Consider the following 461,373-nt stretch of genomic DNA (forward strand, 5'->3'; position numbering starts at 1 on the left):
AAAAGGGGCAAACGATTCGTCCTTGGTTACATGTACTTGCACCGACTGAACGAAAAGAAGAAGAGAACGATCGATCTATCATATTACTTGCACAGATCGCCAAACAACGTGTTTTACTGACGGGTGACGCTGGACTAGCAATCGAGGACGAGTTAACGATTGGTCCGATCGATATTCTAAAAGCAGGACATCATGGTTCGAACACGTCGACCGGTGAAGAACTCTTGCAGAAGACGAATCCGAAGATTGTCATCTTGTCAGTCGGGCGAAAAAATCGATACGGGCATCCGCATCCGGACGTGCTTGAGCGAATCGGAACAAATCGGATCGTCTTTCGAACGGATGAGGACGGGAGTGTAACTTGTTCTTCAGCGGGCTGTGAACCTATGATAAAATAAAAAAACAGCAACCCCCCAAGGTTGCTGTTTTACTGATTATAGACTTAAGAACTTAATTGCGACACCGATGATGAACAAGACTGCGAAGAAGCCGAATGATGCACCAAAACCAACGGCAGAGTCGAGCGCATCGTTGCGTTTTGATTGAATATCGTTCTCGAACGCGTTTTCACTTGGTGGGCGTACTGAATGTGCCATGCTGCATTCCCCCTTAATAGATTCCGCTTCTAGTATAGCGGAATAAAAGAGGATTATCTATGATGAAGTTAAGAACAAACTGTGAAATGTGGTGGGAATGATGAAAACTCCTTGGCTCGTCAACGGAAAATTAGCGAATTTATACTTATTATATGGAACAGAACGACACTTGTTAGAAGAATGGGAACGTGAAATCGTAAAAGCGGCTCTTCCAGACGGAGAACGTTTTGATTATATGAAAATCGATTTGAACGACCAACCGCTTGATGCGGTACTCGATGAAGCGGAGATAGTACCCTTTTTAAGCGACTACCGCGTCGTCGTTGCAAAACCTGCAACGTTTCTGACAGGAGCGAAAGATAAAAAACAACATAACCTCGAACGATTAGCAGATTATATCCTACAACCGGCAGACTACGCGGTCGTCGTCTTGATCGTCGAAGCAGAAAAGCTCGATGAACGAAAAACCGTCGTCAAACGATTGAAGGAGCGCGCGACGGTACTAGAGGCAAAAAAACCGACGACCGAAGAGTTGTTCCGCTTCGTTCTGGATGCTGTCAACGACAAAGGATACCGGATGGAACGTCCGGCAATCGAGCGACTCATTTTTTTGACTGCTGAGATGTGGGGGACATTAGCCCATGAACTTGAAAAGTTGATGTTGTTTGCAGGAGATCGACCGACGATTGAAATCGAGGATGTCGATTTGCTTGTTCCGCGGACACTAGAGGACAACGTCTTTCAATTAACGGACTACTTGATGAAGCGTCAACTCGAACCAGCGATCCGCTTGATTCGCGACCTTGAAAAACAAGGACAGGAAGTGTTGGCTCTCCTTGGGCTGATGGCACGCCAATACCGGATGATGCTGCTGTCGAAACGATTAGCAGAACAAGGATACGGAGAACGACAAATCGCATCAAAAGTCGGAGCTCATCCGTATGCGATTAAATTGGCACTCCAGTCTGCCAAACGGTTTACGTTTGCGCAGCTCGAGCAAGCACTCATCGCCATCACGACGACAGATGAAGGTATGAAGACAGGACGCGGTGATAAGAAGATTCTATTCGATGCATTGATTGTTCGCTTAGCGACGCTATAAGAGGAGGTAAACGATGATGGAAGTCCAGATCATTACAGCAGAAGAGGTCATCCCATTACGGCATGATGTGTTACGTCCGCATCAACCACGTGAAGCATGTGTTTATCCAGACGATGCCTTGCCATCGACGTTTCATCTCGGCGGTATAAAAGCACAGCAAATCGTCGCAATTGGTAGTTTCTCGGAACAATCGCATGTACAAGCGCCAGGAGCGACGTATCAGCTTCGTGGTATGGCGTCGAGTGAAGATGTGCGTGGTGAAGGGTATGGTCGGGCACTGATCGAAGAAGCCCGTCGCCTATTGAAAGAACGACAAGTGACAGCATGGTGGTGTAACGCCCGCGTCACGGCACTTCCTTTTTATGAGCGCCTCGGACTGGAACGTGTTGGAGAACCCTTCCTCATTGAAGGGATCGGTCTTCACTATGTCATGATCGATCGTCTAGACGACAAGTAAGACAAGAAATGGCGGACGAAGGAATCGTTTTACACGAGTCCTTCGTCCGCCATTTTAGATCATATAAAAAATCGCCACTGGAGAACCCTCCTAGTGGCGACCCATCACCGTATTCTTCGGAAAGAATTAAAGTGCGTTTACGAGTTTAGCGAGACGTGATTTGTCACGACCAGCTTTGTTGCTGTGGATGAGACCTTTAGCAGCAGCTTTGTCGATTTTTTTAGAAGCTGTAGCGAAAGCAAGGACCGCTTGGTCTTTGTTACCTTCAGCTGCGAAAGTTTCGACTGCTTTAATCGCTGAACGCATTGCCGATTTACGTTGTACGTTAGCGACGCGGCGTTTTTCAGCTGTTTTAACGCGTTTGATTGCTGATTTAATGTTAGCCATGGATGATTCACCTCCAATAAAACTCATTCGAGATTTATATTCGCATATCTGCAGTTATCGTTCAACAGAACAAACACAATTGTAGCAAACGTTTTTCTTAAAAGCAATACGACGTCTAGGGAATCTTCACATTTTGTTTTTCGGGTAAAACAAAACGAGATAGTACAGTGAAGCGCTTTTTGGTATAATGAACCGTATGTACGTTTGAAAATAAGGTAAGGTGACTCTAAACATGACGAATGAAGACCGTTTAAAGCGGCAGAAGAGTATTCGTAACTTCTCGATCATTGCCCATATCGATCACGGGAAGTCGACACTCGCTGACCGAATTTTAGAAAAAACTGGCGCGTTGACATCGCGCGAAATGAAAGATCAGACACTTGATGCCATGGAGCTCGAACGTGAGCGTGGCATCACGATTAAACTCAACGCTGTTCAATTGAAGTATACAGCAAAAGATGGGGAAGACTACATTCTTCACCTCATTGATACACCTGGACACGTCGACTTCACATATGAAGTCTCGCGTTCACTTGCAGCTTGTGAAGGGGCTGTCCTCGTCGTCGATGCGGCGCAAGGAATCGAAGCGCAGACGCTTGCGAACGTTTACTTAGCACTCGACAACGATCTCGAAATCCTTCCGATCATCAACAAAATCGATTTGCCGTCAGCGGATGTTGAACGCGTCCGTCAAGAAATCGAAGATGTCATCGGACTCGATGCGTCTGAAGCTGTTCCGACTTCTGCGAAGGCAGGAATCGGCATTGAAGAAATTCTCGAACAAATCGTCGAGAAAGTACCAGCGCCGACGGGTGATCCGTCTGCACCACTCGAAGCATTGATCTTTGACTCCTATTATGATGCTTACCGTGGTGTCGTAGCATCGATTCGAATCGTCAACGGAACAGTTAAAGTCGGCGACAAGATTCGGATGATGTCGACAGGTAAGGACTTTGAGGTTCTGGAACTTGCCGTTGCGACACCAAAACCATTACGTCAGCAAGAACTGACGGTCGGTGATGTTGGGACGTTGTCTGCTTCGATCAAAACGGTCGGCGACGTACGTGTCGGGGATACGATTACGCTTGCGAAACAGCCAGCTACTGAAGCACTGCCAGGATACCGTAAGATGAATCCGATGGTATACTGTGGACTCTATCCAATCGATGCTGCGAAATACAACGATTTACGAGAAGCGCTTGAAAAACTACAACTCAGTGACGCGGCGCTTGAGTTCGAACCAGAGACATCACAAGCACTCGGATTCGGATTCCGTTGTGGATTCCTCGGGATGCTCCACATGGAAATCATCCAGGAACGCATCGAACGTGAATTCAACATCGATATGATTACGACGGCACCATCGGTTATCTATCACGTGACGACGACAGCGGGTGAAGTCTTGCACGTCGATAACCCATCGAAGATGCCGGATCAGCAAAAAGTCGAATTCATCGAAGAGCCGTTCGTTAAGGCTGCTGTCATGACACCAAATGACTACGTCGGTGCGATCATGGAGTTGTGCCAGAAGAAGCGTGGGACATTCGTTGACATGCAATATATCGATACGACACGTGTCAAAATCACGTATGAGTTACCGTTATCTGAGATCGTCTACGACTTCTTCGATCAGTTGAAATCGAGTACGAAAGGGTATGCGTCACTTGATTATGAATTGATCGGCTACCAACAGTCGCGTCTCGTCAAGATGGACATCCTGCTCAACAACGAGAACGTCGATGCGCTCAGCTTCATCGTTCACCGTGACTTTGCGTACGAACGCGGGAAAGTCATCGTTGATAAGTTGAAAGAATTGATTCCGCGGATGCAGTTCGAAGTGCCGATCCAGGCCGCTGTCGGAACGAAGATCGTTGCTCGTTCGACGATTAAGGCATTACGGAAGAACGTTCTCGCGAAATGTTACGGGGGAGATATCTCTCGGAAACGGAAGTTGCTCGAGAAGCAAAAAGAAGGTAAGAAACGCATGAAGATGGTAGGCTCAGTAGAGGTACCGCAAGAAGCCTTCATGTCCGTTCTATCCATGGACGAAGATTAAACAGGTGGGGGGCGCTTGCGTCCCCTTTTTGGTTTTTATAGAGAAAGGATGAGGCGAAATGGGAATACGCGCCGCATATGTCCACATCCCTTTTTGTGAACATATTTGTTATTACTGTGATTTCAATAAAGTCTTTTTAAAGAATCAGCCCGTCGATGAATACCTCGATGCGCTCGAACGCGAAATCGAACTGACGTTGAAACAATACCCGACGAATCATCTCGAGACGATCTTCATCGGTGGCGGCACACCGACCGCTTTAAATGAACCACAGATGCAACGGTTGATGGAAATCATCCAGAAACACTTGTTGCCCCTGACAGGCGATGATTTAGAGTATACGGTCGAGTCGAATCCGGACGGTGTATCAGAAGAGAAGCTCGATATCATGAAGGCGGGCGGTGTCAATCGCGTCAGTTTTGGTGTCCAATCGTTTGATGACGGTTTGCTCGAACGCATCGGTCGGACGCACCGGGAAGCGAAAGTCGCGCAGACGCTCGACGCAGCAGCGAAGCGGTTCGATAACATCTCCGTCGACTTGATGTTCGGCTTACCGAATCAGACGCTCGATCAGGTCCGCTACGACGTCACGCGGGCACTTCAATTACCGATCACGCATATCTCCTCTTATTCGTTGATTTTAGAACCGCACACGGTCTTTGCGATTCAAGAGCGAAAAGGAAAGTTACCGCTACCGACGCAAGATCTCGAGGCAGAGATGTATCAAGTGATGATCGATACGATCGAAGCAGGTGGATATGCGCAGTATGAGATCTCGAACTTCGCGCAAACAGGAAAAGAGAGTCGTCATAATCGCGTCTACTGGGAAAACGATGAGTACTACGGATTCGGTGCAGGATCACACAGCTATATCAATCAGACGCGTCGTGCGAACATCGCACCAATTCCGCACTATATCAAGGCGGAAGGGTTACCGGTTCGAAAAGAGACGCCGTTGACGAACGTAGAGCGGATGGAAGAAGAGATGTTTCTCGGACTTCGAATGAAGGATGGCGTATCACTCGAACGTTTTAGGACGAAATATGGAGTAGCATTTGAAGATGTGTTTGGTGATGTCATGAAACGTTTATTGCCAAACGGTCTCGTCGAACAGACGGAGACACATATCCGTTTAACGCCTGCTGGGATTCCGTTAGCGAACGAAGTCTTTGCAGAGTTCATCGGTGAAGCGCAGGTTCAATGAGTCTTGAATAAATGAAAGGAAGCGGTGTTCCCTTAAAAAAAGAGGAATACCGCTTCTTTTTATTTTTTGGATTTCCTTAAAAAATAGGCAGTCGTTCCGATGACCGCGATGAACAGCCAGACAAAGACTCCTGCCATTGCCAATAATTCAATCATCCGATTCATCCTTTCCATTCTTTGTTTCACTGTATCGCAGAATGGGAAACTGTTCAAAGGGTCACGCAATTCGGTTGACATCGGACGGACAATTCCTTATAGTAAAAGATGTAATTAGCACTCGTTAAAAGTGAGTGCTAACAAAATAAGGTGGTGAAGAAGGTGCTGACGGATCGTCAATTGTTGATTTTACGTGCAATCGTCGATGATTACATCAAGACTGCTCAACCCGTCGGCTCACGGACGCTCTCCAAGCGAGACGACGTGACGTTCAGTTCCGCGACCATTCGTAACGAGATGGCGGACCTCGAAGAGATGGGTCTGATTGAAAAGCCACACACTTCCGCAGGACGGATTCCTTCCGAACTCGGATATCGTTTTTATGTCGACCATCTGATTCGTCCGGAAAGCATCACACCAAAAGAAGCGCAGGCATTGAAATCACTCTTTGCCCATTCCGTGAATGAGAATGATCGGTTGATTCGGCACACAGCAGACCTGTTGAGCGATTTAACCCATTACACGACGCTTGTACTTGGACCAAAAGAAGAAGGACAACGCTTGCATCATCTGGAATTGATTCCTCTTGCCGAAGGTCGTGTCGTCATCGTTCTCGTCACCGAGACGGGACATGTCGAACACAAGACCCTGCAATTGAATCAAGCGTTGTCCCAAGAAGCAGCGAGCCGGCTGATGGAACGTCTGAATCAGACGTTACGCGGTACGCCGCTCTCAGCCTTGCGCAGTCGTCTGCTCGAGGAAATCCGTCGCTTCCGTTCAGAGCATTCTGAACAGACGGTGTTGCTTTCGAAGGCACTTGATCTCGTCTTGACGGATCAAGAGGAGCGACCGTTCATCTATCTGGGCGGGAAAGCCAACATGTTCGATCAGCCTGAATTTCAGGACGTCGCAAAACTACGACCTGTTCTCGAGTTGATCGAACAGCAAGAAGCCGTTCTCGACTTCCTACGACCGAATCTCGATAATCAAATCCTGATCACGATCGGGAGTGAGAACAATGTGGATGCATTAAAAGATTGTAGCGTCATCCGGGCCCATTATTCGGTCGACGGTGTCTCGATCGGGACACTCGCCTTGATCGGACCGAAACGGATGGATTACAACCGGGGAATCAACTCGATCATCCATCTACTTCAAGCATTCCAAACCGAATTGCATAAGAACAATTTGGATTGAATATAGAAAGGGGCTCGATTCAGAGTGGAAGAAAAAGAACAGAATCAAAACCTCCAACAAGAAGAAAACGTGACAGAGCCGACTGAAACCGTCGAAGTCACAGAAGAAGAAGTCATTCAAGCGGATCTCGTCGAAGACGAGAAACCAGACTTCGAAGCACAACTCGCAGAAGCAAAAGCTTCAGAATTACGCCTCCGTGCGGATTTTGAGAACTTCAAACGCCGCAACCGTGTCGAAGCAGAGAATCGCGCGAAGTATTCTTCACAAGCGATCGTCGAAAAGCTATTGCCACTCGTCGATAACTTGGATCGTGCGCTCCAAATCGAGACGGAAAACGAAGAAACGAAATCCGTCTTGACGGGTGTTGAGATGGTGAAACGTCAACTCGTCGAAACGCTTCAAAATGAAGGCGTCGTCGAGATTCCAGCTGTCGGTGAAGCATTCGATCCGAACTTACACCAAGCAGTCGTTCAAGAAGCGAGCGAAGAACACGAATCAGGTGTCGTCATCGCTGAATTCCAAAAAGGGTACAAATTGCACGATCGTGTGATTCGTCCGAGTATGGTTAAAGTAGCTGAGTAATCAGCTTGCACTTTATTATTCCAATCATTGAAAGCGAGGAAATAGATCATGGCAAAAATCATCGGTATTGACTTAGGTACAACGAACTCATGTGTTGCAGTAATGGAAGGTGGCGAACCAGTCGTCATCGCTAACGCAGAAGGAAACCGTACGACACCATCTGTCGTCGCATTCAAAAACGGCGAGCGTCAAGTAGGGGAAGTCGCAAAACGTCAAGCGATCACGAACCCGAACACGATCATGTCAATCAAGCGTCATATGGGTACGGACTATAAAGTAGAAGTTGAAGGCAAAGACTACACACCACAAGAAGTCTCTGCGATCATCCTTCAAAAACTAAAAGCGCAAGCAGAAGACTACCTCGGTGAAAAAGTCACAGAAGCTGTCATCACAGTACCTGCTTACTTCAACGATGCAGAACGCCAAGCGACAAAAGACGCTGGTACGATTGCTGGTCTTGATGTAAAACGGATCATCAACGAGCCTACAGCGGCAGCACTCGCATACGGTCTCGAAAAAGGCGAAGATCACACGATCCTCATCTATGACCTTGGTGGCGGTACGTTCGACGTGTCGATCCTTGAACTCGGTGATGGCGTCTTTGAAGTTGTTTCAACTGCTGGTGACAGCCGTCTTGGTGGAGATGATTTCGACCAAAAAATCATCGACCATCTCGTAGCAGAATTCAAAAAAGAAAACGGCATCGATCTTGCTCAAGATAAGATGGCGCTTCAACGTTTGAAAGATGCAGCTGAAAAAGCGAAAAAAGACCTTTCAGGTGTTTCTTCAACACAAATCAGTCTTCCGTTCATCACAGCTGGCGCATCAGGTCCACTTCACTTGGAAATGACACTTTCACGCGCGAAATTCGACGATCTTACAGCAGATCTCGTTGAACGTACGATGGAACCAACACGCCGTGCTATGAACGATGCAGGTCTGACACCAGACAAAATCGACAAAATCATCCTCGTTGGTGGTTCGACTCGTATTCCTGCAGTTCAAAAAGCAATCCAAGACTTCACTGGTAAAGAATCGTTCAAAGGGGTTAACCCGGATGAAGTCGTTGCCCTCGGTGCAGCGGTTCAAGGTGGCGTGTTGACAGGAGACGTTAAAGACGTCGTTCTTCTCGACGTAACTCCACTCTCACTCGGTATCGAGACAATGGGTGGCGTGATGACGAAATTGATCGATCGTAACACAACGATCCCAACTTCGAAATCACAAGTCTTCTCGACTGCAGCAGACAGCCAACCAGCTGTTGACATCCACGTCCTCCAAGGGGAACGTCCAATGGCAGCAGATAACAAAACACTTGGTCGCTTCCAATTGACGGACATTCCACCAGCACCACGTGGTGTGCCACAAATCGAAGTTAAATTCGACATCGACGCGAACGGTATCGTTAACGTTTCTGCGAAAGATCTCGGAACGAACAAAGAACAGTCGATCACGATCCAATCATCAAGCGGTTTGACTGAAGCGGATATCGAGCAAATGGTCAAAGATGCAGAAGCAAACGCGGACGCAGACAACAAGCGTAAAGAAGAAGTCGAATTACGCAACGAAGCAGACCAACTCGTCTTCGCAACAGATAAAGCAATTAAAGACCTCGGTGAGCAAGTCGCTGAAGCTGATAAAGAAAAAGCAGAAGCTGCAAAAGAAAAAGTAACAAAAGCTCTCGAAGGAACAGACATCGAAGCAATCCGTTCTGCAAAAGACGAATTGTCGACAGTCGTCCAAGAGTTGACACAAAAAGTCTACGAGAACATGGCACAGCAACAAGCTGGCGCTGAAGGCGCACAAGCTGGTAGCCAAGACGACAACGTCATGGACGCTGAGTTCGAAGAAGTCGACGAGAAAGATAACAAGTAATTCATCCGACCGATTTTTCGGGCGCTAGAGAGAGCCAAAGCGTATCCCCGCTTTGGCTCTTTCCATGTCGCACGAAGTTCGGTAAAATCAAACAGTATGAAATGAATCGGAATAGAGAGAGGAAGACTGCACGTGGAAAAACGCGATTATTATGAAGTACTAGGCGTCGCGCGCGATGCCTCATCAGCGGAAATCAAACGCGCGTACCGTAAGCTTGCCCGGACGTACCACCCGGACGTCAACAAGGAAGCAGATGCGGATGCGAAATTCAAGGAATTATCGGAAGCGTATGAAGTGTTATCCGATGACAATAAACGAGCACGTTACGACCAATTCGGTCACCAAGATCCATCACAAGGTGGCGGTGGATTCAGTGGAGCTGAAGGATTTGGCGACATCTTCGACATGTTCTTCGGTGGCGGACGTCGTCAAGATCCAAACGCACCACGTAAAGGACAGGATTTACAATACGTCGAGGAAATCGACTTCATGGAATCGGTCACAGGCGTCGAGAAGACGATCACGATCCCAGTCGAAGAAGATTGCGGTACATGTCATGGTTCGGGTGCCAAACCAGGAACACATCCAGAAACATGTAAACGATGCGGTGGTTCGGGTCACATCAACGTCGAACAAAACACGATGTTCGGTCGTGTCGTCAACCAAACGACATGTTCGACATGTCATGGCCGTGGACAAATCGTCAAGGAGCCATGTGAAACATGTCGTGGAGCCGGTCGCGTTCGTAAAAACAAAGATGTCCGTGTCAAAATTCCAGCAGGGATCGACAATGGGCAACAAATCCGCTTAGCAGGCAAAGGGGAAGCCGGTGTCAACGGTGGACCAGCAGGTGACTTGTATGTCGTCGTTCGTGTCGCAGCACACGAACTGTTCGAACGTGTCGACGATCATATCGTCATGGATATGCCACTTACATTCGCGCAAGCAACACTTGGCGATGAGATCGAAGTGCCGACTGTTCACGGTAAGGTCAGTCTGAAGATTCCAGCTGGAACACAGACAGGATCACGATTCCGTCTCCGCGGAAAAGGGATGCCGAATGTTCGGTCCGGTCACCATGGCGACCAGTACGTCAATGTCGTCGTCATTACACCGAAGAATCTGACGGAACGTCAAAAAGAACTCTTACGGGAATTCAATGAAATCAGCGATGAAAAAGGTGTCGAAGAGCAACACGAAGGTGTCTTCAGCCGGATTAAGACATTCTTTACAGGGTGATCACTACAGAGGAGCGTGACAAGAAATGAAATGGTCAGAGATCTGTGTCCATACGACACAAGAAGCCATCGAAGCAGTTTCAAACATCTTACATGAAGCGGGAGCAAGCGGAGTCGTCATCGAGGACGTCGAAGATTTCGAGATGATGTCCCACCGCGAAGATAACTTCGGTGAAATTTGGGATGAGACGAAACGGGACGAGTACCCGACTCAAGGTGTACTCGTGAAGGCGTATCTTGCAGAAAGCAGCGATTTGACGGACACGATCAAAGGCATCGAACATGACATCCAACAATTGACGAACTTCGGTCTGTCGATTGGCACGGGTGCTGTCACGCTGACTCAAGTAGATGAAGAAGATTGGGCTCATTCATGGAAGCAATTCTATAAGCCAGTCAAGATCAGTCGCCATCTGACAGTCGTCCCGATGTGGGAAGACTATACACCACAACCGGATGAAAAAATCATCGAGCTCGATCCAGGTATGGCATTCGGAACGGGAACACACCCGACGACGGTCCTCTGTATTCAAGCGATTGAGAACTACTTGCAAGAGCAAGACCGTGTCGTCGATGTCGGAACGGGATCCGGTGTCTTAGCGATCGCAGCAGCGAAGCTTGGGGCAAAAGATGTTTTTGCACTCGATTTAGACGAAGTCGCTGTCAAATCGGCGACGGAAAACGTCGCTTTGAACGAAGTCAGTGAGCAGATCACGGTCCGTCAAGGCGACTTGATGAAGGAATTGAGTGAGCCGGTCGAGTTGATCGTCGCAAACATCTTAGCGGAAGTCATCCTCCTCTTCGTCAAGGATGCTTATACATTGACGTTACCAGGCGGTCATTTCATCGCTTCCGGTATCATCAGTCAGAAGAAGGATATGGTCGTCCAAGCGATGCAAGAAGCAGGTTTTACGATCGTCGAGACGACGAAGCTTGAGGACTGGGTCGCGATCATCGCGAAACGGGAGGAGTAAACGCATGCAACGGTATTTCGTCGAGCCCTCGATGCGTCAGGGAGATGTCTTTCATCTCCCGAAAGACGACGCACACCATATGAAAAACGTCATGCGGATGGAAGTCGGCGGAGAGATTCTCGTACTCGACGGGACAGGTCTTTACCGGTGCCGTCTGGAAGCACTCGATAAACAAGCGGCTTCTGCCCGGATCGAAGAGACTCTACCGATCGAGACGGAATTACCGATTCGTGTGACGATCGCCCATGGATTGCCAAAAGGCGATAAGATCGAACTCGTTGCCCAAAAAGCAACGGAACTCGGGATCCATCATCTACGAATTTTCGAAGCCGACCGTTCCGTCTCGAAATGGGATCAGAAGAAGGTTCCGAAAAAGATTGAACGCCTCGAAAAAATCGTCAAGGAAGCAGCGGAACAATCGTACCGTGCTCACTTGCCGACAGTCGACTTCGTGGCGTATGATGAAGTCTTACAGGATGCATCGAACTACACGGCTTGTCTGGTTGCCTATGAAGAATCAGCAAAACAAGGGGAGGCCTCCGTCCTCGCTACGACGCTTGCTGGATTGCAAGAGGGTGATTCCCTTCTTGTCGTCATCGGACCTGAAGGTGGGTTCGCTGAAGCAGAAATCGCACGTTTGACGGATGCCGGTTTTAAAAAAGCCGCTCTAGGGCGTCGCATCTTACGGACGGAAACGGCACCATTTTATGTCCTTTCCGCCGTCTCGTATCATTTTGAATTGAAAGGGTGAACGAAATGGCAACTGTTGCCTTTCAAACGCTTGGCTGTAAAGTCAACCATTACGAAACAGAAGCTGTCTGGCAACTGTTCAAGGACGCTGGTTACGCACGCGTTGATTTTGCTGATCATGCGGACGTGTATGTCGTCAATACATGTACGGTCACGAATACCGGAGATAAGAAAAGTCGCCAAGTCATCCGACGGGCGATTCGCCAAAATCCGGATAGTGTCATCTGCGTAACGGGCTGTTATGCCCAAACGTCTCCTGCTGAGATCATGGCGATTCCTGGCGTCGATGTCGTCGTCGGAACGCAAGATCGGCATAAAATGATTGGATACATTGAACAATTCCGTGAAGAACGCATGCCAATCAATGCGGTCGGAAACATCATGAAAGCAAAAGTCTATGAAGAACTAGATGTACCGGCCTTTACGGACCGGACGCGGGCTTCGCTGAAAATTCAGGAAGGCTGTAACAACTTCTGTACGTTCTGTATCATCCCATGGGCACGTGGTCTCATGCGGTCTCGTCAACCAGAAGATGTCTTGAAGCAAGCACAGCAGCTCGTTGATGCGGGTTACAAAGAAATCGTCTTGACGGGAATCCATACAGGTGGATACGGAGAAGACTTAAAAGACTACAACTTAGCAAAATTACTTAAAGCACTCGAATCCGTCAATGGACTTGAACGCTTACGGATTTCGTCGATCGAAGCGAGTCAAATCACGGACGAGGTACTTGATGTCCTGAAGGATTCGCCGATCGTCGTTCGTCACTTGCACGTTCCGATCCAGTCGGCATCGGATACGGTCCTTCGCCGGATGCGCCGCAAGTATACGATGGCGGAATTCGGAGAACGAATCACACGTCTGAAGGAAGTCCTGCCTGACTGTGCGATCACGTCAGATGTCATCGTCGGCTTCCCAGGTGAGACGGAAGAAGAGTTTATGGAAACGTTCAACTTCATCAATGATCATAAGTTCAGTGAGTTGCATGTTTTCCCGTACTCGAAACGGACGGGAACACCAGCTGCGATGATGGACGATCAAGTCGAGGAATCGATCAAAGAAGAACGCGTCGCGCGTTTGATTGCTTTATCGGATCAACTCGCGAAGGAATATGCTTCGAAATACGAGGGAGAACTGCTTGAAATCATTCCGGAAGAATTCTCGGAAGAAGCAGGTGGTCGTCTCGTCGGTTACACGGATAACTATCTGCGTGTCGCAATCGAAGGTGATGAGTCGATGATCGGACAACTCGTTCGTGTCAAAATCACGAAAGCGGGTTATCCGTTGAATGATGGTCAATTCGTCCGCATCATGCAGACATTAAAAGACGCTGCGGTCTAATGATTCGTAAAAGCGATCTCGATATATGCATATAAGAAAACAGCCTCGAAATAGGGGCTGTTTTCTTACGTTACTATGTAGGGTGCTTTAGATTTTTAAAATAACTTTTAATCGATTCATTTTAGAAAATGATTTTATGTTATGGTTTTCATAAGTAGATTATTACCAGAAACAAGACCTCATGATAGGAGCATATCACTTCACATAAAAAGGAATTTTTCAAAATGAAAACAAACGGATTATCAGTTCTATCAGTCACCTTAACAGTATTGATGTTCATCGTTTTATTTAATCAAGAGGCATTTGCGTATAGTTCAATTATTTTAATCGTTCTAATAATAAGTATTACTTGTTTGACGTTTTTGAACATAGGTAAGGAAAAACAATGAATCGATCATTGAATTAAAGACTAAAGACGACATGCATTGCTTTTCTTACATAGAGGAGCATCGCATGTTATTTTGTTTTCATTTCAGGAATGCGCTACACTGAATACAGTTCAATTAAGGAAAGAGGATATCATTCATGCGAATCAACAAATTCATTAGCGAAACGGGCTTTTGCTCAAGACGTGCTGCCGATAAACTGATCGATGCAGGTCGTGTAACGATCAACGGTCTGACAGCAGAACTCGGCTCGCAAGCTGAAGAGACGGACGTCGTCGAAATCGACGGTCAGCCGCTCCAGACAAAACCAAAACCTGTCTACATCGTCTTAAATAAACCAGTCGGCATCACGTGTACGACGGAGCTTGACATCGAAGGAAACATCATCGATTTCGTCAACCATCCGAAGCGGATTTTCCCGATCGGTCGTCTCGATAAAGATTCAGACGGCTTGATTCTTTTGACGAATGACGGTGATGTCGTCAACCGGATCCTTCGAGCAGAAAACAATCACGATAAAGAATATATCGTAACCGTTGATGCACCAATCACGGATACGTTCATTCAAGGGATGGCAAGTGGTGTCGACATTCTCGGTACGACGACGAAGGAATGTATCGTTGAGCCGCTCGAGACACGGACGTTCCGGATCATTTTGACGCAAGGATTAAATCGTCAGATTCGCCGTATGTGTAAAGAGTTCGGCTATCGGGTCAAACGTCTGCAACGCGTTCGGATCATGAACATCGAGCTCGGCGATTTACCAATCGGTTCTTGGCGTGATGTGACAGAAGAGGAATTACGCGAATTGTTTACAACGCTTGACGGGCAATAAGGTTCAAAGAAAGTCGCCACTGGCGGCTTTCTTCATACATAAGGGGGATGACCGTGGATAAACGGGGTATGAGTGCGACATTCGTCGCCTACGTGATTGGTGGACTGTTGCCGATCTACAAAGTATTTGCTGCTGGTATTCCAGCATGGACGGTCGTTTCGATTCGGATTTTGAGTGCGTTCATTTTCGTGACACTGTTGTTACGCCTGACGAAGAAATTCCAATTCGTTCGTCAATTATGGCAAAACAAACGTCAGCGCTATACCGTGCTTGCGGCAGGACTCGTATTAGGCGGGAACTGGTCGCTCTATCTGTACGCCATCGGGGAAGGGTATATCGTTGAGTCGTCACTCGGGTATTACATCAATCCGCTCGTCAGCGTCTTGTTTGGTTTGATCTTTTTTAAGGAACGATTGACGCGTCCGCAAGCGATTGCGATTTTATCAGCAATCATCGGTGTGATGATTTTAACGCTCGGTTATGGTCAATTTCCGATCATCGCCTTTTCACTTGCCGTTTCGTTCGCATTTTACGGTGTGCTGAAGAAAAAGGCAGCAGCCGAACCATTATCCGGATTATTTTTAGAGACACTGGTCACGCTCCCGTTCGCTCTCTTGACATTAGGCGTAACGGATAGTCAACCGCTTGCGATGCCGACGAGTGCGCTGATTGCGATCATCATGCTCGGGATCGCAACAGCAGTCCAATTGATGTTATTCGGATACGGAATGCCGAAAATCCCGTTTGTCTACGTCGGGATTCTCCAATACATTGCCCCGACGCTGACGCTGCTCCTTGGAATTTATCTATTTAATGACGTCTTTACGACGATTCACTTCATCGCTTTCCTGTTCATTTGGATTGCTGTTGCTCTCTTTACGATCAGCGGTTTATCGGCAGGGAAAATGCGAATGAAGAAGGTATCATAATGAAAGAAGGGATTACGTGAATCTACCTGGATTCTTCGCGACACTTGTCGCGTATGTCATTTGGGGACTCTTACCGCTCTACTGGAAGATGCTCGCCAATGTACCGAGTGAAGAGATACTGGCACACCGCATCATCTGGTCATTCTTATTTCTGCTCATCTTATTATCATTTCAAAAAGCACTTGGGAAGTGGAAGACGGCGCTGCGTGATCCGTTCACGCGCCGACTCTTTTTCTTAAACGGACTGATCATCAGTCTGAACTGGTTCATCTATATCTGGGCCGTCAATCATCAATTCATTGTTGAAGCGTCGCTTGGTTATTACATCAATCCGCTTGTCAGCATCGTCTTTGGTGTCTTCTTCTTTCGCGAAAAGCTTTCACGGATCGAATGGATCTCGATTGTTCTTGCAACGATCGGTGTCTTGATTTTGACGATTGGCTACGGCGAGTTTCCGTGGATTTCGATCGCACTTGCCTTAAGCTTCGGCTTTTATGGCGTCGTCAAAAAGCGACGACCGCTCGAATCAACGGTCAGTTTGACGCTCGAGACGATGGCGCCGCTTCCGCTGGCTTTGATTTTCCTCGGCTATTGGCAAGTACAAGGGACGTCTTCGATGACCGAATCTGTCGGTACGACGACCGGACTCATCTTGACCGGGATCGTCACCGCTGTTCCACTTTTGTTATTCGGATTCGGGGCACAACGGATTCCATTCACGTGGGTCGGATTCCTCCAATTCGTCGCACCGACCTTGTCGCTCGGACTCGGTGTATTGCTTTATCACGAACCATTTACTAAAACACACATGGTGGCGTTTACATGTATTTGGACAGCAGCAATCGTCTTTACGCTCAATGGTGTCTGGATTCGGAAAAAACAGCTCCGAAAAGTCGCGTAAAAAGATAGAAGTCTGACCTCTTGCGTGATAGAATAAAAACAGAGTCTAAGGGATACCCTTAAGGAGGACAACAAACATGAATTTAGCAGGAATGATCGACCATACGGCACTGAAGCCAGAAACATCACGTGCTCAGATCGAAACACTCTGTAAAGAAGCATTAGAATACAAATTCGCAAGCGTCTGTGTTAACCCAACATACGTCGCGTTAGCAGCAGAACTCTTAAAATCAGATGACGACGTCAAAGTATGTACAGTCATCGGCTTCCCACTTGGAGCAAACACACCAGAAGTGAAAGCATTTGAAACAAAAGATGCGATCCAAAACGGTGCAACAGAAATCGATATGGTTCTCAACATCGGCGCATTAAAAGATGGCGATCTTGAGTTAGTTGAACGTGACATTCGTGCGGTTGTCGAAGCGGCAAACGGTACACTCGTTAAAGTCATTTTCGAAAACTGCCTTCTTACAAAAGAAGAAATCAAAACAGCTGCTGAACTTTCAGTTAAAGCAGGTGCTAACTTCGTGAAGACATCGACTGGTTTCTCAACTGGTGGTGCTACAGTTGAAGACATCCGTCTCATGCGTGAGACAGTTGGTCCTGACATCGGTGTTAAAGCATCTGGTGGTGTTCGCGACTTCGAAGGTGCAAAAGCAATGATCGATGCAGGTGCATCGCGTATTGGTGCATCAGCAGGAATTGCAATCGTTACAGGCGGTACGTCTGATAGCGACTACTAAGAATATCTGACATGTCCCTCTTTTTAAGAGGGGCATGTTTTTTTGTTATGAAAGTATTCTGATTTTAAATTTTGTATTAAGAAGTCAGACATCGCTTCCGATAATCAGATGTAGAATGTTGGAAGGGTGTGGAATAGATGAAACGATGGAGTGGAATCATCCTGGCATCGACACTTAGCCTCGCAGGGTGCGGCAGTGTCATCGATGATCCAGAACGGGCAGTCAAGGAGCGAAAAGAAATGGCAGTCGTCTTGTCTGATGTGGGTCTTGGCGATCAATCATTCAGCGATGCGGCGATGAGCGGTATGGCGTTGTTACGGGAGAAGGAAGGTTGGTCAATCGATTACCGAGAGTTGAACGAAACGAAGACCTATAAAGCAGCATTCGAAGCGTTGGCGAAAAAGAAACCGACCGTCATCGTCGGACTCGGATTCATGGGGCAGACGGATCTTGAAACGGTTGCAAAAAAATATCCGAAACAACAATTCGCCTTGATTGATGCTGTTTCGACGTTACCGAACGTGCTCTCGGTTACATTCAAGGAAGATGAGGGTAGTTACTTAGCCGGTGCTGCGGCAGGGATCCAAACGAAGACGAATACGATTGGTTTCGTCGGTGGGATGAAGTCACCTCTGATCGAAAAATTCGAAAAAGGATACATAGCTGGCGCAAAAGCCGTCAATCCAAAAACAAAAGTACTCGTCGAATATGCTGAAGACTTTGCAGCGCCAGAAAAGGGACGGTCGCTCGCAAACGAAATGATGCAGAAAAAGGCAGACGTATTATACGCAGCTGCTGGATTGACGGGAAGCGGTGTCCTGGAGGCAGCGCAAACGAAAGGGAAAAAAGCGATTGGTGTCGATAGCGATCAAACCCCGATTGCACCTGACGCTGTCATGACGTCAATGCTAAAACAAGTTGATCTTGCGATTACGAAAATCGGACAAGATGTGGCTGCGAAGGGTCTACAGTCCGGACAAGTCGTCCTGGGTGTCAAAGAAGGAGCAATCCAGTTGGCTCCAATTCGAAACACGAACTTTACGGACGGAGAACGAAAAAAATTAGAGCATCTGCAGCAAGATGTGCTCGAAGGTAAGGTGACGATCCAATGACGTTACGGAAACGATTTTTACTCTCAACGTTAGTGACGATTTTGAGTGTCGTCATCTTGATGGGATGGACTTTGTTCCAGCTCCGTCAAATTCAGTCCTACAACGAAGATTATGGGAAACAGCTCGTTGAGATCTCAGAACTTGAAACGAAGCTCTTATACGAACAAGCAGCCTGGAACCGACTGGCAAGCCAACCGTCTGAGAGTCAGGCGGAGCAAGTACAAGCACTTAGTAAAAAGAACGAACAAGCATTAAACGAATTACAGAAGACGTATTTGATTCCTGCATTTCAAGAAGAGTTGAACCGGGCGGATATGAAGTATAAGACGCTTGCAACGAAGCGGACAGAACTGACGGACGCGATGAATCCGATTGAGATTCGCTCGCACGCTGCACAGATTGAGGGTGTCCTCAGTGATCTCTACACGTTACATACGAAAAACGGAGAATTTTATGATGTCTTACAACGTGAAGCAAAAGACGAGACATTAAATCTGACACGGACTGTCTTGATCGCGACATTCATTCTCCTGATTGGTCTTGCGTTATACAACTGGTACTTCGCACGTAGCATCACGCGACCGATCAGCCGTGTCGTCCGGACGGCAGAACAGATTTCGGACGGAGACTTATCGCAGGAATTAGTCGTATCCGGTCGAAAAGATGAGATTGGTCGACTCGAGACAGCGGTTGCGCAGATGCAAGGAACATTGCATGAGGTCATCGGAACGATTAGTCGTTCGTCGAACACGATTCGTCAGATGAGTACGGAAGCGACGACAGAGAACGCGAACATCGTTGAAGTATCGGGAAACATGACCCATGCGATCAATGAGATGGCAAGTGGGACACAAACAGTGTCGGACGATATCCAGACGACAGTCAGTACGATGTCCGATATGCAACAGCTCTTTGAAGAGAGTGAACAACGTGCACAAACGGCTTATGCAGAAGGACAGGCGGCCGATCACGTGATGGTTCAAAGTAGTTCCGTCATGGAACAGCAAGCACGGTCACTTCGCGCGTCAACAGAACAAAATCGCGAACTCGGTCAGAAACTGGAAGGTTTCTTAGAACAGACGCAACAAATTGAACAGATGGCACAACTCGTCGCGGGAGTCTCCGCGCAGACGAACTTATTGTCACTCAATGCGGCAATCGAGGCGGCACGGGCAGGGGAAGCCGGTCGTGGATTTGCCGTCGTGGCAAGTGAAGTCAAAAAGTTAGCGGACGAGACAAATGAGGCGACGCGCTCGATCTTCTCACTCGTCCGTTCGATTCGTCAGGACGGTGCTGTCTTACAAGAAGCACTCGTGCAAGCGGAGCGGGAGCAGACGAATCAGGTCGAGAACTTTACGCACGTCCAGCAAGCTTTCGGTGAAACACGTCAAAAAGTAGCAAACGTGACGGAAACACTCGATTACGTGACGAAACAACTCGTACATTCGAAACAGCAAGCCCGCCATGTCGTTGGTCAAGTCAGTACAGTCAGTGGCGTCATGGAAGAACTTGCAGCCGGAAATGAAGAAATTGCTGCTTCGATGCGTGATCAACAGGCCTCGTTCGAACAGATTCATCAATTGATGCAAGAACTCGAGTCGACGACGACGTCGCTTGACAGTCAGACACATCAATTCAAAATTTAATGAACACAGCAAAAAGTGCACTCCTTCTCGGGAAGAGAAGAAGTGCACTTTTTCTTGAATCGACTTAGAAGAAGCTTTCTGGGTCGAGCTCATTCGTCCGTCCATTCGCATCATACTGATACCCACCATCGTGGATTTCAAAATGCAAGTGTGGACCAGTTGAGTTACCGGTGCTTCCGAGAACACCGATTTGCTGTCCTTGTTTGACTTGTTGTCCCTGTTTAACGTTCAAGGCATTCATATGGGCATAAACGGTCGTATACGTTTTCCCGTCGATATTATGAGAGATATAGACGTGGTTGCCGTAAGGACCACCTGAACTTGCTAAGATGACTGTCCCGCTTGCAGATGCAACGATTGGCGAGTTGAGTGGACCAGCGAAGTCGGTTCCATTGTGGTACGCATAACCATTGCTTCCGCTTGCTGCACCCATTCCTTGCGAAACAGAGCCTTGAGCAGGTTTGATGAATTTACCTTTTGCTTTTGAGATGACTTTCGTGCTAGCCTTGCTAACAGATGCTGGTGCTGCCGATTGTTTCGCAGCTTTTTCGGCAGCTGCCTTTGCTGCTCGTGCTGCTGCTTTTTCAGCTGCTTCCTGTGCCTTCAGTTGGGCCGATGCCTCTTTCAGGCTTAGGATATTGGATTCAATTTTTTTCTTTTGCGACGTCAGACGCTTCAAAAGTTCTGTGCGCTTTTGTTTTTCTTGTTTCAGTTCACGTTGTTTCTTTTTTAAAACATTACGATCTTCAATCAAGTCTTGGCGTGTCTGCTTTAGTTCTTCTTTCGCAGCTGCCAGTTCTTTTTTGTTTGATTCGTAATCTTTTAACAAAGAAGCATCGCTTTCCGCGATTGTATTGAAGGCATTGAAGCGGCTAATCATATCACCGACATCTTTTGCGCCGAATACGGCCTCAAGCAGCGGAGCGTTATCGGCTTTCGACTGACGGACCGCCAGACGATCACCGAGCATTTTTTCTTGTTTCTTGATTTTCTTTTGTAGCTTCTCGATTTTATCTTCTAATCGAGCAATCTGTTTCGTGTTCTCGTCGATTTTCTTTTGATTCTCGACGACTTGTAATGTCAGCCCATTAATCTGTTGATCCAGTGCGTAGACTTGTTGTTGTGCTTTAGATAACTGGTTATTCTTTTGAGACAACGCCTCACGTTGCTTCGATTGTTGTTGCTGGTTTTGTTGTTGCTTTTCTTTATATGAACTTGCCGCGTCGACGGGAGTTGTCGTCATGAGCGGACTTGCGAGTAAAGTGAGTGTCATGAGCGATAGCCCAATTGACTTTCCGAAAGGTCGTTTCATAAACTAAGCGTCATTCCTTTCCCTTGTATGAAGTGTTACCTTTCCCACTCTAACAAGAAAATCGGAAAATCAACTTTACAATTCTTTTAAAAAAATGCAAGAGAAGCTAGCGAAAAGTATGAAGAATTTATGAAAATAATAATGCATGAATAGAAGGATAAATAGAAAATGTTGATATGAAAGGAAAAATCATTGTGCAATTGATTGATTTCCGAATGATGTCAGAAGATATATTTTTGTAACATCGTATAAATAGAAGGTTTATTAATGTTTGAAAAAGGTATAAATATAGTTTTTGTAAAATGAAAAAGTGCCCCGAAAGGCACCCTATACGCATCATTCCTCATAAATCATCTTTCGTGTCATCCCACCGTCTAGGACCAATGTTTCGCCCGTCAAGAAATCGTTATCTGGGTGTGTCAGATAGAGAGCCGCACGTGCGACATCACTTGGTTTTCCGACGCGACCGGCTGGATGCTGACTGTGGTCTTCGGGTGATAATTCTTGGTAGTCACCGGTTTCGATCCAACCCGGAGCAATCGCGTTGACGAGAATTCCGTCTTCTCCGAGTGAGACAGCAAGTGCATGGGTCAGGGCAAAAATGCCACCTTTCGTCGACGCATAAGATTCTGTATGCGGTTCCGACATGAAGGCGCGGGTCGAAGCGAGGTTGACGATCCGACCACCACTTTTACTTTGTTTCAAATAGGGGGTAGCGGCCTTAGTCGTTAGAAAGATGCTACGCAGGTTCGTATGATGAACCCGATCCCATTCCTCAAGCGACAATTCGAGTAAGGGTTTTCGGATCATGATACCGGCGTTGTTGATGACGATGTCGATGCGACCCGTATGTTCAATCGCTTTTTCGATCAACAGTTGAACGTCTTTTTCATGTTGGATATCGAGGTGATAGAAGTAAGCCGTCCCACCATCTTCTTCAATTTGTTGAACTAGTTCGTCTCCTGTCATTTGATCGATGTCAGCAAGAACGACATTTGCGCCATGCGTAGCGTAGGTGCGGGCGAGTTCTGCACCAATTCCATTCGCCGCTCCCGTAATGATGACGGTTTGATTAACATGATTCATAAAAATCATCCTTTCTGTAACGCTTCTCTCCCTTTTTTACCGTTACATCATATCCTGAAACCTGACAGGATTATCATACGTAGGAACAGGGAAATAGAAAAGCGTTGAAGTTACTTTAGAATGGGGGAAAACAGGAATGAAATTCTCAAATCAACAATTAGAAAAACAACAAAATCAATATGCCGAAGATGCAAAAGATTATATCGATCGTCCGAAAAAGACGAACTCGCTGTTACAACGAGCAACTGCTAAAGTGAACGGGAACTCTCGTTTGTCCGTCGTCTTCTCGCCGTTGACGTTGTTCGTCGATATGATTCGCGCGTACCAGTCAGGTGAATATCGCAACATTCGTCGTACGACGATTTTAAAAGTAATCGGAGCGTTGATTTACCTCGTGTCACCGATTGATCTCGTACCTGATTTCGTACTCGGATTTGGTTTCGCAGATGATATCGCCGTCATCCTTTTCGTCACGAAAACAGTCTTTGAAGAGTTGACACGTTTCAGTGACTGGCAAGATGAACAACAAAAGCGTCGTACGCAACCAGTACAAAGTGAGGATGCGTATTAATCAAATAGATAATGATCCGAGCGACTTCACTATGAGAAGTCGCTCTTTCTGATGTAAAAAGAGCCGTTTCCTGTACGCCCTCTTGAAAGTTCGATACACTAGAAATAGTTGGTAAAGAGAGGGGGAGGGCGAAGATGGGACACCACTGGATGGAATCATACGGTTATATCGGGATCATGATGACGCTCATGTTTCCATTCATACCGAGCGAAGTACCGCTCGCGTATGCCGGATATCTCGTGCATACCGCACAGGCGAATCTTTTATTCATGTTGTTCCTCGCTGTAGTGAGCTTCGTCATTAGTCAGAACCTCTTCTTTACGATTGGTCAGTTCGGGAGTGAACGGTTATTGAATCGTTTGTTCAAATGGTTTCGGATTTCGGAAACAAAAATGCTTCAGTTTCAGACACAAATGGAGACGAAGGGACGCTATATCCTTCTTCTGTCTCCAATGTGGCGCATCGGATTTGCAATTGGTGCTGGTCTGACTGGTGTTTCACGCTGGACGTTTACCGTCGTGACGACGATTTCCTTTTTCCTTTGGTCAGCGATCTTCATTTGGGGCGGGAAAGCCGTCGGGCATGAATGGCGAAAATTGCACCATCTCAATCATCCAATAGTTTGGATTGGTTTAGGTGTGTTGATTACGGTTGGCTACTTGATTCAAAAAAAGAGAAAAGCAAAAAAAGAGATTTAAAAGGAGTGGGAACATGGCAATTATCTTATTCGATATTGACGGTACATTGATCGATTCCACGGAACAGATGACAGAAGCAATCCATCGAGCGATGGAGGACATGCCGCATCTTCCAAAACCTTCTCAAGCAAGTGTACAAGCAAGTTATGGTTTAGCAGGAAGTGCCTTTTGGCGTAATGCGATTCCGGAAGCCTCAGAAGAGGATATTCGGTTGATTCGTAAAAAAAGACATGGTCATCTAGAAGCGACGATGGCAGAACAGAACGTCTTGTTCGACGGAATTCGATCTTTATTAGAAGCGCTAGTGTCTGCGGGACATACCATTTCAACTGCGAGTAATTGTGGCAACCACTATCTAAACCTTGTGCTGGATAGCCAAGACATTCGTTCGTTCTTCACGAGTCCGAAATGCTTAGAATCCGTCAACGGGAAAGAAAAGGCGGATATCTTGCGAGCGCACCGTGAGGAGTTTGGGGAAGAGTCCTACTGGATGATCGGGGATCGGTCTTCCGATGTTGAAGCGGCCCGTAAGGAAAAGATGCCGGTCGTCTTATGCCAGTACGGTTTTGGGACACAATCCGAGTGGGATTCGGCGGACCATGTCATCGAGACACCGCTTGACTTACTGACAGTGATCAAATAAATGCACAAAAAAGCCAAGCTCGATCCGTCGATTTTTTAGACGGTCGGCTTGGCTTTTTTTGTGATGAAAGAACGCTAACGATGAACTTACTCGAAATCCAGTCGGTATGGCTCTGCACTCATCCATGGACGGAATCTTCGGAAGAGCAGATGGAACAACAGACAAAGGATGACCGGCAAGACGATGAATAATCCCAGAACGAATGTCATGTTGAACAATGTCCAGCCTCCTGACATCAGATGTAACGCATTGATCGGACCGATTAATCCAGACATCCCGAAGCCGGCACTGAACGGTGTACCTTGGACGCCGAGCATTCCTGCTAGTGCGCCAAGGATAGCAGCACTACACATGACAGGAAGAATCATCAAGGGATTACGAATGAAGTTCGCCATCTGGATTTTAGGAGAACCAAGAAAATGAGCAATCGACGTTCCGCGTGAATTGGCTTGCCATCCGGCAATTGCAAGACCGAATCCAGCGGCACAGACGCCTAGATTTGCAGCTCCGGCGGCAACACCCGATAGACTGATGGCGGTCGCAATACCGACCGTTGAAAGCGGAGAGACGATCAGTACGGAAAAAGTAATCGCAATCAGAATACCCATTAAGACGGGTTGAAGTGCCGTAAAGTCTGAGATGACATGTCCGATCGCTGTCGTGATCCGTGTCACGAACGGATACGTCAATACACCAATCCCACCGGCACCGACAATCAAAATCGTTGGCATGACAAGTACCGTATACGTCTTGAAACGCTCACCGATCAATAAGACGATTGCTGTCGCAACAGCTGCCGTCAGACCAGCATTGATGACGTCGCCCGTACCGACGAAGACGAAGGTCGCATCTGCACGGGTCGCAACACCTGAGCCAACGACCGTCGCGAGTCCAATCGACGTGGTCGCAATCGGTGTCACTTTAAATTGCATGGCTACGGCAACACCAATCACCATCGGCAAAAGGCGCATCGCGAGTGTGGTGGCATCTAAAACATGTTGGGCTCCGGATACGTATGGCAACAATGCCTTAGCGAGTTCACCGAGTAGTGCTCCTGGGATAAGGGCAACGAGAATTCCGATACTGAGTCCGTTTAAAACATGAACGGCAAATTGACGCGGCTGGCGCAAAATAGATGAATCCATACAAGTCCTCTCCTTATGTAACGCTTTTGTGCATAACAGTATAAAAGTTATGAATTGTTTTTTATCTTACGGCAAGAACAGAAGGACGTCAAGAAAAAGTTAGAAAATTCCAAACGAGCAAAGGATTCGTCTTCCAGAAACGGAATTGTTACAGTGAAGAAGTACATTGAATGAGGAGGTCATGAATCATGTCAGAACAACGTATCGTATTAGCAGCACGACCAAACGGAAAGCCAACAGGGGAAACATTCCGCTATGAATCATTTGAGTTAGCAGAGCTGAAGGAAGGACAAGTCGCACTGGAGTCACTCTATATCTCGGTCGATCCATATATGCGGGGTCGTATGAACGATGCGCGTTCTTATTCGCAACCATTTGAGATTGATGAACCGATTCACGGAGGTGTCGTAGCGCGTGTCATCGAGTCTAAAAGTGAAGGGCTCAAGTCTGGTGATGTCGTCGTCGGGATGCTCGATTGGGCAACAAAAGCAGTCGTCGATGCGAAAACCGTTCGTAAAATCGATGAGCAGATCGCACCGATTTCAACAGCACTCGGTGTTCTCGGAATGACAGGGATGACAGCGTATTTCGGATTGCTTGATATCGGGAATCCACAACCAGGGGAAACGGTCGTCGTATCGGCAGCAGCAGGGGCTGTTGGATCAATCGTTGGTCAAATCGCTAAAATCAAAGAAGCACGTGTCGTCGGAATCGCAGGAAGTGACGAAAAGCTACAACACTTAAAAGCAGATCTTGGTTTTGACGAAGTCATCAACTATAAAACGGAAGACATCCGAGAGGCATTGGACCGGACATGTCCAGACGGGATCGATGTCTATTTTGAAAACGTCGGCGGAGAGATTGGTGATGCAGTCCTTGATCGACTCAATCCATTCGCGCGGGTACCAGTCTGCGGTGCCATTTCTGGATATAACGCACAACAGGACATTGGTCCACGTGTTCAATCGAAATTAATCATCGCGCGCGCGCGTATGCAAGGTTTCTTAGTGGGCGACTATGGAAAACGTTTTAAAGAGGCAGCTGAGCAACTTGGTCAATGGGTTAGTGAAGGGAAGTTGCAATACGAAGAGACGATCTTTGAAGGATTCGATCGTGTACCAGATGCGTTCCTTGGCTTGTTCGATGGTTCGAACACGGGGAAACTATTAGTAAAAGTGAAGTAAACATGCCAAAAGAGGTTGCGGAATCATTTCCGCAACCTCTTTTTCTATGGCGTGAGATTCATGAATCTTTTCGATCGCGCTCGAGCTCTTCAGGATCAGGATCCGGATGCTGTGTTTCCGCAGGCTTGATGCCGGGATCTGATGTCTCAGCTGGATCAGGATCCGGGTGAAGACCAACGTCTGCCTTTTCATCTGGTAAATCATGATTTTTTTCGTTTAACATGTCCAGTCATCTCCTTTTATCAGTACGTAGTAATGTTTCCCCGTTTTTTAAATCCAAAACAATGAGGGTGCATAGGATTCGTTTTTGAAAACATGTGAATGACTTCCACGGACAAGAAAGTGAAAGTGGTCGATTTCCTAGGAAATACAGGTTGACTGAACTGGAATGTAAGGAAAATCCAAAAAAGCTTCATGAAGTCTTTACAAAAACCTTGCAAGTCCTTCAAGTAGCCTTTGAACTGCTTCCGTAGACTAAGAAAGAGTTGAAAAGAGGAAGGGTGTTTACGTGTGAGTGATCAAAAATGGAAACGACAAATCATGCAACAACTGAACTGGGTCCGCGAAGAGAAAAAACGGCTGACGAGCGCAACGACAGCAAGTAAAGATGCACTCGAAAAACTCCGTCAGCTAGACGTCTTGCGACTGCCGACGGTTCGAACTTCTAATAACACGACGACACGTTACCGACAAAATAGCCAAGCTTCACTACTAGATCAATTGGATATCTCGGAGATTCCGGTCCGGACGACGACGCGTTACTATGAAAAGCGACCAATCGAGATGGCGATCGTCTGCTCGGAATTCATGTACGCCTATTATGAAGATGCCGTTCATCTCCACTATGTCAATGCGCATACATTCGAAGAAGTTTTCGAGCGCGAGATTGATCTCTTTTTAGTCGTCTCTTCATGGAAGGGGTTACGAGGAGACGATTGGAAAGGTGTCGCCACACCGAATTCAAAGAAACGCCAACGACTGCTTTCGATGATGCAGGAAGTCAAAGCCAAAGGAATTCCAGTCGTCTTTCAATCAACGGAAGATCCGAGCAATCATGAACGGTTTCAAGACGTGGCGCAAGCTGCCGATTATGTCCTGACTTCAGATGAGGCGATGATTCCTGAATACCGCGTCTTATGTGGTCATGATCGGATCATGGCGATGCCGTTTGGTGTCAATCCATTGATTCACAATCCGATCGGAGCGACACGTAGCCGTAAAAAAGGCGTTTTATTTGCCGGTAGCTGGATGGCGAAATATCCGGAGCGTGTGAAAGATACGGAGATGTTGTTTGATGGGGTGATGCAATCCTCGCACGAACTCGATATCGTGGACCGGAATTATCATCTCGACTTACCAGCCTATCAGTTTCCGGAGCGCTATCAATCACGGGTCGCACCAGCGATTCCTTATGATGCTTTACAACAAGTTAGTAAATGTTACGACTGGGTCTTGAACCTGAATAGCATCAAGTACAGTAAAACGATGTGTGCTCGTCGCGTCTATGAGTCGCAAGCACTCGGGAATTTAATCCTGTCGAATTACAGTATCGCCGTCAACAACGAGTTTCCGAACATCTTCACCGTGCATGACGCACAGGAGGCGACGGCGATCGTAGAACGTACGTCGCAAGAAGAAATCGAACGATTGCGAGCAGAAGGACTTCGTGCCGTCATGACGGAACATACAGTCTTCGAACGGATGGATCAGATCCTAGCGTTCATTGGACGAGTACCTGAGACACGGGAACATCGCTTATTAGTCGTTGTCGCTCAAAACGGGGAAGCCATCCGTGACGCAATCGATCGCCAAAGTCTCACACCAGATGAAATCGTCTCAGCGGATACGTTGACGGAGCAAACCTATAATCAAGCCGATCTCGTTGCTTGGATGGATGGAGAGGAATCTTACGGCGAATATTATTTAGAGGACCTTGTGAATGGCTTTAAATATAGCGATGCCAGCATCGTCCGAAAGGGAAGCGAGCATCCGTATCATGTACAAGAGATGAGCGGTAGTCGAAACGGTGCGATTGTTTGGCGATCAGCTATCGGATATGACATGTTCCAAGCAGGTGAACTGAACGGAAAAACACTATTGCTCGATCAATTGGAGTGGAACGAGCAGGCGGTAGTTCCGACGAATCGGATTCCGCAACTGTCGGTCGTCGTTCCGATCTATAACAATGGAAAACACCTCACGTATAAATGTTTCTCCAGTCTAACGCGGATGGATCGATTCATGGAGTCAGAGATTTTACTCGTAGATGATGGATCAACGGACATAGCGACACGTCAAGCCGTAGAGCGTCTCGCGCGACGCTATGGAAATGTCAGAACTTATTTCTTCGAGACAGGCGGAAGCGGTAGTGCTTCACGTCCGCGTAACAAAGGAGTCGAGATGGCACGAGCTGACTATGTGACGTTCCTTGATCCGGATAACGAGGTACTCAGTGATCGATATGCCTTTTTGCTTCAAGAACTAGAAAAAGATCCATCACTTGATTTTGTGGCGGGGCATATGAAAAAGCTTGCCGAGAAGACGAGTATCATTGCCTTACCGACGATTCGTAAACAAGGACGAACGGTTTGCGAGGATCCGAAAGCTTTTCTATTGAAACATCGGTTTGCGGTACAAAGCATTCAAGCACTCGTCGTCCGTCGTACCTTCTTGCTTGAACATCAATTGGAACAGGTCGTCGGTGCGGTCGGTCAGGACTCCTTGTTCTTCCAAGAATTGATGCTTCGCGCGAACCGTGTCTTACTCGTCAATCGAGTTATCCACTATTACTATGCAGCCGTTGCAGGATCAACCGTGAATGCATTGACGGTGAAGTTCTTCGAACGAAGTGTCGTCCGAGAGCGGGCACGCGCTGAGAAATTCGCTCGTTATGGAGTGCTAGAGGAATACAAGGAAACTCGATTCGAGCATTTCTTTGAGCATTGGTATCTTGTCAAGTTACGCTACTGCAGTGATAAGGATTTCGCACCGAGTGTCGCATTGTTGCGCACGATCATCAGTTTCTATGAACCGATCACGTTGACGAACCCGTTGATTCGTCGATTCATGGAGCTTGCAGATCGCCAGGAGACGGATCGACTTCAACACTTATTACTCGAGGAGGTGCAGAAATGACGGCATCGATGAAAACAGCACGACCAAAAGATCAAATCCGAGCTGCTTACTACGATCAGTTAGGCGGTGGATTCGGTAAAAAAGTCCGCGCACGAGTGCACTGGATCGTTCGACAAGCAAAAGGGGAGCACATTTTAGATATCGGTTGTTCGGGTGGAGTCGTTCCGATTTTACTTGGACGGGAAGGGAAACACGTCGTTGGAATCGATGTATTACCAGAAGCAATCATCGAGGCCAAACAAGCGTTACTGGAGGAACCAACATCCGTTAAAGAAAAGGTGGAATTACATGAAGCAAATGTCATGACGTACACACCTGACATTCAATTCGATACAGTCTTGATGACGGAAGTACTGGAGCATATCGGGGAGCCGGAACGTTTCATCGCCCGTGCCGTCTCCTTCATCGCACCAGAAGGACGACTTGTCATCACAGTTCCATTTGGAGTGAACGATTATGCGGATCACAAACGGACGTATTATTTAAACCGACTGCTTGAACAGTTGACACCATTCGGTAAAATCGAGACGGTCGAGCGGATTGATAAGTGGCTAGGGATCACGATTCAAGTCTATCCGGAACCTCGAGAGGGTCGAGCCATTTTACCAGCGGAAGTCGAATGGCTCGAAGACGCCTTTGAAGAGGTGGAACGATTGCATCTCGCGACGATCATCGACTTAAAACGCAAGCAACAGAATCTAGAACGAAAAGTACAGCGGTTAGGAGAACAAACGGACCAATTGGAACACGCTCAAGTCGAAGTGCTACGTCATGAACAGCAACTACAGGAACAGCGTGAACAATACAAGATGCTCGAAGAACAATATGCCGCACTGCTTGATCGGTTCGAAGGATCATTGGTGACAAATCTGGAATTGTTGGAGGCGAATGCATCATGGAAATCAAAATACCGCTCACTCGCGCAATCAAAGCTCGGAAAAATCGTCGTCCGCTACTGGAAGTTCCGACGTCAACTCAAGCAGCGCCGGAGTCGTCGATGAACGTCTTGATGATTTGTCAAAATTTTTATCCGGAAATCGGGAGTGCGGCAAACCGAATGAAGAATATTTTCAAGCGGATGGAACAAGCCGGAAGTGACGTCCATGTGTTGACGTCAGAACCGCTCTATCCGACGGCAGAACTCTATACGGACTCGATGTTCTGGGATGAACCGAGTCTCGATACGGCACATGTAACCCGTATCCAACCGCGTGACATCCGGGCGACGAATAATTTATGGCGGCGTCTTCGTTTATTCGTCGAACAATTCGTGCTCGCGGTAAAAGAGGTGCGACATGACCCGAAATCCTATGCCTACATCTATGCGACGACGCCATCCATCTTCATGGGACTCGTCGGGGTCGTCGCGAAACACGTCAAAAAGGCGCCTTTGATTCTCGATGTACGTGATTTATGGCCGGAATCATTGATTGGCGTCGGCATCACAAAATCGCGTCTTTTATTGACGCCGCTCTACTGGCTTGAAAAGTGGATGTATCGTCAGGCAGATCAATTGGTCATCAACAGTGAGGGGTTTCGATCATATATTGAAGGGCGGGGCATTGCACCGGAAAAAATTCATTATATCCCGAACTCGATCGAGGAAAATGAGTGGTTGATCAAACGCCGAAAAGTATCGGAACAAGTCCGCGTCGTGTATACAGGAAATATCGGTCTCGCACAAGATGTGTTCTTGTTGCTTGACGTCGCACAGGAACTTCAACAAGAGGAAGATATCTGTTTTCAAGTCGTCGGTTACGGCTATCACAAGCAAACGTTCGAACGACTCGTCAAGGAACGTGGGTTGACCAACATCGAATTTCTTGACGCGATGCCACGCTGGGATGCGTTGAAACAACTTGCGAAGAGTGACATTGCCTTTGCAACACTCGTCGAAAGTACAGCGTTCGATACGGTGACACCTGGAAAAATCATCGACTACATGGCGATGGGGTGTGCCATCGTCGGTGCGGTATCCGGACACGCGGCGCATGTCATCGAAGAGGCAGGAGCGGGTTACGTGTCTGTCCAGCGAAAAAAAGAGGAGATCGTCGATCATATTCTCGAGTTATCAAGAAATCCAGAGAAACGTGCAGCGATGGGGCGTGCAGGTGTGGCATACGTCCAACATCATTTTGATTGGGAACAAAATCAACAGCGCTTGTTTGAAGCCATCGAACAAACGCAGTCACGAAAGGCGGTCGCAGAATGAAGCGAATTGGAATGTTTGTTTGGAATCCGTTTACGAATGACGCTCGTGTCTTGCGTGAATGTACAGCACTCGTCGAAGCAGGACACCGCGTGGACCTATACTGTCTAAATGACGGCACACTTCCAGAAGTCGAATACCCGATGTCAGGGTTTCGCGTCATTCGAATCGACCGGACGCCACCTTTTGCGAGGTGGCTCCCGTTCTTTCGTAAACGGAAAAAACGGACACTTGTCATCGGCGTGATGGGTGCGCTTCTTGCGCCATGGCTTATTCCCGTGATGCTCGTGCTCTTTTTACTGATGCGAAGTCGATTCATCCGTTACGCCCTCTATAACAGTTTCGGCATTCTTCGTATGACACGTGCTGCCCGGAAGCATGATTATGACGTCATGCATGCGAACGATGTCAATACGTTACCACAAGCGATTGGGGCAGCACGTGGTGCACAAATCGTCTATGACTCGCATGAAGTCCAGACCGATCGGACAGGATACGGGAGCATGCAGGGGAAATTAGAGCGCTGGTTGCTTCACTTCGTCGATCAGACGATCGTTGAAAATGACACGCGTGCAGATTACCATCAGAAGTTATATGGAACGCGACCATCCGTCCTGCACAATTATCCGTTTTACGAACCGATTATTCCGCAACCGCGGCCGTTACGCGAAGAGTTAGCACTCGCACCAGATGAACCGATTTTGTTGTATCAGGGTGGAATTCAAGAAGGACGTGGACTGGAGCGACTCATTGAAGCGATGCCGTTCATCGATCGAGGAACACTGATTTTCGTTGGAGATGGAAAGTTAAAAGGGAAACTGATGCAACTGGCTGCACAATCATCGGAAAAGTCTCGTATCCGCTTCATTGAGAAGGTTCCGCTTGCTGAACTACCCAGTTACACGGCAGCGGCAACGGTCGGCTTTCAGGTACTCCAGAACGTTTGCTTCAATCATTATTCCGCTTCTTCAAATAAACTATTCGAATACATGGCAGCGTTGATTCCTGTCATCGCGGCCGACTTACCAGAAATCCGTCGTGTCGTCGAGACAGAAGGAGTTGGATTAATCGTCGATGTCGAATCCCCGCAGAGTATTGCTGCAGCGGTCAATCGTCTAGTGAAGGATGAGAGCTTGCGACGGGCGATGCAGGAGCGGGCAAGCGTAGCAAGGAGACAATACAACTGGGAGCAAGAAAAAGGTCGACTTCTTGCTGTCTATGACTCGATTTTCATGGAATCGGGCGCAAAATAAGAAAAATAGTCAACGACTCGAAGGGAAATCCACGTGCAATGAAGGCGGATTCCTGACGAGTCGTTTTGTTTCATTCGAATAGACACGAAGGATTCGCGAAAGCTTCATAAGATTTACAAAAACGATAGAAAACACTGGAAATGTAAGGTCTGTGAAGAATGGTTTAAGAGATGGTTAGAAGCATTGGAAAGCAAAGGAAATGTCGTTATGGTCTAGTTACAGCCAAGCCACAGACCGTTTGTTGGCTAGTATGACTAACTCGATGGAGGAATGACAAAATGAAACTTTGCACAATCGGACTAGGATATATTGGATTACCTTCTTCTGCGATGTTCGCGGATCATGGCACGGAAGTCGTAGGTGTCGACATCGATCCACAAATCGTCAATCTTCTGAACACGGGAACGATTCATATTGAGGAACCAGGACTCGAGGATGTCATCAAACGGGTCGTCGCGAACGGAAAATTCCGAGCGACACTTACGCCAGAACGAGCCGATGTCTTTTTAATCGCTGTCCCGACGCCGAACTTAAACGATACGTATAAATCATGTGATTTGAAATATGTCATTTCAGCGGTCAACAACATGCTGCCATTCCTGGAAAAAGGAAATGTCGTCATCGTCGAATCGACGATCGCGCCACGTACGATGGATGATCATGTCCGTCCCTTAATCGAAGCAGCTGGATTTACGATTGGAGAGGACATTTATGTCGTCCATTGCCCCGAGCGTGTCTTGCCAGGACAAATATTGCATGAACTTATCCATAATAACCGCATCGTCGGCGGCTTGACGCCAGCGTGTGCGGAGGCAGGAGCTGCCGTCTACGAAACATTCGTTCAAGGTGAGATTGTCCGGACCGATGCCAAAACAGCCGAAATGTCGAAGTTGATGGAGAATACGTTCCGCGATGTCAACATTGCTCTTGCAAATGAATTAACGCAAGTATGTCATCAGCTAGAGATCAACGTCTTAGATGTAATCGAGATGGCGAACATGCATCCACGTGTGAACTTGCATCATCCGGGACCGGGAGTCGGTGGTCACTGTCTCGCAGTCGATCCGTACTTCATCGTCGCAAAAGCCCCATCGCTTGCTCGCATCATTCATACGGCACGACAAACGAACGTTCAGATGCCACAATTCGTTGCTGAACAAGCAGCTCGTCTCGTCGGTTCGCGTGTCCGTCCAAAAATCGCTGTCTTTGGTGTCACGTATAAAGGAAACGTCGATGATATGCGCGAGAGTCCAGCTGTCGAAGTCATTGAACAATTACTCGACCGTGGACTTGACGTCGCTGTCTGTGATCCGCACGTCGAACGTTCGATCTCGACACGATTCGAACTCGTCGATGAGCTGGAAGCGATTCAAGGCGCTGATCTAGCACTCGTCTTAGTCGATCATGATGAATTCAAACAATTCGATTCACGTCGTCTCGCAAATTACATGCGGACACCGTTACTCTTTGATACGAAAGGGGTCGTCAAAGCGCTCGACGCTGTCAAAGTCCTGAACTTCGGTAATTTGCATACGCACCGCGTGACGGAAGTGGATGCGAAAGCGATATGAACGCGTTACGAACGATTGGGGGAGAGTTGAAGGATCATCTATATCTGATCTTTCGACTCTCGCTTTATGAAACAAAGAGTCAATATAGCATGCAATACCTGGGTTGGTTTTGGGAGATCATGACACCACTTCTCCAAATCGGTGTCTACTGGGTCGTATTCGGCTTCGGGATTCGTGGTGGGCATCCAGTCGATGGAATTCCATTCGTCTTTTGGCTCGTCAGCGGATTGATTGCTTGGTTCTTCATCGGCAGTACGATTCCAAATGGTTCCCGGTCGATTTATGGTCGGGTCGCCCTCGTCTCGAAGATGCACTTTCCATTGAGTACGATTCCAGCGTATGTCATTTTGGCACAATTCTACCGTCATCTCGCGATGATTGCTTTGACAATCATTTTAGGGTGTGCCTTCGGTTACTTCCCGGGATGGCATACGTTTGAACTTCTATATATCGTACCGGCGGGCGTCGTGTTCCTCTATGCGGTTTCCTTATTGTTATCCGCACTTGCGACGATGATTCGAGATGTACAAAACATGGTGACATCTGCGATCCGCATGCTGATGTATTTAACGCCAATCATGTGGATTCCGCCAGATCACTCGTTATTTAAGATGTTGTTGATGCTAAACCCGCTCGTTTATTTGATTGAGGGATATCGGTCCGCACTCATCGGAACGGGTTATCTGCTCGATCATATGTGGTACGGCGTGTATTTCTGGTGTATGACGCTCGCAATCTTACTTGTTGGAGCATCGATTCACATTCGATTCCGACGCTATTTCATCGATTACGTATAGGAGGGAGAACGATGGGTCATGTCGTGTTTGAGAATGTATCGAAACGGTACATGCTCTATGCCCGACCGATCGACAAGCTAAAAGAAGTGTTGTTCGGTAAGGTGAATGGAAAATCGTTCTATGCTCTGAAGAACGTCTCCTTTTCTGTGGAAGAGGGAGAAATCGTCGGTGTCGTTGGCATCAACGGAAGTGGGAAATCGACACTATCGCATCTGCTTGCTAACGTGACACCACCGACGTACGGTCGGGTCACATTGGGTGGAAAGTCAGCATTGATTGCCATCTCTAGTGGATTGAATAGTCAACTGACGGGGCGAGATAACATTGAATTAAAAGGGCTGATGATGGGCTTGACGAAACGACAAATTGAGACGATTACTCCAGAAATTTTAGAGTTCGCTGATATCGGGGAGTTCATCGATCAGCCAGTCAAGACTTACTCGAGCGGCATGCGCGCTCGGATTGGTTTTGCGATCTCGATTCATATTAATCCAGATATCTTGATCATCGACGAAGCACTCTCAGTCGGAGACCAAACGTTTACTGAAAAGTGCCTCGATAAGATGCGTGAATTCCGCGATCAAGGGAAAACGATTTTTTTCGTCAGTCATTCGCTCAGCCAGGTAAAGAGTTTCTGTACAAAAATCCTTTGGTTGGAATACGGGGAAGTACGTCTATTTGGTCCGACGAATGAAACGTTGGCTGAATACAATAAATATCTATATTGGTACAAACAGTTATCAAAAAAGCAAGCCTCCCATTACGTAGCTAAGAAACGAACGGAACGGATTGGTTCCGTGAATCAGCAGATGATGGGCGAGACGATTGAACAATCGTCATGAAATGAGATAGGGGATGAAGTAAATGAAACGTGTCATGCTTGTATTCGGAACACGACCAGAGGCGATCAAAATGGCGCCGGTCGTCAAAGCGCTTGAAAATCGTCAGGACGTCGAACCAATCGTCGTCGTTACAGCACAACACCGAGAGATGCTCGATCAGGTCCTTGAACTGTTCGAAATCACTCCAGACCATGACTTGGATTTGATGCGTCCGCGTCAGACGTTAGAGGAAATGACGGCGCGTATTTTAAACGCGATGCGTCGCGTCCTCGAAAAGGAACAGCCGGATCTCGTCCTTGTCCATGGGGATACGACGACGACGTTCGCTGCTTCTTTAGCGGCGTTCTATCAACAGATCCCAGTCGGTCATGTGGAAGCAGGACTACGGACATATGAAAAGTATGCGCCGTTCCCAGAAGAGATGAATCGCCAATTGACAGGTGTGTTGGCGGATTATCATTTTGCACCGACCGAACAGGCTGCAATGAACTTACGTGCTGAGAACAAGCAGACACCGATCATCGTAACCGGTAATACGGTCATCGATGCGTTGAAGACGACTGTATCACCGACATATACGCATCCTGTCCTATCACGTCTCGAAAAGTCGGGACGAAAACTTGTCTTACTGACCGTCCATCGCCGTGAGAATCATTTACAACTAGAAACGATTTTTGATGCGATCGAACGGTTAGCGAATGATCATCCAGAAATTGAAATCGTCTATCCGGTTCATCCGAATCCGGTCGTACTAGAAGCGGCAGCTCGCTTGGAACATCATCCGCGGATTCAATTGATCGAACCGCTTGATGTCTTTGACTTCCATAATCTTGCGGCTCGGGCATCCTTCATTCTGACCGACTCAGGTGGAATTCAAGAGGAAGCACCTTCGCTCGGCGTGCCTGTCCTTGTCTTACGGGAAACGACAGAGCGTCCAGAGGGAGTCGAAGCCGGAACGTTGAAGCTCGTCGGGACGAATCCAGAGATGATTTATACTATGAGTCATCAATTGTTGACGGATCAGGTGTTCTACCAATCGATGGCACAAGCGGCGAATCCTTATGGCGATGGACAAGCGGCGGAGCGAATCGTCGATGCCATCATGAGTGAGGTACCTGTATGAGTCAACGTATTCCTCCAGCGATTTATCAATTCTTTCCATTCGGAACGCAGGAAAAAATCTTGCTTGAGGATGCTACAGATGGTGTCTATTTTGATTTTCAAGAAGCAACGGCAGACGACAAATTGTACATTCAGTTGTTTGATCAAGGATTTCAACATCCGCCTTCAAAGTTATACCGGTCAGACGCCACGATTACAGGAGACATCATCGAGGTGACCTGTCATTTCGAAGTCGATGCACCATGTGTCGTTCAGTTATTCAAGATGCAATATGGACAGAAAAAACGGATGGGATCGGAAACGGAAACCGTCACATTGACGAATGAGACAGTCGTTCATGTACAGATGAAACGAGTACCAGGAGCGAAGTATTTCAAGGTGGCATGGAAGTTCTTGCAAGAGGGGAGCTTCCGGGTCCATCTCCGGGACATTCAGATTGTGCAACATGTCACGGCAGGGGAGGAAGCGACGTATGCTATTTAGTTCGACGATATTCTTATTTTTGTTCTTACCGACTGTGTTGATCGTCTATTACCTACTCCCACGCAGCTTCCGAAATGGTTGGTTATTAGTGACGAGTCTATTCTTTTATGCATTCGGAGAACCACGTTTTGCATTGCTAATGCTACTGAGCGTCATGATCAACTACTTCTTCGCCTTGTTCGTCGATCTGTATCGACACCGAATTGGCGTCAAATGGATCATGTTCAGTATGATCGCAGTCAATCTGGGGTTACTCGGCTGGTTCAAGTACAGCGGATTTTTTGTTCGTTCAGTCAACGAGACATTCGGATTAGGATGGTTCGTCCCAGAAGTCGTCTTGCCACTCGGGATCTCGTTCTATACGTTCCATGCGATGAGTTATGTCATCGACATCTACAAAGGGAAGGAAGCGGTGCAAAAGAATCCGCTTGACCTCGCCCTTTATATCGCGTTCTTTCCCCAACTCGTCGCGGGTCCGATCGTTCGCTATAACACGATTGCGAGCCAAATCGAGTCACGAGAAGAGACAGTTTCCGATTTTGCCCGAGGGGTTCGTCGGTTTACGATCGGCTTAGCTAAAAAACTGATTCTTGCCAATGGATGTGGTCAGGTCGCGGATGCCATCTTCAACATGAAAGATCTCTCGATGGGGCTTGCTTGGATCGGGATCATCGCCTACGCCTTACAAATCTATTTCGATTTTTCAGGATACAGTGATATGGCGATTGGACTAGCTTTGATGTTCGGATTTCATTTTCTTGAGAATTTTAACTATCCCTACATTTCAAAGTCTGTTTCTGAATTTTGGCGTCGGTGGCATATTTCGCTTGGATCGTGGTTCCGGGATTATGTCTACATCCCGCTTGGTGGAAATCGTGTCTCACCGTGGTTACAGTATCGCAACTTAGCAATTGTCTGGATGCTGACAGGTCTTTGGCATGGTGCAAGTTGGACGTTTGTCGCGTGGGGAGCGTATTACGGAATCTGGATTATGCTCGAGAAAGCATTTCTCGGGAAATGGTTGGAGAAAATGCCAGTCTTCTCGACCATTTGGACGCTCGTACTCGTGTTGGTCGGTTGGGTATTCTTCCGTTCCGAGACGTTCCCAGAAGCCGTTACGTACATTCAGGCGATGTTCGTACCAGATGTAATTTGGGATGAACGCGCGAGCTACCAGCTTGTCCAAAATGGTGTTCTATTGCTTGTCGCGTGTATCGCAGCGACACCGATTCCGAAAATCATCGGAGAGCGATTAGTCGTGTCACTCGGAAAAATTGGTACGACGATGCAGTATGGGTATGCGATGTTGCTACTATTTTTGGCGACATCAGCACTTGTTGCAAGTACGTTTAACCCATTCATCTATTTCCGCTTCTAAAAAGGAGGTCTACTGATGGCACAGCCACTTGAAACAGAAAATAAGCAGGGACAAAAACGGACGACTTCTTTTGAACGGATCATGATGTGGGTGACGACGATTAGTTTTTTACTCATCTTGTTAACGATTGGTATCGGAACGATCGTCCGAGAGGATCGTGTACGTTCCCAGCTCGAAAACCGTACACTCGCACAATCGGTCGATCCGACGATCGAAGGAATCGCGACTGGAAAAGACATGCTGAAGATGGAGACGTATTTCACGGATCAACTGCTGTTGCGGGGGACGTTCGTTGAGATGCAGGCACTACTATCGAAGGATGTCTTTAGGCAGCCTTTTCGTAATGGGATCTATACAGCTAAAAATGGCTATATGATCGAACCGAGTGCCTCGACTCAAGTTCAGATTCCGAACGCGTTTCAAAAATTCGTTCAAGAAGTCGACCGTCCGGTTTATATGGCACTAGCTCCATCGAAGACGGTCATTGCTGAACGCGATCAGTTGATTCCATCGTATGTTGCTTCGAACGCACGGACACGGTACGCAGGAATGATTCGTGACTTCAAGGCTGCCGGGATGACGAATTTGTCACTTGATCAATTAAAGTTAACGGATTACTTCAAGACAGACCATCACTGGAATATTGACGGGGCAGCGTCGGCGTATCAGACGATTACGAAAGGGATGGACTTACGACCAGTCACACCATCAAAAGCTAATCGTAAAGAGGATGAACATGCCTACTATGGTTCATTGGCACGAAAGACGACACTTGCGTACGCGACGTCTGGTGATCAACTAGCGTATTATGGACCAGCATTCTTTAAAGGGATCGATGTCTGTTACGACGGGGCATGCGACCGCCCAGTCATCGATGAATCCTTCGTTCAGCAGGAGGGAGATTACGTCGATCGGTATGAAGTATTCTTGCGCGGCAATCACGGCATCATGTCGATGAAGGAGAAGGCGAAGAATGATCGACCAACGATTCTCGTCTTAAAGGATTCATTCGCGAATCCCGTCTTACCGTTCCTTGCTAAAAATGCCAATCTGGAAGTCGTCGACGTTCGTTATGTGCCAAAATCATTCGACGTCTCGCGGTTCGCTAAACAAAAACAAGTCGACTCCGTGTTGTTCCTGCATAACTCGAATATTGCTGGATTGATGAAGACGTATGAAAACACACTATGAAGGAGTTCATGATATGAGATCCCGAATGGCGAAAAGAAAACCGCGTCTTGTTTGGCGCGTATTGAGTGCGCTCCTACTAGGGTTCGTTCTGATTGCTAGTACATCAGCTGGTTTAGCTTTTTTAAAAGTGAAACAAACGGCAGATGCGTTCTTGACACCGTTAGATGGAGAGCAGCCGAAGCCACTCGAATCGATGAAGCCGGTCAATGTCTTGTTACTTGGCGTGGATGAACGAAAAAATGATAAGGGACGTGCCGATGCCATCATGCTTCTTTCATTCAATCCAAAAACAAGACAAGCGACTTCCCTGTCTATTCCAAGAGATATGCAGGTAACCGTGCCGTCTGGCGAAAAGACTAAGATCAATCATACCTATGCCTATGGGGGTGTGAAAGAGACAGTCGAAACGGTGGAGCAGACGTTTGAAACTGATATTCCTTATTATGCGAAGATCAACATGGATGGATTGATTGAGTTGGTCGATGCTGTTGGGGGTGTCACGGTCGACAATCCATCTGCCTTCAGTTGGAACGACCGTCGTCTTCAAAAGGAGTATGAGAAAGGGAAAATTCATCTGACGGGTCTTGAAGCGAGTGGTTACGCTCGGATGCGAAAGCAAGATCCACTCGGCGATATGGGACGACAAATTCGTCAGCGTCAAGTGCTAGAAGCCGTCGGAATGAAGCTTGCTGGACCACAGTTGTTGACGCAACTCGAAAAAATCACGGATGTCATGAAAAACAACTTTACGACGAATATCGGACTTGATGTCGCAGCGCAGCTAGCGCAAGAGAATCAGCGTGGATTCGAACAATTGAAGCCGCTGAAAATCGACGGAGAAGGATATATCGCAAGTGACGGTGTTTGGTATTTCTTTGCATCGGACGAATCAATGGAACAAACGAAGCAAACGATCGCTACACTTCTCGCACGATCGTAAGCCATAACTAGTATTACCATCAAACAAACCAGGATGAGCGTCTCTAGCACATGATTGTGGAGACGCTTTTTCCTGTTTTTCTCTAAAGTAACATCGTTCTTTTTGAAAAAAAGTGCTTGGTTCAAAAGTCTTATTTTCGATCAAACCGATGAAATAGGCTTTGACAGGACTTGTAAACGGATGCAAAATGAAAACGATTACATACCAAAAGGAGATGGCTACCGTATGAAACGCATGAGATTCGTTTGTATCGTTGCGCTAACGTTTGCACTGATATTTAGTGGACTCTCTTTATCCGGTCAAGCACTGGAAAAAGGAAAGTCGACATTGGTCATCATTCACTACAAGGCAGACCCGAATGCCACAAAGGATTGGAATCTGTGGTTATGGGCAAATGGACCGGATTATTTTCCGAATAAAGCTCACGCTTTTAACGGCGAGGATGCTTACGGAAAAATCGCAGCTTATGAATTCCCAGTTGATCAGCCGGAAAAAATCGGCTTCATCGTTCGAGATGATAACTGGAACAAGGATGGGGGATCTGAGAATGATCGCTTCATTACGAAAGACATGATTAAAAATGGTGTTGCTGAAATCTGGATCGAGTCGGGAAGTAAGAACATCTCGACAGTCAATCCAAGCAATGGAGCAGATGTCGAAAAAATTGATACGAACATCCATTATTACCGGTATGACAATGATTATGACAAGTATGGTGTCTGGTCTTGGCCGGAAGAGCAAGATGGAAAGCGATTCGAGTTCGACAAGCAAGATGAGTTTGGTGCCGTTGCCAAGGTAACACTCGATAATCCGACGAAAGCACGTCTTGCAGGCGTCATTCCTCATCTTGAAGGATGGTCGGAAAAAGACGGAGCTGATCGTTTCTTTTATGCAGGGGCGAAAGACATCTGGTTGATTGAAGGGGATCAGACGATATACTACAGCAAACCGGAAATCGATCGCACACCGAAAATCACAAGCTTTTTAGCAGATGACTTCCGAACGATGACATTAAAAACGAATGCACCATTGACGGAAGAAGACTTGAAGGCATTTACGTTTGAAGGCTTGACGAATCCAGTCGTGTCAGCAATCGATGCCAAAACGGTAAAAGTCGAAGTCACTTCAGATATCGATTTAGCAAAAGTCGTCCGAGCATCTCATCCTGTTTTTGGAGAAGCAGTCCTCGAAGCAGGTAAAGTGCTCCGTTCGAAAGCATTCGACCAAAAGTATGCCTACGATGGAAAACTCGGTGTCGACTATCAAAAATCAAAGACGACGTTTAAAGTTTGGGCACCGACAGCACAAGCTGTCGAGCTCGAATTGTATCGCCTACCAAAACAAGAAGCTGCTACGACAAAAGATATCACGCGCGAAATCAAGATGGAACGAACGGATCGTGGTGTGTATCAAGTGACGGTCAAGGGCGACCTTGACGGTGTCGGATACACATACGAAGTCAAACATGCCAAAGAATCGACGCGTGCGGTTGATCCGTATGCGACAGCAGTCGCGGTCAATGGCGACCAAGGTGTCGTTGTCGACTTACGCGAGACGGATCCAAAACGCTGGACGAATGGAAAAATGCCACTTCGCCATGCGACGGACGCGATCATCTATGAATCACACGTCCGTGATTTATCGATGTTTGATGTGACGAACTCAGGTTACGATTCAGGCATCAAACAAAAAGGGAAGTATCTCGGCGTCATCGAGCCAGGTACACGTTTGACGAAGGATGGTAAAAAAACGAAGACGAAGACGGGACTTGATCATCTGAAGGAACTTGGCATCACGCACGTTCAGTTCATTCCAGTCTATGATTTCAACACAGCATCCGTCGATGAGACGAACCCGCTTAAATCGTACAACTGGGGTTATGATCCGAAGAACTATAACGCACCAGAAGGATCGTATGCGACAAATCCATATGATCCAAAAGTCCGAATCACAGAAATGAAACAGATGATTCAAGGGCTACATGACAATGGACTTCGTGCTGTCATGGATGTCGTTTACAACCACATGTTTGACGCAAAAGCATCAAACCTTGATAAAATCGTTCCTGGTTATTACTACCGTTATACAGAAGGCGGCGATTTAGCAAACGGAACGGGTGTCGGAAACGACACAGCGTCTGAGCGTCAAATGATGCACAAATTGATCGTTGACTCTGTCTCTTACTGGGCGAAAGAATACCACTGGGACGGATTCCGCTTTGACTTAATGGGCATTCACGACGTCAAGACGATGAATGCTGTCAAACAGGCGACAAAACGAATTGATCCGTCGATTCTCGTATTTGGAGAAGGGTGGAGCCTTGGAACACCGCTTCCAGATTCAGAGAAGGCCAACCAAACGAATACAAAACAAATGCCTGGAATCGGACATTTCAATGACAATCTACGCGATGCGCTCAAAGGTAGCGTCTTCATCGATTCAGATGCTGGTTTCATTAACAGAGCAACGGGTCTTGAAACGCGCATCAAACGCGGAATTGTCGGAGAGATTGCTTATGACAAAGAGATTCAAGGATTTACGCAAGAACCAGATCAAGCGATCACTTACGTTGAAGCACATGATAATCATACGCTTTGGGATAAGTTGAACCTGACGAATCCACAAGACAATGACGCAACGAAGACGAAGATGCATCGTTTGGCTTCAAGTATCTTGTTGACGTCACAAGGAACAACGTTCATCCATGCAGGACAGGACTTCATGCGGACGAAGGGCGGAGACCATAACTCGTATAAATCACCGGATTCTGTCAATCAGCTCGATTGGAAACGGAAGATGGACCGTCAACAAGACGTTGATTATATGACAGGATTGATCGAGTTACGCAAAAAGAATCCAGTACTTCATTTAGCAACAGCAAAAGACATTCGTCGTTACCTGACGTTTGAAACAGCACCGGCACAAGTCATCGCCTATCGATTAGACGATGCTGCGCCACAACAAAAGGATGATCTCTACGTCATTCATAATGCGAATCGAACAGCAGTCAATATGAAGCTACCGACAGGAAAATGGAAGTTGCTTGTAGATGGTAAACAAGCAGGAACCAAAGCAATCCGTAAAGTATCAGGTACGGTTCGTGTCGAAGGACTTAGCTCATTCGTCTTATCGAAATAAGTGAACAGATAAAAAAGGACGTTCCGCAGTTGGCGGAACGTCCTTTTCGTCAGTCGAGAAACGTGCAATCAAGCGTAACGCTCATCCGTTTCTTCGTTCTCTTCTTCTTTCAGATTACCTTCTTCCGATTTCGAGACGATGACGGCACATGCTGCGTCACCAGTGATGTTGACGGCTGTCCGCATCATATCAAGAAGACGATCGACACCGATGATCAATGCAATCCCTTCGACCGGTAGATTGACCGACTGGAGAACCATCGTCAGCATGACGAGACCGACACCCGGTACACCGGCTGTTCCAACAGATGCAAGAACAGCTGTCAGGACGACAGTCGCAAGTTGACCTGGCGTCAAATCTACAGCGTAGACTTGCGCGATGAAGACAGTCGCGACACCTTGCATGATTGCTGTTCCATCCATATTGATCGTCGCACCAAGAGGTTGGACGAAACTTGAGACGGAACGCGGAACCTTCAACTCTTTTTGAGCCGTTTGCATCGCAACAGGAAGTGTTGCGTTCGACGAAGACGTTGAGAAAGCAAACAGCATGACAGGTGCGAACTTCTTAAAGAAGAAGAATGGGTTCATCTTCCCAAGAAGTGAAACGGTCGAACCATACGTCAATACGGAATGGACGAATAGTGACAAGATGACGACACCCATATAAAGTCCCATCGCCTTTAGGGAGTTAAGTCCTTGTGAACCGACGGCTGATGCGATCAGGGCGAATGCTCCAAGCGGAGCCATCTTCATGACAAGTGTGATCAAGTACGTCATTAAATCATTACCCTGTTCGATGAATGTCCGTAACGTCGATACTTTTTGACCGAGGAACGTGATCCCAAAACCGATAAAGACACTGAAGACGATGATTTGCAACATGTTTCCTTCTGCCATCGACGTGATCGGATTCGTCGGGAACATACCGACGATTGTGTTGATTATGCTCGTATCTGGTAGATTTCCGTTATCATATTCAAGACCTTGCGTCTCGAAGTTACCGAACGTACCCGGCTTGATCAGTAATGACAAACCGAGAGCGATGACAATCGCGACAGCCGTCGTCGTCATGAAGTAGCCGATTGCCTTTCCGCCGACACGACCAAGCTCTTTTGGATTACCAAGACCCATGACGCCGAGAGCGATCGAGAAGAAGACGATCGGTACGACGAGCATCTTAATCAGGTTCAGGAAGATCGTTCCGATGGGCTGTAAAGCATATTTATTCAATCCCTCATAAATTGACTTATCCGGTAAGCTAGCAAGAATGATTCCGAGGATCACCCCGAGAATCAATCCCCAGATGATGCGCTTTGCTTCTTTCATAAGTGATGTCACACTCCTTTATTTGATAATTGTCTATATTTTGACACATCATCACCCATTTTGACAAAACATTTTAAAAAATACATGATAACGCTTACAAAAAAGTTTCTGGATTTTGATGCAGGAATGACTAGATTTTGTTGTCAAACGGATGCAACCATGAGAGGATAGAAAAGAACAAAAAGGAACAGCGTAGGGTATAGAAAAGTCGCTAGAATCAACTGTTGACCAAATTGTATATTCCTACTATAATGTTGTATGACGTGTCTGACACGTTTCCTTTAGTCGGTAATATCGGAGGGAGGGAAAACTAGTGGAAACTCGTGTACGTAAAAATGAATCACTTGAAGACGCACTTCGTCGCTTCAAACGTGGTGTTTCAAAAGATGGTACGCTTGCAGAAGTTCGTAAACGTAAACACTACGAAAAGCCAAGTGTAAAACGTAAGCTTAAATCGGAGGCTGCGCGTAAGCGTAAGAAGTTCTAACGTTAGAGAGGGTGTATCCTCATGAGTCTTCAGGAGCGTTTGACAGCGGATATGAAAGAAGCCATGCGTCTACGTGAAAAAGATCGTCTTACGACGATTCGGATGGTGAAATCATCGCTGCAAAATGAAACGATCAAACTCGGTAAGCAAGAATTGACGGACGAGGAAGAATTAACGATTCTTTCACGTGAAATGAAGCAGCGCAACGACTCCCTCCGAGAATTCGAAAGCGCTGGTCGTCACGATCTCGTCGAGAAAATTCAAGCAGAGATTGTCGTGCTCGAAGCTTATATGCCAAAACAGCTTTCCGAGGAAGAAGTACAGGAAATCGTCGACGCAGCTATTGCGCAGACGGGTGCCTCTGCTCCTTCAGATATGGGGAAAGTAATGGGTATCGTCATGCCACAGCTTAAAGGCAAGGCAGACGGTGCGTTAATTAATCGACTCGTCAAACAACGGCTCGCTTAATACATGGAAAAGGTGTCCTTCGGGGCACCTTTTTTGTCGTTCCTGTCACAATTAAAAGTTTATTGATGAATTCAGAATAGTCATGAAACCTTTTTGTTTTGAAAGCGTATATAATTATAGTAACGAATCAAAGTGCAAAAGAAGCAGCTTCTGACACGAATGAAAAGGGGTGAACGTACGCATGACGTTTAGCTTAGGGATGATTTTGGCGGTCTTCATGATCGGGGTCCTCATGTTACTGGTCGAAATATTCGTCACAGGGTTCGGAATTTTTGGAGTCCTCGGAATCGGCGCTGTCCTTGCTAGTCTGATCATGGCAGGTGCTACAGTTGGTCAAGTAGGCATAGCGGTTGGACTTGCTGTATTTCTATCACTTGCGGCCGGATACTGGGCATATCGCAGAATTAAATCGAATCAATCCTTATTATGGAGAGGTTTGATTTTGACAGATTCCACATCGTCTGAAAAAGGCTATCTTTCTCATCAAGACAAAGTGCAACTGTTAGGACAAGAAGGAGTCAGTCTGACACCTCTCCGTCCGTCAGGAACAATTGAAATCGACGGAAATCGAATCGATGCGGTTACGGAAGGGACCTTCATTCAAGCGGGGGAAACGATCGTCGTAAAAGAAGTGACGCATGGACGCGTCATTGTTAGAGTCCAACATACGAAGGAGGAGTCCCACACATGACACCTGAATTATTGACTGTATTACTCATATCCGGAGGAATTTTAATTTTCCTCGCCATCTTCTTCACGCTCGTTCCGATTCCACTTTGGATCAGCTCGCTCGCAGCGGGAGTGCGCGTATCGATCTTTACATTAGTCGGGATGCGTCTTCGTCGAGTCACACCGTCTAAGATCGTCAATCCGTTGATCAAGGCGGTAAAAGCAGGATTGAATTTGAATACGAATCAACTGGAAAGTCACTTCCTTGCCGGTGGTAACGTTGACCGCGTCGTCAATGCCTTGATTGCAGCACACCGTGCGAATATCGAGTTGAGCTTCGAACGCGCAGCGGCAATTGATCTTGCTGGTCGTAACGTTCTGGAAGCTGTTCAAATGTCGGTTAACCCGAAAGTCATCGAAACGCCATTCATCGCCGGTGTGGCAATGAACGGGATTGAAGTGAAAGCGAAAGCCCGGATCACGGTACGTGCGAACATCGATCGTCTCGTCGGTGGTGCTGGGGAAGAAACGGTCATCGCACGTGTTGGTGAGGGTGTCATCTCAACCATTGGTTCGTGTAATGACCAAAAAGAAGTACTTGAGAATCCAGAGATGATCTCACGGACGGTTCTTGCAAAAGGACTCGATTCGGGTACGGCGTTCGAGATTCTCTCGATTGATATTGCAGACATTGATATCGGTAAGAATATCGGTGCGGTTCTGCAGACGGATCAAGCAGAAGCAGATAAGAACATTGCGCAAGCAAAAGCGGAAGAACGTCGCGCAATGGCGATCGCAAGTGAACAAGAGATGAAATCACGTGTTGAAGAGATGCGTGCGAAGGTTGTCGCTGCTGAAGCGGAAGTGCCGCTTGCTATCGCTGAAGCGATGCGTGACGGTAACTTTGGCGTCATGGATTATGCGAACTACTTGAACGTGACAGCTGATACGAAAATGCGCCAAGCAATCGGTGGGCAATCATCACCAAATGACTCACAATAAAGGGTGAGACGGTATGGATATCATATGGGTCGGGTTGATGATCGCATTCGGTGTCATCTCCGTCATCTCAAAAGCAGCAGATAAAAAACCGAAGCAGACGAACCGAACTCCTTCAAAGGAGTTCGGTGAATATGTGAAGCAAATGACCGAACAGGTCGATACGATGCGACAAGAGACGGTACCTCCACCTGTCGTTCGTAAAAAAGCACCCGCGAAGAAACAACCAGGGGTAACCCAAACGAAAGCGCGACCCGTTCATGAACGAACGGAATTGCAACAACGTTTGGACCAACGTCAAAAGCAACATTCGAAAAAAGGGATGTCCTCATCGACGATTGGCGAAATTAAAGATAGCGTAGCAGATGGTGCCATTGGATCGTCTAGTCGTTCAGCATCAGCGACGAGACTCTCACAGGATGAAATGCGTCGTGCCATCGTCTGGAGTGAGGTTCTGGGTGCACCCGTTTCAAAACGAAAACGATGATGATTAGACAGTGAGTCGATCCTACGAAACGCATAGGATCGACTCTTTTTATTTCCTAAAAGGTGGGAACGGGTTTTTCTTTCCATCTTTTCGGCGGAAGTGCTAAAGTGAAAGAGATTAGATATGAAGCGATGACAACTTGTTATCCATGACTAGGAGGCCATTCACAACGTGATATTCAACGAAAGAATCCCATTTGCATTTTCGAATTCAGAACAGATTCAAGCATTCGTCGGTCCGAATGATGCAGTCTTACGTACGATGGAAGCAGAACTTGACGTTCAGCTGACGCATCGAGGAGATGAACTGTTGGCACAATCCGAACAGGAGCAGTCTGTGATCTTAGCAGGACAGGTCGTAGGCGTCTTGAAACAACTTGTGAATCGTGGTGCTGTTTTAACAGAGCGTGACGCGACGAGCGCCATTCAACTCGCACGTCAAGATCGTGTGGATGAACTGCTAGAACTTTACGATACGGTCATTCATACGAATCATAAAGGAAAACCACTTCGTGCAAAGACACTCGGTCAAGCACGTTACGTTCGGGGAATCGACCGCTGTGATTTGACATTTGGTATTGGGCCAGCGGGAACCGGAAAAACGTATCTTGCTGTCGTGATGGCGGCAAAAGCGTTAAAAGAAGGTCACGTCAAACGACTCGTCCTGACGCGGCCGGCAGTAGAAGCAGGAGAAAATCTAGGATTTCTTCCAGGGGATCTTAAAGAAAAAGTCGATCCCTATCTACGTCCTCTATACGATGCGCTACATGACGTGCTTGGTGTCGAGCATACGGCTCGTCTGCTTGAACGTGGTGTCATCGAAATCGCACCGCTTGCCTACATGCGCGGACGGACGCTTGAACATGCTTTTGTCATTCTCGATGAAGCGCAAAATACGACACGGGAACAAATGAAGATGTTCCTAACGCGTCTCGGATTCCATTCGAAGATGATTGTTACGGGCGATTTAACACAAGTCGATCTTCCGCGTGGAAAAACGTCTGGTCTACAAGAAGCGTTACATTTGCTCGGTAATGTCAAAGGGATTCATTTTGAGCACTTTGGCTCAGCTGATGTCGTACGTCACCCACTTGTCCGAAAAATCGTTGATGCTTATAGTCAGGATTTGACCTAAGCCGTTACGGAAATAGAGGGAAAAGGGGGAGATGATATGCGCAAGGTTGGGGTCTGGGTCGGTCTTTTGACAGTAGTATTCTATCTCATCGTATCGACGATGATGTATGTCAGCGTTCGACCAGAAGCCTTGTCCGCAGAACCATTCTCAATTGCAGAAGAAGATATCCGGTCACCCTTGACGATGGAGGACCGGGTCGCAACAAATCAAATCAAGGAAAATTCGGTTGCTGCAATCGAGAGTCAGTATACGATCAAACAAGAGTATGCAGCACAGCAAATTGATAAAGTCGAACAACTTTTTGCTAGTTTGTCCGGTATTAAAAAAGCAAATGAGATCGGTAAAATCAAGCAGCGTCTGCGTGGAACGGAGGCGGCGACACTGCTGAAGGATGATGAGTTACGCTTGCTTGTGACGTCGACGACAGCACTGCGGAATACGACACGTGACGTCGTCATTACGGCGATTGAAGAAGCGATGCGTCAACGCATCTCGTCCGATGGTGGTGAAGTGGCGGAAGCACGTGAGAATGCGCGGACTGATATCGAACGTTCGCCGCTCTCCTTCTCATTAAAAGCAGTCGCTAAAGCGCTGACCGATCAACTGATCGTGACGAACTACGTCTATGATCCGGAAAAGACGGAACAGCTTCGTAAGCAGACGAGTGATAAAGTCGAACCGGTTATCATTTCGGAAGGTGAAGTGATCGTCAAACGAGGCGAAGTGATTTCACAAGATGCTTATCGTCAGTTACAACTCGTCGGCTTGATTTCTGATCGACAGTCGTTGAAACCGTTACTCGGTGCGATGCTTGTCAGTGCGTTGATGACTGCCTTTTTGTTTGGATTCATTCATCGTTCGAAACTGCGATACGCTCAAATGGGGCGGATTCGTTTATTCGGGCTTGTCTATCTCGTCGTCAGTCTACAATTACTCGTCATGTATGGTATGGCGTTCTTAGCAGACGACATCAACCCTGCACTTTACTTACTCACACCGACAGCTTTTGCTGCGCTCGTTCTACGAAATTTATTGAATGAACGGATTGCGTTATCGAGTTCGCTCTTCACGGCACTTGCCGGAACGTTCTTCTATAGTACGAATCAAAACTTCAGCTTTAATGTTGCAATCTATTTATTAGTCGGTGGTTTAGTTGCGACGTTTTTCCTACGGTCTAGTTTGTCACGGCGACGTATTTTCATGAGCAGCATCTCGATTGCCGGAGCAAACATCGCGATTTTCTTAGCATTCGTTCTACTGCGAAGCGGTACGTTCGAACCGCGAGAAACATTGATTTTAATCGGCTTTGCGATTGCGAGTGGTATATTGAGTGCCGTTCTTGCGATTGGGTTATTACCGTTTCTTGAAATGACATTCGGTATTTTAGCACCGACCCGTCTACTCGAACTGTTGAACCCAACGCATCCGTTACTCAAAAAACTATTAGTTGAAGCACCGGGAACGTACCATCATAGTATGATGGTCGCGAACTTAGCAGAAACAGCTTGTGAAGCAATCGGAGCAGATGGATTGCTTGCACGAGTCGGAGCCTACTATCATGATTTAGGGAAAACGCGACGACCACTTTATTTCATTGAAAACCAGCATGGACGCAATCCCCATGATCGATTGACACCGGAAGAGTCGGCACGTGTCATCTTGGCACATACTGAGGATGGTGTTGAATTACTCGAAGACGCAAAACTGCCTGCAGCGATCATCGATATTTGCCGCCAGCATCATGGAACTTCTCTGCTACGATACTTTTATGTCAAGGCAGCAGAACAAGGTGAGGTCGACGAGGAGACGTTCCGTTACACGGGTCCGAAACCACAAACCCGTGAAGCGGCGGTCATCATGATCGTTGACTCGATTGAAGCGGCAGTTCGTTCGATGAAAGCTCCTTCAGAAGAAGGAATTCGGGACTTGGTCTCGAAAATCATTCGTGAAAAGATGATGGATGACCAATTCGCGGAATGTGACATTACGACACGTGAGATTTATCGCGTCGGTGAAAGTGCGTGTCATACCTTATCCGGTTTGTTCCATGAACGAATCGAGTATCCAGAATTAAAGAAAGAGGCAACGACATGAATATTTATATGACAGACGAAAATAATCGTCTAACGGAAGAACAACGACAGCTTGTCGAATCGATTTTGATTTACACGGCGGAACAAGAAGAAGTCGATTCAAATAGTGAGTTGTCCGTGACTTTCGTCTCAAACGATGAGATTCAAGAAATCAATCGTGAATGGCGTGGAAAGGATCAGGCGACAGACGTCATTTCCTTTGCGATGGAAGAACTCGGAGAAGATGAAATCGATTTTGGATTGCTGGAAGATGAACCAATCGTCCTCGGCGATTTGATTATTTCGGTGGAACGGTGTCGTGAACAAGCGGCAGAGTATGGCAATCATTTTGAGCGAGAGCTCGGTTTCCTCGCTGTCCATGGTTTTCTCCATTTACTCGGATACGATCACATTGAAAAAGCAGATGAGGAAGTCATGACGAAGCGACAGGAGGAAATCCTGCATCACTTCGAGTTATATCGGGGCACATTGTGAAAAGCTGGTGGCAACCCTTTCGACATGCCATGAACGGATTGCGCCAATCGATTCGAGAAGAACGGCATATGAAAGTTCACGTGACAGTTGGTGCCATCGTGTTGCTTGTCGCCTTTCTATTACCCTTGACGTCTGTCGAGCGAGCAATCCTCTTCTTGACGGTCGGGATCGTCATCAGTGCCGAGATGTTCAATACAGCGTTTGAGCGCGTCGTTGATCTCGTGACGCAGGAATGGCATCCACTGGCAAAAGCAGTCAAGGATATTGCAAGTGGAGCTGTTCTTGTGTTGGCGCTTACATCTATTGCAATTGCACTATGCATTTTCATCCCATATTTGGTACAATAAGAATCCGGCCTTTTTGGCCAATACCGTTCCTAAGAAGGGGATACTCACATGAAAACAGAACAATTACTCGAACAAGCTAAACGTGCACGCGAAAAAGCGTATGTTCCATATTCGAAATTCCAAGTCGGTGCTGCTCTACTAACAAAAGACGGACAAGTCTTCCATGGTTGCAATATTGAAAACGCTGCATATGGTCTTTGTAACTGTGCAGAACGGACGGCAATCTTCTCTGCGTGGGCACAGGATGCGCGCGAGTATGCAGCGATGGCTGTCGTTGCGGACACGGAAGGACCGGTCGCACCATGCGGACAATGCCGCCAAGTGTTATCAGAGATGTGTGACGCGGATATGCCAATCTATTTGACGAACCTTAAAGGGGATGTCACAGAAACAACAGTGGGTGCCCTCTTACCAGGAGCATTCACGAAAGGGGATTTACATGTTTAAAGAAGGATTCAAATCGGGCTTTGTCTCGATCATCGGACGCCCGAACGTCGGAAAATCGACATTCCTCAACCGTGTCATCGGACAAAAGATTGCCATCATGTCTGATAAGCCACAAACGACGCGAAACAAGATCCAAGGTGTCTATACGACAGAAGACGTTCAGACGATCTTCATCGATACACCAGGGATTCACAAACCAAAACATAAACTCGGCGACTTCATGATGAAGGTCGCGACGAACGCATTGCGTGAAGTTGATGCGATTTTGTTCATGGTAAACGTGACGGAACCAAAAGGAAAAGGTGACGATTTCATCATTGAAAAATTGAAGGAACTCGATACACCCATCATTCTCGTCATGAATAAGGTCGACTTGATTCATCCGAATGATATTCCGCCCATCATCGAGTCATATAAAAATGAGCTCGAATTTGCGGCAGTCGTTCCGATCTCTGCGTTACAAGGGAACAACGTCGGACCGTTACTTGAAGAAATCGCGAAGATCTTACCGGAAGGACCAATGTATTACCCGGCGGATCAAGTCACTGATCACCCGGAGCGTTTCATCATCTCAGAGATGATCCGTGAGAAAGTTTTGCAAAAGACACGCGATGAAGTACCACACTCGATTGCAGTCGCGATTGATCAAATCAAGACGCGTGAGAATGGCAACATGGTCGATGTCCATGCGACAATCTTGATCGAGCGCGATTCCCAAAAAGGAATCATCATCGGTAAACGCGGAGCACTTCTAAAAGAAATCGGCTCTGAAGCACGAACGGACATCGAAATGTTACTCGGAACGAAAGTTTACCTGAACTTGTGGGTCAAAGTCCAAAAGGATTGGCGTAACAAGGCCGTTCAATTGCGTGAACTTGGCTTCCGCGATGACGAGTATTAAGCGATGATCGATAAGGCGGAAGGGCTTGTACTACGAACGGTCGTATACGGTGAATCGAATAAGATCGTCACGCTACTGACACGTGAATACGGCAAGCTCGCCGTCATGGCGCGAGGAGCGAAGAAGCCGGGTAGTCGTTTCAATGCGGCAAGCCAGCCTTTCGTTCGAGCCGTCTATATCTATCCACGGTCACGTGGTCTCGGTCAGTTGAAATCGGCAGACGTCATCACGAGTCATGCGCATATCCGGCAAGATGTCGTCTTGATGGCGTATGCGATGTATTTACTGGAGCTTGCAGATAAAGCGCTTGATGAACGAGTGCCGCAACCGGCACTGTACGATTTATTCGTCGAAGGACTGGAGGCGATGGATGAAGGACTCGATCCCGACGTCGTCTCTTTCATCATCGAGTTGCGCCTGTTGCGTCATCTAGGGATTGCGCCACACTTGAACGGCTGTACGATTTGCGGGAGTGCTGAAGCACCGTTTGCTTTTTCGTTACACCACGGCGGTCTACTCTGTCGCCGGCACCGTCATGAGGATGAACATGCCGTCTTCATGTCAGAAGCAGTCGCGAAGATGCTCTACGTGTTTTCTGTCTACGATTTTTCGCGGATCGGTACCGTGACGGTGAAGCCGGAAACGAAGCGACTATTACGTCAAATCATGGATGCTTATATGGAACGCTACAGCGGGTTACGTCTGCGTTCAAAACGTGTTCTCGACCAGTTGATTGATTTCGGCAACGATTGACAGCAACAAGCGGGTTCGGTAGAATAAATGCGGTAGAAGTAACTAAATGAACACGATGACGAAAAGGAGTACCGTCTTTTTCTCAATCAAGCGATTCCAGGGTGGTGTGAGCTGGGAATGAGAGGGGCGCGAACGGCGTTTCGGAGTGTTCTTTGTCAAAAAGAGTGGCATGCGATGCATGCAAGTAGGGTGGAACCGCGGGCTCGTCTCGTCCCTATGTGCAACGATTGTTGTACATAGGGGCGTTTTTTGCGTTCCTTAATCATTTCGGAGGTGAAAGTCGTGAAGATGACAGTACAAGACATGATCTTGACATTACAAAAATTTTGGGCAGAACAAGGCTGCTTGACGATGCAAGCATACGACGTAGAAAAAGGAGCCGGTACGATGAATCCGATGACATTCTTACGGAGTCTCGGACCAGAACCATGGAACGTTTGTTATACAGAACCATCACGCCGTCCAGCTGACGGTCGTTACGGGGAAAACCCGAACCGTCTGTATCAACACCATCAATTCCAAGTCATCATGAAACCATCACCTGACAACATTCAGGAATTGTACTTACAAAGTCTCGAATTGCTCGGTATCAACCCACTCGAACATGATATCCGTTTCGTAGAGGATAACTGGGAGAACCCGACATTCGGTGCTGCAGGTCTCGGCTGGGAAGTATGGCTGAACGGAATGGAAATCACGCAATTCACGTATTTCCAACAAGTCGGTGGAATCGAGTGTAATCCGATCGCAGTAGAGATCACTTATGGAATCGAGCGTCTTGCGTCGTACATTCAAGACGTTGAGAGTGTCTTTGATCTCGTTTGGACGGATGGCTTCAAATACGGTGATATCTTCTATCAACCGGAGTTCGAACATTCGAAGTATACGTTTGAAACGTCAGATGTCGCCTTACTTTTCACGTTGTTCGATCAATATGAAAAAGAAGCGAATCGTGCCTTGGACGAGAGCCTCGTCTTCCCAGCGTATGATTACATCTTGAAATGTTCACATACCTTTAACCTACTCGACGCGAAAGGGGCGATTTCCGTCACGGAACGCACAGGATTTATCCATCGTGTCCGGAACATGTCGCGTCGTTGTGCGCAAAGTTTCATCGAAGAACGGGAACGTCTTGGCTTCCCATTGATCAAGTCGAAAGCAGGTGAGTCACATGCATGAATTATTACTTGAAATCGGTTTAGAAGAGATGCCGGCTCGATTCGTTCTTCAATCCGAAACACAACTCAAGGAGCGCGTGACGCGTTTTCTTGAAGAAGCACGGATTGAGTTCGCGAGCGTCGAATCCTTCTCGACACCACGCCGTCTAGCAGTGTATGTCAAAGGTCTCGCAGCACGTCAAAGCGACCTCGAAGAGACATTAAAAGGACCAGCAAAACGAATCGCGATGGATGAAGCAGGTAACTGGACGAAAGCAGCCGAAGGATTCGCGCGTGGTAAAGGGTTAACGACGGACGATCTCTTCCTTGGAGAAGAAAAAGGAGTCGAATACCTTTATGCGACACGTAAGGAAGTCGGACAAGCGACAGCTGATCTACTTCCTGGACTAAAACAAGTCGTCGAAGCGATGACATTCCCGAAAAACATGCGTTGGAGCACACAATCGTTACGTTATATGCGTCCAATTCGTTGGTTGATTGCCCTGCTTGACGATCAAGTCATCCCGTTTGAAGTCGCATCCGTCGAAACAGGTCGGACATCGCGTGGACATCGTTTCCTCGGGCAGGACATCACGATCCTACGTCCGAACGCTTATGTTGAAGCACTCGCAGGAGAAAATGTCATCGTCAGTTACGAAGCACGTCGTCAATTGATCGAAGAACAAATTGCAGCGCTTGCGGCACGCGAACAATTCGAAGTGCCGATCGATGCGTCTTTACTTGAAGAAGTCACGAACCTCGTCGAGTATCCGACAGCCTTGTTCGGTGCATTTGATGAAGCGTATCTTGAGTTACCAGAAGAAGTCTTGATCACGACGATGAAGGAACACCAACGTTACTTCCCGGTCAAACGTGACGGGGCGTTGCTCCATTATTTCGTGACGGTACGAAACGGAAACGCAACACATCTTGAAAACGTCGCACGCGGAAACGAAAAAGTCATCCGTGCCCGTTTAGCAGATGCGCAGTTCTTCTATGAAGAAGATAAAAAAGCAGATATCGATGAACAGGCGAAACGTCTTGATAAAATCGTCTTCCATGAAAAATTAGGAACGACAGGCGAAAAAGTCCGTCGCGTCCGTCAGATGGCACTCGCACTTGCAGATCGTGTCGGTGCAGACAAAACACGTGTCGAACGTGCAGGACAGATCTATAAATTCGACCTCGTCAGTCAAATGGTCTATGAATTCACAGAATTACAAGGTCTGATGGGTGAGCGTTATGCGAACATGAAGAATGAGGATCCGGAAGTCGCGGCTGCGATTCGTGAACATTACATGCCACGCTTCGCGGGTGATGCAAGTCCGGAGACACCGACAGGAACACTCTATGCGATTCTCGATAAGATGGATAGCGTCGCTGGATTCTTTGGTGTCGGTATGATTCCGAGTGGATCAGCGGATCCGTATGCATTGCGTCGTCAAGCACAAGGGATTGTTCAGATTTTATCAGATCGCAAGTTGAATCTGACATTGACTGAATTGATTGCCTTCGTCGTTTCAGAACAGGTGGCAGCAGGTCTTTATGCGACGGATGCCGAAGAAGTTCAAGCTGCATTACAAGACTTCTTTGCACAACGCTTGAAATACCGTCTATCGGAAATGAACTTCCGTCATGATGTCGTCGAAGCCGCTCTTGATCATACGTTGACAGTCGAAGCGAATGAGCAGCGTGCTGCGATGCTTGAAAGTGCGACGAAAAAAGAATCGTTCAAGAAAACAGTCGAACAACTCAGTCGTGTCTTAAACATCTCGAAAAAAGCAGAAGACGTCACAACTGTTAATCCAGCGCTCTTTGAAAATGATGCGGAACGCGCGTTACATGAGGCGATTGAGAAGACCTTACCAGAGGTCGATCAAGCGATCGCGTCACTTGATTATGAACGAGCGCTTGAGGCACTTGAGGCAACCGTTCCGTCGATCACAGCCTACTTCGACGGTACGATGATCATGACGGACGACGAAACAGTCCGCACGAACCGTCTTAGCGAAATGAAACGATTTGCACAAGCCATCGAATCAGTCGCCCGGTTCAATGCACTTACTTTAGCGTAAAGAAAAAGGACGGATGAGCCGATGAAGTTAAATGAACGGCAAAAAAAGATACTCCAAATCGTCAAAGAGAACGGTCCGATCACGGGAGAGCAGATTGCTTCTGCACTCTCCTTGACACGGGCGACGTTACGGCCCGATTTGTCGATTTTAACGATGACCGGCATGCTAGAAGCGCGTCCACGTGTCGGCTATATGTACGTTGGAAAGAAAAATGCATCCATGCTTCATGAGAAACTCGACACCTTGACCGTCGGCGAATTCATGTCGTCGGCAAAGGTCATTCATGAAGGGATGACCGTATACGATGCGATCGTTCACTTATTCCTTGAAGATGTAGGTTCGCTGTTCGTCGTCAGTAAGGACCATGCGTTAGTCGGTGTGTTGTCACGTAAGGATTTTCTACGTGCGGCAATCGGTAATCAAGAATTAGACTCGTTACCGGTCAACATCATCATGACACGGATGCCGAATTTGACGGTCTGTGAAAAATCGGAGACGTTGATTGGTGCCGGCATGAAACTGATCGAAAAGCAGATTGATTCAATGCCAGTCGTCGAAGAAGAGAACGGCGTCTTGAAAGTCGTGGGTCGAATGACGAAGACGAACATGACGAAAGTGTTGGTCGCTTTAGCACGTGATGAAGAAATTTAAGGAGGGTTCCTGATGCGTCAACGGATTTATGTCGTGAGTGACTCTGTCGGAGAGACGTGTGAACTCGTCGTCCGCGCAGCTGCAATCCAATTCCCGGAACAAGCCATCGAAACGGTCCGCATTCCGTTCGTCGATGATGATCAAGTCATTTATGACTTGGTTCTTCATGCGAAAGAAGAACAAGCGACGATTGCTTTTACGATCGTTCATGCGACCCATCGTCGTTTGCTTGCAGACACAGCTCGCGCCCACGGTGTAAAAGCGATTGATCTACTTGGTCCATTGCTTGACACGATGGAAGATCGCTTGCAGATGCAACCGAAGGAAGAGCCAGGATTAATCTATCGCTTAGATGAGGAGTATTTCCGAAAAATCGAAGCGGTTGAATTTGCTGTCAAGTACGACGATGGACGTGATCCAAAAGGAATTAAACGTGCGGATATCGTCTTGATCGGGGTGTCGCGTACATCAAAGACACCACTTTCGCAGTATCTGGCTTTGAAGCGATATAAAGTAGCGAACGTACCACTCGTACCTGAATCGATCCCGCCAGCGGAGCTATTCGATATTCCAAAAGAAAAATGTTTTGGACTACTCATCTCACCGGAAAAGTTGATCGACATCCGAATGGAACGCCTGCGTTCATTAGGACTCAAACCAGAAGCAGCCTATGCGCAGATGGACCGAATCAACCGGGAACTCGAATACGCACGGAATTTATACGAACGAATCGGTTGCCAAGTCATCGACGTGACGAATAAAGCAGTCGAGGAAACAGCGAATCTGATTTTGACTGGAATTTCCGGGAAAGCGCATGACTAGTCAAGCAGTCAGGAACATAGTATACTTGTTTAGCTGATAAATGAGATAATGCCCTTTTTCTAATGAAACGGAACGAGTCATCGTTCCGTTTCATTGCGGGTATGGTCATGTAAGGATAAGTTCTCAAGGAAAGGGGAGAGGACGGAATGAAGCGAATTCCTGATGAAATCGTCGATCAGGTCCGCCAAGCAACGGACATCGTCGAATTGATTTCAGAACGTGTAGAATTAAAAAAACAAGGGAATCGATATTCAGGGCTTTGCCCGTTTCATTCTGAGAAATCACCTTCCTTTTCTGTTTCGCCTGATAAAGGGATGTACTACTGTTTTGGATGTGGTGCAGGTGGAAACGCAATCACGTTTGTCATGGAAACAGAAGGAATGAGTTTCAAGGAAGCCGTCTCTAAATTAGCTGATCGAAGCGATGTCACACTTCCGGAACTGGAGCCGGATCGATTCGAACAATCGGAATCGACACCCGAACAGGAAAAGAAGTTCCGGATGCGCGAGGCACATCGGATCGTCACCGAGTTGTATCATGAGGTGTTGATTCAAACGGAAGCAGGCGACGCGGGACGAATCTATTTAGAGAATCGTGGTATCCGTGAAGGTGCGATGCGTGAGTTCCGACTCGGGTATGCACCGGATCAAGATCGTTTTACAGTGGATTCCTTGGCACGACGTGGGTTTGATTTAGATGAGATGGTCGAAGCGGGATTGATTTCAATCGGACGCGATGGCGATTATCGAGATCGATTCAACGGTCGAGTCGTATTTCCTATCTCCGATCGTGATGGCACGATCGTCGGATTTAGTGGACGTTCGATTGATGGTCGTGATCCGAAGTATGTCAATACAGCGGAAACACCTTTGTTCAATAAAAGTGAACTGTTATTCGGATTCGCTCAAGCACGAGGGGCGATGCGCAAAATCAAACAAGTCGTCCTCGTTGAAGGGAATCTTGATGTTGTGCGTGTCGCTCAAGCGGGTATACCTTATACGGTAGCCTCTTTAGGAACAGCCTTAACACCGGTTCATGCCCAAAACCTAGCACGTATCGTCGATGAAGTCATTATTTGTTATGACGGAGACAAGGCAGGACGCGCTGCGACGTTAAAAGCCCTACAGTTGCTTGAAGCCGTTGCCGTCGACTGTTCCGTCATCCGTTTACCGGATGGCGAAGACCCGGATTCCTTCATTGGGAATCAGGGCGAAGAGACGTTTTTGCACTGGATCGAACAAGAACGGGTTTCAAGTCTTGAATTCAAATCTTTTTATTTTCGACAAGGAAAAAACTTGCGATTAGAAGGAGAACGCGTTCGATATATTGAAACTATGCTTGAAGAGATTGGTCGAACATCCAATCCGTTGTTAAGGGACATTTATTTAGGAAAACTTTCTGAGGAATTTAAACTCTCGAAAGACTCCTTGATCGCACAAGTGCGTCCAACCGTCCAACAACCGAAGAGAGAACAAATCGTTTCCGATCGCCCAGCTGCTCTACCGACAGCACCTCCTGACCGAACGTTCGCGAACTGGAAGAAGGCAGAACGCTTCTTGCTTGCCTACATGATCCGTTCAGAAGAAGTATGTCTTGAAGTGCGAGAGCAACTAGGTGTCCAATTCAATGATCCGGCACACCAATTGATTGCCGGCAAGCTATATGAATTTTACGGAGCAGGTACGCAAGGAAGTCCTGATCGTTTTTTGACGATGTTGCACGACGCTTCTTTGCAACGAATCGTAGCGGATTTAGAGTTCATGCTGATGCCTGAGTATGATCCTGATTTACTCAGTCACTACATTCGTGCCGTCCAAAATGAACAGCAACGTCGGTTGTTAGAAGAAGAAAAGTCACGATTGAATCAACAAACAGATATCCGTGCTCAAGCGGAGCTGATGCAGGCGATCATAGAACGGAAGCGTCGTTTAAAAGATCGATGACCTGCTGCATGATGTGGAAGGAGTGTATGGTTCGATGGCAGAAAAAGCAAGATCAGAAGCTGAATTACTCCGTCTCGCGAAAGAGGAACTCATCGCGCTCGGACATAAAAATGGTGAATTGTCACACCAAAAGATCGAAGACAAACTAAGTTCGTTCGAATCAATGGATGCTCAGCAATTCGAGGAATTCCTTCAATTGCTTGAAACAGAAGGTATCAAGGTCAACAATGACGGCACAGGGGACGAAAAAGAAGAGGCGGATCTAAACGATTTGTCTGTTCCTCCTGGTGTCAAGATCAATGACCCTGTCCGGATGTATCTAAAAGAAATCGGCCGCGTTGATCTGTTGAATGCAGAAGACGAAGTCGAACTCGCTAAACGAATCGAGCAAAACGATGAAGAAGCAAAAAAACGATTGGCGGAAGCAAACTTACGTCTCGTCGTTTCGATTGCGAAGCGTTATGTCGGACGCGGTATGTTGTTCCTTGATTTGATTCAAGAAGGCAACATGGGTCTGATCAAAGCGGTCGAAAAATTCGACTATACGAAGGGATATAAATTCTCGACGTATGCAACATGGTGGATTCGTCAGGCAATCACACGTGCGATTGCTGACCAAGCGCGGACAATCCGAATTCCGGTTCACATGGTTGAGACGATCAATAAATTGATTCGTGTCCAGCGTCAACTCTTGCAAGATCTCGGACGTGAACCATCACCGGAAGAAATTTCGAAAGAGATGGAAATCACGCCGGAAAAAGTCCGTGAAATCCTGAAAATTGCGCAAGAGCCGGTTTCTCTTGAAACTCCAATCGGGGAAGAGGACGATTCACATCTCGGAGATTTCATCGAGGACCAAGATGCGACAGCACCACAAGATGCTGCGGCATACGAACTCTTGAAAGAACAACTCGAAGATGTGTTAGATACACTGACGGATCGTGAAGAAAACGTCCTCCGTCTTCGTTTTGGTCTTGACGATGGTCGGACACGGACACTTGAAGAAGTCGGAAAAGTATTTGGCGTTACACGTGAGCGGATTCGTCAAATCGAAGCAAAAGCACTTCGGAAGTTACGTCATCCGAGTCGTTCAAAACGCTTGAAAGATTTCCTCGATTAATTCAAAGTGTGAAGAATATATGAAATTTTAGTGGGAAGGAAGAAAAAAGTTTCGTTTTTTTCTTCCTTCCCTGTTTTTTTTACAGTAGAATAGTAACGGGGAATACCATTCAGTCACCAACTTGGTTGGGTATAGAATATGGGGGGAATCCAAATGCGTAATCCATTAGTACCGTTCGCGGCGATCGCAGTCATCGCCATCATCGCTATGATTTCATTGTCTTACTTTGGGGTCGATCAGGTGAAGGAAGCTCGTAAAGGGCCGTCAACTGCAGAAATGAAGCCGGAAGACTTGTTTGCATCTAAAGGATGTACAGGATGTCACGGTGGAAACTTAGAAGGCGGAGCAGGTCCGAACTTAACAAAGATCGGCGCGAAGCTGAAAGAAGACGAAATTAAGAACATCGCAATGAACGGTAAAGGGCAAATGCCTGGCGGTCTTGCGAATGACGAAGAAGCAGCTGTTCTAGCCAAATGGTTAGCTGCTAAGAAATAAGAACAAGGGCATCTATCTCGTTACGAGATGGATGTTTTTTTGTGGTGTATGGTATCTTTTTTAGCGTAAATCCGCTATTTTTAAAAGAGAGTTTTTCGGAAAATAGGAAGGATGAAGATGATGCAAATGAACGTCGTATTGGATCAACGACTCCAAAAAGTCGTGTCGTATATTCCACAAGGAGCGATCCTCGCAGATATTGGATCAGATCATGCATTCGTACCTTGTTTTTGTGTACAACAAAAGAAAATCGAGCGTGCGATTGCAGGAGAGGTGAATGAAGGACCGATGGAAGCGGCAAAAGGACAAGTGGCGCTTGTCGGTCTTGAATCACAGATTGATGTCCGTTTAGGAAGTGGCTTATCGGTTTTGAAGCCGGGCGAAGCAACGGCGATCACGATTGCGGGAATGGGCGGAACACTGATTGCCTCTATCCTTGAAGAAGGAAAAGATCGGTTGTCAGGTGAGGAACGCTTGATTCTTCAACCGAATGTCGATGCAGTCGATGTTCGGAAGTGGTTGCTGACGAATTCTTATGCGTTATTGTCTGAAGCGATCGTCGAGGAGAACGGGAAGATCTATGAAATTCTCGTTGCAGAACGTGGAGATGAAACACTTTACTCAGAGGACGAAACAACACGTCAGTGGGAATTGTTCTTTGGACCACAGTTAATGCGGGAACGTGCACCAGAATTCATCGAAAAATGGCAGATCGAAAAACAAAAGCGAGAGTATATCCTAGCTCAGATGAAACAAGGACAAGCAACGGAGGTTTTATCTGAAAAAATCGAAGCCATCGAACAATTGATTCAAAAGATGGAAGAGGTGACGAACTAATGGCGAATGGGAACCATGTCATTGAGCAGTTTGAAGCATTTGCTCCGAAAAAATTCGCACTCGAAGGTGATCCGATTGGTCTACAAATCGGAACATTGAACAAGGACGTCAAACGTGTGCTCGTGACACTTGATGTCTTGGAGTCTGTCGTCGATGAAGCGATTGAAAAGAAGGTCGATCTCATCATTGCGCATCATCCACCGATTTTTAGTAAGTTAGCAAATGTGACGGATCGTTCTGCAACAGGACGGATCGTCACAAAATGTATCAAACACGATATTGCGGTGTATGCTGCGCATACGAACCTTGACGTGACACCAGGCGGGGTCAATGACTGGATGGCAGATGCGCTTGGTCTTGAGTCTTGTGAAGTACTAGCACCGACGTTTGAAAACACACAATATAAACTAAGTGTCTTCGTACCGAACGAGGCTGTAGAGCGCGTTTCAACAGCCCTTGCACAAGCGGGAGCAGGAAAAGAAGGGGACTACAGTGATTGTCAATTCCACGTCAATGGAACGGGTCAATTCCGACCGTTGACGGAAGCTACCCCGTATATCGGTGAAGCAGGGCGACTCGAACGCGTTTCAGAAGTCCGAATCGAGACGATCGTCACGGAACTGAATCAGAAACAAGTCATTCGAGCGATGAAACAGGCTCATCCATATGAGGAAGTCGCCTATGATCTCATTCGTCAAGAACGCCCGGCAACATCACTTGGTCTTGGACGGATTGGTCGGTTACCGGAAGCAATGACGTTGCGGGAATTTGCAGAGCATGTTCGCGATGCGTTTGGTGTACAAAACTTACGCTTCGTCGGAGACGAATCACGCCACATCCAAAAAGTAGCAGTACTTGGTGGTGACGGCAATAAGTACGTCTCGACTGCAGCATTTGCGGGAGCAGATGTCCTTGTGACAGGGGATCTCTATTTCCATGTGGCGCATGATGCGATGGCACTTGGACTAGCAGTCGTCGATCCGGGACATCATGTGGAGTCGGTTATGAAGGAAGGCGTCGTAAACGAGTTGAAGCGTCGATTCGAACAGAAAAAAATCGACGTCGAACTGCTGATTTCAACAGCGAATACGAATCCGTTTCAGTTTTTATGATGAATCGAATGGAATACGTCGATGCTACCGTCGTATTTAGTAATAAAAAAAACCGAGTCGCGAATGACGATCGCGACTCGGTTTTGCTGTATCGATTGTAATGATTAAAGTACTTTGACTTTAGGCAAGATGCGTCGTAATTCAAGGAACGGTGTCTTGTCATGCGTACTGATATCAGCAGGATCATATTGTTGTAGGAAATCGATGACCTTTTTCGTGATCGGTGTTGGCGTTGATGCACCTGATGTGACACCAACTTGCGTGACACCTTCGAGCCAAGTCAAATCAAGTTCTGTCAGATCACCAATCCGATGCGCTGGAGTGCCAGCGATATCGAAGGATACTTGTGCCAAACGGTTCGAGTTGTTCGAACGCGGGTCCCCGACGACGATGACGAGATCGCAGTCTCCTGCTTGATCAGCCACCGCTTCTTGCCGGACTTGTGTTGCGTTACAGATTTCATTGTGTACTTCTACATGCGGATACTTTTTACGAACGTGTTCCATCAAAGCTTGGACATCCCATTGGCTCATCGTCGTCTGATTCGTGACGATGATTTTTTTGTGGGCAAGCTGAGGCGGAAGTTCATCAATATCTTCGACTTTTTCGATGAGGTGCACATGCTCTGGTGCTACACCGACTGCACCTTCAGGTTCCGGATGTCCGTGTTTGCCGACGTAGATGACTTCATAATCATCCGCGACGACTTGTCGAATCAAATCGTGCGTACGCGTCACGTCAGGACATGTTGCATCGACGACGTGTAAGTTCTTCTCGGCAGCACGCGCATAAACTGCAGGTGAAATGCCGTGTGCAGTAAAGATGACAGTGCCCTCTTGAATCGTCTCTAACGCTTCAAGGCGATCGGGACCATCGACAGTGATGACCCCCATATTTTCGAACTCACGTGTCACGTGAGCATTGTGGACGATCATTCCTAAAATATGGATCGGACGTGGCAAGTCTTTATTCAATGCCGCTTGTTGTGCAAGTTTCATTGCATCGACGACACCGTAACAATAGCCGCGGGGGCTGATTTTTTTTACTAGCATAGTTATGGATTCTCCCTTTGTGAAAAAGAATGATTAGTTAGAGTGTACCATTGATTGAAGCTGAATGAAAATAGAGGAGTCTGTTTCATCTATAGAACATGCTATACTAATGAAGTTGTCAATTATTCAAAAGGGAGGCGAAGGGATGGAGTCTAAGAAAATGATGCGGTCGTATTTTTTTCAAATCACCGCTGTCTTATTCATCCTGATTTGTCTTGTCATTTCAGCGCTTGCCTTCACTGCGGATCGGGTCACGATTTCCCGGGTCGAGCAACAAACAGAGAAACAAAGCGAGAAGAGTGTCGAGGTCTCAGGAAATGCGATTCGCGACAATATTGGGAATCTGCATGAAGAGATCATGAGCTTGCAGTTGAATGTCAAAAACCCCGACAAGCTGAAACAAAAAATTGAAGAATCGAATCTATTAGACATCGATACAGGATTTAAGAGTTTCTTCTACTTTGATCGACAGACGAAGCAAGTCACTTGGTTCTCAAGTGAGGATCGACGTATAGAAAACAGTACGATCCTAAAAGACGATGAATTCTTGCAAACGTTGACGAGTACGGACTTTCATATGAGTAAGCTGTATACGATGGAATCAGATGCTGTCACCTATATGTTCGTTCCGGTTCGAGACGGCAATGAACGCGTCGGTGTCTTTGGTGGTGGGTTAAGTGTCATGAACTCGATCGTTTTTCGGAATTCGCTTGAATCATTTGACGATCAGACGATCGCCTACCTGTTCAATAGCAAAAAAGAATTATTAGCCACATCCAGTAATCTGGTACCGGATGAAGAGCGCTTATTATCAAAAAGTGTCATTGATCGCGCTTTTCAGTCGGTAGAACCTTCTGAGATTTTTAGTACGAACCAAGACATGTATTACTTCGCGAAAGATTTGAAGGTGACGGATTGGAAGATTCTCGTTCGAACGCCACGAAGCGTCTTTTATGAACCAGTTTACACGACACGGCAACAGTATTTGATCATCGCTGCCTTGACGCTCGTCCTCAGTCTGATCGTCGGCTATTTGATGTCAAAACAATTGACAGCACCGATGCTTGAACTTGTGAAGAAGATCGAGAAAAGCAGCTCACCCAAACCGATTGTTCTCGAGCGTGCCGGATCAAACGAAGTCAAGACACTCGTTGCTGCCTATAACGAGTACGCTCAACGGATGGAAAATGCGCGCCTTGAGCAGTTGAGTCAACAACAAACGATGTTACATCAAGAAAAATTAGCATCACTCGGTCAACTAGCAGCAGGAATTGCCCACGAAATCCGCAATCCACTAACACCAGTCAAGATGACGTTACAGTTGTTAGCAGCAGAAAAGGATCGTGATCCAGAAATGTTGATTCTCGCCTTATCGGAACTGGATCGAGCAAATGGCATGATTCAAACGATGCTTGATTTATCGAAAGGCGAAAACAACGCACTTCAAAAAACGACGATTGATATGAATGATTTAATGAAGAAGCTGACATATATCTTAGAAGCGGAAGCTCATCATTACGAAGCGGACTGCAAGATTTATACACCTTCCTTCATGCCAAATATTTATGCATCAGAAGAGGGGATTTTGCAGATTTTAGCAAACTGTGTTCGAAATGCCCTTCAAGCTGTCGCGTTTAAAGGACCGGATGGAATCTGTCATCTGCATGTCCACGTTTATCCAGAAGAAGTCGTCTTCATTGTTCAGGATAATGGGGTAGGGATGGATGGAAATCAGATTGATCATGTCGGTCAAGCGTTCAAGACATCAAAAGTCGATGGCAATGGACTTGGACTCTTCATGTCGAAGCAAATCGTTCGTGATCATAAAGGCAAGATGATCTTTGATAGTAAGCCGGGTGTCGGTACGACGATTCAAGTCCACTTACCTCGAAAGGAGCAAACGGAATGAAATTCAATAAGGCCTGGTTATTCGTCCTGATTGTTTGGATTTCATCCGTGTTGTTCATTTCCAATTTATTCGTCAATCCGGATCCGAGTCCACGCCGTCATCTCGTCGGCTTCACGATCGTCAATGATAAACATGAATTTGCGCAACGGCTCGTCGATGCGTTTAAGACACAAGCCAAACTGAATAAATACGAAGCAGTCGTCGCGACGTCTCATAATTCACGCATCAATGAACGCGAGCAAATTCAAGAGTTCATTCGAATGAAGGTAGATGCAATCTTCGTGACGACGCTTGATGATGTCTATATTGCTAGTACGTTAGAAGAGGCAGCTCGTGCTGGGATTCCGGTCTTCGCGATCGATCGATTGATTCGCTCCGATGCAGTTGTCAGTTCGATTACCTCGAATAACCAATTGATCGGGGAACAGCTTGCCTCATTCATCAAACACGAACGCATCAAGCAGACGGGACGAGCTACGGCCGACATCATTGAAGTCGCAGGTACGGCAAACGTCAATACGACGAATGAACGACACCGGGGATTTTTGACTGGTCTTGAGCGTGAGCCGGAACTTGAAATCGTCGAATCCGTGAATGGGGATTACGACCCAGTCACTTCAGAAAAGGTCATGACACAGGTCATTGAGTCAGGAATTCCGTTTGATGCCGTCTATTGTCACAATGACGATATTGCGCTAGGTGTCCTCGAAGCATTGAAAAAAGCAGGGATCAAAGGAAAAATAATTGTCGGCATAGACGGGAATCGTGCTATATTAGAAGCTGTTGACATGAAATCGATGGATGCGACGGTCGTCCAGAGTGCTGATGAGATGATGAAAGTCGCCTTCAGTGCATTGAAGCTTCATACGAAAAACAAAAAGATTCCAACTCGTTTTTATACGTACTCCTATCTGTATGACGGTAGTAGACCCATAACCATGTTGAACTAATCGAGAGGCAGAAGCCTCAGCAAATAAGGAAAGGACGGTGTCAATTCATGAATGGATTCAGCCATTATCAATTACACCCGTTCGTCATCGAAGCACTCGATGACGCCCGCATCACAAAACCGACCGACATTCAGTCGCGGATCATCCCAGCTGCAGTAAAGGGACGCGATATCATCGGTCAATCACAAACAGGAACAGGAAAAACGTTATCGTTCCTTCTTCCAATCGTTCAAAACGTCGATCCAAAGCTTCAAGAATTACAAGCAATCATCGTTGCTCCAACGCGCGAACTTGCTTGGCAAATTCATGAAGAACTGAAATCGTTACTCGTGAAGGAACCAGACTTCATCAAGACGAGTCTTATTACAGGTGGAATGGATCGCGAACGTCAAATCGGTCGTGTGAAAGTCTCACCTCAAATCGTTATCGGAACACCGGGACGTATTTTAGACCTATTCAAAGAACAGGCTTTAAAACCGCATTTCGTGAAGCACTACGTTATCGATGAAGCGGATCAAATGCTCGACATGGGCTTCTTGCCAGAAGTTGACCGGATTGCGCAAGCTCTTCCAGAACAGCTTCAGATGATGGTCTTCTCAGCAACGATTCCTGAGAAATTGCAACCGTTCTTGAAAAAATACATGAACAACCCGCGTTATGCGCATGTGGATCCAAAACAACAGACAGCGAAGAAAATCGTTCACCATACGATTCCGGTCAAGCATCGTGAGCGCTCACAATTGACGTTGAAAGTCGCGAAAGCGCTGAATCCGTATATTTGTCTAATCTTTACGAATACAAAAGCAGAAGCAATCGAAGTCGAAGCTTTGTTCCTAGAAGCAGGACTGAACGTTGGTTCCCTTCACGGAGATCTTCCGGCACGTCGTCGTAAACAAGCCATCAAAGAAATCAACGATGCGAAGTATCAATACGTCATCGTGACGGATCTTGCAGCACGCGGAATTGATATTTCAGGTGTCTCGCACGTCATCAACCACGGTATTCCAAAAGATTTAGACTTCTACGTCCACCGTGTCGGTCGGACAGGTCGCGTCGATCAAGATGGATTGGCATATACACTGTTTGAAGATCACGAGAACGGTATGATCAATCGCTTAGAGGATCGTGGCATTCAATTCACGAACGTTGATGTCAAAGGCAGTCAAATCGTCGAGGTTAAAGAACGTCGTCGTGCGAAGCCGCATATGAAAACTGCTGTCTCGAAGACAGCGCATAGCCGTCTGTCAGGTGAAGCAGCAAAAGCGAAAAAACGCGTTAAACCAGGTTATAAGAAGAAGCATCAATATAAGCTGAAAGAAACAGCAAAACGTGAACGCATCAAAGAACAACGTGGTGTCGGTCGCGCGCAACGTAAAGAAAACGCACGCAAATCAAAATAATTCCATTGATGACACCCGTGAAATGAAAAAACATTTTTCGGGTGTCTTGTTGTTTTTAAGATTTGGTACACTGTAAAAAGAGAAAGGTGGAAAAGAACATGAAAATAGGTTCACACGTCTCCGTTTCGGGGAAAAAAATGCTGTTAGGTGCAAGTGAGGAAGCGGCATCTTACGGTGCAACGACGATGATGGTCTATACAGGAGCACCTCAAAATACACGCCGTAAGCCGATGGAAGAGTTACGGATTCAAGAAGCATTGCAACATATGAGTGCTAATGGAATAGAGGAAATCGTCGTGCATGCGCCGTATATCATTAACTTAGGGAATACGACGAAACCCGAGACATTCGAACTCGCCGTTTCGTTTTTAGCAGCAGAAATTAAACGAGCAGAAGCGCTTGAAAAGGCGCAACACATCGTATTACATCCTGGTGCGCATGTCGGTGCTGGGGAAGAAATCGGAATCAAACGGATTGTCGAAGGACTCAATGAAGTACTGACAGGTGACGAACAGGTCAAGATCGCGCTTGAGACGATGGCTGGAAAAGGATCGGAAATCGGAAAAACCTTCGAGGAACTTGCTCAAATCATCGAAGGCGTCACACATCATGATCGTCTGTCCGTCTGTCTCGATACATGTCACGTGCATGATGCAGGATACGATATCGTGCACGACTTAGATGGTGTTCTTGAGCAATTCGACCGGATCGTTGGACTGGATCGTCTTGGTGTCATCCATGTGAATGACTCAAAGAATATCCGTGGTGCGCGAAAGGACCGTCATGAAAATATTGGTTTTGGTGAGATTGGATTTGATGCCTTACATCGCGTCGTGCATCATCCTGCTCTGGCACATTTACCGAAAATCTTAGAGACGCCATACATCGGTCTCGATCCAAAGAAAAAAGTGGCACCGTATAAACAAGAAATCGATATGTTACGTTCGGGTGCGTTTGATGCAGACTGGCGTCTACCGATTCTAGGAGCACCGGTCGAATAACTCATAAAGGGGTGTCTGTGATGTGTCATATACTCGTCGTTGATGAGACTAGTTTTGCGATACGAAAAGCTGTTGTCCACTACTATGAAACAAAGGAACCGTTTTATTTGCCGGCAGAACTGGTAGAGGGAGAAGAGGTGTTTCTTGCGACGACTGACGGTATCATGGCGTATGCTGAAGCCTTGTTCACCGAGTATACGACACGTCCAGAAGATCCATTTTGGTTGACGAATGCTGACGACTCGGAAGGGTCATATGTGTGCCTTGATCTCATCAGTGTGGATTTACGTCATCCCTTACTTGGACGACCACTCGATCAACTTGGTCTTAAAACTGGACCGGTCGAAGGCGTGTTTCGCACGCGTCTGCTTGATTCATGGCAGTATGGGTATTTCGAAACGGATGTACTGACACTCGAACAATCTAAACAACGTCGAATCGAGCGCTTCAAGGAGCGAAATCATCTGGAACAAGTCGCGCGTCAATGTATGCATTGTGAGGAGTCTAGGCAGTCGTTACTGGAATGGCATTTGACACCAGAAGGATATCAGACAGTTTGCCCGACCTGTCACCGGTGGTTACATCAACAGATGCTTCATGCGGTGGATACGGCAGCGGCAACGGAAGAGAGTGAGTAAAATCTTTTCCTATTCAAGCAAAGCTCCCGCGACTGACATTTAATCATTAAAACCTTAAAAAGAATCAAAAACAGTTCTCTTTTCTGCGCTGGCAACAAAGAGAACTGTTTTTGTTTGGATTAGAAAAAGCGTTCTACTAAAAATAGATAGATTTTCATCCCAAGGAAGACACCGAAGATTCCGACGACGGCTGGAAAAACGGGTGGGGCAGGAATCGGCAGTTTCAGTGCGGTAAACACGACGCCGCAGATGACGCCGGCGAGAAGGGATAATAAGATTTGCTGAAGCATACATTTCGTCCTTTCTGCTGTAAATCAGCATGTGTAGTAGAGTACGTGGTAAAACATTACCAGAATCATGTAGCATTTTGATCAAGAATGACTTTGTCCTCCTTCTTTTCAATCGTGATCCACTTTTGTGTCAATGGAGCTGTAAAACTAGGTTTTTGTTTTAGTTTGCCGCTCGTATAGTCTTGAATCAGTAGCTGGGATTCACAGCTCTGTTTTCCATCCTTCACGTAATGATAGGATCCATCGGCTGCCTGCTCACGCGACTTTACATTATCAGCCAGGGCGAGGGCGAGGCAATCCTTTAAATACTCCTTATGTTCTTCGTCCATGATCGGGAACAAGATTTCAATTCGTTTTCGCATGTTGCGTGTCATCCAGTCTGCGCTTGATCCATACATCAAATCCTGACCGTTGTGATGGAAGTAGAAGATGCGTGAATGCTCCAAGTAACGATCGACGATCGAGATGACGCGAATGTTCTCCGAAACATCTGGAATACCAGGACGCAGACAACAGACGCCCCGAACGATTAGTTCGACTTGGACACCAGCGCGCGATGCCTTGTAAAGCCGTAAAATGATGTCTTTTTCCGTTAGACTATTCATCTTGGCGACGATTCGACCGTTTCCGTGTTTTTTATGATGATGAATCTCTTCATCAATCAAGGACAGGAACTTCTCAAGCATCGCGTTCGGTGAAGTTTGGATGACGTTCCATTCCGGCTGTTCCCCGTATCCGGATAACCAATTGAAGAAGTTCGTCGCATCTTCGGCGATCTCTTCCCGAGCGGTTAATAATCCGACGTCCGTGTATAGTTTCGCCGTCGAATCATTATAGTTGCCGGTACCAAGATGGACGAAACGCTGAATCTTGCCTTCGTGGAGTCGAACGACGAGCGTGATCTTTGAGTGGGTCTTTAAATCACTATATCCGTAAATGACATGAGCGCCGGCCTTCTCCAGTTGCTTCGCCCACTCGATGTTCTTTGCCTCGTCGAATCGAGCCTTCAGTTCAACGAGAACGGTGACCTGTTTCCCGTTCTCCGCTGCCGTTTTTAAGGCCTTGATGATTGGAGAATCACCAGATACACGATAAAGTGTTTGTTTGATGGCAAGGACGTTCGGATCATTCGCCGCTTGGACGATGAACCGGACGATCGGATCAAACGTATGATACGGATGATGCAAGAGATAATCGCGTTCCAGTAATTGATTGAACAGATTTTTTGAACTATCGAGTGCTGGTGGGTCGACTGGCATGATTGTCTGATAGATCAAATGATCATATTCAATACCGATTTGACTGTAGAAGGCAAAGGAGAACGTCAAATCAATCGGACCATCGACGGCAAAGATGTCGCGTTCCTGTAAATCGAGTACATCGCGCAACATGTTGAGCAGTTCGGTATTGATGGCAGCTTTTTGAACTTCGAGTCGAATCGCGACTCCCCAACGCCGTTTTTTTAATTCTTTCTCAATCAGCTTTAATAAGTCATGCGTACCTTCCTCATGAAACGGAAGGTCGGCATTCCGCGTAATCCGAAACGGCATGGCAGACAACACACGATAGCCTTTGAATAGACTATCGATGAAGGCGATGATGACGTCTTCGAGTAAGATGACAGCCGTCGTCTCATCATCTTCTACCGGTAAATCGACGAATCTCGGTAAGACAGCAGGTACTTGTACGAGCGCTAAATTCCGTTTCGTCCCGTCTTCTGCCTCGAGTACCGTTGCGATGTTAAGTGATTTTGACGAGAGCATCGGGAACGGACGATAGGCATCGACGGCAACGGGGGTGAGTACCGGAAAGACTTGTTCACGGAAAAAGGTTTTTACATAGGTCGTCTGTTCTGAAGTCAGAGCGTCGTATTTCAAGAATGTAATGCCTTCATCGGATAACGTCTGATTAATTGCTTGAAATGCTTCGTATTGCCGATCGACTAACTCTTTTGTTTTCGCTGCGATTGCACGTAACTGTTGTTTGGGTGTCATCTGTTGTTTATTTTCTGGTTTATTGAATCCGGCGAGTACTTCATCCTTTAAACCACCGACCCGTACCATATAGAATTCGTCTAGATTGGAACTAAAGATACCGAGAAACTTAAAACGTTCCATTAACGGATTGCGTGTGTCAAACGCTTCATCCAGTACACGTTTATTGAACTGGAGCCAGCTGAGTTCACGATTATTGAAATGTTCCGGTATGTCGAGCTTCATGAAGGAAGATCTCCTTTCGTTTCGAAGGTAATCGTACAATCAATGATTCGTTCCAGGTGTTTCTTTTGTTTTTCCGCCTTTTCGACTTCGAATCCATAATCATGATCGCCTGTATCGAGGACAAACTGGAGTTGATCCTTTTGAAGGAATAGCTCCAAGTGATCGACGGCTTTTCGCTCCGTCACGTCGAGCGCATGACTTAATTTGAGGAGAGATCCAAGTAGGTCGAAGCGATCCAGCGATTTTTCCGTAAACCAGTCCTTAAAAGGTTTTGCAAGCTGGTTCATCCGCTTGGCAGAAGAATAGGAACTGACGAGCGAGAGAGCAACGCGATCCTTGTGCGTCATGCCATTCAGTTCGGTATTCGTCAACAGGTAGAACGTCTGGTCCGATCGTGTATCTGGATTAATGTATTGTCCACAATAAAATAAGCGGCTTGCTGAATCGAGCAGTCGTAGATCAGACGCGCGTTCTGAAATCAAGTCGAGCGCGACGAGCTGCCGGTACATCGATTTGGCGAGTGTTCCAATATATGACGCACGATCTCGATTGACCTTATAGTCGCTTTCGAGCTGATAAAGACTTTGCTCACGTACGTTTTCAATCCGACGGTATGCTTCGTCCTGCACATCGAACTCGTAAACAAGACCTTCACGAAGACCGAGATTACTCATGACGAATTCTTCCGCTTCGATGTGATGGGCTAACTCTTGAATCGCAATCAATGCCGGCAGAAAGATATCAATTCGATCTTTTGATAGTCCTTCGATTTTCGATAGTTGTTTCGCCGACTTTCCTTCGAGATCGTCGACCATCTTCGCAAGTTCTTTCGCTTTGATTTGATATTGGTGAACACTTCGTAAGGGATAGTCCTGATTCGACTGATGGATCCGAACGAAATTTCGGGCAGAACCACCGACACCAATTAAAGGAAGCTTTTTGTCACTCAGCCATGGAATCGATTCGAATTGTTCCCGTAGGAATTTCACCAATTTCTTCTTATCACTGGCACTTAGTGTCTCATCGGAAACGAATTGCCGTGTCAAGGTGACGGCACCAAATGGAAAGCTGTGATACGCGACCATTTCACGATTCTCAATCAAGGTGACCTCCATGGAACCACCACCGATATCAACGGAAAATCCATCTTCAAGGAAGGTCGAATTGATGATGGCAAAATAGCCATAGTATGCTTCTTGTTCATCTGTCAGAACCTGAATGGAAAAAGGCGTGTTTTCTGTAACGGATTCAACGATGGCATCTCGGTTCGTTGCATTACGGATCGCTGCTGTCGCGACACAGATCGTTTCTTCGACCTCATGGGTGACGCCAACTTCATAAAAACGATGTAATGTTTCTTCGAGTAAGGCAATGCCTTCACCATCGAGTGCTCCATCCTCATTGATGTGAGCAGATAACCGGGCGACGACTTTAATATTAATCTTCTCGATATAGCGACCAGAAGCGATCGGATGGAAGATGACATAACGAATCGAGTTGGAACCGATATCGATGACTGCAAGTTCTTGTTTCAAATGACTCCGACTCCTCTCTGCGATGCGTGCACTAAAAGAATTCCCTCTCTGAACAAGCCGGAAACAGCTAGCTTCTGTCTTTATTGTACCTTGAATGTTTTCCAAGGAGGATAGGAAGTTGCTAGAGTTGCACCAATAATTGGCGGGCGCTATAATAAGACAGTTGATTAAGGCGTAATTATTCCGTTTTACGAAAACGGAAGGAGTGAAAATAAATGGAAACACCAATCATCGAGATTGATCAAGTCAGCTATGATTACCCGGATCGTCGGGTATTGAATCAAGTCTCGTTTCAGGTCGAGCAAGGACAATTTTTAGCCATCGTCGGAGAAAATGGATCCGGAAAATCGACACTGATCAAATGTATATTAGGGTTATTGCAACCGAAAGGAACGATTCGTTTATTTGGACAATCCCAATCACAATTCAATGAATGGTGGCGAATCAGCTATGTTTCGCAAAAAGCGGCAGCGTTCAACTCCGGTTTTCCGGTAACTGTTGCAGAAGTCGTTGAGATGGGACTGTACGCCAAAAAAGGACTCTTTCGTCGCTTGTCTCGAGACGATCGAGACAAAGTACGAACGGCCCTCGAAACGGTCGGCATGTGGGAGCGACGCGATTCAAAAGTCGGCGACCTATCCGGTGGTCAACAACAACGTGTCTTCATCGCACGTGCGCTCGTCAATGATCCGGATTTAATGATCTTAGATGAACCAACTGTCGGTGTCGATCAGCGATACGTCAAAGAATTTTATGAAATATTAGAAGAACTTCGTCGAGATAAGCGCCGGACATTCGTTCTTGTCACGCATGATATCCACTTCGTCAGTAAACTTGTCACGGATGTGATCCATCTGGTCGATGGACGTTTAGGGTGTAACTGTGGCATCAAAGAATACTGGGAACTAGATGAACAAACGATTCGCTCCCTCTATCCGGTTCCGGGACGTGTCCTCGTTCATGAAGGGAAGAGTGTCCAATGATTGAAGCGTTCATGACGTTAAAGTTTTTACAGTACGCTTTGGTGGCTGCCATTCTGATCGGATTCACGGCACCATTGATTGGTTCGTTCGTTGTTGTCCGGCGGATGAGTCTGATCGCAGATGCACTATCACACGTCACGCTGGCCGGAATTGCGCTCAGTCTATTGATTTCTGGAATGGTCGCACAATTAGCGGACTTAAATCCACTGTATTTAGGAATCGTGACATCGGTCATCGCGGCACTGACGATTGATTGGTTGCGTGCAAAGTACAAGCACTTCCAAGAACTCGCAATCCCGATCATCATGGCGACGGGAATGGGGCTTGGGGCAACATTCATCAGTCTCGCGAACGGCTTTTCAATGGATCTCGTCTCTTTCTTGTTTGGAACGGTCTCGGCTGTCGCCTTGACGGATGTATATACGATTCTTATCGTGACGGTCGTTGTCGTCATCTTCGTCTTTGCTTTTTATAAGGAATTGTTGTTCCTCTCCTTTGACGAGGAGCAGGCGCGCGTTTCCGGGATTCGCCTTCGCTTAGTGCATATTCTCTTTATGATCGTCGTTGCGCTTGTCATTGCGATCAGTATGCGAATCGTTGGGATTTTGCTCGTCTCAAGCTTAATCACGTTACCGGTTGCGGCAGCACTTCGAATTGCGAAGAGTTTTAAGGCGACGATCTTTTTAGCTATCATATTTGGTGAGGTTGCGACAGTACTCGGACTCATCCTGGCCTATCAGTTCGATTTGGCACCAGGTGGAATGATCGTCTTGCTTGCGGTACTTGAGCTGATCATCGTGATGCTGTTGGAACGTTTTTGGATAGGAGGGAAAACACATGAAGACGAACATCGAACAAGCGCGTGAACGCATGAAGGCTTCCGGATTTAAAATGACACCGAAGCGTCTCGATTTGCTATCGTATCTGTTTGAAGTGAATCGTTATGTCAGTGCGCGGGAAGTAGCAGAAGCTCTTCGAACGTCTCATCCTTCGTTAAGTTATGATACAATCTATCGAAACTTAAATGACTTTTCGGAAATCGACTTATTAGAAGTGACGGAATTAGATGGTGAGATGAAATACCGAGCAGCTTGTGCTTCAGGACACCATCATCATCATTTGATATGCCGAATCTGCGGCAAGACGGAAACATTAAATGTCTGTCCGATGGAATGGGTTTCTCCAGTCCAAGAGACTGGTTTTGAAGTCGAGGATCATAAGTTCGAAATTTATGGACGCTGTGCGAATTGTCAACGCATGACATCTTAAATAAAAGAGGATGCCCAGTCGGGCGTCCTTTTTTTGTTTTAGAAGACTAGTCCTGTTCAAAACGGGAATAGTCGAACAGAGGTGATGAGAAGATGATTTATGATACACAAGAAGCGCGACAAATCGATGAATGGGCACGGACGTCCGGACTGCCACTTGAAGTGCTGATGGAACGAGCCGGAAGTCACATCGCAACACGGATCAAGGAGCGTCATAGGAAGACGGAGCGAATCTTGATTTTATGTGGGACAGGCAATAACGGTGGGGATGGGTATGTCATTGGACGCGAATTGATACGCGACGGATTTGATGTCACACTGCATGCACCATTTGGGGAGAATCGTTCGGATACATCCATTGTCCATGTTCATTATGCAGAGGCGTTTGGACTCGTGACTGAACAACCGTGTGGTCAATATGATGTCATTCTAGATGCCTTATATGGAACGGGATTTGATCCAAAGCGGATGAATCAGGTGTTCGAAGCGCAATGTGAATTCGTATCGGAACAAAAGCAACAAGGGGCACGTATCTATGCAGTAGATGTTCCAAGCGGTGTACCGACGGATCACGCAACGGAATTTAAGGAGACAGCGATTCGAGCAGACGTGACCTTCCAATTGCATGCAATGAAACGATCTGCCTTTTTAATACGAACAGCACCGTTTTATGGCGAATCAGAAACGGTTGATATCGGATTGCCGACATTTGGTGAATGGCGCGTATCACCTAAGGGTGTGACCACCTTGTTCAAGCGGGAGCCATACGGGCATAAAGGGACGTACGGGACAGCGCTTTTGATTGGTGGAAGTGAGACGATGCCGGGTTCCATCCAACTCGCGACACGGGCAGCCTTACGAACAGGAGTTGGTAAACTACAAGTGGCAACGACGGCACTTGCGAAACATGGAATCATCGTCCAAGCGCCGGAAGCGATGGTCATTGATCAGACGTTACCAGCAATTCAGGAGATGCTCCCCTCCATCTCAGCAGTTGGAATCGGTCCCGGATTATCGCAAGAGGCAGTCGAAACATGGGTAGACTATCTGCTTGAGAGTGATTTGCCGGTTGTATTAGATGCTGCAGCTCTAGTAAAAGAAAGTTATCCTGAACGAACCGCGCCAATCATCGTCACACCGCATATCGGTGAATTCGCCCGGATGACGAACCAGAGTGTCGCAAGTATTCAAGATGATCTTTTTGGTCAGGCAACCGACTATGCCATCTTGCATCAAGTAACTGTCGTCTTGAAGTCCCATGTCATCTTAATCGCGAAACCGGATGGAGGCGGATTCGTCGTCTCTGATGCATCAAGTGGTCTCGCCAAAGGAGGAAGTGGGGATACGCTGTTTGGTATATTAACCAGCCTTCTTGCACAACATCCAACAGGAGATATCGAAAGAACACTGGCGTTAGGAGCGGAGTGGTATGCACGTGCTTCTCGACAAGTCGAACGACACATGCATCCGAGCAGCTTGCTAGCAACGGATGTCATCGAGGAGTTAGGAAGAGTCAAGCTATAAAAACATCAATTTGAAAGAAAAGTCTTCCACGATACGTATGAGGGAAGACTTTTCTTTTTAGGAAAGAATTGACACATTCCATTTGACAGGAGTATCATCAAGCGATGTCGAAACCTTTATACGGAAAATCAGACGGAAAGGAGGGGGAAAGCATGGAGGATATCGTTCGGAAACAACAATGGTGGATTGGGAATTTTGCCTTATTCATGATGTTCGTTGGCGCTTTGATCATTTATACGACGACAGAAGAGACAATTAAGAATGCGTATTTGAGTCGTTCTGTCATCATTTCATTTTTAATCGTCATGGGTCTATTTATTTTTTATATGAGTCGACGCAAAATGGAAACCGTTTTGCAAACGCACTTATTGTCTTTGATGTTGCTCGTCGTTCCGATTACATCGATTAGCTTTTTACCTTATGCAGCTGTTACCGTTTGGGCAAGTAGCTTTTTGTTTTTGATGATCGCTTTAATCTCGTATCAACGAATCATGATGTGGTACGCCATCGCGATTACCATTGCAACTAGTTTGTATGTCATGTGGAATGCCGATACCGTGACGGTAGAAATTGATCCGACGGACCATTACGGACGGATTGGCATGATTGTGATTGGCGTATCGATTGCGCTTGTCATCAATCACTTGCATATTCGCAATTTAAATCGGTTAAATGACCTTGCGATACAATTACACGATACGGCGCGACGTGATGAAGAAACAGGTGTCTTGAATCGCCAAGGATTAAACGAAATTGATTTTCCAAGACCTGAACAACAGCTCATTTTTGTCGGGATTCATTTAGAAAACTACTATGAGCTGGCACGTTATTTTGGAGAAGATATTCAGTTACAAGTACTACGCGCCTGTATCGAGCGACTCAAGAGACAACTACCTCCTTATCAAGCTTTTGCTCGGATTGAAGCAGGGACGTTATTGATCGTCATGGAAAAGCCGGACGAGGTGGCATGTAAGGAAGCGATGGAAGAATTGAGCCAAGAAATCTCTGTACCATACGAAATCGAGGGGCATCATGTCTATGTCAACATATCCATCGTCATTGATAATGGCGAAGGGGCGACCAATAATCGAAAGCGTCGGGTGCAGCAATTATTGACTGCCTTACAAGAAGCAGCGCAACAAAACGAACGTGTGATGTGTATTGACAAAGAATGGCGTAAGGATCAAGAATTACGAGTCAAAGCAGCACAATCCCTAGCCCAAGCGAATATCGAAACGGATTTTCATCTAGTTTATCAATTACAATACGATGTTCAATCAGAGCAATTCATTGGTCTTGAGGCCTTAGTTCGCTGGAAGACCCCGTTACAAGGAGCTGATCGACCATCCGTATTCATTCCGATTGCTGAAAAAAGTGATTTAATCATTCGTCTAGGAGAATGGATTTTTGAGGAAAGCTGTAAGACGCGCAAAGCATTGGTCGATCTGGTTCCAGACGAGTTTACGTTATCTGTCAACGTATCACCACGCCAGTTGACGAGTGATTCGTTCATGCCGTTCATCGAACGAACGCTACTGAAGTATGCCTTAAAACCGCAACAGATAAAAATTGAAATCACAGAGAGTCAGTCACTTGATTTCGAGAGCCAATCGATTCATCGAGCACTCAAACGAATCAAAACGCTCGATTTCCCGTTGTCACTCGATGATTTCGGAACCGGTCATGCGTCCTATCATGTTCTCGAGCGTTTGTTACCGTTACGTCAATTAAAGATTCCAAAGCAATTCATCGAACAAATCGGTGAATCGGAGAAACGACAATCCATCCTCGAGTCGATTTTTCAACTGAGCCAGTCGATGCATGTCGAATGTATCGTCGAAGGAGTTGAGACAGGAGAAGAAGTACGCATTGCCAAGGAAATCGGCATTCATCTATTCCAAGGTTATTTCTTTGCTAAGCCGGTATCACTTGAAGAAATCATCTGTCTACTGCAAAAAACGAATGAAGGAACGGTCCGTTGACCAACAAAAGCCACTTCAGTCCGAATCGCTCGGAGGAAAAGTGGCTTTTTAGTATTCATTCTGATCGATACAGGCGATACTGATTTCGTCCTTGTACTTTTGCTTCGTACAAAGCGCTATCCGCTTGCTTAAATACTGTTTCAGCTGGTTGTTGATGAGCATAAGCAATTCCTGCGGATACCGTAATGGATACGGCATGATCTTGCATGACGAACGGTGTTTGCTGAACGGCTGTTACGATTGTTTCAGCTAGGACGACAGGAGGATGCCGTTCAATGTCTGGAACGATGACGATGAATTCTTCACCACCATATCGACCGACCGTAACGGGTGCCGGACAATACTCGTTCAATAAGATTGAAAAGTGGCGCAAGACAGCGTCTCCGATCGCGTGACCATGTGTATCATTTACATTCTTAAAGTGATCCAAATCAAACAAGATGACTCCCCAAGAATCTGTACTCTTTTCGAGCGTCGTGACTTTTTCTAAAATGACATGGCGATTCGCGAGCCGCGTCAATTGATCGGTCGAAGCAAGGTAGGATTGATAAGAATAAAGAACAAAATGTTGCTGAAGGAGTGAAGACAAACGATAAAACAAAAGAGCTCCACCAATCGTTAAAATGAAATATGGAATATAAATCGTTCCCCAGGCATCCGCTGGGGAGTTACTCATAATCAATCGCGAGAGTACGAGTAGGGAACCGACTGTGACGATGGCAGAAAAGAAGTACCCTTGCCGTTTGATGAATCGACGACAAATAAAAGAAAGTACTAGAAATCCAAGTAGTGTGATGACGGAACTAAACAGAGCGTCTAGTGAATCTCCGCTATCAATCACGAATCGGTAGATCAAGAGCATCAATCCTGTCACGGCAATACTGATATTACCACCGAACAAAGCGGACAAAGCGAGAGGTAATAACCGTAAATCAATCAATGCTCCATCTAAGTCGATTGCATTATGCATAAGTAGAATGCCAGTCAGACCATTGGAAAGTCCGAAATAGAGACGAGTAGATATTTTTGAGTCAGGTTGAATTGGCAAACGATCACGAAGTAGGTAAAAGGTGAACGTAGAAACGAGAAAAATAATACAGATATTAATAAAAAAGATATTCACTGTCGCAAGCATCATGAAGCCCTTTCTATATCAAAGTTTCAATCTATCGTCATTGTAGGACATCAAGTCGTGCAATGACATAAAAATGGAAAAAACAGCCTAATCGGCTGTTTTAACGAATCGGTGCAAATTTTTGAATCTCTTGAACGGCCTCATTCCATGAAGCGACACGAATGACATTATTCGGTACGGCTTTACGGTTATAAGGTGCGTCGAACAAGATTACAGGAATCGATGTGTCTTCTGCGATCTGCACAGCATTCTCTAATCGATCTTCCATGAATAAATCGAGTGATAAATCACGAACGACTTGTACTTTGTCGTGTGATCCCGTCATGATCAAGGAATCAAGAGGAAGTTCGTGTTGTTTGATCCACTCTTCTGTTACAGGACGAACGAGCTCCGATCGTGCTGTTACGTAATGGAGGTCATATTGCTTCCGCAAATTCCATAAGTGGTGGCGAACATGTTCTTGAGGGATGGATTCACGATAAATGCCGGTCTCGTGACCGGAGTTCACCATGTAGTCCCAAAATTCGATTTGATTCATATCGGTGTACGTATGCAATTCATACTCGGACGCCTGATTGAAGTCAATCGACGTTCCGAGATATTTATTCATGTAAGTGAAGCAAGAGGATGGATGTGTGATCGTTCCATCAATGTCAATTCCAATTTTCATTTACAGTCACCCACGTTCTAAAAATTTTTCTTCACTTAGTATAACATAGTCGAAATCGAGATACGAAAAAAGACTCCTCGCGAGGGAGGAGTCTTCAACTTATGCATGGTTCGCTTTTTCGGCTTCTTTTTCAGCCTGTTTTTCGAGAACGATCGCATCGATCTCTTTCTTCAATTCTTCGACCATCGTTGCTTCCGGTACTTTACGGATGATTTCTCCGTGACGGAATAACAATCCTTCGTTTCGTGCACCAGCGATACCGATATCAGCTTCACGTGCTTCACCAGGACCGTTGACCGCACATCCGAGAACCGCAACTTTGATGTTCGCTTGGATGTTTTCGATATAGTCTTCGATTTCTGCAGCGATTGACATTAAATCGATTTCGATCCGACCACATGTTGGACATGAGATCAATGTCGCTGCGTTCGCTGCGAGACCAAATGATTTCAAGACTTCTTTTGCGACTTTTACTTCTTCGACAGGGTCCGCTGAAAGAGATACACGAACTGTATTTCCGATTCCGCGTGACAAGATCGCGCCAAGTCCCGCTGCTGATTTTAATGAACCAGAGCGAAGTGGGCCAGATTCCGTAATCCCGACGTGAAGTGGATAGTCGAATGATTCAGAAGCGAGCTGATACGCTTCAAGCGCCAACTGTACGTCTGATGCCTTAAGCGAGACGATGATATCATGGAAGTCGAGATCTTCGAGAATCTTAATGTGGTGCAAAGCACTCTCGACCATACCACGAGCAGTTGGGTAGCCATATTTTTCAAGAATATGCTTTTCAAGTGAACCGGCGTTTACCCCGATCCGGATTGGGATGTTTTTCGCTTTTGCTGCTGTAACGACGGCTTCGACCTTTTCGCGGCGACCGATGTTACCCGGGTTGATCCGGATTTTATCGACGCCAGCTTCGATTGCCATAAGCGCAAGTTTATAGTTGAAGTGGATGTCTACGACAAGCGGAATGTTAATTCGGCTTTTGATTTCTGCAAGTGCGAGCGCATCACGTTCTTCTGGACAAGCGACGCGGACGATTTGGCAACCAGCTTCTTCAAGGCGTAGGATTTCAGCGACTGTCGCTTCGACGTCGTGTGTTTTAGTTGTCGTCATACTTTGGATGATGACTTCATTATTTCCACCAATGACAAGGTCCCCTACACGAACGGGACGAGTCTTAGAGCGATGGACCATTTTCGGCATATCGAAAATCTCCTTTTGTGGCATACCGCCATATTGTTTATGTTTACCTTTTCTATCATATCGAACTATTCCCTAAAAATCGAGAAACAAGAACGAAAATTGAACATTTACAATTGTTTAATGAAAGAAGGGCGTCCGTCAATCCGTCGGACGCCTGATTTTTATACTCATTGAGGTTTACGTGAAGAACGCGGCTTCGAGGAACGGGCAATCCATAATGGCACTAATGTGTAGACGAAGTGTCCGATTACGAGTATCCCGATTCCGAAGCGAGGATAATCAAGTTGGTATAGAAGCATACCGATTGGGAAAGACCAGAGGTTCGTTGCGACTGTATAAGGAAACGTTTGGCGATATGCCCACGGACGGGGAAGTAACAATCGGACAAACCCTTTTGTTAGATACGCCATAAACAATACGTAAAGTAATACAGCGATTGCGATAAAGATGAAATGAAGGATGAACCAGACGACGATCGGAATGTTTTTTTGTAAAAAGAAGGAATCAATGACCGTCGTCCAAAATGAAATCCAAGCTAATCCACAAAAATAAAGGGAAACATCTGCCAAACGAAGACGCAAAAACGGACGATTTGGAATTAAGGAAGTTTGTAAGTAATTAATCAGTTGACGTAAAAATGACAAGTAAATCACTCTTTCTAATGTTTTATAACAGATTTAAATTATTTGATTTGTGTTGGTAATAAAGGCTTTTTGTGTAATGATACAGATTAATAAAAGCTTAACAAACGGATATCGAAAAAACTATTTACAAGTTCACTAGACCTTTACATAATGGGGGAGTTGAGAAAATAAACTTTACAAACACATCAATCCACATGAAATAAAGGAGCTGGCAAGATGAACTATGATTTGCAGGAAATGATTTTCACCTTCATCGGTGGACTCGGGATTTTCCTATTCGGTATTAAGTATATGGGAGATGGGCTCCAAAAAACAGCCGGAGACCGATTACGTTACATCCTCGATAAATATACGACGAATCCACTATTAGGTATTTTAGCAGGTATCGTCGTCACGATTTTAATTCAGTCGTCGTCAGGGACGACCGTCATCGTCGTCGGTCTCGTTAGTGCGGGTCTGATGAATTTAAGACAGGCAATCGGAGTCGTCATGGGGGCAAATATCGGAACAACGATTACCGCCTTCATCATCGGCTTTAACGTCAAGGAAGCTGCGCTTCCAGCGATCGCAATTGGTGCTTTCTTAATCTTCTTCTTCAATAAAGAACGGGTTCAATACATTGGACAGATTTTCTTTGGCTTCGGTGCATTGTTCTATGGTCTCACATTGATGGGCGACGGAATGGCTCCACTCGAGTCAAGTGTCTGGTTCCGTGAGTTGACTGTATCGATGTCGGATAACCCATTGCTTGGTGTATTCGTCGGAACGATCTTTACTGTTCTCGTCCAATCGTCTTCTGCGACGATCGGTATCTTACAAGAGTTGTATGCTGGTGGCATGATCGATATCAAAGCAGCACTTCCGGTCTTGTTCGGTGATAACATCGGAACGACGATCACAGCAGTACTTGCAGCACTTGGTGCGTCGATTGCAGCTAAACGGACAGCGGCAGCACACGTCATCTTCAATATTATCGGAACGATTTTATTCTTGATTGCTTTACCGATCTTCTCAAGCTTCATTACGTGGATCACGGGTACGCTTGATTTAGGTCCAAAGATGCAAATCGCCTTTGCACACGGAACATTCAACGTCGTCAATACGTTGATTCAATGTTGGTTCATTGCACAAATCGCATGGTTGGTACAAAAAATCGTACCGGGAACGGATACGACGATTGATTCAAAACCGCGTCATCTGGATCAAAATATCTTGAACCAATCTTCGGCACTTGCATTAAATCATGCAAAACTCGAAGTATTGCGAATGGGAGAATTCTCGAAAGACGCCCTTGCAAAAGCGCACCGTTACACGCAATCGCATGATAAGAAAGATGTATCGGAATCACAACAGATTGAATATGCAATCAACCACTTGAACACAGAAGTCACGAATTACCTTGTCAAAGTAGCGGCACATGATTTATCAGAACGAGAATCAAATGATCATTCGTTATTGATGCATGCCGTCAATGATTTTGAACGAATCGGTGACCACGTCGAAAACATCGTTGAATTGGTCGATTTCCAAATCGTCAACCGAATTCAGTTCACATCAGCTGCGAAGCAAGAGCTTGATGACATGTACGCCTTAACGCAAGAAATCGTCGATTGTGCTGTTCGCGCTGTCGAAGAGGATGATGTCACACGAGCTCGTAAGGTTCTGGAACTCGAAGGCAAACTTGATGCACTCGAACGTTCATTCCGGAAGCATCATGTCCTTCGTGTTAACGCTGGCGAATGTACGGGACAAGCAGGAATGATTTTCGTCGATCTCTTGTCGAACCTCGAACGAATTGGCGATCACGCTGTCAACATCACGGATCTCGTCCTTGAACAGCGGACGGCTTTAACGAACTAAGTGAAATACGATTTTCTTATAACAGCTGATTTCAAAAATATGAAATCAGCTGTTTATTTTTTTGAAATAGCATATTGACAAGTTTCGCCACATCTCGTAATCTAGTAAGAGTAAGAAACATACATCATGGCGGTGTAGCTCAGCTGGCTAGAGCGTACGGTTCATACCCGTGAGGTCGTGGGTTCGACTCCCTCCGCCGCTACTATTACTTAAGGACCCTTAGCTCAGCTGGTTAGAGCTGACGGCTCATAACCGTCCGGTCGCAGGTTCGAGCCCTGCAGGGTCCATTCAGTAGAACGCTTCTCGTTGAAAAACGGGAAGCGTTTATTTTTGTTCCCCGGGGAATAGTAAAGATATTGTAATAATATTCATACTATAGTAACTAAGGGAGAGCGAAGAGAGATGGAACGTAACCATACGATGATGCAGTTTTTTGAGTGGCATGTAGAGAATGATGGGAAGCACTGGCAACGCTTGAAAGAGCGGGCGCCTGAATTACGTGCTGCCGGCATCACGTCCGTGTGGATTCCACCGGCGTCAAAAGGTCAATCAGATGAGGATACAGGATATGGCATCTATGACGTCTATGATTTAGGCGAATTTGATCAAAAAGGAACGGTCCGTACGAAATACGGTACGAAAGATGAACTCGTCGAAGCGATCCAGGTTGCTCGTGAGAACGATATCGCTGTTTACGCTGATGTCGTCATGAACCATAAAGCAGCAGCCGATGAACTCGAGACGATCAATGTCGTCGAGGTCCATCCAGAAGATCGTTCGAAAGAAATTTCAGAAGAGTTTGAAATCGAAGCTTGGACGAAGTTTACGTTCCCAGGACGTAACGGAAAATATTCAGATTTCATCTGGACACATGAATTTTTCAATGGAACGGATTTTGATGCCCGTGAAGAAAAGACGGGTGTCTTTAAAATTTCCGGTAAAAATAAAGATTGGAATGATCAAGTAGATGATGAATTCGGAAACTATGACTATTTGATGTTCGCGAACATCGATTATAATCACCCGGAAGTCCGAGAAGAAATGATCCGCTGGGGACATTGGTTCCAAGAAACAATTGATTGCCAAGGTTTCCGACTTGATGCCATCAAACATATCAACTATGAATTCGTTCATGAATTCGCAAAATCAATGATTGAAAAAAGTGAAGGTGATTTCTATATGGTCGGCGAGTTCTGGAAATCAGATCTCGATGATTGTCGTCATTTCCTCGATAGCGTCGACTATACGATCGATTTGTTCGATGTTCCGCTTCATTACAAGTTCCATGAAGCTTCGAAGCAGGGACAAGACTTTGATATGACGACGTTGTTTGCGGACACCCTTGTCGAATCACACCCGACGAATGCCGTCACGTTCGTCGACAATCACGATTCTCAACCGGGGGAATCACTTGAGTCGTGGGTGGATGACTGGTTCAAACAACACGCTTACGCGGCGATTTTACTTCGTAAAGACGGTTACCCATGTGTCTTCTACGGTGACTATTATGGAGTGCAAGGACCACATCCGGTAGAAGGAAAAAAAGAAATGATCGATGCTTTACTCTATGCACGGTATCACAAAGCATATGGTGAGCAAGAAGATTATCTCGATGATCCTCATTGTGTCGGTTGGGTTCGCCGTGGAGTTGAGGAAATCGAGAACTCTGGCTGCGCGGTCTTATTGTCGAATGCCGATATGTGTGAAAAACGGATGTTCGTCGGTGAAGAACGTGCAGGTCAAGAATGGTTCGACTATACGAACCATCAAGATCACCCTGTCGTGATCGACGATGAAGGATTTGGTGTCTTCCCGGTTCCAGGTGGTGGTGTCTCAGTTTTTGCTCCGCGAGAAGTCGAGTAAATCCGAGGGTCTTGACTTGCGTCAACACAGGTTCTTTTGCTAGTCTTAAAGGGTATTGAAGTTTTCGAAAATAGCACAAAGGGGGACATGAACATGTCAAAATTTGAATTACCAGAACTCGGCTACGCTTATGATGCGCTTGAGCCACATATCGATGCTCGTACGATGGAGATTCACCACACGAAACACCACAACACGTATGTCACGAACGTGAATGCGGCGCTTGAGGGTACAGAACATGAAGGAAAGTCACTTGAAGAACTTCTTCAAAACTTGGATGCTCTCCCAGCAAACATTCAAACTGCAGTCCGTAACAACGGTGGCGGTCACTGGAACCACTCATTCTTCTGGAAACTGTTGAAGAAGAACGACGGTGCTGCTCCAACAGGCGAACTCGCGACAGCAATCGACGAAGCATTCGGATCATTCGATGCATTCAAAGATGCATTCGCGAAAGCAGCAACAACTCGTTTTGGTTCAGGTTGGGCTTGGTTAATCGTTGACGGTGGAAAATTGGCGGTCGTTTCGACACCAAACCAAGATACACCAGTCATGGAAGGCAAAACACCAATCCTCGGTCTTGATGTTTGGGAACATGCATACTATCTCAACTATCAAAACCGTCGTCCTGATTACATCAATGCGTTCTTCAACGTCGTTGATTGGGATCACGTAGCGAAGCTTTACGCTGACGCGAAGTAATGTGAAAACGAGCGTATCGTTCAATTGTGAACGATACGCTTTTTTTAATGCGGAAAATGATGGGATAGGTTGTTATGGAAAGTTTCCTTCTATATAATGAAACAAGATGACTTTTGAACGATAGGGGAGTACGCCATGGCTAAACGAATCACCGTACGAGGAAGACGGCGTAATCATCTGCCGCTTCGTCTGAATTTAATGTTCTTCGTCGTTTTTTTATTGTTTGCGATTTTGATTTTCCGTTTAGGAGTCGTGCAAATCGTCAATGGTGAGAAAATTTCGCGGGAAGTTCAAAAAACAGAAATGATCGCATCAAAATATGAAGTGCCACGCGGAAAGATTTATGACCGGGATGGTCGTCTTTTGGTTGATACGATTTCTAAATACTCCATCGTCTACCGTCGAGCACAAACGACGAAAGTCGATGAACGCATTGAGATTGCACAACGTCTTGCGGCAATCATTGATTTGCCTAAAAAAGATTGGAAAGTCACAGAACGTGATATTAAGGACTTCTGGATCGCGACAAACACGAAAGAGTCTGATCGTCGTTATCAAGAAGCCGTCAAACAGAAATATCCTTCAGCAGAAGCACAAAGTAAACTATCAATCGCAGAACAGGATCAAATCCGATTAGATGCGATTACGAAAGACGATATCGATTATGACGATCAAACGATGGAAGTCATTGCGATCAAACACAACATGGAAGTCGGATATGCGCTTGATCCACAACTCGTCAAACTCGGTGCTTCCGCAAAAGAGATGGCGATCATCGATGAAAATCTAGAAGATTTAAAAGGTGTGTCGGTGGAACCGTTCTATGAGCGTTCTTATCCATATGAAGGAACACTTCGAAACATCTTCGGGAAGTATTCGAAGATTCCAGCAGAACAACAAGCGGAGTTCAAAGCAAAAGGTTACAGCTTGAATGACCGTGTCGGAACATCATTCCTTGAACAACAGTATGAAGATCTTCTGCGCGGGAAACCCGCGTACGATGTGTATGAGACGTTCAATGGAGAGCCGGTCGGTGATCCAAAACGCGAAGAAGGCGAGTCCGGTAAAGATCTCGTTCTGACCGTGGATGCAGAGTACAACAAACAAGTCGACCAAATCATGCAACAAGCGATTAAAATGGGGCGTGGCATGGGTAGTCGTTATCTAAAAGAAGGTTACGCCGTCGTCATGAACCCACAGACTGGTGAGATTCTTGCGATGTCTGGTCAAAAGCTGGATCCAGCAACCGGTAAGTTTTCGGATGTCGCAATCAATAACGTGTTGACGTCCCTTCAGATCGGTTCGACGATCAAAGGTGCAACGGTTGCGATGGGACTTGAGGAGGGCGTCATCCGTCAAAACGAAGTCATCAATGATGCGCCGATCACAATCGGGGGTACGAAAAAAGCATCGTACGTCAATATGGGAGCAATCACGGACTTGACGGCACTTGAGCGTTCATCAAACGTTTATATGTTCAACATTGCGATGCGGATGGCGAAGTACCCAAGTAACGGTATTGCCGGAGCGAGTGTAGACGGAGCAGCTGCCATCATGCAGAATTACTATAGCCAATTCGGTCTTGGGGTGACGACAGGTGTTGATTTGCCATACGAAGCAAAAGGTGTTCAAGGGACACCTGACCGTGTCACGCTACTCATGGACCGAGTCATCGGACAGTATGATGCTTTTACACCGCTACAAGTCGCACAGTATATTTCAACACTTGCCAACGGTGGCTATCGTGTTCAGCCGCACTTCTTAAAAGAAGTTCTCGCGTCGAATTCGATTGAAAAAGGAACGAAACAAGTTGATTATAGCTTTAAGACGAATTATCTGAATCGGATTGAAGTCAGTCAAGATAACATTGATCATGTCCGAGAAGGATTGCATCGTGTCGTCAAGGGAGAACGTGGTACAGCAAAAATCATCGCACAAACCGGTATTGATGCAGCTGCGAAAACAGGTACAGCGCAGGTCAGTGTCTATGGTGATGATGGGATCGCCTTACGTGACGGAAGTGGTCAACCGGTTCGTTCATTGAACTCGAACCTTGTTGGCTGGGCGCCGTACGATAATCCAGAGATGGCATGGGCCGTGTTCCTTCCTTATATGGAACAAGAAACCGTCAACTCGAAAATCGGTCACGATCTTGTCAAAGCGTACTTTAATGTCAAAGATATCCCGTGGCAAACTAAGCCAAATTAACTAGATGAAAAACGAGAGTGAGCAATCACTCTCGTTTTTTTGTTTGCATTGACCTTTTTTTCTAATGGATTTCGAATTGTAAACACTAAAAAACACGCCTTTACAATTCTTTTACGTTGGATTCATTTCGTTTTAATAGTTCATCCGTAGTATAAGTCTTGTAAGGAAAACGGATAAAAAGTCGTAGCATCGTCAGCGACATACTTTCGAGGAGGAAAATTAATCATGTCTTGGATGAAAAAAACAGCACTCATCACAACGGTAGCATCAATCGCAGTAGTGGGGGCAGCATGTGGTAACGATAAAGGCGGTTCTGCTAGTTCATCTGATTTAAAAGGAAAAATCGCAATCGACGGTTCTTCTACTGTCTTCCCGATCATGGAAGCTGTCGGTGAAGAATATTCGATGGAACAACCTGACGTAGATGTCACAGTCGGTGTCTCTGGTACAGGTGGCGGATTCAAACGCTTCGTCGTTGGTGAAACAGATCTTTCGAACGCGTCGCGTGAAATTAAAGAAGAAGAAGCAGCTGAAGCGAAAAAGAACAACATTGAATTCACAAAAATGGCACTCGCATATGACGGTTTGACTGTCGCAGTCAGCAAAGAAAATACATGGGTAAAAGAACTCTCAATGGAGCAACTCGAGAAAATCTGGCTCGATCCGAACATCAAGACTTGGAAAGATGTCGATTCTTCTTATCCGGCTGAACCATTGAAATTCTTCAGCCCAGGTAAAGACTCAGGAACATTCGACTTCTTCTCTGAGGAAGTACTTGAGAAAAAAGATATGCGTAAAGATGTTCAATTATCAGAAGACGATAACGTTCTCGTCAAAGGTGTTGAAGGAACGAAAGGCGCAATCGGATACTTCGGATATGCGTACTACGCAGAGAACAAAGATAAGTTGAAGGAAGTACCACTTGCTGCGGAAGGAAAAGATGCAGTCGATCCAACACCAGAAACGATCAAAGATCTTTCTTATCCACTGTCACGTGAAATCTACACGTACATCAATAACAAATCAATGAAAGACAAAAAACAAGTCGCTGATTTCGTTCAGTTCACGAACGAAAACGCTGGTGATCTTGCTGAAGAAGTCGGATACATCAAAATGCCGCAAGATCGTTACGATGAAAACGCAAAAGCAATTGAAGACGCAATGAAATAAATCATCGAGTCATGAGGATGGCCCAACCGGGGAAGTCTGTACCGGTTGGGTCCCGTTCTCATGTCAAGAAGGAGTAGGGAGTGAAGAAGGATGAGTTCAACACAAAATAAATCGGTTCGCGAGCTGATTCAACAGAACCGACAGCAAAAATATAGTATGAAAAACGTCATGGAACGCGTCATGCCGATCGTTTTATTCCTTTGTGCGTTCGTCTCGGTCGTTACGACCATCGGCATCATTCTCACGTTAGTCATTGAAACAGAACACTTCTTCGAAGTCGTTCCGTTCAAGGAATTCTTCGGCAGTACGAGCTGGTATCCACTCAACTCACAACCAGAGTATGGAATTTGGCCACTTGTCGTCGGTACGCTTGAGATTACCGTGATTGCGATGCTAGTTGCCGTGCCGATCGGTCTCACATCAGCGATTTATTTAAGTGAGTACGCGTCAGACCGCGCACGCCGTATCTTAAAACCAATTCTTGAAGTGTTAGCAGGTGTTCCAACAATCGTCTTCGGATTCTTCGCGTTGACGTTCGTTACACCATTACTCGTAAAATTGATTCCAGGTATTCAAATTTACAATGCGCTCAGTCCGGGGATCGTCGTCGGGATCATGATCATTCCGATGATCGCTTCGATTTCTGAGGATGCGATGAGCTCCGTTCCGAAAAAAATTCGCGATGGTGCGCTTGCACTCGGTTCGACACGTCTTGAAGTTGCATTGAAAGTCGTCGTTCCAGCTGCCTTATCAGGGATCATTGCATCGATCGTACTCGGTATGTCACGGGCAATCGGTGAGACGATGATCGTAACGATCGCTGGTGGTTCGAATCCGACAGCTGCGATCGATCCACTCGAGCCAGTCCAAACGATGACAGCGTATATCGTTCAGGTCGCCTTAGGTGATGCTGGATTTGGAACTGTCGAATATTACAGTATCTATGCGGTTGGTACACTCTTGTTCGTCTTCACATTAGTGATGAACTTACTTGCGAACTGGATCACACGCCGCTTCAGAGAGGAGTACTAAGATGGCCTTACCAGAAAAGCAACCTGTCTCAAAGAAATTCATTGATCCGGTCGCGGTGAAGAAATCCATTAGCCAGCGACTCGTCGTCAACAACGTCACAAAAGTCATTTTCCTTGCTGGACTGTTCTTCGGTCTCGTCGTCTTAGGTATTCTCTTGTTCGGCGTCATCCGTGACGGTGCATCATGGTTATCACTTGAGTTTCTACAAAATGCACCATCACGCCGTTCGGAACGTGCCGGGATTTATCCGGCGTTAATGGGCTCCATCTTCTTGATGCTCCTCATCATCCCGATGATTTTCATCATTGGTGTCGGGGCAGCGATTTATCTAGAAGAGTACGCGAAGAAGAGTCGGATGACTTCATTCATCGAAGTCAACATCTCAAACCTTGCTGGTGTTCCGTCAATCGTCTTCGGTTTACTTGGTTTGACGTTCTTCGTACGTAACATGGGCTTCGGTTCAACATTGATTGCAGGAGCATTGACACTCGCGTTGATGAGTCTTCCGGTCGTCATCGTCTCGTCTCAAGAGGCAATCCGTGCCGTTCCACAAGCGATGCGTCATGCATCACTTGCACTCGGTGCTTCGAAATGGCAAACGACTTTCAAAGTCGTTCTTCCGGCGTCACTACCGGGTGTCATCACTGGGATCATCTTGGCTGTATCTCGAGCGATTGGTGAGACAGCACCACTCATCATGGTCGGAGCTGCGATTTTCATTGCTCGTGCGCCAGAAAGTATTTTCTCAGAGTTCACAGCATTACCGATTCAAATCTACAACTGGACAAGTCGTCCACAAGCGGACTTCCAAGGACTTGCAGCGGCAGGAATCATCGTCTTAATGGTCATCCTCTTGACGATGAACTCACTTGCAATCTGGATCCGGAACCGATTCTCAAAACGCTATTAATCGAACGAGATAGATAGAAGGGATTTCTTTTAAGGAGGAAGACAGATGATGGATACGAAGCTGAATACGAAATCAGTCGTTACAGAAGGGACAGAGCGTATGAATCAACCAGTAGCAGCACGTGAGAGCGTCTATAACGTCAAAGACTTAAACTTATGGTACGGTGACGATCATGCGCTGAAAGATGTTAATCTCGACATTAAGAAAAATGAAGTCACGGCAATCATTGGACCGTCTGGATGCGGGAAATCGACATTCATCAAAACATTGAATCGAATGGTCGAACTCGTTCCGATCGTACGGACGAATGGTGCAATCGAGTATCACGGACGCAATATCTTTGATAAAGAATACGGTGTCGAAGAATTACGGACATCGGTCGGAATGGTCTTCCAACAACCGAATCCATTCCCAAAATCAATTTATGACAACATCGCTTATGGTCCCCGTGTCCACGGTGTCAAAAACAAAAAAATCCTCGACGAGATCGTCGAACGCAGTTTACGCCGTGCGGCGATCTGGGATGAAGTCAAAGATCGTTTGAACGAAAATGCTTATGGTCTTTCTGGTGGTCAGCAACAACGTCTTTGTATCGCGCGTTGCCTTGCAATCGAGCCAGATGTCATCTTGATGGATGAGCCGACATCGGCACTTGACCCGATTTCTACATTAAAAGTAGAAGAACTCGTCCAAGAGTTGAAATCAGACTACTCGATCATCATCGTGACACACAACATGCAACAGGCTGCACGTGTTTCAGACAAAACAGCGTTCTTCTTGAATGGTGAAGTCGTCGAGTTCGATCAAACAGACCGGATCTTTGGTAATCCGAGTGACAAACGAACGGAAGATTACATTTCAGGACGATTCGGATAAGAAGGGGGAGACGAAACGAATGGCAGCGAACCGTACGATTTTTGGAGAAAATCTTGCAATACTCGATCAAAAGGTCTTTTTACTGGCTCGTAAGACGATGCAACAGATCGCAACAACGGCAGAAGCACTCGAAAAATATGATCAAGACATCGCGCGTAGTGTCATCGAAAACGATAATGAACTCGATGACCTTGAACTTGAAATCAACGATGATGCGATTCTCTTAATCGCGAAGCAACAACCCGTTGCGACGGATTTACGACGAATCATCACCGCGATGAAAATTTCGTCTGATCTCGAACGGATTGCAGATTATGCGGGGAATATCTCAAAAGCGGTTCTACGTGTTGAAACATTCCCGTATGTCATCGATATTTCGTTGTTGAAGGAAGCATTCGAGACATTACTGGATATGACGGAAACTGCAATCGTTGCCTATCGTGACGGAGATGTCGAGAAAGCAAAAGCCTTGTCTGATCTCGATAACATCATTGATGAGACGACATATAAGGCACTTCGCCAATACATGCGTCATATGTCACTTCAGCCGATTGTCGTCGATGAAGTCATGCAATTCACGAACATTTGCCGCTACATCGAGCGGATGGGTGATCACTTGACGAATGTCGGGGAGCATCTGATCTATCTCGAAAAAGGAAAACATTATGATTTAAACGGATGAATCAAGTAGGCAGGAGGAATTTCCTCTGCCTACTTTTTTTGTAAAGGGATTCGAAACACGTTTGTAGAATAGGAAAGAAGTGAATAATGACAGAGAGGTGATTGGGAATGCTTGAGCAAATCATTAAAATGAAGGAACAAGGGCTGACAACAAAACAAATCGCAGCTCAATTGGATACGACTGAAGGAAAAATCAAATATGCTTGGACTAAATATCGTAAATCGTTAACAGAACAACCTTCTGTAGCAGCGCCGAAAGTAAAATCAAAAACGGTCAAGCAGACGAAAAAGTCGACTGCACCGGTTTTAGACGTCGTACCGTCTGTGCAAGTGGTACCTTCGCTAGAACGCGACGCGTTTGGAATGGCGACACATTACGAGGATGACATCCTCCACGCCATCGTTCAGTCACCAACAGCATTATACGTCTACTGGGAATTATCTGAACTGTCGAAACAGTTGCTAGAGACGCACTATCACACGACGTTTGATTCGTTCCGTAAAGAATTACGCATCATTGATGTCACGCTTGTTGAATACGAACAAGGACAGGCAAATCGAACGTATCAATTCGAGCTACCAGAAATGACGAATGCTTGGTTCGTTCGACCAGTCGCCCCGAATACTACATACATCATTGAATGGGGCATTCAAACGATTGACGGGGACTTTTTACCAGTACTGCGTTCAAAACCAGTCGAAACGCCACGTGACGAGCCAGTCACGGACGGACGGTTCGCGGAAGTCGTGCATCATTGGCAATACGGAGAGGTCGAACAACCGGAATGGGTCGAAGTATTACGTCCTTATTCCTATTTCGATCGCGTCCGGTAATGGAATTAGAGAGAGGGAAAGGAAGAGAAGCTATGCGAAAAGGATATTTTTCACTCGTCTTACATGCACATTTACCATATATCCGTCATGAAGAGGCGCATCGTCTAGAAGAGCGGTGGATGTATGAAGCGATTTCAGAAACCTACATCCCATTATTGTGGGAGGTCGACCGCTTATCACGTCCGCTCGGCTGGACGGTCAGCATTTCACCACCCGTCATCGAGATGCTTGCCGATCCATTGATTCAAGAGCGGTATATCGAGCATATCGAGGATACGTTACGTTTGATTCGCCAAGAACTAGAGCGAGAGCTTGCTCAAAAGGAACGAGATGCGCTTCTATTCTATCAAGACCGCTATCAAGATTTATTGAATACGTTCCTTCACTGGGAAAAAGATTTGAACCGCGCATTCCGTCATTACAAGGAGCAAGGTTATCTTGATTTGATTACGTGTACGGCGACGCACGGATTCAGTCCGCATATGTTGTCCGAACAAGCGGCACGTTCTGAAATTCAGACGGGATTGAACTGTTTTGAACGTCATTATGGATTCCGTCCATCTGGTCTTTGGATGCCGGAGTGTGCGTATACGCCAGGACTTGACCGTATTTTGTACGAAGAGGGCATTCGTTATACATTCGTTGACGAACATTCCATCTTAAACGCGGATCCGTCACCGAAACACGGAATCGGAGCACCTGTCTATTCGCCGCACGGTGTGGCACTCTTCCCCCGTGATCAAATCATTTCCGGGAAGATTTGGAGCTCTGTCATCGGATACCCGGGTCATCCGGATTACCGTGAGTTTTATCGTGACCTTGCGTACGATCGAGAGTGGGATCAAATCGCTGAGTTCATGCACCCAGAAGGACTACGTTATGATACAGGATTGAAATTGCATCGCGTAACAGGAGAAACGGATCAAAAAGACTATTATGTCCGTGATTGGGCATGGCAACGGACAAGTGAGCACGCAGCAGACTTCGCACAAGCACTCGGTGAACATTTAGATGCGCATCAAGGACAAGACTTCCCACCATTCCTTGTCACAGCACCATTTGATGCCGAATTGTTCGGTCACTGGTGGTTTGAAGGTCCCGACTTCCTCGGTAAAGCGATGGAACGTTTAGAAGATCAAGGAATTGAGTCGATTTCACCGGCAATCTTCCTCGAACGTCACTTCCAAGACATCGACACGGCACACGTCGCGATGGGAACGTGGGGACGAAAAGGCTACGCGGAAGTCTGGATCAATGAACGGAATGACTGGATGATTCGTCATCTCCATCAACTTGAGAAGAGACTAGCAGGTATCGTAGCCCGAAATCGTCATCAAGATGCATTGACTGTCAAAGCGAAGCGTCAACTCATTCGAGAATACCTCCTCGCTGTCTCGAGCGACTGGCCGTTCATCCTCGATGGACAGACGACAGCGCAATATGCTGCGAATCGTTTCCGTGAGCACATCCTACGTTTTGAAGAAACTGAGCGTCGCCTGGATGCTGAGGAGCTGACGGTGGAATGGTTAGATGATCGATATCGCGAATATCCTTTCCTTCAAGATTCAGATATTGAACCGGATGTCTTCTTGACGGCACATGATTACTACGTGGCAGTGAAGCGTGAGAAATCTTGGAATACGGATGCCATCTTGTTGTTCGTCCGACAATATGATGCGTCAGACCGGCCAGCTTCGGAGCTCGCTCGACGACTTGCTGCTGCTGGTGAGAACGTCTATGTCGTCACGGAACATCCGGAAGCGTATCGATTTGAAGAAGGTGTTCACGTTTACGGAGTGCAAGTGACGGGTCTACCGCTCGTTCAGACCTATAACCAACTGGCGGCACTAAATTTAGCCTTCTTACGCCAAGCGCAAGCCTTGAGTAAGATCGTTGATTTCGCAGTCATCCACAACTTCAACATGGAGACCGCATCAGCTGCCCAAGCTATCGCGAAGATCAAAGAGTTGCCACTCGTCAGTAACGTCTACGATGTCGAAAGTGAGCGTTCTCCTGATCGTTCAGGTGGTCTGGTCGTTGCCTTAAAACGACTTGAAGGAGATGCGTTGCGCCAATCAGCGGTCGTTTATCTAGAACGAGAAGAGTCACGTCACGGGGTGGAACAAGAGTATCACGTCGAAAAGAAGCCACTGCGTTTTGAAGAGAACCTTGAAAAACCATATCAACACGTGACGAATCCGAAAAAGAACGGATGAACAGTTGCAATTCCTTTCCTTTCTTGGTACGATACTTGAGTATGCTTAACCTTATGTAAAGCAAAATCACTTGATACATCGAGAGCTAGATAGGAGGGAATCCCATGCGCGTTAAAATCACATTAGCTTGCACTGAAACTGGTGACCGTACTTATATCACTAAAAAGAACAAGCGTAACAACCCAGAGCGTCTTGAGTTGAAGAAATACAACCCACGTCTCCGTAAGCACACACTTCACCGTGAAGTGAAATAATTGAGATGGAAGCCGTCACTTCGTGTGATGGCTTTTTTTGTGGAAAGGAAGACAGTCATGAATAAACAAGAAGTACGCCGTCTGATCAAAGAACGACTCGATGTAATGGAGAACCGTGCGGAGAAGGAACGATTGATTCACGAACATGTTTTGTTGTTACCTGAGTGGCAACAAGCGACCTGTGTCGCGATCACATTAGCTTTTCGAAATGAATGTGATACAAGAATGCTGATTGAACAGGCGTGGCAAGAGGGCAAGACGGTCTTGATACCAAAAGTAGTGGGAGACGAGATGGTCTTTTATGAACATGGACCAGAAGATCAACTGCAAGCAAATCAGATGGGGATTGCTGAACCAACCGCTTCAGCACGTCGGGCTTCACTTGCTCAAGCAGAGCTTTGTCTCGTTCCGGGTCGCGCCTATCGACGGGACGGATATCGTTTAGGGTGGGGAGGAGGCTATTACGATCGTGCACTCGTGACCTATGCAGGACGTAAAGTATCGATTGCCTTTTCTGAACAACTTCTTTCCGATTTTGAAGTCGAAGCCTTTGATATCCCAGTTGACTTGATCGTCACTGACTTAGAGGTCATCCGATGCTAAGCGCGACCATTTTGTTTTGTCTATTGCTTGCTTGGACCGGACGATCTTTTCGTTTATTGACGACAAGTGGTGCGATCATGACCCTGCTCGTCGGTAGTGGTGTTTCATTCGGATTTGGTTGGCAAGGATTAGTAGTACTTTTGCTCTTCTTTGGTAGCTCGAGCTTGTTATCGAAGGTCGGACGGTCCAGAAAACAATCGGTCGATTCCATCGTTGAGAAAGACGGCGCGCGTGACGGATGGCAGGTCCTTGCGAATGGAGGGGTAGCGTTCGTTGCTGCTTTAGCGTATGCCATGACGATGGATTTTGCGTATCTCTTGTTATTTCTATTCGTCATCGCAGCATCGAATGCTGATACGTGGGCATCCGAAATCGGACCGCTCTCAAAACGTGATCCATGGTCTCTCAAAACGTTACGACGGGTACCAGCAGGAACGAGTGGAGCGATGTCGCTGATTGGGACGGTCGGTACGATCGCAGGAGCTGCGTTCATCGCGATAGCAGCGCATTGGATATTTTCTCTTTCTTTAAGAGACGTCTTACTCGTAACAAGCATCGGTGTACTCGGGAGTCTGCTGGATACACTATTTGGAGCAGTAGGGCAACGCGTTTACCGATGTAAGGTTTGTGGAGAATACACGGAAAAGCGAGAGCATCATGGTCAACCGACAGCTTACGTTTCAGGCATTCGATTTTTAGGGAATGATGCTGTCAATGTCTTAACGAGCGGTTTGGCAAGTGGAATCGGGTTTATCATCGTTCGATTCTGGTAACTGGAAAGTATATGAGTATGTAATTCCTTATGTTAGGATATCAATGACACAAAATGGACAAATGTGATTAATTTCACATGATACAAAGAATGTGAAAGATGTTACAATTTACTTGTGAGATAGTTAACAAACTCTTATGACGAATGAAAGGGTGGACATAACGATATGGAATTACATGCGAAAGTGACACGGGTAGCCCTCATTGGAGCTGGTGCAGTCGGTTCAAGCTTTGCCTATCAGATGTCAACAGCTGGACTTTGTGAAGAACTTGTCATCATTGATGTCAACAAAGCCAAAGCAGAGGGCGAGGCAATGGACTTAAACCACGGAACACCATTTAGCTCTTCACCGATGCGAATATGGGCTGGTGACTACGCGGACTGCCGCGAAGCGGAAGTCGTCGTCATCACGGCAGGCGCTCCACAAAAACCAGGTGAGACAAGACTCGATCTCGTTGCAAAGAATGCCTTGATCATGAAAGAAATGATTCGTCAAATCATGGATTCTGGTTTTGATGGGATCATCGTCGTGGCTTCCAATCCGGTTGATATCATGGCGCATCTTGCCTGGAAATATTCTGGTCTTCCGAAAGCACGCGTATTTGGATCAGGAACGGTGCTGGATACAGCACGTCTGCGTCAAATGCTTGGAGAATACTTTCACATTGATTCCCGAAATGCCCATGCCTATATTCTTGGCGAACATGGTGACACGGAATTCGCAGCCTGGAGTAACAGTCGCATTTATGGAAAAACGATTGATGAACTACTTGCTGAAGACGATCGTTATTCTCAAGCAGATCTTGATCAAATCTACATCAACGTCCGAGATGCTGCTTATCATATCATCGAGCGCAAAGGGGCAACCTACTATGCGATTGGGCTTGGACTCGTCCGAATCGTTCGTGCCATCCTCGGAAATGAGAACTGTCTATTGACGGTCGGTGCGCATGTCGATGGGCAGTACGGAATTTCCGGTATCCATATTGGAGTTCCCGCCATCATCAATCGTCAAGGTGTGCGTGAAATCATTGAAGTCTCATTGACGGAAGAAGAGTTGAAGAAATTCCATCATTCTGCTGATGTATTACGTCAGACGCTTGAACCCGTCTTGCAAGGATAAGCGTACGCATCATGATGAAGGCATTACGAAATAAAGTAGCAAAAAACTCAAGTGTCGGACTTGCTTCATATTGTCCACACTTGAGTTTTTTTGATGTAGAGAACGAATACATAAAAAATCACATCTATTCGTCCAGTAGTAAAAAGAAAAAAATCTAGGTTTTATTTTACTAGAAAAGGGTTAAGTAAGAGATAGAAGCATTTTTACGTCATTTTTTTTGTACGTCATGATACCCAAAAAGGAGAGAACCGACAGTCATGTATACTTTTCGAAAACTAACTAAAGAGGATGCAGAACAATACTGGAATCTACGCCTTGAGGGATTAAAAAATCATCCAGATGCATTCGGTCATTCGTTTGATGATGAACAGCAAACCCCGCTCCGCGAAGTACAAGAAGGACTTGAGGGAGAACCCGACTCCGATGAGGTTTGGCTTGGTATGTTCGACGGTGATACATTGTTTGGGTTTGGTCAGGTCAAACCATATGAATTGTCACGTGAATCGCATAAAGCGATGATTTCTGGAGTATACGTATCACCTGAATATCGCGGTGGTACTGGTCGCGCTTTAATGGAAGCCTTAATCGAGGAAGCGAAGAAGTTACCGGACGTCGAGCAAGTCATTCTTGCCGTTTTATCAGGGAACGAGGCCGCGCAAAATCTTTATGAGTCGCTCGGTTTTGAAGTATATGCCGAAGATCCAGATTCCGTAAAATTAGAAGACGGCACATATCGTGATGATATTTGGATGAAGAAGTACGTCTAATTTCTTCAGATGATGTGGAAAGAAGCTGTAGCAAAAAAAGTGCTACAGCTTTTTCGCATGGTATCCGTAAGATATCAGTATCGGCAAAGAATGAATATTTGTTATCATGAGAACAAAGCGGATGTCACGTCGTAGTCCGATTGAAAGGGAGCGAATGAACATGAAAGAAGTCATACGTACGATTGAAGAGCTTGTCTCGATTCCGAGTCCAACAGGTTCGACAAAAGAAGCGATTACATATGTAGAAAAGCGATTGACCGCAGAAGGGGTTACGTATCGAAAACTTGAAAAAGGAGCGATTTTAGCGACACTACCTGGTGCTTCAACGCGTACGCGGTTACTGACGGCACACGTCGACACACTAGGAGCGATGGTGAAAGAGATTCTACCAACAGGACGACTTCGTTTATCACAACTAGGGGGATATGCTTGGACAGCGATCGAAGGTGAGAACTGTCTCATTCACAAGATGGACGGTCAAACGGTTTCAGGTACGATCGTGTTCCATCATTCGAGTGTTCATACGTCGCGCGAGACGAACAAAACGGAACGATCTGCTGATAATATCGAAGTACGGCTCGATATCCGTTCAACGACAGCAGAAGAGACGCGCGTTGCGGGGATTGAAGTAGGAGACATCGTAACGTTTGATCCGCGATTCCTCTATACGGAAACGGGATTCGTGAAGTCGCGCCATCTCGATGATAAAGCATCCGTTGCTTTGTTACTTGAATTGATCAAGGAATGGAAAACAATCGAGCTGCCACACACGATCCAGATTCTGATTTCAAATTACGAAGAAGTTGGATTCGGTGGGAATGCTGGATTCACGGACGAGGTCGCAGAATACATCGCGGTCGACATGGGGGCACTAGGAGACGGTCAGCATTCGGATGAATTCACGGTCTCGATCTGTGCGAAAGATGGTTCAGGTCCATATGACTTAGCTTTACGCCACCAGTTAACGCGTTTAGCACAACGTAACAGTATTCCATATAAGGTTGATATCTATCCGTTCTATAGCTCGGATGCCTCAGCGGCAGTAAGTGCGGGACACGACGTCCGGCACGGATTGTTCGGTCCGGGAATCGAATCGAGTCATTCGTACGAACGTACACATGAGACGTCGTTACAAGCGACATATGATTTGCTACATGCCTATGTAAAGGAGCCGATGGTCGATGAAGACACTGTATGACGTACAGCAATTACTCAAGACATACGGGACTTTCATCTATCTTGGGGACCGGGCGTCCGATATCGCGATGATGATGCTTGAACTCGATGAATTACAAGAAGCAGGCGTTTTGGAACAGCGACAGTACGATTCAGCAAAACTAATCTTGCGACATGAATTAAAGCGTTCACAATCCGATAACATTTAAGGTTGTGCAACCCTTTGCGCAAACGGGTTATGTCCGGTAAAATGAGGAAGCAGACATTATATGAGTATAGGGGAGACGAAGCAATGAAATGGTTACTCGGCATTGATATCGGCGGAACGACAGTCAAGATGGCAATTTTGGATTTGCAAGGGATCATCGTAGAGAAATGGGAAATCGAGACGGTCGTTTTGAATGATGGCGTACAAATTCCTGGAGATATCGCAAAATCCTTCTTTGAGAAGTGTCAAGAGAGCAACAAACGCCCAGAAGATTTCGTCGGAGCGGGCATCGGTGCGCCGGGATTCATTGATTTCAATACAGGTGTCGTCGAGAAAGCGGTCAATATCGGTTGGAATAACTTTGAACTCATCGGTGAATTCGAACGTTTGACGGGTTTACCGGCTGTTCTTGAAAATGATGCGAACGCAGCGGCAATCGGTGAGATGTGGAAAGGTGCCGGTAGTGGAGCAACCGAACTCCTTGCGGTCACACTCGGTACGGGCGTCGGTGGTGGTCTGATCACGAACGGACAAATCGTGCATGGTACAGTCGGAATGGCTGGAGAAATCGGTCATATCACGATGTTGCCTGAAGGTGGCGTCCTATGTGGATGTGGTCGCAAAGGATGTCTTGAGACGATCGCGTCAGCAACAGGGATTGCCCGTCTTGGTCTTGAGAAGCGTAAAGGGAAGGAAACGTTACTTAACGACATCAAGGCAGTGACGGCGAAAGACGTATTCGAAGCGTATGAGAAAGGGGACCGGGTCGCAACGGAAGTCGTAGAAGAAGTGACGTTCCACCTCGGTCTTGCCATCTCCAACTTAGCGAACAGCATCAATCCGGAAATCATCGTCATCGGCGGTGGTGTCTCAAAAGCGGGCGAGACATTGCTTGCACCACTGCGTCAACAGTTCGAACGCTTTGCTTTACCACGGGTTTTCGGATCGACGACGTTCAAGATTGCCGAGCTTGGAAACGATGCCGGAGTCATTGGCTGTGCATGGCTTGCGAAGCAGATGTTTCTCAAAAAATGATAATATTCAATTTCAGTAAAAGGTTCGCTTCGGCGAATCTTTTTTTTGTTTACAAACGTACAGTAATTATGTGATTGTTAAGTATCTTCCGGATTCCAGTTGCATTTTTGTAAAACTAAGCGTAAAATTTTCACGTGATATGGGTATATGTAAATTATGATGTAGGTTGTGTGAACTGAAAGCAGAAAGCACATGTAAATTAGGAGGCAGGTTTTTATGCAGCAAGACGCAAACATCTGGTCGCGAATGCGCCTAAAGATGGGTCAAGGCGTTCGCAGCACCTATAAAGAGCATAAGCTCTTTTGGATTGCGACCATATTGATTTGGTTAAAAACGTATTTAGCGTATACACTTTTCTTTAACGTTCCCGTAACAAACTCTGCGCAAGCATTCATTCTACTAATTAACCCAATTAGTTCAGCGCTCTTCATGTTTGGGTTCAGCTTCTTCTTCCGGGGAAATGTTCAAAAATGGTTCATCTACGGCACATTGTTCGTCGCGACACTCATTTTATATGCGGACATCATTTTCTTCCGCTTCTTTAATGACTATCTGACGTTGCCGGTATTGTTCCAAACATCGAATGCAGAGACCGTTTCTGCGTCGCTCGGGTCACTCTTGAACTGGTCCGATTTATTGATCGTCGGAGACTTGATCATCTTACCGTTCTTCCTACGGAAAATGGACATGTCAAAAAATGTTGCGTCACGTGGACGCGCGATTCTCGCATTCGTTGCAGCAGTTGTCGTTTTCCTTGGAAACTTGACGCTCGCTGAGACAGAACGTCCAGAATTGCTCACACGTGCCTTCGACCGAGAATTGCTCGTTAAAAACATCGGAACATTTAACTTCCATATGTATGATGCACTCATTCAGTCGAAGACATCTGCGCAAAAAGCACTCGCAGACAGTTCTGAACTGTCGGAAGTTCAAAGCTTCATTGATTCAAAACATGCCGAACCGAACCCAGCTATGTTCGGAAAGTACAAAGGAAAGAACGTCATCGTCGTTTCCTTTGAGTCGGCACAATCCTTTGCAGTTGGATTAAAAGCACCAAACGGACAAGAGATTACACCGAACCTGAATAAGTTGATCAAGGAATCGCATTCATGGGATAACTTCTATCACAACACAGGACAAGGGAAAACGGCAGATGCTGAGTTCATTCTCGAAAACTCGATCTATCCACTTGGACGCGGTGCAGCATTCTTTACGAACGGAGAAAACGAATTCCGGGCAACTCCTGAAATGTTGAAAGAAGACGGCTATTATTCAGCTGTTTTCCATGCAAACAACAAATCGTTCTGGAACCGAGACATCGTCTACAATAGCTTTGGCGTCGATCGTTTCTTCTCAGAGACTGATTATGACCTAGGTGATCCAGCAGATTTGACGGAGTGGGGCTTGCTCGATGATAAATTCTTTGAACAGTCATTGCCGATGTTGAAAGATTTACCACGTCCGTTCTATTCGAAGTTCATCACATTGACGAACCACTATCCATTTGAGATGCCAAAACCAGAAGATGAACTCGTACCACCGCTTGAGACAAGTTCTACTACGCTCAACCATTACGTCCAGGCACTAGCGTATCAAGATATGGCACTCGGTAAATTCATCGAGGGTCTGAAAAAAGATGGTACGTGGGATGACACGATCTTCATGGTCTATGGCGACCACTATGGTATCTCGACGAACCACAATGCTGCGATGGCAGAACTCATGAACAAAGATGAGTTGACACCGTATGATGTCGCGCAATTGCAACGTGTACCATTCGTGATCCATTTACCGGGTCAAACGAAAGGTGTGAAACATGAAGACGTCGCGAGCCAAATCGACATTAAACCAACATTGCTACATCTGTTAGGACAAGACTTCAAGAATGAAGTATTGTTCGGTACCGATCTCTTCTCGAAGCAGCACAAGGATTATGCGCTGTTCCGCGATGGTTCCGTCATAACAGACAAAACGGTTTATACGCAGGAAACATGTTATGATCGTCAGACAGGTGAAGAAGTAAAAGATGGAGAGTTAGCGGAGATGTGTAAACAATCTACGAAACAATCCGAGAAGGAGTTAGGACTTTCGGATAAAGTCATCTACGGTGACTTGCTCCGTTTCCTTCAAACTTCAAAATAAGATGAGGAAAACGAATCTACTTTCGAGTGGATTCGTTTTTTTGTAGAAAGGCAAATAAAAAGAGAGATGCGCGAGGCATCTCTCTTCAGATTTTAGACAAAAGGGCTGACACTAAAAAATGACGCATCTTTTCACGCCCTTTCCTCAGGCGAGACACAAGCCAGTTTTCCGCTCCATTCGAGCAGAAAAACGGGTCTCGTTTGTCTCTTACAGCGCAAAATTGCGCTTTTTCCTGTAGGAGTGGCGTGTGACGCGTCATTCTTTTTATTACGAGGTAAGGGAGGCAGATCATCAATCTGCCTCCCTTATCTTTGTAGATACTGACTTTTGAGTCAGCCTCTTTTTAGCGTATCTTGATTACGATGGAATACCGCCGTAAATCAATGTCGCAATCCCGAACCAGCCGAATAAGACGACAGTCAGACCTGCGAATACGAGTGGAAACATTTGGCGTTTCTTAAGTGAACGAACGACGGCCCAAACGCCGACGAGTGCGACGAAGAAGAAAAGCCAACCGATTGGTTGATCCAAATGCATGACGTACTCCCCCTTAAACAATCACGTTATGAATTTCACGAAGATTTCACTTAAATCTCACTTTTTAGTTTATCCGACTCGCGGGATAAAGTCGAGAGGGCGTTGCAGGAACTTTCGACAATTTCGTGTATAGTAGGAGAAGAGTCTATTGTAAAGGGGTTTTATAGAATGGAAATCGTAATGATCACTTCCGGTATGGCATCTGAGAATGGTTATTTGTTATTTAAAGACAAGGAATGTCTCGTCATTGATCCAGGTACAGAAGATATGCGGTTTTTCGATGAGATTGAAAGTCGGGGAGCAACATTAAAAGCGATTTTATTAACGCATGCGCATTTTGACCACATTGGTGGTGTGGATATGTTACGACGCTTCACGGAAGCTCCTGTCTACGTGCATCCGGAAGAAGCAGGATGGCTCGGTAATCCAGAATGGAATGGTTCAGCAAAATTTGGAATGCCACCGATGCGGATGAAACCAGCGGATCATTTGTTGCAACCAGGACGATTGACGATCGGTAGCTTTTCGATGCATGTACTTGAGACGCCAGGACACTCACCAGGAAGTGTGACGTTCTACTTTAAAGGAGAACGGATCGCGTTCGGTGGAGATCTCCTGTTCCGGCAAGGCGTCGGACGAACGGATCTACATGGTGGGGATCAAGACGTATTGATGCGTTCACTGGATCGACTCATCGCGGAACTACCGGCAGATACGACGGTTTATCCAGGGCATGGTCCGAGTACGACGATTCGTCAAGAAATGAAATCGAATCCATTCCTCTGACTAAAAAAACTCGCCATCCAAAAGGATGACGAGTTTTTTTCATTACATCTGGAAGTTCGACCAGTACGTAAAGACGATGAAAAATACAGTTAAGTAAGCTCCAAAGATATAGACATACGTTTTTTCAGTTAAGCGCAAGTAACCGAGCGCTGCAAAAAAGACAGTTTGTGCTAAGAAGACGAAGCCCATGACTAAAAATGAATCCGTATGCTCACTTGAGCTTGCATCGCCACCCAATGCGCCGATAAATGCCATGACTGCGATGATACCAGTCCAGAAACCGAGTACGCGGTACATTCTCCCCATTCCTATAACCCCCTAAATCCGACAGATAGTCAATATACGTACTTATTTTACCAAGCAAACAATCATCCGTCCATCCTGTTCTAGTGATTGTTAAGGAATAACTGTGAACAAAAGATGAAGTTTCAAAAAAAGTTGTACAATAGTTGTACAAAAGGTGTACAAAGTCAAATTGACGTGCTATAGTAACTGTAATGAAACCCCACACTTTGAGAGGAGGAGCAAAAATGACGAATGAGTTAGTCTTTTTCACATACCCAAGCTGTACATCATGTCGTAAAACGAAATCATGGTTAAAAGAGGAACATGTTGATGTAGAGGAACGTCATCTGTTCAGAAATGCTCCAACAGTTGATGAACTCATGGAACTGTTGAAATTATCGACGGATGGGATTGAAAGTTTGCTCGCAACACGCAGTCAAGCCTTCAAGGATCTCGGCATTGATATTGAAGACATGAAACTCAGTGAGTTATTACGCCTCATGAGTGACAATCCGAAATTATTACGCCGCCCAATCATCACTGATGGAAAACAACTTGTTATCGGATACGATAAACCAGGTCTTGAGACATTGGCGAAGCGTAAACATCGGACAATCGCACACGTATCGTAAAGAAGCCGGTTTGGTCGGCTTCTTTTTTTTGTGTATTGTTTGCAGTAGGGAGGTGAAGAAAAATGAAGGAATGGACGACACAACTCATGGAACGATTCGAATCACTTGGTGCAACAGATGTTCATTTCGTACCGAATGAAGCTTGCGTCCGAATCGTTTGTCGAACGGGTGATGGTTTGTGTGAACAAGAAGAGGTGGAACTGACGCGTTACCGGACACTTGTCAGTCATGTCCGCTATGAGGCGAACTTAAAGGAACAGAATGAGCGGATTCCGCAAAGTGGTTTGTATCCGCACGGGAAAAAGGGCATGCGTGTCTCGTTGTTGCCGAGTCGACAAGGGGATGCGATGTCGTGGCGATTTTATCGATCAACGGTCTCTCAAGAAACAGCTTTACGAACGTTACACAATCAATTGGACTTCGCTTGGTTAGCTGAACAACGACACGGGTGTATCGTCATTTCTGGATCGACAGGTGCAGGAAAGACGACGATGTTATATTCCTTGATGAGTGCGATGGAAGAAAAGCGAATCATCTCGATTGAAGATCCGGTGGAATGTACGGTACCAAACGTCTTGCAACTGGAACTAAATGAAAAGGCAGGCTTCACTGCTACGCGATGTTTTGAGGAAATATTGCGAGCGGATCCGGATTGGATTGCTTTTGGTGAGGTGCGGACGAGAGAGGCAGCACGTTTGACGATGAATGCCGCACTTAGTGGTCACGTCGTGTTATTTACGTTACACGCTGGAAGTATAGATGAGGCGCGATTGCGATTGCGCAGTTTAGGGATCGAAGAGTCAGAACTAGCTGTCTGTCAACGCATCATTCATCTCGAGCGAAAAGGAGAGGATGTCCGCTGTACCGTCAGAAACTTACAAGCCGCGATCAAAGTCGGTTCTTAAAACGATATCACCGTTTGTTATCAAAAGGCATTTCCGCGAAAGAGACGTTACTCATTTTAAAACGATTCGAGCGTCAGCCGTTCGCGGAAGTAGTCGGAGAAATGGAACAACGTCTTGAAAAAGGAGACTCCTTTGCAGCATCCCTTGAACCGCTTGCGTTAACGAATACCTTAAAACGACTTCTTTTTGTTGGAGAAAGGACAGAGCGACCGTTGCTCGTTCTTCGCCAAATCGTGAAACTGCTCGACCTCGAAACAGAAATGCGATCGAAGTTTTGGAAGATGATTCGGTATCCGCTTGTTCTAGCGACCAGTCTATTCCTTCTGTTCTTCTTTTATGCCCTCTACGTATTTCCGTCTCTCCTCGAGATGTCGGACCCGAAGACTCTCCCCTCATTTCTTCATCTCCTTCTTCACCCCTCTGCGAAGTATCTACTCGCAAGTATTCCCCTTATTTTGTTGACCTCCGGTTACCTCTTTTTTCGCTTCTTTCCGTTAAACCGTATTTTACGACTGAAACCGCTACAGCGATTGATTCGTCTCTACTACAGCTATTTATTCACGATCGAAGTAGGATCGTTCATCGATGCTGGCTTCTCGCTCGAAGAGACCTTTCGTCATCTGGAGCAAGGACAAGCGAATAAAAAAGGACATCTCTATGCTCGTCTACATGCTAAACAACAGGCAGGGGAACCACTTGCAGAAGCGCTTGGCGAAGATGAGATCATCGAAGCCGAGACGATTGGAATCGTCCATTTGGCGCGGGAAAGTGGCGATCTTGGGCCGTTGTTGCTTGAACAAGCGACACTCTTACATGAGTCGATGGAAGAGGAACTAGAGAAAAAGTTGTTATGGATCGAGCCGATTTTGTACGGCGGATTGACGATCATGACTGGAACGTTATTTCTCATCTTGTATTATCCAATTCAGCTAGCGATACAGCAGCTTCCATTCTAAACAGAGGAGACGATACGATGAAACAATTCTTAAAGCGACAGGATGGATTCACCTTACTTGAAATGGCAGCCGTCTTATTGATCATTTCGTTATTACTGCTCGTTTTGATTCCAACGATGACAAGTGGAAAGGACCAGGCGAAAGGTGTGAGTTGTGAGGCGAACATTCGAGTCATTCGGTCAGAGGTTAATTTGTATTACGCGAAAGAGAAAAAGTACCCAGAATCACTTCAGACGATCAATCGCGGAACAGCTGATAAACCGAATGCTCTCGTCTGTGATCAGGAGACGTATACGTATGATCCGAAGACTGGCGAACTTACGAAGTGAACAAGGATTTACATTATTTGAGATGACGGCGGTGCTGACAATCATTGCTTGTTTACTTGTTTTTTTGTTGCCGGCACTGTTTGAAAAACGACCGGACTGGATTCCGCTTGAACAAGAGGTTCGTCTGATGGAACAAGATATTCAGACACTTCGACTGATGCAGTACTCAAAGCAAGATCAATCATTGATGCAGTTTCGATTTCGAGGAGACGGTACAGGATACCTTGTCCTTGCGGATGACCGGTTGTTATGGCAACGGACATTCCAAAATGGTCATACGTGTACCGTTCCACCCTCGAATCGCATCATCTATTTTAAAAGCTATCACTCGATCTATGCAGCGACTTGGTCTTGCCGTTCGGCAACAGCCGAATATGAAATCAAATTCTTACTTGGGAACTATCAAATGGCAATCCGTAAAGTGAGGTGAGAAGTATGCAGAACGAACGCCAAGCGGGCTTCTCTTTGCTTGAAGTGATGCTCTCTATCGTTGCGATCGGTATCTTCATGACGTTAGCGATCGATCCTTATCTCGAGTTACGGACGAAACAAATGAAATGGGAACAAGAGACGGAACAGCTTGAGCAGATGGCGACGGATCAAGTTGAAAACCGAACAGCGTCCTATGTCCTGAAACAAGGAGCGTGGTGCAATGAAACGATGTGTCTTGCGAGCGGAATCCGGAATGACCCTTCTCGAACTGTCATTCGTCCTATGGCTGAGCCCACTTCTTCTGCTGGCAATCTTGACATTGACCCCACTCGTTCGTCCGCCGGAAGTCAACCGAATGAATGAAGAATTGTTCTTTCATACCGTGGAACGACTGATGTGGCGCAGTACGATGTGTGAGCGCGTCGGAGACGAGATTCGTGGAATGGACGTCAATCCGGGAGAGACGGCTGAAAAGTGGCGTCTCGTCCGTGTGCAAGATCAACTACGTCTCAAGAAAGAACAGGGAGGTGAACTGACATACGCCCGCGACGTCAAACACTATACCGTGACAGGGGATGCCGAGATTCTCTCGATTCAGTTGAACGACAGCAGACGTTCCTTCCGATGCGTCAGGAAGGATTCATCTTGATTCAAACGTTACTGTTACTTCTAGGAATGGGAGTCGTGCTCTTGATTTCTTGTCAGCAAATTGACGAAGAGATGCGGCATCATCAGTTAGAGCAAGAAGCACTCCAACTCGAGTCTCTCATCCGAGCAGCGAAAGCAGATTGTACGAAGGACGAGACGCTCCACTACCCAATCGGACAAGTCAGCTGTACAGCGACCGATAAAGGCTTTAAAATGGAATCGAGATTAGAGAATGGTCAAAGAATTGAGGCGGTCGTCACACATGAGTAAGGTTTATTTGATTGGGTTTATGGGAACTGGTAAAACAGCCGTCGGACATCGATTGGGTACCCAATACGAGGTCGACGAACTGGATGAACGGTTCGAACAGGAACATGGACAAACGATTACTGCTTTTTTCGCTGAGCATGGCGAAGCAGGGTTTCGTACACATGAAAGCGAATTGTTGAAGAGTAGCAATGCGGAAGTAATCGTCACGGGTGGCGGTATCGTCGAACGAGAAGAGAACCGACTGTACATGCAGGAGTCCGGAACAGTCGTCTGGATCGATACACCCTTTGATTTGATTTGGGAACGGATCGCCTCTGATCCGAATCGTCCACTCGTGACAGAACGGGAACAGGTGAGACGATTGTTTGAACGTCGCTATTCCTTATATGCTGGAGTAGCTACTGTCCGACTCGAAGGAACGGCATCAATCGAAGAATTAACGCGTGCGATTGAAACTGTATTGGAGGAGAAGTCATGATTTGGATTACGTTAGGTATTATTTTACTGGCTATCATAGGACTCGTGTTGTTCGGATTCAGTCTTTACAAAAAGAAGCTGTCTCAGGATATTCGGCAGTTAAAACAACTGATGGAGCGCTTTACGATTCGTCAGCAAACCTTGCAGACGAACATTGATCATACGACGCAGCGAATCGATCAAATCAAAGGGAATATCAATCGAATCACTGAAGAAGGAAATCGTGTGAAGCAAGGAGCGAGCCAATTGGTGACGGAAGGTCGTCGACTCCAGGAGGAAATCAAACGAACTGCCGGAATCAAACAATTTTGAAATGGCTTTCATGGGAAGAATATGAAACAATAGGAGAGAAGGGACAGGGTCCTTTCTCTCTTTTTCGTATGTTCCTTTTTCCGAATAATACTAGATAATTATGATTTTAATTGGTAAGATGGATTTGAAAATGGAACATTAAAGAGAAGAGAGAGCAAAAACGTTCGTAAATAGGGGGATTTGTATGAGTCAAACGACATTGAAAAGAACACCGTTATTCGAGACGGTTTCGCAAACCGGTAAGATGGTGGATTTTGCGGGATTTGAAATGCCAGTTTTGTTTTCCTCGATTAAAGAAGAACACGTTGCAGTAAGGGAGAACGTCGGCATGTTCGATGTCTCGCACATGGGAGAACTGTTCGTCAGCGGACCGGATGCTCTGACGTTTTTACAAGCTACATTATCGAACGATATTTCGAAGATTGCGGTGGGGCAAGCGCAATATAACGTCTTATGCCAAGAAGACGGTGGGACAGTGGATGATTTACTCGTCTATCGTTTGGCAGAAACGGACTATCTTCTCGTCGTCAATGCTTCGAACATTGAAAAAGACGAACAACATTTACGTCACTATCTAACAGGGGACGTCACGCTTGAGAATCAATCGGAACAATATGGTCAAATTGCGGTCCAAGGACCACGTGCGGAAGCCATCCTTTCCGGCATGACATCACTTGTCTTATCAGAGATCGGATTTTTCAAGTTCCAACGGGGGACGGTTGCAGGAGTGGAAATGATCGTCTCACGCAGTGGGTACACAGGGGAAGATGGATTCGAACTCTACATGGCAGCTGGTGACGCACCTGCTGTCTGGCAAGCACTGCTTGAGCAAGGTGTCGTACCATGCGGGCTCGGGGCACGTGACACATTACGTTTTGAGGCATGTCTGCCACTTTACGGACATGAATTATCAGCAACGATTTCACCCATCGAAGCGGGAATGGGCTTTGCGGTCAAACCACAAGTCAAACCGTTCGTCGGTTCAGAGGTCTTGTTGCAACAGAAAGAACAAGGAGCACCGCGACGCTTGATCGGTCTTGAATTACTCGATAAAGGGATTGCGCGTCAAGATGCACCGGTTTGGCATGACGGGGAAGTCGTTGGTGTGGTGACGACAGGTACGTTGCCGCCGACAGTAGGAAAAGCGATTGCTTGGGCACTCGTTCCTGCAGAAGTAGCGGAACAAGAGCAATTTGAAGTGGAAGTACGCGGAAAACGTTTAGCAGCGAAACGAACAGCGACACCGTTTTATCGTCGCACGAAATAAGGGGGATATTTCTATGGATTTTCGTTATTTACCAATGACAGCAGAAGATGAGCAGGCGATGTTACAGACGATCGGTGCAGCATCGATCGAAGATTTACTCGCTGATATCCCGGCATCCGTCCGTGATAACGGTACATTGGAAGAAGTCGGTGTGCCACTTCCGGAAACGGACTTGATTCGGACGCTATCGAAGCTTGCCGACCAAAACATGAATACGAAACAATATCCATCGTTCCTTGGCGCAGGCATCTATGATCACTATGCACCTGCTGTCGTCAATCATATGTTACTGCGCTCAGAGTTTTACACTGCCTATACACCATATCAGCCAGAGATTTCGCAAGGTGAGCTACAAGCGATTTTTGAATTCCAATCGATGATTTGTGAATTGACAGGGATGGATGTCGCGAACTCGTCGATGTATGACGGGATCACGGCGTTAGCGGAAGCGGCCATGCTTGCTTGTGCCCATACGAAGAAAAAGACAATCGTTCTTTCAGACGGCGTTCACCCGGAAGCGCACGATGTCGTTCGGACGTATGCGAACGGTCCAGGACTAAACGTCGAGACGTTGGCGCTTGAGCAAGGTGTCACACGGATCGATCAACTCGATGCCATCGAAGACGTCGCCTGTGTCATCGTGCAGTATCCGAACTTCTACGGTCGTGTCGAAGAACTACAAGCATTGGCCGATGCGACTCATGCTCGTGGTGCGCTGTTCATCGTCTCTGCGAATCCACTGGCACTCGGTATCTTAGAAGCGCCAGGTAAACTTGGCGCTGACATTACGATCGGAGATTGCCAACCGTTCGGAATTCCACAAAGCTTTGGTGGACCGACATGTGGTTATTTCACGACGACAAAAGCGTTGATGCGTAAGATTCCGGGACGTCTCGTTGGACAGACCGTCGATGAGAATGGGAAACGCGGTTTCGTTCTGACGTTACAAGCACGTGAACAACACATTCGCCGTGACAAGGCGACATCTAACATCTGTTCGAACCAAGCGTTGAATGCACTCGCTGCTTCGATCGCGATGAGTGCACTCGGAAAACGGGGTATCCGGGAACTCGCGACACGTAACTTGCAAACGGCACATGCATTAAAACAAAAGCTGAAACAGGCTGGCTTTACGATCGTTGACGATGGACCGAGCTTCAATGAATTCGTCGTTACGCTACCAATCGACGCGACACGTGCGAGTCAACAATTGCTCGATCACGGAATCATCGGCGGTTTACCGTTAGGATCGTATGACGCAGCGCGTCAAAATGAAATGCTTGTTTGTGCAACGGAATTACGGACGAATGAAGAGTTGGATCAATTCGTGACAGCGTTAGGGGGACTCACACATGAATGAGCAAACATTGATCTTTGAAATTTCTAAACCGGGTCGTATCGCCTATAGCTTACCGTTACCGACTGTCGATGAGGTGGCAGTAGAAGAATTGTTACCGACCTCGATGTTACGGAAGGAAGACGTGGCGCTACCGGAAGTATCTGAACTGGATCTCGTCCGTCACTACACGGCACTCTCGAATCGTAACCATGGTGTGGATTCTGGATTCTATCCACTCGGGTCATGTACGATGAAATACAACCCGAAAATCAATGAAGATATGGCACGCCTCCCTGGGTTTGCACACATTCACCCGCTTCAACCAGTCGAAAGTGTCCAAGGGGCACTCGGTTTAATGTATGATCTGCAAGAAAAACTCGCAGTCATCACTGGAATGGATGAAGTGACGCTCCAGCCGGCGGCGGGAGCACACGGTGAATGGACAGGCTTGATGCTGATTAAGGCCTACCATCATGCACGCGGTGACTTTAAACGGACGAAAGTCCTCGTACCGGACTCGGCACACGGAACGAACCCCGCATCGGCATCAGTCGCTGGATTTGATACCGTGACGGTCTTATCGGATGAACGTGGTCTCGTTGATTTAGCGGACTTAAAGAAAAAAGTCGGTGACGATACAGCGGCACTCATGTTGACGAATCCAAACACGCTCGGTTTATTTGAGTCGGATATCGTCGAAATCGCCAAAGCGGTTCATGAGGCAGGCGGAAAACTGTACTACGATGGTGCGAACTCGAATGCGATCATGGGCATCGCTCGACCAGGGGACATGGGCTTTGATGTCGTTCACTTGAACTTGCATAAGACGTTCACAGGACCGCACGGTGGCGGCGGACCAGGATCGGGTCCAGTAGGGGTCAAACAAGATTTGATTCCGTATTTACCGAAACCAATCGTCCGCAAAGAGGAAGAGCGTTATGTCCTCGACTACGATCGTCCGGAAGCAATCGGTCGTGTCAAACCATTCTACGGTAACTTCGGCATCAACGTGCGTGCCTATAGCTATATTCGGACGATGGGTGGAGCGGGTCTTGCTCGCGTCTCGAAAGAAGCGGTCTTGAATGCGAACTATATGTTGGCTCGTCTCAAAGGTGCATATGACGCGCCATACGACGTCTATTGCAAGCACGAATTCGTCTTGTCGGGTAAACGTCAAAAAGCACTAGGTGTCCGGACGCTTGACATCGCTAAACGTCTGCTTGACTTTGGATACCATCCACCAACGATCTACTTCCCGTTGAACGTCGAGGAGTGTATCATGATCGAACCGACGGAAACAGAGTCGAAAGAAACACTCGATGCCTTCTGTGATGCGATGCTCCAGATTGCAAAAGAGGTCGAAGAGACACCGGATGTCGTCTTGAACGCACCACACACGACGGTCGTCAAACGGATGGACGAGACACTTGCTGCTCGAAAACCAGTCTTACGCTACGAACCAAAACAAGAAGTACACGCATAAGCTGTTTCATAAAAAAGAGGACCTCTCCGACGAAGGAGAGATCCTCTTTTTGCGATAAACGAAGCATTAGCTCCGTTTGATTTTTCCTGACCACTGCTTGAATCCGCCTTTTAACTGATACAGATTCGTATAGCCTGCTTTTTTCAAGACTTTTGCAGCCTGTGAAGAACGCATGCTCCCTTGACAATACAAGTAAATCGGCATGTCTTTTCGTAATTCCTTCGAGCGCATCTTCATTTGGCTGACCGGGATGTTACGGGCACCAACGATGTGTCCGCCTTTGAATTCCTGTGTTTCGCGAACATCGACGATTTGTGCTTTACGGTAGTTCGCACGGAATTCTTCTTGCGACAATTTCGTGATGCCTTTGACCGGCATGAAACGCCAAGCGATGTAGGCGATCAGCGCGACCCATAATACGATCGTAATGATAGTTCCAGTTTCCATATTCGACTTCCAACCCCTTCGTTCGTTTAACCTCTGTTTCATTATAGTCAACGAAATCGATTTCGGCAATCGACTCGTGATTGCGCGACCGAGAATGGGTTTGATACACTAAGACGGAAACGTTTTGGGGGTGCTCAAGTGAACAGAGAGTGGCAAGTGTTGACGACGCCGGCGATGGAGCCGGCAATGAACATGGCAATCGATGAAGCATTGATTCAATTCGTCGGGCGGGGGGAGATCGCACCGACGCTTCGTTTTTACTCATGGGAACCACGTGGATTAAGTGTTGGTCATTTTCAACGGGCAACCCGTGATATCGATCGAGAGCGGATTGCAGAGCTCGGGATTCCGATCGTGCGTCGGATGACAGGAGGGCGCGCTGTCTTGCATGCAGACGAGTTGACATACAGTGTCGTCATCCCGGAAGATACAGAAGGTTTACCACGCACGGTCATCGAAAGTTATCGGATGTTGACGGAAGGGATTCGCAAAGGATACCATCACCTCGGCATTCCGGTCGAATTTTCCGTTCCGTTGACGGAAGAGGAAAAAGAAGAATTACGGAAGCCGAAATCAGCCGTCTGTTTTGATGCAGCATCGTATTATGAACTCGCTGTAGGAAAACGGAAAGTCGCAGGAAGTGCACAAGTCCGCCATCAAGGCGTTGTCTTACAGCACGGTTCGGTCCCACTCTCTGTCGATGAAGGTGAATTGTTTGATTGTTTCTTGTATGATGATGAGTCGACGCGCGAGCGGATGAAAGCGCGTTTTTCAGGAAAAGCTGTCGCTTTGAATGAGCTAGCAGGTCGCGCTGTCGCATTTGACGAGGTACGAGAAGCGTTCACGAAAGGCTTCGAAGAGGCGCTTGATTTGTCGTTCGTTCCGTTGACGTTCACGAGTGAGCAGTGGCAGGAGATTGAGCGTCTTGCCGAGAAATACCGTAGTGATGAGTGGAACTGGAAACGCTAATGAATGAAATGGGAAGGTGATGTCGTGCCAACTCCGAGTATGGAAGATTATTTGGAACAAATTTATAAACTGATTGAAGATAAGGGATATGCCCGCGTATCGGATATAGCGGAGTCGTTAGGAGTTCACCCGTCCTCGGTAACGAAGATGGTTCAAAAACTCGACCGGGAGACGTACCTTATTTACGAAAAGTATCGGGGTCTCATGCTGACACCTAAAGGACGCAAAATCGGAAAGCGTCTCGTGGAACGACACGCCTTACTTGAAGATTTTCTTCGTCTCGTTGGTGTAGATGAAGAACTGATTTATAAGGATGTCGAAGGAATCGAGCATCATATTAGTATCGAAGCGTTGGATAAGATTAACGGAATGATTCAGTTCTTTGCGGAACGTCCTGGTTTGAAAGAGGAACTGCATCGCTATCAACAAGCCCATCCAGAGGATTGAGGCTTGTTTTTTATAGTTCCTTGCTAAAAAAAGTTCTCAAACACGAACGATCCATTACATTTTTATGATAAAGTGCGCATTTTAAGTTAGATATGCTATACTGAGCCTGAAAATGGACGAAGGGGGTGGCGGGTGTTCGCACCTTGTCATGGAAATCACGATTAAAGAAAAATTAGTGTCGGAGTCACAACTGAAAGAAAAGGTTCGTGAATTAGCACAACAGATCGAAGTGGATGCGGCTGGGCGTCAAATCGTTCTCGTCGTCGTGTTAAAAGGGTCGATGGTCTTTGCTGCGGATTTGATGCGCGAAATCAAAGGAAGCGTTCAAATTGATACAGTCGCGTGCTCTTCTTACGGAACAAAGACCGTCTCTTCCGGGCGTGTTCAGTTGAAGAAAGATCTCGATCTCGATGTGCAAGGGAAATATGTCGTCGTCATCGAAGATATCATCGACACAGGGCGGACGCTCCATTTCTTATGTGATCACATGAAATTGCATCAACCCGGAGTTCTCAAAGTATGTACATTGCTTGATAAACCGGCACGTCGTGAAGTAAAACTCGACGCAGACTATGTCGGTTTCGAGATTCCGGATTACTTCGTTGTTGGGTACGGAATCGATTGTGCGGAGGAATATCGCAATCTACCGTATATCGGTTGGGTCGAAACGGATTGAACACGAAAAAAGGAGGTTCGTCGCATGACGAATCTCCTTTTTAATGTACTTCTGAAATTAGAAAGCACGTTTTTTCTTTTTGCCTTTTTTTCCTTCGATCACTGTCAGATGAGGCGCTTTTGAACGATCGCGCAACGGTCTGACTTTATTCGATGCCGGCGCTTTTGAGGACTTGACCGGTTTTTTCTTAAAGTCTGTCCGGCGAACAGAATTCGAAGAGCCATGCATTTTTTTTGATTGAGCGACGGATTTTCGGTACTGAGCATTTGCGCCCGTTCCGACGCTTCGATTACGAGTCAGGAACTTAAAGAGCAAGAAGATGATCCCGGCGGTAATCCCGAAGAACAGCAATTGTGAAAACAGACTACTTGGATTATTGACGAGTTTATATCCGAAGCCGACAAAAGCGAACAGTAACACGACGAGTGCAAATGTAGAACCAATGCGTTGTCTGATCATAATATCACCCCTGTTATCGATTAACCCAGTGCATTCTCATGTAGGTTATGTTCCTGTTTTTCCAATGCTTCAAACGCATAAATCGCAACCTCGATCTGTGCATCGTCCGGTTCTTTCGTCGTCAAGTATTGTAACCATAGGCCAGGCAAGGCGATGACGCGAAGTCCTTTGATGTGCTGCGCTTTATTCGTCAGCTGTAACACTTCAAATGAAAGACCGATGACGACCGGTAATAAGGCGATCCGGCAGACGAGACGCAACCAAAGCGGATCCGTTGGCACGATCAGATAGACGAAAAATCCGACGATGACGGTGAAGATCAAGAAACTCGAGCCGCAACGGTAATGAAGACGACTGCTGACGCGAACGTTTTCGACCGTGAGTGGGCGTCCTGATTCGACGCAGTTGATGACCTTATGCTCTGCACCGTGATATTGAAAGAGTCGTTTGACGAGCGGAGTCAATGAAATCACGTAGAGGTAACTGAACAAAAGCGTTAATTTGATTGTTGCTTCGATGACATTTTGAATGACATGTCCCGATAAAGCAGGGAACACATCGAATAGTGACGCAAGGAAAGCAGGTAGTAACGTAAAGAGTAATTTACCGAAGAAGAATGATAGGATCCCGACGACAGCTACGCCGAGCCATTTCGTCAAAGGGCTGGCAGTCGTTTCTTCCGGCTCTTCTTCACCAGGTTTGACACCGTATCGGTCACTTGCGAAGTTCATATGACTGGCGCCATTCGCTGAGGACTCCATTAAAGCAAACAAGCCACGCAGAAGTGGGATTTTTTTACCTTTAGCGATTCGTGGTCGAACCGGCTTTTGTTGGGCGAACGTCTCGATCGACTCATCATTTCGACGAATCGCAGAGACCGCGTGGGTCGCATTTTGGAACATGACGCCTTCGACGATGGCTTGACCACCGACCGGCGGATTAGTCGTTTTCATAATAGAACGCATCCCGTCTTCATTAAAATTAGGTGTATCGTCAGTGTACTTGATTTACGACAAAAAAACTATGTTCGACTCGTCAAAACGAGGTAATCTTTAGGAGTCGGAAATCGGGTTATGATACAATGAAAAGGAATTCGAGGAGGTGTTTTTTTGCGTGTCTTGATATTAAACGGACCAAACTTGAATTTACTCGGAACACGCGAACCGGATACATATGGAACGGCGACATTAGCCGACTTAGAACACGACCTTCGCACTTATTTTCCGAACATTCAGTTTCGGTTTGAACAATCGAACCATGAAGGACGACTGATTGATGTTCTTCACGAGGAACGGGGGGCGGACGGTATCGTCTTCAATGCGGCTGCCTACACGCATACGAGTATCGCGTTACGTGACGCGATTGCCGCGATCGAAGCACCCGTCATCGAGGTCCATCTATCGAATGTCCATGCACGTGAATCCTTCCGTCATCATTCGATGATTGCACCTGTCTGTCAAGGAGTCATTGCTGGACTTGGCATGACGGGATATCGTCTGGCAACAGAAGCACTCCAAGCTTTACAACAATCGGAACAAGGGGGAAATCAATCATGAAACAACGGATCGAGGCGTTACAAGCAGCTTTAAAGGAACGGGACCTTCCAGGATTACTCGTCACGAAAGCAGAGAATATTCGATACATTTCCGGCTTCACGGGCTCAAGCGGTGCATGTCTCGTAACAGAAGAGCAAGCGTACTTCGTGACGGATTTCCGTTACACGGAGCAAGCGGCAGACCAAGTCAAAGGAATGGAGATCGTCCAAATTGAACGGTCGATTCCAGAGACGATGGGCGAATTGATGGCAGGAGCACGTGTTCGCGCGGTTGGTGTCGAAAAGGATGCGATGACACTCGGTGCTTTTGAAGCATACGATCAAGCTTCGGCAATCGAGCTTGTTCCGACGATAGGAATCATTGAAAACCTACGCTTGATTAAGGATTCGTCAGAGATTAAGATGATTAAGGAAGCGGTGGAGCTCGCAGACGCGACCTTCCAACACATCTTGACGTACATTCAACCAGGACGAACGGAACTTGAAGTATCAAATGAACTAGAATTCTTCATGCGTAAGCATGGAGCGACGTCTTCTTCTTTCGATACGATCGTGGCATCGGGCTATCGTTCTGCTTTGCCGCACGGTGTTGCCAGCTCGAAGGTCATTGCGACGGGTGAACTCGTCACGCTTGATTTCGGAGCGCTCTTGAACGGTTATGTTTCAGATATCACACGGACTGTCGCAGTCGGTCCGATCAATGCCGAGTTGCAGAAGATCTACGATACAGTCTTGCAAGCGCAACTAGCGGGTGTCGACGGCTTAAAACCAGGCATCACTGGGATCGAAGCGGACGCATTGACGCGTGATATCATCAAAGAAGCAGGTTACGGTGAGTACTTCGGTCACTCGACGGGACACGGTATTGGTCTAGAAGTACATGAAGGACCTGGCTTGTCGTTCCGCTCTGAGACAAAACTTGAACCGGGCATGATCGTTACGGTCGAACCAGGTATCTACGTGCCGCAAGTTGGCGGATGCCGGATTGAAGATGACGTCTTGATCACGGAAACAGGTCGAGAAATTCTTTCGTCTTCACCAAAAGAACTGATCACTCTCTAATTCAGAGTGACGGGACATTTTAGGAGGAACCATTCATGGTATCAGTAAACGATTTAAAAACAGGATTAACGATTAAGACTTCAGACGGTATGATTTGGCAAGTACTTGAATTCCAACATGTTAAACCAGGTAAAGGGGCAGCGTTCGTTCGGACGAAAATGCGTAACATCCGTAACGGAAACATCCAAGAGATGACATTCCGTGGTGGTGAGCGTGTCGAACGTGCACACATCGAGCGTAACAAGATGCAATACCTTTACCCAATGGGTGAGACTTACGTCTTCATGGACACAGAATCGTATGAGCAATTGGAATTGACGACAGCACAAGTCGAAGCAGCTCTTCCATACTTGCTTGAAAACATGGAAGTTCAAATCGCGGTTTACAACGGCGAAATCCTCGGTCTTGAATTACCGAACACAGTCGTCATGACGATCGTTGAAGCAGAGCCTGGCGTTAAGGGTGATACAGCTTCGAACGTCAAGAAAAATGCAACAGTGGAGACAGGTCATATCATTCAAGTCCCACTCTTCATCGAAGCAGGCGAAAAAGTAACGGTTGATACACGTACAGGTGATTTCACAGGTCGTTACAACGGATAATATTGAAACGACAAGACGTCTCTCACCTTTTATCAGGTCGAGAGACGTCTTTTTTCATCCAGCTTGACTTGCATCCAATGGTATGACCAGTTAATATAAGTATTTGAGTAGGCATTAGCACCTGGTATAATAATTGTGAATACAGCATAGATGGGGGAAGAATGACAGATGAAAATCGATCAGTTGAAACAAGTACTCGAAATGCTCGATCAGTCGAGTGTAAATGAACTCTCACTCGAGACGGATACGTATAAATTGAAGTTGAAGAAACAAGGAGAAACAGTGACGGTATCGCATCAAGCACCTGCTGCGCCGGTAGCAGCGCCAGCTCCTGTGAAGCAAGCGGCAGCACCAGTCGAGGAAGAGACGACTGCGGATGATACGGTCACGATCAATGCCTTGATGGTTGGAACGTTCTATTCGCGTCCGAATCCGGATAAACCGGCATACGTCAAGGTCGGTGATCAGATTGAAGTTGGTCAGATCGTTTGTGTCCTTGAAGCAATGAAACTCTTCAATAACTTAAACTCGGAAGTATCTGGAACAGTCGTCGAGATTCTTGTCGCCGATGGAGATCTCGTTGAATTCGGTCAACCACTCTTCCGGATCCGTCCGTAAACGGGGGTGAACAGCATGGAAAAATTATTGATTGCCAACCGTGGAGAAATCGCCGTCCGGATCATTCGAGCGGCAAAGGAACTTGGAATACAAACCGTTGCTGTCTACTCGACGGCGGATAAGGAAGCCTTGCACGTTCGTTTAGCCGATGAGGCGTACTGCATCGGTGAGGCGAGTTCTGCTTCATCCTACTTAAACGTTACGAATATCCTCGCGATCGCAACGAACCGTCAAGTGACGATGATCCATCCAGGGTACGGTTTCTTAGCCGAGAACGTTGATTTTGCTGAGATGTGTGAAGCGTGCGGGATCAAGTTCGTTGGTCCGACGTCGGATGCGATTCGTCAGATGGGGATCAAGGACGTTGCGAAGAAGACGATGATCGAGTGTGGCGTGCCCGTCGTACCTGGTTCGGATGGAACGGTCACGGACGAAGAAGCGGTCGCACTGGCGCAAGAAATTGGTTATCCGGTCATCATCAAAGCAACAGCAGGTGGTGGAGGTAAAGGGATTCGGGTCGCTCGTTCGGAAGAAGAGCTGATCAACGGGCTAAGTGAGACACGCCGTGAAGCAAAACAAGCTTTCGGAAACGGGGATGTCTATTTAGAGCGCTTTATCGAAGAATTCCGCCATGTCGAGGTACAGGTCCTCGCTGACCGTCACGGCAATGTCATTCACCTTGGTGAACGGGATTGTACCGTCCAGCGCCGGATGCAGAAACTGATCGAGGAAGCGCCATCACCTGCGGTCAGTGAAGCGACACGATTGAAGATGGGCGAGGCTGCCGTAAAAGCCGCAAAAGCGATTCAGTACACGGGAGCTGGAACGATTGAATTCATCTTCGTCGAAGAGACGGAAGAATTCTTCTTCATGGAGATGAACACGCGCATTCAAGTCGAACACCCGGTAACGGAGATGATCACTGGATTCGACCTCGTGCAAGCGCAATTGCAAGTGGCGCTCGATCATCCGCTTGCCGTTAAACAAAAGGATATCAAGTTCCACGGTCATTCGATCGAGTGCCGGATCAATGCCGAGGATCCAGATCATGATTTCCGTCCGTCTGCTGGACGCGTCACACAATACGTGACACCAGGCGGAATGGGTGTGCGCATCGATAGCGCGGTCTATCCAGGGTACATGATTCCACCATACTATGACTCGATGGTTGCGAAATTGATCGTCCATGCGGAAACACGGGAAGAAGCATGTGCGAAGATGGAACGTGCACTAGCTGAATTTTGGATCGAAGGTGTCAAGACGACGATCCCGTTCCACGAACGTGTTCTCAGTCACCCGGTATTCCGGCGTGGCACGTTCACGACGAAATTCGCAGAGCGTGAGCTAAAAGGTACGATCGTTAACTGAATCAGGACGGGGAGTTTGTGCGACGAACTCCCGTCTTTTTTTGGCGTTCTCTATGTTTTTTAAAAGAGGAATGTGCTAAACTAACTGATTGAGAACGACAAAAAAAGGAGCACGCAAAATCATGATGAAACGACACATGGCACGCGAACTCGCAGTCCAATCTTTGTTCCAAATGGAGCTTTCGGATCTGACTGCACAAGAGGCCATTGAATTCGCGGTAGAAGGTAAGGAATATGACACATTCGTCGAGCAATTGGTGAACGGTGTCGAAACGAACAAAGCAACGATTGACCAACATATCCGAGAAGCGCTGGTCAACTGGTCATTCGAACGACTCGGAAACATCGAGCGGACGATTCTTCGCTTAGCCGTCTACGAATTATTATTCGAAACGAACATTCCAGTTCGAGTGACGATCAACGAAGCGATTGAATTGACGAAGGCGTTTGCTGACGAAGAAGCGACAAAAATCGTGAACGGTGTTCTCGGTAAGGTCGCACAAGGCGTCGTCAAAGAAAATTCATAAACTTGTAAAACCGAATAGAGACAAACAGACAGAAGAGTGAATCGAACTTTTTGGGGGAGTGGACAAATCATGGCAGTAGTAATCGATGGAAAACAGGTAGCCCATTCATATCGTATGAAGCTGAAAGAAGAAGTCGCACGTCTGAAAGAACAGCGGATTCAACCGCAATTGACTGTCATCCTGATTGGCGAAGATCCTGCTAGTCAGTCCTATGTACGTGGTAAAGAAAAGGCGGCGAAGGAAATCGGCATGGATTCGGAGTTGATCCGACTTCCGGCAGAAACAACGGAATCAGAGCTTCTTCACTTGATCGACCGTCTGAACGTTGATGCGAGTGTCCATGGGATTCTCGTCCAATTGCCGTTGCCTGACCACATTGATGAAAGTAAGGTCATTTTTGCGATTTCTCCTGAAAAGGACGTCGATGGTTTTCATCCTGTCTCTGTCGGGAAAATGATGATTGGTGAACCGACATTTTTACCGTGTACACCAAACGGCATTCTTCATCTCGTCAAAGAGATGAACGTACCGATTGCTGGTCAACACGTCGTTGTCGTCGGTCGTAGCCAAATCGTCGGTAAACCCGTCGGTATGTTGTTCTTGAATGAATCGGCTACCGTTTCCTATTGTCATTCCAAGACAAAAGATCTCGGTGCGATGACGCGTCAAGCGGATATTTTGATTGTCGCAGTCGGCGTACCGAAGCTGATTACGGCGGATATGGTGAAACCGGATGCTGTCGTCATTGACGTTGGTGTCAACCGTGTCGATGGCAAACTCGTCGGTGATGTCGAGTTTGATACGGTACAAGACATTGCATCGATGATTACACCTGTTCCGGGTGGCGTTGGTCCGATGACGATCACGATGCTACTGCATAACACGATCGAGGCTGCGCGATGAGCGAACCTCTTCACGTTTCCGATTTAGTCCACTATGTCAAACGTGAACTAGAAGGCGACGCCCTTCTGCAACAAGTCCAGGTGGTGGGAGAAGTGTCGAACTTTAAACGACACTCTTCCGGTCACCTTTATTTTACGTTGAAGGACGAGCAGTCACGGATGAAAGCTGTCATGTTTGCCCGGGATGCGAGTCGAGTCAAAGCAGACGTTCGCGATGGGATGCGAGTCGTCGTCACCGCGCGCTTATCCGTTTACGTCTCTTCTGGGGAGATGCAACTCTATGTCGAACGGATGACGGAAGACGGTGTAGGAGCGTTATATGAGGCGTTCTCACGCTTGAAGGTGGATCTTGAAGAGCGTGGTTGGTTTGATCCAGCAATCAAACAATCGTTGCCAGCTTTTCCAGAGCGCATCGGAATCATCACGTCGCCAAAAGGAGCAGCGCTTCATGATATCGCAACGACACTCCGGCGCCGTTATCCGCAAGCGGCCATCGTCTTCGCTCCGGTCCTTGTACAGGGAGCGGACGCGGCACCACAAATCAGTCGTGCCATTCAGCTGATGAATGAGCATGATGCCTGTGATGTGTTGATCATTGGTCGTGGTGGTGGTTCGATTGAGGAGCTGTGGGCATTCAATGAGATGTCTGTCGTGACAGCCGTGTTTGAATCACGCATTCCGATCGTCTCTGCCGTCGGGCACGAAACGGATTTTACGATCAGTGATTTCGTCGCCGACGTTCGTGCGGCTACACCAACGGCAGCGGCAGAACTCGTCACTCCGGAAGCAGAGGCACTATCTCGACGGGTGCAGGATGTGAAGCGTCGTTTAGAACGAACGTATGCACAACTCCTCAAAAGTAAACAAGAGCAAGTGACACGGCTTGCCGCGAGCTACGGTCTGAAATCACCACGCGTCCTACTCGGACTGAAGCAGGAACAATTGGACCGAGCAGAGATGGCACTCCAAAAGGAGATCAAGCAAGTAGTAGCGCAACACCAGCAACAGGTGGAGCGTCTTGACACACGCTTACTGCGTGTGCCGATGCGGGACCGCTTCGTGCAACAACGGGCGACGATTGAACAATCACGACGTCGACTCGAAATCGTTCGTCGACTTTTACAATCGAAGCAACAACAGGTGCGTCATGTGCTCGCGCGACTCGACTCCGTCAGTCCGACGCATGTTCTGATGCGCGGCTATACGTATGTCGAACAGGATGGACAAATCGTCCGTTCCGCGAAGGCATTGACAGCGTCTTCGTTCGATATCCGATTCCATGATGGAACGATTCGTGCTAAACGAGAGGATGGGGAGTAAGAATGGAGACGGAACAATCTTTTGAAGAAGCACTGGAACGATTAGAAGAAATCGTCACGTTACTCGAAGAGGGCGAAGCTCCTCTTGAACAAGCGATGGCTCTATATGAAGAAGGCGTCAAACTGACGGCTCTTTGCCAAGGAAAGTTATCCGTTGCTGAGAAAAAACTCGATCAAATCCTGGAGCAAGATGGTACGCTTCGGGAAAAAGGAGGAGCGCAATGATTGCTTTGAATGAGTGGAAGACACAAGTCGAAAACAAAATGGAAGAGTTCATGGAGCGACTCGACGCACCGGATCGTTTACGCGATTCGATGCGGTATTCACTCGATGCGGGTGGGAAACGAATTCGCCCAGCCTTGATTTATGCGGTACTCGATGCTTTTTCCATCGATCGTTCAAAAGGTGACGCGACTGCTGCGGCACTTGAGATGATTCATACATACTCACTGATTCACGATGATCTTCCCGCAATGGACGATGATGATTTGCGTCGAGGGCGTCCGACGAATCATATCGCTTTTGATGAAGCGACAGCGATTTTAGCAGGAGATGCCTTGCTCACGAACGCCTTCAGCTGTCTTCTTGAGACACCAGCTTCGTCAGAAGTGAAGCTTGCACTTGTCGAACGGTTAGCAGCAGCGGCTGGTGCTACGGGTATGGTCGGTGGTCAGCTCGACGATATGCTCGGTGAGCGTGGCGGCATCAATGACGTAGCGGAGCTTGAGTCGATTCACCGTCGGAAAACAGGAGCACTCCTCGTCTTTGCAGTCGAAGCGGGTGGTTTGCTTGCCTCGGTCAGCTCGACGGATCTTGAGCACTTGAAGCAATACGGTCGCCATCTCGGAATCGCATTCCAAATCCAAGATGACATCTTGGACGTGACGGGAGATGCTGAAAAAATCGGCAAACCGGTTGGTAGCGACGAAGGGAACGAAAAAGCAACGTATCCAAAATTACTGGGTCTTGAAGGAGCGAAACGCGCACTGACAGCTCAGGTGGAAGCAGCGGAACAAGCGATTGATGCATTATCAGTCGAAGCGACGACACTTAAGGAACTGCTCGACTTCGTGGTCAAGCGCGACCATTAAGCAGGACGACGCATCTGCGTCGTCTTTTTCTATGCTGACAATGGCGCTCGATAGATTGTTCTAGTACAATGTAGGGTACAAACCCTATAAGATTGTAAGGAAAAGAGGCGGTAAGGTATGAAATTGACAGAAATACAGGATCCGTCATTTTTAAAGCGTATGTCGGTCTCCGAACTCGAAGTACTCGCAGGCGATATTCGACGCTTTTTGATTGAAGAATTAGCGACGACAGGTGGACACTTGGCACCGAACCTCGGTGTCGTCGAGTTGACGCTTGCGTTGCATCGTGAATTCGACAGTCCGAATGACAAGTTCGTCTGGGATGTCGGGCACCAAGCATACGTGCATAAGATTTTGACAGGACGAGCGAGCCAGTTTGATACGCTCCGTCAGCACAAAGGACTCTGTGGGTTCCCGAAACGCAATGAGAGTGTGCATGACGTCTGGGAGACAGGACACAGCTCGACGTCCTTGTCAGCAGCAATGGGGATTGCTGTTTCGAACGAACTGAGCGGTAAGAGTGATCGTGCAGTCGCGATCATTGGTGACGGTGCTTTGACAGGTGGTATGGCACTCGAAGCATTGAATCATATTGGAGCAGAACAACAAAACGTCATCGTCATCTTAAACGATAACGAGATGTCGATTGCACCAAACGTTGGGGCGATGCATCAAATGCTTGGACGAATTCGTTCATCACGTAAAGTGCGTTTTGCCCAAGACGAGCTTGAAACGTTGATCAAAAAGATTCCGGTCATTGGCGGACGCCTTGAAAAAGGAAGCGAGAAGTTGAAGGAAGCCGTTAAAGGCGCACTTGTTCCTGGCATGTTCTTTGAAGAGCTCGGCTTCAACTATTATGGTCCAGTCGATGGGCACGATCTTGATGATTTAATCGAACAGCTCAATTACGTGAAAAAAGAAGAAGGTCCTGTCCTGCTTCATGTTATCACGAAAAAAGGGAAAGGCTATCGTCCGGCAGAGTTCGATGGCGTTGGCACATGGCATGGTCTTGGACCGTACAAGATGGAGTCTGGCGAAGTCATCAAAGGGAAATCAAAAGCACCTAGTTACTCCTTTACGGTAGCGGATACTTTAACAAAGATGGCACGCGATGATGAAAAGCTGACGTTGATCACGCCAGCGATGAGCGTCGGTTCAAAACTCGATTGTTTTGAAAAAGAATTCCCAGAGCGGATGTTTGACGTCGGGATTGCAGAACAACATGCTGTGACATTTGCAGCTGGTCAGGCGACGCAAGGCATGAAACCTGTCGTATCGATCTACTCGACCTTCTTCCAACGTGCATACGATCAGCTTGTTCACGACGTGGCGCGTCAAAATCTAGATGTGACGTTTACGATTGACCGATCAGGTCTCGTTGGCGCAGATGGTGAAACACACCAAGGCGTCTTCGATATTGCCTTCATGCGTCACGTACCGAACATCCGGATCGTCATGGCGAAGGATGAGAACGAACTGCAACACTTGCTCTATTCGGCCGTCAAATATGAAGGGCCAATCGCCGTTCGTTTCCCACGTGGAGAAGGTATCGGTGTACCAATGGACGAGACACTGCATGAAATTTCGCTTGATACATGGGAAGTCGAACGTGAAGGAACGGACGTCGCGATCCTTGCGTTTGGACCACAAGTACAAGATGCGCTCAAAATCGCGGATCTCCTAGCAGACGAACTGTCGGTTCGTGTCATCAATGCTCGGACGATCAAACCGCTTGATGAGAAGATGCTGAATGCCCTTTACGCAGAAGGCATTCCACTCGTGACGCTCGAAGAAGCCGTCTTAAAAGGTGGATTCGGATCAGCTGTCCTTGAGCATGCGAACGAGCAGGAAGTATTCCCGCGCGTCAAACGCTTTGGTATTCCGGATTGGTATATCGAGCATGGCGGTGTGAACGAATTACTGGAAGAAATCGGATTATTACCTGGACAAATCGCAGAAGAAGTACGCGCTTTCGTCAATCAAGGAAAGAAACAGAGTGTGTGACGATTCATGGAAAATGTAAAAAAAATCCGCCTCGACGTTCTTCTCGTCGAGCGCGGTTTGTTTGAAACGCGTGAAAAAGCAAAGCGATCGATCATGGCTGGACTGGTCTTTAGTGGTACGGAACGATTAGAGAAGGCCGGTGAGAAGGTCAAGTCGGACATCGATCTGCACGTCAAAGGTCAGTTGATGCCTTATGTCGGTCGTGGAGGCTTCAAGATGGAAAAGGCACTTCAAGTATTCGATTTCGATGTCACGGGTAAAACAGGTCTCGATATTGGATCGTCAACGGGTGGCTTTACCGACTGCTCCTTACAAAATGGAGCAGCACATATGTATGCGCTGGATGTCGGTTCCAATCAGCTGGACTGGAAGCTTCGCTCGGATGACCGTGTGACGGTGATGGAGAAAACGAACTTCCGGCATGCGACACCAGACATGTTCCCTGTTGCGCCGCAGTTTGCGACGATCGATGTGTCATTTATCTCGTTACGGTTGATGCTTCCACCGCTGAAGACGATCCTCGTCGAAGGAGGAGATGTCATGGCGCTCGTCAAGCCGCAATTCGAAGCGGGGCGTGATGACATTGGTAAAAAAGGCATCGTGCGTGATGAACGGATTCATGTCCGTGTCCTCGATGAGATGGTCGAATTCTTCATTCAACAAGGATTCTATGTGAAACAGCTCGACTATTCGCCGATTACTGGTGGAGAGGGGAACATCGAGTTCTTATTGCATGCGCGCCTTGGTCAACCAGGACTTGATGCATCCGTCCATGCGACGGAGACAGTCAAGCAAGCACATGCTAGTCTTTAAACGAACAGATGAAAACGAGGGCGGATCCGGTTCATGGGTCCGTCCTCATTGTTGTTCGGAGCGACGAAAACCGTATAATAAAATGGCAAACGTGGACTTTTAATGATTTATTGGATTACAATAGTAACATCGAAGAATACTGTGAGGTGCAGGAATGACAAAGGGGCAACGGTTGATTAAGATTCGGGAGATCATCACCCAGTCGGAAGTAGAAACCCAAGATGAATTGGTAGAGGAATTACGGAATGCAGGATATAAGGTGACACAGGCAACGGTATCACGAGATATCAAGGAACTTCATCTCGTTAAGGTTCCGTTGAATGATGGACGTTATAAATACAGCTTACCCGCCGACCAACGCTTCAACCCACTCGGGAAATTGCGGCGTCTGCTCGGGGACAGCTTCATCTCGATTGATTCTGCTCAAAATCTGATTGTCATGCATGTCCTGCCGGGAAATGCGAACGCAGTCGCCGTCTTACTGGACCATTTGAGCTGGAACGAACTGCTTGGCACGGTGTGTGGGGACGATACGATCCTATTGATCGCACGAAGTGAGGAACAAGCGAAAGAAGTGACCGAACGAATTTTAGAAATGCTGTAAGGAGTTGACAGGATGCTAGCTGAATTATCGATCAAACAATTTGCGATCATTGACGAGCTACAGATCGACTTTAAAAAAGGAATGACCGTCTTGACTGGGGAAACAGGTGCCGGTAAATCGATCGTTCTCGACGCGATCGGTTTATTGATTGGTGGACGTGGATCCGCGGAATTCGTTCGATACGGGGAAGATCGGGCGGAACTAGAAGGATTGTTTCTGATTGAAGACGACCATCTCGTCTATGATCTCGCAGAAGAGTATGGTATCGATATCGAAGATGGATTGATCATCTTACGACGTGATCTGTTCGCGACCGGGAAAAGTGTCTGTCGCGTCAACAATAAGCTGGTCACACTGACGATCTTACGGGAGTTCGGGCGTGTCCTCGTCGACATGCACGGGCAACATGAACATCAGCATTTAATGGACAGTACGTATCATCAAGCGATTCTCGATGACTTCGCGCAAGAGACGATTGCACCGCTCCTTCAAGCCTATCAATCCGGTTATCAAGCGTATGAAGAAAAACGGATGGCGCTGCAATCGCTCGCGCAAAGTGAGCAAGAACTCGCTCAACGGATTGATCTACTATCGTTTCAGACGGAAGAGATTGAAGGCGCAAAACTTCGAGCACATGAGGAAGACGAGTTGCTCGTCGAACGAAATCGTCTCGCGAATTTCGAGAAGCTATATGCGTCGTTAAAGACAGCGTACGATGCTTTGCATGATGAGATGCGAGGCATCGACTCTGTCGGAGACGCGATGCGTGAATTACAACAAGCATCAAGCATCGACGAACAGTTTTCGCAACAGAGTGACGCGATCGCAAGCGCTTTTTATGGACTCGAAGAAGTCGGGTATGCGATTCGAGATCAACTCGAAACACTTGAGTTTGATTCCAATCGACTCGATGAGATTGAACAACGTTTATCCGTCTTTCAACAACTGAAACGAAAATACGGGGCGACGATCGAGGAAGTCATCGCGTATGGGGAGAAGATTCGAGTTGAACTCGATACGATGACGAATCGAGATGAACGGATTGAACGCTTAAAAGCCGAAGTCGAACAGCTCGAAGGCGAATTGTTTGAGATAGGTGGGCGTCTCTCGCAACAGCGTCGAAAAGCGGCCGTTCAATTAAGCGAAGCGATTCATCTGGAGTTGCGTGAGCTCTACATGGAAAAAGCACGGTTTGAAATTCGTTTTCTTCAAGACGGGAAGACACCGATGCTACGCAAGAACGGAATCGACCAAGTGGAGTTCTTCATCATGACGAATGCGGGAGAGCCATTCAAGTCGCTCGGAAAAGTTGCATCGGGCGGGGAGTTATCTCGTATCATGCTCGGATTGAAGTCAATCTTCTCGCGCTCGGTCGGAGTTGCTTCAATCATTTTCGATGAAGTCGATACAGGAGTATCGGGTCGTGTCGCACAAGCGATGGCTGAAAAAATCTATCGTTTATCGGTAGACGGACAAGTGCTTTGTATTACGCACTTACCGCAAGTCGCTTCGATGGCCGATCAACATCTCTATATTCGGAAAATCGAGGAGACGGATCGTACGACGACACAGGTCAACGTCTTGTCTCAGTCAGATCGAGGAAACGAACTAGGACGGATGATTTCCGGTGCACATATGACGGATTTGACGTTACGCCATGCCGAGGAATTGATGGATCAGGCGAAGACGATGAAAGAATCGCTTAAAAATGGGGTGTAAGGATTGATTAAAGTCGGGATAGCAGATGATAATCGCGAAATGGTCGAACTGATTCGCCAGCATATCTCTGCGCAAGAAGACATGGAAGTCGTTTGCGTCGCCTACAATGGCGAGAGTTGTCTCGAACGTATGAAAGAACACGAAGTGGATGTATTGCTCCTCGACATCATCATGCCTCATTTAGATGGGCTTGGTGTTCTCGAAGAATTGATGAAGAAAAAGAAGAACCCTGCTGTCATCATGTTGAGTGCCTTCGGTAAAGACGAGGTCTCGCAACAGGCGGTCACCCTCGGAGCATCGTACTTCTTACTTAAACCGTTCAGCATGGATCAGCTCGTTCAAAAAATTCGTCTCGTGACGAATCAAGGACAAGCACCGATCGTCGAAACGATTGATTTAAAAGTCGGTACGACACTTCGAGAAGTGGGGATTGCTCCGCATATTAAAGGCTTCACGTATTTGAAGGACGCTGTCTTAATGGTGCTTGAACGGGAAGATTTACTCGGATTGATCACAAAGGAACTCTATCCGACGATTGCGAAGAAACACCAAACGACGGCTTCTCGTGTCGAACGAGCGATGCGTCACGCCATCAAGTCCGCCTGGAACGAAGGGATGCAACAGCACGAGCTCTTCAATGGCCGAATCGAACAAGAGAAAAGTCCGAAGAACTCGGAATTCATCTCGTATGTTTCGAGTCATATGAATCAAGAACAATCTGGTTAAAGGAAACACACCGTCTGAATGATAGACGGTGTGTTTTTAGTTCCTATCCCGTTCATAGCAAGCGATCAATACGCCGTTATCAAACGTGTGTCGTTTCGTGACATTCCAAGTGATGGGCGTCATTCCGTTGTCGGGAAATAGACGTTTACCAGAACCGATGATGACGGGATAGAGGATCAATCGAAGTTCATCGATCAGATCAGCTTCATAAAGCGTATGAACGAGTTGACTACTCCCCCAGACGTGAAGTGGTGGTCCGTCCTGTTGTTTCAAGCGTGTTAGTTCAGAAGTTGGTTGATTCAAATATGTCGTCGGCTGCCAAAGAATAGGTGGTGTATGACGCGTAGCAACATACTTCATGGCATGATCAGCAACTGGCCAGATATCTGGGTGGAGTGGCCAGTAACTCGACCATTGCTCGTATGTTTTGCGACCGAGTAACAGGGAGCAATCCTCTTGCATCCATTCACGGATGACCTGACCAATCTCAGGATGTTGAAATGGAGCAGTCCATCCCCCTTGTTCGAAGTCGTTGCTCACATCCTCATTCTTTCCGCTCGGTGCTTGAATGACACCGTCTAACGATAGATGTTCGAATACGATGATTTTTCGCATGAAAGGTCTCCTTTCGATTACGATCTGCTTATAGCATACCGTAAAGCTAAAAATATATAAAAGCGCTTGCAAATAAATATTGCATAAACTGAAATGTTTGTTATAATAAAGGTACCAAATGATTTGGCAAGACGTCAGATGAACGTCGAGTCGACAAGGACTCCGGAAATCCTGTTGACGAACATCATCTCAGAACGCCAACTGTAAATGGCTCAAGAATGCCGGACGACATTCTCTTGGTAGAAGTCGTACCAAGGTATCTTGTTCATTCTAGATGAGAAATCTCGAATGAATGGGAGCTTCCATGATTTCGAAGCTAGGGAAAAGTGGAAGGTAACGGATCGTCTAAAATGAAAAGTACAGTTCGTGAAAAGGAGTGTTGTCTAGCAGTGATTGTTAGCAACCGAATGTTTGACTGCTTCAAGCGGATGACATTACGCTCCACCTAGGTCCCGAGTACAGTCAGATGATGGAACTGAAACACCATTCTATCGTTAGCCCGATAGCCAGATCTGATTTCTTTCTACCTCTTCATTAAGAGGAACACCTAAGGTTTTGGAGTACACGAATAGTTCTAACTATGAGAGGAGTTCATCCGTAAGTGAAACCAATTTTATACGAGTAAAAGGTCCCGCGCTTGAAATGAGTTCAAGAGATGGGGACCTTTTTCTGTGTTCATTTTTTTTGATAGCGGTCGGAGACTTTTCCACGTTTTCGATCGCGATAAAAGACATATCCTGCGACAAATCCAATGCCACCCATCGCAAGAACCAAACCAACGAGACCTTGCAGTACATATACGTAAGCCGCATCGCCTAAGTATTTAAACGGCACTTGCGCAATTAGAAAAACACTATCACGCATGAGCTTAATACCAATCGCGCCGATGACGCCGGGGATTAATAATGAGAGCAAACCAATGATACGCATAGGACGCCACTCCTTTCCAAGCGTATTGTATCAAAAAATCGATCGTTCTGCGAATCGGGTTTGCTTCCCTATTTTATTCCGAGTACGATAGAAATGTAAGCAGTTTCAAAGGGGGAATTCATATGCATCATCTACTCGTCGTCGGGGCTGGTCAAGGGGGAACAGAAGTCCTGCATGCGTTTCAACGTTCACCATTATTAACGGTCATCGGTCTCGTCGATCCAAACATGGAGGCGCCTGGGGTGGCGCTTGCACGGCGTGCGGACATTCGGATCGAAACGAATTGGTCAGCTTTTGAAGGAGCTGATGTCGATTTCATCATTGACGCTACAGGAGAAACTGGCGTACTTGAGCAATTGATTCATGATTTTCCGGGAGCAGCGGTCTTACCGGGTGAATTCGTCAGAGTGTTGCTTGAGCGATTGACTGAAAAAGAGAAAATGCTCGAAGCAATCATTCATTGTACGAGCGAGGCGATTTCCGTCGCCGATCAAGACGGACAGACGATGCTGATCAATCCAGCATATACGCGTATGACTGGTTTCACGGAGCGAGACGTTGTCGGAAAACCGGCAAGTGCCGATATCGGAATGCAGGAATCCGTTCATTTGAAAGTCTTGAATACGGGCGAGAACGTGCGGGATGTTCGCATGAAGATCGGGCAAGATCAACGTGATATCATCGTCAATGCGGCACCCGTCATCGTCGATGGACAAGTCCGCGGTTCCGTTGGGGTCATTCGGGATATTTCAGAAATGAAGGCACTCGCCAAAGAATTGAAGGCAGCGCGACAAAAAATCCGGACGCTCGAAGCCAAATATACTTTTGACGATATCATCGCTGAGAGTGAAGCGATGCGCTTCGTCGTCGATCAAGCAAAGCTTGCGGCAACGATGCCCGTCAACGTCTTGATTCGCGGTGAATCCGGAACCGGCAAGGAACTGTTTGCACATGCGATCCATGCAGCGAGCGAACGTAAATATGAACAATTTGTCCGCGTCAACTGTGCGGCAATCGCACCGACGTTACTCGAAAGTGAACTATTCGGCTACGAGGAAGGCGCGTTCTCAGGAGCGCGACGTGGTGGGAAGCGGGGATATTTCGAAGAAGCACATGGAGGTTCGCTATTCTTAGATGAGATTGGCGAACTACCACTCGACGTCCAGGCCAAACTATTACGGGTGTTACAGGAAAATGAAGTCGTTCGCGTCGGTGGGACGAAGGCGATTCCAGTCGATGTCCGGATTATCGCGGCGACGAATGCGAATCTAGAGCAAAAGATCATCATGAATGAGTTCCGAGAAGATCTCTACTACCGGATCAATCGTTTACCGATTCACATACCGGCACTACGTGAGCGACCGGATGATATCGCACCATTGACCTTGCACTTACTCCGTAAATTGAATCAAAGTTATGGACGATCGGTCGGACGGATCTCAGATGATGTACTCGAAGCAATGAAGAAGCAACCGTGGAAAGGAAATGTCCGCGAGCTTGAAAATGTCATCGGTCGCGCGTTGATTTTTACGGATAAAACAGAAACCGTCTTGCGAAAAGGTCATCTTCAGCTTGTCGTGCCACAAACAACGAAAGTCACGACGAGACAGAAAAAGGAAATCAAGCATCTATCGGACGAGATGTCACACGTCGAAGAACGGTTGATTCGGGAAGCGCTTACTGCCTTTAATGGCAACAAAACAGAAGCGGCGAAACAACTCGGAATTTCTCTTCGGGCACTTTATTACAAAGTGGAACGATTTAACATCTATTCGTGAAGCGCAAATTTTTGCGTGCAATATATTGCAAAAAATGCAAAAGCGTGCAAAATTAAAGACGTTCTTGCTTAACCTACCGTCTCTTTTGAATTGGCACGAAAATTGCTATTACTATTTATGTATGACAGGTGAGGGGGGAATACGGTGAGATTCAGTGAAATGGTCGAGCAGGCAGCTCGACTCGAAGATTCCGTCGTTGCGATTGCAGCTGCGGATGACGAAGAAGTGATGGATGCTGTCGCATTAGCAATTGAGAACGATTTAGCGCGTTTTCATTTGTTCGGGGATGCGACACGGATTCAGCAGATGATTCAAAAGCGAGCATTACGAGAGTCACAGTTCGTGATCACTCATACTTCTACATCGCAAGAAGCGGCAGAACGTGCCGCTCATGCCGTTCGCAAAGGGGATGCGAGCGTCTTGATGAAAGGTCTTGTTCCGACAGCAACGTTCATGAAAGCTGTCTTGAACAAAGAAACGGGTCTGCGTTCAGGGAATGTCTTGTCGCATGTCGCGTTGTTTGAAGTACCGGGGCGTGAATCAGCAATCGGATTAACCGATGCAGCGATTCATATCCAACCGACACTCGAAGACAAAGTGAAGATCATCGAAAACGGTGTCTCCGCCTTACGAGCGCTTGGATACGGCTTACCAAAAGTCGCAGTCTTAGCAGCTGTCGAAGTCGTCAATCCAACGATGCAGGCGACGATTGATGCCGCTCTGCTAACACAAATGAACCGACGTGGTCAAATCAAGGATTGCCTTGTAGACGGACCACTCGCACTCGACAATGCCGTAAATCTCGTCGCTGCCCAGCAAAAAGGGCTAACGGGAGACGTAGCAGGTCAGGCGGATTTACTCGTCGTTCCGCAAATTGAAGTCGGAAACGTCATCTACAAATCACTCATGTATTTCGCACATGCCTCGGTTGCGGCGATTCTCGTCGGAGCGCGGGCGCCAGTCGTTTTGACTAGCCGTGCCGATACAGCAGAAGCAAAAATGTACTCACTAGCCTTTGCGCTATTAAATGCCCAACAGACGAAAAAAGTAAAACAAACAATCTGAGGAGGAACTTAAAATGGTCGAAACAAACGTAGAATCACGCTTCAGCATCTTTGAAACAATGGAGATGGAAGATTACGAACAAGTCGTTTTTTGCCACGATAAAGTATCAGGACTAAAAGCAATCATTGCGATTCATGACACGACACTCGGACCGGCACTCGGTGGACTTCGCATGTGGAACTATGCATCAGACGAAGAGGCATTGATTGATGCGCTCCGTTTATCAAAAGGAATGACGTATAAGAACGCAGCCGCTGGGTTGAACCTTGGTGGTGGTAAAGCTGTCATCATCGGCGATGCGAAGACACAAAAGTCAGAAGCACTCTTCCGGGCATTCGGACGTTACGTCCAGTCACTGAACGGTCGTTACATCACAGCAGAAGATGTCAATACGACGGTTGCAGACATGGATTACATCCACATGGAGACAGATTTCGTTACTGGTGTCAGCCCAGCATTCGGATCAAGCGGTAACCCATCACCGGTTACGGCATACGGTGTCTACCGTGGAATGAAAGCAGCAGCAAAAGAAGTGTACGGAACAGATTCACTTGGTGGAAAAACGATTGCGATCCAAGGTGTCGGTAACGTTGCCTTCAATCTATGCCGTCATTTACATGAAGAAGGGGCGAAACTGATCGTCACGGACATCAACCAAGAAGCACTTCAACGTGCAGAAGAAGCATTCGGTGCCTTGATCGTCGCACCAGAAGACATCTACAGTGTCGAAGCGGATATCTTTGCACCATGTGCCCTCGGTGCGACATTGAACGACGAGACGATTCCACAATTGAAAGTCAAGATTATCGCTGGTGCAGCAAATAACCAACTCAAAGAAGACCGTCACGGTGACATGCTTGAAGAACGCGATATCTTATACGTACCAGACTTCGTCATCAATGCCGGTGGTGTCATCAACGTTGCCGATGAACTCGACGGATACAACCGTGATCGTGCCATGAAAAAAGTTGAACTCGTCTACGATGCAGTCACGAAAGTGTTCGAAATCGCAAAACGCGATCATTTACCGACATACCGGGCGGCTGAGAAAATGGCAGAAGAGCGCATTGCGACGATGCGTAGTGCCCGCAGCCAGTTCCTGCGTCGTGATAAAAACATTCTAGGATCACGCGGCTGATCAGAGGAGGATATCCATGAGCGAACGTATTTTAACGATCAATCCCGGTTCGACGTCGACGAAGATTGGTATCTTCGAAGGGGCGAATCAGGTGTTCACGAAGACGTTACGCCATCCAGCGGAGGCGGTCGGAGGACCGCTTCCAGCGCAGCTGGAGATGCGTCGTCATGTGTTACTCGAAGTGTTAGCTGAAGAACAGATTGATTTGAAAGCGCTTACCGCAGTCGTGGGACGCGGAGGACTACTCCGACCACTCGTTAGCGGTACGTACGCCGTTAACCGGGAAATGCGAGAAGACTTACTCAGCGGTATTTTTGGCGTCCATGCCTCGAACCTCGGTGGACTCCTCGCGGATGAGATTGCTCGGACACTCGATATCCCATCGTTCATCGTTGATCCAGTCGTCGTTGACGAACTTGAGCCGATTGCGCGAATTACAGGCTTACCTGAACTTGAACGAAAGAGTATTTTCCATGCCTTGAATCAAAAAGCTGTCGCGAAGCGGTACGCGAAGGAAATCGGACGTCCCTATGAGGAACTACGTCTGATCATCGCACACATGGGCGGCGGCATTACGGTCGGTGCGCACCAAGAGGGGCGTGTCATCGATGTCAACAACGGACTCGATGGAGAAGGACCGTTTTCGCCGGAACGAAGCGGATCGCTACCTGTTGGTCAACTAGTAGAACTATGTTATAGTACCAAGTATAAACTTGAAGAGATGAAGCGTCTGGTCGTTGGGTCAGGCGGACTTGTCGCGCACTTGGGAACGTTTGACGCGATCGAGATCGAGCACCGGATTGAGGAAGGCGACGAAAAAGCGGCGTTGTTATATGACGCGATGGCGTACCGGATCGCAAAAGAGATCGCTGGTCAAAGTGCCGTCTTGTTCGGTCAGATCGACGCGATCATCCTAACAGGCGGACTTGCCTATAGTGATCGATTGACGCGTGCGATCGAAGAACGCATCGCCCACCTCGGTCAAGTCGTACGTAGTCCTGGTGAAGATGAGTTGCAGGCGCTCGCAGAAGGAGTGTTGCGTGTCTTACGTGGGGAAGAAGAAGTTAAGGAATATGGAGGCGAACCAACATGGCTAGAGAATTCGACGTCGTTGTCCTAGGTGGTGGACCCGGTGGATATGTCGCCGCGATTCGTGCGGCACAAGCCGGGAAGTCGGTAGCAATCGTGGAACAAGGAAAATTAGGCGGGACATGCTTACATCGTGGCTGTATCCCATCTAAAGCCTTTTTGAAATCAGCAGCAGTCTATCAGACGGTCAAACACGCTGCTACATATGGCGTGGACGTACCGGAATCGTTTTTACGATTCGAACAGGTCAAACAACGTAAACAAGAGATCGTAGATGGATTAGAGGCAGGCATTCAGCATCTGATGAAAAAAGGAAAGATTGAAGTCTTTCATGGTCGGGGTTCGATTCTTGGACCAAGTATCTTTTCACCGATGCCGGGAACGATCAGCGTTGAGCCGGAAGAAGGCGAAGGCGAGTTGATCCTTCCGCGTCAATTGATCGTCGCGACAGGGTCGCGTCCACGTCCATTAAACGGTCTTGCTTTTGATTCAGAGTATGTCCTCAGTTCGGATGATGCACTCGATATGGCAGAGTTGCCAAAATCAATCGTCATCATCGGTGGCGGCGTCATCGGTGTCGAATGGGCATCGATGTTGACAGATTTTGACGTCGCAGTAACGGTCGTCGAATTTAGCGACCGGATTTTACCGACGGAAGATGCGGCAGTCAGTCGTGAAGTCGCCCGTCAATTGAAAAAGCGGGGCGTCAAGATTCATACCGGCGCAGCTGCACAAAGTGACACGTTCCGAATGTCAGAAGACGGTGTCTCGATCGCGATGACCGTAACGGAGAACAAACGACGCTTGAAGCGGATAAATTGCTTGTCGCCATCGGTCGAATGGCGAACGTCGAAGGCATCGGAATTGAAAACACGAATATCGTCGTCGAAAATGGCTTCATCCAAGTCGATGACCATTTCCGGACGAAGGATCAACATATCTATGCGATCGGGGATGTCATCGGTCGCTTACAACTGGCGCACGTTGCGTCAGCAGAAGGTGTCAAAGCGGTCGAGGCGATCGTAAACGGAACGACGACACCACTTGAATATGCGTTCGTACCACGTTGTATCTACAGCGTACCGGAAGCGGCATCGGTCGGTTTAACGGAAGACGAAGCAAAACGTGCCGGAATGGACGTCAAGGTAGGGAGCTTCTCGTTCAATGGATTAGGGAAAGCGCGGATCGAAGGAGAGGCGGCAGGCTTCATCAAGCTCGTCTCGGATGCGAAGACAGATGATCTCGTCGGCGTTCACATCGTCGGACCAAAAGCAACGGAACTGATCAGTGAAGGTGGATTAGCGCTCGTACTCAATGCAACGGCATGGGAAGTCGGACAGCTCGTGCATCCGCACCCGGCCTTGTCAGAAGCATTCGGAGAAGCAGCACTTGCCGTCGACGGACTTGCGGTTCACGCCTAAGGAGGAATTACGGATGGAAAAAATAGAATTCAAAGAATTAGTAGAACTCGGATTAACGGAACAGGACGCGATTCAGATGTTCGAAACGATGGTCCGTGCGCGGAAGATCGACGAACGGATGTGGAAGTTGAACCGAGCGGGTAAAATTCCCTTCCTCGTCTCATGTCAAGGACAAGAAGCGGCTCAAGTTGGTGCAGCGTTCGCCCTTGAAAAAGGAACGGACTACATTTTGCCGTATTACCGTGATTTAGGCGTCGTCTTGCACTTCGGTCAAACGTCACGCGATATTATGCTGTCGGCATTCGCAAAGGCAGAAGATCCGAACTCAGGTGGTCGTCAAATGCCAGGACACTACGGTTCACGTGCTTTGAACATCGTCACGGGTTCAAGTCCGGTTACGACACAAGTCCCACATGCAGTCGGGATCGCACTTGCTGCGAAGATGCGTAAGGAACCACTCGTTGCTTACGTCTCGTTCGGAGAGGGCTCTTCAAACCAAGGAGACTTCCATGAAGGGGCGAACTTCGCCGGAATTCATAAGCTCCCGGTCATCTTGTTCTGTGAAAACAATAAATACGCGATCTCGACACCTCTCTCGAAACAGTTGTCGGCGAAACACGTCGCTGATCGTGCGATCGGCTACGGAATGCCTGGTTATACGGTGGACGGCATCGATCCACTCGCTGTCTATAAGGTCGTCAAGGAAGCACGCGAGCGCGGATTACGGGGAGAAGGTCCGACCTTGATTGAAGTTGAAGTCGAACGTCTCGTGCCACACTCATCGGATGATGACGATAAATCATACCGTTCTGCTGAAGAACTCGATGCCTTAAAAGCACGTGACGGTATCAAACTCTTCCGGGCGCGTCTGATCGAAATGGGCGTCCTGACGGAAGAGTCAGCGACTGAAATCGAACAAGCGATGGAAAAAGAAGTCGATGAAGCAACAGCTTATGCGGAAGCAGCAGCTTACGATGCGCCAGAAAATGCATTACGTTACGTGTACGACGAGGAGGAAACGAAATGACGACGTTAAGTTTAATCGAAGCAATCAATAGTGCAATCAAAGAAGAGATGGAACGCGACGAGTCCGTCTTCATCCTCGGCGAAGACGTCGGTGTCCGTGGTGGTGTTTTCCGGGCGACACAAGGATTGCTCGAACAATTCGGAGAAGAACGTGTCATCGATGCACCACTCGCTGAGAGTGCGATTGCCGGTGTCGGAATTGGAGCTGCGATGTACGGCATGCGTCCGATTGCTGAAATGCAATTCGCTGACTTCATCATGCCAGCGGTCAACCAAATCGTCAGTGAAGCAGCGAAGATTCGGTATCGTTCGAACAATGACTGGACGTGTCCGATCGTCATCCGCGCACCGTTCGGCGGCGGTATTCACGGGGCACTTTATCATTCTCAGTCGGTCGAAGCGATGTTCAACTCGACGCCTGGTCTGAAAATTGTCATCCCATCGAATCCATATGACGCAAAAGGATTGCTAAAGGCAGCGATTCGTTCGAATGATCCGGTCTTGTTCTTTGAGCACAAACGAGGCTATCGTCTGTTAAAAGGGGATGTTCCTGAAGGCGACTATACGGTCGAAATCGGTAAAGCAGACGTCAAGCGTGAGGGCGAAGACGTGACGATCATCACTTATGGGCTATGTGTTCATATGGCACTTGAGGCAGCAACACGCCTTGAAAAAGACGGAATCGATGTCCACATCCTTGACTTGCGGACGGTGTATCCAATCGACCGCGAAGCAGTCGTCGAAGCAGCGAAAAAGACGGGGAAAGTCTTGCTCGTCACAGAAGACAATAAAGAAGGTAGCGTCATGAGTGAAGTGTCGGCGATCATTGCAGAAGAAGCATTGTTCGATCTCGATGCACCAATCGAACGACTCTGTGGTCCAGACGTCCCAGCGATGCCATACGCTCCGACGATGGAGAAGTTCTTCAACATCTCAAGCGAGAAAATTGAAGATAAAATCCGGACGTTACACGCATACTAAGGGGGAACTGACCGATGAAGACTGAAACACTTACGATGCCACAACTCGGGGAAAGTGTTACTGAAGGAACGATTTCGATGTGGCTTGTCAAACCGGGCGATACTGTCAAAAAATATGATCCGATTGCAGAAGTCATTACCGATAAGGTAACGGCAGAAGTCCCATCTTCATTTGATGGTGTGATTGAAAAACTGCTTGCAGAAGAAGGGGATACGTTGCAAGTCGGTGACGCGATTGTCACGATGCAAGTCAGTGGTGGGTCAACGGAAGTCGCTGCGACCGAACAAGAAGTACCGGCTGTCGAAGAAACGACGTCGTCTGATACATCGATGAAAAAACGCTATTCACCAGCTGTCTTGAAACTATCGGGAGAACACGGCATTGATCTCGAACAAGTGACGGGTACTGGAGCTGGCGGACGGATTACACGGAAAGACCTCTTGAAACTGATCGAGTCTGGATCGATCCCGACACCACAAGCAACTGAACCAAAACCGGAAGCGCAAGCGGCTCCGCTAGCGCCTCCGGCAGAAGCACCACCTGCACCAAAACGTCCGGTCAGTGCACCACAACCGACGGAAACGGGCGACATCGAGATTCCGACTGCCGGTGTGCGTCAAGCGATCGCTTCGAACATGGTACGTGCGAAACACGAAGCGCCACATGCCTGGTTGATGATCGAAGTCGATGTCACGAACTTGGTCGAAGCACGTAATCGTCATAAAGATGCGTTCTTCAAACAAGAAGGGGTCAAATTGACGTTCTTGCCGTTCTTCATGAAGGCGACGGTCGAAGGATTGAAGAAACATCCGATCATGAACTCGACATGGGCGGGAGATAAGATCATTCAAAAGAAAGCGATCAACCTATCACTTGCTGTCGCGACGCAGGACGCTCTGTTCGTACCGGTCGTCAAGAATGCGGATGAACTAAGCATCAAAGGTATCGCACGCGCGATCGATGACTTCGGGAAACGCGCACAAGCAGGTACGTTGTCGTCTGCTGAGATGCAGGGCGGTACGTTTACTGTCAACAACACAGGATCGTTCGGTTCGATTCAATCGGCACCGATCCTCAACTTCCCGCAAGCGGCAATTCTATCCGTTGAATCGATCGTCAAACGTCCGGTTTGGGTGAACGGTATGTTCGCAGCACGCGACATGGTCAACCTCTGTATGTCGATCGACCACCGGGTACTCGATGGACTCGTTGCCGGACAGTTCCTGCAAACCGTCAAACAAGCGCTCGAATCGATTGACCCGAACCAACTTTCCCTATATTGAGTTTTTCCAGTTGACAGGGAAGAAGAAGCATCGTAATATAAGAATCAATTCAACACACGATAGCAAAGACGAAGAGAAGTAACTTGTGAAACGATTCAAGAGAGCTGATGGGTGGTGCGAATCAGTATCGGGCAACAAGCGAATGGCCTTCTGAGCTTCAGACCAAATCCCTTCAATGGGTAGTAGGCTCTGACGGGTTCCTCCCGTTATCGGGGTCGACGAATCAGGACAACGGTCCGGTTCGTTTCAAAGGGGACGGTGTCAGCATCGTCAACGAAGGTGGTACCGCGGGTCTTCCCGTCCTTCATGTTCTACATGAATGGGCGAGAAGACCCTTTTCGTATACAATCGAATCGAACAAATCGTAGAGTGAGTTAAGTAGCGAGACAACATCGGCGTTTCAGAGAGCGGGAGAATGGTGTGACTTCCGTACGGCGAGGTTTCGTGAATGGTCTCATGAGAGCGTGGCTGAACGAAGAAGTAGGTCGCGACGGATGCCCCCGTTATCGTAGGCTATGATGTCTCTTATTAAGACGCATCAGACAAAGTGGGAACGGTCAAACCGTTCCAATCGAGAGGTGGCACCGCGAGATAATCGTCCTCCATGCAGCATACGCTGTATGGGGGACTTTTTTTATATTCCAGGAGGCGAACAGGGATGGTTCAGACAGACACACTTATCATCGAACAACTTGAACTAAACGGCGACGAGATGACGCCGATCATGATTTTCCAACAACTGAGCGGAACACAGAAATGTTTACTTGAAAGTTCTGCGCATACGGATCAAGGACGGTATTCGATCATCGGTGTCGATCCGGTGGAGATGATTCGGGCAGAGGGACGGACCGTGACACGGGAACAGTTGACGACAGGTCAATTGACGCAGGAAACGGGTGATCCAGTACGACTGATGCAACAGATGATCCTTCGGGGTGGCGTCGAAGAAGAACTTCCGTTTTTAGCGGGTGGGATCGGATATGTCGGTTACGACATGATGCGCGCCTATGAGACGCTCGGAGCGGTTCCTGAGCGAACGCGACAATTACCAGACGCGTTACTCGCCGTATACGACCAAATCATCCTGTTCGATCATCTCGAACATCGCGTTCATTTAATTCAGACGTCGCTCGGTGGCATCACCGATCGTGATGAATTACGTCAACGTCTAGCAGAACGGAAAGCGCAACTTGAGCAACCACGGGAGCGAACGGACATCGAGCGTCCACTCCGGGATGTCGTCTATGAACCGTTAATGGATCAAGAGACGTTTGAAGGACTCGTTGAACAAGCAAAGAGACATATCCGTCAAGGCGACGTCTTCCAACTGGTTCTCTCGCAACGACTTGATGCGACGTTCTCAGGTGACCCGTTCCAGTTTTACCGGAAGCTTCGTAAGGACAATCCAAGCCCTTATCTCTTCTATATCGACTTAGGCGAAGCGATCGTACTCGGGGCCTCCCCGGAAAGTTTGGTCCAAGTCAAAGGGAATCGAGTGACGACGAATCCGATTGCCGGTACACGCCGTCGGGGGAAGACGAAAGAGGAGGACGAACGACTGGCAGAGGAGTTACTTCACGATGAGAAAGAACGGGCCGAGCACCGGATGCTCGTCGATCTTGGACGCAACGACCTCGGTCGGATTTGTCAGATTGGTACCGTCGAGGTGACGCGATTCATGCAAATCGAACGATTCAAGAACGTTATGCATCTCGTCTCGGTCGTTGAAGGTACGCTAGCAGACGGAAAGACCGGCGCAGACGCACTCGTCTCTTGTCTACCGGCTGGGACGGTCACGGGAGCTCCGAAAATCCGAGCGATGCAGTTGATCGACCAGTACGAACAGGTGAAACGAGAAGTATATGCCGGGGCGGTCGGCTATTTCGATGTTCGAGGGAATATGGATTTTGCCCTCGCTATCCGGACGATGGTGATCAAAGATGGTGTCGCTTCTGTTCAAGCAGGTGCTGGCATCGTCTACGACTCGATTCCACGCCTCGAGTACCAGGAGACGTTACACAAAGCGAAATCACTACTGGAGGTTTGGAAATGATCGTCCTAATTGATAATTATGATTCCTTTACCTATAACCTATACCAATACGCATCCGTTTATACGGACGTTCACGTCATTCGAAACGATGCGGTCAGCATCGAAGAACTACGCGAGATGAAACCAGACGGCATCATCCTCTCACCCGGTCCCGGTCGCCCGGCTGACGCTGGCATCTGCATCGATCTCATTCGTCAATTATCGGGTCGAGTACCGATTCTCGGTGTCTGTCTCGGACATCAGGCAATCGGCGAAGCATTCGGAGGACGCGTCGTCGAAGCACCAGTCATCATGCACGGGAAGACATCGATGATTCGACAATCGGGACAACTCTTCGACGAAATGACGGAAACGTTAGAGGTCATGCGCTATCATTCGCTGATCGTCGCGCGAAACGATTTACCAACGGAACTCGTCATCACGGCAGAAACTGAGGACCGGACGATCATGGCACTCGAGCACAAGACAGATCCGACGTTCGGAATCCAGTTCCATCCTGAATCCGTCGGAACACCACAAGGACAGCAGATGATTAAACGATTCATTGAATTGACAAAGGAGTGACGAACGATGAAAGAGACGTTATTGAAACTAGCAGAAGCGAAACATTTACGATACGAAGAGATGCAACAGGCAGCACGCGAACTGTTTGCGGAAGACGTGACCGATAGCGAAATTGCCGCTTTTCTCGTCGCATTGAAAGCAAAAGGGGAGACTGCAGAAGAATTAGCCGGTCTCGCTTCGATCATGCGCGAGGTCGCCCTCGATATTCCGGTCACCGGCGATTTCATGGATAACTGCGGCACGGGAGGCGACGGCTCACAATCGTTCAACATCAGTACGACAGCCGCCTTCGTTCTGGCAGGTGCCGGCATGAAAGTCGCGAAGCACGGGAATCGGAGTGTCTCGAGTAAAACGGGCAGCGCTGATGTGCTCGAAGCACTCGGGGTTTCGCTCGATGCGACACCGGAACGTTTAGCAGAACAGCTCGAGTCGAACGGAATCGCCTTCTTGTTTGCGCAACGGATGCACCCACGCGTCAAGCAAATCATGAAGGTCCGACGCGATCTGCGGATTCCAACGATCTTTAACTTGATCGGGCCGTTGACGAATCCGGTCCCGCTCAAGACACAACTATTAGGAATTTACCGGGAGGATATGCTCGAGACGATGGCGTTGACATTGCACCGACTCGGGCGGAAGCGAGCAATCGTCTTACATGGTGCGAATGGAATGGATGAAGCATCCCTTGCCGGAACGAACCAACTCGTCTTACTCGACGAAGGTGAGCTGATCCGCTTCAGTCTTCACCCGGAGGAAGTCGGACTGAAGACCGCACCGCTTGAAGCAATTCGCGGAGGTAGTGCACAAGAGAATGCGGCGATTTTACTCCGTGTTCTTGGTGGAGAGCATGGTGCTTATCGCGACACGGTTCTACTCAATGCCGGAATTGCTCTCTTTGCAGCAAATCGGGCGAAGACGATCGAAGAAGGAATCGCCTTAGCAGCAGATAGCATCGACTCAGGACGGGCGATGGAACGATTGAACCAATTACGACAAATGACACGGGAGGAAGCAATCGGATGAATATCTTAGATCGCATCATCGAAACGAAACGAGCAGAAGTCCTGCAATTAAAATTAAACGGGGTCGAACGGATCAGTCGGGAAGCATTGAAGCCGTCGATTAAGCAACGACTAGCGGGAGCGGATTTATCCGTCATCGCGGAAATCAAACGAGCGTCGCCATCAAAAGGGGCAATCGCACTCGACGTCGATGTCGTCGCTCAGGCAAAACAATATGAAGCGAGTGGGGCGACCGTCATCTCCGTCTTGACGGACGAGACGTACTTCAAAGGGTCGATGGACGATTTAGCGGCAGTCGCTGCAGCAGTCGATATCCCGGTGCTTTGTAAGGATTTCATGATTGATCGGATTCAAATCGACCGGGCAAAAGCACATGGGGCACGGTTGATTCTCTTAATCGTCGCCGCTCTCGAGCAGGAGACGCTTGCTGACTTGTATGCGTATGCTTACGCAGAAGGACTTGAGGTCTTGGTCGAAGTCCATGACGAAGAGGAGTTACGCCGAGCAGAGGCGATTGGTGCTCAAATCATTGGCATCAACAACCGGAACTTGAAAAAGTTCGAAGTTGATTTACAGACATCGGTCGGATTACTCGAACAAAAACAATCGGACGTCCGGTATATCAGTGAGAGTGGCATCAAGACGGTCGAGGAAGCACAGCGATTACACGCTGCCGGTGCAGACGGGATCCTCGTCGGCGAGACGTTGATGCGGGCAGACGATCCGCAAGTCTTCATCCGAGAAGTGAGTGGCGTTCGCGTATGACACGGATTAAGTTCTGTGGTCTCCGGGAAAGAGAACATGTCGAAGCGGCAGTTCGCTTAGCGGACTACATCGGCTTTATCTTTGCTAAAAGTAAACGACAGGTCACGCTGGAAGAGGCGGCTCGTCTCAGACGCGACATTCCAAAAACGGTCCAAGTCGTCGGTGTCTTCGTCTCCCCGACTTACCAGCAGGTGACCGACGCGGTTGAACAAGTCGCGCTAGATCTCGTCCAAATTCATGGTGTCATTCCGGACGGAGAGATACCAGTTCCCGTCATTCAAGCGATTCCGGTGACGGACATCGGACAAGTAGAGCAACAGACGGATTATTTGCTCGTTGACGCACCGGTTGCTGGAAGTGGCGAGACATTCGACTGGTCACGAGACATTCAAGCCGATCGACCACTGTTCATTGCCGGTGGCTTGACAGCAGGAAACGTCGGAGAAGCAATAAAACGATATCACCCGTTCGCCGTCGATGTCTCAAGTGGCATCGAGACGGATGGACGGAAAGATCCCATCAAAATGCAGGCATTCGCAGATGCCGTAAAGGAGAGAGAAGTATGAGCTACGCACAACCAGATACACTCGGACAATACGGTAAATACGGAGGACGCTACATCCCGGAAACATTGATGCACGCGGTGATCGAACTCGAAGAAGCTTACGCAACGGTAATAGAAGATCCAGCGTTTCAAGCGCGGATGGACGAATTATTGAAAGAATACGTCGGACGTGAAACACCACTTTATTTTGCCGAACATTTGACGCAAACGATCGGTGGCGCAAAGATCTATTTGAAACGAGAAGACTTGAACCATACCGGTGCCCATAAAATCAACAATACGATCGGTCAAGCGTTACTGGCTGAACGGATGGGGAAACGAAAAATCGTTGCTGAGACAGGGGCAGGACAACACGGTGTCGCGACAGCGACGGTCTGTGCCTTACTCGATCTCGAATGTGTCATCTTCATGGGAGAAGAGGACGTCCGTCGTCAAGAATTGAACGTCTTCCGGATGGAGTTACTTGGAGCAACCGTCATCCCAGTCACACAAGGCAGTCGGACACTCAAAGATGCCGTCAATGAAGCACTCCGCTACTGGGTCAAACATGTCGAAGACACGCATTACTTGATGGGTTCTGTTCTCGGACCACACCCATTCCCGCAACTCGTCCGTGATTTCCAAGCAGTCATCGGAAAAGAGACACGACGCCAAATCATCGAAAAAGAGGGGCGTCTACCAGAGGCGATCGTCGCTTGTGTCGGCGGCGGTAGTAATGCGATCGGGATGTTCCACCCGTTCATCGATGATACAGATGTAAAATTGTATGGCATTGAAGCGGCGGGCAGCGGAATCGACACAGAGAAACACGCAGCGACGATGACAAAAGGAGAGGTCGGTGTCTTGCACGGCTCGATGATGTATCTCTTACAGGATGCACACGGTCAAGTACAAGAAGCGCATTCGATCTCAGCTGGACTCGATTACCCGGGTGTCGGACCGGAGCATAGCTTGCTAAAAGATATCGGTCGTGTCCAATATGAAGCGGTGACCGATGAACAAGCACTGGAAGCACTCCAGTTGTTGAGCCGCAAGGAGGGAATCATCCCGGCACTTGAGTCGGCACACGCGATTGCCTACGCGACTCAACTCGCGGCAGAGATGGACAAGGAAGAGATTCTCGTCATCTGCTTATCAGGACGGGGCGATAAAGACGTCGTCACTGTCAGAAACGCACTAAAGGGGGAAGCGTGATGCGATTAGAAATAGCCATTCGTACCGTTACGAGCAAAGGGGAGAAAGCCTTCATTCCGTACGTCATGGGGGGAGACGGAGGGATTGATCAACTCCCGGAAATCCTGTCGTTTCTCGCTGAATCCGGAGCGACAGCGATTGAAGTCGGTGTTCCGTTTTCGGATCCTGTCGCTGACGGTCCAGTCATTCAAGAAGCGGGACTTCGCGCACTAGAAGCGAACGTTGGACTGAAGGATGTCCTCGAGGCAGTTCGCGTTGCTCGTCAGACCGTCGATGTTCCTGTCGTCTTGATGACGTACTTAAATCCGATTTTCCGCTACGGATTAACGGCGTTTCTAGCGACATGTCGCGAAGTCGGGGTCGACGGACTGATTATTCCTGATTTGCCGCTTGAGCAGAGCGAACAGTTCTTCGAGCAAGAGGACAAATCGGACATCGCGCTCGTCCAGCTCGTCTCCTTGACGAGTCCGATGGAGCGGATTCAAAAGATTGCCGATAAAAGTGAAGGATTCCTCTATGCGGTCACAGTCAACGGAACGACAGGTGGACAGACGACGTTTGATACGGCGCTTGAAGACCACTTAGCGAACGTCGCAGCAAACAGTCCAGTACCTGTACTTGCCGGGTTCGGGATCAGTACACCGGAACACGTCAAACAATTGAGCCGCCCAGTCTCGGGGGTCATCGTCGGCAGTAAAATCGTCGATTTACTGCACCAGAACGATCGAGAAACAATTCAACAGTTGATGGCAGCACGTCTTGCGGCGACGCCGTCGCATTAATAAAAAGGACCTGACTCAAAGGACAGTCTCTACAAAGATAAGGGTGGCAGAATGATGATCTGCCACCCTTATCTCGTAACAAAAAGAATGACGCGTCACACACCACTCTTACAGGATCAGGCGCATTTATGCGCTGTTAGAGACGAACAAGACCCGCTTTCCTGCTTAAATGAAGCAGGGAAGCGGGCTTGTGTCTCGCCTGAGGAAAGGGCGTGAAAAGACGCGTCATTCTTTTTTTGAGTCAGCCCCTTTTTCGTATAGATGTCACTGTTGAACGAGCGACTTCTGCAAGTTGGTATACAGCGGTTCGAATCCAAGTTCCTCATAAAACGTGGCGGCACGGTCGTTGACCGCCCAAACGTTTAAGCGAACAGCATCGACCTTTCGCTCGAGTGCGAGTTCTTCTGCAGCCTGCATTAACTGGCGACCAATTCCGAATGAACGATGGGATGAGGTGACACCGACGTCGGTGATGTTCAAGATCCGGACTGGTGTAAATCGATCGGATGCTGGCGCTGTCCACTTGCCGAACAAGTAACCAACGAGTGTTTCTCCGTCAAGCGCTGTCAGACAGAGTTGTTGTTCTGCTTCCACCATCTGACTTAAAGACTCCAGCGTGTACGGTGTCGTTACATCTGGATGAAAGTGAGGCGATAATCGTTGATGGTGCAAGAAGGTCTCTGCCGTCAGTGCAAGCAGGGCAGGGAGGTCTGAAGTACGGCTCGTGCGGATCATCAAGCAATCACTCCAATCATCGATTTTGTTTGAGTACTTCGGCAACAAGACCCGATACATACGGACTGCCACGATCTTCTTTTTCGACCGATTCGATCATGATGGCAACGAGAAGATCTTTTTTGTCGTTATCGTAACCGACGAAGAAGCCATTCTCTTTTCCATCGGTTTCGCCTGCCTTTTTCAATTCTGCCGTACCGGTCTTACCGGCAACATCGACTTCCTTGATATCGGCCGGGAGCGTGTAGCCGTTATGGACAACGTCATAGAGATCATCACGAATCATCTTCGCGTCTTTCGCATCCAGCAGATCTTTTTTGAAGACTTGCTTCGTTTTTTCCTCTTGTAAAAGAGTCGGACGATAGATTGTTCCATCGGTCAAGAAAATTTCATACATCGACGTTAGATGGAGAATGTTCGTCAGCATCTGTCCTTGTCCGTAGGACGTATCCATCAGCTGTCCATCTGAAGCGATCGTCCCGTCGTTTGAAATCTGAGAAGCGCGTAACGGATACGTAAACGGTAGCTTCTCTCCGTATCCGAGTGCTTCAAGTCCAGACGTGAACGCCTTCGTTCCGACCTGTTCGAGTGTTGAGCGGGCGAAATAGATGTTATCTGAATAAACGAGCGCATTGTGCAGATTAACGGGTGCTGGCGTCTCGTGAATCCGCGTGACGTTAAAACCATCGATCTTATTTTTCAGTCCATTGATCGTATAGGCTTTTTCCGGGTCAAGTGTTCCACTCTTTAAGCCAACGGCGGCCGTCAGGGGTTTTTGGGTCGAACCGGGTGCAAAGGCACTCGTGAATCGGTTCAACAATGGTTGATCCGGATCCTGCGTCAGTTCATCGAGTCGCGCTTGCGAGATCCCTGACATGAATTCAGAAGGATCAAAGCCCGGGGAGCTAAGTAAGACACGCGTCTCACCAGTCCGCGGATCGATTGCCGATGCCGTTCCCGGATCCTCTTGCATCGTGTCGTACGTCTTTTTCTGGAGCGTAGCATCAATCGTCAACGGGATATCCTCACCATCCGTCGGCTTCGTTTCAGCGACGGTAACGCTTGATCCGTCTTTCTTTTGTAGAATGATCGAAGCACCGGCTTTACCGCGTAACCGATCATCAAGGACTTGTTCAAGACCTCGTTTCCCGACTTGTTCACCAGCTTGGATTTTATTTTTCGATTCTTTAATTTCGTCTGCTGTTGCCGAACCGATATATCCAATTAAATGAGAGGCTGCTTTACCAAGTGGATACGTTCGGACTTCTGTCTCTTTGACGCTGATTCCAGGAATGTCACGCAATTTTTCAACCGTTGCTTCGTCGGTCAGTGTTTTGAGCGGAACGAATTGTCCATCCTTGACCCAACTTGCTTTTAAGGAATCTTCGACCGATGAGGTCGGGCGGTCGAGCAACTCGGCAACTTGGTCGACATCTTTAAGTTGTCCTGCAGTTGCTCCGACAGCATACCCTTTACCGGAGGTCGCGAGCGGTTTATCGTTCGCGTCGAGTAAATCACCACGTTTACCTTCTACGGTTTCTAACTGAACCTTGTCTTCTTTCTTAAAGTCTTTTAGAACAAACGAAGAGTCCCAGTCAATGAACCAGTTTTCTGTTTCTCCTTGTTTCTCGAATGTTAACGGGACTTGTTTATCATAAGCAACGGCTCCTGCAACCGTATCAAAGGAGATTCGTACGGGAAGGGACGCTTTTTCGTCATCCGTTGCTTCCTTCGCTTTCTTCCGTTCGACGGATAACTTTTTGATATCAAGCGATTTCGACAACTGTTTTGTCCGGTCGATGAATTCTTTTTTTCCGTATTCCTTTTTAGTAGCCGTACTCGCGTACGTATACATCTTATCGTAATCTTGTTTTTCCCAAAGTTTGATGTAGGCATCAAGACGTTCTTCAGGTGTCGGCTGATCTTGACATCCGGCAAGTAACGTCACACCAAACGTCGCTGATAAAAGAAAGGGGATCGTTCGTTTCATGTGTTTCGCCTCCGTTGTGGATTAGACTCATAACCATACCGTACCATTCCTGTCAGGAGATTTCATCTGAAACACAAAACCGGACTTCTCATGGGGAGAAGTCCGGTGAATCAAGCTTAGTTGAAGTAATTGAGTGGATTGACACTGTTTGCAGCAGACGTTCCGCTGTAGACGTAAGGACCACGATGCATTTCAAAATGGAGATGCGCACCAAACGCGTTACCTGTTGCACCAATCGTACCGATTTTCGATCCTTTTGCAATCGTCTGTCCGACTGAGACGGAGCGACTATTCAAGTGTGCATACACCGTCGTATATTGGATGCCGTTGACGGTATGCGTCATCATGACGTGATTTCCGTATGCGCCGTAATAACGGGATGTGATGACTTTACCAGCGGCTGATGCATAGACAGGTGTACCTGTTGGAGCGCCGATATCGATGCCGTTATGGAACGTATAACCGTAAACTCCACTTGCAGCACCATATCCTTGCGTGATTGGACCGCTTGCTGGACGCGAGAAGCCAGTCGTTGCTTTTGTTGAAGTCGTTGTGCTGTATTTTTTTACGTATGTAGAAGAAACGTAGCGTGATGCGCCACCGTATGAAATTTTTGTCCATGAACCGGAAACACCAAGATAATTGAATGTCTGTCCTGTATTGACGCTACCGACGATTTTATAAGCTGTTGATGGACCTGTACGAACACGAAGTCCGTCTGCCATGACCTTTACTTTATATGTCGTTGCAGCTTCAACTTTCGAAGCACTCGTTGTTGCAAAACCTGAAACTACCAAAGCTGTCATTGTCATTGTTGTAAGTAAACGTTTCATTGAGTGTATTTCCTCCTTAAAAATCTGAAGCGCCAGAACTGATCATTACAAAATTGTAAGATTTTATGTATAATTATTTATTTTAAAGAATGATTTTTCGCCTGAGATGATTATAGCATCGTCAATAACACGAAAATATTTCAAATATGTTTCAAAATTACGCTTTGTTAACATATATTGTAATGGATTAATAAGTAAAAAAAGAACTGACGAAGAGTCAGTTCTTTTTTCTATGAACATATACTGTTATTCATTAGAAGATGGTGAAAACACAGTTAAATGTTGCGGGAGTACCTCGACAGTCACGGGAACATGACCTGCTGTATCCCCATCGGCATTAATCGGCAATTCTTCTTTCGAGCGAATTTCGACACGGGTCGTCGTGAAGTGTTCGATTTGATCGGCTTTTGATAATCCACCCGTGATGAGTTTGGGTAATGCTTGGAGCGCATCAAAGAATCCAAGCTTCGTAATGATAAAGCCATGCAACAGTCCATCATCGACTTTTGCGTCTTCTGCAAAGGATTCGAACCCGCCAACGGAATTCGTTAAGGCGATGATCAACAAGTGCGCTTCTCCATCGAATTGTTTCTCAGCAGAATCAATTTCAATCGGATAGGGGCTATGATCCTTGAAGGCTTTTAGACCTTCAATGAAATAAGCGACCGATCCGAGTGACGTCTTTTGTTCGACACTGACCTCCTCGACGGCTTCCGCAATCAGACCAACAGCGATGACGTTCATGAAGTAATGGTCATCATATTTACCGATATCGAGCGGTCGGGCAGGGGCGTCAGCTAGAATCTGGATCGCCTCTTCCGGATCCGTCGGAATGTGTAATGCGCGCGATAAGTCATTTACCGTTCCGAGTGGGACGATTCCGAGCGTTGGGCGATGCGGTTGTTCGGCAATCCCAGTGATGACTTCATTGACCGTTCCGTCACCTCCCATGGCGATGACAGCGTCGTAATTAGACTGGGCGGCATGACGCGCAAATTCCGTCGCATCGTGTTCTTTTTCCGTGAACCGAACGTCGACGGTTTCAAAGCGAGTAGCAAGCGTTTCCTCAGCAAGCGTTGCGTGTTTTTTTCCGAGTTCTTTTCCAGAAGACGGGTTGATGATCAACATGGCTTGAGACAAGATGAATTCCTCCTTCGGGGCAATCTGTTGACTTTTTCCCTGTACGATGAAAACATAATCCAAATTCTTTTTTACAAATAAAAACACCGAGTAGGCGCATGGCTTCCTCGGTGTTGAAGTTTGAACTCAGAGTTAAATTATTGTGATGGCGGCACTTCACCAGCAGCAGGACGAGCTTCTTCTTCAACGTCCCAACACTCCGTATTTTCGATCCCGAGTGCTTTTGCTGAGAAGACAGGATCGAGTCCCTGTTTCCGTTGTTCCTGATAATCTTTGATGACTTTGAGAGCGATGCCGCTCAAGAGGAGGATCGCTGTCATATTGATTAATGTCATGCCTGCCATGAAGAGATCGGCAAAACTCCATACCATACCGAGGCTGAGAACAGATCCGATGAAGACGAAGCCCATTGTCGCAATCCGGAAACCGAAGACGGCTGCTGGACTTTGTTTGATGAACTCGATGTTCGTCTCACCGTAGTAGTAACTACCAACGATCGAACTAAAAGCAAACAAGAAGACGCTGAGTGCGATGAATGGTGGGGCAATTGCACCAAATTCTTCGGAGAGCGCGTTTTGCAACATGCCGATTCCTTCGCCATTTCCAGCAGCATAACTATCACTGAGGAGAATAATCGTTGCTGTCGCTGTACAGACGATCAACGTATCAAGGAATACACCAAGTGTTTGTAAAAAACCTTGTTTTGCTGGGTGAGAGACTTCAGCCGCTGCCGCAGCGTTCGGAGCAGACCCCATTCCCGCTTCGTTTGAGAACAATCCGCGTTTGACACCGAGTGAGATTGCAGCACCGACCGAGCCACCGAATGCTTGCTCGATTCCGAAGGCACTTTTGAAAATCATTGCGAACACACCAGGAAGTTCCGTCAGGTTCGTAACGACGACATAAAGAGCAGCAATCAAGTAGAGACCTGCCATGATAGGAACGATGATTGCAGAGAACTTCGCGACACGGTGGACACCACCAAAGATGACGAGTCCCGTCAAGACGACGAGTGCTGCGCCGACGACAGCTGTGTTGATACCGAACGCATTGTCAAAGGCAGCGGCAATCGTGTTTGATTGAACGGAGTTGAAGATAAGGCCGAACGTCACAGCAATCAAGATTGCAAAGACGATTCCGAGAGCTCGGTTCTTTAAGCCTTTTTCGATGTAGTAGGCAGGACCACCACGGTATGCGTTCGATTTCGTATCGCGTACTTTATAGACTTGAGCCAGTGTACTTTCGATGAGAGCCGTCGCGCCCCCTAAGAGAGCGACCATCCACATCCAGAAGACGGCACCTGGTCCGCCGAGTGTGACGGCAATCGTGACACCGGCAAGGTTACCCGTACCGATCCGTGTCGCCGCACCGATGAAGAATGACTGGAGAGAAGTGATGCTTTCTCCTTTATCGTCTGTTGTTTGTTCACTTTTATCGAGCGTGACGCGGAACATCTCTTTTAAGTAAGTGAATTGGATGAAGCCAGTTCGGATCGTGAAGTAGATCCCGCCGCCGATCAATACAGCGATTAATACATACGACCATAAAATGTTGTTGGCGTAATCGACACTTCCTTGAATGACTTGCTGAATGGCGTTCATGATGGTGTATTCCTCCCAAAGAATAATAAAAGCTATACGCTAAATTATACGAATTTTCAGACAATAAGCAACAACAAAATAAAATAAAATTTTAAAACTTAATAAAGTTAGCTAAATGTTAGGAGTTAAAAACATTGTAGGTGAACGAAAAAACTGCCACTCTCGGTATCGAGAGTGACAGGCAAGTAAAGCTAAATCATCCATACTGTAGCAATTGTTCGTATAGGTCATCGAGTTGCTGTTGGATGCTTTTAGAAACGGTATCGGTCGGTTTTTCACGTTTTGCTAATTTCTGTTCAAGCCGCTCGATCTGCACTTCTAACTCATGTTGTGACAAGCGTTTTGGTTTTTGAGGGGTTACGTGGAGTGAGGAAGACGTAGCGAACTCAGCACGCTTCTGTTGAGCATACGTATACGTACCATGATAACGCGTCAGACCATTTTCGAGCCACAGGATCTGCGGAAAAAGACGATTCAAGAAATAGCGGTCGTGTGAGACGGCAATCAATGTTCCAGAAAAATTCTCGAGTGCTTCTTCGAGTGTCTCTCTTGATTCAATATCGAGATGATTCGTCGGCTCGTCGAGAATTAATACATTGACCGACGAATGAACGAGGACGGCGAGTTGCAATCGCACACGTTCGCCTCCGCTCAGTGACAAAATGGACCGAAAGACAGTTGGTCCAAAGAACAGGAACCGGGCTAGGATATGGCGGGCTTCCGCTTCTGGAACGGCAATCCGGTCTCTAAACCAGTCGATTAACCGCGCGTCCTCCTCGAAATGGGCATGCTGGGACAGGTAACCGATCCGATTCGATGGTCCACGCGTGAGTGTGCCTGCCTCTGGTGATAATTCGTCAAGCAGCAGTGAGAGCAACGTCGATTTCCCGCTCCCATTCGTTCCGACGATCGCGATCCGATCCTGTGCCATGATCTCGAACGAGACGTCATCAAAAATGTGACGGGTTCCATAAGCAAACGAGAGTTCTTCAGCGCGAAAGACGACTTGGCTCGAGTGATCAGTGGAAGAGAAGGAGACATCAGCGGTTTTGGCTTCGAGTTGTGGTCGTTTAATCCGTTCGATCCGCTCGAGTGCCCGTTCCATCGATTTTGCTTTACGGAATAATTTCTCACTCGGTGGAGACGCTTCGTTTGCCCATTGCCGGAGTCGACGAATCGCTTCCTTCATTTTCTTTATTTTTTTCTGTTGCTCTTGGTAGGCGTGGAACTGTTCCATCAAGCGACGTTCTCGTTCGACGACGAACGCGCTGTAATTCCCTATATAGGTTGTCAGTTCACCGTCCTCGAGTTCAACGATCGAGGTGACGACGGCGTCTAAGAAGACCCGGTCGTGAGAGACGAGCAGGATGGTTCCTGTGTAGTCCCGTAAGAACTGCTCCAGCCATTCCACGGCAGCTAAATCAAGATGGTTCGTCGGTTCGTCAAGAATGAGCAGATTTGGCTCCATGAGTAACATGCGACCGAGACAAATCTTCGTCTGTTCACCACCGCTCAACTGGTGGAAAGGACGAGTGAGTAACGGACGAAGGTGTAACCCGTTCACCATGCGTTCGATTTTCGAGTCGAGTAGATAGCCATCCTTTTGTTCGAACGCATTCGTCGCTTCCGCATATCGTGCAAGTAACGCATCAAGATTCTCTGGTGCTGTCGCCATCATTTGCTCCAACTGCTGCATCCGAGAACGGATCGCGAGGATGTCTTCAAACGCTGTCCAAAGGACGTCGAGTCCGGTCATCGTCTCACTATATACAGGAAGTTGTTCCAAATAGCCGATCGTCAAACCGCTCTTTTGATAGATGACACCACCGTCCGGTTGCTCAAGGCGAGCAAGCAAGCGGAGTAATGTCGTCTTACCACTCCCGTTTCGTCCAATCAGACCGACACGGTCGTGTTCGTTTAAGAAGAGGGAAACATCCGCTAAGATCGTCTCGCCTCCGAATTGTTTTGTCAGGTGTTGAATGTCGCAAATCATCATATTCAATTGATCCTTTCGCGCGCATCAAAAAAGGAGAGCGCAAATAGCACTCTCCATCACGTGTGAAAGATGCGCTTTGCAGTATTTTTCATTCATGAAGTTCTTAAAAAAGGACAGACGGGTGCCTTAGAACGCCATTTCATGAAAAATCGCGCGCAACAGATACAATTGTTCCATCAACCAGTGTTTGCACGCGGCAAAGTCCATCTTTTCACACCACCTTTCGTTTCAGATACATCTAGTTTACTATTTTTTTGTCAGTTACGGAAGTCTGAATTATTTGAACACACCCGCGATTGAACTGAAGAAGTCACTGAGTCCATCAAATAATTTAGCGAAAAATCCTTTCGTTTCTTCTGAAGTTGCGAACGCGTGGATGTCTTGTCCCGCATTTTTCAATCCACTCTCGATTTGTCCCCAGTTGATGTTCGCTTGCTCCATTTGATTGAATAGATTCGTCAACCGGTCCATTTGTGCGTCAGACAACTGGATATTGTTGTTTTGAATGACTTGGACAATCAGGTTTTCGATCTCGACTTTGGTTTCCGGTTTTTGATTGGCGATCTCAGCCTTGATCTCATTCATTAAGTCAGCGACTTTATCCGTGCCGACCGTTTTTCCGACGTCTGATGTGACCGATAATTCTTGCTGTGCTAAATCCTTGCGTTCGTCACTTAACTTAATTCCCGTCTCAGCGGAAGTTTGATCGTACGCTTTCATGATTCCTGTCAGTGCCGATGTCCCGGTCACCTTGTAGGGAGAAGTGATCGTGATGTCGGCATCTTTGACACCCGCTGTGACGAGAGCGTTGAGATACATATCCTTCGTCACCCATGTGATGTTCTCCGTCGAGACGGAAAGTCCATCTCCTTTTTCCGTCAGTTCGATTTTAGCCGACGAATACATGTTGCCACCTTTTTGCGACTGTGGAATGTTTTTCCCGAGATATTTTTCTTCGTCAGCAGAGGTTGCGATGATCGGCGTGATGCCTTCCGGTGCATTGAGACGTGAAAGCACCCATGCTTTATCCTTTGCGCCGAGTGACTCCCCGAGTGTGACGATCGTCTTATCGACGACTTGTTCGGCGGATACGGCTGTTGGGAGTAATAAAGCAGAAGCGATAACGGCTGATGCCATGATTTTTGTTGGTGTATGCATAATGAAATCCTCCAATTTGTAAGTAACAGAATAAATTATAGTATCAGGTACTAAAGTTAGTGTACGAGAACGAAAGAAGTTCGGAATCGGTCTGTAGATGGAGACGGCATCCGTCTTCTGACACTCCATAGTATAGCGAAAAGAGGACAACTTGACTTCCATTTTCAGCATGCTATAGTGGATGGGAATCGAATAATGACCACTAGGGGAGTCGGTAGGCTGACTGAGACGAACGAAGACGTTCGGACCCTTTGAACCTGATTAAGTTCGTACTTACGGAGGGAAGTGGCGTCAAGTCTTGTTCTTCTTGCGCCATGCCCGTGTGTTTCGGGGTGGTGTTTTTTCGTTTCATACTAAACGAGGAGGATGAGATCATGACATTCACACAAGAAATCAAACAAGCGGCACAAGCGTATTGGAACAGTAGTTTTACGCACCCATTCGTTCAAGGAATCGGGGAGGGGACGTTACCACTCTCGAAATTTCGGCATTATGTCATGCAGGATGCCTATTACTTAAAACACTTTGCGAAGATTCAAGCGAAGGCAGCGTCAAAAGCGGACGACTTCGCGACGATCGCGACACTTGCCGAACATGCTACTTCGACTTACGAGGCAGAACTGAGCTTACATCAATCATTTTTTAAGCCGCTCGGTATTACGGCAGCAGACCTTGAAGCATTTGAACCGGCACCGACAGCATATGCGTACGTCTCGCACATGCATCATGCGAGTGAAGGAACGCTTGGTGAGACGATTGCTGCCATCTTGCCATGTTACTGGTTGTATTATGAAATCGGGCAACAATTACTGACGTGTACACCGGAAGAAAAAATCTATCAGCAATGGATCGACACGTATAGCTCGGAATGGTTCGAAAAGGTCGTCTTTGAACAGATTGCACGGCTTGATGCGCTGGCGGAGCAAGCGAGCCCAGCGGAACGCGAGCGAATGAAACGTCATTTCGTGACGAGTTGTTACTATGAGTTACTCTTCTGGCATATGGGGTGGACGGAAGAGACGTTTGCGTCAGTTTACGAAACGATTCCAGCACGAGCGGTATCTTCTTGAATCGCTAGATGGTAGAATTAGGAATACCATTTAGTGAGAGTAGGGATTGGAATGGAAATCGTCGTGATCGCACTTGTGATCAGTGCAGCATATGCTGTACAACGAATGCTTGGTAGAGTCAAAGTAAGATTTATTGGATACATCATTCCGATATTAATCGTGTTATCCGGTATATCCGCTTCGACACGTAACTTTAAGGTAGCGTATAGCATGGGGAGCTACATTTCTGCTGTTCTTGTCATCGTCGTCTATGCACTACTGACTTATTGGTTATACCGCGTTTACCATCGTGCGAAAGAAGAAGCTGAATATCCGTATCAATCGTTAAAAGACCGAGGCATCCTGTAAAGGAGCTTCGGTCTTTTGGTGTATCACGTCATCATTTTTTCCAGTTTTTAAAGCCGTCACCGAATTCGAGATGCAGTTGATCGGTAAAGACACCGTTCTGAAAGACCGGCACATCAACCGGTAAAGTGCCTTGCGGTTTGAACGTTCCGAAGATTGCTCGGATACCTGCAGGCAGGTTCGGTCCCGCTGATTTCAGATTGCCTGCTTCGGAGTCTGGTCCGTTCGGGTCGCCTTTGAAACCATAGACGAGGACGTGTGCCGGTGCGTCCGGTTGAACGGCGACATCGTATGGGTTACGGAGACTGAGCAGGACGGATGGTGTATCCGTTTGTTTCGCATAGCGGAAGATCGAAGCCGGAATCGCTTGTTCTGGTGCAGTAGGGAGTAGTTTAGCACTCGTGTTGACGTTGGAACCGACGATGATGTAATCTGCTGCATCGAGTTGCGCCCGTAATGTCGGGTTTTGGTCGAGCGGTAGCGTAGTAGCCGAGTAATTCGCTGTCGTCACGTGCCAGTTCCGGTTCTTCGGTAAGGAAGCGATCGTCTTTTTCATGCTGTCCGTCTGATCCGCCGCCGGAGCGATCACAAGAACGTTGGCATTCTTTTTCGGTTTGAATGGTAACGTCCGCTGATCATTTTTCACGAGTGTGACCGCGGCTTCCGTCATCGCGCGTTCTTTTGCTTTATGCTCGGGACTGCCGACGATTTGGTTCGAGTGCGCGATTTTTTCAGCTAGGGATGTCGTGTCAGTCGTACCGTTCCAAATCCCACGCTCTGCTTTTAGCGTCAAGATTCGTTCAACCGATTGATCAATTCGTTTCTCTGAAAGGCGACCGTCTTTGACTGCTGCGATCACATCCTTGAAAATCTGATCGAGCTTTGTGACATCTTGCTCGGAACGAAGGATCGTCGGCATGAGCGCGATGTCGACTCCAGCGTCAAACGTCTTTAAGACGGCTTCTGATTCCGTGAAGTTGTCGGCGATCGCCTGCATGTTCAACGCGTCTGTGATGACGATGCCATCGTAGCCAAGTTTTTCGCGCAGTACGCCCGTGATGACATCATCCGATAACGTCGCAGGTAACGGGAAGGTACCATTTGTCGACGTGACGACTTCAGGTTCGATTTGCGGCATCCCGATGTGTCCTGTCATGATCATATCGATGTCTTCAGCAATAGCTCGCTTGAACGGTACGAGCTCGACTTGTTCTAGCTCCTGCAGGGATCGGTCAACGACCGGTAAGCCATAGTGGGAATCGGTCGCCGTATCGCCGTGACCCGGGAAGTGTTTGGCGGTCGCCGCGACACCTTCAGACTGAATTCCCTTCATTAGAGCGGAACCGAGTGTGCCGACGAGCTCCGGATCACTCGAGAACGAGCGGACACCAATGACAGGATTTCCAGGATTGCTGTTGACATCAAGAACCGGACCAAAGTTGACATTGATGCCGAGCGCACGCAGTTCGGAACCGATGATATGACCGGCATCATTGGCATATGTGCTACTACGGGTCGCACCTAACGCCATGTTGCCAGGTAAGTTCGTCCCTGTTCCGAGCCGAGTAACGATTCCACCTTCTTGGTCGATCGTGACGAAGAGCGGAATATCGTTGCTAGCATCTTGTTTGACGACTTCTTGCAGATCATGAACGAGTTTCGTCGTCTGTTCGGTTTCGCTGACGTTCTCAGCAAACAAGATGACGCCGCCTAAATCATAGCGATCGATGATGTTCGCGACTTCTGGGGCAAGCGACGTATGATTGCTGCCATTCCACTGTCGGAAGTCCGGCATGATCATCTGCCCGATTTTTTGTTCGAGTGTCATGGTGTCGATTTTGTGACTGATCCGATCGGCTGAAGATCCTGCCTCTGCCATGACAGGTAAACTACTTGAGACGAGTACTGCTGCGAGTCCGGCTGTTAACGTGAACTGTCCGATTTTTTTCATGATGTACGTCCTCCTTTAGTCAAACCGTGACTGGAATTCTTTTCAATACGGACAGTATAGCAAGGGGGTTGTTTAAACAATGTTTTATTTGTAAACGATTTCAAATTGAAATAAAATTCAATAAAAAGTGATTCCCCTGAAGAGGAATCACTTTCAAGTAAATTCGATCGATTGATTAGCTATAGCGTTCCACGATGCTTGTCAGCTGACGTTCGACGAAAGATTGATCTTGCAATTCACTATTGGACAGACGAAGTTTGATCATTGACTCATCCGCACCAGCCATTTCACTGAACAATGATCCGAGACTGTGCGCACGACGATCGACTTGGACGATTAAATCAATCCCAGACCCGTCTTGAAGCATGATGATTTCGATCTCATCCAGTTTATGAGCGTAGTGTGTATTGCGAGCTGAATATTCAAGCTCCTGAGCAATCGGTAAATCTTTCCGGAATCGTCCAGGTAATTTTTCCGTATCGGCTTTTTTCAATCGGAAGCCAAGTGACTCCATCGCATCTAAGACTGTTGCTTGGTAGCGGTTTGCTTCGACGATGACAGCGTCACGGTCCGATGGATCGACGGCTTGAGCGATGTCGAGTCCCGTCTCGATCCACGATTTCGATTGACTGACGGAGAGTGGTGTATTCAGCGGGACGCGTAATGTAAAGGGAATTTCCCGCTCGACACCCGCTTCAATCGTGAACTTCGCTTCATTTAAGGCAAATCGGTCGAGCGTAAAGGTCGTAAACGTCGTGCTATCATTGACTTCTTGTTTGTACTGCGTGTTGAATTCAAGATAAATTCGATCGATTTCTTGATCGACGTTTCCACCTTTGATATGGACGACACCGTGAATTTGACCGCCTGGTTCACAGCGGTCATCCGTCAAGCGTGTATCGACCGTAGCGGCACCGATTCCGATTTGTGAGAGAATTTTTTTGAACATGATGCATTCCTCCTTTTGATTACGTACGAATGATGAAGCGTGTAAACTTGTCGAACAGGTACGAATTTGCTACAGTTTCGAAAGAACATCAGAAAAGGACGGGACGACTAGTGGAACTACATGAATTAAAAGCGAGTCTTGCCTCGCAAATCACGCAAGGAACACTGATCCATGCAACGATAAGTAATCCGCGTCAAAAATCAAATGATCTCCGACGAATCAAGGTAAAACCGATTCTATTAAGAGATACGGTGATGATGCAGGTAGAGTTTCAATTTGAACGCGTTATGAAGCATGAAAATATTTTAATTGACGATTTCGTCGGACGACTCGATGACTGGTTCACGGAATTCCGTCAATTCTTATTCCGTTTTGAAGAAGAAGAATGGCAATTCCAGCTCTCGAAAAAGATGAAAGTCGCGATCAAGACATCCAAAAAGGAGCCGATGAAAGCTCTCTTGTCGCATGACCGGAAAAAAACCTATCTATTAGAAGACGGTGTGCCGGTTCCGTTTCTGATTCGCTTAGGCGTCATGACGGAAGCGGGTCAGGTCAAAAAACAGAAGTACGATAAGTTTAAACAAATCAATCGTTTCCTTGAATTCGTCGAGGATAGCATCGCTGCCTTACCAAAAGGAAAAAAACTCCGGATCTTGGACTTTGGCTGCGGGAAGTCGTATTTGACGTTCGCTCTCTATCATTATCTAAAAGTCGTCAAAGGATTCGACCTCGAAGTGACAGGTCTTGATCTAAAGAAAGAAGTCATCGAAGAATGTACACAAATTGCGCGTGATCTGGATTATACCGATCTAACATTCCGTGTCGGAGACGTTCATGATTACACAGGGGAGACGGAAGTCGACCTGATGGTGACACTTCACGCTTGTGATGTCGCAACTGACGTCGCACTCGCGCGAGCTGTTGACTGGAATGCATCGGTCATCCTGAGCGTACCGTGCTGTCAAAAGGAATTGAACCGTCAACTGGACTGTTCGCCACTCGATGTCATGCTCCAGCATGGGCTGATCAAAGAAAAATTCGCGTCACTGGCGACAGACTCGATTCGTGCCGAGTTGTTGACGCTCGTTGGATACGAAGCGCAGTTGCTCGAATTCATCGATCTCGAGCACACACCGAAGAACATCTTGATTCGAGCATACAAACAAAACAAGCGACCAACGGAAGAAAAAATCGACCGCTACATCGCGTTCCGTGATTTGTTGCATGCCCGACCATTTTTAGAAACTGAATTAAGCGACAGACTTGGACAGATTTCATCGAAACTCGTACAATAAGAAGGAGAACGAATCAAAGGAGGCAATATGATGGATTTCCAAATGTATTTTGAAGATGTCGTCCAAACAGCCCGCAAAGAAGCGCAAGCTGCTGGATTTGAAGAATTAACGACGCCTGAGAGCGTAGATGAAGCAATGAAACGCGAAGGGCTAACACTTGTCCTTGTCAATTCAGTATGTGGATGTGCTGGCGGGATCGCCCGTCCCGCTGCAGCGTACGTCAATCGGAAAGAGGGCATCAAGCCCGATCATTTCGTCACAGTATTCGCTGGTCAAGATCGCGAAGCGACAGACCGTGCGCGTGAATACTTCGAAGGTTATCCACCTTCATCTCCATCATTGCATTAATGCAAGATGGAAACATCCTCTCAATGGTCGAGCGGTTCGACATCGAATCGTTCACGGCAGAAGAAGTCGTCGACAAACTTGAATCATTGATTGAAATCTACGCATAAGCAAAGAAGACTCCTGATAAAGGGGTCTTTTTTTGTGCATTCATGAGATTAAAATAATAAATTTCAATATTGAAAGCGTTTGCAAAATTGTATAAAAAGTCATTTATGCATGATTTATGAATAGAAAGTCAAAAAAATTTATATATTTATGCTTTACAGTGAATAAATATTCGTATATCCTAAAAGCAATAGAACAGGTCAGGCTTTTCGGTATTGAATTGGACATACACATAAGTCATACTATTGTTAAAGTTCTGACAATTGAGCGTTGGAAGGGGAAAACTCGAATGAAAAAATTATTAGCAACGGCAATGGCAGGCATTCTGGCAGTCACGATGGCAGCATGTGGCGCGTCGGAAGAATCAACAGGTGGATCAAGCAAAAGCGATAAAGTATTGACGATGGGAACGTCAGCGGATTACTTCCCATTTGAATACATCGATACGAAAAAAGGAGAGGACATCGTCGGGTTCGACGTTGCGATCGCCAAGGAAGTCACGAAAAATCTCGGGTATGACTTAAAAATCGAAGACATGGAATTCGGAAGCCTACTCGGTGCCCTCAGCTCAGGTCGTGTCGATTTCGTCATGGCGGGCATGACACCGACAGAAGAGCGTAAGAAAAATGCTGACTTCACGGACATCTACTTCGAATCAAAAAACTTAGTCATGACGAAGGATAAAGCGATTAGTTCGGAAGACGAACTCAAAGGCAAAAAAATCGGTGTCCAGCTTGGTTCGATCCAAGAGGGACTCGCAAAAGATCGCTTCAAAGATAGCGAAGCGGTTCCTTTAAACAAAATCCCAGAAATCATTCAAGAATTGAATACAGGTCGGATTGATGCCCTCATCATCGAGGATGCAGTTGCCGTCAAATATATGGATCAAGATGCATCCCTAAAAACGTACCAGATTAAAGAAGATGGTCCAGCTGGATCAGCGATCGCCTTCAAAAAAGGGGATAAGATGCGTGACGATTTCAACAAAGAGTTGAAGAAGATGATCGACAGTGGTGAAATCGATAAATTGGCAGAAGAATGGTTCCAAAAAGAAGCAAAATAAGTCAAGTGCATGGGGGTGGGGGTAACCTCATCCCTTTTGTGCGACGTTAGGAGATTGATTATGATAGACTTTACAAAGATTCAAGATTCAATTCCATATATTCTTGAGGGGATTCCGGTCCTGTTCCAAGTCGTCATCGTGGCGGCCATTGCCGGGATGCTGATCGGAATCGTCGTCGCGGCACTGAAAATCACGAAGAGCCGTTTCCTCCGTTTCATTGGTCATGCTTACACAGCGATCTTCCGGGGGACACCATTGATTTTGCAACTGGCGATCGTCCACTTTGGATTACCACAGTTGACAGGGTATGTGACGACAGGATACCAATCGGCAATCATCGCCTTCTCCTTGAACTCCGGAGCGTATATCTCGGAAATCATTCGGGCAGGGATTCAGGCTGTTGATCGCGGACAGTGGGAAGCGGCAGATGCGCTCGGTATTTCGTATTTCAAACAACTCCGTTCGATCATTTTGCCACAAGCCTTTAAAAATATCCTTCCGGCGATCATGAACGAATTGATCACGTTGACGAAGGAATCGGCACTCGTCTCGACAGTCGGTGTGCTCGACGTCATGCGTCGTGCGCAAATCGTTGGAGGAGAAAAGGCGATTTATTTCGAACCGTTGTTGTTTGCCGGATTCGTATATTTTGTTCTCGTCATGGGATTGAGCTTGATAGGCCAACAAGTCGAAAAAGCTATGAGAAAGAGTGGGTAATCAGATGGAACCTATGATCCAAGTCACCGATTTGCATAAGCAGTTCGGAAAATTAGAAGTATTAAAAGGTATCTCGACGACAGTCACACGCGGTGAAGTCGTCGCTGTCATCGGACCGTCGGGATCCGGTAAATCAACATTTCTACGGTGTATCAACTTACTTGAGCAACCAACGAGTGGAACGATCATCGTCGATGGTTTTGAATTAACGAAACCCAAAGCGAACATCTCGAAAGCACGTCAGAACATCGGCATGGTGTTCCAACAATTTAACTTGTTCCCACATAAGTCTGTTCTTGATAACTTGACGTACGCACCAATCAACGTCCTTGGTATCTCAAAAGACGAGGCAGTCAATCGGGCAGAGACATTGCTTGAACGTGTCGGTCTAGCTGAAAAACGCGATAATTACCCGAACCAGTTGTCAGGTGGACAAAAACAACGGGTCGCGATCGCACGTGCTCTTGCGATGGAACCGAACGTCATGTTGTTTGATGAACCGACGTCAGCGCTTGACCCGGAGATGGTCAATGAAGTACTGGACGTCATGAAACAACTAGCGGAAAGCGGAATGACGATGGTCATCGTGACACACGAGATGGGTTTCGCCAAAGAAGTCGCTGATCGTGTCTTGTTCCTCGATGAGGGGATTCTGATGGAAGAAGGTTCACCGGTCGAACTCTTTGACAATCCGAAGACGGACCGGGCGAAAAAGTTCCTCGAAAAAGTTTTATGAGCACAGCACGCTAACTCTGAAGAGGGTTAGCGTTTTTCGGTTTTTTGTATAGAGGGGGGATAAGAATGAAAAAATTGCTTGAAGGTCATCATACTCGTCTGACGCGTTTTCAATCGGAAGATACCGAAGTGATGCAACGTCTACTTGACGATGCAACGTTTGCTCGTCATTTCAGTGCGACGCCATATCGTCACTTATCGAAGGAAAAGATTGAACAGATGATGGCGACGGATGCTCCGGAGACGTTTCGGTTTGCGATTCGTAACTTCGAAGATGAACGGATGATTGGGGTGGTCGCATTAGAAGATATTTTACCGACACATGGAACGGCATGGCTGATGATCGGCATCGATCCGGATTGTGAAGGGCAAGGGTATGCAACGGATGCGCTACAGACGATACTAGAGTACGCCTTCTTAGAGTTGAACTTGTACCGGATTCAATTGACGGTCTTTGAGTATAATACACGTGCGGTTCAACTGTACGAACGACTCGGGTTCGTACAGGAAGGAAGATACCGTGCCTTTTTACGACGAGACGGAGAGCGGCATGATATGTTACTGTACGGACTACTCGAACCGGAATGGAGTGGACGACAATGATTCAAGAAACGGAAGCGTTTGTCCGGTCGTTTCACGCGACGGACTTTTCAGGTCATGATTATGCCCACATCGAACGGGTTCGCCGCTTAGCCTTACATATTGCCAAACAAGAAGGTGGGAACGTCAAGATCATCGAACTGTCGGCCCTACTCCATGACGTAGCAGATAGTAAACTCGGGGGAACGGCAGAAACGGTCGCAACCTTTTTACAAGGAAAAGTGACAGAAGAAGAACAGGAACAAATTCTAGACATCATCACGAGCCTGTCCTATAAAGACGGTACACGCCCACCGATGCAAACGATTGAAGGGCAAGTCGTTCAAGATGCTGATCGACTCGATGCCATCGGTGCAATCGGGATTGCGCGCACATTTCAGTTCGCTGGCCGGTTCGGGGAGCCGATGCATGTACCTGGACTAGCACCACGAAAACCGGGTGACCGAAAGGGAGAGACAAGTGCCCTGAATCATTTCGAAGAAAAGTTATTCCGACTAAAAGATTTAATGAATACGAAAACAGCACTTCATTTAGCAGAGGAGCGACATCGCTACATGGAAGAGTTCGTTAATCGTTTTAAGCAGGAATGGGAAGGCGCTACGGGAGAAGTAGGTGATATGTAAATCAATTTAAACACATAAGGCGCGTTGTCCGGTTCATTTTCCAGACAACGCGCCTTATGTTGTATTTAACTAAGGATGATGGCAGTAATTAACCCAAGTGCTGCGAACAGACCAACGATCGCACCACCTTCCTCATGAGCTTCCGGCATCATCGTCGAAGCGAGCATCGCGATGATCCCACCGCTTGCGAAGCCACCGATAATGGCGAATTGCATGTCCGGTAGTTCTGCGAGAATCGTGTAGCCGGCGAGTGAGGCGAGGGCGGAGATCAACCAGACGACTCCCCACATCAGCAATACTTTGTTCTTCGAAAAGCCATCTTTTCGCAAACCGGTCGTACTCGATAAACCTTCCGGGATGTTGCTGACGAAAATCGCCGCGACGAGTGCCGCGCTGACATTTCCCGATAACAGACTGGCACCGATCATGATTGATTCCGGGATCGCATCAAGAATCGTCCCGAAGAAAATCGCTGTTCCCGTGCCTTCGTTCCCACCAGACGAACGTTTCCGTTTACTCGCGCCGCGTGACGAAACGAATAGGTCAAAGCCCGTAAAGACGAGAGCGCCGACGATGAAAGAGATCGCGACGACGAGTGTTGTTGACTTCTTTAGTGCTTCATCGAGTAACTCGAACGTCGCTGCTCCAATCAAGATTCCGGTCCCAAACGACATGATATAACCAATCAGGCGTTGCTTTAAGGGTAAGTACAATCCGAATAGGGCACCGATGACAACGGCACCACCTGCTAGCGCCCCCCAACCGAACGCTTCCCACATACGATCGCCTCCTTCTTGTCCTTTCTACCTGTTCTAGATAATTCATAAACATAGCGAAAAGAAAGAAAAATAGTTCGCGACGCATGCAAGGGGCTGACTTAAACAGAATGACGCGTCATTTCACGCCTTTTCCTCAGGCGAGATACGAGATCCTGTAGGAGCGGCGTGAAGCGCGTCATTCTTAACTTTGTGGAGACCGACTTCTTAAGTCATTACATCTCAATCATTAGAATGGTTGTTTATTTAACCAATGACCACCGTCAAGAGCAATACATTCTCCGTTCAAGTAGCGGGCTTGATCTGACACCATCCATGTTGCAAGTGTTGCGATCTCTTCCGGTGTCCCGAATCGACCGAGCGGGACGTTGCGGCGAATTCGTTCCGCGTGTTCTGGTGATAATGCGAGTTTGTCAGCACCACCTGTCCGTTCGATCGGTCCCGGACTGATCGCGTTGACACGGGCTTGATATTTATAGCCCCATTCGACGGCAAGCGTCCGCGTCAAGTTCAGGACACCGGCTTTCGCAGCGGCGCTCGGAGCGACACCAGCGCCAGCCTGCCACGCATAAGACGCAACGATGTTGACGATTTGTCCGCCAACGACTTGATCTTCCTGCCATCCTTTGACCAGAGCGTGACAGCAGTTGAATGTCCCGTTGAGGACGATATCGATGACCGTCTTCCATCCATTCGGTGATAACTCGTCGGTCGGGCAGATGAAGTTTCCGGCAGCATTGTTGATCAATGCTTCGAGACGACCGAACCGTTCGCGTGCTTGATTGACTGCAGCCAGACAAGCGTCAGCGTCACGGACATCCATCTGAATCGTCAGATGTTCACCTTGAATCTGACCCAATGCTTCATCCATCAGTCGCAAGCGTTCCGCGTCGCGTCCTGTAACGACGACGTTCCAGCCGGCTTCCTTTAAGGCGAGCGCCATCGCTTTCCCCATTCCGTTCGTTCCACCTGTCACCATGATCGTTTGTGCCATATTATTTCCTCCTTTATGTAATGAATGAACAGCCATTCATATTCTTTATTCAAAAAAGAAGGAGCGAACTCCTTCTTTTTCTGACTTATTGTGTTGCAAGAGCCGTATCTGTTAAGACAGGAACGACTTGTTTCTTACGTGAAACGACACCTTCGAGGTAAACAAGGTTGTTCGTCGCTTCAAGACCGTAAGCACGTTCGACGAGATTCGCTTCTTTCCCGAGGACGAGTCCAACAGAGTTGTTCGTTAAGATATCCGTGACGATGAAGACGAACAGATCAAGTCCTTTTGCAAGGATAACTTCGTTGATTGCTGTTTCGAGTTGTTCTTGGCGAAGTAAGACTTCAGCTGTATCGACCGTGTTGACTTGAGCGATTTCGACTTTGAGTGTTCCCATCGTAAATTCTTTTGCATCAAGTGAGATCAATTCAGGAACGGATTTTTTCGAGAGATCAGCTCCAGCTTTGAGCATCTCAAGACCGTAGACGTTCGCATCGACACCAGCGATTTCTGCGAGTTCACGTGCTGCGATGATATCTTGCTCCGTGCAAGTCGGCGATTTGAACAGGAGCGAGTCAGAAATGATCGCTGATAACATCAACCCAGCGATTTCTGGTTTGATTGCAACACCATGCTCTTTGTAGAGTTTGTTAAGGATCGTTGCTGTACAGCCGACCGGTTCTGCCCGGTAGTAAACAGGATCCGATGTCTCAAAGTTTGCGATCCGGTGATGGTCGATGACTTCTGTTACCGTAACAGCGTCGATATCGTTCGCACTTTGTTGACGTTCGTTGTGGTCGACTAAAATGACGTGTGACGCTTCTGTCGCGACTTCTGTCACTAAACGTGGTGCTGTCACTTTGAACGTATCGAGTGCGAATAACGTTTCATCATTCATTTCACCGAGGCGGATGGCTTCGGCATTGACACCGAGTGCTTTCTTTAATTCTGCATAAGCGATTGCCGATGTGATTGTATCGGTATCAGGATTTTTGTGACCAAATACTAAAACTTTTTCCATGACGTGTTCACTCCTCAATGATTGTTGTCTCGCCCTATAGTGTATCATATCTCGGATTTAGAAAGCGTTCATTTTCACCATGATACCAGCGATTTTTTCACTCCAGAAGGGGTCTGACGCGTAAAAGACGTTCATGCCTTTTTGTTTGTTTCCAAGGTACGCCCCACGGAAATAACGTCCATCCCGATCGAGATAATCCTTTGCGATGAATCGACCGGTTTGCTCGATTGAGTCCGTCAAGGATTTATAGACGGTCGCATCTTCTCCCGGTGCGGAATCGGTCGCATTGACGCCGAACAAGTTATTTTTCTCGCGGGCAATCTCAGACCGTCCATAATCGGATTCGTGAATCGCATGTGCAAGCAGATAGGCCGCGTTGACACGGTATTTCTTTTCAACGGACTTAAAGACTTTCCCTTTACCGATCAAGGGACTGTCCGGTGCTTGCTCCTTGATGAACGCATCGAGTTGTTTCGCACTGAGACGCGTCGGTTTCGTCAAATCACGTGTTAATGTCTTCGATTCGACATATTTGCTCGTCCGAGGCGTCGCGTTCGTCGCTTCGCCGGCAACGATCAGTCCACCAAGTCCGCTGTCCGCGACGATGTAGTGAAGGAGTCGATCGCCCTTCGTCTGATAATACGATGCATTCGAGACACGTTCTGCCGGGAACGGACGTAAGCGGTCCGTTGGGACATGCCCCGTCACGCCGGCGATGCTGACACGACTCGTCTGTTCACCGAACTCAAGCAACTGGACACGTGTGCCGGAAGCGACGTAAGTGAGCCGTTTCTTTAACTCAGGGTCACGATGAATCGATAGAATACCACGATCGTCGACGATCCCAGTACCTGGTCCACCGAGGTAGACGTAGCGGTCGTCCGATGAACGTTTCACCGCGCCGCGCTGTCCCGCGTACTCCTTCGCTTCGGTGAACGTCTGGAACTCTTGTTCCATGATTTTGCCTTTTTCATAGCGCTCAGCTGAATAAGGCGCTGGTGGGGTTAAGACGGTCTTCGGTTCCTCGCGGAGCCAAAAGAACAAGAGAACTCCGATGAGGAAGAAAAAAAGCAATCCTTTTATCGAACCGGTCCGGCGCACGGGGCGACCGGGGCGGATAGTGCGTGTCGTCAAAGTAAATCACGTCCTTTAAAAAGCAATGGACATTCGTGTCCAACGTAGGTAGTCTAACAAAGAAAAACAAAAGGGGGTGAACCTGTTGCAAATCGGTTATCGCACGCTGAAGACAGCGGTCGCTGCTGCGCTCGCGATGTGGATCGCAGAACAGCTCAAGCTCGATTATTACGTCTTCGCTGCCATCATCGCCATCTTGAGCATCCAGTCGACACGAAAGAAGACGTTTCGGTCTTCTTACGAACGCATCATGGCATCATTACTTGCCATCGTGCTCGGATTCATTCTATTCGAGGTCATCGGCTATCGTCCGGTGACGTTATTGATCTATTTCATTTTATTCCTTCCATCCGTTCAACGCCTCCGACTTCAGGACGGTTTCATCACGAGTGTCGTCATTCTGACACATTTGTATACGGAACGTCAGCTCAACGCGCACATCTTATTGAACGAATCCTTATTGCTTGGCATTGGTGTTGGTGTCGGATTGCTTGTCAACATGTACATGCCAAGTCTCGATTTGTTGATTGACGACCGACGAGAAAAGATTGATCAACGGATCGCCGCCTTATTTTTTGAAGTCGCGGCTGCGATTGAAACAGGGCGGGTCAATCATCATGCGTTGACGCTTGACGAGACAGAACGTCTGTTACGTGAAGGGAAAGATGCCGCCTTAAAACGAATGGGAAACGCGATCGGTCGTCGGAACGATGATGAAGATTATGCCTACTTCCGGATGCGCGAACAACAATTCGAGTTACTGCGCGGTATCGTCCATCATGCCGAGGAACTGGTCCTCGTCGTCGAAGAAGGAAAAAAAGTCGCCGACTTCTTTCGGACGATTGGTGACAATGTCCGACCTGAAGCCGACGCAATGGTGTACATTTCAGAACTAGAGGCATTATTGACACGTTTTCGTGCCTCTGCCTTACCCGTCACGCGGGAAGAGTTCGAGGTCCGCTCTGCCTTACTGCACATGCTACAAGAAGCGGAGCAGTATTTACGTTTAAAACAACGTTACGTCAATCAAAAGAAATAAAACATCGTCGAGGCGAACGTACCGATCAGGAAGATTGCTAAGATCCCGATCGTCGTCCATTTGATGATACGTTGTTGTTTCGATGGTTTTGCCATATCCACTTCTCCTCTCTTACATCAACTGATTACTGCCATTGTACAAACAACCTTTCAGAAGTGCAAATGACGATGGGGATGGTATACTAAAAAAGCGCTAGTGGATTGAAACATATTAAGAGGAGGGTTTTGTCATGGTCAATGAACAACGTGTATTAGATACGTTTTTAGAACTTGTCCAGATCGATTCGGAATCAAAAGAGGAGGCTCGGATTTGTGCTCACTTGAAAAAAACGTTCGAGGATCTCGGATGTGAGGTGTTCGAGGATGACGCTTCGTCCAAGACGGAACATAAAGGAAACAATTTAATCGTCACGCTTCCGGCAACAAAAGAAGGCGTCGATAAAATTTATTTCACTTCCCATATGGATACGGTATTCCCGGGGCAAGGCATTAAACCAATCATCGAAGACGGTTACGTCAAGACGGACGGCACAACGATTCTTGGGGCAGATGATAAAACCGGTCTCGCATCTCTGATCGAACTCGTGCATGTATTGAATGAAACGAAACAACCTCACGGGAAAATTCAGTTCGTCATCACAGTCGGTGAAGAATCTGGGCTCGTCGGTGCGATGGTTCTTGATCCATCGAAAATCGATGCCGATTATGGTTTTGCACTTGATTCAGATGGAAAAGTCGGAGACATCATTACGGCTGCTCCAACGCAAGCAAAAGTCAATGCGAAGATTTTCGGGAAAACAGCGCATGCTGGTGTCGCACCGGAAAAAGGTGTCTCGGCGATTACGATTGCGTCGAAAGCGATCGCGAAGATGCCGCTCGGTCGGATTGATGAAGAGACGACAGCGAACATCGGACGGTTCAGCGGTGGCGGTCCATCAACGAACATCGTTTGTGATTATGTCGAAATCTTCGCGGAAGCACGGTCACTTGTCGCTCCGAAGATGGAAGCACAGACAGAGAAGATGAAAGCGGCGTTCGAAGAAGCAGCAGCAGAGCTTGGTGGTCGTGCTGAAGTTGAAGTCAAAGTCATGTACCCAGGCTTCAAGTTCGAGGATGGAGATCAAGTCGTCGAAGTCGCGAAAGCAGCGATCACACAACTCGGACGCACGCCACGCCTCTTACATTCTGGTGGCGGATCAGATGCCAACGTCATTGCTGGTTTTGGTATCCCAACGGTCAACTTGGCTGTCGGATATGAAGATATCCACACGACGAATGAGAAGATGCCGATCGAAGAACTCGTCAAAACAGCGGAACTTTGCGTGACGCTAGTCGATTACATCACGAACAAATAAGCTGATGAAACACAAAAAAGAGTGTACCGCAACATTGCGGTACACTCTTTATCATTGTACGATTAAACTACTTGAGGACGATCAACATATTCCATAGACTCTAGAACGAGTTCTTCAGTACATAATAAGGTCGAAGCGATTTCATCGATTTGAATCGACTTTCCGTATTTTTGCCGATAACTCTCGTTCAGTTTGCGGGCTTCCCGGACGATGCGGGCATAGGTCCGTTCAATCTTAGTCATGGAAAAAACCACCTTCCAAATCTGAATAGGTACAGTTTACCATGCTTCAACAGAAGAAAGGTGTATTTTGTGTATAAAAAATGCTAATTTTACGAAAAGGGGAAAAAGATGGAATTTTATTTTTTAGGGACAGGAGCCGGTATGCCGTCGAAACAACGAAACGTCACATCGATTGCCTTGTTACACCCCAAAATGACCTGGTTGTTCGATTGTGGAGAGGCGACACAACATCAAATCTTACACAGCCCGATCAAACCACGGAAAGTCAACGCGATCTTCATCACCCATTTACACGGGGATCATATCTTTGGGTTACCAGGATTCATTAGTACAAGAGCAGCGCTGGAAGGCACGACACCGCTAACGATCTATGGACCGACCGGGATCAAAGAATGGATGGACGCGACATTACGCATCACAGGAACATATCTACGCTATCCACTCCGGATCGTTGAAGTCGAAGACGGTCAAACCTATGACCAGGATGGATTCCGCGTGACGGCGCGGTCGCTTGAACATCGCTTCCCGGCGTTCGGGTACCGACTCGAAGGACCAGAAGAGCGGGGCGCCTTGCGTGTGGATGCACTGAAGGCACTTGGGGTGCCATCCGGTCCGCTCTATCGCCGAATCACACTGGAAGAAACCTTTGAATTCGAAGGAACAGTCTATACGTCGTCCGACTTTTTAGAGTCACCAAAACCGGGTGTTAAGCTAGCAGTTCTTGGCGATACGATGCCGTGCGCAGCCTCGGTCGAACTGGCGCGAGACGTTGATGTATTAGTCCATGAAGCAACGTTTGCCGATCGAGAAGTCGAACATGCGGGACGCTTCGGTCACTCGACCGCTCGACAGGCAGCTGTCATTGCAGAAACGGCACGAGCGAAAAAGCTTCTATTGACGCACGTTTCCGCTCGTTATGTCGATCAAGAGGAAGTACTGGAACAAGAGGCACGAGAAGTATTCACGAACAGTCATCTCATGTTTGATCACCGGATCGTCCCGGTCAAAGGATAGACGATGGACTTTCTCATTTTATGGGCACTCTTTTTACTGGCTGCTAGCGGATTAGGTTTTTTACTCGAACGTCGGACGGAAAAAGAAAAATACTTGTACATGAAGTTCATTTTTTATGCGTGTCTCGGGGCCGTGTCGTTTCCAGTCTATGATATTCAGTTACCGCTCGGCATCATCATTTTCCTGATCGTCCTGCACCCGAAAAAGAACTCGCGTTATAAAAGATACATGGCACTCTTTGGGTTCTTATTCTTCCTGTTGCAACTCTTTCTCGGTCCGTTTGATGCGGGAGTGTTGCGGGAAGAAACACAACAGATTGGTCGCGTGACGATCACGGATGACTCATTCGACAATTTCCTTTCTCAAATCGAACGGCGTGTCGGTGAAGAGGGACTGCGGATGGAACAAAGTCGGTTGATGTTCGATCGGGGCGGGAATCTCCGGAACGCCTCGTTTGAGATGCTCGTCGAAACACCGAAACGCTTCATTCGTTACGATGTCAGTTACCAGGAGCTGACAGGAACGATTTCCTATCGACCACGTGAAGAGTTGGCGACAAAATCGTTGACATCATATTACCAGAAACTGATTGATGCGAATCAATCGTTTGAGACGTTGCGAAAGCTTTCGATTCATGAAATCTTACATGATTCCAAAACCCCTTATGTCGAGATGGATCTCGATGGGCTCTACGAAACGTTTAGTCTGCAGGATGCAACGGTCTTCTTGATTGATGACGAAGGGAAATTGATTCCGTACGTCAATACAGGGGACGATGTCTTAGCGAATGCGGTCCGTCTGACGTATTACCGTTCTGACGGTCAATCCTTACGAAATAAAACCATTCTGTTATACAATTACAGCTTTGAGACATCAAGGCGAAAAGGAGTCGTACGATGAAAAAATGGCTATTTGCTGCAAGTATCGTGTTACTTGCCGGTTGCGCGGAAGCAAAAGAGGAACAACAAACAGCGTCTTGTGAGGCGGAAGTCAAGGTATCGGTCGTGGATCACGTCAAGGATAAGACGTTATTTAATAAAGACGTATGCTTGAACGAAAAAGATACGGCACTTGATGCACTTGAAGATACGACGCTCGATGTCGTCAAAACAGGCAAAGGTGAGATGGCATATGTCACGGCAGTCGATGGGATTCGAGAGAAATCAGCTGGAACAGGTAGTGGCTGGGTCTTCGGAGTCAACGGCAAACCGGGCGAAGTCGGTGCTGGAAGTTATGAACTGAAAAAAGGAGATCGTCTCGAATGGCGATTTGAAAAAGATGCAATGGCTTATTTTGAGTAAACCAGAACGGGAGCGACTTCACCCAGTGAACGTCGCTCTCTTTTTCATCGGGATGATTACGATCCCGTTCGTCCTCACACATGATCAATCAGTGATCGTCGTCTATCATCTGCTCTTGTTTTTATTCGTTCAAGAACGGACTGTGTTTCGCTATTTAGTCCTCCCGGCTCTTTATGCCGTCATGATGTGTGTCCCGCTTCTTTATGGTGCAAGCATCGACACAGTAGCGATTTATGAAACGACGGTCCAAGTGACGCTATTCATCACGTCGAGTCAATGGATTTTTACGTTGGTTCGACTCGAGCAGATGGGACCGTTGTTTCGTTTCTTACCTCGACTGACACGATTGACGGGTATGGTGCTGGCGCTGATTCCGTCTTTCTTACGCACTTGGCCCGAAGTCAAGATGAGTCATCCGGATACGTCGCTTGCTGTTCGACTGGAGCGGATGGCCGCCTATCATATCGTACCGATCGAAGCGGTGCCGTCTCGCTTAAGACCGATCACGCGACGTGATGTTCAGACAGGCTTATTGCTTGCGACAGGACTGGCTCTTTGTCTGACACCATGGGCAATCATTCCGGCGATGATTTTGCCCATAGCGCTATTATTTACAAAAGGAGGAATCCGGGATGCCTATCATGTATACCGACACCGATCGCGAAGAGCGACTACGTCAACAGGCGAGCGAACATGAACAATTGATATTGACACCGGAGCGGTTGCTTCATGGACGTGTCCGAGATCTTCTGGCGACGGATTCCTTGTTTCGAGCAGGAGAACTCGCGACCTTGCTTGGGCTAGAAGCTTTTTTTGAAGCGGAGTCCAGTGAACTCTCATCCGGAGAACAACAGCTCGTCGGACTCGGTCATGCGTTGTCTTCGTCACCAAAGAGCTTGTTCTTGTCGGAACCGTTTCTCTTTCTTGATCATGTCAGGCGAAAGCGATTGATGGGATTGCTTGAAGAAATCGAAAGACGGTTTGATTGTCAGATCCATTGCTCGATGACGATACAATCCGACTTGGCGATCACGAGTCGCGCCACTGAACTGACAGGTCGTATCCTGAATCGGATCGAAAACGTCCAACACCGTTATCCGTTACAGACACGCTATGCACTCGTGACAGAAAAATTGTCGTTTCATCAAGGTGAACGCATTGCGATCATTGGTGCAAATGGTAGTGGGAAATCGACGTTACTCCGGCTCGCGCTCGATGTCGAGCGACCGCTATACGGAAAAGTCCGGCGGTCGGGGGAGACACATTATGTACCAGCGCATCCGATGCTTGCGCCATTAGACGATCGAAGCGGTAGTTTTACGACGCAAAAAAAGCGTCTCTTGGACGGTATCGATTGGAGTAAAGACAGCTATTACTTTGATGAACCGACGGCTGGACTTGATGACAGCGCACGAATGGCTTTCGTCGCATCGTGGCAGCAGAATCCGACGAATCTGATCGTCATGGCGACGCATGATCCAGTTCTCATTCGGGCAGCACAGCGGATCATTTATCTCGTGCACGGAGAAGTTGCTTTCGATGGACCGACGAAGGACTTTTTACAAGAAAGTCGGTTGTTCGTATGATCGTCGCAACGGTTCTGATCGTCTGTCTGTTTTTAGTCATGTTCGAGAGACTTCAGATGACGGATCAACGATTACGGTTCATCGCCATCATCACGGCAGCGGCAATCGTCGGACGATTGTTGTTCTCTAGTTTGCCGAACGTCCAGCCGGCAACGGCACTCGTCTTATTATTAGCCGTATTCATCCATCCGATCGTCGGAGCCATTTCTGGGATGCTTGTCGTTGTGTTAACGAGCTTATTTCTCGGAAGCGGTCCGTTCGTCCTCTTTCAGGCGCTGGCGTATGCAACGATTGCCAGTTTAGGATTCGTTCCGTTTCTTCGTTACCGGATCGTATTGACTGGATATGGATTTCTAGCTGGTTTCTTATACGGATGGGTGAGCAATCTCGGGTTCTTGGTATTGACCGGATTCTCGTGGCAAGCTTTTTTGACACTGCTTGTAGCCGGAGGAACGTTTGATATGCTTCACGGTTTCAGTAACGCGATTTTCATTTGGATATTGTTTCCGATTTTTTTACGAATTATGCATTCATTCGATGAAAAGAGGGGTACAGAATAGTAACATATCGAACAGGAGGGAAGGCATATGCTGGGATCGTCGATTTCGCTTGCTTATGTCGTCATGTTGCTCATCGTCTCGAGTGTCGGCTTAGTGTTTGGCAGTATTATGTTGATGAAAGGTACGATTAGAGGACGTTATGCTGCTTGTTACTTACTTGCTGCCGCCATCTTCCCAAGCGCCATGCTCATTACCTCATCAGAAGGATTACTTTTGCAACATTTACGATTCGAGAGTTCATGGTTCCTCGCGATTGTCTCCTGGTTACTCGTCTTATCGACAGGCTACATCGTCTCGATCACGAGTGCGCTCGTCATTCGTTATCTGTATCGCTATACGACGACCTTTGATCGCATCAAACGTTATGCGACGCGGCGTTTTCGTCATCACGAGGCATAAATACAAAAACGGAAGAACCAACTATCTGGTCCTTCCGTTTTTTTTCATGAATTCGCGTACAGGAGTTCTTCTTCTGTCGAGGATTCTTGTTGGCGAGCAGGGTCTTGAATGCGACCGGTCACTTCTGTCAGGAGACGGCGTGGCAAGAGACGAGATAAGGAAACCATGGCGCGGTTGCTTGCGCCTGGAACAACGACGCGGCGTCCTTTGAGCATGCCACGGTACCCGGCGAAGGCAACGAGGTGTGACGGCATACTCTTAAACGGTAGCGTGATGTTCGCCCGGTCGAAGAAGTTCGTATCGGTCGGTCCCGGGCAGAGACAAGTCACACTGACACCCGAGCCGTCTACTTCTGTCGCAAGTGCTTCCGAGAACGACAGGACATAGGCTTTCGTTGCGTAGTAGACACTCATGTAAGGTCCTGGCATGAAGGCAGCGACCGACGCGACATTCAGGATGCGTCCGAAGCCACGTTCAACCATTCCTGGTAAGAGACGTTTCGTCAAATCCGTCAAGGCGACGACGTTGACCTGGATCGAGTTAATGTCTTCTGTTGGATCGATTTCCGCAAAGCGTCCTGACGTGGCGAAGCCGGCGTTATTGAACAATAGATCGACTGTCAATTCTTGTTCCTCTAAGTATTGCACGAGACGATCAACGCTGTCGCTTAGTGATAAATCAGCAGCGAATACATAGACTTTGATCTGATAGCGTTTTTCAAGGACCTGTTGAAGCTCCTTCAATTTTTTCTCATTGCGGGCAACGAGTACACAATCGAAGCCATCTCGCGCCGCGAGAACAGCGAGATCCAGTCCGATTCCACCCGATGCACCGGTAATCAGTGCCGTTTTTCGTAACATAGGACATTCCTCCATTCGAAATCGTGAATCTGAGTCTAGTGTATACCATTCCATACCGTTCCCGCGAATCCTGTTTCGTAAGCATTTACTTTTCTTATCACTGGTCCAACCAGTATGATAGAACAGTAGAGGGGAAGTGGAACAGATGAGGAAAAAAGTAACCGTCGCCTTGTTGCTCGCGACGTTTTTAGCCGCGATCGAGGGGACGATCGTTGCAACAGCAACACCTGTCATGGCGAGTGAATTGAACGGGGCGAAATTAGTCAGTTGGATCTTTGCCGGGTTCTTGTTGTTCATGGCGGTATCAACACCGATTTACGGCAAGATGGCAGATTTATATGGTCGAAAACGAGTTCTGTTATTCGGAATCGGCGTCTTCACCGTCGCTTCGTTAGCCTGTGGACTTGCTCAATCGATGGAGATGTTGATCGTCTTCCGCGCCGTCCAAGGAATCGGGGCAGGAGCCGTATTGCCGATCGCGATGACGATCATCGGTGATTTGTATACATATGAGGAACGGGGGAAAATCCAAGGAGTGCTCAGCGCTGTCTGGGGAATCTCGGGTGTCGCTGGACCACTCGTCGGTGGATTCCTCGTCGAATCGCTTTCGTGGCGGTATATTTTCTTACTAAACGTACCGTTTGCGTTATTGTCTTTCTTCATGATCGTCGTTTACTACAAAGAGACGGTCCGTGAAACGGAGCGGAAAATCGATTACCGGGGCGCGTTATTGTTTGCGCTCGGGATGAGTGCGTTTCTGTATGGCTTATTGTCGGGGAGTGAATCGGAGACGTTCTTGCGTCCGATCATTCTAGCGAGCTTTTTCATTAGTTTCGTGTTGTTGTTCACGTTCTATCGGGTCGAGAAAAAGGCGAGCGATCCACTCTTACCACCAGCAGTCATTCGCCATCCGGTCATTCTCGTGATCAACTTAGCGGTCTTCTTTTCCGCCTGGGTGCTCGTCTCGATGTCAGCGTATATTCCGATTTTTGCCCAAGGGGTACTCGGGAAGAGTCCGACCGAGGCCGGTTTCATGTTGATGCCGCTGTCGCTTTTTTGGACGCTGACCGCCATCATCGGTGGACGGACGATAGGTGTCGCCTCGCCCCGGTACCGGACGATGACAGGAATGGGATTGCTGATCGTCGGTACTGTGATTTTATCGTTAATCACGCGCGAATCAAGTGATGTCTTCATCTATCTTGCTGTTTCGCTGATCGGAATTGGTTTTGGTCTCTCACAGCCTGTCTTTATGGTCGTCTTGCAGACTTCCGTCGATTGGTCACTTCGTGGCTCAGCGACGGCCGTCAACTCGTTCTTGAGTACGACGGGACAGACGCTCGGTGTTGCGATCTTCGGTACGATCTTCAACCTATCCATCCTTCGTTCGTTTTCAGCGTCGGACACGCTCTCAGGGTACGCGATTGATCCATTTTTCCAATCGAGTACGGCAAAAACGTTCGGACAGGATGTGCAGTATGCGGCAGAACTCGCGTTATCACATGGATTACGTTACGTCTTCATCGGTGGCGTCCTTTGTGCGATTCTCGCGTTCGCGATGACATGGCGTTTACCGAAAGTTCGACCTGACGATCCACGATCGTAATGAAAAAGCGAACCAGGATGATGATCATCCTGGTTCGCTTTTGTCATTAAGAAGATTGACTAGTGGCACTCTCACGCTGGGCGAGTTGTTCGCGAATATCGCGTTCGTTGCGTCGGAGGAACAATCCGATTCCGATCAATAGTAAAGCGGCACCGGTGATTTGAATCCATGTCAACTTCTCATCAAACAGATAGTATCCGAAGATCATCCCCCAAACCGCTTCACCAAGAATCGTGATACTGACGATGCTGGCGCTGACACGAGCGAGCGCCCAGTTGAATAAATTGTGACCGAGTAACGTCGGGAAGACGGCAAGAAGAATATACAACCACCAATCCTGTTGGAACGCAGCAACGAGATTCGTCGATTGAATCAACGATAACAAAAGCAAGACGAGCGACGCGACGGCGTAGACACCGAACGAATAGAGGTTCGTCGAGACGCTCGTGCGAACATGTTGACCGAGCAACCAGTAACCAGCGACGAGAATCGTTGCGAGCAAGGCAAGACCGTCCCCGATTAAGGCGCGCATGCCGACGGCGATATCTCCATAAGCGACGAGACCGCCACCAAATAAGGCGACAGCGACGAACAGGAGTGCTTTGCGTGACGGGTGTTGTTTGAAGAATAACGCGTTACCGGCCAGGACAAAAATCGGACTCGCGGTCACGAAGAGCGTCGAGCTCGCAACTGTCGTATAATCAAGAGAGAGGAACCACAGCCAAAAATGCCCGGCGAGCAAAATGCCACTTAATAGCATATGCCGGATCGTCGACGAACTGAGTTGCAACAGTTCCTTCAATCGAATGAGTGGGAGCAACAACAAGGTCGAAAACAACATGCGGTAAAAGGCGACAGCCTCGATCGGTGTCTCCGCCCACTTGACGAAGATTGCCGATGTTGAAATAAAGAATAAAGCCATGAATAACGTAAAATAGGGCATGGGTACCTCCACATGTCTGAAGTAAGGAAATGAGGGTGAAGCGTGTGCAATTGATCATTGCTGAAAAACCAAAACAAGCTGAAAAACTGGCAGCACCGTATCCGTCCGTGAAGCGGGACGGCTACATTGAAATCAAGCCGTGTGACCGGTTTCCGCAAGGAGCAAAACTCGCCTATGCGGTCGGACACTTATGTGAACTGCAGGAGCCGGCGCATTATGACGCCAAATGGAAACGATGGAACTACGATCATCTGCCGATCATCCCGGAACGATTTGATTACCGACTGGCAAAAGGTAAGAGTAAACCGTACCAAGTCATCAAGAAATTATTGAATGAGCGGACGACGACTTCCATCATTATAGCATCGGATGCCGAGCGAGAGGGAGAGGCAATCGTCCGATTGATCCTACGTCTCGCGAACAACGCGAAACCACTGCAACGACTCTGGATTTCGAGTTTGACGCCTCAAGCGGTTGATCATGGGTTTGCGAACCTGCTCGATGGTAAGGAAACAGAGAACATCTTCCATGAGGCGATGAGTCGCGCTTGCGCCGATTGGCTGATCGGGATGAATGCGTCCCGTGCGTATACGACGTTACTGAAGAAGAAGGGCATCGCCGACGTTTTTTCCCTCGGACGAGTCCAGACACCGACGCTTGCACTGATCGTTGAACGGGAAAAACAGATCGAGAATTTCTTACCGGAGACGTACTACGAAGTCGAGGCGGATTTTACGCGATACAAAGGAAAATATATCAATGCGAAGAAACAGACGAAACTGAGTGATCGGGAACAGGCACAAGCGATCGTGGATCGGACGAAAGGAACCGGAATCGTCGCATCGATCGAGAAAAAACGGCAGACGGAACGTCCACCGTTTTGGTTCAGTTTGTCGCTCTTACAAACAGAAGCGAGCCGACGGTTTGGTCTCGGTGCAAAAGAGACGCTCGATATCGCGCAAAAACTCTATATCCGTGGTTGGATCAGTTATCCGCGAACGGACTCTTCCTTCGTGACGAAAGAGGAGGCGGGACAGTTCCCGGTCATTCTTGATCGGTTATTGAAGCAAGCGGAATATAGCCCAATCAAGGGTGTCCTGACGAACAATCCAGCTAACGATAAACGCTACGTCAATCCGGCAAAGGTCAGCGACCACTATGCGATCATTCCAACAGAAGAGGCGGGTGCCGTCGCGAAGCTCTCTGGACGAGATGCGCAAGTCTACGATTTAATCGTTCGCCGTTTCCTTGCTGCCTTTGCACCGGACGCTGTCTCGGAGAAAACGGAAATCGTGACGACGCGTGAGATGGACCGTTTTTTGACACGCGGCAGTCGGACGATTGATCCGGGCTTTAAACAGGTCTTACAAATCGAGTCAAAGGAAGTCGAATTACCAGCCGTCGAACAAGGACAAGAGATGCCGATCAAAGGCTGTCGTCTGCTTGAGAAACAAACGGAGCCGCCGAAACGCTATACGGAAGGGACACTCATCCTCGGCATGAAAACAGCTGGCAAATTACTCGAAGATGAGCTACAAGCGATCATGAAGGAAGTCGAGGGACTCGGGACGGAAGCAACCCGTGCCGGGATCATCGACGGACTAAAACGACGCGAGTACATTAAACTTGTCAAAAAAGAGATTCATCCGACGCCAAAAGGTCGAATCTTGATCGATGCCGTGACGGGAAGTATTCTTGCTTCACCAGAGATGACAGCGAAGTGGGAAAGCCGTCTCGAGCAAATCGGCAAAGGGGAAGCATCGGCTGCCCAGTTCATTGAACAGGCAAAAAAATTATCAGAGCATCTCGTCGTTGATGCCAAACAACGGATCGAACAACTCGCTGTTGATCCGACGCAAGTCAAAAGCAAGTCTCCGCGGGGTGCGACGAATCGTCCGGTCGGTCCGTGCCCACTGTGTCAATCAGCGGTGCTTGATCGAGGGAAATTCTATGGCTGCAGCGGCTATCAGAAGAATAACTGTGGCTTTACGTTACCGAAAACGATCCTTGGTGCCAAATTGACACAAACGGAAGTCAAAAAAGTACTCGCAGGTCAAAAGACAAAGCCACTTGAGATGAAGAAGAACGCGCGTCAGTTCAAGGCGATGCTTTATCTCGAACGCGATCAATTAAAATTCGAATTCACGAAAGGAGAAGACTGATGCAATACGAACTGATTCAAAATCAAACGTTTCGTCCTGTCTTTGAACGACTGTTACAGGAAGGGCGCCGCTTGACGGTCTGGTTTCCGGACCATATTGAGGTACAGTCGGCAGAAGGACTGGTCGAAGAAGCAGAAGAACTGTTTGGTGTGACTGCGGAAGTGATCGATGATCCACAATCATTCGGCAAACACATCCTGCTTCCGTACTTGACGGAAGTCGAGCACAGGGAAGATGGATTCATCCGCTACGAAGCTGAGTTGACGGAAGAGTTACGCCAACTCGTACGCGAATTGACGTTACCGATGCTGACGGAAGGCGACTTCGAAGTGTTGTATTCATATCAAATCGAGACGGAGACGGAACGCTTCTTCGTTGAAGACTGGTTCCAAGCTGACTTACAAAAACTACCTAACTAGGTGAAACTTTCTTGAAGAGGATGACGTAGGATAAGTGATCGTCATCATTCTATTCATTTGGAGGGTTCACTATGTTCACAGTAGCATTCATGGAAGGCGAACTGGGAGGCGACGGCTTCTTCTCGGGCATGCCGATTTTCATGGTCGGATTTTTTGTTCTCATCATCGGTTTCATTCTGTTTGGAGTCATCTCTGCAGCCTCAAAGGGAATCTCAACGAATTCATTGACGCAACAACTGCGCGAGCATGCGGCGCGTCTCGTCAGTCCTAATGAATCGGATGCACTGAATTACGTCGCTTACTTAGAAACGTTGACAAGTTTTCCGGTGGAAAAGACGAATCTCGAACCGTTCCGGATTGCGACCGGTATCTTAAGGCTCGTCCAAGGAACGGATCAGATTTCCGAAACGACGAAAAAACAAGTCGTCGCCCAATACTTACGGCTCGGCATTTTGGATGCGGATCATTTAGCGGACGAACAGCCGGTCCGGAGTCATAGTCATAGCCATCACCATCATCATTAAAAAGGGTCCTGAGGGGCTCTTTTTTTGTTGAAAACGATCGAATCGTGACATCTAATTGTCATATACAACGATTTAGATTAAAGTTGTATGAAATTGAAATCTTTTTGAGCAGAATGCTGTGTATCGATTGAAAAAAGTTTACAATGAATGGACGGGAATACCTTTATTGCTGGAGAAGGATAAAGGGAAAGGAGTTGAATTTCTTTAATGAAAACATGGCTGAATCGAACGATTGGACGGCAAATCATGTCTGCGTTTTATGTGATTTTTCTGACACTGCTGTTAACGACAGGTGGTGTCTACCTATATACGAAACAACAGGTGGATGAATCACGGCAAGAATTAAAGATGTTAAACGAACATCGGACACGGGCGACGGATTTGTACGAATCATGGCAAAGCATGCAGTACGAAATGCGGGGCTTCGTCTTGCTTGGTGACGAAGAAATGCTGAAGGAAATCGAAGCAAAGAAAAATGGTATCAATCAACAAACGACGTGGTTCGAGCGAAATGCACGTTTTAAAGAAGAACGACAGTATGCAACGGACGCACGGGAACTCTACACGGCGTATACCCAACGCGTCATGCCGAGCCTCGTCAATTATGTCGCGGCGAAAAAAGACGGCAAAGTGACGGAGCCGTTCTTGAAGATGCCGACGCTTGGAAAGGTCACGAAATCAAAACCACTCGATCCACAGCGAAAGTTCAACATCAAGACGAAGAGTGCGGCTGATATGAGTTCAAGTATCGTTGATATGGAGAGCGTTTTTACAAAATATCGTAATTCCTTAAACGATCAAGAGATGGCGGCACAAGAGCAGCTTGGTAAACAAGTCAACTCGTCGCAAATTCTCGGAGCAGTCAATATCGCAATCCTCTTATTGATCACGCTCGTTTTCGTCCGACCATTCGTCCGCCGCTTGACGCGTCAGTTGCGTCAGTTGAACCGGGAAAGTGGACGACTCGCTAAAGGTGAAGATGCGACGCCGATCGTCATCACGAATCGTCAAGATGAGATTGGTGAATTGACGACAACGTTCAACCAGATGGCAGCCGCCATTTCCGGGCAAAAACATCAACTTGTCGCAAGTAACGACGAACTCCAAAGTCAACAAGAAGAATTAATTGCTCAGCAAGAAGAACTGCAATCGCAACAGGAAGAGCTCGAAGAAGCACTCGACATCACTTTACGTAACGAGACCCATTTGCGTTATCGCAATGAGTTGACCGAGACACTCGCGTCTCGCGAAACGTTGACGGCGTATCCGGCGATCATCGAAAAATTGATCACAATTACCGATGCGGAGCTCGGAGCGATCGTCTTCTTAGAGCAAGACCGCTATACGAATCTCGTCTCGTACGGGATGACGAAGGAGCAAGAGTATCAGTTATTACATGCTTCGACGTCATTACTTGAACGCGCCCGTCTAAACAAACGTGCCGTTCGTTCAAGTAAACAAGTCGCGAGTCATCATCCGCTCCCATATCCGTACACGATGTACGAAATCGTCGTACCGGTGATGGATCCAGCGACGAACACGATGATTGCAAGCATTTATCTCGTCCGTTACCGAGATGCCTTTACGGAAGAGCAGACGAACGAAATCTGGTCGTTCTCCCGTCAATTGGCACTCTCCTTGCTCCGGATGCGTGTCTTTGAAGAAGTCGAACGAGAACGGGAAAAGACGTCCAAACTTCTCCATTCGATTCGGGAAGCGGTCATCTATATCGAAGGAGAGACGATTTTTGCCAATAAACCATTGCTCGCTTTATTCCATCATCCGGCGCACGATCAAGTGGCGGAAGAAGGATTGATGACGCTCGACGTCAAAATCGAAGAGTTGGCAGTGCAAGTCGATCAACATGAGGCGTTCTTAACCTACATGGATCACGTCTGCAGTCAGGAAATTCCGACGGAGAGCTTGGCGTTGTCCTTAAACAAGGAAGAGCGATTCATCACGCTGTATGCAGAGGAAATTCATTACGGTGGTTGTTTCCGCGGTACGATGCTCGTCTTACGTGACGTGACGGCAGAGACAGCGATCGACCGGATGAAATCGGAATTCGTCTCGACCGTCTCGCATGAGTTGCGGACACCGCTTGCCTCGATTTACGGCTACACGGAATTGATGCTCGCGCGCGACGTACAGGAATCAAAACGTCAACGGTATCTCGAGACGATTCATGCAGAAACCGAACGGTTGACGAATCTCGTCAACGACTTCCTCGATGTCCAGCGCATGGAATCGAGTCAGCAACAGTATGACTTTAAACCGCTTGATCTGACGAAAGTCATTCAGGAAACGGTCGAGTTCCATACCGCTTCGGCAAAAGATCACGAGCTTGTCCTTGATTTTGAAGAAACGACGACGGGTCGGATTCATGCCGATGAACAAAAAATGCGCCAGTTGTTCACGAACCTGATCAACAATGCGATCAAGTATTCACCAGATGGTGGTCAGATCACGATTACGATGCGTCAAGTCGAAGACCGGGTTCAGTTGAAGATCGAAGACGAAGGGATTGGTATTCCGCGTCACGCGCTACCACAACTGTTCAGTAAGTTTTACCGAGTCGATAATTCGGATAGTCGAAAAATCGGCGGTACCGGTCTTGGTCTTGCGATTTGTCAGGAAATCGTTCGTTCGCATGAAGGAATGATTCATGTCGAATCAACGGAAGGTGTCGGGTCGGCGTTCATCGTCGAACTACCGATCGTCCAGTCCGTCGTACCGGTCACGGAATCGGCAGATGAATGTTAATGTCAAAAACGTTCTTTGATTGAAAAATCAAAGAACGTTTTTTGTTGGTTTCCTCTGCAAAACGGGAATTAACTACTATCAAACAGAAAGGAAGTGAGGAGATGCGGCGAAGCAGATGGCCTTGTTAAGTCCGACGATCACTCATTCTTTGGATCCTGATCGAAGCCAGTAGTTCGTTCATTCCAGCTTATGTGATTGAACGCTTTTACTGGGAAGACCGGGGAATGAGCATTGCCGACGTCGTCATCGCAGAAATCGTCTTTGCTTGGGTCATGTTGATTGGTGAGGTTCCGTTCGGTTTGTTATCCGACCGGTGGGGTAGAAAGCCGTTCATTCTGGCTGGTTTCGTATGTGAGTGGTTATCGTTTACGGTGTTGATTGAAGCGCACTCCTTACTTGCCTTCCTCTTAGCGATGGTCCTTGCCGGCATCGGTGGCGCAGCACTTAGTGGAGCGATTGAAGCCCACGTCTATGAAACATTGCGAATGCAAAGGATAGAAGAGCGATTCGAGACGGTCTGGCGACTGATTTCAATCGGTGGTTTATTGACTTCAGGACTTGCGGCACTTGTCGGGAGTTACGCCGTGCGATCGGTAGACTTGATTTGGCACTATCACGTGTCCTGGTGGATTTTGCTCGGAACAGTACTGCTGACGTTTTTCTTAAAGGAAGCATCGCGAGAACAAGACGGAGAGACGAGTTCGTTGAAGACGTTGCTAAACGGTTTTTCGTTTCGACGCGTCTACGTCCGAATTCTTTGTCTTGTCTTGTTATACGGGACGACGATTGATTTCGTCGATGAGTTTTGGCAACTCTATCTACGGGATCAAACGATACCGATGGTCCATTTCGGATTCGTCTTCGTGTTATTCCAAATCATGCAGGCGATCGGTGCGTCATTATCTCGGTTCCGATCGCCCGTCGGATGGGCGATGATCTATATCGTGTGTCTTGCCGGATTGTCGGTTGCCTCTCCGCTCGTCAGTATCGGGTTACTCGGTACGCTGTACTTGTGCTATGGCTGGGCTGAGCCTTATGTGACCACTGTCATCCAAGAAGTTGCACCGCCAAATGGACGCGCAACGTTTACGTCGCTGATCTCAGTCATTGAACGTTTAACTGTGCTTGGAACCGGTACGCTGTTCGTCTTCGTCGAACGTGTCTTCTCGCTTCAGATGACCTATGCCGCGCTCGGTCTCGTCTCACTTATGTTGCTTCTGTTGTATAGTGTGACGCGAATGCGTCAGAACTGAATCAAAAAAGGGGCTGACTCAAAAGTCAGCCTCTACAAAGATAAGGATGGCAGAATGATAATCTGCCATCCTTATCTCGTAACAAAAAGAATGACGCGTCACACGCCACTCCTACAGGAACAAGCGCATTTATGCGCTGTCAGAGACGAACAAGACCCGCTTTCCTGCTCCAACGAAGCAGGAAAACGGGCTTGTGTCTCGCCTGAGGAAAGGGCGTGAAAAGACGCGTCATTCTTTTTTGAGTCAGCCTCTTTTGACTGTCATTTATTACGACACGTGTCGTTGCTCCTGAGAGGAACGTGCTAATACCTGGCGAGCTGGTTGCCACATCAACAAGGAGAGGACTCCTGCGAGCGCATAGACAATCTCGATCGCAAACAGATCGGCAAGCCATCCGAACAGCAGACTACCGAGACAGAAGCAGAGTGCATACACGGTTTGTTGCACGCTATAGACATACGGTAACCGTTCGAGTGGTGTCGTCGTCTGCAACAACGTATTCAGCTCGATCGCTCGGACTTGACTTGCAAACCCTTGGAACAGACAAGCTATCACGGCAAGTGTGACGATTGGAGCGAAAGCAAACAAGAAGGTCGCAACAATCGAAAAGCCGATACTACGATAAAGCAACGAACGCGTTCCACGACGACGTAACATCATGTAACTGCCGGCAATCATGCTCAGCAGATAGAAGGCATTTAGAATGCCCCACCAGCGTTCCGATAGCTGGAAATGTGTGTCGATGTAGACGAGGAACAGAGCAGAAATCCACGCCGTACTGACGAACGCATCGATTCCGACGAGATACGTGTTGGCTTTCGCGAAAGAATGCGATCGCGTGTAGCGAATACTCGACCGGAAGGAGACGTCTTCTTCTTCCATCGAAGGGTCGGGTAGAGAGCGGACGCTTCGATAGAACAGATAGCTGATGAGACTGGCACCTAAAAACAGACTAGCCGAGACGGACAAGACGGAAAGAGGCGATAACCAGCTGACCAGAATGGCGCCGAGCGGCCACATGATGAGCTGAATCACTTGATTCGAACCTTGTACGAGACTGTTAGCTTTCTGAACATCCTGACACAGTCGAGGGATGAAGGCACTTTCGATCGGACGAGCAAATCCGTCGAAGAAAGCGATACATCCAACGAGTGCGAGGATAAGTGGCAGTGGTAAATCAAATCCCCAGATGACGCCTAATAGAATCGTCTTGAGGAGTTGACTGCCGAACAACAAGGAGGCATGGGGAACACGTTGAGCGACTTGGGCGAATAAGAAGCCGCTTCCTGTCATGCCTGCTGTGACGAGAACAGGAAACAGGGCAGCGAGACTCGCTTGCCCTGTCGTTTGATAGATCATCGCGATCAAGGAGACGATATAGAGCGCATCTCCCGCATTCGCAATCCATTGACTGACCAATAAAAGCGTAAACCGGTTCATTCTGAATGACCTCCATATCGTACGTATTTAGTTAGGAGTGAGAATTCAGAATGACTTACATCGGACGCCCTCATTTCGTGTTTTTTTCTAGTGTAAGAGGAAAAAAATGGATTGTCAATCAGAATCGTGACGGGAGTTCCGGGCAACGAGTGTGAAGGGATCGACCATCGACGTCGCAGCGGCTTCGTCTTGAGCACGAGATGCCGATAGCTTGATTGGTTTTAGTTGCTGGCGGAAGCGGAAAGCCCGTTCGAGTCGACTCATGAATAGATTGCTGAAAAAGACGACTAATGCTAGCCCAATCAGTGGAACAAGGAACATATGATTGAGCCAAGACGTCGCTGAAAACTGGTTATAGTAATAACCGAACATCGAGGACCACTCAAAAATCGTTGGGGCAGTTCCTACATGTAAATTAACCGTTCCAGCGAAGAAAATTTTGAAAAGTGATAAGTGAACGAGTAACATCAACGTTTGGATGAACTGTTGCATAAAAACGATTGTCAACGTTGGAACAAGATGTGGCCAAATGTGGCGTCTGAACCGATGCCACGGACTGCCACCAAGCGTCTGGGCGACAATCATGAACTCTTGACTAAGTAACTGACGGGTCTCAGCAATCAGATAAAGCGATAAAGAGGGGAGACCAAGCAAAATCAAGACGATCAACTCGAACGATACACGGTCGAACAACGATGGGATAGCAGTCGAATCAAAGAACGTAAGTGATGGAAGCAAAATGAGCAACGCGACAAGAGAGAGCGGTAAAACTAAAAATCCATCAAGAATAAGTTTTAAGTATCGATTGACGCGAGCACTTCTAAAAGCTAGCGGAATCGCAATCACTAGCGAAAGAAACATTCGACCGAGCGCAACAATCATACAAATACCGGCTGTCCATTTAAATCCTTCAATCATCAATTGAAAGAGGTCATAGCCAGAGCGGTCTGTACCGAGCCATTGATCACTTGACGGTTTTAGTGGTGATGTCGCAAGGAACGTACCGTCTTCAGCATACCGGTTCGAGATTTGATCGACTTGACCATCACGAAAGATCGTATTTCCAAAACTAAGGAGCAGTAAACCAGTGAGTAAAAATAAACACAGCCAGAAGACAGGATCTCGCATCAAAGTACGACGCATCAAATCCCCCCTTTCCAGGCGTTAGGAATAAGCCATTCTGCCAACAAATCAATGATGAAAATCGGTAGATAGATTAAGAACAAGATGACCATCAAAATCGGCATTTGTCCATTATAAAAGACGAACCGGAACATACCTTGCACTTCGAACGTGTATTCAATGATCACGAGACTCGATAAGACCGTAATGATGTTCGCTCGGAAAAACAGATAAAACCGATAGATCATTGTCGGAATCAAGTGTTTCCAGAAAAGAGCGGCAGGACGAATGCCTTTAGCCCGTGCGAGTTCAAGAAAAGGAGCAGCTTCCTGTTCGAGTACTTGCGTCGTCAACCATTTGATGAAGAAGAATAGTGTTGTCAACGTTAGGGTAAGAATCGGTAAAAAACGAATGTACTCAGCATAGGATCCCGCAATTTCGATTTTGTCATACCCGGTCGTTTTAAACAGATAAAGGACAAGGAATTGTGAAAGAATGATCCAGAACAGATCCGGAACCATCTCAAGCGTCCGCGTTGTCTGTTTCAGCATCATGCGTGTTTTGCGGCCACTCCGATAAAACAAATAAGCATAAAAAATCGCACACACAGCGGAGACCAGCATAGCTGTCGTAAAGATGATTAACGTCTCTTTAATAAAGGGACTGATGGTAGGAAGCAATAAGAACTCCTTTTGAGCGGTTACGTTGAAATAGGTAATCTCATCAAGTTTCGTTAATTGAGCAAATTGCTGTTTCAGACCTTCCCAGTAGCTTGCTGGGTTGAATTTCATTTGCGCAACGAGTGCTGGAAGGGCGCTGATCGCAATCAAGACAAAAAAAGCCACGATGAGCTGAATTGATTTTCGGGCGATAAAAAACATGAAGGGAAAAACTCCTTTCTTTGGATCCTCAACCGATGGCGAGGATTCGGTCATTGCCAATTTGGATCAACTGACTGTTCATATGTTTCCGGCGCAGTACGTAGCGTTCGAACTGTTGCGTCGCGATGAACGAATCACGCGTCGAGACCGTCGAGAGCGTCATCAGGACATGTTTTAATTGTGGTTGTCCTTCTTGTAATGAGAGATGCGTCATTCGGTTCGCTCCGTCGAGTCGATTGAGGAATAGTTCGATCTTACAGCCTTCTTTGATTAATTCACTGATCAGGAATGCGGCTTGTTCAATGAACGTCTCAAATTGTTGATGGAGACCGTAACCGCTCGGAGCTGATAAATTTAAGGCAATCGTAAACGTATCCTGATTGCTCGTTTCGAACACTTTCGCCTGCAGACGACCGGTCTTCGCCGTCGCATACCAATCGATCTCTTTTGACGGTTCCGCCGTATAAGGTTTTGCACCAAGCTGAACCAGTTTGTTCTTGAGCGGTGAGTAGCGGTCCGGTCGATCACCGATCCGTAAACGTTGTAAAAGAAGCGGCGTCGCTTGCGCCGTCAAGGACGGCAAGACTGTAAACGATGGATACGTATCGAACGTAAAGAGATAAACGCCCATCTTCCAAGGCAGGCGAATCGTTAAGATGATCTCATCGAACTCGGCTGGTCCGCGGCGAACCGTCTGAATCGGGATCGTCACTGCGTCTTCAGAGTCAATCACTGCATGAAACGTCGCCGGATGTAGTGGATCCATCTCCGGGAAGATGACTCCGCCATCCGTGTGCAAACGAAGTGTCGCTTCGAGCCCAAGCTGACTCAAGGATTCGACGCCGAAGACTTGTAAATGGAGCGATGTCTTCTCCTGGTTGAACATCAATGATTCATAGTGCTTCCATTCGATTGCGACATCCCGTCGCAACTGCTTTTCTGTTCGCCCGACGACGAAATGAATCGTCGCCAAGGCTGCGAACAGGAAACCGAGGACGGAAAGACGCGGAATGAAGAGGAAGATGAACGTCATCGTGACGTACAGTGGAAAAAGTCGGCGTTCAAGCCAAAACGGGACGGAACGTTCAATCTGCATGATTCGTCACCCCATCTCGACCGGAACCGGCACGTCGTCCAGAATATGCGTCAAAACAGCCGCTTTCGTCGTCTTGATTCCACCTTCGAGTGTCAGTGTCAGGCGATGGGATAGGACGTGTTTTGCAAGATATTTGATATCTTCCGGAATGATGAAGTCGCGTTGATTCAAGAACGCGTAACTTTGCGAGGCGCGAAGTAATGCAATCGCTCCACGCGGACTGACGCCGACTTCAATGAGTTCATGATTTCGTGTCGCTTGAACGATGTGTAATAGATAATCGAGCACGTCTTGCGATGCATGGACGCGGCGTGCCTCTTCCTGCCAGGAAATCAAGTCGCCACCTGACGCGATGCCGACGGCTGACCGACGGACGTTCGTCAGAATCTCAGACAATAAGCGACGTTCATTTTCGAAATCCGGATAACCGACTTCAATTGCGACCATGAATCGATCGAGTTGGGCGTCCGGTAGTGGGAATGTTCCTGCCGATTCAATCGGGTTTTGTGTTGCGATGACAAAGAATGGAGCTGGCATCTGATAGGTTGTTCCACCGATCGAGACCTGACGCTCTTCCATCGCTTCAAGTAATGCCGATTGTGTCCGCGGAACGGCGCGGTTGATCTCATCGATCAAGACGACGTTCGCAAACAATGGACCGCGTTTATTCTCGAACTCCTGCGTCTTTAAGTTGAAGAAGTCCGAACCGATGACGTCTGACGGGAGAAGGTCCGCCGTGAACTGGATCCGCGAGAAGGCACTCTCGAAGCTTTGAGCAAGCGCCTTCGCGAGCATCGTTTTCCCAGTACCCGGTACGTCTTCAAGGAGGATGTGTCCTTCAGCGATCAATGCCGTCAGACAGAGGTCAATAACATCTGGTTTACCGAGATAGATGGAATTAAGTTGGTCTTTTAATTGTTGTAGTTTCATAGGAAATCCCTCCAATGTTAAATGATTGAGTAGCGTGCGAGTTGTTGTTCGAAGCGTAGAATCTCATCGTTCGTGACGATCGTTTCCGACATATCACCGTAGCGGATATTCCGATATAACTGAAAATCGACAGGGACTTCAATCCGACGTAACCAGTCTTCGAGCGTTTCGTTCGGACGACGTTGCTGACTGCGCGGTAAGTGTTGCTCAAAGCGGATGACGAGATCACGGACACGTGAAGACGAATACGATGCATACAGGTAAGGCGATTTTCTTAAAGAAGCAGGACGAAAGACCGATTGAGCAAATGGAACGTCATCCGTTACTTCTCCTGTAGACCTGCGTCGTTTTTTCACGCGACGCGACTGAACGAGTTTCCAGACCATGAAACTAAACAAGCTGATTAAAATGATGTATTGCAGATAAGAAAAGGGGGAGTCAGAAGCATCCGCTTTAAGGGATTTCCAGAGCTCTTTTGGACCAGGTATTCGTTCGATTGGACTAAATGGCATCTTGTCTCTTGTAACTTGAGAGGGACCAGAATCATTTTTACGATCAATATCTCCATCTACGTATCGCCAGTCTGATGGATTTTTAACAGGATCCGGCATGATGTAATGCGTATAGACGTACGTCGCGGTAGTTTGAAACAAGAACAGACCAATCAGAATGACACCAAGCGACATGATAAAGCGTTGCCGTAACACAAGCGATCCTCCTTCCTGTTTTTAAGGAAAAAATATCCATATGTACTTAGGAAGATTTTAGCATACACGCTTAACAAATAAAAACAATTTTCTGAAAATAAAGACAAGGTGCGACGATTCATTTTCAAGTGGTGAGGGTATGATGGAATCAGTGGATCTTGAAAGAGAAAGGGTGTTTTGTATGAAATTGATTATTTTTGGAGCGACGGGTCAAACGGGGCAAGAACTGGTCAAGCAAGCGATTGATCACGGGCATGAGGTCACAGCCTTCGTCCGCAGTCCGGAAAAACTGACGCTACGTGACGAACGGTTACATGTCGTTAAAGGCGACGTGCTCGATCAAGAAGCGGTGACGGCTGCTGTTGCCGGGCAAGAGGCTGTCCTGACAGCACTCGGTACGGAAAGTCTTGCTTACAATGGCTTTTTAGAACGAAGTCTCGTTCGGATCGTGACAGCGATGAAAAAACAGGGGGTAGACCGGATTGGTTATGTTGCGTCTGCCGGTGTTGATGATGAATTACCGGGTGTACAAGGGATGCTCGCTCAGCGGATTCTGAAAAATCCACTGAAGGATCACCGTCAAGCGATCGCGCTTTTGCAACAAGCGGATTTGAACTATACGGTAGCCCGACCACTCCGTTTACTGAACGGTCCGTTGACGGGACTTTATCGTCAAGCAGATACAGGTGTACCGGAAGATGCGAAACAGATCAATCGCGCAGATGTGGCGCATTTCCTCTTACAAGCGATTGAAACAGAAGATCATATCAAATCGAGTGTCGGTCTCGCTGAATGATGAAGAAGGGGCTGACTCAAAAGTCAGTCTCTACAAAGATAAGGGTGACAGAATGATAATTTGCCATCCTTATCTCGTAACAAAAAGAATGACGCGTCACACGCCACTCCTACAGGAACAAGCGCATTTATGCGCTGTCAGAGACGAACAAGACCCGCTTTCCTGCTTCAACGAAGCAGGAAAACTGGCTTGTGTCTCGCCTGAGGAAAGGGCGTGAAAAGACGCGTCATTCTTTTTTGAGTCAGCCTCTTTTGATTTCTTATTGTTGACGATAGACGGAGACCGAACCACCATTGACGAAGAATTGACCGTAGCCATCTTGGTTGATCGTGACCGATGCTGTGTTGTTTCCAGTGATGTCTGTCCAAACTTCTCCTTTGTTCTGAAGCCCGACGTACATCCATTTACTCCCGCCAGGACCATCTGAAAGGATTGTCGCAAGACCTGATTTTGCCCGGTCCGAGACACCTTCACGTGTCCAACCGATGATGTCTTGGTTATCGAGGTAATCGTTTTGTTTCCCGAACGCGAAGTCCTTCCGTGCTTTAAGTAACGGATCAATCTTCGAAGCGAGTGCTGGAATTTCGCGATTCGATGTACCCTTTGTACCATAGTAGTCACCATAGAAGACCGACGGATAGCCTTGTTCACGTGTCAGAATCATCGCGTAAGCAAGCGGTTTGAACCATGACTGAACCGTTGATTCAAGCGATTGTCCAGGCTGCGAATCATGGTTCTCTACGAGTGTGACGGCTTGGACTGGATTGCTCTTGACGAGAGTACCGTCAAAGATCGTCCGCATGTCATAGTATCCGCCGCCTTTACTTGCCTGTTCGAACTTATAATGAAGCGGTGCATCAAAGACGGATTGTTGATAATTCGTCCGGCTTAAGTAGTTTTGCAACGTGCCGAGATCGTTCTGCCAATACTCTGCGACTGTGAACAATGGTTTGCCTGTCGTCTGACGAACGTTCGCGAGCCAGTCCGCTAAGTAACCATGTTTGATATGCTTGACGGCATCGAGACGGAATCCATCAAGACCAAGTTCGTTGACGTACCATTTACCCCAGTTCTTCATTTCTTGCTGAACTTCTGGATGATCGAAGTCGAGATCCGCATACATCAAGTAATCGTAGTTGCCATTTTCAGTTGAGACATCCGTATCCCACGCTTTACCGGTACCGCGGAACTTGTAGATGGCACTCTTAGAACGTGATTGATCCCAGTCCGTGCCGTCGAAATGGTACCATTTCCACTTGAAGTTCGAGTAGAGGTTATTTCGTGCTGCAAAATTGAAACCCGTCCATGCTTGAATTTGATAATCGCCAGAGACTTCTTGATTACGGTTACCCGGGTTGACTTCGACTGCCGTGACGGCTTCCGTGAAATCGGCGCCACCTTTATGGTTCATGACGACATCACCATAGACATCGATTCCAGCGGTATGCAATTGTCCGATCGCCGTTTTTAATTGCGCCTTTGTGCCGTATTTCGTACGGACCGTTCCTTTTTGATTGAACTCACCTAAATCGTATAGATCGTAGGCGCCGTATCCGACATCATTTTGCGAAGTCCCTTTGTAGGCAGGGGGGATCCAGACCGATGTGATTCCGAGCTGATCGAGCTTTGTTGCGTCACTCCCGAGACGGTTCCAGTGGCTACCGTCATTTGGCACGTACCATTCGAAATACTGCATCATCGTACCATTGTCAGCTGTGGCACCGACTGCAATCGGTTGCGCAAGTGGCGCTAAAAAAGCAGCGGATGCGACGGTTGCTAAAATCCATCTTTTTTGTTTCACGTAAAGACCTCCTTATGATTTGTGAAAGCGCTTGCATTATTTATTATAGGGAAGCTTCAGACAGGAGGAATATCGTCCCGGATTCTTATTTGTAAGTCTCTTTTGTTCGTGACTTTTGACCCTAGAATATTTCTTCTGAAGAACTATTTTGATGGGATTGACGTCATGAATGAAAAAAATCAGGACCATCTAACCGTTGCCTTTCGATGAATATTCTGAACGACGACTCATCTTCAAAAAAGCAGGTCTATCGTCCATCTTCCACCAGGAATGGATTCGGTGTGAAAATGAGCGTGTAACATCCGCTTTCATACATACCATTTAAGGGGGAACACACATGAACTGGAAGTCAAAGGTCACAGGTGCGCTTGCCGCAACACTTGCGCTCGGGTCAATCGTCTTTACACCGGTCACAGCAAAAACAGTTGATCCAAAACAAGTTTCAACAGGTCCGCAGATGGTCACGTCACAATCGACGATCGATGCGTACTATTTACCAGCAGCGGGCAAGACAGGGGCAGCGTTGAAGGCATCGCTGCACGATATCATTGACAACCATACACAAGTGTCATACGACACGGTATGGACAGCACTGAAAGAAACGGATCAAGATCCAAACAATGCGAATAATGTCATTGAGTTATACACGGGGAAATCGATTGCGAAAAGTAACAACGGTGGGAATGTCGGCCAATGGAATCGTGAACATGTCTGGGCAAAGTCACACGGTGACTTTGGTACGTCAAACGGTCCAGGAACAGACTTGCATCACTTGCGTCCAGAAGATGTTGTCGTCAACAGCGCACGTGGGAATCTAGATTTCGATAATGGCGGTACAAAATACAGTGGTTGCGATTGCTATCGCGATAGCGATTCGTGGGAACCACCGAACCGTGTCAAAGGTGATATCGCGCGGATGATCTTCTACATGGCGGTTCGTTATGAAGGTGGCGGAGAAATCGATCTCGAAGCTTCAGAAAACGTCAATAATGGTACGAACCCGTTACACGGCAAATTGTCGACGCTGAAAGCATGGAATAAGCTTGACCCAGTTGATAGCTTCGAGAAACGTCGCAACGATGTCATCTTCGAGAAGTGGCAAAAAAACCGGAATCCGTTCATCGATCATCCGGAATACGTAACATCAATTTGGGGAAATTGATGACGAGTCAGTGAATAGGAAAGGGGCTAACTCAACAGTCAGTCTCTACAAAGATAAGGGTGGCAGAATGATGATCTGCCACCCCTATCTTGTAACAAAAAGAATGACGCGTTTCACGCAACTCCTACAAGGAAAAGCGCATCTTTGCGCTGACAGAGACAAATAAGACCCGCTTTCCTGCTTGAATAAAGCAGGAAAACTGGCTTGTGTCTCGCCTGAGGAAAGGGCGTGAAAAGACGCGTCATTCTTTTTTGAGTCAGCCTTTTTTCATTGAGTCCGAACCTGTTATGCTGAAACTTTTTTGGAGAACCATTCGTATTGCCTACCGTAAGCCATTTTTTAGTAGAGAGGTCGTACGGTATGATCAAACGCACGTTTAACAAACGAAACATCAAATGGATGGTCGGTGGGGGATTAGTCGCTTGTGTCGCCTTCTGGTACAGTGTCGGTATTTTCGTTAATAAAGGGGAACGGCCACTCGCTGATGGGACGTCACCGTATGTCATCGTCCTCGGTGCGGGTGTCAAAGGAGAAAAACCGTCGCAAATCCTACATAACCGGATTCAGGCAGCTGCGGCATATGGGAAACAACATTCAGAAGTCCGCTTCATCTTGAGCGGTGGACAAGGTCCAGATGAAGATATTTCAGAAGCAGAGGCGATGCGTCGCGGGATGGTGGCATCTGGGATTGCTGAAGAGCGGTTGATCCTTGAAGCCGACTCGACATCAACGACGGAAAATCTACAATTTTCCAAGGCGTTGTTGCCAAAGGACGTTCGTCGCGTCTCGATCGTCACGTCAGACTTTCATCTGTACCGTGCGCGACAAGAGGCGAAACAACTTGGTTTACAGACGGATGCGATTCCGGCTGAAACGCCACTTTCAGGAGTCCTTCGATTTGGAATGCGCGAACGCGTTGCGATCGTTGTTCAATTCCTACGCTAAAAACCCCGACATGCTGAACATGTCGGGGAGAAAGAAGAAGTGCATTGAATGATTAGATGCCTTCACCTTTATGTTTTTCTTCAGAAGATTGAGAATCATTTGCTTGTTTGTCGGAAGCATCATGCTCAGCAGGTGGTTCTTCTTTGCCGAGTGCGACATCCTTCGCTTCGACGACTTTATTGCTGATTGCATTCAAGTCACCTTTCGTCTCATTTACTGTCTCTTTCACCGTCGAGGCATCTGATTTCACCGTTTCAAGCTCTGTGTTCACTTTGTCATAGACATTTTGAACGTCAGATGCGACTTCTTGAATGATGCTTGAAGCACTCTTCACTTGATTGATGACTTGTGATGCTTTACCCGACGGATCTTCCTTAATAGAAGAAGCGAGGGTAGAGACGGAATCTTTCGCTCCCCGTAAACTCTGTTTCGTATTTTGGCGAGACGAAGAACTAAGTAGCGTCAATAGACCGCCGACAAGGGCACCGAGCAACATCCCTGTGACGAGATTGATTTGACGACCTGATGATTCTTCCTGATCGAACTGGCGATTCGGATGTTCTGCGTGTGCTACGTGTGGATCATGTTGAAGCTTCGGTTCCATGATGAACACTCCCTTGAGATAATATTTAACCATGATATGGATATACCCTTGTGAGTGAATAAAAAACATTTAAAAATAACATGTATTTGAAATGAATATAAAAAAGACCATCGTGATATGATGGTCTAAGAGGTTCATTTGTTGGATGAATCATCATCATTTTCGTGACGAAGTTTTCGGTTGATTTCATCATAATCGATTTCGATATCATCTTTGTTGCCTTTGTAGCCATATCCTTTCGAAATGACGATGATCGAGGCGACCAAGACGAATACGATGATGAGAATGGAGACGACATATAACCACATAGTCCACTCCTCCTTTCGTTCACTTTCTAGTATGACGGAAAACGCAGCTTCCGTCTAAACGAAATTGTAGGTTGTGTGCTAAACTGATGTCAGATAAACATGTTAAACGGAACGAGGTGACGGCGTATGAGTATTTTGGTCGTAGATGATGAGTTAACGAATTTAATGCTCCTAGAGCGATTGTTAGAAAATGAAGGCTATGACGTCGTCAAGGCGATGAGTGGGGAAGAAGCAATCGAATTGATGGAGGATCCGTTATTCATCGAACAGTTGGACGTCGTTCTCCTCGACGTCGAAATGCCAGGAATCAGCGGAATCGAGGCGACACGTTTGATTCGAAAACGGTTTGGTCTTGATGAATTACCGATTCTGATCGTTTCCGGGCGATCAAACGAAGAAGATATCGTTGATGGACTGAATGCAGGAGCATCGGATTATACAACGAAACCGATCCGTAAAACGGAATTGCTCGCGCGAGTTCGTAACGCGATTGGTCTGAAGCAAGCAATCGATGCGCGAAAACGATATGAAAAAGTATTACAGGAAGACTTTGATTTGGCGCAAAAACTGCAACAGAGTGTGCTCAGTGCGAATATCGAAGACGATGAGATCCGCATCATGGCGACGTATATCCCTTCTAAAAAGCTCGCGGGAGATATGTACGCCTGGTACCGCATCTCTCAGAATAAATACGGCATCATCTTGTTTGACGTCATGGGACACGGTGTCTCTTCTGCGCTGATCACGATGGGAATGAGTTCGATTTTGTTCGAACTCGTGCACCGGATTGGTGATCCAGCACGAGTACTTGAAGAATTGAATCAGCAGATGAGTCGTTTGTTCCCGGGAGACGAGACAGAAATCTATTTCACTGCCGTTTACCTCTACATCGACCTAGATGAGATGAAGCTCAGCTATGCGAACGCAGGGCACCCACCTGGTTTGTTACGTATGAATGATCAAATCATTCCGCTTGAGAATACGGGACTTCCTGTCGGTATGTTCGAAGACTCGACGTATTCGAGTAAGACGATCGACATCGTCTCACCAGGATGTGTTTACCTGTACACGGATGGTTTCATGGAACTCTACAGTAAAGGCATTGATGAAGGAATCCATGCCATCCAGAATCTGATCGAACAACAAGGACCGAACATCCATCAGTTGATTCAACCGGATCAAAGCGATGAAGCGGATGACCTATGTCTCGTGACGGTCGAAATCAATTAACCTGTAAATGAAAAGACTCAGCGACGGAAGCACCGTCGCTGAGTCTTTTTTGAGTCATACAAGCTCTGAATCTACTTGAACTAAAAGAACCTTCTCCGCCATAAGATGAAGGCGGCAAGACCAGAGAAGAAGATCATCATACCGAAAACAATCCAGAATCCGATGACTTCTCCTTCCCATGGAACGTGGACGTTCATCCCGAACATCCCGGAAATCATCGTCGGAATCGAGATGACAATCGTAATCGAGGCAAGGAACTTCATGACGAAGTTGACGTTGTTCGAGATGACAGAACCAAACGTATCCATCGTCGAACTGATGATGTCTTTATAGATTTGAGCCATCTCCATCGCTTGTCGGTGTTCGACGAAGACGTCTTCCAGTAAATCTTCATCATCTTCATGTTTCTCAAGACTCGGAGTCTTAATGATTCGATCGAGCACACCATCGTTCGATTTCAAGGACGTCATGAAATAGACCAATGATTTTTGAAGGTTCATCAATTGAAAGATTTCTTGATTTCGCATCGAACGTTGAAGTTCTTCCTCAAGTTCGTCCATACGACGATCGATTTGACGCAAGAAACGTAAATACGAGGAACTGACTTTATAGAGAATCTGGAATACGAAGCGCGATCGGTAATTCGTCCGGAATCCTCGCAACTTACCACTCGAGAATAACGTCAGGACATCGAGCTGTTGCGAACAAACGGTGATGAAATGACGGGATGTCACGATGATACCGAGCGGAATCGTATTATAACGGCGTCCTGATGATTCTTCTTCGATGTAGGGAACGTCGACGATCATCAGTAAACCTTCTTCATCTTTTTCAAAACGTGGTTTTTCTTCCACGTCCAAAGGGTCATAAATGAAATCCTCTGGAATATTCGTAGCAGCGATGACTTGGTCGGCTTCGTCCTTTGTCGGATTGACAAGATGGATCCAGGAACCCTTCGTGAACTCCTGTATCTCGTTGACTGCCCCGGTGACATCGCTTCGATAAATCGTCAACATATTGTCTATCCCTCCTGCTCTTCACTGTCTCATTATAGAAATAGAAACGATGGCGTGTAAATGATTCTCCGATTTTTTTTTACGAAGATTAGTGATAAGATGAAAACAGAGGAGGGGAAGACATGCCTTTTTTTAATGCTAAGAAGCTCGAAGAACTTCAATCGATCGCGGGTGGGGATCACGCGTTCCTTCAAAAAATCGGAGAAACGTATATCGCGCAGTTCGATCGAAAGTTTCCTGAACTAAAAGATGCCGTCGCCAAGCAAGATGCTGAGCAAACTGAAAAGCTCGCTCACTTGCTAAAAGGTGCTTCCTATTCCGTTGCCGCTGATGATTTAGCTGATGATTTCGAACTGCTTGAAAAAGAAGCAGAATCTGGTTCAATGACCGGAACACAAGAAATCGTCGATCGGATTGAGCAATGCATGGTGGAATTCCGTGTCGTCTGGCTCGATGTGTTTACTGGAAAAAATATTGACGCCCTGCGTTGAGTAATCGAATAGATCAAAAAAGCCGACATGCTGTCGGCTTTTTTTCTTATAAGACGTATGAATCGACCGTTTCGATCAAACGACCGATTTCCGGTTTCGTGATTTGTGCATTGACACCAACGGATTCACCTTTATGGCGTAAATCGTCGGAAATCAAGGAAGAGAAGACGATGATTGGCAATTCCGCATAACGATCATCTTCACGGAGTCGTTTCGTCAAGTGTAGTCCATCCATCTTCGGCATCTCGATATCGGTGATCAAAAGGTCACAGTTGCTTCCGTTCTCAAACGCATCAAAAGCTTCCTTACCATTGATGAACCACTTCAGTCCGTGATAACCGGCTTCCTCAAGTGTTTCGATGATCAATGTCCGGAGCATTTCCGAGTCTTCGGCGATCCAGATGACTTTGTCGGACCGGTCACGGGACTGGACGCGACGTCCTTCTTCTCGGGCGAAGATATCCTTGCGTGAGAGCTCAAGTGCGATTTTTTCATAGTCGAGCAAGATGATCATCTTGTCGCCCGTTTTGACGACACCGTTCGTCAGTCCTTCGATGCCACGAGCGAGTTCGTTTGGTGTATCGATCTGTTCCCATGAGATACGACGGATTTCCGTCACGGAATCGACACGCAGGACGCTTTTTTCCCCATTAAATTCACAGATGATCAATCGATCCTCGGTTGCTTCATCGTGTGGAACACCAATGACCGTCGGCAAATCGATGACTGTCATGACTTCGCCACGCAGTTCAATCAATCCTTTGACAGCGTCCGGTGTACCTGGGAGTGGTGTCATCGGGAGCGGAACGATGATTTCCCGAACCTTCATGACGTTGATTCCAAACGTGTATGGTCCGCAATGGAAGATGACGATCTCGAGTTCGTTCGTGCCGGCTTCTAATAAAATATCGTGCTGATTATACATATGGTTGTGCCCCTTTCCATTACCTTCACTTCACTTCTGACTAGTTATCGGCATGCTATGTTAAAAATTCTAGTTCTGAATTGACAAAAAAAGTGTTGTAATCGCTTTCATAATATGTTAAGCAAAAAGTTTGGCATTTGTCAGACCAATTGATTACAATAAGCTATGCAGCCACACACTGAAATGAGAGAGATAAAAATAAATGGAGGTAGAGTGGAATGACTACAGCAACAACCTACACATTTTTACTAGATGGACAATGGCATGAAAGTGAATCAAAAGAGACGATTGAAATCTCTTCACCATATAAAGAGGATCTTGTCGGTCGCGTCCAAGCGATGACAAAACCGGAAGTCGATCGTGCCATCGCTTCAGCGAAAGCGGCACAAGCAGAGTGGGCAAAACAACCAGCGAACAAACGGGCTGAATTGCTTCACGCTTGGGCAACGGAACTCGAAAAACGTGCGGACGAAATCGGTGAAGTCATCATGCGCGAAGTCGGTAAAGGACGTGCAGATGGCGTCAAAGAGGTCAAACGAACAGCTGAAATCATTCGCTACACAGCGGAAGAAGGTCTCCGTTTCGACGGTCAGATGATGCAAGGGGATTCGTTCCCTGGTGGTAGCGCGAAAAAAATCGCGGTCATCAAAAAAGCACCACTCGGCGTCGTGCTTGCGATTTCACCGTTCAACTACCCAGTCAACTTGGCAGCAGCGAAACTCGCACCTGCCCTCATGACAGGAAACGCCGTCGTCTTCAAACCGGCAACACAAGGTTCGATCAGCGGTATCTTGATGGTCGAGGCACTCGTCGCAGCAGGTCTTCCAGCTGGACTCGTCAACATCGTCACAGGTCGTGGATCGGTCATCGGTGATTACTTGACGGCTCACCCGGGCATCAACATGATCACATTTACTGGTGGTACAGGCACTGGACAACATCTATCACGTCAATCGGCAATGATTCCACTTGTCCTTGAACTTGGTGGAAAAGACCCAGCGCTCGTTCTTGAAGATGCGAATCTGTCACTTGCGGCAGATCATATCATCAGTGGGGCGTTCTCTTACTCAGGTCAACGTTGTACAGCAATCAAACGCGTCTTCGTTCTTGATCATCAAGCGGATGCACTCATCGAAGAACTCAAGACACGAATCGCGAAATTGACAGTCGGTTCACCTGAACAAGACAGCGTCGTCGTGCCGCTCATCGATACGAAATCAGCGGACTTCGTCGAAGGCTTGATCACGGACGCAACAGACAAAGGCGCAACGCTCGTCACAGGTGGCGGACGTACGGCGAACTTGATCGAACCAACACTTCTTGACAACGTGACACGCGACATGCGTGTTGCTTGGGAAGAGCCGTTCGGACCAGTTCTTCCAATCATCCGTGTCAACTCAGTTGACGAAATGATTGCATACTCAAACGAATCAGAATACGGTCTTCAAGCAAGTGTCTTCACAGAGAATATCGATGCTGCGTTTGCAGTAGCGGATGCGCTTGAAACAGGTTCTGTTCAAATCAATGGTCGGACGGAACGTGGTCCTGACCACTTCCCATTCATCGGTGTGAAATCATCGGGTCTCGGCGTTCAAGGCGTTGGACGTAGCTTAGCTTCGATGACACGCGACAAATTAACAGTCCTCAACTTAAAATAAGTTTCTGACCGACCTTTCAATCTGCGGAAAGGTCGGTTTTTTGTGCATCCATTTCTCGCGCTTTAACGTAAGCTAGAAAACAAATGTCACCCTTTGACGCACAAAGTTTGGCGCTATAGCTTCATTCTCTCTATAATGAAAGAAAATGGACGAGAGAAAAGAGGCGTGTAGGTATGACTGTATCAGACGAAATCATCCCGATTCCGATTCCGACACCATTTCCGGTTGGAGACGTGAACTGCTATGTACTACGAACGGAAGGGGAAAACATCCTCATTGATTGTGGACCGGATACGCTTGAAGCATGGCAAACGATGCAACGGACGCTTGCACGACATGAACTTCAGGTCGAGGATTTAGATCGTGTCATCGTGACACATCACCATGCGGATCATGCTGGGATGGCACATCGCTTTTCAGAGAAAGGCATTCCCGTCTATGGACATGCGCGATTACGCCCATACTTGGAACAGGACGAGACCTTCTTGAACAACGGGGACGCATTCTTGCGTCGATTGGCGACATCGTTTGGCGTTCCGCTAGCGATTCAAGAGATGTTACCAAGCTATCAATCTGCCTTGAAATGGCTTGGAAAAGGTCAACTTGATTTCACATTAAAAGAAGGCGACGCGATTACGCCGTCTGGGAGATACCGGGTCATCGAACTACCGGGGCATGCAAGTGACCAAATCGGAATTCTAAGTGACGATGGTGTATTGTTCGCGGCCGATCACCTGCTCGACCGGGTCGAGCCGAATCCATTGCTCGAACAACCGCAACCAGGTGATGATGTGCTCGTAAAACGTCCTGTTCTTGCGTATCTTGACTCCTTAGAAAAATTACAAAGTGAGCAGATTCGAATCGCCTACACTGGACATGGTGCTCCGATTCGAGATGTTGCGGTACTCGTCGAAGAACGATTGATGCAACGCAAGGCGCGTGGTGATCAGCTCTTGAAGTATTTTACGGGAGAACATACGTTATTCGAATTAGCACAAGTGACGTATGGAAACCGATTGAAAAAATCATTCCCTCTTGTCATGAGTGAGATGAAAGCACGCCTCGATACACTCGTCGCCCGCGGTGCGATCACGGTCGAGAAACGATCAGGTATCCTCTACTATTCAAAAGCGGAGGAAGTCTAATGCAGCTCATCAACCGGACGATTGTCATCACGGGTGCTTCAAGTGGACTCGGGGAAGCACTGGCGCGCACTCTGCATAAAGAAGGCGCAAACTTGATTTTAATTGCACGACGCGAGGATCGATTACAAACGTTAGCATCTGAACTCCAGGCAGACTACCTGGTCTACGATTTGGAAAAGGCGCCTGAAATTCTTGCAAAAACACTCGCAAATCGTTATGGACGGATTGATATTTTGATTAATAACGCAGGTTTCGGGGAATTCAGCTTCTTAGACGATACCTCGATTGAAACGATTGAGTCGATGCACCGGATCAACGTCTTAAGTCCCGTTCGCTTAACGAAGGCATGTCTGCCATTACTCAAAGAAGGTGGCATGATCGTCAACGTGGCCAGTCAGGCGGGGAAGTTGCCGACACCGAAATCAACGATCTATTGCATGACGAAAGCTGCGATGTTGCAGTTTTCGAACGCGTTACGTCTGGAGTTACGTCCAAAAGGCATCCACGTCATGACGGTCAATCCAGGACCGATCGCGACAGAATTTTTTGTCCGTGCGGATGTCGACCGGAAGTATGAGCAAAATGTCGCTTCTATCGTCCTATCGAAAGAACGACTAGCTTCGACTGTCGTCCGAGCAATAGAGCGGCGTAAACGTGAAGTCAATGCACCATGGTGGATGGAGCTATCGGCAAAAGGGTACGGCGTGATGCCACGGTTGATCGAGTGGTTAGGAAAACCGGGCTTCGATAAAAAGTGATGACGGAGGAGAACGATAAATGAAAACAAAGGTAATCAGCTTTCTTGCCCTAGGTACGCTGCTCGCAGGCTGTGGAACACCGGATGCGACACCGGAACCGAAGAATGTCTTAGGGACTTCTTATCAGACGATCGAAAAAGAAGCGGAAAAGTCAACGGTTCGGATGTACATGTGGGGCGGCGATGACGGTATCAATGCCTACATCGATGAATACGTAGCACCGCGTCTGAAGAAGGAACACAACATCACGTTAGAACGGGTCCCGATCGAGACGGCGGATATCATTCAAAAACTGCGTGCTGAGAAACAGGCAGGTAAGGAAAAAGGTGTCATCGATGTCGTCTGGATCAATGGCGATAATTTTTTAAATGCTAAAAAAGATGATTTACTGTATGGAGAAATCACAAAAGTCCTCCCGAACATGAAATATGTTGATGCTGCCGCACAGAGTTCAGATAGTGGTACGAAAACAGACGGACTTGAAGCCGCATGGGGGAAAGTTCAATATACGTTGCACTATGACGCAGCTGACGTGAAGTCGCCACCAACCGACTTGAAAGCACTGAAGTCATGGGTCAAGGAAAATCCAGGACGCTTCACGTATCCGGAAGTGACGGACTTTACGGGGAATGCTTTTGTCCGCCATGTCATGTATGGTGTCGAATCGAATGACACTTTAAAAGATCCGAAAGCAGACTTCAAGAAGACATGGGCTTATTTGAACGAAATCAAACCGTATCTCTGGAAAAAAGGGAAGACGTATCCAAAGACGCTTGCTCAACTCGATCAGTTATACGCGAAGGGAGACGTCGATTTCACGATGGGCTTCAACGAACGACGGGCTGAACAAGAAGTGAAGTCAGGAACGTTTCCGAAAGAAACACGTCCAATCGTCTTGAAGGATGGATCAATCGCGTCGACACATTTCCTTTCCGTACCGTTCAACGCTCCGAATCCGAAGGGCGCACTCGTAGCGATCAATACGTTGTTATCACCAGAAGCACAGTTGAAAAAATACGATGCGACGTATTGGGGAGACGGAACGAGTCTTGATTTATCGACACTTGATTCATCAGAACAAATGCAATTCGCTGATGTACCGGCTGCACCGTCGACACCAAAGCCAAGCGTCTTTGAAGGAAAGGTCCGGACGGAACTCGACCCATCCATTTTCGAGATGATCCGTAAGGAATGGCCGTCTCGTGTGGCGCGGTAACGCGTATCCGGCTGCACTCTTGATGGCAGGGATGGTCTTATACGGGTTATGGGTCAGTATCTCGATGACGACATCTGCTGATTACCGCGAGCTACTGACGGATGAGGTCTTTTTAGAGAGTCTAGCCGTCAGCAGTTACGTGGCCATCATCAGTACGGTGCTCGCGCTGATCATTGGTGTGGTGCTCGCACGGCTCTTGAGCAGAACAAGACTAGCTGCGTTACTTGCGATTCCTTTATTCATCCCTCATCTAGGAGCAGCATACCTCGCGATTCTCTATTTGAGTGATGTGCCTGTCATCGGACCGCATGAAGGGAATTATTTTAGTGTCATCTTGACGTATCTGTATAAAGAAATTCCGTTCGTGTTTTTTTATCTCTTACCGGTGGTCCGGCGCCTTGATTCGCGTTATCAAGAACTCGGTATGATGCTCGGTTTATCGCCAGTGCGCCGATTTTGGCATGCGCGGGGCGTCTTCCTACTCGTTCCGATGCTTGAGGCAGCATTTATCTTGCTTGCCTTCATCCTGTTCGCATATGAGATCCCAGCACTGCTCGGCGTGACCTATCCAAAATTACTTGGCGTCTATGCGTTCGATTTGTATACACAAGGCGATTTATCGGAGCAACCACTCGCTTTTGCAATGAGTGTCGTTTTGACGGGAGGACTCTTCTTCCTATTGTTGCTCATGACTGGTTTGACACGCCCACTGGCAGCGAAGATCAGTAGGGGGCGAAGCGAATGATAAAAAAAATCAGTGTGACTGTATTCGTTGTACTCCTGTTCATCGTTCCTTTAATTGGTTTAATTCCGGGAGAGTGGAATTGGAATCCGCGCCTAGAAGCGACGCTCGGCACGACCGTCGCGATGATTTGTGCCGTCGTATTGTTAAATCATCTCTTCGGGTACATGGCAGGAAAAGCGATTGCCTTTCAAACGGGGAAACGGATTCGTATAGCAGAGTTCTTGATTAGTTTGCCGCTGTTCGTTCCCGTGTTATTGCTATCATTCGGTCTCTATTTGACATGGATCCGTCTTGGTTTGGCAGATCGATTTTTTGGTGTCCTGCTCGTGTTGCTTCTGCCGACCTTGCCGTATACAGTTCGCTTGTACACGAATGGATTTCAGGCGCTCGGAGAACGGATGCTTGAACAGATGGTCTTGATTGAGGGGAACCGGTTCAAGCGTTGGTTCTATTTGACGGGACCGATGCTTCGTTCGACGTTACAATCCGTGACGCTACTCGTCACGGTGATCACGATCAGTCAGTATGCACTAGTTGCGTTGATTGGTGGTGGGATCGTCCGCATGATATCACTCGAAGTATTCCCGGCGTATTCTGGTAATTCGCAAGGGGCGGCGCGTCTAGCGACACTCTGGTTGATCGGGTTGCCCATTCTCTTTTATGCTGGACAAGCCGTTATTTTTTCTAGTTGGATACGAATCGTACGGAGGCGTTTAAATGGAAGTCACGATACAACAAGTCAATAAACGATTTGGAACGAAGCATGTGTTGTCTGATATCGATTTAAATATCGCATCTGGACAATGTGTGGCTTTAGTTGGACCGAGCGGAAGTGGGAAAACGACGCTTCTCCGCCTGATTGCGGGTCTTGAAAGAGTGACGAGCGGAATGATTCAGTTCGGCGACCGAGATGTCACTGTTCTTTCGCCGAATCAGCGAGGTGTGACGATGATGTTTCAACGGTCGCTGTTGTTCCCACATTTGAACGTCGAACAGAACATCCGTCTCGGTGCCAAACAATTAACACCGATCGAACTCGAATCCTGGTTACATCGCGTCGGACTCGAGGGAAGAGGAAAAAGTGCTGTTCACGAACTGTCAGGGGGCGAACAGCAGCGGGCAAGTTTAGCTCGTGCGATGGCGAGTCAACCGGACTTCTTGTTGCTCGATGAACCGTTCTCGAGTCTAGATGTACCGAGACGACGGGAATTACGGACATTGATTCGGAAGTTGACCGAGGAACAAGGTGTCACGACACTCCTTGTCACACACGATCGGGAAGAGGCAATGGCGATGGCGGATATCGTCTATGTTTTAGAACAGGGGCGAATCGTCGATCATGGCACGCCGATTACGCTTAGTCAGACCAGCCCTTTTTTTGGGGAAGGCATTCAGATTGAAGAAACATGGCATCCGTTGACGGCAGTCAACTTGGTCTCAAGACCGACGAAGGAGACGGATGAACGTGTTACGATTACGAAAGAACTCATTCAATACGGTGTTCGATTCTACGAAGTCGAACGAGCATCCGGAGAACGACTCGTGCTCTCTTCAGACGAGACGATTCATGAGAAAGAAGGCTATATCGTTAGAAAGGAGGGGTGACATGTTAGATACGCGTGCGCGTAAAATCGTTCAACCCCTATTTGATCAAGGGGCGACCTTATTTAAGAAAATTGGATTATCGGCGACACAGGTGACGATCATCTCCGGCATCATCGGTGGTGCGACGGGCTTTTTCGTCTATAACGACATGATGGGAACGGCGATTGTCTTGTTGTGGATCTCGGGCATGCTTGATGTCATCGATGGAACGATGGCACGAAAAGAAAAGACAACTCCGATTGGCACGATTCTTGACCTTGTGCTCGACCGGATCGTCGAGCTGTCAGTGCTGATTGGTCTTGCACTCCGATTTCCGGAAACGCAGGTCGTTATTCTGTTGCTCGTCGCATCATTCGTCATTGGGATGACGATGTTCCTTGCAATCGGAGCGGTCAGTGAAAATTACGGCTACAAGTCGTTTCAATATCAACCGGGACTCGTCGAGCGGACGGAAGGGTTCTTATTCCTAACAGCGATGATCCTGTTCCCAAGCGCCATCATTTGGATCGCAATTGTCTTCTTGATTGCTGAACTCTATACGGTCGGAGAGCGATTCCATCAAGCTTCGAAGGTGTTGCGATGAGTGAACAAGAGATGATCATGACCGTAGATCGAGCGGGCAACCTGCTCGGACCTCGTCCACGATCGGAAGTCCACGCAAACGGCTTGTGGCATGAAACGTTTCATTGTTTCGTCTATGATCCAAAGCGGGACGTCGTGTTGCTCCAGCAACGGTCTGAACAAAAGAAGGACTTTCCAGGAATGCTTGATATCACGGCAGCGGGTCACTTGCTTGCCAATGAGACAGTCGAGGATGGTGTCCGGGAACTCGAGGAAGAAATTGGTTTGACATGTACCTTTGATCAATTGATACCACTTGGCATCCAGGAAGAGGAGTTTCGGGATGCGTCGCTCTGGGACTGTGAGCGATGCCATGTCTTTCTTGCTCGAAGTGATCAAGCGATAGACGCATACGTCCTCCAGGAAACAGAAGTGAAGCGATTGATTGCTTTTTCAATCGAGCAGTTTGAACGAATCGCGGACATGTCCATCGAGCGCATTCAGGACACGACAGGCGAATGGTTCGATCGTCGTCAATTCGTTCCACATCCTTCTTCTTACTGGAGACATGTCCGACAGGGAATCGAGCAATTACGTAAATAGAACGAATGGAAAAGCAATAACGCATGAAGACTTACGATCGAATGTGATTTCGCTCGTAGGTCTTTTTTTAATCGTACATTCGTTCGACGCAAGAGTAGCGAAATTAAGATATATTTGAGATAATTAAGTATATATACAAAAGAAGGAAAGAAGGTGCAGCCAGTGGCATTACGATTTGCACTACTCGGGCTGCTGACCCAAGGGGAAGCGACCGGTTACGATTTAAGCGCGACTTTTAAAAAACAAATGATCCACTTCTGGACCGCACATCATACTCAAATATACCGAGAGTTGTTAAAGATGGAAGAGGCAGAGCTCGTGACAAGTGTCCATATCGTCCAAGAAGACTTGCCGGACAAGAAAGTCTATTCGATTACCGATAAAGGACGGACAGAGCTCGTTGAATGGTTACGGACACCGAATGAATTCAAACCGAAGATGAAGGATGAGAACTTGATGCGGGTGTCGCTCTTGCATCTGCTCCCACCAGAGGAAGCCGTTGCTTATTTGGAAGAGTCGAAGCGGCACCATCAATTTGCCGTCGAGATGATGCATAGTTGGCGTCACGACCACCTCGAGAACGGTGCAACACTAGGGGAGACCTTGACGAGTGAGTACGGCTTGCGTATGATGTTGAATTACTTGGATTGGTGTGACTGGGCAATCGCGGAAATCAAAAAGAACGAAGCGAACGTCTAACCAAATTGGCTCGACTGTCATGTAGATGGCGGATTCGAGCCAGTTTTATTTTGTAATAGGATTTAGTAAGGAGAGAATCGATGTACTTTAATGACTATGAAGACTGGATTGAGGAAGAGGCGGAATCCTTATTTCACTTACATGAAGAACGGTTGATACGAGAGGCGATCTCGTATTCACAATTTACGGCGTATGTAGAAGAGGCACTCCTTGAACCATTGTTACTGAAACTACGTTGGCTCGGAGAAGCAGAAGAAGAGGAGATTCTAGAACGGGCAGATTCAATCGTTTGGGAGAATGCCTTTGGTCATTCGGAAGCTTCGCTTCGGCGAGATGTGTTACGACGGGTCGTCGAGCGAGACTTTACTGCGCATATCCTCGCGTACCTCACACCAATTCTTGAAGCTAGACAAGCTACTTATGAGGCGGAATTGAAGCAGCTTCAATTGGCGCATGCTGAACAAATAGATGAGGTCAAACAACACGAGCAACAGATTGAACTCGGACCGCCACCTAAAAAAGTTAAAAAATGGTGGTATCTCAAAGAAAAAGAAGTAGCACGTTCCTATACGGAGGAAGAACGATCTGCATTGCAAGCACAACAGCAACAACTCGAGGACGAGTTAAAGCGACTCGAACAAAAAACACGTGAGACAGAAGCTGACCTCGAACGATTGGGTTCAATTCACCGTCTATAACGTATGAAAAAATGGAGCATGCGACATGATGTCGCGTGCTCCATTTTGTATGAATACTATCTATTACGCTTGTGTCGCCAGTTTTGCGAGGACTAGTTTTGCGACCGCTTCACTTGAAGCCGGGTTTTGTCCTGTGACGACGTTGCCATCTATGACTGCGAATTCCTTACCAGCATCCGATGTCAGGAAAGTAGCGCCTTCACCACGAAGTGTCGTCTCAAGCAAGAATGGTACTTTATCTTCGAGACCTGTCGATTTTTCTTCTTCGTCTGTGAAGCCGTTGATTTGACGACCTGATACGAAAGGTTTGCCATCGATCATGACGTGCGCGAAGGCCGCTGGACCGTGACAGACTGATGCGACGACGCCATCTTTTTTGATGACAGCTTCAATGGCACCAGCCACTTGTGGGTTATTCGGGAAGTCGACGACTGCACCGTGACCACCTGGGAAGTAAACGGCATCAAATGATGCTGGATCGACTTCCGAGAGTGCTTTCGTGTCGTGCAACGCACGGCGTGCATCTTGGAATTTCGGCAAGATTTCTTTGACGATCGATGCTTTATCGATCGGGACGTCGCCACCTTTGATCGAAGTGACCGTCACGTCATGTCCTGCATCCTTAAACAGGTTGTATGGTGCTGCGAACTCTTCGAACCATAATCCTGTTTTGTGACCATTCATGTCATCTGCACTTGTTGATACGATTAAAATACGAGCCATAATAAAACTCCTCCTCTGTATGAACGTTACAAAGAAGGAGTTTCCCGGAGATATGAAGAGTTAAACCTCACCGGTGTTCCGTATAGTGATGAACCGGTAGTGTAGCAAGTGCCTGGTCGATTTGAGCTTGTGAGATCGACTCTTTCATCGCTTGGACGTTTGCCTGAAGCTGTGACACGCTCGATGCGCCGGGAAGGACGATGTCGACCTGTTGATCGATGGCTTGCAACGCAAGCGCCGGAAGCGGGAAATCTTGAAGTTTTTGTAGACTCGCCTCAAGCGTTTCCTTATCGAATTGTTCGAACCGATCAACCGACTGCAGGCGTGAAGCACTCTCATGTGTCAAGAGTCCTTTTGCCAGTGGACCACGGGCAACGACTTGGATGTTTTTCTCTTTTAAGCGTGGCAACAACTCTTCGATGCGGCGATCGAGCAACGAATAAGGCGTCATCAAGTAAGAGAAATTACTATGCTCGAGCCAATATTCGATGACATTCGGGCGCAGTGACGACAGACCATATTCCTTGATCTTCCCCTCTGCTTTTAAATCTTCCATTGCGCGGATCGACGCATCGATGTCATCATCGATCGTGCCGCCGTGGACGTAATACAGGTCGAGATAAGGTGTTTCCAGACGATTCAAACTTTCAAGACAAGCTTGCTTCAGATAGTCATAACTCGGATCCCATGTCCAACCGGTTCCGGTCGCGTTCATCCGATTCCCACCTTTTGAGGCGAGGAACAATCGACTGCGATCCTCTTGTGAGAAGGTTTGACCGATGATGGATTCGACCGCTCCGTTCGCATAGACGTCCGCTGTATCGAAGTGCGTGATTCCAGCATCAAGTGCCGTCCGCAGGATTGCTGTTGCTTCCTCCTGGCCGCGCTTTAAGATCGTCATCGTACCTAATCCTAATGACATGTTCAATTCCCTCTTTTCTTAGATGAACTATAAGTTTGGAACTTCTGCATTCTAGTGTATCATATCTGATGAAAAAGACGATTTCGAAGTCTTGCGGCAATACGTCGGAAACGGCATACTAATCATGACAGAGAACGTAAACTAAGATAGAAGAGGGGAACACATCCGATGGAAGAAAAAACGATTGAACGTGAAGTGATCTATGAAGGAAAAGTCTTTGATGTCGAGAAACATGTCGTCACGTTACCGAACGGCAATACCTCGGTCCGTGAATTGGTCTATCATAATGGTGCCGTCGCGATCATTGCTTTTGATGAACAAGGTGATTTGATCGTCGTGGAACAGTACCGGAAGGCGTTCGAGAGTCTATCGATCGAGATTCCAGCAGGAAAACTCGAGAAAGGCGAAGATCCACTTGATTGTGCCGGACGCGAATTAAAGGAAGAAACAGGATACGTCGCGAAAGAGTTACGACATGTCTTTGATTTTTACGGTGCGCCTGGTTTCTGCAGTGAGCGTGTACATATCTATGAAGCGATTGGTCTGACTGCCGGTGATCGTCAACTCGATGAGGATGAGTTCCTTGAGAATAAGACATTGAAGCTCGAAGAAGCACTCGAACTCGTTGCAAACGGAACGATCGTTGACGCGAAAACGATCATGGCGATCCAGCATTGGCAAATTCGCACTTTAAAATGATTCTCATTAAAATGATTTTCAGTTGATAATCATTTTAATTTGAAAAAAGACTGATTATCAGCTATGATAATAGCATCAGTTCGAACAAAGGGGGCGTTATGATGGAAAGTCGTGTAGAACGCATCAAAAAACAGCTAAGCGGTAAAGGATATAAGCTGACTCCCCAACGTGAAGCGACTGTGCGTGTCCTGCTCGAACATGAGTCGGATCACCTCAGTGCCGAAAATGTCTTTCTCCTTGTAAAAGAAAAGAACTCCGACATCGGACTTGCGACGGTTTACCGGACGCTCGAATTATTGACGGAGCTTGAAGTCGTCGATAAGGTCAACTTCGGAGATGGCGTATCCCGGTTTGATTTACGACAAGAAGGTGCGAGTCATTCGCATCACCATCTCGTCTGTATCGAATGCGGATCCGTCGAAGAGATTTTAGACGATATGCTAGAAGAAGTAGAGAAAGAAATCGTGTCCCGATTCCACTTTAAAATCAAGGATCACCGCCTGACATTCCATGGCGTCTGCCGTGTCTGCCAAGAGCGCCATGCTCGGGAAGCGTTGGAACAATCGCAAACACAAACAGTCTGACCGTCCGACGAAATTTCGGATGGTTTTTCTTTTTCAATTTTTATAGGTCAGACCTCTTCACAACGGTTTACACCTTTGATATGATGGGAAAGTAAGCGATTTCGTAAACGAAGAGGATGAGTTCAGTGCGTGAACAACTGGAAGCATTTATCAATTATTTAGTGATTGAACGGCAAATGTCCGCGAATACGGCAGCTGCGTATCGAAATGATTTAAATCAATACTTACAGACGCTTGAAACAGCGGAAGTTTCCTCGTTCGAACAGGTTCACCGACATCATATCGTCGACCATATTGAACGATTGCTTGAAGCAAGAAAGTCACGATCGACGGTTCGCCGGGCGACGAGCTCGATCCGTTCGTTCCATCAATATTTGGTCGAAGAGAGACTGGTAACACATGATCCGTCTCGTCATCTTGATTTACCGAAACCGGAGAAAAAGTTGCCCGTCGTCTGGAGTCAAACGGACGTCGAACGCTTGCTTGATTCGGTCGTCGGTGTCGATCCGCTTACACGACGAGATGCAGCAATGCTTGAGCTTCTCTATGGAACAGGCATGCGCGTCAGCGAACTGCTCCAACTGAAGTTGAACGATTTGCAACTCGAACTCGGGTATCTGTCGTGTCTTGGGAAAGGGAACAAATCCCGGATCATCCCGATGAGTACGACATCGATTGAAAGTGTCAGGACATATCTTGACCTCGCGCGCAATAGTCTCGGCGGTCAACAGACGGACGATGTCTTCTTGAACAGTCGCGGTGATCGTTTGTCACGGCAAGGGTTTTGGAAGATGATCAAGCGACGGGCAAAGGAAGCGGGTATTGAAAAAGAGATCACACCGCACGTCCTGCGCCATTCGTTCGCGACCCATCTACTTGAAAATGGTGCCGATTTACGCGTCGTACAAGAAATGCTAGGACACGCTGATTTGTCGACGACACAAATGTATACACACGTTAACAAAGCACGACTTCACGACGTGTATAAGAAACATCATCCACGGGCATGATGGTTCTATCTTTTAAAGGTCTGACTTCAGACAAATGATGCGTTTTGTCTAGTCCCTTTCCGGGAAAAATCGTAACGGGAATCGCACAACTACAGCTCGTATATAGGAGGAACAGCAAATGGCTCAATCATTTAAACGTGTATTTTTGATCGTCATGGACTCCGTAGGAATCGGAGAAGCACCGGACGCTGAACAGTTCGGAGATCTTGGTTCGCATACGCTCGGTCACATCGCGCGTGAACGCAACGGACTCAACATGCCGAACATGGCAAAACTCGGTCTCTCGCATATCGAACCGATCGAAGGTATCTCAGCTGAAGAAGCACCGCTTGCGGCATACGGAAAAATGCAGGAAGTATCTGCAGGGAAAGATACGATGACAGGGCATTGGGAGATCATGGGACTCCGGATCGATACACCATTCCGTGTCTTCGAAAAATTCCCGGATGATTTGATTCATCGCCTAGAAGAGTTCTCAGGTCGAAAGATCATTGGGAACAAACCGGCTTCTGGTACGGAAATTCTCGACGAACTCGGACAAGAACATGTCGAGACAGGCGCCTTGATCGTCTATACGTCGGCAGACTCTGTCCTTCAAATCGCAGCACACGAAGAAGTCGTGCCATTAGAAGAATTGTACCGGATTTGTGAATACGCACGTGATATCACACGGGATGACCCGTACATGCTCGGTCGTATCATCGCGCGTCCATTCCTTGGTGAAGCAGGAGCGTGGGTCCGGACAGCGAACCGTCACGACTATGCACTTAAACCATTCGACCGGACGGTCATGAACGAACTCGAGACGGCAGGACTCGATGTCATCTCGCTCGGTAAGATTGCTGATATCTACGATGGAGAAGGCGTCACGGATGCAATCCGGACGAAGTCGAACATGGACGGGATGGATCAGCTCGTGAAACAACTCGATCGTGATTTCAACGGACTTTGCTTCTTAAACCTTGTCGATTTCGATGCGTTGTTCGGACACCGTCGTGATCCGCAAGGCTACGGACAAGCACTCGAAGAGTTCGATGCGCGTCTTCCGGAAGTGTTTGCTCGCTTAAACGAAGACGATCTCTTGATCATCACGGCTGACCACGGAAACGATCCGGTTCATGCTGGGACTGACCATACACGGGAATACGTACCATTGCTTGCCTACCATAAAAATGGTGTTGCAAAACCGCTCGGTATCCGTGAAACGTTCGCTGATCTTGGAGCGACGGTCGCAGAAAACTTCGCCATCAAGATGCCGGCACATGGAACAAGCTTTTTAACAGAACTATAATTCGAGGGAGCGATTCAGATGACAGTCAACTGGAATGAAACACGTTCATTTTTAGAAAGCAAGATGCAGGCAAAACCGGAGATCGGATTGATTCTCGGTTCAGGACTGGGTGTCCTTGCGGATGAGATCGAAAACCCGATCGCGATTCCATATCATGAAATCCCGAACTTCCCGGTATCAACGGTCGAAGGACACGCGGGACAACTCGTCTTCGGAACACTTGAAGGGAAACAAGTCGTTGCGATGCAAGGACGATTCCACTTCTACGAAGGATACTCGATGGACATGGTCACGTTCCCAGTCCGTGTCATGAAAGCGATAGGCGTCGAGACATTGATCGTCACGAACGCAGCGGGTGCTTGTAACGAAGCGTTCGAACCAGGTGATTTGATGTTGATCACGGATCACATCAACTTCTTCGGTACGAACCCATTGATCGGGAAGAACGTCGATGAGATGGGACCACGTTTCCCGGATATGTCGAAGCCGTATGATGCGGAATTACTTCGTCTTGCACAGGAAACAGCGGACGAGCTCGGAATTCGTGTCCGTCAAGGTGTCTACTTCGGAAACACTGGTCCGACGTATGAGACGCCAGCAGAAGTCAAGATGGCACGGATGCTTGGAGGAGACGTCGTCGGTATGTCGACGGTCCCTGAAGTCATCGTTGCCCGTCATTCCGATATGCGAGTCCTTGGGATCTCATGTGTCTCGAACATGGCAGCAGGTATTCTCGACCAACCGTTACATCATGATGAAGTCATCGAAACGACAGAACGTGTCCGGGCACACTTCCTATCACTCGTTCGCGGTTCGATCAAAAAAATGTAACGACTGTTTTAAAACTCACAAAACACTCCTGAGGAGGAACTAGATTATGCGTATGGTAGATTTGATTGCAACAAAACGAGACGGTGGCGAACTCGCAACAGCTGATATTCAAGCAATGGTAGAAGGATTCACGAATGGTGAGATTCCAGATTACCAAATGTCAGCGATGTCGATGGCGATTTTCTATCAAGGAATGTCAGATCGTGAAATCGCTGATTTGACGATGGCGATGGTCAAATCGGGCGACGTGATCGACCTTTCACGTATCCACGGGAAAAAAGTCGACAAACACTCAACTGGCGGCGTCGGTGACAAAATCAGTTTGATCGTCGCACCACTCGTTGCGTCAATCGGCATTCCGGTTGCGAAGATGAGCGGTCGTGGACTCGGTCATACAGGTGGAACCATCGACAAACTCGAAGCGTTCCCTGGTTTTGACGTCGAGCTTTCAGAAGAAGCGTTCGTCTCACAAGTCAACGACATCAAGATGGCGATCATCGGTCAAACGGGTAACCTGACGCCTGCAGACAAAAAACTCTACGCACTTCGTGATGTCACGGCGACGGTCAACTCGATCCCATTGATCGCAAGTTCGATCATGTCGAAAAAGATCGCAGCAGGAGCAGACAGCATCGTACTCGACGTCAAGACCGGTTCTGGTGCCTTCATGAAATCGTTCGAAGATGCAAAAGCACTTGCGACAGAGATGGTTTCGATCGGTAAGAGTGTCAACCGTAAGACGGTTGCTGTCATTACAGACATGGATCAGCCGCTCGGCTTTGAAATCGGAAACGCAAATGAAGTCAAGGAAGCGATCGAAGTCCTTCAAGGGAAAGATGTTCGTGACTTGAAAGTCATCGCCTTGACGATTGCATCACACATGGCAGTCCTCGGTGAGTTCTACCCGACGTTTGACGAAGCATATGCGGATCTCGAAACACGTCTCGGTAACGGAGCAGCACTTGACGTCTTTAAAAAGTTCATCGCAGCTCAAGGTGGCGACGCGTCTCTCGTTGACGACATGACAAAAGCACTTGAAACGAAATACGAAAAAACATTCGTCGCTTCAAAAGCAGGTTATGTCTCTGAAATCATCGCTGACGAAGTCGGTGTTGCAGCAATGATCCTCGGTGCAGGACGCGCGACGAAAGCAGATGAGATCGATCACGCAGCAAGCGTTACGTTGCACAAGAAAGTCGGCGACCGTGTCGAAGTCGGCGATGTCATCGCAACACTTCGTTCAAACAAAGAAACACTCGATCAAGCAATCGAAAAAATGGATCACGCGTACCATATCAGTGAAACGAAACCGGCAGAACGCCCGCTCGTTCACGCTGTTATCCAGTAAGCAATCCAATCAGCAATACTTGAGTAGCGGACGTCGTCCGCTACTCTTTTTTTATGATAAAATTGTAAGTGTAAAAATATGGGGGGGAGTATATGAAACGTTGGATAATCGGGATTGCCAGTCTAATTGGAGTCATCGGAGGTAGTGCCTTGTTGATGACGTTCGCTTTTACACAGGATATGAACTCGGATGGAACGAAAGAGACTGAAGTACAGCGGAAAGCAAAAACTTACTTAGAACAGCATCTTCCGGAAGCGAAGGTGACCGGTAGTCTTTACGACAACATGGGCAATTTTCCATTTGAATATGCCGCACGCGCGATAGACGAAAAAACGAATACTGAGTTTTTCGTCTATCAACAAGAGGAGTCGGGGAGGTTCGTTGACTCGTATCATGCGTCACTTTGGGAAGATCGGTTAGAGCGACGGATCCCGTCGCCGACTCTCGAACAACTGAACAATCAATTGAGCGTGACCGTACTTTATGACAACGATAAAATACAGCAGCTAGGTGACGCGCGTTTTGATTCAAAGGCTTATTTACGGAAGGAAGTCGCTCCGACGCTCTTAGTGGACGTTCCACGCAAGCGACACGAACAGGATAAAGCGCAGGTCACAGCGTGGGCAAAGTCGTTGCGCGAACAAAAGATTCTTCAACATATGACAGTCAAGGTCGATTATGTCTCGGAAAAAGGAGAATTGCTTGAGAACGGAGATTCGCTCTTCGTGAAGCTGTAAAATGGAGGGGAAAAATGAAAGTACGCGGTCCCCTTTCGATTTGTTATACTGGAAATACTTGTAATGAAAAGGGGGAAATCTCATGAAACCACCACGCTTACAAAAAGGGGATAAGATTGCCATCGTCTCGCCGGCGTCTGCTGTCGCAGCATACGTACCGCGTCGTCTCGCCCGCGGTATCGCAACACTTGAAAAAATGGGCTTCGAGGTCGTCTTAATGCCGAACGCAACGGCTGTTCATAGTCATACGGCAGGAACGATCGGGGAACGGCTGCAAGATTTACATATGGCGTTCGCAGATCCGTCAATCAAGGCAATCATCTCGACAATCGGTGGGTTTAACTCACACCAGCTACTCGACGAACTCGATTATGAATTGATCCGGAACAATCCGAAGATCTTCGTAGGTTACAGCGATATCACGGCACTGTTTGCTGGGATCTACCAGCAGACAGGATTGACGACGTTCGTCGGACCCGCACTGCTGACGCAGTTCGGTCAATTCGATGGTCTTGATCCGTATACAGAAGAATCGTTCAAACGTACGTTCATGCAGACGGAGCCGATCGGTCGGATCGAAGCGTCTGAGGAGTGGACAGATGAGGTTTTACGCTGGGATGTCGCGGACGACCGAATACGAGAACATCAAGTGAACGCAGGGTACACAATCGTTAAGACCGGTGTCGCAGAAGGTCCGATTCTGACGGGGAACACGGGAACACTTTTACTGCTTGCCGGAACACCTTATTTGCCATCGTTTGACGGTGTCGTCTTGATGCTTGAGGATGACGAGAGTGAGACCCCGGAAACGATTGACCGGTATTTCACGCAATTGCGACACATGGGTGCGTATGACAAGATTGCGGCACTCGTCGTCGGACGCTTCCCGCGAAAAGTCGATTTTGACCCGGACTTCCCGCTCAAAGACATCATTCTGCGCGCGACGCGGGGCTATGATTTCCCGATCATTCTCGATGCGGACTTCGGGCATACGGATCCTGTCACGACACTTGCGAATGGAATTCGGATTCGTGTCGAAGCAACGGATTCGGTGACACTCGATGTGTTAGAGGCAGCCGTCGAGTAAAAAGGTCTGCACGACGCCTTGAAATTTGGTACACTGTACCATGGAATCACGATCTTGAATCGTGACGAATCTCTTGCTGAAAAGCACGAAAGGTTGGTCAAACATGCAAAAAACTGGTCATATCTTATTAGAGGATGGAAATAAAATCGAATTCGAACTGTTCAACGATGAAGCACCGATCACGACTGAAAACTTCGAAAACCTTGCAAACTCGAACTTCTACGATGGATTGAACTTCCACCGTGTCATCCCAGGCTTCGTCTCACAAGGCGGATGCCCAATCGGAAACGGTACAGGCGGTTCAGGAAAAACGATTCCTTGTGAAACGTCAACATCATACCCACACAAACACAAGGCGGGTTCACTCTCGATGGCACACGCTGGTCGTAACACAGGATCAAGCCAGTTCTTCATCGTACACGAGCCACAACCGCACCTCGACGGCGTACACACGGTCTTCGGACAAGTGACTTCAGGTCTCGAACATGCACAAAAAATGAAGCAAGGCGCTGGCATCAAAGAAATCCGCGTCGAAGCGTAAGTTCTTGCTCCTCTTCGAACGTTCGAAGAGGAGTTTTTCTTTTTTTAGAACCGGGTACAATCAGTAAGGGAACTCAACTCGAAAAGGAGTGTTTGTCATGCGTTTAGAAGGAAAACGAATCATCCAAGTCGTCAGCAATGACTTCGAGGATTTAGAATTATGGTATCCAGTCCATCGCTTGCGTGAAGAAGGCGCAATCGTCGACATCGTCGGAGAGAAAGCGGATGAAACATATATCGGGAAGTACGGTGTCCCAATCAAATCGAATAAGACGTTCGATGAGATCAATCCAGCAGAATACGATGCGATTCTTGTTCCAGGTGGTTGGTCGCCCGATCTATTACGCCGCTTTGACTCTGTTCTGAACATGGTGCGTCATTTTGACCAGAACAAACAACCGATCGGTCAAATCTGCCACGCTGGTTGGGTGCTGATCTCTGCCGGCATCTTAAAAGGTGTCAACGTCACGAGTACGCCAGGGATCAAGGATGACATGACGAATGCGGGTGCGATTTGGCATGATGAAGCAGTCGTCGTCGACGGACATATCGTCTCGAGTCGTCGTCCGCCCGATCTACCGGACTACATGCGTGCCTTCATCCAAGTGATGGAAGAACAAGCGTGATTCAGATGCAGGGGACGTCACGAGACGGACTCCTGCATTTTCATGGATTATGAAAAAAATGCAGTAATTCTGTGTGAGAAGGTGTAGAATGAATGAGTCTCAGTCGTTCATGCTCCTGAGAGTTGTTGAAATTAGGAAGGTGTAGAATCACATGCTAGTAAAATATAAGAAGTTGAATGAACGGACCGCGATGGGGCTGATCGCCTTTTCGTGCGAAGTGAAGGATCCGAAGTATTTGCTTGAAACGGTTCAAGCCTATGAACAGGAAGAAGACCAACGCTTGTATTTGTACAAACAAGATGAGGATTTCGTCGGTGTCATCGGGTTTCAATTAATGGATGGCCATGCTGAATTGAAACATATCGCATTATCACCATCGTTCCGTGGAGAACGGATGTCGTATCTCTTACTCGATGAAGCAGCCAAGCTTCTTCGAACGGATATTACGGGTGCGACCGAAGAGACGCAACGCCTCGTCGACAAATGGAAAAATCAATAAAAAGACCGGTCCATGGCTCAGATGGACCGGTCTCTTCGGTTTTGTAGCGCTTCTTGTCGTGCCGTGACGACATCCGTACGATCACGTAAACGGTGTTTATGCGTCACATAGTCGAGATCAGGTGCTGTCGCTTCAAGTGCGACGGTTCGGATGACGTCCGAAAAGACAGGTAATGGGATGTGTCGATAGACCTTATCCGTAAAATGGTCGCGATGATCGAGCAAATATGAGACGTCGATCCCGGCCGCAATCAGTGTTGCCCGGTGGCGTTCGATTTTATCAAACGCTTTCGCATATGTCCGCTGTGCCCCAGTCGTATTGCCGCGGCGGTGATGATAGCGGGCGACGGCCAGTTGGATCAGACCGACAAGCGCCTCGTCCTGGCGTTGTCCTTCTTGCCAGACTTCCTCTAAGATTTCATGGCACTCGAAGTAATCGTGCCGGATGTTGAATTCAAATACGAATCGTTCAATCGGATTCATGGAATCACCTCTTCCTTGGAATATAACATAGTCGAACCCACCAGTTGTATGGTATACTAAGGCGCAAAAAACGTTGATGGGCAGGGAGAATCATGGAATCATACAGTGTAAAGATGGATGCGTTTGAAGGCCCGCTGGACTTGCTGTTACACTTGGTTGGTAAATTAGAAATCGATATTTATGATATATCCGTTTCCATGGTGACGGATCAATATGTGTCCTATATCCGTGCGATGCAGCATCTTGAACTAGATGTTGCTAGTGAATATCTTGTCATGGCAGCGACGCTGTTGCAACTCAAAAGCAAACAACTCTTGCCGATCGAACAGACGGAATACGATGAGATTCCTGATTTCGAGGAAGAACCGACACGAGAAGGTCTGATTCAACAGTTGATCGAGTATAAAGCGTATAAGGAAGCAGCACTCGTCCTGAAAGAAAAGGAAGAGGCACGCCTTGAGCTGTTCTCGAAACAACCAGAGGATTTGATGCGTTATCTCGACACGGATGCACAAGAGTATAATGGTACGTTATCACTGAGTGATTTATTACGTGCCTATGAAAAAATGCGCCAACGGGAAGCTTGGAAGGTACGTCGCTCGAAGACGGTCAAACGGGAAGAACGGTCACTCGAACAACAGATGGAGTCCGTTGCCCGGTACGTCGCGACCCGGGAGCGTACGACATTTTTCGGCTTTTTTACGGAGCAACCGACAGTCGAAGAACTAGTCGTCAGCTTCCTCGCTGTTCTAGAGCTCGTGAAGCAACGGGTCATTGATTGTGAACAGATGACCGATGATATCCTATTGCGGAGCATGGTGAAGGAGGAGAGTCAGATTGGCGTATGAACAAATCATTGAGAGCCTGTTATTCGTCGTCGGAGACGATGGGATCGATCCACGTGGTCTCAGTCAAGCGCTAGAGATCAGTGAAGCGGCAGCACGCGAACAGTTGCTGGCTCTTCAAACGACATTCGAAGCAGAGCAGCGTGTGTTGCAAATCGTGGAGTCGGGTGGTGTCTTTAAGATGGTGACACGAAAAGAGATGTCGCCATATATTCAGGCATATGCCGGTTCGCTCGCAGAAGATTCCTTGTCTCGAGCAGCGATGGAGACACTCGTCATCATCGCATACAAACAACCGGTCACACGTGCTGACATCGAAGTCGTTCGTGGTGTGAAGACGGAGCGTGTCATCCATACGTTAAGTGCAAAAGGTTTGATTGAAGAGGCGGGACGCGCCAAAGGCGTCGGTCGCGCAAAATTGTATAAAACGACGGATCATTTCCTGGACCATTTTGGTCTGAACAGTATTGAAGAGTTACCGCCACTCGAGTTCGAAGAAACGTTCGAATCGGATGGAGATCTCTTCTTCCGGAATGATCCTTCATTAGAGGAGAGAGTGAATTAATGGAACGGTTACAAAAAATCATCGCACAAGCAGGTGTCGCTTCGCGGCGTAAAGCAGAGGAATTGATCACAGCAGGTCGCGTCAAGGTCAACGGAAAAGTCATCACGGAGCTTGGAACGAAAGTCGGAGCACGTGCCGAAGTCGAAGTAGACGGTGTGAAGCTCGAACGGGAAGAACACGTCTACTACATGCTCTATAAACCAACAGGTGTCGTTTCGACGGTTGAAGACGATAAAGGACGTAAGACGGTCGTCGATCTCGTACCACCCGGACACCGTGTCTTCCCAGTCGGTCGACTCGACTACAATACGAGCGGTCTTCTTTTAATGACGAATGACGGTGAATTCTCGAACCTCTTGCTTCACCCGAAATATAAGGTACCGAAGCGTTATATCGTCAAAATCAAAGGTGTACCAGAATACTTCCACGTCAAAGGTCTTGAAAAAGGTGTCGTCTTACCGGATGGTTTCAAGACAGGTAAAGCACGTGTCGAGATGCGCGATATCGATAAGAAGAAAAATACAGCGATTCTTGAAATGGTCATCTACGAGGGACATAACCGTCAAGTCCGTCAAATGGTCGAGACACTCGGTTCGGAAGTCTTGAAGTTGAAACGTGAACAGTTCGGTTTCTTGACACTGGCAGGCCTTACTTCTGGCGAGTGGCGTGAACTTTCAAAAAAAGAAGTCAATCAATTGCGTGAGCTAGCGGATCCAGCCGCTCCACCTACGAAAAGACGTAAGAACACAAAAAAACGTTAATTTGTAAAGCGAGAAGCTCATCCTCCGGGTTGAGTTTTCTTTTTTTGTGACAAAACGATTAACGAATTTCACATTTTGTCAACGGTAAAGCGATTTCAAGTACAATATGGGTGGAGGCGGTAAAATATGAAAAAAACGAAACAAAATCCGGAAGAACGCTTAGCAGCGGCCCAGCAAAAAAAGAAGAAACGCTCCTTCTGGCGTCTGATGATCATGACGATTGTCTTGTTCGCCGGAGCAGTCGTCATCATGCAATTCGTCGATCAAGCGACACGTGATAAAAACGGTCGTGTCATGGCAGGCGATGATGCCCCTGGTTTCGCACTCGTCGATCTATATGGTGAGAAACAGCACTCGATGGACGAATACAAAGGAAAAGGACTTTTACTCAATTTCTGGGGAACATTCTGTGAACCATGTAAGAAAGAGATGCCATTGATCAATGACAACTATCAGATGATGCAAGATCAAGGCGTCAATTTCGTAGCGGTCAATGTCGGTGAAACACCAGTTCGTGTCTCAAGCTTCATCAAGGATATTGGCGGAACGGACTATCCGATTCTCATGGATACGAACAGTTCGGTCGAGAAGGCTTACGGGATCTACAACTTACCTGTGACGTTCATCATCAATAAAAAAGGTGAAGTCGTCGAGAAGTATGAAGGTGAGATTGATCAAGCGAAGCTCGAAGAGATGGTGAAGAAGGCGAACGAGTAACGCATCGAAGGGGGATTTAAGGATGCAGGAGCAAGAAGATTTCAAACAACTGGACATGCGTTACGAGGAAGCGGAGCTTCGATCGAAACGTAAGAATCCATCTTGGATCGACCGGGCATGGACGTTCTTCTCGTCCGTCAAGGTCGGGTTATGGTTGATTGCTTTGATCATCATCGCGAGCGGGGTCGGAACGATCTTCCCGCAAGAGATGTATATTCCACAGGCAACACCACCAGAAGAGTTTTACCAAAAGGAATACGGCACGGCAGGTGACATCTACTATACGTTAGGATTCCATAATCTATTTGAATCATGGTGGTATATCGGATTGATCACGCTTTTATTACTCTCGATCATCATCGTGTCGATTGACCGATTCTTCCCGCTCTACCGAGCACTGAAGAAACAACCGGTCATCCAGTCGGACCGTTTCATGAACGGTCAGCGATTTGGCGCGGAAGCGACTGGCGATGTTAAAAAAATCGATGCGATCGCACCGTTGCTTGAGAAAAAAGGCTATAAAGTTCGTCGACAAGACGGGGCACTCTTAGCGGAAAAGCAACGTTTCGGACGATGGGGTCCATACATCAATCATATCGGACTCGTCTTATTCTTCGGTGGTGCGATGCTTCGAGTCGTACCAGGGATGCACGAAGATGAATTGCTTTGGCTCCGCGAAGGAGAGACGTTGCCGATCGAGGCGACGGACAATCAGTACTACTTGAAAAATGAAGCGTTCAACATCGAGTTCTATGATCCTGAGAAGGTCGATGAGAAGTTCAAGAAATCACTTGAAGCAGCAGGCGGAAATGTACCGAAGAACTATGATACGAAGATGACGCTGTACAAGAAAGTCGGCGAAACGTCCGATTTCAAACCGGATCTTGAAGAAATCAAGTCAGGTGAGACGGCAGTCAACCGCCCATTCGAATTCGATGATTATCAAGTCTTCCAGGAACAGTACGCGGCAGATCCGGAATTCAAGACGATGTCGTTTAATATCGTCAACCAGAAGACGGACAAAGTCGTCGATACAATCAAAGTCGACTTGCGTGATCCGAAAGAAACATATGCTTTAAAAGATGGATATGAAGTCGAACTGAAGGACTTCCTTCCGGACTTCGTCGTTAAAGATGGTCAGCCAACGACGAACTCGGGACGTCCAGTCAATCCAGCCTTCGTCTTTAGTATCAAGTCACCGGAACATCCGAAAGGTGAACGGAGTTTGATTGGGATCAAATTGAACGTCGGTGGAGATGAGAACCAGTACAAAATGGCATTCGCGGGTACGGAACTCTCGAACATCTCGGGTGTCCGGATTAAAAAGGATCTGACGCTACCGTTCCTGTTTGCAGGTGGTATCATCTTCATGGCAGGTCTATTGATCGGAATGTACTGGCCACACCGTCGTCTCTGGCTCAAAGAGAAGAACGGTCGGATCCAGATTGCTGGATTTACGAACAAAAATGCATTGGGGCTTCAAAAAGAAGCTAATCTCGCGTTGACGGAAGTCGGTCTACCAGAACTTGAGGATCGACAAAAGTTGCGGGAAGAGGGGGAAGCTAAATGAATTTGCTTCAGTTGAGCAGTAACCTGCTCCTTACATCATTCATCGTCTACCTCGTCAGTACAGGATTCTTCGCTGTAGCGACGAGTGGTAAAAAAGGACCGACGCGTTCTGGTAAAATCGCCTTTACGCTCGCGATCATCGGGTTCCTCGCGCAGCTCGGATATTTCTTCACGCGCTGGGCTGGAGCTGGGCACGTTCCAGTTTCGAACTTATATGAATACACGACATTCTTCGGCATGATGATGGTACTTGGTTTCTTGATCGTTTATGCCATCTACAAAAACAACGTCCTTGGCTTGATTGCGATGCCAGTTGCATTGCTCGTCATCGCCTATGCGTCGATGTTCCCGGATGAAGTCCAACCGTTGATCCCAGCACTACAAAGTGTTTGGCTCAAAATCCACGTCACGACGGCAGCGCTCGGCGAAGGGATTCTTGCCGTCAGCTTCGCGACGGGATTACTGTATCTGATTCACGCGACGGATTTCAGTAAGGAATCGAAAACACGGACGTGGCTCGAAGTCGTCATGTTCTCACTCGCATGTGTTGTCGGTTACATCTTAGTTGGGCTGTTGTTCAAAGCAACAGGTTCTGCATCGACGATCGAATACGTGGCGAAAAACGGTGCAACGATGACGCATGACTACGCGATGCCAGTCTTGACCGGTCCTGAAGGCGGAAAAGTCTTATCGGGTTCAGGTGCCGTCATCGAATTACCGAACTTCTTGAACGCGAACAAAGTCAATACGGTCTTATGGTCGATCATTGGTGGCGTCGTCTTATACGTCTTGCTTCGCTTCGTCATTCTTCGCAAGCGTCTTGCTGAGAGCTTGAAGCCGATTGCGCGTAAGATTGATCTTGAGACAGCAGATGAGATCAGCTATCGTTCTGTTGCGATTGGTCTTCCAATCTTCATCCTGGGCGGTCTGATCTTCGCGATGATCTGGGCGCAAATGGCATGGAGCCGATACTGGGGCTGGGATCCGAAAGAGGTATGGGCACTCATTACGATGCTCTTCTACGTCTTTTATCTCCATATGCGCATCCAGCGTGGGTGGATTGGTAAAAAATCAGCTTGGTTATGTGTCGGCGGATTTGCCGTCATCATGTTCAACCTTGTCTTCGTTAACCTTGTCGTAGCAGGATTACACTCGTACGCATAAGAAAAAGCAAGCAGCGGACCTGGAAACGGTCCGCTGCTTTTTCGTGTGCGTCTGACCGAAGTGTGCCTTTTCGGAGAAATCAGCCAGAGCAAGCCATTCTTTTCGTTTCATAGTATACTAAAAGAGTAGTAGGATAGAGGAGTAGAGTTTAGTTCATAGGAGGAGACAGCATGTCAGAAGAAGCACGTATTTTAGTCGTCGACGATGAAGAACGGATTCGTCGCCTGTTGAAGATGTATCTGGAGCGGGAAAATTTCACGATCGAGGAAGCAGACAATGGAGAGACGGCGCTTGAAATGGCGCTTGAGACAGAATACGATGTCATTCTCCTCGACTTGATGATGCCGAAGATGGACGGGATGCAAGTCTGTGAAGAACTGCGGAAAACGAAAGCGACGCCGATCGTCATGTTGACGGCAAAAGGCGAAGAGACGAACCGCGTCCATGGGTTTGAGATGGGGGCAGATGATTATATCGTCAAACCATTCAGTCCACGCGAAGTCGTCTTGCGTGTCAAAGCGATCCTTCGCCGGGCAAGTGCGACGAAATTCCTCCACACGGATGCGAAAACAAAAGATGTCATCGTCTTCCCACACTTGACGATCGACAATGATGCGCACCGCGTGACGGTCGAGTCGCAAGAAGTCAATTTAACACCAAAAGAATACGAACTCCTGTATTTCTTAGCAAAACAAACGGATAAGGTATTCTCGCGAGAACAATTACTCAAGGAAGTCTGGAACTATGAATTTTTCGGAGATCTGCGGACAGTCGATACACACGTCAAACGTCTGCGTGAAAAGCTGAATCGTTTGTCTCCGAACGCCGCTCAAATGATCACGACGGTCTGGGGTGTCGGATACAAGTTCGAGAATAGTCCGACCTGACGATGAAATGGTTGCAAAGCGTTGTCATCAAACTATGGGGAACGATTCTGTTACTCGTTTCGGTCGTCTTGATCGCCTTGACGATCTTGTTACTTGAATTTTTCAACTCGTTCCATATCGAACAGGAACGGGGGCACCTAGCAAAGCTCGGTCAACAAGTCGAGACCGTCTTTCAGGCGCACTCCGGCATCGAGGAAGGGTCGAGTACTGCTGTTGAAATCACGGATATCTACGGGGCGACACTGATCGCAAAGACGCAGGATGATTCCGTCGAAGCGAATATCTCACAAGCGAAGGCGAACCGGATCATCAAGGAACTCGAACGTCAGAACTGGAAAGCAATTGATGGTGAAGAAGGCGAGACAGCGATCGGCAACTATGAGACCTTCGATGGAAAAGCAGCACTCGCGTATCGGGCACCGCTCATTACGGATAGTGGCAACGGAACGATCTACTTGATCGAGCAATTGACGAACATCGAACAGGCGAATGAGGGTGCACGTCAAATCATTCAACTCTGTGTCCTGTTAGCGATCATCGGAACGACCGTCTTTGCCTTCTTCCTCTCGACACGAATCACGGCGCCACTGCGAACGATTCGCCAAGCTGTCGTTGAGGCCGGTGAAGGAAAGTTTGATCAGAGCCTGACGCAACGTTCACGGGATGAGATCGGTGACTTAGCGCTTGCGTTCAATGAAATGAGTAGTCAACTCAATCAATACGTCACCGATCTCGACAAGGAGCGGCATTTACTCTCCTCGATTCTGCGCTGTATGGCAGACGGTGTGCTGACATTCTCAAAATCAGGTGAGCTCCTCGCAACGAATCCACCGGCTGAAGCCTTTTTGGCGGGTTCTCCCGTACCGGATGAACTAATTGAGTTATTCCAGACGGTCATGCGTGAAGAGACGGAGATGACGGTCTCCTTTGAACGAGAGGGACGCTTCTACATCATCATCGTCAGTCCGTTACTCGAACAAGAAGAACAGATCGGAGCGGTCGCCGTCTTGCGTGATATGACGGAAGCGCAGCAACTCGAGAAGATGCGTGCTGATTTCGTTGCGAACGTCAGTCATGAACTGCGGACACCACTCGTCATGTTGCAAGGGTACTCAGAAGCGATTGTCGACGGCATGACCGAAAGTGATGAGGCGACGAAGGAGTTCGCTTCGATCATTTACGACGAGTCCCAGCGACTGTCGAGACTTGTTAACGATCTTCTTGATCTTGCGCGAATGGAAGCGGGATATCAGGAGTTACGGATTGAATCCGTCGAAGCAATCCCTTTTGCGAAGCGGGTGATCAAGAAGTTCAAACAGATGGGACGCGATAAACAGGTCACGTTCTCGGTTTCTGGTCCGAACATCGCGTTTGAAGCAGACCCTGATCAGATGGAGCAAGTCTTGACGAACCTCCTCGGTAACGCCCTGCGTTATACGGAGAACGGTGAAATCAAGATTAAGATTGACGAAGATAGGGAAAACATTACATTATCCGTCATTGATTCGGGTGATGGAATTCCAGAAGAAGATCTACCGTTCGTCTTTGACCGTTTTTATAAAGCGGATAAAGCGCGGACACGTGGCAAGACGGGTACAGGAATCGGTCTTGCGATCGTGGCGAATGTCGTCCGAGCTCATGGTGGTGAAGTCGAAGTCGACAGCCGCTTGGGAGAGGGAGCGACCTTCCGGATCCGATTACCGAAAAAACAAGGGAAGCGAACATTATGAGTCGCTTCCTTTCGCTATAGGAGTGAATGAAAAATGAAAATTTACACGAAGTCTGGTGACGAAGGAGAAACATCTCTCGTTGGTGGGAGAGTCAAAAAAAATGATCGTTTGATCAGCTTGATGGGAGAACTCGACGAATTGAACAGTTTCGTCGGACTTGCCCGGACGAAAGCATCATCAATCGAGGTGCGGGAACAACTGACAGTGATTCAGCACGCCTTGTTCGATTGTGGTAGTGACTTAATGTATGTCGAACCGCGTCCGTCACGCTTGAGTCAAGAAGCGACGGTTGATTTAGAAAGTTGGATCGACACGTTAACGGAGTTATCGCCGCCGCTCGATAAGTTCATCTTGCCCGGTGGAACGGAAGCAGCTGCAACATTACACGTGGCACGGACAGTCTGTCGTCGTGTTGAACGTTCGATGATCGATGTCCCTCAAGCGGCTCATTTGTTACCATTCATCAACCGACTTAGTGACTTCTTCTTTACAGCAGCTCGTTACGAGAATGCCGTCAAACAAAAAGCAGATATTGAATATGTCCGCAGTGCGCATGTATTCAAACGAAAGGATGGAGAGCAATGAGTCAGTCATTTAGTACATGGAAAAAGGAAGGAACGAGCTACCATCTCGTTCCGACCGATAAATTCAAGACGACGACGATTCTCGTCACATTTTCAGCACCGTTAGAAGCGAAGACGCTGACAAGCCGTGCAATCCTACCATACATCATGGAAAAATCGACAGCCGCTTATCCGTCGATGAAAGCATTACGTGAACCACTTGAAACATTATATGATGCGGGACTTTATGCGGACGCGTCGAAGTTCGGAGAAGAGCACGTCATCTCGTTCCAACTCGATGTTGTCCGGGGAGAACTCGTTCATCATCCGTCGTTGTTAAAAGAAGCACTCGAATTGCTCGAGCAAATGGTGCTTTATCCAGATTTGACGGAAGGTGGCTTCCGCGAACAGTTCGTCAAACAAGAAAAACGACTTCATGCCTTACGGATCAGTTCACTATATGACGATAAAATGCGCTACGCACAGCAACGTCTTCTCGAATTGATGGCACCAGGTGAAGCCGTCGCGTTGCCATCCCTTGGAACACTCGAAGAACTCGAACAGATCACCCCGTCATCCTTGCGTGATACATACCGTTCGATGATTGAAGACGACCGGATTGATGTCTTCGTCGTCGGACATGTAACGAAGGAGGAGATGGAAGACGCTCTATCATTCTTGCCATCGCATTCTGATAAAATCAGTCATTACATTCCGGCCCAAAAAGCAGTCAATGGCGTGAAACGGTCGAGTGAAACGCAACCGATCAAGCAAGGTAAATTGCATCTTGGTTACCGGGTAGCGGTCGATCCGACATCTGCTGACTCGATTCGGATGCAAATCGTCAATGGTCTGTTCGGTGGCTTCCCGCATTCAAAACTGTTCATGAATGTCCGTGAAAAAGAGAGTCTCGCCTATTATGCGGCCTCACGGTATGCGGCATTGAACAGTGCACTCTATGTCTACGCTGGGGTCGACACGAAAGAAGCGGAACGTGCCGAGAAGATCATCTTGGAGCAACTCGTTGATTTGAAAGCAGGACAGTTCACGGATGAAGAATTGACACAGACGAAGGCGATGTTGATCAATGCGCGCCGTCAAATACTTGATCAGCCAGGTCAATTGATTGGTTGGTTGAATGGTTCGAAGATGCGTGGACTGACACTGGAGGATGAGATTCATATCATTGAAACGGCGACACGTGAAGACGTCGTTCGATTAGCAGCGGCAATCGATCTTGATGCCGTATATCTATTGCGAGGTGAAGCATGATGGAACAACTAACCTATCACGATACAGACGAAACGGTATATCACGAGCAACTCGATAACGGGCTCTCCGTCTATTTGTTGCAAAAAAAGGGTACGAAAAGACGTACGCGACGTTTACGACACGTTATGGTTCGATTGATCAACGCTTTAAAAAAGGGGAGGAATGGATCACGGTACCGGACGGCATCGCCCATTTCCTCGAGCATAAGATGTTCGAATCCGAAAAAGGGGACGTCTTCCAAGAGTTCGGTCGTCTCGGTGCCTCAGCGAACGCCTTTACCTCGTTCTCGCGGACAGCGTATTTGTTCTCAGCGACGTCGCTGATTGAACAAAACCTCGAGACGTTGATCGATTTCGTACAAGATCCCTACTTCACGCCGGAGAGTGTTGAAAAAGAGAAGGGGATCATCACGCAAGAAATCCAGATGTACCAAGATAATCCGGGATGGCGTCTGTTCTTCGGTCTGATCGAATCGATGTATGCATCGCATCCAGTCCGGATCGATATCGCGGGAACACCGGAATCGATCAATCAAATCACAGCCGATGATTTGTACACGTGCTACCGTACGTTCTATCATCCATCGAACATGGTGTTGTTCGTCGTCGGAAACATCGACCCGGAAGAGACACTGGCATTGATCAAGGCGAACCAGGCGAAGAAGGACTATACGGATCGCCCGGCAATCGAACGAGATTACGGTCAAGAGCCGCATGGCGTACATCGTCCACGCTTTGAACTCGAGCTCGACGTTAAGACACCTAAGGTATTGATCGGTTACAAGGACGAATCGCTTCGCGGTGAGGCACAAGTCCGCCGTGAGTTAACGAGTGAACTGCTGTTACATCTCTTGTTCGACCAGACATCATCGACGTATTTGGAACTGTATGAAGACGGTCTGATTGACGATACGTTCAGCTTTGATTACTCGAGTGAGGAAGAGTTCGCCTTTGCGACGTTTGGAATGGAGACAGAAGATCCAGACAAATTCATCCAAGCGTATGAGACGCTCCTGCAAACACGTCCTGACTTTACGGAAGACGAAGTCACACGCAAGCGGAACATGATGCAAGGGAAGTTCCTCCGTGCCTTGAATTCACCGGAATTCATCGCGAATCAGTTCTCGCGTCACGCACTTGCCGGTACGAACCTGTTCACGCTTCCGACATTGATTGCTTCGATTACGAAAGAAGAGATTGAAGCCCGCTTCGACGAGTTGTTCGCCATTGAAAACCGGGCGATCTCAATCGTCAAACCGTACGCGTGATGCGAATCCTCATCACCGGTGCGAGTGGCGCCATTGGTCTTGCGGCAGCAAAACAACTCGCTGCCGCCGGACATGAATTGGTGCTTCAGACGTATCGACAGCAAGCGGTTTTAGAACGGATGATAGAGGAGTGGCAAGGCGAGCACCACATCCTGACTGCGAACTTAGCAGACGAGGAGGACTTGCAGGCATTCTGTGCGGCATTACCTGTCGTCGATGCCTTCGTCCATTGTGCCGGAACGAGTTATAGCGGTCTGTTGCTCGATCAATCAGCAACATCAATGCACGAACTTTGGAAAATCCATGTCGAGGCGTTGATGCGCATCAGCCAAACCGTGACACGGACGAAACCGTTCACGTCGAAGCTTGCGATCGTCGTCATCAGTAGTGTATTAGGGGAACAAGGTGTCGCGGGTGAGGTCGTCTATTCGACGTGCAAGGCGGCACAGCTCGGATTCGTCAAGGCATACAGCAAGGAACTTGGACCGATGCACGGACGCATCAACGCGATCACGCCGGGGTGGATCGATACGCCGATGAACGCGATTTTCTCGGAAGATGAAAAGGAACAAGCGATCGCTGAAATCCCAGCCGGTCGATTCGGGAAAGTAGAAGAAGTGGCTTCTGCCATCCGTTATTTAGTGCAACCTGAATCAAGTTATGTGTCCGGAGCCATCCTTAAAATAGATGGCGCGTGGATGTAGGTGATGGAATTTCAGTTCAGGAATGCTTTTCATTTTTCAAAAAATCATTTAACATGAGGAATGGATAATCGTATTGATAGAGGAGGATGGGCGCGTGAGTGAGTTCGAGCAATGGTATCTCGAATATGAATTAAAGGTCAACCGTCCCGGTATACTCGGGGACATTGCTTCGTTGATGGGAATGTTACATATTTCGATCGTGACGATCAATGGTGTCGATCATCAACGACGCGGTATGTTGCTCCAAACGAAACAACCGGATCAAATTCCACGACTCGCCGCTATTCTCAAGACGATGTCAACCATAGAGGTCATCAAACTACGAAAACCAAAACTACGTGACCGAATCGCGATTCGTCACGGGCGCTATATCGATCAAAGCAGTGATGAACGAAAGACGTTCCGTTTCGTCCGGGAAGACTTAGGGATTCTCGTCGATTTCATGGCAGAGCTATGTAAACAGGATGGGCACTTGTTGATTGGTGTCCGCGGCATGCCACGCGTCGGTAAGACGGAATCGATTGTCGCAGCGAGTGTCAGTGCGAATAAGAAATGGCTGTTCCTATCGTCGACGTTGATTAAACAGACGGTTCGAACATCGTTGTTCGATGATGAGCGGACGGGTGATTACGTCTACATCATCGATGCGTTAGTGTCACAACGTAATTTCGATGAGCGACACTGGCAAATCCTGCGTGAAGTCATGCGTCTACCGGCGACGAAGATCGTCGAACATCCGGATGCGTTCGTCAAATCCAGTGAGTATACGTGGGATGATTTTGATTACATCATTGAATTACGCAACACGACTGAAGAAATCATTGTGACTGAACTGCCTCGTTCCCATGGGGGAAATGATTGGTTCAACTTTGAATAAGTATGAAAAATGGAAGGTGTGTTACCGATGACGAGCTCGGAACCTACTTAAAAGAACAACGGGAGGCACTTGGTGTCTCTCTCGAACAAATTCAAACGACGACGAAGATTCAAAAGCGTTACATCGTCGCGATCGAAGAAGGAAATTATGATCAATTGCCGGGTGCTTTTTACGCCCGGGCCTTCATCAAGACATATGCGGAAGCACTCGGTCTTGACGTCGATGAAGTATTTACGACCTATAAACGTGATCTTCCGGAACCGGAAGCACAACCGGTCGTCGAACTGTCACGACGCGCGACGTATTCGAAATCAAGTGCTCCGAAGAAGAGCGTTGCGAAGCGTTGGATTCCGAACATCATCATCATCGTTCTAATCTTTGCAATCGGTGCTGCCTTGTATTATGGTCTGCAGACGTTCCTTGACGGTAACGAAGAGGCGAAGACGTCCGCACCGAAGCAAAATGATGTCACGATCGATCAAGGGGACGCGCCAAGTAAAGAGACGGATGCGCCTGCGAAGACGGAAGAAGAGCCGAAGGAAGAACCGGCGAAGCAGAAAGAAACAAAAGAAGAACCTAAAAAAGAGGCACTTGCTGCGAAGTCGACATCTGGTCAAGATGTCACGTATGAAGTCGCAACGAAAGATACGATGAGTGTCTCGATTCAAATCAAGAAAGATGCCTCTCCGTCGCCATTCGTTGGTGTACGTGATACATCACTTGAAGGAGAAGCACTCGCGCCAGACCACATCAACGCATCGGATCCGAATCCGATCGTCGTGAAGGACGCGAAGACGGACTTGATCCGCATCCGGATCGGTTCGATTAAAGGGATTGATAAAATCGTCGTCAATGACCAAGAACTGAAACTGAACCGTTCGCTTCTCGTCCAAAACATCTATCTAAAGAAAGTAGCCACGCCGTAATTCGGCGTGCCTTCTTTTAGATGGCATGTCATTTACATACGAAATGAAGGAGGAGGGCGTTACATGAACTTACCGAATCAATTGACAGTATTACGCGTTTTATTAATTCCCGTGTTCGTCATCGTACTTGCGATTGATCCGAACTGGGGACAGTGGGATGTACTGGGAGCCGAGCTTCCTGTCTCACACTTCGTTGCAGCTATCATCTTCCTTGTTGCTTCACTGACGGACTGGCTCGATGGTTATATCGCTCGCAAACAAAAATTAGTGACGAACTTTGGAAAATTCATGGATCCACTTGCCGACAAGATGTTAGTTGCAGCTGCTCTCGTCTACTTGGTGGAACTTGGATTCGTCGCAGCATGGATCGTCGTCATCATTCTCTGTCGAGAGTTCGCAGTCACGGGTCTTCGTCTCGTCGCATCTGACGAAGGGATCGTCCTTGCTGCCGGAAACTCTGGCAAAGCCAAGACATGGGTTCAGCTGACATCGATCACGGCATATTTGTTGCACGATATCATCTTTGCGATGTGGAACATTCCGTTCGCAGATATTACGATGTGGCTTGCTTTGATCTTGACGATCTATTCAGGCGTCGAATATTTCTCGAAAAACATTAAGTTAATTACGAAATCCATGTAAGATGGATCAATTTAGACTGTTCGTCATACCGAACAGTCTTTTCTTATACTTCAAGAAGGTGAGGAATCAACATGAAAGCAGAAATCATCGCAGTCGGAAGCGAACTTCTCCTTGGGGAAATCGCGAACACGAATGCACAGTACCTTTCCGAATGGTTAGCGAGTGCCGGAATTGACGTTCATTATCATACAGTCGTCGGTGACAATCGCGAACGGATGCAAGAAACATTCCGCCAGGCACAACAGCGGGCGGATCTCCTTGTCATCACAGGAGGTCTTGGACCAACGGAAGACGATTTGACGAAAGAGGTGCTCGCTGATCTCCTCGGACGTGATCTCGTCCTTGATCAAGCGGCGTACGAGCGAATAGAAGGGTTTTTAAAGACACGTCAACGGGAGATGACGATCAACGAACGAAAACAAGCTCTCGTCATCGATGGTGCGACGGTTTTACGTAACGATGCCGGGCTTGCACCGGGTATGTCGGTCCAGACGGAGCATCACCAATATATCGTCTTACCCGGTGTGCCGCGCGAGATGAAGCAAATCCTCAAGGATCACTTTAGCCATCTATTCGGTCAAGAAACGATTCGTTCTCGGACGTTACGATTCTTCGGAATCGGGGAATCGGCTTTAAACGACCGTCTAGAAACGTTGATCAAGGAAGCGACCAATCCATCGGTTGCACCGTATGCGGAGCTTGCTGAAGTCCGGTTGCGCCTGACGGCTAAAGCACTCGATCAACAGGAAGCTGATCGTATGCTCGATGAACTCGAACAACACGTCCTTGCTGAAGTCGGCATGTACTTTTATGGATATGGGGAGACGAGTCTGCCGGAAGTCGTCCTAAAACGGTATCACGAAGCAGGATTGACACTTTCGCTCGCCGAATCACTGACGGGAGGAGCCGTCGCGAGTGGTCTCGTTGATGTCAGCGGTGCGAGTCAAGTGTTGCGCGGGAGCGCCGTCGTTTATGATGATGCAGCGAAACAAGCCGTGTTATCGGTACCAGAGGATTTATTACAAGAGCATACTGCTGTCAGTAAAGAGGTCGCGATCGCGATGGCTGAAGGGGCACGGGAACTGTATCAATCCGATATCGCCGTCGCCTTGACGGGGGAAGCAGGTCCGACGAGCAACAGCGGAAAAGCGGTCGGAACGGTCTATTGTGCTGTTGCGGACGCACATGGAACACGGATCGTCGAATGGCAATATCCATCGTTCGACAGAGGTATGATTCGACTGCGCGCCGTCAAGGATACCTATTTCCTTCTACTGAAACATCTCGAAAAAGCACCAGAGTGAGAAAAATGATCAAAGTGTAAGTATGCGAATAAATGTTCGTAAAATGCTTGTCATTCGGTCTCAAAAGAAGTACAATAATCTCAGTAAGATAATTAAAAGGAGGCCTGCTACGTGAGTGATCGTAAAGCAGCACTTGAGATGGCGTTACGCCAGATAGAGAAACAGTTCGGTAAAGGTTCTATCATGAAACTCGGAGAAAATGCGGATCAGAAGGTATCAGTAATCTCTTCTGGATCGATTACATTAGATATTGCCCTAGGTGCAGGTGGATACCCACGTGGACGGGTCATCGAAGTATACGGACCTGAATCGTCAGGTAAAACAACGGTTGCGCTTCATGCAATCGCAGAAGTTCAAAAACAAGGCGGACAAGCAGCATTCATCGATGCGGAGCACGCGCTTGATCCAGCATATGCAAACAAACTTGGTGTCAACATCGATGAACTCCTCTTGTCACAACCGGATACTGGGGAACAGGCACTTGAAATCGCGGAAGCACTCGTTCGTTCTGGTGCGGTCGATATTCTTGTCGTCGACTCTGTTGCGGCACTCGTACCAAAAGCAGAGATCGAGGGTGAGATGGGTGACTCACACGTTGGTCTTCAAGCACGTTTGATGAGCCAAGCGCTTCGTAAGTTGTCTGGTGCAACGAATAAATCGAAGACGATCGTCATCTTCATCAACCAAATCCGTGAAAAAATCGGTGTCATGTTCGGTAACCCGGAAACAACTCCAGGTGGTCGCGCACTCAAATTCTACTCGTCTGTTCGTTTAGAAGTGCGTCGTGCGGAAGCGTTGAAAAACGGTACGGACGTCGTCGGTAACAAAACGAAGATTAAGGTCGTCAAAAACAAGATCGCACCTCCGTTCAAACAAGCAGAAGTTGATATCATGTACGGTCAAGGGATTTCGAAGGTCGGTGAGTTGATCGACATCGGAACAGACCTCGATATCGTTCAAAAGAGTGGTGCATGGTACTCGTACAACTCAGAACGTCTCGGTCAAGGACGTGAGAACGCGAAGCAATACATGGTCGAGCATCCGGAAGTCGCAGCAGAGGTCGAACGTTTGATTCGTGAACACCACGGTCTCGTCGATCGCGAAGAGCCGGTTGATTTCGAAGCAGAACAACCAGAAGATCTATTTGCTGAATAAACCGTTTCAGAGAGGATTCGCATGCGAATCCTCTCTTTTTTAGTGTAAAAGAGGAAAACAGTGGAATTCTTTCCCGTCCGTTCGTTGACAATGAACGAGTGCTATCCTTACAATATAGATGTACGTTTTTTAGACAGCTTCGATGAAATACCGAAATGAACTAAGAAACACCTTGCAAAGGGGAGGTGAACCCATGAGTACACTGACTTGGATTGTCATACTTCTCCTCACTTTGCTGATCGCATTCATCGTAGGCTACTTCTTGCGGAAATCGATTGCAGAAGCGAAAATTCAAGGCGCAGAAACGGAAGCGAACAAAATCGTCGAACGTGCGCGTGAATCAGCTGAGGCAACGAAAAAAGAAGCAGTACTCGAAGCGAAAGATGAAGCATTCAAACTTCGTAACGAAGTGGAAAAAGAATTGCGTGAACGTCGCCAAGAGCTAGCGAAACAAGAAGCCCGGTTGCTCCAGAAAGAAGAGACACTCGATCGCCGTGTTGACGCTATCGACCGTAAGGAAGATCAAATCAATACACGTGATGCAGAGATCGCGAAACGGAAGCATCAAGCTGAAGAACTAGAGCGCAAAGTAGAGGACCTGTATGAACAGGGACGTCAAGAGCTTGTCCGCGTCGCGAATTTATCGCAAGACGAGGCAAGAACGATCATCATGGATGAGACGAAACAGGCTGCTTTACATGACGCAGCCATTCTTCAAAAAGAAATCGAACAAAAAGCAAAAGAAGAAGCCGACAAGAAAGCACGTAACATCTTGTCACTTGCGATTCAACGGTTCGCCGCTGAACATATCGCAGAGACGACTGTATCGGTCGTCAACTTACCGAACGATGAGATGAAAGGTCGGATCATCGGACGGGAAGGCCGCAACATCCGTACGCTCGAGACCTTGACTGGGATCGACTTGATTATCGATGATACGCCGGAAGCCGTCATTTTGTCTGGTTTTGACCCAATTCGTCGCGAAGTCGCTAAAATGGCGCTCGAGAAATTGGTTCAGGATGGTCGGATTCACCCGGCCCGTATTGAAGAGATGGTCGACAAATCCCGTCGTGAAGTCGACGAGCGGATTCGAGAAATCGGGGAAGAAGCGACGTATGATGTCGGGATCCACGGCATTCATCCGGACCTTGTCAAAATTCTCGGTCGCTTGAAGTACCGTACGAGTTACGGACAGAACGTCCTGTATCACTCACTTGAGGTTGCCCACCTTGCAGGTATGATGGCAGCTGAACTTGGAGAAGATGTCACGCTTGCGAAGCGTGCGGGTCTTCTGCATGATATCGGGAAAGCGATCGACCACGAAGTCGAAGGCAGTCACGTTGAGATTGGTGTCGAGCTCGGTACGAAGTACAAAGAGCATCCAACCGTCATCAACGCGATCGCATCCCACCACGGGGATACGGAAGCGACATCTGTCATTTCCGTCTTGGTTGCAGCTGCGGATGCATTATCTGCTGCTCGTCCAGGTGCACGTCAAGAGACACTCGAAAGTTATATCCGCCGTCTCGAACGCCTCGAGGAAATCTCGGAATCGTTCGACGGTGTCGAAAAATCATTTGCGATCCAAGCGGGTCGTGAAGTCCGTATCATCGTTCGACCTGATGTCGTCGATGATGTACTGGCTCACAAGATGGCGAGTGACATCCGGAAAAAAATCGAAGAAGAACTCGATTATCCGGGACACATCAAGGTCACGGTCATTCGGGAAACACGAGCAGTCGAATACGCGAAATAAGTGGAGTGGCGGGCGACCGCCACTTTTTTTAATGAACGGAGGAACAGCAATGAAGATTTTATTCATCGGAGACGTCGTCGGTGCACCCGGTCGACATATCCTACAACAATTCACAGCACGCTTGAAAGCGAAGTACAATCCGAACGTCATGCTCGTCAATGGCGAAAACGCAGCACACGGACGCGGCATCACGAAGTCGATCTATCATCAATTCCTTGAACTCGGATTCCACGGGATCACGATGGGGAACCACACGTTTGATAACCGCGACATCTTTGACTGGATCGACGACGCGGACAGAATCGTCCGTCCGGCGAACTATCCGGAAGGTACGCCAGGTCGTGGGATGATGATCGTCAAAGCAGGTAATAAAAAGATTGCCGTCATCAACGTCCAGGGAACGGTCTTCTTACCACCTCTCGGTGACCCGTTTCGTACCGTCGATGCACTGATTGCGGAAGTCGAAGGAAAAGTCGATGCGATCTTCGTTGATGTCCATGCGGAAGCAACGAGTGAGAAAATTGCGATGGGCTATCACCTCGACGGTCGAGTACAAGCTGTCGTCGGCACACATACGCACGTTCAGACAGCAGATGAGCGTGTCCTTGACGGAGGAACGGCTTACATCACGGATGTTGGGATGACAGGTCCGCTGAACGGCGTGCTCGGAATGCGCCAGGAAGATGTCCTCCGAAAATTCAAGACACAGCTCCCAACACGGTTTGAAGTTGCCGAAGGACGGGAACAACTTAATGGAGTCTTGATTCATATCGATGACACAACCAAAAAAGCAACGAAGATTGAACGGATTCATCTGACGGATCAGTCAGTATTCTTCGACTGATTGCCATTTCTGGATGGGGAGGTACACGCATGGACGTCCTGAAAGTATCAGCTAAGTCGAATCCAAACGCGGTAGCAGGTGCACTCGCGGGTGTCATTCGAGAGAGAGGTTCCGTCGAGATTCAGGCCATTGGTGCGGGAGCGCTCAATCAGTCTGTCAAAGCCGTCGCCATCGCACGCGGATTCGTGGCGCCTTCTGGCATCGACTTGATTTGTATCCCAGCCTTCACAGACATTTTGATTGATGGGGAAGAGAGAACCGCCATCAAACTCATCATCGAACCACGATGACGAATTGGACATAGGTCCTATTTGCAAGTAGACCATTTACTCGACTGGAGTAGATGGTCTTTTTGCTGCGTCCGTGAAATTTTCTCACCTTTCCACCGAGGGAGCATTGTACTACTTCCGGTAAATCGGTATCATGAGGGAGGATAGAGAGAACTATCATTTCAGGGGACAGAGAAGGAGCGAACGTCGATGTATAATCAGTTATCATGGAAAGTTGGCGGTCAGCAGGGAGAAGGGATCGAATCAACAGGCGAAATCTTTGCGATTGCCTTGAATCGACTCGGCTATTACCTGTATGGTTACCGTCACTTTTCGTCACGTATCAAGGGAGGACATACGAACAATAAGATTCGTGTCGCGACACAGGAAGTCCGGACGATTTCCGATGATCTCGATATTTTAGTCGCATTCGATCAAGAGACGATCGATGTTAACTTCCATGAATTGCGTCAAGGTGCCATCATCATCGCGGATGCGAAATTCAATCCGACGAATCCGGACGAAGCACGCGCTTCCTTGTATGCGATTCCATTTACGGAGATCGCAGCTGATCTCGGTACGGCCTTGATGAAGAACATGGTCGCGATCGGTGCATCGAGCGCGATTCTCGGCATTGCACCGGAGCGTTTCCAAGCCGTCGTCGAACAGATTTTCGGTCGAAAAGGTCCAGACATGGTCGAGAAAAACTTAGCAGCGATTCGTGAAGGCGCAGCAGCGTTCGAAGCACTCGCAGGAGAGGGCGAACGGTTCGTCTTGGAACCGGCGGACGGAAAACAACGGATGTTCATGATCGGAAACGATGCGATCGCGCTTGGTGCGATTGCCGGTGGAGCGCGTCTGATGGCAGCTTACCCGATCACACCATCATCTGAGATCATGGAATACTTAATCAAGAAACTGCCGCAGTTCGGCGGAACGGTCGTCCAGACGGAAGACGAGCTGGCAGCAGTCACGATGGCAATCGGGGCGAACTATGCAGGTGTCCGTGCTTTGACGGCATCTGCTGGTCCAGGATTGTCATTGATGGCGGAAGCGATCGGGTTATCCGGGATGACGGAAACACCGCTCGTCATCGTCGACACACAACGGGGTGGTCCGTCAACCGGTCTACCGACGAAACAGGAACAGTCTGACTTGATGGCGATGATTTACAGCACGCATGGTGAGATTCCAAAGGTCGTTCTGGCACCGTCAACGGTCGAAGAAGCGTTCTACGATGCAGCAGAAGCATTCAATATCGCAGAGGAATACCAGTGTCCTGTCATTCTGTTGACGGATTTGATGCTGTCGCTTGGAAAACAATCGGTCGAGCCACCGGATATGTCACGCGTTGAAATCCGTCGCGGAAAGTTGATCCAGGAAGACTTACCGGAACTTGAAGGAAAAGCGTACTTCAAACGCTACGAAGTGACGGAAGATGGAATCAGCCCACGTGTCATTCCAGGCGTCAAGCACGGAATTCATCACGTAACGGGTGTTGAGCACAATGAGGAAGGACGTCCGTCGGAAGCGACGAAGAACCGAGTCGATCAAATGACGAAGCGACTTCGGAAGCTGAACACGTTCCGCTTACAGGATGCCGTTCTCGTAACGGAGCATCATGCAGAACCGGATATCTTATTCGTCGGCTTCAACTCAACACGTGGAACGATCGAAGAGATCATGCCCCGACTCGAAGCACAAGGAATTAAGGTTGATCACTTGCATATCCGTCAAGTCCATCCGTTCCCAAGTGAGCTCGTCACGCCGCACTTAGAGCGAGCAAAACGAGTCATCGTCGTCGAGTACAACGCAACGGGACAACTGGCGAAGCTGATCCAGATGAACTGTGGACATGCATCGAAGATCGAGCATATCCTGAAATTCAATGGCGACCCGTTCTACCCAGCAGAGGTCGTCGAGCAGGTCGTAGGAGGGGTATATCATGGCAACCTTTAAAGATTTTAGAAACGATGTCAAACCAAACTGGTGTCCAGGGTGTGGAGACTTCTCGATTCAAGCAGCGATTCAGCGTGCTGTTGCGAACGTCGGTCTCGAACCAGAAGAGTTGGCATTGATTTCCGGGATCGGCTGTTCTGGTCGGATTTCCGGTTATATCAATACGTATGGCTTCCACGGTGTTCATGGACGGTCCCTTCCGATCGCCCAAGGTGTCAAGATGGCGAACCGCGAATTGACGGTCATCGCGTCTGGTGGCGACGGTGATGGATTTGCAATCGGCATGGGACATACGATTCATGCATTCAAGCGCAATGTCGACATGACGTACATCGTCATGGACAATCAGATTTACGGCTTGACGAAAGGACAGACGTCACCTACTTCTGCACCTGGATTCAAGACAAAATCGACGCCAAAAGGGTCAATCGAAAAGAGTGTTTCACCGGTTGAACTCGCCTTGACGGCTGGTGCGACGTTCGTTGCCCAAAGCTTCTCGAACGATTTGAAAGGCTTGACACAATTGATCGAGCAAGCGACGGCACATAAAGGATTTGCCTTTATCAACGTCTTCAGTCCATGTGTTACGTTCAACAAGGTCAATACGTACGATTGGTTCAAACAGAACTTGACGAAGCTGTCCGATATCGAAGGGTATGATCCGTCGAACTTGGATCTTGCGAAACAAACCGTTCATGCTCACGACGGACTCGTCATGGGATTGATCTATCAGGATGAAACACGTCCTGATTACCAGTCGCAAATCGATGGCTATCAAGAATCAGGTCTCGCATATGCGGATCTTGAGTTAAACGAAGAAACATTCAGTAAACTGGCAGCAGAATTCATGTAAGATAGAGGAAAGATGTGTTTGGTTTTTTGGGGATGCTAAACATTTGGAAGTTCGCCACATATAAAAAAACGGGAACTTCCGCGAAGGAGTCGGGGAAAGATGACGAAATTAGTAACGACGGTAGAAGAGACGACAACGACGAAAACGATGCGCGCACTCGTCAAAGAAGAGCGTGGGTTTGGTGCAACACTGAAAGAAGTACCGGTACCCGTACCGAGTCGTGGGGAAGTCTTGATTCGAGTCGAGGCAACATCGATCTGTGGGACGGACGTGCATATCTATGAGTGGGACGCGTGGGCAGCTTCGCGTGTCAATCCACCTTATGTCTTCGGTCACGAGTTCTCAGGCGAAGTCGTCGAGCTCGGAGAAGGCACGAAACGCTTGAAGCTCGGTGATCGTGTCTCGGCGGAGACGCATATCGTTTGTCATCAATGTAAACAATGTCTTCGTGGACAATATCATATCTGTAAGAACACGAAGATCATCGGTGTCGATACACAAGGGTGTTTTGCGGAATACGTCGTCATGCCGGAAGAAAACCTTTGGGTCAACCCGGAAGATATGCCAGCAGGGATCGCTTCGATCCAAGAGCCGATGGGCAATGCCGTCCATACGGTACTCGCGAGCGATGTCAGTGCAAAAACGGTCGCAATCGTCGGTTGTGGTCCGATTGGTCTGATGGCGGTCTCCGTCGCTAAAGCAGCTGGTGCGGCGGAAGTCGTTGCGATCGACGTCAATCCATATCGTCTTGAACTCGCGCGGACGATGGGGGCGGATGTCGTCATCGATTCACGTCATGACGATGTCTTGGAGCGGATCGAGCGCATGACGGACGGAGATGGAATTGATGTCGTCTGTGAGATGAGTGGTCATCCGGTTGCGATTCGTCAAGCCTTCGAGATGGTGACAGCAGGTGGAGACGTCAACATCCTCAGTCTACCGGTCAAACCGGTTGAAATCGATTTGACGAACCACGTCGTCTTCAAAGGTGTCCGGGTCCAAGGGATCACCGGTCGGAAAATGTATGAGACATGGAGCCAGGTTTCTGCTTTCTTATCGAGCGGAAAAGTCGATGTCCGACCGTTAATCACACACACGTTGCCGCTCGAGCGGTTCGAAGAAGGATTTGAATTGATGCGTCAAGGGAAATGCGGGAAAGTCGTATTACAACCAAGGGGGACGAATTAATGGGATTTGAACACTTACGGACAGAACTAGAAGAGATGAAACAGGCGGGCACGTTCCGCAACCTCGTAGCACTTGAGAGCGCGCAACATAACCGCGTGACGATCGATGGTAAGGAACTCATTCAACTGTCGTCGAACAACTACCTTGGACTCGCTGCACATCCGCGTCTCGCTGAACAAGCAGCGGAAGCAGCGCGCACGTTCGGTGCTGGAACAGGATCCGTTCGGACGATTGCCGGAACACTCGAGATGCACCAAGCATTCGAACGGGAACTTGCGACATTCAAACATACGGAAGCAGCACTTGTCTTCCAGTCTGGATTCGCAACGAATTTAGGTGTCTTATCGGCACTGCTCGGTCCGGAAGACGTCGTCATCTCGGATGAGTTGAACCACGCTTCGATCATCGATGGGATTCGTCTGACGAAAGCGAAACGCCGGATCTATAAACACGTCGACTTGGCGGATCTTGAAGCAGCCTTACAAGAAACACAAGACGCGCGGACGCGCCTTATCGTCACGGACGGTGTCTTCTCGATGGACGGAAACATCGCACCACTTCCAGAAATCGTTGAATTAGCCGAGCGTTATGACGCACTCGTCATGGTCGATGATGCCCATGCGTCAGGTGTGCTTGGGAAAGCGGGACGCGGTACGGTCAATCACTTCGGTCTTGACGGACGTGTTGCCCTGCAGGTCGGTACGCTCTCAAAAGCCATCGGTGTCCTCGGTGGATACGTCGCATGTGAACAGCACGTCAAGGATTATCTGATCCATAAAGGACGTCCGTTCTTGTTCTCGACATCACATCCACCAGCAGTCGTCGAAGCGAACCGGGAAGCGCTCCGTGTCATGGAGGAAGAGACGGAACTCTTCGATCGTCTATGGGAAAACACGGAATTCTTTAAACAAGGACTCCGTGATCTTGGATTCGACATCGGTACATCGACGACGCCGATCACACCGGTCATCGTCGGGGATGAAGCACGTTGCCACGAGTTATCGGACCGCTTACGTCAAGAAGGTGTCTTCGCTCAAGGCATCGCCTTCCCGACGGTCGCAAAAGGAAAAGCACGTGTCCGGACGATCGTGACGGCGGAACATACGCGTGAAGATTTAACGACGGCACTTGCAGCTTTCGAAAAAGTCGGTCGTGAATTAAACTTGATCGGTTGATATCGATCACGGACGAAATGCGTCCGCATACTTTCAGGCAGCGGATCAGCGATCCGCTGCCTGAAGTGCGTCACGGGCGAAAGAATCAACGTCGACCGTTTTTACTTTTGCGAGATAGGGAATAACAGATGAGGAAAGGATGTGACCTGATGAGTACGAAGAAGAAAGGGATATTGCTCTCATTTTTGATGCTGACGCTGCTCCTTGGGGGTTGTATTCGCATCCAATATGATGCGACGATCCATACCGATCAGAGTGTTACCTTAAAGACGACATATGCCGCAAAGGAACACCCAGTGGCGCGTTTATTGAATCTAAATCCGAATTGGAATAGTTATGTCAAACAGGCAGAAAAGAACGGCTATGCAGCGAAGGCGTTCAAGACGAAGGATGACTATGAAGGGATCCGGATGCAGAAGACATTCGCGAACTTCAAGGACATGACATCGATCAAGGACGAATGGAAGACGGGGATTGGCGGAATTCTCATTCCACCCGATACGAAGTTCGACATGAAAAAATCGGACGGTTTTTGGTTTGATACGTATCGACTTGATACGAACATCGATCTCAGTATCGATCGTTTGAATATCAAAGGCTATCAACCGACAGGACAAGTCAAGAAACTCGCCGATCGGTATATCCGTCAAGCCGATATTGAGATCAAGCTCCATGGCCCAAAAGTGATCGGTCTCCAAAACGGTGAAAAAATCGACTGGTCGAATTACCATGATGTGTCATGGAAATTATACGGAACGAAAGCCAACCAGCTACAGTTGATTGCGTATGTACCGAATCCGACAGGTTGGATCATTACCGGTATCGTGTTATTAATCGGTGTCGGATTATTCCTCTACTGGGTCTTTCACCGTGTCCGTCGTTTGCGCCGGCAACAGTTGAAGACGATCAGCATCTCGCTCCTCGTCTGTTTGATCGTTGTGGGAGGCGCGTGGTGGGTGTTCGCGGAAGATACGTCAAGTGCCCCGCCACCAACGCGTCAGATCGTCACGCAAGGAAAGAGTGAAATCGTACCGACGTTCCTCGTCCACGGGTTATTCGGGACGGAGCGGACGTTCGTGCCGATGATTCAAAACTTCACGAATAAAAAAGTCGCCGATGATGGTGGTCGATGTGACGTGACCCGTTCCGGGAAAGCAACCTGTAGCGTCAAACCCTCGCCGACCGGCTACCCACTTGTCCGAATCGTCTTCGCAGATGATGAGGCAAGCCTTGCCGATCAGCAAAAGTGGTTGAATGCGGCGATTGCAGCTTACGATGCGAAACAAAAAGCGACCTTTGCCGATATTCAGCTCGTTGGGCACAGCATGGGTGGTGTCGATGTCGTCGCCTACACGGTCCAAGAGGAGATGCCGTACCACGTCCGGAAAGTCGTGACGCTCGACTCACCGATCGCCGGTTCCGATTACGCGAAACTCGGCTTGACGCTCGCACCGCTCGGCACGAATACGAATAGTCCTGCGATACGCGATCTCGCGAAGGGTTCTCCAGCGATGAACAATTTGACTCAGCGGCTCGAGACGTGGCCACGTGACGTGCTCGTCTATTCGTTTGGTGCCAAAGGAGGCGACTTCAATCTGATTTCGTTAAATAGTTCGTTTGCACTCGAGAACTACACGGATAACATCCAGACGAAGTCCTATAAGTATGATCACTTTACGATTCATCGCCGGGAGCCGGTCTTCCGCGAAATCCGCAATTTCCTGTTTAAAGAAAATCGAGTCACGGAGGAGGAACCATCATGAAACAGGTCGTCATCGTCGGCGGAGGAATTGCCGGTCTAACGGCTGCGGCATTGATCGCACAAGAAGGACATGCTGTCACGGTACTTGAGGGAAGCCGTGAATGGGGAGGATCAGCCGGGAAGTTCACGCGCCGGGACTTGACGTATCCCGTTGGAGCGACCCTTGGGATGGGATTTGAACCAGGTGGCATTCATGCCCGTGTGCTCGATCATCTCGGAGTGACGCACCAAGTCGAGCCACTCGACGTCGTCATGACGATTCGCATCGAAGGACGATTGATTCATTATTATCAACATCGTGATGCGTTTCTAACCGAATTGACTTCACATTTTCCGGAGCAGGCATCGTCGATTCGGGCATTCTTTGCTGAAATCGAGCAGATACACGAGGCAATTCGTCCACTGATGGCAGAACTGCCGGCATTGCCACTTCAAGATTTAGCCGACGTCCGGCGGTTAGTCCGTCACACGAAAAGTGTCGTCCTCTTACCGTATTTTCCGCTGACGATTGGTCATCTGTTACGCAAACATCGACTAGCGGATACGCTGTTCGCACAAGTGATCGACGGGATCTTACTCGACAGCATGCAGACAGAACAGGAGGCGTCAGCTTTACTAGGAGCCGTCGCCTTATCGATTTACCATGAAGGTGCTTATTATGTCCCGGGTGGATTATACCGACTGGCCGAGCAATTGAAAGAGATAGCCGAGGCGAGCGGGGCAACCTGTCTCCTTGGGCGAAAAGTCACGTCGATTCGAAAGACACCGGATGGTTTCTTGATCGAGGATCGTCGCGGACGCTTGATGCTTGCTGATGCTGTCATCTGCGCAGTTCCGCTTGAAGGCATCAGGGAAGTCGTCAGTTCGGATATGCGACGAACGTTACGACGGACGTATCAGCGACAAGAAAAGCTACAGCAATGGGCGACGTTTACGTATTATGCGGCGATTCCGGAGTCGATCATTTTGTCTGACGAAGCATTCCGGCAAGTTCATGATCCGTCCTTACCTTCAGGTCATGCCTTCATCTCCCTCTCCCGTCCGGACGACCGGTTACGTGCACCAGCCGGTCAGCGGACGCTGACGATGTCATGTCATGTTCCGATTGGTACGTTTGATAAGACGGACCGGAAACGCTACGACGAACAGGTCGAGGTGATGTCGGCGATCTTCGAAGCTATTCTTGAACAACAGTTTCCTGGCTTCGTGCAACAGGCGATTGAACGCCATCCGGGTGGACCCGGTGCGTGGGTACGCTATACGTTCCGTCCGGATGGTGGAGTCGGGGGATATCCGCAACGTCCGAGTACAAGTCTCTTGTTCGCAGCGCCGTTTCGTACGGGCATCGATCACTTCTTTGCAATCGGGGACACGATCTTTCCGGGTGCCGGGACGATTGGGGCGACGACGTCTGCGATTCATGTTGCCCGACAGTTTGATGTCAGATTATGAGAAATCATCGTAAAATGATGAAAGAAGCGACGCATCTGTCGCTTTTTTCACATTTGAGGATTATGATGAGGAAGAGTCGGGAACATGATATTCATGAACAGAAAGAGAGAAGGAGTGAAGAACCATGGAGACATTCGAGCAAAAATGTCAGTCGTTCATTCAGGAACGACGACCTGAAGTCGGTCCGATTCAATTCGAGTCGGCGCGTACGTTTCTCAATGCACGCGGTTTAAGCGTTTACGAACGGATTTATCAAGGGAAAGAGGAAGTCCGATTAGCGTTCGTCGAGCAGACGAATGGTCAACAACTCGTGTCATTAATGGAAAATACATTCGGCAACGGACTGGTCTATTTTGTCTCAACGGCAACCGCGACATGGGATGGCGACCGTTTTGGTGAATACACGTTTTAAGTACATAGGGAGTCCCAGTCGATGACTGGGGCTCTTTCGTGTCGAAACCTAATCCTTGTCCCGTTCGTAAGGTAGATAAGTGACTCAGTTGAAGGAGGAAACGATGTGTCATCACTTGAACAACCTAAAACATCGACACGGCGGCTTGCGACCGTCTCGTTGATTTTCATGGCGGTCGGATTCGTCGTCTCATTACCATTAAAGAAAATGCGTGGGTCTTCTGGCTTCAGAGTGGTTTTGAAGCCGGACTCGTCGGTGGGATTGCCGACTGGTTCGCAATCACGGCGTTGTTCCGCCATCCGCTTGGCTTAAAGATTCCCCATACGAACCTGTTGCCGAAAAATCGGGAACGGGTTATCGAATCAATCGTTCATATGCTCGAGACGGACTTGCTCAATAAAGAGAGTATCGTCGCAAAACTCCAACACATGACGCTCGCAGACCGTGTCATCAAAATCTTACGTTCGATTCTCGTTCTGCCTGCTTTTCGAGCGACCGTCACCGAGCTGTTGATTGGTTTAATACGGAAACTCCCGAAAGAGGCGATTCTTGAGTTTGCCAATACACGGGTGACAGAGACAATCAAAGCGTATCCGTCTAAACGGCTGGCTGTCCGAGCGATGCAATTGAACGAGGAACGTCGCCTCGACGAGTGGCTGATGGACCAGTTACTCAATTATGGGCAACGTCTGCTCGAAGACCCCGTCATTCGCGATCAGATTGGGCGCCTTGCCTATACGGCGATGATCGATCAAGAAAAGAATACGTTTTTGCGGGTGACGGCGCGAACCGTCCAAAAAGTCTATTCAGAAGAGAAACTCAGTCTGGTCATTCAAGGTGTCTTGCTGACGGTCATTCAAGATATGCGACACGTCCATCACCCGAATCGTTTAGCGATTCTTGATCATCTGCGTCGAAATCTGGCACAGTTGTCGATTGATGAAGAGCGTCTAGCGAAAATCGATGCCTGGAAGGCAAGCGAGGTCGACCGGTTTGACTTCGTGCCGGTCATTGAACGCGCATATGATGCTGGTCTGATCGAACTCGAACGCTACTTGACGTCAGATGCCTTCTGGACGGAACGGGCGATGCCGATGCTTTCGCGCGCTTTAGACGACTGGGAACAGCATCCGACGTTCAAGGATAGCAGTGATCAATGGATGAAGGAGCAACTCGTTCGTTTCGTTGAACAAAATCACCAAAAAATCGGTGGACTCGTCCGCGAGAACTTAAACCGGTTCGATACGGAGACACTGATTCATATGATCGAGGATAAGGTCGGCAGTGACTTGCAATGGATTCGGGTCAACGGGGCATTGTGTGGATTCATCATCGGTTTGATTCTCGGTGCGATCAAGGTGTTCGTCGGATGAGCCGGTGGACATATGATGTGACGTTGTCGGAAGCATTTGATTTTAAAGGAGTCGTGTCTCGTTTGACGGGAGACCCGTTACAAATCGAACAGGATGGGCGACTCGTCGTTCCGATCTTCATCAACGATCAGGCATACATCACGACGATGGAAGCCATCGATGGTTACACGTTACGGATTGACGGTTCAGGACCGCAAACAGCGGTGCTGACGCAAATCAATCGACGCTTTCGACTCAATGAGCCAAATCCTGCGCAGCGTCTCAAGGCGACGTCGTTACACGCGATCGTCGAACGGTTCGGTGACGAACGACTCGTGCTTGATCATTCACCGTTCACGGCCTTGATTCGCTCGATCATTCATCAACAGATCAATCTCTCGTTTGCCCATACGTTGACGGAACGTGTCTTTCGAACATTCGGAACGGTTAAGGACGGGATCATCCTTCCGCCGACACCGCGTCAATTAGCAACGGCGCGTCGCGAGGACTTGCTTGCTCTGCAACTATCAGGACGTAAAGTCGATTATCTGCTTGGCGTAGCGACGGCAACGATTGATTATGATGCATTGACGTCAGCCGACGACGCAGAAATCGCTGAGACGTTGATTGCACTGAAAGGCGTCGGACCATGGACGGTCCAAAACGTCCTGATGTTCGGGTACGGTCGTCCAGATTTGTTTCCGGCATCGGACATCGGGATATTACGGGCTTTCGAACGGTTACTCGGTTACCGACCGACTGTTGAAGAAGCGACGCGACTGGCAGAGGAATTTGCCCCTGTCCGCAGTCACGCCGCTTATCTATTATGGCGTTCGATTGAATAAGGAACTATTCTTGTCACTCTATCGCGAGAACGGTATAATGAATGCGACAGAACGAGGAATCGTTCAGAATGCTAAGGGAAGCGACGTGTTCGCTAACGATAGAGGGGACGAATGTGGATGTATACAGATGAACAAATCATCGAAAAAGCCAATGAAATCGCCAAAATGATTTCAGAGACACCGGAAGTAGAACGATTTAAAGCGGCAGAAGCCAACATCAATGGGAATGAAAAAGTCCAAAAGATGATGAAACAAATCAAGTTCCTTCAAAAAGAGGCAGTCAACTGCCAACATTACGGCAAAACAGAAGCACTCGCACGTGTCGAAGCGAAGCTCGATAAATTGTTCGCTGAGCTCGATGAGATGCCTGTCGTCCAACAGTTCCAAGAAACACAAGAAGAAGTCAACGGACTTCTCCAATACATCACGGTGACGATCTCGAACGGGATTACGGATCAAATCATCGAAGCGACGGACGGAGATGTTCTCGCTGGTAAGACAGGTAGCGGCATGGAAGCAGAAAACAAAAGCGGCGGTTGCGGCTACTAATCACGAAATGAACGAAAAGCCGACGGACATCCGTCGGCTTTTTCTACGAATGAGGTGGAAGAATGGAAGCAGTACACAACACTCCGATGATGAAACAATACTTCTCGATCAAGGCGGATTATCCGGATGCCTTTTTGTTTTATCGGCTCGGTGATTTTTACGAATTATTCTTTGAGGATGCCAAAAAGGTCGCCCATGAACTGGAGTTAACGCTGACGGCGAAAAATGGAAAGAACGCGGAACATCCGATTCCGATGTGCGGCGTGCCCCATCACGCAGCGAACGGCTACATCGAACAGTTGATCGAGCGTGGTTATAAAGTGGCGCTTTGTGATCAAGTCGAGGATCCGAAGTTGACGAAAGGACTCGTCAAACGCGAAGTCATCCAAGTCATCACACCGGGAACGTTGATGTCTGCCTTGACGGAAAAAGAGAATCGGTACTTAGTCGCGGTCGTCGAACAGGACGGTCGCTTTGGGATTGCTCGCGGTGATGTCTCAACAGGTGAGAGTGCCTTGACAAGCGTTGCGACACTCGACGGTGTAGTCAAAGAACTGAGCATCATTTTGCCACGGGAAATCATCGTCACGACAGAGGAACACGAGACGGCGCTCGCGCACTTACGGATTCCACTGACGCGTAGTTCACGGCGCGAGACGCATCCGCACGGTGATCGTGCGATTGATACAGCCCAAGCGGAAGCATTTGCGGTCCTCTATGCCTACATGCACGATACACAAAAACGAGCGTTGACACATCTACAACCCGCTGTCGTTTATGAGGCGAGCGATTTCATGCAACTCGAACCGAATACGGTCAAGAATCTTGAGCTCGTCCGCTCGGCACGGACAGGAGACAAGAAAGGTTCGTTGCTTGGTTTACTGGATGTGACGGGTACAGCGATGGGCGGACGGATGCTGAAACGCTGGTTAGAAAAACCGTTGTTATCGGAACGTGTCATCACGGAACGGCTCGACGCTGTCGAGGAATTGTTGCAGCACTATTTCGAGCGTCAACAACTAAAAGATACGTTACGCGAAGTCTATGATCTCGAGCGACTCGTCGCGAAGGTCGGGTATGGAACAGCGTCAGCGCGCGATCTCGTTCAATTGAAGTCGACGTTGCGATTGATTCCCCGCATTCAATCAGCGCTTGAGGAGATGATGAGTGAACGTCTCGGTCAACTCAGTCTCGGACTCGATCCGCACGATGAGTTGAGCGATCTACTCGATCGCGCGTTCGTCGAAGCACCACCAATCTCAACGAAAGAGGGCGGAATGATTAAGTCCGGTTATTCCCCAGACCTCGACGAGTTACTCGTCGCCTCAAAAGACGGAAAGAAATGGCTTGCGACACTTGAAGCCAGTGAACGGGCAGCAACCGGCATCAAGACGTTGAAGATCGGCTACAATCGCGTCTTCGGTTATTACATCGAGGTATCGCGTGCGAATGCCAAGCTGTTGCCAGAAGGACGGTATGAACGGAAGCAGACACTCGCCAATGCCGAACGGTATATCACACCGGAGTTAAAAGAAAAAGAAGCGCTGATCCTAGGGGCGGAAGAGAAGAGTGTCACACTCGAGTACGATCTCTTCTGTGGAGTGCGCGATGAAGTTAAAGGACATATCGAAAGCTTGCAACGGGTCAGTCGCCGGATCGCGGAACTCGACGTCCTCGTCGCACTAGCTGAGATTGCTGAGACGCATGACTACGTCCGACCAATCACGACGACGGGACGAACGGTTGATATTCAGCAAGGACGTCACCCGGTCATCGAGACAGTCTTACCGCGCGGTGAATACGTCGCGAACGGGATTACCTTAAACGAAGGACGCGAGATGCTGTTGATCACTGGACCGAACATGTCCGGTAAATCGACCTATATGCGACAGTTCGCCTTGATTGCTTTATTGCATCAAATTGGCTCGTTCGTACCAGCTGCTCAAGCGGAACTGCCGATCTTCGATCAAATCTTCACCCGGATCGGGGCAGCAGACGACCTCGTCAGTGGACAGTCGACATTCATGGTCGAGATGGTCGAGACACAAGAAGCCTTGACGCGTGCAACGGACCGGTCGTTGATCCTGCTAGATGAAATTGGTCGCGGGACCTCGACGTACGACGGGATGGCACTCGCACAAGCAATTGTTGAACACATCGCCCGGCACGTTGGAGCGAAGACGCTATTTTCGACCCATTATCATGAACTGACAGTGCTCGAAGAATCGATTGATCGATTAGCGAACGTTCACGTCCGTGCCGTTGAACAAGATGGGCGTGTCGTCTTCTTGCATGAAGTACGCGACGGAAAAGCCGACCAATCATACGGAATCCATGTCGCGCGGTTAGCTGATTTACCAGATAGTCTGATCGAACGGGCGCAAGTCCTCTTGTCCGAGTTCGAGCAGGCAGAGCCTATTCCGGTCGCAGCACCTGTCAAAGCTCCTGTTCAGGAAGAGCCGGTTGATCAACTCAGTCTGTTCTCAGAAGCGGATCCGCTGCGTGAGACGATGGCGAGTCTTGATTTAATCAACATGACGCCACTCGAGGCATTGAATACGCTGTACCGCCTACAAGCCGAAGCAAGAAAGTGAGGAGAATGCAGTGGGAATCATTCGTGAATTATCCGATAGTTTAGCGAACCGGATCGCTGCGGGAGAAGTCGTCGAACGACCAGCGTCGGTCGTCAAGGAACTGGTTGAGAACGCACTTGATGCCGGTGCGACCCAAATCGATGTTGAACTCGAAGAAGCCGGAATGAAACGGATGACGATCCGCGACAACGGACACGGGTTTTACCCGGATGACGCTGAACTGGCTTTCGTCCGTCACGCGACGAGTAAGATTAAGGACGAGCATGACTTGTTCCGAATCAAGACACTTGGTTTTCGCGGAGAGGCACTTGCCTCGATCGCGTCTGTCAGTAAAGTGACGTTAAAGACGAAACGTGAGGACGCGGAAGGGATTCAAGTGACGCTGGAGTACGGGACGGTCGTCGAACGGACGCCAGCAGCAATGAACCGGGGAACGGAATTGACGGTCGAGCATCTCTTCTTCAATACACCGGCACGGCTGAAGTATTTGAAGACGACGCATACGGAACTTGCGGCAATCACGGACGTGCTGAACCGGATGGCGTTCGCTCATCCAGACGTCAAGCTTCGGGCTACCCATGAAGGGAAGACGTTGATCCAGACGAACGGATCAGGAGACGTCCGGCAAGCGCTGGCGAGTGTCTACGGTCATCAAACGATCCAAGGGACGTTGGTCGCAAAAGGTGCGAATGCCGATTATCAATTGACGTGTCATCTCGTCAAACCGGAAGTGACCCGTGCCTCAAAGAATTACATCACGTTGATTTTGAATGGACGTTCGGTCAAAAACTTCGCCCTGACGCAAGCGGTCTTGAACGGTTACCATACGCTCTTACCGATTGGGCGGTATCCGATTGCAGTCATCGAGGTGACGATGGATCCACTCCTGATCGATGTCAACGTCCATCCGGCGAAACGAGAAGTCCGTCTTTCAAAAGAGATGGAGCTCTGCCAGTTGATTCAGGAGACAATCAAGATGACGCTCAGCCGGGAGACACTGATTCCGAAAGTGACGCCACCGAAACCAAAAAAAGATCCGAGTAGCCAAGAAAAACTCGATTTTTCTTACGTCGCGGAACCAGTCGAAGAGACGTCATCGCGAGCAGTTTGGAATTATCCGATTCCGAAAAAGCCGCAAGAGGACGATCGACCACCTGAAGTGAAATCATTACCGTTTAGCAACGAGGATGATCTGTTCGAGCCCATCGAACCGGTCAAGCAGGAGTTTGTCGAACCGATTGAGGAACCACCCGCGCGTCCGCGCTTTCCGCATCTCGACGTCATCGGTCAACTCCATTCATCCTATATCGTCTGTGCCGGGGAAGACGGGATGTATATGATTGATCAACATGCAGCACAGGAGCGAATCAAATACGAGACGTATAAGGTCATGTTCGGTCGACCACCGGAACAACGACAGCAATTGCTCTTGCCGTATACGTTTGAAATCTCGTCGGATGATATGAAACGGATGGATGAGGTCCTTCCGTTGCTAAAAGACGTCGGCATCGAGTTCGAACCATTCGGTCCACAAAGTTTTATCGTTCGAGAAGTTCCGACCTGGTTCCCATCCCATCGGCAGGAAGAGACGATTCAGGAATTACTCGATGAAGCCTTGATGAAGCGAAAAATTGATCTTGAGACGTACCGGGAAGATGCCGCCATCATGATGGCATGTAAAAAATCAATCAAGGCGAATCATCCGTTGAACGATGAGATGATGCGCCGGTTGATTGACGATCTAGCGAAGACGGAGATGCCGTTCACGTGTCCACACGGACGTCCGGTCATCATCGAATGGACGACGTATGAACTTGAGAAGTTATTTAAACGGGTCATGTGATCAAGATGAGGAGACGATTCCATTCAGGTGTCGTCTCAGATTGAAAAAGGAACCTAATCCAAAGTCAGTCTCTACAAAAAAGAATGACGTGTCTTTTCACGCACTTTCCTCAGGCGAGACACAAGCCAGTTTTACTGCTTCATTTAAACAGGAAAGCGGGTCTTGTTTGTCTCTATAGCGCATAAATGCGCTTGTTCCTGTAGGAGTTGCGTGTGACACGTCATTTTTTTAGTCAGCCCCTTTTTGTTCGTCTCGAATCATTTATTGTACTGATACACGACTGACTGGTTTTTGTTTGTCCTAATACAAAAAAGGTATGGATTTTCATGAGAACGGTTACTTCAGTTGATTAACTAGATTTCATTGATTGTTGAAGGAAAGAGGCGGATAATAAGACCCGAAACTGTTAACAAGGGGACCTTTATCATGCTTTCACGCGTTATGCGTATCATTCAAATCATTGCTCAAATCGCACTTATTTTTTGTTTTTCACTCAGTGGGGACTGGGTGAGCGAAACTTTCCAGTTACCATTACCCGGTAACATCATCGGCTTGATTCTTCTGTACGTGACGTTAAAAAGTCGACTGCTTCCTCTCGTCGCTGTTGAACGGGGAGGAACCTTTCTGCTGTTCGTCATGCCGTTATTCTTCGTTCCAGCACTGTCCGGAATCATGGATTATACGGCATTCCTTCGAACATCTGGTCTTCAAGTCGTGTTGATCGTCGTCGTCAGCAGCCTGCTGACGTTAGTCGGATCAGCGTATATCGTCGATCGATTGGCACACCGAAAAGAGGCGGTGACCCCACATGAGTGAGACACTTTTTTGGATCATCCTGACCATTCTTTTATTCAGTGGCGCAATGTTCCTTTATCAACGTCATCCTCGTGTCTGGACGTTACCGATCCTGACGGTGACGGCTGTCCTGATCGTAATTCTCGTCTATAGCGGCGTCTCACATGCAGAATACATGCAGGGTGGACAATACTTGTCGAAGATGCTCGGTCCAGCGATCACGGCATTTGCGATTCCGCTCTACCGGGTCCGGCATCACGTTCGCCGTTTTCTACCGGAAATCGGGCTTGGTGTTTTGCTTGGAACATGTATTGCAATGAGTTCAGATCTGTTACTCGGTCTGCTACTCCATCTTGAGCGGACGACGAATCTTGCCTTGTTACCCAAATCGGTCACTTTACCCGTTGCCTTAGCGATTTCACAAAAAGCTGGCGGGACGACAACGCTGACGGCTGCCTTCGTTTTATTGACAGGATTGACAGGATCAATCGTCGGACCAAAATTAATGACGGGCTTGAAGATTCGTCACTTCGTCAGCCGTGGGGTTGGACTAGCGTCGATTGCCCACGTCATGGGCGCGACGAAATCGATGAGTCTTGACCAACGGGAAGGGGCGGTCGGTCTGCTGACGATGGTCTTGACGGCCGTCTGTGCCAGTGTCATCGCACCGTTTTTAATCACATGGTTATATGGGTAAACACTCTGTTTTTTAAACGGAGTGTTTTTTTGTAACCGATTGAAACTTGTCGACCACTTTTGCAGTATAGTACAACAGAAAACAGGGTGGAGGAGAATCAGATGATCATTTGGATTAACGGTACGTTTGGCGTCGGGAAGACGACGGCAGCAAAAGGGCTACAACAACGCTGGAGCGGATCACACATCTTTGATCCAGAGGAGACAGGCTATTTTTTACGAGCGCAACTGCCGGAAAACAAGGATGATTTTCAGGATGAGCCGTTGTGGCGTGCGTTCAATCGACAGCTCCTCGAGCAGCTCGATACGGAAAAGGCGCGGATCATCGTACCGATGACATTGACGAATCCAGCGTACTTTCAGGAAATCATCGGGACGTTACGAGCGAACGGTCATGACGTCCGTCATATCGCCTTGATGGCGAAGGAGACGACTGTCAAACGTCGGTTGATTAGCCGCTTCGAGCATCCGAATTCATGGGGTGGTCAACAGGCAGAACAACGCTTACGTCAACTGACCGATCCATTGTTCAGTCAACAGATCGAGACGGATGATCTGACGAAAGGACAAATCGTCGATGCGATTGCCCTCGTGACCGGGATTGGACTCTCGCCTGCCCGACCATAAAGGATTCAAGAAAGATGTTTCCGGGAATCATTAGATGATAATAGATGAGGAGGAAACAATCTTGAACGAAGGGCAACTTATTGCTAGGAGGATTTATGAATATGAAACACTGGATGACTGAGAAATTGGGCAGACAGTTGATGGCGATTTTTTATAGTGTCTTTGCACTAAGTGTCATCACATCGGTTGCCAGTTATTTATACGTGGATAATGCAGACGGTCGGACGAAGGAACAAGTACTCGACCAGTTACAAAAGACACAATGGTTCTGGTTCTTGAACTTGATGATATTTTTATTTTGTCTATTGTTCATCGTTCGCCCATTGATTCATCGGGTGACGTCACAACTCCGCGAATTAAACGTCAAGAGTCGTCGCCTTGCAGAAGGCAAGTCGATTTCGCTCGAGCATGATGTCGACAGCCATAATGAAGTCGGTCAATTAACGGCATCATTTTACCAGATGGCACGGTCGATCTCATCACAACATGCGGAATTGTCAGCTAAGAATCAAGAAATGGAACACAATCAGGAAGTATTGAAGCAAAAACAGAACGAGCTTGAGCGTGCTCTTGAATTGACGCGAACGAATGAACTCCATTTGCAGGATCGGAATGAACTGATCGAAACGCTTGCTTCAAAGGAGAGTTTATTCGATTATTCATCCGTCATCAGTACGATCGTCCGGTTGACGAAGACGGAATTCGGTGCTCTGTTATTGATCAAGAATAATGAAATCGCTCAAGTCGTTCCAAAAGAAATGACAGAAGAACAACAAGAGAGTCTGAAGACGGAGTCGTTACTACTAAAGCGAGTCATGATTTCAAAGGAAACCGCACATTCCTCAAAAAAGGTCGCGAACGACGATCTGATCAAGTATCCGTATCACGTCTATGAAGGTGTCATTCCGATCATGGATCCGGCAAAAGAAGAATTGATTGCCTGTCTCTATCTAGCACGGTTTGACGCACCATTCAACCAGCAGGATCTAGCGGAACTGGAATCGTTCTCGAAACAAATCGCGATCTCATTGATGCGAATGTCACTTTACGAACAGATGGAATACGAACGAAAAGAGACGGCACAACTGTTGAATTCCGTTCGGGAAGCGATTCTCTACATCAAACACGAAGAGAAGACGATCTTAGGAAATCAGGCGTTATTCGATATCTTCCAGTCGTTACAAGTCGAAGAAGACAACGATTCGATGACCTTCCTCGAAGTCCGACCGGAAACGATGTTCGAGCAGATGGACCAAAAGGAAGCGTTTGAAGCATACTTTGAAGAAGTCTTATCGGGTGAGATTCCGGAGGGCATGTTCTCCTTGTCGATCGACCAAGGTGAATACTTCATTCAAGTCTATGCCGAAGCCATTGCGCACGGGGGACATTCAAAAGGAACGATTCTCGTCTTCCGTGACGTCACGGCTGAAACAGAAGTGGACCGCGTGAAGTCGGAACTCGTCTCAACGGTCTCGCATGAACTCAGAACACCGCTCTCTTCGATTTATGGCTTTACGGAGCTCATGTTGAAACGGGATTTGGATCCTGAGCGGAACAAGCGATATTTGCAGACGATTCACGATGAATCGAAGCGTCTGACCGATCTCGTCAGCGACTTCTTGAACGTTCAGCGGATGGAGTCAGGAAAGCAAGAGTATGACAAACAAATCTTTGACCTGAAAGAAATCGTCAAGGAACAAATTCAGTTTTATCAAGCAGCGACGGAGCAACACAGTCTGCAGCTTGATTTGAATGATGAACAGGACTTCATGGTCGAGGCAGATGCGAACAGCATGAAACAGTTACTCGGTAATCTCTTGAATAATGCGGTGAAGTACTCACCGGACGGCGGGGATGTCGTCGTCACGATGACTCACCAACACAATCAAATCGAACTCAGCGTTCGCGATTTTGGAATCGGGATTCCGAGTCACTCGATGCCGCATCTATTCAGTAAGTTTTACCGGGTCGACAACTCAGACAGCCGAAAGATTGGCGGAACGGGTCTTGGGTTATCGATCTGTAAGGAAATCGTTCGCGCACATGATGGCAATATCGAAGTCGAATCGATTTTGGGAGAAGGAACGGTCTTCCGAGTCAAATTGCCGAGTGCGACAGACGCGTTACTCGAAGCGGAATGAAGAGACGGAGAAGAGGCGACATCATGCGCCTCTTCTTTTTTTGTCGCGCTTCGTGTGAGATTCGTCCAAATTCATGCGTTTGGCTAAAACGAGTAAGATGCAGACATTTGAACGATAAATCGAACAGATTGATGACAGAACGACTGAAACAGTTGAAAAAATCGTAAATTGTGCAGGGATTGCTAACGTTTCTGTACTCTCGCTATAGTGATTACAAAAAAGCGTGAGAGGAAGAAGAATCATGGAGAGCTTAGAAGCGTTACTCACACCACCGCAAGATATCGAACAAGAGAATGCAAACATTGATGGCAAAACACCGCTTGCGAAATTACAGCGGATTGCTGGGGAAGTAGCGCGGCAGATGATGCGACGACATCTCGAAGCAGATGTCTTGCAGGCGCTTGACGACAACATCTTGTATATCCACGACGCCGATTATTACGTGACCGGTACGACGACGTGTGCTCAGATTCCGCTCGGTCAGCTACTCTCGAACGGATTTCAGACGACACACGGTTCAATCCGACCAGCGCAAGACATCCGTTCTGCCCTCGCCCTTGCGGCAATCATCGTCCAAGCGAATCAAAACATGCAGCATGGTGGACAAGCCTTCGCGACCTTTGACGATGATGTAGCGCCATTCGTCGAAAAGACCTACCAACGCGAATGGACCAAACTAAACGCCCTTGTGCCGCATTGGAAGCGACGCAAGCGGGAGCGGCGCGCATGGCAGGAGACGTATGAAAAAACGTTTCAGGCGTGCGAAGCGTTCATCCATAATACGAATTCGATGCATTCACGCGGTGGGGGACAGGTGCCGTTTTTATCCGTCAATTATGGAACGAATACGACGCAGGCAGGTCGGCTCTTTCAGCGCGCCTTGCTGACAGCGACGGAACGAGGGTTAGGAAGAGGAGAGACGCCGATCTTTCCGATTCAAATCTTTAAAGTCAAACAAGGCATCAACCTGTCACCGACGGATCCGAACTATGACTTGTTTCAACTTGCCACTCGCGTGACAGGAAAACGATTGTTTCCGAACTTTGCGTTTCTTGATGCACCATTTAACCGTCAGGAGCAACCAGGGGGAGCCGAGGTCGCGTACATGGGATGCCGGACCCGTGTGTTTGAAGATCGTGGAGATATCCCGTCCGTCACAGGTCGAGGCAACTTATCGTTTACGAGCATCAATCTCGTCCGTTTGGCACTTCAGAGTCAAACCGTCGATCAAATGTTCGAAGCCGTCCAAGAGACGACAAGACTTGCATGCCGGCAACTCATCGCGCGTTATGAGTTCCAGGCAAGTCGAACGGCTGACGCGTTTCCATTTTTATATCAACATGTCTGGAAAGACGGTGAGACGCTAAAAAGTACGGATCAGGTGGGTCCGGTCCTCAAGCACGGGACGTTAGCGGTCGGCTTCATCGGTCTCGCGGAATGTTTGACCGTTTTGACGGGCAATCATCATGGGTATTCCGAACTGGCACACCAGATTGGTATTGCCTTGATTCAAGCGATGCGAACGGTCATCGACAATTATGGCGAGATGACGGGATTGAACTTCAGTTTACTGGCAACTCCAGCTGAAGGGTTATCAGGTAAGTTCACACGTCGTGATGCCAGTTACTTCGGTGAAATCAAAGGAGTGACCGATCAGCCGTATTACACGAATTCCTTTCATATCCCTGTCGATGCGCCCGTGACGATCCGTGAAAAGATTCAACTCGAAGCACCGTTTCATGCATTATGTAATGGTGGACATATCACCTATGTCGAGACAGATGGCGCACTTGCCGGAAATCCACAAGCGATTGAAGACATCGTTCGTTTGATGGCGGAAGCTGGAATCGGCTATGGGTCAATCAATCATCCCGTCGATCGTTGTCTTGATTGCAGAACGGAGCAGACAATCGAGGATCAGTGTCCGGTTTGCGGAAGTAGATCAATCGAACGGATTCGACGCATCACAGGATATCTCGTCGGTACACTGGACCGTTGGAATGAGGCAAAACGGGCTGAAGAGCAGAATCGGGTGAAGCACGATGTTACGCGTTCTCTCCCTTCATCCTGATTCTGTCGTTGATGGACCCGGTTTGCGAACGGTCCTGTTTCTTGCCGGTTGTCCACACCACTGTGTCGGCTGTCATAATCCGTCCTCCTGGGATCCGGCAGGTGGAGTGGATTGGACGATTAAAGAAACAGTGGAACGGATTCAGGCGATCGGAAATCGTCGTTTAACATTATCCGGCGGCGAGCCGATGCTTCAAGCGGCAGCACTTGTACAACTTCTCGAACAACTTGGACCAGATTATGACGTCATTTTATATACTGGCTATGTACTAGAGGAAATCTTACAGCGTCGACGGTGGCATCCACTAATACTGCGACTAGACGGACTCATCGATGGTCCGTTCATCCTGTCGAAACTCGACCGAACGACACGTTTTCGGGGCAGCACGAATCAACGAATTTATGATCGACAGCAACTGCAAAAAAGAGTGTTACACAAAAACAAAAACTCCCCCGTCTCATCAGACAGGGGAGAATCAGATCATGCATATTTTTGTTCTTGATCGACGGATTCGACGACTGCGAGTGTCGTCGTCCGTCGTTTTTTGATGAAGAACGATAAGATCAATGCCGCGAGTGCAAGTAACGTCGCGATGAAGAACGTATCATTGATCCCTTCGATCATCGCTTGCATCTGTAACCATTCCGGATTAGCAGCTTCTGGTTGTGAAGCGAATTCCGGGACGTGATGCTTCGTCCGCGACGTCATGATCGTCACGAGCAGACCTGAACCGATCGCACCCGATACTTGTGACAACGTATTGTTCAATGCCGTACCATGGGGCGTCAAGTGTTGCGGAATATGGTTCAATCCGTTCGTCATGACCGGCATCATGACCATCGAGATTCCAAGGAAACGTAACGTATACATGATGACGAGGAACGCGTATGACGTATCCGTCGCTAATTGACTAAACGAGAACGTCGTCAAGACCGTCAGTGATAAGCCGATGATGGCAAGGATCCGGGCGCCGAAACGGTCGAACAGACGACCCGTGATCGGTGACATGATCGCCATGACGATTGCCCCCGGTAACATCAAGAGACCAGAGTGAAACGGTGAGATACCGCGAATCGTCTGGATATAGATCGGCATCAAGATCATGGCGGAGAACATCGACATGTTCAGGACCATCGAAATTCCTTGCGATAAAGCGAACATCGGATAACGGAAAATCCCGAACTCAAGCATCGGTTCTTCGAGCATGAATTGACGTATAATGAAGGAAGTCAGACTGATTACACCGATGATCAACGATCCGATGACCGTCCAAGACCCCCATCCGGCAGAACCAGCGGAACTAAATCCATACAGCAATCCACCGAAACCAAAGCTTGAGAGAACGAGTGAAAATAAATCGAGTTTCAATGTGCTACGAACCGTCTCTTTCTTCAACAAGAAGGCACCCGTGAAGAGCACGAGTAATGCGATCGGAGTGACGAGATGGAACAGCATCCGCCACTCATAATGTTCAAGAATCCAGCCGGACAATGTCGGTCCGATGGCTGGGGCGAACGTGATGACAAGTCCGAAGATTCCCATTGCTTGTCCGCGTTTCTCGATCGGGAAACCGGTCAAAAGAACGTTCATTAGCAGTGGCATCATGATCGCAGAACCAGATGCCTGCATCATCCGCGCACCGAGTAGAAGCGGGAAGACGTGTGCTTGTCCAGCGATGATCGTACCGAGTGAGAACAGCGTCATCGCCGTCAAGAACAGTTGACGTGTCGAAAACTTCTGGACAAGGAAGGCTGACGTCGGAATCATGATTCCGTTGACGAGCATATAGCCCGTCGTCAACCACTGGGCGGTGCTTGCCTGAATACCGAATGATCCCATGATCGACGGTAAGGCGATATTAAGTAACGTTGAGTTCAGGACCGCAACGAACGCACCTGCCATAAGGACAGTTAAAATTAAATAAAGTCGTGATGATTGCTTGCTTGATTGCATTTCGTTATGCTCCTTTTGTACTATGAGTCTAAAATGTTAGACTTGAATTCTATAACTAACTTGGCTATCTTACCAGTCCAAGTCGAATGAATTCAAATTATTTGCTTCATACACTAAAATAAGTGATTGTTAAACCATTGCAATCATTTGAACAGAAAAGGACAAGACCATGAATCCAAAAAAGAAACAACTACTAGATGCTGCCTATCAGCTATTCGTCGAAAAAGGTTATCAATCGACGTCCATCCAGGACATTCTTGAGCACAGTAACGTTTCCAAGGGAACGTTCTATAACTATTTCTCCTCTAAAAATGAATTATTCATCGATGTATTTAATACCGTCTTTGAAAAGATGCGGACGGCGCGCAAAGAAATTCTCGTCGGACGAGATGTTTCGGATTATGAGACGTTCATCCAACAAGGTAACTGTTACTTGGAACTGATGCAAAAATATAAATTGTATACGTTGTTCGAAGAGGCGATTGCTTCGAATGAAAAAGAACTGAAGACGTTCATGGAGAATAACCGTCTTCTCGAGATCGAATGGACGTTCGAACGATTACGTGATTTATTCGGTCAGACGAAGGAACCGTATATTCTAGATTTAGCGGTCATTTATACAGGGATGTTGCAATATGCGATGTACTTCTTCCGTCAATCCGAACCGAACACACAACCGGAACGGGTCGTCCGTTATGTATTCAATCGATTGACGCATCTCGTCGAAGACGTCAGTCGGACAGAAGAACAGTTGATTCCCCCGCGTTTCCTATCCGTTTGGCTCGATCGTCCACAAGATGAAGTCGTCATTCGGAAGGATTTGTTCGAGAAGACGAGTGCGCATATGAAGCTCTTGATTACCTTGTCATCGATTTCCGATGAATCGAAGGAAGCCCATGAAGAGGTTCTTGATTTCATCTATGAAGAACTACTCGAACGTAAGAAACCGAAAATTCATCTTCTACGCCGTGCACTCGAGACGATGGACGAAGATCCGGTCTTTGCGGGTCAGGAAATCATGGCGACCTATAAGGCGATGGTCGATGAGATTGCCCGTGTGCGGACCAAAACTTCCTAAAAAGGTTGCTTTTTGAAACTAATCGGATTACACTGAGACCATTCATGTTAGAAAAGGGGTCTCAATCATCATATGTTTACTCAATGGAAAAAAGAGTGGTTCCTGCAACCAAAAGCGGATTTGCTATCCGGAATCGTCGTTGCCTTGGCACTCGTTCCGGAAGCAATCGCGTTTTCGCTGATCGCTGGCGTTAATCCGATGGTCGGGTTATACGCTTCCGTCATCATTGCGATCGTCATCTCGATTGCCGGCGGTCGTCCCGGAATGATTTCAGCTGCGACCGGTGCGATGGCACTCGTCGTCGTCCAGCTCGTCAAAGACCATGGTGTCGACTATTTACTAGCTGCCGGTATCCTTGCCGGAATTCTACAAATCGCGTTCGGATTTTTAGGGATTGCTAAGTTATTACGATTCATTCCTCGATCCGTCATGGTCGGATTCGTCAATGCTTTAGCGATTTTGATTTTCTCGGCACAACTGCCGCAGTTTGAAGGTCAGAACTGGATCATGTACGCAATGGTCGCCGCATCACTCGCCATCATCTTGTTATTCCCACGCGTGACGAAAGCGATTCCGGCACCACTCGTTGCGATCACGATCATGACGGTGTTGACGGTCGTCTTCTCACTCGATACACGAGTCATTGGAGACATGGGACAAATCGAAGCGGCGTTACCAAGCTTCTTCTTGCCGGACGTCCCGTTCTCACTTGAGACGCTCCAAATCATCTTCCCGTATGCTTTGTCACTTGCATTCGTCGGTTTGATCGAATCGTTGCTGACAGCACGAATCGTCGATGAGATGACGGATACGACGTCAAACAAAGCAATGGAATCACGCGGACAAGGAATTGCGAACATCATCGCTGGTATGTTCGGTGGCATGCCGGGCTGTGCGATGATCGGTCAATCGGTCATCAATGTCACGTCCGGTGGGCGTGGTCGATTGTCGACGTTGACAGCGGGTGTGTTCCTGATGCTGTTGATGTTCACGATGAACGATCTATTGATGACGATTCCAATGGGAGCACTCGTCGGCGTCATGTTCTTCGTCTCGTATGCGACGTTTGACTGGGGATCATTCAAGATGCTCAAGACGTCACCGAAGAGTGATTCTGCTGTCATGCTCGCAACCGTTCTCGTCACCGTATTGACGAACGATTTATCAATGGGCGTTCTTGTCGGAATCTTGCTTGCTGCGTTATTATTTGCGTCAAAAATTTCTCGTATTCAAGTCGAGCGCAAGGAGCAAACAGATCGAGTCCGTTATACGATTCGTGGACCGTTGTTCTTTGCATCGACGACAGCATTTGCAGAACAGTTCCAGCTCGAAACTGATCCATCGTCCGTCATCACGCTCGATTTCTCGGCGTGTCACTTGTTTGATGATTCTGCCATCGAAGCGATCGAGAACGTCGTCTTGAAATACGAACGACTTGGAAAAAAAGTTGAACTCGTTGGATTGAATGAAGAGTCGCAGGCTCTTGTCGATCGACTAGCTCAACGGATTGCATAAGAGAACAGGAAGAGAATATGAGGAAGCGGTCGGCATCGTGTCGACTGCTTTTTTGTTTTCTTCTGATTGACGATGAGAAGTGCGCCCATTGATTGGTTTCGCTATACTAAAAACAAAAGGGGGCAGTTAAGATGAAATGGTTTCGATTTGAGCAAGAAGGAAAAGTAGGCATCGGAGTTGAGCAGGATGGGGCTACATATGATGTGACGGCACAAGTCTATACGGATTCATTGTTTGAAGTGATTTCACGTGAGTTCGATGTTGACCTTGATTTAGATATCGCGCCACTACTTAATGGAGATGTTCGAAAACTGGCACCGTATGTTCCAGCACGAAACGTCATCTGTGTCGGCAAAAACTATGCCGATCACATCAAAGAGATGGATACGGCGGGAGCGGGGAAATTCGTCTTGTTCACGAAAGCACCGACGTCGATCGTCGGACCGTTCGAACCGATCGAACGGCATGCGGATTTGACACAGCAACTGGATTATGAAGGTGAACTCGCCATCATCATCGGCACGACGGGGCGTGATCTGACACCTGAGAATGCACTTGATCACGTGTTCGGCTATAGTATCGTCAATGACGTGACAGCGCGGGATTTACAAAAAGAACACGTCCAGTTCTTCCGTGGTAAATCGCTTGATGGGTTCTGTCCGTTCGGACCGGTCATCGTCTCAGCGGACAGCTTTGATCCAAGTGACGTCCTCGTCGAGACGCGCGTGAACGGGCAACTCCGACAGTCGGGATCAACGGCCTTGATGTTGCGTGATGTCGTGACGATTTTAGTTGAAGTGTCGCGCGGAATGACGCTTGAAGCAGGGGACATCATTGCGACAGGAACTCCAGCTGGTGTGGGTCACGGCATGAAACCACCGGTCTACCTTCAGACAGGGGATGTCGTCGAAGTATCGATTGAAGGAATCGGTCGCCTGCAAAATGAAGTCCAGTGAACGAAGATGACCGAAATGATTGAATTTCATTCACCGCTTTCCACATTACTTTGGAAAGCGGTTTTTTATTTTGCAAAATACATAGATAATTTGAAAAATGATTGATTTTATTCGATAAAACAGTCATCATATGACCGTTTTTGATGTATAATGAAACTATAAGGACGGTTTAATGTCGAAAAAAGTCGTATTTTGAACGTTTTATAGAGAAATTATATAATTTTTGAACGTTTTTGATTGATTTTTGAATGTAAACGCTTTATATTATAGATGTGGAGGGAAACCTTATGTTAACGAAAAAACGCCATCAACTCATTCTCGAATTACTAGCTCGAGAAGAAGTCGTCAAGATGCAAAAAATCGTCGAGCAAACCGGTGCCAGTGAGTCTACGATTCGTCGGGATTTATCACAGCTTGAGACAGCAGGTCATCTGCGTCGGGTGCACGGGGGCGCGACAGCGAACCATTTGCAAATTGAGGAACCGAGTTACTTCGAAAAGAGTGACAAACATGTCGAAGAAAAGGAACGGATCGCACGAGCGGCCGCTGACCTGATCGAAGACGGCATGTATGTCTACCTCGATGCCGGAACGACGACGCTTGCCATCGTTCCGTATCTCGAAGAGAAGGCGATTACGGTCGTGACGAACAGTCTTCCTCTAGCGAACACGTTACTCTATCACCGTATCCCGACGTTCGTCGTCGGAGGTCAACTGAAGCATTCAACGCAAGCACTCGTCGGTTACAACGCACGTGAAGGAATGTTGATTTACCATTTTGATGTCGCGTTCCTTGGGATGAACGGTGTTCATCCGACACAAGGCTTCACGACACCAGATCCGGAAGAGGCACTCGTAAAGAAGACAGCGATCGAGTTAGCAAAACAATCGTATGTACTCGTCGATGAGACGAAACTGGATGCAATCAGCTTCAGTCGGGTGGCGTCCTTGCAAGCGGCGACGATCATCACGACGACATCCAGCGAGCAAGAAGCGAAATACAGTCAATACACAGAGGTGGTGAACGCGAAATGATTTATACACTGACACTCAATCCATCCATCGACTATTATGTCACGTTACCGGTATTTGAGGCAGGACAAGTCAATCGTGTCGAACAGGCGGAAAAAGTGGCCGGAGGGAAAGGAATCAACGTCTCTCTCGTCCTAAAAAACTATGAGGTAGAAACACAAGCACTCGGATTCCTTGGAGGAAGTACCGGACAATTCATCCGGACAGAACTCGAGAAACGAGGCGTGTTAACAGACTTCACACCGATTCAAGATGAGACGCGGATCAACGTGAAGATTCGTGCCGATCAAGAATCTGAGCTGAATGCAGCGGGACCGAAGATTCAACCGGAAGAGCTGGAGCATTTATTATCCCGATTCAAGACGATGCAAGCCGGTGACATCGTCGTCTTCGCAGGCAGTATCCCAAGCAGTCTACCGCATGATCTCTATCGTCATATCGCGACGATCTTGAATGAACGGAACGTCGGCTTCGCCGTTGATACGACGAAGGAAGCGATGCTTGAAGTCTTACCGCTCGGTCCATTTTTAATCAAGCCGAATCACCATGAACTCGGTGAAATTTTCGACGTCGAGATTACGTCGAAAGAGATGGCCGTTCCATACGCTCAGCAACTCGTCGAGCGTGGTGCCGAGAACGTCGTCATCTCATTTGCAGGAGACGGAGCATTGCTCGTCAATCGTCAAGGTGCCTATACGGCAAACACACCGGCAGGGAAGCTCGTCAACTCCGTCGGTGCCGGAGATTCACTCGTCGCTGGATTCGTTGCCAGCCACGCGCTCGGCAAATCACCAGAAGAAGCGTTCCGCTACGCGGTAACGACTGGTAGCGCGTCTGCGTATTCCTTTGGTCTTTGTACGAAGGAAGATATCGATCGTCTCCTTGTAGACGTTAACGTCGTTGAACTCATTCAATCCTAAAAGGAGTGTGACTACTCATGAAAATTACTGATCTCTTAACACGTGATACGATTCAGCTCGATTTACAAGCATCATCTAAAGCCGCTGTCATCGACGAACTCGTCAACGTCCTCGATCGGGCAGGAAAACTGAACGATCGCTCGGCATATAAAGAAGCGATTCTCGCACGGGAAGCGCAAAGCACGACAGGTTTAGGGGAAGGCATTGCCATTCCACACGCAAAAACAGCAGCAGTCAAAACACCAGCGATCGCCTTCGGTCGTTCGGCAGGCGTTGACTACGAAGCACTTGACGGTCAACCAAGTCGGTTGTTCTTCATGATCGCAGCGGGTGAAAACGCAGATAATGCGCACCTTGAAACACTTTCGAAACTATCCGTTTATCTAATGGATATGAACTTCCGCGATACGATCCTTGCGGCTAAAACGAAAGACGAAGTCATCGCAGCAATCGAAGCGAAGGAACGCGAAGAAGAAGGTCCCGTTGACGTCTCAAGCGACAACGTCGACCAAGACGCACCGTATATCCTCGCTGTCACAGCTTGTCCGACAGGGATTGCACACACGTATATGGCAGCTGATGCGCTTCGTCAAAAAGCGGAAGAGATGGGTGTCCGCATTAAAGTCGAGACGAACGGATCGACAGGCGTCAAGAACGGTTTGACACAACAAGACATCAACGATGCGACAGCAATCATCGTCGCAGCGGATAAAGCGGTTGAGATGGATCGCTTCAACGGGAAACACGTCGTTGAAGTACCGGTCGCACAAGGAATTCGTAAACCACAAGAATTGATCAACCGTGCCGTTAAACAAGACGCACCTGTCTATAAAGCAAGCGGTTCAAGCGAAAGTTCAAAACCGGCTCGTGGCGGATTCTACAAACACTTGATGAGTGGGGTATCCGCAATGTTGCCACTCGTCGTCGCTGGTGGTCTCTTGATCGCGATCAGCTTCTTCTGGGGAATCAACTCTGCGAATCCGGATGATCCGTCATACAACGAGTTCGCTGCTCAGTTAATGTCGATCGGGAAAGCTGCATTCGGTCTCTTGATTCCAATCCTCGCTGGATTCATCGCGATGTCGATCGCTGATAAACCAGGTCTTGCTCCTGGTCTGATCGCTGGGTTCCTTGCAAGCAGTGGTAACGCTGGTTTCCTCGGTGGATTGATTGCCGGTTTCCTTGCTGGTTACGTCGTGCTCTTACTCGTTAAAGTCTTCAAAGGTCTCCCGGCAGCTCTTGAAGGAATCAAACCAGTCTTGCTCTATCCACTGTTTGGTTCATTCATCACAGGGATGATCATGTTACTCGTCATCAATGAGCCGATCGCGAAGTTCATGACATGGCTCACGGATTCGTTGAACGGGCTCAGCGGTGGGAACGCAATCCTCCTCGGTATGCTCGTCGCAGGTATGATGGCAATCGACATGGGTGGTCCGATCAACAAAACAGCATATGTATTTGGTACAGCTGCTCTTACAGCAGGTAATACGGAAGTCATGGCAGCCGTCATGGCAGGTGGGATGGTTCCACCACTCATCGTGGCCTTCTCATCAACATTGTTCGCACGTAAGAAATTCACACCGCAAGAACGTGAAGCAGGTATCGCTGCTTACGCAATGGGTGCATCGTTCGTCACAGAAGGTGCGATTCCGTTCGCAGCAGCCGATCCACTCCGCGTCATTCCGTCAAGCGTCATCGGTTCAGCGATCGCTGGTGCACTGACGATCGTCTTCGGCGTCTTGCTCCCGGCACCACATGGCGGTATCTTCGTCTTCCCGTTACTTGATGGTCCATCAGGTACGGTCATGGCAATCGTCGGTTACGCGGGTGCGATCCTCATCGGTTCACTCGTTGGTGCGGCAATCCTATCCTTCCTCAAAAAACCGCTTGTTGACCAATCGGTCGCGAAAGCGGAAATGACAGAAGGAACAGGTACGAAAGCATCATAATTCACCTAAATCCTCTCCGTTTTCAAGCGGAGGGGATTTTTTGTTGAATTTTGACGGCTAACGGTGAAGAATAGAGGGCATACTGAATAAGAAGGAGGGATGGACATGGGTGGACAATCCTTACAAATCGGACCACGGACCATCAAGACAGGTCTTGCGGTCATCTTGGCGCTGTTGATCAGTAATCTGTTCAACCTTAGCCCAATCCTGCCTGCGATCTCGGCAGCGACGACACTCCTGCCTTCGGTCTATCAGACATGGAAACAATTTCTCGAGGAAGCAGAGGCCAACTTGATTGGTGCCTTTTTGACGTTACTCGCACTTTGGATTTTAGGGGATAATCCGGCGAATCCGCTTGCAATCGGAATCGTCATCATGGCAGCAATCTCGATTTTGCTAGCCTTTGGTTTCGGGCGGACGATTCCACACGTCGTTTTGATGATCATTGTCATTCTCGAAAGTGTGGCGACAGCGACCGAACCACTTTGGCAAGTCGTCTTGATCCGTTACTTGCTCGTCATGCTCGGGATCGGCTGTGCGCTTGGCATCAACGCATTGATCTTCCCGCCGCGCTATGGCAATGTCTACTATCAAAAAGCGACGAAACTCTTCGAAAAGCTGCTCGTCGTCACGCGAGCGATTGCCTTCGAAGGAAAAGTTGCTCCATACCGGGCAGCGATCGATAAAATGTCAAATTCGCTCCTTGAGACACAAAACTTGTTCAACCTACACAAGGAAGAGATTCGAGGAACGCGTCAGAAGCACGCCTCGCTCTTACGGAACCTGTTGATTCTCAAACATATGCAATCGTGCCTCGAACGTGGTGTCGCGACAGCAGAGCGCTTCAGAGAGCGAGAGAAGGCCCTTGACTCGATTGCGGACGATCTTCGGAGTGAATTGTTTTATCACTTGATGCATATCGCCCAGCGCCAAGAGAAGGTCTTGCTGACATATGATCTCTTGTTGACAGAAGAACCACTTGCGATGGAGGATCTCGTCAAAGAGAATATCGCCTTCGTTAAGCATTCGTTTCTCGATCGAGACGAACTCGAGGAAGAAGTCATCATGGAAATCTTACCGATCGTCGTTTCGATGAACGAGTGGATCCAAGAGCTTGAAGCATTCGAAAAACGGCTCAACGGTGCGCTTCGTCGTCATATCACCTCACTGACGATTGAACAAAAATCAGTCCGTGATAAAACATTTAATCGATTTAAACGTAAAAAAGCCATTGACGAAAGTAAAAAGTAAGCGTATAGTCCTCCTTAACGATACTTTACTTGCTAAAAGCATAACAGTATAACAGCATAACAGAACGAAAGATTAAGCGATGATGAAACCGAAGTAAAGACCATTTCCCTGTTTCAGAGAGCACGTGGCGCTGCGAACGTGTACACAGATGGTGTTGAATTACAGTTTCTGAGCTTCTTGCGTAAGCGAGCGGAGCACACCGTTATCCCAATCAAGAGTGACTCAGTCGATGACTGGGTAATCAGGGTGGTACCGCGGCTTTCGTCGCCCCTGTCGAACGATACGTTCGGCAGGGGCTTTTTTGTTATCTATCATTCATTCAAGGGGGAACTCATATGTCTACACCAATCATTCCAAGTCACTTACGTCCACACGTCGCACCACAGCACTACGAAGACTACACGCCAACGGATCATGCCGTTTGGAGATACGTCATGCGACTGAATTTAAATACGTTACAAGATACAGCACATCCGGCATACCTCGAAGGGCTTGCTGCATCGGGTATCAGCCCGGAACGGATTCCGGACGTGCGTGAGATGACAGCGAACCTAAGCCGTGGTGGCTGGGGAACAGTCGCTGTTGATGGTCTCATTCCTGGTGTCGCCTTCTTCGATTTCCAAGGGCACGGACTCTTGCCGATCGCGACCGACATTCGGAAGGTCGATAACATCCTTTACACACCAGCGCCAGATATTTTGCATGAAGCAGCAGGGCATGCGCCAATCTTGATGAATCCGGTCTACGCGGAATTCGTTCGACGCTTCGGTGAGATTGGGGCACATGCCTTTAACCATAAAGCCGAGCATGACGTGTTCAAGGCACTAAAGAAATTGACGATCGTCAAAGAGAGCCCGTTCTCGACGCCAGCCGACATCGAGCAAGCTGAAATCGAACTCGCGGAGACACGGACACACGTCAAAGGGATTTCGGAAGCGAACGAAATCTCACGTCTGTTCTGGTGGACGGTTGAATTCGGTCTGATTGGTGATATCGACAACCCACAAATCTACGGGGCAGGTCTTCTATCATCCGTCGGTGAAAGTCGCCATTGCTTAACGGACGCGGTCGTTAAACATCCATTCTCGCTTGAGAAAGCACTTGCGACGAAACATGACGTGACGAGCATGCAAAAAGAACTCTTTGTTTGTGAATCGTTCGAACAGCTCCGCGATGCTCTCGAAGAATTCGCACAGTCGATGTCTTACATCCGCGGTGGTATCCATGGACTGACGAAAGCGGTCGAATCAGGTAACTTATCGACGCTCGTTTTCGACAGTGGTCTCTCGCTCGTCGGTGTTCCTGAAACGCAAGAGATTCACGATTCGCTGCATCTCGTCAAACTAACAGGTCCAACAGCGCTTGCTGCGAACGGTGAAGTGTTGACAGGTCAAGGACTTGCAGATCATCCGGAAGGCTTTACACTCCTTCACGGCAAGGAATTGAACGAAGTATTGATGCAAGTCAAAGTCGGTGAACGTCTCGACTGGGCGGAAGGAAATGTTCACGTCACAGGGAACATCACAGCGATTCAAAACGTCAATGGAAACCGGGCGCTCGTCGTCTTAGAGGCAGCGACGCTTGCAAACGACGGGAAAACGATGACGATGGACCGGATGGAATTGATCGTCGGTGACATCACGTCAGCATTCCCGGGAACGGAAGTTGAAGCACTGAAGCCGATTCCGGAAACGGTCGAGTTCGAACGAATCGAACGTCCGTTGACAGCGGCTGATCCGATCTTCGAAGTCGTCCGCGAGATTCGCGAAGGTCGTGCCGGACGAGAACGGTTACCGCAACTGATCGATCAGACACTCGTCCAGTTACCGGACGCTTGGTTACTCCGTCTTGAATTACTCGAGTTAGCGGATGAAGTCGATCAACCACGTCTGATTGCAGATCTCGAGCGCTTAAAAGCGACATCTGAGCAGCGAGATGAATTGATTACGCGTGGGATGGCCTTACTCGACGTTGTTCATCAATGAGTCGAACTCCGGTTCTGAACCTGTTAGAATGGAGACATTCGGTAAAAGGGGATGATCGGTTATGACAAATTATTATCAAGACGTAAAGGAATTCCACCGTGTGTTTTCACACCCTGGCGCAACGACGCCAACACCTATGACGGTCGATCGTGGAATCAAACGCTCGACCTGGACGGCGGAAGAAGCGGTCGTTGAGTTCCTGCATCAATCGGCGACGAGTGAAGCAGAATTTCTCGAAGCGATCGAACGTTTCAAGTCAGGACTTGATACAGCGGTCGAAAAATCGCTCCAGATGAAACAACCCGAAACTGATGTCGAACGGCTCGTCGGACAAGGGGATGCCTTGACGGACGCTCTCTACTTCATCATGGGAAGCTTCGTTGAGATCGGGCTTGATCCGGCTCCATTGTTCGAAATCGTCCAGCGCGCGAACATGGCGAAGCTTGGACCGGACGGAAAACCAATCTTCCGGGAATCGGACCAAAAGGTCATGAAACCGGAAGGATGGCAACCACCGGAACCACAACTCGAAGCAGAAGTACGTCGGCAAATCGCTGTAGCTTCGAGTACGTCGAAGGCGTGATTCATTATTACAAAGAGAGAGGGATGACTGGTTTACGTACCAGTCATCCCTCTCTCTTTGTATCTATTCACTTTTGACTTGATAACGTGATAAATCAAGTTGACGGGCGGTCAGGAACTCGACACCTTCTGCTTCAAGCGCCAGTCGCTGTTCATCGCCTTCAAGCGATAGTTTTCCGTCAGCAGCAAGCACACGGTGCCATGGTAGACGTTCCGTCTTACTCATGCTGTGAAGAATCCGCGCTACTTGTCGTGCGCTACGCGGATGACCGGCGAGTCGAGCGACTTGCCCGTACGTCATGACCCGACCAGCAGGGATTGAACGGATGATGGTCAGGACATCTTGCGTGAACGGTGTCATGACTCGTCAGAAGCGACGACATACTGTTGAATCTTATCGTCTTCATCAAAGCCGATCGTCACATCGATGATGCCTTGCTGCAGACGAATCTGGAGTTCGAGACGGTCCTTGATGTCGTCCGCTTGTGCGATCGTTAACGTCGGGTCGACTTCAATCTCGACTTCGACGTGGAAGTGATCGCCTTCCTTAATGACTTCAAGCTTACTAATATCCTTGACGTCAGGGTCCTTCATGATCAGTCCGCCGAGACGTGCTGCCATCGTCTCATCGGCTTCACCCAGTGCACCAGCTGCGTTTTGCAGGAAGACATTTCCGACGACGTAAAACATCATCAGTCCGATTAGGATCGAAGCAATTCCTTCTGCCTGATGGAACGGTGTCACATGCGAGATGATGACGGCGATCATCGCGACGACGCCACCAGCCGTTGCGACCAAATCTTCCAGAAACACAAGGCGTGTTGCGGGTTTCGCTTGTTTGAGTGAGCGGAAGCTGTCAAGAATCAAGCGTGGTCCTTTTGAGTCTAACTTCGCATCGTGCGCGATTTCTTGCATCGCTTTCACGAAAACGCCACTCTCCAAAACGACACCTGCGAATAAAACGGATAACGTGATCCAAAAGCCAGTTGATTCCGTCGGTTCGATGATGTGGGCGATCCCTTCATGAATCGTCTCGTACGCCATGATACCGACGAAGAGGATGGCACCGAGCAAGACGAGATTGACGAGACGACCGAAGCCGTTCGGGAAACGTTTCGTCGGTGCCTTTTTACTGAGGGCAGAACCGATGAAGACGAAAAATTGGTTGGCAGCGTCCCCGAGCGTATGCATCATCTCCGCGAACATCGCGACATTTCCCGTCAGGATGTAGGCAATTGCCTTAATGATGGCGATGACGGAGTTAACGATGCCTGCCGTCAGCGCCGACCGGTTTCCCCGGCGTAATAATGTAAAAAATTCTCCCATAATTGTACTCCTTTTAGTTAAGTTACGTATTAGTTCATTTTATTATGTTACATCATTTTGAGAAAAACGACTATCTTCACATGAAAAAACCCACGCAAGTAGCGCGGGTTTAACTCGTCAAGACAAGTCGACTGTCTTATTGATTTCGTTCTCATCGTCTTTGCCGACGACTTTCTTCAATACTTGTTTGACGGACTTCGTCGTGTTTCCCGTTTCCCAGTATTCAGCAGCTTCCGTGTTGACCTTGATCAAGACGACTTTCGGATCTTCGTATGTCGTTCCAAGATATGCTTCGTAGCGTGGACTCCAGAGCTCTTTTTTTCGTTCGATGTCTTCGACGAGTTCTGCTGTCCCACGGATCGAGACGTATGACTTGTCGACGTACGCGACGTTAACACTCGGATTCTTAAGTAGTTCTTGGTACTTGTCTGTTTCTTTTGAAGTGAGGAACCAGAGGTCGCCATCAAATTCGATATCCTGTGTCTGCATTGGACGCGATACGAGTCCTTCTGCTGAAATCGTCGTCAGCATCGCTGTTTCGATTTTATCAATCAGTTTCTTGACCGTTTCGACTGCTTCTTGATTCGTAGTATGGGTTGACATGTAACTCCACCTCATTCGTTAGATTTTTATGCTCACTTAGGCATTGTTCCCTGAATTTCAAAATGAAAACGTCCCCATGACAGAAAGAAGCAGTTTCGTTGCACCGTACAACGAGGAGGCGTACAGTGTAGGTACGCATTCGAAAGAAAAAGGAGAGACATACATGAAACTTAGTATTTTAGACCAATCCCCGGTCTCTAAAGGACAATCCCCATCTGATGCCCTACACGAAACGGTCGAGCTCGCGAAAATCGCGGACGAACTCGGCTATCATCGCTTGTGGGTATCCGAGCACCACTTCGCTAAAACACTGGCTGGTTCAAGCCCGGAAGTCTTGATCGCCTACATGGCGGCGGTGACGAAACAGATTCGCCTCGGTTCAGGAGGTGTCATGTTGCCGCATTACAGTGCCTATAAAGTCGCAGAGAACTTCCGTGTCCTTGAAGGGCTTGCACCAAACCGGATCGACCTTGGCCTCGGTCGGGCACCGGGCGGTATGCCGCTTGCTACACGTGCGTTGCAAGAAGGATCGTCGCCACGTTTTGGTGGAGCCGATTACGGCGAACAACTCGATGATCTCGTCGATTACTTGAAAGACGGGGCGCCTGCCGGACACCGGTTCGCGGGACTCGTCGCAACACCAGAAGTCGATACGACACCAGAAGGCTGGTTGCTTGGATCAAGTGGTGGTAGTGCCTTGAACGCCGCGCAACGCGGATTCGGATTTGCCTTTGCTCACTTCATCAATGGACAAGGTGGACAAGAAGTGATGGACTACTACCGTCATAACTTCATGGCGACGTCGTTCAATGAGACACCACAAACGCTCGTCTCGATCTTCGTGACGTGTGCTGAAACGACGGAAGAAGCAGAACGGTTAGCTTCAAGCCTGGATCTGTCACTGCTCCTACTTGAAAAAGGGGTCTCGTCGACAGGAACTCCAACTCCAGAAGAGGCAGCGGCGTATCCGTATACGTTCCAAGACCAATTCCGGATCGCTGAAAACCGGAAGCGGATGATCGTCGGTAACCCGGAATCCGTTGCAAAACAATTACAAGAGCTCGCTGATTCCTACGGCACAGACGAAGTAATGATCGCTTCAATGATCGCTGACAAGGAAGCAAAACAACAATCATTAAAATTAATCATGGATGCCGTCAAAGCGACGGTTTGATCGATACGCACGTCCTTTCTCACGAAGTGAGGGAGGACGTGTTTTTTGCGTCTGCTACAGGAATGCTCTCGGATAAGATGTCTTTACGAAGTCGGAGGAATCCGAATGATGCTGCACCGAATAAGCCGACTGTACCGACTCCAAGTAGCACGATGATAGATACATGATCACTGAGTAAACCAAACAATAGGGTACCAATCGGCATCATCGCCATTGCGATCGATTCCAGAACACCGATGACACGTCCGAGGTAAGCCGGATCGGTCTGTTTTTGAACGATGAGCTGTAGTGGAATGTTCATCCGTAAGACGAGCATGCCGTCGATGAATAATAAAATCATGAAAAAAGGTAGTAGTAGAGCAGATGGAACATAGCCGAGTAGCGCAAGTGCAGGAAGCGCATAACAAGAGGCGATTAAAAAGAGCGACTCGAATATCGTGCGTAACGGACGTTTCACCGTAAAGCGAGGTAAAGCAAGAAGCAACGAAGCGACGAGAATACCGGCACCTAGTGCGGACTCGACCATTCCAAACCGAAATGGTGTGAATTGCAGTCGATCGAGCAAGATGATTGGTAACAAGATTTCGAAAGCGACAAAAAAGAAGTTCAGGACGATCGCCATCAGGACGAGTGTCGTCAATACTGGTTGACGGAACAGATAGCGGTAGCCCTCTTTAAACTCCGAGACGAAAGACGGAGTATCGGTAGTAGCTAGAGGAGAGGTATCCACTGCAAGAAAGTGGAGGCGGCTATTCCACCAGGCAGCAGAAGCAAACAAGAGAAACGGTAAGATCAAGAATTGCGTGATGGGGACAGTGGCGATGAGCAATCCCGCAACGAGTGGAGCAGTGATCGTTGAGGTCGATTGAATCGTCGAGAAGAGCGCGTTTCCGCGTTGTAACTCCTCTTCTTCTACGAGTCGCGGTAACGAGCTTGATAAGGTAACGGACAGGAACGTCGACAGGCTCGTCAAGAGGACACTAGCAACGATGTAATGAACGGTATGTAGAGGGGCTTGTAGCGAATAGAACAGAAGTCCAAACAAGACGAGTGCACTTAAGCTTTCGGTCATGACGATGATTTGTTTCCGGTTCCAACGATCAGCGAGGACACCAGCAACCGGTGAGAGCAAAATCCGTGGCACTGATCCTGCAAGCAGGACGAGCGCAAACTGAAAACCAGACGATGTTTCCCGTAAGACGGTCAGTCCGGCGACGAACGTAAAGAGACTAGCTGCGAATAATGAACAAAACTTTCCAAATAAGACACGCTTTAAATTAAATGACATCCTGTTCACTCCTTCAGAGTTAAATTTTATTGAACTTTAGTGTAGAATAAAGGAGTGGAAGAAAAAAGTAAAGATAAAGTTCAATATAATTTAACTTTTATGATAAAAGGAGTGACCAGTGTGTTAGGGGAACGTATCAAACAGATCCGAAAACAGAAAAAAATGACGCAAACGGATGTTGCGACCGGCATCATCACGAAGTCAATGCTCAGTATGGTCGAGAACGGGAAAGCGACACCGTCTGTACCTGCATTACAGGCGATTGCTAGGCGATTACAGGTGACAGTCGAAGAATTAATGCTCGATCCGCGAGATGTTCAGATGCGGGAACTCATCGAAACAATCCGTTCACGGCATACCCCATATTTTTCAGACGAAAAAATTCAGGAACTTCTAGAACCTTACTTGGTTCCGGAAACGACTTCCTATTGGCAAGGGCAGGTCTATCATAAATACGGCGATGCCCTCCGAGCGTCTGACCCGGAGCTTGGTTTGATATATTATGAGAAAGCAGAGCGGATTTTTCAACATCTCGGTCGTCAAGATGAGCAGTTGCTCGTTCAGATCTCGAAAGTCTATTTTTTATTCAATCTCAAACGGACAAAGGAAGCGTATGAGCTGATCGAAGCAATGGATGTACCACGCGAGATTCCACTGGCGCCAAAAACCTATTTAAATTTCCAAATCTTGCGTGCGCTCCGAGCAAGTTTGTTCGATGATCACTATACAGAAGCGATCGCCTTATTGCGTGAAGGGGTTCAGTATATGCGGGAGCAAGATGTCTATTATCATGTCATTTCGTTTCAACGTTTTCTCGGACTGTTTTTATATCTAGAAGGGGAAGTCGAAAAATCACAGCAAGAGTTTGATCGATTGGAGCAGTTTTTTGCATTTAGTGAAACGACTGCCGTCGGACGAATCGAAGTCGATTTGACGAAAGGACTCATCGCGATTTTTGAAAACGATACGGACGGCATGCAGATGGCGTGGGAAAAACTCGTCACTGTAGCGATCGATGACGCGAAGCATTACATCGGACAACTTGAAGTCCATCTCCTTGTCAATGGCATCGAATTACCGAATCAGACGCTTCAGCAGAGCGTCGATAAGATATGGGAGATGCAAGATGCGTGGCTTGCGGCGAGTGGATTTGACCAAGCGATGATGCTACAGACGCTCGTACTGGCGATGCAACGAGGGATTGGTCAGGAACGGCTGGAGGATGTCATTCGATTGAAGGATGATCTTCAAAGCGAACGCCTCAAAGACGATCTTGAGCGAGAGATACAAGCATTGGTTAAGGTTCAATGACGAAAAAACAGGCATGAAGCGAGTGCGCTTCATGCCTGTTCGTGTGAGGATGTCGTTCTTCTGAAAATCAATAAGACGCATGCGGCGACGGAAACGATCAAGTGACCGATATAGACGTCTCCCGTCTGGATATAATGCAAGAGCATCGAGCCACCAAAAATCAATAAGGCAAGAAAGAGAAGTCGGACATAAAGTGTTTTGTAAGACATGAGGACACATCCTTTCCATATCCAGTATATCCTAAAGAAGGGTGGTCAGACAAAAAACATCCACCCCGAGGGGTGGATAAGGAGATGATTAAAGTGATTTAAATCCTAATAGTTTTTGTGTCCAGTAACGTTCCGATACACGGCTGATGCCGAGTGCCGGTGTATTGGCATGAATGAACTGATCGTTGTTCAGCATGATCCCGATATGCGTCGGACCAGCAGCATATGTGTTTTCGAAGAAGATGATATCGCCGCGCTTCGGTTGACGTAATTTTGATAACTTCGCTCCGAGGTACCGATCATCGTTCCAGTAGCCGTTGACGTTCGTTCGTCCGACTGCATAGCCAGCGGCATTCAACGTATAGTTAACGAATCCAGAGCAGTCGAATCCACCATTAACGGGGCTGCTTGATCCCCAGACGTATGGTGTACCGAGATATTGTTGACCAATCGAGATCGCACGTTCCATCAATGTCGAACCAGGAACGGTCGTCACAGGAGGTGTCGTCGGAGTGACCGGAGGCGTCGTCGTGACGGATCCTGTCGTGATGTAACTCTTCGCAACATAGTAGAGACCTGTTCCGATCTTGATCTGGTACCAGCCGCTATCTTTTCCTGTCGTTTCACCCGTGACATTGACTGTCGAACCGTGTCCGACTTGTGTGAAGACTTTAGACGACGTCGAAGGCAACGTACGGACGTTCAGTCCGGTAGGTGCATTGACGCGATACGTCTTCGAGGCATCAACCGGCGTCAAAGAGACTCCGGGAGTCGTCGGTGTTGTTGGTGGTGATGCTTTTGTTGAAGCTTTGACATAGGTCGAAGCGACATATGCTTCTTTTCCGTCAAGCTTGACTTGGTACCACGAATCAACGGCACCTGTGACATCGAGAACCGTCTGATGCGGTAATGTCTTGTAGATTTTTGCGTTCGTCGCTGCAGCAGTCCGTGCGTTCAAGCCTTCCTTCGCATTGACCGTGTAGACTTTCGATCGATCAACCGCTTTAACGACTTTTTTGACGGGAGTCGTCGCGGGTGGTTTTGAATCCGTCGTGACGTTCGACGTCTTTTTGCTGACTAACGTCGCATGGACATAGGCTGTTTGCTTTTTATACGTGATTTGGTACCAATCTCCTGTTTTTTTCTTAACAGATAAGATTGTATTCTTTGCTAGTTTTCCGAGTGATTTCGAACTTGTCGTTGCTTTTTGGCGAATATTGACGGCATCGGTATTCGTTATGTAAGTCGTAGTTGTTGGAGCCTTTTCCGTCGTCGCTTTGACATATGCTGAAGTGATGAAGGCTGGTTTGGACTGATAGCGGATTTCATACCAGCTGTTGACTTTCTTGACAGCTGTCAGCTTCGTACCTTTTTTTAGCGTCGTGATGACCTTCGCGGAAGTCGAGGCAGCCGTGCGAATGTTGACGTTATCCGTCAAAGTCAGTGTCGTTGACGCGGCTGAAACCGGAACCGTGGTACCGATCAAAGCGAGCGTCGTGAGGGCGAGAACAGTCTTTTTCACGTGACATAGCTCCTTCCAATAGATAGGTAAAATCGTTGTTACCATTTTGTCATAAAAAGCGCTGATTCCCCTGATTTAAAAATATAATTTTTGTCTGGAAAACTGTAATACCGTTTTTCAAAAAAACGAATAGGTAGAATGAGTATTTTCAAAAAAGTTCAAGTACACTAGAAGTACCCGAAAGGAGGCTACACATGTTACGCCGTTTTTATCAGTATTATATCCCGCACAAACGATTATTCTGGCTCGATTTCATATCTGCTTTATTCGTCGGGGTTTTAGAACTTGCTTTTCCACTCGCTGTCCAGTGGTTCATCGACTCCTTGTTGCCAAACGGTGAGATGAACTGGATCATCCTCGTCAGCGTCGGATTATTAGCGCTCTACATCATCAGTACGTTGATGCAATTCGTCGTCAACTATTTTGGACATAAGCTCGGGATCAATATCGAGACCGATATGCGTCGTCAACTGTTCAGCCATGTGCAGAAACAGTCGTTCCGTTTCTTCGACAATACGAAGACGGGGCATATCATGAGTCGGATCACGAATGATTTGTTTGATATCGGGGAACTTGCCCATCACGGTCCGGAAGATGCCTTCATTGCCGTCATGACATTGCTTGGTGCATTCTCGATCATGTTGACGATCAACGTGCCGCTCGCGCTCGTGACGATCATCGCCGTACCATTCCTGATCTGGCTGATCAGCTATGCGAACGTCCGGATGAATAAATCGTGGGACCGGATGTATGGTAACATCGCGGAAGTCAATTCACGCGTCGAGGACAGTGTCTCTGGTGTCCGTGTCGTTCAGTCATTCACGAACGAAGCTTACGAAATCGAGCGTTTTGAAAAAGACAACGCGACGTTCCGGCAGTCGAAGATCAATGCCTACAAGGTCATGAGTAAGAGTCTATCCGGCATTTACTTGACGACCCGTTTGATGACGCTCGCCGTCTTAGTCGTCGGTGCCTACTTGACGTATCGCGAAGCTTTAACGGCCGGAGAGCTCGTTGGATTCATTCTTTATATGAACATCTTGCTGAAGCCGATCGATAAAATCACCGCATTACTTGAGATGTATCCAAAAGGGATGGCTGGCTTCAAACGCTTCCTCTCGATGATTGATGAGGATGCATCGATTCCGGATGCGCCAGACGCACTCGTCGTTGATCGGTTGAACGGTGGTATCACATTCAAGGATGTCGCGTTCGGTTATGAAGCCGATCGTCTCATTCTAGAGAATATCAATCTGACAGTCGTACCGGGTCAGACCGTCGCGTTCGTCGGAACATCAGGGGCAGGGAAGACGACGATCTGTTCGTTGATTCCACGTTTTTACGATGTTCTAGATGGCGCAATCACGATTGACGGAATCGATATCCGGCAGATGACGAAGGAGTCTCTGCGACAACAAATCGGGATCGTCCAGCAAGATGTCTTCTTGTTCTCAGGGACGATCGCTGAAAACATCGCCTACGGTGATTTGAATGCGACGCACGAAGACATCGTGCAAGCGGCAGAACGTGCCCATCTCGGTCCGATGATCGCGGATCTACCTGATGGGTATGCGACACAAATCGGCGAACGGGGACTCAAATTGTCGGGTGGACAAAAGCAACGACTCGCGATTGCGCGGATGTTCCTCAAGAACCCGCCGATTCTGATTCTTGATGAAGCGACGTCTGCGCTTGATACAGAAACGGAAGCACTGATTCAAGAATCGCTTGCCGAACTGTCTGAGAACCGGACGACGCTCGTTATCGCCCACCGTTTAGCAACGATTCGAAATGCCGATAAGATTTTCGTCGTCACGAAGGACGGCATCGTCGAAGAAGGCTCGCATGATGAACTAATGGATCAAGGTGGTTACTTCTCCCGTTTGTTAGAGAGACAACGAGTTTGAATCGAATTGAAAGAATGAGAGGCGACGGACATGTTCTGTCGCCTTTTTTTGTTCGTCTAAAAATAAGGTTGTACAAGCCAATTTTAGGGAAAACGATTTATAGAAAAGAAGGCGAGGTGGAAGGATGTACGGTCAATTCTGTGAGAACTATGATGAGAGTTATCCCGTCTTGCGGGAAGAGACGTCACATGATTTCCATCGTTTTTTTGCACTGTCCTACACGATTCATGATACCGTTTTTGAACAAACTGTCTACGAACGGCTGATGCGGACGATCAAACATAAGACATCGCGTTTTTCAGCACTTCGGAGCCGCTATACACCGTTGCTCGTTGCCCATGTTCAATTGAATAGCACGGATCCCGATGTTCTCATCGAAGAAATCATCGTTGCGGAAAAGAAGATTAAACATCGTTTGATTCGTGATAAAGGAGTTCGCCCATTTTTTGCACTCAACGAAGTGCTGAACCGGCGACAAGGAATTGATGCGTTCCCTTATATGGAACGATTGCATGCGACACGACCTCATTTGAATGCCGCGAAACAGTACGTCGTGACATCGACCTTGCTTGAACAGCAGCCATTACCAGAGGAATTTTTAGAGCGTGTCGATACATCGGAAGAATGGCTCGCGCAATATATGGAACGGACGAGTGAACGTGTCATTACGGCGCAAATCTTAGCGGCGCATCCAGATCCTTCAGCGCAACAGGAACGAATCATTGCGTGGCGGGAACTGTTAGAGCGAAGAGAAATCATCATCTGGGATCGTTTAATGCCGATTCTTGCGTTACTGCCTACAATGGAACGTGTCGACTGGATTTACGTGACCCGGATCGTCGACCGGGAGCGGGCACGGAATCGATTTTCAGACGAGGTCAACTGGTTGATTGCCTTTCATTTGTTGCTTGCTAAAACAGGTGTGACACGAGTTCAAGCCACGTTATTATTGCTGGCTGCACTAGAGTTGACGAAAAAACCGTAAAACGAAAAACGAACGAGGAGTGGCGCGCGCCATTCCTCGTTCGTTTGGTTTAGTGACTTAATCGAACGTCGTAAACGTCGCATGTCGCTCGACCGGATACAGTTCCGTACCAGCGACCGCATTTAAGATCAACTGGTTCCGCGAGACGGACATCCCGAGATTATCCGCAGCCGGACCGTGTGACAGCTCTAAATTAGCAGTTGCGTAAAGATGATGGGCTGTCTCGACCGAACGCACGATTTGGTAGTCGGCATCGACTTTCCAGGCATTCGGTGCTTCGAACACGATATCAAGTCGGTCGATGAAGCTCGGAAGGGATGGCGAAAAACCAGTTGCCGCGATGACGGCATCTGTTTCAGACGAGCGCTCGTCCTCAAGTTCTTGATGTTGCATCGCAATCGTGAACCGCTCATCGTACGTAATCTCTTTTACTTCGAGATTTGCGCGGATCGCGACCTGTCGTTGTTCCTCTTCCGTCAAATCATAGAGATGGGCGTAGATCGATTGTAGGGTCTCCGGACTGATACCGTTCTGAGAGCGGGCGAACTTCTTGACCGATTCTTGACGTACTTCGAGTGGAAGTTGGTTGAAGTACGTGACGTAGCTCGGTGAAAAAATTTCTTCTCCGAGTTTGCCGGTCTCAAGTGTCTCAAACAGTGTCGAACGCGCGATCCACTCGAGTTCAGGACGCTCTGAAGCAGGCGTCGTCAAGAGATCAAGGAAAATCTCGGCGGCACTTTGACCGGAGCCGACGATGCTGATTTTGTTGCGCTGAAGTAAATCTGCCTTGTTCATGACATATTGCGTATTATGGGTGACGCGTTCGTCAAACGTATCCGGGATGGCGGGTTTTGACCCAGTGCCGATGACGACGTTTCGTGCTTCGAACGTTTCGCGTTTGCCGGTTAAGACATCTTCGACGAGGACTTCAAAACTATCACCGGTGTCTTGCACGTCGATGACGCGTGTCGAAAAGCGGAGATCTTCAAGTTGTGTCGCGACCCAGCGTAAGTAATCGTTGTAACCTTGTCTTGAGATCAGAAGTTTTTCATAGAAGTAAAACGTGTGGAGACGGTGAATCGATCGTAAGTAATTGAGGTAGGAAAACGAACTTGTCGGATCGGCGAGTGTGACGAGATCGGAGATGAAGCTCGTCTGCATCATCGAGTCCTGAATCATCATGCCGGGATGCCAGGAAAATTGTTCGCTTTCGTCAAAAAATAACGTCTTTAAATCTGTCGGATGCGCAAGTGCACTCAATCCTAAATTCATCGGACCAATGCCAATGCCGATTAAATCATACATAGAAAAAGCCTCCCAATTCGATATTGTTCTAAAACAATACCCGAAAAGGAAGGCGGACGAAACGTCAGGCTGAAGCTTTACAGCTGGTCGGTCGTCGTTGTTTTGGTTTCGACCGTCATCGTTTTCCCATCACGGATGATCGTCAAAGAAAGCGGTCCATCTGATTTGATCAGTGCCGTTTTGATGTCAACGAATGCTTTGATTTCGGAGTCATTGATTTTCGTGATGACATCACCTGTTTTCAGTTTAGCCGCAGCAGCTGGACTGTTCGGTTCGACCGACATGACGACGACACCTGTTTTTTGACTGTCTGGTAGTTTGACTTGATCTTTTAGATAACCGGCAGGGAACGCCGCGACGTCTTGTAAGGACACACCGAGCGTCGGATGCTCAACTTTACCGTTTGTTTCAAGCTGTTTGAGGATTGGTAATGCATCATCGATCGGAATACTGAAGCCGACACCTTCGACACCAGACTCAGCGATTTTCATCGAGTTGATTCCGACGAGTTGTCCTTGTTCATTGATCAAGGCACCACCCGAGTTCCCGGGGTTAATGGCAGCATCCGTTTGAATGACTGTCGTATTGAAGTCGTCTTGTCCGTCACTGTTCGTATCGACCGGTACGGTCCGGTCTTTCGAACTGACGATTCCGCGTGTGACGGAGTTTTGGAACTCACCGAGCGGGTTACCGATTGCGAGGACGGTTTGTCCGGCTTTTAAGTCCGCTGATTTTCCGAGTGTTATGACACCTGGAACATCGCTTGCGTCCACTTCAAGCACAGCTAAGTCATAGGTTTCGTCGCTACCAAGCAGTTTAGCCGAGAGCGTCTTGCCGTCATTCAACGTTACATCGAGTTTTGATGCCCCATCGACGACGTGATGGTTCGTAATGATGTATGCTTTACCGTCCTCTTTCTTATAGATGACACCGGACCCTGAACCAGCCGCTGCTTCTTGTTGCGACATCGAGTTGCCCGCTTGATAGTTCGTTACGGTCACGACAGATTTTTGAGCCGTGGCGACTGCGTTCGTCACCGGATCATTCGTCGTCGTTGAGACTTGTTTTGGCATACCATTTGAAAGTGGGGTATCAGCGACCTGTTGTTCTTGATCGAGTAGGATCGGAAAGGCAACCGTAGCCGTCAAGACCGCGCCAATGATGCCTCCAGTCAATCCAGGTAAAAGTGCTTTCGTTTTTCCAGCCATAAGTCATCATTCCTCTCTGTATGATTTCTGACTTCATCATAGCAAATGAAGCAATCTCTTCTCTGATTACGGGAGACATTCCGAAATGACTCATCATTCCCCATAATTCGACGACAATTTCTAAAAGTTGAGATAATCAGGTCAGTTCGATACACTGAAGCTGTCTCGAACATATATTTCATTAACAGAAAGAGAGTGTGGAACATAATGCTATTGCGTCTAGTCTATGGAGCAGGATTACTGTTTGCGGGAGTTGGTCATTTCCGTAATGAAAAGGGATTCGTCAGCATCATGCCGTCGTTCATTCCGTTCAAGCGCTTTTTCGTTCAAGTGACAGGTGTCATCGAAATCGCTTACGGTGTCATGTTGTTGACAGGTAAAGGGGTACACCTCGTTCGTAAGACGCTTCCTGCCTTCTTATATGCAGTCTTACCCGCAAACGTCAACATGGCAGTCAATCCGAAGCCGATTAATGGAAAACGTCTTCCGTCTTGGTTGCTTTGGACGCGGTTGCCGCTCCAATGGGGCCTCGTCGCACTTGCGAAACGTCTGAAATGAATCGGAACAAAAAGCCGCCTAAATGGCGGCTTTTATTGTTAGAAACGTTTGTTGACAGCAAGTAAAGAAGCTTTTGCGATCTCTTCGTAGGTAGAATCATTCGGGTGGAATTGATCACTCGATAAATCACGTTTGACGTCACGGACGAGATTGAATGTGTCGATGATCTCGACATCGTACTCGATACCGAGCGTCCGCGATTTTGCATTCCAATCTTGAACGATGGCATCGAATGCTTCACCGTTTTCCGTCGCGCGGAAAGGATTATAAAGCCCGACGTAGAAAATGACAGCATCCGGATTTTGTTCTCGTAGGATACTGAACGTCTTTTTCAAGTTCGCTTGGGCCGTCGTGACGGTTTCGGCTGTCTTCTTCGCATTGAAGTTTGCGACGCCTTCACCACGGTTGAATAAGTCATTTCCGCCAATCGTCACCGAGATGACTTTTGCTTGTTCGATTGAGCGTAGGACTTCTTTTTGTTTGAGTTGTTTCAGTAAATCTTCCGTCCGGGCACCACTGACGGCAAGATTCTGGAAGCGCTCGACCTTGTTATCTTTGACAAGATCGCGACCGACGATTGCGGCGTAACTATTGCCGTTTGATGCTCCGACACCACGTGTCAAGGAATCACCAAGCGCGACGTACGTCCCGCCTTTTTTGACAGGCTCTTCCTTCGTAGGTGTCAGGACGGCACGTTTTGGTGGGTTGACGACGTCACTATAGGCACTGACGAAGCCGTATCCAAAGATTGCCGTCAAAACGAGTGAGACGGTTAAAAACAGGGGCCAGCGTAATCGCTTCATGAACGTTCCTCCTTCTAGGTTCTAACCTGATTGTAGCAAAAGTTGAAAGAATGTGCGGAAATGAAGTGTTCTGACAAGTCAAATGATTCATTATTCCGCTAGAATAGACAATAAGAGGTGAGAGACGTGAAACCAACAGTGAAATTAGAGGGTGTAACAAAGGTGATCGGAAAAAAGACGATCATTGATAATATCTCGTTTGAGATTCAACCAGGTGAAGTCTTTGGCTTCCTTGGACCGAACGGGGCAGGAAAAACGACGACGATCCGGATGCTCGTCGGCTTGATCAAACCGACGTCCGGTAAAATCACGGTCTGTGACTTCGACGTCCGCAAACAGTTCGTCCAAGCGATGGAGCGGATTGGCTCGATCGTTGAAAATCCAGAGTTGTATAAGTATTTGACGGGTCGCGAAAATCTACAAGTCTTTGCCCGGATGTTACCGAATGTCGATGATGCCCGGATTCAGGAAGTCATCGATCTCGTTGATTTGACGGCGCGTGTTGATGATCAAGTCCGGACATACTCGCTCGGGATGCGGCAGCGTCTCGGAATCGCACAAGCATTACTCGGAAGACCAAGCGTCTTGATTCTCGACGAACCGACGAATGGTCTCGATCCGATGGGGATTCGGGATTTACGTCAATTCATCCGCCGGCTCGTCGAGGAAACGGGACTGTCGGTCCTCGTCTCGAGTCATATCTTGGCTGAGATCGAAATGCTTGCCGATCGAGTTGCGATCATGAGTTATGGCAAAATCGTTCAAGTCGGAACGGTCAAGGAACTGGTCGAGTCGCTCGCACCAGGCGTTGACTGGCGTGTCGATGATGCCTTTAAGGCAAATGAGATTTTATCAGCATCGGATCAAGTCCAAGTGTCCGAAGTCGTCGATGCGAATACGGTTCATACTTTGATGGATGCAAGCAAGACACCAGCGCTCAACAAAAAGTTGCTCGAAGCAGGTGTCGAAGTCTGGACGATTGAACGGAAAGTCCAAACGCTCGAAGATCTGTTCATCACGTTAACGGGAGGCGATCACATTGCGTAATCCGAACATGATCGGTCTCGTTCGAAATGAAGTGACGAAAATCGCTTCAAAACGTCGTTTTGCTGTCGTTGCGATCATTTTGATCGTCCTCGTCTCGATGTTTACGTACGCACAGTACCGAGACATCCAAGAACAGATCAAAAAGCAGGGAACGCTCGATTGGCGGGTTGAGTTACAACAAGACATCGTCGACACGCAGAACCGTCTTGCTTCCAGCAGTATTCAAGATGAGTTCCGTCAGTTTCTTGAGTTCGATCTGAAACAAAATCAGTATTATCTCGATAACGACATCAACCCGAACTATCCGGGAGCCCCGACGTTCATCCGGATATTCTTCTCGCAAGGATTGACGTTGATCTTACCGCTGTTCATCATCGTCATCATGGCGGATATCGTCAGTGGGGAGCAAAATGATGGAACGATCAAGACATTGCTGTCGCGACCGGTTCGGCGCTGGAAGATCCTGATGGCGAAATGGTTGACGGTGTTACTCTATACGTCGATGCTGATGGCATTGACCGTTGCCGTCTGTTACGCGATATCCGGGATCGTCCTCGGCTATGACGGATGGACCGCACCGATCTTGACCGGTTTCCAAGCTTCACCGAGCGGTACGTTCTCAACCGAGTTCGTGCATACGTTACCGATGTGGGAGTACCTCTTGATGGCAGTCGGTCTAGCGTGGATCGTCACAGCTGTCGTCGGAACGATCGCCTTGATGGTCTCTGTTCTCGTCAAAAACACAGCGACGGGGATCGGGATCATGATGGCAGTCTTGATTTCCGGTACGTTACTGACGACACTCGGTTCAAGTTGGACGAGCTCGAAATATCTCGTCAACGTCAACTTCGGACTGATCAACTATCTCGATGGACAAGCACCACCGATCGAAGGGATGACGCTTCCGTTCTCCCTTGCCGTCCTCGGTTGTTGGACGGTCGCGGCACTAGTCGTTGCGTTCTGGAACTTCACACAAAAAGATATGTATTAAGACGAACGGGTCCACCTATAGAGGGGGACCCGTTTTTCATGGCTGAAGCGACAAACGATCGTATGTCTCGATTATTTTTTGATACTGAAGTTGTGTCGATAACGAAGCATCTACTATCAGAATCGGGGAAATCGACTGGTCCATCTGATACTGGTGTTCTACGAACGTACCGATCATCGATGGGTCCGTCGCCGTGTGATACGTCCGGCACCAGTCAAGAAATTCATTGGAGCCCGTAAAATCTGGGTATCGTGCTTTTTCGCGCGCGATGAGTCGTTCCATCCGAACCGATTCGTCGAGCGACAGGAAGACAAGCAAGTCCCGATCGATGAAACCGTCCGGATGCCAGGCGAAGACAGAACCGGAGACGATGTAATCGTTGTAAGACATAAGATCTGCTTCATACATGGAAAAGCGCTCGGAGACGTCTCGCTTTTCAGTGAACGTCGTATCTTTCCACAGATAATGGTCGGTATCAATCCAGGGAATCTGTTCAGCTTGCCCGATGAAGGCGCCCAGTGTACTTTTTCCGGTACCTGATCCACCAATGATTTGAATACGCACGATAATCGGCTCCTTTCGTAATAATGTACCGGCACGCAGAACAGGCCCGGGCATGATGCCGGACCTGTCGCTTGGAAGAACGAATTCTCCCTATGTCGCCTCGTGCAAGCACAAGACATGGAATCGAGAGGCAGTGCCTCTAATAGGAAGCCGATGCAGGTCAGCCTCCGCGCTACGTACCAATCGTACTTTTATCATACTGATTCCAAGAATTGGTGTCAAACCTGCTCGAAAGGGTTTACAAACCGTTCAAACCGTCAAAAGAGAGAATAACGATGACTAGAGGAGGAACGACCATGGCAGATTGGGGCATCATGCTGACAGGTGTCGTCATTTGTGGGTGGTGCATCTTTAGTGCCATTTATGACGATTTCATCCGTCGCGTATAAGACGAGCAAGCAGGAACCGTCCAGAATGGGCGGTTTTTTTCATTGAATTTTTTAATCCATCGAAGTGGCTGTGGTACACTCGAATCAGAATGAAAAGATAGAGAATGGGTGAAGAAAAATGAAGAAACAACCAGTCATCGTCATCGTCGGACCGACGGCAGTCGGAAAAACGAAGACGGGCATTGAACTAGCCAAACGATTAAACGGTGAAGTGTTATCGGGAGACTCTGTGCAAGTCTATCAAGGCATGGACATCGGATCAGCAAAAGTGACGACCGAAGAGATGGAAGGGGTGCCGCACCATCTGCTTGATCTTGTGACACCGGACGACGAGATGAGTGTAGCGCGTTTTCAGACGGTTGCCCGAGCGACGATCGATGAGATCGCAAGTCGGGGTAAGCTACCGATCATCGTCGGTGGAACAGGACTTTATATCCGGTCGATTTTATATGATTACCAGTTCACCGAGCAGGCGGAAGATCCAGCTTTGCGTGCTGAACTCGAAGCGTACGCGGCGACGCACGGTGCGAATGCATTGCATGACCAGTTGAAGGAACTTGATCCGGTGCGCGCCGAAGCGATTCATCCGAATAACATTCAGCGGGTCGTTCGGGCGATCGAGGTCGCACGGACCGGTCAGACACAAACAACCGGTAGTAAGCCAGCACTTTATGAGAGTCTACTGTTCGTCCTACACATGGAAGACCGGGATCGCTTGTATGACCGGATCGATCAACGGGTAGATATGATGGTCGAAAGTGGGCTTCTTGAAGAAGTGGCGCGTCTTGACGCTGCCGGGTATCGTCAGACGAAGGCGCTACAAGCGATTGGTTATAAAGAGATGTTACCGGTCCTTGACGGGGCACCACTCGATCCTGCCGTCGACATGCTAAAACGAAACACACGACGCTTCGCTAAACGTCAATTGACGTGGTTCCGTCATCAATTTGATGGCGTTTGGGTGGATATGGGAAAGTTTTCATTTGAAGAAACGTTCAAAATTATCTATGATAGAACTGTAGAGTTTCTGAAAGCGGTTAAATAAGAGTTGCCCGAAGACAGAAACAGATAAAAAGAGGGGGCACGGGGAATCATGAAAGCGACATACAACATTCAGGACGTCTTTTTAAATCAATTACGGAAAGATGCAGTCCCGACAACGGTTTTCTTAATCAGTGGGTATCAATTACGGGGGCTAATCAAGTCATTCGACAACTTCACAGTCATTTTGGAGTCGGAAGGCAAACAGCAATTGATCTACAAACACGCGATCTCGACGTTCGCACCAGCGCGCAACGTGACGTTATATGAACAAGAAGAGACACAAGAAGTCTCTCGCTAATGAAAAAGACGACCGGGGGGTCGTCTTTTTTTGTATCGTATATCGATATTAGTCAATTTGTGTAAAAAATAACTTTCAAAATATGTTTTTTATTGGTATATTTAATTAGTCGAATAGTAAAGACGCGTTTTAACCCCACCGTATATGGTTAGCGCGTTCTTTTTTACGTTTTGAGAAATTACTGATCTTAATAAACAAAGCATCCTCTTGTAACCATAACAAGAGGATTTTTTACGTTAATAAACATAATTTTTATCATTATAGTAATTGTGTCACTGCCTTGACTCTCTCTTCATAACGTCGGATTAAGCTTTACTATATAAAATAAAGTTACTTCTTGTAGCGTTCTTCCTTCGTTATTTCACCCTGGAACACAGAGCACACCGCTTTGATATCAAAAGGAGCCTTATTTATAGGCTGGCTGAGCGAGCGTACGAAGAACGTCGACAGGGTACCGTTCTAAGTCGAGGATATCAAGTCCGATGAATCCGGTATGGTAGGGTTCAGCAAAGTAGAACGTAACGCCCTGAAGGTGACACGTACTTTTCGGAATCGTGTTTCGCAATCGGAGCGAGAAACGATCTGCTTGTTCCTCATAAAGGAATGCATCGGCATGAACGTCACGAATCAGATCTGCTTCCTTATCAAAAAATTCAATCCCGATGATTCGTCCCTCTTGATCAACGTCTACGCCAAGGAATGCATTTTCTTCTAGCTCGTCGGTGTCTTCAATTACGGGAGTAAATGTTTCTGGGAAGAGATATAGATATCCCATTTTTGCTTCTTGATCATAAGTCATTCGAATCGTCATGCATGTCACATCCAAGCTGATGAATTTTTTACAATAAAGGCGTCAGTTTCTCAACCGCTTCTTCATAACGTCGGAGTGAGACATCCTTATAAAGACACGTCTTCTGCAGACGTTCTTCTTTCGTCATCTCGTCCTGATACGTTTTTAAAATGAAACTGTTGCGTAACATCGACGGCGTCAAGATCCGTTTATTGTCCGACCGTTCATTCAGCTGACGCATCATCTTTGTGATCATGACGATCGACAATTGCTTTGGTGCATTCTTACTATAGACCCAGCGGAACGTCATCCGGGCGAAGTCGAAGGCGACGAAAAACGGATCGGTGCTGTGATAACGGGGGCGGACTGGCTCTGGGATCGTCTTCAAGTAACGCAACATGATATCTTGATCTTCCCGCTCGAGATGAAGCAGGTAACGATTACCGAGCCGGTCGTGAACGGTCATCTCTTGCTGGGCGAAATTGAGGTCATGCATCTTCAAACCAATGATGTGATGAACACGTAGACCATAACGATAAAACAACCGGAGAATCAGTTCGTTTCGATCGATTAAAAACGGACGTGCCTTCAATTGATGTTCTGTTAAGCCGCGATCGGATTGATTCGTCCGCACCAATTGCTCGTATTCCTTGAAGGAAGCGACATGTTTTGCCGTCAGTTCGTGCGTCGGTTGTGCGTATTCAATCAGCTTCGCTTTCGTTTGCCGGATCTGGTAATTGACTTGATTGATGACGGTGACGATTCGGGCGACCGTCGCTTGCTGGTAGAGTTTCTCTTCGATCAAGTACTCATTGATGAACGTCTTCCACGTCTCGATTGAGATCGCCTTGAAATCGTCGATCGTCTCGAGTGGTTGGTCGACATCGGTCATATAGCGATGGACTTCGATGAGATCATAGCGATAGCGCCGGACGGTCGAAAGTTGCCGTCCACTTGTTGTTAGATAAAACAGGTAGCGTTCAATGAACTCTGGAAGCGTATACGACTGTTCGCGTGCCATCGTTTTCCTCCCTTTCCTCATGGTGTTTCTTCCATCATAAACCGAACGGATGTTTCCTGTCCAAAAAAGTTCAGACGAACCGGTGGCTGTGGTATGATAAGGGGCGCAGTACGTCTTTACTCGTGAAAGGAATGATATTATGTCAGAACGCGTCATCGTCGTTGGTTGCCAGCTCCCCGGTGTCCCGGACCATGTCTATGAAGAATCGGTCGCGGAGCTCGAAGCACTCGTAACGACTGCGCATGGTGTCGTCGTCGGTCGTTTGGATCAAAAACGACAAGCGATTGACCGCCGTACGTTCATCGGAAAAGGAAAGGTCGAGGAACTCGTTGCCTTAGCAGACGAACTTGAACCTGATTTAATCATATTCAATGCCGAGGTCACACCCGGTCAAATGAAAAATATTCGGATCGCCTTGTCGGACCCGGAAGCGATCAAATTGATCGACCGGACGCAGTTGATCCTCGATATCTTTGCTGGACGTGCCCAGTCACGCGAAGGGAAATTGCAGGTCGAACTGGCACAGATGAGTTATTTGTTACCACGGCTTGCCGGGCAGGGAACACAACTGTCACGTCTTGGTGGCGGAATCGGAACACGTGGACCAGGTGAGTCGAAACTCGAGACGGACCGCCGTCATATCCGTCGTCGCGTTGATGAGATCTCAAAACAACTTGAGACCTCAGTCGCCCACCGTGCCCGTTACCGGGAACGTCGTAAAGAGAACCAGACGTTCCAAATCGCCCTTGTCGGGTATACGAATGCCGGTAAGTCAACGATCTTCAACCGGTTGACTCAAGCCGACACGTACGAGAAGGATGAGTTGTTCGCGACGCTTGATCCGTTGACACGTCAAGTTGATTTGCCGGAAGGCGGTCAAATCCTCCTGACGGATACGGTCGGGTTCATTCAGGATCTGCCGACGAAGTTGATCGCGGCGTTCCGCTCGACCCTAGAGGAAGTGCTAGAAGCTGACTTGATCCTCCACGTCGTTGATGCGTCGAGTGAGCATTACTTGAATCAGATGCAGACGACGAACGATGTTCTCGATGAACTTGGTGCCGGTGACATTCCGCAGCTTGAAGTCTATAACAAGAAGGATCAACTGAACCGCTTGTTCACAGGCGGGAAGCTACTGATTTCTGCCCTTGATCCGCAGGACATCGAGCGTTTGATCGAAGAAATCGAACGGTCGATCAGCGAGATCCTCGAGTATCTCGAAATCCGCATCCCGGTTGATGGTTTCGCCCATTACAATCCGGCGAAGGAAGTCATGATGAACTTGAAGGAATCGTTCGAAGAGGATGGCTCTGTCATCTTAAAAGGTTACTTGCGGAAAGATACGCGTCTATACGCGACATTGAAACAATACGAGGTGTAAACATGTTTTCAGAATTAACCCATTACGAAACGCTCCGTCCGCTCATTGATCGGGCGGAGGAACAGATTGCCCCGTACGTCAAGAAAGCGCAAGAGGTCGCGGAATACAATCAATTCCGTGTCCTCGATGCGTTCCGACGTCACAAGGTCAGTGATTTTCACTTCATGCCGTCAACAGGTTACGGCTATAACGATGAAGGACGCGATACGCTCGAACGGATCTATGCCGATGTCTTCGGTGCGGAAGCCGGTCTTTGTCGTCCGCAAATCATCAGCGGAACCCATGCAATCGGTATCGCATTGTTCGGTTTGTTATTACCCGGCGATGAATTGCTTTATATCACAGGAAAACCATACGACACGCTCGAAGAGATTGTCGGAATTCGTGGTGACGGACGCGGTTCATTAAAGGAACTGGGCGTCCAGTATGATGTCGTCGAGATGAAAAACGCCGAGACGATCGACGTACCGGCCGTTCTCGAACGGATCACGCCACAGACGAAGGTCGTCGGGATCCAGCGTTCAAAAGGCTATGCGACACGACGCAGTCTACCGGTCAACGAGATCGGCGAAGCAATCGCCGCCATCAAAGCTGTCCATCCACACGTCTTGATCTTCGTCGATAACTGCTACGGTGAGTTCGTCGAGACGATCGAACCGACACACGTCGGGGCGGACTTGATGGCAGGATCGTTAATCAAAAACCCGGGTGGTGGACTTGCGAAGACCGGCGGTTATCTCGTCGGTCGGACTGATTTGATCGAACGGGCGTCGTTCCGGATGACGACACCAGGGATTGGCGCCGAAGCCGGTCCATCGTTATCCGCACTTCCGGATATGTATCAAGGCTTCTACATGGCACCACATACAGTGAGCCAAGCGTTGATGGGCGCGATGTTCACGTCGAGCATGCTTGGTCAGTTCGGCTTTGACACGGCACCGCATCATACGGCAGACCGGACGGATTTGATTCAATCAGTCTCGTTCCATGCGCCAGAGCCGATGATTGCCTTCTGTCAGGCGATTCAAGCTGCTTCACCCGTCAACGCACATGCGTTACCGATTCCGGATTATATGCCGGGCTATGCGGACGATGTCATCATGGCAGCAGGAACATTCGTACAAGGCTCATCGATCGAGTTGTCAGCGGACGGTCCGATCCGTGCGCCCTATACCGCGTACGTCCAAGGTGGTTTGACGTATAGCCACGTCAAGATTGCCATCATCTCAGCCGTCAATCACTTGATGGAAAAACAATTAATTCCAGAAAAAAACGTTTAATACTAGAATATCTCGTGAAAAGACCTCTGAACGACTTCATGTAAAGTGATTAAAAAAGTTGTGTTAACTTTTCTTACATCGCTTGACAAGTTGCCTGACAGAGGTTTATTCTCATGGAGTAAGGAAAAAGGAGGAACCACATGGCAGACTCATCACGCCAGTCCAAGCCACTATTTCCCATCGGAGTCGTTCAAGAGTTGACCGCGTTATCTGCCCGCCAGATCCGATACTACGAAGAACAAGGACTGATCAAACCGGAGCGGACAGAGACGAAGCGTCGCCTCTATTCGTTCAACGATGTCGATCGCTTGTTGTCGATCAAGGAATACCTGGATCAGGGACTGAATATCGCAGGGATCAAATTGATTTTTGAAAACGATCTCGTCAAACGCGAACGCGTTGCGGAGAGCGTCGTCGAGACGCGCCCGGAACTATCTGACGGCGAATTGTATAAACTCCTGAAAAATGAATTGAAGGAAGCAGGACGACATGGAAAGACGTCGCTCATCCAAGGTGAGCTCGGGCGTTTCTTCAAGTAAGGACCTGTAACCATATAAAAAAGAATCGGAGAGGGGATTTGTCACATGACACGTCGCAACATTACACGAGAAGACATTTTGAAAATCGCTAAAGCTGAGGATGTACGCTTCATTCGCTTACAGTTCACAGATATCCTCGGAACGATCAAGAACGTTGAGATTCCAGTAAGCCAATTGGAAAAAGCACTTGATAACAAAATGATGTTCGATGGTTCATCGATCGAAGGATTCGTCCGGATCGAAGAATCAGATATGTATCTCTTCCCAGACTTGAACACATGGGTCGTCTTCCCATGGACAGAAGATGGAACAGGGAAAGTTGCACGTTTAATCTGTGACATCCACAATCCGGATGGCACGCCGTTCGCAGGAGACCCACGTGGTCAGCTCAAACGGGTACTTAAAGAGATGGAAGAGCTCGGTTTCTCATCATTCAACGTTGGACCAGAGCCAGAATTCTTCCTCTTCAAGAAAGATGAAAAAGGTCGTCCGACACTTGAATTGAACGACCAAGGTGGATACTTCGACCTCGCACCAGTCGACCTCGGCGAAAACTGCCGTAAAGAAATCGTCATCGAGCTCGAGAACATGGGCTTTGAAATCGAAGCATCACACCACGAAGTTGCTCCAGGTCAGCACGAAATCGACTTCAAATATGCGGATGCGATCACGACAGCGGATAACATCCAAACGTTCAAACTCGTCGTCAAGACGATTGCTGCGAAGCACAACTTGCACGCGACATTCATGCCAAAACCACTCTTCGGTGTCAACGGATCAGGAATGCACGCGAACATGTCGCTCTTCAAAGGCAACGAGAACGTCTTCTTCGATGAAGGCAACGAAGACATGCAATTGTCGGATGATGCACGTGCCTTCACGGCAGGCATCCTCAAACACGCTCGTGCGTTCACAGCGGTTTGTAACCCGACAGTCAACTCGTACAAACGTCTTGTTCCTGGCTACGAAGCACCTTGCTACGTCGCATGGTCAGCACGTAACCGTTCACCACTCGTCCGTGTTCCTGCAGCACGTGGACTCTCGACTCGTATCGAAGTTCGTTCAGTCGACCCAGCAGCGAACCCGTATCTTGCGCTTGCGACATTGCTCGCTTCAGGTCTTGATGGAATCAAGAACAACTTGAAAGCACCGGCTCCAATCGACCGCAACATCTACGTCATGGACAAACCGGAACGCGTTGCAAACGGAATTGATGATCTTCCATCAACACTCAGCCACGCACTCGAAGTCTTGAAAGCGGATGACGTCGTCATGCACGCTCTCGGCGATCACATCGCAGAGCACTTCGTTGAATTGAAAGAGATCGAATGGGATATGTTCCGGACGCAAGTCACGGAATGGGAACGCGATCAGTACATGGTCTTGTTCTAATCCAACTCAAGCACTTTCGGACTTCTGTCCGGAAGTGCTTTTTTCATAGCGCCGACAGGGATTGAGTCAAGGATGTGGAAAGATACAAGAGTACAAAGAAAGGGAGACGATACATCATGAAAAAAGGATATGAAGGCAAAGAGATCACGGTCTATTTTGATTCGGAAGTCTGCATTCACTCTGGTCATTGTGTACGAAGTCTACCAACTGTCTTTGATGTCAAGCGGCGTCCATGGATTGAAGCGGACGGGGCACCGGTGGAAGAGGTCATGCGTGTCGTTGACGGTTGTCCGAGCGGCGCCTTATCTTACGAACGGAGGGAAGCAAATGGAGCTGAAACGAGCGGAACGTAAAATCGAAGCCCATCAGGAAGGTGAAGTGATTGGGGAAATCACTTACAGCGATACGAACAACGGCATGTGGATCATTGATCACACATACGTCGATCCCGCGCACCGAAATCAACAGATCGGGGAACAACTCGTTGCCGAGATCGTCAACTGGGCACGAGAAGCAAACGTCAAGCTGTTACCGTTATGTCCGTTTGCGAAAAAAGAGTTTGAACATCAATCGGATTATCAGGACGTACAAGCAAATACGTAAACACAAAAATCTCCTCTAGTCTCTTTAGACCAGAGGAGATTTTTTCGAGTCATTGTTTATGATCCCTAACTTTCATTTTGCGAGAAACCATCATCGTACCGAAATAGGCGATGACGTACAACACGATCAATCCTTGTTTTAGCAGATAAGGTAGATCCATTTGACTCGCGATTATAAAAATGACGCACAGCAATATCAAATAGGGTATGAACTGCTTATTTGGCATATCAGGACCTCCTTCACTATCCATTTATTTCTATTATAAGGATAACACAAGAGATGCATCGAAATAGGCTAAAGATGAATGACTTGCTTATAGATACAATCGTAGAAACGCTATCGTGACAACACCAGTCACGACCGTCCAGGATAAACTTTTACTGAAAATCGCGACCGCCATGGTCGGGAGGGCGGCGAAGACATGAAGCGTCGAAACCTTCGGAAACGCCTCATCTTGAGCGATGAGGAGATTCTGAAAAAAGAGGGCACCAAGCAGGCAGATTGGAATGAACGAGAGCCATTCTGTTACGAGGCGCGGTAACGTCAGTCCATGAAGGACGAGAAACGGTAAGACGCGTGGAATCCATGTTACGAGTCCACAAGCTAAAAAAAGATCAATTAATTCTGGGCGGATTTCCATCGTGTGATCACGACTCCTATACTTGCGCCACCGAGCGTCGCGCAAAGAACGGCGACTTCTGGAGAAAAGTAGCGCATGGTTATGTAAAGCAATAGTAAGACAATCAGTAAAAGGCAACTATTCACGGCAATACGGGAACGTTCCCCTTCAAACTGTAAGTACAATAAGCCGATGAACATCGCTGTCAGGGCAAAATCGAGACCGAAGCGCTCGGGATCAGGAAACCAGCTGCCGACAAGGGCGCCGAGAACGGTTGCGACGATCCAGCTGAAGTAAGCAGTCAGATTCAAGCCATGCATGAAGGACGGGGAGAGCTTCCCTTTTTGCGCAGTGTTCATCGCGACAGCGAACGACTCATCCGTCAGTAGCGTTCCGGTACCTAGGCGGTCGCGGAGATGACGTGTCTCAACATGTGGCGCAAGCGTCAGACTCATTAACAAGTGCCTGAGATTGACGATGAACGTCGTCAGAATGATGGCAGAAGCAGGACTATTTAATAGTAAGAGACTCGTGATGATGAACTGAGCGGCGCCGGCATAGATGAAGACGGACATGAATCCGACTTCAAGAGGGGATAAGCCGGAGGCACGACCGACGATCCCAGCTGAGAAGCCTATGCCGATATATCCGAGGACAGTGGGTAGACAGGCACGGACACCTGCTTGAAAGGCTGATGACATTCGATTCCTCCTCTTTTTTAAGAGCATAGCATTCATGCGGAATATCGTCACCAACTGGTCAATATTTTCATCATTTTTTTCGACATATTCGACTTGATTTGGTGGTAAAGACTAAGTGGTACGGCAAAATCAGTTAGGTAAAGGAGCGTTTTTCATGCACAAATTAATGAAAGATTCAAACCGGTTCGTTTCAGACATGGTCGACGGACTCGTACTAGCTCACCCTGATTTGTATAAAAAGGTCGAAGGTGTTAATGTCGTCGCACGGAAAGTGCCGCTTGATGGAAAAGTCGGACTCGTTTCTGGTGGGGGAAGTGGGCATGAACCCGCACATGCTGGATTCGTTGGGGACGGTATGCTTGCTGCAGCTGTTTGTGGGGAAGTCTTCACGTCACCGACACCGGACATGGTGCTCGAAGGCATCAAGGCAGCCCATGGTGGAAAAGGTGTCCTTCTTGTCGTCAAGAACTACTCGGGTGATGTCATGAACTTCGATATGGCAAAGGAACTCGCTGAACTCGAGGACATCGAAGTCGACACGGTCGTCGTCAATGATGACATCGCGATCAAAAAGGAAGAGGATCGTCGTGGGGTTGCGGGAACGGTCTTCGTCCATAAGATTGCCGGAGCTGCGGCTGCAGAAGGAAAATCACTGAGTGAAGTCAAAGCAGTTGCGGAAAAAGTCATCCAGGGCGTTCGTTCGATCGGAATGGCACTCTCACCATGTTACATGCCAGAGAGTGGCAAACCAGGCTTTGAGTTGCATGATGACGAGATGGAAATCGGAATCGGGATCCATGGTGAAAAAGGACTTGAACGAAAAGCAGTCGCTTCCGTTGATGCGATCGTAAAAGAGTTGCTCGATCGTCTGACGAAAGAGGTACCAGACAAAAAAGTCGCCGTCATGGTGAACGGAATGGGTGGAACACCAGAATCCGAACTGTATATCACGTATAAATACGTCGCGGAAGAACTTCAGGCGCATGGGTACGAGATTGCCCGTTCGTTCGTTGGAAACTATATGACGTCGCTCGAGATGCACGGATTCTCAATCACGCTCTTACCAGTGGATGATGAACTGCTCGGCTATCTCGATGCAGAAACGAAAGCGATTGGATTCTAATTCAGATAAACGGGGTGTACAAAGATGAAGTTGACGACGGAACAGTTACGAAGCGCGCTCATCAAAGCAGCGGAACAGATCGAACAGCACAAGGATGAATTGACGGACCTTGACCGGGAAATCGGCGATGGGGACCACGGGATCAATATGTCACGCGGCTTCCAAGCAGTCCAAAAGACGTTAGAAGAACACGGTGAATATGAGGACTTAGGGGCTTTATCGAAAGAAGTCGGGATGACGCTGATCAAGACGGTCGGTGGAGCATCCGGTCCTTTGTACGGCACAGCATTCGTTAAGTTCGCTGGTGCATTCAAAGGGAAAACAGCAGTCGAAGGTGCAGAACTCGCGGATGCTTTCCATGAAGCGACGGAAGGCATCAAATCGCGTGGGAAATCGGAATTCGGTCAAAAGACGATGGTCGATATCTGGACACCGTTCCAAGAGGCGCTCTCGCAAGAAGAGGATTTGAAAGCGGCAATCGATCAAGCGCTTGCTGATACGAAAGCGCGCATCGCAACGAAAGGACGCGCGTCTTACTTCGGTGAAGCGACGGAAGGCGTCCAGGACCCAGGTAGTCTATCGAGTGCGTTGTTACTCGGCGAAATCGCGGAGGTGCTTCATGGTTAATCTTGTACTCGTTTCCCATAGTGAAAAGCTTGCGACTGGACTAAAGGAACTGTTGGCAGAGATGGCACCGGATACGCCAGTCTTAGTAGCAGCAGGTCTTGAGGACGGTAGCATCGGAACGGACGCGACGCGAATCGAAGAAACACTAAATACACTGGACGATGATGGAGTCGTTTTAACGGATATCGGTTCTGCGACGATGAACACGGAACTGGCCCTTGAACTATATAGTGGCGAACGGACGGTTCGGTTTATCGACGCACCACTCGTCGAAGGCGCGTTCTTAGCGGCTGTTCTTAGCGGACAGTCGAAATCCGTTGATGAGATTGAAGACGGATTGAAAAAAGAGTTTAACAAATAAGGATCAAATCCCCTTTGCTTCAATGCAATGGGGATTCTTTCATATCTGAATGAAATGGTAGTATGAAAATTGTTATCATAATGTATGTACATAAATAGGACAGTAAAAGAATGTAAACAATGAGGTGAGTTCTTGAGTTATACGTTAAGGAAAGCAGACACTGAAATCAAAAGGCAGACATTTGTACCTTTATTATTACTGGCTGATGAATCTATCGATAAGATTTATGAATACTTACCTAACGGTGACCTGTATTATCTCGAAGATTCATCTGGGCACGTAGTGGGTGTTATTGTTATGACCAAAATTAATCAAGATACAATGGAAATAAAAAACGTCGCCATCAAAAAAGAACAACAGGGTCAAGGTTTCGGAAAGAGGATCATCTCATTAACACTCGAACAATATAAGGAACAAAAGTATCGTCATTTCATCGTAGGAACGGCTAATTCGAGTATTGATAATTTAGCTTTCTACCAAAAGCTTGGTTTCCGACTATACGATATAAAAAAAGATTTTTTTCGGTCGTATCCAGAGGAAATTTGGGAGAACGGAATACAGGCGATCGACATGATCATGCTAGAGAAAAATGAGTGATCCACATTGTATATGGAGTTGAATACATGGAAACTCCTCTATGCGAAAGAGTAACACAATGGATTATGATGTATTTGCTGCGATGACACATTTGAACCTGGTATTAGAAAATGACTTTATTGTAGTTTTTATAAGACAGTGAAAACCCGGTCCCTCTGCAAAAGGGACCGGGTCAATTGTTTTATTTTGATGGTTTGAAGACCATAGTCGCTTCCACCGCTTTTTGCCATCCAGCATAGCGTTGTTCGCGATCGTCTTCTTTCATCTCTGGTTTGAACTGGTGATCCAGCTTCCATTGTTGTTTGATTTCCGCTTTATCTTTCCAGTAACCAACCGCTAATCCAGCAAGGTAGGCTGCACCGAGTGCTGTCGTTTCGTTAATTTGCGGACGATCGACAGGAACGCCGAGGATGTCCGATTGGAACTGCATCAAGAAGTTGTTGGCTACTGCACCACCGTCGACACGGAGTGTCTTCAGTTCGATCCCAGAATCTTGTTCCATCGCTGTTAACACGTCGCGTGTTTGGTAAGCGAGTGATTCAAGCGTTGCCCGAACGAAATGCTCTTTATCTGTTCCTCGTGTTAACCCGAAGATTGCGCCACGAACATCTGAATCCCAGTACGGCGCACCGAGACCAACGAAGGCAGGAACGACGTAGACACCGTCTGTTGAGTCGACTTTCGTTGCGTAACCTTCTGAATCTTTCGCGTGTTTCAACATCCGGAGCCCATCACGGAGCCACTGGATCGCAGAACCAGCGACGAAGATCGATCCTTCCAGCGCATATTCCACTTTTCCATCGACGCCCCAAGCAATTGTCGTCAAGAGTCCATGATCAGAAGAAACAGCTTTCTCACCTGTGTTCATGAGCATGAAGCAACCTGTTCCGTATGTGTTTTTCCCTTCACCCGCTTCGAAGCACGTTTGACCGAAGAGTGCTGCTTGTTGGTCACCCGCAATCCCAGCGATCGGCACTTCGTAACCGAAGAAGTGATACGGTACCGTTTTGTCGTAGACTTCACTCGACTGACGAACCTCTGGCAACATGGAAGCAGGAACACCGAGGATATCGAGTAACTCTTCATCCCATTTTTGTTCGTAGATGTTATACATCAATGTTCGTGAAGCGTTCGTGTAGTCCGTGATGTGCGTTTTTCCACCAGACAGTTTCCAAACGAGCCACGTATCGATCGTACCGAAGAGCAATTCACCGTTCTCTGCTTGCTCACGCGCACCTTCGACATTATCGAGGATCCATTTGACTTTCGTTCCAGAGAAGTAGGCATCAATCAGAAGTCCTGTTTTATCGCGGAACTTCTGGTTCAAACCTTGTTCTTTTAAGTCGTCACAGATACCAGACGTTTGACGCGATTGCCAAACGAGTGCGTGATAGACAGGTTTGCCTGTTTCTTTGTTCCAGACGACCGTCGTTTCACGTTGGTTCGTAATGCCGATTCCGGCGATCTGCTCAGGTTTGATATCTGCTGTTCCGAGTGCTTCGGCCATGACGGCAAGAATCGAACCCCAGATTTCGTTTGCATCATGCTCGACCCAGCCTGGTTGTGGGAAGTATTGCTTGAATTCCCGTTGTGCCGAGTTGACGATTTTCCCATCGTGATCGAAGATGATCGCACGTGAGCTTGTCGTACCTTGGTCGAGTGCTAGGATATACTTGTTTTCCATTTCGAAATCCCCCTTGAGCGGTATGTGTTAGTGAGACGTGATCTTAGTAGATCAATTGATAGATGAACACGGCAATCGCTCCACCGATGATCGGACCAACGACAGGAATCCATGAATAGCCCCAGTCAGATGAACCTTTATTCGGAATCGGTAGGATAGCGTGCGCGATACGCGGTCCAAGGTCACGGGCCGGGTTGATGGCATACCCTGTTGTACCACCGAGCGATAGACCGATGACGACGACGAGTAAACCGACGATGAGTGGTTTTAAGCCGTCTCCGAACGTCGTTAAACCGAGTGCCAAGATACCGAAGACGAGAACAAATGTCCCGATGATCTCAGAAATCAAGTTCGACGGCGTATGACGAATCGCTGGACCTGTTGCGAACACACCGAGTTTTGCGGCTTGATCATCAGTCGCTTCAAAATGTTTCATGTAATGAAGCCAAACGAGAATGGCGCCGATGAAAGCTCCGACAAGTTGTCCGGCAATGTAGATCGGAACGTCTGCCCACGGTAGGTCAGAGTTCAAAGCAAGTGCAATCGTCAATGCGGGGTTCAAGTGTGCTCCACTCTCAGCAGCGACGAATGCTGCTGTCATGACGGCAAGACCCCAAGCGAACGTGATGACGATCCATCCGCTGTTTTCCGATTTCGTCTTTTTCAAGACGACACCGGCGACGACTCCATCCCCGAGCAGGATGAGAATCATCGTACCGATCATTTCTAGTACAAAGTTATTCATGCAAAAACCCTCCCTTTGGATTAAAGCAGATAATGGCCTTTCTACTTTAAATTACTCCGATTTGAGAACGTTTTCAATACATATAATTGAAATATAGGAATGGAAATTTTTTATTTTGATGTTTAAAGATACGAAAAAGTGGATAAGAAAACACCTCTTCCTGCCTGCGAGCAAGCAAAAGAGGTGTTACCGACGACGTTTTTTTTCTTTTTTTAGGTCGAAACCAACTGCTGGAATAATCTAGTAGGATATGAATCGTACTCGCCACCATGATACCGACGACGAATGCAGGCAGGGAAGCGAACCACGAATCAATCGTAGCAGAATCAAGAACCTGAAAATATAGACTTAAAAATAGTAGGGGAATCAGAATCGCAGCACTATACAGAAGCCGAATGATGTCTCCAATGATCAGTCCATGCGACCAGATCGAGCGGTGGGGCATGATCTTGACATACGGCATCCAAAGAACTCGAAATGGTCCAAAGCGATAGTACGGTTCTGACTTTAAATCGAGGTCGGGTGACAACCAAAGGGTACCGACAGCGATACCGATGGCAGTCGGTAACCAATCGGTTTGTTGCGTTGCGACCGAATACGCAACGTAACCCGTCAGTGCGACGGTATTGACGGTATCATGTACATTTCCTGAAGGCATGAAAAAAGACCAGTCGTAACTGGTCCCTCCGTCAATGAATCGTCCGATACACGCCGATTACCTTACCAAGAATGGAGACATTATCGAAATACATCGGATCCATCGAGTCATTTTCTGGTTGTAGACGTACCTGTTGATCTTCTAAGAAGAACCGTTTCACCGTCGCTTCGCTATCTTCGGTCATAGCTACGACGATTTCTCCGTTTTCTGCTGTGTTTTGTTGGCGCACGATGACACGATCGCCGTCAAGAATACCTGCGTTAATCATCGATTCACCATCGATCGTCAACATGAAGACCGTTTCATTTCCTACATAATGTGCAGGGAGTGGGAACTGTTCCTCGATGTTTTCAATCGCTGTAATCGGAAGACCCGCTGTGACTTTCCCGATGACGGGAACATGGACGATGGCTTCCGTGATTTCTTCAGGCTTATCAAGCAATATCTCAATCGCACGTGGTTTCGTCGGGTCACGGCGAATCATTCCCCGTTTCTCGAGTCGATCCAAATGACCGTGTACCGTCGAGCTAGACGCGAGTCCGACTGCTTCTCCGATTTCACGAACTGATGGTGGATACCCCTTCAGTTTCACTTCAGAGACGATGTAGTCGAGAATCTCTTGTTGGCGCTTAGACATTTTCCGCATACGAATTGCCACCTCTTTCTGGATTGAAGTTTGAAATGTAAGAATATATGTTTCTAGATTCACTATAACATAGAACAAATGAGCGTACAAACAATTGTTCGACATTTTGTGTTGACCGAACACGGGTTCTATGTTTATTATGAGTTATGCGAACAATTGTTCCGCGAACATTTATTCTAACTCATTCATTTCATATTTGGAGGGATTCATGATGATTCATACGATTCGTACTCATGCTTTTTCAATTCTCTTCTATGCATTAAGTATTGCCTTCGTGATCTTTTTACTCACACCGCGCCCGGATGAAAAAGTGGCGCAACTGATGACTGCTTCCGTTACGGTCGATGAGAACGCCACAGTCGAACAAATTGCTGAAGTCTACAATGATGGTTCGATGTCAGATGAAGAATACGTCAACTGGTTGATTAAAAATAATGATGTCGAGACAAAACACGTCATCTCAAAAAGCAAAATCGTTGTACCAATCGCACAACAATGACAAAATGGAAAAGTTGTGAAAGAACGAACAGGGATGTGAGGTACGATGAAGGTCGTGATTTATTGTCGGGTGTCGACCGAAAAAGAAGCACAAGATAGTTCGATTGAACGCCAACGGATGGAACTTTCGAAGGTTGCGTCTCAAAAGGGTTTTGATGTCGTGGATGTCGTCTCTGAAAAAGAGAGTGGATATGACGTCGATCGGGAAGGGATGCTGACGGTTCTTGATCATGTGACACGTGATGCGGTAGATGCGGTCCTCGTGACGGATGACACACGGATTGGTCGAGGGAATGCGAAAATCGCCATTTTGCACACGTTTAAGAAGCACGGTGTTCGGTTGATGACACTTGATTCTGATGGAGAATACCAGCTTGCTGATGCAGAAGCGATGGTCCTTGAGATCGTCTCACTAGTGGAAGAATATCAACGGAAACTGCATAATGCAAAAATCGCACGCGGCATGCGGCGAGCTGTCGAACAAGGCTTTCGCCCAGAACGAAATCTGAATCGCCAAGGAGAGAACGCTGGGCGTAGTCGAAAGGACGTACCGATCGAAGAAATCGTACGTCTCCGTGAACTCGGACTGACGTTTTCAGATATCGCCATTACGCTTCGCGGGATGGGACATGATATTTCAAAGGCAACGGTCAATCGTCGATACCTTGAATACCGCGAATTGACGCCTAGCCCGGAATGAGAAGCAAGTAACCCGTCGACTGACGCGGTTAACTTGCTTTTTTTAGTAAGCTCTTTTACAGTAAGAATACAATTGAACTACTCAAGTTTGAGTCGTACAGAAAGAGGGATTCTATGTTATCACAAGAACAATTAGATCGAATCAATGCATTAGCGAATAAATCAAAAGTCGAGCCGTTATCAGAAGCAGAAGCGGCAGAGCAAAAAGAGTTACGTGCAGCGTATCTCGCAGCATTCCGTGGATCGTTCAAAAACCAACTCATGGGCATGAAAATCGTCGATGAAGAAGGTACGGACGTAACACCAGAGAAATTAAAACAAGCACAAGAAGAAGAACGGAATAAACAATAATCGTTTGTTTCTTCTTATAAGAAGAAAGAGGTTTCGCGTTAAGCGGACCTCTTTTTTGTTTAGAGCTGTTAGATGAGGAAACATTGCACGATAGCAATACATCTTAATAACGATCTTTCATCAATTCATGCATCCTGTATGAGTCGATAGAACGGCTATAGATAGCGCATTCATTTTAATGTGACATACTATTTAGAAAAGTTGTATCACATTTAAGAGTATGCTAAAATGAGTAGGAATTTGTGAAAAAGAGAGAGGATGATTGTTTTGACGAACATGACGACAGTAGAACAATTAGCAATTAATACGATTCGTACCTTATCGATTGATGCCGTACAAAAGGCGAACTCGGGTCACCCAGGTATGCCAATGGGAGCAGCGCCGATGGCATTCTCGCTTTGGGCGGATCATATGAACCACAACCCTAAAAATCCAGAATGGTTCAACCGCGACCGTTTTGTACTTTCAGCCGGACACGGTTCGATGCTTCTCTACTCACTCCTCCACCTATCGGGATATGATCTATCAATGGATGATCTTAAATCATTCCGTCAATGGGGATCAAAAACACCAGGTCACCCGGAATACCGTCACACGGCTGGTGTAGATGCGACAACAGGTCCACTTGGTCAAGGGATCGCAATGGCAGTTGGTATGGCGATGGCAGAACGTCATCTTGAAGCAAAATACAACCGTGACGATCTCAACGTCGTTGATCACTTCACATACGGAATTTGTGGAGATGGAGACTTAATGGAAGGTGTCTCAGCTGAAGCGGCTTCACTCGCAGGTCACCTCGGTCTTGGTAAATTGGTCGTATTGTATGATTCAAACGATATCTCACTTGATGGCGATCTCGATAAATCATTCTCTGAAAACGTCCAGAAGCGCTTCGAAGCGTACAACTGGCAAGTCATTCGCGTAGAAGACGGAACGGATATCGATTCGATTTCGAAAGCAATCGCGGCGGCACAAGCAGAGACGACAAAACCAACATTGATCGAAGTCAAGACAGTCATCGGCTTCGGTTCACCGAACAAATCAGGGAAGTCGGCTTCTCACGGTGCACCACTCGGTGAAGCGGAAATCAAATTGACGAAAGCAAGCTACGTTTGGGATCACGAAGAGTTCTACGTCCCTGAAGAAGTTAAGTCATTGTTTGACGAGCGGATCGTCCAACGTGGTGCTTCTGCGGAAGACGCATGGAACGAAACGATGAAACAATACGAAGCAGCGCATCCAGAATTGCATGCGGAACTCGTTCGCGCGATCGCAAACGAATTGCCAAGTAACTGGGAAGCAGATCTTCCGACGTACGATTTGTCATCGAAAAAAGCGACACGTCAAACGAGTGGTGAAGTCTTGAACGGTCTTGCAAAGAACGTTCCGACATTGTTCGGTGGTTCAGCTGACCTTGCAGGATCGAACAACACGATGCTCAAAGGCGAAGCAGACTTCGATATCGACCCAAGCGGTCGTAACATCTGGTTCGGAGTACGTGAATTCGCAATGGCTGCGGCTGTCAACGGTATGGCGCTTCACGGTGGCGTCATTCCTTACGGCGCGACATTCTTCGTCTTCTCGGATTACCTCCGTCCAGCGGTTCGTTTAGCAGCATTAATGGGACTTCCATCAATCTTCGTCTTGACGCACGACTCGATCGCTGTCGGAGAAGATGGTCCAACACACGAGCCAGTCGAGCACTTGATGAGCTTCCGTGCAATGCCGAACGTCACGATCTACCGTCCAGCAGACGGAAAAGAGACGATCGCAGCATGGAAAACAGCGGTTCAAGCAAAAGACAAACCGACGCTTCTCGTCTTGACGCGTCAAGGTCTTCCTGAACTTGAAGGTACGACGACAGAGGGCGCTGAAAAAGGTGGTTATGTCATCGCTGGTGACGTCACGAAAGCTGATACGCTCTTGATCGGTACGGGTTCAGAAGTTCACCTTCTTGTCGAAGCACAAAAAGAACTTGGTGAATCAGCAGCTGTCGTTTCGCTTCCATCATGGGAAGTATTCGAAGCGCAGTCAGCAGAGTATAAAGAATCAGTTCTTCCGAAACACATCACGAAACGTGTCGCGATCGAAGCAGGCGCTTCGCTTGGTTGGTACAAATATGTAGGAACAGAAGGACAAGTCATCGGAATCGATCGTTTCGGCGCATCTGCGCCTGGAGACTTCCTCTTGAAAGAATACGGTATGTCTGTTGAGAACGTTTTAGCGACAGTCAAGCAACTCGGATAATCTTTTCCGGAAAAACGGGTCCGATCTTACGTCGGGCTCGTTTTTCATCTATTATCATCTATGCAAACAATTGGAATTATAGTATAGTAAAAAGCGACGTTTTAAGTTAGAGGAGGAAGCAACTTGGCTACATGGATTTGGATTTTAATTGCCCTTCTTTGCTTGGTAGCAGGTGTCGCCCTTGGTTTCTATATCGCTCGTCGATACATGATGAACTACTTGGAGCAAAACCCACCAATCAACGAAGATATGATTAAGACATTGATGATGCAAATGGGTCAAAAGCCATCACAAAAGAAAGTCAACCAAGTGATGCGTTCAATGAGTGGTTCAATGAAATCACCTAAAAAATAAGCTGTACGAAAGGGGACCAAATGGTCTCCTTTTTATTTGCTATTTTTTAGAAAGAGAACTAATCTAAAATGTGAGACTATTTCAAATAATCATAGGATTTAAAAAAGGGGGGAGACTTGAATGGGAGTCTTCAGGAAACTCGGTTGGTTTTTCCGACGAGAATGGAAAGCATATAGTCTTGGGGTCGTCTGCTTGATTTTTGTAGCAGCGTTAGAACTCATTCCACCGAAGATCATCGGGACGACAGTCAATGGTCTAAGCGAGGGGAGCTTGACGAAGAATGATTTGATTCGTCTAGCAGGTACATTGTTGCTCATAGGGGTCGCGACGTATTTTATTCGTTATTTTTGGCGTTTTCATATCTTTGGGGCATCGATTCGTCTCGGTCGATTGTTACGCAGTCAACTGTATGGTCATTTTTCAGATTTGGATCAATCGTTCTATAAGAAATATCGGAGCGGAGACTTGATGGCGCATGCGACGAACGACGTACAGGCGGTATCGATGACAGCAGGTGCCGGTATTCTAACGCTCGTCGACTCGGTGACGATGGGGAGCTTCGTCATCATCACGATGGTCACGACGATCAGTTGGAAATTGACGCTCGTATCACTTCTACCGATGCCGCTGATGGTCTACTTGACGTCACGTTACGGGAAAATGTTACATTCGCGTTTTCATGACGCACAGGAAGCCTTCTCCGATTTGAATGACAAGGTCGCGGAAAGCATTAGTGGTGTCCGCGTCTTAAAAGCAACAGGGGAAGTGGAATCTGACGTGCAGACGTTTACGGATCTATCGGATGACGTCGTCCAAAAGAACCGTCGTGTCGCAAAAATCGATGCATTATTTGATCCGACGATTTTTGGATTAGTCGGTCTATCGTACATCATCGCTGTCGGATATGGTGCATATCTGTTACAACAAGGTGAAATCCGAATTGGTGACATCGTCTCATTCACTACATATCTTGGTTTATTGACATGGCCAATGCTTGCCTTCGGTTGGTTGTTCAACATTGTCGAACGTGGTCGTGCTTCCTACGATCGGATCGAGCGAATGCTTGCGATCGAACCGGAAATTAAAGATGCGAAGGAAGCAGCAACAAGTGTTTCCTCACCTGAACTTCACGTTGGGATTGAGCGTTTCATCTATGATACGCAACCGGTCTTACAAGACATCGATGTGACGTTGAAGCCCGGTAAATCGCTCGGAATCGTCGGGAAGACAGGTGCCGGGAAATCGACGTTCGTTCGCTTATTGTCTCGCGAATACGACGTCAAACAAGGCGCCATCACGATTGGTGGACGAGACATCAAACAATTGACGCGTGACACCGTCCGTCGTCAAGTAGCGATCGTTCCACAGGATCATTTCTTATTCTCGGCGTCGATTGCTGACAATATTGCCTTTGCAAAACCGGATGCATCAATGGAAGACATCATGGAAGCAGCGCGGATCGCAGCAGTCCATGATGATATTCTTGGGTTTAAGGAAGGGTATGCGACGATGGTCGGGGAGCGTGGGGTGACGTTATCCGGCGGTCAAAAACAACGGATCTCGATTGCCCGGGCATTACTAGCAGACTGTCCGATTTTAGTGCTCGATGATGCCTTGTCTGCAGTCGATGCTAAAACCGAGGAAGCGATCATCCACCACTTCCGCACGGCGGATCACGATCAGGCACAAATCATCGTTGCCCATCGCCTGTCGGCTGTGTCGCATACCGATGAGATCATCGTCCTTGAAGACGGTCGGATCATCGAACGGGGCACACATGAGCAATTACTCGCTCATGACGGTTGGTATAAAGAGACGTACGATCGTCAGCAACTAGAATCACTCGTCGAACAAGGAGGGCGTTCTAATGAATCATGATATCAATGAAAAAGCCGTCCTGAAACGATTGCTTGATTTCGTCAAACCGTTCAAAAAACAGGTCAGTATCGCCTTCATCCTGCTGTTCATTACGACGGCGGCAAAACTCGGGGGACCGTATCTCGTCAAGATTTTCATTGATGAATACGTCGCACCGGGTACGTATCCGGTACAGGAAGTCGCACTTTTGTTTACAGCGTACTTGTTACTGCATACGACAGGGATCATCGTCGATTACTTGCAGGCGTTCGAATTCCAAAAGATTGCCTTGCAAGTCATTCAACGCTTACGCATTGATGTGTTCCGGCATGTCATGCACTTACGGCTTGCCTATTTTGACCGGACGCCTGCTGGAGTGCTCGTATCCCGGATCACGAACGATACGGAAGCGATCAAGGAGCTCTACATCGGTGTCCTGTCGACATTCGTGCAAAGCGGCGTTCAGTTGATTGGAACATATATCTTCCTTTATCTACTAGAGCCGCGACTCGCGACGATTGCGTTACTATTGTTACCGCTGTTTTATTTCATCATTTGGATTTATCGGAAGTATTCGACGAAGTATTACGCGGAAGTCCGCGATTTATTGTCGAAAATCAATGCCCAACTGAACGAATCCATCAACGGGATGGCAATCATTCAACAATTCCGCCAAGAAAAACGCTTGATGGCAGAGTTCGAGGAGACGAACGTCGCCCACCAGAATGGACGTTATAAGAACTTGAAGCTCGATAGTTGGTTACTGCGACCAATCATTGAATTGTTACTGGCGATTTCAATCGCAACACTCGTGACGTATTTCGGTGTCCTATCGTTCTCACAAACGGTCCAAGTCGGTGTCGTCTATGCCTTCATCAGCTACATGGAGCGGATTTTCCAACCGGTTCAGCAAATCATGCAACGGTTGTCCGAGTTCCAACAAGCTGTCGTCTCAGCAGACCGTGTATTCAAGGTCCTCGATACGGATGAGCCGGAACCAACGAAACAACTCGAAGGGGATGCACGAGTATCGGAAGGACATATCGTCTTTGAAGACGTGCGCTTTAGTTATGACGGAGAGAAAGATGTCTTGAAAGGGATTTCGTTCGAGGCGAAAAAGGGGCAGACGATTGCGCTCGTTGGTCATACGGGAAGTGGGAAAAGTTCAATCATCAATATCTTGATGCGCTTTTACGCGTACCAATCGGGTCAGATTTTGATTGATGGTCAACCGCTTGAGCAGTTATCGGAAGAAGAACTACGACAGCATGTCGGACTCGTGTTGCAGGATTCATTCTTGTTCACGGGAACGGTCGCTGACAATATTCGATTATTCGACAGTTCGATTTCCTTTGATCGTGTCGAAGCGGCTGCTAAATTCGTACAAGCGGACGGATTCATCAATCAACTCGACCAGCAATATGACAGTCCCGTTGCGGAACGGGGGGCGACGTTCTCGGCAGGGGAACGTCAGTTGATCTCCTTCGCACGCACGATGGCGCGGGATCCGAAAATCCTGATCCTCGATGAAGCGACGAGTTCGATTGATACGGAGACAGAGGAGAAAGTGCAAGTCGCACTTGAACGGATGCGTCAAGGGCGGACGACGATTGCCATTGCCCACCGTCTATCGACGATTCAAGATGCAGATTTGATTCTTGTATTGCATCAAGGGGAAGTGATCGAGCAAGGAAATCACCAAGAATTGATCGCACAAGATGGTCTGTATAAGAAGATGTATCAGTTGCAATCCGGTCATGTCACGGTTTCTTAAAAAATAGACAAAAAAAGCCTGCCAGGCGGTCTCGCCCGGCAGGTTGTTTGTTTTGATTAGTAGACTGTGACTGTGACGTTTTGGCGTCCCCAGTTGAGTGCTTCTTGTTGTGAACCAACGAGAAGGTCAAGTTTGTTACCTTGGATTGCGCCACCACGGTCGAGTACGATTGCTTCACCAATGCCTTCGATGTGCATACGTGTACCGATTGGGTATTGTGAAGAAGCTGCTACGATACGCATACCATTGTACGTGATCGTATTCGTAACGTCATAACCGCTTGCTGTCAACGCACGACCGTTGTAGAGTTGGCTACCGTTGTTAGATGGGTCGTTAGTGTAAGCACTGACGTTCATCGTCACTTTCGTACCTGATTTTGCAGGTGTCGATTGTTTTGTTGCAGTTGCTGGTTTAGCAGCTGCTTTTGGTGCTGGCTTCGCAGCTGGTTTAGCAGTTGGTTGTGCTGCTGGAGCTTTTGCTACGCTACCGAGTGTTGTGTATGCACTGTGTACGTAACGTGTTTTACCATTGATTGTTGTTTTGATCCATGCACCAACTTTACCTTCTACGTTGACTTTTTCGCCTTTGTAGAGGTTACCGACATCTTTCGAGCTTGTCGTTGGTTGTGTGCGGACGTTTAGTACTGCCGTAGTAACTGTCGCTTTTTTAAAGTCGAATGAGCCTGCTGCAGACGTATACGCACCATGGACATAACGTTTTTGACCGTTAACTGTTGTTTTGATCCATGCGCCAGAACGTCCTTCGACATTTAATGTTTGACCTTTATATACATTGCCTACGTCTGCTGATGCAGTTGTAGGTGCTGTGCGTACGTTGAGTACTGGTGTATTTACTGTTACCGTTTCTGAGGCAGCCTCTGTCTCTTGGGCAAATCCTACTGATAGAGCTGTTGCTGCAAGACCGGCAGCGAAAACTGCTTTTTTCATTATTGATGTCCTCCTGACATATGCTGTGTTTACTGTTCCTACTTTACACGGCAAATCTGACCTGTGCGTTTACAGGTCAATGTCATTCGAGTTACAAACCGGGCTTTTGTGACAACAAGATTGCAAAAGAGCAGTTTTTGTCATCGATAGGACATACTGATTATGAAAAACGAAGGTTTATAGGTCTTTTGGCTTACTAAATATAAAAAATTCGCACAATTCAACAGAAAAAAGTCTTAAAAATAGAAAGTGTTGAATCCTTCGATCGTCTGATGATGAAAAAGTGAAGTGGATCATCAATACTTGACGATCGTCGTCACGCCGAACGCTGTCAGGTAAGAACGATGATACAATTCCTGCATCCAATCGTTAGTGGAAAGTTGAAACGTGCCGTGAATCGTTTGGTACGTTCGCTGGCGAATATTGATTTCGATTGGCTCTAGTAGCGGAGTGGACGGGAGATGGTCATGCATGCTGTCATTTTGATTTTCGATATATAGCAGCTCGAGGACATCTCCTTCTTCCATATAACGTTGTAGATAAATCATGAAATCCCACTGATCGGCACCTTCAATCGTATACAAGTAAGGCATCGTGAATCGACCTCGCTTCAAAGAGACATATTCAAGCGGTTCGACTTCATGTACGTATAGTTGAGGGAGATCGTCAGGTATATAGAGGGGACGAGAACTAGCAATGAATGTAAGAGCGGACATGAAGCACCTCCATCAGAAATAAAAAGTCATAAAAAAAGTCAGCATTCACACTCGAATGCTGACCAAATTGTGCATTAAGATAAGAGCGGTTCGTTCGAACCGTGAATGGTGTAGTTTTGGACTGTCCGTGAATATTCTAAAAGCAGGACGTCAAGTTCATGGCTAAGTTGTAAAACACGCGGGGAGGTGAAGCTGGACTGGTCAGCTTGATGATATAGTTCGCTACGTTTGGCTTCGATGGCTAACGTCAATAGTTGTTGTGTCGTCATAGCAGTCTCCCTTACATTGGTGTCGTATCCATATTCTAGCAAGTCCATTTACTAGGTGCAATGAGATTTCAGTAAAATCGATGAAATGTAATTTTTTTGTAATTTTGGCGGACACGAATCTTTTGCAACTTTCTGTGAGATAATAGGTGCTAAATGCAGAGGAGTTTGGCAAAATAGAGGAGGAACTTCTTCTATAGTAGTAAAGAAAGGGGATGCTCATATGGAGCTCTCATTATGGTTAGCGTTTGGAGCAGGATTATTATCTTTCGTCTCTCCATGTACGCTACCACTGTATCCTGTGTTTCTCTCATACATCACAGGTGTGTCGGTAACGGATTTAAAAGAACGGGGCGTACGAGAAAAACGATCCTTGTTTCATACGTTAGCGTTCCTCATTGGTTTTGCGATGGTATTCGTTGTACTCGGTTTATCGACATCGTTGTTCGCAGATGTCTTTATCACATATCGGGATACGTTACGGATGGTTGGGGCACTCGTCATCTTCGTTTTTGGGATTGTTCTCGTCGGATTATGGCAACCAACATTCTTGATGCGTGAAAAGAAACTGAATCTCGGGGAACGAAAAGGAGGATACGTCGGGACGGTACTCGTCGGAATCGGTTTTGCAGCCGGTTGGACACCGTGTACAGGTCCGATTCTCGCAGGAGTCATCGGATTAGCTGCGACCAATCCGAGTCAAGGCATGTTCTACATGCTCGCGTATGTCCTTGGCTTCTCGATTCCGTTCTTATTGATGGCGTTCTTCGTCGGTCGTTCGCGCTTGTTCGTGCAGTATAGTCTGAAATTAACGAAATTCGGGGGAGCCTTGATGATGGTGTTCGGAGTCATGCTGTATTTTGATGGCTTGAGTAAATTCGCAGCATGGATGAGTGACATCGTCGGATTCACTGGATTTTAATCAAGGAAGTGATCGGATGATTTGGATATCAACTGGGGTAGCGCTCGTCATGGGATTGCTGATCAGCTTCATTCGTGTGAAGGCATCAGCAAAACCGACGAATGCTAAAAAATCTTGATCCCGCCTTTTGCGATGTCGACGGGTATGCTGCAGTTTTTATACCCAGCATCCCGTCTGACATGGACGGAAGTGGCAGAAGCATTGCTCGTTGGAGCCATCTTCAGTATCTTTTTGATCAAGACATCCAATTTTTATGAAGCGGAAGGGCAAATTTATTTGCAACGTTCGAAAGCATTTTTCATCGTCTTATTCGGCATCTTACTCGTTCGGACGGTTGCGAAGTTCTTCATCGGCGGACAGATCGATATCTTCGAAACGGGTGGGATTTTTTATCTCGTTGCCTTTGGAATGATTGCACCGTGGCGCTTTGCGATGTATATGAAATACAAACGAGTCAAGTCGGGCACCGTGCCGGTTGCGCACTTACCTCACTAAAAAAACCGCTGAAGGCGACTTCGGCGGTTTTTCGTGCATCCTTCAATTTTGGAAGTATAATGCGTAGTCTCGCCAGTCGATGGCGTGCTCCGTTAGTGCTTTTTTCAAGAATTTATGATCGCGTTTCGGTGTCGCAGAAATATATCCTTTGACGACCAGTTCGGATGTCATCTCTGTCGCCCGTTCTTCAAGTGCGAACTGTCCGATCCGCCCGGCAATCTTGCGGCGTGCGACATCACGAAATGCCGATGGAACCGGCATGACGAGAGCGTTCAACAATTCCATCGTCTCATCCGTCCAAAGATGTCGTGTTTGGTCGATGTACTCATCTTCCCAGTCCATCATCGATTTACCGTCTTCTTTCGGTAACTTCTTGAGGAACTTCCGGAACATGAAAAACCCGCCAATTGCCATGAGTGTGATCATGATAAAGCCCCAGAGCAGAATCCCGTTCATGAACCATTCCATGCGCGACTCATCCCCCTTTCACATCAAATATAGATTAGCATAAATCAGGTGGACGTGCTATGATGAATGACGGAGAAAGTGAGGCGAAAGAATGCTGCAACCATACGTACAATTGGACGAGACCGGACAGCCCCGTAAAGGTGTTTTACCTGAAACAGCGGACGGTCGGATCGTTGAATTCTATTATGATACGAAGGGCGAAGAGATCACGGTGATCTTCGTCACCGTTCCGGCAGAAGATGCGAGCCGGAAGCGTGCCTTTACGGTCGGGAAAACGTTCAAGACGGTCTCGACACTCGAAGACTTCACGTTACTTCACTATGAATGGGCAAATGACCAGATTTTCGCAACACTTGAGATGTTCGCGGATGGGTCGAAACGTCAAATCGACGCTTCGAGATTGCTCGACTATTAAAAAAGAAGGAGATGCGGATTGCCGCGTCTCCTTCTTTTGATATTCAAGAAATATGAAGTCGGATGACCTCGTCATGCAGTTCCACCTGACCACCGATCGGGAACGTGAACAAAGGACTCGTATGTCCGAAGTCGACATTCGCAAGAACCGGTACGTGCTCTAGGAATGGATAGAGTGAGATCAGATATCGCAGATGCTCTTCCGTCATCTTCGTTGTGAGTTGGAAGCGTCCGAAGACGATCCCACGAATCGTTTCCGCGCCTGGTTGTGCCATCAAAGAGGCGAAATCACGGGCGAACGTTGCTGGATGGACTTCGTAATCATCTTCAAGGAATAAAATCGTATTCCGTAAATCAGGGAAGTGCGGTGTGCCTTGCAGGAGATTTAGCGTACAAAGATTCCCACCGAGCAGACGACCACTCGCTTGCCCAGCGGATAAAAGAATCGGTCCTTTGTTTGGTAACGTGATGACGTGTCCGCGATCGGTATCGCGCCAATGCACCGAAGGCTTGATCGTAACGGGATCCGTTCCAAACAACACTTGCTTGAAGTAATCAATCGTATAGGCGTCGCGATCACGAAATGCCCGTAACATTGGTCCAGAGTAAGTGATTAATCCAGTATTCGTTAGAATGGCGTGACTGAGTGCTGTGATATCGGAGAAGCCACACAGGATTTTCGGATGTGTCCGAATCAATTCGTAGTCGAGTAAGTCAACGAGTTCATTCGTACTGAATCCACCGCGAACGCACAGAATCGCATCAACGTTCGGATCAGCGAACGCAGCATGCAGGTCCGCGACGCGTAATTCAGGATCACTGGAACCGAACGGGTTGACGGCACGCGCATGTTGACTGATCGAAACACGTAATCCAAGTGATTCGAGGGTCTGGATCGCACCATCGATGATCTTCATCTCGACCGTCGAGAGGCTTGAAGCGGGTGCGATTAAGCGGACATGAGAACCATCCGTCAACTTCTTCGGCGTTAACGTCGGCAGATGGGCAGCAATGATCTCCAAACGGTTACCGAAGGGATCGGCTGTGAAGAAACGACGACGGGGCGCAAGGCGTGTGTCATGCTCAACCGGATAACCGGCAGCTTGAAGAGCATCGCTCAACGCTTCGAACGCAGCGACGGTTAATCCAGGATGCGCTTTTTTAGCAGGGGAGAATGGCTCCTCGATGCCGAGATGAAGTGCTGCACCATGGTCTTCGAACCAGACACCACCACTGGCTTGAACGCCAGTCGGTTTTTCGACTTCCTTCATATGTAAAAGCCCGGCATAAAATGCACGGGCGCGATCTTCTTCGTTTTTCGGCATAGCGAGCTGGACATGATCTAACATGAAGACACTTCCTTTACGAATGAGATTCAGGCAACGAACTGGGTGATTCGTTTTAGTTCACGTTCGACGAGGTTCAAGTAGAAGACACCTTCGATCCGGCGATCAAGAGATTGTGCAATCTCATACAGATTCGTCCGAAGCGCTGCGAGATACGACGCTTCCTCACCGAGCGATTGCCGATGAGCAAAGGCATAGTGAGCGAGTAGGAACTGAAGATATCCACGATCAGTCAAGAACGGGATCAATTGTTTTTTCTCTTCCATCGACCAAGTATAGTTCGTATCATAATACATCTTCGCATACAGGTGATACGGTTCGTCACCGCCTGTAAAGAGGGTTTCACCACGTTTGACTTCTTCGATCAAGCGTTCGCTCCAATCGAAGCGTTCTTTTTTGCGACTGAGGAACAACGGAAGGATGTATGGATGAGCCTGATCCGGCATCCGCGAGCAACCGCGTTCATGCCGTAGAGCTGCATAAAGTAGCAGGGCGCGATCTTCGAAGCCACGATCAATCGCATACGTCATCCGGCTGAATGCTTCACAGGACGGGCAATCACTGAGTTCGTCACTTGGCGCGTCAACCCATTCCGATAGATAATGATCGGCCTGTTCCTCGTCACCGAGTTTGCTGTAGACCATGAAGCTGATATAGTCGCGCGTTCGAATAAAGCCATGCGCGTCACAGAAGTCGATGAAACGGTCGAGGTCTTCTTCGAGAAGCGAGACCGTCACGTCTTCTTGTTCTGCCATATAGATCAAGTAGGACTTGTAGTTCCAGTACAAATCAAGTTCTTGTTTGGGAGTCAGTGTCATCTCATCTTTTCGGATCCATTCCATCAAGAGCGTGAAGGACACGAGAAACGATCGGAAGTGTCCTAAATCAAATTGATTTTGTGAAAATGCCCATAAGGAGAGGAAGCGGAGTGAATCATCAGCTGTTTCCTCAAAGATGGCCCATAAGGCCTCACCGCGTGCAACGGAGGGTTCTTCTTCCTTTAAGCGAAGATATAAGAGATGGAGTTCTTCTTGAGGGTTCATCTGTACCCCTCCTTTCTTATATAAGTATACCACGAGCGTTTTGAGAAATCGCAATTGAGCGAGGATGGAATAAAAAAAGATTCCGAACCGGCTCAATCGCGGTTCGGAATCATTTCAAGTATTTGTGGATGAGTATCAGCTGTCGGATGTAGCAAATCATGTACCGTGTAACTATTGAGTACTTGATGGAACGCCGCAATGGCATCATCGAAGGCATCACGTGCCGGATTGAGCGAAGGGACCTCGTGAATGCCTTCTTGCGGATCGAGAAAATGAACGGTTGGTTCAAACAGTTGTACGACGTCACCGATATGAATTGCATCTGGAGGACCTGCTAAGCGGAACCCACCTCCACGACCACGGACAGAATCAATCAGACCACTCTGTCCTAAACGATAGACTACTTTCATTAAATGATTCTTAGAAATGTCGTAACAATCCGCTACTTCCTGGATTCGGACTAAACGATCGGGATGGGCTGCTGCGAACAGCAGGGACCGAATCGCGTAATCCGTATAACGTGTCATGCGCATTTTCATCACCTACTTAACACACATACTAGGGGGGGACGCAAGCATTATCAACTCTCAATGTGCAAAAATTAAGATGCATTTTAGAGATTGTTTTTGAGGGTGGATTCACGCATAATGGACGGTGAAAGGTAGGTTAAATTATGCATTTCGATCAGGCATTACACCTTTTACAACAGCTCGGTCCATCGATGGAGCAAAAGGGATTGCGGATCGCGACGCGCTTCTATGACTCGCTTGAGGCGACGTACGAAGAAGAATTGCGCGCGCTTCGAGAAGCGGGGGCTCAGGACGGAACTCGTGCCTTGCGGATTTTACGCTTGAGTCAACTACTGAATCAGATTACCAATCAGCATGAATCGAGTGAACTGTTTAAATTGATTTTATTGAACGAAATCAATCAAACGAAATCGTTTCTGCTGACATACCCGGGCATCATCAGTCATGAAATTCTAAAAGCCATTCAGATCGAGTATGCACTAGAAGATGATGCACCGCTATTGCAAGCTTGGAGTATCGTCCATCATCAACTTGTTGATACGTGCCGCCATTTTTGTAAATACCGCCGTGCTGAGAACTGGCGTCAACAAGATATTTTGTTGATTGCAGAAGAACATCATCTCGGAGCCGTCATTGACGAAGCCCGGCATGCGCTTCTGAGTGGTCGCAAAACGACCTTGTTACATGTCTCAGCTGAGGAACTGGCAGAACGAATGTTAGCGAATGTCCTATCCTTGACGACGAAAGGGATGGTCGTTCACCACATTCGTCAAGAAGGATGGGAACAACAGATGCACGAATTCTTGACGATGATCACGGCAAATGATCCGATCGTCTTCGTCAGTGGATCGACGAATTTCATTGAAGAAATCCAGCAACGACTTGATCCGTTACCGGTCCTGTTTGGTCCGTTCGTAGCGGCAAATCAATTACCCTCTTAACGAGAAAAGCGATGTGTAACGCTCTGACTGAAGTCGGAGCATGACACATCGCTTTTTTTAGGCGGATTTCGTTAAGCGTTTTGCGCGTTGAATCGACCGGTCGAGTGCGAGATAGACTCCACCTGAGACACAACAGAGCAGTCCGACGAATCCGAGCGCAAAGTCACCTTTTCCGGTATCAAGGAATAACGATCCGAGAAGCGGTGCGGTGACGCCGCCAATCAACCACTGGAGACTCGCAGCACCGTTGTACGTTCCGCGGAGGTGTTCCGGGGCGATCAAAGCGATGAACGTCATCTGCACAGGAGACATGATCATCTCACCGAGCGTATAGAACGCATAAATCGCAAGCAATACCGTCACGAGCACGACATAACTCGTTCCGAGTGAGAACAGGTAGGACGGCACGAATGCGAGGAAAATCATGCCGATGCCGAAAATCGAGGCGCCGAGCAACATGACTTTTCCGAATGCTTTGCCGGACAAGCGAGCAGCGATCGGGAACTGGAACAAGACGACCATGATTCCGTTCAGTGCCATCAAGTAAGGAAACGGATTTTGTTTCGTCGGTAGTCCCGGCAGTGCTTCCTTCAAGAAGACCGGTAACATACTCTCGACGAGGGCAAATCCCATCGAGATGAAGACACCCGCCCCGATGAAGATTAAAAAGACATGATCCTTCCGCAATACAGTGAGCGGTGATACTTTGACTTCGTCCGTCTTTTCGATATACTCCGGTTTCGTTTCTTCGATGAAGAAGTAGAGAACGAGTCCGTACAGGAAAAAGACGAAAGCGGCAGAGTAGAAGATGAGTGAACGGTCGACGAATAGGACCGCACTTCCGAGAAGTGGACCGAATGCGGCCCCGACGTTATGTCCCATCCGCAGCAGACCGAATGATTCGTTTAGGCGTTCTGGTGGTGTGACGTCCGCGACATCGCGCTTGCCGCGGGATGGAACAGTGAACTCGATAAACCGAGCAGCGCGTTCAAAGCGAGAAGCGGTCCGAATGAATCAGCGAACGAAAAACCGATTAGTGCGATGACGTCACCGATGATCGAGAGGACCATCAGTGGTTTTCGACCGAATTTATCGGCGAAGTGACCACCAAGGACGGCACCGACGAGCGACATGATCGGTCCGGTCGCCATGATGACACCGACCAAGAAGTAGGAATCGAGTCGATCCGCATAATAAAGAACTAAAAATGGTGCAATCATGAACATCATGATCCCCGTGATCGTTTCCCCGACGAACCGGATCCAGATGTTGCGATCAAGCTGTTTGAGTGCGTTAAGCATAGTGAAAACCCCTTATATTCCGTTTTTAGACAATAGAAAAGACGGATACGCACAAATATGGGCATACCCGTCCTAATATAAGAGGGCAGCATGTACGTATACGCATACGCACACCCTGCTTAATTAAAAATTAAACGATTGGGTGACGTACAGTTGTAGCCGATACAAAGACAGTGTGGACAGATGTCCGGGCTTGATGGAATACCATTGTACGTCTCCTCCTTCTGTAATAGTGAACTTCCTAGTCATCGTAAAGAAGATCGTGATGAATTGTCAACTTTAAATCTGAAAATTGAGTCAATGAAGTGAAATGGACGAGACCTTGAAAATTCGGTATGATAGACTAGTTGCGAAAAAGATTGATCGGACTTTTGAATATATCGGTGAAAGGAACTACCATACATGACAAACATTCTACAAACGGAAGTCGAAAAGCGTCGGATTTTCGGCATCATTTCCCACCCGGATGCGGGTAAGACGACATTAACTGAAAAATTCCTCCTGCACGGAGGGGCAATCCGTGAGGCAGGTTCTGTCAAAGCACGGAAAAACTCGAAATTTGCGAAATCAGACTGGATGGAAATCGAAAAACAACGCGGAATCTCAGTTACGTCTTCGGTCATGCAATTCGAATACAACAAAAAGATCGTCTCGATCATGGATACACCGGGTCACTCGGACTTCGGTGAAGATACGTACCGAATCCTGACAGCGGTTGACTCAGCGATCATGGTCATCGATGCGGCGAAAGGGATCGAGTCGCAAACGAAGAAACTATTCCAAGTCTGTCGGATGCGCGGAATTCCAATCTTTACGTTCATCAACAAGATGGACCGTCAAGCGCGTGACCCACTCGAATTGATGGAAGAACTCGAAGAAGTCCTCGGCATCCCGTCTGTTGCTGTGACGTGGCCAGCTGGTTCAGGTCAACAGTTCGAAGGGGTCTATGACCGCGTCAAAGGACAATTCCACTGCTTTAAAAATGATCGAAAGACGATCGAACTCGGCGAGGAAGGTCTCGCAAACGAAGAACTCGCGACGACGATCAACTCGGAAATGTACGAGACGTTGATGGATGAAGTCGACTTACTCGACGGCGCAGGTAACGAATACGATGAAGAATTGATCGCAAAAGGTGAGTTGACTCCGGTCTTCTTCGGATCAGCCCTCGTCGATTTCGGCGTCACACCACTTCTCGAGCATTACTTGAACCTGTCTCCTTCACCGACACCACGTGAGTCGAACAAAGGGAAAGTCGAACCGGCACAAGACTTCTTCAGCGGTTTCGTCTTCAAGATTCAAGCGAACATGAACCCGAATCACCGTGACCGGATTGCGTTCGTCCGGATTTGTACGGGTAAATTTGATCGTGGAATGGACGTCGTCCTGACACGGACAGGCAAGAAAATGAAACTGTCGCAATCGACACAATTCATGGCGGATGAGCGGGAAACGGTCAATGAAGCGTTCGCAGGAGACGTCATCGGGTTGTATGACTCAGGCAACTATCAAATCGGTGATACGATCACGAACGGTGATCCATCATTGCAATATGAAGCGCTACCAACGTTCGCACCAGAACTCTTCTTGAAGGTCTACACGAAAAATGCCTTGAAGTCGAAACAGTTCCAAAAAGGTGTCGAACAGCTCGCGCAAGAAGGTGCGATCCAGGTCTACAAAACGGAATACAACGAAATCATCCTCGGAGCAATCGGGCAACTCCAATTCGAAGTCTTCGAGCACCGGCTCAAAGGTGAGTATGGCGTTGACATCTTGAAAGATGCTGCGAACTTCCAAGTCGCGAAATGGATCAAGCCAGCTGAAGTCGCTGCCGTCAAACAATTGACGGATTCACGGACGGTTCTCGTCTACGACCGTTGGGATAATGCTGTTCTATTATTTGCGAATGATTTCGTCTACGAGCGATTCGTTCAGAAAAACGAAGGAACGATCACATTGGTCGATTCACCGCAACAACTCTAAGTTTTTGACGGATTACTTTTCGAAGTAGTCCGTTTTTTCGTTCCTGAAATCTCGTTTGATGGCAAGCGAACAAGGGTAAAAACAGAGCGAGTTTGAATTCATATGAAAAAGGAAGGTGTCATGTGATGGCGAAACGGTTTGTTGGAATCTATCAGGATCAATCGAGTCTGGAACGAAAAATCGAGGAATTGAAACAACAAGGGCATCATGATTCGGATTTTTCTGTCGTCGGTCGAGATGATGCGGCAGACGAAGCATCGGGTGCAAGTTGGATTGATCAGGTCAAATCAAAATTTTCTAAAGAACCACCGCTCCGCGAGACATTAAAACGTGTCGGACATTCGGACGATGAGGCAGAACGGCATTACGCAGAAGTCGAGCGTGGCGGTCTTGCATTGTTCGTCAAGGATCGAGATCACGATCACGATCATGACCACGACCATGACCACCATCATCACCATGACCACGATCATGATCATGACCATCGGCACGATGATAACAAGGTCGAAAATCCAGGGAACAACGCCTATGAATCCAATCACCGCGGGGACGGTGAGAAGAGCGACCGGGCGAAGTGGAAAGCAGACGATCTCGACTAATACCTAGAAGTGAAGGCGCCGATATCGGTGATCTTCACTTTTTTTCTCGCGTCCGGAGTCGCAAAGCGAGATGTGTGGGGAATCGAGGTGCTATACTGAGAGCATCGAAGAGGTGATAAGACATGAAAAAAATAGTGACAGCTTTAGCAGGAATTGGTCTTGCAAGTGCTTGGTTCATCAACCGATACCCGGTGTTCGGGAAACGACCAAGCCGTGCAGAGCGGCGGAGTTTCGAACGATCAGACCGTTTTGTCGACGGGAAGTTCAAAAATGAGATGGATTTCCAGTTGAAGATGGAATGGGACTCGATGAAAAGTATCTTAAAGGATTACGGAAGAAACATTCCGAATCTGCGTCCTGTCAAAGCGTTACCGACGCTTCCGTATCAGCGACGTCAAGACGATAGCGAAACACCACGTGTCACATGGTTCGGACATTCGGCATTTTTACTCGAACTCGATGGGCAAACGATTTTCTTTGACCCGATGCTCGGTCGCGCACCATCACCGTTCCCGAAGCTGGGCGGAGGACGTTTTCAAACGACGCAGACGGTTGATCTCGAACGTCTACCGTTGATTGATGTCGTCGTCTATTCGCATGATCATTATGATCATCTGGATTATCCATCCGTCCTCGCCTTGAAAAATCGAGTCGGTCGCTTCATCGTGCCCCTTGGTGTCGGGAGTCGTCTCCGTGGATGGGGCGTCTCAGCTGAGCGAATCACGGAACTCGACTGGCATGAATCGACACAAGTCGGTGGCATCAAACTGACAGCGGCTCCGTCGCGCCATTATTCAGGGCGAAATGGTCTTGATCAATTTTCAACGCTATGGGCGTCATGGGTCATCGAAGGCTCGCAAAAGGTCTTCTTTAGTGGCGATAGTGGATATGGTCTACACTTTAAAGCAATCGGCGAACAATATGGTCCGTTTGACCTGACGATGATGGAATGTGGGCAGTACGATGTCCGGTGGTCCAATTCGCATATGTTACCGGAACAAACGGTTCAAGCACATCGTGACGTTAAAGGTCGCGTCCTGATGCCAATTCACTGGTCTGCCTTCATCCTCGCGTTTCATGCATGGTTCGAGCCGGTCGAACGGTTGCTCAAGGAAGCGAAACGCGATGAGATTCCGGTTCTGACTCCGATGATCGGGGAGAGTGTGACACCCGAGAGCACGACACGAAAATGGTGGCGGGAAGTGCGTTGAGTAAAATAGCTTTTTGATTTTAATCGAATAAAATGAGAAAAAAGTAGCCTTTTCGATGTGACTCGAAAAGGCTACTTTTTTAGGTGAATAAACAGATGAGATGTTCATCCTCGACTCTTATAGAAAAGCGAGGATGATGACATCGTCCGGTCGTACAATACCGTTTAGCTCGCTAATCGATCAGCCTGTTTCGCGCGACGTGAACGAACTTTTTCGATGATCTCAAAACCGAGCACAAGCATCGTACCGACGAGTAATCCGTTACTGAGGAACGGACGAAGTGTCAAAGGCAGGACTTCTGCGATGACGGTTGATTGTAACAAGATACTGATGCCGATGACAGCACTGATTGCAAACGCATGGCGGCGACGGCTATTCTCCATGTTACTTTCCGCAGACTGCCAAGCAATCAGGAACATGTGTGGCAATGTCGCAAGCAACGCGGCACTCGCGACGCTACGCGGTAATGTTGCGATGATACCGATCAAGCTTGGGAAGAAACCGATCAACGCGATGACGAGCGAGGCAATCAAGAACGGACGACGTTTCCGGCTTCCTGTTTGCGCGATGAACCCGCTCGTAATGGGTAAAGGCACCGGTACAAGCGTCGAGAACGTAGCAGCGAGTAAATGAATGACACCTTCGATGGATAATCCTTGGTGCAGACGTCCTTGTTTTTGAAGCGTCGCTTCGACGGCGCTTAAAGCGGCAATTAAATTGACGACGAGCAAAATCGCGAACGGAATCGCGACAAGGAATGCACTGCCGTCAAACTGTGGCCATCCGAACGGTAACGCTTGCGGTGGTGCGAACAAACTAGACGATGCAGGAAGCGACGGACGGCTGACGAGCCAACCGACGATGATTCCGATCATCAAGGCAAACGGACGTAAGCGACTCGGTCCGAATTGGCTGAGTCCGAGTACGAGCAAGAACGTGATGATTCCGGCGAGACGTGTTGCCTCGACGGCAAGAACGGCACCGAGCATGACGCCTGTTAATTGAATACATAATAAGAGCAAAAACGTTCCGCTGACGAGCGGTGTGAAGACGGGTAATAAGTATTTCGTCCATCCTGTCAAACCGAGAATGATGAGGACGACGCCGGCAATGACGACGGCTGCCATCGCGATCGTAAAGGCCGTTTTTGAATCGACCGGTAGTGCGGCGATGACGACGAAGATGCTGACCCATGATCCGGCAGGTCCCGATACGATCGGAAGCCGGTGGCCGAAGGCTCCGTGTAGGAAACAGGCAATCCCGCCTACAAAGAACGACCGTTGGACGAGAGCAGCTGTCTCGACTGAAGAGAGGTCGAACAGACTGGCGACGACGATTGGTAAGGCGATCGTGTTCGCGAGTAAAAAGACGATCCACTGGAAGGTAGAAGTCGTTTGTTTCATGAAAAAGCTCCTTTCTTAAACTTCAGATATTCCTGCATCATAGCATATGATTGATGTTATGATTCATATATCTTTATACATGAAAACATATGAAAGAGATGATGAATATGGATTTACGTCAGTACCGCTATTTTTGTGCGGTCGTCGAGGAACAATCCGTCACGCGGGCAGCGGAGCGCTTGCGGATGGCGCAACCAGCCTTGACGCAGCAAATCCGGCGGATGGAAGAAGAGCTTGGCGTTCGTCTGATTGAGCGGGCAGGACGCGGGATTCGGATTACCTCAAGCGGCAACCGCTTATATGAACGAGCAGTTTCTTTACTACAGTTCGAGCAGGAGACACGGATGGAAGTGAGCGACATCGAAGCCGGGCGAACAGGGATTTTGCGAATTGGTGTCAACACATTATCAGCCAGTCGGCTCGTCGAATGGATTGAACAGATGAAACGACGACATCCTGGCATTATCTTACAAGTCCACCAAGGAGAATCGAGTGCGCTCATCGAACGGTTGAAAGAGCGGTCGCTTGATGCAGCATTCGTCCGTCTGCCGATTGATGCGCAAGGGATCTCGATTGAATGGATGGAAGAAGAACCGTTTCATCAAGTCTGGCATCCGGATCACCCAACTGCGAACCTCATCATTCCGAGTCAAGAAGGACTCGGTGTCTTTCAGACGTTAAGTCAACGGCTCGGCGTCGTATCGCAAGAGACGTGTTCCGATGTCTTGACGCTGATCGGTCTTGTCCGCAGTGGACAGGCGGTGACTGTATTGCCGGAGAGTACGTTGCGGGAACTGGATATGACAGGACTGCACCAGACATACTTATCCGGTGCTGCAAGTACGACAGCCTTCGTCTGGTTGACGGAGACGGGACCGACGACACTGACAAAACAATTCATTGAAATCATGAAAGAAACAGCAGATTGATCAACAGACAAGAAAGAAAGGATAGATTGTATGAAAACGATTCAAGGCACGTATGGGGAAGCGAAGATTTTCACAGATAACGTCGACGACCTGACGATTAAGCAGGTCGCAGCTATGTTAGAGGAACAATTTGCGACAGACAGTCGTGTCCGGATCATGCCGGATTGCCATGCTGGAAAAGGGTCTGTCATCGGAACGACGATGCATGTGACGGACGAGGTCGTACCGAATCTCGTCGGGGTCGATATCGGTTGCGGCATGTTATGTACACGACTTGCTGAACAAGAACCAATCGATTATGCGAAACTTGACGCGACGATTCAGCGTCTCGTCCCAAGTGGCATGTCGGTACGCCAGCAAGCCCATCCATTATCAGAACAGATACCGTTTGATCAAGTGCTTGCACCGTTCAATGAGACACGGGCACGATTATCGATTGGTACGCTTGGTGGAGGGAATCATTTCATCGAACTGAACCAAGATGCAGCAGGACAGCGCTATCTCGTCATTCATTCTGGTAGTCGCAATCTTGGAAAAACGATTGCCGAACATTATCAAGCAGAGGCGGAAACGGCACGCTTCCAATTTGACGCTGACCAAGTCATCGCCGAATTAAAACAACAAGGGCGCGCGTCGGAGATTCAAGCCACCTTACAGCAATTGAAGGAAAAACGGTCTACGTTTAACAAAGATTTAGCATCTGTTTCCGGCGAAGCGATGGAGCGTTACCTCCATGATCTTAAGATTGCCCAACGATACGCAGCATTGAACCGTCAAGCGATGACTGAAGTTATTTTTGAAGCGATGGGATGGACGATTGCGGATCAATTCGATACGATCCACAACTATATCGATCTTGACGCGATGATTCTACGAAAAGGTGCCATCTCTGCAAAAGCCGGCGAGCGGGCAATCATTCCGATGAACATGCGTGATGGTTCCTTGATCGTCGTCGGAAAAGGAAATCCCGATTGGAACTATTCCGCGCCACACGGAGCAGGACGCATCATGTCGCGGTCAAAAGCATTCAAAACGGTTGAACTGGATGCGTTCGAAAAGACGATGACCGATGTCTGGTCAAGTTCAGTCGTCGCATCGACGCGTGACGAGTCGCCGTTTGTCTACAAACCGATGGACGAAATCATCCGTAACACGAAAGAAACGGTCGATGTCGTCGAGGTCATTAAACCGCTGTATAACTTTAAGGCGAAGTGATAGAAGGATATCAACAATGGGGGAGGATGTTCTATGAATTATAAGGGGACTATGTTGATTCTGTTTTCAAGTGTGTTTTTAATCGCTGGATGCACGGATGAGGCGGCTATGACGGAACAGAAAAAAGTAGAAGTCAAAACTACTACGCATACGAATCAAACGAAACACCCCATCTTAAATCCAGTTCAGTATGAAAAGCTGTTCAAGCATATGAATGAACACTTGAAGATGAATCAGTTTCAGTTGAAGGGAAGTACGATCGGTGCAGACTTCACGGCTGTCGACCAATCCTTGAGTTTTGGGAAAAGACGATGGTTAACGGTTGACGGAACGATTGACACGCCATCGACCCAGGAGACACTTTATTTTGAAAACCAAAAACAAGATACGCGGTTAGCGATTCATTTTGCGTATACGGATCGATACATAGGCAATGATTTGGTTCAGTATCAATCAAACGGTGATTACGGCGAGCTCCTCATCATCAGCTACAAAAATATCCTCATAACCGTGCAACACAATTCTATACAGAAAGTCGATCCTGAAACGACGCAGGAAGCAGCAAAACAGGTGATCCAGGAATTAAAAAACGTTCCCGTCTAAAACGAGAACGTAAAGAAGACAACTTTGATTTGATTAGACTGCACCATCCGGTAATGTCTCACCTGTCCGGCGAATCGTCGCTCCGAGTTCAGCGGCGATCGCATTGACAGCTTCTGAATCTTCGTTGACTTCACTGATCAAGATGACACCGTAATGGTCGGGATCAATCTGATTCAGCGTCCGGTTGAAAAGATCAAACGATTCCCGTTCATTCTTTTCATCCCGATTCGCACCGATCAAATAACCAGCAACGGAACCGACGAGCATACCGAACGGACCTCCGACGACACCGATCGCCATGCCGATCAATGAGCCTTTGAAGGATTGGTCCTGTTGCGTGAAGTCGATGGCATCGATGAAAGAGAAGCCCTCTGCTTCGTCACGTTTTGCGAGAACCATCTGATCCATCTCGATTTCCTTAATTGCCTCGAGATCCTTAATCATCGCAAAGCCTGTTTTTGCTTTTTCTAAATCACTGAAAATGATTGTCGTAATAACGTGCGTTGCATCGCTTTTATATTTCGCCATAATAAACGCCTCCACAAGAATCGGATATCGTACTACACTTTTTAAGTACCCTGAACATTCTAAATGGAAACGCGAGACTGGAAATATGAGAAAAACAGGACAACAGAATAATTTTCTAATATTGGCAATAAGTAAAACTTATCGAAAGTCTTTTGTTCTTTCAAATTGTAACGGAATCCATATTATACTATGATAGAACTGTACAAGTAAGCGGTATCAGGGGCTTGATGTCGTGAACACTTAAAGGGGGAATCACCATGAAGCAAACAGATGTGTCGCAAGATGTCTTTGGCGCACGCCGTTCGTTTGAAGCAAACGGTAAGAATTATCAGTACTATAGTCTTGAAAAATTGGAAGAACTCGGATTGACGGAAGTCAAACGTCTTCCATACTCGATTCGTGTCCTACTCGAGTCAGTACTTCGTCAACAAGATGGTCGTTCGATCACACGTGAACACGTCGAGAACTTGGCGAAATGGGGAACAGCTCAAGTTTCGAACGATGTCGATGTTCCGTTCAAACCGTCACGCGTTATCCTTCAGGATTTCACAGGTGTTCCAACGGTCGTTGACCTCGCTTCACTTCGTAAAGCCATGCAAGATCTCGGTGGAGACCCATCGGTCATCAACCCAGAAGTACCAGTCGACCTCGTCGTTGACCACTCGGTTCAAGTCGATGCTTACGGTTTTGCTGGTGCACTTGCAGAAAACATGGATCTCGAATTCGAGCGTAACGAAGAGCGTTACAAACTGCTTCGCTGGGCGACTTCGGCATTCGATAACTACCGTGCCGTACCACCCGCAACAGGGATCGTCCACCAAGTTAACCTCGAGTACTTGGCATCTGTCGTCCTTGAAAAGGAAACAGCAGATGGTACAGTTGATGTGTACCCGGATACACTCGTCGGAACAGACTCACACACGACGATGATCAACGGTCTCGGCGTCCTCGGTTGGGGAGTCGGTGGGATCGAAGCGGAAGCGGGCATGCTCGGACAGCCGTCATTCTTCCCAGTACCTGAAGTCATCGGTGTACGCATCACAGGTGAGATGCACCCAGGAACGACAGCAACAGACGTTGCCCTTCGTGTAACGGAAATGCTCCGTCAAGAGAACGTCGTCGGTAAATTCGTCGAGTTCTTCGGTCCATCACTCCACTTGATGTCTCTTTCTGACCGGGCAACAATCGCGAACATGGCGCCAGAATACGGTGCAACATGTGGATTCTTCCCAGTCGACACAGAGACATTGACGTACCTTCGTTTGACAGGTCGCGATGAAGAATTGATCGAAAAAGTCGAGAACTACTCGAAAGCAAACGGTTTGTTCTACACGCCACAAAATGAAGATCCAACATTCACGAAAACAGTCGAACTTGATCTTTCGACGATCGTTCCTGCCCTTGCTGGACCAAAACGTCCACAAGACCGGATCGATTTGACGGATGTTCATACATCATTTAAAAAAGCGTTGACGGCTCCACAAGGAAACGCTGGATTCGGCTTAGCGGAAGAAGAAGCGAACAAAGTCGCTGTCGTTCAGTTCGAAGACGAAGCTGTTGAAATGCGTACGGGTGACGTTGCAATCGCTGCGATCACGAGCTGTACGAACACATCAAACCCATACGTCATGATCGGTGCGGGACTCGTCGCGAAAAAAGCGATCGAACTCGGTCTTTCGGTTCCAAAATACGTCAAGACATCACTTGCGCCAGGATCGAAGGTCGTTACGGATTACCTCGAGAAATCAGGACTCCAAACGTACCTTGACGAACTCGGCTTCAACACGGTCGGTTACGGCTGTACGACATGTATCGGGAACTCTGGTCCACTCGACCGCGCAGTCGAAGACGCGATCCTCGGTTCAGACTTACTCGTTTCGTCTGTCCTCTCCGGTAACCGTAACTTCGAAGGTCGTGTCCACCCGCTCGTCAAAGCGAACTACTTGGCTTCACCGCCACTCGTCGTCGCGTATGCACTTGCAGGAACAGTCGACGTCGATATCATGAACGCGTCACTCGGAACAGGCAAAGACGGACAAGAAGTCTTCTTCGCTGACATCTGGCCTTCACGTGATGAGATCCAAACGATCATCAACACGGTCGTCACACCAGAAAGCTTCCGTGCAGAATACGATTCAGTCTTCACAGGAAACGAACGTTGGAACAATCTTGACGTGCCAACAGGGGATCAGTACGACTTCGACGGTGAGTCGACGTACATCCAAAACCCACCGTTCTTCGAGAGCTTGGCGAAGGAAGCTGGTCAAGTCGAAGCCCTCAACGGACTCCGTGTCTTCGGTAAGTTCGCTGATTCGGTCACGACGGACCACATCTCACCAGCGGGTTCATTCTCGAAAACGACACCAGCCGGTCAATACCTCGTCAACAAAGGGGTTGCACCAAAAGACTTCAACTCATACGGTTCACGTCGTGGTAACCACGAAATCATGATGCGCGGAACGTTCGCGAACATCCGCATCCGTAACCAAGTCGCACCAGGTACAGAAGGTGGCTTCACGACGTACTGGCCAACAGGCGAAACGATGGCGATGTACGATGCTGCGATGAAGTACAAAGAAGATGGCACAGGTCTTGTCATCCTTGCTGGTAAAGACTATGGTATGGGTTCTTCACGTGACTGGGCAGCAAAAGGAACGAACTTGCTCGGCGTCAAAGCCGTCATCGCGGAGAGCTTCGAGCGGATTCACCGTTCAAACCTCGTCATGATGGGTGTTCTTCCACTGCAATACGTGGCAGGCACAACAGCTGAAACACTTGGTTTAACAGGTGAAGAAGCGATCAGCATCGCAATCGATGAGTCTGTTCGTCCACGTGACATCGTTAAAGTCACAGCGACAGCGGCAGACGGAAAAGTCACTGAATTCGAAGCGATCGCTCGTTTCGACTCAGAAGTCGACATCGATTACTACCGTCACGGCGGGATCCTTCCAATGGTCCTTCGTGAGCGTCTCCAACAAGCATAAGTTGTCTAATCAAAGGTGGGGGAAACCCCACCTTTTTTTGACGAGAGGAGGAAAAAGGTGAACCGATTCAAGAAGTGGTTTCAACCGAAGGAAGACCAGCCGTTGCCGATGCGTGACGTGACGCTTGATGAAGTCAAACAAGCGACGCATGCCTTTGAATCCGAACTACCGAAAGGGACGAATCGGACAGTGCTTCTAGATAATGAGCAACGCATCGACTTAAAGCAGCTGGAGCCGTATTTGAAAGCACGTTCGACACAAGTGTTTTACATGTCGCGTGAGACATTCACCATCATGGAGGCAAAAGATCGGGAACTCGTCTATGAGATGGATCATGTCCAGGTTGCAGTCGATCGCTATTTTGACCGGGTGAAGAAACTCCCGTTGAAACCGTATAGTAAGACGTTCCAAGTCGACTGCGCGATGTTGTTTCAGGATGGCTATTTACGTGAAATGCCGCATCATAGCTATTATTTGGTCGATGAGTCGATGATCGTCTCGCTGACGCCGAAGGAAGCATAAACGTAACCAAGGGTGGACCGAATTGATTCGGTTCGCCTTTTTTTGTCGTCCTGACCGTTTTCTGATTTGTTCAAAAGTCTGACGAATTTAGTCAGAAATCGTGAAATCTCGGACAAACCCTTTGTATTCTCCTTATAAAACCGATACGATGATAAGGAATAGAGACTTGAGCTAGGAAGGTGTACATGGCATGACGAAACGAACGAGCACGTGGATTGCAGTAGCAATCGTGGCAATGGCGATCCTCCTTGCCTACAATTTTTATCTCTTGAACAAGACGCAGACCGCAAGCGATGAAAAAGCCGCGACGGTCAAACCGTTTTATACGATGACACGCATCCAATATGTTGAGAAGAAGCTCGCGACGAAAAAAGATGAACTTGAATCACGCACGTATGAAGTCGTCTTTAATGACAAAGGTCATTTCCGGACAGAAGTCGTAGATGGTCCGTCAAAAGGATCGCTTGCGATCTGGAACGGGACGATGTTCCGTGAGTATGATGCGACAGGGAAGTTAGTCAATGAGACGAAAGCCGGCAAAAGTGTCAGTGCGCCGCGCCCATTCCTCTCACGTGGCTTCAACGAACAGATCCTCGCTTTCATCAACAAAGGTGACTTTGGACAAGTCGAGGGAGAAGCGGACATCGCCGGAATGGCAGCGGACGTGTACGTGAAAAAAGAACCGTCAAGCACGGTACCAGAAGACTGGATCAAACAATATCCATCGATCTTCGATAAAGAAAACAACCAAGAACAAGCAACGTATTATGTCGCTTCCGACCGTTCGAAAGTACTCGGTGCGGAATCACGCAACAACGGTAAATTGTTCTACTCTGTCAAGATGAAGAGTTTTGAAACGATCGATACGTTCGATCCGGATTGGTTAAAAGCAAAATAAACAAGAAACGACCGGCGATGACGCTACGAAACGGTAGCGGACAAAGTCGGTTTTTTCGAGACGCAGGAGGTTCAACATGGAAGCATTCTCGAAAGAGGAGATGTTCAATCAAATCAAGGCGTGGGAAGAGGGCGCGAAGGTCGAGGAGGTGCTCGCCTTACGTTATGCTCAAAGTAGCCGGTTGCTTGGAGAAACGGAAGCACTCGTCCGCATCTTGGCGTTACTCGTCGAACATCGCTATATCATGACGGGACGACTGGATGCCTTAGCTGAGAGTTGGATGCAAGAAATCCGTCAGCATGGTCGATTGCCAGCTCGTCTTGAGCAATTGTTGACGGAACAACAATTACAAAGTACGTATCAGCGCCTTGTCGCGCATACGTTTCCGACGATTCGCGAGACGGACAATGCAAACGCCAAACGATCAGCGACGAAAGAACTGATCCTCCAAGCAAGTCAAATCGTTGAGGAGACGGAACAAATCGTCGAACTGACGGAACGGTTGCGTCGGTTGGATGCTGGACGCTGGACGGAATTGTTCGAGGCTGGAACGGCATTACTGCGTTCGAGTGCCACGCTTGAACAGACAGCGCAGACATTCGTCGACAGCTTACAAGAGCGCTTCTATTCCCGGGAAGCGTTCCGCGAGATGACGGAACTGAAAGCGACGACGATCCAGGATCTCAAACGTGTCGTCGCTTTGCTCCCTGTCGAAAGCAAACAAGTCGAACGCTCAGCACTCGAAGAACTCGACGCGATGATTGGTCTCGAAGACATTAAACAACGGGTCCATCATATGTATCGCTTCTTGAAGTATCAACAGAAGCGATCGGAAGATGGCTACCGTTCAAGCGATCAACCATCACTACACATGATCTTCATGGGTAATCCCGGAACCGGGAAAACAACCCTTGCCCGTCTGATGGCAAAGATCTATCACGAGCTCGGACTTCTCGAACGACCGGAAGTCGTCGAGACGGATCGTTCGTCACTCGTCGGTGCGTTCGTCGGTCAGACGGAAGAACAGGTCATGAGTAAAGTCCGCGAAGCCGTCGGAGGGGTGCTCTTCATCGATGAAGCCTATGCCTTAAAACGTGCCGGACAAAGTGGGAACGATTATGGACAAGCCGCGATTGATACGCTCGTCGCAGCGATGACGAGTGGGGAATATGCAGGGCGATTTGCGGTCGTGCTTGCTGGTTACCCAGAAGAGATGCGTGATTTCCTGAAGGCGAATCCTGGACTCCGGAGTCGTTTCCCGGAATCAAATCATTATCTACTCGCCGACTATACGGATCAGGAGCTGCTCGCCATCGGACGCTCGATCGCGACTGCGAACGATTATGTCTTGACGGAACAAGCGGAGCGGGCATTACTCGGACGGCTTGAGCGGGAACGCGTCGACGCCAGTTTCGGAAACGGACGCGCTGTTCGCAATATCGTGCTCGATGCGATCTTCAAGAAGGGTGCGAGCCTTGGAGAGAGTGCCAGTCATGAAGACTTTGCCTTACTCGAACAAGAAGATTTCGAGATGGTACAAGAACCGGACGCAACCGTTGAGGAGCGGATCGCATCGCTCGTCGGATTATCCGATCTCAAAGATGAACTCAAGCAGATTGAAGCCTTATTATCGATGCAAAAACGTCGCCGGGAAGCGGGCTATAAAGTGTTACCGGTCGAACTACATGCGGTCTTTAGCGGCAATAGCGGGACCGGAAAGACAACTGTCGCGCAGCTTTATGCTGATGTCTTACGACAATGCGGTTATTTGAAACGCGGACATCTGAAAGTCGTCAGCCGGGCGGATCTCGTCTCCGGTTACGTCGGACAAACGGCGCAAAAGACGCGTGACGCGATTCGCGACGCGCTGGGTGGTGTCTTATTCATTGATGAAGCGTATGCGTTAAACGGTGGAGCGAACGACTTCGGGAAGGAAGCGATCGATACGCTCGTGGATGAGATGACGAAACATCAAGACAATCTCGTCGTCGTCCTTGCGGGTTACGAGCAACAGATGAACGCCTTGCTCGCAAGTAACCCAGGACTGAAATCACGCTTCAAACGGTCATTCCACTTCCCGAATTACTCGCCAGACGAGTTGATTCAAATCATTGAAGGATACGCGGCACGGTTCGGATACGAGCTGACGGAGGACGCACGATTGACGCTTACCGAGAAGATTGATGTCGTTCCGAACGGAAACGCACGAGCAGCGATCACGATCGTCGAACAGGCGATCGCGAAGCAGTCGATGCGATTAATTGACAAAGTTAGCTTATCCGGTTCAGAATGGTCCTATCTTGAAAAAGAGGATTTTTAAGGGGGAAGCTACATGCACACGATTGAAATACCTGTCCGCTACGCTGAGACGGACATGATGGGCATCGTCTATCATTCGAATTATCTCGTCTATTTGGAACTGGCGCGGACGGAATTGATCCAGTCCTTAGGTCTTGACTATAAGGAAATGGAAGATGCGGGTTATGTCTCCCCGGTCACGAATGTCAATCTCGATTACAAACGCTCGTTGACGTACGGTGATACAGCGGTCGTCACGGTCTGGATTGATCATTACGATGGATTGCGGACGATTTATGGCTATACGGTCAAACATCCGGACGGGAAGCTTGCGGTCTCTGCGAAGACGACACACGTCGTCGTCAAGAAAGAAAACTTCCGACCGATTCGCTTGCCGAAGGTGTTCCCGAACTGGCACGAAATTTATGAGAAGATGAGCGAGACGGACGCAGCACTCTTAACGGAAGCGTAAAGAGATTTATCAAAAGCGGGATCGATTTTTGAATCGGTTTCGCTTTTTTCATTTTTTTCAGTCTGAACAGTAAAAGTTAGCACTTGGTACTAACGACCGATGACAAAGTCAGAATCATTTGCGAAAATAAAGAAGCTGAAGTAAGGTAGGGACTTACTCTATCTGTCGGAAGTAGACTCGACGGATGGAACGATTAGCGGTAACATAGAGAAGCATAAAAAGAAGAGGGGTCTTACTCATGAAAAAAATCGTAACCGTCAGTACGTTAGCGCTTCTCCTTGCAGGATGTAATCCTGGGGATCAACAAGCGATGATACAACGAAAACGGAACAGAAATCAGATGAGACAAAACAATCAAACGACGAAACGAAAAAAGAAGACACAGCAAAAGACACGAACAAAGAAGAAACAAACAAAACAGACGAAACAGCAAAAGACGATACGTCAGAAGAAGCAAAACAAGAAGACAATTCGTCTGATGCGGCAACGCAAGAAGATCAAGAATCTTCAGATGAGACGAAAAAAGAAGAAGAACAAAAAGACGATACACCAGCTTCAGAGAACAAGACGGAGGACAAAAAAGACGAATCGACGGATAAACCGGATAGTTCATCTCAGGATCCAGAACAAGAAAAACCGTCGAAACCAGAAGATGAGACACCGGACGTCGATAAATCAGCAGAAGCCAAAGCGGATTTATCACTTGGTAATCTTGTCGTCGTCAATAAAAAATACAGCTTGCCAATCGACTACAAACCATCAGATCTTGTCGTACCAAACGTCAGCTTCTCATACTCAGGTGTACTTGAGCAAAGCTACATGCGGGCGCCAGCTGCGAAACAGATGGAGAAGATGTTTGCCGCTGCTAAAAAAGAAGGCGTGACATTGAACGCTGTCAGTGGATTCCGTTCAGGCGAACGTCAAAAAGTATTGTATAATAATTATGTCGCACGTGATGGCAAGGCTGCTGCTGATCAATATTCAGCACGTCCTGGTCACAGTGAGCACCAGACGGGTCTCACTTTCGATATTTCGGCACCAAGCGTTGGTAACGGATTGACGGCTGCCCTTGGTGATACGAAAGAAGGAAAATGGATCGCGAATAACGCAGCGAAATATGGTTTCATCGTGCGCTACGATCGTGGCTTCCAATCACGGACAGGCTATACGTATGAGCCATGGCACATTCGTTATGTCGGTGTCGATGTCGCGACACAAATTAAAAATAACGGACAGACTCTTGAGGAATATATGAAAGTCGGTCACTAAGAGGTTGGAGGTTGACTATGATTGAAATCATAGGGATTTTAGTTCTTGGCTATCTGCTTGGTTCGATACCGTTCGCACTTCTTGTCGGGAAGTGGGGACATGGGATGGATATTCGCCAACACGGTAGCGGTAATCTCGGAACGACGAATACGTTCCGTGTCTTGGGAAAAAAGGCGGGAATCATCGTATTGATCGGTGATTTCGGAAAAGGAGCCGTCGCAAGTCTCGTTCCCATCTTGATGGGAGCAGATATACATCCGTTGTTTGCTGGACTAGCAGCTGTCATCGGTCATATCTATCCGATCTTCGCGAAGTTCAAAGGCGGAAAGGCAGTTGCGACGTCCGGAGGGATGTTGCTCGTGACGAGCCCTGTTCTGTTCATCTTCCTGCTCGTTTCCTTTTTGACGACACTTCGTCTGAGCCGGATGGTGTCGCTCAGTTCAATCGTGGCAGCAAGTGTCGGAATCGTTGTTTCCATCACGATTGGTGTCTTGACGAACGACTGGATCGTTCCGACGTTCTTTACGGTTCTTGCCTTGTTCGTCATCTTCAAGCACCGCGAGAACATCCAACGGATTCGCCAAGGTACAGAGTCTAAGATTCCACTCTTTGCAAAGAAACCGTCTGAATGAGTCATTAAGACGCATCTACATCTCGTTCATTGAGATGCGGGTGCGTCTTTTGTTTGTGGAAAAAGTCGGATAACGGACGAATTCAACGACATTTCATAGGAACTACACGTTTATTTACATCGGATTTACAAGACCTTTACAGACGTTCGATACACTAGAACTAGAACTTGTCTGTGAAGGGGGAAGCGCACGTGTCGTTGTTAGGAGAAGAGCGGAAATCACGCATCATGGAATGGCTGGAAGAGGAAGGGAAAGTCATGACGAAGGATTTGATCGAACGTCTCGATGTCTCGGGAGAAACGGTACGACGCTACTTAGAGGAGCTAGAACGGGAACGTCAGCTAAAACGCGTGTATGGGGGAGCGATTTATCAAGGAGGAAAACGAGAGACACCGATCTCGCGTCGGACGGATCAGTTGTCTCGCCGTTTAGCGCGTTATGCGAAAGGATGGCTCAGCGATTATTCCTGTATCTTTCTTGGTCGAGGCGAGCCGGTCGAGCATCTGTTGCCGTATTTAACGGGCAACGCGACGATCGTCACGAACTCACTAGTGGTCGCTAGTCACTTGGAGCAGTGCCGCAAGACGGGACCGTTCAAAGGTGAAATTCGGTTACTTGGTGGGACGGTCGATGCCTATGGGCAGACGGTCGGAGTCGAAGTCTTGCAGGCGCTCGATGCCTACGCTTTTGATGCCTGTTTTCTATCGTTTGACGGTGCCGAAATCGAGCGTGGCTTCGTCAGCGATGATATTGAATCCTCGCTGATTCAAAAAGCCGTCATCAGCTGTACGAAGGACGTCTATGCCTTTTTGGCAAATGATGAATTTCAAGGCAATCGTAAATATAAGGTGGCAGAGTTCCGGCGTGCGAAGATCGTTCTCAGTCCAGCCTCCTATCCACCATCATGGGAGATGAAACTGTTCAACGAACGCGTGAACTGGATGGTCGTCTCATGATACACTGATGCGGGAGGGATGCATCATGTTAGAAATCATCGCATCGACCGTAGAAGAAGCGGTCGCAGCAGAACAAGCCGGAGCGGACCGGATCGAGCTCGTTTCCGCATTATCCGAAGGTGGGTTGACGCCGAGCTATGGACTGATTCGTCAAGTCGTCTCGACGGTCGAGATTCCGGTTCACGTCCTCGTGCGACCGCATAGCAAGTCGTTCGTCTATTCGAAATCAGACGAAGAGACGATTATCACGGATATCGACTTGATCCGTGAACTCGGTGCTGCCGGGATCGTCGTCGGCTCATTGACCGCAGACGGTCGTATCGACGAAGGCTTCCTTGGTCGAATCATCAAACATAAAGGGGAACTGTCATTGACGTTCCACCGGGCGATCGACAGTAGTCGCGATATTCTCGAAGCGGCAGAAGTGCTCGCTGATTTTCCAGAAGTCGACCGGATCTTGACGTCAGGTGGTCAAGCGACGGCATTAGAAGGTAAAGAGACGATTGCGCGCTTGATCGAGGAACATCCGGACTTGATCATCTTACCAGGGTCCGGGATTACGCTTGAGAATGCGGAAACGCTTCTTGAAGCGACGAAGGCATCGGAACTACATGTGGGATCCGCGGTCTTACAAGACGGTATCATTCAAAAAGAACGTGTTGAAGCATTGACGCGACTTCTCGGCTAATCCTATACCGCACGAATCCATTTTTCGAATCTGATGAGATGAGGGAAATGGATTTTTTTGTATGTCTTCGTGACGGATTTTCGACGATTCCGTGACGCGCTTGAAAAGCAGAGTGGGATAACTAGGTTTTTCAACGGGACTACGCTAGAATCAAAGATGGAAATAGTGGAAATGAAGGAGTACGACATGATACCAAAACAATTAAAACAAGACGCCCTGGGTACACTAAAAGGACGCTGGCTGGTCGGGCTAAGCATCTCGATCATCTACTTCCTTATCTTTGCGCTTGCAGCAAGCCGGATGTCCTTTGACCAAGATGACATCGACAGCATGGTCCGTTTCATCGGACTGAACATGGTCGTAACGATCGTCCTTGCTCCGGTGACGGTCGGACGAACGATTGCTTACTTACGCTTCACACGCGGGGAGTCTGCCGGCATCGGAACGTTATTTGAAGGTTTTTCTTCGTTTCGACGTGCTTTCCGGACGATTGCCGCTTACGCGATCGTGACGGTATTGGTCTATGTCGGATCATTTTTGATCTTACCAGCATTGTACTTTTATCTAGCGTATCGCCTCGTACCGTACATTTTGGTCGATCGACCGGAATTGTCGTTTTGGCAAGTACTCGGTGAGAGTCGTCGGATGATGAAAGGGCATAAGCGTGAACTGATCATGCTTTACCTGAGTTTCATCGGCTGGGGTATCCTCGCACTACTTAGTACTGTGGGGGTCATCTTCTTGACGCCGTATTTCGATACGACGATGGCACACTTCTATGAACGCTTGAAACCAACACGTCAATCATCCGTCGAGGGATGAACGAAAAAAGCCTGTACATTACGTCAGTAGACGTAGCGTACAGGCTTTTGCTCATTCTACCGAAGCGCGTGAACGTTCGGCGAGCAACAGATAAAGCGCTTGTGTACCGGAATCAGCATGACCCAGCTCAGCAAGTTGTTCATATAAATCCTTCGTCAGTGCAAGACCAGGTGTCGCGATGCCCATCTCAGCGCCGCGTTCGAGAGCAAGACGCATATCCTTGATGAAGTGCTTGACGAAGAAACCAGGTGAGTAGTTTTCAGCGATGACGCGTGGAATCAAGTTCTCAAGACTCCAGCTACCGGCAGAACCAGATTTGATCGTCTCGATGAACTGCGTCGGATCAATCCCGGACCGCGTGACGAACAACAGCATCTCCGCTGTTCCGATCATCGAGCCGGCAATCGCGATTTGGTTCGCGAGTTTCGCTGATTGTCCTTTACCAGGACCACCGAAGAGTGAAATCGATTTTCCCATCGCCTCGAATAATGGCTTCGCTTGTACGAAAGCCGCTTCTTCACCACCGACGAGAATAGCGAGTGTCCCGTTCTTCGCGCCGAGGTCACCACCTGTGACAGGTGCATCCAGTGCCTGAAGACCGCGTGCTGCCGCTTCCTGCGCGATGCGTTCTGCAAGAGCCGGACTGGATGTCGTCATATCGACCAGGATCGTTCCGGGTGACGCATGATCGAGAATTCCGTCTTCAAAGTAGATTTGCTCGACGTCTTGCGGATAACCGACGATTGAGATGACGACGTCGACATCCGTGACGACGTCTTCAATCGTATCGACGATCTCGACACCATCTGCTTCAAGGACAAGTCCTTTTTCTTTCGTACGATTGTATCCTTTGACTGTAAAACCTGCCTTGCGCAGATTGCGGACCATGCCTTGTCCCATGACACCTAATCCGATGAAACCGACTGTCTTCATACGTGATTCCCCCTTGCACGTTCCGTGCCGATGAATTGTTGCGTTACGAGCTTATTATACAATGGATTGTCGACGACAAGACGATCATGTGTCCCGATACCGGAAATCCGACCATCTTCAAGGACGATGATTTGATCGGCATGACGAACTGTCGCGAGACGATGGGCGATGACGAACGTCGTCCGTCCGACCATCAATCGCTCGAGTGCTTCCTGAACGACCCGCTCGGACTCGGAGTCGAGGCTTGACGTGGCTTCATCCAGCAATAGAATTTCCGGATCTCGGAGGAGTGCACGTGCGATCGCAATCCGTTGGCGTTGACCACCAGACAACTTGACGCCCCGTTCTCCGATTTCAGTTGCGTACCCTTCCGGAAAACGTTCAATGAACGTATCGGCATTCGCCATCCGGGCAGCCTCACGGATTTTGTCTTCACTGACGTCTTCCGCAAGACCGTAAACGAGATTGTCATGGATCGTTCCCGATAAAACAGGGGAGTCTTGGGCGACATAACCAATCGCTTGGCGCCAAGACGATAGCGTCAAATCAGCGATGGATTGATCTCCGAGTCGGATTTGCCCGGATGTCGGTTGATAGAATCGCTCCAGTATCGCGAATAATGTCGTCTTCCCGGATCCACTCGGACCGACGATCGCTGTCGTCTTGCCGCGTGGTAACGTAAAGCTGACATCCTGGAGGATCGGTGTTTCATTGTATCCGAATGATAGGTGATCGACCGTGACGTCCGTAAACGGACGCGGCGCAACAAGCGCTCCAGGTGCTTCCGGTGTCTCATCGAGAAGCTCGATGATTCGCTCTGTCGCCCCGCGAGCCTTCTGTAACTTCGTGATGAATTCAGTCATCGTCACGAGTGGCGTCATGATTTGGAACAAATAGAGTGAGAAGGCGACGAGTTCCCCCGCCGTGATCTGGTTCGTCGCGACGCGATAGGCACCAAAGCCGATGATCAAGATCAACATCGTCGTCAAGGTGACGTTAAAGATCGGCAACAAGAGGGCTTGGATGCGTCCTTCCTTGACGCCATAGCCATAAAGATTCTCGATGCGAGTTTTCCCACGGTCGAGCTCATAGGATTCAGTCGCTTGCGATTTGACGAGTCGGACTTCGCCGAGCATCTCGGCAAAAAAACCAGATAATCCCGCGAGTTCTTTCTGAGTCTCACGAGAAATCTTATGCAGCTTCCGCACGAGCGGGATGATGATTAGTAACGTCACGGGTACAGCGATGACCATGACGAGTGTCATCTGCCAGTCGAGGAAGAACAGGATCGTGATTGCCCCGATGATCGAGACGAGTGATGTCAGCAGGCGGACGAGTTGCTCCGACAGCAATTGCTGGAGTGTCGTTGCGTCACTATTAAGCCGAGAGACGAGCTCACCGGATTTCGTCTCATCATAAAATGGAATCGATAAGGTCAACAGGTGTTTCCATAGGAGTGTCCGTAAATTAGCGACGATTCGTTGACCGACGATCTGTAACCAATAGATGGATAGGGCATTCGCGACGACTTGGACGACAAAGACGATCACGAACAAACTGATCAGCTGCGGAGTCAGTCGATCGACTGTAAAACCGTCAATCAACGTCTTTAAGAACCAAGGAATGGCGAGGGCAGCCAGCGCTTGGATGACGGAGACGGAAACAGCGGCGGATAATAATCCGACCGGGGGTTTCGTTTTTTTCAATAACAGGTAAAAAGATTGGAACGTCGCAGCGTTCATTTCAACACATCCTCTCTTTTCCATTGTCCGAAAGAACGAAGAAACGGTCAAATGGGAAACGCGACTTGACAAGAAATCTTTTGGTTTGTGACACTGATAGTGGAACCAACAAGGGAGGATGCAGATGTCTATTTTCGTAGATGCGGACGGATGTCCCGTTGTCGATCTCGTCATTCGACACCGACAGGGACGTGACGTCTTTTTAGTTTGTGATACAGCACACCAGATGATGCGGGAGGGGGCGGCGACAATCACGGTCGGACAAGGACCAGATGCCGTTGATTACGCGATCGTCAATCGGATGAAACGTGGCGATCTCGTCGTGACCCAAGACTACGGTCTAGCAGCACTTGTCTTAGCACGAGGAGGACTCGCGATCGACCAAAATGGTCGTCAGTTCACGAACGAGAATATTGATCTATTGCTTCATACACGCCATGTCGGACAACAAATCCGGCGAGCGGGTGGACGAACGAAAGGACCGAAAAAACGGACGCGCGATACGGACCGGGCATTTGAAGAGGCATTTCGTGCATTAGTGCAAACCAGCATATAAGGAAGACTGTACTCGAACTGTCGATCAAATAGGGACCATGCTATAATTTGTAACAGGAATGCATTCAGAAAGGAGGATACACGTTGAAACGAATCTTACGCGACCACTCGAAGGACCGTCCTTACCGATTGCGCCAAGGAACGGTTCCGGCATCAGCTGAGGCACGACTCACATCACTCGATCAACGTGAAATCAATCGATTACAACAGAATTTACGAGAAGTCGAACTGAAATTGAAGCAACGCAATGAAATCATGGAAGCGTTAGCGACGCAAAATGTCGAAGCGGCCTGTGAGACCGTCCTGACGATCTTGTTGCAACTGCTCGATGTAAAAGAAGGTGCTATCCTCTTGTACCGTCGCGAACAGTTGAATCATTTCGTCGCGCAAGGCATCGACGAGATGGAGTTGATTGAAAAAGATCTCGATCAATATTCAGTCTTACGTCGGGCGTTCGTCATGCGTAAATCGGTTCAATTACCGATTGGCGATCAGTTCGAATCGGCGATCCCGGTCCAATCTCCAAGTAATGGACAAGTCGTCGGGTTACTTTATATTCGTCATGCTTTTCCTCAGTTCAATCTAGAGCAAGTCGGGGACTTACTTGATCTATCACGAAAACTCGGAATGACGCTTGAGCGCCATCTCCTGTTTCATCAGATGGAGCATGAAAAAATCAAGACGTATCAGCTACTGGACTCGATTCGGGAAGCTGTCCTATACATCGAGAGTAGTGGGGAACAGATTTATGCGAACCAAGCCTTGTTGAACATGTTTCCACCGAAGCTCGTCAATCAGGCGCAAGGATTCCGCCACGCCTACGAACGGGCGACGTCGCTGTTTGAACATGTCGATCAGCCAGACGCACTCCATGACTACATCGGTCAACTGATGAATGGAGATATTCCGGGAGAAACGATCGAACTATCAGCGTTTCGAGGGAACTTGCTACTCAGTGCTTACGCCGAGCGGATTGCGATCGCAAACGTCGAGTGGGGTATGATGCTCGTCTTACGTGACGTGACGAAAGATAAGGAACTTGATCTCAAGCAGGCAGAATTCGTCTCGATCGTGTCGCACGAGTTGCGGACACCGCTCTCTTCCATCATGGGCTTCACGGAATTATTGATGAAACGAGAAGTCGATCCGAAGCGCCAAAAGCGGTATTTGCAGACGATTCATTCCGAAACCGTTCGTTTGGCGGAATTGATTAATGACATCCTGGAAATTCAAAAAGGAGAAGATTCGACGCATGGAACGCAAAAAGAACCGCTTGATGTGAAACAACTGATGTTCGAGATGAAACCGATGTTTGATCTTGCGAGTCGCGCGCATCGCATCAGCGTCCAGTTCGATCCAGGCTCCTATACGATTTCAGCAAGTAGCGAAAAGATGAAACAACTGTTCACGAACTTGATCATGAACGCGATTAAATATTCGCCTGAAGGTGGGGCAATCCGGATCAAAGGGTCAAACCAGTCGGATCAATTACGGATTGAGATATCGGACGAAGGGCTAGGGATTCCAGAAAAAGCGCTCCCTTACATCTTTGATAAGTTTTACCGCGCAGATAACTCGGATACACGTAAAATCGGTGGAACCGGCTTAGGGCTCGCGATTTGCCGGATGATCGTGCTTGACCATGGGGGAGCGATTTCCGTCCAATCGACGGAAGGAGAGGGCAGTACCTTCATCATTCAACTCCCGCTCGACGCATGACCGACAATCGACTGAGAAAGGAGGAAGACACGGTGAATAACTCACACATTCGTTATGAAGCATTGCATCCGCTCGTCGAGGAGATTCTTGAAAAACTGAGTGAACGAATCGGCGTCAATACGTTATTTTTTGCATTGAACGACTCCTATAGCAATTTCGTCGTCAAGGCGATCAATCAAGAGCGACAATTGATCGAAGAAGGCTCGACCCATGTCTTCCAACATGTCCTCTGTAAGTTGGTCGTCGATGAGACGGACGGGAAGGTCTCAATCAATGAATTGCTCAATGATCCATTGACGGTCAATCATCCGGTCACGAAAGCTCTTGGAAACGGTAGCTTTTTAGGAGTGGCGATCAAAAACGCGGAGAACGAGAAAATCGGAACGTTATGTGCCTTCGATGATCAACCATTCGACTTCAAGGAACAGGACATCGCGCTCGTCGAACGGTATGCTGATATCATCAGTAAATCAATCAACGTCGAAACGTACGTCATTAAGGATGCCCTGACAGACGTCTATAATGAACGCTATATGAATCGTCTGATTTCAAGCGTGACGATCCATCCGGCCTTCCTGATGGTACTAAACCTCGATCGTTTCCATGCGATCAATGCGACGCATGGGTACCGATCCGGGAACGAAGTATTGCGCGAAATTGCGAATCGGCTGAAATATGTCCCATTACCGAATCATGTCGTCGGACGAATGGATGGTAATGAATTCGTCGTCTTAGCGGCACTTGAGCAGGAACAGGAATTCGAACAGCATGCAGAAGAGTATGCTCGCATCGTCACGGAAGCGATTGAACAACCGATCGTTGGTGTCGCGGACGAACCGATTCACGTGACGGCATCGTCTGGGGTCAGTCTCCTGACCGGTGATATGGCGAGTCGTCAGACGCAGATTTATGCAGCGGAAGCCTTGATGCAACAAGTGAAACACGACGGGAAACGTCGAACCTCGTTCGTCAATCCGAACCGACATGCGGAGCAACACCCGTTTGCATCGGTCCTTGAATCAGAGCTGTCGCATGCACTGGAACGGGGGCAGTTCGAACTTTATTACCAATGGATCGTCGATGCGAAACAAGAACATTATGTCGCGGTTGAAGCACTTCTACGCTGGAACCACCCAGTGCTTGGCTTCGTCAGTCCGACGGATTTCATTCCGATTGCTGAGAAGATGGAGATTTTTCCGGACATCGGTCGATTTACGATCTGTCAGGCCATCTTGGACCAACGACGGCTAGAAGAAACGTTTGGTCGTAAGATTTCCGTCGCTGTCAATCTATCGGCAAATCAGTTCGAGTCGGATCAACTCTTTTCCGAGTTAATTCGACTAACAGAAGAGTCTTACTTCCCGGATGAGCGTCTCATTCTTGAAATTCGTGAGGAAGTACTGCAAACACGTCGTCGTTTTGCGATCAAACGCTTGGAACAGTTACGCCAAGCAGGCTATCGTCTGACCGTCGATCATTTCGGCAGTCATTACGCGTCACTCAATTCGTTGTTACGCCTGCCTGTTCAAGCGGTCAAACTCGATCCAATCTTTACGCGTCGACTCGTTCAAAATCAGCTGGAACGTTCGATGATTCGCTCTGTCCATTCCTTGACGTCGACGTTGAACATCGCGCTCGTGATTCAGGAAGTCGAAACACCGTCACAGCTGCAGCACATTCAAACGTTAGATGAGTTGTTGTATGTGCAAGGATACGAGGTCCATCATCCTCAACCCATCGATCAACTACTCGTCGAGGACATCATACGAGGGCGTGCTGAGGTTTAACCGTTCTTCAGTCGGGAATACCTTAAAAGGTAGAACAAGTACATTTTAAGGGGGATGCCAAATGGCTGATCAACACGATAAAGAAACGGATCCGATTACTTCAGGTAACCGAATGACGAAGGATGAGATTGCGGGGCGTGATCCGCAGGACCATGCGGAGGTTCCGGAAAAATCGAAGGATGAAAAAGAATCGAAGCATCCAGATCAAGAAGCAGACACATCAAGTGAAGAAGCTTCAAGTGAAGAGGCTCCCGATTTGTCCCATGCTTCAGATGAAGATGGCGATGTCCAGCCTTCTGATGAAGACCAGCAAGATAAAGAATAACTAAAATGAAAGGCAATCGATGTCCGGCAGAAATGCTGGATATCGATTGCCTTTTTTGATGGAGTAAAAGATTACTCGCCACCGCCACCGCCGTCACCACCACCATCAAATCCTCCGTCGATCCCGCCGTCTGTCGCATGGGACGTGTCGGTCAAATCAACAGGGAAGAGTAAGAACGGAATCGCGTCGGCGCCGTCCGGTGGGAGAATCGAAGATGGGAAGAGCTGTTGCAGGATCGTTTGTTGACTTAAATACAATCGGATTGCTGTCAAATAGACTAAGTCTTTCCGGTATTTAAAATGTAAATCGGAGCGTAACGCCTCTGCCATCCGTTCGAGTGACGAAGCGTGAACGTTTGGATCACCGAGTAACGCAAGCATGCCGTGGAACGACAGCGGAACATGGTGTTTACGATGTATCTTACGGGATGCCTCCACTTGTGCGATATAGCGATCCCAATCGTCTTCAGGCAATAAAGCGAATATCAAGGCGACGACATACGTCTGTTGAGCGCGTCCGAACCGTCGTTTGAGTCGTTGATAGACCGTTTCGATACGCGAGGCGAGTTCGTCTAACTCACCGCGTGTCGTAGCGTGAAAATAGACGAAAGAGATCAATAGCGGTGACACGATGAACCGATGTTGTTTTTTGAGGCGTGTGTATAATTCTACCGTTCGTTCAAGTACCGCGTCCTGTGGAGTAAGACGGCTGATGAACAAGGCAGTAGAGTAGGCATTCAAGGGATGCGACAAGCGATGCGATTTAAAATAGCCATGAATCGACATCATCTCAGCAATCCGACTCGGTGTGTGGGCGTCAAAGGCATGAATCTTCGAAGCAAGTAATAATGCCTGGGTGGTTTGTGTATGCAAGCGTATTTTCAAGTCATCTGCTGTCTCAAGCAACACACTTGCGGAGACCTGCTCCGTTCCGATCGTTCGGTCGAATGCCAGTTCGATCAGAATACCATCCTGATAGGTTCTGAATTCTGGTCCGATGTGATCAAGCTGTCGCAAGAAAGTCGTCGCGATCTCCATGACTGTTCCTCCTCTGCCTTTTCTTCTAGTGTATCACGCAGTGAAAGCGTTATCTTATTTTTTCAGTTGGGTGTCAATCAATTGTTCTGCTGCGCGCCGGTACAAGTTACTCATATGAGCCATCGCTAAGATCTGTTCCAGTGGGTCGGTCGTCGAGGCGGTTAGAGCGTCTTGTTCCGTTACGAAGCGGGCTGTATTTCGTTCCGTCAGTTCGAGGTAATTGCGATAAAACCCTTCAAGATCGAGTTGATCCTGTTCGATCCCTTCGTTCAAGGGCGCGAGGATCGTCTTGATATCATTGATCGAAAACGAACTTTTCAACTGATAGATCAAGCTGATCAGAATCAAATGCTCCTTTGTATACTTTTTATTCGTGACCGGAAAGAATAATTTCTTTTTGGCATAATTGTTGATCATCGTCTTCGTCAAAATCGTCTCGTCTGCACTTCGCGTCGTTTCCTCGAATGTCCGCTCGAACAGTTGGATGACTTGATCCATATAGAGATCGATATTCGGGATATCTTCGAGCCGTAATTGACGATCGTGTCTCGTGTCGTCAGAATGTGTCATAAAAAAACCTCCAAAATCGCTAAAATAGGACTTTCTACTTCTCCATCATATGATAGAATACGTATATAACGCCATGTAGTATTCGAAACTACATATCAGGGGAGGAACGAAAGTGAAAGCTTATATGAGAGAACCGATTAATGGATTAACGCATCTTGGAGGGGCTGTCTTTGCTTTTGTCGGGTTACTGGCACTTGTCATTAAGGCATCGTTAGAACGAGGGGCATCACTTGCGATCGTTGCAGCAATTATTTTTGGTGTCAGTATGATGTCGCTCTATGCCGTCTCAGCGACCTACCATATGGTGCTTGCGAGCGACCGGGCGATCGCAATCTGGCGTCGGTTGGATCATTCGATGATTTATCTGTTGATTGCCGGGTCTTACGCACCGTTTTGTCTCGTCAGTTTGAACGGTCCGACTGGTTGGGTCTTGTTCAGCATCGTCATGTTGATTGCAATCTCTGGAATCACCTTCAAATTGGTTTGGTTCAACAGTCCACGTTGGTTATCAACGACGCTCTACATCGGAATGGGCTGGATCATGGTATTTGCGATCACACCACTGCGCAAGTTTTATCACCGCTCGGCATCGGATTATTGTTCCTTGGTGGTATCTTCTACACGATTGGTGGCATCATCTATGGGCTGAAGCCACGGATCTTATCGTTCAAACATCTTGGATTCCATGAAATCTTCCATATCTTCGTACTACTGGGTAGCCTAGCGCACTTCCTATGTGTCTACTTCTTCGTCTTATGAGGATGTCCTCCTTCAGTCAATGGCTGAAGGAGTTTTTTTCTGTCTGATGGAAAATACAGGAGAAGTCGAGTGTCCTCACGAATGAAAGAACGAATAGATCACACATAGGAGGAAAAGCATGAAACACACACGATGGCAATTAGAGACACTCTACACGATTGATGATGTCAAAGCAGGAATTGCTACGATACAAGACGCGTTGACGAAACATCCGGCTAATGTGACAGAACAGGTCGAGCGTTATCAGCAAGTCGCGCGCGACGTCGAGGAATGGAGCGACTTCATTTATTGTCTGTACGCTGAAGATGTCACGCGCTCAGAAGTCCATCCATTGCTCGAAGAAATCGAAATCGTGCAAGCGATGGTGCGCAGTGAGGCAGCAGCACTCGATACGAAGATCGCTGCACTGTCACAAGAAGAGTGGGAGGAGCTCGTCACGGGTACACCGTACGCCTTTTTCTTGAACGAACGCCGTGACATCCAGTCTCGTCGTGCACCACTGGTTCAGGAACAATTGTTGCAGGATCTCGGTGTGGATGGGTTCCAAGGCTGGGGGCAGCTCTACAAACAGCGTTTCATGGCATTACGCGTCGACTTGGATAATAAGCAGGTCACGATCGGTCAAGGGCTACACGAAGCGATGTTCGCACCTGACCGTTCGGCTCGTTTAGCGGCAGCGACAGCGGTTGACACCGCGTGTGCACAAGAAGCTGACCTGTTTGCGACGATTCTGAACCGGATTGCCGGCTTCAGATTGCAATCCTACAAGATGCGGAACTGGGAGCAACCATTGACCGAGTTGCTTGAGCAGAACCGGATCTCTGAAGCGAGCCTAACAGCGATGATGGAAGCACTCGATCAACACCGCGATCTCTTTCACGCCTATTACGCTCGCAAGATTGCCCAGGCGGAGCGGGTGACGGGAGAATGGCATGATTTTGAGACGAACACCTATCGCTCCGCGCGTCACGTTCCGTTTGAGATGGCAGAGACCATCGTCACGACACAATTCAAACGATTGAATCCGCAGCTCGGCGCCTTTGCGGAAAACGTGTTTAGTGAGGGATGGGTCGATGCAGAGAATCGTCCTGGAAAAGCAGAGGGCGGATTCTGCGCTGCCTTTCCGATTGCCAAGGAGAGCCGGATCTTCATGACGTACCGCGACAGTTATCCGGACGTCGCGACGCTCGCTCATGAATTCGGTCATGCCTATCATAATTATTTACTGCAAGATGAACCGTATTTAAATCAAGTCAAAGGAACGAGCATCGCGGAGACGGCTTCGACGTTCATGGAGAATCTCGTGCTCGATGCTGCCATCAAAGAGACGACGGAACGGGAGGAAGTGCTCGCTCTCTTAGAGGTCAAGATCCGAGAAGGGTTAAAATATGCCAGCATCGTTCCCGGCATGTTCCGATTCGAGCAACGGTTTTATGCGGAACGTCAGCAAGGGACGGTCAGTGCCGAACGGTTAAGTGAACTCCTGCAAGAGGAAGAACGGTTAGCCTATGGTCCGGTATTGCCTGAACCGGCGCGCTATAAATGGATGTACATCAGTCACTTATTCAATCCGAATCTTGCGTTCTACAACATTCCCTACACGATCGGTTATCTGCTCAGCAATAGTCTGTATCAGACGGTTCAAGCGAATCCGAGTCAATTTTCGACAGTCTTTGAAGCGGTCATGCATGATTCCGGTCAAGCGACGATCGATGAGATCGTTAAACGTCATCTCGATGCTGATCCGACATCTGTCGCGTTTTGGATGGAAGCTCAACAACCGCTCGTCCAGGCAATTGAGCAGTACCTGACGTTAACGGAATCCTCTCTCTCCGTCGATTGAAGACGAATCGAAACGGGAACAGAAATGTAGGGAGGGATGCGGATGTATGAACAGGAGAAACAATTAGTCGCTGAGGCAGCACTAACTTACGTGAAAGATGGGATGATAGTGGGTCTTGGAACGGGTTCGACGACGGAACGGTTCATCGAGGCGCTTGGTCCACTTGTGCAGGCGGGACTACAGATTCAAGGCGTGGCGACGTCACTTGCGACGGTCCGACTCGCGGAACAGTTACACATTCCGTTAATTGACTTGGAAGAGGGAATGGAAATCGATGTGACGATCGATGGGATCGATCAGATTGACGGACGATTTCAAACGATCAAAGGTGGTGGCGGTGCACTATTTCGCGAGAAAATCGTCGCACTAATGAGTCGGGAATTGCTCTATCTGACCGATTCCTCGAAGTTCGTCCATCATTTAAGCGGACCGTTACCGGTCGAACTGGATCCGTTTGCGTTACCGTATGTGCGACAACGGTTACGTGATAAGCATGTCTCCGCAACGTTGCGGCTGAAAGACGATCGTCCCTTCGTCACAGATGGAGGTCACGTGATTCTTGACGTTGATGTATCAGCAATCTCGGACGTCCGATTGTTCGCAAAAGAAGTGAAGAGCTGGTCGGGTGTACTCGAGACGGGTTACTTCGAGCGACAGCCCGATCATGTCCTGACGGTCGAAGAGGGAAAGGTCAAACGTATCGCGCATCCGCGACTGCGTGACGGTGGTGGTTTGGTTTAAGGAAAGAAAGAAGGGAACCGTATGGGATTGAAAAAACGGTATTTATTCGGAGCAGGTGTCATTGCCGGTGCGAGTCTACTGTTGTTCAGGAAGCGGGAACAGGGCACACAGACCGATGCGCTACGTGATTATTTAGCGCATCTCGATCAGGATCCGAGTCCAGATGCTGCGAAGGACCCGGATGAGGTCGGATTGACAAAACTCGATTCGATCTATCGAGCCGAATGGCAAGCGAATGGATTCCCACGTTCGCGGACGGAGCTAGAGGAGCTTGAAAAATAGTGGCAGTCAACTATGAGTAATTAAAACGGCTAAAGTCCGGATTTGAACGGACTTTAGCCGTTTAGTTGTGAGCGTAGTAAAAATTGAACGCAATCCATAGAAAATTAAAAATGTTCAGCAGGAGGCAAATGTATGTACAGTTGGTCAAGAAAAGTGAGGCGTATGTGGTTGAAGTTTGGCTGGATTGTGATAATCGCTTGTTTCGTTGTTATCGTTGGTTCATTCGTTTTAATCATGAATGGCAATCCGATCAAAGAAAAAGAAATCGGAAAACGATTGGAAGTAGATTTAGAGCGAGAGTATAAAACGAAATTTGACCTAGAGTACACTCGTTACGATGCGACTAGAAGCGAATATGGGGCAATTTTTCATACGAACGAACCGGATAAGAAGGATGATGTCTCGTTCTATGCAACGTATCATAATGATTATGAATTGTACGATACATATCGGGAAGAAATTTGGTCACGTGATATTCGTAAGGCAGTCTCTAATGAAGCAAAAGAGGTGTACGGTAACAATTTTATTAGGATCGAAGTAAACTCTCCACCAGAATTATTCATAGATGACGTAAAACTAAATAATGTATTGCAATATACCGAATTGAGCGAAGAATCGATGCGGTATGTTGAAATCATGGTGAACGTACATAAGGAAGCGCGACATACAGTGAAAAAAGACTTGGCAAAATTAGTGACGAAAATGAAAGACGGATCGATGAAGGCTGGAAAGGTGATCGTGATGGGAGCAGATGACGAGAAAGCTACAGCATTTCGTTCATGGGTATGGATTGATGTAACGAATCTTCCAAAGGATTTTAAGATGGCTGAGTTCAATAAGTTATTGGAATGGGATCAGACTTTTACAAGTATAAAATAAGAGTATGGAAATATACTTGGGTATAAAAAAGCTCCTATGAAAGAAGACAATCTTCTTCTCTCATAGGAGCTTTTTAAAAGAATTACGGGCAATTTTAATATGTAAGCGATCCTGCAATGATCAAACCGATCGAAATCGATAAGAAGAGGAGCAGCAAGCCGACTGCTTCGTTATTTGCATCAATCTCTTTCGTCATGCTTAAGCGTGGGATCAATAAATCCGCGAGATAGAACAAAACGATTTGTAAGACGATCGCAAGTGCACCCCACAACACCATATCGAGAATGCTGACGGAGTTCGAGATACTCGAATAGAGGACGATGGCAAGACCAAGAATTCGTCCACCGAAGGCGTAGACGGCTGCTTTCTTCCCGTTACGGATGAGTTCGAGCTCCTTTGATTTCGTTGTCACTTCGAACAGGACGACACCAATCGCAAGGAGTACGGTTGCGACACCGATATACGAGAGGGTCGAAAGGAATAGATCACTGAATGTCATGCTGGTACCTCCATCATGATTTTTTATTTTTCTTGCGTTGTTCGTATGCAACATACAATTCAAGCAGTGCTCCGACGAGAATACCTGCTGATACATACAAATAGAAGTTGTCACCAATGAATCCGAACAAGAGACCTAAAATGAGGCCGATCAGGATATAGGGACCTTTTGCTAACTTCATGCCAATCACCTACCTCTTCTTTAAAGGTAGCGGATTTCAGAGGTGGCGTCCATCGTTATTCTTGAAAGCTGACGGCAGATTCTGCATTAGGAGAAAACAGGACGACTTGATTCCGTCCTTGTTGCTTTGCCTGATAGAGGGCAGCATCCGCATCCAGTAGAAGATCGTCGATTTGCAGTGTCGTCTCATCGTACGCGGCTAAACCAAACGATGCTGTGAGCGGTAGCTCTGTCGTCGCTAGTCGGAACGGACTAGAAGCGATCCGTTCGCGTAATTGCTCTGCTAAAGGCAGAACTTCAGCAAGCGGAACACCCTCGAACAGGACTGAAAACTCCTCACCGCCGTTACGGGATAAATACCCGCTTTCTGCCACTCCATCGCGCAGTCGATTGGCGAACTGCCGTAGCACCTCGTCACCCGCTTCATGTCCATACGTATCGTTGACCTGTTTAAAATGATCAATGTCGATCGTCAACAACACGACCGACTGTTTATTTAGAATCAATCGCTGTTTGACATCCGTGAAGTATTCATTGAAGGCGCGTGAATTGTTCAATCCTGTCAAAAAGTCGAGTTGTGCTTTTTGCCGAAGCATCCGTAATGATTGTTTGGTCAACCGAATATCGCGGATGATCAGTAGGGCGAGCCAACTACTGACGAACGATGCAGGAATGACGACTGCCATCACTTCAAGTAGAAGAATCTGTTTCGGTAAGACAATCCATAAGACAAGAGCGTGTAAAGCCGTCGCGTAGAGCGTCACGAGTGTGAATGTTCGTTTTGCATAAGGTGGCATTTCGCGAACAATTAAGCTCGTTCCTAAAGCAATGGCGACAATGAAGCCGAATGCGGTGAAGGCTGCTAGATTCGTTCCTAAACTGAAACGATAGATGATGATCGCGATCGTCACGATCGTTGTCGGGATGGCGCCACCAAAGTAGGCAGCGACGACGACCGGAATATGACGCAAATCAACCATGACGCCAGGTGCTGCTTCAATCGTCATCTGCATGAGTAGTAACGAGATGACACTTAGAGCAAGACCGTACAATACGCGCGTCAGCCGCGGGGAGTCACGCGTGATCGGAAGCGGTGATAATTTTCCGAGCAGATAGAAACCAGCCATTAATAGCGTTACGTTATGCAAGACGTCAAAAAGGATGCTTTTCATGAACTGTCCATCCTTTCAAATAAAGTACGTTACTTAAAAGACATACGCCATAAAAGGGCTAACTCCTGTTCCTTGAAAAAATAATCTATTTGATGCAATTGTGTCTATAATGTGAACTTATGATTTCTATAAGCTGTACTTATAGTTTGACGGAATTTAATTGACCTCTTCGACACTGCGTTGTTAAATGATGAAGAAGCGATATGAAAGCGCTTACTAAAATCGAAGGAGATCTACTTATGGAACTTGTCATCATTCTTCTTGCCTTATCCTTATTGATGTTCGTTGCCTATCGTGGTTTTTCGGTCATCCTATTCGCGCCAATCTGTGCCTTGTTCGCCGTCCTACTGACGAACCCGGATTGGGTGTTACCTTTCTTCTCGAATATCTTCATGGAAAAGATGGTCGGCTTCATCAAGGCGTACTTCCCGGTCTTCCTCCTCGGGGCGATTTTCGGAAAAGTCGTTGAGATGTCCGGTATCGCGGAGTCGATCGCGAAGACGATCATCCGCATGATCGGTGCGAAACGCGCCATTCTTGCCATCGTCTTACTCGGCGCCATTCTTACATATAGCGGTGTCAGCCTGTTCGTCGTCGTCTTCGCTGTTTATCCGTTCGCAGCGAACTTGTTCCGCGAAGCGAACATCCCGAAACGCCTCATCCCGGGAACAATCGCCCTTGGTGCATTCACGTTCACGATGGATGCCTTACCAGGAACACCACAGATTCAAAACGTCATCCCAACGACGTTCTTCAAAACGGATATCTATGCTGCACCAATCATGGGAACAGTCGGTGGCTTGTTCATCCTAGTCGTCGGCATGTGGTATCTCGAGTCACGCAAGAAAAAAGCCCATCAAGCTGGGGAAGGATACGCTGGATTTGAAGCAACAGCTGCAAGTGCCGCACCGCAAATGGAGTTGAAGAATGAACCGGAAATGGCACTCGAGACGGATCGTCAACCAGTCTATCGTCAAGTCCTTGCCTTCGTTCCACTGGTCCTCGTTGCCGTCATGAACAAAGTCTTCACACTCTCGATTCCGAAATGGTATCCGGAAGGATTCGATTTTTCAGCAATTGGTCTAGAGGCATTCGGAAAGATCGAGACGCCGGCCGTTCTTGCGATCTGGTCCGTCCAAATGGCGTTATTGATCGGAATTCTTGCAGCGATGCTGTATGACTTCCCGAAGATCAAGACGAATTTCCAAGCTGGTTTGAACGTCAGTATCGGTGGCGCGCTCCTAGCGGTCATGAATACAGGTGCTGAGTATGGTTTCGGAGGCGTCATCGCCGCACTTCCTGGATTTAAGTCCGTCTCAAGCGGGATCTCAGAGACATTTACGAATCCGCTCGTCAACGGAGCCGTCACGACGACGACGCTTGCCGGCGTCACCGGTTCCGCATCGGGTGGAATGGGAATCGCGTTAAGTGCGATGTCGGATAAATATACGCAGGCCATCACATCAGGCGGCGTGCCACCGGAAGTCATGCATCGCGTCATCTCGATGGCGTCCGGCGGAATGGATACGTTACCGCATAACGGTGCCGTCATCACGTTACTTGCCGTCACGGGGCTGACGCATCGTCAGTCGTATAAGGACATCTTCATGATTACGATTCTCAAGACAGTGACGGTCTTCTTGATGATCGGATTATATAGTTTGACTGGCTTGTACTAAGGATTTTTAAAGGGGGCATCATCAGATGAAACAGGGGAAAGTATACGCATCATTCGCGGAAGCGACAGCAGACATCTTTGACGGGGCGACGCTAGTCGTAGGGGGCTTCGGACTCTGCGGAATCCCGGAAAAATCAATTACCGCGTTGCAAGAGAAGGGCGTCAAGGATTTGACGGTCGTCAGTAATAACTGTGGCGTCGATGACTTCGGTCTCGGTCTCCTCTTGCAGACACGACAAATCAAGAAGATGATTTCGTCGTATGTCGGGGAAAACAAGACGTTCGAGCAACAATACCTCAGTGGCGAGATTGAAGTCGATCTCGTCCCACAAGGTACACTTGCCGAACGTATCCGTGCCGGTGGAGCTGGCATTCCCGGTTTCTATACACCAACAGGCGTCGGGACACCGATTGCTGAAGGAAAGGAACAAAAAGAGTTCGACGGAAAGACGTATCTGCTCGAAGAAGGAATCGTCGGCGATTTTGCGATCGTCAAGGCGTGGAAAGCAGATCGACTCGGGAATCTCGTCTTCCGAAAGACGTCACGCAACTTTAACCCAATCGTCGCGACAGCCGGAAAAGTAACGATCGTCGAAGTCGAAGAACTGGTCGAAGTCGGTGAACTCGATCCGAATGAGATCCATACACCTGCTGTCTACGTTCAGCGCATCGTCGTCGGAACGGATTATGAAAAACGCATCGAACGCCGGACTGTCCGGGAAGCTTGAGGAGGAGACGGATATGAAAACGACACGAGAAATCATCATTGAACGCGCACTTCAGGAAGTTGAAGACGGAATGTACGTTAACCTCGGGATCGGGATTCCGACATTGATCGCCAATGCGATTCCGGACGATATGCATGTCATGCTGCAATCCGAAAATGGACTGCTTGGCATCGGACCGTATCCGCTTGATCATGAAGTCGATGCCGACGAAATCAACGCCGGTAAAGAAACGGTCACGGCACAATCCGGAGCATCTTACTTCGACAGTGCCGAATCGTTCGCGATGATTCGCGGCGGGCACATCGACCTCGCAATCCTTGGTGGGATGGAAGTCGATCAAAACGGTGACCTCGCGAACTGGATGATTCCGGGCAAGATGGTCAAAGGCATGGGCGGAGCGATGGATCTCGTCAACGGAGCAAAACGCGTCGTCATCATCATGGAGCATGTCAACAAACACGGCGAATCGAAAGTCAAACAGGCGTGTACCTTGCCGTTGACAGGACGCGCCGTCGTCAACCGTCTGATTACGGACCGGGCCGTCTTTGATTTCACACCGGACGGAATGGTCTTGATCGAGACGCTGAATGGTCATACGGTCGAAGACGTCAAACAAGTCACGGAAGCACGATTCACGGTCAGTCCGGAACTCGAGCGCGTGACGGTAGGGGAGTGAAGCAGATGGTTCAAGGAGATATCGTACTCGTCACAGGTGCAGGAAGCGGAATTGGTCTTGAAATCTCAAAGGCGTTTGCTGCGGCAGGAGCGAAGGTCGTCGTAACGGACGTTCGCGCGGAAGCAGCAGAAGAGGCGGCGGCAGCGATTCGCACAGCTGGTCATGAAGCGGTCGGCATGACGCTCAACGTCACTGATGAAGCACAGGTCGAAGCTGTCTTGAATAAGACGGTCGAACAGTTTGGTCGACTCGACGTCTTGATCAATAACGCGGGTCTTCAACACGTCTCACCAATTGAAGAGTTTCCGACTGAGAAATTCGAATTGATGATCAAGATCATGTTGACGGCGCCGTTCATCGCTATCAAACATGCCTTTCCGATCATGAAGGAACAAGGCTACGGACGGATTCTTAACATGGCATCGATCAATGGTTTAATCGGTTTTGCTGGGAAGGCGGCGTATAACTCGGCGAAGCATGGATTGCTCGGTCTGACGAAGGTCGCAGCCCTTGAAGGAGCAGAACACGGGATTACCGTTAACGCGATTTGCCCGGGGTATGTCGATACACCGCTCGTCCGAAATCAAATGGAAGACTTGGCGAAGACGCGTCACGTCGAACTTGAGAAGGTACTTGAGGAAGTCATCTATCCGCTCGTTCCACAAAAACGGTTGCTCGCCGTCGAGGAAATCGCGGATTATGCATTGTTCCTCGCGAGCCGCAAAGCAAAAGGGATCACGGGACAAGCGAACGTACTCGATGGAGGATATACGATTCAATAAGGAGATGGAGCAGATGAGTGAAGCAGTCGTCATCGTCAGTGCGACGCGCACGGCAATCGGGAATTTCAATGGGAGTTTGAAGGACGTCAAAGCAACGGAACTCGGTGCGACAGTCATCCGTGCGGCACTTGAAAAAGCAGGTGTCGCTGGGAATCACGTCGACGAAGTCTTTTTTGGTAACGTCCTCTCAGCAGGACTTGGTCAAAATCCAGCACGGCAAGCGGCACTCGCTGCCGGATTACCGGAGACATGTCCAGCGATGACCGTTAACAAGGTCTGCGGATCCGGTCTCTCGGCCGTACATCTCGCGTATCAGGCGATCAAGTCGGGCGAAGCCGATGTCATCGTTGCCGGTGGGATGGAGAACATGAGCCAAGCGCCATATGTCCTATCGGGCGCACGGTCTGGACTGAAGATGGGTGACCAACCGCTCGTCGATACGATCATCCAGGATGGACTTGAGTGTGCGTTTAATGACTATCACATGGGAATCACGGCAGAGAATTTAGCCGACGCCTATGAACTCTCCCGCGAAGCCCAGGATCAGTTCGCTGCGACGAGTCAGCAAAAAGCGCAGACGGCATTAGCGGAAGAACGGTTCGTCTCGGAAATCACGCCAGTGTTGATTCCACAACGAAAAGGCGACCCGATCCGTTTTGATCAAGATGAGTTTCCGCGTGCCGGAACATCTGTCGAAACACTCAGTCGTTTGCGCCCGGCATTCAAAAAGGACGGAACGGTCACGGCAGGCAATGCGTCTGGCATCAATGACGGGGCTGCGGCGCTCGTCATCATGTCCGCGTCAAAGGCAAAAGAACTCGGCGTGACACCACTCGTTGAGATCGTCGCGAACGGAACGTCCGGCGTCGACCCGAGCATCATGGGAATCGGTCCCGTCCAAGCGGTCCAAAAGGCACTCGATAAAGCGCGACTGACACTTGAGGAGATCGATGTCATTGAAGCGAACGAAGCGTTCGCAGCACAATCTCTCGCAGTCGATGCGGAGCTACAGTTCCCGCATGAAAAGCTCAACCGCAACGGCGGTGCGATCGCGCTCGGTCATCCGATCGGTGCGAGTGGGGCACGGATTCTTGTTACGCTGATCCATGAACTCGAGCGGACGGGTGAGACACATGGTCTTGCGACGTTATGCGTCGGGGGCGGTCAAGGGGTAGCGACGATCGTCAAAAAATACGAAGACTAACGAATAAAGCACGAGACGAAGGAGATGTTTGCTCCCGTTGTCTCGTGCTTTATTGATTTTAGCGAATCGTTAATTTCTTCTGGTAACTGCTTTTTTCGAGAATTTGCACGGAGGACATCCGTGTCCATTCCTTCAAGGAAATCTCGGGATGTTGCTTCACGAAGTCGGAGACGATCATATAGCCGAGTCTGTATTTTACGAACGATGGAATTTGTTTTTCGTAATTTCCAAAGAATAGATCATCCGTCGTCAATCGTTCCGCATTCAGCTCCGAAATCACATTCTCTAAAGTATGGTCAAGTAAAGGGGCAATCGCTTCCGATGATTCCACTGGATAAAGCTTGTGGGCAAAGAATTCCGCTTTTCCTTCGAGAATGATGTAATCGAGCATCGTTGCACGATTCGGTTCATCGAGGGCAACGGTGTGATGGTACTCATGCGCCGTCGTATTGCGTAATGATGTTTCCGAAAAATCCTTCAAGAAGAATAGACTCATCGAATTGTTTCCTTGAGCGACACCGCTGACACCACCATAACGTTTGGCATCATCATGCTCGAGTGGTGTCGTCGGGGAGACGAAGACGACGAGCTTTTCATCCCGTGGAAGTTGTTTCATCGAAGTCAGGAGACTGGACTTGATCTGTTTCATGATGCGCTGATGGTGTTTTTTCAAATATGTATTCATCTGCTTTAAGTCCTTGATGTTTTCCGATGGCTGTTCATAGAGGTTAGGAACGGGCATCGCTTGGAGCCGTTCTTTTTTGATGACGCTATTTTTAGCGCCCAATACATATTTTTTAAATAGTGCCTCATTGTCCTCTGGATGTTTCGAAACCGCTTGAATGTAATCGTCATACGCCTTATACAAAGGAACGATTTGAATCTCTTGTTTCTCATGCGTAAACGAGATGTCATACGTCTTCGGTTTTTCGGCAGCGGGGGAACAACTGGCAAGTAAAAGGGTGGCGCTAAGAAGATAGATCGATTTCATAGAAAAACCTCCTGTTTCATTATCCATATATTTACTTTCTTCATGAAACCTTTTAATCCTACTACGTCATATGAACTTATGAATCCGATTTCATGCTTCGACGCACAGACGTAACAAATTCTATAGACCGTAGCTCTACCAAACTTTCTGCGCAATTTTCAGAATATTCTCCAGATAAACTCCTAGCACGAGCTCTTAAACGTATGGTATCCTTTCGAACGAAGTACTTCATCTGCTTAGGGAGCGAGATGAAGTCGATCATCATCAGTGGGGGTTTATTATGTCTAAAACTGTTCCAACATCATTTATCATCGTCATCGGCATGATGCTCTTCGCCTTATTTTTCGGGGCAGGAAATCTCATCTTTCCGCCGATGCTCGGACAGCTCGCAGGGGAGCATGTCTGGGTCGCCAATGCCGGATTCCTCGTCACCGGTGTCGGTCTACCATTGCTTGCGATTCTCGCATTCGCGTTTTCAGGGGAACGCGATCTACAGGCGATGGCGTCACGCGTTCATCCTGCGTTCGGGATCGGGTTCTCGGTCATTCTGTATCTTGCGATCGGTCCCTTCTTCGCGATTCCTCGTGCCGGAACGGTCTCGTACGAGATCGGAATCAAGCCGTTCTTCAGTGAATCGACGAGCCACTGGCCGCTACTTATCTTTACGGTCTTGTTCTACACGGTTGCGTGTCTCTTATCATTGAATCCAACGAAAATCGTCGATGTCGTCGGGAAAGTCCTGACACCGATTAAGATCACGTTCATCGGTCTGTTGATCGTCGTCGCTGTCCTGCATCCGATCGGAAGTTTTCAGAATCCTTTGAAGACATATCAGTCGAATGCCTTCTTTAACGGTTTCCAGGAAGGATATATGACGCTCGATGCGCTCGGTGCCTTCGTCTTCGGGATCATCATCATCGCAGCGATCAAGGAAAAAGGTGTTACATCGAAGCGGCAGTTGCTGTTGATTTGTACAAAAGCGTCATTGATCGCAGCAGCCTTGCTAGCAATCACGTATTCGGCGCTTGCCTTCATGGGTGCTTCAAGTGTCTCGGAAATCGGACAACTGGCGAACGGCGCAGAGATTTTGTCAGCTGTGTCGGATCATTACTTTGGTGAATACGGTGCGATTTTACTCGGTCTGATGATCACAGTCGCCTGTATGACGACAAGCGTCGGCTTGATCACGGCCTGTGCGTCGTTCTTCTCGGCACTCGTGCCAAAAATCTCGTACGTCAAATGGACGATTGGTCTATCGGTCTTCAGCGCACTCGTCGCGAACATTGGTCTGAATCAATTACTTGCCGTCTCAAAACCAGTTTTGATGACACTTTATCCACTGGCAATCTGTCTTATCTTCCTGACGTTCTTGCATCCACTCTTTAAAGGCAAACCAGCCGTCTATCAAGGGGCGCTGTGGATGACATTCGTTGTCAGCTTGTTTGATGGATTGAAGACAGCAGGGATTAACGTCTCAGCTGTCACGAAAGTGTTCGACGCGGTATTACCGTTTGCTTCCGTCAGTCTTGGATGGGTCGTTCCAGCTATCATTGGTGGAGTGATCGGAGCAGTCGTCGGTAAGAAAACAGCGGAGACACAATCGTCGTCGCGTGTGGCTTAAATTGTCATGTGTAAAAAGAAGCGGATTTTTGATCTCATGATCAAAGTCCGCTTTTTTTGTTCACGCGATTGTGGGTTTAAGCATAAGCGGAAAAGGCAATTCCTCTATTGTATGTCATTGACCATCGTGTCCCTTACAGAAAGGATGTTGAAACATGTCAGAACGTGTCTTCATTAGTCCCTCGAAGTATGTCCAAGGAAAGGATGTCATTGACCGGCTCGGTACATATGTGAGCCCGTTCGGTGAAAAAGCGCTCGTCATCGCGGATGATGTCGTCTGGAAAATCGTCAAGGAACGTGTTGAGCATTCGTTGTCCGGCGAAAACGTCGGCATCGAGAAAGCGGATTTCAGTGGCGAAGCCTCGCGGCATGAAGTGAAACGAATCGCTGAGCAAGCAAAAGCAGCAGATGTTCGGTTCGTCATGGGTGTGGGAGGCGGAAAGACGCTCGATACGGCAAAAGCCGTCTCGGATGAGCTGAACGTGTCCGTCGTCATCGTTCCGACGCTTGCTTCGACCGATGCACCGACGAGTGCCCTGTCCGTCATCTATTCCGACGAAGGGATTTTCGAAAGTTACCGCTTCTATAAGAAGAATCCCGATCTCGTTCTCGTCGATACGAAATTGATCGCCCAAGCACCAGCGCGTTTCTTTGCGTCCGGAATCGCCGATGCCCTCGCGACGTGGGTCGAGGTCCGGAGTGTCGTCGCCTTTGGTGGACAGACGATGGCAGGAGGACGACCGACGATTGCGGCACAAGCGATCGCTAAACGGTGTGAGGAAGTCTTGTTCGAGCATGGACGCTTGGCGTATGAATCCGTTCAAGCGCAAGTCGTTACGCCGGCACTTGAAGCCGTCGTTGAGGCGAATACGCTCTTAAGTGGACTCGGTTTCGAGAGTGGTGGGTTAGCTGCAGCTCATGCGATCCATAACGGGTTCACGGCGCTTGACGGTGAGATTCACCACTTGACGCACGGGGAGAAGGTCGCCTTTGGTACACTCGTCCAGTTGGCGCTCGAAGAACATCCACAAGAAGAGATTGAACGCTACATCGCACTCTACACGGATCTTGGTTTACCGGTGACGCTCGAAGACGTCAAGCTAAAGGATGCGTCGCGTGAAGACATCGTCAAGGTCGGCGAGGCAGCGACCGCTGAAGGCGAAACGATCCACAGCGGTTTCAACGTCACGGCGGACGAAGTCGCGGATGCGATCATCGCAGCCGATCGTTATTCGAAAGCGTATCTAGCGAAACATGCTTCTTCCTGATTGATGCGTTTAAATCCGCTTCCTCTACCAAGGGGAAGCGGATTTTTTATGAGTTTTCGTCGAATGACGCTTGAATTCTTCTTAAAAACACGCTATCTTTATAAAACGTAATGATTACGATTTAATTCAGGTAAAGGAGTTTTTGTGATGACGGATCGATATGAATGGGTGATTGTTGGCGGAGGAATTCATGGAATGACGGTATTCAATGCCTTACGTGAAAAAGGAATCGATCGGGAGATGATACGGATCATCGACCGTCATCGGCAACCATTGATGAACTGGCGGAAACAAACCGAACGGATCGGCATGCCTTACCTACGTTCAACTCGGGTCCACCACACTTCGACGAATCCGACGAGTCTCAGGCATCATGCGGAAGAACAGGATTATACACATCAAGCCTTCAAGGATACATACGGACGGCCATCCTTGGAATTATTCAACGACCATGCCCTTCAATTGGCGCAACGAAATGAAGTGGAGGCGAGCTGGGTCCAAGGGGAAGTCACAGGACTAAGACGAGAGAGCGGAACGTGGATCGTCTCGACAGACGAAGGTGAGTTACGAGCAAACCATGTCGTTCTCGCCCTCGGACAATCGGAGCATCACGTCATGCCAGAGTGGGCGAAATCGGCGCGTCACGTTTTCTTATCGAAGCACGATACACCACCGGTCGTCATCATTGGAGGTGGAATCAGTGCCTTGCATCATACGATTCAATGTGCCGAGCGCTATCCTGGGCAGGTGACTCTCCTTTCACGACGTCCGCTCGAAAAAAGTGCGTTCGATGCCGATCGGAAGTTCATGGGACCAAAAGGATTGACACCATTCAAGTCCTTGTCGGCTAGCGAAAAACGAGCGTTGATCGTACAGGAGCGTCGCCCCGGAACGGCAACACAGGACTTGATTCAACGTGTCCGTCATCTGATTCGGGAAGGAATCATCACTCATGAGATCGGTGAAGTCGAGCAGGAAATCGGAAGCGGAGTGAAGCTTAAGGATGGTCGCATCATCACCGCTGAATCGATTATTTGCGCAACGGGTATCCGTCCGATGGTCGTCGAAGGATCTTGGCTTGAAGCGGTACAGCAAGCGTTGAATCTGCCATTGTCTCCTTGCCGGACACCGTTACTAAATGAAGAAACCTTTGAATGGGGAGAGAACTTATTCGCGACAGGCAGCCTCGCTGACTTGACGGTTGGACCGTTCGCTCGGTCGATATACGGGGGACAAGCCGCAGCACGTGCGATTGCCTCGACGATTGAAGAGGAGCAGACTACGCTTGTTTCCGTTTAAAAGAATAGGAAAAGGTCCGACCACATGACTTATCAATGACGTCATGCGGTCGGGCCTTTTTTTTAGAGGTAATCGAGTGGATTAACGCTGCTACCAGCTGATGTTGCGCTGTAGACGTACGATCCCTTATGGAGTTCAAAATGTAAGTGTGTTCCGAAAGCGTTACCTGTCTCGCCGACTGTACCGACTTTTTGACCTTGGGCGACGGATTGACCGACCGAGACGGAGCGGCTATTCATATGTGCATACAGACTGATGAACGGCGATCCGTTGACAGTGTGAGAGACCATGACGTAGTTACCATATGCCCCTTTGTACTGAGACGTGATGACCTTACCGCTTGCTGTCGCATAGACTGGAGTACCTTTGGCTGCGCCATAATCGATACCGTTATGGAACGTATAGCCGTAAGCACCGCTTGCTTTACCATATCCTTGCGTGATCGGACCACTCGTTGGTGTCGCGAAGCTTTTTGACGTCGACGTCGAGGCTTTTGTCGCGCCACTGCTGTTCGTCAGTGTCAAGACAGCATATTTCGAGACATAGTCAGCGTGAACGAATCGTTTGTCGCCACCGTATAGGAACTTGATCCAGTCACCTGTCCGACCAAGATAGCGGAATGTTTCGCCTTTATCGACACTTCCGACGACTGTACTGCTCGTCGAGTTGCTGCTACGAACGCGAAGATTGTCGACGTTGATTTTAATCTTATAGATACGTGTTACAGAATATTTCTTAACATATGTAGAAGAGACGTAGACTTTTTTTGAACCATAAAGGATTTTCGTCCAGTTCCCTGTCCGTCCGAGATACTTGTATGTGTCACCTTTTTCAAAGCTCGTGACCGTACCGTATGATGTCGAAGGACCCGTCCGAGCGCGTAAGCCGTCCTCCATGACCTTCACCTTATAGAACGTCGTTGCAGCATCCGCACGCGGGATGGCAAACGATGCAAAACTTGCAACAGCGATGGCTGTCGCCGAGACACCTTTCCAAAAACCATGCATGATTCATTCCTCCTGAATATGTAATCTGTATGACTAAACCGTTATGTAAATTTCATAGATGAGTATAACATTTACGAATTTGTTTAAATGTTACATTCACATTTCGATATTATTTCAATAAATTATATTAAACGTACTTAATTTTATTCTTTTTCCAATAATCCATAATATTCTTTGACAAGATTGGATGGAATTGGATAAGATGAAATGCCCACTGAAAATCAAAAAAGGTACCTCAGATGAGGCACCTTGAAATGCTTATAAGAAAGCGAGTGGGTTGACACTGCTTGCTGCTGAAGAACCGCTGTAGACATAGTTTCCACGGTGGATTTCGAAGTGTAAGTGTGATCCAGAAGAGTTACCAGTGCTCCCGACAGCTCCAATGTTCGCGCCTTTCGGGATCGATTGACCGACGAAGACAGAACGTTTGCTTAAGTGAGCATAAACCGTTGTGTACGAAATACCGTTCACTTTATGTTCGACCATGACATGGTTACCATAAGCTCCCTGATATGACGACTTGATGACTTTTCCGGCAGCAGCTGCTTTAACTGGTGTTCCAGTAGGTGCTCCGAAGTCGATTCCGTTATGGAACGTGTAGCCGTATTTCCCGCTAGCATTTCCGTAGCCTTGTGTGATTGATCCGCTTGTTGGACGCATGAATCCAGTAGACGAAGAGAATGATGCTTTTTTCGCTGATTTACTAGAAGCGCTATACTTCTTGACGTAACCAGAATAGACGAAGCGTTTTTCGCCTTTATGCATGATCTTCGTCCAGTTCCCTGTCCGACCGAGGTATTTGAATGTTTGACCCGCATTGACGCCGTCGACGATGCGGTGTTTTAACGATGGACCAGTCCGGACGCGGAGTCCGTCTGCTTTGATTTTAACTTTATACGATGAGCCAGAAGAGGCTTCAACCTTACCTATACCCGTAGCTGCAAAACCTGAAACAACGAGGGCGCTCATTGCTAACGTCGTGATTGTTCGTTTCATGAATGTTCCTCCTAAGTTGAATATCTAGTGTTGTCGTCGGAATGACATCTATAGAAGTGGATGCGTTTAGTGTGTGTTGAAGTGAGTGATGCGGTCATTTGACTAACGAGAGTATAGCATTCAAACATCAGACGGTTGTGTTTCAATTTGATTGCTTAAATATATTCTAATAACAATTGTTGTAATATTGAATACGTATTCAATCTCAAAATCCCTTAAAATCAAGATGAATTCGTGTTACAACGAGATGAATTTGATGACAAAACGCAATCGTGGGAAATGATGAGAAAGTATGGGAATCTAATAAGAAGAGAGTAGGTAATGGGATGGATTTGACGTTTACAGTAAATCAAAAAAAGCTTAACATTCGCGCAGTGGCGCTGTTGATTCAAGATGGACATCTCTTGATTCATCGTCAAGGAGAAGATGATTTTTGGTCATTACCGGGAGGGCGTGTTCAGTTCGGTGAGAGTGGTGCCAAAGCAATTGCACGTGAATTGGTAGAAGAATTAGGACAGTCAATCGAGCCACCGGTCTTCCGTTTCCTGCATGAAAATTTCTTTAGGTACGCTGATCACGAGTTTCATGAACTAGGAATGTTTTATGAAGTCGTTTGCAAAAAACCGCTGCCTTTATTAACAGAGGATTTTTACGGTCCAGAAGGTGAAGGGTTGACGTATCGCTTCGTTCCGTTCAACAAACTGGATCAGTATACATTGTATCCAAGCGAACTATCAAACATGCTCCAAACGAATGTATTCCCAACACTGTTGACGAATGACATCTGACTTTTCCAGAAAAACGTTTATAGATGTATCGCAAGGGAATGGTTAATCATGTAGTTCATTCCAACAGTGATAAGGGAGCTGATCGTTCATGAGAGAAGAACAGTTCGAAGCGATGCATCAAGAAGCACGAGGGCAGACGCAGGAACAACAACCCGGTGTCGAGTACGCCATGAAACCAGAACCAATCTACGATGATCCGGACTATGTCGGTTCAGGAAAACTGACGGGGAAGGTCGCGCTGATCACGGGCGGGGATAGTGGAATCGGTCGTGCCGTTGCTGTCGCTTATGCGAAAGAAGGGGCAAACGTCGCGATCGTTTACTTAAATGAGGGGAAAGACGCGGAAAAGACGAAATCGTTGATTGAAGGCTACGGAGTCAAAGCCTTAAAAATCGCAAAAGATGTCAGTCAACCGGAAAATGCACAAGAGATCATCGATAAGGTCATTGCAGAATTCGGTCAATTGAACATTGTCGTCAATAATGCCGGGAAACAATTCCCGCAGGATGATTTTCTTTCGATTACACCAGATCAATTGAAGGAAACGTTCGAGACGAATGTCTTTTCGATGTTCTATTTGATTCAAGCGGCGCTTCCGCATCTGCATAAAGAAGATGCAATCATCAATACCTCATCGGTGACGGCTTATCGTGGGGCACCGACGTTGATCGATTACTCAGCGACAAAAGGGGCAATTACGACATTAACACGTTCACTCGCCTCGAGCTTGATTGAGAAGGGAATCCGCGTTAATGCCGTCGCACCCGGTCCGATTTGGACGCCACTCATTCCGGCGACGTTCTCGAAGGAGAAAGTCGAGTCGCATGGGGAAGATACATTAATGAAACGCCGGGGGCAACCGTCGGAAAATGCACCGGCTTATGTCTATCTGGCTTCTCGCGATTCAAGTTACATCACGGGTCAGACGATTCATATCAATGGCGGCGATTACATCACGTCGTAAGGGGGAAAACAAGATGAAGAAAAATCCGAATGAAGTGCCAGAACGCGAACCGGATCATCAACCGGACGAGATACCGCAGACACCACCGAGCGAGGTGCCAGATACGCCACAGGAAGACCCGGTCCGTCAGCCAGAACCGGATACGTTCCCAGAACCGACCGAGATTCCGGATACACCGCAGGAGGATCCGAATCCCTATTAATGAGTGAAGTGACCACCATCCAAAATTGGATGGTGGTTTTTTTGTGATAAAGAAGACAAACTATCTTGACAGTCAAACTGTATGGTGAGTATGATACAGAAGAGAAGTGTATTATTGTTTTAATACATTAAACAGGAAAGGGAGGTCTACCGATGCAGTTCGACCAAAGAAGCCCGGTGTACCTGCAGGTCGTCCGTTGGTTCAAACAACGAATCGCGACCGAGGAATTGCAAAGCGGGCAAGAGATCCCGTCCCGCCGCGAAATCGCCGCACAGCTCGGAATCAATCCGAATACCGCACAAAAAGCATACAAAGAGATGGAGGAGCAACAATTGATTACGACAGAACGGAATGTCCCGAGTAAGATTACACGTGATCCACAAGTCGTCCAAAAAGTACGTGCCGAGATGCTTGAAGAAGCCGTCTCTGAATTCATCGATGCCGTCAAGGCAATTCAAATTCCACTCGATGAGGTCGTCTCGAAGGTCGAGACCGTCTATCAGGAAACAGAACGGAGGAAGATCGATGCTTGAAGTCCATGGGTTACAAAAGAAATACGGTAAAAAGCCAGTTCTTCAAGGCGTCTCGTTTTCCGTTCCGATGGATCAATTGACGTGTCTGATTGGACTTAACGGTGAGGGGAAATCAACGATCCTGAAGGCAATCGCAGGTCTCGTCCCAGTCAACGCGGGAACGGTTCTCGTCGATGGCGAGGTCAATCGAAATAAGATTGCCTTCGTTCCTGATATCCAGACGATGCCCGGTTACATGACGGTTGGTGATGCGCTGACGTATATGGCAGATTATTATTCCGACTGGAACCAGGCGACAGCGGATGAGCTAATGCGGATCTTCCAGCTACTCTCGACAGATAAGATCACGGACTTATCAAAAGGGAACCAAGCGAAGGTTAGCTTGATCCTCGGATTTGCGCTCGATCGTCCGTACTTATTACTCGACGAACCGTTTGCTGGGATCGATCTGTTTACGAAAGAACAGATTGCCGGACTATTCTCGAGTCATTTCATGGAAGGGCGCGGTATCCTGATGACGACACACGAAATTCAGGAAATCGAGCATTTGATCGACCGGGTCGTCTTCTTACAGGATGGTCGAATCATCGATGAACATGAGACGGAAGAGATGCGGGAACTTTACGGGAAATCGGTCCAGGACCGGATGCGGGAGGTCTATCTGCGATGAAACAATACATACAATTGACGAATGAAGAGATTAAGCGGAGTTTTAAGATATATGTAATTTTTGTACTTGTGATGGCAGCAATTGAGTTAGTATCGGTCGTTGTAAACGTCAAACTACATGAACGCAGAGTCGAAGACTACTTAAAGTCAGATGTTGTCACTTTATATGAAGCACTTAATGAAGTTGGGAAAATATCGTTTGTAGATACAACAACTTTTTATAGTTACGCTACGATGGTTGGCATGGCACTAGTCCTTATTTATACAGTCCAGATTTGGTACCGGGATTGGATTGGAGAAACGAAATATATTTATCGTTTATTGATGCTTCCAGGAAATCGAATAAGCATTTTCTTCTCGAAGTGGACGACATTACTTTTAATCATTATGAGTTTTCTCGGTATCCAATGGTGTTTAATCCAAATTGGGAATCTGTTGTTTAATTGGTCTGTCCGAGTTGATTATCTGGATAAAGATAGTCATCGGACACTAGGAAGTACATTAGGCGAAATATTCTCGCTCAATTTAACGAATTTATTTGTAATTCTTGCAGTATCAATGCTTATCGTGAGTTTTATCTTCCTGCTTGTTTTAATCGAGCGGTCCCACCGAAAATGGACTGGTCTTCTACGAATGGGAGTCGAGATTTTCTTCATGATTATTTTTACTGTGGCAGGTCTGTATTTCTTAGAGCAAACTAAATTATTGTTGAACTCAGAAAAATTGCTTGTATTGACTGGGCTATTCGTAATCTATTTTGCTTATGTGATTTGGAGAAGCCTTCGTTTACTAAAATGGAAAATTACGGTTTAAGGAGGACACTATGCGTTCGATAAAATATGTTTTACTTTTAGGCGTCATCTGTATTGTGTCTTTAGGAATTTATGTGGGACAAGTACTTTCATTCGATAAGACGAAATTTGTCGTTGAAACAAAAAAAGGTGATCCAAACGAAGAGGTCGTTCAAAACATGCAACTTCGTCTAGGTGAGTGGGGACAAAATCCGAATGAATATGTCCTATCAACGGATGGGAATATGACAAAGAGTAGTCAAACAATACTTTCGTTACTTTTCTATGATGAATCCAATTGGACAGATGCTCCACGATCGTTCCAACAATTCGCTTGGAGGAATAATACACATGTGTTTACAAAAGATTCGATTACATATGGAATCAATAGATTAAACGAAAATAAACTTGAACTTCAGTATTGGAATGCACAGACTAATAAATTGGCAACCTTGAGGGTTAAGCTGCCTGAAGATCAAATGAATAAACAGTTACGTTTTTCTCCGTTTCAACGAACAGGGGATAAGTTACTTATTGATGCGACTCCTCTTAATAGACAGATTGAAAGAGAATATATTTATCAAATCGATTTAAAAAAGAAATCGATGATTAAAATCAAGTTACCTGACCGTTTAGGAAAAGAGGATACGATTCGATCGTTATACAATGGAAAAATGATTGTCGATCAAGTAAAAGAATTGGAATATCCGGATGATTTTTTAAACGAAACCGTAGTAAAGGATGGTCGAAAAACAAAAGTTTTAAAAGAATTCGATGGAGTTTATGAATCAAGTGTCATAAACGATGGAAAATACTATCTAGGACTTCTTGAAATCTCTGTAAATCCATCGAGCAAGAAAAAGGTGAAATGGGTAATCTATGATGTTGAGTCAGAGCGACTAATTACTAAAACGATTGACCTCAAAACACCAACATCAGATAAAGACTTTTCCCATACGAGCTTTACTATAAATCACGACCATATCTATTTCGCTTATCGAACGAAAAAAAATGAGGTCAAATCATTAGTGATCAATCCACTAACATCTGAGGTTATTTACGAAGCTAACGTTCAGAAACAAGGTTCGAAAAATGACATCATCCTAAATGAAGTCACAACAAATTAATAAAATTAACCAATTTCCATTCTTAATTTGAAACCTCCCGTTTTCTTCCAACGTATAAAGACTATACAAAGGGGGAACTGACATGCAATTCTTGATTTTTGTTGTCTTTGCAGGTGCCATGTATTGGTTCTACTACAATTTCTTACTCGGGTACCGTAAGAAAAATATCACAATGACGTTCGACGATCGCTTTTATTCACTCGACGAACATGTTGCAGCCATCGAACAAAAGCTCGCAACGGATGGGCACTCGGCACGTTATCTCGGTGACCGTCGTTTCGAAGTTGATGGCAACCCCTATCTGTTCCTCGAGCGGACAGTCTCAGTCGGCGGGGTTCCGACACAGCAGACGATTCTTGAGCAACAAAAAAATAACTCTCCCACGTGCGGGAGAGTTTTTTCGTTAGACCGGAATCCGGTCCAGGGGATGCGGTTGTTGCGATGAGCGATACCAGCGGATGATCCAGTGATCGATGCCGATGTGATACGCAAAGCGTCCTGCAGCCAGTAAGGCGATTGACGCTGCTAAGAACACGGGGTTCAACGCAATCGTCCCAGCGAGTAAGTAATTGAGATTCATGATGCTTCCGACGACCAGTGCAGGAACCGTCAACAGACTAAGAATCAACAGGATCCCGACGACGAGTTCCGTGAACGGAATCAAGGCGTTGATCAGCCCGACGTTCGGTAAGGCGAGTTGCTCGATCCACGTCGCATACCAGGAACTGACGAGTGCGTCTTCGCCCGTTGACTTCGCGAGCGCTCCTTCGAGAAACGGTTTTGCATCAAAGCCATTGATGTACTTACCGATTCCAGCGATGAACCACTGGATTCCGAGCCAGAGTCGGATGATCGTCAACAGACCGAGACCGATGATGTGTAATGCTTTCACTTTCAGACACTCCTCTACTACAACATAGTCCCCATCATACTGAAAAATCATCAGCGAGATGGGGACTATCATCATAACGTCATCGAACCGTCATCGACCTGTTACAAAAAAGGATAAGGTAACGGTTTCATGACCGTTGATCGAGGCGATGACTGATTGCAGTTAACAAAGCAGCAACGAGCGCGACCAATCCACCGACGAGTGCCGTGTTCATCATCGGACCGTTTGCATAGACGATGCCACCGAGTGCCGAACCAAAAGCAATCCCGACGTTACTCGCAACCGGCATCAATGAAGCGGCAAGTCCTTTTGCTTCCGGATTGAACTTTTCAGCGAGGTCAATCAAGTAGATTTGTGTCGAAGTCGTCAGTAAAATCGACATCAACGACACCAAGGCGATGTTGAACAGACCAAGCGGAAGGGATGCTGTCGTGAAGTATAACGCAGCAAGAACGACTGCTTGCACGACGAAGACGAACCGTAAGCGTCCCATCGGATTTTTGCTGGCAATCTTGCCGGCAAGGATGTTACTGAAGATCGAGACGACGCCGTAAGCGAGCAGGATCGGACTGATCCACGTTTTCGCAATCCCAAGTTCTGTTTGTAAAATCGGTACGAGGTATGTGTAGACGACATAAGTTGCCCCGAATCCGAACGACGGAATAAAGAAGGCGATCAGGATCCGTGGGTTGGCGAGCAATCCAAGCTGTTCCTTAATTGAACCGGAACCCGTCGATTGCTGGACTGGAACGATCTTCCATACCGCGAGGAACGCGATCAATCCCATGACTGTCGTCAGCCAGAACGTAGCTTCGAAGCCAGCGTGTTGCCCGATGAACGTTCCGATCGGGACACCGAGGACGTTCGCGAGTGTAAAACCACCGAAAATGAACGAGACGGCAACACCGCGCTTCGCGACAGGTACACCGTCACTGGCGACGACCATTGCGAGCGAGATCAAGACACCAGTCAGGATGGCTGTCAGAATACGGGTTGCAAGCAATACTTCGTAACTTGGTGCAAAACTACTGGCAAGATTCAATAGTATCCAAGCAAGTAAGAGACGTAGGATCAGGCGACGCCGTTCCAGGTGACCGGTCAGCGACATGACGATCGGTGTACCGATCGCAAAGGAGATGGCAAAGGCTGAAACGAGCGTACCTGCTGTTGCGATCGTGATATCAAGGGCTGAGGAGATTTCAGCGAGGATCCCGACGATGACGAATTCGCTTGTTCCGAGAACGAACGTCAGGAGCGACAACGTGGCGATCAAGAGCCAATCGCGTCGACTTAAACGAGTAGTAGATGACATGGATGATTCCTCAATTCTAGCGCTTGCGCGCGAAACTATGAGTAACAGGATAGCATGAAACGATTTCGTCGGGTATCGCAAAGCGAGTTTTCGGGAAAAGAACCATTATTCGAAATAGCGTGTGAATTTCCAGGCTTGCTGTTTTTTGCGTATACTACAGAAGAAGACTACTTATAAAGGAGTGGAAACGATGCAAGCGACAGTGACATGGAACAAACAGATGGGGTTTAGTGGACAGACGGAATCAGGGCATCATCTGGCGATGGACGCAGCACCAGAGAACGGTGGTGAAAACCAAGCGCCACGACCGACTGAACTGCTGCTACATGCCGTTGCCGGCTGTACTGGAATTGATATCGTCTCGATTTTAGAGAAGATGCGCTTGACGATCACCCATTTCGAAATGGATATCGAAGGAGAACGGGCAGAGGACCATCCGCGGCGTTTCACGTCGATCTCGATTCATTACCGGCTCGAAGGTGATCTCCCGGAAGATAAGGTCCGTCGCGCCATCTCGTTATCAAAGGATAAATATTGTTCGGTCTCGCAATCCCTGAACGCTGAGATTTCCGTTTATTATTCGATCAATGGTGTGCGAAGCGAGGATCCTTTGTGAAGAAAACCGTACTAATCGGTTGTCTGTTGCTTGCAGGGTGTGCGCAGGAGACGACGGAACCAACGAAACCATCGCAACCGGAAACGAAGCAACCGATAGAAGAAAAGAAACCGAAACCTGAACCAACGAAAGAGGAACGACAACAAGCACGATTAAAGCAGCAACTTAAAACGATGTCGACGTCAGAAAAGATCGATCAACTGCTCTACATCGGAGTCGCCGGCACGGAACTTTCAGCAGCTGACCGGAAATTGTTACAGACGCATGCGATTGGCGGGGTCTTATTGCTCGGCGGAAACATTACGTCGGAAGAGCAACTCTTGACGTTCACGCGTGCGATTCAAGAGACGAACCAAAAACCGTATGCGTTCGTCGGGATTGATGAAGAAGGCGGACGCGTCAGCCGGGTACCGGATCAACGATTACGTCTACCGACGAGTCAACGGATGGCGCAAGGAGCAGATGAAGTGAAAATGGAAGACGTCGGACGTACGCTCGGACATTTGTCACGTTTTTATGGCTTCAACATGGACTTCGCGCCGGTCCTTGACGTCAACAGTAATCCGAACAATCCGATCATCGGCGACCGTGCGTTAAGTGCTGATCCGAATACCGTCGCGACGCTTGGTACGGCCCTGATGCACGGGATGCAGGAGACGGGAACGATTCCAGTCGTCAAACATTTTCCCGGTCACGGCAATACGAGTGTCGATTCCCATGTCGGGCTACCGAAAGTGACGGCATCAAAGGAAGAATTGAAGCGGACGGAACTGTTACCGTTCCAAGAAGCGATTCAAGAGGGCGCCGAGATGGTGATGGTCGCCCATATTCTCTATCCCGCGTATGACGATACGAATCCGTCCTCGCTCTCAAAGCCGATCTTGACTGACCTCTTGCGTCAGCAACTCGGATTCAACGGTGTCATCATCACAGATGATCTCGTCATGGGGGCGATCACGAAACAATATGGTCTCGCAGAAGCGGCACGTCAGTCGCTCGTCAACGGAGCTGATATGGCGATGTTTTCAGAGGCAGGTGCTTACGCAAAAGTTCATGCTGAAGTGATGCAAGCCGTCAAAGACAAAACGCTGACGCCGGAGATGCTCGATGCTAAAGTAATGCGCATCTTGAAGCTAAAGCAGACGTATGCCGACAGCCAAGAGCAACAGCGACCGACGAAATCGGAGCTGATTCAGCAAGTGGAAGCGCTCAACTAGGACTAGCGAAGCAAAGTGACTCATGCTAGACTAATGGGGCAAGCCAATTAAACACGAAAAGACACTAGGGGAGTCTCCCAGCAGACTGAGACGGAAGTATCCGGACCCTTTGAACCTGATCTAGTTCGTACTAGCGGAGGGAAGTGGCTCGAAACCCTAGATATCCTTAGCGCTTCAGCGCATTTTCGGACCACTCCCTTCAACATCGGGAGTGGTCCTTTTTCGTATGGAAAGGAAGAACATGATGCGTTTACATCTGATTTCGACGGGATCCATTAATCCGCTTGACGAAATAAAGACCTTTCAATCCCTTCAACCCTATACGGATCAGCTGCATCTACGTGAACCGAACTTATCGGCGGCAGAATTACTTGATCTGATTGAAGCACTCCTTACGCACGGTTATTCGCCTGAACAGTTAACGGTTCATGACCGGGTCGACGTCGCCCATGTCGCAGGCATCGGTGTGCAGCTGACGCGCCGTTCCTTGCGTGTCCGCGATGTGCGACGTCATTTTCCGAATCTCGTCATCGGGAAATCGGTCCATTCACTGGCAGAGGCACTGGCAGCAGAAGCGGAAGGAGCCGACCGACTGCTGTACGGTCATATTTATCCGACAGCGTCGAAGCCGGACGTGCCACCACGAGGGATTGACGCCTTGAAGCAAGTCGTCACCTTCACGACGAAACCAGTCATTGCAATTGGTGGGATTACACCAGAACGCATGCCTGAAATCGCAGCGACCGGTGCAACCGGAATCGCTGTATTATCGGGTATTCTCGGTCAAGCGGATCCACTCGCTGCCGTCAAGCGTTATCAGGGGGTACGGGTATGACGGATCACATCATCATCGGTGGTGGAGTCATCGGTTTGACGCTTGCTTACAGTCTCGCCTGTCAGAATGAATCCGTCGTCGTCTTAGAACGCGGAGCAGGTGGACAAGGAACGAGTCGCGCGGCTGCCGGGATGCTTGCGACGGACATCGAGCTCAGAGAGGAATTGCATGCACTTGCCGCGCGAAGTCGTCGTCTGTATCCGCTGCTTGCACGTCGTCTCGAGCGAGAAACAGGCATCGATTGTGGATACCGGGAACAACCGTTTTTGTTAAAACGTAAAGGACGCGAGCATCTGTTTCCGGCTGTCGGTCAAATCGATCCACGACGACTGACGACTGCATTGATGTATGCCTTACACGCACGTGGCATATCGATTGAAGAACAGGTAGATGTCACACGCATCGAAGAGAACGATGACTTCATTAGGATCGAATCGAATGCGGGAATCTGGACTGGACGAACAGTGACGGTCGCTGCCGGACGGGGTTCGCAAGCCTTGCTCGATACAGCCGGCATTTCGATCGCGACATATGGGGTCAAAGGGGAATGTCTCGCCGTCCGTCTCGCGGGTCAGCCGTTACGCTCGATTCTGTTTGACGACGCTGTCTACCTTGTGCCAAAAGCAGACGGTCGGATTTTGATCGGTGCGACCGAACTGCCGCACGACGAGACGGTCGGTGTCAGTGTCGCAGGGGTCACGTCATTGCTTCAAGCAGCAGAACGACTGTATCCACCGATTCGTGACGCGGTCATCGAAGAAGTCTGGTCCGGTGTACGGCCACAAACGGTGTCCGGCTTGCCATATATCGGAGTCGCCGATTCATCCCGTCGGATCTTCCTAGCGACGGGGCATCATCGGCATGGCATATTACTCGCACCGGCGACAGCGGAAGTCTTGGTAAATACATTACGGTTGATTCAGAAGGAGGAAGTCCGATGAACATTACGATTAACGGCAATGACCACACGATCGATCAGATTGAAACGATCGAGGACATGCTCACGCAACTCGGCTTAGGAGAAAAGCTCGTCATCGTCGAACAGAATCGACAAATCATCGATCGCATGGCGTACGGTCAGACAGTCGTTCGGGACAATGACACATTTGAAATCGTTCATTTCGTAGGAGGAGGATAAACATGCTGAAAATTGGAGAAAAGACATTTGAATCACGATTATTACTCGGAACAGGGAAATATACGGATGCTACCGTACAGCAGGAAGCAATTGATGCGTCCGCTTCACAAATCTTGACGTTCGCCGTCCGTCGGCTCGATATTTTCGACAAACAACAAGCGAATTTCTTGGAGGCGCTTGATTTAGCGAAGTACGATTTACTGCCGAACACGGCCGGTGCGAAGACGGCGGAGGAAGCTGTTCGGCTTGCGAAGCTTGCGCGGGCATCCGGTATGTGCGACATGGTGAAGGTCGAAGTGATCGGTTGCGACAAGACGTTACTACCTGATCCGATCGAGACGTTACGGGCTTCTGAAGAATTACTCAAAGAAGGTTTCATCGTCTTACCGTATACGTCGGACGATGTCGTCCTTGCACGGCGACTCGAGGAACTCGGTTGTCACGCCATCATGCCGGCAGCGTCACCGATTGGTTCCGGGCAAGGCATTCTCAACCCACTTCATCTACGATTCATCATCGAGCAGACGACGGTTCCTGTTATCGTCGACGCCGGGATCGGTTCGCCGACCGACGTCGCCTATGCGATGGAACTGGGAGCGGATGGTGTTTTATTGAACTCCGCTGTCGCCCATGCTCAAGATCCGGTCAAGATGGCGCGTGCGATGCGACTAGCTGTCGAAGCAGGGCGCTTCGGATACGAAGCGGGACGTATCGAGAAGAAACAGTATGCAATCGCGAGTAGTCCAACGAGTGGATTGATTCGATGAACCGTTACTCACGGCAAACTCGATTTCAACCGATCGGGGAAGCGGGACAAGCACGCTTGGCATCAGCGAAGATACTGATCATCGGCATGGGAGCGCTCGGAACGGCGTCGGCAGAGCAACTCGTCCGCGCCGGTGTCGGCGTCGTCCGAATCGTCGACCGCGACTATGTCGAGTGGAGTAATCTACAACGACAACAGCTTTATACCGAAGACGATGCGCGTCACATCGTACCAAAAGCGATTGCCGCAAAAGCACGGCTTGAAGCGATTAATTCGACGGTGACGATCGAAGCGCATGTAGTAGACGTCGACCGGGTAGCGCTGACGTGGCTTCTCGATGATATCGATCTGATCATCGACGCGACGGACAATTTCGATATTCGTTTGCTGATGAACGACATGGCGTTGATGCGTTCGATTCCGTGGATTTACGGTGGCTGCGTCGGCAGTTACGGGATCACGTTTACCGTCCGTCCCGGGGAGACGCCGTGTCTGCATTGTCTACTCGATCAATTACCACGGGATCAGGAGACGTGTGATACGGCAGGGATCATCGGACCAGCTGTACAAATGGTCGCTTCCTTGCAGGTGACGGAAGCGTTGAAGTGGTTGAGCGGAAAGACGGACGCCATGCGGACGCGCTTGCTTGCGTTTGATGTCTGGTCGAATACGTTTCAACAAATTAACGTCCAGTCACTGAAGCAAACGGAGTGCCCGTCGTGCGGCATCGAACCGTCCTATCCTTACTTATCGGATCAAACGGTTCGTTTCACGGCACTGTGCGGTCGGGATGCCGTTCAAATCCGAGGAGACGGACAGCGGGATCTGGAACAGTTGAAACAACGTCTCCAGCCGGTCGCTGCGATTTCCGCCCATAATCCATATTTGCTGGCGTTTACGACGGACGAACATCGGATGGTCGCTTTCCGAGATGGACGTGTTCTGATTCATGGCGAGGCGGATCTCGTCAAAGCGAAACGCCTCTATCATGCCTATTTCGGGTAACGTTCACAAAACAGTAAAACTAATTTTAAATATATATGTTTTAAATGTTTGAAAAACAGGTAAATAAGACTTCAGACGTAAATCGGTCTACAAGTTTTGAACGTGAAGAGGAGTGATTCAGATGAAACAAGAATTCGATCCAATCAAGGATCAGGCACAGACGGAAGACGCCCAAGCAGTTGTTCAGCAAGCCAACTGGAATCCGGACCGGTACCGGACGAACTTGAACCCATTCTATCTGTCACCTTGTAGTGTCGAACGTAGAGAAGACGTGCATCAGGATGCATCGAAAATTCTCGAAGTCGAGACGTCGTCGCCCCTCCAACAACTTTTTGAACACAATCAAGCAACGCATAAATCAGAACAATCGGGCAAAAAATTCAAGACAGGCATCGTCGTCGGTGTCGGTGCGATCATCGGCGGATCGGTTTCTGTGATTCGTTCCGTTCAACGATTTAGAAAACAACGGACGAAATAACACATTCGTCACGAGAGTGAAAAAAGCAGGAGGCATTCGCCTTCTGCTTTTTGTGTTACCCTTTCGTTTCACAAAAGAAATGAAGGGGTTTTAGTATGTATGTTGTTTCTACTTGTTATATCTAGATTTATCAGTTAGTTACGTTATCAAATGCGGTAGATTTACCGTTCACGTAAACATCGATAATTTTATGTTTAGGATCTAATGTTAACTTGTAGACATGCTGCTTTGTTTTCTTATGAGTTTTAGATTCATTCAATTTAATCTTTAGCGTATCTTCTTGTTCCTCAAGATCAGTAGCAACTGTTTTCTTTGACTGATAAACAACATAAGCGACTTTGTCTTTCGTATTGATCAATTGCAAGGTATTTGCGGGATTAATCTTCGTTTGTATTTCGTTTGGTACAATCTTTAACTCACTAAAACTGAGCTTAGACTCATTGATGCTACACGCTGATAACAAAGTACATAACAGAGCTAACAGTATAAGTCTTTTCATGTTTTCCCTCCTGGCTTTTAAATGAGAAGTATATATTGTATTTTAACAGTTTTTTAAAGTATGCAGACCTCAAAAACTAATAAAATTTTCTATATTAGTCATATTATTGATTCATAAAAAAATAAAATGGTAAAGTAAATACTATTGATTAACTCATTTCTATAATTATAAATAGCGATGTAACATCAAATTTAAACAATTTTAAGTTATTTAGTAATCGGAGGGTTTTAATTGCGTAAGATGGGATTTTGTTTTGTATTAGTAGCTTTGACTAAGCTATGGCTATCTATTTACTTAGCTGAGTTTTTATTTCTTAGAGAGCTAGAAGTGTACAAAAGTGTCGGAGGTGATGCGATTGACATGATTCCGAGCCTTACTTGGTGGATCATTCTTTTGGAATGTATCATAGGTATTACTTTGATTGTTACAGATGGGAAAAGAAAACTAAAACAGACTGTAGATAAAAAGTAAACGTTCTATCTATTTTCTATTGAAACTAATGTGTAGTTTTTCTCTTAGTCGAGAAGAATTACACTTTTTTTCGTCATTACGTGTCATTGGATTGATGTGCAACACGAAAACTTCTGCTTTTTATGTTCCAAACGGATGTTCGTCGCAGAACGAACGCTTGCATGCTACACTTAAGCTACTATATTCAAAAAGTGAGTGTGATGAAGATGAAATGGATACATACTGCCGATTGGCATCTCGGCAAAATCGTTCATGGCGAGTCGATGCTCGAGAACCAGCGGGCGGTCTTAGCGGATTTTTTGACACTCGTCGACCGCGAACAACCGGATGCGATCGTCATTGCAGGTGACTTGTACGACCGCGCTGTACCACCAACGGAAGCCGTCGAACTGCTTGACGAGACGCTCGCTGCCTTGATTCTCGATCGAGACATCCCGGTCGTTGCGATCAGCGGAAATCACGATTCGGCCGAACGGTTAAGTTTCGGAACGACGTTACTCCAACGGGCTGGTCTGCATCTCGTCGGAAAACTAACGCCGGTCATTACTCCGGTCACGATTAAAGGAGTGTCGTTTTATCCGGTGCCATTTGCAGATCCTGCGACCGTTCGGTACGTGCACAAGGACGAAACGATCAAGACACATGATGACGCGATGCGGACGATCCTTGCCGGATGTATTCCAGACGGACCGAGTGTCCTCGTCGGTCATGCCTTTGTGATTGGCGGACTCGAGACGGATTCGGAGCGACAATTGTCCGTCGGAACGGCAGGGCAAGTTAGCGCAAGACAGTTTGCACCGTTTACGTATACGGCACTCGGTCATCTGCATAATCCACTTGCGATTCAATCCGAGACGGTTCGCTACAGCGGATCGCTCTTGAAATATTCATTCTCGGAAGCCCATCATGTCAAAGGGGTCGATGTGTTGACGTTGAACGATGCGGGTACGTTCGATCGTCGGTTCGAACCACTTGCACCAAAACGTGACCTGCGGGAATTGACCGGAAGTCTCGCTGAGCTGACAGACCCGGCATTCGTCGCGACACAAGACACGGACGATTACTTAAAGATCAATCTAACGGACGGCGAAGCCTTGATGGATCCGATGGGCAAGCTGAAAAAAATCTACCCGAATATCCTTCACCTCGAGCGAATTGGATTCATCCGCGAGAGTACGCGGGCAGTCAAGGCGTCGCGGGAGCAAGTCAAGGATGCATCCGTTGCGGATCTATTCAGTGAGTTTTATGAAGCAGTCCGTGAAAAGAAACCGACGGAAGCGATGCAAGCCGTCCTGAAGGAGGAAGCGACATGCGCCCAGAACGACTGACATTACGCGCCTTTGGACCGTTTGCTGGTGAAGAGACGATTGATTTCACGGCACTTGCCGGACGGACGATGTTCGTCATTTCCGGGAATACCGGAGCAGGAAAAACGACGATCTTTGACGCATTGACGTTCGCTCTGTATGGCGAAACGTCAGGCGGCGAACGGGAAATGAGCGAGCTACGAAGTCATTTTGCCGTGCCCGAGCAAAAGACGGAAGTCGAACTGGAGTTTACGCTGAAAGGGGAACGGTACCGGATTATCCGTCAACCAAGTCAACCACATCCGGTCAACAAAACCGGTTATTCGCATGAAGCGGAGCTTTCATGGTTCGACGGAACGACGTGGAAACCCCTTGCGGTCAAGATTCCGGAAATCAAACAACGCGTTCAAGAATTGATTCAGCTCGACCATAAACAGTTTTCACAAATCTTGTTGTTGCCGCAAAATAAGTTCCGCGAACTGTTGATGGCAGAGTCGAAAGACAAACTTCAGATTCTCAAGCAGCTGTTTAAGACGGAACACTATGGTGAGTTCCAGCAACGTTTGCATCGACAAGCGCTCGATCTTGCAGCACGCATCAAGGAAACGAAGACGAAACAATGGGCCAAGCTTGAGGAATTACCATTGCAAGCGAACTGGAGTGAACTGACGGAAGGCGACATCCGGTTACGGATGGAGGCGTTGACGACGGAACGGGACGAATGGTTAACGGCTGCTCGTCAAGCTGAAGTAGAGACTCGTGCGATTGTTGAGAAGAAAACGACGCAATTGCAACAAGGCGAGCAACTCGAAGCGATTTTCCAAGAGCAGGAGCGACTTCAACAGACCGAACAGTTGCTACTAGACCGCCTACCGGAAATCAAGAGGATGCAAGAAGAAGCAATGGCGGCTGAGCGCGCTCAAATCGTCGCACCGATCTATGACCAGTGGCAGCAGGATCAAGAACAATTGACGCAACTGACACATCGAAAACAGGAAACCGAACAGCACATCGCTCGCTTGAAAGAGCGACAAGAGATCGTGCAAGTAAAAGTGGATCGATTGCTAGCGGAGGAACCACAGATCGAGCAACTTAGTCGTCGTCTTGAAAAAATTCAAGAGGAGCGCGAACGGTTGGAAGCAGAAACGGCCTTACGACAACAACAGCAACAATTAGTAGAACGTTTGAAGCTTCTAGACCCAGAGCCATTACGGAAGCAACTCGAACAAGCACGGACGGAGCGTAAGACTGTTCAAGAACAACTGCGTCCATTACAAAACGTCGGAGCAGAACGCTTACAGGTGCAAGAACGGCGCTTCATCCTGAAACAGCTGGCGACGAAGATAGCGGAACATGACAAATTGGAAGCAGAACGGCAACAGCTGATCGTCCGCGGCACAAGCGTCCGGGATCAAAAAGAGGCAGCGGCACGCCAGTATGAAGAAGCGCGCAGACACGAACGGGAACAACTGGCTGCTGAACTTGCCAAAGGATTGACAGACGGGACGGCTTGCCCTGTCTGCGGCAGTACGTCGCATCCACAGCATGCTGTCGCCGTCGCAAAGGAACGATCCGTCGATGTAGCACAACAGCGGTTCCTTGAAGCCCAACAAGCGCATCAAGAATTGCAAGCCTCGTACCGGACGGTTGCGGAGCGTCTGCAGCAACTGACGACCGAGATGCAAAAGACGAGTGAAAACGAGTCATCTCATGCGGATGTTTCAGCACAGCTTCGGGAAGTCGAACAGACGGAAGCCCGATTAACGGCAGCACAGACGGAAAAAGCGCGTCTTGAGACTCGCCTGCAACAACTCGAGCAATCCATGGACCAGCTGCAACTGAAGGTCGATGCAATGATCAAAGACCGGACCGTTATCGAATCGGAACTGGCGCATCTGACAGGACGTCTGAGTCAATCAGGAGAGTCCATGAAATCGCTACCAGCACTCCGTGAGGAACAACAACAGGCAGAAACACGTATCGAGCAATTCAAACAAGACAAACAACTCCAATTACGCGAGAAGGAACAGCTCGATCGTGACTTCGCGGAACACCAAGGTCGATTCCGTCAATTGACTGAGGCATCTGCTGAACAAAACGATCGATTAACGAACCGCGAAAACGCATTACACGCAGTCCTGGCAGAAGAAGCGTTTCCGACGATTGAAGTCTTCCGTGAAGCGAGACGGTCTCGTGACGAACTCCGCCACCTCCAAGAACGTTTGGAACAAGACCGTCTAGCGCGGCAGGAATTGAAGCTGAAACAGGAACAAGCCCGTTTGAAGACGGAAGGTCAAGTGCGTCCGGATCTTGAACAGTTGCGGATGGATGTGAAGACGGTGTCGCTCGAACTGACGGAGCAGACCGACCGACGAGTCGGGCTTGAGAAGGAACGCGCACATATCAATCAATTGATCGCGGCCTGGGAAAGCTTGCAACGCCAGATTGAGGACGAGGATGCGAGATACGGCATCATTGGCGAACTCGCTCGCGTTGGTGTCGGGGAGAATGCGCAACGGATGACATTCGAGACGTACGTCCAGACGGCATACTTCGATGAAATACTGTTCGCCGCAAACCGGCATCTGCACGAGATGACATCTGGTCGTTTCCAGCTTGAACGGAAAACGGAGGCGGGAAAAGGACTCAAGAAATATGGGCTTGATTTAAATGTCTTTGACGCGTACACGTCGCAAACGCGTCACGTCAAGACGTTATCCGGTGGCGAAAGCTTCAAAGCATCCCTTGCGCTTGCGCTCGGATTGTCGGAAGTCGTGCAAGAAGCAAGCGGTGGGGTATCGCTTGAGACGATGTTCATCGATGAAGGATTCGGAACACTTGATCCAGAATCACTCGAACAAGCGATCGAGACGTTGCTCTCGATTCAAGCGAGCGGTCGCATGGTCGGAATCATCAGTCACGTCCAGGAACTGAAGTCACGAGTTGACGCAAAAATCGAAGTCAAACAAGGAAAAACGGGGTCGACGATTGCACTAGTCGTCGAGTAAGGAGCTAAGATCAATGGAAACACGAAACATGGTCACGAAAACACAAATCAAAGAGGCGTTACACGAATTAGGTGTGACGCCCGGTATGAAACTGTTCGTCCATTCGTCTCTCAAACAAATCGGCTGGATTCCCGGCGGCGTACAAGCGTTGATCGAAGCCTTGCAGGAAGTCGTCACGACGGAAGGGTTGATCATGATGCCGGCGCAGAGTACCGATAATTCGGATCCGAAGAACTGGAGTCAACCGGCTGTGCCTGAAGAATGGTGGGAAACGATTCGCCGGGAGATGCCGGCATATGATCCGGCTAAAACGGTCACACGCGGTATCGGTCGTGTTCCGGAAGTCTTTCGAACGTATCCCGGCGTCGTTCGAAGCGATCATCCGATGTGGTCCGTGACTGCCTGGGGGAAAGATGCGGCGACATTCGTTGCCGATCATACACTAGAAAATGGCTTCGGTCCCGGTTCACCGATTGAACGCTTCATCGAGGCGGACGGTCAAATTCTGCATATCGGTTCCCCTTGGGATACGACAACCGTCTGGCATTACGCGGAATACGGATTGAATCGTCCGGACGTCGAGGATGGCTGTAAAATCAAAGAGGGAACGACGGAACGATTCATTCATTACCGACATCGCCAAATCGATAGTGACGCGTTTGGTCCGATCGGCGAAGCGTTAGAAAGTGCCGATTTCGTCACGTCCGGTCTGATCGGACAAGCGAAATCGTACCGCATCGATGCCAAAGCCTCGATCCCAGTCGTCATGTTGCAATTAAAAGCGCTCGATCAATGGTTATTTTGAAACTTTTTCGGGAAACCTTCGTAGTAGAAAACAGAATCATAAAAAGGAGTGAAAGCAATGGCTTCACGTTTTAAAGTTAACCCGGCATTGCGTCGCGGATTCGATACGGCACGTGTCGGAGAACGACCAATGACAAAAAGCGGGACGATGAGCAAGATTTTCTTGATGCTCGCTCTCGTCACGGCAGCAGCAGGAGGGAGCTGGTTCTTCCTCGCAGAAAATCAGGCGTTCCTATTCCCGGCATTAATCGGTGGGTTCGTCATCGGTCTGATCCTTGCCTTGATCATCACATTCAAGCCGGCAACAGCCCCGGTCCTTTCACCGGTCTATGCTCTGGCAGAAGGAGTCGCAGTCGGAGCACTGTCGCTCGTCTTTGAAAGCATGTACCCGGGGATCGTCGGGAAAGCGGTTCTTGCGACATTCGTCGTTGCGTTCGCGATGTGGTTCGTCTACTCGACGGGCATGATTAAAGTGACACAACGTTTTCGTTCTGCGGTCACAGCAGCGATTCTCTCGATCTTCGTCTTGTACGCGGTCAACTTGATTCTGTCGTTATTCGGTGTTGATCTCCCATTCATGACAGGTAGCTCACCGCTTGCGATTGGTATTCAGTTCGTCATCGTCATTGTGGCATCCTTGTCACTCGTAATGGACTTCGATTTCATCTCACAACAAGTTCGTGCGGGTGCTCCAAAATCGATGGAGTGGGTTGCAGCATTCGGATTGATCGTGACGATCATCTGGCTCTATATTGAATTACTCGATCTCCTGTACCGTCTTGCGGCACGGGATTAACAGCAACAGACGACGGGTTCTCCGTCGTCTATTTTTTTGTCGAAAGCAGGGATGGTCGCGGAAAACAAGAAATGATAAAACGTAACTGAAAGGAAAGAAGATACATGAAAGAACGTATCGTCATTGGAGCAGGACCGTACCACAACAATCCCGGTTGATATCATACACAGGAAGATGAACTGAATCTGCTCAATCGGTCCGATTGGGAACGATTGTGTTCAAACGACACGTTGCAAGCGATTCTTGCGGAACATGTCAGGGAGCACTTGACGATCGAAGAAGGGATTGACGCGGCATGTCATTGTTATACATACCTTGCGCCAGGAGGATACGTCCGTTGTGCGGTGCCTGATGGTTATTTTCAGGATGACGCATACCAAGCGATTATTCAAGTCGGTGGACCGGGTCCCACTGACCATCCAGCGGCAAGTCACAAAATCGTCTATACGCACGAAACATTACAGCAATTATTTAAAGAAGCTGGATTTCAGGTGCGTCTTCTCGAATATTTTGATCAGGATGGAATCTTCCATCAAGCGGACTGGGACGGCGCAGACGGTGTCATTTTTCGTTCGAAACGATATGATCCCCGGAATGCAGAACAGATGAGATTTCCTTCGTTGATACTTGATGCATATAAATGAATACATAGTTGAAAAAGACCATCTGAACTTCGCTGTCAGATGGTCTTTTTGATCATAGTCCGTGCTCGCTTTTCAGTTGATCGACGTATTGTTTTGCCTCGAGCAAAGACGATCCGAGAGTCTCTCGAACGCGTTTGACAGCTTCAACCGTCTTTCCTTCATGAAGCAACTGAACTAATTCGACTTGTAAAGCTGCTTCTTCTAGTGACACCTCATTCAGACCGAGGTGCTCCTCGATCCGTTGTAGCTTCTTCAGAATCGTTTGTTGGCGGCGTTTCGCTTCGTCCGCTTTTTGTGATAAGGACATCCAGATGAAGAATAAGACGATCAGTGGTGCGAACGTGACGACAGAATCCATAGTGAACACCTTCCTTTGTTTCACCGTACCATAGGATAGTCTCCATAACAAATAGTGGAAAATGAGGTGGAAATTGATTATGCTGATATAGTGGAAAATAAAGGGTTAATATGGAAAGGAGATAAATCTAGTGGACAATGTGTTAGTGACATTTTTACCATTCTTGATTCAAATCGGACTGATCATGGTGCTGTTCTTCTTCGGAACGTTTGGTCTGTTTTTCTTTGTAAAGCGCAGTTCGTATCACAGTAGTCGTTATTATCGTTTAACGCGCGAACCGTTTTTGCGGATCGTTCGTGATAAAGGAAAATGGGGTGAGTACTTGACGACACGTCAACTCGATCAAGTTTCCGGATACGGCACTTATGTCTTTAATACATACTTACCACGTGCGCGTGGAGAAGGAACGACGGAGATTGATGTGACGTTCATTCATGAAAGTGGCATCTATGTACTCGAATCGAAAAACTACAGCGGGTGGATTTTCGGACGCGAGCAAGACCGTCAGTGGACGCAGCAGTTCCAGAATCGCTTCAAACAACGGTTTTATAATCCGATCAAACAAAATGAAGGGCATCTCAAAAGCATGCAACGCTTCTTAGAAGGAACGGATCCTGCGCTCTTTCACTCCTTGATCGTTTTCAGCGAACGCTGTGAACTCAAAAAAATCACGGTCGATTCAGCGCATGTCCGTGTCTTGAAACGAAACGTCTTACGTAAGACGATCGAGAAACTCGCGACTGGAAAGCCATTGACACCAAGTCAAGTCGATACGATTGCAGGGAAACTCGGGGTTCATTCACAAGTCGATCGTGCCACGCAACAAGCGCATATCGATGGGATTCGTCAACGCCAGGCAAAATGAGACCGTTGACGGACTTGTTCTACTTCAGGTATAGTGAATAAATAATAAGTAGTGCAACTATATGGAGATGATGGGATGAAAGAATCGGAATGGTCGCTTGGAATGCAATTATCCCGTAGTTATTATGCGTTCAAACGTGCTGCTGCTAAACGGATGGAAGCGTTCGGTCTGACACCAGAGCAGTTTTCTGTCCTGAGCGAACTCGCTAAACAAGATGGTGTTTCGCAAAAGCAGCTGGCATTCGTGACAGAACGTGATCAAACGACGATCGGTAAGATTCTGGATAAGCTCGGTAAAAAAGAACTAATCGTTCGGACGCCGGACCCCCGGGACCGACGAGCGGTTCTGCTCTTGATGACACGAGAAGGACGCGACATCGTCGATCGCCTCGGGCCAGAGCTCGATCAGCTACAACTCGAAGCGTTCCGTGGACTATCACGAGAGCAAATCGAGCAATTAAAAGATACACTTGAGACCATTCACCGGAATGTGACGTGAATGGTTTTCCTTCGGATATATAGTTGCACGTGATATTATAAGTAATGCATGTAAAAGGAGATTGTAATATGAAAGCATGGAAAGATGTCTGGTCAATGACACAAACGAAAGTGGGGCTCGTCTTCGCAATCGTCGTCCCGCTCTTGTTCCTCGTCGTTTGGATGACCGGTTACGAAGGAACGACGGAACGGCTCGATCAATTGAACGTCGGTGTCGTTGGCGAAGTGAATGACCCGTTCGTCAAATCACTAAAGGAAGCACCGTTCACGGTCCAAGCACTTTCGACCGAAGTGAAAGGATTGGAAGCACTCGATGCCAATGAAGTCGATCTCGTTCTACAAAAGGATGATGCAACGCGTCAACTGACGGCACACGTCAGCCAGACGAATGCCGAATTCGCGAATGCGATTCTCGAGCGGGCAACGGAAACGATCGGCAAACAGTTGAATGGTGAGCCAACGTTTACGACATCGATCGTCACGGAGCATGCCGTCTCGGATTTTGCCTTGTCGATGCTGCCACTCGTCCTCGGGTTCGTCATCTATATCGCGACGATGACGATGGGGATTCAATTCAATCTTGTCAGTACGATCTTAAGTAAGCGTCATTCGATCTGGTCGCTATTTTGGAGTCGCCAACTGTTGCACGGGATCGTTCTTCTGGTCGTTCCATTACTGCTCGTTTCCATGGCTCATGTATTAACGGACATCACGACACCATTCATCAAACTGTGGGCGTTCGAGCTCCTTGTCGTCGCGACCTGTATCGCCGTCACGCAGATGAACTTTGCGATATTTGGACCGATTGCACCTCTCGTCAATGTCGCATTGATTCCGTTCCAGTTGATGACTGCCGGAAACATCGTGCCGGCGAAGATGCTGGCACCGTTTTATCAATCCCTCGGAACGTTCTTACCTGTTCCGAATGCCGTGGCTGGATTCAGTCGATTGTTATTCATGAATGGATCCATCGGTACGCAAGTGTTGCATTTATCCCTGCTTTGTTTCGGTAGTTTTATCATAACGTGCTTAGTGCTGAGTTGGAGGGAGCAACGACAAGCACAACGTGTTGTTGCATGAAGAATATAAGAAGAATCGTCATCGAATGGGATGGCGATTTTTTTATTTGAGATAGATTTATGAAAAAATCATTGCATAACAAAAATGTTATATAATAATATGGTTATGTGAAAAGCGAAAAAGATAAATTCGCTCCTGTATCAGGCATGGATTATACGTTTAAGAGAAAGGAGGACTCTCCAGTGATCGAGACAGCAAAACGGGTAGAAGAGATGAGTCAGTTCTTAAAGCTACTGAGCGATGGAACACGTCTTGAAATTTTGCGAAGACTACACGTTCGGGAACATTGTGTCTGTGATTTCGTCGAAATGTTTGATATTTCGCAACCTGCAGTCAGTCGTCATCTAAAATTATTGCGTCAGTCCCATCTCATCTTGGAACGACGTGAACGACAATGGATTTATTTTCGAATCAATCCAGATCACCCGCAACACAAGTTGTTATTGACGATTTTAGAAGAAATGGACACTCCGGACATCCCGGACAGAAGTTGCTAAGGACACACACCGTGGATGAAATGGATTAGCACGAGCAAGGCATTGGAATCGAGACGATATTCCATTCTTGATGACACGTTCAAGATTGGCGAATCGTTAACAGAACCACTCGAAATTTAATACAGAAATGAAGTGAACGCATTGACCGGTACACATTTACTAGCGATCGGAATTTTTCTGATCACCTTATTCTTAATCATTAAACAACCGAAAGGACTCGGCATCGGTTACTCCGCAATGGGAATGGCGCTCGTTGCGCTATTGACGGGAGTCGTCAACCTCGATGATGTTTCGACTGTCTGGGGCATCATCTGGAATGCCACCTTTACGTTCATCGCCCTGATCATCATCTCATTGATTCTTGATGAGATCGGATTCTTCGAATGGGCGGCACTCCACATGGCGCGAATCGCACGAGGTGGTGGTGTCAAACTATTCGTATACATGACATTGCTCGGTGCTGTCGTTGCGGCTTTATTCGCGAACGATGGGGCAGCCTTGATCCTGACACCGATTGTCCTCGCGATGGTTCGTCACTTGAAACTTCCGGATTATGTCGTGTTAGCCTACGTATTCGCTTCCGGATTCATTGCCGATACGGCCAGTTTACCGTTCGTCGTCTCGAACCTCGTCAACATCGTCTCAGCAGACTTCTTTAACATCGGGTTTACGGAGTATGCGTCACGAATGGTATTCGTCAATCTCTTTTCCGTCATCGGTAGTCTGATCGTCTTGTATCTCTATTTCCGAAAAAGTATTCCGAAGAATTATGATGTCGCGCAACTCGTCGCACCCGCGACAGCGATCAAGGATCAACGGATGTTCAAGTTATCTTGGTTCGTACTCATCTTGCTTGTCGTCGGATACTTTACGAGTGACGTCATCGGCATTCCAGTCAGTCTTGTCGCTGGAATCATCGCCTTGTTCTTCTTATTGATGGCACGTCGTTCACCGAGCGTACCGACGAAAAAGGTCATCGGTGGTGCACCGTGGGCGATCGTCTTCTTCTCACTTGGAATGTACATCGTCGTCTACGGACTTCAAAATGCAGGATTGACACAAGTTCTCGCTGACATCATTGATGGCTTTGCGACGAATTTAGCAGCCGCGACATTTGGTATGGGCTTCTTGGCTGCCATCTTGTCGTCCATCATGAATAACATGCCGACCGTCATGATCGATGCCCTTGCGATCGATTTGAGCCAGGCGACTGGAACGATTCGAGAAGCGCTCATCTATGCGAACGTCATCGGATCCGATTTGGGACCGAAGATCACGCCGATTGGTAGTTTAGCGACATTACTTTGGTTACACGTGCTTCGGACGAAAGGCGTGAAGATTGGTTGGGGTCAATACTTTAAAATCGGAACGATTCTGACGATCCCGACACTTGCCATCACATTGCTTGGCTTGTATATCAGCTTGATACTTTATTGATTTTTAAGGAGGAACTAGAGATGAAATTGATGATTATTGGTTCAGTTGCTGCGGGAACATCAGTAGGAGCAAAAGCACGTCGTAACAGTGAAGAGTTGCAAATTACGATTTATGATCGGGATCAGGACATCTCGTATTCAGGTTGTGGGATTCCCTACTTCGTCGGTGGGGAGATCGCTGACATCGACGAATTGACACCGCGCGATGCCGCTTTCTTTAAAAAAAGATATAACATCGATATTCATACACAACACGAAGTCGAATCGATTGATCATGCGACAAAAACGGCGACGATCGTCAATCTCCTGACAGGGGATCGTTTCACGGACACGTATGATACGTTAGTGCTGGCAACCGGTGCTTCAAGTATCATTCCACCACTTCCAGGCGTTGAACATGAGAATGTCTTTACGGTTCGAAATGTCCGCAATGCCGACGCGATCCGGTCCTACATTGATGCTCACGATCCGAAGACAGCAACGATTGTCGGCGGAGGATTCATCGGACTCGAGATGGCAGAGCAATTGACGTATCGGGGCATTCAAGTCACGCTCGTCGAACGCTTGCCGCAAGTCATGCCGCCACTTGATCGCGATATGGCAGAACGCGTAGCGGATCACTTGAAAGATAAAGGGGTATCCCTCTTGCTTGGCGAATCCGTGACAGCGTTCAACGGAGAAGAACGTATTTCTGAGGTCGCGCTTGAGAGTGGAAAAACGATCGAGACGGATCTCGTCATTTTATCTGTTGGCGTCAAGCCGAACACGGGTCTTGCGAAGCAGATCGGCGTAGAGCTTGGTAAAACAGGAGCGATTGCAGTCAACCGTCACATGCAGACGAATGTAGCCGATGTCTACGCAGTCGGCGATGTCGCAGAGAGTTTCTCCGTCATCACGGGTGAAGCACTTTATCGTCCGCTTGGTTCAACAGCGAACAAGATGGGACGGATTGCCGGCATGGTCATTACGGGTGAGGAAGCGGAGCACCGTGGTATCTTGGGGACAGGTATCTTCAAGGCGTTCGATTTGACTGTCGCTCAGACGGGTTTGACGGAAAAAGAAGCGCGTGAGTCAGGGTATGACATCGAAGTCTTGCATAACATCAAACCAGATCGTCCGGAATACATGGGTGGGAAAGAGATGACGATCAAAGCGATTGCCGATCGGGCAACAGGGCGAGTTCTCGGAGCCCAGATCGTAGGTCCGCAAGGTGTCGACAAACGGATTGATGTCCTAGCGACAGCGATCACCTTTAAAGCGAAGGCAGAGGATTTATTCCATCTCGACTTAGCTTACGCTCCACCGTTCGCGACGACGAAGGATCCCGTTCTCTATACGGGAATGGCACTCGATAATGCCATCAAAAAAACAGCGCGTTTGATGACACCGAACGAATTAATTGACCAAGTCGCGAATGGGAAGTCGTTCCAAATCATCGATACACGCTCGAAAGCACAATTTGAAAAAAATCATGTTGATGGAGCGATCCATATTCCGCTTGGTGAACTGCGGACACGCGCAAAGGAATTGGATCCGACGTTACCGACGATCGTCTACTGCAACAAAGGCGTGACGGGGAATGCTGCGCAAAATGTCTTGAAAAACCTTGGATTTACGGATGTATGCAACTTATCAGGTGGGAACAAGAACTATCAACATATTAAAAAATGCTTTTCATAAAATCGAACAATATAGCGTGATGATCCTATTCATTTAGGGATTATCACGTTTTTTTGTTGGCAAATCGCGTAAAACAGAAAAGCTTAATACATCATTAAAAGTTACAGTAGATTGTTCAAAATATTTGGTATTAAAAAAGAAGTGAAGTTTAGAAAGTTGGTCAATTCGTCTAACAGTGTTGTAAGAAAGACGTAATACATCAATCAAACAGTGTATAACTAGATAGAAGTAATTGTTTAAATCAACAAGTTAAGGAGTCATGAATCGAATGGATAAGTCTATCCGTAAAAAGCGGATCTTTTTTAGTCTAGTGTTTTTTGTCAGTGGAAGTATCCTTTTAGCGACCTGGATGAAAGTGCAACAGGATCGCGCAAACGCAACTGTCCTACCACGTTCTTCGATTACAGCCATCGATTTTAGCCCTCAACAAAATACCTTGATGTTGGTCTATCCAGGACAGGGACAATGGAAAACGAATGATCCTGAACTTGCTTACAGTTCGATTGTCACGATCAACATGAAAGGACAGGTAGTAAACGAACGACAGGTCTATGATCCTGCAATCACGAACATGACGCTTGTGCAAAAAACGAGTACGCCGAATGTGTTGTATGCCTCTGGCGCAGGATATCCGAATCACTTTCATACATTCGATTTTACGAAACGACGGTTTGTTCAACATCATGTGACGTATTTCAAGCACGATCCCATGATGGAATCGATCAAACACTTTGGGACAGATACATGGTTCAAGACGTTGAATTCATATAAAACCGGTACGCAGCGCTCGTCTCAAGGAACAGGCTTTTCACATACCTTTTCTAATTTTGATACAAAAGAAAACTATGAGACGCCTGCGCGATTCGAACCAGGAAACTCGATGATGATTGAATTGAAGCAGCATTTAGCGTATGCCAGTATTGGTAGCGAAGATGAACAAGAAGAAAAAGCAGCGATGATTTTTTTGGATAAGCGGACTGAAAAACCAGTCATATATCGTAAAAGAGATGAGCCATATGCATACTCAGCACTTTATGGAAAGGATGATACGGCATACTTCGCTAGTACGGATGGCTGGATGATTCGGATTAATGAGGCAGGGGAACAAACCGAGCGATATTATCCGTTTCTTCAGAATACGAATTTTGATAGTACCGATCCGATTCGAATGATTGATGCAACACAAGGGATTCAAGTCGTTCAACAATTTCCTCGTGATAATCAAAATCGGGATCGCCACATCCTAGTCAAATGGACGTTCGGTCAATCGTTCTCGGTCCAGGAAATTAAACCGAAATTTTGGCAAGCAGACAAATGGTACAAGTACTTATATATTCATCTCAAGACGAAAAAATCATACTTCATCGAATTTGACCCTGAAAACCCGGATAAAGGGAAACTGCTCATAACGAATCAAAAGTATGAGTTGCTTCACGAGATTCCGGTGGAAGGACCGATTGGAATCGACTTTGTGATTGAGTGAGACAAGGGGTGAAGATGTTTTGAACCGTATCGAGCGATTTGAATTTGAGTTTGAAGAAAAAGCGGGAGACCGACTTCCGTTGTTCACGTATCTAGAACAACAGCAATCAGAATGGTCTTCTTTACAAGATGACGAAGCGCGTGAGGGGAATTTTCACGTAAGTATGTGGATCAGTGGAGAGAAGATTTCCTGGTCATATGACGTGCGAGAACGGGATGAAGCAACACAAGCATATCGGTTTGGCATTTTCATGCAACGCTGGAAAAACATCTGGGAATGGGATCAGCAACGTCACTTGCTTAGTGGAAAAGCATTTGGAATTCATCAAACACTAGCTGACTCCGTCAGGGCATCTGCCAAGTCTGAAGCGCATTTGGAATGGGCATTGAACGAGCTTGCTGGCTACGATGCGGAAGGACTACTCTTTTATTTTGGTCCCGGACCGTGGGACGACTTTCAGAACGCGGATGATGAGCTGGATATGTTTCTCGAGTTCGATGAGATCAACTCAAAAGAGAAGATGCGTACGGAAGGGCTGTATTTTGATCACGGTACCCAACACTGGATAGACATTCCGGCGTCGTTACCCGTGATTGGTGAGACGATGCTCGTGATGTACCGCCAACTATACGAATGATTAATTTTGATCAAAAATAACTCACGTCTCGGAAATGGAGACGTGAGTTTTTGTATTAGAATAACTCGTTGATTGGTATGTCACCTTCGAGTAATGTGACGACTTGCTTCGACGCCTTGTCGTGACCGATTGCAGCTAGAATGACGCGTGCGACATCCTCACGCGGAATTTTTTTAGTTGCTTGCTCGGACGGATCCGTCGTGACGTTTCCTGTTCCGGCTTCATCCGACAATCCGCCTGGGCGAAGAATCGTGTAGTTGAGTGACGACTCCTTCAGGACACGATCCGCGTAGCGTTTTGCAATGTAATACGGCTTCATGCTGTCGGACCATGTTTCCGGCGAATCGGCATTCAAGGCACTGACCATGATGAACTGTTTTGCATGGATTGCTTCCGCTGCTTCGATCGATTTGACGGCACCGTCGAAGTCGATCAGCATCGTCTTGTCCGCACCCGTGTGACCGCCGGATCCTGCCGTAAAGATGACGACATCTGATCCTTGTAATGCATCGGTGATCGTCGCGACGTCCGCTTCAAGATCGAGATGGACCGGGGTATGACCTAATTTCTCAAAATCACTGAACTGGTCCTTGGAACGTAATCCTACTTTGACATCGTGCTCCGAATCCTGCAGTAAGCGAGCAGCGTGACGACCTACTTTACCATTTGCACCAATGATGAAAATCTGACTCATGTTCCATTCCTCCATTTCACGATTTGATGATTCTGTTTCAGTATGGAAAAGACGAGGGGATTCTGTAAAGAGAGACGACTTGTAGAACTGTAACCGTCATCAAAACATCTTTTTAACGCTTTTATGCATAAAATCGTCAAATTATCTTGAAATCACGTGTAAGTGTGGTAGGATAATGACTATTACCCACACCGAAAATCATTTAGGTTAAATTGTAGCAATATTCGGTGAATGGGCAACAACGAAATAGAAAGGAGAGATACGATGAGAAAGAAACCATGGCTACTGGCAGGACTTGTTTTGACAGGCGTTGCCGCTTGGATGATTTGGAATCAACAGACGGATGCCAAAGCACATGACATCTTCGAAGACCACAAGCTGGTCGTCGGGACGACGGGGGATTATAAGCCCTTTACATACTGGAACGAGGAACGGAATCGTTATCAAGGCTTTGATATCGATGTCATCCAAGCGTTTGCCAAAGCAGCAAATCTTGACGTGACGTTCGTCAAGACGACATGGCCGACATTATCGGAGGATACGAAATCAGGAAAGTTTGATATCGCTGTCGGTGGCATCACGAAGAAAGTCGAGCGCGAGGTCGTCGGAGACTTTACATCGTCGTATTTCTCCTTTCAAAAAGCACCGCTCGTAAAGAAGAAAGATGTCGAACGCTTGAATTCGCTCGCTGCAATCAATGATCCAGCAGTCAAAATCGGTGTCAATCCGGGTGGAACGAACGAAGCGTTCGTAAAGAAGCATTTTCCGAAGGCAGATGTGACCGTCTTTGAGAACAACTTGGACATTCCAAAAGCCGTAAAAAGCGGACAAGTCGATGTCATGGTGACGGACGACATCGAGGCGTTGCATTACGCGACAGAACTCGATCTTGCGGTGCCGAAACTGACAGAGGCGTGGGAACCAGCCGAGATGGCATATTTGATGAAACCAAATCAAAAACAGCTTGGAGATGTTTTCCGGGTCTGGATTGAAAGTGCAGAGGGGCAAGAACAGGTTGAACAACTAAAGAAAAAATGGAACATCGTCTCGACGCGTGAGACGGTCGGAGCGAAAGGAGCGGGAGCACATGAGTAAATGGGGATGGATCGTCGTCGGAGGTGGCGTCCTGTTTGCGAGCTTACTGACGCTATGGCAATCGGAACAACCACGACGTGTACAAGCGAAGAATGTCTTTGCGACGAAAAAAATCGTCGTCGGAACGACTGGGGATTACAAACCATTCACGTACTTGAACCGGAAGACGAACGAGTACGAAGGATTCGATATCGAAGTGATCCGTTCTTTCGCGAAGACGACCGGTATCGATGTCGAATTCGTCCCGACGACATGGCCGACGCTATCTGCTGATCTTGCTAGCGGGAAATTCGATATGGTCGTCGGGGGCGTGACGAAGAACATCGAGCGCGAGATCATCGGCGACTTCACATCGAGCTATCTGTCGTTCCAAAAGACACCGCTCGTCCGTAAAGAAGATGCTAAACGTCTTGCTTCGATCGAACAAATCAATCGTCCAGACGTGACGATTGGTCTAAATCCAGGAGGAACGAATGAACAATTCGTCCGTAAGACGTTCACGAAGGCGAACATCGTCATGTATGAACAAAACCTCGATATCCCGCACGCGGTTGCCTCAGGTGAAGTCGATGTCATGATCACCGATACGGTCGAGGCGATTCATTATGAAGCGCTCGACAAGCGACTCGCAGCACCAAGAATTCAAGAAAAATGGATTCCGGCGGAGAAGAGTTACCTCGTTCGAGAGTCGGAAGGGGACGTTGTTGATGTCTTCAATCTGTGGATGCAATCGCACGAAGGTCAAGAAGAGATGGAGCAATTAAAAGAAAAATGGCAAGTAGCGTCTTAAGTAGATTGTGTCTCCTGACAGCAGGAGGCACGATTTTTTCGTAACAGGAATCTAATGGGAAAGGGCGAACTAGTATGTAGAAGCAAATTAGGAGGAATTAATATGTTGAAAAACGTGTCAGCGAGGCAATGGCTCATCATGACCGTTCTTTTTGCCGGCATCACTTACGCATGGATTGTCATCGGAGAGTCATGGATTAATCCTACGTTGTTACTCGGAGGGGCGCTTATATTTACAAATGGTGCAGTGCTTTCGTTTAGTCTTGCGTTAGCCCGAACCGTTCGATTAAAAGGAGTCGGATTAACGGTGATGCTGGTGTCGATCGTCACAACGCTCGTGGTATCTGCCAGCGTCTTGTATGGTGTGTATCAGATTGTTGCGTAATAGCTATAGAGTGAATCAAGGCACCGAATCAGGTGTCTTTTTTTGATTCGAGAACAGAAAAAACGGGAAAATCTTGGACATGACTTGGAATTCAGGGAAAGAAGGAATGAAGATGATTCATGTCGAGAACTTGACGAAGACGTACGATGGGAAGGATGTCGTCAAAGGCATTTCGTTCGACGTTCAGGCAGGGGAGATTTTTGCCTTTCTTGGACCGAACGGGGCTGGGAAATCGACGACCGTCCAGATGCTGACGACGTTGATTCCGATTTCCGGAGGTCGGGCGACGATTCAGGAATTTGATGTCGTCAAACAGGAAAAACAGGTCCGATTGCAAATTGGGGTCGCCTTGCAAGATACCGGCATCGATGAAGATTTGACCGGGCTTGAATTACTCGTCTTACAGGGAAAATTATTTGGATTAAGTCAGACGGAAGCAAAAACACGGGCAGAGGAATTGTTGCAGCTCGTCGGACTCGATCAAGACGGCAAGCGCAGATCGGGTACTTACTCCGGCGGGATGAAACGACGGCTTGATCTGGCGTTGACGCTCGTCCATCAACCGACTGTTTTGTTCCTTGACGAACCAACGACAGGACTCGACCCCGCGAGCCGTGTACAAATATGGAACGAGGTCCGACGATTAAACGAAGAGTTCGGAACAACGATTTTTTTGACGACACAGTACTTGGAAGAAGCCGATCAGCTAGCCGACCGAATCGCGATCATCAATGAGGGACAATTGATTGCCGAAGGAACGGCAGCTGAGCTGAAGGCAGCAAACGGAGAAGAACGGATTGAATTGACACTTGCGGAAAAAGAGAACGAACGAATCGTCTTAGAGACGTTTGCCGGTCGTCAGGAAAAGGATCGCCTCGTCATTCCTTCGCGGGGAACGGAGACACTGCGCGCGGTCGTCCGTTTTCTCGACGAACGGAAGATGGTTGCGACGTCACTGGTCGTCAAACAACCGTCGCTTGATGATGTCTTCATTCGTTTAACGGGACAAGCTTATAAGGAGGAATCGTGACATGATACGGGAAACGTGGTTTTTGATGCGTCGGAGTCTACTCGTCACGTTACGTAATCCGTTTTCCTTCATTCCGAATTTGATCATCAGTGTCTTCTTCCTGCTCGTCTACACGAGTGGTTTGTCTGGAATCTCGAATTTACCGCAGTTCGACGGCGTCGATTATTTGAACTTCATTTTGCCTGTTTCGATCGTCTCGGGTGCTGTTGGTGGAGCCGGGGGAGCCGGTCAAGCACTCGTCAAGGATATCGAGAGTGGTTACTTCGCACGACTCTTATTGACACCCGTCTCGCGAACCGCGATCGTTCTCGGACCGATGCTTGCCGGGATGCTGCAATTATTCGTTCAAACATTACTCATCTTCGGAATGGCATTCTTGCTTGGTCTATCGATTCCAGTCGGTGTCAGCGGCTTTTTCTTGACGATTTTACTCGCGCTCGGATTTGGACTCGCCTTTGCCGGTTACTCGGTCGGTGTCGCTTTGAAGACACGGAATGCGCAAGCCGCTCAAGCCGGAACGCTCTTATTCTTTCCGCTGATTTTCCTGTCGACGACGTTTGTGCCGAAAGACTTGATTGAAGCCGAATGGCTCAAGATTGCTGCGACGATCAATCCGACGACCTATATCATGGAAGGGATGCGCAGTGTGTTAACCCGTTCGGAGATTGATTGGTCGGTTTATTGGCAAGGTTTGATCGTCGCTGCTGTTCTCAGCATTGCGATGGTGATCTTTGCTGCGTTGAACGCACGCGGAGCGTTGAAAAAGTAAAAAAATGGACCCGTTTTTAAGTGGGTCCATTTCATGTGGCTATCTAGTTGATTGTCTTATTTCAAATCGCGTTTTTCTTCCTCTTCTTTCGACGATTTGCTTTTTGCGTCGAACTCAGAACGTGTCATGACATCTTCGACATGCATATTGATTTCGATGACATCGAGTCCTGTCATATCATGGACTGATTTTTTAATTTTCGTTACAGCGTCTTGGAAGATGGACGGGATGTTTTTGCCGTACTCGACGATGACTTTTAAGTCGAGTGCGACTTGTCGTTCGCCGACTTCCGCGTCGATGCCTTTTGTGATATCTTCCGTGCTCCGGAAACGATCTGTCAATCCACTCATGAAGCCACCACTCATTGAGAGGATGCCTTTGACATCATTTGATGCGATACCGGCGATTTTCTTAATGACTTGATCTTCGAATGTGAGTTTATTTTCGCGTACTACTTCGTTTTCGTTTTGTTTAGTGTTGATTTCGTTAGCCATGAGAAATCTCTCCTTTTAGTGTAAGTTAAGTGATTTTTTATTTTCTGTATGCTCAATCCCGTTGAAAGAACTGAATCCATCCTTCGACATCGAGCGCGTTATCCCGCCACTGACCGATCAAGTAACCGATTGTTGCGAATACGATGATCAACAACGTCGGTCCAAAACCAATCGTCAAGAACAAGGTGGCGAGGATTAGTCCGACTAGCCCGCCGAGTAGACGGTAGCGATACGGACGAAGTGCTTCGCTCGTTCTCATGATCTTCCTCCTCTCGTGTCTTAGACGACGCGTTCAGACGTTTTTGTCTTCGTATCACTGATCCGGACGCGTGTTTTTGTGACAGGTAATTCGAGCAATGATTCGACCGCGTTCTTGGCGCGTTCTTGAATGTCTTTTCCGATTGTCGGCAAGCCTTCTTGACCGAAGACGGAACAGTCGACTTCAAGCGCGACGGTTTCTTTTTTCGAGTGAATGTCTGCGTTGACGCGTGGCGAACGTACGCCGTTGATACCGCGAATCGACTCGAGTGCCGCTCGTTCGATCGTTTGCTTAGAGATCGTGATATTCCCGTCACCCGTTTGAATCAGGAGACGTTGTCCTTTTGAACGACTGAGTAGTCCAGTGAATAATAGAATGACAAATACGAATGCTAGGAAGCCACCAAGTGATAAAATCGTGTAGCTATACCATTGTTGATCTTGCCACTGTTCAATCAAAGGACTGAGTCGTGGAACATCATAGACGCCAAGTACAAGAAGACCGACGCTGACTAAACCGAGAATGCCGATCAGAACGAGTAGGAAACGATTGAATCCGTTCATATTACATCTCTCCTTTCTGCCGTTAAATTGTTTTAACGTGATTGTTCTACACATGAAATATTATGTGTATGGTGAGAATATTCCCGCTCAAACGAACTCGAAACATGAAAATGCACTTCAAATAAAAAGACTATTTATTCTGAAAATTTATCTATTTATTAGAAAAATAGTAGATGAAATACGGCTTTACGCATTGAAATCAAGAATGTTACGACGTCTTAAGGGTTTAAGCGTTCGTGAAAAAATATCTATCATGAATATTATTCAATGTCAATATAGAAAATCATCTCCATCAAAAAACTCCTCTCATGCGGTCATGAGAGGAGAGACAGACGTTTATTTTTCGATTTTCGGTACTTTTACGATGTAATAGACGGTACTTAAGATCAAGAAAGCGACTCCGATTAAGATCGAGACGCGTGTCTCATCGTTGAACAACATCCCGATGAGCACTGTCACCAGCGCGACGATTGATAGATAGTTCGTCACTGGCGCACCGGGCATCTTGAACGGATGTGAGGCTGTCCGTTCACTTTCGAGTTTACGATACCGGATATGACTGATTAAAATCGCGAACCACGGTACCATCCCTGGTAGTACCGAAGCACTGTAGACATACACGAAGATGTTCGTATCCTTCCCGAGAACGAGTGGCAAGGTGATATCAAGAATGACACCGAAGAAAATCCCAATTGAAATCGCGAAGACCGTGTAGAATGGAATGCCGCGTTTGTTGACCTTTAAGAAGAAGGACGGCACTTGTCCTTTTTCAGCCAATGCATAGATCATCCGGCTTGCGCTGAAGATCCCGGAGTTACAACCGGATAAAGCGGCCGTGATGACGACGAAGTTGATGATACCGGCAGCAATCGTGACACCGACCTTAGCGAATGTCGCAACGAACGGACTACCGAGATCCGACAACTCATTCCACGGATACACCGTGACGATGATGAAGATGGATCCGACGTAGAAAATCAAGATTCGCCAGACGACACCATTGATCGCCTTCGTAATGTTCTTCTCTGGATCTTTCGTTTCTCCAGCTGTCACGCCGATCAACTCAACACCGATATAAGAGGCGAAGACGATCGAGAGCGCAAAAAAGAAGCCGGTGAAACCATTTGTGAAGAATCCACCGTTCGCCCAAAGATTCGAGAAGCCGACCGGATTTCCGTCATTCCCTAGACCAAAGAAGATGATGCCGAATCCAGCGACGATCATCAGAAGAATCGTTATTACCTTGATTGAGGCGAACCAGAACTCGAGTTCACCGAACATCTTGACGGAAGCGAGGTTCGCGAGCGTCAAGAGAATGATGACGACGACGCCTGGAATCCAAGTCGGTAGCTCCGGCCACCAGAAGCGTAGATAGGTTCCGACGGCGATGACTTCACTCATCCCGACGACGACCCAGTTGAAGATATTACTGCTTGCTGTCAAGAAACCAGCTGCTGGATGGATATAGTCGTTTGCGAACTTTGCGTACGAACCACTGTGAGGATGGGTGTAGACCATCTCACCAAGTGCCCGCATGATGAAAAAGATAAAGACTCCTGCTAGCATGTACGCGAGTAAGACGGATGGTCCCGTCCAAGCAATCGTACTCGATGCTCCAAGGAAAAGACCGACCCCGATCGTTCCTCCGAGTGCAATCATTTGTACCTGTCGTGCTGTTAAATCTCGTTTCAAATTCGAACTCATCATTTCCCCCAAAAAAATTCTGTGACGTCATAATGTTCAGACAATTCGTCCGAATAACTATAACGCTGAGTATACTATCCTCAGATAGAACTCGGCTAGTCTTTTTGAAAATTTGAAATGAGGTTTTCAAAAATCAGAAATTCATGAAACGATTGTGTAACAGCTTTCATTCGTTGGCAATCAAAGCCGGGAGGTGTCGTTCCAACTTACCGAAAAATAACTGATTCGAGGTGGATAAAACGATCAGATCTTGACGCATTGTAAGTTCACCTGACAGGATTTCACCCTGTTCAGACACGAATCGAATCGAGCGAATCGGCTGAAAGATCGTCTCATCCCGCTGTAATAATTGGACATCCTCATGATCGGCAGCGAGAAGGTATTCACCATGGCGAGCAAACTGGGAGAAAGCAATCGTTGGTGCTTCACAGACTAAATCCTCTTGACTGATACGGACGAAGCGAAAATCGGAATAATAGAAAAACCAGACTTCCTTTGACGAACAAACGTTTAGAGCGTAGCAGTCATCGATTGGATATTGACGATTCTTATACTGAACCTCACCACGATCGTTGAAGGCAACGAGACCAAACGCTCCGTTTGAACTCGTCATCGCGTCCGCATAAATGCCTTCATCGAAATAACTGACCCAGATCTGACCTTGTTCATCGATTTGAACGTTCTGAATCCCATCGTCGAGACAATAGCTATCGAGTAAGTGCCCTTGAACATCATAAATGAATGCATTCGGCATCCAGGAGCCGTCGATGTCGTCATCGCAGCGTGAGGCGACGAGCAGGAGCCGACCGTCCGGAAAACGATCAACAAACGAGAAATCGGTTTCTGACTGAGCGACGATCGTCGTCTTACGCCACTCGTCCTTTAATTGATGGATCGATAAAACCGTACGACCACGCGCTTCATCCAATGTCTCTTCGACGAGTAGGATGTGTCCGTCGACACTAATACCGGTCGCGACCGGATTACCATTCCGATAGGATGCAGTCAAACGACGGAGTGGAAAATGAGCAAGTGGGGATGTGTGCATGGCAGGACCTCCTGTTTGTTTAAAAAAGCAGTCCGTCACAAGACAGACTGCTAGTTGTTCAAACCGTTCGTTGACGGCGTTTGTAGATGACGTAGAAGATGATCAAGACAACGGCAGCGATTAAGACACCGTTCGTATACGGTGCTGCCACTTCCTTGATCGAGCGCCAGTTCGTTCCGAGCGTTTCACCAAGATACAGGAACAAGATCGACCATGGAATGATCGCAAGCACCGTATAGAGGGAGAACTTCGTTTGATCCATCTTAGCAAGACCTGCCGGAATCGAGATGGCATGACGAACGACGGGGATGAAACGGGCTCCGAAGATGACACCTTGTCCGTACTTTAAGAACCAACGCTCGGCTAAATCCAAGTGGTGCTCTGAGATCAAAACATACTTTCCGTACTTCAAGATCAATGGACGGCCACCGTATCGAGCGAACCAATATAAGAATAATTGCGAGAATAACCCACCGATGACGGCAGCGACGACGGCAAGCGGCCAGCCAATCGTTCCTTGGGAAATCATGAATCCACCGTAAGAGAGGACGATTTCACTCGGTATGATTTCAATCATCAACCCGAGGGCGATGCCGAAATATCCGAGATCGGCAAGCGAAAGTAAAACCTGGTTGACGACTTGAGATAACACGTTAGACAACTCCTTTGTATCAGTTCATTCCTTTATTTTAGAGAACCGAGGACAAAATGAAAAGGAAAAAAACGGAGACAATTCAAAAGACGGATTCGCGATGACAGCGAATCCGTCTTGTTTTTATAATACGACCGCAGCGATCGTACCGAAGATGAGTAATGGAATGTTGTAATGCAGGAACGTCGGAATGACCGTTTCTCGCATGTGATCGTGCTGACCATCGGCATTCAAACCACTCGTTGGTCCGAGTGTCGAGTCTGACGCAGGACTACCCGCGTCACCGAGCGCACCGGCTGTACCGATGATCGCAATCGTCGCTTCTAAGCTGAATCCGTACTGGATACAAAGTGGAACGAAGATGGCAGCGATGATCGGAACGGTCGAGAAACTCGAGCCGATCCCCATCGTGACGAGAAGACCAATCAAGAGCATGACGAAGGCGGCAACGAGTTGTGAATCGCCCATCAACGCTTTCGAATTCTCGACGAGTGGCTCGATATCGCCCGTCTTACGCAAGACGTTCGAGAAGCCGTTCGCTGAAATCATGACGAAACCGATGAATGACATCATGCGCATACCGCGTGTAATGACGTCATCTGCTTCACTGAAACGAACAAGACGAAGCAGCAAGAAGAGGATCAAACCAGTTGTTGCAGCGAGAATCATTGATTCTGTTTGCAGCTGGACGATCAATGTCGCGATGACGACGACACCACTTAAAGCAAGTTTCGTTTTCGTGATAACCGGGATTTCATAATCGTCCGGGGCGATATCACGAATTTCATATGTCCGCTCTTTCCGGTACGTATAAAGACCGATCAATAGACCGACGACCATTCCGAGTGCTGGAATCGCCATCGCTTCGATGACGGATGCCCCCGTTGTATCAAGACCATTTGCCTTCAGGTTCTTCAACAAAATCTGATTGAGATAGATGTCTCCGAATCCGACTGGTAAGAACATGTACGGTGTCACGAGACCGAACGTCATGATGATTGCAATCCGGCGTCGATCCATCTTCAACTGAGAAAAGAGACCAAGAAGCGGCGGAATAATAATCGGAATGAAGGCGATGTGAATTGGTAAAGCATTTTGTGAACTGATCGCAAGCAAGAGAATCGCGAACAAGATGAATCCTTTTAACTTTTTGACCGATGAGGCACTTGCATTACCTCGTGAACGTTCAATCAAGGCGTGCGCGAGTGCGTCCGGTAAGCCCGTTTTCGAGAGAGCAACGGCAAACGCACCAAGCATCGCGTAGCTCAGGGCGATTTCTGCCCCGTCGCCAAGACCACCTGAAAAAGCTTTCGTCGTTTCAGTTAAATCTAGACCACCGACGAGACCGCCGGCAAACGCACTGATGACCATCGCGAGCACGATGTGGACGCGGAAGATCGCTAAAATAAATAGTAAAAAGACGGCAAACAATACGGCGTTTATCATTCAGTAAAACCACACTTTCTTTTGTTATCACTGTACTATACTAAAGTATCTTACAGCCATGTTGGAATGCTGTCAAGAGTAAAAGTCTGACCTCGTAATCAAAAGATGAATGATACGCTTATTAGCTCTCTACAAAATGATACATTCTGTTATACTCCGAAGCATGAAGTGAGAAGCGTTTTGATCACTGAAAATGACTCATACGAAAAAACGTGCCATCCTTCTCCGGTAAGAGAGGATGGCACGTTATCTTTAGTTTAAAGCGGAGTAAATCATCCAATTCTATTTGCGTTTCTTCTATAGAGAGTGATCAGCAATCGACGACGTCAAGCTTACCAGTACCTGGATCGATGACGAGTCCGTGGACGTTCGTCCCAGGTGGCAGTAATGGGTGGTTCTTCACGAGGCTGACTGAGTGAGCGACGCTTTCTTGAACTGACGTGAAGCCACGCAACCATTGATTCAAATCAACCCCGGATACTTCGAGTGTATGAAGAATCTGTTGGTCGATTCCCCGATCCTTCATCTCGTTGATCATGTGGTTAGGATCAATCGTGCTCATGCCACAGTCGTGGTGACCGATGACGACGACTTCTTCAGCGCCAAGAGCATACAACGCAACGAGAATCGAGCGCATAACGGAGCCGAATGGGTGCGATAGGATAGCACCGGCATTTTTGATGATCTTCGCATCCCCGTTCTTAAGACCAAGTGCGTGTGGGAGGAGCTCCGTCAAGCGGGCATCCATACACGTCAGGATGACGACCTTTTTGTCTGGGAACTTATCCGAGACGAACTGTTCATACTGTTTTTCGGCGACGAATCGCTCGTTGAAGGCTAGCATTTCCTGTACAACTGACATTCAAGTGTCCTCCTTTAGTGGTAGCTCTTAATATGTACCCCATATCAGAATACAAGATGATGAAACGGCTATCAAGTCACGAAAATGCAAGGTGTGACAAATCGCACACATCCATGTACATGAAGCAAAACGATAAAAAAGAAGAATTTACAACAGTTGTAAACGCTATCAAAGGTGTGAGGGAATTCACAGGATGGTCATGCACAAAACAGGAAAAAGGGGTTATGATTGATTTGTGAAGGAAAGCACAAACTATTGAAAAACAGCTTGGCATTCCTGACATAATGGTTGGCAAATCAAACTCAGATTCGTTCCACGACAGGGAGGAAACCACTCATGGCTGTGAAAGAAAAAACAAAATCGACGGCAACACCGGTCGAACAAGCAGTTGGACAAATCGTTGAAAAAGGGCAACGTGCATTACAAGAATTACTGACATTCGATCAAGAAAAAATCGACACGATCGTCCGGGATATGGCACTTGCCGGACTCGAACGGCACGTCGAACTCGCGCGTCTCGCAGCAGAAGAGACAGGACGCGGTGTCTTTGAAGATAAGATGATTAAAAACATGTTTGCGACAGAATATATCTACAATAGTCTACGTCATGAAAAAACGGTCGGGATTCTCGAAGAAGACGTTCAAAATGGCATCACCTATATCGCTGAACCGGTCGGTGTCGTCTGTGGTGTCACACCGGTCACGAACCCGACATCAACGACGATGTTCAAAGCATTGATTGCGATCAAGACACGCAACCCGATCGTCTTCGCGTTCCACCCGTCGGCACAACGGTGTTCCGTCGAAGCAGCGAAAACACTCCGTGACGCAGCCATTAAAGCGGGGGCGCCAAAAGATTGTATTCAATGGGTGGAAGAACCATCACTTGAAGCAACGAAAGTCTTGATGAATCATGAAAAAATCGCCATGGTCCTTGCGACAGGTGGAGCAGGAATGGTCAAATCAGCGTATTCAACAGGTAAGCCGGCACTCGGTGTTGGACCAGGGAACGTTCCGTGTTACATCGAACAGTCTGCGAAAGTCAAACGGGCAGTCAGTGATCTCGTTCTTTCAAAAACGTTTGATAACGGGATGATCTGTGCGTCTGAGCAAGCTGTCATCGTCGACCAAGAGATTTATGCGACGGTTCGTGCAGAAATGGAAGCACTCGGTTGTTACTTCTGTACACCGGAAGAAAAACAACGCCTCGAATCACTCGTCATCAAAACCGATACATGTGCCGTCAACGCGGACATCGTCGGGAAACCTGCGACATGGATCGCGGAGAAAGCCGGCATCGATGTTCCGGAAACGACGGTCATGCTCGTCGCAGAACTCGAGCACGTCGGAGCGGCAGAACCATTGTCTCATGAGAAACTCAGTCCCGTCCTCGGTGCGTATCGCGTCGCTTCGACCGAAGAAGCGTTTACGATTGCCGAACAGATGCTTGAAATCGGTGGTCTCGGTCATACAGCCGTCATTCATACGACGAACGATGACTTGATGACAGCATTCGGACTCCGCATGAAAGCCTGCCGGATCCTCGTCAACAGCCCATCTGCTCATGGCGGAATCGGTGATCTGTACAACGAGTTGACACCATCATTGACACTCGGTTGCGGATCATACGGGAAAAACTCTGTATCTGAAAACGTAACAGCGAAACACTTACTCAACGTCAAAAAGGTGGCGAGACGACGCGTGAACATGCAATGGTTCAAGGTCCCTGAAAAAATCTACTTCGAAAAGAACTCCGTTCAGTACTTGCGGTCGATGACTGACGTTTCACGCGTCATGATTGTAACCGATCCAACGATGGTACAGTTCGGTTATGCCGATAAAGTGATTCAAAACTTGCCACAGTCCGTCAGTTACCGGATCTTCGACCAGGTCGAACCGGATCCATCGGTGACGACTGTTCAGACGGGTGCTCAAGCGATGCGTGACTTCAAGCCTGACTTGATCATCGCTCTCGGTGGTGGTTCAGCGATGGATGCTGCGAAAGGAATGTGGCTCTTCTACGAACAACCGAACGAAACGTTCTCGAACTTACGTCAAAAATTCCTTGATATCCGCAAACGGGCATATCAATTCCCGGCACTCGGTCGTCAAGCGAAGTTCGTCGCGATTCCGACGACTTCTGGTACGGGTTCAGAAGTGACACCGTTCACCGTCATCACGGATAAAGAGAAAAACGTCAAATACCCGATTGCTGACTATGCATTGACACCAGACGTCGCAATCGTTGATCCAGAATTCGTCATGACCGTCCCAGCTTCAATCACTGCTGATACCGGAATGGATGTCTTGACACATGCAACAGAAGCATACGTCTCGGTGCTTGCGAACGACTATACGGATGGACTGGCACTGAAAGCAATCAAGATGATCTTCGACTACTTGCCACGAGCATATGCTAACGGATCAGACGCCGAAGCACGCGAAAAAGTGCACAATGCGTCAACGATGGCAGGGATGGCATTCGCGAACGCCTTTCTCGGCATCAACCACTCGATCGCACACAAAATCGGTGGCGAGTTCCACACACCACACGGACGGACGAACGCGATCCTGATGCCACACGTCATTCGCTATAACGCGTCACGTCCAACGAAACTAGCAGCATTCCCGAAATATGAATCATTCGTCGCCGATGAGCGGTATGCCGACATCGCACGCTACCTCGGTCTTCCGGCAGCAACGACGGAACAAGGGGTCGAATCCCTCATCCAAGCCGTTGCTGATCTTGGACAACGTCTCAACATCAAGATGTCATTCAAGGCGCAAGGCATTCAAAAAGCAGACTTCGAGGCAAAACTCGACAAGATGGCGGTCGATGCTTTTGAGGATCAATGTACGACGGCGAATCCGAAGATGCCGCTTGTCGCTGAGTTACGGACGATCATGGAACAAGCGTACGAAGGTATCTAATAGAGAAAAATTACCATGGCACTTGATCGTTCAACCGGCTTCTCACTCTGAGAAGCCGGTTTTTGTTTTGGAAATCGATGGGGACAGTCAGAGAAAAGGTGGGATATAATGGCTGTTGAATGAATTTGATGTTTTTGGTTTCGCTGTAGCAGGAATATTCAAACATCAGACATGAAAAGGAGGAAATGGGATGGAGTCAAGGCAAGAAAGGAAACAACGACGGTTTTCCGTCTGGGATGTCCTGTTTGGCGTCCTCGTCGGTCTCATCTTTTTCGGTGTCATCTATGGTGTGATGGCATTTTTGACTTCACAAATCACCTCATCGTCAGACTATCAGGATCTCGTGACGCAGATGCAACAGGCGGACGTCTCTTGGAAAGATGCAGACATCACGGTGTCATTGATGCTTCTGTTCGTCGGTGGGCTGTCGATCACGATGCCGAGCGCGGTCCGGGAAGGAATCATCAATCAGGTACTCGACGCGAGTTCTGCCGGTGATGTCTTATCGTTGTTTGGGATCGACTTAAAACAGGTCCTCGCACCACTTACGTTCGATGTCTCTTACGGCACGTTACTCTATTCCGTTTTTGGCATCGGTTTGATCGTCCTGTTATTTTTAGTGTTACGGATTAAGGCAAGTCGTCTTGGGTGGACGATTCGATCGGTTAGTTTCTTCTTAACGGTCGGGATCATCTGGTTCGTCCTTGCTGGACGCGGAAACGACGTGCCATTCCTCTCGTTACAAGACGACTATGCGATGAGCGGGATCCTACCGCTTCTCGTCGTCAGTTTGCTTGGTTGGATGGCGTTCTTCCCGCAAAAGTTATCCGGACTGACAGCTGCCGGACGTGCCAGCTTGCTGATTTTGATGCTCGCTAGTACGCTCCAACTCGTCTTTACGGTGCAGGACGAAGCGGAATATGACGGTGATTCCTCACTACGGACGGCACTCACCGTCTCGAGTCTGAACGCCGGAAGTGGCGGGATGTACGACTGGATCCACGGCGGTCAAGTCGTGTATCAAGCAGACGTCCTAGGAGCGAATGCGGAAATCCCCGTCTCGATGTTGAACGGGGAGACCTCAACGGATCAGCTCAATGACTCGATCCAAAAAGTCGTCGATGGAATCGACACGGACCGGGTGACAGAACAATTGTTGACGTTACTCGGTGGAGAACGTCCGGATTTGTCAGCAACACAATTGAAGCTCGACCCTGTTGATTACGGTGTCGCGCGGCAGACGATCCAAGCGATTGATGCGGAATCGGCAGGAGCGACGCCACCGAATGTCTCCAGTGAGAGTGCGTACTGGGTGCTGTTGCTTGTAACGTTTGCGATCTACTTCGTCTGTAGTATCCGCAGCTTCAAGTCGATCATCGATCCGTTCGTTTTTGCGATCGCAATCGGTGTCATCAGCTTCATCGTCAGTCTAGCTTCATCCGTTCAGTTCGCGATGAAATGGCGTAATGACGTCTTATTCGAGTTCGCTCAACAGACGGCAGGGTGGACGGTACTATTCGCCGCAGGGCTTGCGTTACTTGCTGGAATTCTTGGTTATGTCGTCCGTCGGAAACCAGAGAAAACGGTGTAAAGGGACATGGGGTGGTGAAGTCCTGTACCATGAATCCAATCGACGAACGTTGCTGTCATGCTCGCTTTCCGTAGGCGAGAGGTAAGTCGCGTATCCTAAACTGCGACCGGATCTCACCTGACCCTGACGAAAGCGAAAACCATGCTTTCTTTCCCTGTAGGAGTCGAGAAGGAACAGTTACGTTCTACATCAAGCATAAACGATACGTTTTCAGGTTCATGTCCTGAAATGTATCGTTTTTTTACGTGGTTTATCTCATTTGTATCATCTCCTTTTTTTACCATGTAAACTTGGTTTGTAAAGGGAAAATCAACAATGTTAAGCCAGTATTTGGAATTAGTTAAGTAGGTTAAATAAGACGGATGTCCGACCTATTTGAAAGGACTATTAGCTATAATCGAACCATGCTAAATTAATGAAGCAGTTAAAACTTCCTGGGGGGAAAATCCATATGAAAAAAGCTACGAAACTCGTCATCGCGTCGACGTTGATCGCACCGATGCTCGTACCAGTCGTCCAAGTCAAGACACTTGCTGCCGACAACAGTGTCGTTAAGTTACGTTTCCTAGAAACAACGGATTTACATACGAACTCAATGAACTACGATTACTTCAAAGATGCACAGGACGAAACGATCGGTCTCGTCAAAGCCGCTACGGTCATCAAACAACAACAAACTGAAGTGGGTGCAACGAATAGCTTCTTGTTCGATAACGGGGACACGCTTCAAGGAACGCCGTTCGGCGACTATGTCAAGAATCAGTATGACAAAGGAAACAAAGGCAAACATCCGATGTACGAATTGATGGAATACCTCGGTTATGATGCGGTCACGCTCGGGAACCATGAGTTCAATTTCGGACTGGATTTCCTCAAGTCGGCGATGAGTGCTTCGAGCGGTTCAATCAAATTCGTCAACTCGAACGTATTGGATGCCGTCACGAAAAAGCCGATCGTCGCGGATTACAACAAAGATGGAAAAGACTATCAAATCATCGAACGTCAAGTCAAGGACCAGAACGGTGACATGAAAACAGTCAAGGTGGGTGTGTTCGGAGTCGTCACGCCACAAATCATGGCATGGGATGCGGGGAACCTGACGGGGAAAGTCACGGCTGAAGATATCATCCCGACTGCTAAAGCAACAGCGAAAAAATTAAAAGATGCTGGCGCAGACGTCGTCGTGGCACTCGCACACACAGGTATCGGGGATACGACGGATCAAAAAGATGGCGATGAGAACGTCGGCTACGCGTTGACGAAAGTCGCAGACATCGATGTCTTGATGACAGGTCATCAGCACGGGAAGTTCCCAGCAGTCGATTCAGCGTTCAATAAATTGCCGAATGTTGATGCTGCGAACGGTCTAATCAATGGCAAACCAGTCGTCATGGCAAACACACAAGGGAAAAACGTCGGTGTCATCGATCTTGAGTTGAAGCAAGTCGACGGGAAATGGGTCGTTGATACGTCTGGTGCGAAACTAGCGGACGTGACGAAAGACACGACAGCAGATGCCGGTGCCGTCAAGTTGATTGAAAAAGCACATGAAGGAACACTCGCGTACATTCGTCAAGAAGTCGGAACGATTAATGATGACATCCAAAGTTTCTTCGCTCTCGCACAAGACGATGATTCCGTTCAGTTCGTAACGAACGCTCAGAATGGTATGTCGAGAAACAACTTAAAGAAAATGCCGATCTCGCGAAATATAAAGATCTTCCATTGTTGTCAGCCGGTGCACCATTCAAGACTGGTGGTCGTAACCAAGTCAACGCATCCGATTATACATTGATCAAAAAAGGACCAATCGCACTCAAGAACGTCGCCGATCTCTATGTTTACCCGAACACACTCGAAGTCGTCAAAGTAACCGGTGCTGACGTCAAAGACTGGCTCGAAATGTCTGCGGGGCAGTTCAACCAAGTCGGCGGTGAGCAAACGAACTTATTGAACAAAGATTTCCGTAGCTACAACTTCGATATCCTCGATGGATTGACGTATGAAATCGACATCACGAAACCAGCGAAGTTTGACTATAACGGTGTCGTCGTCAATAAAGACGCAAACCGTGTTCAAAACATCAAGTATCAAGGTAAAGCGATCGCCGACGACCAAGAATTCCTTGTCGCGACGAACAACTATCGCGCAGGCAGTGCGACGTTCCCGGGTCTTGGCGGCGGAAAGAACATCGTCTACAAATCAGCCTACGAAACACGTAACGTCATTTCGGACTTCATCAAAGCGAAACAACCGGTTGATTATAAAGCCGATGACAACTGGTCACTCGTCGCAAGCAAACCGACGACGGTCAGCTTTGATTCAGCGGTTGCAGCTGCACCGTACGTCAAGCGTTATGAAGGCATCACGAACACAGGTGAAACACGTCCAGGTGAGACAGGTACGTTCCTCAAATTCAACATGAACGTGCCGATGAAAGACTTCACTGTCTCAGCAAAAGCAGTCAAACCAGGGGCAAAAGTCGTCACAGGTCAAGCCGTTCCAGGTGCGAAAGTCACAGTCAAACTTGGCGAAAAAGTCCTTGGTACAGCAACAGCAAACGAAGTGGGTCAATACGAAGTCGTGACACGTCCGCTCAAATTGCGTGACAAGTTGACCATCGTCTCGGAACTTAGCTTCATGAAGACAGAAACGAACGTCACAGTCGGCACAGGTGTCGTTGCGACACCAGCGATCGATAAAAAGTCAGCAGTATACGGTTCAACGGTCCTCCGCGGTAAAGCAACGGAAGGTCTTGACGTGACGCTCTATAAAGGATCAACGAAGATCGCGAAAGCGAAAACGACGGCAAGCGGCTTCAAGATTGCGGTCAAAAATGGTCTAACGACAGGTACGTACACGGTCAAGTCGACAGACATCTCGAACAAGATCACGAAAAAGGCGTCGTTCACGATTAAGAACACGTATCCGGTCAAAAAATGGTCAGGCAAAAAGACGTTGACAGGTAAAGTCGAAAAACGACAAATCGTCCGCCTCTACCAAAAAACAGAAGCTGGTTATCAATTGCTCGCTCAAGACGTAGCGGATCAGCACGGGAACTATGTCTTGAAGATGCGTAAGGCATTGACGAACGGCTCGTACAAACTCAACATCTATACAGCGAAAGATCATCTCGATCAGTCACGCTACTTCATTACGAAGTAATATCTCACATGGATGTCTGCATATGCAGGCATCCGTTTTTATTTGATTAGATACGTGCGTTGCGAGAGCAGAAACCGTTTAATGCGTTCATAGATGATTGCTTGCTCGACCGTCAATTGATCCGTCGCGTGCGACATGTAGAGTTGTGAGGTAACGGTAAACACATCGTCTGTGATGAAGGGAAGTCCCATCTCGCGACAGACGGAGACGGGAACGAAGCTGAAATACCGTTGTTGGCGTAAGGCGAGTTGCAGTGAGACGTCATCAATATAGTGCGAGGTATCGGCATAGATGTTTAGTTCCGCCATCTTCAATTGGATGAAGCGGTTGTAGTCCTTATTGTGGGAGGGAAACAAAAAGGCAGTCTCCGTTGCATCCGTATAGAGCGTCGTAATCGCTTCTTTCTCTGAATAAGAAGCAGGATAGGTGATGACGATATCTTCCTCCACGATCGGTTCGCTCGTAATGAGCGGGTGCTTGAGTTCCATGAAGCTGATCGAGAAATGGAATTCTTGATGAAGCAGACCGCTTAAAATGTCGCGGTTCGAGAGGATGTCCGAATTGAACAAGGGCGCCGTCTGCGGCAGGAGAAATTCTCGTAGAATCAATTGGATGAAACGACCATGCGAACTGGCAAGACTGAGTGTCGTTTCAGAAGAGGCATCATTTCGTATCATTCTTTCCTGGACCCGTGTCAGCTCGTGTTCGATTTTTTCGACTGATTGCAGCAGAAGTCGTCCATTGTCGGTCAAGCTGATCGTTCTGCCCTTTCGATGAAACAACGTCGTATTTAATTCACGTTCCAGTTTTTTGATCGTCGCACTGAGGGCAGGTTGGCTGATGAATAATCGTTCGGCAGCACGCGTCACGTTCAATTCCTCCGCGACGTGACGAAAATAATTCAAATGTAAGAGTTCCATGATATCCTCCTGACATAATCTATAGGTTATTAAAATATATAAATATATATATTTCTGTTTATGATGAAATCAGTATATCGTAAATACCAGAGGTGATAGATATGAAAATCGGAATTTACGGAGCAGGATCACTAGGAACCATCATGGGAGCTTATTTAAGTCAACAGTATGAGGATGTCGATTTGATCGATACGAATCGCGCACATATCGAAGCGCTGAACACAACAGGCGCGCATGTCATTGGACCAGATTTGACGCAAGCCGTCCATGCGATGCATCCGGATGACATCACGGAGATGTACGATATCGTATTGTTGCTGACGAAGCAGGTCTACAATGAACCGGTTCTGGCGAAAGTCCGGACGATCTTGAAGGAAGACGGGATTCTCGTCTCCTTGCAGAACGGTGTACCGGAAGAATTCATTCAACAACAGATTCCACGCGAACGTATCATCGCGGGATCCGTCGAGTTCGGAGCGACATACGTCGGACCAGGTGAGTCACGTCTGACATCGGATTACGAGCACTTCAAGACGTATGCGATGCAAATCGGTGAACTGGACGGTAAGAAGACGGACCGGATCGTCCAACTGAAGGGTATCCTTGATCACATCGGTGGAACGGAGATCTCTGATAATCTGCCGGGAACGAAATGGTCAAAACTCGTCATCAATAGTACGTTCAGTGGGTTATCCGCTGCGTGTAACGGTACGTATGGCGACGTTCTCGATCATCCGATCTTGTTACGGGCAGCAATCCATACGATGCAGGAAGTCGTTGAAGTCGGTCACGCCCACGGCATCACATTCGCGCCGATGAGTACGTTTGAGCCGGCAGCCTACGCAACACTAGACGATATCGATGAAAAATTGAGCACCGTGCCACAATTGATGCACGGGTCGCGTGACTTAGAGGCGAGCATGTTGCAGGACTTACAAAAAGGGCAACCGACCGAAATTCGTTTCATCAATGGGATCGTCACAATGTACGGCAACACGTACGATATCAAAACACCGTTCAACTCACTCATTCAAGAAATCGTCGAGGAAGCGCAAACAGCGAAGACAGTTCCTGATTTTGAAACAAGTGTCACACACTTTGCCGCATTGTTAAACGCATAAAGGAGGAATTCAAATGAAACAGAGCGATGTAAAGAACGTCGTCGCGACGCCGATCAATGCACCGGTCTTTCCGGCGGTCGATATCTTTTTTCGGAATCGGGAATACTTAAACATCATCTATGAGACAGACATCGAAGCGTTACAAGCAGTCGTTCCTGAACCGCTCGAGGTGCTGAGTAATCAGATCAAGTTTGAGATCATCAATATGCCGGATAGCACGGGTCTTGGGAGTTATCTTGAGTGCGGACAAGTCATTCCGGTTCGGTATCAAGGAGAGGTCGGTGAGTTTTACCTCTCGATGTATGTCAACAATCAGCCGGCGATCGCCTCTGGTCGTGAAGTAGCTGCGTTTCCGAAGAAGTATGGTTCACCCCGGCTCTATCTCGACAATGATGTACTCGTTGGAACGCTTGACTATCATTCACTTCGTGTCGCCCAAGCGACGATGGGATACAAATATGTTCCGATGGCGGTCGAAGAAGCACAATCAATCGTCGGTGCACCGCAATTCATGCTCAAACAACATCGTGGCTATCAAGGTGAGTTGATCATCTCCGAACTGACGCGGAGTCAAATCACGGATCTTGAGATTAAAGAGGCATACCGTGGACCGGCGCGACTTCAGTTATTCGAACATGTCATGGCACCACTCGCTGACTTCCCTGTTCGGAAGATCGTCGATGCCCAGCATATCATCGCTGATCTTCGACTTGGTGGACCTGTGAAACTGTATGATTATTTAACGGATTAAAGACGCTTAACATTAACGACCTCCAAAATGGATGGTCGTTTTGTTTTACCCCAAAAACTGGCATACTGAATTAAGAGGGGGAAACGACCATGCGACAAGTCATTGTGTTACCGTATCAATCAGAATGGGCGAGTGAATATATGCGAGAAGCGGACCGGTTACGAGACGTGTTCGGAGCACGTCTTAAGCAGATCTATCATATGGGGAGCACATCAGTTCCAGGACTCGCAGCAAAACCGATCATCGATATCTTACCCGTCGTCGATGCGCTTGAGGGGATCGAGCAGTTCGATGCACAGATGGAAGCAATCGGTTACGAAGCGAAGGGTGAATTCGGGATGCCGGGGCGTCGGTACTACCGAAAAGGTGGAGACGAACGGACGCATCACATCCATCTCTATGCGGCGGGAAATCGAGAAATCATGCGTCATCTTGTCTTTCGGGATTACTTACGTACCCATCCAGAAGAAGCCGCCGCTTACGGAGCATTAAAGCAACAATTAGCGGCGACATATCCGCTTGATATCGAAGCCTATATCGCCGGCAAGGATGCGCTCGTCAAGGAACTCGAACAACGTGCGATCGCTTGGGGGAATGCGCATGACTGACTGGGAACATGCTCTCATCCGCCATGTCGGCGTTGGTGTGAAGACGTCGAAAGAATTATTTGAGAAGATCGAGGCGCAGGACTGGGACGCGCGACCAATCCCCGGGAAACGGACCGTCGGTGAAGTCGCTGTCCATCTCGCTGTGTTACTTGAAGCCGATTTGATGATTGCAGAAGGGGCGACGGCTGAAACGATGCAGGCGTTTTATGCGGAACCGGTCCCGCGCGATCAGTTAAATGAGCGAATCAATCGTGCGTTTTCTATCTATCAGAAGAAAGTCACGAACGGATTTACGACGCGTCCGACGTACTGGGGCGTTACCGACTCGATGAACGGCTGGACAATCGAAGCAGCCGTGCATCTCTATCATCATCGATCCCAGTTATTTGATTACTTGAACATCCTTGGGTACGAGCTAGAGATCTCGTTATTTGAATGAATGGAAGTAGGGGTAGTGTATGGAATATATCGTTGAAACATCAGCCGGTTGCTTTGATACCCGGCTGACGGGAAGTGGGGACGTCACATTCGTCCTCGATCACGGAATGATGTCGAATCGACACCAGTGGGGCTGGTTACGGACTGAATTGTTAAAACGGGGACGGGTCTTTGAATATTCTCGTCTCGGGTATGGTCGTTCGAGTCGTGGTAAAAGTAAACGACTTTTTTCGCATCAAGCGGATGAGCTCGCGGACGTCTTACGGATGCTTCGTGTCGAAGGACCATATGTCTTCATCGGTCACTCGCTCGGAGCCTATATCTCGCTCGCAAGTGGACGCCTGTTTGCAGACGAGACGCGTGGCATCGTCTTGCTCGATCCGTCGCATCCGGATGTCGATGCGGCATTACCGAACTGGTACGAACGAACACAAGAGGAGTGGAATCGATTCCTCTATTTCCTTAGTCACGTCCGACCGATCGCCTGGATGATTCCTGACCGTCTAGGAAAAAAGATGTTCAGTGTCTTACCGGAAGCAGATCAACTACCGATGTGGCGTCATTTTGCGGCGCCTGGACATTGGCGGGGAACACTCGACGAGTGGCAATCGGTCGAAGAGAACAATCAGCTGATTCTTTCGTTGCTCGAAGACGTGAAACAGCCGGTCCTCGTCCTGTCCGCTTCGAACTGGGCAGGTGGTATGCCAGAAAGTTGGTTGAACCCGGCATTGACCGAACAAATCAATGCGGCTCATGCTGCGTTCGCCGACAGTTTACCGAACGGGATGTATCATGTGATTGCGGATACGAATCACTATACGATCGCTGGTTTTTCGCATGAGGCAGCAGAGCGGATCACGGATTTGATCGGGGTGACATGGGATTTACCTATTCAAAGTCAGTAGTAAGGTTACGTTTTTTCGTTTCGCTCGAATCGTTTTCCTGGGACAAGCAACGCGCCGCTTCACTTCGTTGCAGGGTCGCTCCTGCTTGTATTTCCCTAGGAAGCGATTCCGAGCGAAAAAACGTTTTTTCTTGTGCTTCGGAATATCTGACACTTCATTCTTTTTAGTACGAAAGGGCGAAGTGTTAACCATTTAAGTCGACACGTGTCGGCTTTTTTATGGGAAAAAATAAATCGAAATCATTACGATTGACGACAGGTAAAAAGTCGGTTACTCTATAAAGCGTAACGATTACGTTTTAGGAGATGAATGATGATGCAACCGATATCGATCACCGTTTTATCCGGTTACTTAGGATCCGGTAAAACGACATTACTAAACCATTTACTACATAATCGCGAAGGGCGCCGCCTCGCGATCATCGTCAACGACATGAGTGAGGTCAACATTGACGCGGCATTGATTGAGCAAGGCGGGTTCTCGCGGACGGAAGAGTCGTTCGTCACACTTTCGAACGGGTGCATTTGCTGCACGTTACGTGACGATTTATTACTTGAAGTCAAACGCCTCGTCGACCAAGGCGATATTGACGGTATCGTCATCGAGTCGAGTGGTATCTCGGAACCGATTCCGGTTGCCCAGACCTTCACGTACGAAGATCCGGACAGTGCAATCGACTTATCACAAGTCACGAAAATCAATGCGATGGTCACGGTCATCGATGGTTATCGTTTCCTGAAGGACTTCGAATCCGGTGAATCGTTGATTGAGCGGAAACAGGCCGTCGATGAGACAGACGTGCGTGAAGTCGTCGATCTACTCGTCGATCAAGTCGAGTTCGCGGACATCATCGTCTTGAATAAAGTCGATCGCCTGACTCCGGAAGAACGCCATACCGTCATCGGTTATCTAAAGGCATTAAATCCAGTTGCCCGCTTGATTGAGACGACATATGGTCAAGTCGATCCGGCAGACATCTTAGACGTTGATCTATTTGATTTTGAACAAGCGGCAGCGAGTGCTGGCTGGATCCGTGAGTTGAATGCGGAAGAACATATTCCGGAAACGGAAGAGTACGGTATCAGTTCGTTTGTCTACAAGCGCGACGTGCCGTTCCATCCTGAGCGCTTGTTAGCCTTAATTGAAGACTGGCCGCAAGAAGTCGTCCGGGCAAAAGGCTTCTTGTTCCTTGCGACACGTCCTGAGATGGCATTGCTGTTCCATCAGGCAGGATATGCGTCGAACATGGAATACGCTGGTCGTTTTGCATCGGATGAGGATCGACGGACCGAACTCGTCTTGATCGGTATCGGACTGGAGCAAGAGAAACTCGAAGCATTATTTGATGCGTGTCTCGTCCAAGCAGATGAAACGGACTGGGCATCATTGAACGATCCAATCCCTGGTCGCGAGATGTACGAAGACACATTTTTATAAGAGGTCAATCTTTGGAGAAATCGTATCTACGGTTTCTCTTTTTTGTTATATTTTCATAGTGAATGGGGAAAGAATACTAGTGAAGGTATGTTAATTGAAGGAGGAAGGTCTGTGCGTAACCGGATTTTACAATTCGCACTCGTATTTTTAGTCGCCGGCGGTATCATTTGGGGACTATATCAACTCGGATATTTATTTTATGTCTTAACGATTTCAGCGACGGTCGTGCCGCTCGCTGTCATCATGATCATCTTCATCGAGAACCGGACAGCGGAATCAACGATTGCTTGGTTTCTCGTCCTGATTTTCTTACCGATTCTCGGAGTCATCATCTGGTTGATGTTCGGTCGGAATCCACGGCGCCGCGCCGGAATCGTCGTTCACATGACGAACGGAAATTGCTCAAGCAAGCGATTCGTCCAGTCCGGTCGCTTGCTGTCAGTGAGTTGCCACCGAATCACTTGAAGCTCGCGAACACGATTCGTAACTTCGGTGGTGGCGGGGTAGACATTCATACATCAAGTGAGATTCTGACGAACGGGGAAGAGACGTTCCCGGCGATTCTTGACGCGATTCGTCAAGCGCAGCATCACGTCCACATCCAGTACTACATCTATCGTAACGATGAGACAGGAAAAGCGATCCGGGAAGCATTGATCGAGCGACTCGAAGCCGGTGTGACGGTGCGGTTCATGTATGACGGACTTGGAAGCTATATGCTCGGTGAGAACTTCTTGCGCCCGTTACGCGACGCGGGCGCACATATCGCAGCCTATGACCCGATCTCAAGTCCCTTGTTCATCTTCACAGCGAACTTCCGCAATCACCGGAAAATCGTCATCGTTGATGGAAAAGTCGGCTTCACCGGTGGTTTGAACGTCGGGGATGAGTACGACGGTAAGAGCAAGAAGTTCGGCTTTTGGCGTGATACGCATTTGCGGCTTGAAGGACGCGCCGTCAAGGAATTACAAGCGACGTTCCTCGACGACTGGATCTATGCCCAAATTGAATCGAGTGACACATGGGAGACGTTTGCAGGGGATGAGTCGATCCACCGGTACTTCCCGAAACATGATGTGACGTCAGACGGGGCGATTCAAATCGTCACGAGCGGACCGACGTCAAAGGATCCCGCGATTCGAAATGCCTTGATTGCCGCAATCATCGCAGCACAACGTTCGATTTGGATCGCGACACCGTACTTGATTCCGGACAATGAGACGATGACGTTGCTCCGACTCGCAGCACGTGCCGGACTCGACGTCCGCATCCTGACACCGGGTAAAGGCGACAGTTTTACGTCTTATTACGGGACCCGGTCCTACTTCGGACCACTCTTGAAGGACGGCGTCAAGATTTACACGTACAACCGTCACTTCATCCATGCGAAACTGTTTCTCGTCGACGGGAAGATCGGTGCCGTCGGGACGGCAAACATGGACATTCGCAGTTTTGTCCTCAATTATGAACTAATGGCGTTCCTGTATGATACGGAAAGTGCCGAGCAACTCGAGCGTGACTTCATCGCTGATTTTGACGTCTCAATTCAGTTATCATCGAACGATTACGTCAAACGTCCGCTCCGCTTCCGGATTTTCGAGTCACTTTCGCGTTTGATTTCACCCTTATTATGACCGAGTGTCCCGCATCGATTTTCAGGTGCGGGACATTTTTGGGTTGATTCCTCCTTGAAGTGGGAACATGAACTCTTATACACTAGATGTGTAATCGGTTGCACACTACTTAGCCTGGAAGGAAGTGAAAGGGGCGTTAGTCCCGAACCCGTATGCGAACAATTGATGAATCCCATTTCTACACGCGCGACATGAAACCACAAGCACGACCAGACGCCATCATCCAAGGAGATGTCTACCGTTTCACGGTCTTGACGAGTCGGATGATCCGACTCGAATACGCGGCGGACGGACAGTTCGAGGATCGACCAACTCAAACGGTCTTCAATCGTGATTTCCCGGTACCTGCTTACCGCATCGTCGAAAACGAGGAAGAATTGCAAATCATCACCGAACACGTCCATCTGCATTATACGAAGGGACCGTTCGCTGCGAACACACTTTATATCGATGTCTTAGGGAACTTCAGTACCTACTACAGCCGCTATACGTTCGGCGGACCGCTCCGGACGTTAAAAGGAACGGCACGGACGCTTGATCATGCGGACGGTGTCATTCCACTCGAAGAAGGAATCGTCTCCCGACAAGGTTACGCAGCGATCGACGATTCGAACGCGTTCGTCCTGACAGAGGACCACTTCGTCGAACCGCGTCGCTCTGGTACACATGACATTTATTATTTCGGATACGGTCACGACTACAAACAGGCACTGCGTGACTTTTACCACCTGACAGGACCGACACCGATGTTACCGCGTCAAGTGCTCGGTAACTGGTGGAGTCGTTACTGGCGTTATAGTGAGAAGGAATACAAGGATTTGATGACGCGCTTCAAGACGGAAGACATTCCGTTCTCGGTCAGTGTCATCGATATGGACTGGCACGTCACCGATATCCCGGAACGCTACGGAAGTGGCTGGACGGGCTATACGTGGAACCGTGATCTATTCCCGGATCCACGTGGCTTCTTGCAGTGGTTGAAGGATGACGACCGGATGGTCACGCTCAACTTGCACCCGGCGGACGGTGTGCGTGGCTTTGAGGAAGCATACGAGGCGATGGCGGTCGCGATGGGCGTCGATCCGGAATCAGATGTTCGAATTCCGTTTGACTTCTCGGACCGGACGTTCATTGAGAACTACTTTACGAAGCTGCATCATCCGCACGAGGCAGATGGCGTGGACTTCTGGTGGATTGACTGGCAACAGGGTGCGAACTCGAAGATGAAGGGGCTTGATCCACTTTGGATGCTCAATCATTACCACGCACTTGATATCGCCCGCGATGGCAATCGACCACTGATCTTCTCACGTTACGCGGGACCCGGAAGTCATCGTTATCCGGTTGGTTTCTCGGGCGATACGATCATCTCGTGGGCATCGCTCCAATTCCAGCCGTATTTCACGGCGACGGCGTCGAACATCGGTTATGGATGGTGGAGCCATGATATTGGGGGACACCAGCGTGGGGAAAAGGATGACGAGTTATCGACGCGTTGGCTTCAGTATGGCGTCTTCAGTCCAATCATGCGCCTGCACAGTACGATGAGCATCTTTAACGGGAAAGAACCATGGCGTTATTCGACCGATGCGGCGAACGTCATGAAGAAGTACCTGCAGCTCCGGCACCAGCTCGTACCGTACATCTACACGATGAATGCCCGCAATCACTTTGATGGGTTGCCACTCGTCTCACCGATGTATTATGAACATCCGGAAGACGATCAAGCGTATAACGTCCCGAACCAGTTCTACTTCGGAACAGAACTGATCGTCGCACCGATGGTCACACCGATGCATCGAAAACTGCACATGACGGCAACAACCGCGTGGTTGCCGGAAGGCGAATGGTTCGATTTCTTCAACGGGCATCGCTACCGTGGCGGCAAGCAAATGCGCTTGTTCCGTTATCTCGAAGATCAAGGCGTACTCGCAAAAGCTGGTGCGATCGTTCCACTCGGTCGTCATCTCGAGCAGTCGAATGCTCTGCATAATCCGAAAGAGCTGGAAGTCGTCGTTTTCCCAGGAGCATCGAATCGCTTTACGTTGTTTGAAGATGACAGCGCAGGTATTTCGCACCGTGATGGTGTCAACGTCGAGACGACGTTTGCGCTCGACTGGGGCGCGCGTGAGCTGACGATCGCCGCACCAACCGGACACCGTGACTTACTTCCGGAAAATCGGTCCATCACATTGATTTTACGTGGAGTTCGTGAAGGATACGTCCAGCGCGACGGAGAGAGTCTGACCGGCGTCTATGATCATGCGACGCAGTCCCTTCGTGTTGAACTCGGTGAAGTGACGGATACGATCACGTTGTCGCTTCAAGTCGAGATGTCGACGAACGAGAACAAGATGGACCGGTTGTATGCGTTCCTCGATCAAGCGGAAATCAGCTATGACCTGAAGGATCGTCTCTACCGTCTATTGTCACAAAAGCTCGATCCGATCAACATGATGCACCAGTTGCAAGCACTTGAACTCGAGAAGGATCTCGTCGACTGTTTGCTTGAGTTGATGTTGGCTTGATGTTTAGAACAAAATAAATGCAAAAATCCTGTATTCCTCATCCAGATGGACGAGGAATACAGGATTTTTTATATAGATTACATGTCTTCGTCTATCTCCTCATCCATCCAAGATAGTAAGTCTTCTGCATCGAGATCGTCACCTTTGCTGAGAATCAAGGCCGTGACGTCGGCTCGTTTCTGTTCTAACAACTCAGGATTGTTCGTCAAGACTTCCATGAGGTAATACGCATAAGAGCCAAGGAAATCAGGCTGGTCGTTTCGTTTGATCAGTGTCATGAACGCTTCGATGAGTTCTTCCTGTTCTTCATCGAGAATCATCCAGTGGGAGTAGGCGGTGAGTTTTTCATTTTCGTCATCACCACGGAGAATGTCCTTGATTTCAGGTAGCGTTAGAAACACGACATCCGGCAGGACGACTTCCGGAACATCAGTGCTCAGCTTCGTTAACCACTCATCATAGGTCGACGCGACGAAATGGGTCGTCTCATCCGAAATATCGAGGCACCAGATAGTCGGCTCAGCAGCTTCCGTAAAGTTAAAGTACCAAAAATAACTGCCTTCTCCGTCCGCGAACATCATGACGTTTCCTTCAACGTCCCACTCCCGGAGGACCGACAATTCGTCTAGATACCGCTCGAATGTTAATTTCATCATGGAGCTGATTGGGAGATGTAATCCAGTTTCTTTGTCAGACCATGTATTCTCGAACTCGACCATCAACGCAGTAGCTTCTGGAGACCCACCGTTTTGTTCCCGGATTTGTTCGAGGTAACGAGCGGGGAGTCGTCCGTTGACGGCTTGCTCGATTCGTGTAATGTCTGTTTCTTTGACTGAAATCATCGTTTCTTCTCGTAAATCTTCATCCCAAAATGGCATCGTATGACCTTCTTTACTATGTAATATGTAGACTTTGATTATACGCGAAGCTGATGGAAAATGTTTCAAAAAAAGACCCTTTCCGTTATGGAAGGGTCTGTTGTGTCATTTACGACGCAATTTTTTCGCTTTTTGTTTCATGTCGTTGTACGTGATCATCGGGCTATCGTCCATCGTCAAACGCAGATGGTTCGGTTCACCTTTGTTCGTGATGCCGGAGCAATAGAGGATGTCGGCATACTGATCAAACAGTTCCTCATATGCCGGCAGGTGGTGCATCAGGCGACCAGGCGATCCCCAGCCACAGAGGACGACGCCATTTTTCGCTTTGACATCGGCAAGTGTCTTCGCAACGAACTCATAGTTCGTCTCATCGAAGCTCGCTTGTGCGAACGGCAGATCCTCGCTGACGAGCAGGTCCGGCATCAAACTGATGATGTCATACTGTTTAACAGGATCACTGACATACTTCTTCATCAAATTGTACGCACGTTGTGTCGTCGTTCCAGAGAGAAAGGCGTCCGTCGTCCGTGGTGTGTAGATTAAAGCGGCGACGTGCGTTCCTTCTGCGATGTCGTCAAAGATATAGCTGCGTAAATAGCGTTTCGTCTTGTCTCGATCAAACGTCGTCTGGACGCGGATCGACGATTCCTCAATCAAGAGTTCGGAAGAATCGGCTGGTGTCATGGGTGGTGCCTCCTTTTAATTGGTCAAACGTGAGCTGATGCGAAGGAAGAACGCGAGTGTCTTCTTCTTGAGGTCGAGGTCGTTCGCATCGATTGCCTCGACTTGTTGCTGGTAACGATCATATTGGGCAAGCACGTCAGAGACATATTGTTCACTGCGATTGTATTCAAACAGTGCTGTCGCGAGCGTGTCTCGGTCCGATGTCGTTGTGACATCGTGTTGTTTCAGATACTTCGCTGCCGTGTGGGCGCTGTCGACGAGACTCGTCGGATCGGCTTTCCCGTCGCCGTCCGCGTCCACTCCGAGTCCACCATATTTTTCGATGGCTTCCGGATCCGTGACGTCGATGCCGTCATGCTCGATGTCACCGAGCGACGTGCCACCTTCGTATCCCCAACCGACCCATGTTTTCGGCATGAATTGGAACGGACCGATGGCGCCAACGGACGATTGCATCGCTGACGAGTTTGAGAAGATCGTCTCGACGCGATGAATGGAGGCGAGCAGCTTCCAGTCGATGCCGTAACGTGCCGCGGCTTGTTCGTAGATGTCGATGTTCTCGGCAGGTACGCCATGCTGTCCATAATACGTACGATACATTTCATTTTGAACACGTTCCCGATTTTGCCAGTAGATGAAGCTACTGACGATGAGGGCGAACAGTACGAACAAGATGCTGATTCGAAAAACTTTTCGCATATTGTTCTCTCCTCTGTATAGGATTCCACTGAATGGTATCATATTTTAGTAGGGTCTAATAGCACTTTCTGTGACGGGAGTGTGGAATCAAAAAAGGAGTCGAAGTCATGTATCTCTTCGTAAATGGGTTTTTACTCGGATTGCTCGTCGTCCTTTCGATCATCGCAGCGGTCCGTCCGGTCGATTTGACGATCGTTCCCCGCAAGGAATTCTACCCCTCGATGGTCCAGTCGAGCGGGATTTTATGTCTGTTGCTCGTCGGTGGCACGCTGATTAGCGGTACGCTGTTGCCGGAAATCGGGTTGACGTTTTTTGTCCCAACTGGTCCGGTCTGGTACGCGACGATTGGACTGATCGTTTTTCTTTGCATCGTCCTGCTTTTGACGGCGACCGTTCCAGCGTTTCGCAAACGTTTGCTACCGCTCTATCAAAGTGAGGCGGAACGACTGATTCTGCCGCGAACAAAAGAGGAGCGGACCGGATTCCAAATGGTCGCGCTGATGGCAGGGGTGACGGAAGAGTTGATCTATCGTGGGTTTCTCTTCCATACGCTCGGATTATTTTTACCGTTTTCTGACGTCAGTTTCGTCTGGATCGGGGCGATTTTGTTCGGGGTTGCCATCGCTATCAAGGGTGGTTCGCGATCCTCGTCACGGGGCTGATTGGTGCAGGATTCGGTTACTTATATCTAGCGCTCGAGACACTCTGGCCATTGATCATCATCCATGTCTTAATTGATCTCGTTGCCGTCTACGTTTACAAGGACGATGTTAATTCCTGACATCGTCAAAAAGCGTTGAATTTGGTAGACTGAATGTCAAGCGAAGTCATCGTTTAAATTGGTCAAGTTGACGGTTGCAGAACAGGTCAAATGACAGGTAGAATGAGAAGGTAAACGCTTACACATCAAAAGGAGATGGATGAAACCATGCGAACGATCACTTCCACTGGCGAGCGAAAGAAGACGAGTTGGACATTGAATATCGGCAATCAGCCACATTTGATGATGGATGGTGTGACAGAACAAACGCTTGATGCCGAGCAACGTGTTGTCTACGACGAATTTTTGATTCCGACGACGGACACTTTGATTCATCGGTTCAAAGCCCGCTTCCCGAACCATCTCTGCGAGAACGGGTATGATGTGTATGGCGCTGCCGCTTTTGACGAACAGGTCGTCGAACTGATTTCGAATTGGTTCATCGAGCTGGTCACCGTCTTAACAGCGATGCAGCGGACAAAAGGCATTCAGCATGTCCAGATTGAAGGCGGTGTCGCAAAACGAACCGACTTCTTACCGACCGTGCGTCGGACATGTCGGGCACTGGAGTCAACGATTGATATTTATTGAAACACCAGTCACGTGTTCAGAGGGGGCGTCCATCAGGGCGTCCTCTCTTTTTTGATCAACAAATCGAAAGAATCAGACGTCGTGAGGATAACGTGCACTTTTTTGTTCATCTCGAATCGTTTTCCTGGGATAAGCATCGCGCCGCTTCACTTCATTGCAGGGTCGCTCCAATGTCGAAATAAGAGGTTGTCTAAATTCTGAGAGTCGGACGTAGTAGTCCGACTCTTTTTCATTTTCTGGATATATTCAGGAAAAAACAGGTTGACGCTAGACTGTATGGCATGTACCATACAGTTAACAGATGTACTATTGTCTTAATACAATGGTGATAATGAAGGAGGGAAAGTCTAGTGCTTGAAGTGAAGGGGTTACAAAAGCGATACGGACGAAAAAAGCACGTCTTACGTGACGTAACGTTCTCTGTCGGTCTAAACGAAGTGACATGTCTGATTGGCTTGAACGGGGAAGGAAAGTCAACGATCTTAAAAGCGATTCTCGGTCTGATTCCGGTGGATGCCGGGACGGTGACGGTCGACGGCAAAACGTCGCGCGACCAGATCGCATTCGTGCCTGATCTCCAGACGATGCCGAGCTATATGACGATTGGTCAGGCGCTCGCGTATATGGCAGATCATTATCCAGACTGGAATCCAGAGACAGCGGAACGGCTGCTGCAGACGTTCCAACTGTTTACGACGGATAAAATGGCGAATTTATCAAAAGGGAACAAAGCGAAGTTCAATCTCGTCTTAGGATTCGCCCTCGATCGACCATACATATTACTCGACGAACCGCTCGCAGGAATCGATCTTTTCATGAAGGAACAGATTGCCTGGATTTTCTCAAGTGAGTTCATGGAAGGACGGAGCATCCTGATGACGACGCACGAAATCGCTGAAGTCGAGCAAGTGATTGACCGAGTGTTGTTCTTACGGGACGGACAGATCGTCGAAGTCAAAGAGACGGATGAACTGCGCGGTCGTCATCATCAATCGGTCCAAGACCGGATGCGGGAGGTATATCAAGGATGAAACGCTGGTTGTTATTAACGAATGAAGAACTGAAACGAAGTACAAAACTATTGGTGTTGTTGATTTCAGGCTTGATCGTCGCGGAAATCGCGTCACTGCTCTATCAGATTTACGATTATCAAAGCACGATCGAGAAAACGATGCGGATTGAGCAGATATCAGAAATGGATGCGATTGCACGAGCAGGTGGTGCGTTGACCTTCGCACAGGCAACGGATTTTTACGATTCTATCATTGTATTAGCGATGGGGATGATCCTCTTGTTTGCGTTTTGGATTTGGTATCGCGACTGGTTGGGCGAGACGAAATACATCTACAGATTGCTATTGTTACCTGGTTCACGCCGGGCGATTATTGCATCAAAACTGACGACCGTTCTTCTCGTCGTCACTAGTCTGATTGGGATTCAGTGGGTCTTATTGTTGCTTAGTCGCAATCTTTACTTATGGCTATTGCCAGATGCTCAACAAGTTACAGCCAGCATCAACGAATACTCCTTCTACATGAAGTTGTTCTATACGATGTACCCAACTGACATTTTATTTATTTTACTGATGACATTCATCGTCATCTCGTTCGTCTTCATGACAGTATTACTGGAGCGGTCGTTTCGAAGAGGAAAAGCATTCTTGATCGTAGGATTACACGGGGTTGCGCTGATTGGCGGTTATATCGTTTTAGGCGTAGTATTGTCAGCTATTTCGAGCAACCTGAGTCAGCTGCATATGCAATTTTATTTCGGATACGTCGTGCTCTTAACGTTATATGTGTCATACAAAAATCTTCGGTTAGTCCAGACGCGCCTATCCGTCTAAAGGAGAAATCTCATGAAACGATATCGTCAACTTTTGATCTATGGATTGATCATTCTCATGACAATCGGTAGCTACATCGGCTATACGCTGTCGATCCAAGGCGCAGACTTGTCGCTCGAGACCGTCAGTGGAAAACCTTCACAAATCGAAGATTTTAATTTACGTCTTCAGACGAAAGGCATGCGTTCAACGATTTATGATGTCAATGCCAAGGGAGACATCGAAAAACAATCAAACTCTTACGTCGGGCAACTTTTCCGTGAAAATAAAATAACGGACTTACCAGACAAATATTATAAATTTACGACTCAAATGGAAACGAATGTCAGCGGGGATGAACAATCGGAGTATGCGATTCAGATCAAACACAATAAACTGCAATTTAAGATGTTTACGTTTAAGACGGAGGAGATGTTCGAGAAAACATTTCAGTATGATACAAAACTTGAGACAGGGAGGGACTTACAAGCCAGTGTCGTCGATAAACAGGCGATGAAGGTTTATATCCAACTCGATCGAGTCGATCAGCCAAAGGAAACAAAACTACTTGTGCTCGATTTAACAAGCGACCGGGTCGAAGAGATCGTTCTTCAAAAACCAGTAGCGCATAAAAACGCTCGTCAATTTTTAGCGATTCATCAAAATGAAGTCGTCTACACGGAACAACCGGCTGACAGCGATGAAGAGAACATCAAACTATCTTATTTCCTCGATGACGGGAAGAGCGTTCGGTCCATCAAGGAGTTAAATCAGCAACAAATCGGTTATACCCCCTATGCGAACGGTCGTTATTTAATCGGCTTCCGCCTGCCGGAGGAGGAGGCAAAACGAATCGAATGGTCGATGTTCGACTTGGAAACGAAACGATTATCCGAGCGTAGCGTAAGCAGTCCGCTCGTTTTGAAAAAGATTGATTGGTTGGATTCGAAGGACGAAATGCAGCTCTATCTTTCATCAGAGACGAACGATGGATTCCAAGTGTCCGTGATCGATCTGAAGAATGAGCAACTGATGTATCAAGGCGAAATCAAAGATGCGAATCATAAAAAAGGAACGCAAATCTATGATTTTGCGATTCAATGAAAAAAAGACGTCATACCGAAACCGGATGACGTCTTTTTGAAAGGACAGAATGATATGAAACTAGAAATCGATCAGTTATCGAAAATCTATCCAAATCGCAAACAAGCGTTGCAGGAGATCACGTTGACGCTGGAAGCCGGAGTGTATGCCTTGTTTGGTGAAAATGGAGCAGGGAAGACGACGTTGATGAAGATTCTTGCTGGACTGTTACGTCCATCGCAAGGGATGATTCGAGTCGACGGTCACGTCGTCTCACCGCTAGAAGAGACGTACCGCGAACGAATCGGGTATTTACCGCAAGAGACACCGATTTATGGTGATTTTACGGCAAAGCAATTTCTAACGTATTTGGCAACGGTCAAGGGCGTTCCTAAATCCGCCATAGTATCTCGTGTCGAACAAGCCCTGATGGATGTGAATTTATTGGAACAGAAAGACCAAAAACTGCGGCGCTTCTCAGGAGGAATGAAGCGCCGCGTCGGCATCGCACAACTATTGTTAAACGATCCGGACTTTCTGATCATCGATGAACCAACAGCGGGACTTGATCCAAAAGAACGAATTCATTTTCGCAACGTTATCGCGACGATCGCGCGAAAACGAATCGTCTTACTGTCGACTCACATCGTCTCAGATGTCGGGTCGATCGCAAAGGAAATCATCCTGATGCAGCAAGGGAAGATCATCCGCCAAGCCAATCCCTATACCTTGCTTGATGAAATCGCGACTTCGATTTGGTCCGTCGATGTATCAGACGAGACATTACTTGTCTTACAGGAAATGTATCAAATCGGTGCCATTCAACAAACACGGTCTGGTAAAAACCGCGTCCGGATCATCTCATCTGATCGACCGCATCCAGATGCGATTCAGGAAGAGCCGCAACTAGAAGATTTATATCTTTATCACCTAGATGAACGGATGCGTGGCGCTTGATGTCGATGTTCCGATTTGAATCCTACAAATTATATAAATCGCTGACAGTCTGGTTGCTGTTGATCGGGATGGGACTCTTTTTCTTTCCGACATTAGTGGAACCCATTGATCATGTCGTCAAGTCCCGCTATTCTTCCTTCGAAGGACCAGCGACGAAACAGGTATTTCAGATGATTAAGGCGGATAGCAACATTATCAATGATCCAGAAACAAGAATAGAAGAAGACGACATCTTGTACAAGAATGAAATCTATGCCCAAATCTTACATATGGAAGAAGCTCAAATTCAACGGCAACAACGCCTCGACGTTTTAGAAAGCGATACATTAGAGCAGAGACTCGTCAATCGTATCGACGTATCATCGATTCGCTATCACGATCCGGCGGAAATCGTAGCGACGTTCGTCAATCAATCCGGACTCCTGTTCCCGTTGATCGGACTCCTGCTCGTGACGATCAGTTATACACGTGAACGCATGACCGGAGTCGAGCAATACCAGTTGACGTCGCGCAATGGACGACACGTCTTATTGCGTGCGAAATGGATGGCTGCCGCTACATACGTGACAATCATCCACGTGTTGACGTATCTTGCGACGATCTTAGTCGTCCGATCTCAACTCGGACCGATCGATTGGTCGGCATCGATGCAAGCGATGGACGGACTTGCTGCAGCACCGTATCCATTATCGATTGGTGGATATGTACTGTGTACGTTCATTTATCAGGAACTCGCCTTTTTGACGCTAGCAACAGCTATTTTATGTGCCTCGTTATTCGCGAAACAGTATAGTCACGCCTTCATTTACGTAATGGTTTTGATCGGTTTACCATTGACGTATGGTTACGTCATTCCGGACGTGTTCTTCCCAGAGTTCGTACAAGTACTGATCTTCTTTTTCCCAAGCCGTGGCGTGCTGACGCGTGAACTGTTCCAGACAGATCTACCGTTCGTTTTACCAATGATTGTGATGCTCGTTTGGATTGTATTGATCGTCACCCTTTACGTATTCATGATGCGATCTGTCAAAAGGAGGGAGCTGGCATGAGACGCGAGTTATTGAAGGTGGAATGGCAAAAGATAAAACAACAAAAGATGGTCTGGGTTCTCCTTTGCTTTGTGTTTATCGTCGGTCTGATTTTTTCGTTTAGTCGGATGGGCTTACCTGGGACGGAACGAACGAATGCACCGTTCGAAGGAAAATTGACGAAGGACTTCGTAGAACAGGCAAGAGAAGGAAAAAAGCGTGTAATAAAGGATGGGATTACGAAAGCAGAACAGGACGAATACGGGATATATTTGCAGGTTCTGAAGGCGAATGGACGGCATCAGTCACAATCGCAACGTGTCGACAAATTGCGTCAACAAGCGCGCTCTACTACATCTGACATAAAAAAACGAAAACTCGAACAAGAAGCGTCGTTGCTTGCGAAGATCGATTATCAACGCGTTGGCAACTACCAGACACTTGATCAATTCATCGTATTTCTCGGTATTGGTGGATTTGCGTTACTTGCGATTGTCTTGACGTTAGTGACCGCGACGAGTTACTCGCGCGAAGCGCAGACCGGGATGTTGCAGTTGCTCTATAGCTCAAAGCATGGTCGCAAAGACGTCCTGACGGCAAAAGTAACACTCTCGATCCTGCTCGTCACTGGCATCATCCTCGTTTATAACATCGTGCAGTGGCTCTTATTTTTCCGTCAGTCGAGCGGCTGGGAGTTACCGATTCAGTTTAACTATCATGATTCTCCATACCCGTTGACATTCGGGCAACTGTATCTGCTCGCTATCTTGATGCAGTGGCTGGTCGCTGTCTCGTTAGTCATAACGTTCACGTTTTTCTCGTTACTCGTTCGGCATGTCCTTGCTGTTCTGATACTCGCATCGATTTGGTTGATTGGTCCGTTCATGCTGGAAAAGTTCTTTGGAGGCATCATGGCGAGCGAAACGATTCGCTCACTTCTCCTACTGACACAAGGGCAGTCATTGATGGTGTTCGTATTGTTTAGGGATTACCTTGCTATACCGGTGTTTGGGCAACCGATTATTTTACCAGTAGTCGTCATCGCCAGTAGCATCACGACGATTCTCTTGTTCGGCTGGGGTTGTTACAAGCTTGTCTCGCGTCAGTCTGCCTAAAAAAACGCTTCGTACCGAAAAAAGTTGTCCGGTGCGAAGCGTTCTTTTTTTCGTTTTGACTAGGAATCGTTGTGTCCTAAGGCGAAAGCATCAAGACGTGAAGTTTTTCTCTGCCGCTTTACAGGCGCGCAATAAAGCATCCTTGAAGAAGCGATCTTCCTGTGAAGCGAGTTGTTGGGTCGCTTCTTCGTCCCCACGTAGGGAGCGAGCGAGCATCTGAATGACCTTGACCCAGCGCCGGACGTGATCGAGTTGCGGGCGACCCATCGCGACGTATACCGTGAACCAATCGTTCTGATCGCGACGGATCATCCGTTGGAACAGTGATTTTGCGAGATCGACTTCTTCGGTCGTCGGGAGCTCGTTCGTCTCGAAATAGCGACGTAACGCAGCGACGGCAGTCGCATACGCTGCCTTGACGTCTTCTGACGGCTGATGTTTGCCGTAGTCGGATGTCGACAGATGAAGTAAGGCAGGTTTTTTCTCGACACCCGTGATCCAGGCGGAGACCGTCTTATTGCCTTTATAGGCTTGACGGTTCGCGACCGGGAGCTTCGCCGTGACGTTACCGACTTTTCCGATCAAGGTCACTTTGTTGTTGCGATCCTGAATTTCGGTCACTTTCATCTCGACCGTATCCCCCATTTCATGAGGAATGGCTTTCGGCTGGAGCTTTTCTCCTGCCGAGAGCGGTGAACGCTTGCGGATCATCCGCAGTGCTTCTTGTTCAATCCGGTCGTCAAGCGACCACAGATGTTCCGGTGGGACGTTGCGGAACCGGCGACGTCGGACCTTGATGTACTGGTCAAGCGCGTCAGCAGCTTGCTCCCGCGTCGATTCACCACGTGCGACGGGGCCGATGATGTCTCGGAGCGTAATGGATTCGAGACGTTCCATGATGCCTTCGAACGGGATGAGTTCCATTACGTAGAGACTACAGACGACGAGTTCGCATTCGCGAGGAGTGAGTGGGCGTTTGGCCATAAATTGACTTCCTTTCAGCTGGTTGATGTTTCTAGTATACCAAAAAAAAGCCATCGTCACGTAATCCCGTGACGATGGACTGAAAAAGCTTACAAGACGAATGCCGATTCCGAACTATTTTGCAATTCGGCGGACGCGAGACGTGTGACGCCGTTCATGAACGGGTCATGAGCGACGAACAAGTCACCGATTGCTTTAATCTCAGCCACGGTCGCATTCTCCTTCGCACCAGCGATCCGTAAGCGATACGGTTTTTTCGTCACCGTATCGAACGTCAGGACGATCGTATGTTCCATCAATGGTCACTCCTTTCATGAAATGTAGAGGATGGGTTATGCCTTCAGTAAAGCGTAGTCACGGCTGATTTCCGTCAGCGCGTAGCGTCCGTCGAGTAAGCTGCCAATCGATTGCCCGATCGAAGCGACGACGTCTGCTGGAAGATTTGAACGTAAGCCGTTGTAGCGGCGGCGAGCGACGACGGCATCACCGTTTGCTGTCACCTTGTCCTTACGCTCGAAGACGATGACGAGACTCGTCTTGATCTCTTCTGCTTGTGTCATGTGTATCACCTCCTTCGCCCTTATTGACAGGGGAAGAGACCGGATTGTTCGAAAGGAATGAAAAAAACATGGTCTGGTTACGTTTTTTACGAAAAGTCTCGTTTCTACGGATGCGGACGCTCGGGTATGCGTCCTTAATTTTCGTCTTCGGTGTCGCGGGTATCATGTACGCGCTTGAGCCGGAGACGTTCGGGTCCTACTTCCGCGCCGTCTACTGGACGATGACGACCGTCGTCACAGTCGGATACGGTGACTTCTTCCCGAATTCGGATACCGGTCGGATTCTGACGATCTTCGTGTTCATCTTCGGGATCGGGATCGTCGGTGGATTGATCTCAAAACTGGTCGACGGTGTCCAGTTGATTCGTAATCAAAAGGAAAGAGGGTTGTTACAAGTGAAGGAAACAGGACATACGGTCGTCTTCGGTTACAGTCGACGTTCGAAGCACGTCATCGAGTCATTGCTCGAACATACGGATGTCGTCCTCGTCGACGACCTAGAGCGAGAGCCATTCAGTCATCCCCGGTTTCATTACGTCTGTGGTGATCCGGCGCTGACGTCGACGCTCGAGCGAGCGCACATCGAAAAAGCGGTCCGCGCGATCGTCCTTGCGGATCACTCGATTCCGCCGGTCCATGCTGACGGACGAACACTGTTGATCGCTTCAAGCATCGAACGGGCGAACCCGAACATCTACACGATCGTCGAGATGATGCTTGAAGAACACCTCGATAGCTTTGAACAGGTCAAGGTCGATGAGGTATTGCTCGGTGACGAGACGATTGCCCGGATGGCGATCCTTGCGTCCCATCATCCTGGTGTGACGAAGGTCGTGACGAACTTATTGACGAAGGATGGTGAAGGGATGTTCTCGATTCCGACACGACCGGAATGGGCGACATACCGCGATGCGTTTCACGCCTTGCTGGAAGAAGGGGTGACGATTCTATCCGACGGGAAGCGACTGGATTTGAACCAACGTCTCGATGAACCGATTCCGAAAAACGGTACGCTGATCGTCTTATGTTCGGAGGAAACCGCCCAACGAATCGGAGCAATTTAGGTCGGGCATGATTCAACTAATCTTTTTTCGGGTATAGTAAACAAATTTACTAAACGGAGGAAAAGGATTATGACACAACCACAACCAGAATGGATCCAAGAATTATTCGAGACGGTCGATCAAGGCGAAATTAAAAATGCACCGAAATTACTCTATATGGCATTGACGCTTGAACCAAGTTATTTTACAAAAGCAGTTAGTCGTTTTAATCAACGATTGGAAGTCGAACCATTAACGGACGTTTCGGAACTACTGACGGTCTATCGTCAATTCTTCCTCTCAGCTAATCCGTCAGAGGAATATTGGTCACTTGCCTGGAACGAACTCATCCAGACCCTACAACATATGATCGATCGTCCAGAAGCGCAGCAATTACTTAAAGAACATATTGATTTACTCGACTGGTGGTCAAGTGAATCGTTGCTGTCGCTCCCGAGTTGGTTAACGATTCTCGACGTTGCAGAACGCATCGACGCGCTTGATCAATTTAGCAGTTATCTTCCAGATATCTTTGAGAGCTACGCGCTCGAGACAGCAAAGGATGAACCGTTCGCTCGTCTTGCCTGGTACGCACTCGCAAGCAATCAACAAGAGTTGCTTGCCCCGTACAGAGACCGGATTGAAGCCGGTTCATCGAAGGAAATTCAGTCTCTTCGTCAAGCGGATCTCGTCGATCAAATTGAAACGACACGGGTCGTTATGTTAAAGTCGAAAGATAACGAGCCGATTGAATTAACATTTGATCGAAAATGGACATTATAAATTATCGAAGAAAAAATGACACCTAGAAGCCGCACGAATCCAATCCAAGGGGTGTAGGGATGATTCACGTCAATTTACCGAGTGGTGACTATGTCGTGTTAGTAGAAATAAATCGTGAAGTGCTGCTGTGTCATTCGATTGAAGAAGCGGAACAAGCACAACGTGACCGGTATGAACTGGTCGGACGGATGAGCGAACGCTTGCCGGCAGAAGTGATTGGACCCTCGATTGCGGACTTCGTCCGCTTTTCGACCGGGTTCATCGGCGAAGAAGTAACGTGGCATGAAGAAGAAGAAGCATTCTTTTGCCAACAGTTCGAGACGTTCGACGGTTCCCCGTTAGGTGAAGATTTGACGGGTATCGATGCAACGCGTTGGCGTGCGGTCCTTGCACGCTATTATGCTTACGTGACGATCGGAAAGATCATTCCTTTTGAAGTCAGCGAAGAACCGGACGGTACGGTTCCGCTTTAGTCCAGACGATTCTTCGGTCGGCGCGTAAACAGAGAAGGGCAGGGTTCCCATGAAAAAGCAACTTGCACTACTCACGCTAGCGACAATCGTCGCCATGCCAACGTCTGCTTTCGCGCAGTCTCAATACGTACAATACGACCCAACTTTTACAGAACAACAAAAACAAGAATGGTTGGCGAATCAGGGGCTGACCGAGATTCGTGCCCTGAAACAAAAAGGATTCTCTCTCGTCGAGCCACTTGCACATCTCGAGGAAGAGGATATCGACGCTGATTTGATTCCGATCACGGACGTCAAAAAAGCGACGGATTCTGCCCAGTTCCAGCAAACGTACCTCGATCAGTCACGGATTCCGGCTTACTGGAAGTACAGCCGCGGGAAATCGGACGTTCGTGTTGCAATCATTGATGACGCGATCGATACGAAACACCGTGAGTTCAAGGATGTCATCTATAAAACGACGACGATTTCCGGGATTCGCAAACCAGATGATCACGGGACACATGTCGCGGGGATCGTCGGGGCGCGTGAAGACGGTCAAGGAATCGTCGGTGTCGCTTCTGGTGTCAAACTGATTGGGGCGGACGTCTTTGACGGAGAATATGCCGGGTCGATCGATATCGGCGACGGTATTTTGTATGCCATCGAGCAAGGGGCAGATGTCATCAATCTGTCGCTCGGACAATATGAATACGATCCGTATATGGAGTCTGCGATCAAAAAAGCAGAAGCGAAAAACATCCTCGTCGTCGGCGCAGCCGGGAACGACGGGAAGGGGAAAGTTCTTTTCCCAGGCTCAATGAGTCAAGTCGTTGCCGTCGGATCAGTCGGGACGCTCGGTCGTGCCTCGACGTTCTCGAACTACGGCAAAGGACTCAACATCATGGCGCCGGGTGAAGGGGTTTACTCGACGATCGTCGGGAATAAATACGGCTACTTGGACGGAACGTCGATGGCGACACCAGTCGTCAGCGGTGTACTGGCACTCGCAAAATCGAAGAATCCGTTCGTCTCGAACACGACGATGCGCAGTAAGTTATATGCGGCAGCGACGAAAAAATCAGGCGATACGAAGTCGCATTACGGAACGGGTCGCTTGAACGCTGGAATCTTGGCGACGTTACCAGCACCGATCTCGAAGATCTCGTTGCCGTCAACGGTCAAGCCGAATCAGCTGTTTTCATTCTATTTCGATGAGTATGCGAGTGCGAAGACGACGACACGTCTCTATAAGGACGGGAAGGTCGTCAAGACGTTCACGCAATCGAATTTAACGAACGGGACGCATAAGTTTACGTATAAGTTGAAAGACAAGGGATCCTATAAGCTTGTCTTTACGACGACCGGCGGACGCCATACGCGGACCGTCGAACGACTCCTGACCGTGAAATAAAAAAAGCGCCTCCCACCGAGTGAGAAGCGCCGTACGAGACCTGAAGGTTACTTCGGGTCTTTTCCTTTTTTATAGACGGGCGTCGGAGGCGTCAATGCCTCTCCAGTCCACTTGATCATCGCTTCCATCTTATATCCTGAGTCATCCTCATGGACGAACGACAGGCGACTGGAATCAATCAATTGGTATAAACCATAAGCGACCTGGTCGGCCCAAGAGCGTAACGTCATCGCATTATCATACAACGGGATTTGCTCAGGGAAACGTTCATTCATAAGCAAGATATCGTGTTGATCGAAATGATAGCTACGTTTTGAGAGTGCATCGGGCGCCTTGACGTTGAACGGCTCGAACGCGTGGATGAGCTCTCCTTGACGATAGAAGGCGAAGATGCCGTTTCGCAGATGAAGTGCCTTGATCTCATCGATCTCGATCAGGAATGTCAACTTGCGAACCGTTCGCCGGTTCGTACCAGAGCGTCGTTTTTTCATGCTACATGCCCCCTTCTGAACTCTTGTACTATACCGTGAAATGAGGCAGGGACGCAACTTTTTCGTTTATAAAAGGAGAATTGCCTCTTGCAGGAAAGCGGCATCTACGCTACACTCATAAGCAGTGACTATGTTGGTTCGGACAATCGCGGGGCATTTCGGTGCTTTGAGGAAAGTCCATGCTCGCACAGCCTGCGATGGCTGTAGTGATCGTGCTACACAAAAAGATAAGTGTAGGCAGCGTCAAGCTGACGGCAGAAGGAACGCCTAAGTCTTCGGATATGGCCGAAACTTCTTGAAGGTGCCACAGTGACGGAGCTTCATGGGAAACCATGAAGGT

456 protein-coding genes, 2 tRNA genes, 1 other RNA gene, 10 pseudogenes, 2 riboswitches and 3 other annotated features (2 of these 474 running past the window's edge) are annotated in these 461,373 nt (G+C 48.0%); of the genes and pseudogenes, 357 read left to right on the forward strand and 112 right to left on the reverse strand.

What is annotated here, in order from left to right; translation table 11 throughout:
• Positions 1–398: the 3' end of a DNA internalization-related competence protein ComEC/Rec2 gene (locus AC3B4V_RS00620; protein WP_488377523.1), read on the forward strand. 1,765 nt of this gene lie to the left of the window's left edge; 398 of the gene's 2,163 nt are visible here — the last part of the coding sequence; its start codon lies off the left edge, out of view; its stop codon occupies positions 396–398.
• Positions 399–434: 36 nt separating this feature from the next.
• Here the strand turns inward: AC3B4V_RS00620 and AC3B4V_RS00625 are convergent, their stop codons facing one another.
• Entirely contained in the window at positions 435–596 is a 162-nt protein-coding gene (locus AC3B4V_RS00625) for a YqzM family protein (protein WP_023467431.1), read from the reverse strand.
• Positions 597–696: 100 nt separating this feature from the next.
• On the opposite strand from AC3B4V_RS00625, the gene holA reads away from it, so the two are divergent.
• Together holA and AC3B4V_RS00635 are read left to right on the forward strand one after the other, a co-directional pair.
• The gene (gene holA / locus AC3B4V_RS00630; RefSeq protein ID WP_488377524.1) at positions 697–1,698 is read left to right on the forward strand and encodes a DNA polymerase III subunit delta; all 1,002 of its coding nucleotides are present in this window, start codon (positions 697–699) and stop codon (positions 1,696–1,698) included.
• A 13-nt stretch (positions 1,699–1,711) separates the two neighbouring features.
• The gene (locus tag AC3B4V_RS00635; RefSeq protein WP_488377525.1) at positions 1,712–2,155 is read left to right on the forward strand and encodes a GNAT family N-acetyltransferase; all 444 of its coding nucleotides are present in this window, start codon (positions 1,712–1,714) and stop codon (positions 2,153–2,155) included.
• Between the two features lie 126 nt (positions 2,156–2,281).
• On the opposite strand, the gene rpsT is transcribed toward AC3B4V_RS00635, so the two are convergent.
• Positions 2,282–2,542, reverse strand: coding sequence for a 30S ribosomal protein S20 (gene rpsT, locus AC3B4V_RS00640; protein ID WP_023467434.1), 261 nt, complete (start codon positions 2,540–2,542; stop codon positions 2,282–2,284).
• A 232-nt stretch (positions 2,543–2,774) separates the two neighbouring features.
• Between rpsT and lepA the strand changes: the two genes are divergently transcribed.
• The 15 genes from lepA (at position 2,775) to AC3B4V_RS00715 (ending at position 20,465) form a co-directional block, all read left to right on the forward strand.
• Positions 2,775–4,598, forward strand: coding sequence for a translation elongation factor 4 (lepA, locus tag AC3B4V_RS00645; protein WP_214854783.1), 1,824 nt, complete (start codon positions 2,775–2,777; stop codon positions 4,596–4,598).
• 58 nt (positions 4,599–4,656) lie between these two features.
• Positions 4,657–5,802 carry a radical SAM family heme chaperone HemW gene (gene hemW / locus AC3B4V_RS00650; protein ID WP_488377526.1) on the forward strand — a complete coding sequence of 382 codons (1,146 nt, stop codon included), beginning with the start codon at positions 4,657–4,659 and terminating at the stop codon, positions 5,800–5,802.
• 317 nt (positions 5,803–6,119) lie between these two features.
• Positions 6,120–7,154 (forward strand): heat-inducible transcriptional repressor HrcA, encoded by a 1,035-nt coding sequence (gene hrcA, locus AC3B4V_RS00655; RefSeq protein WP_023467439.1) that lies wholly within the window; start codon positions 6,120–6,122, stop codon positions 7,152–7,154.
• Positions 7,155–7,178: 24 nt separating this feature from the next.
• Positions 7,179–7,736, forward strand: a complete 558-nt coding sequence (gene grpE, locus AC3B4V_RS00660) for a nucleotide exchange factor GrpE (protein WP_023467440.1) — start codon at positions 7,179–7,181, stop codon at positions 7,734–7,736.
• Between the two features lie 48 nt (positions 7,737–7,784).
• Positions 7,785–9,611: a molecular chaperone DnaK gene (gene dnaK / locus AC3B4V_RS00665; protein WP_064300340.1), complete on the forward strand. Its 1,827-nt coding sequence runs from the start codon at positions 7,785–7,787 to the stop codon at positions 9,609–9,611.
• Positions 9,612–9,743: 132 nt separating this feature from the next.
• Positions 9,744–10,850 carry a molecular chaperone DnaJ gene (dnaJ, locus tag AC3B4V_RS00670; protein WP_023467442.1) on the forward strand — a complete coding sequence of 369 codons (1,107 nt, stop codon included), beginning with the start codon at positions 9,744–9,746 and terminating at the stop codon, positions 10,848–10,850.
• Between the two features lie 25 nt (positions 10,851–10,875).
• A complete protein-coding gene (prmA, locus tag AC3B4V_RS00675; RefSeq protein ID WP_058704803.1) occupies positions 10,876–11,823 on the forward strand; it encodes a 50S ribosomal protein L11 methyltransferase in 948 nt (315 codons plus the stop codon).
• 4 nt (positions 11,824–11,827) lie between these two features.
• Complete coding sequence (locus AC3B4V_RS00680) at positions 11,828–12,574, forward strand: 16S rRNA (uracil(1498)-N(3))-methyltransferase (RefSeq protein ID WP_214854793.1); 747 nt, start codon at positions 11,828–11,830, stop codon at positions 12,572–12,574.
• A 5-nt stretch (positions 12,575–12,579) separates the two neighbouring features.
• A complete protein-coding gene (gene mtaB / locus AC3B4V_RS00685) occupies positions 12,580–13,914 on the forward strand; it encodes a tRNA (N(6)-L-threonylcarbamoyladenosine(37)-C(2))-methylthiotransferase MtaB (protein WP_481265091.1) in 1,335 nt (444 codons plus the stop codon).
• Positions 13,915–14,439: 525 nt separating this feature from the next.
• Positions 14,440–15,135, forward strand: a complete 696-nt coding sequence (gene rluF, locus AC3B4V_RS00690; RefSeq protein WP_195865615.1) for a 23S rRNA pseudouridine(2604) synthase RluF — start codon at positions 14,440–14,442, stop codon at positions 15,133–15,135.
• 47 nt (positions 15,136–15,182) lie between these two features.
• Entirely contained in the window at positions 15,183–16,064 is an 882-nt protein-coding gene (gene rarD / locus AC3B4V_RS00695) for an EamA family transporter RarD (protein ID WP_230088805.1), read from the forward strand.
• A 16-nt stretch (positions 16,065–16,080) separates the two neighbouring features.
• Entirely contained in the window at positions 16,081–16,965 is an 885-nt protein-coding gene (gene rarD, locus AC3B4V_RS00700; protein WP_195865617.1) for an EamA family transporter RarD, read from the forward strand.
• Between the two features lie 76 nt (positions 16,966–17,041).
• A complete protein-coding gene (deoC, locus tag AC3B4V_RS00705; protein WP_023467449.1) occupies positions 17,042–17,707 on the forward strand; it encodes a deoxyribose-phosphate aldolase in 666 nt (221 codons plus the stop codon).
• 137 nt (positions 17,708–17,844) lie between these two features.
• A complete protein-coding gene (locus AC3B4V_RS00710) occupies positions 17,845–18,819 on the forward strand; it encodes a BMP family lipoprotein (protein WP_488377527.1) in 975 nt (324 codons plus the stop codon).
• Entirely contained in the window at positions 18,816–20,465 is a 1,650-nt protein-coding gene (locus AC3B4V_RS00715; protein WP_488377528.1) for a methyl-accepting chemotaxis protein, read from the forward strand. The genes AC3B4V_RS00710 and AC3B4V_RS00715 overlap by 4 nt, the downstream gene beginning before the upstream one ends.
• A 64-nt stretch (positions 20,466–20,529) precedes the next feature.
• On the opposite strand, the gene AC3B4V_RS00720 is transcribed toward AC3B4V_RS00715, so the two are convergent.
• Together AC3B4V_RS00720 and AC3B4V_RS00725 are read right to left on the reverse strand one after the other, a co-directional pair.
• On the reverse strand, positions 20,530–21,738 hold the full coding sequence (locus AC3B4V_RS00720; protein ID WP_488377529.1) for a murein hydrolase activator EnvC family protein: 1,209 nt from the start codon (positions 21,736–21,738) through the stop codon (positions 20,530–20,532).
• A gap of 375 nt (positions 21,739–22,113) precedes the next feature.
• A complete protein-coding gene (locus tag AC3B4V_RS00725) occupies positions 22,114–22,863 on the reverse strand; it encodes an SDR family NAD(P)-dependent oxidoreductase (protein WP_050676928.1) in 750 nt (249 codons plus the stop codon).
• Positions 22,864–22,999: 136 nt separating this feature from the next.
• On the opposite strand from AC3B4V_RS00725, the gene AC3B4V_RS00730 reads away from it, so the two are divergent.
• The 3 genes from AC3B4V_RS00730 (at position 23,000) to AC3B4V_RS00740 (ending at position 24,775) form a co-directional block, all read left to right on the forward strand.
• Positions 23,000–23,434 carry a YkvA family protein gene (locus tag AC3B4V_RS00730; protein WP_029341012.1) on the forward strand — a complete coding sequence of 145 codons (435 nt, stop codon included), beginning with the start codon at positions 23,000–23,002 and terminating at the stop codon, positions 23,432–23,434.
• A gap of 134 nt (positions 23,435–23,568) precedes the next feature.
• The gene (locus AC3B4V_RS00735) at positions 23,569–24,132 is read left to right on the forward strand and encodes a DedA family protein (protein ID WP_035398399.1); all 564 of its coding nucleotides are present in this window, start codon (positions 23,569–23,571) and stop codon (positions 24,130–24,132) included.
• 13 nt (positions 24,133–24,145) lie between these two features.
• On the forward strand, positions 24,146–24,775 hold the full coding sequence (locus tag AC3B4V_RS00740; RefSeq protein WP_488377530.1) for an HAD family hydrolase: 630 nt from the start codon (positions 24,146–24,148) through the stop codon (positions 24,773–24,775).
• Positions 24,776–24,861: 86 nt separating this feature from the next.
• Here AC3B4V_RS00740 and AC3B4V_RS00745 read toward each other — a convergent pair whose 3' ends face one another.
• On the reverse strand, positions 24,862–25,920 hold the full coding sequence (locus AC3B4V_RS00745) for a PTS sugar transporter subunit IIC (RefSeq protein ID WP_050678355.1): 1,059 nt from the start codon (positions 25,918–25,920) through the stop codon (positions 24,862–24,864).
• A 188-nt stretch (positions 25,921–26,108) separates the two neighbouring features.
• Between AC3B4V_RS00745 and AC3B4V_RS00750 the strand changes: the two genes are divergently transcribed.
• Positions 26,109–27,104 carry an NADP-dependent oxidoreductase gene (locus tag AC3B4V_RS00750; RefSeq protein WP_488377531.1) on the forward strand — a complete coding sequence of 332 codons (996 nt, stop codon included), beginning with the start codon at positions 26,109–26,111 and terminating at the stop codon, positions 27,102–27,104.
• Positions 27,105–27,162: 58 nt separating this feature from the next.
• Here AC3B4V_RS00750 and AC3B4V_RS00755 read toward each other — a convergent pair whose 3' ends face one another.
• Complete coding sequence (locus AC3B4V_RS00755; RefSeq protein WP_023467459.1) at positions 27,163–27,327, reverse strand: hypothetical protein; 165 nt, start codon at positions 27,325–27,327, stop codon at positions 27,163–27,165.
• A gap of 287 nt (positions 27,328–27,614) precedes the next feature.
• On the opposite strand from AC3B4V_RS00755, the gene AC3B4V_RS00760 reads away from it, so the two are divergent.
• From AC3B4V_RS00760 to pulA, 13 genes and pseudogenes are all read left to right on the forward strand, one after another.
• Positions 27,615–30,239: a glycosyltransferase gene (locus tag AC3B4V_RS00760; RefSeq protein WP_488377532.1), complete on the forward strand. Its 2,625-nt coding sequence runs from the start codon at positions 27,615–27,617 to the stop codon at positions 30,237–30,239.
• Positions 30,236–31,240: a class I SAM-dependent methyltransferase gene (locus AC3B4V_RS00765; protein ID WP_488377533.1), complete on the forward strand. Its 1,005-nt coding sequence runs from the start codon at positions 30,236–30,238 to the stop codon at positions 31,238–31,240. Before AC3B4V_RS00760 ends, AC3B4V_RS00765 begins: the two co-directional genes overlap by 4 nt.
• Positions 31,135–32,451, forward strand: a complete 1,317-nt coding sequence (locus AC3B4V_RS00770; RefSeq protein WP_262415795.1) for a glycosyltransferase family 4 protein — start codon at positions 31,135–31,137, stop codon at positions 32,449–32,451. The genes AC3B4V_RS00765 and AC3B4V_RS00770 overlap by 106 nt, the downstream gene beginning before the upstream one ends.
• Positions 32,448–33,701, forward strand: coding sequence for a glycosyltransferase (locus AC3B4V_RS00775; RefSeq protein ID WP_223041454.1), 1,254 nt, complete (start codon positions 32,448–32,450; stop codon positions 33,699–33,701). Before AC3B4V_RS00770 ends, AC3B4V_RS00775 begins: the two co-directional genes overlap by 4 nt.
• Positions 33,702–33,979: 278 nt before the next feature.
• Positions 33,980–35,272: a nucleotide sugar dehydrogenase gene (locus AC3B4V_RS00780; protein ID WP_488377534.1), complete on the forward strand. Its 1,293-nt coding sequence runs from the start codon at positions 33,980–33,982 to the stop codon at positions 35,270–35,272.
• The gene (locus tag AC3B4V_RS00785) at positions 35,269–36,069 is read left to right on the forward strand and encodes an ABC transporter permease (RefSeq protein WP_488377535.1); all 801 of its coding nucleotides are present in this window, start codon (positions 35,269–35,271) and stop codon (positions 36,067–36,069) included. The genes AC3B4V_RS00780 and AC3B4V_RS00785 overlap by 4 nt, the downstream gene beginning before the upstream one ends.
• Before the next feature lie 11 nt (positions 36,070–36,080).
• Positions 36,081–36,821: pseudogene (tagH, locus tag AC3B4V_RS00790) on the forward strand (teichoic acids export ABC transporter ATP-binding subunit TagH); the annotation flags it as partial.
• A 112-nt stretch (positions 36,822–36,933) separates the two neighbouring features.
• Positions 36,934–38,034 (forward strand): non-hydrolyzing UDP-N-acetylglucosamine 2-epimerase, encoded by a 1,101-nt coding sequence (wecB, locus tag AC3B4V_RS00795; RefSeq protein ID WP_223041457.1) that lies wholly within the window; start codon positions 36,934–36,936, stop codon positions 38,032–38,034.
• Complete coding sequence (locus tag AC3B4V_RS00800) at positions 38,031–38,516, forward strand: hypothetical protein (RefSeq protein WP_064300327.1); 486 nt, start codon at positions 38,031–38,033, stop codon at positions 38,514–38,516. Before wecB ends, AC3B4V_RS00800 begins: the two co-directional genes overlap by 4 nt.
• Entirely contained in the window at positions 38,506–39,894 is a 1,389-nt protein-coding gene (locus AC3B4V_RS00805) for an MBOAT family O-acyltransferase (RefSeq protein ID WP_488377536.1), read from the forward strand. The genes AC3B4V_RS00800 and AC3B4V_RS00805 overlap by 11 nt, the downstream gene beginning before the upstream one ends.
• A gap of 15 nt (positions 39,895–39,909) precedes the next feature.
• Positions 39,910–41,085, forward strand: coding sequence for a DHHW family protein (locus AC3B4V_RS00810; protein ID WP_488377537.1), 1,176 nt, complete (start codon positions 39,910–39,912; stop codon positions 41,083–41,085).
• 25 nt (positions 41,086–41,110) lie between these two features.
• Positions 41,111–42,025 (forward strand): LCP family protein, encoded by a 915-nt coding sequence (locus AC3B4V_RS00815; protein WP_262415796.1) that lies wholly within the window; start codon positions 41,111–41,113, stop codon positions 42,023–42,025.
• A gap of 225 nt (positions 42,026–42,250) precedes the next feature.
• Complete coding sequence (gene pulA, locus AC3B4V_RS00820) at positions 42,251–45,163, forward strand: type I pullulanase (RefSeq protein ID WP_488377538.1); 2,913 nt, start codon at positions 42,251–42,253, stop codon at positions 45,161–45,163.
• A gap of 68 nt (positions 45,164–45,231) precedes the next feature.
• Here pulA and AC3B4V_RS00825 read toward each other — a convergent pair whose 3' ends face one another.
• The gene (locus AC3B4V_RS00825; RefSeq protein WP_488377539.1) at positions 45,232–46,491 is read right to left on the reverse strand and encodes a dicarboxylate/amino acid:cation symporter; all 1,260 of its coding nucleotides are present in this window, start codon (positions 46,489–46,491) and stop codon (positions 45,232–45,234) included.
• A gap of 313 nt (positions 46,492–46,804) precedes the next feature.
• Here AC3B4V_RS00825 and rpsU point away from each other — a divergent pair, with 313 nt between their 5' ends.
• The 21 genes from rpsU (at position 46,805) to AC3B4V_RS00930 (ending at position 65,962) form a co-directional block, all read left to right on the forward strand.
• Positions 46,805–46,978, forward strand: a complete 174-nt coding sequence (gene rpsU / locus AC3B4V_RS00830) for a 30S ribosomal protein S21 (RefSeq protein WP_012369719.1) — start codon at positions 46,805–46,807, stop codon at positions 46,976–46,978.
• A gap of 21 nt (positions 46,979–46,999) precedes the next feature.
• Positions 47,000–47,446 (forward strand): GatB/YqeY domain-containing protein, encoded by a 447-nt coding sequence (locus AC3B4V_RS00835; RefSeq protein ID WP_023467485.1) that lies wholly within the window; start codon positions 47,000–47,002, stop codon positions 47,444–47,446.
• Positions 47,447–47,627: 181 nt separating this feature from the next.
• The gene (locus AC3B4V_RS00840) at positions 47,628–48,137 is read left to right on the forward strand and encodes an NfeD family protein (protein WP_047396392.1); all 510 of its coding nucleotides are present in this window, start codon (positions 47,628–47,630) and stop codon (positions 48,135–48,137) included.
• A complete protein-coding gene (gene floA, locus AC3B4V_RS00845) occupies positions 48,134–49,117 on the forward strand; it encodes a flotillin-like protein FloA (protein WP_023467489.1) in 984 nt (327 codons plus the stop codon). Before AC3B4V_RS00840 ends, floA begins: the two co-directional genes overlap by 4 nt.
• 13 nt (positions 49,118–49,130) lie before the next feature.
• Entirely contained in the window at positions 49,131–49,601 is a 471-nt protein-coding gene (locus AC3B4V_RS00850) for a hypothetical protein (RefSeq protein ID WP_488377540.1), read from the forward strand.
• A gap of 171 nt (positions 49,602–49,772) precedes the next feature.
• On the forward strand, positions 49,773–50,735 hold the full coding sequence (locus tag AC3B4V_RS00855; RefSeq protein ID WP_023467492.1) for a PhoH family protein: 963 nt from the start codon (positions 49,773–49,775) through the stop codon (positions 50,733–50,735).
• A 36-nt stretch (positions 50,736–50,771) separates the two neighbouring features.
• The gene (locus tag AC3B4V_RS00860; RefSeq protein ID WP_488377541.1) at positions 50,772–52,829 is read left to right on the forward strand and encodes an HD family phosphohydrolase; all 2,058 of its coding nucleotides are present in this window, start codon (positions 50,772–50,774) and stop codon (positions 52,827–52,829) included.
• Positions 52,826–53,302: an rRNA maturation RNase YbeY gene (gene ybeY, locus AC3B4V_RS00865; protein WP_029341033.1), complete on the forward strand. Its 477-nt coding sequence runs from the start codon at positions 52,826–52,828 to the stop codon at positions 53,300–53,302. The genes AC3B4V_RS00860 and ybeY overlap by 4 nt, the downstream gene beginning before the upstream one ends.
• A gap of 29 nt (positions 53,303–53,331) precedes the next feature.
• Positions 53,332–53,649 (forward strand): diacylglycerol kinase, encoded by a 318-nt coding sequence (locus AC3B4V_RS00870; RefSeq protein ID WP_241492327.1) that lies wholly within the window; start codon positions 53,332–53,334, stop codon positions 53,647–53,649.
• A gap of 48 nt (positions 53,650–53,697) precedes the next feature.
• Positions 53,698–54,096: a cytidine deaminase gene (locus tag AC3B4V_RS00875; protein WP_023467498.1), complete on the forward strand. Its 399-nt coding sequence runs from the start codon at positions 53,698–53,700 to the stop codon at positions 54,094–54,096.
• Positions 54,089–54,997 (forward strand): GTPase Era, encoded by a 909-nt coding sequence (gene era / locus AC3B4V_RS00880; protein ID WP_488377542.1) that lies wholly within the window; start codon positions 54,089–54,091, stop codon positions 54,995–54,997. Before AC3B4V_RS00875 ends, era begins: the two co-directional genes overlap by 8 nt.
• 3 nt (positions 54,998–55,000) lie before the next feature.
• Positions 55,001–55,750, forward strand: coding sequence for a DNA repair protein RecO (gene recO, locus AC3B4V_RS00885; RefSeq protein ID WP_023467502.1), 750 nt, complete (start codon positions 55,001–55,003; stop codon positions 55,748–55,750).
• 288 nt (positions 55,751–56,038) lie between these two features.
• Entirely contained in the window at positions 56,039–56,929 is an 891-nt protein-coding gene (gene glyQ / locus AC3B4V_RS00890; protein ID WP_488378212.1) for a glycine--tRNA ligase subunit alpha, read from the forward strand.
• A complete protein-coding gene (gene glyS, locus AC3B4V_RS00895; protein ID WP_488377543.1) occupies positions 56,922–58,982 on the forward strand; it encodes a glycine--tRNA ligase subunit beta in 2,061 nt (686 codons plus the stop codon). Before glyQ ends, glyS begins: the two co-directional genes overlap by 8 nt.
• A gap of 21 nt (positions 58,983–59,003) precedes the next feature.
• Positions 59,004–59,633 (forward strand): transcriptional regulator CcpN, encoded by a 630-nt coding sequence (gene ccpN / locus AC3B4V_RS00900; protein WP_035398363.1) that lies wholly within the window; start codon positions 59,004–59,006, stop codon positions 59,631–59,633.
• A gap of 12 nt (positions 59,634–59,645) precedes the next feature.
• Positions 59,646–60,455 (forward strand): pyruvate, water dikinase regulatory protein, encoded by an 810-nt coding sequence (locus AC3B4V_RS00905; protein ID WP_047396410.1) that lies wholly within the window; start codon positions 59,646–59,648, stop codon positions 60,453–60,455.
• A gap of 146 nt (positions 60,456–60,601) precedes the next feature.
• The gene (gene dnaG, locus AC3B4V_RS00910; RefSeq protein WP_023467510.1) at positions 60,602–62,398 is read left to right on the forward strand and encodes a DNA primase; all 1,797 of its coding nucleotides are present in this window, start codon (positions 60,602–60,604) and stop codon (positions 62,396–62,398) included.
• A gap of 34 nt (positions 62,399–62,432) precedes the next feature.
• Positions 62,433–63,518, forward strand: a complete 1,086-nt coding sequence (gene rpoD, locus AC3B4V_RS00915) for an RNA polymerase sigma factor RpoD (protein ID WP_023467512.1) — start codon at positions 62,433–62,435, stop codon at positions 63,516–63,518.
• A 153-nt stretch (positions 63,519–63,671) separates the two neighbouring features.
• Positions 63,672–64,013, forward strand: a complete 342-nt coding sequence (gene cccA, locus AC3B4V_RS00920) for a cytochrome c550 (protein ID WP_035398358.1) — start codon at positions 63,672–63,674, stop codon at positions 64,011–64,013.
• Positions 64,014–64,130: 117 nt separating this feature from the next.
• Positions 64,131–64,850 carry a tRNA (adenine(22)-N(1))-methyltransferase gene (locus AC3B4V_RS00925; RefSeq protein WP_326188407.1) on the forward strand — a complete coding sequence of 240 codons (720 nt, stop codon included), beginning with the start codon at positions 64,131–64,133 and terminating at the stop codon, positions 64,848–64,850.
• Positions 64,850–65,962 carry a Nif3-like dinuclear metal center hexameric protein gene (locus AC3B4V_RS00930; protein ID WP_488377544.1) on the forward strand — a complete coding sequence of 371 codons (1,113 nt, stop codon included), beginning with the start codon at positions 64,850–64,852 and terminating at the stop codon, positions 65,960–65,962. Before AC3B4V_RS00925 ends, AC3B4V_RS00930 begins: the two co-directional genes overlap by 1 nt.
• 104 nt (positions 65,963–66,066) lie before the next feature.
• Here the strand turns inward: AC3B4V_RS00930 and AC3B4V_RS00935 are convergent, their stop codons facing one another.
• Positions 66,067–67,014 (reverse strand): 4-hydroxy-3-methylbut-2-enyl diphosphate reductase, encoded by a 948-nt coding sequence (locus AC3B4V_RS00935; protein ID WP_029341043.1) that lies wholly within the window; start codon positions 67,012–67,014, stop codon positions 66,067–66,069.
• A gap of 145 nt (positions 67,015–67,159) precedes the next feature.
• On the opposite strand from AC3B4V_RS00935, the gene AC3B4V_RS00940 reads away from it, so the two are divergent.
• The 5 genes from AC3B4V_RS00940 (at position 67,160) to AC3B4V_RS00960 (ending at position 72,912) form a co-directional block, all read left to right on the forward strand.
• Positions 67,160–68,923, forward strand: a complete 1,764-nt coding sequence (locus AC3B4V_RS00940) for a two-component system sensor histidine kinase NtrB (RefSeq protein WP_488377545.1) — start codon at positions 67,160–67,162, stop codon at positions 68,921–68,923.
• Positions 68,920–69,873, forward strand: coding sequence for a sugar ABC transporter substrate-binding protein (locus AC3B4V_RS00945; RefSeq protein ID WP_064300314.1), 954 nt, complete (start codon positions 68,920–68,922; stop codon positions 69,871–69,873). Before AC3B4V_RS00940 ends, AC3B4V_RS00945 begins: the two co-directional genes overlap by 4 nt.
• 47 nt (positions 69,874–69,920) lie before the next feature.
• Positions 69,921–71,273, forward strand: coding sequence for a DEAD/DEAH box helicase (locus AC3B4V_RS00950; protein ID WP_064300313.1), 1,353 nt, complete (start codon positions 69,921–69,923; stop codon positions 71,271–71,273).
• 98 nt (positions 71,274–71,371) lie between these two features.
• The gene (locus tag AC3B4V_RS00955; RefSeq protein WP_058712880.1) at positions 71,372–72,274 is read left to right on the forward strand and encodes a deoxyribonuclease IV; all 903 of its coding nucleotides are present in this window, start codon (positions 71,372–71,374) and stop codon (positions 72,272–72,274) included.
• A gap of 20 nt (positions 72,275–72,294) precedes the next feature.
• A complete protein-coding gene (locus AC3B4V_RS00960; protein ID WP_488377546.1) occupies positions 72,295–72,912 on the forward strand; it encodes a hypothetical protein in 618 nt (205 codons plus the stop codon).
• Between the two features lie 119 nt (positions 72,913–73,031).
• On the opposite strand, the gene AC3B4V_RS00965 is transcribed toward AC3B4V_RS00960, so the two are convergent.
• From AC3B4V_RS00965 to AC3B4V_RS00975, 3 genes are all read right to left on the reverse strand, one after another.
• A complete protein-coding gene (locus tag AC3B4V_RS00965; RefSeq protein WP_023467523.1) occupies positions 73,032–73,202 on the reverse strand; it encodes a XapX domain-containing protein in 171 nt (56 codons plus the stop codon).
• Between the two features lie 65 nt (positions 73,203–73,267).
• The gene (locus AC3B4V_RS00970; protein ID WP_488377547.1) at positions 73,268–75,421 is read right to left on the reverse strand and encodes an RNA degradosome polyphosphate kinase; all 2,154 of its coding nucleotides are present in this window, start codon (positions 75,419–75,421) and stop codon (positions 73,268–73,270) included.
• Complete coding sequence (locus AC3B4V_RS00975; RefSeq protein WP_488377548.1) at positions 75,418–76,956, reverse strand: Ppx/GppA phosphatase family protein; 1,539 nt, start codon at positions 76,954–76,956, stop codon at positions 75,418–75,420. The genes AC3B4V_RS00970 and AC3B4V_RS00975 overlap by 4 nt, the downstream gene beginning before the upstream one ends.
• A 215-nt stretch (positions 76,957–77,171) precedes the next feature.
• On the opposite strand from AC3B4V_RS00975, the gene AC3B4V_RS00980 reads away from it, so the two are divergent.
• The 5 genes from AC3B4V_RS00980 (at position 77,172) to AC3B4V_RS01000 (ending at position 82,713) form a co-directional block, all read left to right on the forward strand.
• Positions 77,172–77,939 (forward strand): metal ABC transporter ATP-binding protein, encoded by a 768-nt coding sequence (locus tag AC3B4V_RS00980; RefSeq protein ID WP_023467526.1) that lies wholly within the window; start codon positions 77,172–77,174, stop codon positions 77,937–77,939.
• The gene (locus AC3B4V_RS00985; RefSeq protein ID WP_064300309.1) at positions 77,936–78,805 is read left to right on the forward strand and encodes a metal ABC transporter permease; all 870 of its coding nucleotides are present in this window, start codon (positions 77,936–77,938) and stop codon (positions 78,803–78,805) included. Before AC3B4V_RS00980 ends, AC3B4V_RS00985 begins: the two co-directional genes overlap by 4 nt.
• A complete protein-coding gene (locus AC3B4V_RS00990) occupies positions 78,777–79,208 on the forward strand; it encodes a Fur family transcriptional regulator (RefSeq protein ID WP_023467528.1) in 432 nt (143 codons plus the stop codon). The genes AC3B4V_RS00985 and AC3B4V_RS00990 overlap by 29 nt, the downstream gene beginning before the upstream one ends.
• Positions 79,209–79,300: 92 nt before the next feature.
• Positions 79,301–80,731, forward strand: a complete 1,431-nt coding sequence (locus AC3B4V_RS00995; protein WP_488377549.1) for an NAD(P)H-hydrate dehydratase — start codon at positions 79,301–79,303, stop codon at positions 80,729–80,731.
• A gap of 152 nt (positions 80,732–80,883) precedes the next feature.
• Positions 80,884–82,713, forward strand: coding sequence for an EAL domain-containing protein (locus AC3B4V_RS01000; RefSeq protein ID WP_488377550.1), 1,830 nt, complete (start codon positions 80,884–80,886; stop codon positions 82,711–82,713).
• A 55-nt stretch (positions 82,714–82,768) separates the two neighbouring features.
• Here the strand turns inward: AC3B4V_RS01000 and AC3B4V_RS01005 are convergent, their stop codons facing one another.
• The 4 genes from AC3B4V_RS01005 to AC3B4V_RS01020 all read right to left on the reverse strand — a co-directional run bounded on the left by AC3B4V_RS01005 (position 82,769) and on the right by AC3B4V_RS01020 (position 86,380).
• Positions 82,769–83,851, reverse strand: coding sequence for a GGDEF domain-containing protein (locus tag AC3B4V_RS01005; RefSeq protein ID WP_488377551.1), 1,083 nt, complete (start codon positions 83,849–83,851; stop codon positions 82,769–82,771).
• A gap of 97 nt (positions 83,852–83,948) precedes the next feature.
• Positions 83,949–84,518, reverse strand: a complete 570-nt coding sequence (locus tag AC3B4V_RS01010; RefSeq protein WP_231884699.1) for a 5' nucleotidase, NT5C type — start codon at positions 84,516–84,518, stop codon at positions 83,949–83,951.
• A gap of 99 nt (positions 84,519–84,617) precedes the next feature.
• Positions 84,618–85,727 (reverse strand): flavodoxin-dependent (E)-4-hydroxy-3-methylbut-2-enyl-diphosphate synthase, encoded by a 1,110-nt coding sequence (gene ispG, locus AC3B4V_RS01015; protein WP_023467533.1) that lies wholly within the window; start codon positions 85,725–85,727, stop codon positions 84,618–84,620.
• 167 nt (positions 85,728–85,894) lie between these two features.
• The gene (locus AC3B4V_RS01020; protein WP_488377552.1) at positions 85,895–86,380 is read right to left on the reverse strand and encodes a hypothetical protein; all 486 of its coding nucleotides are present in this window, start codon (positions 86,378–86,380) and stop codon (positions 85,895–85,897) included.
• 207 nt (positions 86,381–86,587) lie between these two features.
• Between AC3B4V_RS01020 and AC3B4V_RS01025 the strand changes: the two genes are divergently transcribed.
• The 22 genes from AC3B4V_RS01025 to AC3B4V_RS01130 all read left to right on the forward strand — a co-directional run bounded on the left by AC3B4V_RS01025 (position 86,588) and on the right by AC3B4V_RS01130 (position 108,803).
• On the forward strand, positions 86,588–88,231 hold the full coding sequence (locus AC3B4V_RS01025; RefSeq protein ID WP_488377553.1) for a Na/Pi cotransporter family protein: 1,644 nt from the start codon (positions 86,588–86,590) through the stop codon (positions 88,229–88,231).
• A gap of 128 nt (positions 88,232–88,359) precedes the next feature.
• A tRNA-Met gene (locus tag AC3B4V_RS01030) sits at positions 88,360–88,433 on the forward strand.
• Positions 88,434–88,444: 11 nt separating this feature from the next.
• Positions 88,445–88,518 (forward strand) — tRNA-Ile (locus AC3B4V_RS01035).
• 115 nt (positions 88,519–88,633) lie between these two features.
• Entirely contained in the window at positions 88,634–90,094 is a 1,461-nt protein-coding gene (locus tag AC3B4V_RS01040; RefSeq protein ID WP_023467536.1) for an alpha-amylase, read from the forward strand.
• 93 nt (positions 90,095–90,187) lie between these two features.
• Positions 90,188–90,796, forward strand: coding sequence for a superoxide dismutase (locus tag AC3B4V_RS01045; RefSeq protein WP_064300301.1), 609 nt, complete (start codon positions 90,188–90,190; stop codon positions 90,794–90,796).
• Positions 90,797–90,931: 135 nt separating this feature from the next.
• Complete coding sequence (locus tag AC3B4V_RS01050) at positions 90,932–93,004, forward strand: peptidoglycan D,D-transpeptidase FtsI family protein (protein WP_133207968.1); 2,073 nt, start codon at positions 90,932–90,934, stop codon at positions 93,002–93,004.
• A gap of 225 nt (positions 93,005–93,229) precedes the next feature.
• Positions 93,230–94,174, forward strand: coding sequence for a PstS family phosphate ABC transporter substrate-binding protein (locus tag AC3B4V_RS01055; RefSeq protein ID WP_064300299.1), 945 nt, complete (start codon positions 93,230–93,232; stop codon positions 94,172–94,174).
• Between the two features lie 90 nt (positions 94,175–94,264).
• Positions 94,265–95,206, forward strand: coding sequence for a phosphate ABC transporter permease subunit PstC (gene pstC, locus AC3B4V_RS01060; protein WP_047396437.1), 942 nt, complete (start codon positions 94,265–94,267; stop codon positions 95,204–95,206).
• 1 nt (position 95,207) lies between these two features.
• Positions 95,208–96,116, forward strand: a complete 909-nt coding sequence (gene pstA / locus AC3B4V_RS01065) for a phosphate ABC transporter permease PstA (RefSeq protein ID WP_029341063.1) — start codon at positions 95,208–95,210, stop codon at positions 96,114–96,116.
• A gap of 99 nt (positions 96,117–96,215) precedes the next feature.
• Positions 96,216–96,992, forward strand: coding sequence for a phosphate ABC transporter ATP-binding protein PstB (gene pstB, locus AC3B4V_RS01070; RefSeq protein ID WP_053454494.1), 777 nt, complete (start codon positions 96,216–96,218; stop codon positions 96,990–96,992).
• Positions 96,993–97,011: 19 nt separating this feature from the next.
• Positions 97,012–97,674 (forward strand): phosphate signaling complex protein PhoU, encoded by a 663-nt coding sequence (gene phoU, locus AC3B4V_RS01075; protein ID WP_238239164.1) that lies wholly within the window; start codon positions 97,012–97,014, stop codon positions 97,672–97,674.
• A 107-nt stretch (positions 97,675–97,781) separates the two neighbouring features.
• Positions 97,782–98,507 carry a DUF4912 domain-containing protein gene (locus AC3B4V_RS01080; RefSeq protein ID WP_488377554.1) on the forward strand — a complete coding sequence of 242 codons (726 nt, stop codon included), beginning with the start codon at positions 97,782–97,784 and terminating at the stop codon, positions 98,505–98,507.
• A 32-nt stretch (positions 98,508–98,539) separates the two neighbouring features.
• Positions 98,540–100,723: a 1,4-alpha-glucan branching protein domain-containing protein gene (locus AC3B4V_RS01085; RefSeq protein ID WP_410756589.1), complete on the forward strand. Its 2,184-nt coding sequence runs from the start codon at positions 98,540–98,542 to the stop codon at positions 100,721–100,723.
• Positions 100,724–100,827: 104 nt separating this feature from the next.
• The gene (gene rpmG, locus AC3B4V_RS01090) at positions 100,828–100,977 is read left to right on the forward strand and encodes a 50S ribosomal protein L33 (RefSeq protein WP_012369771.1); all 150 of its coding nucleotides are present in this window, start codon (positions 100,828–100,830) and stop codon (positions 100,975–100,977) included.
• 57 nt (positions 100,978–101,034) lie between these two features.
• Complete coding sequence (locus AC3B4V_RS01095; protein ID WP_223041480.1) at positions 101,035–101,580, forward strand: 5-formyltetrahydrofolate cyclo-ligase; 546 nt, start codon at positions 101,035–101,037, stop codon at positions 101,578–101,580.
• Positions 101,574–102,353 carry a DUF92 domain-containing protein gene (locus AC3B4V_RS01100; RefSeq protein WP_488377555.1) on the forward strand — a complete coding sequence of 260 codons (780 nt, stop codon included), beginning with the start codon at positions 101,574–101,576 and terminating at the stop codon, positions 102,351–102,353. Before AC3B4V_RS01095 ends, AC3B4V_RS01100 begins: the two co-directional genes overlap by 7 nt.
• Before the next feature lie 165 nt (positions 102,354–102,518).
• Entirely contained in the window at positions 102,519–103,475 is a 957-nt protein-coding gene (locus AC3B4V_RS01105) for an L-lactate dehydrogenase (protein ID WP_214769069.1), read from the forward strand.
• Between the two features lie 257 nt (positions 103,476–103,732).
• Positions 103,733–104,242 carry a GNAT family N-acetyltransferase gene (locus AC3B4V_RS01110; RefSeq protein ID WP_023467548.1) on the forward strand — a complete coding sequence of 170 codons (510 nt, stop codon included), beginning with the start codon at positions 103,733–103,735 and terminating at the stop codon, positions 104,240–104,242.
• Between the two features lie 160 nt (positions 104,243–104,402).
• A complete protein-coding gene (locus tag AC3B4V_RS01115) occupies positions 104,403–105,440 on the forward strand; it encodes a M42 family metallopeptidase (RefSeq protein ID WP_488377556.1) in 1,038 nt (345 codons plus the stop codon).
• Positions 105,424–105,627, forward strand: coding sequence for a YqgQ family protein (locus tag AC3B4V_RS01120; RefSeq protein WP_023467550.1), 204 nt, complete (start codon positions 105,424–105,426; stop codon positions 105,625–105,627). The genes AC3B4V_RS01115 and AC3B4V_RS01120 overlap by 17 nt, the downstream gene beginning before the upstream one ends.
• Positions 105,628–105,710: 83 nt before the next feature.
• On the forward strand, positions 105,711–106,661 hold the full coding sequence (locus AC3B4V_RS01125) for an ROK family glucokinase (protein ID WP_223041482.1): 951 nt from the start codon (positions 105,711–105,713) through the stop codon (positions 106,659–106,661).
• 216 nt (positions 106,662–106,877) lie between these two features.
• The gene (locus tag AC3B4V_RS01130; protein WP_488377557.1) at positions 106,878–108,803 is read left to right on the forward strand and encodes an LTA synthase family protein; all 1,926 of its coding nucleotides are present in this window, start codon (positions 106,878–106,880) and stop codon (positions 108,801–108,803) included.
• A gap of 357 nt (positions 108,804–109,160) precedes the next feature.
• Here AC3B4V_RS01130 and AC3B4V_RS01135 read toward each other — a convergent pair whose 3' ends face one another.
• Positions 109,161–109,340 carry a DUF2759 domain-containing protein gene (locus tag AC3B4V_RS01135; RefSeq protein WP_023467553.1) on the reverse strand — a complete coding sequence of 60 codons (180 nt, stop codon included), beginning with the start codon at positions 109,338–109,340 and terminating at the stop codon, positions 109,161–109,163.
• Between the two features lie 168 nt (positions 109,341–109,508).
• Between AC3B4V_RS01135 and AC3B4V_RS01140 the strand changes: the two genes are divergently transcribed.
• Positions 109,509–110,126: an MBL fold metallo-hydrolase gene (locus tag AC3B4V_RS01140; RefSeq protein ID WP_488377558.1), complete on the forward strand. Its 618-nt coding sequence runs from the start codon at positions 109,509–109,511 to the stop codon at positions 110,124–110,126.
• 42 nt (positions 110,127–110,168) lie between these two features.
• Here the strand turns inward: AC3B4V_RS01140 and AC3B4V_RS01145 are convergent, their stop codons facing one another.
• The gene (locus tag AC3B4V_RS01145) at positions 110,169–110,432 is read right to left on the reverse strand and encodes a DUF2626 family protein (protein ID WP_023467555.1); all 264 of its coding nucleotides are present in this window, start codon (positions 110,430–110,432) and stop codon (positions 110,169–110,171) included.
• A 224-nt stretch (positions 110,433–110,656) separates the two neighbouring features.
• Here AC3B4V_RS01145 and AC3B4V_RS01150 point away from each other — a divergent pair, with 224 nt between their 5' ends.
• From AC3B4V_RS01150 to gcvPB, 13 genes are all read left to right on the forward strand, one after another.
• A complete protein-coding gene (locus tag AC3B4V_RS01150; protein ID WP_023467556.1) occupies positions 110,657–111,043 on the forward strand; it encodes a Spx/MgsR family RNA polymerase-binding regulatory protein in 387 nt (128 codons plus the stop codon).
• 62 nt (positions 111,044–111,105) lie between these two features.
• Positions 111,106–111,948 (forward strand): ATPase, T2SS/T4P/T4SS family, encoded by an 843-nt coding sequence (locus tag AC3B4V_RS01155; protein WP_023467557.1) that lies wholly within the window; start codon positions 111,106–111,108, stop codon positions 111,946–111,948.
• 14 nt (positions 111,949–111,962) lie between these two features.
• A complete protein-coding gene (locus AC3B4V_RS01160; protein WP_488377559.1) occupies positions 111,963–112,904 on the forward strand; it encodes a type II secretion system F family protein in 942 nt (313 codons plus the stop codon).
• A 17-nt stretch (positions 112,905–112,921) separates the two neighbouring features.
• On the forward strand, positions 112,922–113,233 hold the full coding sequence (locus AC3B4V_RS01165) for a competence type IV pilus major pilin ComGC (protein WP_023467559.1): 312 nt from the start codon (positions 112,922–112,924) through the stop codon (positions 113,231–113,233).
• The gene (locus AC3B4V_RS01170) at positions 113,202–113,663 is read left to right on the forward strand and encodes a prepilin-type N-terminal cleavage/methylation domain-containing protein (protein ID WP_350468330.1); all 462 of its coding nucleotides are present in this window, start codon (positions 113,202–113,204) and stop codon (positions 113,661–113,663) included. The genes AC3B4V_RS01165 and AC3B4V_RS01170 overlap by 32 nt, the downstream gene beginning before the upstream one ends.
• A gap of 5 nt (positions 113,664–113,668) precedes the next feature.
• Complete coding sequence (locus AC3B4V_RS01175; protein ID WP_050678401.1) at positions 113,669–114,028, forward strand: type II secretion system protein; 360 nt, start codon at positions 113,669–113,671, stop codon at positions 114,026–114,028.
• On the forward strand, positions 113,919–114,314 hold the full coding sequence (locus tag AC3B4V_RS01180; RefSeq protein ID WP_230088813.1) for a hypothetical protein: 396 nt from the start codon (positions 113,919–113,921) through the stop codon (positions 114,312–114,314). Before AC3B4V_RS01175 ends, AC3B4V_RS01180 begins: the two co-directional genes overlap by 110 nt.
• Positions 114,311–114,583, forward strand: coding sequence for a hypothetical protein (locus tag AC3B4V_RS01185; RefSeq protein ID WP_488377560.1), 273 nt, complete (start codon positions 114,311–114,313; stop codon positions 114,581–114,583). Before AC3B4V_RS01180 ends, AC3B4V_RS01185 begins: the two co-directional genes overlap by 4 nt.
• Positions 114,576–115,061, forward strand: coding sequence for a shikimate kinase (locus AC3B4V_RS01190; protein ID WP_223041490.1), 486 nt, complete (start codon positions 114,576–114,578; stop codon positions 115,059–115,061). Before AC3B4V_RS01185 ends, AC3B4V_RS01190 begins: the two co-directional genes overlap by 8 nt.
• Positions 115,058–115,372, forward strand: a complete 315-nt coding sequence (locus AC3B4V_RS01195) for a hypothetical protein (RefSeq protein ID WP_023467565.1) — start codon at positions 115,058–115,060, stop codon at positions 115,370–115,372. The genes AC3B4V_RS01190 and AC3B4V_RS01195 overlap by 4 nt, the downstream gene beginning before the upstream one ends.
• Positions 115,373–115,556: 184 nt before the next feature.
• Positions 115,557–116,639: a glycine cleavage system aminomethyltransferase GcvT gene (gene gcvT / locus AC3B4V_RS01200; RefSeq protein WP_488377561.1), complete on the forward strand. Its 1,083-nt coding sequence runs from the start codon at positions 115,557–115,559 to the stop codon at positions 116,637–116,639.
• Between the two features lie 13 nt (positions 116,640–116,652).
• Positions 116,653–117,999: an aminomethyl-transferring glycine dehydrogenase subunit GcvPA gene (gcvPA, locus tag AC3B4V_RS01205; protein WP_056060214.1), complete on the forward strand. Its 1,347-nt coding sequence runs from the start codon at positions 116,653–116,655 to the stop codon at positions 117,997–117,999.
• Complete coding sequence (gene gcvPB / locus AC3B4V_RS01210) at positions 117,992–119,461, forward strand: aminomethyl-transferring glycine dehydrogenase subunit GcvPB (protein ID WP_029341085.1); 1,470 nt, start codon at positions 117,992–117,994, stop codon at positions 119,459–119,461. Before gcvPA ends, gcvPB begins: the two co-directional genes overlap by 8 nt.
• A 66-nt stretch (positions 119,462–119,527) precedes the next feature.
• On the opposite strand, the gene AC3B4V_RS01215 is transcribed toward gcvPB, so the two are convergent.
• Complete coding sequence (locus tag AC3B4V_RS01215; protein ID WP_023467569.1) at positions 119,528–119,908, reverse strand: rhodanese-like domain-containing protein; 381 nt, start codon at positions 119,906–119,908, stop codon at positions 119,528–119,530.
• A gap of 138 nt (positions 119,909–120,046) precedes the next feature.
• On the opposite strand from AC3B4V_RS01215, the gene AC3B4V_RS01220 reads away from it, so the two are divergent.
• The 3 genes from AC3B4V_RS01220 (at position 120,047) to hpt (ending at position 122,000) form a co-directional block, all read left to right on the forward strand.
• Positions 120,047–120,877, forward strand: a complete 831-nt coding sequence (locus AC3B4V_RS01220; RefSeq protein ID WP_023467570.1) for a lipoate--protein ligase family protein — start codon at positions 120,047–120,049, stop codon at positions 120,875–120,877.
• 24 nt (positions 120,878–120,901) lie between these two features.
• Positions 120,902–121,324 carry a transcriptional regulator MntR gene (gene mntR, locus AC3B4V_RS01225; protein ID WP_488378213.1) on the forward strand — a complete coding sequence of 141 codons (423 nt, stop codon included), beginning with the start codon at positions 120,902–120,904 and terminating at the stop codon, positions 121,322–121,324.
• 148 nt (positions 121,325–121,472) lie between these two features.
• Positions 121,473–122,000, forward strand: a complete 528-nt coding sequence (gene hpt, locus AC3B4V_RS01230; RefSeq protein ID WP_064300287.1) for a hypoxanthine phosphoribosyltransferase — start codon at positions 121,473–121,475, stop codon at positions 121,998–122,000.
• A gap of 57 nt (positions 122,001–122,057) precedes the next feature.
• Here hpt and AC3B4V_RS01235 read toward each other — a convergent pair whose 3' ends face one another.
• Complete coding sequence (locus AC3B4V_RS01235; RefSeq protein ID WP_023467573.1) at positions 122,058–122,459, reverse strand: SA1362 family protein; 402 nt, start codon at positions 122,457–122,459, stop codon at positions 122,058–122,060.
• A gap of 20 nt (positions 122,460–122,479) precedes the next feature.
• Positions 122,480–123,412: a DUF1385 domain-containing protein gene (locus tag AC3B4V_RS01240; RefSeq protein WP_064300286.1), complete on the reverse strand. Its 933-nt coding sequence runs from the start codon at positions 123,410–123,412 to the stop codon at positions 122,480–122,482.
• A 156-nt stretch (positions 123,413–123,568) separates the two neighbouring features.
• Here AC3B4V_RS01240 and aroQ point away from each other — a divergent pair, with 156 nt between their 5' ends.
• The 15 genes from aroQ (at position 123,569) to spo0A (ending at position 137,368) form a co-directional block, all read left to right on the forward strand.
• Positions 123,569–124,015 carry a type II 3-dehydroquinate dehydratase gene (aroQ, locus tag AC3B4V_RS01245; protein WP_023467575.1) on the forward strand — a complete coding sequence of 149 codons (447 nt, stop codon included), beginning with the start codon at positions 123,569–123,571 and terminating at the stop codon, positions 124,013–124,015.
• On the forward strand, positions 124,012–125,076 hold the full coding sequence (locus AC3B4V_RS01250; protein ID WP_488377562.1) for a M24 family metallopeptidase: 1,065 nt from the start codon (positions 124,012–124,014) through the stop codon (positions 125,074–125,076). The genes aroQ and AC3B4V_RS01250 overlap by 4 nt, the downstream gene beginning before the upstream one ends.
• Positions 125,077–125,111: 35 nt before the next feature.
• The gene (gene efp, locus AC3B4V_RS01255) at positions 125,112–125,678 is read left to right on the forward strand and encodes an elongation factor P (RefSeq protein WP_023467577.1); all 567 of its coding nucleotides are present in this window, start codon (positions 125,112–125,114) and stop codon (positions 125,676–125,678) included.
• Between the two features lie 168 nt (positions 125,679–125,846).
• Entirely contained in the window at positions 125,847–126,296 is a 450-nt protein-coding gene (gene accB / locus AC3B4V_RS01260; RefSeq protein WP_488377563.1) for an acetyl-CoA carboxylase biotin carboxyl carrier protein, read from the forward strand.
• A 15-nt stretch (positions 126,297–126,311) separates the two neighbouring features.
• Positions 126,312–127,664 (forward strand): acetyl-CoA carboxylase biotin carboxylase subunit, encoded by a 1,353-nt coding sequence (gene accC, locus AC3B4V_RS01265; RefSeq protein WP_035409099.1) that lies wholly within the window; start codon positions 126,312–126,314, stop codon positions 127,662–127,664.
• Between the two features lie 121 nt (positions 127,665–127,785).
• Positions 127,786–128,190, forward strand: a complete 405-nt coding sequence (nusB, locus tag AC3B4V_RS01270) for a transcription antitermination factor NusB (protein WP_023467580.1) — start codon at positions 127,786–127,788, stop codon at positions 128,188–128,190.
• Between the two features lie 69 nt (positions 128,191–128,259).
• Entirely contained in the window at positions 128,260–129,093 is an 834-nt protein-coding gene (folD, locus tag AC3B4V_RS01275) for a bifunctional methylenetetrahydrofolate dehydrogenase/methenyltetrahydrofolate cyclohydrolase FolD (protein ID WP_488377564.1), read from the forward strand.
• Complete coding sequence (gene xseA / locus AC3B4V_RS01280; RefSeq protein ID WP_488377565.1) at positions 129,090–130,412, forward strand: exodeoxyribonuclease VII large subunit; 1,323 nt, start codon at positions 129,090–129,092, stop codon at positions 130,410–130,412. The genes folD and xseA overlap by 4 nt, the downstream gene beginning before the upstream one ends.
• A 2-nt stretch (positions 130,413–130,414) precedes the next feature.
• Positions 130,415–130,636, forward strand: a complete 222-nt coding sequence (gene xseB / locus AC3B4V_RS01285) for an exodeoxyribonuclease VII small subunit (protein ID WP_023467583.1) — start codon at positions 130,415–130,417, stop codon at positions 130,634–130,636.
• Positions 130,633–131,502, forward strand: coding sequence for a polyprenyl synthetase family protein (locus AC3B4V_RS01290; protein ID WP_064300285.1), 870 nt, complete (start codon positions 130,633–130,635; stop codon positions 131,500–131,502). The genes xseB and AC3B4V_RS01290 overlap by 4 nt, the downstream gene beginning before the upstream one ends.
• A 117-nt stretch (positions 131,503–131,619) precedes the next feature.
• The gene (gene dxs / locus AC3B4V_RS01295; RefSeq protein WP_488377566.1) at positions 131,620–133,506 is read left to right on the forward strand and encodes a 1-deoxy-D-xylulose-5-phosphate synthase; all 1,887 of its coding nucleotides are present in this window, start codon (positions 131,620–131,622) and stop codon (positions 133,504–133,506) included.
• Positions 133,507–133,512: 6 nt separating this feature from the next.
• Complete coding sequence (locus AC3B4V_RS01300) at positions 133,513–134,319, forward strand: TlyA family RNA methyltransferase (protein ID WP_214857101.1); 807 nt, start codon at positions 133,513–133,515, stop codon at positions 134,317–134,319.
• 154 nt (positions 134,320–134,473) lie between these two features.
• Positions 134,474–134,923 (forward strand): transcriptional regulator AhrC/ArgR, encoded by a 450-nt coding sequence (gene ahrC / locus AC3B4V_RS01305; protein WP_023467586.1) that lies wholly within the window; start codon positions 134,474–134,476, stop codon positions 134,921–134,923.
• 12 nt (positions 134,924–134,935) lie between these two features.
• A complete protein-coding gene (gene recN, locus AC3B4V_RS01310; RefSeq protein ID WP_064300282.1) occupies positions 134,936–136,642 on the forward strand; it encodes a DNA repair protein RecN in 1,707 nt (568 codons plus the stop codon).
• Positions 136,643–136,645: 3 nt separating this feature from the next.
• Positions 136,646–137,368, forward strand: a complete 723-nt coding sequence (spo0A, locus tag AC3B4V_RS01315) for a sporulation transcription factor Spo0A (RefSeq protein WP_035398295.1) — start codon at positions 136,646–136,648, stop codon at positions 137,366–137,368.
• Between the two features lie 36 nt (positions 137,369–137,404).
• Here spo0A and AC3B4V_RS01320 read toward each other — a convergent pair whose 3' ends face one another.
• Together AC3B4V_RS01320 and AC3B4V_RS01325 are read right to left on the reverse strand one after the other, a co-directional pair.
• Positions 137,405–137,983 carry a dihydrofolate reductase family protein gene (locus tag AC3B4V_RS01320; RefSeq protein ID WP_488377567.1) on the reverse strand — a complete coding sequence of 193 codons (579 nt, stop codon included), beginning with the start codon at positions 137,981–137,983 and terminating at the stop codon, positions 137,405–137,407.
• Between the two features lie 675 nt (positions 137,984–138,658).
• Positions 138,659–138,913: a DUF2627 domain-containing protein gene (locus AC3B4V_RS01325; RefSeq protein WP_488377568.1), complete on the reverse strand. Its 255-nt coding sequence runs from the start codon at positions 138,911–138,913 to the stop codon at positions 138,659–138,661.
• Positions 138,914–139,035: 122 nt separating this feature from the next.
• Between AC3B4V_RS01325 and AC3B4V_RS01330 the strand changes: the two genes are divergently transcribed.
• From AC3B4V_RS01330 to trpA, 15 genes and pseudogenes are all read left to right on the forward strand, one after another.
• Positions 139,036–140,691, forward strand: coding sequence for a sigma 54-interacting transcriptional regulator (locus AC3B4V_RS01330; protein ID WP_058704307.1), 1,656 nt, complete (start codon positions 139,036–139,038; stop codon positions 140,689–140,691).
• Positions 140,692–140,835: 144 nt separating this feature from the next.
• Positions 140,836–141,756, forward strand: coding sequence for a phosphate butyryltransferase (gene yqiS / locus AC3B4V_RS01335; RefSeq protein ID WP_041255026.1), 921 nt, complete (start codon positions 140,836–140,838; stop codon positions 141,754–141,756).
• A gap of 13 nt (positions 141,757–141,769) precedes the next feature.
• Positions 141,770–142,894, forward strand: coding sequence for a Leu/Phe/Val dehydrogenase (locus AC3B4V_RS01340; RefSeq protein ID WP_023467593.1), 1,125 nt, complete (start codon positions 141,770–141,772; stop codon positions 142,892–142,894).
• Positions 142,895–142,910: 16 nt separating this feature from the next.
• A complete protein-coding gene (buk, locus tag AC3B4V_RS01345) occupies positions 142,911–144,014 on the forward strand; it encodes a butyrate kinase (protein ID WP_488377569.1) in 1,104 nt (367 codons plus the stop codon).
• Positions 143,984–145,404, forward strand: a pseudogene (gene lpdA, locus AC3B4V_RS01350) (dihydrolipoyl dehydrogenase). Before buk ends, lpdA begins: the two are co-directional and overlap by 31 nt.
• Positions 145,405–145,417: 13 nt before the next feature.
• Positions 145,418–146,431: a thiamine pyrophosphate-dependent dehydrogenase E1 component subunit alpha gene (locus AC3B4V_RS01355; RefSeq protein WP_023467595.1), complete on the forward strand. Its 1,014-nt coding sequence runs from the start codon at positions 145,418–145,420 to the stop codon at positions 146,429–146,431.
• A complete protein-coding gene (locus AC3B4V_RS01360; RefSeq protein ID WP_023467596.1) occupies positions 146,428–147,411 on the forward strand; it encodes an alpha-ketoacid dehydrogenase subunit beta in 984 nt (327 codons plus the stop codon). Before AC3B4V_RS01355 ends, AC3B4V_RS01360 begins: the two co-directional genes overlap by 4 nt.
• Positions 147,412–147,425: 14 nt before the next feature.
• Positions 147,426–148,694, forward strand: a complete 1,269-nt coding sequence (locus AC3B4V_RS01365; RefSeq protein ID WP_488377570.1) for a dihydrolipoamide acetyltransferase family protein — start codon at positions 147,426–147,428, stop codon at positions 148,692–148,694.
• Positions 148,695–148,750: 56 nt separating this feature from the next.
• Positions 148,751–149,002 (forward strand) — a binding site (T-box leader).
• A gap of 48 nt (positions 149,003–149,050) precedes the next feature.
• Positions 149,051–149,300: a binding site (T-box leader), on the forward strand.
• 52 nt (positions 149,301–149,352) lie between these two features.
• On the forward strand, positions 149,353–150,747 hold the full coding sequence (trpE, locus tag AC3B4V_RS01370) for an anthranilate synthase component I (RefSeq protein ID WP_214857109.1): 1,395 nt from the start codon (positions 149,353–149,355) through the stop codon (positions 150,745–150,747).
• Complete coding sequence (locus tag AC3B4V_RS01375) at positions 150,744–151,310, forward strand: anthranilate synthase component II (protein ID WP_214857112.1); 567 nt, start codon at positions 150,744–150,746, stop codon at positions 151,308–151,310. The genes trpE and AC3B4V_RS01375 overlap by 4 nt, the downstream gene beginning before the upstream one ends.
• Positions 151,311–151,316: 6 nt before the next feature.
• Positions 151,317–152,333 (forward strand): anthranilate phosphoribosyltransferase, encoded by a 1,017-nt coding sequence (gene trpD / locus AC3B4V_RS01380; RefSeq protein WP_035398277.1) that lies wholly within the window; start codon positions 151,317–151,319, stop codon positions 152,331–152,333.
• Positions 152,330–153,097, forward strand: a complete 768-nt coding sequence (trpC, locus tag AC3B4V_RS01385; RefSeq protein WP_214857113.1) for an indole-3-glycerol phosphate synthase TrpC — start codon at positions 152,330–152,332, stop codon at positions 153,095–153,097. The genes trpD and trpC overlap by 4 nt, the downstream gene beginning before the upstream one ends.
• Positions 153,094–153,663, forward strand: coding sequence for a phosphoribosylanthranilate isomerase (locus tag AC3B4V_RS01390; RefSeq protein ID WP_347355519.1), 570 nt, complete (start codon positions 153,094–153,096; stop codon positions 153,661–153,663). The genes trpC and AC3B4V_RS01390 overlap by 4 nt, the downstream gene beginning before the upstream one ends.
• Entirely contained in the window at positions 153,660–154,856 is a 1,197-nt protein-coding gene (trpB, locus tag AC3B4V_RS01395) for a tryptophan synthase subunit beta (RefSeq protein ID WP_290715361.1), read from the forward strand. The genes AC3B4V_RS01390 and trpB overlap by 4 nt, the downstream gene beginning before the upstream one ends.
• Complete coding sequence (gene trpA / locus AC3B4V_RS01400) at positions 154,856–155,638, forward strand: tryptophan synthase subunit alpha (protein WP_488377571.1); 783 nt, start codon at positions 154,856–154,858, stop codon at positions 155,636–155,638. Before trpB ends, trpA begins: the two co-directional genes overlap by 1 nt.
• Before the next feature lie 264 nt (positions 155,639–155,902).
• Here the strand turns inward: trpA and AC3B4V_RS01405 are convergent, their stop codons facing one another.
• From AC3B4V_RS01405 to AC3B4V_RS01435, 7 genes are all read right to left on the reverse strand, one after another.
• Positions 155,903–156,445: a GNAT family N-acetyltransferase gene (locus tag AC3B4V_RS01405; RefSeq protein WP_341087168.1), complete on the reverse strand. Its 543-nt coding sequence runs from the start codon at positions 156,443–156,445 to the stop codon at positions 155,903–155,905.
• Positions 156,390–158,363, reverse strand: a complete 1,974-nt coding sequence (locus AC3B4V_RS01410) for a penicillin-binding transpeptidase domain-containing protein (protein WP_488377572.1) — start codon at positions 158,361–158,363, stop codon at positions 156,390–156,392. The genes AC3B4V_RS01405 and AC3B4V_RS01410 overlap by 56 nt, the downstream gene beginning before the upstream one ends.
• Before the next feature lie 116 nt (positions 158,364–158,479).
• On the reverse strand, positions 158,480–159,196 hold the full coding sequence (locus AC3B4V_RS01415) for a peptidoglycan DD-metalloendopeptidase family protein (RefSeq protein WP_055966831.1): 717 nt from the start codon (positions 159,194–159,196) through the stop codon (positions 158,480–158,482).
• Between the two features lie 246 nt (positions 159,197–159,442).
• The gene (locus AC3B4V_RS01420; protein WP_290715347.1) at positions 159,443–160,336 is read right to left on the reverse strand and encodes a diacylglycerol/lipid kinase family protein; all 894 of its coding nucleotides are present in this window, start codon (positions 160,334–160,336) and stop codon (positions 159,443–159,445) included.
• Between the two features lie 137 nt (positions 160,337–160,473).
• On the reverse strand, positions 160,474–161,937 hold the full coding sequence (locus AC3B4V_RS01425) for an alanine/glycine:cation symporter family protein (protein WP_064300273.1): 1,464 nt from the start codon (positions 161,935–161,937) through the stop codon (positions 160,474–160,476).
• A 196-nt stretch (positions 161,938–162,133) separates the two neighbouring features.
• A complete protein-coding gene (gene abc-f / locus AC3B4V_RS01430) occupies positions 162,134–163,933 on the reverse strand; it encodes a ribosomal protection-like ABC-F family protein (protein ID WP_290715341.1) in 1,800 nt (599 codons plus the stop codon).
• 276 nt (positions 163,934–164,209) lie between these two features.
• Entirely contained in the window at positions 164,210–165,091 is an 882-nt protein-coding gene (locus AC3B4V_RS01435; protein WP_488377573.1) for a DUF1002 domain-containing protein, read from the reverse strand.
• Between the two features lie 194 nt (positions 165,092–165,285).
• A riboswitch (TPP riboswitch) is annotated at positions 165,286–165,392 on the forward strand.
• A 73-nt stretch (positions 165,393–165,465) separates the two neighbouring features.
• On the opposite strand from AC3B4V_RS01435, the gene tenA reads away from it, so the two are divergent.
• Positions 165,466–166,161, forward strand: a complete 696-nt coding sequence (gene tenA / locus AC3B4V_RS01440) for a thiaminase II (RefSeq protein ID WP_488377574.1) — start codon at positions 165,466–165,468, stop codon at positions 166,159–166,161.
• Between the two features lie 51 nt (positions 166,162–166,212).
• On the forward strand, positions 166,213–166,509 hold the full coding sequence (locus AC3B4V_RS01445) for a hypothetical protein (RefSeq protein WP_488377575.1): 297 nt from the start codon (positions 166,213–166,215) through the stop codon (positions 166,507–166,509).
• Between the two features lie 31 nt (positions 166,510–166,540).
• On the opposite strand, the gene AC3B4V_RS01450 is transcribed toward AC3B4V_RS01445, so the two are convergent.
• Both AC3B4V_RS01450 and AC3B4V_RS01455 read right to left on the reverse strand, forming a co-directional pair.
• The gene (locus AC3B4V_RS01450; RefSeq protein ID WP_488377576.1) at positions 166,541–168,457 is read right to left on the reverse strand and encodes a glycoside hydrolase family 3 protein; all 1,917 of its coding nucleotides are present in this window, start codon (positions 168,455–168,457) and stop codon (positions 166,541–166,543) included.
• Positions 168,458–168,632: 175 nt separating this feature from the next.
• Positions 168,633–169,406: a sporulation protein gene (locus AC3B4V_RS01455; RefSeq protein ID WP_058705388.1), complete on the reverse strand. Its 774-nt coding sequence runs from the start codon at positions 169,404–169,406 to the stop codon at positions 168,633–168,635.
• A gap of 110 nt (positions 169,407–169,516) precedes the next feature.
• On the opposite strand from AC3B4V_RS01455, the gene AC3B4V_RS01460 reads away from it, so the two are divergent.
• The 7 genes and pseudogenes from AC3B4V_RS01460 to AC3B4V_RS01490 all read left to right on the forward strand — a co-directional run bounded on the left by AC3B4V_RS01460 (position 169,517) and on the right by AC3B4V_RS01490 (position 174,892).
• Entirely contained in the window at positions 169,517–170,701 is a 1,185-nt protein-coding gene (locus tag AC3B4V_RS01460) for a class I SAM-dependent methyltransferase (RefSeq protein ID WP_488377577.1), read from the forward strand.
• Positions 170,702–170,728: 27 nt separating this feature from the next.
• A pseudogene (locus AC3B4V_RS01465) lies at positions 170,729–171,156 on the forward strand (BrxA/BrxB family bacilliredoxin).
• A 287-nt stretch (positions 171,157–171,443) separates the two neighbouring features.
• Positions 171,444–172,217: a transporter substrate-binding domain-containing protein gene (locus tag AC3B4V_RS01470; protein ID WP_023467617.1), complete on the forward strand. Its 774-nt coding sequence runs from the start codon at positions 171,444–171,446 to the stop codon at positions 172,215–172,217.
• A gap of 57 nt (positions 172,218–172,274) precedes the next feature.
• Entirely contained in the window at positions 172,275–172,934 is a 660-nt protein-coding gene (locus AC3B4V_RS01475; RefSeq protein WP_041255309.1) for an amino acid ABC transporter permease, read from the forward strand.
• A gap of 13 nt (positions 172,935–172,947) precedes the next feature.
• Complete coding sequence (locus AC3B4V_RS01480; protein ID WP_488378214.1) at positions 172,948–173,670, forward strand: amino acid ABC transporter ATP-binding protein; 723 nt, start codon at positions 172,948–172,950, stop codon at positions 173,668–173,670.
• Positions 173,671–173,735: 65 nt separating this feature from the next.
• Positions 173,736–174,272 (forward strand): GNAT family N-acetyltransferase, encoded by a 537-nt coding sequence (locus tag AC3B4V_RS01485; RefSeq protein ID WP_488377578.1) that lies wholly within the window; start codon positions 173,736–173,738, stop codon positions 174,270–174,272.
• The gene (locus tag AC3B4V_RS01490; protein WP_488377579.1) at positions 174,269–174,892 is read left to right on the forward strand and encodes an HD domain-containing protein; all 624 of its coding nucleotides are present in this window, start codon (positions 174,269–174,271) and stop codon (positions 174,890–174,892) included. The genes AC3B4V_RS01485 and AC3B4V_RS01490 overlap by 4 nt, the downstream gene beginning before the upstream one ends.
• A 65-nt stretch (positions 174,893–174,957) precedes the next feature.
• Here the strand turns inward: AC3B4V_RS01490 and AC3B4V_RS01495 are convergent, their stop codons facing one another.
• From AC3B4V_RS01495 to AC3B4V_RS01510, 4 genes are all read right to left on the reverse strand, one after another.
• A complete protein-coding gene (locus AC3B4V_RS01495; protein ID WP_488377580.1) occupies positions 174,958–175,671 on the reverse strand; it encodes a ZIP family metal transporter in 714 nt (237 codons plus the stop codon).
• A gap of 226 nt (positions 175,672–175,897) precedes the next feature.
• Positions 175,898–176,662 (reverse strand): 2,4-dienoyl-CoA reductase, encoded by a 765-nt coding sequence (gene fadH, locus AC3B4V_RS01500; protein ID WP_488377581.1) that lies wholly within the window; start codon positions 176,660–176,662, stop codon positions 175,898–175,900.
• A gap of 85 nt (positions 176,663–176,747) precedes the next feature.
• Entirely contained in the window at positions 176,748–177,683 is a 936-nt protein-coding gene (locus tag AC3B4V_RS01505) for a manganese-dependent inorganic pyrophosphatase (RefSeq protein WP_064300264.1), read from the reverse strand.
• Between the two features lie 57 nt (positions 177,684–177,740).
• Positions 177,741–178,817: an N-acetylglucosaminidase gene (locus tag AC3B4V_RS01510; RefSeq protein WP_488377582.1), complete on the reverse strand. Its 1,077-nt coding sequence runs from the start codon at positions 178,815–178,817 to the stop codon at positions 177,741–177,743.
• A gap of 76 nt (positions 178,818–178,893) precedes the next feature.
• Between AC3B4V_RS01510 and AC3B4V_RS01515 the strand changes: the two genes are divergently transcribed.
• Both AC3B4V_RS01515 and AC3B4V_RS01520 read left to right on the forward strand, forming a co-directional pair.
• Positions 178,894–179,856 carry an aromatic acid exporter family protein gene (locus AC3B4V_RS01515; RefSeq protein WP_235147627.1) on the forward strand — a complete coding sequence of 321 codons (963 nt, stop codon included), beginning with the start codon at positions 178,894–178,896 and terminating at the stop codon, positions 179,854–179,856.
• 229 nt (positions 179,857–180,085) lie between these two features.
• On the forward strand, positions 180,086–181,210 hold the full coding sequence (locus tag AC3B4V_RS01520) for a M20/M25/M40 family metallo-hydrolase (protein WP_023467628.1): 1,125 nt from the start codon (positions 180,086–180,088) through the stop codon (positions 181,208–181,210).
• A gap of 62 nt (positions 181,211–181,272) precedes the next feature.
• On the opposite strand, the gene AC3B4V_RS01525 is transcribed toward AC3B4V_RS01520, so the two are convergent.
• On the reverse strand, positions 181,273–181,452 hold the full coding sequence (locus AC3B4V_RS01525) for a hypothetical protein (RefSeq protein WP_023467629.1): 180 nt from the start codon (positions 181,450–181,452) through the stop codon (positions 181,273–181,275).
• Between the two features lie 108 nt (positions 181,453–181,560).
• Between AC3B4V_RS01525 and rnz the strand changes: the two genes are divergently transcribed.
• Genes rnz through AC3B4V_RS01560 form a run of 7 tightly spaced genes read left to right on the forward strand, consistent with a single transcriptional unit; the run spans position 181,561 to position 186,312 of the window.
• A complete protein-coding gene (gene rnz / locus AC3B4V_RS01530; RefSeq protein ID WP_326188362.1) occupies positions 181,561–182,466 on the forward strand; it encodes a ribonuclease Z in 906 nt (301 codons plus the stop codon).
• A 3-nt stretch (positions 182,467–182,469) separates the two neighbouring features.
• Positions 182,470–183,366 (forward strand): hypothetical protein, encoded by an 897-nt coding sequence (locus tag AC3B4V_RS01535; protein WP_055966805.1) that lies wholly within the window; start codon positions 182,470–182,472, stop codon positions 183,364–183,366.
• Positions 183,363–183,767, forward strand: a complete 405-nt coding sequence (locus tag AC3B4V_RS01540; protein WP_055966801.1) for a DUF4430 domain-containing protein — start codon at positions 183,363–183,365, stop codon at positions 183,765–183,767. The genes AC3B4V_RS01535 and AC3B4V_RS01540 overlap by 4 nt, the downstream gene beginning before the upstream one ends.
• A complete protein-coding gene (locus tag AC3B4V_RS01545) occupies positions 183,745–184,464 on the forward strand; it encodes a hypothetical protein (protein WP_488377583.1) in 720 nt (239 codons plus the stop codon). The genes AC3B4V_RS01540 and AC3B4V_RS01545 overlap by 23 nt, the downstream gene beginning before the upstream one ends.
• Positions 184,400–185,353: an ATP-binding cassette domain-containing protein gene (locus tag AC3B4V_RS01550; RefSeq protein WP_488377584.1), complete on the forward strand. Its 954-nt coding sequence runs from the start codon at positions 184,400–184,402 to the stop codon at positions 185,351–185,353. The genes AC3B4V_RS01545 and AC3B4V_RS01550 overlap by 65 nt, the downstream gene beginning before the upstream one ends.
• The gene (locus AC3B4V_RS01555) at positions 185,350–185,913 is read left to right on the forward strand and encodes a hypothetical protein (RefSeq protein ID WP_050678517.1); all 564 of its coding nucleotides are present in this window, start codon (positions 185,350–185,352) and stop codon (positions 185,911–185,913) included. The genes AC3B4V_RS01550 and AC3B4V_RS01555 overlap by 4 nt, the downstream gene beginning before the upstream one ends.
• A gap of 27 nt (positions 185,914–185,940) precedes the next feature.
• Entirely contained in the window at positions 185,941–186,312 is a 372-nt protein-coding gene (locus tag AC3B4V_RS01560) for a hypothetical protein (protein ID WP_488377585.1), read from the forward strand.
• A 44-nt stretch (positions 186,313–186,356) separates the two neighbouring features.
• Here AC3B4V_RS01560 and AC3B4V_RS01565 read toward each other — a convergent pair whose 3' ends face one another.
• A complete protein-coding gene (locus AC3B4V_RS01565; RefSeq protein WP_023467637.1) occupies positions 186,357–187,172 on the reverse strand; it encodes an SDR family NAD(P)-dependent oxidoreductase in 816 nt (271 codons plus the stop codon).
• Positions 187,173–187,317: 145 nt separating this feature from the next.
• Between AC3B4V_RS01565 and AC3B4V_RS01570 the strand changes: the two genes are divergently transcribed.
• On the forward strand, positions 187,318–188,778 hold the full coding sequence (locus AC3B4V_RS01570; protein ID WP_488377586.1) for an MDR family MFS transporter: 1,461 nt from the start codon (positions 187,318–187,320) through the stop codon (positions 188,776–188,778).
• A 46-nt stretch (positions 188,779–188,824) separates the two neighbouring features.
• Here the strand turns inward: AC3B4V_RS01570 and AC3B4V_RS01575 are convergent, their stop codons facing one another.
• A complete protein-coding gene (locus AC3B4V_RS01575) occupies positions 188,825–189,721 on the reverse strand; it encodes a DMT family transporter (RefSeq protein ID WP_023467639.1) in 897 nt (298 codons plus the stop codon).
• Between the two features lie 44 nt (positions 189,722–189,765).
• On the opposite strand from AC3B4V_RS01575, the gene AC3B4V_RS01580 reads away from it, so the two are divergent.
• The 5 genes from AC3B4V_RS01580 to AC3B4V_RS01600 all read left to right on the forward strand — a co-directional run bounded on the left by AC3B4V_RS01580 (position 189,766) and on the right by AC3B4V_RS01600 (position 196,842).
• Positions 189,766–191,883, forward strand: a complete 2,118-nt coding sequence (locus AC3B4V_RS01580) for a DNA topoisomerase III (protein WP_488377587.1) — start codon at positions 189,766–189,768, stop codon at positions 191,881–191,883.
• Complete coding sequence (locus AC3B4V_RS01585) at positions 191,883–192,302, forward strand: hypothetical protein (RefSeq protein WP_023467641.1); 420 nt, start codon at positions 191,883–191,885, stop codon at positions 192,300–192,302. The genes AC3B4V_RS01580 and AC3B4V_RS01585 overlap by 1 nt, the downstream gene beginning before the upstream one ends.
• 71 nt (positions 192,303–192,373) lie before the next feature.
• Entirely contained in the window at positions 192,374–192,826 is a 453-nt protein-coding gene (locus AC3B4V_RS01590) for a hypothetical protein (RefSeq protein WP_488377588.1), read from the forward strand.
• A 207-nt stretch (positions 192,827–193,033) separates the two neighbouring features.
• Positions 193,034–195,589 (forward strand): ATP-binding protein, encoded by a 2,556-nt coding sequence (locus AC3B4V_RS01595; RefSeq protein WP_488377589.1) that lies wholly within the window; start codon positions 193,034–193,036, stop codon positions 195,587–195,589.
• Between the two features lie 179 nt (positions 195,590–195,768).
• A complete protein-coding gene (locus tag AC3B4V_RS01600; RefSeq protein WP_488378215.1) occupies positions 195,769–196,842 on the forward strand; it encodes an MFS transporter in 1,074 nt (357 codons plus the stop codon).
• A gap of 267 nt (positions 196,843–197,109) precedes the next feature.
• On the opposite strand, the gene AC3B4V_RS01605 is transcribed toward AC3B4V_RS01600, so the two are convergent.
• The 6 genes from AC3B4V_RS01605 to AC3B4V_RS01630 all read right to left on the reverse strand — a co-directional run bounded on the left by AC3B4V_RS01605 (position 197,110) and on the right by AC3B4V_RS01630 (position 203,018).
• Entirely contained in the window at positions 197,110–198,282 is a 1,173-nt protein-coding gene (locus AC3B4V_RS01605) for an MFS transporter (protein WP_290776239.1), read from the reverse strand.
• Between the two features lie 114 nt (positions 198,283–198,396).
• Positions 198,397–199,425, reverse strand: a complete 1,029-nt coding sequence (locus AC3B4V_RS01610; RefSeq protein WP_214769142.1) for an ABC transporter permease subunit — start codon at positions 199,423–199,425, stop codon at positions 198,397–198,399.
• The gene (locus tag AC3B4V_RS01615) at positions 199,425–200,285 is read right to left on the reverse strand and encodes an ABC transporter permease subunit (protein WP_047390994.1); all 861 of its coding nucleotides are present in this window, start codon (positions 200,283–200,285) and stop codon (positions 199,425–199,427) included. Before AC3B4V_RS01615 ends, AC3B4V_RS01610 begins: the two co-directional genes overlap by 1 nt.
• A gap of 28 nt (positions 200,286–200,313) precedes the next feature.
• Positions 200,314–201,381, reverse strand: coding sequence for a DUF58 domain-containing protein (locus AC3B4V_RS01620; protein WP_023467648.1), 1,068 nt, complete (start codon positions 201,379–201,381; stop codon positions 200,314–200,316).
• A gap of 6 nt (positions 201,382–201,387) precedes the next feature.
• Positions 201,388–202,311: an AAA family ATPase gene (locus tag AC3B4V_RS01625; protein ID WP_029341157.1), complete on the reverse strand. Its 924-nt coding sequence runs from the start codon at positions 202,309–202,311 to the stop codon at positions 201,388–201,390.
• Positions 202,312–202,328: 17 nt separating this feature from the next.
• Positions 202,329–203,018 carry a hypothetical protein gene (locus AC3B4V_RS01630; RefSeq protein ID WP_488377590.1) on the reverse strand — a complete coding sequence of 230 codons (690 nt, stop codon included), beginning with the start codon at positions 203,016–203,018 and terminating at the stop codon, positions 202,329–202,331.
• A gap of 181 nt (positions 203,019–203,199) precedes the next feature.
• On the opposite strand from AC3B4V_RS01630, the gene AC3B4V_RS01635 reads away from it, so the two are divergent.
• Entirely contained in the window at positions 203,200–203,814 is a 615-nt protein-coding gene (locus AC3B4V_RS01635; protein WP_223041541.1) for an NAD(P)-dependent oxidoreductase, read from the forward strand.
• A 259-nt stretch (positions 203,815–204,073) separates the two neighbouring features.
• Here AC3B4V_RS01635 and amyS read toward each other — a convergent pair whose 3' ends face one another.
• Positions 204,074–205,615 (reverse strand): alpha-amylase, encoded by a 1,542-nt coding sequence (amyS, locus tag AC3B4V_RS01640; protein WP_488377591.1) that lies wholly within the window; start codon positions 205,613–205,615, stop codon positions 204,074–204,076.
• 337 nt (positions 205,616–205,952) lie between these two features.
• Between amyS and AC3B4V_RS01645 the strand changes: the two genes are divergently transcribed.
• Both AC3B4V_RS01645 and AC3B4V_RS01650 read left to right on the forward strand, forming a co-directional pair.
• Positions 205,953–206,777 carry an endonuclease I family protein gene (locus AC3B4V_RS01645; RefSeq protein ID WP_488377592.1) on the forward strand — a complete coding sequence of 275 codons (825 nt, stop codon included), beginning with the start codon at positions 205,953–205,955 and terminating at the stop codon, positions 206,775–206,777.
• A 360-nt stretch (positions 206,778–207,137) separates the two neighbouring features.
• Positions 207,138–207,722, forward strand: a complete 585-nt coding sequence (locus AC3B4V_RS01650; protein ID WP_023467654.1) for a YdcF family protein — start codon at positions 207,138–207,140, stop codon at positions 207,720–207,722.
• 52 nt (positions 207,723–207,774) lie between these two features.
• Here the strand turns inward: AC3B4V_RS01650 and AC3B4V_RS01655 are convergent, their stop codons facing one another.
• A complete protein-coding gene (locus AC3B4V_RS01655) occupies positions 207,775–208,326 on the reverse strand; it encodes a hypothetical protein (protein WP_195865474.1) in 552 nt (183 codons plus the stop codon).
• A gap of 134 nt (positions 208,327–208,460) precedes the next feature.
• The gene (gene ytzI / locus AC3B4V_RS01660) at positions 208,461–208,634 is read right to left on the reverse strand and encodes a YtzI protein (RefSeq protein ID WP_023467656.1); all 174 of its coding nucleotides are present in this window, start codon (positions 208,632–208,634) and stop codon (positions 208,461–208,463) included.
• 126 nt (positions 208,635–208,760) lie between these two features.
• On the opposite strand from ytzI, the gene AC3B4V_RS01665 reads away from it, so the two are divergent.
• Complete coding sequence (locus AC3B4V_RS01665; RefSeq protein ID WP_373953870.1) at positions 208,761–209,864, forward strand: PP2C family protein-serine/threonine phosphatase; 1,104 nt, start codon at positions 208,761–208,763, stop codon at positions 209,862–209,864.
• A gap of 80 nt (positions 209,865–209,944) precedes the next feature.
• Here the strand turns inward: AC3B4V_RS01665 and AC3B4V_RS01670 are convergent, their stop codons facing one another.
• Positions 209,945–210,880, reverse strand: coding sequence for a magnesium transporter CorA family protein (locus tag AC3B4V_RS01670; protein WP_023467658.1), 936 nt, complete (start codon positions 210,878–210,880; stop codon positions 209,945–209,947).
• Positions 210,881–211,002: 122 nt separating this feature from the next.
• Between AC3B4V_RS01670 and AC3B4V_RS01675 the strand changes: the two genes are divergently transcribed.
• On the forward strand, positions 211,003–211,371 hold the full coding sequence (locus tag AC3B4V_RS01675; protein WP_064300248.1) for an Hpt domain-containing protein: 369 nt from the start codon (positions 211,003–211,005) through the stop codon (positions 211,369–211,371).
• 46 nt (positions 211,372–211,417) lie between these two features.
• Here AC3B4V_RS01675 and AC3B4V_RS01680 read toward each other — a convergent pair whose 3' ends face one another.
• Positions 211,418–212,296, reverse strand: coding sequence for a chemotaxis protein CheV (locus tag AC3B4V_RS01680; protein WP_023467660.1), 879 nt, complete (start codon positions 212,294–212,296; stop codon positions 211,418–211,420).
• A 218-nt stretch (positions 212,297–212,514) separates the two neighbouring features.
• On the opposite strand from AC3B4V_RS01680, the gene AC3B4V_RS01685 reads away from it, so the two are divergent.
• The 11 genes from AC3B4V_RS01685 (at position 212,515) to AC3B4V_RS01735 (ending at position 221,984) form a co-directional block, all read left to right on the forward strand.
• Positions 212,515–213,954, forward strand: a complete 1,440-nt coding sequence (locus AC3B4V_RS01685) for an NADP-dependent glyceraldehyde-3-phosphate dehydrogenase (RefSeq protein WP_023467661.1) — start codon at positions 212,515–212,517, stop codon at positions 213,952–213,954.
• A gap of 173 nt (positions 213,955–214,127) precedes the next feature.
• Positions 214,128–215,099, forward strand: coding sequence for an MBL fold metallo-hydrolase (locus tag AC3B4V_RS01690; RefSeq protein ID WP_058265148.1), 972 nt, complete (start codon positions 214,128–214,130; stop codon positions 215,097–215,099).
• Positions 215,099–215,857 carry an SDR family NAD(P)-dependent oxidoreductase gene (locus AC3B4V_RS01695; protein WP_075642049.1) on the forward strand — a complete coding sequence of 253 codons (759 nt, stop codon included), beginning with the start codon at positions 215,099–215,101 and terminating at the stop codon, positions 215,855–215,857. The genes AC3B4V_RS01690 and AC3B4V_RS01695 overlap by 1 nt, the downstream gene beginning before the upstream one ends.
• 19 nt (positions 215,858–215,876) lie before the next feature.
• Positions 215,877–217,073 (forward strand): ABC transporter substrate-binding protein, encoded by a 1,197-nt coding sequence (locus AC3B4V_RS01700; protein ID WP_488377593.1) that lies wholly within the window; start codon positions 215,877–215,879, stop codon positions 217,071–217,073.
• A complete protein-coding gene (locus AC3B4V_RS01705) occupies positions 217,060–217,818 on the forward strand; it encodes an ABC transporter permease (protein ID WP_488377594.1) in 759 nt (252 codons plus the stop codon). The genes AC3B4V_RS01700 and AC3B4V_RS01705 overlap by 14 nt, the downstream gene beginning before the upstream one ends.
• Entirely contained in the window at positions 217,815–218,564 is a 750-nt protein-coding gene (locus AC3B4V_RS01710) for an ABC transporter permease subunit (protein WP_195865470.1), read from the forward strand. The genes AC3B4V_RS01705 and AC3B4V_RS01710 overlap by 4 nt, the downstream gene beginning before the upstream one ends.
• Entirely contained in the window at positions 218,536–219,423 is an 888-nt protein-coding gene (locus tag AC3B4V_RS01715) for an ABC transporter ATP-binding protein (RefSeq protein ID WP_488377595.1), read from the forward strand. The genes AC3B4V_RS01710 and AC3B4V_RS01715 overlap by 29 nt, the downstream gene beginning before the upstream one ends.
• Position 219,424: 1 nt before the next feature.
• A complete protein-coding gene (locus tag AC3B4V_RS01720; RefSeq protein ID WP_023467668.1) occupies positions 219,425–220,006 on the forward strand; it encodes a CDP-alcohol phosphatidyltransferase family protein in 582 nt (193 codons plus the stop codon).
• Positions 220,003–220,587, forward strand: coding sequence for an NUDIX hydrolase (locus tag AC3B4V_RS01725; protein ID WP_023467669.1), 585 nt, complete (start codon positions 220,003–220,005; stop codon positions 220,585–220,587). The genes AC3B4V_RS01720 and AC3B4V_RS01725 overlap by 4 nt, the downstream gene beginning before the upstream one ends.
• Positions 220,588–220,749: 162 nt before the next feature.
• On the forward strand, positions 220,750–221,286 hold the full coding sequence (locus AC3B4V_RS01730; protein WP_023467670.1) for a PadR family transcriptional regulator: 537 nt from the start codon (positions 220,750–220,752) through the stop codon (positions 221,284–221,286).
• A gap of 80 nt (positions 221,287–221,366) precedes the next feature.
• On the forward strand, positions 221,367–221,984 hold the full coding sequence (locus tag AC3B4V_RS01735; RefSeq protein ID WP_488377596.1) for a hypothetical protein: 618 nt from the start codon (positions 221,367–221,369) through the stop codon (positions 221,982–221,984).
• Between the two features lie 63 nt (positions 221,985–222,047).
• Here the strand turns inward: AC3B4V_RS01735 and AC3B4V_RS01740 are convergent, their stop codons facing one another.
• Both AC3B4V_RS01740 and AC3B4V_RS01745 read right to left on the reverse strand, forming a co-directional pair.
• The gene (locus AC3B4V_RS01740) at positions 222,048–222,707 is read right to left on the reverse strand and encodes a type 1 glutamine amidotransferase domain-containing protein (protein WP_023467672.1); all 660 of its coding nucleotides are present in this window, start codon (positions 222,705–222,707) and stop codon (positions 222,048–222,050) included.
• 67 nt (positions 222,708–222,774) lie between these two features.
• A complete protein-coding gene (locus tag AC3B4V_RS01745) occupies positions 222,775–223,629 on the reverse strand; it encodes an aldo/keto reductase (protein ID WP_023467673.1) in 855 nt (284 codons plus the stop codon).
• A 168-nt stretch (positions 223,630–223,797) separates the two neighbouring features.
• Between AC3B4V_RS01745 and AC3B4V_RS01750 the strand changes: the two genes are divergently transcribed.
• From AC3B4V_RS01750 to AC3B4V_RS01800, 11 genes are all read left to right on the forward strand, one after another.
• Complete coding sequence (locus AC3B4V_RS01750; protein ID WP_023467674.1) at positions 223,798–224,328, forward strand: NUDIX domain-containing protein; 531 nt, start codon at positions 223,798–223,800, stop codon at positions 224,326–224,328.
• 101 nt (positions 224,329–224,429) lie between these two features.
• Positions 224,430–224,912 carry a ferric iron uptake transcriptional regulator gene (gene fur, locus AC3B4V_RS01755; RefSeq protein WP_023467675.1) on the forward strand — a complete coding sequence of 161 codons (483 nt, stop codon included), beginning with the start codon at positions 224,430–224,432 and terminating at the stop codon, positions 224,910–224,912.
• A gap of 125 nt (positions 224,913–225,037) precedes the next feature.
• Positions 225,038–225,922 carry a site-specific tyrosine recombinase XerD gene (gene xerD, locus AC3B4V_RS01760; RefSeq protein WP_149427012.1) on the forward strand — a complete coding sequence of 295 codons (885 nt, stop codon included), beginning with the start codon at positions 225,038–225,040 and terminating at the stop codon, positions 225,920–225,922.
• Positions 225,923–226,040: 118 nt separating this feature from the next.
• Positions 226,041–227,213, forward strand: a complete 1,173-nt coding sequence (gene deoB / locus AC3B4V_RS01765; protein WP_488377597.1) for a phosphopentomutase — start codon at positions 226,041–226,043, stop codon at positions 227,211–227,213.
• Positions 227,214–227,231: 18 nt separating this feature from the next.
• Positions 227,232–228,044, forward strand: a complete 813-nt coding sequence (locus tag AC3B4V_RS01770; RefSeq protein ID WP_029341181.1) for a purine-nucleoside phosphorylase — start codon at positions 227,232–227,234, stop codon at positions 228,042–228,044.
• Between the two features lie 46 nt (positions 228,045–228,090).
• Complete coding sequence (locus tag AC3B4V_RS01775) at positions 228,091–229,392, forward strand: pyrimidine-nucleoside phosphorylase (RefSeq protein ID WP_313290241.1); 1,302 nt, start codon at positions 228,091–228,093, stop codon at positions 229,390–229,392.
• 92 nt (positions 229,393–229,484) lie between these two features.
• Positions 229,485–230,129 (forward strand): hypothetical protein, encoded by a 645-nt coding sequence (locus AC3B4V_RS01780; protein WP_064300236.1) that lies wholly within the window; start codon positions 229,485–229,487, stop codon positions 230,127–230,129.
• An 82-nt stretch (positions 230,130–230,211) separates the two neighbouring features.
• The gene (locus tag AC3B4V_RS01785) at positions 230,212–231,216 is read left to right on the forward strand and encodes a S66 family peptidase (protein WP_488377598.1); all 1,005 of its coding nucleotides are present in this window, start codon (positions 230,212–230,214) and stop codon (positions 231,214–231,216) included.
• Positions 231,217–231,319: 103 nt separating this feature from the next.
• Positions 231,320–231,757: a peptidylprolyl isomerase gene (locus tag AC3B4V_RS01790; RefSeq protein WP_023467682.1), complete on the forward strand. Its 438-nt coding sequence runs from the start codon at positions 231,320–231,322 to the stop codon at positions 231,755–231,757.
• Positions 231,758–231,854: 97 nt separating this feature from the next.
• A complete protein-coding gene (locus AC3B4V_RS01795; protein ID WP_035398198.1) occupies positions 231,855–232,382 on the forward strand; it encodes a type 1 glutamine amidotransferase domain-containing protein in 528 nt (175 codons plus the stop codon).
• 151 nt (positions 232,383–232,533) lie between these two features.
• On the forward strand, positions 232,534–232,881 hold the full coding sequence (locus tag AC3B4V_RS01800; RefSeq protein WP_023467684.1) for a GNAT family N-acetyltransferase: 348 nt from the start codon (positions 232,534–232,536) through the stop codon (positions 232,879–232,881).
• Positions 232,882–232,898: 17 nt separating this feature from the next.
• On the opposite strand, the gene AC3B4V_RS01805 is transcribed toward AC3B4V_RS01800, so the two are convergent.
• Positions 232,899–233,363 (reverse strand): DUF309 domain-containing protein, encoded by a 465-nt coding sequence (locus tag AC3B4V_RS01805; protein ID WP_214857160.1) that lies wholly within the window; start codon positions 233,361–233,363, stop codon positions 232,899–232,901.
• A gap of 92 nt (positions 233,364–233,455) precedes the next feature.
• Between AC3B4V_RS01805 and AC3B4V_RS01810 the strand changes: the two genes are divergently transcribed.
• The 39 genes and pseudogenes from AC3B4V_RS01810 to AC3B4V_RS02000 all read left to right on the forward strand — a co-directional run bounded on the left by AC3B4V_RS01810 (position 233,456) and on the right by AC3B4V_RS02000 (position 275,996).
• Positions 233,456–234,211, forward strand: a complete 756-nt coding sequence (locus tag AC3B4V_RS01810) for a segregation/condensation protein A (protein ID WP_488377599.1) — start codon at positions 233,456–233,458, stop codon at positions 234,209–234,211.
• The gene (gene scpB / locus AC3B4V_RS01815) at positions 234,201–234,773 is read left to right on the forward strand and encodes an SMC-Scp complex subunit ScpB (protein WP_023467687.1); all 573 of its coding nucleotides are present in this window, start codon (positions 234,201–234,203) and stop codon (positions 234,771–234,773) included. Before AC3B4V_RS01810 ends, scpB begins: the two co-directional genes overlap by 11 nt.
• A complete protein-coding gene (locus AC3B4V_RS01820; protein WP_023467688.1) occupies positions 234,773–235,534 on the forward strand; it encodes a pseudouridine synthase in 762 nt (253 codons plus the stop codon). Before scpB ends, AC3B4V_RS01820 begins: the two co-directional genes overlap by 1 nt.
• A gap of 126 nt (positions 235,535–235,660) precedes the next feature.
• Positions 235,661–236,251, forward strand: a complete 591-nt coding sequence (gene resA / locus AC3B4V_RS01825; protein WP_023467689.1) for a thiol-disulfide oxidoreductase ResA — start codon at positions 235,661–235,663, stop codon at positions 236,249–236,251.
• 22 nt (positions 236,252–236,273) lie between these two features.
• Positions 236,274–237,821, forward strand: a complete 1,548-nt coding sequence (resB, locus tag AC3B4V_RS01830) for a cytochrome c biogenesis protein ResB (protein WP_149427015.1) — start codon at positions 236,274–236,276, stop codon at positions 237,819–237,821.
• Positions 237,818–238,984 (forward strand): c-type cytochrome biogenesis protein CcsB, encoded by a 1,167-nt coding sequence (gene ccsB, locus AC3B4V_RS01835; RefSeq protein ID WP_023467691.1) that lies wholly within the window; start codon positions 237,818–237,820, stop codon positions 238,982–238,984. The genes resB and ccsB overlap by 4 nt, the downstream gene beginning before the upstream one ends.
• Before the next feature lie 170 nt (positions 238,985–239,154).
• Positions 239,155–239,871 (forward strand): response regulator transcription factor, encoded by a 717-nt coding sequence (locus AC3B4V_RS01840; RefSeq protein WP_023467692.1) that lies wholly within the window; start codon positions 239,155–239,157, stop codon positions 239,869–239,871.
• 2 nt (positions 239,872–239,873) lie between these two features.
• On the forward strand, positions 239,874–241,601 hold the full coding sequence (locus tag AC3B4V_RS01845) for an ATP-binding protein (protein ID WP_023467693.1): 1,728 nt from the start codon (positions 239,874–239,876) through the stop codon (positions 241,599–241,601).
• Between the two features lie 33 nt (positions 241,602–241,634).
• Positions 241,635–242,186 (forward strand): cob(I)yrinic acid a,c-diamide adenosyltransferase, encoded by a 552-nt coding sequence (locus AC3B4V_RS01850; RefSeq protein WP_029341191.1) that lies wholly within the window; start codon positions 241,635–241,637, stop codon positions 242,184–242,186.
• Complete coding sequence (gene yfmF / locus AC3B4V_RS01855; RefSeq protein ID WP_488377600.1) at positions 242,183–243,436, forward strand: EF-P 5-aminopentanol modification-associated protein YfmF; 1,254 nt, start codon at positions 242,183–242,185, stop codon at positions 243,434–243,436. Before AC3B4V_RS01850 ends, yfmF begins: the two co-directional genes overlap by 4 nt.
• Positions 243,436–244,703: pseudogene (yfmH, locus tag AC3B4V_RS01860) on the forward strand (EF-P 5-aminopentanol modification-associated protein YfmH). The gene yfmF and the pseudogene yfmH overlap by 1 nt, the downstream one beginning before the upstream one ends.
• Entirely contained in the window at positions 244,703–245,407 is a 705-nt protein-coding gene (ymfI, locus tag AC3B4V_RS01865; protein WP_215084644.1) for an elongation factor P 5-aminopentanone reductase, read from the forward strand. The pseudogene yfmH and the gene ymfI overlap by 1 nt, the downstream one beginning before the upstream one ends.
• 94 nt (positions 245,408–245,501) lie before the next feature.
• On the forward strand, positions 245,502–246,284 hold the full coding sequence (locus AC3B4V_RS01870; protein ID WP_023467698.1) for a DUF3388 domain-containing protein: 783 nt from the start codon (positions 245,502–245,504) through the stop codon (positions 246,282–246,284).
• Between the two features lie 2 nt (positions 246,285–246,286).
• Positions 246,287–247,210, forward strand: a complete 924-nt coding sequence (locus AC3B4V_RS01875; protein WP_488377601.1) for a helix-turn-helix domain-containing protein — start codon at positions 246,287–246,289, stop codon at positions 247,208–247,210.
• Positions 247,211–247,273: 63 nt separating this feature from the next.
• The gene (gene pgsA, locus AC3B4V_RS01880) at positions 247,274–247,852 is read left to right on the forward strand and encodes a CDP-diacylglycerol--glycerol-3-phosphate 3-phosphatidyltransferase (RefSeq protein ID WP_023467700.1); all 579 of its coding nucleotides are present in this window, start codon (positions 247,274–247,276) and stop codon (positions 247,850–247,852) included.
• Between the two features lie 71 nt (positions 247,853–247,923).
• Entirely contained in the window at positions 247,924–249,156 is a 1,233-nt protein-coding gene (locus AC3B4V_RS01885; RefSeq protein WP_488377602.1) for a competence/damage-inducible protein A, read from the forward strand.
• A gap of 111 nt (positions 249,157–249,267) precedes the next feature.
• Positions 249,268–250,311 carry a recombinase RecA gene (gene recA / locus AC3B4V_RS01890; RefSeq protein WP_195865458.1) on the forward strand — a complete coding sequence of 348 codons (1,044 nt, stop codon included), beginning with the start codon at positions 249,268–249,270 and terminating at the stop codon, positions 250,309–250,311.
• A gap of 193 nt (positions 250,312–250,504) precedes the next feature.
• Complete coding sequence (gene rny, locus AC3B4V_RS01895; RefSeq protein WP_023467703.1) at positions 250,505–252,067, forward strand: ribonuclease Y; 1,563 nt, start codon at positions 250,505–250,507, stop codon at positions 252,065–252,067.
• Between the two features lie 49 nt (positions 252,068–252,116).
• Positions 252,117–252,911, forward strand: coding sequence for a TIGR00282 family metallophosphoesterase (locus AC3B4V_RS01900; RefSeq protein ID WP_023467704.1), 795 nt, complete (start codon positions 252,117–252,119; stop codon positions 252,909–252,911).
• Between the two features lie 29 nt (positions 252,912–252,940).
• Positions 252,941–253,201: a stage V sporulation protein S gene (locus tag AC3B4V_RS01905; protein WP_023467705.1), complete on the forward strand. Its 261-nt coding sequence runs from the start codon at positions 252,941–252,943 to the stop codon at positions 253,199–253,201.
• Between the two features lie 189 nt (positions 253,202–253,390).
• Positions 253,391–255,139: a 2-oxoacid:acceptor oxidoreductase subunit alpha gene (locus AC3B4V_RS01910; RefSeq protein ID WP_035398188.1), complete on the forward strand. Its 1,749-nt coding sequence runs from the start codon at positions 253,391–253,393 to the stop codon at positions 255,137–255,139.
• Positions 255,126–255,992, forward strand: a complete 867-nt coding sequence (locus AC3B4V_RS01915; protein WP_294747444.1) for a 2-oxoacid:ferredoxin oxidoreductase subunit beta — start codon at positions 255,126–255,128, stop codon at positions 255,990–255,992. The genes AC3B4V_RS01910 and AC3B4V_RS01915 overlap by 14 nt, the downstream gene beginning before the upstream one ends.
• A 99-nt stretch (positions 255,993–256,091) precedes the next feature.
• On the forward strand, positions 256,092–257,180 hold the full coding sequence (gene tdh / locus AC3B4V_RS01920) for an L-threonine 3-dehydrogenase (protein WP_195865457.1): 1,089 nt from the start codon (positions 256,092–256,094) through the stop codon (positions 257,178–257,180).
• Entirely contained in the window at positions 257,180–258,355 is a 1,176-nt protein-coding gene (locus AC3B4V_RS01925) for a glycine C-acetyltransferase (RefSeq protein ID WP_023467709.1), read from the forward strand. Before tdh ends, AC3B4V_RS01925 begins: the two co-directional genes overlap by 1 nt.
• A gap of 146 nt (positions 258,356–258,501) precedes the next feature.
• Positions 258,502–260,118: an alpha/beta hydrolase gene (locus AC3B4V_RS01930; RefSeq protein ID WP_488378216.1), complete on the forward strand. Its 1,617-nt coding sequence runs from the start codon at positions 258,502–258,504 to the stop codon at positions 260,116–260,118.
• On the forward strand, positions 260,115–261,569 hold the full coding sequence (locus AC3B4V_RS01935; RefSeq protein ID WP_488377603.1) for a phytoene desaturase family protein: 1,455 nt from the start codon (positions 260,115–260,117) through the stop codon (positions 261,567–261,569). The genes AC3B4V_RS01930 and AC3B4V_RS01935 overlap by 4 nt, the downstream gene beginning before the upstream one ends.
• A 124-nt stretch (positions 261,570–261,693) precedes the next feature.
• Positions 261,694–261,981 carry a hypothetical protein gene (locus AC3B4V_RS01940; protein WP_029341204.1) on the forward strand — a complete coding sequence of 96 codons (288 nt, stop codon included), beginning with the start codon at positions 261,694–261,696 and terminating at the stop codon, positions 261,979–261,981.
• Between the two features lie 105 nt (positions 261,982–262,086).
• Positions 262,087–262,293, forward strand: a complete 207-nt coding sequence (locus AC3B4V_RS01945) for a hypothetical protein (protein WP_488377604.1) — start codon at positions 262,087–262,089, stop codon at positions 262,291–262,293.
• Positions 262,269–263,354 carry a DUF445 family protein gene (locus AC3B4V_RS01950; protein WP_488377605.1) on the forward strand — a complete coding sequence of 362 codons (1,086 nt, stop codon included), beginning with the start codon at positions 262,269–262,271 and terminating at the stop codon, positions 263,352–263,354. The genes AC3B4V_RS01945 and AC3B4V_RS01950 overlap by 25 nt, the downstream gene beginning before the upstream one ends.
• On the forward strand, positions 263,351–264,178 hold the full coding sequence (locus tag AC3B4V_RS01955; RefSeq protein WP_488377606.1) for a DNA-3-methyladenine glycosylase family protein: 828 nt from the start codon (positions 263,351–263,353) through the stop codon (positions 264,176–264,178). Before AC3B4V_RS01950 ends, AC3B4V_RS01955 begins: the two co-directional genes overlap by 4 nt.
• A 111-nt stretch (positions 264,179–264,289) precedes the next feature.
• Positions 264,290–264,727, forward strand: a complete 438-nt coding sequence (locus AC3B4V_RS01960) for a YlbF/YmcA family competence regulator (RefSeq protein WP_023467714.1) — start codon at positions 264,290–264,292, stop codon at positions 264,725–264,727.
• 62 nt (positions 264,728–264,789) lie between these two features.
• Positions 264,790–267,321 carry a DNA mismatch repair protein MutS gene (gene mutS / locus AC3B4V_RS01965; protein WP_488377607.1) on the forward strand — a complete coding sequence of 844 codons (2,532 nt, stop codon included), beginning with the start codon at positions 264,790–264,792 and terminating at the stop codon, positions 267,319–267,321.
• A 10-nt stretch (positions 267,322–267,331) separates the two neighbouring features.
• Positions 267,332–269,164, forward strand: coding sequence for a DNA mismatch repair endonuclease MutL (gene mutL, locus AC3B4V_RS01970; RefSeq protein ID WP_488377608.1), 1,833 nt, complete (start codon positions 267,332–267,334; stop codon positions 269,162–269,164).
• A 441-nt stretch (positions 269,165–269,605) separates the two neighbouring features.
• Positions 269,606–269,980: a CidA/LrgA family protein gene (locus AC3B4V_RS01975; protein ID WP_064300423.1), complete on the forward strand. Its 375-nt coding sequence runs from the start codon at positions 269,606–269,608 to the stop codon at positions 269,978–269,980.
• Entirely contained in the window at positions 269,973–270,656 is a 684-nt protein-coding gene (locus tag AC3B4V_RS01980) for an LrgB family protein (RefSeq protein WP_023467718.1), read from the forward strand. Before AC3B4V_RS01975 ends, AC3B4V_RS01980 begins: the two co-directional genes overlap by 8 nt.
• Positions 270,657–270,757: 101 nt before the next feature.
• Complete coding sequence (locus AC3B4V_RS01985; RefSeq protein ID WP_064300224.1) at positions 270,758–271,282, forward strand: AAA family ATPase; 525 nt, start codon at positions 270,758–270,760, stop codon at positions 271,280–271,282.
• Between the two features lie 101 nt (positions 271,283–271,383).
• Positions 271,384–273,423, forward strand: a complete 2,040-nt coding sequence (locus tag AC3B4V_RS01990) for an ATP-binding protein (protein WP_064300223.1) — start codon at positions 271,384–271,386, stop codon at positions 273,421–273,423.
• Between the two features lie 241 nt (positions 273,424–273,664).
• Complete coding sequence (locus AC3B4V_RS01995; RefSeq protein ID WP_488377609.1) at positions 273,665–275,494, forward strand: anaerobic ribonucleoside triphosphate reductase; 1,830 nt, start codon at positions 273,665–273,667, stop codon at positions 275,492–275,494.
• Positions 275,466–275,996: a 4Fe-4S single cluster domain-containing protein gene (locus AC3B4V_RS02000; protein WP_064300221.1), complete on the forward strand. Its 531-nt coding sequence runs from the start codon at positions 275,466–275,468 to the stop codon at positions 275,994–275,996. Before AC3B4V_RS01995 ends, AC3B4V_RS02000 begins: the two co-directional genes overlap by 29 nt.
• On the opposite strand, the gene AC3B4V_RS02005 is transcribed toward AC3B4V_RS02000, so the two are convergent.
• On the reverse strand, positions 275,975–277,447 hold the full coding sequence (locus AC3B4V_RS02005; RefSeq protein WP_488377610.1) for a DHA2 family efflux MFS transporter permease subunit: 1,473 nt from the start codon (positions 277,445–277,447) through the stop codon (positions 275,975–275,977). The two genes, AC3B4V_RS02000 and AC3B4V_RS02005, sit on opposite strands and share 22 nt — an antisense overlap.
• Before the next feature lie 169 nt (positions 277,448–277,616).
• On the opposite strand from AC3B4V_RS02005, the gene AC3B4V_RS02010 reads away from it, so the two are divergent.
• The 9 genes from AC3B4V_RS02010 to AC3B4V_RS02050 all read left to right on the forward strand — a co-directional run bounded on the left by AC3B4V_RS02010 (position 277,617) and on the right by AC3B4V_RS02050 (position 288,718).
• Positions 277,617–278,525: a TetR/AcrR family transcriptional regulator gene (locus tag AC3B4V_RS02010; protein WP_488377611.1), complete on the forward strand. Its 909-nt coding sequence runs from the start codon at positions 277,617–277,619 to the stop codon at positions 278,523–278,525.
• A gap of 72 nt (positions 278,526–278,597) precedes the next feature.
• Positions 278,598–280,040, forward strand: a complete 1,443-nt coding sequence (locus AC3B4V_RS02015) for a SulP family inorganic anion transporter (RefSeq protein ID WP_023467725.1) — start codon at positions 278,598–278,600, stop codon at positions 280,038–280,040.
• Between the two features lie 131 nt (positions 280,041–280,171).
• A complete protein-coding gene (locus tag AC3B4V_RS02020; protein WP_064300220.1) occupies positions 280,172–280,996 on the forward strand; it encodes a fumarylacetoacetate hydrolase family protein in 825 nt (274 codons plus the stop codon).
• Positions 280,997–281,283: 287 nt separating this feature from the next.
• A complete protein-coding gene (locus tag AC3B4V_RS02025; protein ID WP_029341218.1) occupies positions 281,284–282,030 on the forward strand; it encodes a DeoR/GlpR family DNA-binding transcription regulator in 747 nt (248 codons plus the stop codon).
• Complete coding sequence (gene pfkB, locus AC3B4V_RS02030) at positions 282,027–282,947, forward strand: 1-phosphofructokinase (protein WP_488377612.1); 921 nt, start codon at positions 282,027–282,029, stop codon at positions 282,945–282,947. The genes AC3B4V_RS02025 and pfkB overlap by 4 nt, the downstream gene beginning before the upstream one ends.
• Positions 282,948–282,964: 17 nt before the next feature.
• Entirely contained in the window at positions 282,965–284,899 is a 1,935-nt protein-coding gene (locus tag AC3B4V_RS02035) for a PTS fructose transporter subunit IIABC (RefSeq protein ID WP_214857176.1), read from the forward strand.
• Between the two features lie 105 nt (positions 284,900–285,004).
• The gene (locus AC3B4V_RS02040) at positions 285,005–286,150 is read left to right on the forward strand and encodes an FUSC family protein (protein WP_023467731.1); all 1,146 of its coding nucleotides are present in this window, start codon (positions 285,005–285,007) and stop codon (positions 286,148–286,150) included.
• 70 nt (positions 286,151–286,220) lie between these two features.
• Positions 286,221–286,425 (forward strand) — a binding site (T-box leader).
• Between the two features lie 60 nt (positions 286,426–286,485).
• Positions 286,486–288,135: an aromatic amino acid hydroxylase gene (locus tag AC3B4V_RS02045; RefSeq protein WP_488377613.1), complete on the forward strand. Its 1,650-nt coding sequence runs from the start codon at positions 286,486–286,488 to the stop codon at positions 288,133–288,135.
• A gap of 61 nt (positions 288,136–288,196) precedes the next feature.
• Entirely contained in the window at positions 288,197–288,718 is a 522-nt protein-coding gene (locus tag AC3B4V_RS02050; protein WP_064300216.1) for a pyrophosphohydrolase domain-containing protein, read from the forward strand.
• Between the two features lie 63 nt (positions 288,719–288,781).
• Here the strand turns inward: AC3B4V_RS02050 and AC3B4V_RS02055 are convergent, their stop codons facing one another.
• From AC3B4V_RS02055 to AC3B4V_RS02065, 3 genes are all read right to left on the reverse strand, one after another.
• Complete coding sequence (locus AC3B4V_RS02055; RefSeq protein ID WP_488377614.1) at positions 288,782–289,078, reverse strand: MGMT family protein; 297 nt, start codon at positions 289,076–289,078, stop codon at positions 288,782–288,784.
• Entirely contained in the window at positions 289,075–290,043 is a 969-nt protein-coding gene (locus AC3B4V_RS02060) for a cation diffusion facilitator family transporter (protein ID WP_488377615.1), read from the reverse strand. The genes AC3B4V_RS02055 and AC3B4V_RS02060 overlap by 4 nt, the downstream gene beginning before the upstream one ends.
• Before the next feature lie 117 nt (positions 290,044–290,160).
• The gene (locus AC3B4V_RS02065; protein WP_023467736.1) at positions 290,161–290,646 is read right to left on the reverse strand and encodes a pyridoxamine 5'-phosphate oxidase family protein; all 486 of its coding nucleotides are present in this window, start codon (positions 290,644–290,646) and stop codon (positions 290,161–290,163) included.
• 163 nt (positions 290,647–290,809) lie between these two features.
• On the opposite strand from AC3B4V_RS02065, the gene AC3B4V_RS02070 reads away from it, so the two are divergent.
• The gene (locus tag AC3B4V_RS02070) at positions 290,810–291,820 is read left to right on the forward strand and encodes an LLM class flavin-dependent oxidoreductase (protein WP_023467737.1); all 1,011 of its coding nucleotides are present in this window, start codon (positions 290,810–290,812) and stop codon (positions 291,818–291,820) included.
• Between the two features lie 19 nt (positions 291,821–291,839).
• On the opposite strand, the gene AC3B4V_RS02075 is transcribed toward AC3B4V_RS02070, so the two are convergent.
• A complete protein-coding gene (locus AC3B4V_RS02075) occupies positions 291,840–293,108 on the reverse strand; it encodes an MFS transporter (protein ID WP_488377616.1) in 1,269 nt (422 codons plus the stop codon).
• Between the two features lie 120 nt (positions 293,109–293,228).
• On the opposite strand from AC3B4V_RS02075, the gene AC3B4V_RS02080 reads away from it, so the two are divergent.
• Positions 293,229–294,419 carry a helix-turn-helix domain-containing protein gene (locus AC3B4V_RS02080; RefSeq protein ID WP_488377617.1) on the forward strand — a complete coding sequence of 397 codons (1,191 nt, stop codon included), beginning with the start codon at positions 293,229–293,231 and terminating at the stop codon, positions 294,417–294,419.
• 29 nt (positions 294,420–294,448) lie between these two features.
• Here the strand turns inward: AC3B4V_RS02080 and AC3B4V_RS02085 are convergent, their stop codons facing one another.
• Positions 294,449–294,628 carry a hypothetical protein gene (locus AC3B4V_RS02085; RefSeq protein ID WP_174316089.1) on the reverse strand — a complete coding sequence of 60 codons (180 nt, stop codon included), beginning with the start codon at positions 294,626–294,628 and terminating at the stop codon, positions 294,449–294,451.
• A gap of 88 nt (positions 294,629–294,716) precedes the next feature.
• Entirely contained in the window at positions 294,717–296,150 is a 1,434-nt protein-coding gene (locus AC3B4V_RS02090; protein WP_064300211.1) for a C40 family peptidase, read from the reverse strand.
• Between the two features lie 194 nt (positions 296,151–296,344).
• Between AC3B4V_RS02090 and AC3B4V_RS02095 the strand changes: the two genes are divergently transcribed.
• A complete protein-coding gene (locus tag AC3B4V_RS02095; protein ID WP_488377618.1) occupies positions 296,345–298,057 on the forward strand; it encodes an ABC transporter ATP-binding protein in 1,713 nt (570 codons plus the stop codon).
• A gap of 124 nt (positions 298,058–298,181) precedes the next feature.
• Positions 298,182–299,042 carry a DUF4003 family protein gene (locus AC3B4V_RS02100; RefSeq protein WP_195865433.1) on the forward strand — a complete coding sequence of 287 codons (861 nt, stop codon included), beginning with the start codon at positions 298,182–298,184 and terminating at the stop codon, positions 299,040–299,042.
• A gap of 57 nt (positions 299,043–299,099) precedes the next feature.
• Here the strand turns inward: AC3B4V_RS02100 and AC3B4V_RS02105 are convergent, their stop codons facing one another.
• Together AC3B4V_RS02105 and AC3B4V_RS02110 are read right to left on the reverse strand one after the other, a co-directional pair.
• Entirely contained in the window at positions 299,100–300,347 is a 1,248-nt protein-coding gene (locus AC3B4V_RS02105; RefSeq protein WP_488377619.1) for a lysine N(6)-hydroxylase/L-ornithine N(5)-oxygenase family protein, read from the reverse strand.
• 77 nt (positions 300,348–300,424) lie between these two features.
• Complete coding sequence (locus AC3B4V_RS02110; RefSeq protein WP_023467745.1) at positions 300,425–301,555, reverse strand: S1C family serine protease; 1,131 nt, start codon at positions 301,553–301,555, stop codon at positions 300,425–300,427.
• Between the two features lie 207 nt (positions 301,556–301,762).
• Between AC3B4V_RS02110 and AC3B4V_RS02115 the strand changes: the two genes are divergently transcribed.
• Positions 301,763–302,113: a DoxX family protein gene (locus tag AC3B4V_RS02115; protein WP_488377620.1), complete on the forward strand. Its 351-nt coding sequence runs from the start codon at positions 301,763–301,765 to the stop codon at positions 302,111–302,113.
• Positions 302,114–302,151: 38 nt separating this feature from the next.
• Here the strand turns inward: AC3B4V_RS02115 and AC3B4V_RS02120 are convergent, their stop codons facing one another.
• Positions 302,152–302,916, reverse strand: coding sequence for an SGNH/GDSL hydrolase family protein (locus tag AC3B4V_RS02120; RefSeq protein ID WP_488377621.1), 765 nt, complete (start codon positions 302,914–302,916; stop codon positions 302,152–302,154).
• Between the two features lie 126 nt (positions 302,917–303,042).
• On the opposite strand from AC3B4V_RS02120, the gene AC3B4V_RS02125 reads away from it, so the two are divergent.
• Both AC3B4V_RS02125 and AC3B4V_RS02130 read left to right on the forward strand, forming a co-directional pair.
• Positions 303,043–303,963: an ABC transporter ATP-binding protein gene (locus AC3B4V_RS02125; RefSeq protein ID WP_488377622.1), complete on the forward strand. Its 921-nt coding sequence runs from the start codon at positions 303,043–303,045 to the stop codon at positions 303,961–303,963.
• Positions 303,956–304,954 carry an ABC transporter permease gene (locus tag AC3B4V_RS02130; protein WP_034785942.1) on the forward strand — a complete coding sequence of 333 codons (999 nt, stop codon included), beginning with the start codon at positions 303,956–303,958 and terminating at the stop codon, positions 304,952–304,954. Before AC3B4V_RS02125 ends, AC3B4V_RS02130 begins: the two co-directional genes overlap by 8 nt.
• A 36-nt stretch (positions 304,955–304,990) precedes the next feature.
• Here AC3B4V_RS02130 and AC3B4V_RS02135 read toward each other — a convergent pair whose 3' ends face one another.
• Positions 304,991–305,518: a P-loop NTPase family protein gene (locus tag AC3B4V_RS02135; protein WP_488377623.1), complete on the reverse strand. Its 528-nt coding sequence runs from the start codon at positions 305,516–305,518 to the stop codon at positions 304,991–304,993.
• Between the two features lie 507 nt (positions 305,519–306,025).
• Here AC3B4V_RS02135 and miaA point away from each other — a divergent pair.
• Together miaA and hfq are read left to right on the forward strand one after the other, a co-directional pair.
• Positions 306,026–306,952, forward strand: coding sequence for a tRNA (adenosine(37)-N6)-dimethylallyltransferase MiaA (gene miaA / locus AC3B4V_RS02140; RefSeq protein WP_029341237.1), 927 nt, complete (start codon positions 306,026–306,028; stop codon positions 306,950–306,952).
• Between the two features lie 48 nt (positions 306,953–307,000).
• Complete coding sequence (gene hfq, locus AC3B4V_RS02145) at positions 307,001–307,249, forward strand: RNA chaperone Hfq (protein ID WP_023467753.1); 249 nt, start codon at positions 307,001–307,003, stop codon at positions 307,247–307,249.
• A gap of 406 nt (positions 307,250–307,655) precedes the next feature.
• Here hfq and AC3B4V_RS02150 read toward each other — a convergent pair whose 3' ends face one another.
• Together AC3B4V_RS02150 and AC3B4V_RS02155 are read right to left on the reverse strand one after the other, a co-directional pair.
• Entirely contained in the window at positions 307,656–308,060 is a 405-nt protein-coding gene (locus tag AC3B4V_RS02150) for a DUF2283 domain-containing protein (protein WP_488377624.1), read from the reverse strand.
• Between the two features lie 28 nt (positions 308,061–308,088).
• Positions 308,089–309,060: a tyrosine-type recombinase/integrase gene (locus tag AC3B4V_RS02155; protein WP_488377625.1), complete on the reverse strand. Its 972-nt coding sequence runs from the start codon at positions 309,058–309,060 to the stop codon at positions 308,089–308,091.
• A 139-nt stretch (positions 309,061–309,199) separates the two neighbouring features.
• Here AC3B4V_RS02155 and hflX point away from each other — a divergent pair, with 139 nt between their 5' ends.
• The 6 genes from hflX to AC3B4V_RS02185 all read left to right on the forward strand — a co-directional run bounded on the left by hflX (position 309,200) and on the right by AC3B4V_RS02185 (position 314,255).
• Positions 309,200–310,441, forward strand: coding sequence for a GTPase HflX (gene hflX, locus AC3B4V_RS02160; protein WP_034785946.1), 1,242 nt, complete (start codon positions 309,200–309,202; stop codon positions 310,439–310,441).
• A 2-nt stretch (positions 310,442–310,443) separates the two neighbouring features.
• A complete protein-coding gene (locus AC3B4V_RS02165) occupies positions 310,444–311,721 on the forward strand; it encodes a methionine gamma-lyase family protein (RefSeq protein WP_488377626.1) in 1,278 nt (425 codons plus the stop codon).
• A 140-nt stretch (positions 311,722–311,861) separates the two neighbouring features.
• A complete protein-coding gene (locus tag AC3B4V_RS02170) occupies positions 311,862–312,260 on the forward strand; it encodes a MerR family transcriptional regulator (protein ID WP_023467758.1) in 399 nt (132 codons plus the stop codon).
• Positions 312,261–312,305: 45 nt separating this feature from the next.
• Positions 312,306–313,652: a type I glutamate--ammonia ligase gene (gene glnA, locus AC3B4V_RS02175; protein ID WP_023467759.1), complete on the forward strand. Its 1,347-nt coding sequence runs from the start codon at positions 312,306–312,308 to the stop codon at positions 313,650–313,652.
• Positions 313,653–313,768: 116 nt separating this feature from the next.
• A complete protein-coding gene (locus AC3B4V_RS02180) occupies positions 313,769–314,005 on the forward strand; it encodes a (4Fe-4S)-binding protein (protein WP_406748189.1) in 237 nt (78 codons plus the stop codon).
• Positions 313,980–314,255 carry a GNAT family N-acetyltransferase gene (locus AC3B4V_RS02185; protein ID WP_035398130.1) on the forward strand — a complete coding sequence of 92 codons (276 nt, stop codon included), beginning with the start codon at positions 313,980–313,982 and terminating at the stop codon, positions 314,253–314,255. Before AC3B4V_RS02180 ends, AC3B4V_RS02185 begins: the two co-directional genes overlap by 26 nt.
• Positions 314,256–314,568: 313 nt before the next feature.
• Here AC3B4V_RS02185 and AC3B4V_RS02190 read toward each other — a convergent pair whose 3' ends face one another.
• Positions 314,569–314,895 (reverse strand): AzlD domain-containing protein, encoded by a 327-nt coding sequence (locus AC3B4V_RS02190; protein WP_488377627.1) that lies wholly within the window; start codon positions 314,893–314,895, stop codon positions 314,569–314,571.
• Entirely contained in the window at positions 314,874–315,575 is a 702-nt protein-coding gene (locus tag AC3B4V_RS02195) for an AzlC family ABC transporter permease (protein WP_214804478.1), read from the reverse strand. Before AC3B4V_RS02195 ends, AC3B4V_RS02190 begins: the two co-directional genes overlap by 22 nt.
• A gap of 154 nt (positions 315,576–315,729) precedes the next feature.
• Between AC3B4V_RS02195 and dhaK the strand changes: the two genes are divergently transcribed.
• The 4 genes from dhaK to AC3B4V_RS02215 all read left to right on the forward strand — a co-directional run bounded on the left by dhaK (position 315,730) and on the right by AC3B4V_RS02215 (position 318,283).
• Positions 315,730–316,698 carry a dihydroxyacetone kinase subunit DhaK gene (dhaK, locus tag AC3B4V_RS02200; RefSeq protein WP_023467763.1) on the forward strand — a complete coding sequence of 323 codons (969 nt, stop codon included), beginning with the start codon at positions 315,730–315,732 and terminating at the stop codon, positions 316,696–316,698.
• A 24-nt stretch (positions 316,699–316,722) separates the two neighbouring features.
• Positions 316,723–317,325 (forward strand): dihydroxyacetone kinase subunit DhaL, encoded by a 603-nt coding sequence (gene dhaL, locus AC3B4V_RS02205; protein WP_488377628.1) that lies wholly within the window; start codon positions 316,723–316,725, stop codon positions 317,323–317,325.
• On the forward strand, positions 317,318–317,686 hold the full coding sequence (gene dhaM, locus AC3B4V_RS02210; RefSeq protein WP_488377629.1) for a dihydroxyacetone kinase phosphoryl donor subunit DhaM: 369 nt from the start codon (positions 317,318–317,320) through the stop codon (positions 317,684–317,686). Before dhaL ends, dhaM begins: the two co-directional genes overlap by 8 nt.
• Positions 317,687–317,818: 132 nt before the next feature.
• Positions 317,819–318,283, forward strand: coding sequence for a GNAT family N-acetyltransferase (locus tag AC3B4V_RS02215; RefSeq protein ID WP_488377630.1), 465 nt, complete (start codon positions 317,819–317,821; stop codon positions 318,281–318,283).
• A gap of 181 nt (positions 318,284–318,464) precedes the next feature.
• On the opposite strand, the gene glpK is transcribed toward AC3B4V_RS02215, so the two are convergent.
• From glpK to lexA, 4 genes are all read right to left on the reverse strand, one after another.
• A complete protein-coding gene (gene glpK, locus AC3B4V_RS02220; protein ID WP_290715039.1) occupies positions 318,465–319,967 on the reverse strand; it encodes a glycerol kinase GlpK in 1,503 nt (500 codons plus the stop codon).
• Between the two features lie 43 nt (positions 319,968–320,010).
• A complete protein-coding gene (locus AC3B4V_RS02225; RefSeq protein ID WP_023467768.1) occupies positions 320,011–320,712 on the reverse strand; it encodes an MIP/aquaporin family protein in 702 nt (233 codons plus the stop codon).
• A gap of 73 nt (positions 320,713–320,785) precedes the next feature.
• A complete protein-coding gene (locus AC3B4V_RS02230; protein WP_488377631.1) occupies positions 320,786–321,370 on the reverse strand; it encodes a metal-binding protein in 585 nt (194 codons plus the stop codon).
• A 31-nt stretch (positions 321,371–321,401) separates the two neighbouring features.
• Positions 321,402–322,016: a transcriptional repressor LexA gene (lexA, locus tag AC3B4V_RS02235; protein ID WP_023467770.1), complete on the reverse strand. Its 615-nt coding sequence runs from the start codon at positions 322,014–322,016 to the stop codon at positions 321,402–321,404.
• Positions 322,017–322,227: 211 nt separating this feature from the next.
• Here lexA and yneA point away from each other — a divergent pair, with 211 nt between their 5' ends.
• The 7 genes from yneA (at position 322,228) to AC3B4V_RS02270 (ending at position 329,796) form a co-directional block, all read left to right on the forward strand.
• Positions 322,228–322,515 carry a cell division suppressor protein YneA gene (yneA, locus tag AC3B4V_RS02240; protein WP_023467771.1) on the forward strand — a complete coding sequence of 96 codons (288 nt, stop codon included), beginning with the start codon at positions 322,228–322,230 and terminating at the stop codon, positions 322,513–322,515.
• Between the two features lie 45 nt (positions 322,516–322,560).
• Positions 322,561–323,214, forward strand: a complete 654-nt coding sequence (locus AC3B4V_RS02245) for a YneB family resolvase-like protein (RefSeq protein WP_029341251.1) — start codon at positions 322,561–322,563, stop codon at positions 323,212–323,214.
• Positions 323,215–323,327: 113 nt separating this feature from the next.
• Entirely contained in the window at positions 323,328–323,564 is a 237-nt protein-coding gene (locus tag AC3B4V_RS02250; protein WP_023467773.1) for a DUF896 domain-containing protein, read from the forward strand.
• Between the two features lie 276 nt (positions 323,565–323,840).
• Positions 323,841–325,811 carry a transketolase gene (gene tkt, locus AC3B4V_RS02255; protein ID WP_262415807.1) on the forward strand — a complete coding sequence of 657 codons (1,971 nt, stop codon included), beginning with the start codon at positions 323,841–323,843 and terminating at the stop codon, positions 325,809–325,811.
• A gap of 123 nt (positions 325,812–325,934) precedes the next feature.
• Positions 325,935–326,165 carry a YneF family protein gene (locus tag AC3B4V_RS02260; RefSeq protein WP_012370001.1) on the forward strand — a complete coding sequence of 77 codons (231 nt, stop codon included), beginning with the start codon at positions 325,935–325,937 and terminating at the stop codon, positions 326,163–326,165.
• A gap of 120 nt (positions 326,166–326,285) precedes the next feature.
• Positions 326,286–328,043: an ABC transporter transmembrane domain-containing protein gene (locus tag AC3B4V_RS02265; RefSeq protein ID WP_290715002.1), complete on the forward strand. Its 1,758-nt coding sequence runs from the start codon at positions 326,286–326,288 to the stop codon at positions 328,041–328,043.
• Complete coding sequence (locus AC3B4V_RS02270; RefSeq protein WP_064300196.1) at positions 328,033–329,796, forward strand: ABC transporter ATP-binding protein; 1,764 nt, start codon at positions 328,033–328,035, stop codon at positions 329,794–329,796. Before AC3B4V_RS02265 ends, AC3B4V_RS02270 begins: the two co-directional genes overlap by 11 nt.
• A 56-nt stretch (positions 329,797–329,852) precedes the next feature.
• Here AC3B4V_RS02270 and AC3B4V_RS02275 read toward each other — a convergent pair whose 3' ends face one another.
• The 3 genes from AC3B4V_RS02275 to AC3B4V_RS02285 form a co-directional block, all read right to left on the reverse strand.
• The gene (locus AC3B4V_RS02275; protein ID WP_488377632.1) at positions 329,853–330,743 is read right to left on the reverse strand and encodes an SH3 domain-containing protein; all 891 of its coding nucleotides are present in this window, start codon (positions 330,741–330,743) and stop codon (positions 329,853–329,855) included.
• A gap of 296 nt (positions 330,744–331,039) precedes the next feature.
• Entirely contained in the window at positions 331,040–331,459 is a 420-nt protein-coding gene (locus AC3B4V_RS02280) for a hypothetical protein (RefSeq protein ID WP_488377633.1), read from the reverse strand.
• Between the two features lie 74 nt (positions 331,460–331,533).
• Positions 331,534–331,728, reverse strand: a complete 195-nt coding sequence (locus tag AC3B4V_RS02285) for an aspartyl-phosphate phosphatase Spo0E family protein (RefSeq protein WP_023467779.1) — start codon at positions 331,726–331,728, stop codon at positions 331,534–331,536.
• A gap of 220 nt (positions 331,729–331,948) precedes the next feature.
• Between AC3B4V_RS02285 and AC3B4V_RS02290 the strand changes: the two genes are divergently transcribed.
• The gene (locus AC3B4V_RS02290) at positions 331,949–332,647 is read left to right on the forward strand and encodes a cytochrome c biogenesis CcdA family protein (protein WP_195865413.1); all 699 of its coding nucleotides are present in this window, start codon (positions 331,949–331,951) and stop codon (positions 332,645–332,647) included.
• A gap of 16 nt (positions 332,648–332,663) precedes the next feature.
• Positions 332,664–333,142: pseudogene (locus tag AC3B4V_RS02295) on the forward strand (CcdC family protein).
• Positions 333,143–333,184: 42 nt separating this feature from the next.
• Here the strand turns inward: AC3B4V_RS02295 and AC3B4V_RS02300 are convergent.
• Entirely contained in the window at positions 333,185–333,610 is a 426-nt protein-coding gene (locus tag AC3B4V_RS02300) for a DUF2621 family protein (RefSeq protein ID WP_023467782.1), read from the reverse strand.
• Between the two features lie 91 nt (positions 333,611–333,701).
• Between AC3B4V_RS02300 and AC3B4V_RS02305 the strand changes: the two genes are divergently transcribed.
• Positions 333,702–334,025: a hypothetical protein gene (locus tag AC3B4V_RS02305; RefSeq protein WP_023467783.1), complete on the forward strand. Its 324-nt coding sequence runs from the start codon at positions 333,702–333,704 to the stop codon at positions 334,023–334,025.
• Positions 334,026–334,068: 43 nt separating this feature from the next.
• Here AC3B4V_RS02305 and AC3B4V_RS02310 read toward each other — a convergent pair whose 3' ends face one another.
• The 3 genes from AC3B4V_RS02310 to AC3B4V_RS02320 all read right to left on the reverse strand — a co-directional run bounded on the left by AC3B4V_RS02310 (position 334,069) and on the right by AC3B4V_RS02320 (position 336,940).
• Complete coding sequence (locus tag AC3B4V_RS02310) at positions 334,069–335,373, reverse strand: LD-carboxypeptidase (protein ID WP_488377634.1); 1,305 nt, start codon at positions 335,371–335,373, stop codon at positions 334,069–334,071.
• A 26-nt stretch (positions 335,374–335,399) separates the two neighbouring features.
• Positions 335,400–336,413, reverse strand: a complete 1,014-nt coding sequence (locus tag AC3B4V_RS02315) for a hypothetical protein (RefSeq protein ID WP_058265204.1) — start codon at positions 336,411–336,413, stop codon at positions 335,400–335,402.
• A 92-nt stretch (positions 336,414–336,505) separates the two neighbouring features.
• Entirely contained in the window at positions 336,506–336,940 is a 435-nt protein-coding gene (locus AC3B4V_RS02320) for an RrF2 family transcriptional regulator (RefSeq protein ID WP_235609863.1), read from the reverse strand.
• Positions 336,941–337,086: 146 nt separating this feature from the next.
• Here AC3B4V_RS02320 and AC3B4V_RS02325 point away from each other — a divergent pair, with 146 nt between their 5' ends.
• Positions 337,087–337,884, forward strand: a complete 798-nt coding sequence (locus AC3B4V_RS02325) for a hypothetical protein (RefSeq protein ID WP_488377635.1) — start codon at positions 337,087–337,089, stop codon at positions 337,882–337,884.
• Positions 337,885–337,941: 57 nt separating this feature from the next.
• Here the strand turns inward: AC3B4V_RS02325 and AC3B4V_RS02330 are convergent.
• Positions 337,942–339,101: pseudogene (locus tag AC3B4V_RS02330) on the reverse strand (MDR family MFS transporter); the annotation flags it as partial.
• 486 nt (positions 339,102–339,587) lie between these two features.
• Here AC3B4V_RS02330 and AC3B4V_RS02335 point away from each other — a divergent pair.
• The 3 genes from AC3B4V_RS02335 (at position 339,588) to AC3B4V_RS02345 (ending at position 342,978) form a co-directional block, all read left to right on the forward strand.
• On the forward strand, positions 339,588–341,168 hold the full coding sequence (locus tag AC3B4V_RS02335) for a peptide chain release factor 3 (protein WP_488377636.1): 1,581 nt from the start codon (positions 339,588–339,590) through the stop codon (positions 341,166–341,168).
• Between the two features lie 125 nt (positions 341,169–341,293).
• A complete protein-coding gene (locus tag AC3B4V_RS02340) occupies positions 341,294–341,767 on the forward strand; it encodes a YflT domain-containing protein (RefSeq protein ID WP_488377637.1) in 474 nt (157 codons plus the stop codon).
• Positions 341,768–341,889: 122 nt separating this feature from the next.
• On the forward strand, positions 341,890–342,978 hold the full coding sequence (locus AC3B4V_RS02345) for an MBL fold metallo-hydrolase (protein WP_488377638.1): 1,089 nt from the start codon (positions 341,890–341,892) through the stop codon (positions 342,976–342,978).
• 164 nt (positions 342,979–343,142) lie between these two features.
• On the opposite strand, the gene AC3B4V_RS02350 is transcribed toward AC3B4V_RS02345, so the two are convergent.
• Positions 343,143–344,381 (reverse strand): purine/pyrimidine permease, encoded by a 1,239-nt coding sequence (locus AC3B4V_RS02350; RefSeq protein ID WP_149427056.1) that lies wholly within the window; start codon positions 344,379–344,381, stop codon positions 343,143–343,145.
• Between the two features lie 107 nt (positions 344,382–344,488).
• Between AC3B4V_RS02350 and AC3B4V_RS02355 the strand changes: the two genes are divergently transcribed.
• From AC3B4V_RS02355 to AC3B4V_RS02365, 3 genes are read left to right on the forward strand one after another with little or no spacing between them, the layout of a single operon-like run.
• Positions 344,489–345,310, forward strand: coding sequence for a LysR family transcriptional regulator (locus tag AC3B4V_RS02355; protein WP_223041607.1), 822 nt, complete (start codon positions 344,489–344,491; stop codon positions 345,308–345,310).
• 30 nt (positions 345,311–345,340) lie between these two features.
• Positions 345,341–346,525: an RtcB family protein gene (locus AC3B4V_RS02360; RefSeq protein ID WP_488377639.1), complete on the forward strand. Its 1,185-nt coding sequence runs from the start codon at positions 345,341–345,343 to the stop codon at positions 346,523–346,525.
• A gap of 33 nt (positions 346,526–346,558) precedes the next feature.
• Positions 346,559–347,128: a hypothetical protein gene (locus tag AC3B4V_RS02365; protein ID WP_223041609.1), complete on the forward strand. Its 570-nt coding sequence runs from the start codon at positions 346,559–346,561 to the stop codon at positions 347,126–347,128.
• A gap of 33 nt (positions 347,129–347,161) precedes the next feature.
• On the opposite strand, the gene AC3B4V_RS02370 is transcribed toward AC3B4V_RS02365, so the two are convergent.
• Positions 347,162–347,656: a hypothetical protein gene (locus AC3B4V_RS02370; RefSeq protein WP_133208051.1), complete on the reverse strand. Its 495-nt coding sequence runs from the start codon at positions 347,654–347,656 to the stop codon at positions 347,162–347,164.
• A gap of 257 nt (positions 347,657–347,913) precedes the next feature.
• Between AC3B4V_RS02370 and acnA the strand changes: the two genes are divergently transcribed.
• The 10 genes from acnA to AC3B4V_RS02420 all read left to right on the forward strand — a co-directional run bounded on the left by acnA (position 347,914) and on the right by AC3B4V_RS02420 (position 359,197).
• A complete protein-coding gene (gene acnA, locus AC3B4V_RS02375) occupies positions 347,914–350,640 on the forward strand; it encodes an aconitate hydratase AcnA (RefSeq protein ID WP_488377640.1) in 2,727 nt (908 codons plus the stop codon).
• A gap of 57 nt (positions 350,641–350,697) precedes the next feature.
• Positions 350,698–351,162: a DUF3939 domain-containing protein gene (locus tag AC3B4V_RS02380; RefSeq protein ID WP_023467798.1), complete on the forward strand. Its 465-nt coding sequence runs from the start codon at positions 350,698–350,700 to the stop codon at positions 351,160–351,162.
• 190 nt (positions 351,163–351,352) lie between these two features.
• On the forward strand, positions 351,353–352,060 hold the full coding sequence (locus tag AC3B4V_RS02385) for a hypothetical protein (protein WP_023467799.1): 708 nt from the start codon (positions 351,353–351,355) through the stop codon (positions 352,058–352,060).
• Between the two features lie 76 nt (positions 352,061–352,136).
• Positions 352,137–354,380, forward strand: coding sequence for an AAA family ATPase (locus tag AC3B4V_RS02390; RefSeq protein WP_058705232.1), 2,244 nt, complete (start codon positions 352,137–352,139; stop codon positions 354,378–354,380).
• 12 nt (positions 354,381–354,392) lie between these two features.
• Positions 354,393–354,830 (forward strand): acyl-CoA thioesterase, encoded by a 438-nt coding sequence (locus AC3B4V_RS02395; protein WP_023467801.1) that lies wholly within the window; start codon positions 354,393–354,395, stop codon positions 354,828–354,830.
• A gap of 738 nt (positions 354,831–355,568) precedes the next feature.
• The gene (locus AC3B4V_RS02400; RefSeq protein ID WP_488377641.1) at positions 355,569–356,099 is read left to right on the forward strand and encodes a M15 family metallopeptidase; all 531 of its coding nucleotides are present in this window, start codon (positions 355,569–355,571) and stop codon (positions 356,097–356,099) included.
• 17 nt (positions 356,100–356,116) lie between these two features.
• The gene (gene plsY / locus AC3B4V_RS02405) at positions 356,117–356,731 is read left to right on the forward strand and encodes a glycerol-3-phosphate 1-O-acyltransferase PlsY (protein WP_029341281.1); all 615 of its coding nucleotides are present in this window, start codon (positions 356,117–356,119) and stop codon (positions 356,729–356,731) included.
• 191 nt (positions 356,732–356,922) lie between these two features.
• The gene (locus tag AC3B4V_RS02410; protein ID WP_047391234.1) at positions 356,923–357,687 is read left to right on the forward strand and encodes a DeoR/GlpR family DNA-binding transcription regulator; all 765 of its coding nucleotides are present in this window, start codon (positions 356,923–356,925) and stop codon (positions 357,685–357,687) included.
• Positions 357,688–357,712: 25 nt separating this feature from the next.
• Positions 357,713–358,375, forward strand: coding sequence for a copper homeostasis protein CutC (locus AC3B4V_RS02415; RefSeq protein WP_488377642.1), 663 nt, complete (start codon positions 357,713–357,715; stop codon positions 358,373–358,375).
• Between the two features lie 186 nt (positions 358,376–358,561).
• On the forward strand, positions 358,562–359,197 hold the full coding sequence (locus tag AC3B4V_RS02420) for a DUF975 family protein (RefSeq protein WP_023467806.1): 636 nt from the start codon (positions 358,562–358,564) through the stop codon (positions 359,195–359,197).
• A gap of 51 nt (positions 359,198–359,248) precedes the next feature.
• On the opposite strand, the gene AC3B4V_RS02425 is transcribed toward AC3B4V_RS02420, so the two are convergent.
• Both AC3B4V_RS02425 and AC3B4V_RS02430 read right to left on the reverse strand, forming a co-directional pair.
• Complete coding sequence (locus AC3B4V_RS02425) at positions 359,249–360,130, reverse strand: NAD(P)-dependent oxidoreductase (RefSeq protein ID WP_488377643.1); 882 nt, start codon at positions 360,128–360,130, stop codon at positions 359,249–359,251.
• Positions 360,127–361,872, reverse strand: coding sequence for an ABC transporter ATP-binding protein (locus tag AC3B4V_RS02430; RefSeq protein ID WP_488377644.1), 1,746 nt, complete (start codon positions 361,870–361,872; stop codon positions 360,127–360,129). Before AC3B4V_RS02430 ends, AC3B4V_RS02425 begins: the two co-directional genes overlap by 4 nt.
• Before the next feature lie 124 nt (positions 361,873–361,996).
• On the opposite strand from AC3B4V_RS02430, the gene AC3B4V_RS02435 reads away from it, so the two are divergent.
• From AC3B4V_RS02435 to AC3B4V_RS02450, 4 genes are all read left to right on the forward strand, one after another.
• Positions 361,997–362,428 carry a YaiI/YqxD family protein gene (locus AC3B4V_RS02435; RefSeq protein WP_488377645.1) on the forward strand — a complete coding sequence of 144 codons (432 nt, stop codon included), beginning with the start codon at positions 361,997–361,999 and terminating at the stop codon, positions 362,426–362,428.
• A gap of 83 nt (positions 362,429–362,511) precedes the next feature.
• Positions 362,512–364,146 (forward strand): ATP-binding protein, encoded by a 1,635-nt coding sequence (locus AC3B4V_RS02440; protein WP_231681779.1) that lies wholly within the window; start codon positions 362,512–362,514, stop codon positions 364,144–364,146.
• 32 nt (positions 364,147–364,178) lie between these two features.
• Positions 364,179–365,933 (forward strand): EAL domain-containing protein, encoded by a 1,755-nt coding sequence (locus AC3B4V_RS02445; protein WP_411211779.1) that lies wholly within the window; start codon positions 364,179–364,181, stop codon positions 365,931–365,933.
• A gap of 61 nt (positions 365,934–365,994) precedes the next feature.
• Complete coding sequence (locus tag AC3B4V_RS02450) at positions 365,995–366,258, forward strand: hypothetical protein (protein WP_215148049.1); 264 nt, start codon at positions 365,995–365,997, stop codon at positions 366,256–366,258.
• 71 nt (positions 366,259–366,329) lie between these two features.
• On the opposite strand, the gene AC3B4V_RS02455 is transcribed toward AC3B4V_RS02450, so the two are convergent.
• On the reverse strand, positions 366,330–367,295 hold the full coding sequence (locus AC3B4V_RS02455) for a DUF4003 family protein (RefSeq protein ID WP_488377646.1): 966 nt from the start codon (positions 367,293–367,295) through the stop codon (positions 366,330–366,332).
• Positions 367,296–367,349: 54 nt separating this feature from the next.
• Entirely contained in the window at positions 367,350–367,865 is a 516-nt protein-coding gene (locus AC3B4V_RS02460) for a DUF1836 domain-containing protein (protein ID WP_214729548.1), read from the reverse strand.
• A 112-nt stretch (positions 367,866–367,977) separates the two neighbouring features.
• Between AC3B4V_RS02460 and trhA the strand changes: the two are divergent.
• The 5 genes and pseudogenes from trhA (at position 367,978) to AC3B4V_RS02485 (ending at position 372,369) form a co-directional block, all read left to right on the forward strand.
• Positions 367,978–368,624 (forward strand): annotated as a pseudogene (gene trhA, locus AC3B4V_RS02465) (PAQR family membrane homeostasis protein TrhA).
• A 118-nt stretch (positions 368,625–368,742) separates the two neighbouring features.
• Positions 368,743–370,467 (forward strand): M3 family oligoendopeptidase, encoded by a 1,725-nt coding sequence (locus tag AC3B4V_RS02470; RefSeq protein ID WP_406748114.1) that lies wholly within the window; start codon positions 368,743–368,745, stop codon positions 370,465–370,467.
• Between the two features lie 42 nt (positions 370,468–370,509).
• Positions 370,510–371,208 (forward strand): ribose-5-phosphate isomerase RpiA, encoded by a 699-nt coding sequence (gene rpiA / locus AC3B4V_RS02475; RefSeq protein ID WP_406748113.1) that lies wholly within the window; start codon positions 370,510–370,512, stop codon positions 371,206–371,208.
• A 21-nt stretch (positions 371,209–371,229) separates the two neighbouring features.
• The gene (locus AC3B4V_RS02480; protein WP_290714896.1) at positions 371,230–371,490 is read left to right on the forward strand and encodes a hypothetical protein; all 261 of its coding nucleotides are present in this window, start codon (positions 371,230–371,232) and stop codon (positions 371,488–371,490) included.
• A gap of 132 nt (positions 371,491–371,622) precedes the next feature.
• Positions 371,623–372,369, forward strand: a complete 747-nt coding sequence (locus AC3B4V_RS02485; RefSeq protein WP_488377647.1) for a hypothetical protein — start codon at positions 371,623–371,625, stop codon at positions 372,367–372,369.
• A 94-nt stretch (positions 372,370–372,463) separates the two neighbouring features.
• Here AC3B4V_RS02485 and AC3B4V_RS02490 read toward each other — a convergent pair whose 3' ends face one another.
• Genes AC3B4V_RS02490 through AC3B4V_RS02500 form a run of 3 tightly spaced genes read right to left on the reverse strand, consistent with a single transcriptional unit; the run spans position 372,464 to position 374,220 of the window.
• Positions 372,464–372,868 carry a DUF350 domain-containing protein gene (locus AC3B4V_RS02490; RefSeq protein WP_023467822.1) on the reverse strand — a complete coding sequence of 135 codons (405 nt, stop codon included), beginning with the start codon at positions 372,866–372,868 and terminating at the stop codon, positions 372,464–372,466.
• Positions 372,869–372,881: 13 nt separating this feature from the next.
• Entirely contained in the window at positions 372,882–373,049 is a 168-nt protein-coding gene (locus AC3B4V_RS02495; protein WP_023467823.1) for a hypothetical protein, read from the reverse strand.
• Between the two features lie 55 nt (positions 373,050–373,104).
• Positions 373,105–374,220 (reverse strand): GGDEF domain-containing protein, encoded by a 1,116-nt coding sequence (locus tag AC3B4V_RS02500; protein WP_406748111.1) that lies wholly within the window; start codon positions 374,218–374,220, stop codon positions 373,105–373,107.
• 239 nt (positions 374,221–374,459) lie between these two features.
• On the opposite strand from AC3B4V_RS02500, the gene AC3B4V_RS02505 reads away from it, so the two are divergent.
• The 5 genes from AC3B4V_RS02505 to AC3B4V_RS02525 are packed head-to-tail and all read left to right on the forward strand — an operon-like array spanning position 374,460 to position 379,288.
• The gene (locus AC3B4V_RS02505) at positions 374,460–375,899 is read left to right on the forward strand and encodes a GntP family permease (protein ID WP_214860864.1); all 1,440 of its coding nucleotides are present in this window, start codon (positions 374,460–374,462) and stop codon (positions 375,897–375,899) included.
• Positions 375,900–375,924: 25 nt separating this feature from the next.
• Positions 375,925–376,626, forward strand: coding sequence for a CoA transferase subunit A (locus AC3B4V_RS02510; RefSeq protein WP_029341303.1), 702 nt, complete (start codon positions 375,925–375,927; stop codon positions 376,624–376,626).
• A 13-nt stretch (positions 376,627–376,639) separates the two neighbouring features.
• Positions 376,640–377,302 (forward strand): 3-oxoacid CoA-transferase subunit B, encoded by a 663-nt coding sequence (locus tag AC3B4V_RS02515; RefSeq protein WP_035398057.1) that lies wholly within the window; start codon positions 376,640–376,642, stop codon positions 377,300–377,302.
• Between the two features lie 5 nt (positions 377,303–377,307).
• On the forward strand, positions 377,308–378,084 hold the full coding sequence (locus AC3B4V_RS02520) for a 3-hydroxybutyrate dehydrogenase (RefSeq protein WP_488377648.1): 777 nt from the start codon (positions 377,308–377,310) through the stop codon (positions 378,082–378,084).
• A 13-nt stretch (positions 378,085–378,097) separates the two neighbouring features.
• On the forward strand, positions 378,098–379,288 hold the full coding sequence (locus tag AC3B4V_RS02525) for an acetyl-CoA C-acetyltransferase (protein WP_488378217.1): 1,191 nt from the start codon (positions 378,098–378,100) through the stop codon (positions 379,286–379,288).
• A 58-nt stretch (positions 379,289–379,346) separates the two neighbouring features.
• Here AC3B4V_RS02525 and AC3B4V_RS02530 read toward each other — a convergent pair whose 3' ends face one another.
• Positions 379,347–380,279, reverse strand: coding sequence for a DUF2268 domain-containing putative Zn-dependent protease (locus AC3B4V_RS02530; protein ID WP_488377649.1), 933 nt, complete (start codon positions 380,277–380,279; stop codon positions 379,347–379,349).
• Positions 380,280–380,559: 280 nt separating this feature from the next.
• Here AC3B4V_RS02530 and brnQ point away from each other — a divergent pair, with 280 nt between their 5' ends.
• The 3 genes from brnQ (at position 380,560) to AC3B4V_RS02545 (ending at position 384,466) form a co-directional block, all read left to right on the forward strand.
• Entirely contained in the window at positions 380,560–381,900 is a 1,341-nt protein-coding gene (gene brnQ / locus AC3B4V_RS02535; protein ID WP_195865384.1) for a branched-chain amino acid transport system II carrier protein, read from the forward strand.
• 154 nt (positions 381,901–382,054) lie between these two features.
• Positions 382,055–383,167, forward strand: a complete 1,113-nt coding sequence (locus tag AC3B4V_RS02540; protein ID WP_149427081.1) for a glycerol dehydrogenase — start codon at positions 382,055–382,057, stop codon at positions 383,165–383,167.
• Positions 383,168–383,314: 147 nt separating this feature from the next.
• Positions 383,315–384,466, forward strand: a complete 1,152-nt coding sequence (locus tag AC3B4V_RS02545; protein ID WP_488377650.1) for an FAD/NAD(P)-binding protein — start codon at positions 383,315–383,317, stop codon at positions 384,464–384,466.
• A gap of 62 nt (positions 384,467–384,528) precedes the next feature.
• Here the strand turns inward: AC3B4V_RS02545 and AC3B4V_RS02550 are convergent, their stop codons facing one another.
• Positions 384,529–385,473, reverse strand: a complete 945-nt coding sequence (locus tag AC3B4V_RS02550; RefSeq protein WP_488377651.1) for a peptidoglycan DD-metalloendopeptidase family protein — start codon at positions 385,471–385,473, stop codon at positions 384,529–384,531.
• A 258-nt stretch (positions 385,474–385,731) separates the two neighbouring features.
• The gene (locus AC3B4V_RS02555) at positions 385,732–386,469 is read right to left on the reverse strand and encodes a peptidoglycan DD-metalloendopeptidase family protein (RefSeq protein WP_488377652.1); all 738 of its coding nucleotides are present in this window, start codon (positions 386,467–386,469) and stop codon (positions 385,732–385,734) included.
• A gap of 374 nt (positions 386,470–386,843) precedes the next feature.
• Between AC3B4V_RS02555 and AC3B4V_RS02560 the strand changes: the two genes are divergently transcribed.
• From AC3B4V_RS02560 to AC3B4V_RS02595, 8 genes are all read left to right on the forward strand, one after another.
• Positions 386,844–387,257, forward strand: coding sequence for an NUDIX hydrolase (locus tag AC3B4V_RS02560; protein ID WP_488377653.1), 414 nt, complete (start codon positions 386,844–386,846; stop codon positions 387,255–387,257).
• Between the two features lie 88 nt (positions 387,258–387,345).
• Positions 387,346–388,221, forward strand: coding sequence for an SDR family oxidoreductase (locus AC3B4V_RS02565; RefSeq protein ID WP_488377654.1), 876 nt, complete (start codon positions 387,346–387,348; stop codon positions 388,219–388,221).
• Between the two features lie 13 nt (positions 388,222–388,234).
• Positions 388,235–388,423 carry a hypothetical protein gene (locus AC3B4V_RS02570; RefSeq protein WP_029341324.1) on the forward strand — a complete coding sequence of 63 codons (189 nt, stop codon included), beginning with the start codon at positions 388,235–388,237 and terminating at the stop codon, positions 388,421–388,423.
• Between the two features lie 152 nt (positions 388,424–388,575).
• Complete coding sequence (locus tag AC3B4V_RS02575) at positions 388,576–388,956, forward strand: GntR family transcriptional regulator (protein ID WP_023467846.1); 381 nt, start codon at positions 388,576–388,578, stop codon at positions 388,954–388,956.
• Entirely contained in the window at positions 388,949–389,626 is a 678-nt protein-coding gene (locus tag AC3B4V_RS02580; protein WP_064300153.1) for an ATP-binding cassette domain-containing protein, read from the forward strand. The genes AC3B4V_RS02575 and AC3B4V_RS02580 overlap by 8 nt, the downstream gene beginning before the upstream one ends.
• Positions 389,623–390,438, forward strand: a complete 816-nt coding sequence (locus AC3B4V_RS02585) for a hypothetical protein (protein ID WP_488377655.1) — start codon at positions 389,623–389,625, stop codon at positions 390,436–390,438. Before AC3B4V_RS02580 ends, AC3B4V_RS02585 begins: the two co-directional genes overlap by 4 nt.
• Positions 390,439–390,448: 10 nt before the next feature.
• Complete coding sequence (locus AC3B4V_RS02590; RefSeq protein WP_075642105.1) at positions 390,449–391,543, forward strand: hypothetical protein; 1,095 nt, start codon at positions 390,449–390,451, stop codon at positions 391,541–391,543.
• 82 nt (positions 391,544–391,625) lie between these two features.
• Complete coding sequence (locus tag AC3B4V_RS02595) at positions 391,626–391,988, forward strand: hypothetical protein (protein ID WP_488377656.1); 363 nt, start codon at positions 391,626–391,628, stop codon at positions 391,986–391,988.
• On the opposite strand, the gene AC3B4V_RS02600 is transcribed toward AC3B4V_RS02595, so the two are convergent.
• Together AC3B4V_RS02600 and AC3B4V_RS02605 are read right to left on the reverse strand one after the other, a co-directional pair.
• Positions 391,947–392,435 carry a DoxX family membrane protein gene (locus AC3B4V_RS02600; protein WP_488377657.1) on the reverse strand — a complete coding sequence of 163 codons (489 nt, stop codon included), beginning with the start codon at positions 392,433–392,435 and terminating at the stop codon, positions 391,947–391,949. The two genes, AC3B4V_RS02595 and AC3B4V_RS02600, sit on opposite strands and share 42 nt — an antisense overlap.
• A 127-nt stretch (positions 392,436–392,562) precedes the next feature.
• Positions 392,563–393,747 carry an MFS transporter gene (locus AC3B4V_RS02605; RefSeq protein WP_488377658.1) on the reverse strand — a complete coding sequence of 395 codons (1,185 nt, stop codon included), beginning with the start codon at positions 393,745–393,747 and terminating at the stop codon, positions 392,563–392,565.
• A 190-nt stretch (positions 393,748–393,937) separates the two neighbouring features.
• Between AC3B4V_RS02605 and AC3B4V_RS02610 the strand changes: the two genes are divergently transcribed.
• The 8 genes from AC3B4V_RS02610 (at position 393,938) to AC3B4V_RS02645 (ending at position 399,802) form a co-directional block, all read left to right on the forward strand.
• Positions 393,938–394,363, forward strand: a complete 426-nt coding sequence (locus AC3B4V_RS02610; RefSeq protein WP_023467853.1) for an OsmC family protein — start codon at positions 393,938–393,940, stop codon at positions 394,361–394,363.
• On the forward strand, positions 394,360–395,580 hold the full coding sequence (gene nagZ / locus AC3B4V_RS02615) for a beta-N-acetylhexosaminidase (protein ID WP_488377659.1): 1,221 nt from the start codon (positions 394,360–394,362) through the stop codon (positions 395,578–395,580). Before AC3B4V_RS02610 ends, nagZ begins: the two co-directional genes overlap by 4 nt.
• Positions 395,581–395,636: 56 nt before the next feature.
• Positions 395,637–395,739, forward strand: a riboswitch (TPP riboswitch).
• An 82-nt stretch (positions 395,740–395,821) separates the two neighbouring features.
• The gene (locus tag AC3B4V_RS02620) at positions 395,822–396,415 is read left to right on the forward strand and encodes a thiamine phosphate synthase (protein ID WP_406748088.1); all 594 of its coding nucleotides are present in this window, start codon (positions 395,822–395,824) and stop codon (positions 396,413–396,415) included.
• Entirely contained in the window at positions 396,412–397,356 is a 945-nt protein-coding gene (locus tag AC3B4V_RS02625; RefSeq protein ID WP_488377660.1) for an FAD-dependent oxidoreductase, read from the forward strand. Before AC3B4V_RS02620 ends, AC3B4V_RS02625 begins: the two co-directional genes overlap by 4 nt.
• Positions 397,353–397,553 (forward strand): sulfur carrier protein ThiS, encoded by a 201-nt coding sequence (gene thiS, locus AC3B4V_RS02630; RefSeq protein ID WP_214724653.1) that lies wholly within the window; start codon positions 397,353–397,355, stop codon positions 397,551–397,553. Before AC3B4V_RS02625 ends, thiS begins: the two co-directional genes overlap by 4 nt.
• Positions 397,554–397,555: 2 nt before the next feature.
• Positions 397,556–398,320: a thiazole synthase gene (locus AC3B4V_RS02635; protein WP_488377661.1), complete on the forward strand. Its 765-nt coding sequence runs from the start codon at positions 397,556–397,558 to the stop codon at positions 398,318–398,320.
• On the forward strand, positions 398,317–399,324 hold the full coding sequence (locus AC3B4V_RS02640) for a ThiF family adenylyltransferase (RefSeq protein WP_488377662.1): 1,008 nt from the start codon (positions 398,317–398,319) through the stop codon (positions 399,322–399,324). The genes AC3B4V_RS02635 and AC3B4V_RS02640 overlap by 4 nt, the downstream gene beginning before the upstream one ends.
• A gap of 121 nt (positions 399,325–399,445) precedes the next feature.
• Entirely contained in the window at positions 399,446–399,802 is a 357-nt protein-coding gene (locus AC3B4V_RS02645; protein ID WP_023467859.1) for a hypothetical protein, read from the forward strand.
• A gap of 130 nt (positions 399,803–399,932) precedes the next feature.
• Here the strand turns inward: AC3B4V_RS02645 and AC3B4V_RS02650 are convergent, their stop codons facing one another.
• The gene (locus AC3B4V_RS02650) at positions 399,933–400,301 is read right to left on the reverse strand and encodes a hypothetical protein (protein ID WP_488377663.1); all 369 of its coding nucleotides are present in this window, start codon (positions 400,299–400,301) and stop codon (positions 399,933–399,935) included.
• A gap of 231 nt (positions 400,302–400,532) precedes the next feature.
• Between AC3B4V_RS02650 and AC3B4V_RS02655 the strand changes: the two genes are divergently transcribed.
• The 6 genes and pseudogenes from AC3B4V_RS02655 to AC3B4V_RS02680 all read left to right on the forward strand — a co-directional run bounded on the left by AC3B4V_RS02655 (position 400,533) and on the right by AC3B4V_RS02680 (position 407,331).
• Positions 400,533–400,772, forward strand: coding sequence for a hypothetical protein (locus AC3B4V_RS02655; RefSeq protein ID WP_047396064.1), 240 nt, complete (start codon positions 400,533–400,535; stop codon positions 400,770–400,772).
• 206 nt (positions 400,773–400,978) lie between these two features.
• Complete coding sequence (locus AC3B4V_RS02660; protein ID WP_488377664.1) at positions 400,979–402,100, forward strand: exonuclease SbcCD subunit D; 1,122 nt, start codon at positions 400,979–400,981, stop codon at positions 402,098–402,100.
• Positions 402,082–405,087, forward strand: coding sequence for an AAA family ATPase (locus AC3B4V_RS02665; RefSeq protein WP_488377665.1), 3,006 nt, complete (start codon positions 402,082–402,084; stop codon positions 405,085–405,087). Before AC3B4V_RS02660 ends, AC3B4V_RS02665 begins: the two co-directional genes overlap by 19 nt.
• Positions 405,088–405,100: 13 nt before the next feature.
• The gene (locus AC3B4V_RS02670; RefSeq protein WP_488377666.1) at positions 405,101–405,892 is read left to right on the forward strand and encodes an AAC(3) family N-acetyltransferase; all 792 of its coding nucleotides are present in this window, start codon (positions 405,101–405,103) and stop codon (positions 405,890–405,892) included.
• A 57-nt stretch (positions 405,893–405,949) separates the two neighbouring features.
• Entirely contained in the window at positions 405,950–406,687 is a 738-nt protein-coding gene (locus AC3B4V_RS02675; RefSeq protein WP_050677017.1) for a Bax inhibitor-1/YccA family protein, read from the forward strand.
• Positions 406,688–406,791: 104 nt separating this feature from the next.
• Positions 406,792–407,331: pseudogene (locus AC3B4V_RS02680) on the forward strand (methyltransferase domain-containing protein).
• A 52-nt stretch (positions 407,332–407,383) separates the two neighbouring features.
• Here AC3B4V_RS02680 and AC3B4V_RS02685 read toward each other — a convergent pair.
• Positions 407,384–407,689, reverse strand: coding sequence for a hypothetical protein (locus AC3B4V_RS02685; RefSeq protein ID WP_035398001.1), 306 nt, complete (start codon positions 407,687–407,689; stop codon positions 407,384–407,386).
• 139 nt (positions 407,690–407,828) lie between these two features.
• Here AC3B4V_RS02685 and AC3B4V_RS02690 point away from each other — a divergent pair, with 139 nt between their 5' ends.
• The 8 genes from AC3B4V_RS02690 (at position 407,829) to AC3B4V_RS02725 (ending at position 415,864) form a co-directional block, all read left to right on the forward strand.
• The gene (locus AC3B4V_RS02690; RefSeq protein ID WP_235147635.1) at positions 407,829–408,554 is read left to right on the forward strand and encodes a nuclease-related domain-containing protein; all 726 of its coding nucleotides are present in this window, start codon (positions 407,829–407,831) and stop codon (positions 408,552–408,554) included.
• A 75-nt stretch (positions 408,555–408,629) separates the two neighbouring features.
• Positions 408,630–409,052, forward strand: coding sequence for a MarR family winged helix-turn-helix transcriptional regulator (locus tag AC3B4V_RS02695; RefSeq protein WP_064300135.1), 423 nt, complete (start codon positions 408,630–408,632; stop codon positions 409,050–409,052).
• 68 nt (positions 409,053–409,120) lie between these two features.
• Positions 409,121–410,131 carry an ABC-2 transporter permease gene (locus tag AC3B4V_RS02700; protein WP_149427106.1) on the forward strand — a complete coding sequence of 337 codons (1,011 nt, stop codon included), beginning with the start codon at positions 409,121–409,123 and terminating at the stop codon, positions 410,129–410,131.
• Between the two features lie 182 nt (positions 410,132–410,313).
• Complete coding sequence (locus AC3B4V_RS02705) at positions 410,314–410,628, forward strand: ArsR/SmtB family transcription factor (protein ID WP_029341347.1); 315 nt, start codon at positions 410,314–410,316, stop codon at positions 410,626–410,628.
• Between the two features lie 132 nt (positions 410,629–410,760).
• Positions 410,761–412,065, forward strand: a complete 1,305-nt coding sequence (locus tag AC3B4V_RS02710; RefSeq protein WP_050677027.1) for an arsenic transporter — start codon at positions 410,761–410,763, stop codon at positions 412,063–412,065.
• Between the two features lie 20 nt (positions 412,066–412,085).
• Positions 412,086–413,744: an FAD-dependent oxidoreductase gene (locus tag AC3B4V_RS02715; protein ID WP_488377667.1), complete on the forward strand. Its 1,659-nt coding sequence runs from the start codon at positions 412,086–412,088 to the stop codon at positions 413,742–413,744.
• Positions 413,745–414,093: 349 nt separating this feature from the next.
• Positions 414,094–415,227: a hypothetical protein gene (locus tag AC3B4V_RS02720; RefSeq protein WP_488377668.1), complete on the forward strand. Its 1,134-nt coding sequence runs from the start codon at positions 414,094–414,096 to the stop codon at positions 415,225–415,227.
• The gene (locus tag AC3B4V_RS02725; protein ID WP_488377669.1) at positions 415,220–415,864 is read left to right on the forward strand and encodes a hypothetical protein; all 645 of its coding nucleotides are present in this window, start codon (positions 415,220–415,222) and stop codon (positions 415,862–415,864) included. Before AC3B4V_RS02720 ends, AC3B4V_RS02725 begins: the two co-directional genes overlap by 8 nt.
• Before the next feature lie 55 nt (positions 415,865–415,919).
• Here the strand turns inward: AC3B4V_RS02725 and AC3B4V_RS02730 are convergent, their stop codons facing one another.
• Complete coding sequence (locus tag AC3B4V_RS02730) at positions 415,920–416,558, reverse strand: SDR family oxidoreductase (RefSeq protein ID WP_488377670.1); 639 nt, start codon at positions 416,556–416,558, stop codon at positions 415,920–415,922.
• A 264-nt stretch (positions 416,559–416,822) separates the two neighbouring features.
• On the opposite strand from AC3B4V_RS02730, the gene AC3B4V_RS02735 reads away from it, so the two are divergent.
• The 5 genes from AC3B4V_RS02735 (at position 416,823) to AC3B4V_RS02755 (ending at position 420,626) form a co-directional block, all read left to right on the forward strand.
• A complete protein-coding gene (locus AC3B4V_RS02735; RefSeq protein ID WP_350468596.1) occupies positions 416,823–417,653 on the forward strand; it encodes a transporter substrate-binding domain-containing protein in 831 nt (276 codons plus the stop codon).
• Positions 417,646–418,443, forward strand: coding sequence for a transporter substrate-binding domain-containing protein (locus tag AC3B4V_RS02740; protein ID WP_058705140.1), 798 nt, complete (start codon positions 417,646–417,648; stop codon positions 418,441–418,443). Before AC3B4V_RS02735 ends, AC3B4V_RS02740 begins: the two co-directional genes overlap by 8 nt.
• A 102-nt stretch (positions 418,444–418,545) precedes the next feature.
• Positions 418,546–418,827, forward strand: a complete 282-nt coding sequence (locus AC3B4V_RS02745) for a hypothetical protein (RefSeq protein WP_488377671.1) — start codon at positions 418,546–418,548, stop codon at positions 418,825–418,827.
• 79 nt (positions 418,828–418,906) lie between these two features.
• On the forward strand, positions 418,907–419,857 hold the full coding sequence (locus AC3B4V_RS02750; protein ID WP_488377672.1) for an ATP-binding cassette domain-containing protein: 951 nt from the start codon (positions 418,907–418,909) through the stop codon (positions 419,855–419,857).
• A 1-nt stretch (position 419,858) separates the two neighbouring features.
• Positions 419,859–420,626 (forward strand): ABC transporter permease, encoded by a 768-nt coding sequence (locus AC3B4V_RS02755; RefSeq protein WP_488377673.1) that lies wholly within the window; start codon positions 419,859–419,861, stop codon positions 420,624–420,626.
• Positions 420,627–420,682: 56 nt separating this feature from the next.
• Here the strand turns inward: AC3B4V_RS02755 and AC3B4V_RS02760 are convergent, their stop codons facing one another.
• The 8 genes from AC3B4V_RS02760 to AC3B4V_RS02795 all read right to left on the reverse strand — a co-directional run bounded on the left by AC3B4V_RS02760 (position 420,683) and on the right by AC3B4V_RS02795 (position 427,654).
• Complete coding sequence (locus tag AC3B4V_RS02760) at positions 420,683–421,120, reverse strand: Asp23/Gls24 family envelope stress response protein (RefSeq protein WP_050677037.1); 438 nt, start codon at positions 421,118–421,120, stop codon at positions 420,683–420,685.
• A gap of 52 nt (positions 421,121–421,172) precedes the next feature.
• Positions 421,173–421,379, reverse strand: coding sequence for a DUF2273 domain-containing protein (locus tag AC3B4V_RS02765; protein ID WP_488377674.1), 207 nt, complete (start codon positions 421,377–421,379; stop codon positions 421,173–421,175).
• Positions 421,380–421,399: 20 nt separating this feature from the next.
• Positions 421,400–421,942: an alkaline shock response membrane anchor protein AmaP gene (gene amaP / locus AC3B4V_RS02770; protein ID WP_488377675.1), complete on the reverse strand. Its 543-nt coding sequence runs from the start codon at positions 421,940–421,942 to the stop codon at positions 421,400–421,402.
• Between the two features lie 336 nt (positions 421,943–422,278).
• Positions 422,279–423,649 (reverse strand): amino acid permease, encoded by a 1,371-nt coding sequence (locus AC3B4V_RS02775; protein ID WP_488377676.1) that lies wholly within the window; start codon positions 423,647–423,649, stop codon positions 422,279–422,281.
• A gap of 163 nt (positions 423,650–423,812) precedes the next feature.
• Positions 423,813–424,694: a hypothetical protein gene (locus tag AC3B4V_RS02780; RefSeq protein WP_488377677.1), complete on the reverse strand. Its 882-nt coding sequence runs from the start codon at positions 424,692–424,694 to the stop codon at positions 423,813–423,815.
• A gap of 58 nt (positions 424,695–424,752) precedes the next feature.
• Positions 424,753–425,346 (reverse strand): undecaprenyl phosphate transporter UptA, encoded by a 594-nt coding sequence (uptA, locus tag AC3B4V_RS02785; protein WP_488377678.1) that lies wholly within the window; start codon positions 425,344–425,346, stop codon positions 424,753–424,755.
• A gap of 123 nt (positions 425,347–425,469) precedes the next feature.
• Complete coding sequence (locus tag AC3B4V_RS02790) at positions 425,470–426,789, reverse strand: Na+/H+ antiporter family protein (protein ID WP_488378218.1); 1,320 nt, start codon at positions 426,787–426,789, stop codon at positions 425,470–425,472.
• 313 nt (positions 426,790–427,102) lie between these two features.
• Complete coding sequence (locus AC3B4V_RS02795) at positions 427,103–427,654, reverse strand: beta-class carbonic anhydrase (RefSeq protein ID WP_035397969.1); 552 nt, start codon at positions 427,652–427,654, stop codon at positions 427,103–427,105.
• A gap of 336 nt (positions 427,655–427,990) precedes the next feature.
• Between AC3B4V_RS02795 and adhE the strand changes: the two genes are divergently transcribed.
• From adhE to AC3B4V_RS02815, 4 genes are all read left to right on the forward strand, one after another.
• A complete protein-coding gene (gene adhE, locus AC3B4V_RS02800) occupies positions 427,991–430,585 on the forward strand; it encodes a bifunctional acetaldehyde-CoA/alcohol dehydrogenase (RefSeq protein WP_411211724.1) in 2,595 nt (864 codons plus the stop codon).
• A gap of 190 nt (positions 430,586–430,775) precedes the next feature.
• Positions 430,776–432,176 carry a hypothetical protein gene (locus tag AC3B4V_RS02805; RefSeq protein WP_488377679.1) on the forward strand — a complete coding sequence of 467 codons (1,401 nt, stop codon included), beginning with the start codon at positions 430,776–430,778 and terminating at the stop codon, positions 432,174–432,176.
• Between the two features lie 451 nt (positions 432,177–432,627).
• Positions 432,628–433,971, forward strand: a complete 1,344-nt coding sequence (locus tag AC3B4V_RS02810) for a metallophosphoesterase (protein ID WP_488377680.1) — start codon at positions 432,628–432,630, stop codon at positions 433,969–433,971.
• A complete protein-coding gene (locus AC3B4V_RS02815) occupies positions 433,902–435,341 on the forward strand; it encodes a 5'-nucleotidase C-terminal domain-containing protein (protein ID WP_488377681.1) in 1,440 nt (479 codons plus the stop codon). The genes AC3B4V_RS02810 and AC3B4V_RS02815 overlap by 70 nt, the downstream gene beginning before the upstream one ends.
• 38 nt (positions 435,342–435,379) lie before the next feature.
• On the opposite strand, the gene AC3B4V_RS02820 is transcribed toward AC3B4V_RS02815, so the two are convergent.
• The gene (locus AC3B4V_RS02820) at positions 435,380–436,261 is read right to left on the reverse strand and encodes a LysR family transcriptional regulator (RefSeq protein ID WP_326188125.1); all 882 of its coding nucleotides are present in this window, start codon (positions 436,259–436,261) and stop codon (positions 435,380–435,382) included.
• Between the two features lie 101 nt (positions 436,262–436,362).
• Here AC3B4V_RS02820 and AC3B4V_RS02825 point away from each other — a divergent pair, with 101 nt between their 5' ends.
• From AC3B4V_RS02825 to AC3B4V_RS02860, 8 genes and pseudogenes are all read left to right on the forward strand, one after another.
• On the forward strand, positions 436,363–437,382 hold the full coding sequence (locus AC3B4V_RS02825) for a ketopantoate reductase family protein (protein ID WP_488377682.1): 1,020 nt from the start codon (positions 436,363–436,365) through the stop codon (positions 437,380–437,382).
• Positions 437,383–437,395: 13 nt separating this feature from the next.
• On the forward strand, positions 437,396–438,133 hold the full coding sequence (locus AC3B4V_RS02830) for an acetoacetate decarboxylase (RefSeq protein WP_488377683.1): 738 nt from the start codon (positions 437,396–437,398) through the stop codon (positions 438,131–438,133).
• A gap of 89 nt (positions 438,134–438,222) precedes the next feature.
• Positions 438,223–438,741 carry a GrpB family protein gene (locus AC3B4V_RS02835; protein ID WP_488377684.1) on the forward strand — a complete coding sequence of 173 codons (519 nt, stop codon included), beginning with the start codon at positions 438,223–438,225 and terminating at the stop codon, positions 438,739–438,741.
• Positions 438,734–439,180: a DinB family protein gene (locus AC3B4V_RS02840; RefSeq protein WP_488377685.1), complete on the forward strand. Its 447-nt coding sequence runs from the start codon at positions 438,734–438,736 to the stop codon at positions 439,178–439,180. The genes AC3B4V_RS02835 and AC3B4V_RS02840 overlap by 8 nt, the downstream gene beginning before the upstream one ends.
• A 19-nt stretch (positions 439,181–439,199) precedes the next feature.
• On the forward strand, positions 439,200–440,084 hold the full coding sequence (locus AC3B4V_RS02845) for an alpha/beta fold hydrolase (RefSeq protein ID WP_488377686.1): 885 nt from the start codon (positions 439,200–439,202) through the stop codon (positions 440,082–440,084).
• Between the two features lie 315 nt (positions 440,085–440,399).
• Entirely contained in the window at positions 440,400–441,521 is a 1,122-nt protein-coding gene (locus AC3B4V_RS02850; protein WP_488378219.1) for a GTP-binding protein, read from the forward strand.
• A 111-nt stretch (positions 441,522–441,632) separates the two neighbouring features.
• Positions 441,633–443,155: pseudogene (locus tag AC3B4V_RS02855) on the forward strand (cardiolipin synthase).
• Positions 443,156–443,307: 152 nt separating this feature from the next.
• Positions 443,308–445,683, forward strand: coding sequence for a glycoside hydrolase family 31 protein (locus AC3B4V_RS02860; RefSeq protein WP_488377687.1), 2,376 nt, complete (start codon positions 443,308–443,310; stop codon positions 445,681–445,683).
• Positions 445,684–445,760: 77 nt separating this feature from the next.
• On the opposite strand, the gene AC3B4V_RS02865 is transcribed toward AC3B4V_RS02860, so the two are convergent.
• The 3 genes from AC3B4V_RS02865 to AC3B4V_RS02875 form a co-directional block, all read right to left on the reverse strand.
• Positions 445,761–446,561 (reverse strand): SMI1/KNR4 family protein, encoded by an 801-nt coding sequence (locus tag AC3B4V_RS02865; protein WP_488377688.1) that lies wholly within the window; start codon positions 446,559–446,561, stop codon positions 445,761–445,763.
• A 105-nt stretch (positions 446,562–446,666) separates the two neighbouring features.
• Positions 446,667–447,248, reverse strand: coding sequence for a DUF1643 domain-containing protein (locus AC3B4V_RS02870; protein ID WP_290779313.1), 582 nt, complete (start codon positions 447,246–447,248; stop codon positions 446,667–446,669).
• A 15-nt stretch (positions 447,249–447,263) separates the two neighbouring features.
• Positions 447,264–447,947, reverse strand: a complete 684-nt coding sequence (locus AC3B4V_RS02875) for a lytic transglycosylase domain-containing protein (protein WP_488377689.1) — start codon at positions 447,945–447,947, stop codon at positions 447,264–447,266.
• Between the two features lie 500 nt (positions 447,948–448,447).
• On the opposite strand from AC3B4V_RS02875, the pseudogene AC3B4V_RS02880 reads away from it, so the two are divergent.
• The 8 genes and pseudogenes from AC3B4V_RS02880 (at position 448,448) to AC3B4V_RS02915 (ending at position 455,306) form a co-directional block, all read left to right on the forward strand.
• Positions 448,448–448,728: pseudogene (locus AC3B4V_RS02880) on the forward strand (CPBP family intramembrane glutamic endopeptidase).
• A 147-nt stretch (positions 448,729–448,875) separates the two neighbouring features.
• Positions 448,876–449,298, forward strand: coding sequence for a hypothetical protein (locus AC3B4V_RS02885; RefSeq protein ID WP_050677057.1), 423 nt, complete (start codon positions 448,876–448,878; stop codon positions 449,296–449,298).
• A 350-nt stretch (positions 449,299–449,648) separates the two neighbouring features.
• Entirely contained in the window at positions 449,649–450,329 is a 681-nt protein-coding gene (locus AC3B4V_RS02890; RefSeq protein ID WP_294742157.1) for an ABC transporter ATP-binding protein, read from the forward strand.
• On the forward strand, positions 450,326–451,144 hold the full coding sequence (locus AC3B4V_RS02895) for a hypothetical protein (protein WP_406748056.1): 819 nt from the start codon (positions 450,326–450,328) through the stop codon (positions 451,142–451,144). The genes AC3B4V_RS02890 and AC3B4V_RS02895 overlap by 4 nt, the downstream gene beginning before the upstream one ends.
• Before the next feature lie 12 nt (positions 451,145–451,156).
• Positions 451,157–452,227, forward strand: coding sequence for a hypothetical protein (locus tag AC3B4V_RS02900; protein WP_488377690.1), 1,071 nt, complete (start codon positions 451,157–451,159; stop codon positions 452,225–452,227).
• Between the two features lie 54 nt (positions 452,228–452,281).
• Positions 452,282–453,163 (forward strand): ATP-binding cassette domain-containing protein, encoded by an 882-nt coding sequence (locus AC3B4V_RS02905; protein WP_406748054.1) that lies wholly within the window; start codon positions 452,282–452,284, stop codon positions 453,161–453,163.
• A gap of 5 nt (positions 453,164–453,168) precedes the next feature.
• A complete protein-coding gene (locus AC3B4V_RS02910) occupies positions 453,169–454,212 on the forward strand; it encodes a hypothetical protein (protein ID WP_488377691.1) in 1,044 nt (347 codons plus the stop codon).
• Entirely contained in the window at positions 454,209–455,306 is a 1,098-nt protein-coding gene (locus tag AC3B4V_RS02915) for an ABC transporter permease subunit (RefSeq protein WP_488377692.1), read from the forward strand. The genes AC3B4V_RS02910 and AC3B4V_RS02915 overlap by 4 nt, the downstream gene beginning before the upstream one ends.
• Before the next feature lie 90 nt (positions 455,307–455,396).
• Here AC3B4V_RS02915 and AC3B4V_RS02920 read toward each other — a convergent pair whose 3' ends face one another.
• The 3 genes from AC3B4V_RS02920 to AC3B4V_RS02930 all read right to left on the reverse strand — a co-directional run bounded on the left by AC3B4V_RS02920 (position 455,397) and on the right by AC3B4V_RS02930 (position 456,850).
• Complete coding sequence (locus AC3B4V_RS02920) at positions 455,397–456,290, reverse strand: hypothetical protein (RefSeq protein ID WP_488377693.1); 894 nt, start codon at positions 456,288–456,290, stop codon at positions 455,397–455,399.
• 89 nt (positions 456,291–456,379) lie between these two features.
• On the reverse strand, positions 456,380–456,586 hold the full coding sequence (locus AC3B4V_RS02925; RefSeq protein ID WP_029341392.1) for a DUF2922 family protein: 207 nt from the start codon (positions 456,584–456,586) through the stop codon (positions 456,380–456,382).
• A gap of 36 nt (positions 456,587–456,622) precedes the next feature.
• Entirely contained in the window at positions 456,623–456,850 is a 228-nt protein-coding gene (locus tag AC3B4V_RS02930) for a DUF1659 domain-containing protein (protein WP_023467919.1), read from the reverse strand.
• Between the two features lie 68 nt (positions 456,851–456,918).
• Between AC3B4V_RS02930 and AC3B4V_RS02935 the strand changes: the two genes are divergently transcribed.
• From AC3B4V_RS02935 to AC3B4V_RS02950, 4 genes are all read left to right on the forward strand, one after another.
• Positions 456,919–457,914, forward strand: coding sequence for a potassium channel family protein (locus tag AC3B4V_RS02935; protein WP_231681707.1), 996 nt, complete (start codon positions 456,919–456,921; stop codon positions 457,912–457,914).
• Positions 457,915–457,983: 69 nt separating this feature from the next.
• Positions 457,984–458,676: a hypothetical protein gene (locus tag AC3B4V_RS02940; RefSeq protein ID WP_488377694.1), complete on the forward strand. Its 693-nt coding sequence runs from the start codon at positions 457,984–457,986 to the stop codon at positions 458,674–458,676.
• A 59-nt stretch (positions 458,677–458,735) separates the two neighbouring features.
• Positions 458,736–459,149 carry a hypothetical protein gene (locus AC3B4V_RS02945; RefSeq protein ID WP_023467922.1) on the forward strand — a complete coding sequence of 138 codons (414 nt, stop codon included), beginning with the start codon at positions 458,736–458,738 and terminating at the stop codon, positions 459,147–459,149.
• Positions 459,150–459,198: 49 nt separating this feature from the next.
• Positions 459,199–460,542 carry a S8 family peptidase gene (locus AC3B4V_RS02950; protein WP_215147959.1) on the forward strand — a complete coding sequence of 448 codons (1,344 nt, stop codon included), beginning with the start codon at positions 459,199–459,201 and terminating at the stop codon, positions 460,540–460,542.
• Positions 460,543–460,589: 47 nt separating this feature from the next.
• Here AC3B4V_RS02950 and AC3B4V_RS02955 read toward each other — a convergent pair whose 3' ends face one another.
• Positions 460,590–461,033 carry a hypothetical protein gene (locus tag AC3B4V_RS02955; protein ID WP_488377695.1) on the reverse strand — a complete coding sequence of 148 codons (444 nt, stop codon included), beginning with the start codon at positions 461,031–461,033 and terminating at the stop codon, positions 460,590–460,592.
• 134 nt (positions 461,034–461,167) lie between these two features.
• Here AC3B4V_RS02955 and rnpB point away from each other — a divergent pair.
• Positions 461,168–461,373, forward strand: an RNA gene (rnpB, locus tag AC3B4V_RS02960) — RNase P RNA component class B (it continues 168 nt past the right edge of the window).

This window comes from Exiguobacterium sp. E17S (genome assembly GCF_057772545.1).

Coding starts and splice junctions, on each gene's coding strand:
- AC3B4V_RS00625 (WP_023467431.1), bottom strand. CDS start 596: ATGGCACATTCAGTACGCCCACCAAGTGAAAACGCGTTCGAGAACGAT.
- holA (WP_488377524.1), top strand. CDS start 697: ATGAAAACTCCTTGGCTCGTCAACGGAAAATTAGCGAATTTATACTTA.
- AC3B4V_RS00635 (WP_488377525.1), top strand. CDS start 1,712: ATGATGGAAGTCCAGATCATTACAGCAGAAGAGGTCATCCCATTACGG.
- rpsT (WP_023467434.1), bottom strand. CDS start 2,542: ATGGCTAACATTAAATCAGCAATCAAACGCGTTAAAACAGCTGAAAAA.
- lepA (WP_214854783.1), top strand. CDS start 2,775: ATGACGAATGAAGACCGTTTAAAGCGGCAGAAGAGTATTCGTAACTTC.
- hemW (WP_488377526.1), top strand. CDS start 4,657: ATGGGAATACGCGCCGCATATGTCCACATCCCTTTTTGTGAACATATT.
- dnaK (WP_064300340.1), top strand. CDS start 7,785: ATGGCAAAAATCATCGGTATTGACTTAGGTACAACGAACTCATGTGTT.
- prmA (WP_058704803.1), top strand. CDS start 10,876: ATGAAATGGTCAGAGATCTGTGTCCATACGACACAAGAAGCCATCGAA.
- AC3B4V_RS00680 (WP_214854793.1), top strand. CDS start 11,828: ATGCAACGGTATTTCGTCGAGCCCTCGATGCGTCAGGGAGATGTCTTT.
- mtaB (WP_481265091.1), top strand. CDS start 12,580: ATGGCAACTGTTGCCTTTCAAACGCTTGGCTGTAAAGTCAACCATTAC.
- rluF (WP_195865615.1), top strand. CDS start 14,440: ATGCGAATCAACAAATTCATTAGCGAAACGGGCTTTTGCTCAAGACGT.
- rarD (WP_230088805.1), top strand. CDS start 15,183: ATGACCGTGGATAAACGGGGTATGAGTGCGACATTCGTCGCCTACGTG.
- deoC (WP_023467449.1), top strand. CDS start 17,042: ATGAATTTAGCAGGAATGATCGACCATACGGCACTGAAGCCAGAAACA.
- AC3B4V_RS00710 (WP_488377527.1), top strand. CDS start 17,845: ATGAAACGATGGAGTGGAATCATCCTGGCATCGACACTTAGCCTCGCA.
- AC3B4V_RS00715 (WP_488377528.1), top strand. CDS start 18,816: ATGACGTTACGGAAACGATTTTTACTCTCAACGTTAGTGACGATTTTG.
- AC3B4V_RS00720 (WP_488377529.1), bottom strand. CDS start 21,738: ATGACACTCACTTTACTCGCAAGTCCGCTCATGACGACAACTCCCGTC.
- AC3B4V_RS00725 (WP_050676928.1), bottom strand. CDS start 22,863: ATGAATCATGTTAATCAAACCGTCATCATTACGGGAGCGGCGAATGGA.
- AC3B4V_RS00730 (WP_029341012.1), top strand. CDS start 23,000: ATGAAATTCTCAAATCAACAATTAGAAAAACAACAAAATCAATATGCC.
- AC3B4V_RS00735 (WP_035398399.1), top strand. CDS start 23,569: ATGGGACACCACTGGATGGAATCATACGGTTATATCGGGATCATGATG.
- AC3B4V_RS00740 (WP_488377530.1), top strand. CDS start 24,146: ATGGCAATTATCTTATTCGATATTGACGGTACATTGATCGATTCCACG.
- AC3B4V_RS00745 (WP_050678355.1), bottom strand. CDS start 25,920: ATGGATTCATCTATTTTGCGCCAGCCGCGTCAATTTGCCGTTCATGTT.
- AC3B4V_RS00750 (WP_488377531.1), top strand. CDS start 26,109: ATGTCAGAACAACGTATCGTATTAGCAGCACGACCAAACGGAAAGCCA.
- AC3B4V_RS00755 (WP_023467459.1), bottom strand. CDS start 27,327: ATGTTAAACGAAAAAAATCATGATTTACCAGATGAAAAGGCAGACGTT.
- AC3B4V_RS00765 (WP_488377533.1), top strand. CDS start 30,236: ATGACGGCATCGATGAAAACAGCACGACCAAAAGATCAAATCCGAGCT.
- AC3B4V_RS00770 (WP_262415795.1), top strand. CDS start 31,135: ATGGAAATCAAAATACCGCTCACTCGCGCAATCAAAGCTCGGAAAAAT.
- AC3B4V_RS00775 (WP_223041454.1), top strand. CDS start 32,448: ATGAAGCGAATTGGAATGTTTGTTTGGAATCCGTTTACGAATGACGCT.
- AC3B4V_RS00780 (WP_488377534.1), top strand. CDS start 33,980: ATGAAACTTTGCACAATCGGACTAGGATATATTGGATTACCTTCTTCT.
- AC3B4V_RS00785 (WP_488377535.1), top strand. CDS start 35,269: ATGAACGCGTTACGAACGATTGGGGGAGAGTTGAAGGATCATCTATAT.
- wecB (WP_223041457.1), top strand. CDS start 36,934: ATGAAACGTGTCATGCTTGTATTCGGAACACGACCAGAGGCGATCAAA.
- AC3B4V_RS00800 (WP_064300327.1), top strand. CDS start 38,031: ATGAGTCAACGTATTCCTCCAGCGATTTATCAATTCTTTCCATTCGGA.
- AC3B4V_RS00805 (WP_488377536.1), top strand. CDS start 38,506: ATGCTATTTAGTTCGACGATATTCTTATTTTTGTTCTTACCGACTGTG.
- AC3B4V_RS00810 (WP_488377537.1), top strand. CDS start 39,910: ATGGCACAGCCACTTGAAACAGAAAATAAGCAGGGACAAAAACGGACG.
- AC3B4V_RS00815 (WP_262415796.1), top strand. CDS start 41,111: ATGGCGAAAAGAAAACCGCGTCTTGTTTGGCGCGTATTGAGTGCGCTC.
- pulA (WP_488377538.1), top strand. CDS start 42,251: ATGAAACGCATGAGATTCGTTTGTATCGTTGCGCTAACGTTTGCACTG.
- AC3B4V_RS00825 (WP_488377539.1), bottom strand. CDS start 46,491: ATGAAAGAAGCAAAGCGCATCATCTGGGGATTGATTCTCGGGGTGATC.
- AC3B4V_RS00835 (WP_023467485.1), top strand. CDS start 47,000: ATGAGTCTTCAGGAGCGTTTGACAGCGGATATGAAAGAAGCCATGCGT.
- AC3B4V_RS00840 (WP_047396392.1), top strand. CDS start 47,628: ATGACGTTTAGCTTAGGGATGATTTTGGCGGTCTTCATGATCGGGGTC.
- floA (WP_023467489.1), top strand. CDS start 48,134: ATGACACCTGAATTATTGACTGTATTACTCATATCCGGAGGAATTTTA.
- AC3B4V_RS00850 (WP_488377540.1), top strand. CDS start 49,131: ATGGATATCATATGGGTCGGGTTGATGATCGCATTCGGTGTCATCTCC.
- AC3B4V_RS00860 (WP_488377541.1), top strand. CDS start 50,772: ATGCGCAAGGTTGGGGTCTGGGTCGGTCTTTTGACAGTAGTATTCTAT.
- ybeY (WP_029341033.1), top strand. CDS start 52,826: ATGAATATTTATATGACAGACGAAAATAATCGTCTAACGGAAGAACAA.
- AC3B4V_RS00870 (WP_241492327.1), top strand. CDS start 53,332: ATGAACGGATTGCGCCAATCGATTCGAGAAGAACGGCATATGAAAGTT.
- AC3B4V_RS00875 (WP_023467498.1), top strand. CDS start 53,698: ATGAAAACAGAACAATTACTCGAACAAGCTAAACGTGCACGCGAAAAA.
- era (WP_488377542.1), top strand. CDS start 54,089: ATGTTTAAAGAAGGATTCAAATCGGGCTTTGTCTCGATCATCGGACGC.
- recO (WP_023467502.1), top strand. CDS start 55,001: ATGATCGATAAGGCGGAAGGGCTTGTACTACGAACGGTCGTATACGGT.
- glyQ (WP_488378212.1), top strand. CDS start 56,039: ATGACAGTACAAGACATGATCTTGACATTACAAAAATTTTGGGCAGAA.
- glyS (WP_488377543.1), top strand. CDS start 56,922: ATGCATGAATTATTACTTGAAATCGGTTTAGAAGAGATGCCGGCTCGA.
- ccpN (WP_035398363.1), top strand. CDS start 59,004: ATGAAGTTAAATGAACGGCAAAAAAAGATACTCCAAATCGTCAAAGAG.
- AC3B4V_RS00905 (WP_047396410.1), top strand. CDS start 59,646: ATGCGTCAACGGATTTATGTCGTGAGTGACTCTGTCGGAGAGACGTGT.
- dnaG (WP_023467510.1), top strand. CDS start 60,602: ATGAAGCGAATTCCTGATGAAATCGTCGATCAGGTCCGCCAAGCAACG.
- rpoD (WP_023467512.1), top strand. CDS start 62,433: ATGGCAGAAAAAGCAAGATCAGAAGCTGAATTACTCCGTCTCGCGAAA.
- cccA (WP_035398358.1), top strand. CDS start 63,672: ATGCGTAATCCATTAGTACCGTTCGCGGCGATCGCAGTCATCGCCATC.
- AC3B4V_RS00925 (WP_326188407.1), top strand. CDS start 64,131: ATGATGCAAATGAACGTCGTATTGGATCAACGACTCCAAAAAGTCGTG.
- AC3B4V_RS00930 (WP_488377544.1), top strand. CDS start 64,850: ATGGCGAATGGGAACCATGTCATTGAGCAGTTTGAAGCATTTGCTCCG.
- AC3B4V_RS00935 (WP_029341043.1), bottom strand. CDS start 67,014: ATGCTAGTAAAAAAAATCAGCCCCCGCGGCTATTGTTACGGTGTCGTC.
- AC3B4V_RS00940 (WP_488377545.1), top strand. CDS start 67,160: ATGGAGTCTAAGAAAATGATGCGGTCGTATTTTTTTCAAATCACCGCT.
- AC3B4V_RS00945 (WP_064300314.1), top strand. CDS start 68,920: ATGAAATTCAATAAGGCCTGGTTATTCGTCCTGATTGTTTGGATTTCA.
- AC3B4V_RS00950 (WP_064300313.1), top strand. CDS start 69,921: ATGAATGGATTCAGCCATTATCAATTACACCCGTTCGTCATCGAAGCA.
- AC3B4V_RS00955 (WP_058712880.1), top strand. CDS start 71,372: ATGAAAATAGGTTCACACGTCTCCGTTTCGGGGAAAAAAATGCTGTTA.
- AC3B4V_RS00960 (WP_488377546.1), top strand. CDS start 72,295: ATGTGTCATATACTCGTCGTTGATGAGACTAGTTTTGCGATACGAAAA.
- AC3B4V_RS00965 (WP_023467523.1), bottom strand. CDS start 73,202: ATGCTTCAGCAAATCTTATTATCCCTTCTCGCCGGCGTCATCTGCGGC.
- AC3B4V_RS00970 (WP_488377547.1), bottom strand. CDS start 75,421: ATGAAGCTCGACATACCGGAACATTTCAATAATCGTGAACTCAGCTGG.
- AC3B4V_RS00980 (WP_023467526.1), top strand. CDS start 77,172: ATGGAAACACCAATCATCGAGATTGATCAAGTCAGCTATGATTACCCG.
- AC3B4V_RS00985 (WP_064300309.1), top strand. CDS start 77,936: ATGATTGAAGCGTTCATGACGTTAAAGTTTTTACAGTACGCTTTGGTG.
- AC3B4V_RS00990 (WP_023467528.1), top strand. CDS start 78,777: ATGAAGACGAACATCGAACAAGCGCGTGAACGCATGAAGGCTTCCGGA.
- AC3B4V_RS00995 (WP_488377549.1), top strand. CDS start 79,301: ATGATTTATGATACACAAGAAGCGCGACAAATCGATGAATGGGCACGG.
- AC3B4V_RS01000 (WP_488377550.1), top strand. CDS start 80,884: ATGGAGGATATCGTTCGGAAACAACAATGGTGGATTGGGAATTTTGCC.
- AC3B4V_RS01005 (WP_488377551.1), bottom strand. CDS start 83,851: ATGATGCTTGCGACAGTGAATATCTTTTTTATTAATATCTGTATTATT.
- AC3B4V_RS01010 (WP_231884699.1), bottom strand. CDS start 84,518: ATGAAAATTGGAATTGACATTGATGGAACGATCACACATCCATCCTCT.
- ispG (WP_023467533.1), bottom strand. CDS start 85,727: ATGCCGAAAATGGTCCATCGCTCTAAGACTCGTCCCGTTCGTGTAGGG.
- AC3B4V_RS01025 (WP_488377553.1), top strand. CDS start 86,588: ATGAACTATGATTTGCAGGAAATGATTTTCACCTTCATCGGTGGACTC.
- AC3B4V_RS01040 (WP_023467536.1), top strand. CDS start 88,634: ATGGAACGTAACCATACGATGATGCAGTTTTTTGAGTGGCATGTAGAG.
- AC3B4V_RS01045 (WP_064300301.1), top strand. CDS start 90,188: ATGTCAAAATTTGAATTACCAGAACTCGGCTACGCTTATGATGCGCTT.
- AC3B4V_RS01050 (WP_133207968.1), top strand. CDS start 90,932: ATGGCTAAACGAATCACCGTACGAGGAAGACGGCGTAATCATCTGCCG.
- AC3B4V_RS01055 (WP_064300299.1), top strand. CDS start 93,230: ATGTCTTGGATGAAAAAAACAGCACTCATCACAACGGTAGCATCAATC.
- pstC (WP_047396437.1), top strand. CDS start 94,265: ATGAGTTCAACACAAAATAAATCGGTTCGCGAGCTGATTCAACAGAAC.
- pstA (WP_029341063.1), top strand. CDS start 95,208: ATGGCCTTACCAGAAAAGCAACCTGTCTCAAAGAAATTCATTGATCCG.
- pstB (WP_053454494.1), top strand. CDS start 96,216: ATGAATCAACCAGTAGCAGCACGTGAGAGCGTCTATAACGTCAAAGAC.
- phoU (WP_238239164.1), top strand. CDS start 97,012: ATGGCAGCGAACCGTACGATTTTTGGAGAAAATCTTGCAATACTCGAT.
- AC3B4V_RS01080 (WP_488377554.1), top strand. CDS start 97,782: ATGCTTGAGCAAATCATTAAAATGAAGGAACAAGGGCTGACAACAAAA.
- AC3B4V_RS01085 (WP_410756589.1), top strand. CDS start 98,540: ATGCGAAAAGGATATTTTTCACTCGTCTTACATGCACATTTACCATAT.
- rpmG (WP_012369771.1), top strand. CDS start 100,828: ATGCGCGTTAAAATCACATTAGCTTGCACTGAAACTGGTGACCGTACT.
- AC3B4V_RS01095 (WP_223041480.1), top strand. CDS start 101,035: ATGAATAAACAAGAAGTACGCCGTCTGATCAAAGAACGACTCGATGTA.
- AC3B4V_RS01100 (WP_488377555.1), top strand. CDS start 101,574: ATGCTAAGCGCGACCATTTTGTTTTGTCTATTGCTTGCTTGGACCGGA.
- AC3B4V_RS01105 (WP_214769069.1), top strand. CDS start 102,519: ATGGAATTACATGCGAAAGTGACACGGGTAGCCCTCATTGGAGCTGGT.
- AC3B4V_RS01110 (WP_023467548.1), top strand. CDS start 103,733: ATGTATACTTTTCGAAAACTAACTAAAGAGGATGCAGAACAATACTGG.
- AC3B4V_RS01115 (WP_488377556.1), top strand. CDS start 104,403: ATGAAAGAAGTCATACGTACGATTGAAGAGCTTGTCTCGATTCCGAGT.
- AC3B4V_RS01120 (WP_023467550.1), top strand. CDS start 105,424: ATGAAGACACTGTATGACGTACAGCAATTACTCAAGACATACGGGACT.
- AC3B4V_RS01125 (WP_223041482.1), top strand. CDS start 105,711: ATGAAATGGTTACTCGGCATTGATATCGGCGGAACGACAGTCAAGATG.
- AC3B4V_RS01130 (WP_488377557.1), top strand. CDS start 106,878: ATGCAGCAAGACGCAAACATCTGGTCGCGAATGCGCCTAAAGATGGGT.
- AC3B4V_RS01135 (WP_023467553.1), bottom strand. CDS start 109,340: ATGCATTTGGATCAACCAATCGGTTGGCTTTTCTTCTTCGTCGCACTC.
- AC3B4V_RS01140 (WP_488377558.1), top strand. CDS start 109,509: ATGGAAATCGTAATGATCACTTCCGGTATGGCATCTGAGAATGGTTAT.
- AC3B4V_RS01145 (WP_023467555.1), bottom strand. CDS start 110,432: ATGGGGAGAATGTACCGCGTACTCGGTTTCTGGACTGGTATCATCGCA.
- AC3B4V_RS01150 (WP_023467556.1), top strand. CDS start 110,657: ATGACGAATGAGTTAGTCTTTTTCACATACCCAAGCTGTACATCATGT.
- AC3B4V_RS01155 (WP_023467557.1), top strand. CDS start 111,106: ATGAAGGAATGGACGACACAACTCATGGAACGATTCGAATCACTTGGT.
- AC3B4V_RS01165 (WP_023467559.1), top strand. CDS start 112,922: ATGAAACAATTCTTAAAGCGACAGGATGGATTCACCTTACTTGAAATG.
- AC3B4V_RS01170 (WP_350468330.1), top strand. CDS start 113,202: ATGATCCGAAGACTGGCGAACTTACGAAGTGAACAAGGATTTACATTA.
- AC3B4V_RS01175 (WP_050678401.1), top strand. CDS start 113,669: ATGCAGAACGAACGCCAAGCGGGCTTCTCTTTGCTTGAAGTGATGCTC.
- AC3B4V_RS01180 (WP_230088813.1), top strand. CDS start 113,919: ATGACCCTTCTCGAACTGTCATTCGTCCTATGGCTGAGCCCACTTCTT.
- AC3B4V_RS01190 (WP_223041490.1), top strand. CDS start 114,576: ATGAGTAAGGTTTATTTGATTGGGTTTATGGGAACTGGTAAAACAGCC.
- AC3B4V_RS01195 (WP_023467565.1), top strand. CDS start 115,058: ATGATTTGGATTACGTTAGGTATTATTTTACTGGCTATCATAGGACTC.
- gcvT (WP_488377561.1), top strand. CDS start 115,557: ATGAGTCAAACGACATTGAAAAGAACACCGTTATTCGAGACGGTTTCG.
- gcvPA (WP_056060214.1), top strand. CDS start 116,653: ATGGATTTTCGTTATTTACCAATGACAGCAGAAGATGAGCAGGCGATG.
- gcvPB (WP_029341085.1), top strand. CDS start 117,992: ATGAATGAGCAAACATTGATCTTTGAAATTTCTAAACCGGGTCGTATC.
- AC3B4V_RS01215 (WP_023467569.1), bottom strand. CDS start 119,908: ATGGAAACTGGAACTATCATTACGATCGTATTATGGGTCGCGCTGATC.
- hpt (WP_064300287.1), top strand. CDS start 121,473: ATGGAAATCACGATTAAAGAAAAATTAGTGTCGGAGTCACAACTGAAA.
- AC3B4V_RS01235 (WP_023467573.1), bottom strand. CDS start 122,459: ATGATCAGACAACGCATTGGTTCTACATTTGCACTCGTCGTGTTACTG.
- AC3B4V_RS01240 (WP_064300286.1), bottom strand. CDS start 123,412: ATGAAAACGACTAATCCGCCGGTCGGTGGTCAAGCCATCGTCGAAGGC.
- AC3B4V_RS01250 (WP_488377562.1), top strand. CDS start 124,012: ATGAAACAACGGATCGAGGCGTTACAAGCAGCTTTAAAGGAACGGGAC.
- efp (WP_023467577.1), top strand. CDS start 125,112: ATGGTATCAGTAAACGATTTAAAAACAGGATTAACGATTAAGACTTCA.
- accB (WP_488377563.1), top strand. CDS start 125,847: ATGAAAATCGATCAGTTGAAACAAGTACTCGAAATGCTCGATCAGTCG.
- accC (WP_035409099.1), top strand. CDS start 126,312: ATGGAAAAATTATTGATTGCCAACCGTGGAGAAATCGCCGTCCGGATC.
- nusB (WP_023467580.1), top strand. CDS start 127,786: ATGATGAAACGACACATGGCACGCGAACTCGCAGTCCAATCTTTGTTC.
- folD (WP_488377564.1), top strand. CDS start 128,260: ATGGCAGTAGTAATCGATGGAAAACAGGTAGCCCATTCATATCGTATG.
- xseA (WP_488377565.1), top strand. CDS start 129,090: ATGAGCGAACCTCTTCACGTTTCCGATTTAGTCCACTATGTCAAACGT.
- xseB (WP_023467583.1), top strand. CDS start 130,415: ATGGAGACGGAACAATCTTTTGAAGAAGCACTGGAACGATTAGAAGAA.
- AC3B4V_RS01290 (WP_064300285.1), top strand. CDS start 130,633: ATGATTGCTTTGAATGAGTGGAAGACACAAGTCGAAAACAAAATGGAA.
- dxs (WP_488377566.1), top strand. CDS start 131,620: ATGAAATTGACAGAAATACAGGATCCGTCATTTTTAAAGCGTATGTCG.
- AC3B4V_RS01300 (WP_214857101.1), top strand. CDS start 133,513: ATGGAAAATGTAAAAAAAATCCGCCTCGACGTTCTTCTCGTCGAGCGC.
- ahrC (WP_023467586.1), top strand. CDS start 134,474: ATGACAAAGGGGCAACGGTTGATTAAGATTCGGGAGATCATCACCCAG.
- recN (WP_064300282.1), top strand. CDS start 134,936: ATGCTAGCTGAATTATCGATCAAACAATTTGCGATCATTGACGAGCTA.
- AC3B4V_RS01320 (WP_488377567.1), bottom strand. CDS start 137,983: ATGCGAAAAATCATCGTATTCGAACATCTATCGTTAGACGGTGTCATT.
- AC3B4V_RS01325 (WP_488377568.1), bottom strand. CDS start 138,913: ATGCGTATCATTGGTTTGCTCTCATTATTAATCCCCGGCGTCATCGGC.
- AC3B4V_RS01330 (WP_058704307.1), top strand. CDS start 139,036: ATGCATCATCTACTCGTCGTCGGGGCTGGTCAAGGGGGAACAGAAGTC.
- AC3B4V_RS01340 (WP_023467593.1), top strand. CDS start 141,770: ATGGTCGAAACAAACGTAGAATCACGCTTCAGCATCTTTGAAACAATG.
- buk (WP_488377569.1), top strand. CDS start 142,911: ATGAGCGAACGTATTTTAACGATCAATCCCGGTTCGACGTCGACGAAG.
- AC3B4V_RS01355 (WP_023467595.1), top strand. CDS start 145,418: ATGGAAAAAATAGAATTCAAAGAATTAGTAGAACTCGGATTAACGGAA.
- AC3B4V_RS01360 (WP_023467596.1), top strand. CDS start 146,428: ATGACGACGTTAAGTTTAATCGAAGCAATCAATAGTGCAATCAAAGAA.
- AC3B4V_RS01365 (WP_488377570.1), top strand. CDS start 147,426: ATGAAGACTGAAACACTTACGATGCCACAACTCGGGGAAAGTGTTACT.
- trpE (WP_214857109.1), top strand. CDS start 149,353: ATGGTTCAGACAGACACACTTATCATCGAACAACTTGAACTAAACGGC.
- AC3B4V_RS01375 (WP_214857112.1), top strand. CDS start 150,744: ATGATCGTCCTAATTGATAATTATGATTCCTTTACCTATAACCTATAC.
- trpD (WP_035398277.1), top strand. CDS start 151,317: ATGAAAGAGACGTTATTGAAACTAGCAGAAGCGAAACATTTACGATAC.
- trpC (WP_214857113.1), top strand. CDS start 152,330: ATGAATATCTTAGATCGCATCATCGAAACGAAACGAGCAGAAGTCCTG.
- AC3B4V_RS01390 (WP_347355519.1), top strand. CDS start 153,094: ATGACACGGATTAAGTTCTGTGGTCTCCGGGAAAGAGAACATGTCGAA.
- trpB (WP_290715361.1), top strand. CDS start 153,660: ATGAGCTACGCACAACCAGATACACTCGGACAATACGGTAAATACGGA.
- trpA (WP_488377571.1), top strand. CDS start 154,856: ATGCGATTAGAAATAGCCATTCGTACCGTTACGAGCAAAGGGGAGAAA.
- AC3B4V_RS01410 (WP_488377572.1), bottom strand. CDS start 158,363: ATGAAACGAACGATCCCCTTTCTTTTATCAGCGACGTTTGGTGTGACG.
- AC3B4V_RS01415 (WP_055966831.1), bottom strand. CDS start 159,196: ATGAAACGTTTACTTACAACAATGACAATGACAGCTTTGGTAGTTTCA.
- AC3B4V_RS01425 (WP_064300273.1), bottom strand. CDS start 161,937: ATGAACGCCATTCAGCAAGTCATTCAAGGAAGTGTCGATTACGCCAAC.
- abc-f (WP_290715341.1), bottom strand. CDS start 163,933: ATGATGATTTGCGACATTCAACACCTGACAAAACAATTCGGAGGCGAG.
- AC3B4V_RS01435 (WP_488377573.1), bottom strand. CDS start 165,091: ATGCATACACCAACAAAAATCATGGCATCAGCCGTTATCGCTTCTGCT.
- tenA (WP_488377574.1), top strand. CDS start 165,466: ATGACATTCACACAAGAAATCAAACAAGCGGCACAAGCGTATTGGAAC.
- AC3B4V_RS01445 (WP_488377575.1), top strand. CDS start 166,213: ATGGAAATCGTCGTGATCGCACTTGTGATCAGTGCAGCATATGCTGTA.
- AC3B4V_RS01450 (WP_488377576.1), bottom strand. CDS start 168,457: ATGAAAAAAATCGGACAGTTCACGTTAACAGCCGGACTCGCAGCAGTA.
- AC3B4V_RS01455 (WP_058705388.1), bottom strand. CDS start 169,406: ATGTTCAAAAAAATTCTCTCACAAATCGGAATCGGTGCCGCTACGGTC.
- AC3B4V_RS01470 (WP_023467617.1), top strand. CDS start 171,444: ATGAAAAAATTATTAGCAACGGCAATGGCAGGCATTCTGGCAGTCACG.
- AC3B4V_RS01480 (WP_488378214.1), top strand. CDS start 172,948: ATGATCCAAGTCACCGATTTGCATAAGCAGTTCGGAAAATTAGAAGTA.
- AC3B4V_RS01485 (WP_488377578.1), top strand. CDS start 173,736: ATGAAAAAATTGCTTGAAGGTCATCATACTCGTCTGACGCGTTTTCAA.
- AC3B4V_RS01490 (WP_488377579.1), top strand. CDS start 174,269: ATGATTCAAGAAACGGAAGCGTTTGTCCGGTCGTTTCACGCGACGGAC.
- AC3B4V_RS01495 (WP_488377580.1), bottom strand. CDS start 175,671: ATGTGGGAAGCGTTCGGTTGGGGGGCGCTAGCAGGTGGTGCCGTTGTC.
- fadH (WP_488377581.1), bottom strand. CDS start 176,662: ATGGCACAAACGATCATGGTGACAGGTGGAACGAACGGAATGGGGAAA.
- AC3B4V_RS01505 (WP_064300264.1), bottom strand. CDS start 177,683: ATGGAAAAAGTTTTAGTATTTGGTCACAAAAATCCTGATACCGATACA.
- AC3B4V_RS01520 (WP_023467628.1), top strand. CDS start 180,086: ATGGTCAATGAACAACGTGTATTAGATACGTTTTTAGAACTTGTCCAG.
- AC3B4V_RS01525 (WP_023467629.1), bottom strand. CDS start 181,452: ATGACTAAGATTGAACGGACCTATGCCCGCATCGTCCGGGAAGCCCGC.
- rnz (WP_326188362.1), top strand. CDS start 181,561: ATGGAATTTTATTTTTTAGGGACAGGAGCCGGTATGCCGTCGAAACAA.
- AC3B4V_RS01535 (WP_055966805.1), top strand. CDS start 182,470: ATGGACTTTCTCATTTTATGGGCACTCTTTTTACTGGCTGCTAGCGGA.
- AC3B4V_RS01540 (WP_055966801.1), top strand. CDS start 183,363: ATGAAAAAATGGCTATTTGCTGCAAGTATCGTGTTACTTGCCGGTTGC.
- AC3B4V_RS01545 (WP_488377583.1), top strand. CDS start 183,745: ATGCAATGGCTTATTTTGAGTAAACCAGAACGGGAGCGACTTCACCCA.
- AC3B4V_RS01550 (WP_488377584.1), top strand. CDS start 184,400: ATGCCTATCATGTATACCGACACCGATCGCGAAGAGCGACTACGTCAA.
- AC3B4V_RS01555 (WP_050678517.1), top strand. CDS start 185,350: ATGATCGTCGCAACGGTTCTGATCGTCTGTCTGTTTTTAGTCATGTTC.
- AC3B4V_RS01560 (WP_488377585.1), top strand. CDS start 185,941: ATGCTGGGATCGTCGATTTCGCTTGCTTATGTCGTCATGTTGCTCATC.
- AC3B4V_RS01565 (WP_023467637.1), bottom strand. CDS start 187,172: ATGTTACGAAAAACGGCACTGATTACCGGTGCATCGGGTGGAATCGGA.
- AC3B4V_RS01570 (WP_488377586.1), top strand. CDS start 187,318: ATGAGGAAAAAAGTAACCGTCGCCTTGTTGCTCGCGACGTTTTTAGCC.
- AC3B4V_RS01575 (WP_023467639.1), bottom strand. CDS start 189,721: ATGCCCTATTTTACGTTATTCATGGCTTTATTCTTTATTTCAACATCG.
- AC3B4V_RS01585 (WP_023467641.1), top strand. CDS start 191,883: ATGCAATACGAACTGATTCAAAATCAAACGTTTCGTCCTGTCTTTGAA.
- AC3B4V_RS01590 (WP_488377588.1), top strand. CDS start 192,374: ATGTTCACAGTAGCATTCATGGAAGGCGAACTGGGAGGCGACGGCTTC.
- AC3B4V_RS01595 (WP_488377589.1), top strand. CDS start 193,034: ATGAAAACATGGCTGAATCGAACGATTGGACGGCAAATCATGTCTGCG.
- AC3B4V_RS01605 (WP_290776239.1), bottom strand. CDS start 198,282: ATGAACCGGTTTACGCTTTTATTGGTCAGTCAATGGATTGCGAATGCG.
- AC3B4V_RS01610 (WP_214769142.1), bottom strand. CDS start 199,425: ATGCGTCGTACTTTGATGCGAGATCCTGTCTTCTGGCTGTGTTTATTT.
- AC3B4V_RS01615 (WP_047390994.1), bottom strand. CDS start 200,285: ATGTTTTTTATCGCCCGAAAATCAATTCAGCTCATCGTGGCTTTTTTT.
- AC3B4V_RS01620 (WP_023467648.1), bottom strand. CDS start 201,381: ATGCAGATTGAACGTTCCGTCCCGTTTTGGCTTGAACGCCGACTTTTT.
- AC3B4V_RS01625 (WP_029341157.1), bottom strand. CDS start 202,311: ATGAAACTACAACAATTAAAAGACCAACTTAATTCCATCTATCTCGGT.
- AC3B4V_RS01635 (WP_223041541.1), top strand. CDS start 203,200: ATGAAATTGATTATTTTTGGAGCGACGGGTCAAACGGGGCAAGAACTG.
- AC3B4V_RS01645 (WP_488377592.1), top strand. CDS start 205,953: ATGAACTGGAAGTCAAAGGTCACAGGTGCGCTTGCCGCAACACTTGCG.
- AC3B4V_RS01650 (WP_023467654.1), top strand. CDS start 207,138: ATGATCAAACGCACGTTTAACAAACGAAACATCAAATGGATGGTCGGT.
- AC3B4V_RS01655 (WP_195865474.1), bottom strand. CDS start 208,326: ATGGAACCGAAGCTTCAACATGATCCACACGTAGCACACGCAGAACAT.
- ytzI (WP_023467656.1), bottom strand. CDS start 208,634: ATGTGGTTATATGTCGTCTCCATTCTCATCATCGTATTCGTCTTGGTC.
- AC3B4V_RS01665 (WP_373953870.1), top strand. CDS start 208,761: ATGAGTATTTTGGTCGTAGATGATGAGTTAACGAATTTAATGCTCCTA.
- AC3B4V_RS01670 (WP_023467658.1), bottom strand. CDS start 210,880: ATGTTGACGATTTATCGAAGCGATGTCACCGGGGCAGTCAACGAGATA.
- AC3B4V_RS01675 (WP_064300248.1), top strand. CDS start 211,003: ATGCCTTTTTTTAATGCTAAGAAGCTCGAAGAACTTCAATCGATCGCG.
- AC3B4V_RS01680 (WP_023467660.1), bottom strand. CDS start 212,296: ATGTATAATCAGCACGATATTTTATTAGAAGCCGGCACGAACGAACTC.
- AC3B4V_RS01685 (WP_023467661.1), top strand. CDS start 212,515: ATGACTACAGCAACAACCTACACATTTTTACTAGATGGACAATGGCAT.
- AC3B4V_RS01690 (WP_058265148.1), top strand. CDS start 214,128: ATGACTGTATCAGACGAAATCATCCCGATTCCGATTCCGACACCATTT.
- AC3B4V_RS01695 (WP_075642049.1), top strand. CDS start 215,099: ATGCAGCTCATCAACCGGACGATTGTCATCACGGGTGCTTCAAGTGGA.
- AC3B4V_RS01700 (WP_488377593.1), top strand. CDS start 215,877: ATGAAAACAAAGGTAATCAGCTTTCTTGCCCTAGGTACGCTGCTCGCA.
- AC3B4V_RS01710 (WP_195865470.1), top strand. CDS start 217,815: ATGATAAAAAAAATCAGTGTGACTGTATTCGTTGTACTCCTGTTCATC.
- AC3B4V_RS01715 (WP_488377595.1), top strand. CDS start 218,536: ATGGAAGTCACGATACAACAAGTCAATAAACGATTTGGAACGAAGCAT.
- AC3B4V_RS01720 (WP_023467668.1), top strand. CDS start 219,425: ATGTTAGATACGCGTGCGCGTAAAATCGTTCAACCCCTATTTGATCAA.
- AC3B4V_RS01725 (WP_023467669.1), top strand. CDS start 220,003: ATGAGTGAACAAGAGATGATCATGACCGTAGATCGAGCGGGCAACCTG.
- AC3B4V_RS01735 (WP_488377596.1), top strand. CDS start 221,367: ATGTACTTTAATGACTATGAAGACTGGATTGAGGAAGAGGCGGAATCC.
- AC3B4V_RS01740 (WP_023467672.1), bottom strand. CDS start 222,707: ATGGCTCGTATTTTAATCGTATCAACAAGTGCAGATGACATGAATGGT.
- AC3B4V_RS01745 (WP_023467673.1), bottom strand. CDS start 223,629: ATGTCATTAGGATTAGGTACGATGACGATCTTAAAGCGCGGCCAGGAG.
- AC3B4V_RS01750 (WP_023467674.1), top strand. CDS start 223,798: ATGGAAGAAAAAACGATTGAACGTGAAGTGATCTATGAAGGAAAAGTC.
- fur (WP_023467675.1), top strand. CDS start 224,430: ATGGAAAGTCGTGTAGAACGCATCAAAAAACAGCTAAGCGGTAAAGGA.
- deoB (WP_488377597.1), top strand. CDS start 226,041: ATGGCTCAATCATTTAAACGTGTATTTTTGATCGTCATGGACTCCGTA.
- AC3B4V_RS01770 (WP_029341181.1), top strand. CDS start 227,232: ATGACAGTCAACTGGAATGAAACACGTTCATTTTTAGAAAGCAAGATG.
- AC3B4V_RS01775 (WP_313290241.1), top strand. CDS start 228,091: ATGCGTATGGTAGATTTGATTGCAACAAAACGAGACGGTGGCGAACTC.
- AC3B4V_RS01780 (WP_064300236.1), top strand. CDS start 229,485: ATGAAACGTTGGATAATCGGGATTGCCAGTCTAATTGGAGTCATCGGA.
- AC3B4V_RS01785 (WP_488377598.1), top strand. CDS start 230,212: ATGAAACCACCACGCTTACAAAAAGGGGATAAGATTGCCATCGTCTCG.
- AC3B4V_RS01790 (WP_023467682.1), top strand. CDS start 231,320: ATGCAAAAAACTGGTCATATCTTATTAGAGGATGGAAATAAAATCGAA.
- AC3B4V_RS01795 (WP_035398198.1), top strand. CDS start 231,855: ATGCGTTTAGAAGGAAAACGAATCATCCAAGTCGTCAGCAATGACTTC.
- AC3B4V_RS01800 (WP_023467684.1), top strand. CDS start 232,534: ATGCTAGTAAAATATAAGAAGTTGAATGAACGGACCGCGATGGGGCTG.
- AC3B4V_RS01805 (WP_214857160.1), bottom strand. CDS start 233,363: ATGAATCCGATTGAACGATTCGTATTTGAATTCAACATCCGGCACGAT.
- AC3B4V_RS01810 (WP_488377599.1), top strand. CDS start 233,456: ATGGAATCATACAGTGTAAAGATGGATGCGTTTGAAGGCCCGCTGGAC.
- AC3B4V_RS01820 (WP_023467688.1), top strand. CDS start 234,773: ATGGAACGGTTACAAAAAATCATCGCACAAGCAGGTGTCGCTTCGCGG.
- resA (WP_023467689.1), top strand. CDS start 235,661: ATGAAAAAAACGAAACAAAATCCGGAAGAACGCTTAGCAGCGGCCCAG.
- resB (WP_149427015.1), top strand. CDS start 236,274: ATGCAGGAGCAAGAAGATTTCAAACAACTGGACATGCGTTACGAGGAA.
- ccsB (WP_023467691.1), top strand. CDS start 237,818: ATGAATTTGCTTCAGTTGAGCAGTAACCTGCTCCTTACATCATTCATC.
- AC3B4V_RS01840 (WP_023467692.1), top strand. CDS start 239,155: ATGTCAGAAGAAGCACGTATTTTAGTCGTCGACGATGAAGAACGGATT.
- AC3B4V_RS01845 (WP_023467693.1), top strand. CDS start 239,874: ATGAAATGGTTGCAAAGCGTTGTCATCAAACTATGGGGAACGATTCTG.
- AC3B4V_RS01850 (WP_029341191.1), top strand. CDS start 241,635: ATGAAAATTTACACGAAGTCTGGTGACGAAGGAGAAACATCTCTCGTT.
- yfmF (WP_488377600.1), top strand. CDS start 242,183: ATGAGTCAGTCATTTAGTACATGGAAAAAGGAAGGAACGAGCTACCAT.
- ymfI (WP_215084644.1), top strand. CDS start 244,703: ATGCGAATCCTCATCACCGGTGCGAGTGGCGCCATTGGTCTTGCGGCA.
- AC3B4V_RS01875 (WP_488377601.1), top strand. CDS start 246,287: ATGAAAAATGGAAGGTGTGTTACCGATGACGAGCTCGGAACCTACTTA.
- pgsA (WP_023467700.1), top strand. CDS start 247,274: ATGAACTTACCGAATCAATTGACAGTATTACGCGTTTTATTAATTCCC.
- AC3B4V_RS01885 (WP_488377602.1), top strand. CDS start 247,924: ATGAAAGCAGAAATCATCGCAGTCGGAAGCGAACTTCTCCTTGGGGAA.
- rny (WP_023467703.1), top strand. CDS start 250,505: ATGAGTACACTGACTTGGATTGTCATACTTCTCCTCACTTTGCTGATC.
- AC3B4V_RS01900 (WP_023467704.1), top strand. CDS start 252,117: ATGAAGATTTTATTCATCGGAGACGTCGTCGGTGCACCCGGTCGACAT.
- AC3B4V_RS01905 (WP_023467705.1), top strand. CDS start 252,941: ATGGACGTCCTGAAAGTATCAGCTAAGTCGAATCCAAACGCGGTAGCA.
- AC3B4V_RS01910 (WP_035398188.1), top strand. CDS start 253,391: ATGTATAATCAGTTATCATGGAAAGTTGGCGGTCAGCAGGGAGAAGGG.
- AC3B4V_RS01915 (WP_294747444.1), top strand. CDS start 255,126: ATGGCAACCTTTAAAGATTTTAGAAACGATGTCAAACCAAACTGGTGT.
- tdh (WP_195865457.1), top strand. CDS start 256,092: ATGACGAAATTAGTAACGACGGTAGAAGAGACGACAACGACGAAAACG.
- AC3B4V_RS01925 (WP_023467709.1), top strand. CDS start 257,180: ATGGGATTTGAACACTTACGGACAGAACTAGAAGAGATGAAACAGGCG.
- AC3B4V_RS01935 (WP_488377603.1), top strand. CDS start 260,115: ATGAAACAGGTCGTCATCGTCGGCGGAGGAATTGCCGGTCTAACGGCT.
- AC3B4V_RS01940 (WP_029341204.1), top strand. CDS start 261,694: ATGGAGACATTCGAGCAAAAATGTCAGTCGTTCATTCAGGAACGACGA.
- AC3B4V_RS01955 (WP_488377606.1), top strand. CDS start 263,351: ATGAGCCGGTGGACATATGATGTGACGTTGTCGGAAGCATTTGATTTT.
- AC3B4V_RS01960 (WP_023467714.1), top strand. CDS start 264,290: ATGTGGATGTATACAGATGAACAAATCATCGAAAAAGCCAATGAAATC.
- mutS (WP_488377607.1), top strand. CDS start 264,790: ATGGAAGCAGTACACAACACTCCGATGATGAAACAATACTTCTCGATC.
- AC3B4V_RS01975 (WP_064300423.1), top strand. CDS start 269,606: ATGCGTATCATTCAAATCATTGCTCAAATCGCACTTATTTTTTGTTTT.
- AC3B4V_RS01980 (WP_023467718.1), top strand. CDS start 269,973: ATGAGTGAGACACTTTTTTGGATCATCCTGACCATTCTTTTATTCAGT.
- AC3B4V_RS01985 (WP_064300224.1), top strand. CDS start 270,758: ATGATCATTTGGATTAACGGTACGTTTGGCGTCGGGAAGACGACGGCA.
- AC3B4V_RS01990 (WP_064300223.1), top strand. CDS start 271,384: ATGAAACACTGGATGACTGAGAAATTGGGCAGACAGTTGATGGCGATT.
- AC3B4V_RS01995 (WP_488377609.1), top strand. CDS start 273,665: ATGGAGAGCTTAGAAGCGTTACTCACACCACCGCAAGATATCGAACAA.
- AC3B4V_RS02000 (WP_064300221.1), top strand. CDS start 275,466: ATGTTACGCGTTCTCTCCCTTCATCCTGATTCTGTCGTTGATGGACCC.
- AC3B4V_RS02005 (WP_488377610.1), bottom strand. CDS start 277,447: ATGCAATCAAGCAAGCAATCATCACGACTTTATTTAATTTTAACTGTC.
- AC3B4V_RS02010 (WP_488377611.1), top strand. CDS start 277,617: ATGAATCCAAAAAAGAAACAACTACTAGATGCTGCCTATCAGCTATTC.
- AC3B4V_RS02015 (WP_023467725.1), top strand. CDS start 278,598: ATGTTTACTCAATGGAAAAAAGAGTGGTTCCTGCAACCAAAAGCGGAT.
- AC3B4V_RS02020 (WP_064300220.1), top strand. CDS start 280,172: ATGAAATGGTTTCGATTTGAGCAAGAAGGAAAAGTAGGCATCGGAGTT.
- AC3B4V_RS02025 (WP_029341218.1), top strand. CDS start 281,284: ATGTTAACGAAAAAACGCCATCAACTCATTCTCGAATTACTAGCTCGA.
- pfkB (WP_488377612.1), top strand. CDS start 282,027: ATGATTTATACACTGACACTCAATCCATCCATCGACTATTATGTCACG.
- AC3B4V_RS02035 (WP_214857176.1), top strand. CDS start 282,965: ATGAAAATTACTGATCTCTTAACACGTGATACGATTCAGCTCGATTTA.
- AC3B4V_RS02040 (WP_023467731.1), top strand. CDS start 285,005: ATGGGTGGACAATCCTTACAAATCGGACCACGGACCATCAAGACAGGT.
- AC3B4V_RS02045 (WP_488377613.1), top strand. CDS start 286,486: ATGTCTACACCAATCATTCCAAGTCACTTACGTCCACACGTCGCACCA.
- AC3B4V_RS02050 (WP_064300216.1), top strand. CDS start 288,197: ATGACAAATTATTATCAAGACGTAAAGGAATTCCACCGTGTGTTTTCA.
- AC3B4V_RS02055 (WP_488377614.1), bottom strand. CDS start 289,078: ATGACACCGTTCACGCAAGATGTCCTGACCATCATCCGTTCAATCCCT.
- AC3B4V_RS02060 (WP_488377615.1), bottom strand. CDS start 290,043: ATGGGAGAATTTTTTACATTATTACGCCGGGGAAACCGGTCGGCGCTG.
- AC3B4V_RS02065 (WP_023467736.1), bottom strand. CDS start 290,646: ATGTCAACCCATACTACGAATCAAGAAGCAGTCGAAACGGTCAAGAAA.
- AC3B4V_RS02070 (WP_023467737.1), top strand. CDS start 290,810: ATGAAACTTAGTATTTTAGACCAATCCCCGGTCTCTAAAGGACAATCC.
- AC3B4V_RS02075 (WP_488377616.1), bottom strand. CDS start 293,108: ATGTCATTTAATTTAAAGCGTGTCTTATTTGGAAAGTTTTGTTCATTA.
- AC3B4V_RS02085 (WP_174316089.1), bottom strand. CDS start 294,628: ATGTCTTACAAAACACTTTATGTCCGACTTCTCTTTCTTGCCTTATTG.
- AC3B4V_RS02095 (WP_488377618.1), top strand. CDS start 296,345: ATGTTACGCCGTTTTTATCAGTATTATATCCCGCACAAACGATTATTC.
- AC3B4V_RS02100 (WP_195865433.1), top strand. CDS start 298,182: ATGTACGGTCAATTCTGTGAGAACTATGATGAGAGTTATCCCGTCTTG.
- AC3B4V_RS02105 (WP_488377619.1), bottom strand. CDS start 300,347: ATGTATGATTTAATCGGCATTGGCATTGGTCCGATGAATTTAGGATTG.
- AC3B4V_RS02110 (WP_023467745.1), bottom strand. CDS start 301,555: ATGGCTGGAAAAACGAAAGCACTTTTACCTGGATTGACTGGAGGCATC.
- AC3B4V_RS02115 (WP_488377620.1), top strand. CDS start 301,763: ATGCTATTGCGTCTAGTCTATGGAGCAGGATTACTGTTTGCGGGAGTT.
- AC3B4V_RS02120 (WP_488377621.1), bottom strand. CDS start 302,916: ATGAAGCGATTACGCTGGCCCCTGTTTTTAACCGTCTCACTCGTTTTG.
- miaA (WP_029341237.1), top strand. CDS start 306,026: ATGAAGAAACAACCAGTCATCGTCATCGTCGGACCGACGGCAGTCGGA.
- hfq (WP_023467753.1), top strand. CDS start 307,001: ATGAAAGCGACATACAACATTCAGGACGTCTTTTTAAATCAATTACGG.
- AC3B4V_RS02150 (WP_488377624.1), bottom strand. CDS start 308,060: ATGACGATTCGAATGACTTATGATCAAGAAGCAAAAATGGGATATCTA.
- AC3B4V_RS02155 (WP_488377625.1), bottom strand. CDS start 309,060: ATGGCACGCGAACAGTCGTATACGCTTCCAGAGTTCATTGAACGCTAC.
- hflX (WP_034785946.1), top strand. CDS start 309,200: ATGTCAGAACGCGTCATCGTCGTTGGTTGCCAGCTCCCCGGTGTCCCG.
- AC3B4V_RS02165 (WP_488377626.1), top strand. CDS start 310,444: ATGTTTTCAGAATTAACCCATTACGAAACGCTCCGTCCGCTCATTGAT.
- AC3B4V_RS02170 (WP_023467758.1), top strand. CDS start 311,862: ATGGCAGACTCATCACGCCAGTCCAAGCCACTATTTCCCATCGGAGTC.
- glnA (WP_023467759.1), top strand. CDS start 312,306: ATGACACGTCGCAACATTACACGAGAAGACATTTTGAAAATCGCTAAA.
- AC3B4V_RS02180 (WP_406748189.1), top strand. CDS start 313,769: ATGAAAAAAGGATATGAAGGCAAAGAGATCACGGTCTATTTTGATTCG.
- AC3B4V_RS02185 (WP_035398130.1), top strand. CDS start 313,980: ATGGAGCTGAAACGAGCGGAACGTAAAATCGAAGCCCATCAGGAAGGT.
- AC3B4V_RS02190 (WP_488377627.1), bottom strand. CDS start 314,895: ATGGAAATCCGCCCAGAATTAATTGATCTTTTTTTAGCTTGTGGACTC.
- AC3B4V_RS02195 (WP_214804478.1), bottom strand. CDS start 315,575: ATGTCATCAGCCTTTCAAGCAGGTGTCCGTGCCTGTCTACCCACTGTC.
- dhaK (WP_023467763.1), top strand. CDS start 315,730: ATGCACAAATTAATGAAAGATTCAAACCGGTTCGTTTCAGACATGGTC.
- dhaL (WP_488377628.1), top strand. CDS start 316,723: ATGAAGTTGACGACGGAACAGTTACGAAGCGCGCTCATCAAAGCAGCG.
- dhaM (WP_488377629.1), top strand. CDS start 317,318: ATGGTTAATCTTGTACTCGTTTCCCATAGTGAAAAGCTTGCGACTGGA.
- glpK (WP_290715039.1), bottom strand. CDS start 319,967: ATGGAAAACAAGTATATCCTAGCACTCGACCAAGGTACGACAAGCTCA.
- AC3B4V_RS02225 (WP_023467768.1), bottom strand. CDS start 320,712: ATGAATAACTTTGTACTAGAAATGATCGGTACGATGATTCTCATCCTG.
- AC3B4V_RS02230 (WP_488377631.1), bottom strand. CDS start 321,370: ATGCCTTCAGGAAATGTACATGATACCGTCAATACCGTCGCACTGACG.
- lexA (WP_023467770.1), bottom strand. CDS start 322,016: ATGCGGAAAATGTCTAAGCGCCAACAAGAGATTCTCGACTACATCGTC.
- yneA (WP_023467771.1), top strand. CDS start 322,228: ATGATTCATACGATTCGTACTCATGCTTTTTCAATTCTCTTCTATGCA.
- AC3B4V_RS02245 (WP_029341251.1), top strand. CDS start 322,561: ATGAAGGTCGTGATTTATTGTCGGGTGTCGACCGAAAAAGAAGCACAA.
- AC3B4V_RS02250 (WP_023467773.1), top strand. CDS start 323,328: ATGTTATCACAAGAACAATTAGATCGAATCAATGCATTAGCGAATAAA.
- tkt (WP_262415807.1), top strand. CDS start 323,841: ATGACGACAGTAGAACAATTAGCAATTAATACGATTCGTACCTTATCG.
- AC3B4V_RS02265 (WP_290715002.1), top strand. CDS start 326,286: ATGGGAGTCTTCAGGAAACTCGGTTGGTTTTTCCGACGAGAATGGAAA.
- AC3B4V_RS02270 (WP_064300196.1), top strand. CDS start 328,033: ATGAATCATGATATCAATGAAAAAGCCGTCCTGAAACGATTGCTTGAT.
- AC3B4V_RS02275 (WP_488377632.1), bottom strand. CDS start 330,743: ATGAAAAAAGCAGTTTTCGCTGCCGGTCTTGCAGCAACAGCTCTATCA.
- AC3B4V_RS02280 (WP_488377633.1), bottom strand. CDS start 331,459: ATGTCCGCTCTTACATTCATTGCTAGTTCTCGTCCCCTCTATATACCT.
- AC3B4V_RS02285 (WP_023467779.1), bottom strand. CDS start 331,728: ATGACGACACAACAACTATTGACGTTAGCCATCGAAGCCAAACGTAGC.
- AC3B4V_RS02290 (WP_195865413.1), top strand. CDS start 331,949: ATGGAGCTCTCATTATGGTTAGCGTTTGGAGCAGGATTATTATCTTTC.
- AC3B4V_RS02300 (WP_023467782.1), bottom strand. CDS start 333,610: ATGGAATGGTTCATGAACGGGATTCTGCTCTGGGGCTTTATCATGATC.
- AC3B4V_RS02305 (WP_023467783.1), top strand. CDS start 333,702: ATGCTGCAACCATACGTACAATTGGACGAGACCGGACAGCCCCGTAAA.
- AC3B4V_RS02310 (WP_488377634.1), bottom strand. CDS start 335,373: ATGTTAGATCATGTCCAGCTCGCTATGCCGAAAAACGAAGAAGATCGC.
- AC3B4V_RS02315 (WP_058265204.1), bottom strand. CDS start 336,413: ATGAACCCTCAAGAAGAACTCCATCTCTTATATCTTCGCTTAAAGGAA.
- AC3B4V_RS02320 (WP_235609863.1), bottom strand. CDS start 336,940: ATGACACGTTATACGGATTACGCGATTCGGTCCCTGCTGTTCGCAGCA.
- AC3B4V_RS02325 (WP_488377635.1), top strand. CDS start 337,087: ATGCATTTCGATCAGGCATTACACCTTTTACAACAGCTCGGTCCATCG.
- AC3B4V_RS02335 (WP_488377636.1), top strand. CDS start 339,588: ATGACAAACATTCTACAAACGGAAGTCGAAAAGCGTCGGATTTTCGGC.
- AC3B4V_RS02340 (WP_488377637.1), top strand. CDS start 341,294: ATGGCGAAACGGTTTGTTGGAATCTATCAGGATCAATCGAGTCTGGAA.
- AC3B4V_RS02345 (WP_488377638.1), top strand. CDS start 341,890: ATGAAAAAAATAGTGACAGCTTTAGCAGGAATTGGTCTTGCAAGTGCT.
- AC3B4V_RS02350 (WP_149427056.1), bottom strand. CDS start 344,381: ATGAAACAAACGACTTCTACCTTCCAGTGGATCGTCTTTTTACTCGCG.
- AC3B4V_RS02355 (WP_223041607.1), top strand. CDS start 344,489: ATGGATTTACGTCAGTACCGCTATTTTTGTGCGGTCGTCGAGGAACAA.
- AC3B4V_RS02360 (WP_488377639.1), top strand. CDS start 345,341: ATGAAAACGATTCAAGGCACGTATGGGGAAGCGAAGATTTTCACAGAT.
- AC3B4V_RS02365 (WP_223041609.1), top strand. CDS start 346,559: ATGAATTATAAGGGGACTATGTTGATTCTGTTTTCAAGTGTGTTTTTA.
- AC3B4V_RS02370 (WP_133208051.1), bottom strand. CDS start 347,656: ATGGCGAAATATAAAAGCGATGCAACGCACGTTATTACGACAATCATT.
- acnA (WP_488377640.1), top strand. CDS start 347,914: ATGAAGCAAACAGATGTGTCGCAAGATGTCTTTGGCGCACGCCGTTCG.
- AC3B4V_RS02385 (WP_023467799.1), top strand. CDS start 351,353: ATGACGAAACGAACGAGCACGTGGATTGCAGTAGCAATCGTGGCAATG.
- AC3B4V_RS02390 (WP_058705232.1), top strand. CDS start 352,137: ATGGAAGCATTCTCGAAAGAGGAGATGTTCAATCAAATCAAGGCGTGG.
- AC3B4V_RS02395 (WP_023467801.1), top strand. CDS start 354,393: ATGCACACGATTGAAATACCTGTCCGCTACGCTGAGACGGACATGATG.
- plsY (WP_029341281.1), top strand. CDS start 356,117: ATGATTGAAATCATAGGGATTTTAGTTCTTGGCTATCTGCTTGGTTCG.
- AC3B4V_RS02415 (WP_488377642.1), top strand. CDS start 357,713: ATGTTAGAAATCATCGCATCGACCGTAGAAGAAGCGGTCGCAGCAGAA.
- AC3B4V_RS02420 (WP_023467806.1), top strand. CDS start 358,562: ATGATACCAAAACAATTAAAACAAGACGCCCTGGGTACACTAAAAGGA.
- AC3B4V_RS02425 (WP_488377643.1), bottom strand. CDS start 360,130: ATGAAGACAGTCGGTTTCATCGGATTAGGTGTCATGGGACAAGGCATG.
- AC3B4V_RS02430 (WP_488377644.1), bottom strand. CDS start 361,872: ATGAACGCTGCGACGTTCCAATCTTTTTACCTGTTATTGAAAAAAACG.
- AC3B4V_RS02435 (WP_488377645.1), top strand. CDS start 361,997: ATGTCTATTTTCGTAGATGCGGACGGATGTCCCGTTGTCGATCTCGTC.
- AC3B4V_RS02450 (WP_215148049.1), top strand. CDS start 365,995: ATGGCTGATCAACACGATAAAGAAACGGATCCGATTACTTCAGGTAAC.
- AC3B4V_RS02455 (WP_488377646.1), bottom strand. CDS start 367,295: ATGGAGATCGCGACGACTTTCTTGCGACAGCTTGATCACATCGGACCA.
- AC3B4V_RS02460 (WP_214729548.1), bottom strand. CDS start 367,865: ATGACACATTCTGACGACACGAGACACGATCGTCAATTACGGCTCGAA.
- AC3B4V_RS02470 (WP_406748114.1), top strand. CDS start 368,743: ATGAAACACACACGATGGCAATTAGAGACACTCTACACGATTGATGAT.
- rpiA (WP_406748113.1), top strand. CDS start 370,510: ATGTATGAACAGGAGAAACAATTAGTCGCTGAGGCAGCACTAACTTAC.
- AC3B4V_RS02480 (WP_290714896.1), top strand. CDS start 371,230: ATGGGATTGAAAAAACGGTATTTATTCGGAGCAGGTGTCATTGCCGGT.
- AC3B4V_RS02485 (WP_488377647.1), top strand. CDS start 371,623: ATGTACAGTTGGTCAAGAAAAGTGAGGCGTATGTGGTTGAAGTTTGGC.
- AC3B4V_RS02490 (WP_023467822.1), bottom strand. CDS start 372,868: ATGACATTCAGTGATCTATTCCTTTCGACCCTCTCGTATATCGGTGTC.
- AC3B4V_RS02495 (WP_023467823.1), bottom strand. CDS start 373,049: ATGAAGTTAGCAAAAGGTCCCTATATCCTGATCGGCCTCATTTTAGGT.
- AC3B4V_RS02500 (WP_406748111.1), bottom strand. CDS start 374,220: ATGAAAAGCATCCTTTTTGACGTCTTGCATAACGTAACGCTATTAATG.
- AC3B4V_RS02505 (WP_214860864.1), top strand. CDS start 374,460: ATGGAACTTGTCATCATTCTTCTTGCCTTATCCTTATTGATGTTCGTT.
- AC3B4V_RS02510 (WP_029341303.1), top strand. CDS start 375,925: ATGAAACAGGGGAAAGTATACGCATCATTCGCGGAAGCGACAGCAGAC.
- AC3B4V_RS02515 (WP_035398057.1), top strand. CDS start 376,640: ATGAAAACGACACGAGAAATCATCATTGAACGCGCACTTCAGGAAGTT.
- AC3B4V_RS02520 (WP_488377648.1), top strand. CDS start 377,308: ATGGTTCAAGGAGATATCGTACTCGTCACAGGTGCAGGAAGCGGAATT.
- AC3B4V_RS02525 (WP_488378217.1), top strand. CDS start 378,098: ATGAGTGAAGCAGTCGTCATCGTCAGTGCGACGCGCACGGCAATCGGG.
- AC3B4V_RS02530 (WP_488377649.1), bottom strand. CDS start 380,279: ATGAAATCGATCTATCTTCTTAGCGCCACCCTTTTACTTGCCAGTTGT.
- brnQ (WP_195865384.1), top strand. CDS start 380,560: ATGTCTAAAACTGTTCCAACATCATTTATCATCGTCATCGGCATGATG.
- AC3B4V_RS02540 (WP_149427081.1), top strand. CDS start 382,055: ATGTCAGAACGTGTCTTCATTAGTCCCTCGAAGTATGTCCAAGGAAAG.
- AC3B4V_RS02545 (WP_488377650.1), top strand. CDS start 383,315: ATGACGGATCGATATGAATGGGTGATTGTTGGCGGAGGAATTCATGGA.
- AC3B4V_RS02550 (WP_488377651.1), bottom strand. CDS start 385,473: ATGCATGGTTTTTGGAAAGGTGTCTCGGCGACAGCCATCGCTGTTGCA.
- AC3B4V_RS02555 (WP_488377652.1), bottom strand. CDS start 386,469: ATGAAACGAACAATCACGACGTTAGCAATGAGCGCCCTCGTTGTTTCA.
- AC3B4V_RS02565 (WP_488377654.1), top strand. CDS start 387,346: ATGAGAGAAGAACAGTTCGAAGCGATGCATCAAGAAGCACGAGGGCAG.
- AC3B4V_RS02570 (WP_029341324.1), top strand. CDS start 388,235: ATGAAGAAAAATCCGAATGAAGTGCCAGAACGCGAACCGGATCATCAA.
- AC3B4V_RS02575 (WP_023467846.1), top strand. CDS start 388,576: ATGCAGTTCGACCAAAGAAGCCCGGTGTACCTGCAGGTCGTCCGTTGG.
- AC3B4V_RS02580 (WP_064300153.1), top strand. CDS start 388,949: ATGCTTGAAGTCCATGGGTTACAAAAGAAATACGGTAAAAAGCCAGTT.
- AC3B4V_RS02585 (WP_488377655.1), top strand. CDS start 389,623: ATGAAACAATACATACAATTGACGAATGAAGAGATTAAGCGGAGTTTT.
- AC3B4V_RS02590 (WP_075642105.1), top strand. CDS start 390,449: ATGCGTTCGATAAAATATGTTTTACTTTTAGGCGTCATCTGTATTGTG.
- AC3B4V_RS02595 (WP_488377656.1), top strand. CDS start 391,626: ATGCAATTCTTGATTTTTGTTGTCTTTGCAGGTGCCATGTATTGGTTC.
- AC3B4V_RS02605 (WP_488377658.1), bottom strand. CDS start 393,747: ATGTCATCTACTACTCGTTTAAGTCGACGCGATTGGCTCTTGATCGCC.
- AC3B4V_RS02610 (WP_023467853.1), top strand. CDS start 393,938: ATGCAAGCGACAGTGACATGGAACAAACAGATGGGGTTTAGTGGACAG.
- AC3B4V_RS02620 (WP_406748088.1), top strand. CDS start 395,822: ATGATGCGTTTACATCTGATTTCGACGGGATCCATTAATCCGCTTGAC.
- AC3B4V_RS02625 (WP_488377660.1), top strand. CDS start 396,412: ATGACGGATCACATCATCATCGGTGGTGGAGTCATCGGTTTGACGCTT.
- thiS (WP_214724653.1), top strand. CDS start 397,353: ATGAACATTACGATTAACGGCAATGACCACACGATCGATCAGATTGAA.
- AC3B4V_RS02635 (WP_488377661.1), top strand. CDS start 397,556: ATGCTGAAAATTGGAGAAAAGACATTTGAATCACGATTATTACTCGGA.
- AC3B4V_RS02640 (WP_488377662.1), top strand. CDS start 398,317: ATGAACCGTTACTCACGGCAAACTCGATTTCAACCGATCGGGGAAGCG.
- AC3B4V_RS02645 (WP_023467859.1), top strand. CDS start 399,446: ATGAAACAAGAATTCGATCCAATCAAGGATCAGGCACAGACGGAAGAC.
- AC3B4V_RS02650 (WP_488377663.1), bottom strand. CDS start 400,301: ATGAAAAGACTTATACTGTTAGCTCTGTTATGTACTTTGTTATCAGCG.
- AC3B4V_RS02660 (WP_488377664.1), top strand. CDS start 400,979: ATGAAATGGATACATACTGCCGATTGGCATCTCGGCAAAATCGTTCAT.
- AC3B4V_RS02665 (WP_488377665.1), top strand. CDS start 402,082: ATGCGCCCAGAACGACTGACATTACGCGCCTTTGGACCGTTTGCTGGT.
- AC3B4V_RS02670 (WP_488377666.1), top strand. CDS start 405,101: ATGGAAACACGAAACATGGTCACGAAAACACAAATCAAAGAGGCGTTA.
- AC3B4V_RS02675 (WP_050677017.1), top strand. CDS start 405,950: ATGGCTTCACGTTTTAAAGTTAACCCGGCATTGCGTCGCGGATTCGAT.
- AC3B4V_RS02685 (WP_035398001.1), bottom strand. CDS start 407,689: ATGGATTCTGTCGTCACGTTCGCACCACTGATCGTCTTATTCTTCATC.
- AC3B4V_RS02695 (WP_064300135.1), top strand. CDS start 408,630: ATGAAAGAATCGGAATGGTCGCTTGGAATGCAATTATCCCGTAGTTAT.
- AC3B4V_RS02700 (WP_149427106.1), top strand. CDS start 409,121: ATGAAAGCATGGAAAGATGTCTGGTCAATGACACAAACGAAAGTGGGG.
- AC3B4V_RS02715 (WP_488377667.1), top strand. CDS start 412,086: ATGAAATTGATGATTATTGGTTCAGTTGCTGCGGGAACATCAGTAGGA.
- AC3B4V_RS02720 (WP_488377668.1), top strand. CDS start 414,094: ATGAAAGTGCAACAGGATCGCGCAAACGCAACTGTCCTACCACGTTCT.
- AC3B4V_RS02730 (WP_488377670.1), bottom strand. CDS start 416,558: ATGAGTCAGATTTTCATCATTGGTGCAAATGGTAAAGTAGGTCGTCAC.
- AC3B4V_RS02735 (WP_350468596.1), top strand. CDS start 416,823: ATGAGAAAGAAACCATGGCTACTGGCAGGACTTGTTTTGACAGGCGTT.
- AC3B4V_RS02740 (WP_058705140.1), top strand. CDS start 417,646: ATGAGTAAATGGGGATGGATCGTCGTCGGAGGTGGCGTCCTGTTTGCG.
- AC3B4V_RS02745 (WP_488377671.1), top strand. CDS start 418,546: ATGTTGAAAAACGTGTCAGCGAGGCAATGGCTCATCATGACCGTTCTT.
- AC3B4V_RS02750 (WP_488377672.1), top strand. CDS start 418,907: ATGACTTGGAATTCAGGGAAAGAAGGAATGAAGATGATTCATGTCGAG.
- AC3B4V_RS02755 (WP_488377673.1), top strand. CDS start 419,859: ATGATACGGGAAACGTGGTTTTTGATGCGTCGGAGTCTACTCGTCACG.
- AC3B4V_RS02760 (WP_050677037.1), bottom strand. CDS start 421,120: ATGGCTAACGAAATCAACACTAAACAAAACGAAAACGAAGTAGTACGC.
- AC3B4V_RS02765 (WP_488377674.1), bottom strand. CDS start 421,379: ATGAGAACGAGCGAAGCACTTCGTCCGTATCGCTACCGTCTACTCGGC.
- amaP (WP_488377675.1), bottom strand. CDS start 421,942: ATGAACGGATTCAATCGTTTCCTACTCGTTCTGATCGGCATTCTCGGT.
- AC3B4V_RS02775 (WP_488377676.1), bottom strand. CDS start 423,649: ATGATGAGTTCGAATTTGAAACGAGATTTAACAGCACGACAGGTACAA.
- AC3B4V_RS02780 (WP_488377677.1), bottom strand. CDS start 424,694: ATGCACACATCCCCACTTGCTCATTTTCCACTCCGTCGTTTGACTGCA.
- AC3B4V_RS02795 (WP_035397969.1), bottom strand. CDS start 427,654: ATGTCAGTTGTACAGGAAATGCTAGCCTTCAACGAGCGATTCGTCGCC.
- adhE (WP_411211724.1), top strand. CDS start 427,991: ATGGCTGTGAAAGAAAAAACAAAATCGACGGCAACACCGGTCGAACAA.
- AC3B4V_RS02805 (WP_488377679.1), top strand. CDS start 430,776: ATGGAGTCAAGGCAAGAAAGGAAACAACGACGGTTTTCCGTCTGGGAT.
- AC3B4V_RS02810 (WP_488377680.1), top strand. CDS start 432,628: ATGAAAAAAGCTACGAAACTCGTCATCGCGTCGACGTTGATCGCACCG.
- AC3B4V_RS02820 (WP_326188125.1), bottom strand. CDS start 436,261: ATGGAACTCTTACATTTGAATTATTTTCGTCACGTCGCGGAGGAATTG.
- AC3B4V_RS02825 (WP_488377682.1), top strand. CDS start 436,363: ATGAAAATCGGAATTTACGGAGCAGGATCACTAGGAACCATCATGGGA.
- AC3B4V_RS02830 (WP_488377683.1), top strand. CDS start 437,396: ATGAAACAGAGCGATGTAAAGAACGTCGTCGCGACGCCGATCAATGCA.
- AC3B4V_RS02835 (WP_488377684.1), top strand. CDS start 438,223: ATGCGACAAGTCATTGTGTTACCGTATCAATCAGAATGGGCGAGTGAA.
- AC3B4V_RS02840 (WP_488377685.1), top strand. CDS start 438,734: ATGACTGACTGGGAACATGCTCTCATCCGCCATGTCGGCGTTGGTGTG.
- AC3B4V_RS02845 (WP_488377686.1), top strand. CDS start 439,200: ATGGAATATATCGTTGAAACATCAGCCGGTTGCTTTGATACCCGGCTG.
- AC3B4V_RS02850 (WP_488378219.1), top strand. CDS start 440,400: ATGCAACCGATATCGATCACCGTTTTATCCGGTTACTTAGGATCCGGT.
- AC3B4V_RS02860 (WP_488377687.1), top strand. CDS start 443,308: ATGCGAACAATTGATGAATCCCATTTCTACACGCGCGACATGAAACCA.
- AC3B4V_RS02865 (WP_488377688.1), bottom strand. CDS start 446,561: ATGCCATTTTGGGATGAAGATTTACGAGAAGAAACGATGATTTCAGTC.
- AC3B4V_RS02870 (WP_290779313.1), bottom strand. CDS start 447,248: ATGACACCAGCCGATTCTTCCGAACTCTTGATTGAGGAATCGTCGATC.
- AC3B4V_RS02875 (WP_488377689.1), bottom strand. CDS start 447,947: ATGCGAAAAGTTTTTCGAATCAGCATCTTGTTCGTACTGTTCGCCCTC.
- AC3B4V_RS02885 (WP_050677057.1), top strand. CDS start 448,876: ATGCGAACGATCACTTCCACTGGCGAGCGAAAGAAGACGAGTTGGACA.
- AC3B4V_RS02895 (WP_406748056.1), top strand. CDS start 450,326: ATGAAACGCTGGTTGTTATTAACGAATGAAGAACTGAAACGAAGTACA.
- AC3B4V_RS02900 (WP_488377690.1), top strand. CDS start 451,157: ATGAAACGATATCGTCAACTTTTGATCTATGGATTGATCATTCTCATG.
- AC3B4V_RS02905 (WP_406748054.1), top strand. CDS start 452,282: ATGAAACTAGAAATCGATCAGTTATCGAAAATCTATCCAAATCGCAAA.
- AC3B4V_RS02910 (WP_488377691.1), top strand. CDS start 453,169: ATGTTCCGATTTGAATCCTACAAATTATATAAATCGCTGACAGTCTGG.
- AC3B4V_RS02915 (WP_488377692.1), top strand. CDS start 454,209: ATGAGACGCGAGTTATTGAAGGTGGAATGGCAAAAGATAAAACAACAA.
- AC3B4V_RS02920 (WP_488377693.1), bottom strand. CDS start 456,290: ATGGCCAAACGCCCACTCACTCCTCGCGAATGCGAACTCGTCGTCTGT.
- AC3B4V_RS02925 (WP_029341392.1), bottom strand. CDS start 456,586: ATGGAACATACGATCGTCCTGACGTTCGATACGGTGACGAAAAAACCG.
- AC3B4V_RS02930 (WP_023467919.1), bottom strand. CDS start 456,850: ATGACACAAGCAGAAGAGATCAAGACGAGTCTCGTCATCGTCTTCGAG.
- AC3B4V_RS02935 (WP_231681707.1), top strand. CDS start 456,919: ATGGTCTGGTTACGTTTTTTACGAAAAGTCTCGTTTCTACGGATGCGG.
- AC3B4V_RS02940 (WP_488377694.1), top strand. CDS start 457,984: ATGACACAACCACAACCAGAATGGATCCAAGAATTATTCGAGACGGTC.
- AC3B4V_RS02945 (WP_023467922.1), top strand. CDS start 458,736: ATGATTCACGTCAATTTACCGAGTGGTGACTATGTCGTGTTAGTAGAA.
- AC3B4V_RS02950 (WP_215147959.1), top strand. CDS start 459,199: ATGAAAAAGCAACTTGCACTACTCACGCTAGCGACAATCGTCGCCATG.
- AC3B4V_RS02955 (WP_488377695.1), bottom strand. CDS start 461,033: ATGAAAAAACGACGCTCTGGTACGAACCGGCGAACGGTTCGCAAGTTG.